Annotated in this window: 322 protein-coding genes, 3 tRNA genes, 1 pseudogene and 1 riboswitch; of the genes and pseudogenes, 152 read left to right on the top strand and 174 right to left on the bottom strand. The window is 55.7% G+C overall.

The genetic code is table 11. From position 1 onward, the window contains the following. Together AL01_RS06500 and rpoZ are read right to left on the bottom strand one after the other, a co-directional pair. Positions 1-2128, bottom strand: a 2128-nt coding sequence (locus tag AL01_RS06500; RefSeq protein ID WP_077396631.1) for a RelA/SpoT family protein, incomplete at its 3' end; no start/stop codon positions are given. A 103-nt stretch (positions 2129-2231) separates the two neighbouring features. Beyond that, positions 2232-2597, bottom strand: a complete 366-nt coding sequence (rpoZ, locus tag AL01_RS06495; protein ID WP_077396630.1) for a DNA-directed RNA polymerase subunit omega — start codon at positions 2595-2597, stop codon at positions 2232-2234. A gap of 295 nt (positions 2598-2892) precedes the next feature. Between rpoZ and AL01_RS06485 the strand changes: the two genes are divergently transcribed. From AL01_RS06485 to AL01_RS06475, 3 genes are all read left to right on the top strand, one after another. After that, the gene (locus AL01_RS06485; RefSeq protein WP_077396677.1) at positions 2893-3498 is read left to right on the top strand and encodes a LabA-like NYN domain-containing protein; all 606 of its coding nucleotides are present in this window, start codon (positions 2893-2895) and stop codon (positions 3496-3498) included. A gap of 115 nt (positions 3499-3613) precedes the next feature. Next, entirely contained in the window at positions 3614-4486 is an 873-nt protein-coding gene (locus AL01_RS06480; RefSeq protein WP_077396628.1) for an NAD(P)-dependent oxidoreductase, read from the top strand. A gap of 165 nt (positions 4487-4651) precedes the next feature. Continuing rightward, positions 4652-5260: a superoxide dismutase gene (locus AL01_RS06475; protein ID WP_077396627.1), complete on the top strand. Its 609-nt coding sequence runs from the start codon at positions 4652-4654 to the stop codon at positions 5258-5260. Between the two features lie 101 nt (positions 5261-5361). Here the strand turns inward: AL01_RS06475 and yajC are convergent, their stop codons facing one another. Beyond that, on the bottom strand, positions 5362-5712 hold the full coding sequence (gene yajC / locus AL01_RS06470; protein WP_077396626.1) for a preprotein translocase subunit YajC: 351 nt from the start codon (positions 5710-5712) through the stop codon (positions 5362-5364). A gap of 86 nt (positions 5713-5798) precedes the next feature. Between yajC and AL01_RS06465 the strand changes: the two genes are divergently transcribed. Continuing rightward, positions 5799-6674: an ATP-binding protein gene (locus AL01_RS06465; RefSeq protein ID WP_077396625.1), complete on the top strand. Its 876-nt coding sequence runs from the start codon at positions 5799-5801 to the stop codon at positions 6672-6674. Between the two features lie 57 nt (positions 6675-6731). Here AL01_RS06465 and AL01_RS06460 read toward each other — a convergent pair whose 3' ends face one another. After that, a complete protein-coding gene (locus tag AL01_RS06460; protein ID WP_193791538.1) occupies positions 6732-9143 on the bottom strand; it encodes a TonB-dependent receptor in 2412 nt (803 codons plus the stop codon). 361 nt (positions 9144-9504) lie between these two features. On the opposite strand from AL01_RS06460, the gene mutT reads away from it, so the two are divergent. Then, complete coding sequence (gene mutT, locus AL01_RS06455) at positions 9505-9924, top strand: 8-oxo-dGTP diphosphatase MutT (RefSeq protein WP_077396623.1); 420 nt, start codon at positions 9505-9507, stop codon at positions 9922-9924. A gap of 73 nt (positions 9925-9997) precedes the next feature. Here mutT and AL01_RS06450 read toward each other — a convergent pair whose 3' ends face one another. Continuing rightward, positions 9998-10918 carry an SMP-30/gluconolactonase/LRE family protein gene (locus tag AL01_RS06450; RefSeq protein ID WP_077396622.1) on the bottom strand — a complete coding sequence of 307 codons (921 nt, stop codon included), beginning with the start codon at positions 10916-10918 and terminating at the stop codon, positions 9998-10000. A gap of 110 nt (positions 10919-11028) precedes the next feature. Here AL01_RS06450 and AL01_RS06445 point away from each other — a divergent pair, with 110 nt between their 5' ends. After that, positions 11029-11790, top strand: coding sequence for a competence/damage-inducible protein A (locus tag AL01_RS06445; RefSeq protein ID WP_077396621.1), 762 nt, complete (start codon positions 11029-11031; stop codon positions 11788-11790). A gap of 70 nt (positions 11791-11860) precedes the next feature. Here AL01_RS06445 and AL01_RS06440 read toward each other — a convergent pair whose 3' ends face one another. The 3 genes from AL01_RS06440 to AL01_RS06430 all read right to left on the bottom strand — a co-directional run bounded on the left by AL01_RS06440 (position 11861) and on the right by AL01_RS06430 (position 14088). Then, positions 11861-12829, bottom strand: a complete 969-nt coding sequence (locus AL01_RS06440) for an acetyl-CoA carboxylase carboxyltransferase subunit alpha (RefSeq protein WP_077396620.1) — start codon at positions 12827-12829, stop codon at positions 11861-11863. An 81-nt stretch (positions 12830-12910) separates the two neighbouring features. Then, positions 12911-13870 carry a tyrosine recombinase gene (locus tag AL01_RS06435; RefSeq protein WP_077396619.1) on the bottom strand — a complete coding sequence of 320 codons (960 nt, stop codon included), beginning with the start codon at positions 13868-13870 and terminating at the stop codon, positions 12911-12913. 11 nt (positions 13871-13881) lie between these two features. Next, a complete protein-coding gene (locus AL01_RS06430; protein WP_077396618.1) occupies positions 13882-14088 on the bottom strand; it encodes a hypothetical protein in 207 nt (68 codons plus the stop codon). Between the two features lie 154 nt (positions 14089-14242). Between AL01_RS06430 and aroB the strand changes: the two genes are divergently transcribed. The 6 genes from aroB to AL01_RS06400 all read left to right on the top strand — a co-directional run bounded on the left by aroB (position 14243) and on the right by AL01_RS06400 (position 22608). Beyond that, positions 14243-15919, top strand: coding sequence for a 3-dehydroquinate synthase (gene aroB / locus AL01_RS06425; protein ID WP_077396617.1), 1677 nt, complete (start codon positions 14243-14245; stop codon positions 15917-15919). 213 nt (positions 15920-16132) lie between these two features. Further along, positions 16133-17293, top strand: a complete 1161-nt coding sequence (locus tag AL01_RS06420) for an OmpA family protein (protein ID WP_077396616.1) — start codon at positions 16133-16135, stop codon at positions 17291-17293. 184 nt (positions 17294-17477) lie between these two features. Next, a complete protein-coding gene (locus AL01_RS06415; RefSeq protein ID WP_158075946.1) occupies positions 17478-17924 on the top strand; it encodes a GtrA family protein in 447 nt (148 codons plus the stop codon). Between the two features lie 121 nt (positions 17925-18045). Beyond that, complete coding sequence (alaS, locus tag AL01_RS06410; RefSeq protein WP_077396614.1) at positions 18046-20685, top strand: alanine--tRNA ligase; 2640 nt, start codon at positions 18046-18048, stop codon at positions 20683-20685. A 302-nt stretch (positions 20686-20987) separates the two neighbouring features. After that, positions 20988-21680 (top strand): carbonic anhydrase, encoded by a 693-nt coding sequence (locus tag AL01_RS06405; RefSeq protein WP_077396613.1) that lies wholly within the window; start codon positions 20988-20990, stop codon positions 21678-21680. A 151-nt stretch (positions 21681-21831) separates the two neighbouring features. Continuing rightward, on the top strand, positions 21832-22608 hold the full coding sequence (locus AL01_RS06400; RefSeq protein WP_143280712.1) for an endonuclease/exonuclease/phosphatase family protein: 777 nt from the start codon (positions 21832-21834) through the stop codon (positions 22606-22608). Between the two features lie 65 nt (positions 22609-22673). Here AL01_RS06400 and AL01_RS06395 read toward each other — a convergent pair whose 3' ends face one another. Together AL01_RS06395 and rpsD are read right to left on the bottom strand one after the other, a co-directional pair. Continuing rightward, positions 22674-24215, bottom strand: coding sequence for a peptide chain release factor 3 (locus AL01_RS06395; protein ID WP_077396612.1), 1542 nt, complete (start codon positions 24213-24215; stop codon positions 22674-22676). 90 nt (positions 24216-24305) lie between these two features. Further along, positions 24306-24923, bottom strand: a complete 618-nt coding sequence (gene rpsD, locus AL01_RS06390) for a 30S ribosomal protein S4 (RefSeq protein ID WP_077396611.1) — start codon at positions 24921-24923, stop codon at positions 24306-24308. A 333-nt stretch (positions 24924-25256) separates the two neighbouring features. Between rpsD and AL01_RS06385 the strand changes: the two genes are divergently transcribed. Further along, positions 25257-26459 carry an MFS transporter gene (locus AL01_RS06385; protein ID WP_077396610.1) on the top strand — a complete coding sequence of 401 codons (1203 nt, stop codon included), beginning with the start codon at positions 25257-25259 and terminating at the stop codon, positions 26457-26459. A 19-nt stretch (positions 26460-26478) separates the two neighbouring features. On the opposite strand, the gene AL01_RS06380 is transcribed toward AL01_RS06385, so the two are convergent. From AL01_RS06380 to AL01_RS06360, 5 genes are all read right to left on the bottom strand, one after another. Further along, complete coding sequence (locus AL01_RS06380; protein ID WP_077396609.1) at positions 26479-28227, bottom strand: TolC family protein; 1749 nt, start codon at positions 28225-28227, stop codon at positions 26479-26481. Beyond that, positions 28227-30134 carry an FUSC family protein gene (locus AL01_RS06375; RefSeq protein ID WP_158075945.1) on the bottom strand — a complete coding sequence of 636 codons (1908 nt, stop codon included), beginning with the start codon at positions 30132-30134 and terminating at the stop codon, positions 28227-28229. Before AL01_RS06375 ends, AL01_RS06380 begins: the two co-directional genes overlap by 1 nt. Continuing rightward, entirely contained in the window at positions 30085-31137 is a 1053-nt protein-coding gene (mdtN, locus tag AL01_RS06370) for a multidrug transporter subunit MdtN (protein WP_077396607.1), read from the bottom strand. Before mdtN ends, AL01_RS06375 begins: the two co-directional genes overlap by 50 nt. Before the next feature lie 10 nt (positions 31138-31147). Further along, complete coding sequence (locus tag AL01_RS06365) at positions 31148-31447, bottom strand: YtcA family lipoprotein (protein ID WP_077396606.1); 300 nt, start codon at positions 31445-31447, stop codon at positions 31148-31150. 293 nt (positions 31448-31740) lie between these two features. Then, positions 31741-33138: an MATE family efflux transporter gene (locus AL01_RS06360; RefSeq protein ID WP_241502737.1), complete on the bottom strand. Its 1398-nt coding sequence runs from the start codon at positions 33136-33138 to the stop codon at positions 31741-31743. A gap of 92 nt (positions 33139-33230) precedes the next feature. Between AL01_RS06360 and cysS the strand changes: the two genes are divergently transcribed. The 3 genes from cysS to AL01_RS06345 all read left to right on the top strand — a co-directional run bounded on the left by cysS (position 33231) and on the right by AL01_RS06345 (position 36464). Beyond that, on the top strand, positions 33231-34619 hold the full coding sequence (cysS, locus tag AL01_RS06355; RefSeq protein WP_408735440.1) for a cysteine--tRNA ligase: 1389 nt from the start codon (positions 33231-33233) through the stop codon (positions 34617-34619). Between the two features lie 8 nt (positions 34620-34627). Next, entirely contained in the window at positions 34628-35410 is a 783-nt protein-coding gene (locus tag AL01_RS06350; protein ID WP_077396605.1) for an RNA methyltransferase, read from the top strand. 70 nt (positions 35411-35480) lie between these two features. Continuing rightward, positions 35481-36464 (top strand): ion channel, encoded by a 984-nt coding sequence (locus tag AL01_RS06345; RefSeq protein WP_077396604.1) that lies wholly within the window; start codon positions 35481-35483, stop codon positions 36462-36464. A gap of 29 nt (positions 36465-36493) precedes the next feature. Here the strand turns inward: AL01_RS06345 and gltX (AL01_RS06340) are convergent, their stop codons facing one another. The 4 genes from gltX (AL01_RS06340) to AL01_RS06325 form a co-directional block, all read right to left on the bottom strand. After that, a complete protein-coding gene (gene gltX / locus AL01_RS06340) occupies positions 36494-37831 on the bottom strand; it encodes a glutamate--tRNA ligase (RefSeq protein ID WP_077396603.1) in 1338 nt (445 codons plus the stop codon). Positions 37832-37906: 75 nt separating this feature from the next. Continuing rightward, positions 37907-38317, bottom strand: a complete 411-nt coding sequence (locus tag AL01_RS06335) for a hypothetical protein (protein ID WP_143280723.1) — start codon at positions 38315-38317, stop codon at positions 37907-37909. A gap of 140 nt (positions 38318-38457) precedes the next feature. Next, positions 38458-39579 (bottom strand): beta/alpha barrel domain-containing protein, encoded by a 1122-nt coding sequence (locus tag AL01_RS06330; RefSeq protein WP_241502746.1) that lies wholly within the window; start codon positions 39577-39579, stop codon positions 38458-38460. 108 nt (positions 39580-39687) lie between these two features. Further along, positions 39688-41067: a class II 3-deoxy-7-phosphoheptulonate synthase gene (locus AL01_RS06325; protein ID WP_077396601.1), complete on the bottom strand. Its 1380-nt coding sequence runs from the start codon at positions 41065-41067 to the stop codon at positions 39688-39690. Between the two features lie 266 nt (positions 41068-41333). Here AL01_RS06325 and AL01_RS06320 point away from each other — a divergent pair, with 266 nt between their 5' ends. Continuing rightward, entirely contained in the window at positions 41334-41768 is a 435-nt protein-coding gene (locus AL01_RS06320) for a hypothetical protein (RefSeq protein WP_077396600.1), read from the top strand. Positions 41769-41843: 75 nt separating this feature from the next. On the opposite strand, the gene AL01_RS06315 is transcribed toward AL01_RS06320, so the two are convergent. From AL01_RS06315 to AL01_RS06305, 3 genes are all read right to left on the bottom strand, one after another. Next, a complete protein-coding gene (locus AL01_RS06315) occupies positions 41844-43931 on the bottom strand; it encodes an FUSC family protein (RefSeq protein WP_077396599.1) in 2088 nt (695 codons plus the stop codon). 27 nt (positions 43932-43958) lie between these two features. Continuing rightward, positions 43959-45350, bottom strand: coding sequence for a glutathione-disulfide reductase (gene gorA / locus AL01_RS06310; RefSeq protein WP_077396598.1), 1392 nt, complete (start codon positions 45348-45350; stop codon positions 43959-43961). A 194-nt stretch (positions 45351-45544) separates the two neighbouring features. Beyond that, entirely contained in the window at positions 45545-46438 is an 894-nt protein-coding gene (locus AL01_RS06305) for a ferredoxin--NADP reductase (protein ID WP_077396597.1), read from the bottom strand. Positions 46439-46631: 193 nt separating this feature from the next. On the opposite strand from AL01_RS06305, the gene AL01_RS06300 reads away from it, so the two are divergent. Beyond that, entirely contained in the window at positions 46632-49124 is a 2493-nt protein-coding gene (locus tag AL01_RS06300; protein ID WP_077396672.1) for a helicase-related protein, read from the top strand. Positions 49125-49191: 67 nt separating this feature from the next. On the opposite strand, the gene AL01_RS06295 is transcribed toward AL01_RS06300, so the two are convergent. The 9 genes from AL01_RS06295 to AL01_RS06255 form a co-directional block, all read right to left on the bottom strand. Then, positions 49192-50298, bottom strand: coding sequence for a hypothetical protein (locus tag AL01_RS06295; protein ID WP_077396596.1), 1107 nt, complete (start codon positions 50296-50298; stop codon positions 49192-49194). A 196-nt stretch (positions 50299-50494) separates the two neighbouring features. Further along, positions 50495-51760 (bottom strand): serine--tRNA ligase, encoded by a 1266-nt coding sequence (serS, locus tag AL01_RS06290; RefSeq protein ID WP_077396595.1) that lies wholly within the window; start codon positions 51758-51760, stop codon positions 50495-50497. 75 nt (positions 51761-51835) lie between these two features. Further along, positions 51836-52621, bottom strand: coding sequence for a twin-arginine translocase subunit TatC (gene tatC, locus AL01_RS06285; RefSeq protein WP_077396671.1), 786 nt, complete (start codon positions 52619-52621; stop codon positions 51836-51838). 127 nt (positions 52622-52748) lie between these two features. Beyond that, complete coding sequence (tatB, locus tag AL01_RS06280) at positions 52749-53363, bottom strand: Sec-independent protein translocase protein TatB (protein WP_077396594.1); 615 nt, start codon at positions 53361-53363, stop codon at positions 52749-52751. 16 nt (positions 53364-53379) lie between these two features. Further along, positions 53380-54012, bottom strand: coding sequence for an SMC-Scp complex subunit ScpB (gene scpB / locus AL01_RS06275; RefSeq protein WP_077396593.1), 633 nt, complete (start codon positions 54010-54012; stop codon positions 53380-53382). Next, a complete protein-coding gene (locus AL01_RS06270; protein WP_077396592.1) occupies positions 54005-54766 on the bottom strand; it encodes a segregation and condensation protein A in 762 nt (253 codons plus the stop codon). The genes scpB and AL01_RS06270 overlap by 8 nt, the downstream gene beginning before the upstream one ends. An 18-nt stretch (positions 54767-54784) precedes the next feature. Then, a complete protein-coding gene (locus AL01_RS06265; protein ID WP_077396591.1) occupies positions 54785-55936 on the bottom strand; it encodes an SPOR domain-containing protein in 1152 nt (383 codons plus the stop codon). 3 nt (positions 55937-55939) lie between these two features. Beyond that, positions 55940-57751, bottom strand: coding sequence for an arginine--tRNA ligase (gene argS / locus AL01_RS06260; protein ID WP_077396590.1), 1812 nt, complete (start codon positions 57749-57751; stop codon positions 55940-55942). A gap of 156 nt (positions 57752-57907) precedes the next feature. After that, positions 57908-59083, bottom strand: a complete 1176-nt coding sequence (locus AL01_RS06255; RefSeq protein WP_077396670.1) for a deoxyguanosinetriphosphate triphosphohydrolase — start codon at positions 59081-59083, stop codon at positions 57908-57910. 148 nt (positions 59084-59231) lie between these two features. Between AL01_RS06255 and erpA the strand changes: the two genes are divergently transcribed. Together erpA and xth are read left to right on the top strand one after the other, a co-directional pair. Further along, positions 59232-59567 (top strand): iron-sulfur cluster insertion protein ErpA, encoded by a 336-nt coding sequence (gene erpA / locus AL01_RS06250; protein WP_077396589.1) that lies wholly within the window; start codon positions 59232-59234, stop codon positions 59565-59567. 31 nt (positions 59568-59598) lie between these two features. Beyond that, complete coding sequence (gene xth, locus AL01_RS06245) at positions 59599-60369, top strand: exodeoxyribonuclease III (RefSeq protein ID WP_077396588.1); 771 nt, start codon at positions 59599-59601, stop codon at positions 60367-60369. Here xth and AL01_RS06240 read toward each other — a convergent pair. Further along, positions 60366-61181, bottom strand: coding sequence for a nucleotidyltransferase domain-containing protein (locus tag AL01_RS06240; RefSeq protein WP_143280711.1), 816 nt, complete (start codon positions 61179-61181; stop codon positions 60366-60368). The two genes, xth and AL01_RS06240, sit on opposite strands and share 4 nt — an antisense overlap. A 129-nt stretch (positions 61182-61310) precedes the next feature. Here AL01_RS06240 and AL01_RS06235 point away from each other — a divergent pair, with 129 nt between their 5' ends. After that, entirely contained in the window at positions 61311-63533 is a 2223-nt protein-coding gene (locus tag AL01_RS06235) for a TonB-dependent siderophore receptor (RefSeq protein WP_241502736.1), read from the top strand. Between the two features lie 83 nt (positions 63534-63616). Here AL01_RS06235 and aspS read toward each other — a convergent pair whose 3' ends face one another. From aspS to AL01_RS06215, 4 genes are all read right to left on the bottom strand, one after another. Beyond that, positions 63617-65437, bottom strand: coding sequence for an aspartate--tRNA ligase (gene aspS, locus AL01_RS06230; RefSeq protein WP_077396668.1), 1821 nt, complete (start codon positions 65435-65437; stop codon positions 63617-63619). A gap of 192 nt (positions 65438-65629) precedes the next feature. Continuing rightward, complete coding sequence (locus AL01_RS09405) at positions 65630-66193, bottom strand: GNAT family N-acetyltransferase (RefSeq protein ID WP_158075944.1); 564 nt, start codon at positions 66191-66193, stop codon at positions 65630-65632. Positions 66194-66866: 673 nt separating this feature from the next. Further along, positions 66867-68483, bottom strand: coding sequence for an FAD-dependent oxidoreductase (locus tag AL01_RS06220; RefSeq protein WP_077396585.1), 1617 nt, complete (start codon positions 68481-68483; stop codon positions 66867-66869). A gap of 140 nt (positions 68484-68623) precedes the next feature. Then, on the bottom strand, positions 68624-69418 hold the full coding sequence (locus AL01_RS06215; protein ID WP_077396667.1) for a DUF2076 domain-containing protein: 795 nt from the start codon (positions 69416-69418) through the stop codon (positions 68624-68626). A 280-nt stretch (positions 69419-69698) separates the two neighbouring features. Between AL01_RS06215 and AL01_RS06210 the strand changes: the two genes are divergently transcribed. Together AL01_RS06210 and glyS are read left to right on the top strand one after the other, a co-directional pair. Then, positions 69699-70595 carry a glycine--tRNA ligase subunit alpha gene (locus AL01_RS06210; RefSeq protein WP_077396584.1) on the top strand — a complete coding sequence of 299 codons (897 nt, stop codon included), beginning with the start codon at positions 69699-69701 and terminating at the stop codon, positions 70593-70595. Continuing rightward, positions 70588-72693 (top strand): glycine--tRNA ligase subunit beta, encoded by a 2106-nt coding sequence (gene glyS, locus AL01_RS06205; RefSeq protein ID WP_077396583.1) that lies wholly within the window; start codon positions 70588-70590, stop codon positions 72691-72693. Before AL01_RS06210 ends, glyS begins: the two co-directional genes overlap by 8 nt. Before the next feature lie 73 nt (positions 72694-72766). On the opposite strand, the gene AL01_RS06200 is transcribed toward glyS, so the two are convergent. From AL01_RS06200 to AL01_RS06165, 8 genes are all read right to left on the bottom strand, one after another. Then, a complete protein-coding gene (locus AL01_RS06200) occupies positions 72767-73423 on the bottom strand; it encodes a LysE family translocator (protein WP_077396582.1) in 657 nt (218 codons plus the stop codon). Positions 73424-73514: 91 nt separating this feature from the next. Beyond that, on the bottom strand, positions 73515-74669 hold the full coding sequence (gene rodA, locus AL01_RS06195; protein ID WP_077396581.1) for a rod shape-determining protein RodA: 1155 nt from the start codon (positions 74667-74669) through the stop codon (positions 73515-73517). A 15-nt stretch (positions 74670-74684) separates the two neighbouring features. Continuing rightward, complete coding sequence (mrdA, locus tag AL01_RS06190) at positions 74685-76520, bottom strand: penicillin-binding protein 2 (RefSeq protein WP_241502735.1); 1836 nt, start codon at positions 76518-76520, stop codon at positions 74685-74687. A gap of 174 nt (positions 76521-76694) precedes the next feature. Continuing rightward, entirely contained in the window at positions 76695-77324 is a 630-nt protein-coding gene (locus AL01_RS06185; protein WP_077396579.1) for a hypothetical protein, read from the bottom strand. Between the two features lie 167 nt (positions 77325-77491). Continuing rightward, a complete protein-coding gene (gene mreC / locus AL01_RS06180) occupies positions 77492-78424 on the bottom strand; it encodes a rod shape-determining protein MreC (protein WP_077396578.1) in 933 nt (310 codons plus the stop codon). 58 nt (positions 78425-78482) lie between these two features. After that, entirely contained in the window at positions 78483-79529 is a 1047-nt protein-coding gene (locus tag AL01_RS06175) for a rod shape-determining protein (RefSeq protein ID WP_077396577.1), read from the bottom strand. 255 nt (positions 79530-79784) lie between these two features. After that, positions 79785-81356, bottom strand: coding sequence for a 2-isopropylmalate synthase (locus tag AL01_RS06170; RefSeq protein ID WP_077396576.1), 1572 nt, complete (start codon positions 81354-81356; stop codon positions 79785-79787). A gap of 192 nt (positions 81357-81548) precedes the next feature. After that, positions 81549-82418: an N-acetylmuramoyl-L-alanine amidase family protein gene (locus tag AL01_RS06165; RefSeq protein WP_077396575.1), complete on the bottom strand. Its 870-nt coding sequence runs from the start codon at positions 82416-82418 to the stop codon at positions 81549-81551. A 638-nt stretch (positions 82419-83056) separates the two neighbouring features. On the opposite strand from AL01_RS06165, the gene AL01_RS06160 reads away from it, so the two are divergent. Further along, positions 83057-85903, top strand: coding sequence for an Rne/Rng family ribonuclease (locus AL01_RS06160; protein WP_164468760.1), 2847 nt, complete (start codon positions 83057-83059; stop codon positions 85901-85903). A 90-nt stretch (positions 85904-85993) separates the two neighbouring features. Here AL01_RS06160 and AL01_RS06155 read toward each other — a convergent pair whose 3' ends face one another. Next, positions 85994-86371, bottom strand: a complete 378-nt coding sequence (locus AL01_RS06155) for a hypothetical protein (protein ID WP_241502733.1) — start codon at positions 86369-86371, stop codon at positions 85994-85996. A gap of 58 nt (positions 86372-86429) precedes the next feature. Then, the gene (xseA, locus tag AL01_RS06150) at positions 86430-87905 is read right to left on the bottom strand and encodes an exodeoxyribonuclease VII large subunit (RefSeq protein ID WP_077396574.1); all 1476 of its coding nucleotides are present in this window, start codon (positions 87903-87905) and stop codon (positions 86430-86432) included. A 79-nt stretch (positions 87906-87984) separates the two neighbouring features. Between xseA and purD the strand changes: the two genes are divergently transcribed. Beyond that, entirely contained in the window at positions 87985-89223 is a 1239-nt protein-coding gene (purD, locus tag AL01_RS06145; protein WP_077396573.1) for a phosphoribosylamine--glycine ligase, read from the top strand. Positions 89224-89302: 79 nt separating this feature from the next. On the opposite strand, the gene AL01_RS06140 is transcribed toward purD, so the two are convergent. Genes AL01_RS06140 through polA form a run of 3 tightly spaced genes read right to left on the bottom strand, consistent with a single transcriptional unit; the run spans position 89303 to position 93466 of the window. Beyond that, on the bottom strand, positions 89303-89980 hold the full coding sequence (locus AL01_RS06140; protein WP_077396572.1) for an HAD family hydrolase: 678 nt from the start codon (positions 89978-89980) through the stop codon (positions 89303-89305). Between the two features lie 10 nt (positions 89981-89990). Next, positions 89991-90653 carry an SCO family protein gene (locus AL01_RS06135; RefSeq protein ID WP_077396571.1) on the bottom strand — a complete coding sequence of 221 codons (663 nt, stop codon included), beginning with the start codon at positions 90651-90653 and terminating at the stop codon, positions 89991-89993. A gap of 32 nt (positions 90654-90685) precedes the next feature. After that, entirely contained in the window at positions 90686-93466 is a 2781-nt protein-coding gene (gene polA, locus AL01_RS06130) for a DNA polymerase I (RefSeq protein WP_241502744.1), read from the bottom strand. Between the two features lie 115 nt (positions 93467-93581). Between polA and AL01_RS06125 the strand changes: the two genes are divergently transcribed. Both AL01_RS06125 and AL01_RS06120 read left to right on the top strand, forming a co-directional pair. After that, entirely contained in the window at positions 93582-94544 is a 963-nt protein-coding gene (locus AL01_RS06125) for an alpha/beta fold hydrolase (RefSeq protein WP_077396569.1), read from the top strand. 71 nt (positions 94545-94615) lie between these two features. Beyond that, positions 94616-94692 (top strand) — tRNA-Arg (locus tag AL01_RS06120). A 210-nt stretch (positions 94693-94902) separates the two neighbouring features. On the opposite strand, the gene AL01_RS06115 is transcribed toward AL01_RS06120, so the two are convergent. Genes AL01_RS06115 through AL01_RS06105 form a run of 3 tightly spaced genes read right to left on the bottom strand, consistent with a single transcriptional unit; the run spans position 94903 to position 98777 of the window. Continuing rightward, the gene (locus tag AL01_RS06115) at positions 94903-96099 is read right to left on the bottom strand and encodes a Dyp-type peroxidase (RefSeq protein WP_077396568.1); all 1197 of its coding nucleotides are present in this window, start codon (positions 96097-96099) and stop codon (positions 94903-94905) included. A 10-nt stretch (positions 96100-96109) separates the two neighbouring features. After that, positions 96110-97276, bottom strand: coding sequence for an NHL repeat-containing protein (locus AL01_RS06110; RefSeq protein WP_241502732.1), 1167 nt, complete (start codon positions 97274-97276; stop codon positions 96110-96112). A 10-nt stretch (positions 97277-97286) separates the two neighbouring features. Then, positions 97287-98777, bottom strand: a complete 1491-nt coding sequence (locus AL01_RS06105; protein WP_077396567.1) for a carbohydrate porin — start codon at positions 98775-98777, stop codon at positions 97287-97289. A 289-nt stretch (positions 98778-99066) separates the two neighbouring features. Here AL01_RS06105 and AL01_RS06100 point away from each other — a divergent pair, with 289 nt between their 5' ends. Next, a complete protein-coding gene (locus AL01_RS06100) occupies positions 99067-99495 on the top strand; it encodes an EamA family transporter (RefSeq protein WP_143280710.1) in 429 nt (142 codons plus the stop codon). Positions 99496-99605: 110 nt separating this feature from the next. Here AL01_RS06100 and AL01_RS06095 read toward each other — a convergent pair whose 3' ends face one another. The 5 genes from AL01_RS06095 to AL01_RS06075 form a co-directional block, all read right to left on the bottom strand. Further along, complete coding sequence (locus AL01_RS06095) at positions 99606-101024, bottom strand: amino acid permease (protein WP_077396566.1); 1419 nt, start codon at positions 101022-101024, stop codon at positions 99606-99608. Positions 101025-101157: 133 nt separating this feature from the next. Then, complete coding sequence (locus AL01_RS06090) at positions 101158-102687, bottom strand: alginate export family protein (protein WP_241502731.1); 1530 nt, start codon at positions 102685-102687, stop codon at positions 101158-101160. 251 nt (positions 102688-102938) lie between these two features. After that, entirely contained in the window at positions 102939-104465 is a 1527-nt protein-coding gene (locus AL01_RS06085; RefSeq protein ID WP_241502730.1) for an alginate export family protein, read from the bottom strand. 210 nt (positions 104466-104675) lie between these two features. Then, a complete protein-coding gene (locus AL01_RS06080) occupies positions 104676-106130 on the bottom strand; it encodes an APC family permease (RefSeq protein WP_077396565.1) in 1455 nt (484 codons plus the stop codon). A gap of 129 nt (positions 106131-106259) precedes the next feature. Then, the gene (locus tag AL01_RS06075) at positions 106260-107528 is read right to left on the bottom strand and encodes a glutamate-5-semialdehyde dehydrogenase (RefSeq protein ID WP_077396564.1); all 1269 of its coding nucleotides are present in this window, start codon (positions 107526-107528) and stop codon (positions 106260-106262) included. Between the two features lie 186 nt (positions 107529-107714). Here AL01_RS06075 and AL01_RS06070 point away from each other — a divergent pair, with 186 nt between their 5' ends. Continuing rightward, positions 107715-108920, top strand: coding sequence for a multidrug effflux MFS transporter (locus tag AL01_RS06070; RefSeq protein WP_077396563.1), 1206 nt, complete (start codon positions 107715-107717; stop codon positions 108918-108920). Between the two features lie 15 nt (positions 108921-108935). Here the strand turns inward: AL01_RS06070 and AL01_RS06065 are convergent, their stop codons facing one another. The 3 genes from AL01_RS06065 to AL01_RS06055 form a co-directional block, all read right to left on the bottom strand. Beyond that, positions 108936-109598 carry an invasion associated locus B family protein gene (locus AL01_RS06065; protein WP_077396562.1) on the bottom strand — a complete coding sequence of 221 codons (663 nt, stop codon included), beginning with the start codon at positions 109596-109598 and terminating at the stop codon, positions 108936-108938. A gap of 70 nt (positions 109599-109668) precedes the next feature. Further along, positions 109669-112356, bottom strand: a complete 2688-nt coding sequence (gene acnA / locus AL01_RS06060; protein ID WP_077396660.1) for an aconitate hydratase AcnA — start codon at positions 112354-112356, stop codon at positions 109669-109671. A gap of 40 nt (positions 112357-112396) precedes the next feature. Then, positions 112397-113740, bottom strand: a complete 1344-nt coding sequence (locus AL01_RS06055; RefSeq protein ID WP_077396561.1) for a citrate synthase — start codon at positions 113738-113740, stop codon at positions 112397-112399. Positions 113741-113980: 240 nt separating this feature from the next. On the opposite strand from AL01_RS06055, the gene AL01_RS06050 reads away from it, so the two are divergent. Next, positions 113981-115039, top strand: a complete 1059-nt coding sequence (locus AL01_RS06050; RefSeq protein ID WP_077396659.1) for an isocitrate/isopropylmalate dehydrogenase family protein — start codon at positions 113981-113983, stop codon at positions 115037-115039. 64 nt (positions 115040-115103) lie between these two features. On the opposite strand, the gene AL01_RS06045 is transcribed toward AL01_RS06050, so the two are convergent. After that, positions 115104-115643 (bottom strand): HdeD family acid-resistance protein, encoded by a 540-nt coding sequence (locus AL01_RS06045; RefSeq protein WP_077396560.1) that lies wholly within the window; start codon positions 115641-115643, stop codon positions 115104-115106. 182 nt (positions 115644-115825) lie between these two features. Here AL01_RS06045 and gpmA point away from each other — a divergent pair, with 182 nt between their 5' ends. After that, a complete protein-coding gene (gene gpmA / locus AL01_RS06040) occupies positions 115826-116530 on the top strand; it encodes a 2,3-diphosphoglycerate-dependent phosphoglycerate mutase (protein WP_158075943.1) in 705 nt (234 codons plus the stop codon). A 22-nt stretch (positions 116531-116552) separates the two neighbouring features. Here gpmA and AL01_RS06035 read toward each other — a convergent pair whose 3' ends face one another. From AL01_RS06035 to AL01_RS06015, 5 genes are all read right to left on the bottom strand, one after another. After that, complete coding sequence (locus AL01_RS06035; RefSeq protein ID WP_077396558.1) at positions 116553-117464, bottom strand: GIY-YIG nuclease family protein; 912 nt, start codon at positions 117462-117464, stop codon at positions 116553-116555. A 134-nt stretch (positions 117465-117598) separates the two neighbouring features. Beyond that, on the bottom strand, positions 117599-118831 hold the full coding sequence (locus AL01_RS06030) for an SMP-30/gluconolactonase/LRE family protein (RefSeq protein ID WP_241502728.1): 1233 nt from the start codon (positions 118829-118831) through the stop codon (positions 117599-117601). 75 nt (positions 118832-118906) lie between these two features. Next, positions 118907-120043, bottom strand: coding sequence for an asparaginase (locus AL01_RS06025; protein WP_241502727.1), 1137 nt, complete (start codon positions 120041-120043; stop codon positions 118907-118909). A gap of 16 nt (positions 120044-120059) precedes the next feature. Further along, entirely contained in the window at positions 120060-121280 is a 1221-nt protein-coding gene (locus tag AL01_RS06020) for an aspartate-alanine antiporter-like transporter (RefSeq protein WP_077396557.1), read from the bottom strand. A gap of 228 nt (positions 121281-121508) precedes the next feature. Further along, the gene (locus tag AL01_RS06015) at positions 121509-122024 is read right to left on the bottom strand and encodes a hypothetical protein (protein WP_143280709.1); all 516 of its coding nucleotides are present in this window, start codon (positions 122022-122024) and stop codon (positions 121509-121511) included. A 368-nt stretch (positions 122025-122392) separates the two neighbouring features. On the opposite strand from AL01_RS06015, the gene AL01_RS06010 reads away from it, so the two are divergent. Further along, positions 122393-124009 (top strand): purine-cytosine permease family protein, encoded by a 1617-nt coding sequence (locus AL01_RS06010; protein WP_077396555.1) that lies wholly within the window; start codon positions 122393-122395, stop codon positions 124007-124009. Between the two features lie 15 nt (positions 124010-124024). On the opposite strand, the gene ureG is transcribed toward AL01_RS06010, so the two are convergent. The 7 genes from ureG to AL01_RS05975 are packed head-to-tail and all read right to left on the bottom strand — an operon-like array spanning position 124025 to position 129047. Further along, positions 124025-124663, bottom strand: a complete 639-nt coding sequence (gene ureG, locus AL01_RS06005) for an urease accessory protein UreG (protein ID WP_077396554.1) — start codon at positions 124661-124663, stop codon at positions 124025-124027. Further along, positions 124660-125331, bottom strand: coding sequence for an urease accessory protein UreF (locus AL01_RS06000; protein WP_077396553.1), 672 nt, complete (start codon positions 125329-125331; stop codon positions 124660-124662). The genes ureG and AL01_RS06000 overlap by 4 nt, the downstream gene beginning before the upstream one ends. Then, complete coding sequence (locus tag AL01_RS05995; protein WP_077396552.1) at positions 125331-125819, bottom strand: urease accessory protein UreE; 489 nt, start codon at positions 125817-125819, stop codon at positions 125331-125333. Before AL01_RS05995 ends, AL01_RS06000 begins: the two co-directional genes overlap by 1 nt. Then, a complete protein-coding gene (gene ureC, locus AL01_RS05990) occupies positions 125819-127528 on the bottom strand; it encodes an urease subunit alpha (RefSeq protein WP_077396551.1) in 1710 nt (569 codons plus the stop codon). The genes AL01_RS05995 and ureC overlap by 1 nt, the downstream gene beginning before the upstream one ends. Continuing rightward, a complete protein-coding gene (locus AL01_RS05985; RefSeq protein WP_077396550.1) occupies positions 127525-127887 on the bottom strand; it encodes an urease subunit beta in 363 nt (120 codons plus the stop codon). Before AL01_RS05985 ends, ureC begins: the two co-directional genes overlap by 4 nt. After that, positions 127871-128173 carry an urease subunit gamma gene (locus tag AL01_RS05980; protein WP_077396549.1) on the bottom strand — a complete coding sequence of 101 codons (303 nt, stop codon included), beginning with the start codon at positions 128171-128173 and terminating at the stop codon, positions 127871-127873. Before AL01_RS05980 ends, AL01_RS05985 begins: the two co-directional genes overlap by 17 nt. Before the next feature lie 52 nt (positions 128174-128225). Continuing rightward, positions 128226-129047 carry an urease accessory protein UreD gene (locus AL01_RS05975; RefSeq protein ID WP_241502726.1) on the bottom strand — a complete coding sequence of 274 codons (822 nt, stop codon included), beginning with the start codon at positions 129045-129047 and terminating at the stop codon, positions 128226-128228. A gap of 304 nt (positions 129048-129351) precedes the next feature. Here AL01_RS05975 and AL01_RS05970 point away from each other — a divergent pair, with 304 nt between their 5' ends. Further along, complete coding sequence (locus AL01_RS05970) at positions 129352-130863, top strand: globin-coupled sensor protein (protein WP_158075942.1); 1512 nt, start codon at positions 129352-129354, stop codon at positions 130861-130863. 12 nt (positions 130864-130875) lie between these two features. On the opposite strand, the gene AL01_RS05965 is transcribed toward AL01_RS05970, so the two are convergent. From AL01_RS05965 to panC, 3 genes are all read right to left on the bottom strand, one after another. Beyond that, positions 130876-131838, bottom strand: a complete 963-nt coding sequence (locus AL01_RS05965) for a glycosyltransferase family 2 protein (protein ID WP_077396546.1) — start codon at positions 131836-131838, stop codon at positions 130876-130878. Between the two features lie 131 nt (positions 131839-131969). Further along, a complete protein-coding gene (locus tag AL01_RS05960) occupies positions 131970-133088 on the bottom strand; it encodes a glycerol dehydrogenase (protein WP_077396545.1) in 1119 nt (372 codons plus the stop codon). Between the two features lie 259 nt (positions 133089-133347). Continuing rightward, the gene (panC, locus tag AL01_RS05955; protein WP_077396544.1) at positions 133348-134178 is read right to left on the bottom strand and encodes a pantoate--beta-alanine ligase; all 831 of its coding nucleotides are present in this window, start codon (positions 134176-134178) and stop codon (positions 133348-133350) included. Positions 134179-134316: 138 nt separating this feature from the next. Between panC and AL01_RS05950 the strand changes: the two genes are divergently transcribed. Continuing rightward, positions 134317-135558 carry a TIGR03862 family flavoprotein gene (locus tag AL01_RS05950; RefSeq protein WP_077396543.1) on the top strand — a complete coding sequence of 414 codons (1242 nt, stop codon included), beginning with the start codon at positions 134317-134319 and terminating at the stop codon, positions 135556-135558. Continuing rightward, on the top strand, positions 135555-137024 hold the full coding sequence (locus AL01_RS05945) for an ATP-binding protein (protein WP_077396542.1): 1470 nt from the start codon (positions 135555-135557) through the stop codon (positions 137022-137024). The genes AL01_RS05950 and AL01_RS05945 overlap by 4 nt, the downstream gene beginning before the upstream one ends. A gap of 162 nt (positions 137025-137186) precedes the next feature. On the opposite strand, the gene AL01_RS05940 is transcribed toward AL01_RS05945, so the two are convergent. The 7 genes from AL01_RS05940 to tkt form a co-directional block, all read right to left on the bottom strand. Next, positions 137187-137756: a gluconokinase gene (locus tag AL01_RS05940; protein ID WP_077396541.1), complete on the bottom strand. Its 570-nt coding sequence runs from the start codon at positions 137754-137756 to the stop codon at positions 137187-137189. Further along, the gene (gene rpiA / locus AL01_RS05935; protein WP_077396540.1) at positions 137744-138433 is read right to left on the bottom strand and encodes a ribose-5-phosphate isomerase RpiA; all 690 of its coding nucleotides are present in this window, start codon (positions 138431-138433) and stop codon (positions 137744-137746) included. Before rpiA ends, AL01_RS05940 begins: the two co-directional genes overlap by 13 nt. Continuing rightward, a complete protein-coding gene (gene pgl, locus AL01_RS05930; protein WP_077396539.1) occupies positions 138430-139170 on the bottom strand; it encodes a 6-phosphogluconolactonase in 741 nt (246 codons plus the stop codon). Before pgl ends, rpiA begins: the two co-directional genes overlap by 4 nt. 19 nt (positions 139171-139189) lie before the next feature. Continuing rightward, on the bottom strand, positions 139190-140032 hold the full coding sequence (locus tag AL01_RS05925) for a Cof-type HAD-IIB family hydrolase (protein WP_077396538.1): 843 nt from the start codon (positions 140030-140032) through the stop codon (positions 139190-139192). Positions 140033-140110: 78 nt separating this feature from the next. Then, positions 140111-141115 carry a phosphogluconate dehydrogenase (NAD(+)-dependent, decarboxylating) gene (gnd, locus tag AL01_RS05920; protein WP_077396537.1) on the bottom strand — a complete coding sequence of 335 codons (1005 nt, stop codon included), beginning with the start codon at positions 141113-141115 and terminating at the stop codon, positions 140111-140113. A 2-nt stretch (positions 141116-141117) separates the two neighbouring features. Further along, positions 141118-143967 carry a bifunctional transaldolase/phosoglucose isomerase gene (locus tag AL01_RS05915; RefSeq protein ID WP_077396536.1) on the bottom strand — a complete coding sequence of 950 codons (2850 nt, stop codon included), beginning with the start codon at positions 143965-143967 and terminating at the stop codon, positions 141118-141120. An 18-nt stretch (positions 143968-143985) separates the two neighbouring features. Continuing rightward, positions 143986-146052, bottom strand: coding sequence for a transketolase (gene tkt / locus AL01_RS05910; protein WP_077396535.1), 2067 nt, complete (start codon positions 146050-146052; stop codon positions 143986-143988). Positions 146053-146409: 357 nt separating this feature from the next. Between tkt and AL01_RS05905 the strand changes: the two genes are divergently transcribed. The 5 genes from AL01_RS05905 to AL01_RS05885 all read left to right on the top strand — a co-directional run bounded on the left by AL01_RS05905 (position 146410) and on the right by AL01_RS05885 (position 150935). Continuing rightward, entirely contained in the window at positions 146410-146913 is a 504-nt protein-coding gene (locus tag AL01_RS05905; protein WP_077396534.1) for an ankyrin repeat domain-containing protein, read from the top strand. Beyond that, the gene (hisC, locus tag AL01_RS05900; RefSeq protein WP_077396533.1) at positions 146910-147974 is read left to right on the top strand and encodes a histidinol-phosphate transaminase; all 1065 of its coding nucleotides are present in this window, start codon (positions 146910-146912) and stop codon (positions 147972-147974) included. The genes AL01_RS05905 and hisC overlap by 4 nt, the downstream gene beginning before the upstream one ends. A gap of 36 nt (positions 147975-148010) precedes the next feature. Further along, positions 148011-149249 (top strand): aminopeptidase, encoded by a 1239-nt coding sequence (locus AL01_RS05895; RefSeq protein ID WP_077396532.1) that lies wholly within the window; start codon positions 148011-148013, stop codon positions 149247-149249. Beyond that, positions 149249-149701, top strand: a complete 453-nt coding sequence (locus tag AL01_RS05890; protein ID WP_077396531.1) for a hypothetical protein — start codon at positions 149249-149251, stop codon at positions 149699-149701. Before AL01_RS05895 ends, AL01_RS05890 begins: the two co-directional genes overlap by 1 nt. A gap of 484 nt (positions 149702-150185) precedes the next feature. Next, positions 150186-150935: a response regulator transcription factor gene (locus AL01_RS05885; protein ID WP_077396530.1), complete on the top strand. Its 750-nt coding sequence runs from the start codon at positions 150186-150188 to the stop codon at positions 150933-150935. Positions 150936-151057: 122 nt separating this feature from the next. Here AL01_RS05885 and glmM read toward each other — a convergent pair whose 3' ends face one another. The 15 genes from glmM to secA form a co-directional block, all read right to left on the bottom strand. Then, positions 151058-152428, bottom strand: coding sequence for a phosphoglucosamine mutase (gene glmM, locus AL01_RS05880; RefSeq protein ID WP_077396529.1), 1371 nt, complete (start codon positions 152426-152428; stop codon positions 151058-151060). Positions 152429-152621: 193 nt separating this feature from the next. Continuing rightward, positions 152622-154511: an ATP-dependent zinc metalloprotease FtsH gene (gene ftsH, locus AL01_RS05875; RefSeq protein WP_077396528.1), complete on the bottom strand. Its 1890-nt coding sequence runs from the start codon at positions 154509-154511 to the stop codon at positions 152622-152624. 150 nt (positions 154512-154661) lie between these two features. Continuing rightward, entirely contained in the window at positions 154662-155936 is a 1275-nt protein-coding gene (tilS, locus tag AL01_RS05870; protein WP_077396527.1) for a tRNA lysidine(34) synthetase TilS, read from the bottom strand. Further along, entirely contained in the window at positions 155914-156834 is a 921-nt protein-coding gene (locus AL01_RS05865; RefSeq protein WP_077396526.1) for a tetratricopeptide repeat protein, read from the bottom strand. Before AL01_RS05865 ends, tilS begins: the two co-directional genes overlap by 23 nt. A gap of 126 nt (positions 156835-156960) precedes the next feature. Beyond that, on the bottom strand, positions 156961-157443 hold the full coding sequence (pal, locus tag AL01_RS05860) for a peptidoglycan-associated lipoprotein Pal (protein ID WP_077396525.1): 483 nt from the start codon (positions 157441-157443) through the stop codon (positions 156961-156963). Between the two features lie 154 nt (positions 157444-157597). Further along, positions 157598-158968 carry a Tol-Pal system beta propeller repeat protein TolB gene (gene tolB / locus AL01_RS05855; RefSeq protein WP_077396524.1) on the bottom strand — a complete coding sequence of 457 codons (1371 nt, stop codon included), beginning with the start codon at positions 158966-158968 and terminating at the stop codon, positions 157598-157600. Between the two features lie 25 nt (positions 158969-158993). Further along, positions 158994-160016, bottom strand: coding sequence for an energy transducer TonB (locus AL01_RS05850; protein WP_241502725.1), 1023 nt, complete (start codon positions 160014-160016; stop codon positions 158994-158996). An 11-nt stretch (positions 160017-160027) separates the two neighbouring features. Continuing rightward, a complete protein-coding gene (tolR, locus tag AL01_RS05845; protein WP_077396523.1) occupies positions 160028-160462 on the bottom strand; it encodes a protein TolR in 435 nt (144 codons plus the stop codon). A gap of 5 nt (positions 160463-160467) precedes the next feature. Beyond that, positions 160468-161199 carry a protein TolQ gene (gene tolQ, locus AL01_RS05840; protein ID WP_077396522.1) on the bottom strand — a complete coding sequence of 244 codons (732 nt, stop codon included), beginning with the start codon at positions 161197-161199 and terminating at the stop codon, positions 160468-160470. Between the two features lie 125 nt (positions 161200-161324). Beyond that, the gene (locus AL01_RS05835) at positions 161325-161759 is read right to left on the bottom strand and encodes a YbgC/FadM family acyl-CoA thioesterase (protein ID WP_077396521.1); all 435 of its coding nucleotides are present in this window, start codon (positions 161757-161759) and stop codon (positions 161325-161327) included. Between the two features lie 35 nt (positions 161760-161794). Further along, complete coding sequence (gene ruvB, locus AL01_RS05830; protein WP_077396520.1) at positions 161795-162844, bottom strand: Holliday junction branch migration DNA helicase RuvB; 1050 nt, start codon at positions 162842-162844, stop codon at positions 161795-161797. Between the two features lie 29 nt (positions 162845-162873). Beyond that, positions 162874-163512: a Holliday junction branch migration protein RuvA gene (gene ruvA, locus AL01_RS05825; protein ID WP_077396519.1), complete on the bottom strand. Its 639-nt coding sequence runs from the start codon at positions 163510-163512 to the stop codon at positions 162874-162876. Next, on the bottom strand, positions 163509-164015 hold the full coding sequence (gene ruvC / locus AL01_RS05820; protein WP_077396518.1) for a crossover junction endodeoxyribonuclease RuvC: 507 nt from the start codon (positions 164013-164015) through the stop codon (positions 163509-163511). Before ruvC ends, ruvA begins: the two co-directional genes overlap by 4 nt. Next, entirely contained in the window at positions 164012-164761 is a 750-nt protein-coding gene (locus tag AL01_RS05815) for a YebC/PmpR family DNA-binding transcriptional regulator (RefSeq protein WP_077396517.1), read from the bottom strand. Before AL01_RS05815 ends, ruvC begins: the two co-directional genes overlap by 4 nt. 92 nt (positions 164762-164853) lie before the next feature. Continuing rightward, positions 164854-167508, bottom strand: a complete 2655-nt coding sequence (gene secA / locus AL01_RS05810) for a preprotein translocase subunit SecA (protein ID WP_077396516.1) — start codon at positions 167506-167508, stop codon at positions 164854-164856. Positions 167509-167836: 328 nt separating this feature from the next. On the opposite strand from secA, the gene AL01_RS05800 reads away from it, so the two are divergent. The 8 genes from AL01_RS05800 to AL01_RS05765 all read left to right on the top strand — a co-directional run bounded on the left by AL01_RS05800 (position 167837) and on the right by AL01_RS05765 (position 178355). Then, positions 167837-168790 carry a peptidylprolyl isomerase gene (locus AL01_RS05800; RefSeq protein ID WP_241502724.1) on the top strand — a complete coding sequence of 318 codons (954 nt, stop codon included), beginning with the start codon at positions 167837-167839 and terminating at the stop codon, positions 168788-168790. A gap of 3 nt (positions 168791-168793) precedes the next feature. After that, positions 168794-170029: a bifunctional glutamate N-acetyltransferase/amino-acid acetyltransferase ArgJ gene (gene argJ, locus AL01_RS05795; protein ID WP_077396513.1), complete on the top strand. Its 1236-nt coding sequence runs from the start codon at positions 168794-168796 to the stop codon at positions 170027-170029. A gap of 240 nt (positions 170030-170269) precedes the next feature. Then, positions 170270-171532 (top strand): NAD(P)/FAD-dependent oxidoreductase, encoded by a 1263-nt coding sequence (locus AL01_RS05790; protein ID WP_077396512.1) that lies wholly within the window; start codon positions 170270-170272, stop codon positions 171530-171532. Positions 171533-171724: 192 nt separating this feature from the next. Then, positions 171725-172462, top strand: a complete 738-nt coding sequence (locus AL01_RS05785; RefSeq protein WP_077396511.1) for a 2OG-Fe dioxygenase family protein — start codon at positions 171725-171727, stop codon at positions 172460-172462. Positions 172463-172504: 42 nt separating this feature from the next. Continuing rightward, entirely contained in the window at positions 172505-173053 is a 549-nt protein-coding gene (locus tag AL01_RS05780; RefSeq protein WP_143280708.1) for a hypothetical protein, read from the top strand. Between the two features lie 331 nt (positions 173054-173384). Beyond that, positions 173385-174386 (top strand): homocysteine S-methyltransferase family protein, encoded by a 1002-nt coding sequence (locus tag AL01_RS05775; RefSeq protein ID WP_077396510.1) that lies wholly within the window; start codon positions 173385-173387, stop codon positions 174384-174386. 34 nt (positions 174387-174420) lie between these two features. After that, positions 174421-176952 (top strand): TonB-dependent receptor plug domain-containing protein, encoded by a 2532-nt coding sequence (locus AL01_RS05770; RefSeq protein WP_241502723.1) that lies wholly within the window; start codon positions 174421-174423, stop codon positions 176950-176952. 38 nt (positions 176953-176990) lie between these two features. Further along, positions 176991-178355 (top strand): purine-cytosine permease family protein, encoded by a 1365-nt coding sequence (locus AL01_RS05765; RefSeq protein WP_077396509.1) that lies wholly within the window; start codon positions 176991-176993, stop codon positions 178353-178355. Between the two features lie 39 nt (positions 178356-178394). On the opposite strand, the gene AL01_RS05760 is transcribed toward AL01_RS05765, so the two are convergent. Further along, positions 178395-178468, bottom strand: a tRNA-Gly gene (locus AL01_RS05760). 136 nt (positions 178469-178604) lie between these two features. Next, a riboswitch (SAM riboswitch) is annotated at positions 178605-178685 on the top strand. 80 nt (positions 178686-178765) lie between these two features. Here AL01_RS05760 and metZ point away from each other — a divergent pair. From metZ to ispF, 3 genes are all read left to right on the top strand, one after another. After that, positions 178766-179980: an O-succinylhomoserine sulfhydrylase gene (gene metZ / locus AL01_RS05755; protein WP_077396508.1), complete on the top strand. Its 1215-nt coding sequence runs from the start codon at positions 178766-178768 to the stop codon at positions 179978-179980. 159 nt (positions 179981-180139) lie between these two features. Beyond that, positions 180140-180616, top strand: coding sequence for a Co2+/Mg2+ efflux protein ApaG (apaG, locus tag AL01_RS05750; protein ID WP_077396507.1), 477 nt, complete (start codon positions 180140-180142; stop codon positions 180614-180616). Between the two features lie 28 nt (positions 180617-180644). Further along, entirely contained in the window at positions 180645-181868 is a 1224-nt protein-coding gene (ispF, locus tag AL01_RS05745; protein ID WP_077396506.1) for a 2-C-methyl-D-erythritol 2,4-cyclodiphosphate synthase, read from the top strand. 66 nt (positions 181869-181934) lie between these two features. On the opposite strand, the gene AL01_RS05740 is transcribed toward ispF, so the two are convergent. From AL01_RS05740 to aat, 8 genes are all read right to left on the bottom strand, one after another. Then, positions 181935-182648 (bottom strand): ATP12 family protein, encoded by a 714-nt coding sequence (locus AL01_RS05740; RefSeq protein WP_077396505.1) that lies wholly within the window; start codon positions 182646-182648, stop codon positions 181935-181937. A 23-nt stretch (positions 182649-182671) separates the two neighbouring features. After that, the gene (locus AL01_RS05735; RefSeq protein WP_077396504.1) at positions 182672-185278 is read right to left on the bottom strand and encodes an AsmA family protein; all 2607 of its coding nucleotides are present in this window, start codon (positions 185276-185278) and stop codon (positions 182672-182674) included. 58 nt (positions 185279-185336) lie between these two features. Further along, positions 185337-186308 carry an RluA family pseudouridine synthase gene (locus AL01_RS05730; RefSeq protein WP_077396503.1) on the bottom strand — a complete coding sequence of 324 codons (972 nt, stop codon included), beginning with the start codon at positions 186306-186308 and terminating at the stop codon, positions 185337-185339. Next, positions 186305-187687, bottom strand: coding sequence for a replication-associated recombination protein A (locus AL01_RS05725; RefSeq protein ID WP_077396653.1), 1383 nt, complete (start codon positions 187685-187687; stop codon positions 186305-186307). The genes AL01_RS05730 and AL01_RS05725 overlap by 4 nt, the downstream gene beginning before the upstream one ends. Before the next feature lie 49 nt (positions 187688-187736). Further along, on the bottom strand, positions 187737-191030 hold the full coding sequence (locus AL01_RS05720; RefSeq protein ID WP_077396502.1) for a YhdP family protein: 3294 nt from the start codon (positions 191028-191030) through the stop codon (positions 187737-187739). Between the two features lie 143 nt (positions 191031-191173). Continuing rightward, positions 191174-191692 carry a thioredoxin-dependent thiol peroxidase gene (bcp, locus tag AL01_RS05715; RefSeq protein ID WP_241502722.1) on the bottom strand — a complete coding sequence of 173 codons (519 nt, stop codon included), beginning with the start codon at positions 191690-191692 and terminating at the stop codon, positions 191174-191176. Between the two features lie 4 nt (positions 191693-191696). Beyond that, positions 191697-192545, bottom strand: a complete 849-nt coding sequence (locus AL01_RS05710) for a hypothetical protein (RefSeq protein WP_241502721.1) — start codon at positions 192543-192545, stop codon at positions 191697-191699. Between the two features lie 133 nt (positions 192546-192678). After that, positions 192679-193326, bottom strand: a complete 648-nt coding sequence (aat, locus tag AL01_RS05705; RefSeq protein WP_077396501.1) for a leucyl/phenylalanyl-tRNA--protein transferase — start codon at positions 193324-193326, stop codon at positions 192679-192681. Between the two features lie 31 nt (positions 193327-193357). Here aat and AL01_RS09330 point away from each other — a divergent pair, with 31 nt between their 5' ends. Further along, positions 193358-193555 carry a hypothetical protein gene (locus tag AL01_RS09330; RefSeq protein ID WP_143280707.1) on the top strand — a complete coding sequence of 66 codons (198 nt, stop codon included), beginning with the start codon at positions 193358-193360 and terminating at the stop codon, positions 193553-193555. A gap of 88 nt (positions 193556-193643) precedes the next feature. On the opposite strand, the gene AL01_RS05700 is transcribed toward AL01_RS09330, so the two are convergent. Both AL01_RS05700 and AL01_RS05695 read right to left on the bottom strand, forming a co-directional pair. After that, positions 193644-194462 carry an EcsC family protein gene (locus tag AL01_RS05700; protein WP_077396500.1) on the bottom strand — a complete coding sequence of 273 codons (819 nt, stop codon included), beginning with the start codon at positions 194460-194462 and terminating at the stop codon, positions 193644-193646. A 53-nt stretch (positions 194463-194515) separates the two neighbouring features. Further along, the gene (locus AL01_RS05695) at positions 194516-194935 is read right to left on the bottom strand and encodes an EVE domain-containing protein (RefSeq protein WP_077396499.1); all 420 of its coding nucleotides are present in this window, start codon (positions 194933-194935) and stop codon (positions 194516-194518) included. A gap of 226 nt (positions 194936-195161) precedes the next feature. Here AL01_RS05695 and AL01_RS05690 point away from each other — a divergent pair, with 226 nt between their 5' ends. The 10 genes from AL01_RS05690 to AL01_RS05650 all read left to right on the top strand — a co-directional run bounded on the left by AL01_RS05690 (position 195162) and on the right by AL01_RS05650 (position 203788). Further along, positions 195162-195911: a heme ABC transporter permease gene (locus AL01_RS05690; RefSeq protein ID WP_077396498.1), complete on the top strand. Its 750-nt coding sequence runs from the start codon at positions 195162-195164 to the stop codon at positions 195909-195911. Next, positions 195908-196099, top strand: coding sequence for a heme exporter protein CcmD (locus AL01_RS09535; RefSeq protein ID WP_143280706.1), 192 nt, complete (start codon positions 195908-195910; stop codon positions 196097-196099). Before AL01_RS05690 ends, AL01_RS09535 begins: the two co-directional genes overlap by 4 nt. A gap of 32 nt (positions 196100-196131) precedes the next feature. Beyond that, a complete protein-coding gene (gene ccmE, locus AL01_RS05685) occupies positions 196132-196680 on the top strand; it encodes a cytochrome c maturation protein CcmE (protein WP_077396497.1) in 549 nt (182 codons plus the stop codon). A 1-nt stretch (position 196681) separates the two neighbouring features. Next, complete coding sequence (locus AL01_RS05680; RefSeq protein WP_077396496.1) at positions 196682-198700, top strand: heme lyase CcmF/NrfE family subunit; 2019 nt, start codon at positions 196682-196684, stop codon at positions 198698-198700. Further along, positions 198697-199311, top strand: a complete 615-nt coding sequence (locus AL01_RS05675) for a thioredoxin domain-containing protein (RefSeq protein ID WP_077396495.1) — start codon at positions 198697-198699, stop codon at positions 199309-199311. Before AL01_RS05680 ends, AL01_RS05675 begins: the two co-directional genes overlap by 4 nt. Then, complete coding sequence (locus AL01_RS05670) at positions 199308-199763, top strand: cytochrome c-type biogenesis protein (RefSeq protein ID WP_077396494.1); 456 nt, start codon at positions 199308-199310, stop codon at positions 199761-199763. Before AL01_RS05675 ends, AL01_RS05670 begins: the two co-directional genes overlap by 4 nt. A gap of 4 nt (positions 199764-199767) precedes the next feature. Next, the gene (ccmI, locus tag AL01_RS05665; RefSeq protein WP_077396493.1) at positions 199768-200226 is read left to right on the top strand and encodes a c-type cytochrome biogenesis protein CcmI; all 459 of its coding nucleotides are present in this window, start codon (positions 199768-199770) and stop codon (positions 200224-200226) included. After that, positions 200223-200591, top strand: coding sequence for a hypothetical protein (locus tag AL01_RS05660; protein ID WP_077396492.1), 369 nt, complete (start codon positions 200223-200225; stop codon positions 200589-200591). The genes ccmI and AL01_RS05660 overlap by 4 nt, the downstream gene beginning before the upstream one ends. An 81-nt stretch (positions 200592-200672) precedes the next feature. Further along, a complete protein-coding gene (locus AL01_RS05655; RefSeq protein WP_077396491.1) occupies positions 200673-202340 on the top strand; it encodes an NAD-dependent malic enzyme in 1668 nt (555 codons plus the stop codon). Positions 202341-202381: 41 nt separating this feature from the next. Further along, a complete protein-coding gene (locus AL01_RS05650; RefSeq protein ID WP_077396490.1) occupies positions 202382-203788 on the top strand; it encodes a class II fumarate hydratase in 1407 nt (468 codons plus the stop codon). A gap of 138 nt (positions 203789-203926) precedes the next feature. Here the strand turns inward: AL01_RS05650 and purF are convergent, their stop codons facing one another. From purF to AL01_RS05635, 3 genes are all read right to left on the bottom strand, one after another. Next, positions 203927-205369: an amidophosphoribosyltransferase gene (purF, locus tag AL01_RS05645; RefSeq protein ID WP_077396489.1), complete on the bottom strand. Its 1443-nt coding sequence runs from the start codon at positions 205367-205369 to the stop codon at positions 203927-203929. A 141-nt stretch (positions 205370-205510) separates the two neighbouring features. Then, positions 205511-206065 (bottom strand): CvpA family protein, encoded by a 555-nt coding sequence (locus AL01_RS05640; protein ID WP_077396488.1) that lies wholly within the window; start codon positions 206063-206065, stop codon positions 205511-205513. Positions 206066-206117: 52 nt separating this feature from the next. Next, positions 206118-206426, bottom strand: a complete 309-nt coding sequence (locus AL01_RS05635; protein WP_077396487.1) for a hypothetical protein — start codon at positions 206424-206426, stop codon at positions 206118-206120. Between the two features lie 302 nt (positions 206427-206728). Here AL01_RS05635 and AL01_RS05630 point away from each other — a divergent pair, with 302 nt between their 5' ends. The 3 genes from AL01_RS05630 (at position 206729) to AL01_RS05620 (ending at position 211186) form a co-directional block, all read left to right on the top strand. Beyond that, positions 206729-208420 carry a Hint domain-containing protein gene (locus AL01_RS05630; protein ID WP_158075941.1) on the top strand — a complete coding sequence of 564 codons (1692 nt, stop codon included), beginning with the start codon at positions 206729-206731 and terminating at the stop codon, positions 208418-208420. A gap of 151 nt (positions 208421-208571) precedes the next feature. Continuing rightward, positions 208572-209279, top strand: coding sequence for a hypothetical protein (locus AL01_RS05625; RefSeq protein WP_077396485.1), 708 nt, complete (start codon positions 208572-208574; stop codon positions 209277-209279). Continuing rightward, a complete protein-coding gene (locus AL01_RS05620; RefSeq protein ID WP_077396484.1) occupies positions 209276-211186 on the top strand; it encodes a ShlB/FhaC/HecB family hemolysin secretion/activation protein in 1911 nt (636 codons plus the stop codon). Before AL01_RS05625 ends, AL01_RS05620 begins: the two co-directional genes overlap by 4 nt. Here AL01_RS05620 and hemA read toward each other — a convergent pair. Continuing rightward, a complete protein-coding gene (gene hemA / locus AL01_RS05615; protein WP_077396483.1) occupies positions 211183-212391 on the bottom strand; it encodes a 5-aminolevulinate synthase in 1209 nt (402 codons plus the stop codon). The genes AL01_RS05620 and hemA overlap by 4 nt on opposite strands. 196 nt (positions 212392-212587) lie before the next feature. Between hemA and AL01_RS05610 the strand changes: the two genes are divergently transcribed. Next, on the top strand, positions 212588-213844 hold the full coding sequence (locus tag AL01_RS05610) for an MFS transporter (protein WP_143280705.1): 1257 nt from the start codon (positions 212588-212590) through the stop codon (positions 213842-213844). A 99-nt stretch (positions 213845-213943) separates the two neighbouring features. On the opposite strand, the gene AL01_RS05605 is transcribed toward AL01_RS05610, so the two are convergent. Both AL01_RS05605 and AL01_RS05600 read right to left on the bottom strand, forming a co-directional pair. Beyond that, complete coding sequence (locus AL01_RS05605; RefSeq protein WP_077396482.1) at positions 213944-220996, bottom strand: autotransporter domain-containing protein; 7053 nt, start codon at positions 220994-220996, stop codon at positions 213944-213946. A gap of 229 nt (positions 220997-221225) precedes the next feature. After that, on the bottom strand, positions 221226-222842 hold the full coding sequence (locus tag AL01_RS05600) for an NAD(P)/FAD-dependent oxidoreductase (protein ID WP_077396649.1): 1617 nt from the start codon (positions 222840-222842) through the stop codon (positions 221226-221228). Positions 222843-223038: 196 nt separating this feature from the next. On the opposite strand from AL01_RS05600, the gene AL01_RS05595 reads away from it, so the two are divergent. The 3 genes from AL01_RS05595 to AL01_RS05585 all read left to right on the top strand — a co-directional run bounded on the left by AL01_RS05595 (position 223039) and on the right by AL01_RS05585 (position 226605). Then, on the top strand, positions 223039-224142 hold the full coding sequence (locus tag AL01_RS05595; RefSeq protein ID WP_077396481.1) for a cation diffusion facilitator family transporter: 1104 nt from the start codon (positions 223039-223041) through the stop codon (positions 224140-224142). Further along, a complete protein-coding gene (locus AL01_RS05590; protein WP_077396480.1) occupies positions 224123-225073 on the top strand; it encodes a cation diffusion facilitator family transporter in 951 nt (316 codons plus the stop codon). Before AL01_RS05595 ends, AL01_RS05590 begins: the two co-directional genes overlap by 20 nt. Positions 225074-225249: 176 nt before the next feature. Beyond that, a complete protein-coding gene (locus tag AL01_RS05585; RefSeq protein WP_077396479.1) occupies positions 225250-226605 on the top strand; it encodes a chloride channel protein in 1356 nt (451 codons plus the stop codon). 60 nt (positions 226606-226665) lie between these two features. On the opposite strand, the gene AL01_RS05580 is transcribed toward AL01_RS05585, so the two are convergent. Next, the gene (locus AL01_RS05580; protein ID WP_077396478.1) at positions 226666-227742 is read right to left on the bottom strand and encodes a WD40 repeat domain-containing protein; all 1077 of its coding nucleotides are present in this window, start codon (positions 227740-227742) and stop codon (positions 226666-226668) included. After that, entirely contained in the window at positions 227739-228818 is a 1080-nt protein-coding gene (locus tag AL01_RS05575) for a CobW family GTP-binding protein (protein ID WP_077396477.1), read from the bottom strand. The genes AL01_RS05580 and AL01_RS05575 overlap by 4 nt, the downstream gene beginning before the upstream one ends. 231 nt (positions 228819-229049) lie before the next feature. On the opposite strand from AL01_RS05575, the gene AL01_RS05570 reads away from it, so the two are divergent. Both AL01_RS05570 and AL01_RS05565 read left to right on the top strand, forming a co-directional pair. After that, positions 229050-230039 carry an aldo/keto reductase gene (locus AL01_RS05570; protein WP_077396476.1) on the top strand — a complete coding sequence of 330 codons (990 nt, stop codon included), beginning with the start codon at positions 229050-229052 and terminating at the stop codon, positions 230037-230039. Positions 230040-230368: 329 nt separating this feature from the next. Then, positions 230369-232033 (top strand): Hint domain-containing protein, encoded by a 1665-nt coding sequence (locus AL01_RS05565; RefSeq protein WP_077396475.1) that lies wholly within the window; start codon positions 230369-230371, stop codon positions 232031-232033. A gap of 110 nt (positions 232034-232143) precedes the next feature. Here AL01_RS05565 and AL01_RS05560 read toward each other — a convergent pair whose 3' ends face one another. After that, positions 232144-232872 carry a hypothetical protein gene (locus AL01_RS05560; RefSeq protein ID WP_077396474.1) on the bottom strand — a complete coding sequence of 243 codons (729 nt, stop codon included), beginning with the start codon at positions 232870-232872 and terminating at the stop codon, positions 232144-232146. A gap of 281 nt (positions 232873-233153) precedes the next feature. On the opposite strand from AL01_RS05560, the gene AL01_RS05555 reads away from it, so the two are divergent. Beyond that, positions 233154-234116, top strand: coding sequence for a DUF2272 domain-containing protein (locus tag AL01_RS05555; RefSeq protein ID WP_077396648.1), 963 nt, complete (start codon positions 233154-233156; stop codon positions 234114-234116). Between the two features lie 16 nt (positions 234117-234132). Here the strand turns inward: AL01_RS05555 and AL01_RS05550 are convergent, their stop codons facing one another. Beyond that, entirely contained in the window at positions 234133-234504 is a 372-nt protein-coding gene (locus tag AL01_RS05550) for a rhodanese-like domain-containing protein (RefSeq protein ID WP_077396473.1), read from the bottom strand. Between the two features lie 150 nt (positions 234505-234654). Here AL01_RS05550 and AL01_RS05545 point away from each other — a divergent pair, with 150 nt between their 5' ends. Further along, positions 234655-235677 carry a cysteine synthase A gene (locus tag AL01_RS05545; RefSeq protein ID WP_077396472.1) on the top strand — a complete coding sequence of 341 codons (1023 nt, stop codon included), beginning with the start codon at positions 234655-234657 and terminating at the stop codon, positions 235675-235677. A 67-nt stretch (positions 235678-235744) separates the two neighbouring features. Here AL01_RS05545 and AL01_RS05540 read toward each other — a convergent pair whose 3' ends face one another. After that, entirely contained in the window at positions 235745-237073 is a 1329-nt protein-coding gene (locus AL01_RS05540; RefSeq protein ID WP_077396471.1) for an RsmB/NOP family class I SAM-dependent RNA methyltransferase, read from the bottom strand. Between the two features lie 94 nt (positions 237074-237167). Between AL01_RS05540 and AL01_RS05535 the strand changes: the two genes are divergently transcribed. The 4 genes from AL01_RS05535 (at position 237168) to AL01_RS05520 (ending at position 241677) form a co-directional block, all read left to right on the top strand. Further along, complete coding sequence (locus AL01_RS05535; protein WP_077396470.1) at positions 237168-237845, top strand: YggS family pyridoxal phosphate-dependent enzyme; 678 nt, start codon at positions 237168-237170, stop codon at positions 237843-237845. A gap of 165 nt (positions 237846-238010) precedes the next feature. Next, a complete protein-coding gene (locus AL01_RS05530; RefSeq protein WP_077396469.1) occupies positions 238011-239981 on the top strand; it encodes a potassium transporter Kup in 1971 nt (656 codons plus the stop codon). Between the two features lie 2 nt (positions 239982-239983). Then, positions 239984-241150 carry a radical SAM family heme chaperone HemW gene (gene hemW, locus AL01_RS05525; RefSeq protein ID WP_077396468.1) on the top strand — a complete coding sequence of 389 codons (1167 nt, stop codon included), beginning with the start codon at positions 239984-239986 and terminating at the stop codon, positions 241148-241150. A 74-nt stretch (positions 241151-241224) separates the two neighbouring features. Continuing rightward, positions 241225-241677 (top strand): DUF1489 family protein, encoded by a 453-nt coding sequence (locus tag AL01_RS05520; protein ID WP_077396647.1) that lies wholly within the window; start codon positions 241225-241227, stop codon positions 241675-241677. Between the two features lie 5 nt (positions 241678-241682). On the opposite strand, the gene AL01_RS05515 is transcribed toward AL01_RS05520, so the two are convergent. Beyond that, the gene (locus AL01_RS05515) at positions 241683-242357 is read right to left on the bottom strand and encodes a beta/alpha barrel domain-containing protein (protein ID WP_077396467.1); all 675 of its coding nucleotides are present in this window, start codon (positions 242355-242357) and stop codon (positions 241683-241685) included. A 180-nt stretch (positions 242358-242537) separates the two neighbouring features. Between AL01_RS05515 and pdxH the strand changes: the two genes are divergently transcribed. Further along, positions 242538-243191 (top strand): pyridoxamine 5'-phosphate oxidase, encoded by a 654-nt coding sequence (gene pdxH, locus AL01_RS05510; protein ID WP_077396466.1) that lies wholly within the window; start codon positions 242538-242540, stop codon positions 243189-243191. 69 nt (positions 243192-243260) lie between these two features. Here the strand turns inward: pdxH and AL01_RS05505 are convergent, their stop codons facing one another. The 9 genes from AL01_RS05505 to rimP form a co-directional block, all read right to left on the bottom strand. After that, positions 243261-244688, bottom strand: coding sequence for an NAD(P)H-dependent flavin oxidoreductase (locus tag AL01_RS05505; protein WP_077396465.1), 1428 nt, complete (start codon positions 244686-244688; stop codon positions 243261-243263). A gap of 76 nt (positions 244689-244764) precedes the next feature. Next, positions 244765-246915 (bottom strand): polyribonucleotide nucleotidyltransferase, encoded by a 2151-nt coding sequence (pnp, locus tag AL01_RS05500; protein ID WP_077396464.1) that lies wholly within the window; start codon positions 246913-246915, stop codon positions 244765-244767. 197 nt (positions 246916-247112) lie between these two features. After that, positions 247113-247382, bottom strand: a complete 270-nt coding sequence (gene rpsO, locus AL01_RS05495) for a 30S ribosomal protein S15 (RefSeq protein WP_077396463.1) — start codon at positions 247380-247382, stop codon at positions 247113-247115. After that, positions 247366-248340, bottom strand: coding sequence for a tRNA pseudouridine(55) synthase TruB (gene truB / locus AL01_RS05490; protein WP_077396462.1), 975 nt, complete (start codon positions 248338-248340; stop codon positions 247366-247368). Before truB ends, rpsO begins: the two co-directional genes overlap by 17 nt. A gap of 17 nt (positions 248341-248357) precedes the next feature. Beyond that, positions 248358-248801, bottom strand: a complete 444-nt coding sequence (rbfA, locus tag AL01_RS05485; protein WP_077396461.1) for a 30S ribosome-binding factor RbfA — start codon at positions 248799-248801, stop codon at positions 248358-248360. Continuing rightward, positions 248798-251545, bottom strand: coding sequence for a translation initiation factor IF-2 (gene infB / locus AL01_RS05480; RefSeq protein WP_077396460.1), 2748 nt, complete (start codon positions 251543-251545; stop codon positions 248798-248800). Before infB ends, rbfA begins: the two co-directional genes overlap by 4 nt. A gap of 16 nt (positions 251546-251561) precedes the next feature. Continuing rightward, positions 251562-252227, bottom strand: coding sequence for a DUF448 domain-containing protein (locus AL01_RS05475; RefSeq protein WP_241502720.1), 666 nt, complete (start codon positions 252225-252227; stop codon positions 251562-251564). Then, positions 252202-253746 carry a transcription termination factor NusA gene (gene nusA, locus AL01_RS05470; RefSeq protein WP_077396458.1) on the bottom strand — a complete coding sequence of 515 codons (1545 nt, stop codon included), beginning with the start codon at positions 253744-253746 and terminating at the stop codon, positions 252202-252204. The genes AL01_RS05475 and nusA overlap by 26 nt, the downstream gene beginning before the upstream one ends. Before the next feature lie 34 nt (positions 253747-253780). Further along, positions 253781-254368, bottom strand: coding sequence for a ribosome maturation factor RimP (gene rimP, locus AL01_RS05465; protein WP_077396646.1), 588 nt, complete (start codon positions 254366-254368; stop codon positions 253781-253783). Positions 254369-254626: 258 nt separating this feature from the next. Here rimP and AL01_RS05460 point away from each other — a divergent pair, with 258 nt between their 5' ends. The 3 genes from AL01_RS05460 (at position 254627) to AL01_RS05450 (ending at position 257509) form a co-directional block, all read left to right on the top strand. Continuing rightward, positions 254627-255217, top strand: coding sequence for a hypothetical protein (locus AL01_RS05460; protein WP_077396457.1), 591 nt, complete (start codon positions 254627-254629; stop codon positions 255215-255217). Positions 255218-255302: 85 nt separating this feature from the next. Continuing rightward, positions 255303-256586 carry an AAA family ATPase gene (locus tag AL01_RS05455; RefSeq protein ID WP_077396645.1) on the top strand — a complete coding sequence of 428 codons (1284 nt, stop codon included), beginning with the start codon at positions 255303-255305 and terminating at the stop codon, positions 256584-256586. Further along, positions 256583-257509 (top strand): hypothetical protein, encoded by a 927-nt coding sequence (locus tag AL01_RS05450; protein ID WP_077396456.1) that lies wholly within the window; start codon positions 256583-256585, stop codon positions 257507-257509. The genes AL01_RS05455 and AL01_RS05450 overlap by 4 nt, the downstream gene beginning before the upstream one ends. Positions 257510-257521: 12 nt before the next feature. Here AL01_RS05450 and AL01_RS05445 read toward each other — a convergent pair whose 3' ends face one another. Both AL01_RS05445 and AL01_RS05440 read right to left on the bottom strand, forming a co-directional pair. Next, the gene (locus tag AL01_RS05445) at positions 257522-259111 is read right to left on the bottom strand and encodes an ABC transporter substrate-binding protein/permease (protein ID WP_077396455.1); all 1590 of its coding nucleotides are present in this window, start codon (positions 259109-259111) and stop codon (positions 257522-257524) included. Between the two features lie 17 nt (positions 259112-259128). Continuing rightward, positions 259129-259872 carry an amino acid ABC transporter ATP-binding protein gene (locus AL01_RS05440; protein ID WP_077396454.1) on the bottom strand — a complete coding sequence of 248 codons (744 nt, stop codon included), beginning with the start codon at positions 259870-259872 and terminating at the stop codon, positions 259129-259131. A 205-nt stretch (positions 259873-260077) separates the two neighbouring features. Here AL01_RS05440 and ccmA point away from each other — a divergent pair. Next, positions 260078-260656 (top strand): annotated as a pseudogene (gene ccmA / locus AL01_RS05435) (heme ABC exporter ATP-binding protein CcmA); the annotation flags it as partial. A gap of 114 nt (positions 260657-260770) precedes the next feature. Further along, positions 260771-261418, top strand: coding sequence for a heme exporter protein CcmB (gene ccmB / locus AL01_RS05430; RefSeq protein ID WP_077396644.1), 648 nt, complete (start codon positions 260771-260773; stop codon positions 261416-261418). 164 nt (positions 261419-261582) lie between these two features. On the opposite strand, the gene accC is transcribed toward ccmB, so the two are convergent. From accC to aroQ, 3 genes are read right to left on the bottom strand one after another with little or no spacing between them, the layout of a single operon-like run. Beyond that, positions 261583-262938, bottom strand: coding sequence for an acetyl-CoA carboxylase biotin carboxylase subunit (accC, locus tag AL01_RS05425; RefSeq protein WP_077396453.1), 1356 nt, complete (start codon positions 262936-262938; stop codon positions 261583-261585). Then, positions 262938-263393 carry an acetyl-CoA carboxylase biotin carboxyl carrier protein gene (locus AL01_RS05420; RefSeq protein ID WP_077396452.1) on the bottom strand — a complete coding sequence of 152 codons (456 nt, stop codon included), beginning with the start codon at positions 263391-263393 and terminating at the stop codon, positions 262938-262940. Before AL01_RS05420 ends, accC begins: the two co-directional genes overlap by 1 nt. Beyond that, entirely contained in the window at positions 263390-263839 is a 450-nt protein-coding gene (aroQ, locus tag AL01_RS05415; RefSeq protein WP_077396643.1) for a type II 3-dehydroquinate dehydratase, read from the bottom strand. The genes AL01_RS05420 and aroQ overlap by 4 nt, the downstream gene beginning before the upstream one ends. A 351-nt stretch (positions 263840-264190) precedes the next feature. On the opposite strand from aroQ, the gene AL01_RS05410 reads away from it, so the two are divergent. After that, positions 264191-264616 carry a septal ring lytic transglycosylase RlpA family protein gene (locus tag AL01_RS05410; protein WP_241502718.1) on the top strand — a complete coding sequence of 142 codons (426 nt, stop codon included), beginning with the start codon at positions 264191-264193 and terminating at the stop codon, positions 264614-264616. 12 nt (positions 264617-264628) lie between these two features. Here the strand turns inward: AL01_RS05410 and AL01_RS05405 are convergent, their stop codons facing one another. Together AL01_RS05405 and AL01_RS05400 are read right to left on the bottom strand one after the other, a co-directional pair. Further along, positions 264629-265606: a YihY/virulence factor BrkB family protein gene (locus tag AL01_RS05405; protein ID WP_241502717.1), complete on the bottom strand. Its 978-nt coding sequence runs from the start codon at positions 265604-265606 to the stop codon at positions 264629-264631. Between the two features lie 55 nt (positions 265607-265661). Further along, positions 265662-266393 carry an aspartyl/asparaginyl beta-hydroxylase domain-containing protein gene (locus tag AL01_RS05400; RefSeq protein ID WP_241502716.1) on the bottom strand — a complete coding sequence of 244 codons (732 nt, stop codon included), beginning with the start codon at positions 266391-266393 and terminating at the stop codon, positions 265662-265664. A gap of 472 nt (positions 266394-266865) precedes the next feature. Between AL01_RS05400 and AL01_RS05395 the strand changes: the two genes are divergently transcribed. Beyond that, complete coding sequence (locus AL01_RS05395) at positions 266866-268005, top strand: type III PLP-dependent enzyme (protein ID WP_077396449.1); 1140 nt, start codon at positions 266866-266868, stop codon at positions 268003-268005. 63 nt (positions 268006-268068) lie between these two features. On the opposite strand, the gene AL01_RS05390 is transcribed toward AL01_RS05395, so the two are convergent. Further along, positions 268069-269898: an ABC transporter ATP-binding protein gene (locus AL01_RS05390; protein ID WP_077396448.1), complete on the bottom strand. Its 1830-nt coding sequence runs from the start codon at positions 269896-269898 to the stop codon at positions 268069-268071. 105 nt (positions 269899-270003) lie between these two features. Here AL01_RS05390 and nth point away from each other — a divergent pair, with 105 nt between their 5' ends. Together nth and AL01_RS05380 are read left to right on the top strand one after the other, a co-directional pair. Further along, entirely contained in the window at positions 270004-270702 is a 699-nt protein-coding gene (gene nth, locus AL01_RS05385; RefSeq protein ID WP_408735439.1) for an endonuclease III, read from the top strand. Positions 270703-270800: 98 nt separating this feature from the next. Beyond that, positions 270801-271745: a glycosyltransferase family 8 protein gene (locus AL01_RS05380; protein ID WP_077396447.1), complete on the top strand. Its 945-nt coding sequence runs from the start codon at positions 270801-270803 to the stop codon at positions 271743-271745. 7 nt (positions 271746-271752) lie between these two features. On the opposite strand, the gene AL01_RS05375 is transcribed toward AL01_RS05380, so the two are convergent. After that, positions 271753-273966, bottom strand: a complete 2214-nt coding sequence (locus AL01_RS05375) for a ComEC/Rec2 family competence protein (protein WP_077396446.1) — start codon at positions 273964-273966, stop codon at positions 271753-271755. A 124-nt stretch (positions 273967-274090) separates the two neighbouring features. Between AL01_RS05375 and gltX (AL01_RS05370) the strand changes: the two genes are divergently transcribed. The 9 genes from gltX (AL01_RS05370) to AL01_RS05330 all read left to right on the top strand — a co-directional run bounded on the left by gltX (AL01_RS05370) (position 274091) and on the right by AL01_RS05330 (position 286155). Beyond that, positions 274091-275494 carry a glutamate--tRNA ligase gene (gene gltX, locus AL01_RS05370; RefSeq protein WP_077396445.1) on the top strand — a complete coding sequence of 468 codons (1404 nt, stop codon included), beginning with the start codon at positions 274091-274093 and terminating at the stop codon, positions 275492-275494. Then, positions 275491-276429, top strand: a complete 939-nt coding sequence (locus AL01_RS05365; RefSeq protein ID WP_077396444.1) for an aspartate carbamoyltransferase catalytic subunit — start codon at positions 275491-275493, stop codon at positions 276427-276429. The genes gltX (AL01_RS05370) and AL01_RS05365 overlap by 4 nt, the downstream gene beginning before the upstream one ends. Continuing rightward, positions 276426-277703, top strand: a complete 1278-nt coding sequence (locus AL01_RS05360) for a dihydroorotase (RefSeq protein ID WP_077396443.1) — start codon at positions 276426-276428, stop codon at positions 277701-277703. Before AL01_RS05365 ends, AL01_RS05360 begins: the two co-directional genes overlap by 4 nt. Continuing rightward, positions 277700-278335: a glycerol-3-phosphate 1-O-acyltransferase PlsY gene (gene plsY / locus AL01_RS05355; protein ID WP_077396442.1), complete on the top strand. Its 636-nt coding sequence runs from the start codon at positions 277700-277702 to the stop codon at positions 278333-278335. The genes AL01_RS05360 and plsY overlap by 4 nt, the downstream gene beginning before the upstream one ends. After that, positions 278319-279554: a DNA-processing protein DprA gene (gene dprA, locus AL01_RS05350; RefSeq protein WP_077396441.1), complete on the top strand. Its 1236-nt coding sequence runs from the start codon at positions 278319-278321 to the stop codon at positions 279552-279554. The genes plsY and dprA overlap by 17 nt, the downstream gene beginning before the upstream one ends. 61 nt (positions 279555-279615) lie before the next feature. Further along, positions 279616-282357 (top strand): type I DNA topoisomerase, encoded by a 2742-nt coding sequence (gene topA, locus AL01_RS05345; RefSeq protein WP_077396640.1) that lies wholly within the window; start codon positions 279616-279618, stop codon positions 282355-282357. Between the two features lie 178 nt (positions 282358-282535). Then, positions 282536-284422 (top strand): S41 family peptidase, encoded by a 1887-nt coding sequence (locus tag AL01_RS05340; protein ID WP_158075940.1) that lies wholly within the window; start codon positions 282536-282538, stop codon positions 284420-284422. A gap of 31 nt (positions 284423-284453) precedes the next feature. Then, the gene (locus AL01_RS05335) at positions 284454-284807 is read left to right on the top strand and encodes a DUF1491 family protein (protein ID WP_077396439.1); all 354 of its coding nucleotides are present in this window, start codon (positions 284454-284456) and stop codon (positions 284805-284807) included. Between the two features lie 199 nt (positions 284808-285006). Beyond that, positions 285007-286155 carry an OmpA family protein gene (locus AL01_RS05330; RefSeq protein ID WP_077396438.1) on the top strand — a complete coding sequence of 383 codons (1149 nt, stop codon included), beginning with the start codon at positions 285007-285009 and terminating at the stop codon, positions 286153-286155. Positions 286156-286293: 138 nt separating this feature from the next. Here the strand turns inward: AL01_RS05330 and AL01_RS05325 are convergent, their stop codons facing one another. Beyond that, positions 286294-286899, bottom strand: coding sequence for a hypothetical protein (locus AL01_RS05325; RefSeq protein ID WP_143280704.1), 606 nt, complete (start codon positions 286897-286899; stop codon positions 286294-286296). A gap of 259 nt (positions 286900-287158) precedes the next feature. On the opposite strand from AL01_RS05325, the gene AL01_RS05320 reads away from it, so the two are divergent. Next, a complete protein-coding gene (locus AL01_RS05320; protein WP_077396437.1) occupies positions 287159-287695 on the top strand; it encodes a hypothetical protein in 537 nt (178 codons plus the stop codon). A gap of 50 nt (positions 287696-287745) precedes the next feature. After that, complete coding sequence (locus tag AL01_RS05315) at positions 287746-289734, top strand: DNA gyrase/topoisomerase IV subunit B (protein WP_241502741.1); 1989 nt, start codon at positions 287746-287748, stop codon at positions 289732-289734. 60 nt (positions 289735-289794) lie between these two features. On the opposite strand, the gene AL01_RS05310 is transcribed toward AL01_RS05315, so the two are convergent. From AL01_RS05310 to AL01_RS05300, 3 genes are all read right to left on the bottom strand, one after another. Then, positions 289795-290631, bottom strand: coding sequence for an aldo/keto reductase (locus tag AL01_RS05310; protein WP_077396435.1), 837 nt, complete (start codon positions 290629-290631; stop codon positions 289795-289797). 127 nt (positions 290632-290758) lie between these two features. Next, complete coding sequence (gene dinB, locus AL01_RS05305) at positions 290759-291853, bottom strand: DNA polymerase IV (RefSeq protein WP_275077767.1); 1095 nt, start codon at positions 291851-291853, stop codon at positions 290759-290761. 52 nt (positions 291854-291905) lie between these two features. Further along, positions 291906-292661, bottom strand: a complete 756-nt coding sequence (locus AL01_RS05300) for a LexA family protein (protein ID WP_077396433.1) — start codon at positions 292659-292661, stop codon at positions 291906-291908. Between the two features lie 240 nt (positions 292662-292901). Here AL01_RS05300 and AL01_RS05295 point away from each other — a divergent pair, with 240 nt between their 5' ends. The 4 genes from AL01_RS05295 to AL01_RS05285 all read left to right on the top strand — a co-directional run bounded on the left by AL01_RS05295 (position 292902) and on the right by AL01_RS05285 (position 295957). Further along, positions 292902-293549 (top strand): hypothetical protein, encoded by a 648-nt coding sequence (locus tag AL01_RS05295; protein ID WP_077396432.1) that lies wholly within the window; start codon positions 292902-292904, stop codon positions 293547-293549. Positions 293550-293840: 291 nt separating this feature from the next. Then, on the top strand, positions 293841-294245 hold the full coding sequence (locus AL01_RS09400) for a hypothetical protein (RefSeq protein ID WP_158075939.1): 405 nt from the start codon (positions 293841-293843) through the stop codon (positions 294243-294245). Then, positions 294163-294699 (top strand): terminase small subunit-like protein, encoded by a 537-nt coding sequence (locus AL01_RS05290; RefSeq protein ID WP_077396431.1) that lies wholly within the window; start codon positions 294163-294165, stop codon positions 294697-294699. Before AL01_RS09400 ends, AL01_RS05290 begins: the two co-directional genes overlap by 83 nt. 28 nt (positions 294700-294727) lie before the next feature. Beyond that, positions 294728-295957: a PBSX family phage terminase large subunit gene (locus AL01_RS05285; protein WP_077396430.1), complete on the top strand. Its 1230-nt coding sequence runs from the start codon at positions 294728-294730 to the stop codon at positions 295955-295957. A 10-nt stretch (positions 295958-295967) separates the two neighbouring features. Here the strand turns inward: AL01_RS05285 and AL01_RS09505 are convergent, their stop codons facing one another. Continuing rightward, positions 295968-296102: a hypothetical protein gene (locus AL01_RS09505; protein ID WP_275077766.1), complete on the bottom strand. Its 135-nt coding sequence runs from the start codon at positions 296100-296102 to the stop codon at positions 295968-295970. Positions 296103-296231: 129 nt separating this feature from the next. Between AL01_RS09505 and AL01_RS05280 the strand changes: the two genes are divergently transcribed. The 6 genes from AL01_RS05280 (at position 296232) to AL01_RS05255 (ending at position 301084) form a co-directional block, all read left to right on the top strand. Then, the gene (locus AL01_RS05280; protein WP_158075938.1) at positions 296232-297584 is read left to right on the top strand and encodes a phage portal protein; all 1353 of its coding nucleotides are present in this window, start codon (positions 296232-296234) and stop codon (positions 297582-297584) included. Further along, positions 297581-298510: a DUF2213 domain-containing protein gene (locus AL01_RS05275; protein ID WP_077396428.1), complete on the top strand. Its 930-nt coding sequence runs from the start codon at positions 297581-297583 to the stop codon at positions 298508-298510. Before AL01_RS05280 ends, AL01_RS05275 begins: the two co-directional genes overlap by 4 nt. A 38-nt stretch (positions 298511-298548) precedes the next feature. After that, positions 298549-299049 (top strand): structural cement protein Gp24, encoded by a 501-nt coding sequence (locus AL01_RS05270; RefSeq protein WP_077396427.1) that lies wholly within the window; start codon positions 298549-298551, stop codon positions 299047-299049. A gap of 59 nt (positions 299050-299108) precedes the next feature. Continuing rightward, positions 299109-300134: a hypothetical protein gene (locus AL01_RS05265; RefSeq protein ID WP_077396426.1), complete on the top strand. Its 1026-nt coding sequence runs from the start codon at positions 299109-299111 to the stop codon at positions 300132-300134. Positions 300135-300137: 3 nt separating this feature from the next. Continuing rightward, complete coding sequence (locus tag AL01_RS05260; RefSeq protein ID WP_077396425.1) at positions 300138-300551, top strand: hypothetical protein; 414 nt, start codon at positions 300138-300140, stop codon at positions 300549-300551. Between the two features lie 65 nt (positions 300552-300616). Then, the gene (locus AL01_RS05255) at positions 300617-301084 is read left to right on the top strand and encodes a DUF4054 domain-containing protein (RefSeq protein WP_077396424.1); all 468 of its coding nucleotides are present in this window, start codon (positions 300617-300619) and stop codon (positions 301082-301084) included. Between the two features lie 48 nt (positions 301085-301132). Here AL01_RS05255 and AL01_RS05250 read toward each other — a convergent pair whose 3' ends face one another. Next, positions 301133-301324, bottom strand: a complete 192-nt coding sequence (locus tag AL01_RS05250; RefSeq protein ID WP_077396423.1) for a hypothetical protein — start codon at positions 301322-301324, stop codon at positions 301133-301135. Between the two features lie 137 nt (positions 301325-301461). Here AL01_RS05250 and AL01_RS05245 point away from each other — a divergent pair, with 137 nt between their 5' ends. The 10 genes from AL01_RS05245 (at position 301462) to AL01_RS05200 (ending at position 308526) form a co-directional block, all read left to right on the top strand. Further along, the gene (locus AL01_RS05245; protein ID WP_077396422.1) at positions 301462-301851 is read left to right on the top strand and encodes a hypothetical protein; all 390 of its coding nucleotides are present in this window, start codon (positions 301462-301464) and stop codon (positions 301849-301851) included. Continuing rightward, positions 301797-302378, top strand: coding sequence for a phage neck terminator protein (locus tag AL01_RS05240; RefSeq protein ID WP_143280703.1), 582 nt, complete (start codon positions 301797-301799; stop codon positions 302376-302378). The genes AL01_RS05245 and AL01_RS05240 overlap by 55 nt, the downstream gene beginning before the upstream one ends. A gap of 32 nt (positions 302379-302410) precedes the next feature. Next, positions 302411-303580 (top strand): DUF3383 family protein, encoded by a 1170-nt coding sequence (locus AL01_RS05235; protein WP_077396420.1) that lies wholly within the window; start codon positions 302411-302413, stop codon positions 303578-303580. A gap of 3 nt (positions 303581-303583) precedes the next feature. Continuing rightward, entirely contained in the window at positions 303584-304027 is a 444-nt protein-coding gene (locus tag AL01_RS05230) for a phage tail fiber protein (protein WP_077396419.1), read from the top strand. Between the two features lie 12 nt (positions 304028-304039). Continuing rightward, positions 304040-304504, top strand: coding sequence for a phage tail assembly chaperone (locus AL01_RS05225; RefSeq protein ID WP_077396418.1), 465 nt, complete (start codon positions 304040-304042; stop codon positions 304502-304504). A 123-nt stretch (positions 304505-304627) separates the two neighbouring features. Then, entirely contained in the window at positions 304628-305806 is a 1179-nt protein-coding gene (locus tag AL01_RS05220; protein WP_077396417.1) for a hypothetical protein, read from the top strand. A 21-nt stretch (positions 305807-305827) separates the two neighbouring features. Continuing rightward, on the top strand, positions 305828-306520 hold the full coding sequence (locus AL01_RS05215) for a phage baseplate protein (protein ID WP_077396416.1): 693 nt from the start codon (positions 305828-305830) through the stop codon (positions 306518-306520). A 2-nt stretch (positions 306521-306522) separates the two neighbouring features. Continuing rightward, positions 306523-306822 carry a phage baseplate plug family protein gene (locus tag AL01_RS05210; RefSeq protein WP_077396415.1) on the top strand — a complete coding sequence of 100 codons (300 nt, stop codon included), beginning with the start codon at positions 306523-306525 and terminating at the stop codon, positions 306820-306822. Beyond that, complete coding sequence (locus AL01_RS05205) at positions 306819-307850, top strand: hypothetical protein (protein ID WP_077396414.1); 1032 nt, start codon at positions 306819-306821, stop codon at positions 307848-307850. The genes AL01_RS05210 and AL01_RS05205 overlap by 4 nt, the downstream gene beginning before the upstream one ends. Before the next feature lie 46 nt (positions 307851-307896). Further along, positions 307897-308526, top strand: coding sequence for a Gp138 family membrane-puncturing spike protein (locus tag AL01_RS05200; RefSeq protein WP_077396413.1), 630 nt, complete (start codon positions 307897-307899; stop codon positions 308524-308526). Between the two features lie 4 nt (positions 308527-308530). On the opposite strand, the gene AL01_RS05195 is transcribed toward AL01_RS05200, so the two are convergent. From AL01_RS05195 to AL01_RS05175, 4 genes are all read right to left on the bottom strand, one after another. Further along, on the bottom strand, positions 308531-309082 hold the full coding sequence (locus tag AL01_RS05195; RefSeq protein WP_143280702.1) for a hypothetical protein: 552 nt from the start codon (positions 309080-309082) through the stop codon (positions 308531-308533). Positions 309083-309184: 102 nt separating this feature from the next. Then, positions 309185-309553 (bottom strand): hypothetical protein, encoded by a 369-nt coding sequence (locus AL01_RS05190; RefSeq protein ID WP_143280701.1) that lies wholly within the window; start codon positions 309551-309553, stop codon positions 309185-309187. 122 nt (positions 309554-309675) lie between these two features. Next, the gene (locus AL01_RS05185; protein WP_077396410.1) at positions 309676-310011 is read right to left on the bottom strand and encodes a hypothetical protein; all 336 of its coding nucleotides are present in this window, start codon (positions 310009-310011) and stop codon (positions 309676-309678) included. 292 nt (positions 310012-310303) lie between these two features. Continuing rightward, positions 310304-310750 (bottom strand): hypothetical protein, encoded by a 447-nt coding sequence (locus tag AL01_RS05175; protein ID WP_077396408.1) that lies wholly within the window; start codon positions 310748-310750, stop codon positions 310304-310306. A gap of 60 nt (positions 310751-310810) precedes the next feature. Here AL01_RS05175 and AL01_RS05170 point away from each other — a divergent pair, with 60 nt between their 5' ends. Beyond that, complete coding sequence (locus AL01_RS05170) at positions 310811-311440, top strand: Gp138 family membrane-puncturing spike protein (RefSeq protein ID WP_077396407.1); 630 nt, start codon at positions 310811-310813, stop codon at positions 311438-311440. Here the strand turns inward: AL01_RS05170 and AL01_RS05165 are convergent. Continuing rightward, entirely contained in the window at positions 311437-311853 is a 417-nt protein-coding gene (locus tag AL01_RS05165; protein WP_143280700.1) for a hypothetical protein, read from the bottom strand. The genes AL01_RS05170 and AL01_RS05165 overlap by 4 nt on opposite strands. A 44-nt stretch (positions 311854-311897) precedes the next feature. On the opposite strand from AL01_RS05165, the gene AL01_RS05160 reads away from it, so the two are divergent. The 11 genes from AL01_RS05160 to AL01_RS05110 all read left to right on the top strand — a co-directional run bounded on the left by AL01_RS05160 (position 311898) and on the right by AL01_RS05110 (position 318026). Then, positions 311898-312248, top strand: a complete 351-nt coding sequence (locus AL01_RS05160; protein WP_077396405.1) for a hypothetical protein — start codon at positions 311898-311900, stop codon at positions 312246-312248. Further along, positions 312235-313461 carry a baseplate J/gp47 family protein gene (locus AL01_RS05155; protein ID WP_077396404.1) on the top strand — a complete coding sequence of 409 codons (1227 nt, stop codon included), beginning with the start codon at positions 312235-312237 and terminating at the stop codon, positions 313459-313461. Before AL01_RS05160 ends, AL01_RS05155 begins: the two co-directional genes overlap by 14 nt. Next, complete coding sequence (locus AL01_RS05150; RefSeq protein WP_077396403.1) at positions 313458-314147, top strand: DUF2612 domain-containing protein; 690 nt, start codon at positions 313458-313460, stop codon at positions 314145-314147. Before AL01_RS05155 ends, AL01_RS05150 begins: the two co-directional genes overlap by 4 nt. Beyond that, positions 314144-315385 (top strand): hypothetical protein, encoded by a 1242-nt coding sequence (locus tag AL01_RS05145; RefSeq protein WP_077396402.1) that lies wholly within the window; start codon positions 314144-314146, stop codon positions 315383-315385. The genes AL01_RS05150 and AL01_RS05145 overlap by 4 nt, the downstream gene beginning before the upstream one ends. Next, entirely contained in the window at positions 315385-316002 is a 618-nt protein-coding gene (locus AL01_RS05140) for a DUF4376 domain-containing protein (RefSeq protein WP_077396401.1), read from the top strand. Before AL01_RS05145 ends, AL01_RS05140 begins: the two co-directional genes overlap by 1 nt. Before the next feature lie 11 nt (positions 316003-316013). After that, positions 316014-316247 carry a hypothetical protein gene (locus AL01_RS05135; protein ID WP_077396400.1) on the top strand — a complete coding sequence of 78 codons (234 nt, stop codon included), beginning with the start codon at positions 316014-316016 and terminating at the stop codon, positions 316245-316247. Beyond that, entirely contained in the window at positions 316247-316504 is a 258-nt protein-coding gene (locus AL01_RS05130) for a hypothetical protein (RefSeq protein ID WP_241502714.1), read from the top strand. The genes AL01_RS05135 and AL01_RS05130 overlap by 1 nt, the downstream gene beginning before the upstream one ends. A gap of 67 nt (positions 316505-316571) precedes the next feature. After that, positions 316572-316877, top strand: a complete 306-nt coding sequence (locus tag AL01_RS05125; protein WP_077396399.1) for a hypothetical protein — start codon at positions 316572-316574, stop codon at positions 316875-316877. A gap of 2 nt (positions 316878-316879) precedes the next feature. After that, positions 316880-317299: a structural protein P5 gene (locus AL01_RS05120; protein WP_077396398.1), complete on the top strand. Its 420-nt coding sequence runs from the start codon at positions 316880-316882 to the stop codon at positions 317297-317299. A 44-nt stretch (positions 317300-317343) separates the two neighbouring features. Beyond that, positions 317344-317574: a hypothetical protein gene (locus AL01_RS05115; protein ID WP_077396397.1), complete on the top strand. Its 231-nt coding sequence runs from the start codon at positions 317344-317346 to the stop codon at positions 317572-317574. Between the two features lie 110 nt (positions 317575-317684). Further along, entirely contained in the window at positions 317685-318026 is a 342-nt protein-coding gene (locus AL01_RS05110) for a YnfA family protein (protein WP_077396396.1), read from the top strand. Between the two features lie 15 nt (positions 318027-318041). Here AL01_RS05110 and AL01_RS05105 read toward each other — a convergent pair whose 3' ends face one another. The 5 genes from AL01_RS05105 to AL01_RS05085 form a co-directional block, all read right to left on the bottom strand. Further along, on the bottom strand, positions 318042-318659 hold the full coding sequence (locus tag AL01_RS05105; RefSeq protein ID WP_077396395.1) for a trimeric intracellular cation channel family protein: 618 nt from the start codon (positions 318657-318659) through the stop codon (positions 318042-318044). A gap of 52 nt (positions 318660-318711) precedes the next feature. After that, positions 318712-319152: a hypothetical protein gene (locus AL01_RS05100; protein ID WP_077396394.1), complete on the bottom strand. Its 441-nt coding sequence runs from the start codon at positions 319150-319152 to the stop codon at positions 318712-318714. A 124-nt stretch (positions 319153-319276) separates the two neighbouring features. Further along, on the bottom strand, positions 319277-319630 hold the full coding sequence (locus AL01_RS05095) for a hypothetical protein (RefSeq protein ID WP_077396393.1): 354 nt from the start codon (positions 319628-319630) through the stop codon (positions 319277-319279). Between the two features lie 19 nt (positions 319631-319649). After that, entirely contained in the window at positions 319650-320180 is a 531-nt protein-coding gene (locus tag AL01_RS05090; RefSeq protein WP_143280699.1) for a hypothetical protein, read from the bottom strand. 82 nt (positions 320181-320262) lie between these two features. Further along, the gene (locus tag AL01_RS05085) at positions 320263-320775 is read right to left on the bottom strand and encodes a GNAT family N-acetyltransferase (RefSeq protein ID WP_077396391.1); all 513 of its coding nucleotides are present in this window, start codon (positions 320773-320775) and stop codon (positions 320263-320265) included. A 469-nt stretch (positions 320776-321244) separates the two neighbouring features. Between AL01_RS05085 and AL01_RS05080 the strand changes: the two genes are divergently transcribed. Both AL01_RS05080 and AL01_RS05075 read left to right on the top strand, forming a co-directional pair. Next, positions 321245-321544: a hypothetical protein gene (locus AL01_RS05080; RefSeq protein WP_077396390.1), complete on the top strand. Its 300-nt coding sequence runs from the start codon at positions 321245-321247 to the stop codon at positions 321542-321544. Next, positions 321544-323460: a PepSY-associated TM helix domain-containing protein gene (locus tag AL01_RS05075; RefSeq protein WP_077396389.1), complete on the top strand. Its 1917-nt coding sequence runs from the start codon at positions 321544-321546 to the stop codon at positions 323458-323460. Before AL01_RS05080 ends, AL01_RS05075 begins: the two co-directional genes overlap by 1 nt. 34 nt (positions 323461-323494) lie before the next feature. On the opposite strand, the gene AL01_RS05070 is transcribed toward AL01_RS05075, so the two are convergent. Then, positions 323495-324631 (bottom strand): AI-2E family transporter, encoded by a 1137-nt coding sequence (locus AL01_RS05070; protein ID WP_077396388.1) that lies wholly within the window; start codon positions 324629-324631, stop codon positions 323495-323497. Between the two features lie 284 nt (positions 324632-324915). Between AL01_RS05070 and AL01_RS09395 the strand changes: the two genes are divergently transcribed. Further along, on the top strand, positions 324916-325080 hold the full coding sequence (locus AL01_RS09395; protein WP_158075937.1) for a hypothetical protein: 165 nt from the start codon (positions 324916-324918) through the stop codon (positions 325078-325080). A gap of 73 nt (positions 325081-325153) precedes the next feature. Here AL01_RS09395 and AL01_RS05065 read toward each other — a convergent pair whose 3' ends face one another. The 6 genes from AL01_RS05065 to AL01_RS05040 all read right to left on the bottom strand — a co-directional run bounded on the left by AL01_RS05065 (position 325154) and on the right by AL01_RS05040 (position 333625). Further along, the gene (locus AL01_RS05065; RefSeq protein WP_077396387.1) at positions 325154-327598 is read right to left on the bottom strand and encodes a DUF3772 domain-containing protein; all 2445 of its coding nucleotides are present in this window, start codon (positions 327596-327598) and stop codon (positions 325154-325156) included. 81 nt (positions 327599-327679) lie between these two features. Then, positions 327680-328843: a glycerate kinase gene (locus AL01_RS05060; protein ID WP_077396386.1), complete on the bottom strand. Its 1164-nt coding sequence runs from the start codon at positions 328841-328843 to the stop codon at positions 327680-327682. Between the two features lie 43 nt (positions 328844-328886). After that, complete coding sequence (locus AL01_RS05055) at positions 328887-329678, bottom strand: epoxyqueuosine reductase QueH (protein WP_077396385.1); 792 nt, start codon at positions 329676-329678, stop codon at positions 328887-328889. Between the two features lie 185 nt (positions 329679-329863). Next, a complete protein-coding gene (nhaA, locus tag AL01_RS05050; protein WP_241502713.1) occupies positions 329864-331045 on the bottom strand; it encodes a Na+/H+ antiporter NhaA in 1182 nt (393 codons plus the stop codon). A gap of 67 nt (positions 331046-331112) precedes the next feature. Continuing rightward, complete coding sequence (locus AL01_RS05045) at positions 331113-332033, bottom strand: transporter (RefSeq protein WP_077396383.1); 921 nt, start codon at positions 332031-332033, stop codon at positions 331113-331115. A gap of 233 nt (positions 332034-332266) precedes the next feature. Then, entirely contained in the window at positions 332267-333625 is a 1359-nt protein-coding gene (locus AL01_RS05040) for a purine-cytosine permease family protein (RefSeq protein ID WP_077396382.1), read from the bottom strand. A 300-nt stretch (positions 333626-333925) separates the two neighbouring features. On the opposite strand from AL01_RS05040, the gene AL01_RS05035 reads away from it, so the two are divergent. Continuing rightward, positions 333926-335380 (top strand): carbohydrate porin, encoded by a 1455-nt coding sequence (locus tag AL01_RS05035; protein WP_241502739.1) that lies wholly within the window; start codon positions 333926-333928, stop codon positions 335378-335380. Positions 335381-335531: 151 nt separating this feature from the next. Further along, complete coding sequence (locus AL01_RS05030) at positions 335532-336260, top strand: YfdX family protein (protein WP_077396381.1); 729 nt, start codon at positions 335532-335534, stop codon at positions 336258-336260. A 355-nt stretch (positions 336261-336615) separates the two neighbouring features. Here AL01_RS05030 and AL01_RS05025 read toward each other — a convergent pair whose 3' ends face one another. Further along, on the bottom strand, positions 336616-338304 hold the full coding sequence (locus AL01_RS05025) for an efflux transporter outer membrane subunit (protein WP_241502712.1): 1689 nt from the start codon (positions 338302-338304) through the stop codon (positions 336616-336618). An 83-nt stretch (positions 338305-338387) separates the two neighbouring features. Between AL01_RS05025 and AL01_RS05020 the strand changes: the two genes are divergently transcribed. Further along, positions 338388-339071, top strand: a complete 684-nt coding sequence (locus AL01_RS05020; RefSeq protein ID WP_158075936.1) for a TetR/AcrR family transcriptional regulator — start codon at positions 338388-338390, stop codon at positions 339069-339071. A 29-nt stretch (positions 339072-339100) separates the two neighbouring features. Here the strand turns inward: AL01_RS05020 and AL01_RS05015 are convergent, their stop codons facing one another. From AL01_RS05015 to folD, 3 genes are all read right to left on the bottom strand, one after another. After that, complete coding sequence (locus tag AL01_RS05015; protein WP_077396379.1) at positions 339101-340681, bottom strand: DHA2 family efflux MFS transporter permease subunit; 1581 nt, start codon at positions 340679-340681, stop codon at positions 339101-339103. Positions 340682-340689: 8 nt separating this feature from the next. After that, positions 340690-341823, bottom strand: a complete 1134-nt coding sequence (locus AL01_RS05010; RefSeq protein ID WP_077396378.1) for an HlyD family secretion protein — start codon at positions 341821-341823, stop codon at positions 340690-340692. A gap of 260 nt (positions 341824-342083) precedes the next feature. Beyond that, positions 342084-342995, bottom strand: coding sequence for a bifunctional methylenetetrahydrofolate dehydrogenase/methenyltetrahydrofolate cyclohydrolase FolD (folD, locus tag AL01_RS05005; protein ID WP_077396377.1), 912 nt, complete (start codon positions 342993-342995; stop codon positions 342084-342086). Between the two features lie 102 nt (positions 342996-343097). Here folD and AL01_RS05000 point away from each other — a divergent pair, with 102 nt between their 5' ends. Further along, the gene (locus AL01_RS05000; RefSeq protein ID WP_077396376.1) at positions 343098-344201 is read left to right on the top strand and encodes a threonine aldolase family protein; all 1104 of its coding nucleotides are present in this window, start codon (positions 343098-343100) and stop codon (positions 344199-344201) included. 12 nt (positions 344202-344213) lie between these two features. On the opposite strand, the gene AL01_RS04995 is transcribed toward AL01_RS05000, so the two are convergent. Together AL01_RS04995 and AL01_RS04990 are read right to left on the bottom strand one after the other, a co-directional pair. Beyond that, positions 344214-345947 carry a carbohydrate porin gene (locus AL01_RS04995; protein WP_241502711.1) on the bottom strand — a complete coding sequence of 578 codons (1734 nt, stop codon included), beginning with the start codon at positions 345945-345947 and terminating at the stop codon, positions 344214-344216. A 147-nt stretch (positions 345948-346094) separates the two neighbouring features. Further along, the gene (locus tag AL01_RS04990; protein ID WP_077396375.1) at positions 346095-347630 is read right to left on the bottom strand and encodes a Do family serine endopeptidase; all 1536 of its coding nucleotides are present in this window, start codon (positions 347628-347630) and stop codon (positions 346095-346097) included. Positions 347631-347837: 207 nt separating this feature from the next. Here AL01_RS04990 and AL01_RS04985 point away from each other — a divergent pair, with 207 nt between their 5' ends. Continuing rightward, positions 347838-348557, top strand: a complete 720-nt coding sequence (locus tag AL01_RS04985) for an AzlC family ABC transporter permease (RefSeq protein ID WP_241502710.1) — start codon at positions 347838-347840, stop codon at positions 348555-348557. Continuing rightward, positions 348554-348856 (top strand): AzlD family protein, encoded by a 303-nt coding sequence (locus AL01_RS04980; RefSeq protein ID WP_077396373.1) that lies wholly within the window; start codon positions 348554-348556, stop codon positions 348854-348856. Before AL01_RS04985 ends, AL01_RS04980 begins: the two co-directional genes overlap by 4 nt. Here the strand turns inward: AL01_RS04980 and AL01_RS04975 are convergent. Beyond that, complete coding sequence (locus AL01_RS04975; protein ID WP_241502709.1) at positions 348853-349335, bottom strand: nucleoside deaminase; 483 nt, start codon at positions 349333-349335, stop codon at positions 348853-348855. The two genes, AL01_RS04980 and AL01_RS04975, sit on opposite strands and share 4 nt — an antisense overlap. 109 nt (positions 349336-349444) lie before the next feature. Here AL01_RS04975 and AL01_RS04970 point away from each other — a divergent pair, with 109 nt between their 5' ends. The 4 genes from AL01_RS04970 (at position 349445) to AL01_RS04955 (ending at position 354792) form a co-directional block, all read left to right on the top strand. Further along, on the top strand, positions 349445-350224 hold the full coding sequence (locus tag AL01_RS04970) for a pseudouridine synthase (protein ID WP_077396372.1): 780 nt from the start codon (positions 349445-349447) through the stop codon (positions 350222-350224). Positions 350225-350228: 4 nt separating this feature from the next. Next, positions 350229-350876, top strand: a complete 648-nt coding sequence (locus AL01_RS04965) for an RsmD family RNA methyltransferase (RefSeq protein WP_077396371.1) — start codon at positions 350229-350231, stop codon at positions 350874-350876. A 97-nt stretch (positions 350877-350973) separates the two neighbouring features. After that, complete coding sequence (locus AL01_RS04960; protein WP_241502708.1) at positions 350974-354015, top strand: DNA translocase FtsK; 3042 nt, start codon at positions 350974-350976, stop codon at positions 354013-354015. A gap of 3 nt (positions 354016-354018) precedes the next feature. Next, positions 354019-354792, top strand: a complete 774-nt coding sequence (locus AL01_RS04955; RefSeq protein ID WP_077396370.1) for an RluA family pseudouridine synthase — start codon at positions 354019-354021, stop codon at positions 354790-354792. 6 nt (positions 354793-354798) lie between these two features. Here the strand turns inward: AL01_RS04955 and AL01_RS04950 are convergent, their stop codons facing one another. From AL01_RS04950 to AL01_RS04940, 3 genes are all read right to left on the bottom strand, one after another. Further along, positions 354799-356409 (bottom strand): NAD(P)/FAD-dependent oxidoreductase, encoded by a 1611-nt coding sequence (locus AL01_RS04950; protein ID WP_077396369.1) that lies wholly within the window; start codon positions 356407-356409, stop codon positions 354799-354801. Between the two features lie 235 nt (positions 356410-356644). Then, complete coding sequence (ubiM, locus tag AL01_RS04945; RefSeq protein ID WP_077396368.1) at positions 356645-357916, bottom strand: 5-demethoxyubiquinol-8 5-hydroxylase UbiM; 1272 nt, start codon at positions 357914-357916, stop codon at positions 356645-356647. Between the two features lie 86 nt (positions 357917-358002). Next, positions 358003-358626: a nitroreductase family protein gene (locus AL01_RS04940; protein ID WP_077396367.1), complete on the bottom strand. Its 624-nt coding sequence runs from the start codon at positions 358624-358626 to the stop codon at positions 358003-358005. Positions 358627-358737: 111 nt separating this feature from the next. Here AL01_RS04940 and hisB point away from each other — a divergent pair, with 111 nt between their 5' ends. The 7 genes from hisB to AL01_RS04905 all read left to right on the top strand — a co-directional run bounded on the left by hisB (position 358738) and on the right by AL01_RS04905 (position 363258). Continuing rightward, entirely contained in the window at positions 358738-359340 is a 603-nt protein-coding gene (hisB, locus tag AL01_RS04935; RefSeq protein ID WP_077396366.1) for an imidazoleglycerol-phosphate dehydratase HisB, read from the top strand. An 82-nt stretch (positions 359341-359422) separates the two neighbouring features. Then, positions 359423-360064, top strand: a complete 642-nt coding sequence (gene hisH, locus AL01_RS04930; protein WP_077396365.1) for an imidazole glycerol phosphate synthase subunit HisH — start codon at positions 359423-359425, stop codon at positions 360062-360064. Positions 360065-360087: 23 nt separating this feature from the next. Next, positions 360088-361452: a 1-(5-phosphoribosyl)-5-[(5-phosphoribosylamino)methylideneamino]imidazole-4-carboxamide isomerase gene (hisA, locus tag AL01_RS04925; RefSeq protein ID WP_077396632.1), complete on the top strand. Its 1365-nt coding sequence runs from the start codon at positions 360088-360090 to the stop codon at positions 361450-361452. Further along, positions 361446-362207 carry an imidazole glycerol phosphate synthase subunit HisF gene (gene hisF / locus AL01_RS04920; RefSeq protein ID WP_077396364.1) on the top strand — a complete coding sequence of 254 codons (762 nt, stop codon included), beginning with the start codon at positions 361446-361448 and terminating at the stop codon, positions 362205-362207. The genes hisA and hisF overlap by 7 nt, the downstream gene beginning before the upstream one ends. A 31-nt stretch (positions 362208-362238) precedes the next feature. Further along, complete coding sequence (locus AL01_RS04915) at positions 362239-362598, top strand: phosphoribosyl-ATP diphosphatase (RefSeq protein ID WP_077396363.1); 360 nt, start codon at positions 362239-362241, stop codon at positions 362596-362598. Between the two features lie 91 nt (positions 362599-362689). Next, positions 362690-363070: an HIT domain-containing protein gene (locus AL01_RS04910; protein ID WP_077396362.1), complete on the top strand. Its 381-nt coding sequence runs from the start codon at positions 362690-362692 to the stop codon at positions 363068-363070. A gap of 112 nt (positions 363071-363182) precedes the next feature. Continuing rightward, positions 363183-363258, top strand: a tRNA-Glu gene (locus tag AL01_RS04905). A gap of 129 nt (positions 363259-363387) precedes the next feature. Here the strand turns inward: AL01_RS04905 and AL01_RS04900 are convergent. Next, a complete protein-coding gene (locus AL01_RS04900; RefSeq protein ID WP_077396361.1) occupies positions 363388-365025 on the bottom strand; it encodes an alpha-keto acid decarboxylase family protein in 1638 nt (545 codons plus the stop codon). A 70-nt stretch (positions 365026-365095) separates the two neighbouring features. Between AL01_RS04900 and AL01_RS04895 the strand changes: the two genes are divergently transcribed. Then, positions 365096-366025 (top strand): LysR substrate-binding domain-containing protein, encoded by a 930-nt coding sequence (locus AL01_RS04895; RefSeq protein ID WP_077396360.1) that lies wholly within the window; start codon positions 365096-365098, stop codon positions 366023-366025. A gap of 22 nt (positions 366026-366047) precedes the next feature. On the opposite strand, the gene AL01_RS04890 is transcribed toward AL01_RS04895, so the two are convergent. After that, positions 366048-366638, bottom strand: coding sequence for a cysteine hydrolase family protein (locus AL01_RS04890; RefSeq protein WP_077396359.1), 591 nt, complete (start codon positions 366636-366638; stop codon positions 366048-366050). A gap of 440 nt (positions 366639-367078) precedes the next feature. On the opposite strand from AL01_RS04890, the gene AL01_RS04885 reads away from it, so the two are divergent. Further along, on the top strand, positions 367079-372128 hold a 5050-nt coding region (locus tag AL01_RS04885; protein WP_143280698.1), incomplete at its 3' end, for a beta strand repeat-containing protein.

Genomic DNA, 372128 nt, shown 5'->3' with positions numbered 1-372128 from the left:
CGGCGGGGTCGTCCCCCGCCACGACGGAAAGACGGGCCGTATAACGGGGCGCATCCCGCCCTGTCCGCCCCATAGCCTCCTCACTCCACGAAATTTCCAGAAAACGCTCTGGCATGTCGGAGAACATGCTAAGATTATGGCACTTACGCCGGTGAACGGTCACACCCTTGCCCTGCGCAATGATGCCGACAATCCTATCCCCCGGCAGAGGGCGGCAGCAGCCTGCAAAATGCAGTTCAATACCCCGCCCCACACCATTAACCAGCGTTCCTTCATAATTCTGCACCTTCCTCGGGAGGTGAGGTCGCTGGTCCAGACGCCCTTCCAGACGAGGCGACAATCCCGGAACGATGCGAGGGACCTGCCCCTGCCGAGACAGTTCGGGATAGGCCGCTCCCACAACATCCCGAGGGTCCAGCTGCCCAGCCCCGACACTGCCATACAGCTCATCTAGACTGTTCTGCTTCAGCGCAGCCAGAATGCCTTCCAGCACCTTTTCGGAGCCATCCACACCTTTCTGGCGGAAAGCACGAGCGACAGCACCCCGCCCATTCTCCACATTATTCTGCCGCTGTTGGAGGGCTACAAAACGCCGTACCCGAGCACGGGCCTTCCCGGTGACGACAAAACGCTCCCATGAGGGGGACGGGGTCCCACCCCGGGCCGTCATGATGTCGATCTGGTCGCCATTCTCCAAAACATGCTTCAGCGGAACAAGACGACCATTAACCTTGGCCCCTACGCACCGGTCCCCGACCTGACTATGCACGGCATAGGCAAAATCCACCGGCGTAGCCCCACGGGGCAGGGAAATGAGCTGCCCTTTGGGCGTAAAACAGAAGACCTGATCCTGATAAAGTTCCAGCTTGGTATTTTCGAGGAACTCATCAGGCCCCTGACTATCCTCCAAAATGTCCAACAGGTCCTGCACCCAACGCAGCTTGCGGGTATAGGCCCCGAATGTTTCGGAAAGGACAGCTGTTTCATGCTCGCTAGGGCTGCTACCGTCCTTATAGCTCCAATGAGAGGCAACACCGTTCTCGGCAAGGTCGTGCATTTCCGGCGTACGTATCTGCACCTCAATCTTCTGACTATGAGGGCGATAGAGCGTTACCCCCGTATGCAGAGACTGATATCCATTCGCCTTGGGAGTAGAAATATAGTCCTTAAACCGCCCGGCGATCATGGGGTAAGCACCATGCACGGCACCAAGTGCGGCATAGCAGGCCTCTCGCGTAGGGACGAGAATACGAAAAGCCATGATGTCTGAAAGCTGTTCAAAAGCGACATTCCGCCGCTTCATCTTCTCCCAGATGGAATAAGGCGATTTTTCCCGCCCTATGACGCTGGCCCCCTCCACCCCGGCTTCTTTGCAAAGGGTAGCAAGCTCACACCGTATCTGCTCGATCATATCTGCGCCCTGACCACGCAGATAATTCAGCCGTGCCCGGATGGTAGCGTCCGCTTCTGGCTCCAAGTTGGCAAAGGCAATATCTTGCAGTTCCGTCTTTACACGGTCCATACCGATACGTTCGGCCAATGGGGCGTAAATATCCAACGTTTCTTTTGCGATACGCTGGCGGCGGTCCGTCCGCTGGACGTAATGCAGCGTCCGCATGTTATGCAGCCTGTCCGCCAGTTTGACGATAAGCACACGGATATCCCGTGACATAGCCAACACCAGCTTGCGGAAATTTTCAGCCTGCTTGGTTCTGTCGGATTGAAGCTCCAGCCGTGTCAGCTTGGTAACGCCATCAACAATGGCGGCTACATCTTTACCAAAACGCTGCTCCAACATCTCCAATGAGATGCCCGTATCTTCGACTGTATCATGCAGGAAACCCACCATGATAGAGACGGGATCCATGCGGAACCCTGCCAAAATATTGGCAACAGCAATAGGGTGGGTAATGTAGGGGTCGCCATTGTCCCGGCACTGCCCCTCATGGGCTTTGGCTGCCAGATCGTAGGCCGCTTCCATCATGGCCAGGTCGGCATGGGAGTCGTAACGTCTAACCCTCTCCAACAACCCATTGATGGAGGGGTGAAAGTCCTGTGTGGGTGACCCTGCGGCACCAGCCACCTTCTCCGCTGGAAGAGCGGTGGAAAGTAGTGTTTCGTCAGCCATGGACCTGCCCCTATCTCTACTGATGGAAGGACCGGCTCCTTCCCCCGCCTACAGGCAGCAGAAAGACCGACCCTCCCTCAGGGCGTACGCTAACCGTAAAGGCTTAGCGGCGCCCCCGGCCTGATCCGGCCTCATCGGCTGCCATATTGGCAGCTTCTTCCTCTGCGGACACATCCTGAAGACCAAAGATATTCTGATCGGTCGGGATGAGGTCCATCACCTCTTCATCGGAAGGCTCAACTTCCGGCTGATTGCTCATGGAGCGAACAATGCCGTTCTGCAGCCCTTCGAGGCTTACATGGTCCTCAGCGATTTCACGCAGGGCGACAACGGTATTTTTGTCGTTGTCCCGTGGAACCTGCATCTCTTCCCCACGGGAAAGACCACGGGCACGCTGGGCGGCCAGCAGCACCAGGTCAAAACGGTTTGGAACCTTCTCGATGCAGTCCTCTACGGTCACACGTGCCATAAAACTGGCTCTCCCCACTCACATGCTGGAATGGCCCTTCAGCCATCGGGCCAGAAGTAAGCCTGCCATATAATAAGCAGACTCACCTCTCTCATCTCATAATCTCGTCTTTTATTACCACAAAGGCCTTTATTGACGCAACGCAAAGCTGTAAGAAGGGTTGAGAGAGGCTGTCCTGTCTTCTCCGGGACGATTATGCCATCCATAACCTTAAATCCTGTATGAACCTCATCAACATGCAGAATAGGAAAATAGCAGGACGCTTCTTTAACGACCAAGACTATATGTGAGCTATATGTCCAATCTTCTTCTACGTAAAAACGATCGTACATCACTTTTCATCAACGGAGCTAGCCTGCACCATGCGGCACGCAACTTGGGTTTTGAAGTAGATTTTCTTGCCCTGCGTGACCTTTTTGAGCAGCAGTGCTCTTTCCAGCGGGCCTTTTACTATGCCGCCATGCCGGAAACTGAAGATTACTCCCCTCTCCGCCCGCTGACAGACTGGCTGGCCTATAATGGTTACCATCTGGTCACTAAGACGGCACGGGAATTTACTAACCAGTCCGGTCAACGCCGTGTAAAGGGCAACATGAATGTCGAGCTGGCCGTCGATCTGATCGAACAGGCTCCCCGACTGGACCATATCGTAATCATTAGTGGGGATTCTGACCTGCGCCGTGCGGTAGAGGCTGTTCAGTCCCGTGGGGTCCGGGTTACGGTCATTTCTTCCGTCAAGACAACGCCGCCGATGATCGGTGATGATCTACGCCGCCAGACAGACCACTTTGTGGAGCTGGCCGATATTGCCCATCACTTTACTCGCCGCAATGCGGACAACCGCTCCCGCCCTCCCATCCGTCATCCAGCAGATGCGGAAGATTACGACGACGAAGAATAAGATTCCCCTCTCTTCAACCCCGCTTCGGCGGGGTTTTTTCTTACCCCCTTTACGCCCTCGCCGCTCCACACCATCTCCACTAAAGACAAACACAAAATTGAAAAAGGAGCGGCCCATGTCCATCAGCATTATCGGCTTCATCGGTTACGGCGCCATGGCCTCGCTCATGGGGCAGAATCTGGAGCAAGCAGGCTACGAGATCATCGCCTACACACCATCGGGCAAAGGTCATGGCGATGCGGATGTTCCCATGCTGGCCTCCCCACGCCTCGTAGCAGAACAAAGTGACGCCGTTATTCTCTGCGTCCCAGATGATGCTGCCGAAAATGCAGCTCTGCATGGCCCCGATGGCCTTCTGGCTGGACTGCGTGAAGGCCAACTCGTGCTGGATACCTCTACCGTCTCGCCGGAACAGGCTGATAATCTTGCTACCCTGCTTGGTGAACGTAAAGTCGAGGTGATGGACACCCCCATGTCCGGCAGCACACCAGAAGCCGACAAGGGTGCCCTCATCATGCTGGCAGGTGGCCCTAAAGAGACACTAAAACGAGCACGCCCCATTTTGGACTGTATCGGCCGTATTACACTCCATACAGGCCCCGCCGGGAGTGCGGCACGGCTGAAGCTGGTCGTCAACGGTATTATGGGTGGCACGTTGAACATCATTGCTGAAGGCATCGCCTATGGGCTTGCTGCAGGCGTAGACCGCAATGTGCTTTTTGATGCCCTACAGGAGTTGGCCGTCATCAGCCCTCACCACAAGCGCAAGATTAGCATGGGCAAAGCGAGGAAATTCCCATCCCAATTCCCAACCCGGCTGATGAGTAAGGACATGGGCCTCCTCATGGAAGCAGCCCGCCGCTGCGGCGTACCGATGCATGGTATGGCAGCCGCTTCTCAAAATCTGGCAGCTTCCAATCACTATCATGCGAACGAGGACTATGCCGCCCTCATCGCTAAGATGGAGCGGGATGCCGCAAACCGCTAAACCTACCGTAGGAGACAGCAACTGAATTATTGGACCAGTTTACTCTTTTTTTGGGGCAGACCGCCCCGTACATCTTGACGTTGCTGCCTCTCAACCATAGCTAAAGGGTGTCATGAATGGGCCGGGAGATGCTCTCTGCCCCTCATATGTTAAGGAAGATTTCACATGGCTTTTGAGCTCCCAAAACTCCCCTACGCCGAAAACGCACTGGCCGATGCTGGTATGTGCCAGGAAACACTGGAACTGCACCACGGCAAGCATCATCAGGCTTATGTCACGGCCCTGAATGGTTTTGTTGAGAGCAAGCCGGAACTGGCAGGCAAGGCACTTGAGGAGATCATTGCCCTCTCTCACGCTGATTCCTCTCTTGCCCCTGTCTTCAACAATGCTGGACAGCACTGGAACCACTGCATCTTCTGGAACTGCCTCTCCCCCAAGGGTGGTAAGATCCCCGGCGCACTGGAAAAGAAGCTGGTAGAAGATTTCGGGTCTGTTGATGCCTTCAAGGCTGCTTTCAAGCAGGCTGCAACAACACAGTTTGGGTCTGGCTGGGCATGGCTGGTTCTGGGCTCTGATGGCAAGCTGAAGGTCACAAAGACAGCCAATGCTGCCAATCCGCTCTCCGAAGATGAGGGCCGTACGCTGCTGGGTCTGGATGTGTGGGAACATTCCTATTATCTGGACTTCCGCAATCGCCGCCCGGACTATGTCAGCAACTTCCTCGACCGTCTCGCTAACTACGAGTATGCCGAGAGCTGCCTGAAGGGTGCCTGATCCACGGATCAACCCCGCATAAAAAAGGCCCTGCCACGGAACATCGTGGCAGGGCCTTTTTTCATCAGATCAGCTAAGCAAAATAAGCGACTGATCTCGCCTCATGAATCGTTGGCGACTTTTTCTTCACGGGGAAGGATAGTCATGATCGTGCTACGAATGACCTTCACCTTCACACCCTGTGCAATCTCCACATCCACTTCCTGAGAATCATCACGGGTGTTCTGCACCGTCCCTACGATACCCCCTGCTGTGATGATCCGATCACCACGACGGAGGCTGTTCTGCTCCTCACGCAGCTGACGCTGCCGCTTCTGCTGCGGGCGGATAAGCAGGAAGTAGAAGACAATGAAAACCAGAACGATCGGCGCATACTGCATCAACGCTGCCGAATTAAAAGCGCCACCGCCGACATCTGCGGCATAAGCCGTAGAGAAAAGAAGATTGTTCATAGGTAATTTTAGTTCCATCTTTGTGGGATACTCCCGGGACCATATCGTCCCGAGGGTTCACGTCAAGTTCATTGTACAGGAAGACCATGCCCACAACCGCCATCATTCCCCTCCTGACCCGTATCGCCAATAGTCTGGAGCGCATGGCGCCTCCCCCGGCAGACCCCTCCATAGTGGATGACCTCACGCAGGATGCATTCCTCTGGCAGGGAGCGGATGGCCGCCTGCTACCCATCCCCCAGATGCAGGCCGTTCCGCTTGATCTACTAAAAGGCATCGACCGGCAGATAAGGCAGGTCATGGGCAATACACGCTTCTTTGCTCACGGGCTGGCTGCCAATAATGTCATGCTCTGGGGGGCAAGAGGCATGGGTAAGTCCTCGCTTGTCAAAGCCTGCCTGCTGGCCATCAATGAGGAACAACGCAAAAATGGCCAGCCCCCTCTGGCTCTGATTGAGATTCCACGGGATGATCTCAACACTCTACCGCAGCTTCTAGCCCTGCTGCGCCGCAGTACCCGCCGGGTCATCCTCTTCTGTGATGATCTCTCCTTTGAGACGCAGGATGCCGATTACAAATCGCTGAAATCCGTTCTTGATGGCGGCATCGCCGGGCGACCAGACAATGTACTGGTTTATGCTACCTCCAACCGCCGCCATCTCATGCCGCAGAACATGATTGAGAATGAATCGGGCAATGCCATCAATCCGGGTGAGGCCATTGAAGAAAAGGTCTCCCTCTCCGACCGGTTCGGGCTATGGATTGGCCTATATGGAGCCTCTCAACCCCATTATCTGAGCATCATTGATGCCTACGCAGCAGACCGGAAACTTCCCATCGCTAAAGATGAGCTACACCGCCGTGCGCTGCAATGGTCTATCCAGCGAGGCAGCCGCTCCGGCCGGGTGGCTTCCCAGTTTATCACGGCCCTAAGTGCTGAACTGGCCGAGGGAACCCGCTGACACAAAAAACGGCCCGCCTGAAAACAGGGCGGGCCGTTTCTCTCATTCCGTCACAAATTAGAACGCTGCGCTGATCGTCCCGAAATATTCCCGTGTCGCACCTCGCTCTAAGGACTGATAATCCCCCACGGGCGGGTTATTATTCTCACCCATCATGGCGATATATTTGTTGTTGAACAAATTATAGACATTAAAGCTAACCGTTAGGTCCCGCACACCGGCCAGCTTCTTGAAGGTGTAATTCACCCCCGTGTTGGCCAGCCAATAGCTGCCAATGGACGTATCATTCATGAAGCTGTAATAGCGCTTACCAAAGTAATTGGCATCGAAATGCGCATTAATCCCATGCCATGTATAAGCAACAGAGGCCTTATACATCCATGACGGATAATTGACGATGTTCTTACCCTTCAAGGCGTAATGATTCCCAGCACTGGAGGTCACATCACGGTCATATGTGCCCTTATTGTAACTGAGCGTATTGGTGATGACCAACCCCGGCAGTGGGCGCACAGAAACGCTGCCATTAGCCCCCGTCATGGAAATGCGCCCGAAATCGAACTCTTCAGAGATCGGGTTGAACATTGTTCCACGCGCCCCAGCCAGAAGCTCATGCATCAAAGTGGAATGATAGACCGTAGCATCCAACTGAACGATAGATGACGTAAAGCGATAGCCCCCCATATAGGTCCATGCACGGGCTGGCTTAGACTGCGCCTTCTGCCGTAGAAACTCCTGCTGATTGGGCACAGAAAACAGCGAGTTGGCCACACCCGTGCCAGACACCTCGTAGGCACGCATGTTCTTGGATACGTCGATATAAAACTCGTTTTGCCGGTTCAGTCGCCAGTCCAAATTGAAATGCGGCAGGAAGGCCCCTGTAGCATGCAGCGAGCCAGACGGAAGACCGCCAGCATCCAAAGCCGCCCATGAGTTGTCATTCTCATGCCCGCCACCGGATGTCTGGGAGATCAGCGAACGAAAACCAGCGGTCAGGGTCAGCCCCTTGATGATGGTGTAAGTATCCTGAAGGTGGGTTTGCACCACATTGGTGCGCCACTTGAAGTTATAGACCCGGTCCGCAGGCCCATAGACACCATAAGGCCCAACTGCCTTAACAGGCGCTCCCGCACCTAGCTCTGGCTCCAGATAATTATACAACCCGGCGGTCTGGTTATTATTCTCGTACCAAACCCCTGTGTCGATCCTATGATGACCCCAGCGATAATCCAGGCTGCTCGTAATACCAAAACGCTGCTGACTGTTCTTCCAGACCTCTTGATAGAGCGGCACACCATTCGGCGTAGCGACCTGAAGGTCCGGGTCGGTCGAGGCCGCAGAGGCTGCCGCCGTATAGCTGTAATTGCCAGACTGAGCATGACCGTAGGCAGTCGTATGCCATGTCAGATGGTCCGTCAGAGCGAGGTCAAGATTCAACCCGCCAAGAAAGTTGGTTTCGTGCTGGCCACCATCATAATAGGGCATCTGACAGGCGTTGACCTGCCCGTTGGACCCCGGATAAGCCATGAAATTGTTCGGACTATTATTGCACTGCTGCGCCCACTGATAGGCCTTTTTATAATCTGGATAGAGATGTGGCACACGCCAGCCCAGATTATTAATCATCCCCAGTGAGAGGTCCGGGTAGTTCTGCTGCTGAAGGTCCGTCCAGTCGAAAAAAGCCGAAATCTTGCTGCGCTCACCAAGCGGCTGCACTAGCTTAGCATTCACTTGCTGGAGGAACTGATCGCCCTTCCCCTCCCACATACCTTCATCGGTACGAGCGTAGGAAGTATAAAACTTCGTGCCAGACTCATTCAAACGACCTGAATCAAACCGGGCATAGGTACGGTAAGACCCATAGCTGCCAAATGCCTGACTGACCTTGCCGCCCAACGTGTCGGAAGGATCGCTGGATGTAACACGAATGGTCCCGCCCAGCGTGTTGGTGGATGCCACATCCACACCACCGCCACCCTGCGACATGGTCATGCTGCCAATATCATCAGGAATGATAGCCGAGGCGAGGCTAAGACCATTGACGGACTGATAGGTCTGATCATTCAACGGGATGCCATCTAGCGTCACGCCCAGCTGATTCATGAAGAACCCACGGACATAAAGATTGGCCCCGAAACTATCGATGCCAAACGGGTCCGTAGAGGTAAAGCTCACACCCGGCATACGGTCCAATGCTTTATAGGGGCTTGTACCGGGCACGTACTCCTTCATCACGCTTTTAGGCACAGCCAGTTCCGAGGACCGGCTAGCATGAGACGCATGTACAGAGAGGCTCTGCACACCATGAGCCGATACATATTTCAGTCGGCGATGGGGAGCCTTCTTCACCGGCCCTGCGCTGGCACTGGCCGCACTGATTCCACTATTTGCCTTACCCGTAGCTGCACCCTTTCGAGGGGTTCCTTTATGAACACCCTGCCGATGTGCCACCCCGGTGCTGTCACGCATTGCAGCAGGTTTTCCTGCTGCCTCCCTGGCGGGTGCCACTGACGTTGAGGATCGGGTCTGGGCGAAAGCAGCTCCACCACCCATTCCCAGAAAAATGGCTGCGGAGGATAGAAGAAGATGGCGGCGCAATGCGTCTGGCACTCCCATGATATCAGTACACAATAAAAAACCCATGACAGGGGTTGTCTCCAAGTCAGGGCAGCTATCCACTCAAATTATGCCTGACTTCCTACCGGGCAGTAGCGTCCCTCGCAAAGGTCCATATGGTTTTTTTTAACGTTTCCTCTTCCCCCTGTGGCATAAAAGGCGCATTTTTGCCCCTCACTCCACACAGTATGACATTCTGGATACGGAGCCTCTAATGCCTTCACCCGTCCGTCCCCATACGCTACTTGTCACGGCAGCCATTCTCATCAAACAGGATGGAACCATTCTTCTGGCACAGCGACCAGAAGGGAAAACCTTCGCTGGATTGTGGGAGTTCCCCGGCGGGAAAGTGGAAGTCCCGGAATCCCCAGAGGCCGCACTAGTACGGGAACTGCATGAAGAGCTGGGTATCACCGTGCGACCGGATGCTCTGGAGCCCTTTACCTTTGTGAGCGAGGAGTGCGCCACCTTCCATCTGCTCATGGTGCTTTATCTTGTCCGGGAATGGGAAAACGAACCTGTCGGGCGGGAAGGCCAGAATCTGGCGTGGGTACCAACCAACAAACTGGGCGAGTATCCCATGCCCAAGGCCGATGCCCCTCTTGTTCCCCACATTCAGACTCTTCTGGGCTGATTAACGGTACAAGCACGAAAAAGAGGGGCCTATTACGGCCCCTCTTTCTTTTGGATAACATGAGCAGAACAGATCAGACAGTTTCCAGCACGAAACTATGCTGTGGGTTACCCGGAACATCCGTACGGAAGGCAAAAATGCCACCTGCCTGCGGTTGTGCTTCTAGCTCCTCTGGGCTTAGCCCCTTGCGAGCAGTCGTCACAAACACGGTCTTGTAGTCCTCACCACCGAAAGCCACTTTCGTAACGTTAGCAACCGGCAGCGCAATTGGCTCCATCATGCTTCCATCCGGGCGGAAACGAGTAATCTGCCCTCCAGCCCATGTTCCGCACCAGAGATTGCCTTCACTATCTGTTACGACACCATCGGGATAACCCTTGGTGAAGGTAGCGAAAATGCGCTTGTTTGTAAGGCTGCCATCCTCGCTAATATCAAAGGCATAGATACGCTGCTGCGGGCTATCGCAAGCATACAGCACCTTACCACAAGGGGAGATCGCCGGACCATTGGACACAGTATAACCACTGTCCCAATGTGAAATAACCAACTCACCCTTTTTATGTTCAACCCGATACAGGGAGCCGCTGTCCCGGCTTTCCCCGTCATCCATCGTGCCAAACCAGATACGCCCCCTCTGATCGACACAACCATCATTCAGACGGTTCCCCTCATCTTCTGGCTCGATCACGCAGGCCCGCTCGAAATAACCCGTCTTCACATCAAACCGATGCAGACCATCCGGCAGGCCAGCTAGGAACGTCCCATCATTAACAGGCAGCAAAAAGCCTGTACGGTTAGGCGCATTCCACACCGATAGGGACGCATCCGTCAGGCTGTAGCGATGGACATGATGGCTGACAATATCGACAAAATAGAACGCATTCTCAGCCTTAATCCAGACTGGCCCCTCCCCAAGCACTGCTCGAAAATCTGACAGACATACAGGCTTATGGTGTTCCAGCTTCACAGGCGTCTCTCCCTTTTTAAAGGCCATACCCTCCCATATAATGGAGAGAGGTTAATTTCCACACCCCCGGATGCCACGCCCGAGGGCCAAGTCCGCACCAAAACAACAATGCGGCCAAAACAAGGTATTACAGGCTCATGGCTCCTCTCACTGCATGTTTTCTTGTCATCGGTAATGAAATACTTTCCGGCCGCACGCAGGATGCCAACATCCGTGTCCTCGCTCAGGCTCTGAATGGCCGGGGTATAAAACTGGCAGAAGTCCGCATCATTCCTGATGTCCCCGAACAGATCATTCGTACGGTCAATGACTGCCGCGCACGATTCGATATGCTCTTTACCAGCGGAGGAATCGGCCCAACCCATGACGACATAACGTCTGCTTGCGTAGCCGAAGCCTTTGGTGTCCCACTCCTATGCCATGAAGAGAGCTTCCGGAAGCTGGAAGTCCTTTTCCCAGCGGGGCAGTTCAACAAAGCCCGCCAACGTATGGCATGGCTGCCAAAAGGCGCCACCCCTATCGAAAACAGCGTCTCCACCGCTCCCGGGTTTTCATTGGGCAATGTGCATGTCATGGCCGGCGTTCCTCGCATCTTTCAGGCGATGGTAGAATGGCTTATGCCCCATCTGGAAGCCGGGGCCCCTCTGACAAGTGCCAGCTGGTACAGTTACGATATCTATGAAGGCGACCTTGCCGAGGCACTCACCTCCATCCAGCATGACTTCCCCATGCTGGATGTCGGTTCCTATCCCTTTGATGAAGGGAAAAAACGAGGCGTAGCATTAGTGGCCAAAGGCTATGATGCGGATACCGTGACCAAAGCTGGAACCGCCCTGCATGACCTCATCGTCACGCTGGGCTTTTCACCACTGGAGGGTGATCCCCCACGGGCGGCGTAACCTGAAAAGCAGAAGGCCGCCCCAAAAGGGAGCGGCCTTCATAATAACTACAGACTAATCGGGAAATGCCTTAGCTTGCCCGTGTCATTTCCAGATAACGCTCCCGACGTCGGAGCAGTAACTCTTCCTTCGTAAGATCCTTCACAGAGGCCAACTCCGCAGAGATCGCTTCACCTACACGGTTGATTGCCTCAGCAGGCATGCGCTGGGCACCCCCTACCGGCTCATCAACGATGCGATCAATCAGCCCAAGTTTTTTCAGGTCTTGCGCTGTCAAGCGGAGAGCCTCAGCAGCGGCGGGGGCCATTTTGGGATCACGCCAGAGGATAGACGCTGCAGCCTCTGGTGAAATGACGGAATAAATCGCATGTTCCAGCATCAGAACACGGTCACCAGCTGCAATGGCGATAGCACCGCCGGAGCCACCCTCACCAATCACGGTAGCGATCAGCGGCACCTTGACCTGAAGGCAGGTATCAATCGCCCGAGCAATCGCCTCGGCCTGCCCTCGGGCTTCGGCATCAATCCCCGGCCATGCCCCTGCCGTGTCCACGAATGTCAGAATCGGCAGGCCAAAACGCTCTGCCATGCGCATTAACCGCTGCGCCTTACGGTAGCCTTCTGGACGGGCCATACCGAAATTATGACGCAAACGGCTCTCCGTATCGGAGCCACGCTCGGTACCAATCACCATGACCGGCTGCCCACGGAAACGGGCTACACCCCCTATGAGGGCCTGATCATCACCAAACGCCCGGTCCCCGGCGAGCGGCGTATAATCCGTCATCAATGATTCGATATAGTCCAGCGCATGGGGCCGCTGGGCATGACGAGCGACCTGCACCTTCTGGAGAGGTGTCAGCTTACTGTAAAGACTGCGGAGCTGCTTGTCCGCCTTCTCGGCAAGACGGGCGGTCTCCTCATCAATGTTCAGACCATCCAGACCAGCGCCATCATCCTGGCGACCAACCTGACGAAGCTCACCGATCTTGGTCTCAAGCTCGGCAACCGATTTTTCAAAATCTAGGAACTGGCGCATGATCTGCCCGATAGCACGCCAACAGGGGACAAGACAGTCCTAATTTGATCCCCTAAACCAAAACTCTGCCACTTCCGGCTATTAACTGCGTTTTTCCCCTCTCTTGGCCTTCGCATTTTCTCCCATAGGATGATGCTGCCGGACGGCCTCTTTTAACCGTTCCGTCATAACCTGCGTATAAATCTGGGTCGTAGTGATGTCGGCATGGCCTAGCAAAACCTGCAAAGCTCGCAGGTCAGCCCCCCTATTCAAGAGATGTGTCGCAAAGGAATGACGCAGCACATGGGGGCTGACACGTTGCGGGTCCAGCCCGGCCTTAAGCGCACAAGCGTATAATATTTTATCGAATCCCTGACGGGTCAGCGGCTTGCGGGGATCACGACCCGGGAACAGCCAAGGGCTATCCAAGATAGCATCATAGGCCACCAGTGCTTCCGCTGCTTCTCTGGCCGTGCTGGAAAACGGCACAAGCCGCTCCCGTCCGCCCTTACCCCGCACGGTCAGCATCCCACCCCTCTGTCGGATGCAGCTTGCCGGGAGGCTCAAAAGCTCGCTGATGCGTAGTCCTGTCGTATACAGCATCTCCAACGCCACACGGGACAGAAGGTCCCGCCGCAGATCGGCATGGCCACTGGTGCCTTTCTCCAGAAGACGCTTGACCTCTTCCTCACTCAACGGATGCGGCAGGCCACTGTGATAACGAGGAGAAACCTGTCCGGCTGTCAGCTCATCCGCCCTCACCCCCATCTGGAGCATAAAGCGGGCAAACTGCCTGAAGCAGGACAGGCGGCGGGCCTGTGTCCGGGCTGAAATGCCGCAACGCCCCTGATCGGCAAAATAAGCACGGACCTTGTTCGGGGAGACATCTGCCAGCGACAGGGGCGCACACCAGCGGGCAAAATCTTCTAGATCAGCCCGATAGGCCTCCCTCGTCCGCCCAGCAGCACCCCGCTCCGCCAGCAAGGCCTCAAGAAACGCATCAATCAGGGCACGGGATTCTACCGGGCAACGCGAGGACTTAGAGCCATCCAACAGTGCCATGGGATGACTCCTCACTGCCCCCCAACCGGCGGCAACTCTGGCAAGCCAGAGACCGCCTTCTGAGCGGGACCAGGGGGAGCCACGGCCTGCGGGGTCAGGTCACGATGCACCATTACCGGCGCTGGTGGCTGCTCCCCGTGAGCTGTCAGGATATATCCCCCCCCTACCAACACCACAAGAACCAACAGGACCAGCACCAGACGGGCAACGGTTTTCATAAAACGGCTCCATGTCAAAGGATACGCCTTGCTTATAGAAGGATCATCCGCTTTTAAAAACCCTCTTCTCGCCCTCTAAATCCACCAACTGTTGCAGAGAGGAGGATAAGGAGATATCTACCCCCACCTTCCTACCCATGATAGGAGGAAAGCCATGTCCTGTTCCTCACCCTCTCCGCAGCCGACCAAGCTGCCTTTCCGTATTCTTGTCCTTGTCGGCCTCATGGGCGCTGGCAAGACGACTCTAGGGCGGATGCTGGCCCAGCATTACAATATCCCTTTCATTGATACTGATGCTGAAATCGAAAAGGCCTCCCGCCAGAGTATCCCGGAAATATTTGCCAAGCACGGTGAGGCCCACTTCCGGGCTGGGGAACATCGGGTCATCCGCCGCCTGCTAAAAAATGGCCCTTGTATTCTGGCCACTGGCGGTGGTGCATGGATGCACCCTCAGACCCGCTCCCTCATCCATAAAGCTCCAGATGTCTGCTCCATCTGGCTCCATGTCCCCATGCCTGTCCTGCTCCGGCGTCTGCTCCACAATCGTGGTAGTCGCCCTCTTCTTGCTCAGGGGGACCCGGCAGAAACCCTACACCGCCTCGCCACCATGCGTTATCCACGCTATGCCGAAGCGGACATCATTATCGACTGTGGAGATGAAAGCGTGGAACAGGCAACCCAATCCATTACCGACACCCTCGCCAGCACAACGCTACCCCATCACGTGCCAGTTACCCTAGCAGGCCACAGTTATGAGGTCCTCATCGGTGCTGGCCTATTGGCTCAGGCGGGCCTGCGGATAAAAACCCATCTGCCCAACAATCACGCCATCATCCTGACCGATGAAACCGTTGCCTCCCACCATCTCGCAACTCTGGAAGACAGTTTCCGCAAGGCGGACATTCGCTTTCACACCGTCACCGTACCACCTGGAGAAGGCAGCAAGTCCCTCTCCCGTTTCGAAGCTGTCATGGAAGACATACTCAACCGAGGCATAGAACGAGGCACCACGGTTATCGCTCTGGGCGGCGGAGTCGTAGGTGATCTGGCCGGTTTCGTAGCGGCTACAGCACTGCGGGGAATTCCTTTCATCCAAATTCCTACGACATTGCTAGCACAAGTTGATAGCTCCGTTGGCGGCAAAACAGGCATCAATGCCCGAGCTGGCAAGAATCTCATTGGTGCTTTCTGGCAGCCCCGCCTTGTGATGGCAGATACAGGGACACTTGCTACTCTCCCTCGCCGTCAGCTTGTTGCGGGATACGCGGAAATCGTAAAATCCGGCCTCATTGCCGATGCTGATCTATTTGCATGGTGCGAAGCCAACGGCCAAGCCGTACTCGCCGGGGACCCTGCAACATTAGGAGAAGCCGTCCGCCGTGCCTGTGCCTTCAAAGCCGGAGTCGTGCAGGATGATGAGCGGGAACAAGCAGGTTCTGGCGGGCGGGCCCTGCTCAATCTCGGCCATACCTTCGCCCATGCATTCGAGGCAGAATTCCATTACGATGGACGCCTTCTGCATGGAGAGGCTGTTTCCATTGGCCTACATATGGCCCTTGCCCTGTCTGTGAAGATGGGACTTGCCCCCCGGGAAGACCTTGAACGTCTAGATGCCCATCTCCACGCTCTCGGGATGCCTGCCAGTGCTGCGGACCTGCCTCATATGCTGCATGTAGAAACGCTACTAGCCCATATGGGACGGGACAAAAAATTGCGTGACGGGAAGGTCACCTTCGTTCTGCTCCGCGGAATCGGCATGGCTTTCACCTGCCGTGACGTCACCATGGATGATGTCCGATCCCTACTGTTAGATGAGGGATTTACCCCGTAAAACCAGCCACTTTTCCGGCCCTCATACCGATTATGTGTTCTATTGGTCACAGTGCCTGTCCCATCACAGGCACTGAACGGAAAACCTCTTAACTTCCAACCAGCTTTCTATTACATCTCAATTATCGGCCGCGCTGGCTCCATACGGTGATCGTTCCGACGCCTGCCAACCGTAATGGCCGTAAGTATACAGAATTAAGGACTGAGGAAGTAAATGCGTATTCGTAATGCACTTCTCGCCATGACCTCAATGGTGGCTCTGCCGTCATTTGCCATGGCCAGCACGATCACCGGCCCGTACATCGATATGGCAGGCGGTTATAACCTGGTTCAGCATCAGCAGTTCCGTCAGGGTAACCCCGGCACTTCCCACGGTCGTGGCATCGGTGGTAACGCCCACTCCGGCACTGGCTTCAATGGCTACCTCTCCTCCGGTTATGGCTTCGGTAACGGCCTGCGCGTTGAGATCGAAGGTACATACAACCAGACACACATCACCCGTCTGGGCGGTGCTTTTGCTGCTGGCGGTGACAGCCGTAAGGCTCACGGCAAGAGCGAAGGCTGGGGTGCTTTCACCAACGTGCTGTATGACATCGATCTCGGCATGTTCGGCCTGAACGATGTGCCGGTTACACCGTTCGTTGGTATCGGTGCTGGTTACATGTGGCAGCGTTACCGCAAGGTGTACAACCGCAGCACAGGTCGTCCTGACCCGAACTTCAACAACACGCAGGGCGGTTTCGCTGCACAGTTCATCGCTGGTGCTGCTTACGACATCCCGGGCGTTCCGGGTCTGGCTCTGACAACACAGTACCGCTTCATGGGCCAGACAGGCTCCATGTCCGGCGTGACAAGTGGCCGTCAGTACCTGCATAACAACAACGAGAACCACGGTAAGGGTGACCGCGTCAGCTTCAACACGCGTTACACTCACCAGTTCCTGCTTGGCCTGCGTTATGCCTTCAACAATGCTCCGCCGCCGCCGCCGCCGGCTCCGCACGTTGTTGTCCCGCCGCCGGCTCAGGCTGCTCGTACTTACCTCGTCTTCTTCGACTGGGATAAGTCTGCTCTGACAGGCCGCGCTCGCGACATCGTTGCTCAGGCTGCTCAGGCTTCCACACACGTGCAGACAACACGCATCGAAGTTAACGGTTACACCGATAACTCCGCTGCTCATCCGGGTCCGCGCGGTGAGAAGTACAACATGGGTCTGTCCCTCCGTCGTGCTAACAGCGTCAAGGCTGAGCTGATCCGTCTGGGCGTTCCGGCTACAGCTATCGACATCCACGGTTACGGCGATGCCAACCCGCTGGTTGCTACCGGCAAGAACACTCGTGAGCCGCAGAACCGTCGCGTTGAGATCATCCTGAAGTAATCTTCAGTGCTGATTTTCAGCCCGGGCTTTACGGTCACGGAAAAAGGGTGCCTTCGGGCACCCTTTTTTTGTCCGTGCCGTTCCTAAAAAAACTCTTAATAAGAAAGAGTTACCTTTCCACAACGAAGCTATGCTAGCTTTCCCCCGCTTTACACAACAATCATTATGGCCCCCTACCAGATACATGCTTGAGCACGTTATTCCCCAAAAATTGATCAAGTTCCTTCCAATTATACAGCGCTTCTTTTATTTCGGCATTGTGGGCGTAGCTGGATTTCTTGTGGATTGGGCAAGCCTTTCCCTTTTCCGCCATGCAGTCGGACTAAGAATTGCAGCCTTGTTGGCTTATGTCGTTGCTTCCAGCAATAACTGGATTTTAAATCGTTACTGGACCTTCCGGGACTGTTGCCGCCAACGCCATAAAGTTCACCATCAATGGGGTCGTTTTATACTGGCCAACCTTCCCGGCTTCATCATAAACCGTGGTATCGTGCTGGCTCTTTTCAGTCTCTGGCCGCTGACACGTCATTACACTGTCATTGCTCTTTTCTTCGGTACAGCAGGGGGCATGTTCATCAATTTCACCCTCTGCCATCACTTCGTTTTCCACAAGAAAAAGTCTCTGACATAACGCTCGCTCTACCGAGCATCCGTATTTTCCACTGCTCGGCTCTTCCATTCCCAATCCTTGCAAAATCGTCTAAAAGGCGAGGACTACTCTTCCCTTCTCCGGAACCCGGACTTACAGGCTCATGATCAGTACCAACGATATCCGCGCACAATTCCTCCAGTATTTTGAATCTCACGGGCACCGTATTCTTCCGTCGGCCTCTCTGGTTCCGCAGAATGACCCGTCCCTACTCTTCACCAATGCAGGGATGGTGCCTTTTAAGAATGTCTTTACTGGGCAAGAAACCCTTCCCTTCAAACGGGCCACAACGGCTCAGAAGGTCGTCCGTGCCGGTGGGAAACATAACGATCTGGACAATGTCGGCTACACAGCCCGGCATCACACCTTCTTTGAAATGATGGGTAATTTCAGCTTTGGAGATTACTTCAAGGCTGAAGTCATTGAATTTGCATGGAACCTTCTGACCAAGGGCTTTAACATCCCAGCTGAGAAGCTGCTCGTCACTGTCTATGCAGACGACCACGAAGCCGCTTCACTCTGGAAGAAGATTGCTGGCCTTTCGGACGATAAGATCATTCCCATCGCCACGTCTGATAATTTCTGGCGCATGGGCGATACCGGCCCCTGTGGTCCATCCTCTGAAATCTTCTACGATCACGGCCCGTCTGTCGCCGGCGGCCCTCCGGGCAGCCCCGATGAAGATGGGGATCGTTTTGTCGAGATTTGGAACCTCGTCTTCATGCAGTTCTTTGAAGAAGGCGAAGGTAAGCGTACGAACCTGCCCCACCCCTCCATTGATACAGGCATGGGGCTGGAGCGTTTCGCCGCTGTTATGCAGGGCAAAAAAGACAATTACGACACAGACACCATCCGTGCGCTCATCGAAGCCTCTGCTGACCTCCTAAAGCAGGATGCTGATGGACGTTTCAAGACAAGCCACCGTGTCGTAGCTGATCATCTGCGCTCCACAGCCTTCCTCATCTCTGATGGTGTTCTGCCCTCCCGTGAAGGTCGAGGCTATGTGCTGCGCCGTATCATGCGCCGTGCCATGCGTCATCTTCACCTTATGGGCTCTAAAGAGCCAGTGTTCTACCGTCTGCTACCTGCCCTCATCCAGCAGATGGGCCATGCCTACCCCGAGCTGAACCAGCATAAGGCTCTAATCACCGAGACTATGAAGGGTGAGGAAGAACGCTTCTCCGCCCTGCTGGGCCGTGGCATGGCCTTGTTGGAAGACGAAATGGATCGCCTCTCCAGCAACGGTCATCTGCCCGGTGATGTGGCCTTCAAACTCTACGACACATTCGGCTTCCCGCTGGACCTGACACAGGATGTGCTGCGTGAACGTGGCCATAAAGTGGATGAGGCCGGTTTCGAAAGTGCTATGGCCGAGCAGCGTCAACGTGCCCGTGCCGCTTGGGTTGGCTCTGGCGATAGCGCCGTGGAAACTGTTTGGTTCGATGCCCGTGACCGTTTCGGCGGAACAGAGTTCCTTGGCTATGTCAGCGAAGCTGCGGATGCTCAGGTACAAGCCATCTTCCGGGGTAGTGACGAACTGGCCGAGGCCAAAGCGGGTGATGAAGTCGCCATTCTACTCAACCAGTCCCCCTTCTATGGAGAAAGTGGCGGTCAAGTTGGTGATCATGGCACGCTGACAGGCCCCGGCCTGCGCATCGAGATCACCGACACGCAGAAGAAAAACGGCTCCCTGATCGTCCATTATGGTCGCATCGTGGAAGGTACGCTCAAGCCGGGTATGGATGTTCATGCCGAGATCGACCACGTTCGCCGCACCGCCGTGCGGGGGCACCATTCAGCCACCCATCTGCTGCATGAAGCCTTGCGCCGTCACATTGGTGAGCATGTCACCCAAAAAGGTAGCCTGAACACGCCGGACCGCCTGCGTTTCGACATCAGCCAGCCCCGCCCGCTGACAGATGATGAGCTGAAAGCTATTGAAGCCGAGGTGAATGCCCGCATCCGCCAGAACAGCCCGGTCGAAACCCGCCTGATGACGCAGGAACAGGCTATTGAAAGCGGTGCCATGGCTCTCTTCGGGGAGAAGTATGGCGATGAAGTTCGTGTCGTCTTCATGGGGAATGAGGATGAGAAGAACCGTCAGGCCTACTCCATTGAACTCTGCGGCGGAACACATGTGAACCGCCTTGGCGAGATCGGCCTCTTCCGCATCGTGTCCGAAACGGGTGTCTCTTCCGGTGTCCGCCGTATCGAAGCTGTCTGCGGGGCGGCTGCCGAGCAGACCATCCGTACCAGTGAGGACCGTCTCGCTGAAATGGCCGCCCTGCTGAAGGTCACGCCTGCCGAGGCCCCGGCCCGTCTGGCAGCTCTGCTGGAAGAACGTAAGGCTCTCAATGCCCAGATTTCTTCTCTTCAGCACAAGCTGGCCACGGGTGAAGGAGCATCCTCCAGCGAAACTATCGATGGTATTACGCTGGCGGCCCGCTTCCTTGAGGAGGTCAACCCCAAGGACCTCAAGGGGCTGGCTGATGGCCTACTGAAGCAGATTTCCTCCGGTGTGGTGGCTCTCATCTCCGGTGCTAATGAGCGGGGCAGCATCGTTATTGCCGTCAGCAAAGACCTGACGGATCGTTTTGATGCTGTAAAGCTAGCCCGTGAAGCCTCCGCCCTGATGGGCGGCAAAGGCGGCGGCGGTCGCCCGGACATGGCACAGGCTGGTGGCTCCGAGCCTGCGGCAGATGCTGTCTTCGCCATGATCCGCAAGACCTTGGCCGAAGGTTAAGTTTCGACCTCGCCATCCGGTAGGGTTATTTTAAAGAAAGCGTCAGCCCCTTTCCTCATGGGCTGACGCTTTTTTACTATCTGCATCTCACCGCACCATCGCAATACGGCCTGACTTGGCCTTGTCTTTGGTTCTCATGAAAGACATTTCATAAATCAAAAGGGGCTCCACACTGGACGCTCATTAAAAAAATTTTTAGTGTCTGATTTACGGCCAGACCTTCCCGTCTAGCCCGTAATAGTCTCTCATGGGGCCATTGCCCCGCATGATGCGATGCGTCTTTAGTCAGGAAACATAACGCTATGGTCTTCCACCGTAACACTCTTCTGGAACTCCTTGATGGCGTCCATACCTTTGAGAAAGAGGTATATCCGCAGAAAAAGGACCTCTTCCAGAGTCTGGCTTACGATCAGACCCCGCCAACACTGTTCATCACCTGTGCCGACAGCCGCATTAGCCCCAGCTTGATCACACAAACAGAGCCGGGCGAACTGTTCCTTATCCGCAATGTCGGTAATATCGTCCCCGCTTATGGCAACATGGTTGGGGCTGTCGCCTCTGCCATTGAATATGCCGTTGGTGCGCTGCGTGTGAAGAACATCATCATCTGTGGCCACTCCAACTGCGGGGCCATGTCCGCCCTCATCAATCTGGCCACAAACCCGGACAAACTCGCCAATATGCCGACTGTCCGCCGCTGGCTGCATAATGCTGAAGCTGCCGCTGCGACCATTAGCGACCTGCGTGCTGAAGATGTCGGACCGAAAGATGTCCGTGATCTGGCAGAAGCCAATGTCCGCTTGCAGCTCACCCATCTGAAGACACACCCCATTGTTGCCAAGGCTCTATCTCGCAATGAGCTAAACGTGCAAGGTTGGTACTACGACATCCAGAATGGCCGGATGTATATTCTCAATGATGAGAATAAGAAGGAATATTCTGTTGAGGAAGCTATCGCACTCCTCAAAAAGCCCAACTCTACTGACAATGACTAAAAGGGTGCTTTCCCCGATATGGAAAAGCCGTCTGTCCCACGGGGCAGGCGGTTTTTTATGCCGTGCCTTCATCTCATGCCTGTGTGTCGGGATCAGCCTACTTCTTTCCCCTGCCCAAGCATCGGAGAGCATAAAACTGAGTAGCTGGAACATGGACTGGCTCACCCTCCGCCCCGCCCATGACCACGCCTTGCCACCCAACGCTCCTACCCGCACCGCCGCCGATTTTGCCGCTTTGCGCCATTATGCACAGCGTCTCCATAGCGATGTCCTCGCTTTTGAAGAAGTGGACAGCTTGGAAGCGGCCCGGCTTGTCTTCCCGCAAGAGGATTATGATCTCTACATCACGTCTGATCCGATCATCCAAAAGGTCGGGCTGGCCGTTCGGCGCAGTTCTGGGCTGACAGTTACCGTCAATCCAGAAGTAACGGCACTCAACATTCCTCAACGAGGGCATCATCATGCTCTACGGGGTGGTATGGATATTACCCTGCATAAGGGGGCTGCCAGCTTGAGGCTATTGGTCGTCCATCTAAAGACTGGATGCTGGGCCCAACCTCTTGAAGCAAAGAAGCGCGCCTGCTCCCTGCTCTATCAGCAGTTCCATGTCATTGAAAATTGGATGATGGACCGGCTGGATGATGGTACGCCCTTCGCCATACTCGGTGATTTCAACAGACGCCTGACACCATCTGATCCTATCATGCGTCTTCTCCAAAGTGATGCAGACCTCACCCTGACGACCGCTGGCTTCACCAGCCCTTGCCGCCGTAGCGGGGACCTCTTTATCGACCATATCCTACTCGGCAATCAGGCCCGCGGCTGGTTCGTGCCGGGAAGCCTGCGTGTCATGCTGCTCCGCAACGCTCCCAAGGGGCTGACACTGTCGGACCACTGCCCTGTCTCCATCCAAATGCAGCTCCCATGACATGAAAAAAGCCCCCAGCCAATAACTGAGGGGCTTTTCCACGATCCAGAAAAGACCGAAAGGGATCAGTCCTTACCGGCCATACCTATCTGTTTAATGTCATGAAAGCTCAATGCTTCATTCATCTCAACAGCCCGGTTCATCATGAAGCCTGACCCTGCGAGGAAGACCGGGTCTCCATCCAGATCATCCGCCATGGCACTCCGATTGAGGGCCTCGAACTGCTCCAGAGCCGCCTTATCGCCTGTTACCCAGCGGGCCAGCGTAAAGGGTGTACTCTCGAAACCAACCGGCACATTATATTCCGCCTGAAGGCGAGATTGCAGCACATCTAGCTGGAGCGTTCCCACCACCCCGACAATCGGCGGTGCACCATCCTGCGGGCGGAAGAGCTGCACGACACCTTCTTCCGCTAGCTCTACAAGAGCCTGACGCAGCTTCTTAGCCTTCATGGCATCATCCAGCCGCACACGGCGCAAAATCTCCGGTGCAAAGTGCGGAACACCCGTAAAGCGCAAATCCTCGCCATCTGTCAGCGTATCACCAATGCGCAAGGTGCCATGATTGGGAATCCCCACCACATCCCCGGCGAAGGCTTCCTCTACCAGCTGACGATCCTGTGCGAAGAAGAACTGCGGCGTATGAAGCGCAAACTGCTTACCGGTACGCACATGCTTCAAGCGCATGCCCCGAGTCAACTTACCAGAACAAACACGGGCAAAAGCCATGCGATCCCGGTGGTTAGGGTCCATGTTCGCTTGAATCTTGAAGATCAGCGCAGTGACAGCCTCTTCCGTTGCCTGCACATCACGCGTTTCAGAGGGCTGAGCACGGGGCGGCGGCCCGTAGGCTGCCAGAGCATCCAGCAAGTCGGTCACGCCAATCTCCTTCATGGCAGAGCCGAAGAAGACGGGTGTCAGATGCCCTTCATCAAAAAATTCTTTTTCGAAAGGTGGTAGAGCAACCTCGGCCAGCTCTACCTCTTCCCGCATAAGGGCCAGCCGTTCATCATCTTCTGGCAGCTCTTCTTTGAGATGCAGAGACTTTGTGCGCAGATCGTAAATACCGGCGAATTTGGCCGCCCGACCGACTGGCCATGTCGCTGGGGAAACATCCAAGGCTAGCGCATTGGAAATTTCATCCAGCAGGGCAAAGCAATCCTGTGCCTCACGGTCCATCTTGTTGATGAAGGTGACGATGGGAATATCCCGCAAACGGCAGATTTCAAATAGCTTGCGTGTCCGGGCTTCGATACCCTTGGCGGCGTCAATCACCATCACCGCACAATCTACAGCCGTTAGGGTCCGGTAGGTATCTTCGGAGAAGTCCTCATGGCCCGGCGTATCCAACAGATTGAAAACGCAGCCGCCATAATTGAAGGTCATCACCGAGGTGACAACTGAAATACCACGGTCCTTCTCAATATTCATCCAGTCCGACCGGGTACGCCGCCGCTCCCCCTTGGCCCGGACATTCCCGGCCATCTGAATAGCCCCACCAGCCCGCAGGATGCGTTCTGTCAGTGTGGTTTTACCAGCATCCGGATGGGAAATAATGGCAAAGGTGCGCCGCCGGGGAATTTCCGCAGCAATGGTAGGGTCGGACATATCAGCTTTCCTGAAAAGAGAGCGTAAGAAACGGCAAACGCCGGACGGTAAAACCGCCCGGCGTCTCCGTATACAGCCAATGACCGTATCTTAGCGGGAGTAGAACTCGACCACCAGATTCGGTTCCATCTGCACCGGGTAAGGCACATCGGAAAGCTGCGGAACGCGGATGAAGGAACCCTTCATCTGGCGATGATCCACTTCGATGTATTCCGGCACATCACGCTCGGCGCTCTGCACGGCATCCAGAACGATAGCGAGCTGCTTGGACTTCTCACGCACCTCGATCACATCGCCTTCCTTCACCAGGTAGGACGGGATGTTGACGCGCTTGCCGTTAACCAGCACATGACCGTGGCTGACGAACTGACGAGCAGCGAACGGTGTCATGGCGAATTTCAGACGGTAGATGACGGCATCCAGGCGACGCTCCAGCAGACCGATCAGGTTCTCGGAGGTATCACCCTTGCGGCGCACGGCCTCATCATAATAGCGACGGAACTGCTTCTCGCTGATGTTACCATAGTAACCCTTCAGCTTCTGCTTAGCCATCAGCTGGACAGAGTAGTCAGACGGCTTCTGGCGGCGACGCTGACCATGCTGGCCCGGGCCATACTCACGACGGTTCACCGGGGACTTAGCACGGCCCCACAGGTTAACGCCGAGACGGCGGTTAATTTTGTACTTGCTCTCAAGACGTTTTGACATCGGTTAAACCCGCATTTCTGTCAGACCGGCGAACCTGCGCGGCGGCCCTTTGTTGCACCGGTAGGCTCCTCCCCCTCCACCCGAAGTGGAACAGAAAGAACGGAACAGCCTACGAGCCTTATGGAATACTACGCCACAGCACGCACTATTCCGGCCAGACCATCCGACATTCCCGGCAATGCACATGCCGTTACACGAGGCCATACGGACTGTCAAGAACTGCCACCATCTCCTGCCCTGTACACCACCTTTTTGCCCCTAGATGGAGATTGAAAAAACCGGGCCATATCCCCTATACCCCAGACTCCCTAATCAGACTGGAGAACTCCCTTTATGGAGCCGACCGAAACGGTTACAGGCCCGCGCCTGCGTCCACCCCATGGTGTTGCCCCTGCCATTGCGGCCCTCATGCTAGGGACATTCACCATCGGCACCGGTGAGTTCGGCATGATGGGTATTCTACCCGCTTTCTCCCATGCCCTGAATATTTCCATTGGGCAGGCCAGTGCTGTTATCTCGGCCTATGCGCTGGGGGTTGTGGTGGGAGCCCCCATCATGGCCATTGCCGGAGCGCATCTGCCCCGCCGGACCATATTGCTGCTTCTGCTCTCCCTCTTCTGCATTGGCAATATCGGCACCATCCTATTCTCACCACTGCTCCCTATTGAGGTGATGCGCTTCATCACGGGGCTGCCGCATGGCGCCTTTTTTGGCATTGCTGCCCTGACGGGGGCTTCTATGGTGGAACGAGCACGACGTGGTCGGGCGATCAGCATGGTGCTCTCAGGCATCATGTTCTCCACCGTTATCGGCGCACCGCTCAGCACGTTCCTCTCTCAGTATATCTCATGGGAGGCCATCTATGGCGCTCTCTCCGTACTGGGGCTGCTCTGTGTGGCGGGTGTAGCGTTCCTCATCCCAGCGGATCGCCCGCAGGCCAACGTCAATGCCCTTTCAGAGCTGACAGCCTTCAAAAACCCCCATGTGCTACTAACCCTGCTAACAGGGGCCATCGGCTTTGGTGGCATGTTTGCCGTCTACACCTTTCTAACCTCTGCTCTAGGGCAGGTAACGCATCTCAATCATTGGATGATCACGCTCTATCAGGTCATCTGGGGATGCGGGATGGTAGCAGGCAATTCCTTTGGTGGGGCCATGATCGACCGGAACCTCGACCGTACCACCATTTTCAGTTTGATTGGCAGCATCATCTTCATGCTGGCATTCTGGCTCTTCCTGCCTTCCAGCATTACCATGCTGGTCGTCTGTTTCTTTCTGCCCGCTGCCACGGTCATTCTTAGCCCGGCCATGCAGTCCCGCCTTATGGAAGTTGCCGGAGATGCCCAGACACTGGCTGCTTCACTGAATCATTCAGCCTTCAACATCGCTAATGCTCTGGGGGCATCTCTGGGGGCCATGCTCGTGGAGAATGGTCTGGGTATTGGTTCAGTCGGATGGGGTGGTGCCATTCTCTCGGCCGGTGGGCTGCTGATCTATTTCATCACGCTATACGTTGCCCACCGACACAAAGCATGACCCAACTGGAAAGGCCCCCTCAGCCGGGGGCCTGACCGTTGGAGACGGGAACGACCGGTGCCGTTTCCTCCAATGAGCCTTCAATATCGGACAGAACGCTGCTGCTACCCAGCGTACCGGCAGCATAAGCCAGAGAAGCTGCAGCACTCAGCATCCCGTAATAACTGTCCGAAACGGCCAAGCGAGCGTTGAGCAACGTATTCTGCAGTTCCAGCATACGGGTCATCGTACCATCACCAGAGCGATAGGCTGTCAGGGCGGCATCAAAGCCTGTCTGACTGGCCTTCTGAAGGCTCAGGGCGGCCTGATAGGCTGTAATGCCCGTATGGAGCATGGCCTCGGCACTCACAATGGTACGCACCGCATTATTCTGCGTATCCTGAAGGGCGGCACGGGCACTATCTTCCCGCTCATGCGCCTGACGGAGGCGATTGCGGCGCAAACCACCATCATAGATGGGCACGGTAATCCCCGCTGTAATCAGGCTTCCGAACGTATGAACCCGGTCATTAAGCGAATTCGTATTCACGAGTGGCAGATTACGGAGGCGGATATCATCAAACCCGTACCCGACATTACCGCTCATGAATATCTGCGGCCTATAGCTAGCCCGGGCCCCTTCCACTGCGCTTTGAGCGGCCCGTAAGCTCGTATAGGCTGCCAGAACATCCGGGCGACGCCCCACGGCCTCGTGCACCATGTCTTCACTGAGACGGATATCCTCAACACGGATGTTCCGCCCGGTATCCGTCTGGACATGCAAAGGCTGGGACGGATTCAAACCAACCGCTGTCAGCAATTCCAGGCGATAGGTTTTTACATCACCTTCCGTCCGGGCCAATACAAGCTCGGCCTCTGCCACGGCCTGCTCGGCCTGTGCTGTATCAATGACCGTCCCTTCCCCGTTGCGCAGATTTGCATCCGCTGCACGAGCAATAGCATGGGCATTCTCGAGGGACTGACGCACGAGCGAAACGTTATTCAACGCTGCCGCATACCGATAATACGCCAAAGCTACCTGATGAATGACCTTTTGATGTTCCCCCGTAAACAGGATGTTCTGCCCGATGCTTTTCTGAGTTGCTTCCTCCATAACGGCACGCCGCTTACCGAAGTCGAAGAGAAGCCACTCCAGCCCTACCTGCTGACGTTCCAATGTCCCATGAATACGGGTATTGGTATTGACCTTAACCCCATCGGACCGGAAACGGTTATGAGGCTCCAGAACCCCGTAGCCTCCTAGGGCAGTCGCTGTCAGATGAGGAAGATAGGCAGAACGGGCAATACCGGTCTCTGCCGCACTCTCTCTAGCAGCATCCCACGCCTGACGGGTGGAGGGATTGATGGACTGCGCCATGTCGATCAGGTCCACCAGATTATAGGAATGGTCCACCTGAACAGTCCCCAACGCAGCGGGCTGTGGCAGGGCATGATCCGAGGATAAACGGTACCCGGCAGGCATCTTCAACATACGGCCGCCTTTATGGCCCGGTGCGCCTTTTTCGTGCCCCTCAATAATATGGCCGTTTGCATCGACTGGTGCCGCCCACGGCTGGTCGGGTGCAAGAGGCATGTTCTGCATGGCTGTAGTCTGGCAGCCGCTCAATGCGCTACCACAGAGAAGAACAGTGCAGACCAGTGCAGCCCTGCGCCACATCGGCCTTTCACCCTGTTTTATGGAAGGATACCTGCCACGAGATGATGTCTGATGAGACTGCCCCTGTATCTTTCCCTGCGTCATGTCCTGTTTCCACACAAAACCATCCATCAGAGACCTCCTCCTTCGTTAAGGGAAGTGGCCTCCCCCCCCTTCAAAATCTGCCCTAGACGGAGGGCCTGTTTCTGCCGGTTAGCAGCAATATCGCCGAACAAACACCCAGCACTTACGACCGCACGCCGCAGAAACAACATATATTGCCGCATCCGATGTTTTGTCGGGCGCATGGCTGCTGGTTCTATCATAACCTGCCGTAGCTGACTCATGGCACCGCTAGCCGTTTCCTGCACCTTTGCAGCCTGCAATATGCGCTGATCCTGATTCCAATCCGTCACATCCTGCGCCAACAGGCCATCAAGAGCCTTCAGCTTTTGCAGGGCACCGCCCATCGCACTGTGGGGCCAGAACAAAGTATGCACGACATAGGTAATGGCCAAGCCAATCAAAATACCGATGATACGATCGCGCGGGACAGTCAGGTCTGTTATGGGGGTATATTTAGCGAGATCGGACAGTGTGAAGGTTACGATGATCTGCAACCCAAGATAGGAAATACGCTGATCGCCGGCCTTCACCCACGCGCCGATGAAGATGACCACACCCATAACAAGCATGATTTCGGCTATATTCGTCATATGCGGCATAAGCCATATGATAGTCCCCATGGCCATGCAGCAGCCCATCAGGGCACCGACAATACGCAGGCGCTGCTTGTCCAGCACAGCCCCCATCGTTGGTAGAGAGACGATGAAGCAGGTAACAATGCAGGTGTGTACACCCGGCCAATTCAGCATCTTATATGTGATGATGGCAATACAGACAGATACGGTACCCTTAACGGCATAACGGATATGTTCCCGGTCCGTAAAAGCCCCGGGGAGAAAAAAGCCCGGCTTCTTCTTTGGGGGGGCGGCACTGCCGGCTGGACCGGATGGCAACTGCACCTCTTCGGCGGTCAGTGGCTTCTCAAACCCGTTCAGCAGACGCTCTATTTCATGCGTAATCTCACCTGAACAGACCTGCGGGCCTTCCATATCAACAGGGCGACCGTTTGTTTCGAAATAATCGGCCACTTCATTCAGGCGATCTGCCAGATAGGTACAATCTTCCCTAGGGATGGCCACATGGGGCTTCAAGCAACGTTCAACAAATTGCAAAATTCCGAAACTGTTCAGTGCGGCACGGCGCAGATAGGATAGGTCCTCTGTGCTCCAACGCTGCTCCACAGTAGCGGCCCCGAGCAGGCCAAACATGCCACTGACACCCTCGCCCACAGTATCCATGACAGCATCCTGCCACGCCTGAGGGATCAGTCGCCCTTCTCCTCGCCGCCCCAGACATTTTGCCGATAGACGTAGCCGCTCAATAATCTGGTCTGTCAGAACGTGCTCTGGTGAAGGGGAAAGGCAGCTTCCCAGAAAAGCAATCATACCACCAATGATGAGGAACACACGCCACGCAGACAGAACAAGACGGGCGATGCTATCGCCATTCTGCACACTATCCAGCGATACCAGCATATAAGATAGGATCAACCCACCAATAACACTGATCATGCCAAGAATAGTTGTTGTACTTAGGAAGAAAAAAATGAAGCTGAGTATAAGATTGAAGATCAGTGTTGCTAAAAAATTGTTAATTGTCGTAGCAACACCTACATAAAGAACACCCGTCACGCCAGAAAAGAAGATGACGTACATGACGGATACCTTCATGTTCGCCACCCTATTACCTTGCCAGAGCGCCCCCAATGTAAGGGTTAGCAAGGTCAACATCGGGAGCTGCCAAATCTCGCCAATGAGAACGACCACCATACAAAGTATGGCAGTCCGCAAGGCAAGAGCCGTACGTCCACGGGTTGGCCTTATAATCAGCCGCCATAGACGCATAAAGGCGTCATAGTAGGGTTTAAGCATGGCAGGCAGCACCATGGAGAATTTCCACGTTGGCTGTTGCACCCAGTCTCATCAGATATTCAGGAGCGTGATCAATCTTGATACGCACAGGGAAACGCTGGGCGATATGCACCCAGTCCATCTGCCGCTCGACATACGGCACCCCACGGTCACTTTCCTTCATGTAGTCGGTCAGCACACCACGGCCGATACTCTCGACAACACCATGAATAGCCTTACTACGGTCGATCATGGAGTAAACAGTCACACAGGCACCCGGGTGAACAGGCTTCAGGTTAATCTCCCGGATCGGGGCCAGAGCATACCATTCATCTTTGGACACCAGAGTGAACAGATTTTGGTTGGCAGCCAGCACCTCGCCTTCCCGAACATTCAGGCTGGTTACATAACCATCAATATCAGCCGAAACACGAGTCTGCCGCAGCTCATAGCGGGCATGCTCCACCGCAACGGAAGCCTCCTGAAGCATAGCCTCGGCGTGCTTTACGTCACCAATGGCAACCTGACTGGCCTGCTGCTCGTGCTGAGCTTCCGCCAACGCATCAACAGCAGAATTGAACTTCGTCACGGCCTGGTCATAAACCTGCCAAGACACATAATGCTGCTCTGCCAGCGGTTTGAGACGGGTTACTGTACGCCAAGCAAGGTCCTTCTCATCTTCCGCCTGGTGCCGCCTGCGCTCATTACTTGCCGCATTGGCCATACGCACAGCCAGCGCACGCCGTGCATCATTCAAATCAGCCTGTGCCTGCGTCTCGCTTGCCTCAGCCTTGTGTAGAGCAATCTCATAAGGCTCTGGGTCGATCTGGTAGAGCAGGTCCCCTTTATGGACAACCTGATTATCCCGGACGGAAAGCGTCTGGAGGCGTCCCCCCACAAGAGCGGCAACATGCACGCTCTCCGTGTAAATAACGGCACTATCACTATTGGGGTGCTGCCCTGACTGGTGATCCACATAAAGGACACCCAGCAGAGCGCATACCAAAGTGGCCATCGCAATCGCACTTCCCACCGGGAAGCGGCCTTTAATCCGTTCTTTTTTCATGAAACCGCCCTTATTGCCCGTAGAGAAGAAGCCAAGCAATCAACCCCAGCATCGTGCCCATGGAGAGATAGGTCACCAGATGGTACCGCAACAAACCATCCACATGCAGGATCATGAAAACCAGCCGTAGCAGGGCAGCACCAACCGCACCTATAAACAAGCATATAAGCCACGCCGGGAAATAAGCCCCTGCCAGAGGGAAGCTCGGCGCCCCAATGCTGGCCCAGCCTTGCACTGGGGCCATAAGCAAAGCAAGACCCAACCATGGGCCCCCACGGGACCTAATAGAAAATACTCCGGGCAGCTTCATGCACGCTCCTGTTTCCACCTACTGGGACAATACGCAACTCCGCAGAGCCCGCCCCCAGACACGCAGGCACTACTGCCTTCGCAAAGCATCTGACCAACCAGATCACTCATGTTTTTTAATACGCTGAGATGCCCGACCATACGGGACCACACCCCCTTTTTCAAACGAATTAAGGAGGGGGGACACCCCAGATTCAGCCAGCCTAGGGTTAATAGTCGAACACACCATGCGTCTTCCCAAACAACGTTCCAGATTACCTATCCTCCCACAGGGCATCACGGCAAGTGACCTTTTTAAGGCCGGGTGGCTGCCGTGCGGTACAACAGCAGATACAGCCGCCCCCCAAGGGCAAAAGCCGTTACGCCCAGCCCTGCGGCAAGTCCTATCCACAGACCTTGCACACCGTACCCCCACCGGAAAGCCAGCCAATATCCCAAACCAATACCCACAACCCCATAGCTAACAATGCTGATAACCATAGGAATGAACGTATCCCCACAGCCCCGCAACGCCCCGTTGCAAACTGCCTGCACTCCATCCACGATCTGAAAAATCCCAGCGATTTTCAGCAGCAGAACCGTTGTGGTAAACGTGCCAACATCTGGCGGGGTCCCCGTATAATAAAGACGGGCCACAACCTCGGGCATCAAAATGAGAACCAGCCCTGTCATGACGGTCCAGCCCAACACGAGCAACAAGGCACCGCTGGAGGCACGACAGGCCTCCGCCGTTTTTTTCGCCCCCCGCCAATAGGCAACCCGCACATTCGCAGCCTGCCCAATGGCCAAACAGACCATGAAAAAGAGGGAAATAGTATTCAATGCCACCTGATGCGCCGCAAGGCTGCGCGTTCCCAACCGTCCAGCATTCAGTGTCGTAATCTGGAACAGCAGCAGTTCAGAGGCCGCCGTAATCATCATGGGCAAGCCCAGTACCAGCAGCTCCTTTAGAAGAGGCCACCGCACCCTCGCCGGCTTTAACAGCCCCCGCAAGCTGGGCCGCCAGAGGCAGAGAAGTAAAAGAACGAGGCTCATGGCCCAGCCTGTCAGCATCGTGGCGTGGGCGGACCCAAACAGGCCATAGGCAGGCAGCCCCAACCAACCATGTATCAGGGCCGCATTAAGCACCCCATTACACAAGGCCATGGCAGGCATCGTCCAGAGCAACAGGGATTCTGCTCCGAGCGATGGCAATGCTACACGGCACAGCCCTAGCAGAACCAGATTGGGAAAGAGCGCATAAAGCAACACATTGATGAACTGTCCCCCCTGCTCCGTCACCATGAATGGCTCACCCATCAGCCCAAATATGCGGCTAGAACAGAGCAACAGGATCAAACAGGGAATGAACGCCAGCAAACCCAGCACGGCCCCCGCACTGATGATGCTCCGTCTGTCATGGCCTTCCCCATGACCATGCTCCACTCCGCCACGGGCATGGGACAGCAACACACCGACTCCACCCAACACAGCCTGAAAAGAGATCATGGTCGTGAAGAAGAAATTATTAGAAATCCCTCCAATGGCCACAGCGTCCACCCCGAGGCTTCCCAACAGGATGGTATCAGTCACCCCCATAGCCATCTCCGAAAGCTGAGAGAGAGCAAGAGGCAAACCAACCTGAATCAAAGTGCGGATGTGAGCGGACATCCCCACAGCAGGGGCGACATGTTTCATTCTGGGTGTGGACATGAGTTTGTCTCTATCGCATATAACCCAAAGCGCAAGTGCTAAAGAGTGATTTCCCTGTTGCACCAGACGCATCTCTGTCGCATTGAACAGACATGAGCACGCAGCAGAGCAATCCAGACCCGATGTCCACCCAGTCCGGCTTGAGGCTTCATAATAGCCATCAGCGTTCGACTGTCCCTTTCACCCCTGATGATGCCACCAATGTCCGCCTCTATTTCTGTGGACCGACCGTCTATGACCGGGTGCATCTTGGTAATCTACGTTCCATGCTAAGTGCAGACGTGCTTGTCCGTCTGCTCCGTGCGCTCTATCCGCAGGTTACCTATGTCCGCAATATCACCGATATTGATGACAAAATCATTCAGCGGGCACGAGAAAATAACGAAGACATCGCTCGCCTAACAGAACGTACCACACAGGATTTTCACGACGATCTCGCCGCTCTGAACATCCTACCCCCTACTATTGAACCCAGAGCCACACAGCATATTCCTGATATGCTGAAAATGATCGACCGTCTCATCACGCAGGGTCATGCGTACGAAGCAGACGGGCATGTGCTTTTTGATGTCACGTCTTTCCCCAGCTACGGCGCCCTATCTGGCCGTTCGCTGGAAGATATGCAGGCCGGTGCCCGTGTGGAAGTCGCCGGTTATAAACGTAACCCCGGTGACTTCGTCCTCTGGAAACCATCCAGCGAGGATGAACCGGGTTGGGATAGCCCCTATGGTCGTGGCCGCCCCGGCTGGCACATCGAATGTTCTGCCATGGCTGAACGTTACCTCGGGGAAAGTTTCGACATTCATGGCGGCGGGAATGACCTGCTCTTCCCCCATCATGAAAATGAACGGGCACAGTCTCTCTGCTGCTACCCTCACAGCCATTTTGCCCGCCATTGGCTCCATACCGGGATGCTACTTTCCGGCGGGGAGAAAATGTCCAAATCGCTGGGTAATTTCCACACTATCCATGAAGTACTAGACCGCACCCCGGCAGAGGCCCTGCGCCTGCTTTTCCTTGGGTCGCATTACCGCTCCACGTTGGATTTTACATGGGAGAAGCTGGACGAAGCCCGCCGCATTATGGACCGCTTCTACCGGGCACTGGAGAAAACCACTCCCACAGCAACAGATGCCGTCCCGGCTGATGTACTGGATGCTCTTTGTGATGACCTCAACACGCCGTTGGCTCTCAGCGTGCTTCACCGCTATGCCGATGCTGCACTAGATGGCCAGCAGGAAGCGGCAAATCTTCTCCTCGCAGGGGGGCAGCTTTTGGGCCTCTTTACCATGAGTCCCGCTGATTGGTTCCAGGGGGGAACAGAACTTGACCCCGCCGCCATTGAGGCCCTGATTGAACAACGTCTTGCGGCCCGTAAGGCCCGTGATTTTGCTCTGGCTGACCAGATACGCAATGATCTGGCAGAAAAGGGCATCCTGCTGGAAGATGGCCCAGCCGGTACAATCTGGCGGAAAGGATAATATACCCCATGACAGGCCGTAACGGCGGGGCCGATCTGGCCCCACCCGCTCCTTTTGACCCCGTTGTCATTCTCGTCCGCCCTCAACTGGCCGAAAATATCGGGACTACAGCCCGGGCCATGGCTAATGGTGGGCTGTTCCATCTCCGCCTCGTGGCCCCGCGTGATGGCTGGCCACAACCCCGGGCTTGGTATGCCTCCTCCGGGGCTGATCGCATCCTTGAAGAAGCCACAGTCTTCGAAACGGTCGATGATGCCATCGCCGATCTACACCGTGTTTTTGCCACCTGCCCCCGCCCCCGCCATATCATCAAGCCGGTCATGACGGCTCGTGGTGCTGCGGCAGAACTGCGAGCTACCAGCAGCCGGAAACTAAAAAGCGGTATCCTCTTCGGCCCAGAACGGGCAGGACTGGATAATGAAGACATGGCCCGGGCCGATACGCTCATCCGCTATCCACTCAACCCCCGTTTCATGTCGCTCAATCTGGCTCAGGCTGTGCTTGTTATGGCCTATGAATGGTATCTGACAGAAGATACCGTGCCCGAGCAGTATCTCATGACCAATGAGACACATGTCGCTACGAAAGGTGAGGTTGAAAACTTCATGACCCACCTTCTGCGGGACCTTGATGAATGTGGCTTTCTGCACCACGAGCAGAAACGCCCGGGTATGATCCGCAATCTCCGCCATCTGTTCGCCCGTGGTGAAATCACCGAGCAGGAATTGCGGACACTGCATGGTGTCGTCAGTGAACTTTCACGGGCACGGAAGATACGCCATACAAAATGATGCCATTCTTGCCCGGCACACTGCCCGGGCAAGATACGCTACCCCTTCCTTCAACCGGCCTTAAAATCCCATGCATATTAAACTGCCAGAGGCTCTACTTCACCCGCACAAACCAGTGCAGTCAACACCGGGGATGAGCCTTCTCTCGCAGGACAACGTCCTGAACATCGTTACACGCAGGAAGACACGTGGCCACCTTCTAGGGGACATGTATCATAATTGCCTGACCATGGGATGGATGCCCTTTTTTGCCACGGTGACGGCAGCCTATCTCCTGCTCAACCTGCTATTCAGCCTCGGTTTCTATCTGTTGCCACATGGGCTGAGCAACGTGAAAGCGGGTCACTTCTGGGGGGATTTCTTCTTCAGTGCCCAGACCCTTTCCACGGTCGGCTATGGCTACATTTATCCGCAGGGATTCGCAGCAAACACCCTTGCCACACTTGAAATGCTGATCGGGACGATCTCAACCGCCATCATTACTGGTCTTGTCTTTGCCCGCTTCTCCCGCCCTCATGCTCGGGTCCTGTTTAGCAACATGGTGACGATATTTCAGGACGGAGACATTCCCAAGCTCAATTTTCGGCTGGGGAATCTTCGTAAAACCCCCCTGATGAACACCAGTATTGAGGCCATCCTAGCCCGCACACGTTCCGATGAACGGGGGCATACATCGCTCCAGCTAGAACCGCTGACGCTAGGGCATAGTCACTTCCCGGTCTTCCCGGTCAGCCTTTCTTTCTCCCATAGCATCACAGAGAACAGCCCGCTCTATGGGCTGGATCGGGCAACACTCGAGGCACAACAAGCCCGCATCTTCCTGATCCTCAATGCGACCGACCCTGTTTCAGCGCAGGATGTGTTCGCCAACCACACTTACGCTGCGCAGGACATACTCTATGGGGCACGGTTCGTCAGTCTCCTCAAGGAGACCGAGCGGGGCTTGATGGAAGTGGACTTCAGCCTATTCCACATGACATCCCCGGACCCTCTCCCTGCCGCTGATGAAGAGCCGATCACAGTATCGGATGACCCTCCCTCCGGGACGACCTGACCACAGGCCGATCCCGGTAGAAGCACGCCTTAATGCTGTACGGCATCCTTCAAGCGCAATAGCACACGCTCCCGACCCATAAGTGGCAGAAGGGCCGCCAACTCCGGCCCTGCATCTTCCCCTGTAAGGGCCAGACGCAGCGGCAGGAACAGAGCTTTGCCTTTACGGCCAGTTTCCGCCTTCAACAGATCAATCCAACGCTTCCAAACCGTATTATCCCACGGCTCTTCTGGCAGAAGGCGGGCGGCCTCACGCAGGAAATCTGCTTCTTCCGGCTGAGATGGGGCCACGATATGACCTTTTACGACAGCCCACCAATGGGCAATCTCAACAGATAGATCAATATTGCCCCGAATGGCCAACCAGAACGCTTCATCAGCCCCCTCGGGTAGCTGCGGGCGAATATCCTCGTAAGACATACCATGCAGGACACGACGATTTAGCCCCAGAAGCTGAGGTACATCAAACCGGGCTGCGGAACGAGACACGTGGCTAATCTCATAGCTCTGCACGATCTCATCCATACTCGATGCCACCTGCGGGTCATCTGAACTGCCTAGACGGGCCAAATAAGCAACAAGAGCGCGAGGTTCTATGCCATCATTCCGCAATGTGGAAAGGGCCAGCCCGCCCAGACGCTTGGACAGTTTCCCGCCATCCTGCCCCAGCAAAAGCGGTAGATGCCCGAAAGTGAAGTGCCCCTCTTTTGCGCCCAGAGCTTCTGCAATATCGAGCTGAACGCCTGTATTGGTCACATGGTCCTCACCCCGCAGAATGTGGGTAATGCCCATGTCCAGATCATCAATGACAGAAGCCAGCGTGTAGAGGATGCTGCCATCGGCCCGCACCAAGACAGGGTCTGAGACGGCTGTCAGCTTTACATGGCAATCCCCCATCACAAGGTCCTGCCAGCGGCGGGTGGCACCGCTTAGCTTAAAACGCCAATAAGGCACCTTACCGTTGGCTTCTGCCCGAGCACGCTGCTCATCAGTCATTTTCAACATGGAGCGATCATACAGAGGGGGCTTCCCTGCCCTCAAACGCTGCTCCCGCTTGTATTTCAACTCCAATTCGCTCTCAAAACAGGGATAAAGCCGCCCCGTTGCTTTGAGATGTTCGATCACTTCTTCATAGCGAGCCAGACGCTCGGACTGTCTGGCATATTCATCCCAGCTCAACCCCAACCATTCCAAGTCTCGGCGGATCGCCTCCTCATAGGCCTTATTGCCACGCTGAGTATCCGTATCGTCCATTCTCAATAGGAACTGACCACCATGCCGCCGCGCAAACAACCAGTTCGCTACGGCAAGGCGGGCATTACCAACATGAATATGCCCTGTCGGAGAGGGGGCAAAACGTACTTTCATACCGTACTCTGTTCTCATTCTTTCAACGGGGGGCGATCCCCCCTGCCATCCATAGGGCTGATCTTCAGGAACGCTTCACCGCTCCTGCTGGCGGTGCCGGATGATTTCCGCCACGAAGGCATCATCATCTTCATCCTGATCATTCTCGTCAGGCGGGCCTGCCAGCTCTTCATCACTAACAAGGCGGCGAGGGTCCAACGTCCGCCAGTCCCGTTCCATCGGGGTGGCCGGGTTGGAGGCAAAATCATCTAGCTCTGTGCTGGACTTCCAGCCTTCCTCACCTGCATCTACAACCTCGGCATTCTCACCAAAGGCGAACCAGCTCTGCAACACATCCCTATCTGCCGCACCGGGGACACGGCATCGCTCGATGCTATCCCGCACATACGCACGGGCAAAAGCGTTTGCGTGGGCAAGGTCGAGAAAGCCTTTCACCTCCTCTACCACGTCATCATCGCCCTCACTGGCACCAGACTGATCAAGAATACGGACGACCCAACCATCATCAGCCTGCTTTACGGTTGCCTCGGCCTCTGCCTGTGCAGCCTCCTCGGTACTCTGGTCGCTTCCTCCTCCCCGGATGCCATTGATGAAAGCCCGTCTAGCTTCTCTATCCTCGTCATTCATCATCCGGTCCTTTCCTGAATTTTCTGAAGAAGGAATTCACGCCCGATCTTCACACGTGGTTCGCCATCATAGGAGACAATATCGGCCGTGGCATAGGTTTCTGACCAGCGATCCGGCAAGAACGAGCCTGTCCCCACAATATCAATCGGAGCGGACGCATCATGCATGGCCATGCATTTGGAAATACCAAAGCCCGAAGACACGACAATCTTCACCTTCGGGAAGCCTGCTTCATCCAGTGCTTCCCGCATCCGCCAAATGGCAGCAGCGGAAACACCTGTTCCGACCAAGTAGCGCAGCTCTTTTTCCGACCGATAGCGGCGAATGGTGCCCGGCGTATGACGTTCCAGCACCTCATAAGAACGCTGTGGGTCTAGCCCCTCGAGGAAGCGGCCGCCATGCGTATCCAGCCGCACGCTCAACTCACCTGCTGCTGCACGGTCTGGAAAGCGGCGACAGACTTCCAGCATGTCCGTCACTTCCTGCCCGAAATAATCCACCAGAACAGTCAGAGGTTCATCGGGGAAGCGTTCCACATACATTTCCGCTGCCCGCAGGGTAGAGCCAGCATAACCAATAAAGGCATGAGGCATAGTCCCTAATCCCCGCTCCTGCCCAAAGAAACCCGCCGTAGCGTGATTCGCATTACCGATGAACCCGACAGCCCCCTCCTGCTGTGCAGCCCGAGACCCCACAGCGGCGGCATAGGCCATCAGCTCTTGCATCTCGCCACCAGCACAATGGCGGGCATCCATCGCCAGAAAAGGAACCTCTGGCAAAGCAAGGGCCATTTGATAGGCATTATGCGCTGCCACACAGGCCGCACCCGTCTTCTGAAGCAGTAAAGTTTCCAACGGGGCCAGAGAGACTAAAGAGCCTGTCAGATAGAAAAGCGGATCACCCGCACCGACCCATGTGCCTTCTGGATGCACTTCCGTGATCTCAACGGGGAATCCCTGATGATGGGCAACGTTCTGCACCCATTGCAAGGCCAGCCCATACGCCGCCACAACCGGACGGCGCACAAACACAGCATAGGTCACCCGACAATCACCAAACTGGCTGACAATATCCCGCATCCGCAGGAAATAGGCATCCGTCCGCCCCTCAATCTGGGGCATATCCAGTACTTCCCTCGGGCTATGAGCCTGCTCAAGAGCCTGTTTCCAACTCACCACGCTGTCTCTCCCTGACAGAACTGGGCCAGTGCTGCCTCTTGGCAGAGGCCTTCAGCGTTTCTCAAAAATGCGCTTCAACCGGTCTGAAAGCTGGAAGGCAATCTCCAGAGACTGCTCAGCGTTCAGACGGGGGTCACAGAATGTTCTGTAACGGACAGGCAGGTCAGCATCTGTCAGGCAACGTGGGCCGCCCGTACATTCTGTAACGTCACTACCTGTCATTTCCAGATGAATACCACCCGGGGTTACCCCGGCCTGCTCGAACACTTCCAAGAAGCCCATGATCTCATCCAGAACATGCTCAAAAGCACGGGTCTTATATTTGTTGGATGAGGTCGTGGTGTTGCCATGCATGGGGTCGCAAATCCATGTGACGGTCCGACCAGTCTTACGCACGGCCTCTAGCAACGGCGGCAGGAGATCACGCACTTTGCTATGCCCCATGCGGGAAATCAGCGTGATACGTCCGGCTTCATCCTCAGGATTGAGGATTTCCAGAAGCTTTTGAAGGTCCTCAATAGTCGTGGTCGGTCCAACCTTGATGCCGATCGGATTATCCACCCCACGCAGGAACTCCACATGCGCCCCGCCCGGCTGGCGGGTGCGATCACCAATCCAGAGGAAATGGGCTGAAAGGCCATAATGACGGCCTGTTGCCTCATCTACACGGGTCAGAGCCTGTTCATAGGGCAGGAGCAGAGCCTCATGAGAGGTATAAAACTCCACCTCATCATACTGCGGGGCATTATCCTCCACCCCACAGGCCTTCATGAAGGCCAGCGTATCCTCAATCTGTGACGCCAGCTCTTCATAACGCTCCCCCTGTGGAGAGTTACGGACGTAATCCAGATTCCAACGATGGACCTCATGCAGGTTAGCAAAGCCACCACGAGAGTAGGCCCGCAACAGATTCAGCACACCCGCTGCCTGAAAATACCCCATTTCCATACGGGCAGGGTCGGGCTTGCGGGCCTCTGCCGTAAATTCTGGGCCGTTGACGTTATCGCCACGATAGCAGGGCAGTTCCACGCCGTCTCGTGTCTCGATATCGGACGACCGAGGCTTGGCATACTGCCCAGCCATACGCCCGATCTTCACCACGGGTACCTTGGCAGAATAGGTCAGCACAGCGGCCATCTGCAACAACACCCGGAACGTATCCCGGATGATATCCCCTGTGAATTCACCAAAGCTTTCAGCACAGGGGCCACCCTGAAGGATGAAGGCCTCCCCCCGGGATGCCGCAGCGAGACGTTCTTTCAGGCGGCGTGCCTCACCTCCGAAAACGAGCGGCGGATAGCCATGCAGGCGTTCCTCCACGGCGGCAAGGGCGGCCCCATCCTCATAGTGTGGGGCCTGACGGATCGGGCGTGTACGCCAGCTGGCCGGTGACCATTCCGCCGTACTGCTATGTCCGTCTGACTGCTGCATCTTGTTCTCCTGCGATGAGGGAAGCGGCCTTTTCACATCAGGCCGTCCGTGGATACTGGTTGGACCCGTAACTGTAATGGGTAATTTTATGACCGAAATGCTACTCTAATGGTAGAGTAGGCTGAAAATTATTCAAGCCGGGCCTTGTACCATGGCCGCATTGTGACCTCATCATCATTTTACCCTGAAAAAGCTTGATCATCATACCCTCTCACAGGATATATGGGGGAAAGAAGCACCCCTATTGATACAGGAACAGAACACACATGGCTTCGCACCTTTCTTCCTCTTTCAAATGGCTGACAGCGGTAACGGCGGCCTTTGGTCTTGCAGCTCTTGTTCCAGCTGCTGCCCCCTCCGCCGTGGCCCAGACAGTCCATTTTAACACGCCTTATCAGGATACTCCCACGTCATCTTCCAAGCAGGAAGCACAGAAGAACACCTCTAAAGGTGGTGAACACTTCCATGCACGGGGGCACCGCCCACCACCGCCGGGTTATCAAGATGTGCCTTCAACGGAATTTGAAAACGGTCCAGACCCCGATCACGAGGCCCATCTCCGTTCCAACCGGGATGCCGTCACAGGCAGCAATCTCGGCAAGTTCGGTAGCTCCTATCAGGATACCAACCCTGTCCAAAGCGGTCAGGTGGGTGATGCCACTGGCAACGGCTGGGTCGCCCCCCGTGGCAATGGTTTCTAATCCGAGCGACATTCTATAACTGTTCGTTCTAAATCACACAGGCCCCGCTTCTCTCACTGGGAAGCGGGGTTTTTATCAGACTGCGGGCTCCAGCACGGAAGCCTTACCGCCCTTCAAGAAGAAAGCCCGGCTTGTCTGGTATTCAAAACGAATAATCCTAAGGCAGCCTATCCCGGCCGCTAGATCACGCCGACGGGAAAAAGCCCGACTGCCATGGAAGACCATCTCCAGATGTGTCTGCTCCTGCATGAACTGCTCGGATGTCATCGGGTTATCCTCCCGCCCCTGCTCTGTAAGATGGATAATATCCCGCACCATATGCTCCCCTGCCTTCAAGGCACTGGGGGGCAAGCGACCGAGCGTAACAAGGTCCCGCAAGGTCAGCAGGTTACGTCCGACCGTCATAACGGCCAACGTCCCACGGATCATGCTATCAATCTCATCCTGCGGAATCTGCCCTGCAAAGCGGATGATCTGCTCCATCCGCAATGTTGTCTCGTTTGTCCAAAGACGCTGGGTCTGGGCACGGCCCCTTAGCGGTTCTTTCAGCTTCTGAATTTCCTTGACCAGCTGCCGCCGCAACTGCGCCCATGCCTGCGTTACAGAGAACGGCAGAACCGTACGGAACACCTGAATCCCGCTTAGCAGGGCCAGCAGCAACACAAGGGACTGGTTGAACCATGTCACCTCATCAACCCGTCCCTGATTATCCAACCCCATGATCCACGGAAAGAAATTCACGTAGGATGCCGCAATGCCTGCCAAGGACGGCACACGCAGGGCCAGTCCCCCCAGAAACATCAATACGGAAAATGGCAGAGCAAATACGGCATATTCGGAACTCATGGGCATGATCAGAAAAACCGGAATAATGCTGGCCAGCACCGAACACACCGCACCATAAAAGAAATATTTACTAACCAGAATCATATTATTCATGATGGCAAAGCGGGCACAGACCACACTAAGCAGGCTCATATAAGCCCCACCATAAGACCAAGCAGTCACCTCCCACACCAGAGCACCAATCAATATGGCCACGGCTGCACGAATGGCGTTAATGGCGGCAAGCCTTCCATCGGCCCTACGCTTTATGCGGTGCCGTTCTTGCCCCGGTATCTTCCGCAAACCAGCATAGTGAGATTCCACAGCAGAACGGAAATCAATAAGCATGATCTCCACACCAACCCCGACAATACTTTGCTGGAGAGCATCCTCATCATCCCTTGGCAGGCATCGTTCCAACTCCGCATGATTTTCCTGAAGCATCGTCTCAAGCTGCCCCAGTCCATCCATGACATGGGCAACATCCTTCCGAAGCAAAGCCGCTATATCATCTAGCTCTCCAGCGACACGCTCCAGCCCCACGGCCAGCCGATCTGGCAGATGTGGTGCCGAAGCCAACCGGGACCGGACCCCCACACCACGAGCCAGAACGAAAGACACACGCTCAAGCGTCACATAGGCTTGGTCAGCCTCCTCACCAGCATGGCGGGAGTCAATACGGATGAACTCAAGCTGATCATTAAGCCCCTGCAATGAGCCAAGAATCCGGGTCATCTCTGCTACGCCCCGCTCATCCCGACGCAGGACGAGCGCCAGCGCAGAAGCCGTCTCGCTCAGCAGGGTGGCCATGCGCTTTTGAAGGTCCGCACGGGCCAGCCGGTCGGCTCCCGGCACGGTGACCATTCCTGCCACCATCTCGCACACAACACCTAGAAGGATATAAGACCCTCGAGCCATGGCGATATAAAAGACCTGATCGGGCTGCTCTGCTGCCCCAACAGCAATGATGGCCCCAGTATAACCGGCCAGCACCATCGCATAACCGCGAAAATTTTCCAGCAGACAGGCCATGCCGGTACACCAACCGACCCACCCTGCCAGTAAAACAAAGAAAATCCACGGGTGCTGCGGGGCCACCGCTATCAGGCTGATACCCCCCACCATGCCCAGCAGCGTTCCAGCAACACGCCACCGCCCCTTGGAAAGGCTCATCCCACGGGAGTTCTGCGCTACGATCCAAACCGTCATGGCCGCCCATTGAGGCGATCCCATTTCCATCCAGAAGGCTATAGCCAGAGCCACGAGCGAAGCGATGGTCGTCCGTAGGGAGAACAGGACGGCACTCAGAGTATTCGGCTGTAACTTAAGCCAGCTCATGATCCGCCCTCCCCTCCTACTGTCTGTTTAGTGGCGATCTACCAGACGAGTGGGTGTTCGCATTGTCACAAACTCTTCCGCCGTGCTGGGATGCAGAGCTACGGTCTGATCCAGCTGCTTTTTTGTCAGCTTCGCCGTAACGGCAATGGCCAGCATCTGGATGATCTCCGGCGCATCCGGCCCGACCATATGCGCCCCCAACACCACATCACTATGACGGTCCACCACCAGCTTCATCAGAATCTTGCCCGCCCGTTTCGGCAACGTCTGACGCATGGGGGTAAAACGAGAGGTATAGATGGCAAGATCGTGGTCTTTGGCTGCTTCTTCCTCGCTCAGCCCCACGACACCCACAGGCGATGAGAAAAAGACCGCCTTCGGCAATGTCTCGAATGACCACATCCGCCCCTGCGGGTTGAAGAGCTGCTCGGCCAGCATGTGGCCTTCTGCAATGGCGGTGGGGGTCAGATTATACTGATCCCTAATATCCCCAATGGCATAGATAGACGGCACATTGGTCTTACCATCCACCCCAGCCACAACATGCCCTTTCTCCATCGCCACGCCTGCGGCCTCAAGCCCTAGCGAATCTACTGCGGCCCGGCGACCTGTGGCCATGATGACGGCATCGACCTCGTAGGACGCTCCATCATCCGTTACCAAACGGACAGCCTTGCCCCCACCAATATCTTCCAGACGGACTGGTGATATGCCCGGATGCTGCGTAATACCGTGAAGGTCAATCAGCTCCTTAAGATGGGTACGGACTTCCTCATCAAATCCACGCAACGGCAGAGGCTGACGATAGAACAGGTCCACTTGCGACCCCATACCCGCCAAAATCCCGGCGAACTCCACACCAATATAACCACTACCAATGATGGCGACCTTCTGAGGCCTTTCTGGCAGATGGAACACTTCATCAGATGTGATGGCCAGCTCACTCCCGGGGATATCCAACCGCACCGGCGTGGAACCCGTAGCAAGCACAATCGTCTTAGCCCGAATACGCTGGACCGAGGCCTCCGGTGCTAGAACGGAAGGGCCAATCTCCAACGTGTTTGCATCAAGCAGTTTTGCATCGCCCGTGTAGAGGTCGATACCGGCCTTCTCCAACATAGAGATATAAATGCCGTTCAACCGCTCGATCTCCCGATCCTTAGCGGCGATAAAGCTATACCAGTCGAAGGAGGACGGACGCTGCACATCCCAGCCAAAGGCTGGGGCATCCTCAATCATCCGGCCTGTTTCTGCGGCATAGACCATCAGCTTCTTAGGCACGCAGCCCAAGTTCACGCAGGTCCCGCCCCAGTGCCTACGTTCGGCAATGCCCACACGGGCACCGTTCTGGGCGGCAATGCGGGCACAACGCACCCCGCCTGACCCTGCGCCAATCACGAAAAGATCATAATCCTGCATAGCATCCCTTCCCGCCTGCCACTCCATCTACCGGCAGAAGCAAGCCCCGATTATCCCTGCATCCGCATGACCCGTTTCTACCAGATAGCAGAACGGGCAGGTCTGGGGGGCTTCAACGATGCGTGAGGACACCTTGCCCTCACACCGTCCGTTTACATCCTCCCGAACCTGCCCGCTTAACGGATAGCTACAGCTTACCGCTCGGCAAAAGCCTTCTCGACCACATAAGAGCCCTGACGGCTCATATTGCCTTCCTCAAAGCCACGTTCTTCAAGCAGCTTCTGAGTATCAGCCAACATCTCTGGAGAACCACAAATCATCACACGGTCATGCTCGGGGTCCAGCTCATCAATGTTCAGATCACGGAAGATGCGCCCGTTATTGATGAGAGCCGTGATGCGCTCCTGCACGGGGAACTCCTCACGGGTAACAGCCGGATAGTATTTCAGCTTGGCGGCCACGTCCTCACCGAGGAACTCATGCTTGGGCAGAATGTTCGTGATGTAATCACGATAGGCCAGCTCGCCACGTTCACGCACCGTATGAGTGAGAATCACATTCTCGTAACGATCGTAAGCATCCGGGTCCTTGATGAGGCTCAGGAACGGTGCAAGGCCTGTCCCGGTGGAAAGAAAATACAGGTTACGGCCCGGCTTCAGATTATCCAGCAGCAGAGTCCCCACCGGCTTACGGCCGATCAGCACCGTGTCGCCTACCTTGACGTGACGCAGCCGGGAGGTCAGCGGGCCGTTCTCCACAGCAATGGAGAGGAACTCCATCTGATCCTCATAATTAGCAGACGCCAGGGAGTAAGCACGCAGCAGCGGCTTACCCTCTACCTCAATACCAATCATCGCAAACTGGCCGTTGGAGAAACGCAGACCGGGGTCACGAGTCGTAGTGAAGCTGAAAAGGCGGTTCGTCCAATGATGGACCTGCTGAACCTTGGCCGGATAAAGGTGACTATATTCCTTTGTCGGCTCGGCAAGGCGATACTGGCCCTCGTGCCCTTCAAAAGGAACAAGGCCGGTCAACGGCTCATCAATCACGGGTGTGGGGGCGGATTCAGCGGGGTAAGGCGTGCTCATGATCCGTCTTCATCTCCAAAAATGTAAAAATCACATTCGGTTAGTCAACAGGAAACGGCATCTCCCGGCAACCGGGGACACCGCCCAATATGACGAACAACATGCCTTCCTTTTACCCGATTGTCACCAGAAACGGGACAACCTCACCCCTTTTCTCTTGACTTCCCTGCCCTGCGCTCCTGAAAACACCAGCATGACAGACAGTTCCCAGCCCCACGACCCATCCTCCATCCCCCCTTCTTCCCCGGCAGAACGGGCCCTTGAGCAGGCCGAAACGTCCTTCGGTGCCCATCTGGCCATTACCCCCCGGGAGCGTGCCGCCCTGCTACGGCAGGTCGCCCGCCGGCTCGGAGCAGACAAGACAGAGATCAACGAAGCTGAGCTGCTCCATGCACTCTGTCAGGTCCGCCGCCGCAGCTGGGCCAATGGCATGATGAACCGTGCCCACCGCAACGGGGATGTTTGGGTCCGCAAAGCTGATGTTCTGCTGGCTGCCGAACGCATCAGCGACCCGCTGATTGATGAAGACGGCCAGAGTGCCGTCCTAGAAAGCGTGCTGGAAGAACGCTGGCGGGAGATGGCCGACACCCCATTACGCGTTTTAGACGACATGAGGGCAGACTTTGCCGATGTCGGCACCTTCCTTTCTGGCACACAAATTGAACGGCTCTCCCACAGCATCGCCCGAGCCTTTGGTGGCGTAGACCTTGGCTTTGAGGATGAAATGATCCTTGAAGAAGAGCGTCGGGCACGAGAACAAGAAGACATCCGGGCCAAGGCCGAAGCCCGCCGGGCACGGGAGCTTCAGAAGATCAAAGACTGGGAAGCTACCCTTGTTAGCTTCGAGAAGGTCCCGGCTCTGCTGCATTGTTCTCGCCGGGAAGCCCTGCGGTGGATTGGTGAAAACCGCCTGCCCGTTGCCAAGCGGGATATGCAGCCGGACGGGCTGGAAATTTTCTATTTCGACCCCGCAGAGCTGAAAAAATGCCGCCCCCTGCTCAATAGCTGGCGGCGTGGCACGGGCAAAAAAAGCGATGATGGCTATGATGATAGCCCAGAGGCCCGCACAGGTAATGCCGCCATCGCCCGTGTGGCCGCACTAGACCGCTTTGCTGCCCATTTCCGCACCGCCCGAGCACTCAATCGCCGCATCACACTCGTGACCGGCCCGACCAATTCCGGCAAGTCTCACACAGCGTTGGAGGCCCTAGCACAGGCAGAGAGCGGGTTAGCTCTTGCCCCGCTGCGGTTGCTGGCTCATGAGTTCCGGGAAGCCATGCTCAGCCGGGGGGTCCCCGCCTCACTGACGACTGGGGAAGAGCGCATCATCGACCCCACAGCCCGCCATCTCGCCGCCACGGTGGAGATGTGCCCGTTCAACAACCCTGTCGATGTGGCCATCATTGACGAAGCCCAGATGCTCAGCGACCCAGACCGAGGCGCCGCATGGACAGCGGCTATCATGGGGGTTCCAGCACGGCATGTCTTCATTCTCGGAGCCGCAGACTGCATCCCGCTCGTCAAGCGCATTGCCGAGCTCTGCAATGACCCGGTCGATGAGATCCATCTGGAGCGTAAAAGCCCCCTCCGCCCCGCCGGGACGCTAGCCCTGACAGACCTGCGGGCCGGTGATGCCCTCATCGCCTTCTCCCGCCGGGATGTGCTGGACCTCCGGGCTGAGCTGATGGCCCATAACCGCCGTGTTGCAGTCATCTATGGTGCCCTCAGCCCAGAGGTCCGCCGTGCCGAGGCGGCACGCTTCAACCGGGGTGAGGCCGATATCCTCATTGCCACCGATGCAATCGGGATGGGCCTCAACCTCTCCATCCGCCGGGTAGTGTTCAGCACGCTGCGCAAATATGACGGACGACAAACCCGCAATCTTGTCTCGCAAGAGGTCAAACAGATCGGCGGGCGTGCAGGCCGCTTCGGCAAACATGAGGAAGGGCTTGTCTGCGTACTGGAAGGAGCAGGCCGCCCCAGCTTCATCCGTCACATGTTGGACGCCCCGCCAGAACCCACACTGGAACTTCGCCCCCTCGTCCAGCCCGATGCCGACATCGTGCAGGCCGTAGCGCAGGAAATGGACACAGACAGTCTTTACGGCGTGCTGACCCGCATCAAGCGGGCTGTCCTCCGCCCGGATGACCCCAATTACCGTCTGGCCGACATGGAGCAGGCACTGGAAATCGCCGCTGCGCTGGAAGGTGTGGACGGGCTGGACCTTTCCACCCGCTGGACCTACGCCATGTGTCCGATCAACACACGGGACAACGGCATCCCCCGCCTTGTGGAATGGGCCGCCCTCCATGCCCGTGGGCAGCGCATCTTCCCCCCCGGCACAGGCCGCCTCCCCGCTGCCGCCACCGCCGGACGGGAGGAGCTAGAGCGAGCCGAGAAACGCCATCGCCGCCTTGTAACATGGCGGTGGTTGGCGATGCGCTTCCCGGAGAATTATCCGGAACTCATCGTAGCTGAACGGAACGCTGCCATTCTGGATGAATGGATTGAGCAAGTGCTCCGCACCCAGAGCCGGATGCGTGAATCCTCCCGCCGCTATCAGGGTCGCCGCAATGGGGATGCCCCCACCCGGCAACGCGAAGGCCACAACCGTTCCAAAACCCCACGCAGCAAAGCGGGTGGTTTCGGTAAGAAAAAACCGCACGGCAAACGCAAGAAAGACTAAATCGGCACAAAAAACGGGCGTGTCATCCAACGACACGCCCGTTCTGCTTCAGGTCAGCCCGTTAGCCTTAACGGCTTGGAATGGTGACCATTGCCCCTTTGACCGAGGCCGTCTCGGCAATAGCGTGAATAAACTGGAGCATGGAGAAAGCCAGCTTACTGGCTAGATCATCCTTGGCAATCCAGTACCAAGACCCTTCATACTCAACAGACGTATAGGCCTGCTCATTACTAGGCCTTGTCGGGCTGCAATGAATGATGATGGCTGGCTGCGGCTCATTCGGGCCACGCACAACGGAGGGAGCCGTAACGCCCTTATCAACCATCTTCTGCGGCACTTCCATCGTGCTAGCCACATCTTCCCAGATCGACAGCATGGAGCGTGTCACCATCGCAACCTGCCCCGGATGGTCCACTGTACGGCCATAAATGACTTCAGCCTGCTCACACCCTGCTGGAAGCTGCAACGCCTGCCGTACCTGCCCCTGTAGCTCGATAATCTCCGGCGAGCTGCTATGCGGCAGCAGGATGAAAGTCCGCTCTGGCTGGGCAGGCTGCGTCTTGGTCGCAGCTGTCGGGGCAATACTACGGATACTCAGCGCATTACCTGCCTGTAGTTTACGCAACGCACGTAGCAGATAGGTAAAGCGGATGGAGGCCTCCTTACCTTCTGTTCCGGCAATCGTGCTGGTCGTATTGCTGGCCGGACCGATGGACTGCATCGTCATCTGTAGCAACGTGTCGACCGGCAGACCGCTGGAGATCAACGGTAGGAGCGTCTGTGGGGAAATCGGCCGCAGAATATTAACGGAGAACTGAATACCCGAAACCGGCTGATACGTCACCGTCGGGCTATCACTATAGGAATAACCCAGAGAGCCACCTAATGATCCCCCGGCTCCCTGAATCCACGGCGTACCGTTGATATTAGCACTGGAGCTTGTCTCCGCCGTGTAGGCCGAGATGATCTGTGTCGGTTCGATCAGTGTGGGCGACAGAGAATAGCGGAGCTGCACAATGTTGAAGAGCATCTCCTGATTCTGCTGCCGGCTCATTTCCTTCTCATAATCCAGTCGGTCACGCCGCATATTGTGCGGCCCTATGGATGACGAACAAGACGACAGGGCCAGAGTGCCGATGGCAAAGGCACACCCTAGATAACGAAACAGTGTCATGATGTATCCTGAAAGACGGAAGTATGGCGAAGCGTTACAGCCCCACATACGGATAGTCCCGAAACGGCTACCATATACAGCCGTCTATTGACCAGAAACTTACAAACTGGCTTGAGGGAAATATCTTTTTACAAGAAATAAACTAAGCAGACCGACCATCCCCGACATAAGCAGGGATGGTCACCCCCGCTTTCCGTTAGGCCCGGACGATATCCAGCCCGCCCATATAGGGACGCAGAACCTCCGGCACGATAATGCTGCCATCTTCCTGCTGGTACATTTCCATCAGAGCGATCATCACACGCCCAACAGCCAGACCAGAGCCGTTAAGCGTATGGACAAAAGCTGTCGTCTTTTCCTTGCGCATCCGTGCATTCATGCGGCGTGCCTGAAAATCCCGTGTGTTGGAGCAAGACGAGACTTCACGCCATGCCTTCTGCCCCGGCAGCCACGCTTCCAGATCATATGTTTTTGCAGCACCAAAGCCCGTATCTCCAGCACAGAGCAGCACCCGCCGGAAAGGCAGCCCCAGACGCTCCAACACTGTCTCGGCAGCACGGGTCATACGCTCATGCTCGGCGTCACTCTCTTCTGGTGCCACAACAGAGACAAGCTCACATTTAGTAAACTGATGCTGCCGGAGCATCCCCCGCACATCCCGCCCAGCGGAACCAGCCTCAGACCGGAAGCAGGTGGACAATGTCGTCATCCGCCGTGGCAGACTTTCAGCAGGTAAGATATCGCCCATTACCGAGGCCGTCAGCGGCACTTCCCCAGTAGGAATAAGCCAGCGGTCATCATCGGTATGGAAGGAATCCTCAGCAAATTTCGGCAGCTTGTCCGTGCCATACATAGCAGCATCATTAACCAGCAGGGGGACCGTCACCTCCTCATAGCCAAACTCACCCGTATGGGTATCCAGCATGAACTGCCCCAACGCACGTTCCAACCGAGCCAGAACACCCCGCAGCATCACAAAACGGGACCCGGCAATCTTGCCAGCCGATGCAAAATCCATCAGCCCCAGAGCTTCCCCCAATTCAAAATGCTGTTTTGCCTCGAAGGAGAAAGACGGCACCTCACCACGCTGATGCACAACGACATTGTCGTTTTCATCCTTACCATCCGGAACGCTGGCATCCAGCTGGTTCGGCAGACGCTGAAGGACATCATCAATGCGCTTTTGAATCTCATTGGCCCGAGCTTCGAGCGTGGCGATCTGATCACGCAAGGCGGCACCACGCGCCTCAATGTCGGTCGTATCCTCACCATTACGCTTGGCCTGGCCGATCTCCTTTGCCAGCCCTTTACGCTGCCCCTGAGCCTCCTGAAGCTCGGCCAGAGCCGCACGACGCTGTTCATCCTCTTTCACGAGGGAGTCCGCCACAGCAGGCAGGCCACGGCGGGCCAGTGCGGCATCAAAAGCGGCAGGGTCTGCACGTAGGGCTTTGAGGTCATGCATGGATAAGGATACTCCGCTCTGTCTCTGGAACTAGTAAGGTCTGTCTCTATAGCAGTTTTGCCTGCCGGGAAATATTCAGGCCACGTCCTTACTGTCAGGTAAGGCCTCTTCCCCGTCATCATCTGCCGTGATGGGTTTCGGTTCGACAAGGCGGGCAGCGAGAATGGAAATCTCGTACAATCCCACCAATGGTACAGCCAACCCCAGCATGGTGATAGCATCCGGCGGGGCAATGACGGCTGCAATGGCAAAGGCACCAACATAAGCATAACGCCGAATGCGCCGCAGCAAGGCCGTGCCGACCAACCCGGCACGCACCAGAAGCGTCAGTACCACGGGCAGCTCGAAACAAACGCCAAAAGCCATGATCATCTTGGTGACGAGATTCAGATATTCCGAAACACGGGCCTGAAGCTCAATACCCATCTGATTCTCACCACCCAGCTGCTGGAACGACAGGAAGAACTTCCACGCAAACGGGAAAACCAGATAATAAGCCAGCGCAGCCCCCATAAGAAAAAGCAGCGGCGTGGCAATCAGAAATGGAGCGAAGGCCTTTTTCTCATTCCTATACAAGCCCGGCGCAATGAATATCCACGCCTGAATAGCCATCATGGGAAAGGACAAGAAGAACGCCCCAAACACAGCCACACGCACATATGTAAAGAAGGCTTCATACAAGGCGGTGTAGATCAGATGGGGCTGCTCGCCCTTCTGCCGCATGATACTGGCCAACGGGGCAGCTAGAAACCGGTATATCTCACCGGAGAAATGGTAGCAGATCAGAAAGGCCACCACGAATGTAGCCAGAGACCAGATGAGCCGCCGCCGCAGCTCAATCAGATGATCCAATAGCGGCATCGGAGCATCCCCGGCAACAGAACGCTCCTGCTGCGGCTGCACCTCTCCCCCTGGTGGCGGGAGTGAGCCTTCAGGCTGGAGGGGCGTTTCTGGCGGTATTACCGTCCGGGCCGTCTCATCAGATCTCTCAGGCTGAACCATGCGGCGGTTCTCCTTTCACGCTCTCAAGGGGCTGGACCTCTGTAAGGATAGCTGCACGACGGCCATTATGCAGGGCAACCTCCGGCGGCAGAAAGGCCGGACGATGCCAATAACGAGATTCTTCAATGAGCCGCAAAGCAGTGGTAGGCGGCAGCACAGCCGGTGCTCGCTCCAGAGCCTCGGCCTGTGCCTGCATACGGGCATTATGCGGCTGCGCATAGCTACGCGCCTTCCCTAGCTCTTCACTACCCGGTGCAGGCGGTGGGGGTGGAGGCGGTGGTGGGGGCGGAGGAGCCATAGGCATACCGTCCTGCCTGCCAAACTCCATCTGCCTATCCAGCGATCGATCCGGATCAATAGCTTTGCGGAGCTGCTCCCGGGGGCTGAACTGCCTTATCTCCCGCAACTGGTCCCGGGCCTCGCTAAGGTCCGCCTCCTTGACCATTTCATCAATATGTTGCTGGAACTCTGCCCCCATCCGGCGGATGGCCTTTATGGCTTTGGAGAGGGTCCGCATGGCCACGGGCAGGTCCTTGGGCCCGATGCAGACGAGCGCAACGATCACCAAGAGGGCAATTTCTGTCCAGCTCAGGTCGAACATTGGCGGCCATCTCCCCTCATGAAGGCTGTATGATGTCTTCTAGCCCAGTTCCCTCCTCATCGGAAGGAGACTCGAAGAGCAATTCCTCCCGACGGGGCAGGTCTGCAAGGCTTGCAAGGCCAAAAAGCCGTAGAAACTGTGGCGTTGTCCCCCACAGGACAGGGCGGCCCGGCACTTCCTTGCGCCCTTTGGGGGTTATCAGCCCTTCTTCCAACAAGGTATCAAGGATGCTCTGCCCCAGTCTGACCCCACGAATGGTCTCGATCTCCACACGGGTGCAGGGCTGATGATAAGCCACAATGGCTAGGGCCTCTAACGTCCCTTGGCTCAACCGCCGGGGCCGTTCAATTACCCGCTCCAGTGCCGGGCCAAACATGGCCTTCGTCCGCAGCTGCCAGCCCCCCGAAATCGCCTGAAGCTCCACCGCATGGCCTCTGTAACGCTGAGCGAGGCCATCCAATACAGCACCGGGATTATCAGCCTGTGCCTCCAATCCCTGTTCCCGCAGCACGCCTACAATACTGCTGGCAGTTACCGGCCCTGCACTTGCAAAAAGCAAGGCCTCCACAAGACTGACGGCCCTGGCGAACTCATCCTGTCCGGCCATATCCGGTGGGATCTCTTGAAAGGATGGTCCTGTCTCACTCATGCCCAGTTTCTTCCCTTTCCCGCCATTCAATATCCCCGAAAGCACTGTTCTGCCGCAGCTCTAGCCTGCCACCACGGGCCATCTCTAACCCAGCCATCAAGGCCCCGGCCACAGCAGCACGCCTCTCCAACGCCCCACCTTCCACCAGCTCCGGCAGAACATCCTTCAGAGACTGCCAACCGGCTACACGTTTACGCCCTAACAGACGGGCCAGAGCATCCCGTGCCTGTTGGGCACTCCAATAGCGGGCTACTCGGGGTGAATAGGTCCGCTTGCGCCCTCCCCGCCGCCGAGCAGCCAGATAAGCCAGAACAAGAGCGGGCGCATCACCCCTCAGTGGGGCCATTTCAACACGTGTATGATTTTCAGGCTCCGGCCGGGCAAAGACATCCCGCCCCAACCGTGGCCGCTCCTCCAGCCATAAAGCCGCCCTGTGCATCTGCTCAAGGTCGATCAGCCTCTCATGCAGCTGCCCTGCGGCATCTTCTGCCTCGTCATCCTGCTCGGCAGAGGGCAGCAGGAGGCGGGACTTCAGCCATGCCAGCCACGCTGCCATAACCAGCCAATCCGCTGCAATCTCCAGCCGCAAGGCAGCCGCCCCTTCTCGGGCCCGCTCCACAACCTCCAGATATTGCTCACTTAACTGAAGAATAGAAATCTGCTGGAGATCAACCTTCTGGGACCGTGCAAGGTCGAGCAGAAGGTCCAACGGACCTTCAAACCCTTCCAACACGAGATGCAATGCGTCACTCACAAGCCGATATTACCGTTCTCAGTTCGTTGCCACAGCACAAGCCTGCGCCTGCGCATGGAGCCGGACACAAAGCTGGCGGGCGGCTGCTCTGTCCTCAAAACCGCCAACACGCAACCGGATAAAGGTTTTTCCATCCCGCTCCACCTTCCGATACACCGGCTCATAACTCCCCAGAAGATCGGGAAGCTTACGGCGCAGGCGGCTCCACTCCTGTCGGGCTTGTTCATCACTCCCTAGAGCGGCAAGCTGAACCTCGTACCGGCCAGCTCCCCCCACTGCACCAGCACTTTTCCGATGGACCTCTGCTGGAGCCGATGGCGCAGGAGAAGTCTTTTTGGCAGGCGCTGGTGGAGGCAGCACATCCCCCGAAAGGTCATTATCAGCCACAACCGCTTTGCGGGCTGGTGTGGGCTTCTTTTTCACCACGGGCTTTTTAACTTCTTCCTCGGTTCCTGCATCTTCAGCTTCATCCTCATCATCCCCGGAGGAAGATGCAGTAGCCTTTGGTGCTGGTGTATCCCCAGAAGATGGGGCCTTATCCGCCGTAGCTGTCTTAGCAGGTTTATCCGCTACCGTCTCAGACGGATGGGGTGTACTCTGAGCCTGCTCATCATGCGCCACGTCATCACCGGTTGCCTCGGTTTCATCAGCTTGTGAGGCAGCAGCCTGCTCGCCTCCAGCAGGCGCATTATTGGTCGTTCCGTTACCAGAAGAAGCAGGGGGTGATGTCATGCGCCCTGCGAGGAGGCTTGCATCAGGCTGCTCTGGCGGAGGGGCCAGATGCACGGCTCCCCGGCCAGTTACATCACTTTTTGTCGTGTCATCCCCCATGACCATCATGCCACCGGGGTCTGCTGGACGATCCTTCACAGGGTAAGGTGGTGGCCCGATGACAGGCACACCAGACGGATGATGGCTTGCTACCCAGCTCCATACTCCGCCAACGCCTAACAACAGGACGGCCCCTGCCGCACCAAGTACCATCAGCCCCCGTGTGCCGGACTGCCTTCCCATAAGTGAAGCCAGCAGGCTCGGTCTTGCCTCGGCCCGCTCCCCCCGGTGTGCATCCGGGCGGTAGCTGCGAGGCGGCGGCCTGTAACTTCCCCCACCCAGACGATCATCCGCCTGCGGTGGGGCTATATCATTATGGTAATCGTCCGGCATGGACATGGCTTAGCGCAGCTCCTCTACGGCCTCGACACCGAGGATACCAAGGCCGATCCGCAGGGTTGAAGCAATGGCTGCCACAAGGGCAAGCCGTGCCTTGCTAGCCTCCGGTGCGTCATCCTGAATGAAACGCAGGCTGGTGTCTTCCCGCCCACGATTCCAAAGCGCATGGAAATCAGACGCCAGATCAATGCAGTATGTAGCAATACGATGCGGCTCCCGTGCAAGGGCAGCAGCCTCGATCTGCCGGGGCAGATTGGCAATGCGGCGCAGGACAGCCAACTCTTCATCTGCCGTCAGGATGGACAGGTCCTGCCCAGCGAGGGCCTCTTCCGTTACCGCAGCGGCACCATAAGTTTCTTCCCCAAGCCGCAGGACAGAGCGGCAACGGGCGTGAGCGTAATTAACATAGAAGACCGGGTTATCACGGGTCTGCGCCACAACGGCGTTTAGGTCGAACTCCATCTGAGCATCGGCCTTACGGGTCAACATGGTGAAGCGTACGGCATCCCGCCCTACTTCATCAATCAGATCCCGCAGGGTGACAAAGGTTCCGGCCCGTTTGGACATACGCACCGGCTCGCCATCCTTCACCACACGGACGATCTGGCACATGACGACTTCGAAATCCGTCTTGCCCTCTGTCAGGGCAGCAACGGCGGCCCGCATACGGGAAACATACCCGCCATGATCGGCCCCCAGAACGTCAATCAGCAGGTCAGACCGGGACGCCTTGCGGGCGTGATAACCGACATCATTAGCAAAGTAGGTATTGGAGCCATCGGACTTCCGCAACGCACGGTCCTGATCATCCCCAAACTCTGTAGAACGGAACAGCGTCTGCGGGCGGGCTTCCCAATCTTCCAGCTTCTTGCCCTTGGGCGGCTCCAGCACGCCTTCATAAAGCAGGCCACGTTTTTCGAGGTTCGCAATAGCGGCATCTACTTCGCCACTCTTTAGAACCTCGGCTTCACTGCTGAAAATCTCGTGATGAATCCCCAGTGCGGCGAGGTCATCACGGATCATGCCCATCATATGCTCAAGGGCTTCAGCACGGACAGTCTCGAACCATGTCGTTTCCGGGGCGACACCACCATCAGCATTGGCAAGAGAGCGGCCATGCTTTTCGGCCAGAGCCTGCCCAACAGCGATGAGATACTCACCCTGATATTGCAGACCGCTCGGGGCCAGCTCTCCAAATTCCTCAGCAGGAATGTCTGTGCCAATGGCCTGAAGGTAACGCCAGTATGCCGCCCATGTCAGGGCGATGACCTGTGCGCCAGCATCGTTGACGTAATATTCCCGTGTAACCTTAAAGCCTGCTGCATCCAGCAGATTTGCCAGCGCGTCGCCCACAACAGCACCACGACAATGGCCAACATGCATTGGGCCTGTCGGGTTAGCGGACACATATTCCACATTGGCACGCCGCCCCGCCCCAAGGCTGGACCGCCCATAGGCAGCACCACGCTTCAGCACGGCTTTGGCAACATCGTGAAACAGGTCTGGCTTCAGCGTCATATTCACAAAGCCCGGACCGGCCATTTCCACATGGGCAATCTCTGGCAAGCTAGCCAATTCGGCAACCAGCTCTTTGGCAATTTCGAACGGCTTACGCTTTGCAGGCTTGGCGGCCAAAAGGGCAGCATTGGTGGCCATATCGCCATGAGCTGCATCCCGAGGCGGCGTGACTTCCACACGAGCAGCAACATCATCAGGCAGGTCCGGCAGAACCGCCTTGAGGGCTGTTACAACCTTCTCCCGCATGACGGTGAAAAGACAATCCGGGGATGATGCTGTCGGGGCAATGCCTGCCATATTCTATAACTTTCTCTTCAAACCTGTCAGAAGCCCCACATGGAGCCACGATCAACTACATGACAGGCCCGTTGCTCTGCCTGTCATTCCTGCGTTTACCCACTATAAAAGCCACCGCTTCTTTTTGAAACAGTCCAGAGGGCACGACCTGCCCCCTTAACCCAGAACGGAGATGTCCATCAGGCGGCGATGTTCCTCCATGGCGAAGCGGTCTGTCATGCCAGCAATATAATCGGCTACAATGCGGCGGGCAGCTTGTTCGTTTCCCGCTCGCCGCCGTTCCAGTGCCATTTCCTGCCACGGGGGCGGCAGTAATTCTGGCTCATTCCCCAGAATGGTGCATATCTCCGCCAGAGCGATGCGAGCCTTGCGGGTCATTCGCCGGACACGCCAATGCCGATACATCCGAGCATGGAGGAATTTCCTAATCTCCTTATTCCGCTCGGCCATCTCTGTAGAAAATTCCACCACGGCACGACCTGCATGGCGGACATCATCAGCACTCTGCGGGGCCAGCTCCTCCAGATTGCGACGGCTCTGCGTGATCAAATCACTGACCAACCGGTTGATGACACGTCGTACCGTTTCGTGGCGAATGCGCTGAGCACTGTCGAGAGCACTGTGCCCGGACCAGTCCAGAGAGCGGGCCTCATCCAGACAGGCCTTTAGCAAGGGAACCTCTTCAATATCCTCAAAATGCAACAGACCAGCACGGAGACCATCATCAAGATCATGCCCATGATAGGCGACATCATCGCAGATGGCAGCGATCTGCGCCTCCACAGAGGCATGGCTGGTCAGGTCCATCGGGTATCGGCCATCAAAGCTAGCCAACCACGGCGCAGGACGCCGGACAGGCCCGTGATGTTTAGCCAACCCTTCCAACGTTTCCCATGTCAAGTTGAGACCATCGAAACCATGATAGCGGGCCTCAATCTCAGTGACCTGCCGGAGGGATTGGATGTTATGATCAAACCCGCCCCAGTCCTTCATGGCGGCCTGCAACGCATCCTCACCAGCATGACCGAAGGGCGTATGACCAAGATCATGCGCTAGTGCGATGACCTCTGTCAGGTCTTCATTAACCCCCAGCGTGCGGGCTATGGAGCGAGAAATCTGGGCGACTTCCAGCGAATGGGTCAGACGTGTGCGGAAGAAATCTCCCTCATGATTGAGGAAGACCTGCGTCTTATACTGAAGCTGCCGAAAACCCGAAGAATGCAGCACACGGTCTCTATCCCGCTGCCACGGTGTACGGGTTTGGCTTTCCGCCTCCGCAAACTGTCGCCCACGGGCACCCTGACGCTGTACTGCGTATCTGGCCATTTCCATCGTCCGTCCCCATATCCATGCGGGCCGCATGAAGCATACAACCTTTCCGGTTTCGATTCTTGGCGGTCAGCTTTATAGTGTCAACAGCATCTCCACCATTTCGGCCTCAATGGTGTGAGTATTTATGACGATGTGGAGAGAGTTTTCCATGGCCGACTTTGACATTTCAGCGGCGGCAGCTGCCCGTATCGCAGAGATTATCAGCCAGCAGTCCGAGCCAGATGGCATGGCCCTACGTGTGTCTGTCCTTGCTGGCGGGTGCAACGGGTTCCAATACCAGTTCAAGCTGGTACGGGAAAAGCAGGATGATGATCATATCATTGAGAAAGACGGTGCCCGTGTGTTCATCGACCCGATGAGTTTCGACCTTCTGGAAGGAGCTGAGCTAGACTTTGTCGATAAGCTGATGGGAGCCCATTTTACCGTCAACAACCCCAATGCCGCCTCATCCTGCGGGTGTGGCAGTAGCTTTTCACTCGCCTGACCTTCCCTTCCTCCCGGAGACCCTGCGCCCCATGTCCCTGACCTTTGCCAGCTGGAACATCAACTCCATCCGTACCCGTGCCCACTTGGTAAAGGACTGGCTGGACCGTAACCCGGACTGCACCCTGCTGTGCCTTCAGGAGATCAAATGCGAGGCGCATCAATTCCCAAAGCTCTTTGAGGACGCTGGGTTTCACGTCGCCGTGGCGGGGCAGAAGACCTATAACGGGGTTGCCCTCATCAGCCGTGTGCCGCTGACCGTCACGACCGATCATCTGCCGGGTTTCGAGAGTGACGAAGCCCGCTATATTGAAACTGAATTGGATGGCACCACCGTTGGCAACCTCTACCTGCCAAATGGTAACTCAGGCGGTGAAGCGGGGTTTGCCAAGAAGATGAACTTCTTCGATGCTCTGCATCAGCGATCCCTGAATTTGCAAAAGGAAGATCGCTCCTTCGCTTTCATCGGGGATTACAATGTTTGTCCCACGGATGAGGATTACGCCCCCAAGGCCCTATCCCCGGATGATGCCCTACTCCGCCCGGAAAGCCGTGCGAGCTTCCGCCGCCTCCTCTGGTCCGGCCTGACGGACGCCCTGCGCTGCCTGCACCCTACGGGGCGGCATTACACTTTCTGGGATTATCAGGCAGGGGCCTACCAGCGTAATTCTGGCCTGCGGATCGACCACGCCCTGCTCTCCCCTCGCCTGGCCGACCGCCTAACCAGCTTCATCATTGATAAAGATGAGCGAGGCCGGGAGAAGCCATCCGACCATGTGCCGGTGGTGGTGCGCCTTTCCTAAACCTGCGTTTTCACCAATTTCCGGAATAATGCTTCCGCTTGCTCATGCACGTCCGTGCCCGGCTTAGGTAAAGTCATGGCCTCTGCATGGGCAAATTCAGTTTCAATCAACTCATTTACGGTAGGAATGGGCGGACCACTCTGCTGCTCCCGGCTTCTGGATTTCAGATGCAACAGCTCCCGGATAGGTTCCAGAACAGAAGCCGGAACCGCACATCCCTGACAGAGAGCCTGAAAATTCATGGGTGGCTTGCCGTTTTCATGCAGGCGCATCCAACGCAAAGCCATAGCAGGACGTAGCGCATAGAACAGCCGCTTGTATCGGGTGCTGCCATCATCATTCATGGCCCGCTTCCAGCTGTTCCGCCCCAAATTCAAATAATGCTGCTGGCAGCTTAATCCAGCCTCAATCTGACGGGCAAAAGCCGCCAGCTCATCCGCTTCCTCCCGCCATAAATAACGCACCGGGCTGACCAGCCATTCCAACAGGGTTGGGTTAGGTTTTGTCAGCAGGTTCAGAGCTTTGCGTAGGTCCCAACCATTCACGTCCAAATCATCAGAGATCGGTAGTTCGATCACATCCCGACCCGGCGTTAAGGACAGATACCAGTCCAACCGATGGCGATAGACAAAGCGCACATCGTAATCGCTATCTGGTGATGGAAAGCCCCAAGCACGGCTACCACTCTCCACGGCGAACAGAATTTCGATCCCATGCTCCTGCTCTATCTGATGCAGGCTAGCCATGACCTCCTCCCGCACAGACGGTGCAATTTCGGGCACGTAATCCGGCATGACCTCATCAAAATTCATTCGCCACAGGCTCCTTATTTATCCTTTCTCAAACCTTGCGCCAGAGCCGAGAGGAAGGAAACCGCTTGATTTTAAAAAATATTTTAATGATAAAATTAATTTTAAGAATCACTCTCAAGAAATAGGTTCATGCGTACAACTCTTCGTCCCCTCATCACCTGCTCTACCTTAGCTCTCTGCGCCTCTACGCCCGGTTGGGCAGAAACAGACCCGGCTCCTTCCAACACCCTTCCCATGTCCACACCTGTTCCCAACGAGCAGAACGACCTCAAAAAACACACAAACAATACGAAGAAAAAAAGACCTCCTACCCACAAACCCAAGCAAGAGCTGATCCATGTCTACGGCAATGGGCATGTCAGCTACGGAGCTGAAGAAAGCAGTATCGGGGACAAGACGGGGGTGTCCTTCCTCCAACAGACACAGACAGCCAATGTCGTCACTCATCAAACGATCAAAGACATGGACCCCCAGACCATGGAGGACATTGCCAAATATATTCCCGGCATCACGATCGGCAACAGCTTTGGCGGCACGCAGGACAGCCTACTAAAACGGGGCTTCGGTGGGCCTGATGACGGGTCCATCCTACGAGACGGCGTACGCATGCCCATAGGCCGCAATTTCACCACCGCCACGACCGAACGGGTCGAAGTTCTGAAAGGTCCCGCCTCGCTGTTCTACGGAATGCAGGAGCCGGGTGGCGTTATCAACATCATCACCAAGCAGCCCCGCAAAGACTGGGCAGCCTCCTTCAACAGCTCATGGGCCTCACTCGGCGGAGGTTCTGGGACGCTGGATGTGGGCGGCCCTCTCACAGCCAACAAGGAGCTGACCTTCCGCCTGATCGGAAACTTCAAGAATGAAAATTACTGGCGCAACTTCGGGGCAAACAAAGACAAGATCGTCGCACCAAGCCTGCGCTACGAACATAAACGATTGAAGCTCGACCTCTCCTACCAGTGGGAGGATTATCACAACGTGTTGGACCGTGGGGCCTTCTTCTATAACGGCAAGCCGATCAGTGGGCGTAAATACCGGCTGGATGAACATTGGACGGCTGATTATGGCACCCGCCATCTGCTGGCAGGTGCAGCAGAATACCGGCTGACACAGCATGACCGGATACGCCTTACCAGCGGTTGGAATGCAGACAGGTATCACGATCGGCAAGCAGACCCACGGGATTATAACCCTACCACGGGCATCCTTCGCCGCCGCTTTCGCAGCAATACGGGCACGACCCGTGCAAATAGCTATGTCGCGCTAGATGTCATTTCCGAGCACAGGCTGCTCGGCATGACGCATAAAATTGCCATAGGCGGCGACTACGAAAACCGGCGCATCACACAAGGAAGCTTCTTAACTGGAAGCACCTATGGCGGGTTCCGCCCCTCGGACCCTGTGTATGGCCAGCTCCCCATGAAAGGCGTAGATGATAAAAGCCTCGGCTATTATCATACCCGCATTAACAGTGCGTCTTTCTACGTCAAAGACAATATCCATATCGGCCACGGTATTACCATTTCCCCGGGTGTCCGGTACCAGTGGTTCCATTATTCCTATGGCGGTGGGGAACCATTCGTCAAAGCCACGGACTCCTCCTACGCCAAGCCGCTCCCTTTCATCGGGGTTGTGTATCAACCCACCAAGCATGTCTCTTTTTTCTGGGATTATTCCCAGTCCTACAACCCCAACCAGATATCCCCCGGCACGGTGCTGACCAGCGGGTACAAACCTACGAGTGGACGGCAATTTGAAGTCGGTGCCCGCTATCAGAAGGGCTTCCTGACAGCAGATGTTGCCCTCTACAACATTCACAAAAAGAACATTCAGCAAACCGATGGACAGACCGAGACCGGAGCCCTACGGCAGCGTCTTTCTGGCCTGGCCGGTTCCAAAGGCGTAGAGGCCGAGATCAATGGCCGTCTCACCCGCCATTGGAATATCATCACCAACTACGCCTATACCTACGCCCGCACCATGAAGGACATTCCCGCTACACAAGGGAAGCTGCTCACCAACGTGGCCCGTCATACAGGCGGTGGATACCTAACGTATCAGACCAATCTACCCTGGCATCAATCCAGCCTGCGTTTTGGGGCGGGAGCACGCTATGTCGGACGGCGTCCCGGTGATGCCCGCAATAGCTTCTGGCTACCCGGCTATGCCACGGTGGACCTCTTCGCTGCATGGAAGATCCGGAAGGTTTACGGCCATACAGCCAGTGTACAACTCAATGCAGACAATATTGCCAATAAGGCCTATTTCATCTCGAGTTCGGGAGCCAATACCCGTGTCTCATGGGGGCAAGGACGGACCATCCGGGTCAGTATCGGTGTTTCCTTGTAAAGATGTAAACACAAAAAAGGCCGGAGCGGATTACACCGCCCCGGCCTTCTCTCTATATCAAACCGTCAGATCAAAAACCTGAATCAGTCCTTCTTCTCTGGAGCTTTGTTGCCACCAGCAGAAGGCTTCGGCTTAGGGAGGTCCAGCTTGAGAGAAAGCTCCTTCAGACGGGCCGGCTCAACCGGAGCCGGTGCTTCCATCATCAAGTCCTCACCGCTCTGGTTCAGCGGGAAGAGAATGACCTCACGGATGTTCGGTTCATCAGCCAGCAGCATGACAATACGGTCCACACCCGGCGCAGCACCACCATGCGGCGGGGCACCGTAACGGAAGGCATTAAGCATCCCGCCAAAACGAGCTTCCACCACATCCGGGCCATAACCGGCGATCTCAAAGGCCCGCAGCATCACCTCTGGCAGATGGTTACGCACGGCGCCGGAAGACAGTTCCACACCGTTACACACGATATCGTACTGATAAGCCTTAATGGTCAGCGGGTCTTGTGTATTCAGAGCCTCAAGGCCGCCCTGCGGCATGGAGAACGGGTTATGAGAGAAGTCGATCTCACCCGTTTCCTCGTTGCGCTCATACATCGGGAAGTCCACAACCCAGCAGAAACGGAAGGCATTCTGCTCGATCAGCTCCAGATCAGTCGCCACCTTCGTGCGGACCACACCAGAGAATTTAACGACCTCATCGCCCTTACCAGCAGCAAAGAAGACCGCATCCCCAGCCTTTAGGCCGCAGATTTCACGGATTTTCTCGACACGGTCAGCTTCCAGATTCTTGGCGATCGGCCCCTTGCCGCCTTCCTCATCAAAAATGATGTAGCCAAGACCACCAGCTCCTTGCTCCCGTGCCCAGTTATTGAGCTTATCAAAGAAGGCACGAGGGCGGCTGCCAGCACCCGGAGCCGGAATAGCACGCACCCGGCCACCAGAGGCTGCAATACGAGCGAACAGACCGAACCCGGAATCAGCGAACTGCTCCGTCACATCTTTGATAATCAGCGGGTTGCGAAGGTCTGGCTTGTCGGACCCATAATCCCGCATGGCATCAGCATAGGGGATGCGGGGGAAAGCCCCATCCGTGATCTTCCAACCTTCTGGCGTGAACTCATTGAAGACACCTGCCAGCACCGGCTCCAGCACGGCAAAGATATCTTCCTGCGTGGCGAAGGACATCTCAAAGTCGAGCTGATAGAACTCGCCGGGGCTACGGTCCGCACGGGAGGCTTCATCACGGAAGCACGGGGCGATCTGGAAATAACGGTCGAACCCAGCGACCATTGCCAGCTGCTTAAACTGCTGCGGAGCCTGCGGCAGAGCATAGAACTTACCCGGATGCAGGCGAGCCGGGACGAGGAAGTCCCGTGCGCCTTCTGGGGAAGACGCCGTCAGAATGGGGGTCTGGAACTCTGTGAAGCCCTGCTCAACCATACGGCGGCGCAGGCTTGTAATAACCTGACTGCGGAGCAGGATATTGCGGTGCATCTTCTCACGCCGCAGGTCGATATAACGGTATTTCAGGCGCAGCTCTTCGGGGTAATTCTCATGCCCAGCCACCTGAAACGGCAGTACCTCAGCACGAGACTGCACGTTAATCTCGCTGGCACGGACCTCTACATCGCCTGTCGGCAAGGATGGGTTACGCTGCCCCTCCTCACGCACCACGACCTCACCCGTCACGGTGATGACGCTCTCCACACGCAAACGCTCGGCCTGTTCCAGCAAGGCACCCTCAGAGGGGATGACGATCTGCGTCACGCCGTGGCTATCCCGCAGGTCGATGAAAAGCAGACCACCATGATCTCGCTTGCTGTGAATCCAGCCAGACAGCCGTACGGTCTTGCCTGCATCATCAGCACGCAAGGCGTTACAGAAATGGGTACGGTACTGGTGCATGAATTCAAACCTCGTCAATTTCTTCATGGCCCGGTCCTGTGCAGGCTTTCCCTGCCCTTCCGGCTCACTGCATGGAATGGCGGCTACGCCCTGAACGCAGCTCTCCTCATAAGGCCGTTTCCTACCCTAATCGCCGTGGAAAGCCAATCTTAATCGGCAGGCATCTACCTACTACTACCCCCTACAACCACCTCAGGACAGGTCGTAACTCCGGTATTTCCGCAAGACACGACGCCTGACTATATTAAGGACATAACGCTTTATAGTGTAACTAAAGGTCTCAAAACGGACCTCTGGCCTGATAACGGGCTTCTGCCCGAAACTTGCCAGCATTTTGGCCGTACGGACGGACCCAAAACCATCAAAATCGAAAATCAAACCCCGTTTCTTAGCCTGTTCAAGCGCTTTCCATATCAAAAGCATATTCAAACCCGGCACTTTCGAGTTACGGACCCGAACAGCCTGCCAATAATACAGTACGTTATCATCCCAGATGAGCAACGCTGCCGAAACGGGCACCTCACCATCATAAGCATACAGTGCTATGGCCTGCCCCCGGCTATAAGCCTCTGTGAACAAAGCCCGCAACAAAGGATAATCATGATGGTTCTGTGGCAGCTCCTGCTCAACCAAAGTGATGAACAGCTCAACATCCGCAGATTCCTGAACCGAAAGTTTTTTATCCGCCGTACGGATGAGGTTCCTAGTCTTTTGGTCGCAATCCTGCCACGCTGTTTCCAACGATTTTTCGGGCATGATGCGGAATGTAAATCCCTGATATACTTTAAAACCGGCCAGTCGGAACGCAAATGCAGAATCATTTTCTGGGTCTAAATAAAAATGAACGCCATGATACTTGGGGAGTCTGGCAATAGTTTGATCTACAACATGACGGATATTTTGCTCGTAACGAAATGTTTTAGAAGGCGGTAATGAGAAGTGCGGGCCTAATGTCCGGGTATATTTTGGCATCCTTATTACATAAGAACCCAACCGCTTCTTCCTTACAAAAGGGAAACGGGAGACAATTTTCCCACCCATTTCTACATCAATAGAAGAAAATGTCTGACGGCTGACCGTAGCAAGCCACCATTCCTGGTGGAAAATGGGAATGGATAGCCGAGACGAGACATTGTTACCCATGACAACCATAAATAGTGAGAGTGAATGAAGACGCCTTCTATCACCAACATCCACAATATTGAATTAATAATTTTTTTAATAAAGACAAAAAACAAATTGTAGATATTCCGCTATATGAAAATAATTAAAATAATATAAAAATTAAACTCATTATTTATAAATGAGAACATAAAATTATGGGGTTATTAATTTACATATCCTAAATACCATTTAAAAATCAGAAATTATACTACCTTCCGAACTTCCTAACGTTCTGCCCGTGCCGAAAGACTTGACGACAGTCATCTCACACGACTGTCGTCCGCACCTCTTTCGCCACGAAATCATCAAAATCAACAGCAGCCCGCGCCATAGCTGACGAACGCCCAGCCGAAACCAACGCCACCACTTTTGGCCCCCGCATATAAGCGGCCATAAAATCAAAACCGTTTAGGTCTCCCTCAATCAAGACCCGATCAAATGGGCCTCCCCAGCCTATATATTCCAATTTTTTGCCGAATTGCTGCGTCCAATACCATGGAACAGGCATGGGCTGGCGGGGTAGCCCCAGAATAGTCCTAGCAGCAGCCCGCCCTTCTATTTGCGCTTGCCGCCAATGCTCAACCCGGCAAAACGTCCCCTCATGTTGAAATATCGCAACATCACCGGCAGCATAGACACCCGGCATCACCCGCATATCCTTATCCACCACAATGCCTGTCATCCCATTCTTTGAATCCTTGCCGATATGATCCGGCAAGAAATCACGGCACGGCTCACTACCAATAGCAACGAGAACATGAGTGCAGGGAAGTTTCATGCCATCATCCAGCTCAATCCCTTCCACCTGATCCGTCCCGCAAATACGCACCACTTTGCTATCGGTAACAAAAGCCACGCCATTATCGGCATGTAGGCGTTGCAGAATACGCCCCACCTCACGCCCCCACTGGGCTTCCATCGAGATGGCCTGCTCCGGGGCAATGATCGTGACACCGGCACCTTTCTGCCGAAGGGCAGAAGCAAGCTCCAGCGTGGTCAGGCCACCCCCGATCAAAATAACCGCCTGCTCACCTGTGATACATTCTGCAATCTGCCGAGCATCACGCACGCCATGCAAAGTCATGACGCCATCCAGTTCGATACCGGGCAAAGCAGGCTTCACCGGCTGACCACCTGTCGCAATCAGCACATGGTCGGCACTGTAATCCCGCCCGTCGGCCAGCTCAACCCGCCGTTTCTTACAGTCCAGCGAGACGACTCTACCCTGTACACGGGTGATCTCATGATGAGCAAAAAAGGCTTCATTCAACAGTAAGGGCGGCTGTACCTTATCCGGCCCACCAAGGAAAATACCCTTACTCAGCGAGGGGCGATCATAAGGGGGAAGGCTTTCCTCACCTATCAGCACAATGCTTCCCCCAAAGCCTTCCTCTCGCAAGGTGTAAATGGCACTAGCCGCCGCTGCACCACCCCCCAAAACCAACACGGAACTGTCTTCCATGCACTTCTGAGCCTCACCAGCACTGATGGGGCTTACCCCCACTAGAACCCGCCCCTCCACAAGTCGGACGGGATAAACAGGCAGGCTAGAGAAAGCGACAGGCTCTTTTACCTTGCCATCCCGCACGCCGAATACCGCTTTATGCCACGGACAAACAACCACATCGCCATGCACTTTACTGTGGCAATGAAGACGCCCTCGCAATGGTGCTCCTTTATGCGGGCAGCGGCCTCCTACGGCATGGACCTCTCCCCCAACACGGATCAGTGCAATAGACTGCTCCTTGATGAGAACAGAAAGGACTTCCCCTTCTTTAACATCTTCCACCGCAGCCACATCATACAGGGTACGGTCTGGCTGCTGATCGGGTGTCGCCGCACTAACATCAGGTCCAAGAACGGGTCGGGGCGCTTCTTCCATAAATCTTGTCCTGTTGTTCTCCGTCAGGCCCCTGCGGGCACACCCTCCCCCGAACATGAGGCCGGCCATGCTCGGAAGGTTTCACAAAATGGGCAAGGCCCTCCAAAGACCTTGCCAGCTGTATCATCTGTTAGGCTGTATCAGAAAAAATCATCCCGGCCCATGTCATTACCATCATCAACCGGTGCGTCCTGCGGGCCAAAATCCTGCGGAGAGAACCCGGCTGCATCCGTTCCACTCCCAGCGAAGGGGTCCTGATAATTATCACCGTAATTATTAATGATGGTCGTCTCGCTGCCAAAACCATCACCGGCACCATCGCCCATGCTCTCATGGGTATGCTCACCACCATGTTCACCGGAGAACAAACCCTCCAAGGCATGAGCAGCCATCATACCACCAGCAACACCCGCTGCGGTCGACAGGGCAGACCCTAGAAAGCCCGAACCAGACCGCCCAAACATGCCCGGCTGATAACCCGGTGGTGGAGCGTAAGCCCGGCCCATTTCGGGCGCAGCGGCACCGGAGGCAGGCCCCCAGCCCGGCGGAAGGGATGCACCACGAGGCGGCGGCGGAGCAGTTGGCCCCCGGCTAAACAAACCAGAGAAGAACCCGCCAGACTGCCCACTGCTCTGCTGCCCCGGCTGGCTAGCCTGCTGTTGAAGCTGTGCAATCTGCCCCCGTGCCTGCTGAAGCTGGAACTCTAGATCACGGATACGGGCCTGCGCCTGCGAGAGTGCAGCCTCCTGCACGACAGCCAGCTGCGTGATACGGTAGCGGGCTTCCGGGAAACGCTGGAAGTTCTCGGCAATGAAACGGTCCGCCTCCGGGTCAATCGGCGGCAGGGAGGCCGGACTCTGGCCATTGGGCAATCCCACGCCCCCACCAACACGGGCCACAAAGCGACTTATGAGATCACGTTCTTCCGAATTCATGGGCGTGCTGTCCTTCACAACTACTCGCAGCCCCCCACCCGCCCGACCGGACGCAATGCGGGAGATGCTGCCTCTTTGATCCCACATGATATGATACAGCTCTGCATCCCCTGCAAGGCCTCGTCCTCTTCCCTCCAGCAGGCCCCGCAGAATTACACCCATTATGCAAACCGCCTCACAAGGAACAGCCATGCTAGAGTAGCAACTTCTTTACCCCCTCTGCCCCTGCCCGCTAGCGATCTGGGCGGTCATCCTGTAATGTACGGCCATCTTTACGTTAATGGAGCCTAGTGAATTGTCCACATCCCGGCCCCCCTGCTTTCAGGATCTGATCCTGCGCCTTCATCAGTTCTGGTCACAGAAGGGCTGTGCCATTCTCCAGCCTTACGATACTGAACTGGGTGCAGGTACGCTTTCCCCTCATACAACTCTGCGTGCGCTAGGGCGCAAGCCGTGGGCAGCTGCCTATGTGCAGCCCTGCCGCCGCCCCTCCGATGGCCGCTACGGGGAAAACCCGAACCGCCTCCAGCATTATTACCAGTATCAGGTGCTGCTCAAACCCACACCGCAGGAAAGCCAAAACCTGCTACTGGAAAGCTACCGTGCCATTGGGATTGACCCCGAAAAGCACGATATCCGCTTCGTGGAAGATGACTGGGAAAACCCAACCATCGGGGCGTGGGGGCTTGGCTGGGAAGTCTGGTGTGATGGTATGGAAGTCACACAGTTTACCTACTTCCAGCAGGTCGGCGGTATCCCAACTGTTGTCCCCTCCACTGAGCTGACCTACGGGCTGGAACGTCTGGCCATGTATGTGCAGGGTGTCGAGAATGTCTATGACCTCGACTTCAATGGCCGGGGCCTGACCTACGGGGATGTGTTCCTCCGGGCTGAGCGGGACTATTCACGCCATAACTTCGAGCTGGCCGATACGGACATGCTCCTTGCCCAGTTCAAAGCAGCCGAAGCCGAATCCATCCGCCTCTCCGAAGCTGGTGTGGCCCAGCCTGCCTACGACCAGTGCCTGAAGGCCTCCCATCTGTTCAATCTGCTGGATGCACGGGGTGTCATTTCCGTTTCGGAACGTGCCTCCTATATCGGGCGTGTGCGCACGCTGGCCAAAGCCGCCTGCGAGGCATGGCTTGCTGGAGACGAGGAGGAAACCTCCCATGGCTGAACTGCTTCTTGATCTGTTCTGCGAAGAAATCCCCTCGGGGATGCAGGCCCGTGCTGCCGCGGACCTCACCCGCCTGCTGGAACAGGCTCTCGCCGACCTGAAGCCTCGCAACATCCGCAGCTTCTACGGTGCTCGCCATATCGCTGCCAGCCTTGAGGTAGATGAGAGCATCCCGACCCGCACTATTTCTGAGCGTGGCCCACGGGAGAATGCTCCAGAAAAGGCCCTAGCCGGTTTCTCCCGCAAACATGGTGTCAGCCCTGATGAACTGACAAAGGAAAACGGCTTCTGGGTTCTCAACCGCACCCTGCCGCCCGTCAAAGCGGCAGAGCTGATTGCCGAGCAGCTGCCGGATTTGCTCTGGAAGTTCCCGTGGCCCAAAGCCATGCGCTGGGGTAACGGCTCCCTCTTCACATGGGTGCGCCCGCTTCATCACATCGCCTGCCTGCTGGATGGACAGACCGTTCCCTTCACCTTGGCTCGTCAGGATGATGATGCCCACGGGCTGAAGAGCGGCAACGTAACCGAAGGCCACCGCATCCTTTCCCCCGGCACGTTCACCGTCACCAACACCGAACAATGGCTGAAAGAGCTGGAAGCTCGCCATGTCGTCATCAATGAAGACAAACGGGCAGATCTCATCCGTCAGGGGGTCCATAAACTAGCCGAAGACAAAGGTCTGACGCTGGTGGAGGATGAAGGACTGGTTCAGGAGGTTAGTGGGCTGGTAGAATATCCTGTTCCCCTGCTGGGCCGCATTGACGATGCCTTCATGGACCTCCCGCCGGAAGTCATGCAGGTTTCCATGCGGGTCAATCAACGGTATTTCGCCCTGCGCACACAGGACGGCAAGGCAGCCCCTTACTTTGCCTTCGTGGCTAACCAGACCTTCAGCGATGGGGGGTCACTCTGCATCGCCGGGAATGAGCGGGTACTGCGTGCCCGTTTCGCCGATGCCCGCCATTTCTGGGACCTCGACCGCAAGACAAAACTGGCCGACCGTGTCGCCGCGCTGAAACTCGTTACCTTCCATGCTAAATTAGGCACGCAAGAAGCTCGAGCACAGCGCATCAGCACTCTGGCAGGCATCATCGCCAAGGCTATGGGGCTGGATGACACGCAGGTAAAAAATGCCGAACGGGCCGGACTGCTTGCCAAGGCTGACCTAACAACCGGCATGGTTGGTGAGTTCCCCGAACTTCAGGGCGTGATGGGCGGATACTACGCCGCCCATGATGGCGAAGCCCCAGAAGTAGCACAGGCTGTTGCCGAGCATTATATGCCCCGTGGCCTACAGGATGGCACAGCCAGTGCCCCCGTCTCCATCGCCGTTGCCCTAGCGGACCGGCTGGACATGCTGGCTGGGTTCTTTGCCATTGGCGAAACACCCACCGGCTCTGGCGACCCATACGGCCTGCGCCGTGCTGCCCTTGGGGTAATCCGCACCATCCGGGATAATGGCCTGCGCATCGACCTCGGCAGCCTACTTTCCAAAGCGGCGGAAGCCTACGCTGGGAAAGACGGCAAAGACTCCGCTCTGGATGAGCTAGAGCCCTTCTTTACGGATAGGCTCCGGGTCCAGCTCCGCAATGAAGGCCGCCGTCATGACGTGCTGGATGCCACCCTAGCCGTCACGCAAGTGCAGGAAGATAAGAGCCTCTTCACCGACCATCTAGATGGCGACCTTGTCCGCCTGCTCAGCCGTGTGGAAGCACTCTCTGACATGATGGGTACGGAAGATGGCCAAAATCTTCTAGCAGCCTACCGGCGTGCCACGAACATCCTACGCATCGAAGAGAAAAAGGACGGGCCACACCATCAGGCACCTGAAGCGGCCCTCTATGTACAGGATGAGGAGCGTGAGCTGGATGCAGCCCTAAACGATGCTGGACCGAAGATCACAGCCAGTCTGGCCGATGATGACTTCACCAGTGCTATGCAGCATCTTGCAGTCCTGCGCCCGATCATGGACCGCTTCTTCGAGGCTGTGACTGTCAACGCTGATGATGCAGGCCAGCGGCTCAACCGCCTACGTCTGCTTTCGGCCTTCAGCCGCAGTGGCCAGCTAATCGCTGATTTTGGCCGCATCGAAGGCTAATCATCACCATCATAAACAAACTATAAGAAAGGCCGGTGGGATATTCTCTCACCGGCCTTTTCCATATCCTTCCTCAGGAGGAAGGGCTATCTGTCAGAAAAATTTTGGCACCGAAGGCGATAAATACCAATCCCGTTAGGCGATCCAGACGGCGTACCACGACGGGACGGTTAAAAAACTGTGCCAACGGGACCGTCAGAGCCACCAGCAGCCCCAACCATATGAAGGTCAATACAACCTGGATCACCACTTGCACCAGCGTAAACGCCACCACATCCGTGGCAGGCGGAATAAACTGCGGGAAAAAGGTGATAACAAAAATGCCTGCCTTGGGGTTGAGAAGGTCCGTCAACATTCCACGGCGGAACCCCGGCCAGAAGGCATTGCGATGCTCCACCTGCCGGGCCTGTTCCGGCCCCGCCTCCGTTGTCAGTGCCATGCGGGGCCGCAGAAGCTGATTGGCACCAATCCAGACCAGATAAACTGCACCAACACATTTCACGATAAAAAACGCTGTAGAAGACGCCGCCAGAAGAGCCGTTAGCCCAAACGCCGCTGCCAGCCCCCAGAGGCTCAGCCCCACGGCGATGCCAAAAATAGCCCCGACCCCGGCACGCCGCCCATCGGAGGCAGCCGTCCGCAAGACCATGACGGAATCCAGCCCCGGCGTAATGGTGAAGATCGCCGCTGCGGTGGTGAAGGCCAGCAGGGGAAGAAACCACTGATGCATAAAAACAGACACCTGAAATAAAACCGGCCACGACACTCCGTTGTAGCCCGATGTCTCCCAGATGGGGTCTCGACCCTACGGTTCCAATAGATCAGTCAGGGTCATCCCGATGCACCCAGCTGGAGAGTAGCAGACCAAAGCCGAACATCATGGTCAACATGGCTGATCCCCCGTAAGAGATCAATGGCAAGGGCACACCTCCAACCGGAATAACCCCCATAACCATGGAGAGATTGACCACGCAGTAGAGGAAAAAATCCATCGCAATGCCCAGCCCAACCAACCGACCAAAACGGTTCCGGCAGCGCAAGGCAATCAGCATGCTACTAAGTGTGATCAAAAAGAGAAGCCCGATAACAACTGCCCCGCCTACATAACCCCATTCCTCCCCAATCATGGTGAAGATGAAGTCGGTCTGCTTCTCCGGCAGGAAGCTCAGCTGCCCCTGTGTACCATGAAGATAGCCCTGCCCCCAGCGGCCCCCCGCCCCCAAAGCGATACGGGATTGGAGAATATTATAGCCTGCCCCTAGTGGGTCCCGCTCCGGATGGAGGAAGGTATCAATTCTAGCCTTCTGATAATCGTGGAGGTGATTATAAATGAACGGCCCAAGAAACGGCAGCGGCGACACCAGAATGATGATCTGCCACCAACGCATCCCAGCGGCAAAGAACAATGAGGCCCCAATCACGCCGACAATGGTTGCCGTCCCCAGATTAGGTTCCTTCAGCACCAGAACCACTGGCAGAAGCGTCAGAAGGGCCGGGATAATGAGCCGTAGCGGATTGCCCATACGCTCCCGCCCTATGCGGTAGAACCATGTCGAAAGCATGAGAACCAGCGCAATTTTGGCGAACTCGGAAGGTTGAAACTGGAAACCACCTAGATTGATCCAGCGTTCCGCCCCTTTACCCACATGCCCCATCTTCAGCACCAGTGCCAGAAGCAGGATGGACAGGCCATAAATAGGCACAGAGAGCATCCGCAACACCCGGGGGCTTGCCAAGGCCACACCCAGCATCATGAGCAGCCCGAAGCAGAAACGGATAAGCTGGGGCTGGGCGAAGGATTCTGCTCGCCCCCCACCGGCGGAATAAAGGGCAACATAACCAACACCTGCCAGACAACAAACCAGCAGTACAAAAAACCAGTTGATCTGCCAAAGCCGGGAGAACATGCGCAGATTGGGTTCCGCCCGCAACAGACGGCGAGCAGTACGGGGAACTGTAAAGTCCTTCAGCGACATGCCATCCCTTTTGCCTCAGTCATCCAAGCCGTCAGCCCGTGCAACAACCCCTCTGGAAAGAGATGTCCGGCTGGCTGGGTCCCTGATGAGAGTATCCGTCATGATCTGCGCTGCAAGCGGTGCCGCTTCCGTTGCGCCAGCATTACCATGTTCCACCACAACAGACACAGCATAACGAGGATTATCGTATGGGGCGAAGCAGATAAACAAAGCATGAGGGCGATACTGCCACGGTAGGTTCATAGAATTAAAATGCCCACTCTCACGCAAAGCCCGCGGGACATTCCGCACCTGTGCCGAGCCGGTCTTACCCGCCATCTGCACACCCGGTAAATTCAACCGCGCCGCTGGTGCTGTGCCCTGTGGCTCATTCACCACGGCAAACATCCCCCCCCGGGCCGCTGCCAAGGCCTCCCGTGCGAAAGGCAGAGGCTCAGGGGTCGGCACAATCTCCCGCCCGCTTACAGATCGTAAGAGATGCGGCTGAACAATACGCCCTGTCGCCAGACGGGACACATAAGTGGCCAGTGCCAGCGGTGTCGTCTGCACTAACCCCTGCCCAATACCGGCATTGACCGTATCCCCACCATTCCAGTGATGCCCATGACGGCGGCGCATCTCTGGCGTGGGGACGGACCCTGACCGCACATGAGGCAACTCTATCGGCAGTGCCCCATCCAGCCCCAGAATGGCCGCTGCCTCATGTATGGACTCCATGCCACAACGGCGGGCCACCTGATAGAAATAGACATCGCAAGAATACTTCAATGCCTGATGGAGGTTAATCGACCCATGCCCATAGCGGCTCCAACAATGGAACCGCACGCCGCCCATATCGTAATAACCGGGACAAGAGAAACGGTCTGACGGGGTAATCGCATGAGCCCTCAACGCCGCCAGCGCCACAGCAGGCTTAAAAGTGGACCCCGGCGGATACAAACCAGAGACGGCCTTATCCACCAACGGCGTGCGCTGATCGGTAAGCAGGCTGTTCCACTGTGTCCGGCTGATACCACCATCAAACAGAGTTGGATCAAAAGAGGGTGTGCTAACTAGCCCCATTACCTCGCCATTGCGGCAATCCATCACCACAGCACTGGCTACACGCTCGCCTATACGATCCTTAATGCGTGTCTGGAGGACTGTATCCAGTGTCAGCTCCAGCCGGGAACCTGGCTGACCCTCCACACGTTCCAGCTCTCCCATGACACGGCCATGGGCATTCACCTCCATCTCCACCGTACCGGGCTGGCCACGGAGATGGCTTTCCTGCGTCTGCTCCAGCCCAGCACGCCCGACCTTCATACCCGGCAGGGCCATAATACCATCCCGCTGAACATCCGCCTCATTGGGTGGGGCCACATAACCAATGATATGAGAGAGCAGCTCCTTGAGCGGATACTCTCGTGTCGTCCCCACATCAATCAGAACACCGGGCAATGTTGGAGCATTCAGCCCCAGACGGGCCACGTCATCCCAAGACAGGAACTCCTTGAGGGTCAGCGGAACATAACGGCGAATATGTTTACGGTCGTGTTCGATACGGGCTCGGTCACGCTCATCAAGCGGAACAATCGTGGCGAAACGGTCCACCACGGCCTGAAGGTCCGTTGTTTCTTCCGTCATGACCAGTGCCCGCCAGTTGGGACGATTCCCGGCCAAAAGAACACCACACCGATCGTAAATCTCACCACGGGCGGGAGCGATCTGACGGCGGCTTGTCCGATTACGGCGGGCCTGTTCCTTCAGTTCATCCCCGTGGACGACCTGCATCTCATACAGGTGATGAGCCAGCGTCCCCATGACACCTGTCTGCACCGCCAAAAGCAGCAGGGCTCGGCGTGTGAACATACCCCCACCGACAGCCTGCTCCTCTGAGAAAGACAGGTCAGCGGCTGGACCACTTCGTTTCCGAAATGGCGGACGGGTTTCATCACGCCGGAAGAACATTGCTCAATATACACTTAAAGAAAGATTAAAAAAAGGAAAACTCAAGGCTTCCATGTTTCAGATAGCCATAGTCTATTATAATCTATCGTGTTTTTCCATAACAGAAAGCCCCCACAAATACAGAACATGCAGGAAAGGATAGCTCCCCACAGCAAGAGATTCCTGAAAAACAATGGGATAAACTGACAAAGCTCCCCGCACCCGGATGACCATCAGCACCCAGTCCGTCATAGCTTCTCCCAGAACGATCAACCCGTACAAAATCCATGACAACAGGAATCCACGACGGGAAAGACCGACACGGCAACCATGAGCCACGCCATAAGCCACCAGCATCCAAAAAAGAAGCACACCCGGGGGATTGGCACTGAACAGCTCGATCACCAACCCGCTACAGAACAGGCCAAACAGCGGCATGAAGGCAGGACGGTATAACGCCCAGAACCAGACCGTACCTAATGTTAGTGCCGTCTGAAGTTCAGTTTGCCCCAGAATACCGAATGGAGCAGACAGCACAAAAGCTAGAAACACCATGATGATACAGGGCGACAACTTGCGCCGTACCCGAACCATCAGCTTGCGCTGCCGCACACCTTCTAGTGCCTCATGGTCCAGCCGCCCTTGCTCCAACCGTAATGCCATAATCTTGCACCCGTTGCTATCTTCCCGGCCCCATGCCCCCTCGGGAATAATGTGCTTACCCATAGAAAGCAAACATTCCAAGAAGCAGAACACATCTTTAGGGCTATTTCCGGTCCAGGGTCAGAACCATGTCCGAAATATACCATCGAGAGGCCTGTATAGACCATCAATGACAACAGACGGTTTAACCAACGGCGTATAATGATGTGCCTTGCACGGAAAAAGGAACGTCAGCCATTCCTAAGAGACGCGAAGGGCAAAAAACGGCGTAGATTCTGCCAGTTTGAAGGGGCTTCACCATCTCGATGATCTGGTAAAAGCGGCGGTTTTTCCCGCACCCGCCCCGCACTGGGTGGGGCCTCCAGCATGAAATTACCATCGAAAACACGTATCAGCTCCAGCTTCCCAAGAGCTGCATCGGGTATGACGACCGGCTGCCCCGGTGTCAGATAATGCACCCGCCCGACAGCCACGCCCCCTGTAAGGCCTGTCTGTCCCCGTGTGACGATATGCTCACCCTCCTCTGGAGGAAGACTCTGGTTATAATACATAAGCCGGGGATAGGGTGTATTATCACCAATCATCATGGCATCCCCGCCGCTACTCTGCAATGTAACGGGAATACGGCTAGCGGCATCTTCAATCAGCAGGACACGCACAACATGCGGCCCTACCTCGCTGACACGCCCAACAAGCCCGACAGCATCCACCGCCAAACTGCCCTGCTGCACCTTATGGTCGCCCACTTCCAACAGGACCGCCCGCAAATAAGGGCCGCTCTCATCCCGAACAACCCACCCACTGACATAGTCCTTGGAATCTTCCGTTCCCCAATGGAGGGCCGCCTTCAGGCGGGCATTCTCCTGCCGGAGAGTCTGAGCCTCGCCATACCAATAAGCGAGCTGGCGGTTCTCCTGCCTTAGGCGGGCATTAGACGCCAAAAGATCGCCCACGCCCTGTAGCGTTAGCTGCCATTTATGAAACTGCCGTTGTGGAAAGAGAAGAGCTTGATAGGTAGGCCCCACACTCTGTACCGCCGCCATACGCAGCTGTATGGCCTTACCCGGCCATATCTGTCCGGCCAGCACAATCCCCACCGCCAGAAAGACCATGACCGGCAGAACCAGCCCGGCCAGAAGCTGGCGTGTGTGAATGGAGACCATAAGCCCGCCTCCCCCCTCCGTTCAGCCCTGAGACCAGAGCCTTGTTGACAGAAAAGGATTAGTACATGCTGCTCAGAACACTGCGAAGCTGCTGCATATGCTCCAGAGTGCGCCCCGTCCCCACGGCTACGCAGGACAGCGCATTCTCGGCAACAACAACCGGCAGACCTGTGGCATTCCGCAGCACGTCATCCAAACGCCGCAGCAGCGCACCACCACCAGAAAGGACAATGCCCTTCTCCACAATATCAGCAGCTAGCTCCGGTGGCGTATGTTCCAGAACGGTTGCCACAGCATCAATGATATGGCCTACCGGCTCCTGAAGAGCCTCCGCAATCTGCGCCTCACTAACGGTGATCTCACGAGGGACACCATTCAGCAGGTCACGCCCCTTGAGCGGCATGGTCCGTTCTTCGGTCTGCGTATTGGGGTCGAACGTAGCGGCACCAAGATCAATCTTAATCCGCTCGGCAGAACTTTCCCCGATCATGAGATTATAGTTGCGGCGGATATAGGCCATAATAGCCTCGTCCATCTGGTCGCCACCAACCCGAACGGAACGGGCATAGACGATACCCCCGAGAGAAATCACAGCAACCTCGGTTGTACCACCCCCGATGTCCACAATCATGCTGCCGGATGGCTCTGTCACGGCCAAGCCTGCCCCGATAGCAGCCGCCATGGGCTCCTCAATCAGATACACCTTCCGAGCCCCGGCGCTCTCTGCACTTTCCTGAATAGCCCGGCGCTCCACAGCAGTGGAACCAGACGGAACGCAGATGACAATTTGTGAGCTAAAAAAGGACCGGCGATTATGAACTTTGCGGATGAAATGCTTGATCATTTCCTCCGCACTCTCAAAGTCGGCGATAACGCCGTCCCGCAATGGGCGGATGGCCTGAATATTTCCCGGTGTACGGCCAACCATCAGTTTGGCCTCATTCCCCACTGCCAGAACCTGTCTGCGCCCGCGCACTTCTGTTACAGCGACAACGGAAGGCTCACTCAGCACCACACCACGACCCTTGACATAAACAAGGGTGTTAGCAGTGCCAAGATCGATCGCCATATCAGCGGAAATGAGCCCCAACAGACGAGAGAACATTCAAAACTCCTGGCCGGATAGCCCCGTGCTCACGGGGAGTGGAAATAATCAAGAACACCATCCACAGCATTCGCCGCAAATTATAGAGCCCCACAACAGTTCAGCAAGGCCATATTCCCACCCTGGGCAATATTTTTTCGCAGAAAACTCCGCTTTAATTACCGTACAGTAACATTCAGCCTCTTACTGTAACAGAGTCTGAACCGGTGACTGACACAGACGCACCCATCAAGCCACCGGCTATCTTTTTATTCTTCAGACAGACAGTTCTTCTGGCTCACCACGTGTACGCTTTACCAGCAACTTGTTCAGTGCATGAATATAGGCCCGGGCAGCTGATACAACCGTATCAGCATCACTTCCCTGCCCATCCACCAAGCGGCCACCCTCCTGAAGACGGACCGTCGTGCGGGCTTGAGCATCAGTCCCTTCTGTAACATTGGCCACAGAGAACAATGCCAACGTTGCCTCATGCGGGAATGCTTCCCCAATAGCCCGGAAAACAGCATCCACAGGTCCATTACCCGTAGAAGACACATGGCGGGCCTCACCATCAACCTCGACATCCAGCACTACCTGAGCAGCGTGCTGCGTGCCGCCCTGCAACTCCAGAGAGGTCAGACGGACGCGCTCATGGTCACGGCTTTCATCATCGACCAGTGCCCGCACATCATCATCGAAGACAATCTTCTTATGGTCTGCCAGTGTTTTGAAACGCTGGAAAGCAGCATTGACGGTCTCTTCTGTCAGACCCTCATACCCCAGAGCCTTCAGCTTATCCCGGAAGGCAGCACGGCCAGAATGTTTACCCAGTACCAGAGACGTGCTCGTCCAGCCCACGCTTTCCGGCGTCATGATCTCATAGGTGCCAGCATGCTTCAGGATACCATCCTGATGAATACCACTCTCATGAGCAAAAGCATTCCGTCCCACGATGGCCTTGTTCGGCTGGACGTCAAAACCCGTGATCGTAGCCAGCAGACGGGACATGCCCAGCAGGCGGGGTGTCTCGATGCCCGTTTCCATGCCATAGCGGTCATGACGGGTCCGCAGGGCCATCACGACCTCTTCCAAAGCCGCATTACCAGCACGCTCGCCAATACCGTTAATCGTACATTCGATCTGCCGGGCACCACCCTCAACCGCTGCCAGCGTATTGCCTACAGCCAGCCCCAGATCGTTATGATTATGCGTGGAGAAAATGACCTGATCCGCACCCGGTACACGCTCCTTCAGCATAGTGAAGATGCGTTCCATCTCGTCCGGTGTCGCAAAACCAACCGTATCGGGGATGTTGATGGTCGTTGCCCCATTGGCAATGGCTGTTTCCACACAGCGGCACAGGAAGTCCGGCTCCGTGCGGGAACCATCTTCGGCCGACCATTCCACGTCATCTGTATAACGACGGGATTCCTTGTTACCAAAAGCGATCAGCTCAAGCACCCGCTCCGGCTCCATCCGCAGCTTGTACTTCATATGCAGCGGAGATGTGGAGATGAAGTTATGGATACGCCCACGCCGTGCGCCCTTAATGGCCTTACCAGCGGCTTCAATATCCTTAGGGGCACTACGGGCCAAACCACAGATGACAGGGCCATCCACGTTATCGGCAATCTGCTTCACGCTCTCGAAGTCACCTTCCGAGGCTGCCGGGAAGCCTGCCTCGATGACATCCACGCCCAGAGCGGCCAGGGCATGGGCCATGCGCAGCTTTTCACCCAAATTCATGGAGAAGCCGGGGGACTGCTCACCATCACGCAGGGTCGTATCGAAAATAATGATACGATTATCGGCAATATGACCAAAGGAAGGATGCTGAAAAGACATGAATACGCCCTACTCTAAAAATCTACGAAAGGTCCAAAAAGGGAGGTTTTACCCCTGAACGCAGCAAAGCACCTGCTCGCCCGTATGGCGTTCAGGGGTTCATAAGTCGTAGAAGGAGGGCGCTAAAAAATGTCATTGCCCGGGCAGGGTAGCGGGCAATGACAAATGATGCAAGCGACTACCAGACTTTTTTTACAGTATCCCCCTCCGCTGCCGTAGGAAGTAGCCGTCAATGGCCTGCTTCATGGCCTGCGTGATCTGCGTTCTATGAGCAGCTCGCCGTAGGGCCTGTTCATCCAGATGATTGGACATGAAGCCCATTTCCACCAGAACAGAGGGAATATCACCTGACTTCAACACTCTGAAGGCGGCATGTCGGGAGGGATGATGCAGAAGCTGGATACGATTCTGGAATGAACGGATCACACTAGCCGCCATATGGGCCGACCCCCGACGTGTTTCCTCATGCACGAGGCTGTTGAGGATTTCCTCCACATCCGGCGGTACACCAGCCACACCCGGCCCGGCAAAACGATCCGCACTGTTCTCCGTCTCTGCCAGCATGGCCGTCTGCCTATCCGAGGCATTGCCGGAAAGCGTATAAACACTGGCCCCACGAATATCAGATTGATGCAGTGCATCCGCATGCATGGAAATGAATAAATCTGCCTTATGACGATGGGCTAGCTCCACCCGCCCCGCCAACGGAATAAAACGGTCATCTTTCCGGCTCAGCACGACATCATATTTACCAGAAGCCATGAGAAGATTGTGCAGCTCTGTCGCAGCCGCCACGGCAATATGTTTCTCATACGTTCCAGAAACACCAATGGCCCCGGGGTCTTTTCCACCGTGGCCGGGGTCGAGCATGATAACGGGTTTAGGTGGCGGAACCCTACGGAGCACGGCAGGAGCCTGCCCGGCATGTAGTCCCGCCCTCTTTAAATGAAGGGAAGCTCCATGGACCACACCATGACGCGCAGCCAAAGCACCCCCTCCACCAGCTAACAACACCCCACTGGCCGCCCCGCCCAACAGATGGCGGCGTGTCAGCTTTGCCATGGCGATCCTCCTCTGCGTTCGGTCCACGACACCACCTTATCTTCAAACACGGCTCCCCAGCCTCTTCCATTCCATTAAGCGATCCCTCCTAGCACGGGAACCGCCTTCCCATTTTCTTTGATTAACACCTCGCTACAGAACCTCACATAAACAGGGAAAAATGGCTTTATTCCGCCCGTTCCACTGCCCATCAACTACCCACTTGCCATCAGCCCTGATTTAGGCCATTGTCACCGAGCAGAAGCCCGGAGCTCCAATGCACTCCCGCCCTTAAAAATGGGCTGGCAGGACCGCATCAGGCAGGGCCCGCAATGCAGTACCTTCTCCGCGCCGTTTGGTGCAGATAGCCCGGGACAATTGTTCCCGGTGTGCTCACACCCTGGCAGGAAGGCTGCATCCGAACCACCGGCATCCCACCTGGATGGCATCGCCATCCCCTAGGCGGGCTGCATCAATTCCCGATGGCAGGACCTGCCATCAGCGTGTTTACCAGAGGCTGCAATGCTGTTCTGTGTTATCCCATCTGGCGCCCCTAACAGGATGTGCGCCCGCAAGAAACCGGATCACCTGCCCTCTGTCGACCAAGACAATCGGCGCATACAGGGCCATGACCCATGCGCCACGGAGTCCAGTCCTTCATGACAAAGCAGATGCTCATAGACGCCACACACGCCGAAGAAACCCGCGTTGTGGTCATGAACGGCAAGCGCATTGAAGATTATGATGTCGAGACATCAGCGCGCCGTCAGCTTAAAGGCAATATTTACCTCGCCAAGGTCATCCGTGTAGAACCGAGCCTTCAGGCTGCCTTCGTAGATTACGGCGGCAATCGCCACGGTTTTCTGGCCTTCAGCGAAATCCACCCCGATTATTTCCAAATCCCCGTCGCCGACCGGGAAAAACTTCTTGCCCTTCAGGAAGAAGAATATGCTGCTGAGCAGCGCAACCGGGACAACGATACCGATGATGAGGAGCTAGACGAAGACGCTCTCTCCGACACGGATGAACCCGGCCCGGAAATTGTCAGCGGTGAACATGATACCGGTGACGAACAAAGTGCCAGCCGTCGCATGGCGCGGTTCCTGCGTAATTATCGCATTCAGGAAGTCATCCGCCGCCGGCAGGTCATCCTTGTGCAGGTCGTCAAGGAAGAGCGTGGGAACAAAGGCGCTGCTCTGACAACCTACCTCTCCCTCGCTGGTCGCTATGGCGTGCTGATGCCCAACGCTCTGCGTGGTGGTGGGGTTTCCCGCAAGATCACCTCCGAGACCGACCGCCGCCGCCTGCGGGACATCGTTAGCAAGCTAGACCTGCCCCGGACAATGGCCATGATCATCCGCACAGCGGGTGCTGGCCGCCCGGAAGCGGAGATCACCAAAGATTGCGACTATCTCCTCCAGCTCTGGGACAATATCCGCACCCATGCGCTTTCCTCCATCGCTCCAGCGTTGATCTATGAGGAAGCAAGCCTGATCAAGCGGGCTATCCGGGACCTCTTCACACGGGACATCGAGACTGTTCTGGTGGATGGAGAAGAGGCGTGGAAGAATACGAAAGAATTCGCCCGCCTGCTGATGCCTCACAATGCCAGCCGCATCCGCATGTGGCAGAATAGAGGGCAGAATCTTTTCTCCCACTATCAGGTGGAAAGCCATCTGGAAGCCATGTTCTCCCCAACGGTCAAGCTGGAGTCCGGTGGCTATATCGTCATCAACCAGACTGAAGCTCTCGTTGCAATTGACGTTAACTCCGGCAAGTCTACCTCTCAGCGCAATATTGAGGAAACGGCCCTCCGTACCAATCTGGAAGCCGCCGAGGAAGTTGCTCGCCAGTTGCGTCTGCGTGACTTGGCTGGGCTAATCGTGATCGACTTCATCGACATGGAGAGCCGCCGCCACAACAGTCAGGTGGAAAAGCGTCTCAAAGATGCGCTCCGGATGGACCGTGCCCGCATCCAGCTAGGCCGCATTTCCCATTTCGGGCTGCTCGAAATGTCCCGCCAGCGTTTGCGCCCCTCCATTGCAGAAAGCATGCTCAGCCCCTGCCCGCACTGTCAGGGAACAGGGTTCATCCGTGGTGTGGAGAGCATGGCCCTGCAAGTTCTCCGTAGTGTCGAGGATGAAGCTAGCCGCCGCCATTCGTCCGATATCATCGTACATGTCAGCCCCAGCATCGTCCTTTACATGCTCAACAGCAAACGGGCGGCCATCAGCCAGCTTGAGCAGCGGCATAACATGACCATTCGCTTCGAAAATGACGAAAGCCTGCCGGAAGGTGAGCTGCGTATCGAACGGCTGGCATCACGGCAGAAGCCCTCTCGTGAGGAAAACCCTGTCACCACGGTTCGCACAATCGACATCACAGAAGGGTCCGCTCCTGCCGCCACGCCGGAAACCAGCCCCAAAGCCGATGCCGAGCATGTTCAGGAAAAGCAAGAAAGCAGCAGCGAAGGAGAACCCCGCCGCCGCCGCCGCCGCCGTCGTGGTGGCCGGCGTAACGAGCAGGATAGTCAGGACATTCAGGCCGAAACCGCTCCCCAAAAGGATGTGGCTCCAGCAGAGGCTGAAACTGCCAATACCAGCAAAGCCACTTCTGAAGATGATGGACAGGCTCTCATGCCCGGTCGTCGTCGTACCAGAACACGGCGTGTTACAACCTCTTCCCAGTCTGCCAATCAACCTGCACCAGCAGCACATCGGGATGAGGAAGAGCAGAAAGCTCGCCGCCGTGAGCGTCCAGCTCGGCGTCGTCCAGCTCGCCAGCAGGAAGAACGGGATACTGTGCAGGACTCTGCAATCTATCAGGGGCCAACACCGGCCAACCCGTTCCAGGGAGCAGGTATTGATATTTTCGACATGATGGAACAGCAGGAAAGCCTCAGGGCTGCCCAGTCCCATGATGACGAGATCACCGTTGCGGATGAACCAACGCCTCCCCACCATCGCCAGAAACCGGCTCGCCCGGCAGCAGAGGCCGTGAGTGTGGAAGGCCACGGGGACACTGAAGACGAGAAACCCGCTCGCCGCTCACGCACCCGTCGGCGTCCAGCAACACGCAGCCGCATTGTTGTTGATCAGGCTCAGGATGAAGACGACAATCAAGTTGTCAAAATCCCCTCCCGTCCGGTTGACCCTGCTGAGGTTGAGGAAGAAACGGCCCGCCGTCAGGCTCGCCGTCCCCGCCCTCGCCGCCGCCCGGCACGCAACGAAGCAACAGAGACTGTTGCTGACACGCAAGCCGTGGAGGCAGCTCCCGCACCGGTTACGGCCGTAGAGACTGAGGCTGTGCCAGAAGCAACGACGGAGGAAAAACCCGCCCGTCGTCGGCGTCCTGCACGGCGCAAGAAGGCTGAACCTGCGGAAGAAGCTCCCTCTGCCCCCAAGGTAGAAGAAGCCGCCCCAGCTGAAAATGCTGTAGCGCCACAGCCAGTCAACATTGATGAGACAAAACCCAAAAAACGGCGTGTGGGCTGGTGGCGGCGTTAAAAGCCACCACCACCGTAACAGGCTCTAAAAAAAGGGCGGCCAGATTACACTCTGATCGCCCTTTTCTTTATCTGGTCCTAACTAAAGACCTTAACGGCACACGCTGTTATTGCCATCCTGTGCGATGAATGTGCCTGTCAAAGGCTGGAAACAGGCATTACGGGCGCAGCTATTTCCAACTGTCAGGCTGCGGCTATACACACCTGCACCCGTTCTAGCCTGTTCATGTAGGGCCGTACCGCACAGCGGCGTATTAACCGGGGCAGACGGAAGGTTCGTTTTCGTCCGATCGGAAGAAGCAACATCTCCCCCACTACCAGAAGGAGCCCCCGCAAAGCTCTGAATCGCTGGATGCTGTGCCGCTGCGTCCTGCCGTGTAGGTGGCGTACTGGCACAACCCGCCAGTATACCTCCCATCACAAACATTAGGCCGCACCCCCGTATTGCCATAACGACCTTATGCATCATATCCCTCTCATCACCCTGACCTTGTTACTGCCCTTCACACAAATAAATGCAGCAACACTTATAAGCTAAACTCGCCTTGCTGAGCCTGCTGACCAACCCTCTCGGGGTCCAACTGGGCCTCTCGGACACCATCTGCAAAAGAAAGCCGGACCCGGCTCCGTTCCGGCACAGCCTTGGAAGAAGTGACCGCACGGCCCGCTTCATCCTGCACCAAAACATAGCCACGTTCCAGAATGGCCCGAGGGGATACTGCCTTCAGATGACGAGCAACCCCTTCCAACTGTGTTCTTTGAAGATTCATCTGGGACTGCACAGTCTCTACCCGTAGCGGAGAGCGCAAAAGATGCATATGGCACCCCTGTATGTATCTCTCCCATCCAGACTTCAGCCGCCCTGCCTGCGTTTCCACAAGGCTGCGCCGCTGCCCCAATACAGTTTCCACAGCTGGCAGATGATAGGCAGACTGCCCCAACCGAGCACGAGCCCGCATTACAAAACCCGGTAAGGCTAATTCCAACCTCTGGGCACGGTCATCCAGCCGCATCCGGGCTGTATCCAACAGCCCCGGCAGGTCTGGCATCCGGGCGGCCACAGCCTGCAATCGCAGCCCCTGACGCTGTAATATCCCCGCCATCCCCCCGGAAAGTCGGGCTGTCCGATGGGTAAGGTCCGCCAACAATTCCGACCGAAGGGGCACAGCCATTTCAGCTGCAGCCGTGGGTGTCGGGGCCCGCTGATCGGCGGCATAATCAACAAGGGTCGTATCCGTCTCATGCCCCACAGCAGAAATGACTGGCAGCGGGCAGGCAGCAACGGCCCGCACCACAGCTTCGTCATTAAAAGCCATGAGGTCTTCCAACGAGCCCCCACCACGAGCCACAATCAGCACATCCGGCGGGGTGGGCAAAGCGCTCATAGCCTGCACAGCATGGACAATTTGGCGTGCGGCCCCTTCCCCCTGCACAGCCACAGGCCAGAGCACAATATCCCGTGGGAAGCGGCGGGAAATGGTCGTGCAGATATCATGCAGCACGGCCCCGGATCGGGATGTCACAACCCCCACGCAACGGGGCAGGAAGGGAATAGGTTTCTTACGGTCTGACTGGAAGAGCCCTTCATCCCGCAACCGGATACGCAGAGCCTCAATCCGGGCGAGAAGAGCCCCCTCGCCAGCAAACTCCATCCTGTCGATGATGAGCTGGTAGTTCGAGCGTTCACCGTAAGAGGAAATCTTCCCCGTAGCGATAACCTCCGTACCATTCTCCGGCACCATACCCAGCCGAGAGACATTACCCCGCCAGATAACACCAGAAATTTTCCCACCTTCATCCTTGAGGGAGAGATAAACATGGCCAGAAGCGTAACGCTTCATTTCCGTGATCTCACCACGGACACGCACACGCCCGAACGTCCCCTCCAGCACACGTTTGATCGCCGAGGAAATCGACCCGACAGAATATTCCGGTATGTTGCTGCTCCCCGAACCCGTGCCGCTCTGCGGCCCGGTGGGAGAAAGAAGGCTCTCTCGTTCCATAATATGGCCATTCTATGCTAAATGAGGGACAACGTGAAAGCGGCTATCTTCACCGCACGACATAATAAAGGGAAACAGAATGCGCGTACTTCTGGTCGGTTCAGGTGGACGGGAACATGCCCTCGCCACAGCCATTGCCCGGTCCCCTCTACTGGACACACTCTTTGCCGCTCCCGGCAATCCCGGCATGGCGGACTGCGCCCGCTGCGTTTCCATCGCTGCCGATGACATCCCCGGCCTGGTCGAGTTTGCCAAAAAAGAAAAGATCGACCTTGTTGTACCGGGGCCGGAAGTCTCCCTTGTAGCGGGCCTGACCGACGCCTGCCAGCAGGCGGGCATCGCCTGTGCTGGCCCCTCCAAAGCAGCCGCTGCGCTGGAGGGTAGTAAAGCCTTCACCAAAGAAGTCGCCGATGCAGCTGGTATCCCTACCGCTCGCTGGCAGCGTTTCGATACCAATAGCAGCACAGACGCCGCTAAGGCTTATGTGCGTGAACAGGGTGCCCCTATCGTCATCAAAGCGGATGGTCTGGCTGCCGGTAAAGGCGTGGTCGTCGCCCAAAGCGTAGATGAAGCACTGGATGCCATCGACCGCCTTGGCCTGCCGTTGGTTATTGAGGAATGTCTCGTCGGACGGGAAGTGTCCCTCTTCGCCTTCTGCGCCGATGACAAAGCCAGCCTGATTGGAGCTGCACGAGACCATAAGCGGGTCGGCGATGGGGATACTGGGCCGAACACAGGCGGCATGGGGGCTATCTGCCCGCCACCGGATTTTGACCGTACAGCACAGGAAGCCGCACTGGACCTCACTGTCCGCCCGATGCTGGCAGAAATGGTACGCCGTGGTACGCCCTTCCGTGGCGTGATCTTCGCTGGCCTGATGCTGACGGAAGAAGGCCCGAAGCTCATCGAATACAACGTGCGCTTTGGTGACCCGGAAGCTCAGGCCCTGCTCATCCGTCTGGAAAGCGACCTTCTTCCAGCCCTTAAGGCTCTGGCAGAAGGCACACTGTCTGAAGACAGTATCCGCTTTTCGGACAAACCATCCATTTCTCTGGTGCTGGCTGCCAAAGGTTATCCGGATGCGCCCATCAAGGGGGGGGTCATTTCCGGACTGGACCGGACGGAACAGCTTCCCGGCGTGTCCGTCTTCCATGCAGGAACAAAACTGGATGGCGACAAGCTGCTGGCCAATGGTGGGCGTGTTCTGACCATCTGCGCCACAGGCCCCACGGCAGCCAAGGCCCGCTCCCGTGCTTATGAGGCAGCAGCAACCATCCAATGGGATGACAAGATGCTCCGTAGCGACATCGGACTGTAAGACTTTCCCCATGTGCTACAAAACAGGCCCGGCTCATTTCCATGGGCCGGGCATGTTTTACATTGATAATCCAGCCTGTTCAGCTCTCTGTATCGGATAACAGAGCGGGTAACTCCCATAGGCTATCCAGCTGGTAATTTGGCTTCAAAGCCTTACAAACCTCTGCCACACCGTGCCCGTAGCTAGCCCAGCAGACATCCATGCCGAGGTTCTGAGCAAAATTAATATCCGCTGTTGTATCGCCCACCATGAGGAACTGTTCTGCTTTCCAACCCGGTAAGAAATGGGCCAGACGCTGGGTGAACACTTCTTTCTCCGGCTTGCGGGGCAGCCCTTCTTCGGCACCAATGGCAGCCTCGAAGAAGTCTTCCAACTGGAACCGGGCAAGGCTGTGCCGCAGAGTAGGCCCGTGCTTATTGCTCACAGCGACCAGCCGGTAACCTCGCCCCTGTAAAATCTGTAGCACCTCATGAACGCCATCATACAGGTAGGTTTCTTCCTCATCCGCTTGGGTGTAACGCTTACGATAGGCTGCAACGTAACGCTGTGCCTCCTCCATCGAGGCACCTTCATCTACGATGCTCTGGTAAAAACCCTGTAGCGCATCTCCCTTACCCAAACGCTCCTGCAAATAGGAACGGGGCGGAGGCGTGCGGTCAATATCCTCGAAAGCCTCCTCCAGACTCCGCAGGATGGCAGGGCGTGTCTCAGCCAGCGTACCATCATAATCCAGCAGAAGAATGGGATAGCGTAACATGGGCTGTTCCTTACTCTCTATTCTGGCCAGACCGGGCCATGAGCTGCTCCAGCCCTGCTGTCAGGACTGTGGTGTCATCCGTCACTGGAATCATGCCAGCATAATGACCTTCCGGTGACATGACCACGAAAGATGGGGCAGGCTGATAATATGTCTGCCCCGGCTCCAGCGCATAGGGAGCATGGAACAGGCGTGTCATGGCCTGTGTCATGTTCGGGGTCGCAAAAACCGGGAAGATGTGCGGGGCTACACCCATCACATAATCTTTCAGCGTGTCGGGGTCTTCCGCTCTGGCATCCAGCGAAACGACCAATGGCAGAGTCTTCCGGCCTTTTTGCTTCATCGTGACGAGTGTCTGGTCCAGAGCCTTAAGCGGCGGCTGGCAACGCTCAGGCGGGCAACGTGGGTCCACAAACCAAACAACTGTCCATGATCCTTGGAAATCACCCTCCGTCACCATTCCCCCGCCGAGGGAAAAGACACGGAAAGACCCGCCCACCGCATTGCCCTGCGTATGAACCCGTGCCCCTTCGTTCGTGCCAGTCGAGAGATAATATCCCCCATAACCCAGCAATCCCGCCAACAGGATCAGACCAAGAACAACCCACCCTGCACGGCGAACCTTCTTCTTGGGGTCCAGCCCGTTCTTGTCCCCAGCCTGCTGAACAGTCATGCCGTTATCTCCCCTCTTCTTTCCCACTGGCCTTAATGAGCCTCACCCCAGTTCTGGCCAAGCCCTGTCTCCACAGACAAAGCGACATCCAATGTAGCCACGGATTCCATAACCTCTTTTACAAGAGCTGCCGTCTTTTCAGCCTCATCATTCGGGACTTCAAAAAGAAGTTCATCATGCACCTGAAGCAGCATCCGTGCCTTCAATCCAGCATCGGCCAGTCTCTCTGGCAGACGGACCATCGCTTTCTTAATAATGTCCGCAGCACCGCCCTGTAGAGGGGCATTAATGGCCTGACGCTCGGCATAGGAACGCTGTGCTGCCTGACGGGCTTTGATACCCGGCACATAACAACGGCGACCGAAGGGAGTCAGCACATAGCCCTTTTCCCGAGCTTCCTCCTTCATCGTCTCCATGTAGTCCCGGATGCCGGGATAACGTTCAAAATAAGCATCAATATAGCGTTTGGCTTCGCCCTGCGGCACCTGAAGCTGCCGGGCCAGACCAAAGGCCGAAATACCGTAAATAATACCGAAATTGATGGCCTTAGCCCGCCGCCTTGTCAGTGGGTCCATCTCTTCCAGCGGGATGCCGAACACTTCGGAAGCTGTGCGTGCGTGAATGTCCTGCCCATGACGGAAAGCGTCCAAAAGCGGCTCAATCTGCGCCACATGGGCCAAAAGGCGTAACTCAATCTGGCTATAGTCGGCAGATAGAAGCTTATACCCCGGCGCTGCCACGAAGGCCTGACGGATACGGGCACCTTCCTCCGTGCGAATGGGAATATTCTGGAGGTTCGGCTCGTTGGAGGAAAGACGCCCCGTGGTCGTAGTCGTCATCTGAAAAGTCGTATGCACACGCTGGGTCTTCGGGTTCATCAGCTTAAGCAGCGCATCCGCATAAGTAGATTTCAACTTGGCCAGACGCCGCCAGTTCAGAATAGCCGTGGGAAGGTCATGCCCCTGCTCGGCAAGTTCCTCCAGAACACGGGAGTCTGTGCCCCATGCGCCCGTCTTGGTGCGTTTACCACCGGGGAGCCCCATCTCATCAAACAGAATCTCCCCTAGCTGCTTAGGCGAACCAATATTGAAGGACCGCCCAGCCCGATCGTAAATCCCCTGCTCCATCTCCGTCATACGGGTGGCGAAATCTTCCGACAAACGGCGCAGCTCATCGGCATCGACCCGCACACCCTCTTCTTCCATGCGTTCCAGAACGGCAATAAGTGGACGTTCCATTTCTTCATACAGAGCCGTAGCCTTCTGACGAGGAAGGGTTACACGCAGCACCTCCCAGAGGCGGAGCGTCACATCGGCATCTTCCGCCGCATAGGCGGTGGCCCTGTCCAGCGGCACCTGTGTGAACGGGATGCGGTTACGGCCTGTTCCCGTTACCTCATCATAAGAGATGGGCGTATGATCCAGATGCAGACGGGAGAGTTCATCCATGCCCTGACCATGCGCTCCAGCAGACTGGGCGTAGGAAAGCAGCATCGTGTCATCCAACGGGGCGATGACCTCCAAACCTGCCTGCCGCAGGATGGTGAGGTCATATTTCGCATTTTGGAAAATCTTCAACACCGTATTATCGGCCATCAGCGGGGCAAGCTGCTCCAGCGTGGCTTTTACCGCCATCTGTTCGCCGACAGGGGCTTCCAGCGTGCCTTCATGACGGAACGGCACATAACACGCCTTCCCCGGAGCTACGGCCAGAGACAAACCAACAATCTCGGCCGTGCGGGCGTTTAGGCCGGTCGTTTCCGTATCCACAGCTACCCGTCCTGCGGCACGGGCGGCGGCGATCCACTGGGCTAGCGTATCCTTATCGGTCACGGTCTCATAGGGGCCGAAGGAGGCCTCACTACGGGGAACATTCCCAACATCCTGCCCCTCTTCCGTGGCTGAAGCAGGGCTGGCGGCGGGCTTGCGCTGCGCCGGATGGCGGGCTTTGCCCCCAAAACCCATACGCTGGAGAATGGAAGAAAAGCCCATGCTCTCCAGCCAGCTCCGCAGCGTCTCGGCATCAGGTTCCCGAGGACGCAGCTCCTCCACGGGGGTAGGCACAGCCACATCATCCGCCAAAAGAACCAACTGGCGGGAAATACGGGCCCCCTCAGCATGGTCGATGAGATTTTGCCGCCTCTTGGAAGGCTTCATGCTGGGAGCCGCCTCCAGAACAGCCTCCAGCGACCCATATTCGTTGATAAGCTGTGCTGCCCCTTTGGGACCGATCCCCGGCACGCCCGGTACATTATCGGTGGAATCTCCCATGAGGGCCTGCACATCCACCACCTTATCCGGCGTCACACCAAATTTAGCTTCGACCTCGGCCAGACCGATGGGCTTTTGCTTCATCGGGTCCTTCAAGGACACACCGGGGCGAATAAGCTGCATCAGGTCTTTATCTGACGAAATGATGGTACAGCTACCACCCTGCTCTACGACCAGACGCGCATAAGTTGCCAGCAGATCATCCGCCTCCCAGCCCGGCAGCTCAATGGCCGGAATCCCGAACTGGTCCGTTGCCTGACGGATGAGGTCGAACTGGGGTCGCAGGTCTTCCGGCGGTTCGGGACGATGGGCTTTATAATCGGGGTAAATATCGTTACGGAACGTCTTACGGCCTGCATCAAAGATCACGGCCATCGGCTGGCCTTCATGCTCTCTCATGAGCTGCAAGAGCATGTTGGTGAAGCCGTAAACGGCGTTGACGGGTACACCCTCCGGATTACTCATGTGGCGAATGGCAAAGAAGGCACGGAAAATGAACCCCGAACCATCCACCAGAACCAGATGTGTGTTTTTTGACGTCACGCCGTCTTTCTCCCCTGCCCATGCTGGCAGATCAGTCTTACAGATGCTTTCTTCTCTAGCCGATTTCAGACGTTTTAAAAACGGTCCCCCGTCTGTCATAGCCGTATTTCTGCTCATGGCTTTGCTTGAGGGGTGCCAGACTCTCCCTACCCCCCAGACTTTGCCCCACCGCCCTGCCGAGGCTGCCTTCATCCCTGCTAGTACGCAGATTACTCTTTCCGATGGCAAGCAGGCTCCAGTACGGCTTTATGAACCAACGCCCCCTCTTCGAGGCGTTATTCTGGCCTTTCACGGCTTCGGGGACAGCCGAGACGCTTGGGAGGTCATAGCTCCCCCTCTAAACAGAGCGGGCTTTCTCATCGTGGCACCAGATGTACGGAGTTTTGGGGAATTCCCGGCTCATGGAAACTGGAGCTCAACAGGCCGTATGATTGCCGATGCCGTGGAGGAAGCACGCTGGTGCCAACACCGCTGGCCCGGCCAGCCCCTCTATCTGATGGGGGAAAGCATGGGCGGCGCCCTTGCCCTTCTCACCAGCACGAGCTTACCTGCCCCCCGTCCTAATGGACTGATCCTACTAGCCCCGGCCATCATGTCGATTGGTGAGCCGTGGCAGAGCCTTCTAGAGGGCTGGAATCTCATAACACCACAGGCACGGCTAACAGGTGCACATGTACCGGGACATCATGTCGCCACGGGCAATCTCACAGCCCTGCGCCGCATGTTCTTCGACCCGCTAACCCGCCACGAGACAAACGTCCACGCCCTACGAGGGCTAACGCATCTAATGGCCCGTGCATTGGAGGCCGTGCCCTCTGTACAGACACCAACCCTACTTATCTGGGGAGATCGAGACCAATTTGTCCCGGCCTCGGCCACACATCACCTTATCCAGCAATCCCCTCAGGACCTCTTCCGGTTGGACGAACTGCCCCGTGGTTATCACCTCATCACCCGTGAACCACATGACCGCCCGGCCAAAGACATCATCTCGTGGTTGGAGCAGCCGGGGCATTTTCTGCCCTCCGGCGGGGACAGTGCCGCCACTATGTGGCTCTGGCTGGAGCAGACACGCTAAACAGAATGGAAAAAAGAACAGATTAAGGGCTAGGCAAACAAGCTCCTTCCCGTTAAAAGTACCGCCAACGGGGACCCGTAGCTCAGCTGGATAGAGCGTTGCCCTCCGAAGGCAAAGGTCGCGCGTTCGAATCGCGCCGGGTCCACCATCAAAAAATCCTAAAATCGATCACAATGGGGCATATTTCAGCCCCTTGCCGTTGTCTTTCCTTCACAACTTCCATCGTGGCAACGTACCCGGTACCTGCCTCGCCTCTAGTATGAAATTAAGCCTCTGGCAGCTCGTAACGAGATGAAGGAGAGCCTAGCACTGTCTCCCTACACCTCGTAACGATGCCAACAGGTGAAGAGCTTTCACCTCACCCCAGCAGCTCCTGCCCTATGTAATGGCCATCAAGACGCCCCGGACAGGCGAAAAGGCCGCTGCCGATGTGGGTTGTGTATTGGTTCATCATGTCGAACTTAGACATGCGTTCGAATATCTTCGTAAAGGCTGTGCGAGGGTCCTGCTGATAGGCAAGAAACATCAGCCCCGCATCAAACTCATTACCCTGACGCCACGGGGGCCAGCGTTCGGCAATGTAACTTAGGCCATTATCGTAGGAATAAGACCGCCTCAGCAACTCTGCCCCACCATTCTCTTGCGGCGCAGCAAGGCGGGCGTGTGCATTTTCAGGCGTAATGGGGTTGCCGTCTTTATCCGTCTGCTTCAGCGTTAATGGTTCATATTCATGATGCCCCCCAATAGGGGCACCACTCTGCTTCTGACGCCCCATTGTCTGTTCCTGAAAACCCGTGTTCGTCCTGTCCCAATGTTCCAGAGCGATGCGAATAATGCGGGCTACAAGGTAGGTCCCACCCTGCATCCACGGTTTATCCGTAGGGGCTGCCCACAACACACGATCCGCCACAGCGGGGTTAGTAATATCAGGCTGTATGGTTCCATCCTTAAAGCCCATGAGGTTACGACCCGTCTGGTGCTTCGCAAAATCCGGGGAAAAGCCCGTTTGTGCCCAGCGCGGCGTTGCGACATTGTCCGCCAGACGGGCAAGGATGCGTATGGCATGAAAGGCCGTTTGCGGGTCTGTTGCACAGCTCTGTACGCATAGATCCCCCCCTGTATGGGCAGGAACAAGCTGATCCCCTGTAAAACGAGGCAGATCCTCCAACGGGGCTGGGCGGCAGGCCGCCAGACCATACCGATCTTTCCCGTCCTTCATGAACAATCCCGGGCCAAAACCGAAAGTAAGGGTCAGAGTGCCGGGCTCCAGCCCTTCCACATCTCCGGAATCAACAAGATGAGGGGCTGACTCATGCTTCATCAAGGCATCGGCCGCCTCTGTCCATTTCTGCATGAGGGCCGCTATGTCGGATTTCTTGTCTGTCGTAAGATCAAACGTAATGAAATACAGAAACGGTAACTGCGGCAATGTAATGCCGGGCTGATGCTGTATCCGGGCAGGCAGCGCAAAGCTGACTGTCGGTTTCATCAGCTCCAGCCCTGCCAACCCCAACGCCCCACCCAAAAGACGGCGACGGGAAAGAAAAGATGTCATGGCTCTACTCTCACGGGAGGGCAACATTGAGGGTATTCATATCGTCTTCGACATAATAGAAACCCTTATTGTCCGGCGTCATGGCTAGACCGAACAGGTCCCCATTACCGGGAGGCTGCTGTGCCTGATCATTATCAACCCACTGAGCATAGAGCTGCTTCTTCGCCACCGGGTCGATCTCAACAACCTGCCCGTTGCGCCCGTTCGCTACCAGAAGATGATGACCCGGCACCCAGATCATCGCCAATGGCCAATTAAGAAGCTGCCCTTTGGTGATGACACGCCCCACCGCATCATTCTTTCGTGTGACGGGCGTTGTCCGGTTTACAGCATCATCAATGGCGGTCACTTCTTCATCGTAACCATCCGTAACGTACAATGTGCCGTCACTATCCAAAGCAAGCCCTGTAGGCCCAAAGAGGAAGTTATCACGGTCGGCACGGCCAGCAAAACCACTTGCAATGATCGTCTGCTTATCCAGAACTGGGGGCTGCCCCTGAGGGATATGCAGATTGAAACGCAGAACAGTCGCATTATGCAAGATGGGCGGGTAGTGCGTTACAGGGTCCAAAACATAAGGGCTTGGCAGCCCTGCCGCCGCCATAGAAATAAAGAGCGTTGCCGTATCCCCATTATCTATGCTCGCAATATTCCCCCAAGGCCCTGTTATATCTGGCCCCTTCCATGCGGTAGCGAATTTTCCATTGGCATCGAAAACAAGAAGGCACCCGTCCCCCTTCGTGCCTGTTGTGCCATCCTTGCTTGGTGTACTACCTACAATAACCCAGCCAGACTTCAGAACCGTCAGTGCTGTCGTAAAGCCAATCCCTCCCGGACAGGCTGGTAGATTGGCCGGCGCACTGGCAAAAAGCCTTATATTCTTAGTAACAGGGGAGTAAGCGACAATCGTTGTCCCCGTCCCCTGTAGATTATTTACATTATTAAAGTTGGTAATAAGAACCTCATCCTTCTTCAGGCTGCCCACATCCTGCGGCACGAGATAAATAGCGTAAGGATTGAGGTCTCCATTCCCCGGACTGGTGGAGGCCAGCATGGCATGACGATGGATAGTCTCCAGAAAGCCCCTTGGTGCGGCCTCTCCTGCCTGCTCGCCATACATTAGAGCTATCGTCAAGCAGACCAGCCCCGGTAACATTCGGTAAAAAACACACTTCATGAGAGGCCTCCTACAGGGCAATGTTTGCGCGTAGACCAAGGACCGCAATGTCCTTCACGCGCCTGTCAGGATGGAGAGTGTTTGGAACACCACCTGACGGATTGAAAATGTACTGAAAGTCGGGCTGTAGCTGGAGCCAACCTGTCATCTGGCACTGATACATCAGCTCCATATAGGTTTCCCCGCTCTGGGCAGGTGTGTAGGCCCCACTATAAAAACGGGTGGCCTTGTCGAACTTGGCCAGTGCTTTACTGAAATGCGTATAGCCCATGGCAAGGCCTAACGTGTCATCTTGACGATACGGCAGCGGGTCTTTTAACGTAAACCCAAAGTTCAGACTGAAGTCATTCGGAACACGGTTAGACTGCGGCGTTCCCATTGCACGCCCGAAAACATTAAATGTCCGGTTAGGGTCATAATGGCTATGCCACAGCATTTGATCCACAACCGCATATAAGCTGAAAGCACCACGATGCTGACGAGGCACCCCGCTACTCGCCGGAGAAGCAAGTGGAATATGGGTATTATCCCAATACTGATCATAAAAAGGCTCGGAATCGTACCATGCACCAAGACGATATACCCGAGAAAGCGCATCGGCCTGATCTGGTGAGACCATCGCCCCCAGAGCAGGGTAAACATATTGGAACTCGACAAGAGCCAGAACACCACGGTTCAGAACAAAGCTCGTCCCAGACCGGTTGCTCTTCTGTGCATCCACACTAACATTATGGGCAGGACTGCCACTAAATACACCAGCCTGCACATAGAGTGGTGTGGCCATCCAATATTTTGCCCGCACACCCAGTGAAGATAACGGATAGGCCGGGCCACCTCCGGGCAGATCAGCAGAGGGCACCATGGGCCAGCCAAACATCGTATTAGCAAAGACAAGCGCATTGCTGCTGACCATCCATTCCTGATCAAGACTCTGCTGGCCTATTTTGATGTCCAAAGCCTGCTGGTCGAGGAATTTCTGGTCAAACCACATTTCCCACAAGCGTGTGGAGCGGTCAGCCTCAATACCGCTGATCGTCTGGGCAACCTGCAAGTTATCATCACTCAGATTACGCCCGTGTATCTGCTCCATACTGACCTGGAAGGTACCCCCATACCAGCCAAAGGCACGCTGTGTATTGAGCTGCAACACAGCCACGGTCAGCCCATCATAAGCGGCTCCTTTACGTGTTCCCCCCGTCACATTGCCGAAGATCTCTGACGTCTCCTGCAAAGCGAACACCAGCCCCGCCTTCCCCATGGCTGTCCGCAACCCCCACATGCTGCCAAGCAAATTGGAATCACGTTTCCAATTCGAAAGAAAACCAAAAGGACCATCCGCATTCTCATCACCGGCTGCCGCAGCGTTCCCCAGATTGACCATCGGCGCACGGGCATAAGCCGCAGTAGCCATAACGAAAGACAGAGCACCAAGCGCTACAGCCCGTGTAACGCAGTGCAACAAGCGGGATTGCAGCTTTCTAGAGAGAATGGACGGGTTCATGACGGCCTGCTAGTTGTAAATGATTCTTATTACTAAGATAGACGAAACCTCTTTTGCAATTGAAAATTGATTCTCATTCGCATTTTGTGCACACTCTCAATATCCGCAGCTCCGCCACAAATATGGCAGACACCACACAGAGAGAACGGAAGCATCCGACAGGTAAAAACTACCGTGCAGTAGGGGCAGCCCCTAACTCTCGCTTATGACCGGGCTGGAAGTACCTCCCTTGGTCTTTTACTCATTCAACTCACTTCCATTCTTGAGACACCAGAGAGGCCACATCATCATGCTTTCCTCCTCATGGATTTTCTGGGCCTTACTTTCGGCTGGTTTTGCAGCACTGACAGCCCTGTGCGCCAAGATCGGCGTCAGCACTATTGATTCCGACCTCGCCACTTTTATCCGTACACTGGTCATTCTTGGCGTACTGGGCACGATCCTGCTGGTAACAGGTAAGTTTCATAGCACCGAAGGATTCAACCCACGGGCCTGCCTGTTCCTTCTGCTCTCCGGGCTGGCAACAGGGGCTTCATGGCTGTGTTATTTTCGTGCGCTCAAAATGGGAGATGCCGTCCGTGTGGCCCCACTCGACAAACTAAGTGTCGTCTTTGTTGCCATCCTCGGCGTCACAGTGCTGGGAGAACAGCTCTCCGTTAAAGGCTGGCTGGGTATCGCATTTATCGGGTTGGGGGCCATATTGGTTTCCCTAAGCTGAACAGCCCCCCCTTCCTGTTCAGGCATAAAAAAAGAACGGACCTGACGAGCAGATCCGTTCTTCCCGAAGATGAACCTTTCTGGGAGAGGGCTTACCCTCCCCCATCAACATTATTCGCCTTCTTTGTCAGCCTGTTCCTCTGTGGAGGCAGGCTCTTCCGTTGTCGCTACAGGGGCCAGACGGCTAGCGAAGTTACAAGCCATCAGGTAGCAGACCACCGCCGTGCCGAGGGAGGCAAAGGCTGTTTCACGCTCGGCTGGATTGATCAGCATGGCCACAAACACCAGAACAATGGCAGCCAGACACAGGATGCTGAAATACGGGAAAAGCGGCAGCGCAAAATGCTTGCTGGTCCCGGCTCTCTTACTACGACCACGCAGTACGATGTATGTGGTGGAGATCAGGGCATATGTCAGCAGGATAAGACCGCCACTACAGTTCAGCAGGAAGCCAAAAATCTCACTCGGTGCAAAGATCGAGGAGAATGCCACCAACAGACCAGCACCGGAGCTGATCGTAATAGCCATACGAGGGGCCTTGTCCGGTGATGTACGCACCAAGAAAGCAGGCGCATCACCCTGAATAGCCAGCTCTGTCAGAATACGGGACGTAATGTACATGCTGGAGTTCAGGCAGGACAGAACGGCACTGAGAATAGCAATCTGCATAATCAGCGCAGCACCCGGCACACCCATGATCTTGAGCACGGCCACGAACGGGGACTTACCCGGATACAGGGTCCACCACGGAACGATCATCGTGATCAAACAAATGGAGGAGACGTAGAACATCATGATACGCAGGCCGAGCGTCCGTGTCACACGGGAGACATTCTCGCCCGGGTCAGATGTCTCAGAAGCTGCCACGGTGGAGATCTCGGATCCCATCATGGTGAACAGCACGGTCGGCACCAGTGCTAGCAACGGCACGACACCATTCGGGAACAGACCACGCTGGCCGAACAGGTTATGATGAACAGGAACACCCGGCCCAAACACGTGCAGAACGAACAGCAGCGACAGCAGGATAAAGGCCACAATGGTGAAGACTTTGACGCTGGAGAGCCAGAACTCACACTCACCAAAGATCTTAGGCGCAAAGAAGTTGACGAGCTTCATGCAAAGAATGAGCACGACAGCCAGCAGCCAGACCGGCAGATGAATCCAGTCCCGCAGCATCATGGCACCAGCGATAGCTTCCGAGCCAATCACAACTACCCAGAAGAACCAGTACAGCCAGCCAGAGGCAAAGCCGATCCGATCCCCGTGGGCGAGGCGGATATACTCCACAAAAGAGCCACGGCCAGGGTCACTGACAACGATCTCGCCAAGCATCCGCATGATCGCCATAATCAGGAATCCAACGGCCACGAAAACAAGTGCGATGCCCGGCCCCGCTTTGGCGATGGCGGCACTGCTCCCGACAAACAGCCCGGCGCCAATCACGCCGCCAAGGGCGATCATCGCAATATGACGACTCGAAAGTCCTTTATCTTCGGACAGAGTCTGGTCAGTGGTGGGTTCCTTCATGAAAAGGTCCTTATGAATAGTTGGCTGTGCAAGTTGCCCATCCCATGGATGGTAGGCTCCCCGCTAAGTCATTCCCATTTTGTAACATCCCCTCTCAAAAGGGAAGCCGGAACAGCATAAAACCCTGCCCCTACTAGAAATGACGATAAAAATACAGCTCCAGCACACCGGACGTTCCGTGGATAGGAGGGATTTCCATGCCACTCGGCACACCCGACTTTGCCAGTGCTTTCCCCGCTGGCCCCGCAAAAGCAACGCCACCGGTAATCGCTCCCGATGTATTACCATCAAACGTATATTCTGCGGAGAAATCAAGCTCATCTGACATATGGCTCCCGACATTACTCGGCAGCCCAGAGCCTGTTGGGTAGAGAAAAGACAGGTCATAAAAATGCAGACCTAGCTTCAACTCGTCCTCCTTCCGCAGCAGATGAACAGGCGGGACACCCGTCAAATCCACCTGATGCACCTCCATGTTGGAGAGTGGAGAGAGATACATACCCGTAATCTCTCCCGGCCAAAACCCACCATATGTATAACGGCGACCATCGTACAAAAAGTACGTATCGTAATTATGCTTTGTCCGGCTCTGCGGGTTCTTTCCCCCACTAAAGCGGGTATAGCGGTAGAAGATATGAGGCTTCCACGGCAGGGTCGTAAATGTGTAGCCTGGCTCTATGTAGGTTGCATAGGCACTAACCCCTTTATACCCATTTCCGGCGTGGCTGTTCTGCTCAGAAACAAACGTGCCGTAGAGGGTAAAATTCTTCGAGATTCCTAGCGCCTTGATCGGCACAAACGTACCGCCCCAACCCAGCTGGGTTACATTCATACCCTGACGGTCTCCACGATTGGCGTAGTCATAGGCAGCACCGATATTTGCCTTCCGTACATGGAAGTAAGCCAGCGTCAGATAAGCCGCTCTATCCTCATAGGAAGAGCCACCATCCCCACCCGGTTTGCTTCGGAACCATGTAATATCAAACCCTTCGAACTTTGTCTCTGGGCGGTCATAATTCCGGTTCTGCTTATTATTGGTATTATTCTCCAACATGAAGACATCCGCACGGAGCTTCTTACCCTGATACTTGATGACACCCGGACCAGAAAAAGCAAAACGGGGCGCATACCACCACGCACCACGATCGCCAGAGCTATAAGCCCCTTTCCCCATCAGAAAGCCATCATCAATCTGGAACTTCTGCCGCCCCCCTTCGATAATCAGCTTTCTCTCACTATTGAAGGGCAAATCTATTCCCAGATTGGCTTCCTCCAACGTAACGGCACGAGGGGTTCGTGTGGTCTGGGACACACTCTCAGCATCCCCATCCCCCAATGTCGTAGACCCAATGGCTGAAGCCTGCCCGAATACACTGAAACCCCACGGGGTTTTCCATTGCCCAGCAATTATGGGCTTGCCATACAGCTCGGCATAGGTCGTGTCCTTGATCAAGGCATAACCACCTGTCCGCCGCTCACGGTAAGAGCCTGTACCGTAATTAGTATTTGGCAGAAAGAATGCATCCCCCCCAATATCCAGAGAAGCCTTGATCGAGATATTCTTTGTAGAAACAAGTGTTTGGTCAGCATAGGCGTCAGAAATCGCATAGACGTTGCCCAAAGCGGCCAACGAAACGAAGAGCTTCCGCATTTTTGCTGACATATGAGAAACCTTTTAGGAATGTTCTTCTTCATTTCATTGCAGAATAATTCCTAAATGTCTATCGCTTGACCAGTCTATATATCAAAACAATCTATAATTTACTTATGATATATAGCTTTTTTTCGTTGTCATATCTTCCAGAAATTACAGCCCAAAATTACGCTCTGGCAGGCAGTTTATTAACCTTTCTGCTCCGTTACCCTGTTTCTGGTCGGCAGAGTGGCATTCACAAGAAAATAAGCAGAAAAAAATCAGAAATGTTTATAAAAATACACTTCCAGCACGCCAGAAGCACCATGAATCCTCGGCATGCCCTGCCCAGCTGGCACGCCATCCTTGGCCAAAGCCCGCCCACCCGGACCAGAAAAAGCCGCCCCAGCAGCAATCGCACCAGATGTGTTCGCATCAAGGGCATATTCGGCTGAAACATTAACCTCATCTGACATATGCCGCTTCGTTCCCGCTGGAAGGCCTGCCCCGGTAGGGTAGAGATAAGCGAGATCATAAAAATGCAGGCCGAGTTTCAGCTCGTCATCCTTCTTCAGCAGATGGACAGGCGGTACCCCGGTAATATCAAACTGCTGAACCTCCATATTGGAGAGCGGTGACATGTTGTTCCCTACGATTTCACCCGGCCAGTAGCCGCCATAAGTGTACCGAGCACCATCGTAAAGGAAGAACGTATCGTAATTATGCTTCGTCCGGCTATGCGGGTTCTTACCACCACTGAAGCGGGTATAACGGTAGAAAACATGCGGCCGCCATGGCAGGTTGGCAAACGTATAGCCGGGTTCCACATACACAGCATATGCGCTGACACCCTTATAGCCATTGCCTGCGTGGCTATTCTGCTCAGAAACAAAATTGCCATAGAATGTAATATTCTTTGTAAAAGGATGTCTCTTCATGGCGAACGGTGTGCCGCCCCAACTGAGAGCTGTCACGCTCATGCCCTGCCGATCTGCCCTGTTGGAGTAATCGTAAGCGGCTCCCTTATCGGCGTGACGAACATAGAAATACGTCAGCGTAACGTAAGCCTCCCTATCCCCGTAGGTACTTCCACCGTCTCCGCCCGGTTTGCTACGGAAAAGAGTTACATCAAACCCAACAAACTTTGTTTCTGGCTTGTCATTCCCGTAAGTCTGGCGGTTATTACTGTTATTCTCCAGCATGAAGACATCCGACCGGATAGACTGCCCCTCATATTTCAGGACACCGGGCCCGGAAAAGGCAAAGCGAGGGGCATACCACCAGGCCCCACGCTCGCCCGAACTGTAAGCCCCCTTCCCCATGAGGAAGCCATCATCAATCTGGAACTTCTGCCGTCCCCCTTCGATGATCAGCCTCCTCTTTCCATTGAGAGGAATCTTCACACCCAGATTAGCATCTTCAAGATTCACCTGCCGGGGTGTGCCCGAGGTCTGGCTCACGCTTTCAGCATCACCATCCCCTAGGGTTGTGGACCCAATAGCAGACACCAACCCAAATACTGAGAAACCCCACGGGGTTTGCCATGTGCCAGAAAGCATAGGCTGGCCATAAAGCTCGGCCAGAGTGACATTTTTTGTGCGTGAATAACCCGACTTATGCGGCGCATAAGAGCCAGTACCAAAATTGGCATTGGGAAAATAAAACGCATCGCCCCCGATATCGAGGGCGGCGTTAATGGTAATATCCTTGCGGGAGAACAAAGAAATATCAGCATAGGCTTTAGGTGCAGCAAAAACACCAGCTGACATTGCTGCCGCATAAAGCAGTTTCTGCACCCTCACCGCCATGTCCGTCCTTTTTCTAGGCTGTTCTGGCGGCTTATTATCTCATGTCAGACCAATAATCCAGAAAATGTTACGACCTCGGAAATACATTTGCCGACCATAATGCTATTCTGCAACAGGAGGATACATACAGCACTTTTCTGCCGCCAATAAGTCCGCAACAATGGCGACAGATCACCCTCTACCCTGCCGGTCCCAGCCTTCCATTCCCTCTTACGATCCATTTACACGGCCGTGACGCCGCCCATAGACCAGATAAATACCGCCACCGATCACCAGCCAAATCACCAACCGTGCCCATGTGATACCATCCATGGACATCATCACGGCACCGCAGGACAACGCCCCCGCCAGTGGGATGAACAACGCCCCACCCGGCACTGTAAAGCAACGCTCCATCTCCGGCGCACGAAACCGTAGAATCATAACGGCAATGCACACGATCACAAAAGCCAGCAACGTCCCAATGGAGGTCATGGCTCCCAGAACGCCAATCGGTAATGTCCCCGCCAAGACACAGGCTGCCACGCCAATCAAAATATGTGTCGTCCAAGGGGTATGAGTCCGTGGGTTCAGCCGTGCGAGAAAACGGGGCAACAGCCCATCATCCGACATAGCAATCGCCACACGGCTCTGGCCCAGAAGCAACCCATATAGAACCGAAATATACCCTATCGAAATCCCCAGCTTCACCAATGGAGCCAGAAACGGAATATGAACATGATCCATCAACGTGGCGACCGGGTTGGGATCATTGGCAAGCTCGTGATAATTCACCACACCGACCAAAACGGCAGCAAACGCTACATAAAGAACAGAGCTGATCAGCAAACTTCCCATAATGCCTAAAGGAAGGTCTCTCTGCGGATGAGCTGTATCCCGTGCAGCGGTAGAGACGATGTCAAACCCGATATAGGCAAAAAAGGTCATGCTCGCAGCCTGCATGATCCCGCTAAAGCCAAAGTGCCCGAAATGTCCCGTATTCTGTGGGATGAAGGGATGGAAATTCGCTCCGTTTACTGATGGCAGACACATGATGATAACCAGTGCCACAATGGAAAGTTTCAGCCCTACGATGATACTGTTGATCGTGCTGGATTCCTTCATTCCCCGCATCAGCATGATCGAAACCAGCGCGAGGATCAGCATAGCCGGCGCATTAACCCACGCCAGCACATGCCGCCCATCCGGCATGATGACCGGCGTCATCGTAGGGGCAAGAAACCGAGGGTCCAGAACGATCCCCCAACCACGCAGCAAAGAGACCACATAGCCCGACCAACTGGAGGCCACAGCAGCAGCCGCAACGATATATTCCAGTATCAAATCCCAACCAATGACCCAGCCCATCCCTCGCCCCATAATACGGGAAGCATAGGAGTAGGCAGAGCCAGAGGCCAAAGGCATCATCCCCGCAAGCTCGGCATAGCAGAGGCCCGCAAATCCGCACGCAATGGCCGCCACAATAAAGGACAGCAGCACAGCGGGCCCTGCATGCTGGCCCGCTGCAACGCCTGTTAAAGAAAACAGACCGGCACCAACAGTCACCCCTACCCCAAGTGCCGTCAGCTTCCACGGTCCCATGACCTTTTTTAGCCCGGCACTGCCGGCCGATGACGTTGGAGAAGCACTACCCTGCCCTCTAACGGACCTGCTGAACGATCCCATAGACTATCTCCCCATATCCGATCATCTTATTTCGATATGGGAACATTTAGGCACAGAATATTGCTTTTGGGAAATGATTTCATATCTATTAATTTCATAACGGGGGACCGCCCTGCCATAGCTGGCATATTACGGACGTAACTGTCCTTTGCCATGCACCTCATAACGATATGTCATCAACTGGGCTGGGCCAACCGGGCCACGAGGCAGCATACGACCTGACATAATGCCAATCTCTCCACCTAGGCCAAATTCACCACCATCACTGAACTGCGTGGAGGTGTTCCACATCACGATGGCACTGGGAACACGCTGCATGAAATACTGCGCCACAGCCTCATCTTCCGTCAGGATCGCCTCCGTATGACGGGACGAGAAGCGGGCAACATGTGCCAAGGCCGCATCTACCCCTTCCACGACGGAAATATTCAGAACCTTATCCAGCCATTCCGTGGCGAAATCATCTTCAATAGCGGCTGGCAGTTCCGGCAGGATAGCACGGGCCGCTTCATCCGCCCGAAACGTACAGCCCTCCGCTGTTAGATCAGCCACAATGTTCGGTAAAAAGCTTGGAGCAATCGCCGCATCAATCAAGAGCGTTTCCGTAGCCCCGCAAATACCGGGACGGCGAAGCTTAGCGTTACGCACGACCTTTCTCGCTAGCTCTAGGTCTGCTGCCTGATGAACATAACTGTGACACATCCCCGCCGCATGAGCCAGAACCGGCACACGGGCCTCTGCCTGCACATGTTCCACAAGTGCCCGCCCGCCACGGACCACAATCACATCAATCAACCCTACCGCATGGAGCATATCCTCCACATGGGCCGGTCCGGCATCTGGCACCATGAGCACAACGTCCTCTGGCAAGCCAGCACGGGCCAGCCCCTGCTGAATCACACGATGTAAGGCCCGTGTGCTGTGGAAACTCTCCGGCCCGCCCCGCAACAGTAGAACATTGCCGGACCGGATGGCCAAAGTTGCCGCATCCACCCCAACAGTGGGCCGCCCCTCATGGATCATACCCAGCACACCAAGCGGCGTAGCCACACGATGCAACTTCAAGCCATTGGGCTGCTGCCATACGGCCAGAACCTGCCCGACCGGGTCTTCCATACCCGCTAGAGCATCTACGCTACAGGCAACGCCCTCAAGCCGTTCCGCTGTCAAGGTCAACCGCTCCCGGAAAAACGGGCTGAGATTGGCCTGCTCAAGGTCCCGGCGATTAGCAGCCAGTAAGGCCTCTGTTTCATTCCGCAACCCTATAGCCACATGGTGCAGGGCCGCTGTCCGCTGCTCTGCTGGACATACGGATAAAATCCCAGACGCCACACGGGCACGCCGTGCCAGCCCATGCATGGGGGGACACTGTCCCTCATTCTGCTTGTTTGTGGGCATGGCCTTCTCTCCTCGTCTCTCTACCGGCACGGCTCAAGCTGCCGGATGATCTGCACCATCCATCACTGAAGACCCATCGTGCCACTTTATGGTGTCATTGCAAGATCGTGCTGCGACACGATCTTGCCTAGCCCCCAATCAGAGCATCGCTTGACAGAAGGACGCCAGCCCCACATCTCTTGAAACATGTCTTCTGCCCCCATATCGCCACCAGCTACCCATCCGCTTCGCCTACTGGGGATTCTCAGTGTTCTGATGGGTTTTGCGGCCATCTCCACCGATTTTTACCTGCCAGCCATGCCTACCATGTCGCAAGCCCTACAGGCACCCGGCGGAGAAATGGCATGGACGATCTCGGGGTATCTAGTCGGGTTCAGTTCTAGCCAGCTCATCTGGGGGCCAGTCAGCGACCATTATGGCAGGCGGCTGCCCATCGCTCTCGGGTTAGTTCTCTTTACACTCGGCTCGGCAGGCTGCGCCCTTGCTAATTCCATCACGACACTCATCGCTTTCCGCATCCTTCAGGCCATTGGGGCCTGTGCCAATGTCGTCATTGCCCGGGCTATGGTGCGAGACCTCTATCATGGTCACCGTGCTGCGCAGATGCTCTCTACATTAATGACCGTTACGGCCATAACACCCCTGCTTGCACCGCTCATTGGTGGGCAGATTCTGGCCTTCTGGGGCTGGCGGGCTATTTTCGTCAGTTTGGTCTGTGTGGGTATTATCATGCTGGGCAGCATGGTCTTCCTACCGGAGACCCTGCCAAAACAGAAGGAACGGTCTCATTCTGTCCTTCATGCCTTTTCCCATTATGCCCAGCTCATCCGCCGCCCCCGCCTGATCGGCTATGCCGGGGCAGGTGGCTGCTATTATGCTGGAACATTCGCCTATATTTCCGGTTCACCCTTTGCCTACATCAGCTATCATCATGCCTCTTCCTTGCTCTATGCACTACTCTTCGGCATGGGGATTGTTGGTATCATGACCGCCAATATGATCAACGCCCGGCTGGTTCGTTCATGGGGGAGTGACAAACTACTAATCATGGGGGCCGCCATCAGCGTTGTGGTCTCCCTCTGGCTGATGATCGATGTCTGGACTGATTTTGGCGGGATATGGGGAATGTTCATCCCCCTATTCCTCTTCGTTGCCATGGCGGGATTCATTGTGGCCAACTCCCTTTCCGGTGCTTTACATGATGACCCCGGCCATGCAGGTACAGTCTCGGCTATGACGGGTGCTGTCCATTACGGCAGCGGCATCATCGGCTCTGGCATGGTGGGACTGATGGCTGATGGCACGCCCCGCCCCATGGCTACGACTATCGGCCTAGCCTCGCTACTCAGCCTCGCCTTCCTGCTACTTATCCGCCGTAACAGGGGAGGCTGAAGGCTGATTGACACCTCATGGGTTCAGTTCGCCACGCTCCAGCCAACCCGCAAGCTGCTGCATCCCCATTTGAATATCCGAAAGCTGGAACACATAAGCCCACGGCTCGCCTGTCTTCGTTTTTGCCGTCAGCTGGGCCGTCTTACCAGAAGCAAGAGCGAGCACAATCGAAGCAGGAAGCTCCTTCTGGGCCATACAGCCCGTGTCGTCACAAGACTGCAATGCCAGAGGTACGGCCTGCCCGTTATCCACGCTCAACTGAAGATCAGCCTTCATGTCGAAGGGCAGACGTGTCGGCAGATTCAAACTGATCTGCCACGGCTGCTGGGCCAATGGCTTTTTGATGAGGTCCGGCGTGGCATGGGCCAGCAGAAAGAATCCGCTATCCATTGTGGTGCCTGCCATATGCTCTAGCTGGATGGTACAGAACTGCGTTCCCTGACGGCTACCCTTAGCCGGATAGGCACAACCATAACGCCACGGCCCAGCAAAAGCAGACCGTGCGGCAACCCCCGGATGTTCAGCCGCCATGATCTCAGGCAGGCCGCCTCCTTTTTCTGTCACGGCCTCTACAGCCGCGGCCCGATTATCCTTCGACCCGGCAGCAAAAGCAGGCAGGACAGACAGCATCCCAGCTATTGCCATTCCTGCCATGACGGCGTGAGAGCGTCTGAACATCTTTTTTCTCCTTGCTTCGGGTCAGGTCCGTCACCGTAACACCAACCTGCCCTCACATCATCAGGAAAACTCAATGCTGCACATTAGCTCCATCAGCCACAGTAATGCGCCGCAGCACATAAGGGAGAATGCCACCTTGGGCGATGTAGGCTAGCTCGACCTCTGTCTCCAGCTGAAGAGTGGCCTGAATGACCTGCTCCGCTCCATCAGGAGCCGTAAAACACACACGAACAAGCTGCCGTGGTTCCAACTCGGCAGGAAGATCAATGCTCACCTGTTCCTGCCCTGTCAGGCCCAGCGACTGGCGTGTCACACCCTTAGGGAAAGTTATGGGTAGAATCCCCATCCCGGCCAGATTGGCCCTGTGAATCCGCTCGAAATCTTCCGCAATGACAGCCTTCACACCTAAAAGACGAGGCCCTTTCGCTGCCCAGTCTCGTGACGACCCCATGCCGTAATTCCGCCCAGCAATCACAACCAGCGGTACCTGCTCCTGTTGATACCGGGTAGCAACATCGAAGATGGCCCCCTCCTCGCCATCGGGCCAATGGCGGGTTATGCCGCCTTCACTACCCGGAATCATCTCATTCCGAATACGAATATTGGCAAACGTCCCCCGTGCCATAACGAGATCATTCCCCCGGCGGCTACCATAGGAATTGAACTGCGCTGGCGTTACACCATGTTCCTTCAAATAGCGGGCTGCAGGCGAACTGGCTGCAATCGTCCCTGCTGGGGAAATATGATCTGTCGTGATATTATCCCCAAAAAGGGCCAGAATCCGAGCATTACAGATCGGCCCCGTCACACCAGCATCACCCCTCAGCCACGGCGGAGAATGAATATAGGTGGAGGTTTCATCCCAAGCAAAGGTTGCGTTGGCCTTACCATCCCCTAAAGTCTGCCACTGGGCTGGTCCCTGCTCCACAGTGGCATAACCGCTGGCAAATGCCTCCGCCACGACAGACTTCGCCATGAGCTGGGCCAATTCTGTTCCATCAGGCCAGATGTCGGCCAACATGACAGGCTGCCCAGCCTCATCATGCCCGAGCGGTTCGGTAGTCAGGTCTCGTGTTACAGTCCCGGCCAGAGCGTAAGCCATCACAAGCGGCGGGCTGGTGATATAATTCAGCTTCGTATAGGGGGACACACGCCCCTCAAAGTTACGATTGCCCGACAGCACTGCAGCCACTGTCAGATCATGCTCCGTGATCATCCGGGCAATATCAACCTGCAACGGCCCGCTATTGCCGATGCAGGTCGTGCAGCCATAACCGACAATCTCAAAACCCAGCGCACTGAAATCCTCCAGCAAACCAGCCCGCTCCAGATAACGGGTTACGGCCTGACTCCCCGGAGCCAGAGAAGTCTTAATGCGTCTTGCCACTTTCAGCCCTCGCTGACGGGCCTTTCGTGCCAGAAGGCCCGCCGTCAGCATGGCCGCAGGATTGGATGTGTTGGTGCATGAGGTAATCGCCGCCAGAACAACATCCCCGGCCCCCAGCGTTTCTTCCGCAAGGGCTGCATCTTCCGTACCGATGGGCAGACGAGCACCATCCTGCTTATCGGCAGCCAGTGCGGCACGGCTGGTCCTTGCCACGGCAGAGAGATCATGACGCTGGGACGGCGTTTTCGGCCCGGCGACAGAGGGCTTTACTGAGGCAAGGTCCAGACGAAGCACGGTGGTGAAGAGCGGTTCCTCCTCACCTTTACGGAACAGGCCTTGCGTGCATAGATAGGCTTCCACAAGACGGATATGCTCTGCTGAGCGGCCTGTTAAAGCCAGATACTCCATTGTCAGCGCATCGGGAGGGAAATAGCCACAGGTCGCTCCATATTCTGGGGCCATATTGGCAATAGTAGCCCGGTCCGCCACGGGCATATGGTCCAGCGCAGGCCCGAAGAACTCCACAAACTTGCCGACAACACCTTCCGCCCGAAGCTGTTCTGTCAGGGTCAGAACGATATCTGTGGCCGTGACACCGGGAGCGGGCCGCCCTTCCAAATACACACCAACGACATCAGGCAAGCGCATGGCAATGGCTTCACCCAAGGCGGCGGCTTCCGCCTCAATACCACCAACGCCCCAGCCCAGAACACCAAGACCGTTGATCATAGTCGTGTGGCTATCCGTTCCGAAAACCGTATCCGGGAACAGGGTCGTTACGCCATCTTCTTCTTTCCGCATGACCAGCGGAGCCAGATATTCCAGATTCACCTGATGGCAAATGCCTGCCTCTGGCGGAATGACCCGGAAATTATCAAACGCCTGCTGCCCCCAGCGCAGGAAGCTATAACGCTCCCGATTGCGGCTGAACTCATGGGCCACATTCTGCTCCAGAGCATCCTTCTGCCCGGCTACATCCACCGTCACGGAATGGTCGATCACGAGGTCTACAGGGATAAAGGGATTGACCTTTTCCGGCTCCCCTCCCAGAGCCTTCATGCCATCCCGCATGGCGGCAAGGTCCACCACGGCGGGCACGCCTGTAAAATCCTGCATCAGGATACGGGCGGGACAAAAGGGAATCTCGCCTTCAGAATGGCAACTCTCAACCCATCCCGTTACCAAGGCAGCCGCATCATGCCGTCCCTGCCGCAGAACATTCTCCAGCACGATCTTCAACGCATAAGGCAGACGCCGTGCCTTTTCTCCAGCTTCGGCCAACACTGGCTGAAGAGGCACATAACGATAGCTCTGCCCTTCATGCTCCAGTATCTGCCACGCAATAGTTATCTGCCCGCCGGCCCCGTTCATCTCACTCATGATATGCCCCCGCTCTCCTGCATCTGCCCGCTCAGCCCTCTACGCCATAAGAAGGCGGAACATCCCGTCTAGTTGGCCCTACATACAAGGCTCGGGGACGACTGATGCCGGGGCGGCTCTCCAGCATCTCCTTCCACTGGGCAACCCAACCTGCGGTGCGAGCCACCGCAAAAAAGACCGTGAACATGGAAGACGGAATCCCCATCGCCCGCAGAATGATGCCGGAATAAAAATCCACATTCGGATAAAGCCGCCGAGAGATGAAATACTCATCATTCAAAGCCGTTTCTTCCAGCTTTAGGGCCAATTCAAGACGGGGATCGTGATCCATCCCCAGCTCGGCCAGAACCTCATGACAGATGCGCCGCATCAGCCCAGCCCGTGGGTCTAGCTTCTTATAAACACGATGCCCGAAGCCCATCAGTCTCGTGCCATCCTTCTGATTCCGCACGCGGTTCATAAAGTCCGGTATGCCGTCTACGGTGCCGATCTCATCCAGCATGTCCAAAACAGCCTCATTCGCACCGCCATGGGCAGGCCCCCAGAGGGCCGCCACACCAGCGGCAATGCAGGCAAACGGATTCACCCCCGTGGAACCGACCGTCCGCACAGTGGAGGTGGAAACATTCTGCCCGTGATCAGCATGAAGAATCAAAATCCTATCAAAAGCACGAGCCAAAACGGGATTCACCGCCCACGGCGCTTCCGGCATGGAGAACAGCATATGCAAGCAATTTTCCGCATAGCTCAGCCCGGGGCGTGGATAGATGAGTGGCAAACCACGGCTATAACGATAAACCCATGCCGCAAGGGTTGGCATTTTAGCCACCAGACGGAGCGTGGACATCTCCCGTTCCTCTGGCGTGATGCGGTGCCGCTGGTCGGCCCCCTGATTGCCATAGAAGCTGGAAAGCCCAGCCAATGTCCCACAGAGCATAGCCATAGGGTGGGAGTCCCGCCGGAACCCGTTGAAGAAGTTGCGTATCTGCTCATGCAGGTGGGCTTCGGCCATGAGGCCTTGTTCAAAACGAACTTTCTGCCGGGCATCGGGCAATTCACCATGCGAGAGCAACCAAGCTACATCCGTAAAACTCGCCTTTTCGCAGAGCTGCTCAATCGGATAGCCACGATGAAGCAATATGCCTTCCTCACCATCAATGTAAGTAATGGCACTCTGACACGCAGCCGTATTGGCAAAGCCGGGGTCGTAAGAAAACACACCCGCCTGTTTATAAAGGCCCCGCATATCCACCACGTCCGGCCCTATCTGGCCTTCCATGCTATCTAGATGAATAGGCTGCGCAGAATCATCCGCCTTGCAAAGCACCCACTGGCCAGCACCTTTGTGCCCTATCGCTGTTTCCCCAATGCCCATGATACGGCCTCCCTGCGAAAAGCAACCGGAGCAGTCCAGTTTATTCCGTTATCGTTATATTCGAGTAACGCATACATCCCCGCTACCCGCAAGAAGCTGATCTCATGAAAAGAACTTTACCGCCTCAACCCTTGCCTCATCGTTATGAAGCATGATGAAGTCATTCTCCTGACCGGGCAGATAGTTTTGCCCTCTATGGTCACAGAAGGGCATCCGGCCCCATCTCCAGGGAGAGTTCTTATGTCGGCTCATGCATCCCCCACAACGGGCAAGCCTATCCCCGTTACCCTGATTCCCGGCGATGGAATCGGCCCTGAAATCACACAAGCCACTAAACAAGCTCTGGCGGCCCTTGGTGCCCCCTTCATTTGGGACGAGCAAAAAGCCGGTGTTGCCGCTTTGGAAGAAGACGGCACCCCTCTGCCAGATACCACGCTCCGGAGTCTGGAACGCACCCGCCTTGCCCTCAAGGCACCACTAGCAACACCTAGCGGTACGGGGTTTCGGTCCGTCAATGTGACGTTACGGCAGAAATTCGACCTCTACGCCAATATTCGCCCCGCCCGAACACTTATCCCCCGAGACGATCTACGCCGTTATGATGGGCTGGATATTGTGCTGATCCGGGAAAATATCGAGGGCTACTACGCTGCCCGTGACTACTACCTCCCACAGGGGGATGACCCCCAGGGGATGGCCCTTTCCGCCGGCTACACAACACGGGCAGAATGTGAGCGCATCGTGACCCACGCCTTTGAGTACGCTCTTGCGCATGGCCGTAAAAAAGTAACGCTCGTCCACAAAGCTAACATCCTCAAGCTAATGAGTGGCCTGTTTCTGGAAACAGGCCGGAAAGTCGCCGCCCGTTATGAGGGCCGTATTGCTTTTGATGAACGCATCGTTGATGCCTGCGCTATGCAGCTCTGCCTGAACCCATCTCAGTTTGACGTGATCGTCACCACAAACCTCTTTGGTGATATTCTCTCCGACCAGATATCCGGCCTGACAGGGGGGCTAGGGCTGGCACCGGGGGCCAATATCGGGGAAAACATGGCCATCTTCGAGGCTGTACACGGTTCGGCCCCTGATATTGCTGGACAGAACAAGGCAAATCCAACGGCTCTGCTCCTCGCCAGTGCTCTTATGCTGGACCATACAGGCTATAACGCTCTAGCCACCCGCCTGCGTCACGCCATCACCCGTACCCTCCAAAATGGCCCACGCACGGGAGACCTCGGCGGTACAGCGACAACAGATCAGTTCACCGCTGCACTCATCAAAGAGCTAGGAAACCCCTGATCCTCTACAAATAACCCGGCCATAAAAGGCCGGGTCTCCACACCGGTTTACCCAGAAAAAGCTCTCAGCTCAGGTGTTTAACAAGAACGCTACGGTGGATCACCGAGAAGCCCCAGAACATCAGGCTAATCGCCACATAATACCCTAGAGCTGCCTGCGCCACGATCGGATTCATGCAAAACAGGGTAACACCGAGAACAATATTAACGATGGCATCCAACGCCATAAAGCTACGCCCATAAGGGGAAGCTCCCATTCCGGCCAGTTCCATCACACCACGCACGATGAACCATGCGGCTACCCAGATCGTCAGCCCGAAAGCAGAGCCAACGGGATTGAAGAAAATCAGGAAAGACAAAATGATGCAGATAACCCCCAAAAGGCCATCAAGCATCCGACGCTCCATACCGGCACGGCGGAACACATCCACCAGCGTAAAAACGCCTGTCACCAGCAGCCCGACAGCCAGTAATGCCGTCAAAGAAACAACGGTCAATACGGGAGCCATTGCCATAAGAATACCGGTAAGGACAATCAGAATCCCCATGACGATTCCGCAATTACCTTCTTGTTTTAAAAGATTATTCTGCTGATGGTCAGTCATAAGACCCTCTCCTGCATGATCACTCTTAAAAGGGATGACGTATATTCAGTGTCCTGACAAGTATCATAAGCTATGCGCCGTCATGATACCTATAATCTTTCCTAGTCTGATATATCCTGACATTTTGATACGATCAGACTGGCATAAATATGCAGTACTGCACGGAGCGGGGAGAAGACATCATGGCGCAGGCAAAATTGGTACTGATGCGCCACGGGCAAAGTCTGGGGAATGAAGCCAACCTCTTTACAGGCTGGTATGATTTGGACCTTTCCCCCACGGGGCATGAAGAAGCCCGCAAAGCAGGCCGCCTGATGCGGGAGCATAGCCTCCAATTTGATGCCGCCCATTGCTCCATGCTCCGGCGGACCATTCACACCCTTCATCACTGTTTGGATGAGCTAGATCAGGTCTGGCTTCCAGAATATCACAGCTGGCGGCTGAATGAGCGCCATTATGGCGCCTTACAGGGACTGAACAAGAACGACACCATCGCCCGTTACGGGCGGGAACAGGTGCAGCAATGGCGGCGGGGCTTTGACGTCACCCCACCAGAGGTAACCTTGGACAGTCCCCACTATCCCGGCAATGACCCACGCTATGCCGCCATCCCTAAGGCCGACATCCCTCGTGGGGAGAGCCTGGCCACGACTATGCAGCGTGTTCTTCCTTACTGGCAGAACACGCTATTCCCCAGCTTACAGCGGGGCCAATCCCTGCTTGTCATCACGCATGGAACTGTCATGCGGGCCCTTATCGGCCATCTAAACGACCTTGACCCAAACGATGCCCGGACGCTGGAAATACCGACCGGGACGCCACTTGTTTATGAGGTTAATAACGCTGGGGTTATGCACCGCCTCGGCTATCTGACCCCACCTAGCTGATGTCTCTCACATCAGAAGCTAATCAGCCGGTTAGCTCCTCGCTCTGCCCTATCTCCCGAACACATTGTGACAGCGTCCGCCCCTCTTTATTCTTCCATTCTGTCCAGCCATTGGCAGAACGCCCTAACAGAAAACTGGCTGCCGGTGATGGATTTTTAAGAACGACATCTCGTGTCAGGACCAGTCGTCCCTCATCCCACGTCAACACGCCTTCCTCAATGGCAGCCTGCCGCCTTGCAGCACAGCCCGGCAAGGACTTCTCAAAAGCTGGACTAGCCCCACGGCCGTATGATCCTTTGAGAACCACCATACCTTCCTCGGTATAATAGCCACGTCCATCAACCCCTTCTGCCTGGCAGAAAAACATCTCTGCCGCCGCTGTGTCCGTCTCATCCACCACTGATGAGCCATCCGAAGAAGATTTTTTAATCATGGCCTCAAAAAGAGGATATCCAAGAGTGGTCAGCAGAACATGAATTGTTTCAAACAGTTCCCGACATTCTGCCGCCATAGCAGGGAGCGTATGAGGCGATGTACCTGTTGTTTTATTCTCCAACACATAACGACCTACTACGCTGGCCCTTTCCAAGGCTTCTGCCTCCAAGAAATAGGCATGAGTCAGCGTAATATTACCAGTCAACGATACAGCCACGACCGCCCTATTCCAGAAGTCCTTTTTTTCGTTATGCTCTTTCAGTCTCGTGCCCAATTTACCTGTCTGACCGACATAAACCTTGGGCTGCGCCGTCTGATCGTCCTCTCCAAACAGAAAATAGATACCAACCTGATTAGCTTCTGGCCGTTTCAGAAAAAGATCCAGCTGCGCCCTTGGAATCTCGATCATACTGACAACACGAGTTGTCACCGCAGCAATACGCAAGCTCTGCGGATCGCCGGAAGGTAGAAAAATCTGAATGGTCTGCGGATGTTTCATCGCCAGTCTGTCCTATCTCTTCAAAAAAACCCTGCGAACAGGCTGCTGTTTTCCATACCCGCTATTCACACGCTCATCCCCAGATCATCCACCATTCCATCCGCCAGAACTGTGGGTAACCCATTCACAATCCGTCAGCTATGACCTGCACCCTGTGTTGCTGTGATCAGACTGAACAAAGCCGTGCCACAGCACATATAGAGAATATTGCGCTTCGGCCCACCAAACGTGAGGTTCGAGCAACCAACAGGAAGGCGGATGCGACCAATCATCTGGCCATGCGGGTTGTAGATAAATACGCCGCACAGCCCTAGCGGTCCCCACGCCCCGCACCAAAGGTTACCCTCCACATCGGCGCGCAGTCCATCAGGGCGCATGGCCCGCCCGGCCAGTGTGAAATCCGTAAAAAGCCGCCCGTTGGTCGGGCGTCCCTGCTTCATATCGAACACATGGATCGCATGATCAGGCAATGGCGGCTGCGAACCGGCAGCAACGCCAGAAGACGCCACATAAAGCCGAGTACCATCAGGCGAGAAGCACAGGCCATTCGGCCCCGCTACATCTTTCTGCCCCAATACAGCCTCGACCTTTCCAGTCTTTGGATCAACCCGGAAGGTATGATCCTCCTGCCGCCGTAGCCCGCCATATTGGGCCGTTAGCTCTGCGTCCAGATATGGATTAAGGTGACGCTGCGGGTTGGCTGGGCCATCCACATCGGCATGGCCTTCCACCACGCCATCCCCATAGGCGGGGTCAGTAAACCAGATACCACCATCAGGGGCCACGACAACATCATTGGGGGAATTCAGCGTTTTCCCCCGATAACGGTCCGCCAGTACGTTCACACTGCCATCATGCTCCCAGCGGATAACCCGGCGCATCCCATGCTCGCAAGTAATTAGCCGACCTTCAGCATCGAATGTATTACCATTGGCATTAAAGCTCTGCCGGCGATACAGGCTCATATGCCCCTGTGGGCCATCTTCAGGATCATACCGATACTGACAGCTTGTGATCGTATCGCTCAACAGGAGGAAACGCCCGACCGTGCACCAAGCTGGGCCTTCCAGCCAGCCGCTCCCTTGCCAGAGCTTCCGCAAGGGGGAATTGCCGTAATTTACCAGCCCGAAAGACGGGTCCAGCGGCAAAACATCCGGGTCCGGTAAATTAGCCGGTGTCTCATCCACCCCCCATGTACGAGGTGGCGATGAAATCACGCTCGGACTGGAAACGATGGATCCAAGGGCGTGCCCTACTGCGGGAGAGGCCGCTAATCCGGCCAGCCCTCCCAACAGACCACGCCGTGTGAGGCGGGCAACAGAGGACATCCGGGACTGCGCCTCTCCGTTCTGCACTGCTTCATCCATGCCTGTACCCTCCCTAAACCTGCTCACGCCGATCTACCGACGGTTTACATCAAGGTAAGAGACGTAACGAGGCAATCAATACCCAAAAGCAAAAACATGCTGCACGGCTACAGCATCCTTCACGCCACCGGCCAGAAGAAGCTGGAGCAACAGACGGGCCTTCTGCGGGTTCAGATCATAAGAGGCGACAAAATGATGGGCATCGTCATCCACTTCTACATCACGGTTTACAAAACCATCTCCAACACGGCTGGACCGCACAACCACCAGCCCGGCGGCAACAGCCCTATCCAACGCCTGTAGAGCCGGAGCAGATACATTGCCATCACCCATCCCAGCAATGACAATCCCTTTCACACCGGCACGGATAGCATCATCAATCTGACGACCATCCATATCCGCATGAGCATAAATCACATCCACCGGGGGAAGGTCCGTACCAGACGGCAGCGGGAGGGACAAACGAGCCCGGGCAGGACCATAAAATCGGACAGCAGCCGGGTCCACAATCCCTACCGGCCCCGCATTGCGGGAAACAAATGTCTGCAAGGCCGTGCTGTCAGCCTTGCTGACCCAATGTGCTGCGTGGATAGTGTCGTTCAACACCACCAACACGCCACGCCCTCTTGCCTGCGGATGTGCTGCCACCTTGACGGCCTCATAAATATTGGCGGGGCCATCCGCACTAATGGCCGAACCGGGACGCATGGCCCCCGTCATCACCACAGGCTGCTCATGATGCAGAACGGTATCCAAGAAAAACGCCGTTTCTTCCATCGTATCCGTACCGTGGGTAATGACCACGGCATCAGCCTCATGCTGGGCAAAGGCTTTATTGATGCGCTCGACAAGTCGGAACCAGACCTTATGGTTCATATCCTGTGAGGGAATATTGGCAATCTGCTCCACCTGAAGGTGAGCGAGCCGCTCCACCCCCGGCACAGCGTCTACAAGCTGCTGCCCTGTTGTAGAACCAGCATCATAACCAATAGCCGAACGAGGATCGGCTTTACCGGCAATGGTTCCACCCGTTGCCAGAACAAGCACACGAGGAAGATGAGCCACATCTTGCCCTACATTTGCCGAAGCCGGAGCGGCGGCCATCAGCCCGGCCCCCAACGGCAACATCCTAACGGCCGAGCAAGCTGTTTTTACATAATGCCGGGCTCCCGTGCGGGCTTTGAGGATGGTCAGCATACGGCGAATGGTCATGAGTGATGAGGCCTTTTTACACAAAAGCAACAATAAGCGGGCCCAGCAATGTCAGCAGCACATTGGCCAAAGCATAGGTGATGGCAAAGGGAATGGTGGGGCTGCTATGACCAGCCTTGGCCAGAACCTCGCCAAAAGCCGGGTTAGAACTGCGTGTCCCCGCCAAAGCCCCAGCAAAGAGGGCAACATTCCGATAGCCCAACAGAAAGCGTCCGGCAAGGGCTGTCACCACGAGCGGCACGATGGTGACGATCATGCCCAGCAGAAGAATCATCACCCCTTGATGGGTAATAATCTCCACAACCTGCCCACCTGTTTGCAACCCCGTCACAGCGACAAATCCTGCTAGGCCAAAACTGCCCCATAGCAGACAGACAGAAGATGGCATCTCCCCATATGTAGGATGCCGCCCATGCCACCAGCCAAACAACAGGCCAGACAACAAGGCACCGCCACCACTACCCAACGTGATAGAGACACTCCCCAACCGGACAACCACCAGCCCGAGCATCAACCCCAGTGCCATGCCTAGCATGTTATAAACGAGGTCCGTGGCGACAGGTACCGCCGCTTGCCGGGATGCTTCTTCATCCTGAACAGCCGGAAGAGCATTGTCCTCTACCTCCTCCGGCAATGAGCCCGCCTTCAGCGCATCATCCCGCATGTTGCGGCGCATAAAGAGCGGCAGGATATTCACACAGAAAATGATCGTCCCGATAGACCCGAAGATATACGTCACAGCGTAGCCCACGGCGACATGAGCCTGCATCTGCTGCACCTGCGCCAATGGCAAGCTCAATTTCTCCAGAGCGGAGCTAGCCGTGCCGATGATGGCTGATTGTGTTAGCCCACCAGCCGCCAAACCGGCCGCCATGCCCTTATCCAGATGGAACAGCCGTCCCACCCCGACCACCGTCACAAAGGCACTGATCGCCATAATGACAGCCAAGACAACCTCCCTGAGAGATTGCCGCCCTAATGAACGAAAGAACCCCGGCCCGCTCCGGTAGCCTACCGCATAGATGAACAGGACAAACAGTACGGTCTTGAGGCTGGAACCAATATGTACGCCACATTGACTAATCAGCACGGCCATCAACAAGGACCCGGCCACACCTCCAAGCTGGAACACCCCAACCTTTATGCGCCCAACCCAACAACCGAGACCAACTGATAGGAAAAAAGCCAGCTCCGGACTTTCTGCAAAAAGATGCGACAGCCCATGATACAGAAACATTCCGTGACCTTCTCTCCAAACAGTCCTTAAGAAAGCCAGACTGTTCTCTGGTCGGGCTTTCTTCTCCATGTGCGCTACTTAATAGTTACAGAACATTTCTGCCAGAGAGCTAGGGCCGTCAATCTTACTCAGGCACACAATAAACAAGCTGGAATAACACCCAAAAACGCAGTCATAAAAAAAGCCACCACGCTCATAGAGCGATGGTGGCTCTTCTTCAGCCCTGCTTTACTGAGCAGCCTTGAAGATTTCCTCAAGATGCTCAAGGGACACAGCTTCCCGGGTATCGGGGATCGGCTTACCTGCCGGGTCCAGCTTCTCGATCTCGTAAACGATGAAGCCCTCATCATCATAATGAATATCAATGACGACAAAGCGGTCAGAGGCATCACCCTCGCCACGATGCTCTTCCGTCTTCACCAGCTGCTGATCCTTCGCAAAGGGAAGGTCTGCCAGCTTTTCTTCATCAATCTGGCGGACAGCATGGTTCCATTTTTCATAGGTTTCCCGAATAGCCGCATAGATCGCTGTAATATCGGGAAATTCTTCCACATCTTCCGTGGTGGTGACATCAACCGTGGCGATGTCTGAGCCAAAATTAGCCTGCACCTGATAGGACTCAGGCGCAATAGACTGCACAGCCTCCAGAATGCGCTCGAGGAACTCAGGCCCATACATGGATGAGTTGAAATTCAGCATCTTGGAACGATCAAGAGTAACACTGATTTTGGCAGTTGTGGCCATGGCCCCCTCCTGGATAAAAAAATTGCCAGAGCACACTCTACCAAAATAGGCCGTTTCACACAGCCCCCCTTAAAAGGGCCAACCCCGCCGCACTCATCCCCCATCCCATACGGGAAAGGCCTTTTCCCCTGATGAATACTGGCAATTCCTGCCATGATTACCGAAAGTTAGCGCCATGTTACAAAAACGTAACATAACACAAATGTGCTTCCCGAGAGTAAAAACACCCCCTTATTCGGACGGTGCCTGCCCAACGGCCTTATAGCGACTGCCCTCTCATACAAATCCACAGAAACGGATTTTTACTGTTCCGGTTTCGTTATGAATACCCTAGTCTACCCTTCTGGAAGACAAGGAGACACCACCTCATGAGTACAGGCCAGCAAACAACGCCCTCTTCTTCTCAGACAGATGACAGACATGACGGCAAACGGGCCGATGATGATTACCCCCTCCGTTACGCCCCTAGCCATTATCGCCGCTGGTCGCCCGCAACGGTAGCTATTACGGCTCTAGGTGGTATTGCCTATCTGGCCGATTTCTCCATTGGTGCCTCTATCGCTCTCTCTTATGGGACATGGAATGCCATTCTGGGTATTCTGGTAGCAGCTTTCATCATCTTCATCAGCGGCTTTCCACTCGCTTGGTATGCCGCCCGATATAATATCGATCTTGACCTGATCTCCCGTGGCGCCGGGTTTGGCTATAGTGGCTCCATCCTGACCTCGCTCGTCTTTGCCAGCTTTACCTGTATTCTCTTTGCGCTGGAGGGATCAATCATGGCGCAGGGGCTGGCTCTTGGGCTGGGGCTACCGCTCTGGGCCGGGTATCTGCTCTCTACGCTCGTAGTCTTCCCCTTCGTCCTTTATGGCATGAAGGCTCTCGCCAAAATGCAGGTCTGGACGACACCGCTCTGGCTGCTGCTCATGCTAGGGCCAGTAAGCTATCTCATCTACAAACAACCTGCCCTGGTGCCGCATTTTCTCAGCTTCCCCGGTCTTTCCGGCCATGAGGCCCTGAGTCTTTCGGCTATCATGCTTTCTTCTGGCGTGGCCCTCGCTCTCATGGCGCAGATTGGTGAACAAATCGACTATCTGCGCTTCATGCCCACAAAGACGAAAGAGAACCGCCTATCATGGTGGCTCAGCGTCATTGCAGCGGGGCCGGGCTGGGTCATTCTGGGGGCTTTGAAACAGATCATCGGGGCGTTTCTAGCTGTCTTTATTCTGAAGCAGGTTGGTGCCCATACCGCTACCGAGCCGGTGCATCAGTTCCTTGCCGCTTTGCAGACTATCTTTACCCCCACCCTCGCCATGATTCTGGCTGTAGTGCTGGTCGTTATCAGTCAGATCAAGATCAACGTCACGAACGCCTATTCAGGCTCGCTCGCATGGACGAGTGCCTATACACGGCTAACGGGCCATTTCCCCGGCCGGTTGGTCTTTCTGGTCATTAATCTGCTGCTGGCTCTAGCCCTGATGGAAGGTAACATGTTCTCCATCCTTCAGGCCATTCTCAGCCTCTATGCAGACTGTGCCATCGCATGGATCATGACCGTTACGGCGGATATTGTCTTCAACAAATATCTGCTTGGCCTTTCCCCGAAAGAACCAGAGTTCCGCCGGACGATGCTCCCCGCCGTTAATCCGGTTGGCACGGGGGCCTTCCTATTAGCAACTCTGGTCTCCATTCTAGCCTATGAGGGCGTGCTAGGGGCTGGATTACAGCCCTACTCCGCCCTCATCGCCTTTCTGGTCGCCAGCATCGCTACGCCTCTTCTGGCCCTGCTGACACGAGGGCGCACCTACCTACTGCGGGATGATGACGGCATTGCCGCCCCCCGCTTCCATTCCGATGGAACAGCCAACACCGACCTACACCGCTGCATCTCTTGCGAGGGCGAGTATGAACGGCCCGACATGCTGTGCCTGCCAGAGCAGGACGACACAGTCTGCTCTCTCTGTGCTGGCCTGAAGAAGCCCTGAAGGAGTCAGGGCGGGTTACAGCCCACCCTGCTCTATGATAAAGCGGGCAACGGCCTCCACCCCTTCACCAGCCCGGATATTGGTGAAGACAAAAGGACGGCTGCCCCGCATCATGCGGCTATCCCGGTCCATCACGTTCAAATCGGCCCCGACATGCGGTGCAAGGTCCGTCTTGTTGATAACCAGCAAATCGCTGCGTGTAATTCCCGGCCCACCCTTACGGGGAATCTTATCCCCAGCAGACACGTCAATGACATAAATCGTCAAGTCTGCCAGTTCGGGGCTGAAAGTGGCAGCGAGATTATCACCCCCACTTTCTACCAAAACGAGGTCCAGATCGGGAAACCGCTCCCGCAACGTCTCGATCCCTGCCAGATTGATGCTGGCATCTTCCCGGATGGCCGTGTGCGGGCATCCCCCTGTCTCGATCCCCATAATCCGCTCTGGCGGGAGAGAGCCGGCACGGGTGAGGAACTCGGCATCCTCACGGGTATAGATATCGTTGGTCAGGGCCGCCACGCTATAAGACTGGCGGAAAATACGACAGAGCGCATCCATGAGGGCCGTCTTACCCGTACCGACCGGCCCGCCAATCCCCACACGCAAAGGGCCGTGCCGTCCGGCAACCAGATGATCAGAAGATGATGTCGTCATGTACGAAAAAGCCTTGTTCTCTGTGTTTCGTGATGGATAGCCGCAAGGTCGGCAGCAAAACAGGCACTACCCACATCCGCCAATGTCCGCCCCTTGGTCTCTAACACGGCCTTCTGGATGACACGCTCCATATGGTGCAGCGCACGCAACCCATCCGTCTGCCCCAATGGCACCAGCTTGACCACAGCTGCCACAAGAGCCGCCACGGCACCATAAGCCCCTGCCTGAAGGGCTTCATCCCGCCCGACACCGCCCCGGCTAAAAACAAGTCCCTGCGCCACCGGTAGCGGACACGCCATCATCTGGCGCAGTCTCTCACAGTCGGGCTGCCAAACAGATGCTGCCCGTAGAAAAGCCTCCCCCTGCCAGAGCGTTTCCTCATACCGTTCCCGTGATGATGCACAGGCTAGAACATGAGCTGCCAGCTCCATGAGGGCAGCTTCATCCGTGGCATGGTCCCACGCTTCCTTCAGAAAGATTAGATCATTCCTCAGGGAACCATGTTCCAGAAGGGCTGTAAGCCACAGGCAGAGGGACTGCACATCATGCAGGCTACCTTGCTCTACAGCCCATTCCAAACCGTGACTATAAGCGTAATTGCCTGTCGGAAAGGCCGGAGATACCCATGAGAGAAGCTGAAGAAAGCCTATTCCTTCCACTCGGTTCATCAGACCTTGTGGCTGTGGCTGTGGCTGTGGCTGTGGGCATGATCATGCCCGCCACGCCCCGCATAGGCCCCGCTTTCTGGCGAAAAAGGTGCCTCGCAGAGATGCACATGCGCCCCTAGCCCAGCGAGCATATCGGCAATCACGGCATCTTGCCGCACCAGAATCCGCTTTTCCTCTATCATGGCAGGCAAATGCCGGTTACCCAGATGCCATGCCAACTGGAGCAGATGCAAAGCCGAATGGGCCGTGACTTCCATAAGGGCTTCCGGCAGAGCCTCTACCCGAATGATACGCCCATCATCCAGCACCAGCCCTTCCCCCTCATTAAGCAGACGGGCCTCCTTCAACTCCAGCAGAACACGCTCCCCGCTTTTTAGGGACAGAACAATGCGCCGCCTGTGCCGCCCCTCATAATCCGCCACGAAAACATCAGCGGCCTCTGCCTCGTTCCAGCGACCTGCTGGCAGGATATCGACAACATGTTTCATCAGAACAGAAAATACCTCTGTGCCATAGGGAGAACAGCCGCAGGCTCGCAGGTCAGCGGCTCACCATCAACCCGGACTTCATAAGTTTCCGGGTCAACTTCAATATGAGGCATGGCGTTGTTATGGACCATATCCACCTTGCCAATACCGCCCCGTGTGTTGCGTACCGCAGAGAGGGAACGTTTCAACCCCAACTTCAGGCCGATCTCATCCTCCAAAGCGGCTTGCGAGACAAAAGTCGTGCAGGTCGCTGCCAAAGCCTCGCCATAAGCTCCAAACATCATCCGGCCATGCACAGGCTGCGGTGTGGGAATAGACGCATTAGGGTCGCCCATCATGGCGTAAACAATCATCCCACCCTTCACCACAAGGTCGGGCTTAACAGCAAAGAAGGCCGGATCCCACACAGCCAGATCAGCCAGCTTCCCTACGGCAATAGAGCCAACTTCATGCGACAAGCCATGAGCAATAGCGGGATTGATGGTATATTTAGCCAGATAGCGTTTGATGCGGGCATTATCCGCCCGCTCATTATCCCCCGTCAAAGGCCCTCTCTGGCATTTCATCTTATGGGCTGTCTGCCATGTCCGCAGGGGGACTTCCCCCACACGGCCCATCGCCTGACTGTCTGAGGACATCATGGCCAGCACCCCCATGTCATGGAGAATGTCCTCTGCGGCGATGGTCTCCTTACGGATACGACTTTCCGCAAAGGCGATATCTTCTGGCACACGAGGATTGAGATGGTGGCAAACCATCAGCATATCCAGATGCTCATCCAGCGTATTAACCGTGTAAGGTCGGGTCGGATTGGTGGAGGATGGCAGCACATTCGGTAAGCCCGCCACTCGGATGATGTCCGGTGCATGGCCACCCCCGGCACCCTCCGTATGGAAAGCGTGAATCGTCCGCCCCTTAAAGGCGGCGATGGTATCCTCCACGAAGCCGCTTTCATTGAGCGTATCAGTGTGAATCATCACCTGCACATCCATCCGATCTGCGACAGACAAACAGCAGTCAATAGCAGATGGCGTACTGCCCCAATCTTCATGCAACTTCAGGCAGGAAGCCCCGGCACGCACCATCTCCTCCAGTGCCGCAGGGCGAGAAGCATTACCCTTTCCCGCAAAAGCAAGATTAACGGGCAGACCTTCAGCGGCCTGAAGCATCCGGGCCATATGCCATGGCCCCGGCGTGCAGGTTGTGGCGGCTGTCCCGGTGGCGGGACCTGTTCCCCCACCTACGAGGGTCGTGACCCCAGCGGCGAGGGCTTCTTCAACCTGCTGGGGACAAATATAGTGAATGTGACTATCGATCCCGCCCGGCGTGACGATGCGCCCTTCCGCAGCGATGATCTCCGTTCCCGGCCCAATGACAATGTCCACCCCCCGTTGGGTATCCGGGTTCCCAGCCTTACCGATGGCCGCAATACGGCCCGCACGAATGCCAATATCCGCCTTGATGATTCCCCAATGGTCAAAAATCACCGCATTGGTGATGACCGTATCCATCGCTCCTTCAGCCTGACTGCGCTGGGACTGGCCCATGCCGTCCCGGATGGTCTTGCCACCACCAAAGCACACCTCTTCCCCATAAAGAGTCCGATCGTCTTCAATTTCAGCAATCAGTGCCGTATCGGCTAGTCGCAGGCGGTCTCCAGTCGTGGGGCCGTACTGATGGGCATAATCATGGCGAGACAAACGGCTCATGATATTTCCTTCTCTCTGTTCCGGTCCCCACCATGAAACCCTCTGATCTGCCCTGCACCACCATAGGGAACGAGCGTTACTTCCCGCTCCTGCCCCGGCTCGAAACGGACAGCCCCGCCAGAAGGAATATCCAACCGCCAGCCCCAGGCCTGTTCACGATCGAAATGCAGGGCCGGGTTCACCTCGGCAAAATGATAATGACTGCCTACCTGCACGGGGCGATCACCTGTATTGACAACCATCAGCCGCCGGGTCGGTTGCCCCTCATTGAGAATGATCTCCCCTTCTGCGGGTAAAATCTCACCGGGAATGGCTCCTTCTGGCAGGCACTCCTGCTGTTGCTCAGCGGATTGGGTCATGAACGGTCACTAATTTTGTTCCATCGGGAAAGGTGGCTTCAACCTGCACATCGGCAATCATCTCCGCTACACCGGGCATGACCTGCTCCCGCACCAATACTTCGCCACCGCTGGCCATAAGGTCCGCCACGCTGCGGCCATCGCGGGCACCTTCCACGACATGATCGGTAATCAGGGCCACGGCTTCAGGGTAGTTCAGCTTCACACCCCGCTCCAACCTCTTACGGGCCACGATGGCAGCCATCGCCACCAGCAGCTTATCCTTTTCCCGTGGGGTGAGTTTCATGCTCCATTTGCTCCCTGCCTACACCTGCTCCCCGCCACAATAACGCCTCCTCTTAAATACGCCAGCCTGTCGGAAGCCTCCGGCCTGAGCGAAGGCAGGGCACAATCTTGCTCATGAGAGATTCAACTACCCAATTATTACGGGCTAGCCCCCTCATGACGAGTTTGCCATCCCAGCAGGATGCCGCAAAAGAGGCTTCCGGCCCTGTATCCTCCAACAAAGAGCGCAGCCGGGGCAGATAACTCTCTGCCTCTCTATCCACCAGAACAAGCATGGTCTCCACACAGGCCCCATCCGCAATCGGAGCCTGCTGAAGATACTCATGCAAGCCATCCCCTGTCATGATTGTGCTATCTTCCAACGCCGGGTGCCCGTCCCGCCGGATGCTCAGCCTGTCCCGCACATGCAGCCGTTGTAACTGCTCCCCAGAGCCACGGCGGCCCAAAATACGACTCTCGTAAAAAAGAAAACTGGCTGTACCCGCCATCTCTACCGTCATGGAACGTTCCAACCGAGCCCCATTGAAGAAGATGGTCCCATGAGGCAGCCATTCCAGTCGAGAATGTGGAGCTAGATGACAGATCGTCTGGATTACAGCGGGCGGGTCTTCCGAACGGGCACGGTAAACACGCTCATGCCCCTGACTACTTATAAGAAGTTCGGCCCTTTCCTCACATCGTACCTCATGCCGCAGCTGGTCCCCCGCCGCTAGCCCGCCGGAAATATTGACCATAACGGCCTCAAGCTGGGTTTCATCACGCCGGGGAAACAGCAGCCGACTACACCCTCCCTGCCGCAAAACATCCCGCCGTGTCTGTCCCTCCCGGACACGCGCGCTGAGCGTGAACGTGCCTTCCGCCCTTTGCAGAGGCACTCCTGCCTCCCCACCTAAAACCATCGTCACGCTCTCCCATCCACCATTTCTTTATGGCCAGATATGAAGGCACCAACATATCAGGACAGAGACCATCCAGACACACCCTAAAAAGAAACAGAAATAATACATGCCAATTAATGGATAACAACAAGAAATATAATAGAATATTAAGGCCAATTCATTGCACTAATTTCATATTCTATTTAATGTGCTGGTAACATTGTTATTAGACACAGGGCTTTCAAAATATCTTGTTCCATCACGATCAAGTGACGATTAAATAATGCTTAACGGGGATAGCATGTCTAATTTTTCAGCCATCATGACTAATCCAAAAGAAAGCCTTGAGGATACTGACGACCTGAAATCCCGGCTGCATTTTCTCAAACTGGGGGAACGGGACTGTCTGGCTATCCGCCGTATTGAGAAATATGTTAACAGATGCCTGCCCAAAGCCCTTGATGCGTTTTATGACTCGGTCCGCCAAGAACCGCATACAAGAATTTTCTTCAGTTCAGAAGCACAGATACAAAGAGCCAAACAGGCACAGCTCACCTATTGGAAGAATATTTCAGCGGCTAATTTCGGCCTGCAATATGCCAATACCGTCCGCCAAATCGGTCGTACCCATGCCAAAATCGGGCTGGAACCACGTTGGTATATTGGCGGCTACGCCCTTCTGCTGACCTCCATCATCACAGATGTTACAACTCAGCTAGCCCCCCCGGCACCACTCCTGCCCGCCAAGATACCTTTCTCCAAGCTGACGGAATCCCTTACCAGCCTCTGCAAAGCCGTCTTTTTGGACATGGAACTCACCATTTCCATCTATATTGACGAGGCCAAGAAGCTCAATAAAGAGGAAATGAACAAGCTTGATGAAGCCATCGAGCAAGAACGGCGGTTTGTCACAGAGCGATTTGGGCACATTATTGATGCGCTCGCCAACAAAAATCTCTCGCACACGGTAGAGGGGGATTTCCCCAACACCTACCTCCCCATGCGCGACAACCTCAATCGTGCTATCTCATCGCTCTGTCAGACACTCCATACCATCAGCGAAGCGACAGAAAGCATCGACAATACAGCCGATGAGATCAACAGCGCTGCCCAAGACCTCGCCCAGCGTACAGAACGGCAGGCAGCCTCTGTTGAGAAAACAGCCGCCGCCGTAGAACAGATCACCGCTACAGTCTCCTCCACCGAGGCCCGTGTCAGTGAGGCCACTCAGTTTGTGGAGGAATGCCAAACTATTACAGAACAATTCGGCACCATGATTCGCCGTGCCAGCACGGCCATGGAAGAGATTGAACGCTCCGCCGAGGCCGTAAACAAGATTACAAACGTCATCTCCAATATCGCCACGCAAACCAATCTGCTGGCCCTTAATACCGGCGTGGAAGCCGCCCATGCAGGAGAGGCAGGCAGTGGCTTCCGTGTTCTAGCACAGGAAATCCGCAAATTGGCCAACCGGGTCGGCGATGCCTCTGAAGAGGTCAAAGACCTCATCACCACATCTCAGACCCACGTCAGTTCTGGGTCCACCATCATGAAAGATGCCAGCGGCGCCATCGACACCATCATCTCCAGCGTGGCCAATATCGGTACACACCTCAAAGAAATCTCCAAGGCAACATCCGAGCAAGCATCGGCCCTACGGGATGTCAACGGGGCTGTCGTCACCATTGATCAAGGTACACGAGAGAATGCCGCTATGGTGGAAGAAACCTCTGCGGCGACCTCCAACATGGCCCAGCGGACACGCCAGCTTCGCCAGCTGCTAAGTGAATTTATCCTTCAGGCGCAGCGGTAACAGAGAGAGGGGTCAACGCCCCTCCAACCTGTCAGCAAGCTGCACTATGAAACGGGACAGGCGGTTAAACTCACCTCTCAGCTCGCTCATCTCCTGCCGTAATCGACTACATTCTTCCCGGGCTTGCTCTGCCTGCTGGGAAAATGATGCGGCAAGACGGTATTCCTGACGAGCCTGCTGGAGGAACGCCGCCTGAAACTCTCTTCCTCGGCCTTTACCCTGAATGGCATCTCGCAGCACAGTATTGGTATAAGCAATGATGGCATCGTAGGAGAACTCTGTCTCGCTCTTATCATCCGGCCCGCCAGTCCTAAATGGCCTCTGATGGTAATTTGCCAGAAAATCCGGAATAATCCCCACTTCCCCCGCCAACATGAGACGCTGGAAAAAGTCCTGATCTTCCACATAAGGCAGGGTCGTATTCACCCCATCTGAGGCCGGAATAGCCGAGCGGCGAAACACTGTCGTAATCGTGCTGAGCAAGCTGACATGCGCCAGAAATAGGCCATAATCAACAATGGACCCTTCCTTGCGCCCGAGGGTATCAAAACGCTTATCGAAAACGATTTGCCCCCCTTCCATATGCTCAACAATATCGTAGCTGCTTGTCGTCACCCCTACGAACGTACCGGCCCGGTCATCATCAAGATAAGCAACAGTGCGTGCGTAAAATTCGGGCTCTAGCGTATCGTCATCATCGTGGATGTGGACATACTCTTCTTTGACAAGCCCAAGCCCGATGCTCATGGCTTGCGCCCGACCTGCTGAAGTTGGGAGGTCCATCTGGACGACACGGTCTGCCTCGCTAGGGCCATATAGCGAGATGACCCGGAATACCTCATCGGGATCTCCGCCATCATTAATGACGTACACACGGAAATCCTGAAAGCTCTGCCGCTGCAGACTCTCAAAAGCCCGAGCCAGAAACAGGGGACGATTCTTTGTCCGAATAATAATAGCAACTCTGTACGGCATGATCTCCAATCCTCCTGTATCAGAAACTTTACTAATCGCTCGTACCTCACAAAAAAAGGCCCGGAGCCTGAAAACTCCGGACCTTTCTTATAAAGAGCCGTACTTCCACAGCCCTAGCCTGTCAGGCCATATTAGCCCTGATGGGCAGCACGGTAACGCTCGCCAAGGGCATTTGCTGCAACCATGGCATGATAGACATCATCCGGCGTGACCTTGAAAGGCAGATTGCCCATCGTGTCATTCTTATCGCAGGCAATCTCTGCCACCTTGCGCCAGTCTGCCTCCACAAACTCCTTGACCCCAAGCTCTTTGAGGGTCATCGGCAGGCCTGCAGACCGGACAACACGCAGCACTTCTTCGATCTCTTCCTTCGGTGCATTCTCCAGAACCAGCTGGGTCAGCAGACCGAACACCACTTTCTCACCATGCTGAGCGTGGTGGAGGTCTTCAATAACGGTCATACCGTTATGCACAGCATGAGCAGCAGCCAGACCGCCTGTCTCTGCACCTGTACCGCTGAGGTAAATGGTCGCTTCGACCATTTCTTCCAGCGCACGGGTCGGCACCTTGTTGCGCACGGCGTCCATGGCCAGATCAACATTCTGGCAAACCAGATCGTAGCACATACGGGCCAGACCCAGCCCCGTGCGGGACGGACGCTTGCAGGACAGGTTCACACCGTCGGAATTATAGCAAGCACGGGCTTCGAAATAGGTGGAGAGAGCATCACCAATACCCGCTGCAAAGAAGCGTACCGGTGCACCGGCGATCACGCCCGTGTCAGCCACCACCACATCGGGGTTCTGCGGCAGGAAGAGATAACGGTCAAACTCGCCCTTCTCCGTGTAGATGACAGCCAGAGCAATGCACGGAGCATCGGTAGAGGCGATAGTCGGATAAAGGATGAGAGGCAGCTTGTAATAGTGAGCCACGGCCTTGCTGGTATCCAGCGTCTTACCGCCACCGATACCGACAATCACGTTAGCACCCTGCGCCTTGGCCAGCTCGCCCAGACGCTTGATCTCGGCATCCGTACATTCACGCTGGAATTTTTCGGCCTTACCCTTCAGCCCTGCTTTCTCTAGCCCGGCAACGGACTCTTTCTCAACACGCTCAACAAAGAACTCGTCACTAATGATGAAAGCGTTATCACCAAAATCTTTTACAAAATCATGCAGCTGAGCGAGCAGGCCCGTGCCGATGATGAATTTCTTGGGGGCTGAAACGGTGCGGGGGGTTTTCTCAACCATGCTCGATATCTCCTTCAAGCATATGTAAATGCCTCATTACCTCGCCACGCTACCCCCTCACCTGCGGATTGACCAGAAGCCAATCCGGGTTTTTGCATCATGCCAGCATGTATTGTCATGCATAGGTTGCAACCATAGGACTGCTCTTGTCTTAAATAAATTTCCACGCACGAATAATAGGACAGATACGACCCCCTTTGTTAAAAGAAGATCATTCCGTTCCATTCATTGGCAACATGAGAATTATTGCAACTTCTCTTCAGAACAGAGGCATATTATCAATCAGCCTAACAGCCCCCAACTTCACAGCCAACAAGGCCAGAGCCGTTTCCCCCACCGTCTCTTCTGTCTGAAAGGTTTCTGGGTTCACCACGGTGACATAATCAATCTCTGTCAGGCCGGCCTTCACCAGCACATCCCGTATGGCCTCTTCCAGAACCATGCGCCTGCGCTCGCCACCCCGGGCCAGATCACGGGCACGACATAAAGCCTGATGCAGAACCGGTGCCCGGCTGCGTTCCTCCTCTGTCAGACGGCTGTTACGACTTGAGCCTGCCAGACCATTCGCCTCCCGCCATGTTGGCAAGGTGGTGATCTCTACCGGAATATTCAGGTCCTGTACGAAACGCTGGACGACAGCGCATTGCTGGGCATCTTTCTGCCCAAAATAGGCCCGCTGCGGCTGGACGATGTTAAAGAATTTGGTCAGCACCGTTGCTACACCAGCAAAATGACCAGGGCGTGATGGCCCTTCTAACTCCTGCGCTACACCGCCTACATCCACCTGCGTAGCAAAACCATCGGGGTAAAACTCGGCTGCATCCGGCGTGAAAACACAGGCCACACCCTCTTTTTGCAACAAGGCAATATCCCTCTCTACCGCACGGGGATAATTGGCCAGATCATCAGGAGAGCCAAACTGGATGGGATTGACAAAAAGACTGACGACAACAGCCTCATTCTCTTCTCTAGCACGCCGGACGAGGGAGAGATGCCCCTCGTGCAGGAACCCCATAGTCGGGACAAAACCGACTGTCCCAAGCTTTGCCCGTTCCTGCCGCATTTCCTGAACCGTTGTGCAGAGTTTCATGTCGTTCCTTCTCCTCATGGCCACCTCATGACCTTTTCTCTTCCATAGCCTGCCTGCCTCTGGTTTGTCTTCCCCGAGAGGCCGGAACAGGCTAACAACAGCTCACTCCCGCAAATCACCCAACCGAACGGATCACTCATGCCTGATACCAGCACGGCACAGACATCCCCCATTGCCATCATCGGCGCAGGCCCGGCCGGACTGTTCGCTGCCGAACGTCTCAGTAAAAAAGGCCATAAGGTCCATCTGTTCGACCACATGGCCAGACCGGGACGAAAATTCCTTATGGCTGGGCGCAGCGGGCTGAACCTAACCCATAGCGAACCGCTAGACCTATTCCTTCAACGCTATGGTGCTGCACAGAACCGGCTGGAACCCATTATCCGCTGCTTTCCACCCGAGGCTCTCCGCCACTGGGCCGAAGAGCTGGGCGAACCCTGCTTTACCGGCAGTTCTGGTCGCGTATTCCTAAAATCTCTCAAAGCCTCTCCTCTTCTGCGCCGCTGGCTCAACCGCCTGCAGGAACAAGGCGTGCAATTCTTTCCCCGGCACAGGCTGACAGACATGCAAGGCCTCTCCCTCACCTTCCAGACAGCCGAAGGGCCTGTTCACAGAACCGCACAAGCCGTTATCCTAGCCTGTGGCGGTGGAAGCTGGTCACGACTGGGCAGTGATGGGCACTGGGCCTCACTATTGAAAGACTATTGCACCCCCTTTGCCCCCTCTAACTGTGGTTTCATGCCGGATTGGCCAGAAGAGTTCCTACTCCGCCATGAAGGTGCCACCCTTCGGGGCATCACACTCAGTTTTGCGGGTCAGACACAACGAGGCGACATCATCATCACAAAGCGGGGGCTAGAAGGCGCACCACTCTACGCCCTTTCAGCCTTATTGCGGCAGGCTCTGGCAAAGGCAGATGAGAAGGGCATAACAATCCATCTAAATCTCCGCCCGACTCTGGGAACGGAGCGCATCATGGAACGTCTCTCCCGCCAGCGCATCCGTGAAAGCCGTAGCAACAAACTCCGCAAAGCATTAGGGCTGGACCGCACCATGCGGGAATTACTTGTTCGCCTCTGCCCGGAAGCCCGCACAGCAAGAGAGCTGACAAACGCCATCACGCAGGCCCCCCTACGTCTTATAGCCCCTGCCGAACTGGACCGGGCCATCTCCACCGCTGGCGGCCTAAAATTGGACGCCCTGAATGATAATCTCATGCTCCACCATAAGCCCGGTCTGTTTGCCTGTGGTGAAATGCTGGACTGGGACGCCCCTACAGGTGGGTATCTACTACAAGGCTGTTTTTCTACCGCCTACTGCTGTGCAGAAGGCGTTCATCACTGGCTCTCGCGCTCATTGCCCGGTAAAGTAACGCCATGAGTTCATCACATTTCGGCCCCCTTCTTCTTGGCACCACGACCCGTGGCGAGGATGCCCATATCGACTTGCCCGAACTTCTGGCTACCCGCCTGCTCGTACAGGGCAACTCCGGTTCTGGGAAATCTCATCTCCTTCGCCGCTTGCTGGAGCAGAGCGCAACCCTTGTCCAACAGGTCATCATCGACCCGGAAGGGGACTTTGTTACTCTAGCCGAAAAATACGACCATCTTGTCATCGAGACAGACACACAGTCTGAAGCCAGCCTGCGGAGTGCAGGGGAGCGTGTGCGAATGCACCGGGCTTCTGTCGTACTGAATCTGGAGCAGAGTGAGCCAGAAGGACAGCTCCGCTCGGTAGGAGCCTTTCTAACAGGCATGTTCGAAGCCCCACGGGCCTACTGGTACCCGGTTCTCATTGTGGTGGATGAGGCGCAGCTCTTTGCGCCCATCGCAGGGGGCGATACCTCCGATGAAGCTCGCCGCATCTCTCTCAATGCCATGACGAACCTCATGTGCCGTGGGCGCAAGCGTGGCATGGCGGGCATCATTGCGACCCAGCGTCTTGCCAAGCTCGCCAAGAATGTCGCTGCAGAAGCCTCTAATTTTCTAATGGGCCGGACCTTTCTAGACATAGACATGGCCCGTGCAGCCGACCTACTAGGCATGGAACGCCGCGCCGCTGAAGCGTTCCGGGACCTTGCTCGTGGTCAGTTCATGGCTCTGGGGCCTGCTCTGGCCCGCCGCCCACAGCGAGTTACCATCGGCCCAGTCGAAACTGCCAGCCATGCCGGAGGGCCTGCCCTCATGCCGCTGGAGCAGCCCAATATTCCCATGGATGAGCTACGTGACCTCATTCTAGAGGCCCCACCCGAACCAGCTCCCCGCCCCCGCAAGGAACCAGCGGCCCCCAAACCGGACCTGCTTGCCCAGCTGGATGCCTACAGTTCTTCCCGCGATGCCAGAGAGCAACAGCAGAGCCAGCAAATGGCCACCCCTGACCCGGAAACACTCTGGAATCTGGTAGCCGAAGCAGGGCAAGATGAAGATGCGGCCTATCGGCCACTCGCCACCTTGTATCAGGACTTCCAAATGCGGGCCCGGCTGGCCGGATTCTCCCGCAACATCCTGCCCATGCCTCAGTTTCAGACCATGCTAAGCACTATCCGTTGCGGCATCACACGGGAACAGGCTGAAAGTGACGCATGGCAGGATATCCAGCAACGGGCCGGCCGCCTCCCTGAGGACATGCAGCCCGTCTATTTCTTGCTGGCCCGTGCTGCCATGGAGGGAGAGCCCTGCCCAGATGATGCCGCTCTGGCCCGTGCCTATGGCACACACTCTCTTGGCCGTGCACGACGTCAGCTAACTTATCTCGAAAAATGCGAGGCCATCATTCTACAAGGCACAGGCCGTCATCGCCGTATTGCCATTATCGGCCCGGGCTGGCAGACAGCCGCCTCGCTCTGACCACCCGGACGTTTCTTAGTATCGGTAGCCCCGAGGGGAGTAACAAAGTAGAAGCCTGCTGTTCTTCTCTACTCCCCTCCTACAAAAAATGGCGGAGCCAACGCCCCGCCATCTTCCAAAGTCCCTAAGGACCATTTCTGAACGAATGCCAGAAGCCCCGTATCAGTCTACCATCTGCGGCGGCGGCACAACACGCAGACGCTCGATCACGCGGTCACGCAGCTCTTCCGGTGTTGCATCACCGGGAACACGAATGACAGGCTCGTCATCGGTCGGTTCTTCCAGAGTGGCCAGCTGGCTTGGCAGCAGGGTTGGCGGCATGTAATGCCCGACACGGTGCTGCAGCCGTTCCTCTATGATCTTCGGGTCCACCTTCAGATAAACGAACTGCACCGGAATATGCTTGGCCAATGCGTCACGATATTTCTTCTTCAGGGCGGAGCATGTCAGTACGGCACCGGTACCCTTCTCAGCGCATTTGGCCAGCCAGTCATGACACAGCTCCAGCCAAGGGGCGCGGTCCTCATCCGTCAACGGGTGGCCGTTGCGCATTTTCTCCACATTGGCTTTGGGGTGCAGATCGTCCCCTTCCTGAAACGGCCAGCCGAGGCTCTTGGCCAGCAACTCGGCTACAGTGGTCTTGCCGTTACCGGAAACACCCATCACCACAATGTAATGCGGAGCAATACCAGCTGCTGCCTGAGCAGCCTCTTTCTCTGTCATGGCGCCCATTGTTCAACCTCCCGTTCGGTGGCAACCAACACATCGGTCGCCATATTGGGGAACAACCCATGCTCCACCACGCCCACCGTACCATCAAGTCGTGCGGCCAGAGCCTGCACGTCATCGATTGGACCGAAAGCGCAATCAAGTATCCTGTTCCCATTATCGGTAGTAAGTAGCTCACCCGTCAGATGCCGACGAGGGCGAATAACCTTTGCCCCCATAGCCTCCAGACGAGCCGCTGTTGCCTCGTAACCAAATGGAACAACTTCCACTGGTACGGGCACCCGCTGGCCAAGCTGGTCAACCGGTTTGGTCACATCGACAATCACGACAAAACGCCGTGACGCCTGTGCAACAATCTTCTCACGTAGCAGAGCAGCCCCCAACCCTTTGATGAGATGAAGCGTTTTACGTTCCACTTCATCCGCACCATCAATAGTGATGTCGACTACGGAATGATCTGCAAACGTCGTGATCGGAATCCCCGCTGCACGAGCAAGCTTTGTTGACTCCTCAGAGGTTGGAATGGCCTGAATCTTCAGCCCCTCTTTGGCAACACGCTCGCCAAGCCGTTCGATCATGAAGGCTGCTGTGCTTCCTGTTCCCAGCCCGACAACCATTCCCGGTTTGACAAGGCTTGCAGCAAGATGGGCAGCAGCACGTTTACAGTCATCTACGTTCATGAAGGCTCTCCAGCAGCAGCGCTGTCTGCCAGTATGAGGATTTTCCCTTCCGAAACAATACGCCCGGATGGGATGCTGCCATCACCCTGACGCAAACGGGCCAACATTGGTACTTTATTTTCCCCTGTCACCAAGAAGACAACCAATGCGCTGGAGGCAATGGCCGGGTAAGTTAATGTCAGACGTTCATGCGGGGCTGTGCTGGGGGCGGCAACGCTCACCCAAGCCTTCTTTTCCTCAAGAACAGGTTCACCGGGGAACAAAGATGCTGTGTGACCGTCTGTTCCCAAACCGAGCATGACAATATCAAAGAGCGGGCGGCCTGCCTCAAGGGTTGTGGAGCCGTAGGCCTTTTCCAGAACACTTTGATACCGGGCGGCATCCTCCTTGGCCGTGGTATCTGTCGGCATCGGGTGAATCTGATCCGCCGGAATGGAAACCTTGGAAAGCAACAATGTGCGGGCGCTCGCATGGTTGCTGTCCGCATGGCCCTCGGGCACATGACGTTCATCCCCATAGAAAATCTCGACACGAGACCAATCGACCTGCTGGGCCATTTCAGGCCGGGCGAGAATCGCAAAAAGCTGTTTAGGCGTAGACCCACCAGAAAGAGCGATGCGTACCTTGCCTTCCCGCTTTTCTTTCACTGTCGCAATCAGCAGCTTTGCCATTTCCATAGCAACTGCCTCTGAATCCTTCAGAACCTCCACGGCCGCATGGCGCATGTCCGTTGTCATACCCGTCGTACCCTCCGAATCACTTTCTGCTCCCATCTGAAAAAGGAGCTGTCGGCATAATGAACGTCTCGGCTGCGTATGCCCAGCCACCTTCATCAGGTTTTCCGGTAACATAGCTCGCCTGCTCTTTCACAGAGTCCTGCGCCTGCCCCATAGCAATGCTCATACCAGCGGCCTGCAACATGGGAATGTCGTTAGGGGCATCACCAAGAGCGGCAACTTCCTGCGGGGTCACGCCATATAGTCTGGCAAGTTCAACCACGGCTTGCCCCTTCGTGGCCTTGGCGGGCGTGATATTCAGCTTATGGGGAGCCGAACGCAACATGCTGGCACGCCCATCAAAAGGAGGTGCCAACTCTTCCTCCAGCCGAGCAACCAAAGCTATATCATCAGAACAGACTATGAGCCGGTTTACCGTTTCCGGCGTAATGGGAAGGGATTCAACCTCCCGTGGGGTCATACCCGTAAGCTCCCGCTCCCGCTGTACCAACGGCGTTTGGCTATCACGAACCAACCATTCCTGTTCTGTTTGAAACCAGATTTCCACAGGGAAAGAAGACAGAGCTTCCATAATAGCCATGAGGCTCTCAACGGGGAAATGATGGCTTTTTAGAATATTTCCATCGGGCGTGAAAAAGACTCCACCGTTAAACCCCGCACACGGCCCCTTCAACCCAAGCTGACGAACATAGGGCAGCACGGCCGCCGGCATACGAGCACTGACAAGTGCCAGAGCCACACCCCGCTCAGCAAGGCGCTGTACAGCTGCGCCTGTTGTCTGAGAAATGGTATGGTCAGAATCAAGAATGGTGCCATCCATGTCGGATAGCACCAATCTGATTGTCGGGGATATTTCTGTCATGTGAGTCTCCTCCTCCCTTCCGGGGGGAAGAAGGGGTGCGGCCCCCTACCCGCATCCCCCGCTCTTCAGGACAATGTATTACTTCTTGCGTTCGGTATGACCACCGAAGCCGTACCGCATGGCAGACAAGGCCTTCTCGGCAAAGTTGTTGCCAGTACGGGACCGGAAACGTGTGAATAGGGCGGCTGTCATCACCGGTGCGGGGACATCTTCCTCGATGGCGGCTTCGATCGTCCAACGGCCTTCCCCGGAGTCCTGCACCTCGCCACTGAATTCGTTCAGGTCACCAGAACGAGCCAGAGCCTCGGCTGTCAGATCCAGCAGCCAAGAAGAGACGACACTGCCACGGCGCCATACCTCGGCGATATCGGCCAAATGCAGGTCGTAACGCTCTTCTTCCGGCAGTTTTTCGGAGTTCTTGCTAGCCAGCACATCAAAGCCTTCAGCAATGGCCTGCATCATACCGTATTCAATGCCGTTGTGAATCATCTTCACAAAATGGCCAGCACCGGCCGGGCCACAATAAAGGTACCCTTTCTCGGCCCGTGGATCATGACGTCCATCGTCCTCACGGTCCGGCGTACGGGGCACATCCCCCATACCCGGTGCCAAAGCATTCAAAATCGGGTCCACATATTCAGCAGCGTGTTTTTCGCCGCCATACATCATGCAGTAGCCCCGCTCGAGACCCCAGACACCGCCAGAGGTGCCGACATCGATATAATCAATGCCACGCTCGGCCAGCTCTTTCGCCCGGCGGATATCTTCCTTGTAATATGTATTGCCACCATCAATGATGATGTCACCCTTACCCAGCAGGGGGGCGAGCTTCTGTATGCAATCTTCTGTCACCTTACCGGCTGGCAGCATGACCCAGATCACACGCCGCTCCTCACCAGCAAGAAGCTCAACCATTTTCTCGAAGGTTGGGGCTCCCTGAGCCCGCCCCTTTTCTGACCGCTCGACAATCTTCTCGGTGACAGCGGGTGTCCGGTCGAACGCGACAACATCATGCCCCTTGCGGGTCAAGCGGACAGCAATATTGCCACCCATGCGGCCAAGTCCGACAATTCCGATACGCATCCTCAAGCTCCTTTTAGAATATCTGTCACCAGCTGAGCGAGACGGTCCAACCCTGCATGCAGGGGCCCGGCAATATGCACACGCAGCGCACGACGGCCACGGGCAGCCAGAACGTCAAAATCCCCTCGTGCCTGAGCGGCCTTAACGACACCAAAGCTATAGGCATGCCCCGGGATGGGCAGGTCGGCAGCATCATCTGCCGTCACCTGTAGGAAGACACCGCTATTAGGGCCTCCTTTATAGGCCTGGCCTGTCGAGTGAAGGAAGCGTGGACCAAACTGCGCCGCTGTTGCGACATGAAGCTGGTCCCTCAACTCTGTTCTCACCGTCTGCTCCCAGGCGATATGGGCTTTGTTCCGCTCAATATAAGCTAGGAGGCCAATATAATCATTCTTACCCACACGGTCAAAATGAGCTTTCAGAATGGTTTCTGCACTGCCGTTGCCCAAGGCTTCACGGTTGCGCTCATCAGCATAGAAGGCAAGATCGCCATCCTTGGCGAAGGGTGTTTCCTCCGGCAAGTGCCCCGTTTCGGCATAAGCCTTGGTTAGCTTGCGGGTTTCCACCTTACTGAACTCTACATCTGGCTGATCAAATGGATCGATCCCCAGCACGGACCCAGCTACCGCCGTGGCAAACTCAAACACAAAGAAAGCCTGCACGATCTGGCTAACATCATCCAGATGCAAGGTTACGACAGGATGCCCCGCCTCACGCAGGGCCTTCAGCCCCGGATTGACTGGCTCATGCCCCAACCGCAGCTCCACGAAAACACGGTCATCCCCATACACTTCAGGGGTGCCCAGCGGCTCGCCATCTATGGGGATGAGGCCCGTACCGTTCTTACCGGTACTCTCAGCCAGAAGCTGCTCCAGCCAAGCCCCAAGGGAGGCAATTTTCTGTGACGCCACAAACGTGACCTTGTCCCGCCGGAAGCTCGTTGCTGCCACACCAAGGGCGAGCCCCAGATTCACGCCGGGGTTAGTAACGGGCGGAACGGAAGCGTCACAAGCCTCAATCATCAGCTGAGTACTATCCAGCAAGGACCGAACATCGTACCCCGCCGCCGCAGCTGGGGCGAGGCCAAAGGCGGACAGAACGGAATACCGGCCACCAATCTCTGGGTTGCCATGGAAGATATGGGCAAACCCACGCTCTTTAGCCAATGTCTCCAATGAAGAGCCGGGGTCCGTCACGGCAACAAAATGCTCACTCGGGCTGCGACCCAAAGCTTTTTCTGCCTGATCCCAGAAATAGGCGAACAGGATGTTCGGCTCCAGTGTACTGCCGGACTTACTGGACACGATGAACAACGTCTTGGCCGGGTCGATAGCCTTGCGGAAGCTGGCTACCTGCTGAGGGTCGGTGCTGTCCAGCACATGCAGCTTAGGACCACCAGCAACCCGCCCAAATGTTTCTTCCAGCACTTCCGGTCCAAGGCTGGACCCACCCATAGCCAGAAGCAGCACGTCGCTATAGCCACGCTCCTTCACCTCACGGCCAAGGGCTTCATAAGTCTCAAGAGCGGCCCGACCGTTTTTTACGACATCCAGCCATCCCAGCCATTTACTTTCCGGCCCATTGGTCCAGACAGAGGCGTCACGCTCCCATATGCGCCGTACCTTGCCGTCCTGGCTCCAGCTCTTACCGGCCGCGACAACGGCATTTTCCAACTCACCTGACAGTGCCAAGGATACTCGCATAAGACGTTCCCCCAAAACAGCTTCCCGGCGGGCTGCAACCGCACCGAGCAATCCATCAAAAGCGACCTCGAAAGCCGCCACCCCTTCTTCCAACAAGGTGGTGGCCACACCATCCAGATCAAGCCCCAACCGCTCCGCTTCCAGCAGAATCTTACGGGCAGCCTCTACATTCTGAGCCAAACGCCCCTCTGGAACCCCATGGTCTCGGAAGGCCTCCAGCGTGCGGGGCGGTAGCGTGTTAACGGTATCGGCACCAATCAGCTCCTCCACATACAGCACGTCACGATAGGCTTTATCCTTCGTACTTGTGCTGGCCCAGAGAAGGCGTTGTGTCTGCGCTCCCTTTGCCGCCAGTGCCTGCCAACGAGGGCTTGCTATAACACTAAGGTAATGCTGGTACGCCATACGGGCATTGGCAATGGCCACCTTCCCCCGCAATGCTTGCAGTGCCTCACTTTCCGGGTCTTCCGCTGCAATGCGGCGGTCGATCCGGGCATCAATCCGTCCATCAATACGGCTGACAAAGAAAGAGGCCACGCTACCGATATGCCCTACTGGCAAACCAGCTTTTACCCGTGTCTCCAACCCTTTCAGATACGCTTCCAGCACCTTTTCATACATGCCAATCGCAAAGAGAAGCGTGACATTGACATTGATACCTTCAGCAATGGCCTGCTCGATGGCTGGAATGGCTTCTTCCGTTGCCGGAATCTTGATCATCACATTAGGATGATCCACTTGCTGCCAAAGCCTGCGGGCTTCCTCCAAACTTCTCTTGGCGTCATGGGCTAGATAGGGAGAGACCTCAAGGCTGACATAGCCATCCCGCCCGCCTGTCTCATCGAAAACAGGGCGCAGAACCTGACAGGCCTGACGGATATCCTCCACAGCCAGAGCCTCATAGAGTTCTCCAGCGGTCAGGCTACCCGTCTCCAGAAGGGCCTGTACGGCTTCTTCATATTCCGCACCATGCCCGATGGCCTGCTCAAAAATAGCGGGGTTGGAGGTCACCCCCTTCAGGGCGTCCTCCTTCACCATGGCGGCCAAGCGACCATCTTCAACGAAATCTCGCCTGATGAAGTCCAACCAAATGGACTGGCCATGACGGGCCAGACCGGTCAAAGGGGTCTCTGGCAGGGTGCCTTCCATTGTTTTGCTCCTCTCCAGTCAGTCTTCTGCGGCCCGTAACAAGAGGCGGGCCTGCTCGTAAACAGCCTGTTCTGTAAAGCCGAATTTTTCCATCAGCTCCGATGCTGCTCCGGATTCACCGAAGCTATTCATGGCAATGACGACACCGTCCAGCCCCACATAGCGGTCCCAGCCAAACCCGGACGCCATCTCCACACCAACACGCCTACGGACAGAAGGCGGCAGCACAGCGTCACGATAGGTGCGAGCCTGCTTCTCGAACAGTTCAAAGCTCGGGATGGAAACCACACGGGCCCGCACCCCCTCGGCCTTCAACCGTTCATAGACCCCAACAACAAGCGACACTTCGGAGCCAGAAGCCATAAGCAGGACCTCCGGCGTACCTTCGCAATCGGCTAGAACATAACCACCACGAGCCACGCCAGCGGCAGAAGCATAACGGGTACGGTCCAGCGTTGGCAGATTCTGCCGGGTCAAGGCAAGGGCCACAGGGCCAGCACGATGCTGCATGGCGACACGCCAGCTTTCCACCACTTCATTTGCATCTGCCGGACGCAAACTAGTCAGCCCCGGCATCGCCCGAAACTGGGCTAGCTGTTCGATCGGCTGGTGGGTCGGCCCATCTTCACCCACGCCAATAGAATCATGAGTGAAGACATAGATCACTGGCAGATGCATCAAAGCCGCAAGACGGATAGCGGGCTTCATGTAATCCGAGAAGATCAGGAAGCCCGCACAGAAGGGCCGTAGGCCACTCAGGGCTAGGCCATTACAAATGGCTGCCATTGCATGTTCACGCACCCCGAAGTGGACGTTCCGACCATCATAATGCGCTCCTTCCTGCACCATGTTGGACGGAGCCTGCAACGACCGTGCCCCCTTGATGAGCGTCTTGGTGGATGGCGCAAGGTCTGCCGCCCCACCAACCAGCCACGGAAACTGAGACGCTATAGCATTCAGCACTTCACCGGAGCTCTGGCGGGATGCGATCCCTTTTTCATCAGCAGGATAGACGGGTAGATTTTGGTCCCAGCTTTCCGGCAATGTACCAGCGAAGATGTGCTTTAGCTCATCCCCTTCCTTCGGATACTCGGTACAATAGGCAGCAAACTGCGCCTCCCATTCCGCCTGAGCCTTAGCGCCACGCTGGCCAGCCAGCTCCTGGAAACGCTCCTTCACGCCTTCAGGCACAGTAAAGTGCGGTGCGTCATCGGGCCAGCCGTAGGCTTTCTTGGCCCCCACCAGTGCTTCCATACCGAGCGGTTCACCATGGGCGGAGGCTGTACCGGCCTTACCCGGTGCCCCATAACCAATGACCGTCTTCAGAATAATCAGCGTTGGGCGAGAGGTTTCTGCACGGCCCTGCTGTAGAGCTTCGCAGATGGCAGGAACATCATTGCCATCATCTACCTCCAGCACCTGCCACCCGTAGGCGGCAAAACGCATAGCCACATCTTCCGTGAAGGTTACATCCGTGGAGCCTTCAATGGAAATACGGTTACTATCATAGACCCATGTCAGGTTGCCCAGCTTGAGATGCCCGGCCAGAGACGCAGCCTCGGCGGCGACACCCTCCATGATGTCCCCATCACCGCAGAAAGAGGTAATGTGATAGCCAAATAGGTCATAGCCCGGTCGCCCATAATGGGTAGCAAGCCACCGCTCGGCCATGGCCATGCCAACGGCACTACTGCATCCCTGCCCCAACGGACCGGTTGTGATTTCAACGCCGGCAGTCAGCCCATATTCGGGATGACCCGGCGTGCGGGATTCAAACCGGCGGAAGTTCTTCAAATCTTCCAACGTCAGAGCCGGACGGTCAACGACCTGTCCGTTCTCAATATCCTTCACTCCGGCAAGAAAGACCGTGGCATAAAGAAGGATAGACGCATGCCCACCCGAGAGAATAAATCGATCACGCCCCGGCCAAAAGGGATCGGCCGGGTTATAATACATCGTAAACTGCCAATAAGCATACATAGCCGGAGCCAGAGCCATTGCGGTACCCGGGTGACCGGATTTTGCGCGCTCTACACTATCCATCACCAATGTGCGGATCGTGTCTATGCCAAGTTTCGACAGCATACTGTTCACTGATCTAACATCCTCAATTCAAACAATCATCCGGTCTCCCATGTCAGGCTCATGCCCCTTAACACGGCCTGTCATAGTCCGGATATTTCACAAGTGGCCTTATCCTGCGAAAGAACGCAATGCCCAACAGACAAATAAGGTCAATTTTCCTACCTCCAGAGTATAGACAGGTCGCACCTGTCAGACCCTAAGGCAGATTCCGGTCATGCTGCCCTCTTCCATCCATCCTGCATCAATCACATATCCGACGTATCAGAGAGGCCCTTCCCCCTTGACCTAGCCGCAAACAGGCAGGACATTCGGAGGCCACATGCGTGCACATTCTTTTATCACAAAGGCAGCCCATCCATGACGCAGCCCGAAATGTCCTTCACCCCAGAGCAGATCACCGCTCTCTTCATTGATGCGGCCCGCAATGGAGAGAATGATCTGGTCAGACAGTTTCTCGAAGCCGGAATGCCTGCCGACTGCGCCGACAGCCGAGGCTATACCCCACTAATTGTCGCCACTTATAACGACCAGCTCGATACGGCCCGCCTGCTGCTGGATAACGGGGCCGACCCGAACGGCGTAGATGCCAAGGGAGCTACGGCTCTCTCCGGGGTGGCCTTTAAAGGATATGAGGCCATTGCCCTCCTGCTGTTGGAACGTGGAGCGCATATTGATCAAGCCAACCATGCTGGCCGCACGCCGCTCATGTTTGCCATCATGTTCGGGCGACAGGGCATAGCCCGTATGCTGCTGGAACATGGTGCCAATCCCGATATTCGTGATGCCGAAGGCCTGTCCGCCCGTGACCTTGCTCACCGCCAAGGGTTGGGCAGCCTGTTTGAGGGGGAGATTGCACAATGAGCCAGTTCTGGAACAAGAAGGTTCACGACCTCCAGCCCTACGTCCCCGGCGAACAGCCCCGCATGGCCACGCTCATCAAGCTGAACACAAATGAATCCCCCTACGGCCCATCCCCTCGTGCGCTGGAAGCCATAAAGGCCAGCGCAGATGACCGCCTGCGCCTCTATCCCGACCCGGCGGCCCTCGCCCTATGTACGGCCATTGCTGAGCAGGAACAGGTTCCAGTTGAATGTGTCTTCGCCGGGAACGGCTCTGATGAAGTCCTCGCCCATGCCTTCCAAGCGTTATTCCGCAATGATGCGCCGGTGTTGTTTAGCGATGTGACCTACGGTTTCTACCCGATCTACTGCCAGATGTTCGGGCTGGAGTATCGTACCATTCCCCTACGGGATGATTTCACCATCGCCGTGGAGGATTACGAGGGACCAGCTGGTGGCATCATCATCGCCAACCCCAACGCCAATACCGGTATCGGTCTGCCCGTCTCCGCTATTGAATCGCTGCTAAAACGCTTCACCACCCAGACGGTCATCATTGATGAAGCCTATGTTGATTTCGGTGGCGAAAGTGTCGTTCCACTCACGCAGCGTTATCCCAACCTACTCGTTACCCGTACCTTCTCCAAATCCTCCGGGTTGGCGGGGCTGCGTGTAGGCTATGCTATCGGTTCGCCCGAGCTGATCGAGGGACTGATACGCGTGAAGGACAGCTTCAACTCCTACCCCCTCTCTCGCCCTGCACAGGCCGGGGCGGAGGCGTCTGTCCGGGATAAAGCATGGCTAGAACAGACTGTCGGCCGCATCATCGCTACACGAGACCGCACCGTCACGGCCCTGCGGGAGCGTGGGCTAAAGGTTCTGCCCTCCGTAGGTAACTTCATTCTGGTTCATCACCCCGACTGCTCGGCTGATACGCTCTTCAATGCTCTGCGGGAGCGGGCTATCATCGTCCGCCATCAGGGAAGCAGCCCCCGCATCAGCGACTGGCTCCGCATCACCATCGGCTCAGATGAGGAAATGGATGCCCTGCTGAAGGCATTAGACGAAATCCTGTCTCTCTAATTCCATCCAAACATCATCATTTCACGAGATTATCCCATGCCCACATCATCTTTCACACATGAGCAACTTCTGGACCGTCTGGCTGAAGTTTCCGTCCGCACCGGGCTGAACATCAGCCCCGGCCAGCAACTCATCATCACAGCGGGGCTGGAGGCCGTGCCCCTCATCCGGCGTATTACCGCCCATGCCTACAAGGCCGGGGCCTCTCTCGTCACCACGCTGTATCAGGATGATGAAACCACGCTGGCCCGCTTTATTCACGGGCACGAGGACGGTTTCGACACCGCTGCGGGCTGGCTAGCCAATGGCATGGCAGAGGCTTTTGGCAACGGGGCTGCCCGTATGGCCATCACAGGGGGAAACCCCACCCTGCTGAAGGACCAGAACCCGGACCATATCTCCCGTGTTAGCCGGGCTAATTCTGCGGCCTATCGCCCCGCTATGGAGCGCATCACCAATTTTGACATCAACTGGAACATCATCGCCTGTGCCACCCCAGCATGGGCACAACAGGTCTTCCCTGATCTCCCAGAAGATGAAGCTCTGAAGGCCCTGTGGAACGGCATCTTCCATGCCTCCCGTGTGGATGTGGCAGACCCTGTCTCCGCTTGGGCAGCGCATAACAAGACCCTCCATGCCCGTGCCGCCATGCTCAATGACCGCCGCTTTGACGCCTTGCACTTCACCGGGCCTGGAACAGACCTAACAGTCGGGCTGGCTGATGGTCACCTCTGGGCCGGTGGTGCTGAGGAAGCTAGAAATGGCGTTGTCTGCAACCCGAACATTCCGACAGAGGAGGTCTTCACCACACCGCACTGCGCCCGTGTGGAAGGGACCGTCTCCAGCACCAAGCCGCTCTTCCATCAAGGGTCCCTGATTGACGGGATTCAGGTCCGATTTGAGAAAGGCCGCATTGTGGAAGCTCACGCCAGCAAAGGCGAAAATGTTCTGAACCGTATTCTAGAGAGCGATGCAGGGGCTCGCCGCATTGGTGAAGTCGCCCTTGTCCCTCACTCTTCCCCCATTTCCCAGAGCGGCATCCTGTATCAAAATACTCTGTTTGATGAGAACGCCGCCTGCCATATTGCCCTCGGCCAGGCTTACACAAAATGTATGACCGACCCTGACGGGCTAAGCGAGGATGAGCTGATCGCCCGTGGGGCCAATCACTCCATCATCCATATCGACTGGATGATCGGTTCCGACAGAATCGATATTGATGGAGTGAAGGACGGCCAGAAAGTTCCTCTTATGCGCTCTGGTGAGTGGGTCTAATGGCCATCACGCTTGATCCAACCCGCCTGCCCAAACTGGATATCCTCTCCCTTGCTCAGAACGGCCTCATCCTTCGTGCCGAACGCACTACACCAGAGGCGGGGATTCCTAGTTTCCTAACCCGTGCAGGATGGAACGAGCTCATCGCCCATCACCGCCACTCCACAACGGAGGGCGGTGAGACGGAAGAGCAAACAGCTAGCCGCCTCCTCCCTGCGCTGGAGCGCATCAGCGCCCGCCTCCTTAGCGAGGCGGCCCGCGAGGCGGAGGCACAGGGGCAGCAAGATGCGTCTGTCTTCACGCTAGAGACTGACCTCTTTCCTAGCTCTGCACAGACACGCCTTGTACTGGTTGCAGACAGGACGCACCCTGTTGCTTGTGCGCTGATTGGCACGCCAGAGCAGATCACCCAGCTTCTGGCATCCAGCACGACAGAGCCCGGCGACGCCTAAAGCGATTCGGACTTCCAAAATCCTAATTATATTATTTTGCTCTATAAAAATGGGAGTAAAGCGGTTTTATTTCTTTGCGTAAAAAATTATTAAGCGGCTCCAACTCCGTAAAAAAAGAAAAGTTATTCCGATAAGTGTGTTCGGTAATTTGCTCTAATGTGGCTTCATGCTTATTTTAATTTTTTCTTTATTTAGTAAAACGCTTTTCACGTTCCTGTGATATTCGCCAAAAATTGAATATACATAGATAGTTACACACAAAGGGATAAGTATTCATCTTAATTATTGAAGCCCATTCCCCTTATTTTCTTCCTCAGTGCAAAAGACGACATTAAATTATCATCTACTCAACACAAAAATGCCCCATACGGAGAGCAGAAGTAGCTCCTGTTCTAGTTGTATGGATTACAAGAAAAACAATCAAAGGTTGCATCCTATAAAAAATATCTTCCATACTACAACCAGTCCAAGGGGAGTTGAAATTATGCGTATTCTCATCGCTGATACCGACAGCGTTGCGGTGAACCATCTGGTGAAGGTGTTGGAAAAATCTTCTTATGCGGTCGATCATGTCAGAACCGCTGATGAAGCTCTCAACATGTTCAAGCACTACGATTATGATCTTTTCATAACCGAGCTGAACTTGGCTGACCTACCAGGGGAAGAACTGATCCGCCAGCTTCGGCGCTCCCGCATCGCAACGCCTATTATGGTTTTGTCTGCCCGGATGGATTCCTCCACCAAGGTTTCTGCCTTCTCCGCTGGTGCTGATGACTATGTGACGAAGCCCTTCGACATGAACGAGGCACAGGCCCGTATTCAGGCCCTAACCCGCCGTGCCTATGGCATCTCCGAGCCACGTCTGCGTGTCGGCCCGCTAGAGCTGGACCTAGAGAGCCGGATGGTCAGCGTCAATGGTCACTTCCTGCACCTGACCAGCAAAGAATACTCCATTCTGGAGCTGCTCCTTCTGCGTAAGGGTGCTGTCCTTACCAAGGATATGTTCCTGAATCACCTCTATGGCGGTATTGATGAACCCGAGATGAAGATCATCGATGTGTTCATCTGCAAGCTGCGCCGTAAGCTCCAGCGTTTTGGGGCTGAACATATGATCACGACCGTCTGGGGCCGTGGCTACATTCTGCAAGACCCAGCCGTTGTCTCCAACAGTGCTAACCATGTTGCCCCGCAGACCTTTTCTGACGGGACTCCCCCCATGCGTCAGGCGGGCTAAAACGGAAAAAGGGGCGGATGCCGAGTCAGCCCCTCCCTCCTACGCTACCAATGATCTAACAAAAAGCCCCCGGTGCCATAGGCTCGGGGGCTTCTTCTCTGCGCAGAATCCTAATGTATTGTTTAGCGCGCTGCCAACTGCTGGATGTGAGCACTGACCCGCTCCACCACATCCGCTACTAGTGCCTCATCCCGAGCTTCCACCATCACACGGATCAAAGGTTCCGTTCCACTAGCCCGCAAAACGAGACGTCCCTTCCCAGCAAGCTGCTCTTCCGCCCAGCGGACAGTCTCTCCTAGAGCCGGGTTCTGCATAGGATTCGTCCCCTTATAGGGTACATTCTTCAATGTCTGCGGATATGGCGTGAAAAGGTGGCAAAGCTCACTGGCAGGCCTGCCAGAGTCTACCAGAGCCGCCAGTACCTGTAGGGCGGCCAGAAGACCATCCCCCGTTGTAGCATGGTCGGACAACACCATGTGGCCAGACTGTTCCCCGCCCAGATTGCCACCAGTTTGACGCATACGCTCTACAACGTAACGATCACCAACCGCTGTACGATGCAGGCTCAGCCCCTGTGTTTTCAGATACTCTTCCAGCCCGATATTGGACATAACAGTCGCTACAATCTCGGTACCATTCAGCCATCCCATACGCTTCCAGAGCGTGGCGATAAGGGCCAGTATCTGGTCACCATCTACCAACTCGCCACGTTCATTAGCAAACAGGACACGGTCCGCATCGCCATCAAGCGCAATGCCGCAATCAGCCTTATTGGCACGCACCGCCTCGCAAAGAGCCTCTGGATGAGTAGAGCCAACACCATCATTGATGTTCAGACCATCCGGCGAAGCCCCTATGGTGATGACCTCTGCCCCAAGCTCCCACAAGGCGGCAGGTGCCACACGATAGGCAGAGCCATGCGCACAATCTAGGACAATCTTCAGACCATCCAAACGCAACCCACGGGGAAAGGATGATTTAACACTCTCAATATACCGCCCGGCTGCGTCATTCAGGCGAGAGGCTCGCCCTATAGCTGCAGGAGAAGCTAGCTGGCCGCTCAAGTCTTCTGCCATGAGGGCCTCAATCTCTTTCTCCACCGCATCGGAGAGCTTGAACCCATCCGGACCGAACAGCTTAATCCCATTATCCGTAAATGGATTATGAGAGGCTGAAATCATAACCCCCAGATCGGCCCTCAGAGACCGTGTAAGGAAAGCAACAGCCGGGGTTGGCAGAGGACCCAGCAACACCACATCCACACCAGCGGACAAAAACCCCGAGACCAGGGCACATTCAATCATATAACCGGAAAGGCGTGTATCCTTACCGAGAACGACCGTATGACGGTGCTGTCTCCCCGTCTCTCCCTGTCGGCAGAAATAAAGTCCCGCCGCCTGCCCCAACTTCTGAGCGATCTCAACCGTCATGGGTGCCGTATTGGCCGTACCACGGATACCGTCAGTGCCGAAAAACATCCGCTTGTCTGCCATGACTTCCCCTCTGTATTTTCTGTCTCTCTGCCTGCTTTCTACCGGTCGCCGACAGGACAGGCCCACCTGTTACACCGTGAAACGCCCCCTGAAATGCCAGCCATTCCCTTGATACGCAAGCATTTCGTAAACAAAACGGGCGTATAGCCACCGCCATACGCCCGTCCCAATTATCAGCGAACAGTCTATTATATCAGACAGTTCCGGGGGTAGCTGTCAGCCCGCCAGCCGGTGCTACACTCCCACCGCCCGCAGACGGTACAGAAGGCCTCCGCCCACTGAAGGACTGATCCTCATCATCCGTCCGACCCAGAGGCTCATCACGGATGAGACGCCCGATCTCTTCACCAGTCAGGGTCTCATATTCCAGCAGGGCCTGCGCCACACGATGCAGGGCATCCATATGCGTCAGGATGATATGACGGCAGGTCGCATAAGCAGCGTCCAAAATCTTGCGGACTTCCTGATCAACCTCACGGGCTGTCATACCGGAAATCTGATCCGCATCACCGTAATCCATCATACCGAGCTTATCGCTCATCCCCCACTGCGTGACCATGTTCCGTGCCGTACGGGTCGCACTCTTGATGTCACCAGAGGCACCGGCACTGACTTGATCATGACCAAAGATGACTTCCTCACCAACACGGCCACCCATGCAAATGACGATCCAAGAGAAGCACCACTGCCGCCTATAGGTAAGATTGTCCTTCTCTGGCAGAGACTGGACCATCCCTAGAGCCTGACCTCGTGGCACAATCGTTGCCTTATGCATGGGGTCTGAACCGGGGCTGAAATAAGAGGCCAGCGCATGAGCCGCTTCATGATAGGCCGTCATCTTCTTCTCGGCATCATCAATGACAGCAGAACGGCGCTCCGCCCCCATCATTACCTTATCTCGGGCCTCATCAAACTGCGCCATGCTGACCGTCCGCAGGCCCATACGAGCCGCAAACAAAGCAGCCTCATTCACAAGATTAGCCAGCTCCGCACCGGAGAAGCCAACCGTTCCACGGGCAATCACCTTCGGATTAACATCGGAGGAAAGCGGCAGCTTCTTCATATGGACCTGAAGAATCTTCTCACGCCCTTTCACGTCGGGATTGGGCACGACCACCTGACGGTCAAAACGACCCGGACGCAACAAAGCACGATCCAGCACATCCGGACGGTTGGTAGCGGCAATGAGAATGACACCCTCATTGCTATCAAAGCCATCCATCTCAACGAGCATCTGGTTCAGTGTCTGCTCACGCTCATCATTGCCGCCGCCCATGCCAGCACCACGCTGACGGCCTACGGCATCAATCTCATCAATAAAGATGATACAGGGAGCATTCTTCTTCCCTTGTTCGAACATGTCACGAACACGAGACGCACCGACACCGACAAACATCTCCACAAAGTCGGAGCCGGACACGCTGAAGAACGGCACATTCGCCTCACCAGCCACGGCACGAGCCAGCAATGTCTTACCAGTACCGGGAGGACCAACCAGAAGAACACCCTTGGGAATCTTACCACCCAGACGAGTATATTTCTGTGGGTCTTTCAGGAAGTCCACAATCTCGACTAGCTCTTCCTTGGATTCCTCCACACCGGCCACATCAGCAAAGGTGACACGGCCTTTTTTCTCCACCATCATCTTGGCACGAGATTTGCCGAAGCTCATAGCACCACGGCCAGCCCCGCCATTCTGCATCTGGCGGAAAACCATGAAGCCCAGCCCAAGCATCAGAAGGATCGGCAAATAAGCCGCAATATAGCGAAGGATAGGGTTATCATCGCTCTGCGGCGGATGGGCGGTAACCTCCACCCCAGAATCTGTCAGCCGGGAGACCATTGCCGGGTCTGACGGTGCGTAGGTCTCAAAGGACGTCCCATTAGTCAGCACACCAGAAATATTCTGCTCCCGAATGGTAACAGAACGGACCTCGTGGCGTTCCACATCATGCATAAAGTCGGAATAAGCGATCTTCTGGACAGCCTGCCGACTCCCCCCCGGCTGGAATGCCGCCAGCATGCCGATGGCCGCTAGGACAACAACCACCCAGATCGCAACATTACGGCCAATGTTTTTCATCTCTACAAAAACCTCACAAATCGGGGCGCAGGAGCAAAGGCCCACACCACACTTAGTCCCTTCAAGATAGGTATTTCTGGCAGCGTTCCCACCCCCATCGGGGTAAAATGGATGAAAAACCCTCATCTTGCCGCATTTATCAAGCTGGTTTCAGCCGTTCCAATCCCGTTCCCCTGTCAAGGGAGATCCCCCATCCCACACAAAGGTTACACGGGGCAGGTCGGGACGCAGCCCCCTCATCCCCTCTGGTACGGCAAGCAGCTCATCCCCGCTCCACAGAGCAGGCAAAGCGGGCAGAACGCAGGCCGGTATACCACGCCCCTCCCGCCGATGCGGCCCGAGAGCCGCAATCACCGCATCCGGGCGGTCCGACCCTAAATAACGCCAACGCCCATCCCAGCATTGCCCATGCCGAGCCGGTACTTTCTCTTCTAAATTCCGGGCTTCACGATACAGCATCCAACCAACTTCCCGCCCCCGAAGGGAGGCAAGGCAGGTCCGCCCTAGAGACCCCGTCCCCGCCTGCCGTAAAGCCGAAACGGCCTGACGCTCTGGCACATACTCCTGCCCACCCACAAGGCGGATCAACCGCCCCAGCAACTCATCCCCTAATGGGGGCAAAAGAGCATCGGGGGCAAATTTCAGCCAGCCTTCCGGCTGCCACGCCACATAGCGGGCGGCCTTTACTGCCAGCTGCTGCTCCGTGCCTCGTTGTGCAGCACAGGCCCGTTGCCTGACATCATGCATCTCCTGCCGCTCATCATCAGTCAGGTCCTGCCGGACTTCTACACGGCGAAACCGGCGATTCTGATTAGAAGGGTCTTCACACCAAACCACGCCCGCTTGCCGCAGCGTCTCCCGCAGGCGTTCTGGCCTGATGCCCAGCAATGGCCGCAGCAACGTGATCCGCCCTCTCACGGTGCGGGTTGCCATGCCACATAGCCCTCGGGTCCCACTCCCCCGCTCCTGACGCATCCAGAGCGTTTCTTCCTGATCTGCCTCATGGTGAGCGACCAAAAGAACGGACCCGCCCGCTTCAACACAAGCAGCTTCCAGTATTTCAAACCGTGCTTCTCTGGCCCGCTGCTGCATACCGCCGGGTTTCAAAGGTCCCAACGTAAGTTGCCGTGAAGGAATATCTAACGCAGCCAAACGCTGGCAGGTTAAGGCGGCTTCCTCGGCTGATTCTGGGCGCAGAGCATGATCCACGACCAGAGCCAGAACATTCTGCCGCCATCGCCGAGCCAGCAACGCCAAAGCCATGGAGTCCCCACCACCGGATACCGCCATACAGAGCGGATGCGCCGCCTCATCCGGCCCTATAGGCCCGAGCCGCTCCATAAGAGATGAGAATTCACTCTGCGTGACGGGCTCTTCTTCTCTGGCCTCTCTGACGTTATTTTTAATGACAGCCAGCCCGTTCACTGAAGATTTTCTCAGAAGACTTCACACGAGCCGAAGCATTGGGAAATTCTTTATGCAGCCGCCGCAATGCCTCACAAGAGGCCGTCTTATTACCCAATGCCAGCATAGAAGCCGAAACACCCAACAAAGCCTCTGGTGCCCGAGGGGACTCCGGCGAGTGGCTATATACATCGTAATAAGTCAGAGCCGCATTCTTGTAGGATTTCTGACCAGCAAGGGACTGCGCCAGTAGGTACTGGGCCTCTGTGTGGCTCCACCCTGTTTTGCTCTGCTTAAGTGCCTGACGGGCCTGTGTTTCAGCCGTCTCATACTGATGGGCCTTCAGAGCCGCACGACCAGCCTGCAACGCCTCCGTGGCAGAAGCCACATGCGGTGCGGCTGCTGGAGCCGTAGCAGATGTTTCAGCTACGGTAGAGGGACGAGCTGCGGTATGATGGCCATTCTCAAGAGCAAACTGCATATCCCCAAGCTGCTTGGTCGTCGTCGCTTCATCCTGATGAAGCTGATTGCTCATCTGCTCTATCTGGCCATGCATCTCCCGTACCTGACCTTCCAGAGAATTCACACGCTCCAGCAGGTTGGCAACCAAGTCCCCGCTAGTACGGCTTGAAGAGCTTCCTTCAGAAGACCTACTTCCACTACTGCTAGATGCTACCGGCAAGGGAGCGGACAAATCATCTCCCTGATCATCAAGACTGCCTGTGCCATCGTCACTGCTACCACCATGCTGACGGGCCAGTGCCTGATGTTGCTGCATAATGGCTTCGCGCGAGAGACCAGTATCCGCCCATGCGGAGCCGAGCGGTGCAATCGCCGTGCAGGAAAGCAGCAAGGCCCCCAACGCTCCCTTCAGAGTGGCTGAAACAGGCCCCAGAACGGGCCGAGCAGAATGACGCATGATCTCATCTCCCAACGGACAGGCAATAATCGCACATAAAAATCGGGCCGGTTAAGAAAACCGGCCCGACCTTTGCTGAAAGGGCACCGCTGCCCCTCCTACAGGTTTCCCGGAACCGGGCCTGCTTTAGCGGACAGACGTAATGGCGTTACGGTTCTGTGCCCATGCTTCTGGTGTATCACCATCAGCTGTCGGGCGGTCTTTGCCGTAAGAGATCGTCATGATACGGGCCGGAGCCACGCCCTTGGCTTCCAGATACTCACGAGCAGCGTTAGCACGACGCTGGCCAAGAGCAATGTTGTACTCTTCCGTACCACGGTCATCGCAGTTACCAGCAACCAGGATGTTGACCTGAGGGTAGCGAGCCAGCCAAGCAGCCTGCTTGTCCAGCGTGGCACGACCTTCGCTGTTAAGCTGATTCTTATTCAGCTCGAAATAAACACGGTCCCCGGCAGTGGCGACCAGATCAGCCTGACTACCCGGAACAGGGCCCTGACTCATCTGCTGGGTGTTCTGCCCATCACCGTCATTATCGTGGTTCTTATGGTCACCACTACAAGCGGTCAGAGCGCAGGCCATACCCAGCACAGCGAACATCTTCAACTTCATGACAATCTCCTGCAAAAAGATGCACCCCAGTAAATGGGGGAGTTTTCACCCACCCGCAAGATGCAGGTGAGGAAAGACGCATGGCAGCCCCAAGGGCTACCAGAGCCATGGAAGCGCAACGTCTCCCACAGCCCCAAACAACCGTTCCCTACGCTTAGCGCCGCAACGGCGACCATGCTGGATCAGAAGCCCCTGTCGTAGTGGGAATGATATGCTCATTGAAACCCGCTACGTCAATCACAGCGACAGAAGAGGTAAAGCCCGCACCACCGGCACCCGCTGCATTCTGGCGGCAGAAGGCCAGTGCCCGACCATTTGGTGCGAAACTTGGGCTCTCCACAGTAAAACCTTGTGTCAGAGACCGCTCCCCAACACCATCCGGCCCCATCACGCCGAGGGTGAACCCACCAGAGCCAATACGGACGAAAGCAATCTGGTCACCCCTCGGGGACCATACCGGCGACCCATAGTGACCATTACCGTAAGAAATGCGATGAGCATTTCCACCGTTTGCACTCATCACATAAAGTTGCGGCGAGCCACCACGGTCGGAGTTAAAGACAATGCTCTGACCATCCGGGCTAAAGCACGGGCTAGTATCAATCACACCCGGTGCCGATGTCAGACGGCGACGGTGCTGGGTGGCCAGATCGATCAGATACAGATCCGCCCCACCATCCTTAGTCGTGGCAGACAGGATGATGCTGCGCCCATCTGGAGAGAAGCGAGGCGCAAAAGAGATACCCTCAAACGTCCCAAGAATAGTCTGCTGCCCCGTATTGAGGTCATACACATACACACGAGGGCGATTATTAGCGTAAGACAGGAAGGCCAGCTGCTCACTAATGGGGCTGAAGCGTGGCTCCAACGTCAGCCAGTTGCCATTAGTCAGCATATGAGCATTGGCACCGTCCTGATCCATAATGGCCAGACGTGTGGCCTGATGGCGGCGCGGGCCTGTCCGGGAGATATAAGCGATACGAGTATCAAAATACCCATCCTCACCCAGCAGACGCTTATAGATAGAATCGGCAATAATATGAGCGATACGACGCCAGTTGCTCGGAGAAGCCGTATAGGCCCGGCCTTCCATCTGTTGGCCTGCCACGACATCCCACAGGCGCACCTCCACCCGCACATGGTCAGACCCTGCAGCACTCCCGGCCACAGCTACACGGGCACCACGAGCCTTCAATGCTGAGAAGTCCGGCTGAACAGAAGCCGGTACCGTACCCCCCATGACCTGAAACAGCCCCGTGCTGGAAAGGTCAGAAGAAATCACACTGGAAATCTGATTCCCCAGACCCGGTCCAAAATCTGGAATCACAATGGGAATGGGTGCCTGATGAGCCCCGGCCACTGTGATCTCTGCTGGGGCGTTTCCGCTAGCAGCCCGTGCGCTACGACTTCCCAGCAAGGCCAGAGGCGTAACAAGAACACCGCCCGCAGCAACCCCACCAAGCAGGGAGCGGCGAGAAAGATGCTTCTGAAGAAGTTCAGCCTCGGTATCAGAAAAAAAGGACATGCAATAACCTCAGATAAATCCAGCCTCAGGGCTTGAACAGAAAACGGAACTGCCTCACCTGCCCCAGCATGCGCTTGGGTACGGGCAGGCGGGAACAGGTAGGACTCAGCACGGCATCCCGGGCCCGTTCGGCTTGAACCCGATAGGTCGGGTCCGCTGCCATACGGGCACGAGTCTCCGGCAAAAATGTGACCATGCGCGCTTCGCCGGCTGCATCCACCGTGACCATCATACGTGCAGAGAAATTCTGGTAGTTTCGAGCCAGTGTATCTTCTTGATAGCAACGCTGTACGGATGACCCGATGGCATTCTGCTCGCCACTCGTCAAAGCACCCGTATCACCATCAGGACGGCCACCGCCACGAGGAGACCCGCCCTGTGCCTGATTAGGCAACGCCTTAGGCGGACGCTCTTGCTTCTCCTGGCTCCGATACTCATCCAACGTAGCCAACAGAGAACGGCTGTCCTCCTGCGTCTTTTTAGCCTCATGCTCCTGCTGGGTATGGGAAAGCTGCGGCTTGGCAGGTGGCTTCTCCACCTTACGCTCCGGTGCCTTTACCTGCGCCTGTTTATGCACAGGTTCCGGCTTCGGCTTTGCTTGCTCACTCACCTCGCCCTTTTCCCGCACAGGGGCACGCTGCTGAACCGGTGTCTTCACAGCCACATGAGACGGCTCCGGGGCGGCTTGTACAGGCCGAGGCGGCGGAGGAGCGGGTGGCGGTGGTTCAACTGGCTTCGGCTTAGGCGGCTGTGGCGTAGGGGGAGCCTTTGCCTCCACCGGAGCAGGTGGGGCCGAAACTTCAGCCTTATGCGTGGACCGAGCAGCCGGACGGGCACCCCCGGCTGCCTCATACACCATAGTGACCGTCTGCTCTGCCGGTGGTTCCGGCAACGGCGGCTGCGGGTGCCAGAGTAGAAAGACCAACACCCCCCCATGCAGCAACAGGGAGAGCAGCACAGCACCCGTTACAAGGCTGCCCTGCCCCCGCTCCCGCCGCTGATAGGGCGGTGGAATCTCGTCAAATCGTGATGACGCAGAGAAGCTCACGCAGGCTCTCCTTACTGGCCGCCCTGTGGCTGCTGCGCCAACAGGGCAACATGGGTAAAGCCGCCAGATGTGATCTGCCCCATCGTACTCATCACCTTGCCATAGTCGATATGCGCATCGGCCCGCACGAAAATACGGCGACCGGAATCATCGCTCGCCAACTGCTTGAGATGAGCTACCAGCTCATCTGCACTGACGGGATCATCCCCCAGATACAGGCTGCCATCGCTCTTGATGGACACTGTGATGGGCTTGTCATCAGAGTTGACAGGCTTAGCACTCGTCTGCGGAAGATCGACATTCACACCGCTGGTCAACATAGGTGCCGTCACCATAAAAATGATGAGCAACACCAGCATAACATCCACCAACGGGGTCACATTGATGTTTGCTTCTGGGCGGCTCCGCCTACTTCTGCCCCGCCCGATGCGTGATGAAGCCTCCATGATGCTCAGCTCCTCCCGCTGCCACGTTCTTCAGACTGGCGGGACAGGATAGCCGCAAACTCGGTCCCGAACCCTTCCAGCCGCTCAGCGAAATTATCCACACTACGGCTGATGAGGTTGTAAGCCACATAGGCGGGAATGGCTGTTAACAGACCGATAGCTGTTGCAAAAAGTGCTTCGGAAATACCCGGTGCCACAACGGAAAGATTTGTGTTGTGCATGGAAGCAATGGAGCTAAAAGCATGCATGATACCCCAGACCGTTCCGAACAGACCGACAAATGGGGCGACCGGACCGATGGTCGCCAACATCACAAGGTAACGGCTCAGACGCTCTGTCTCTCGGCTGATTGTGATGCTGATAGCCCGGTCGATACGCTCAGACGTACCACCGTGGATCACATCAATACCCGCAATACGGGACGAACGACGCCATTCCCCCATCGCCGCCCCGAAGACAGCAGCCATGGGATGAACCGGGCGTGCCCCTTCACTGTCATACAGATCATCCAGCGACCCACCGGACCAAAAGCGATCCTCAAAAGTCGTGGCCTCTCGATTAACCCGCCGCAGGAGAAGCACCTTCTCCACAATGACCGCCCATACAAAAATGCTACACAGCACCAGCCCGATCATGACCAGCTGCACAGCCAGAGAAGCATGTAGGAACAGATGGAAGGGCGAAAGCCCCGCTGCCCCGGCAGCACCCAGAGCACTCGAATTCACAGCCTGATCCACTCCGCTTTCTCCTGTTTTCTATGGTCGGTTAGGTAAAGGACTACTGCCCATGTTGCGGCAGGAAGTACTTTTTTCAATGGCACAGGACGCAGAAAGAGCAAACATCTTTATCTTTAAATCTTTTGTCAGGCAGAATCCCCGCCCGATACCTCCAGCCCTGCCAGTTTTTCCTGATAGGCAACAGGCAGCCGCAACGGAGCCATGCTAGCCAATTTCAGGCAGGCTAGCTCCACCTCAATCACGACCGACTTCTGCCCACCTCGGGAAAGATTGGTGATGACCTGTCTCAGCTTCAGCCGAGCCCCGCCCTTCTGGAGCAAAACCGTTTCCACATCCATCAGCTCATCCAGTCGCAGGGGGGCGTGATAACGGATACTCAACTGCCGAACGACAAAACCGATTCCATCCTCTTCCGCCATTTCCCCAACGCCAAGCCCAAGGCTGCGCAATGCCTCAGCTCTGGCACGTTCGGCAAAGCCCAGATACCGGGCGTGATAGACGATACCCCCCGCATCTGTATCTTCATAATAAATGCGGAACTGACAGTGATGTGCCGCCATGTCGTATTCTCCCTAATGGCCGCCCGCACCAGCCCTTATAGGAACCGTGGTGCCAGATTATCAGAAGGTGGGTTGAGGCCGAGATAACGCCATCCGGGTTCCCCCAGCATTCGCCCCCGTGAGGTCCGCAGGATCAACCCTTCCTGTATCAAATAGGGTTCCACTACGTCTTCCAACGTATCACGGGCTTCCGCCAGTGCCGCCGCCAATGTTTCCACCCCCACGGGGCCACCCCGGTGATGCTCGGCAATGCGGCGGAGATAACGTCTATCCATCGCATCAAGCCCGTGGCTGTCTACCTCCAGTCGAGAGAGGGCTGCATCTGCCAACGCACGATCAACGACCCCTTTCTTCGCCACAAGGGCAAAGTCCCGCACTCGGCGCAGCAGCCTTCCAGCAATACGAGGTGTCCCACGGGAACGGCGGGCAATTTCTTCCGCCCCTTCATCCGTCAACGCCATGCCTAGCTTCTCTGCGCCACGGCTAACAATCTGACGCAACTCATCAGGCGTATAGAAAACCAAACGCAACGGAATACCGAACCGGTCCCGCAACGGTGTTGCCAGCAGACCAGAGCGTGTCGTGGCTGCTACGAGCGTAAAGGGGGCCAAATCAATCCGCACTGAGCGAGCCGCCGGCCCCTCACCAATGACGAGGTCCAATTGGAAATCTTCCATCGCAGGATAAAGAATTTCCTCAATCGCTGGCTGGAGACGATGAATTTCATCAATGAACAGCACATCTCGAGGCTGCAGGTTCGTCAAAATCGCCGCAAGGTCTCCAGCACGCTGAATGACCGGGCCTGACGTAGCCCGAAAACCCACACCAAGCTCACGAGAAACGATCTGGGCAAGGGTTGTCTTCCCCAATCCCGGCGGGCCATGCAGCAGAACATGGTCCAGCGCATCACCCCGTTTACGGGCGGCCTCGATAAAAATGGAAAGATTTTCCCGGCTGGCTTTCTGGCCTGTAAAGTCGGCCAAAGTCTGCGGCCGCAGGGTGGTATCAGCCACATCCTCGGGCTGACGTGTGGCATCCGTCTCCGGCGCACGGCCAGAAGGTGTCTCTGGTACAAACTGGTTCATCGGCCCTGCTCTTTCCCTCTTCCCTCTGCCTACCGGGCCAGTTCCTTAAGAGCAAGACGGATGATGACATCCAGCCCCGCCCCGTCATTCTCCCCAATGAGCCGGCTGACGATCGGCCAGCTTTCTGCACGACGGAAGCCCAGACCTTCCAGAGCCATAAGGGCATCCTGCTCCAACCCTGCACTCCCATGCAGACTGGTGCTAAGAGCCGCCTCGCCCCCTCCAGTGGTCATGCTCGCCCCGCTCATACCGGCAGGAGCTGGCATTTTGGCCACTTTGCCTTTGAGCTCCGTTAAGAGACGCGCTGCCAGCTTGGGGCCGACCCCAGCGGCCTGCGTAAAGGCAGTCTTATCCTCCGCATGGACAGCCTTCCACAGCAGACTAGGACGACTAACTGACAGAATGGCCAAAGCCACACGGGTACCCACCCCTTGAACAGTCGTGAGAAGGCGGAACCATGCCTGTTCATCCGCTTCCGCAAAGCCAAACAGCTGAATAGCATCTTCCCGCACGATGGTTTCCACCAGCACACGGGCCACTTCTGGCGGGCGAGGCAACAGCCCGAGCGTATGGCTTGATGCCGATACAACATAGCCTACCCCATTAACATCAATGAGGCAGTGACCCCCTTCAATATGAGAGACAAGACCTGTTAACTGCCCGATCATGCCATGCGCACTCCCGCACCCACATGCTGCGCACTCGCCCGATGATGAGCATGACAAATCGCAATAGCGAGCGCATCGGAAGCATCAGCCCGCTTCACCTCCGCCCCCGGCAAAAGACGGCGGACCATCATGCTGACCTGCTCCTTAGTCGCTGCTCCCGTACCGACAACCGCACGCTTTACGGCCATGGCGCCATATTCATGCACACTCAACCCGGCAAGAGCCGGCACGACAAGGGCTACACCACGAGCATAGCCTAACTTGAGCGTAGAAGAGCCATTACGGTTTACATAGGTCTCCTCAACGGCAGCTTCCGTGGGGCCATAGTGCTGAATGAGCTTCATCAACCCTTCATGCAAGTCGCAAAGGCGGCGGGGAACGTCATCACCGCTCTGGGTTGCCAAAACACCATCGGCAACATGGCGCAGACGATTCCCCTCCACATCGACAATACCCCAGCCCATAAAGCGCAGGCCGGGGTCTATCCCCATAAGGCGGATCAAGCTGCTAGAGCCTCGGCTACCTCGTCTGGAATGTCAAAGTTGGCGTAAACAGCCTGCACGTCATCATTTTCCTCAAGCACATCAATTAGCTTGAGAACGGAACGGGCCTGATCCTCATCCAGCGTGACAGTCGTCTGCGGACGCCAATCCAGCTTGGCAGAACGAGGCTCGCCGAAACGGCCCTCCAGCGCATCACGCACGCTCATCAGGGCTTCCATTGCTGTGGTAATCTCGTGGCCATCTTCTGTAGTTTCCACGTTATCAGCACCAGCTTCGATGGCGGCTTCCAGCATGTCATCTTCAGAGGCAGCATCCTGCGGGTAAGCGATCACACCGATATGATCGAAACCAAAGGACACTGAATTGGTTTCCCCCATGGAGCCACCATGCTTGGAAAATGCAGCCCGGACCTCAGAAGCCGTACGGTTGCGGTTATCCGTAAGACCTTCGATGATGATGGCCACGCCAGCCGGACCATAACCCTCGTAACGGACAGCCACATAATCTTCCCCGCCACCGGCACCGCTGGCCTTCTTGATGGCACGTTCGACCGTATCCTTGGGCATATTGACTTCACGAGCTGCCGTAATGGCGGCACGCAGGCGAGGGTTCATGGCCGGGTCTGGCATACCGGACCGTGTTGCCACCGTGATCTCACGGATGACTTTGGCAAACTGCTTGGCACGCTTGGCATCCTGCGCCCCTTTACGGTGCATGATGTTCTTAAACTGTGAATGTCCTGCCATGGACCCTAATTCTCCTAAAAAAACGTTGAACGTCTATATTCCATGCACCAGCAACGTGCGTCAGAAGGCCGCCCGGAAAAGGCGGCCCCTTCTTAAATCATTCTGCCGTGGCAGTGCTTGAACTTCTGTCCGGACCCACAAGGGCACGGCGCATTACGAGGCACCTCGTTAAGCCAGCGGGCCAGTGTCGCCGTATCCAGAGCTTCCTCCTCAGAGGCACCCTCCTCCATCATGCCTGTCGGTGCTGGCGGCATGGTCGGGGCTTCACTGACAGGCTGGACATGGCTGACGGACTGCACAACACGGATCCGCAGGTCTTCCAACATGTAAGTGAACATCTGGAAGGCTTCCTGCTTATATTCATTCAGCGGATCACGCTGAGCATAGGCCCGCAAGCCAATCCCCTGCCGCATCTGGTCCAGCCCGTGCAGATGCTCCTTCCATGCCCCATCAAAAGAGGTCAGGAGGATATGCTTCTCAATCAACCTCATCATCTCCGGGCCGACAGTAGCGGAGCGGGCCGCATGGGCCTTTGTCGCCGTATCCTCGATACGGTCGATCAGATGCTCCTCATCCATGCCGTCTTCTTTTGCCCAATCGGCAATCGGCATATCCAGATTGAGAATACGGTGAAGCTCTGATGCCAGACCATCGATATCCCATGCTTCCACAAAGGAATTCTGCGGGATATGGGCATGGACAAGCTCTTCAATCACCTTGCCCCGCATATCCGCAATCACACCGGATACATCAGCAGAAGCCATATACTCACGACGCTGAGCGTAGACTTCCTTACGCTGAGCATTCATGACATCGTCATATTTCAGCGTGTTCTTGCGCATATCGAAGTTACGAGCCTCGACCTTTTTCTGCGCTTTTTCCAAGGCTCGGTTCAGCCACGGGTGAACGATAGCTTCACCCCGTTTGAGGCCCATCTTCTGCATCATCGCCCCCATGCGGTCCGACCCGAAAATACGGATCAGATCATCCTGAAGGGAGAGGAAGAAGCGGGAATTACCGGGGTCACCCTGACGGCCGGACCGCCCACGCAGCTGATTATCCACTCGGCGGCTTTCATGCCGTTCTGTCCCGATGACATACAGCCCACCAAGCTCGTGCACCTTCTTGTGGTCAGCCGCCACCTGTGCACGAACCTGCTCCTCCACAGTGGCCCGCTCAGCTTCATCCTCAATGCCAGCGGTCTTCTCTGCCACCAGCATCTCGACATTACCGCCGAGCTTGATGTCCGTTCCACGGCCCGCCATGTTCGTAGCGATCGTGATAGCACCCGGTGCACCAGCCTGTGCAATGATGCTGGCCTCACGCTCATGGTGACGGGCATTCAGCACGTTATGCGGAATACGCTTCTGCCGCAGCAAATGAGACAGAACCTCGCTCTGCTCAATAGAGGCCGTACCAACAAGAATGGGCTGGCCCGTCTCATGCACCTTGCGGACAAGCTCTGCCACGGCTTCGTATTTCTCTTCCGCTGTGAGATAGACCTCATCATCCGCATCCTTACGGCGGACGGGCAGGTTTGTCGGAATCTCCACAACCTGAAGGTTGTAAATCTCGGCGAATTCATCCGCCTCTGTCATAGCTGTACCGGTCATACCGGCCAGCTTGGGGTAGAGACGGAAATAGTTCTGGAAAGTAATGGAAGCCAGCGTCTGGTTTTCCTGCTGAATTTCCACGCCTTCCTTAGCTTCCAACGCCTGATGCAAACCATCGGAGTAACGGCGCCCATCCATCATACGGCCCGTAAACTCATCGATCAGCATCACCTTGCCATCACGGACGATGTAATCAACATCCCTCGTGAAGAGCGTCCGCGCCCGCAAAGACTGCTGAACATGATGGACAACCGAGATATTATGAAGGTCATACAGTCCACCTTCATGCAGCAGGCCAGCCTCTTGCAGCAGCTCCTCGACACGGTCGGACCCTTTTTCCGTCAGCGTGACGGTGCGCAGTTTCTCGTCCTTCTCAAAGACGTCCTGTTCCTTCACCAGACGGGCGATCACAGCATCTACATGGCGGTAAAGATCGGAACTATCATCCGCAGGGCCAGAGATAATGAGCGGCGTGCGAGCCTCATCAATAAGGATACTGTCGACCTCATCAACGATGGCAAAGCTGAAAGCACGCTGGACCATTTCATCCAGCGAATATTTCATATTGTCCCGCAGATAGTCGAAGCCGAACTCATTGTTCGTTCCGTATGTAATATCCGCCCCGTAGGCCGCACGACGCTGATCGTCCGTCAGGTTCGGGATAATCACACCGGTGGTCAGGCCAAGGAAGCCATACAGACGGGACATTTCCTCAGCATCACGTTTGGCCAGATAGTCATTGACCGTAACAACATGCACCCCCTTACCGGACAGCGCATTCAAATAAACGGCCAAAGTACCAACAAGGGTTTTACCCTCACCCGTCCGCATTTCGGCAATGCGCCCATCATGCAGGACCATGCCCCCAATGAGCTGCACATCAAAATGACGCATACCCAGCACACGGCGGGAGGCCTCGCGACACACAGCGAAAGCCTCAATTAGCAGGTCATCCAGAGAAGCACCCTCAGCCAGACGCTGACGGAACTCCACCGTCTTACCCTTCAGTTCATCGTCTGTGAGAGCCTGCACCTGCGGCTCCAGAGCATTGATCTCTGGCACACGCCGTTGATACTTCTTGAGCGAACGGTCGTTGGAGTGGCCAAAGAGGGCGCGAGCAAGGCGTGAAAGCATGAGTTACCCTGAAAATTTTGCCATCAGCGACTGCGTACGCCCCTTCTCCCCACGGGAAACCGGGAAACGCCTGCTACGGATGGTCACAACGCTTTTCATATTATGTCCGACATAAGGGGCCTCGCCATCATGGTCAATGGGAAAGCCCCTGTCCTCCTTCTGGACACAGCACCATTCCCCACTTTTTCCCCCGCTGAGAACCGGCAATGCCACCTCACACTTATGATGACATAAAATATAGGAAATACTTCACGTTTCTGCCCGTAAAGCTCTTGCTAGGGCAAGCAGGCTTTGTCATGGTGAAAAGGCTGAGTTCTAACAGATTGAAATGACGAGGTCTTACATGCGGCTTTCCCGCTCTCTCCTCCTGTGCACGGCCCTCATCGGGGGCGTCTCCTCTTCTGCCTCGCTGACGGCACAGGCCTTGGCCGCTGATGCCAAGCCAGCCGCCGCTGCACAGCCGCAGGCCAAGCCCGCAGCAGACCCCAACATGCTGCTGGCCACCGTGAATGATCAGAAGATCACTCTGGGCGATGTTCAGCGTGCTGCTGCTACACTGCCGCCGGAAGCCCGCCAGCTTCAGCCTGCCGTCATCATTCCCTTGCTGATTAATCAGCTCATCGACCAGAAGGCCATCCAGCTTCAGGCTGACAAGGCTGGTCTGGCAAACAAGCCTGCCGTCAAAGCCGCTATGGAGGCTGCTGCCAACAACGTGCTCCAGAACGCTTATCTGGAAGAGCAGGTTGCTCCGAAACTGACAGACGAAGCCCTAAAGGCTTACTATCAGGAGCATTATGCTTCCAAGAAGCCTGAGGAAGAAGTTCATGCCCGCCATATCCTCGTGGATAGCGAAGCCAAGGCACAGGGCATCATCCGTCAGCTGAACAAGGGTGCTGATTTCGCCAAGCTGGCCGGCCGCCTCTCCACGGACAAAGCTTCCGGTGGGACAAACGGCGGTGACCTCGGCTGGTTCAAACGCGGGGACATGATCCCTGACTTCTCCAATGCTGCTTTCTCTATGAAGTCCGGCACCATCACCCAGAAGCCGGTTCATACTCAGTATGGCTGGCATGTGATTCAGGTTCTGGGCACACGGACAGCCCCTGTGCCGAGCTTTGAGCAGGTCCGTGACCAAATCCGCCGTGACCTGATCCGTCAGGAAGTCCGGCAGGTTGTGGAAGCCGCCGAGAAGCAGGCTCGAATCGTGCATTATGATGCCAAGGGCCAGCCCATCACCAGCGCACCGGCACCGGCTGCTGCTCCGGCACAGGCAACACACTAAGCCATGGCGAAACCATACCCCCGCTCCCCGCTGGCGCTCTCACTGCCTAAGCTGACCTCCATCGCCGGGGTGCGGCTTAGTGGTGTGGAAGCCAATATCCGCTATAGCGGGCGGACCGACCTTATGCTGGTCGAGTTCGCCCCGGGCACAACGGCAGCAGGTGTCTACACCCGCAATCTCTGCCCGGGGGCTCCCATCCCCTGGTGCCGCGGCGCCCTTGCGAACACGCCTCATGCACGGGCACTGCTGGTGAACTCCGGCAATGCAAATGTCTTCACCGGTCGTGCCGGGGAAGAAGCCGTGGTGGCCTGTGCTGGTGAAGTAGCACACCTGCTGGGGTGCCCAGTTGAGGATGTTTTCCTCGCCTCTACTGGCGTAATTGGCGAGACACTCCCTTACAAAAAGATCCTCTCGGCTCTGCCTGCAGCTATCGAGGCCTTGCATGATGACGGCTGGGAAGACGCTGCCCGCGCTATCATGACGACCGATACCTTCCCCAAGGCCGCCCGCCGTGAAGTGACGATAGGCGACACGCCGGTCTGCATTCAAGGAATCGCCAAGGGGTCCGGCATGGTCGCCCCGGACATGGCCACGATGCTGGCCTATGTCGCCACGGATGCCGCTCTGCCTCAGCCGGTTCTTCAGGCCCTGCTAGAAGAAGGTGTGGGACCGAGCTTCAACTCCATCACGGTGGATTCAGACACATCCACATCGGACATGCTAATGCTTTTCGCCACTGGGCAGGCAAAGCATGAGGCGATCAGCAGTCATGAGGATTCAGCACTGGCCGAGTTCCGTGCAGCCCTGAAGGACCTGCTCCATGAGCTGGCCCTGCTGGTTGTCCGGGATGGCGAAGGGGCCACCAAGCTGATCCGTGTCGATGTGCAAGGCGCACAGAGCGAGCAGTCCGCCCGGCGGATTGCCATGGCCATTGCTAACTCTCCATTGGTGAAGACCGCCATTGCTGGGGAAGATGCCAATTGGGGCCGCATCGTCATGGCCGTTGGCAAGAGCGGTGAACCTGCTGACAGGGACCGCCTCTCCATCGCCATCGGGGACCATTGGGTGGCCAGTAAAGGCAGCGTCAAAGAGCATGACGTCCATGCGCTGGATGCCTACATGCGCCAGCAGGAGATCACAATCACGGCAGATATAGGCCTTGGTTTGGGATGTTCGAGCGTCTGGACCTGTGATCTCACCCACGGTTATATCGACATCAACGGCTCTTACCGGAGCTAAAGCTGGGGGTTCCCACCCCCGGATGTGGTAGGGTATCGGCCTTGTTATACGGACCGGGCCTGCCCTACCATCAGCGGACAGCAGCCCCCCTTAAAATAGGGGACTGATATACTCAGAAAACCATGTCGATTACCATGACAGGGCTTGTATATACTGATACGGACGGCTAGAGCACGAATAGTTATGCGTCCTGCTTACGCCTGTCACGAAAATCACGTCGGAAAAACGAGGAACGGTTTCATGTCCGCAAAAAAGCATGTCGTCATTCTAGGGGGGGGTGTTGGCGGGCTGGAAGCCGCAACCCAGCTCAGCCACAATTCTAAGGTCAGGATTACCCTGATCGATCAGAACGCCGTCCATATCTGGAAGCCCGTTCTACATGAGCTCGCCTCTGGCACGATCGGCCCGAAGGGGAATCTTTTCGCCTTTAACGAGCTTGCCAAACGTTTTGGCTTCTCCTTCATCCAGAGCACGCTGGATACCATCGACAGCACAACAAAGACGCTGAACCTAGAAAATGGGCAGGTACTGAACTACGATCTGCTGATCGTGGCTCTGGGGGCCTGTGCAAACGACTTTGGTACGCCGGGTGCAAAAGAGAACTGCCTCTTCCTCAACACTCTGGCTGATGCAAACGTCATTCACGACCGTTTCCGCTCCCTCATCGAACGGGCACAGCTGACAAACAAGCCTGTCAATCTCAGCATTGTCGGCGGTGGTGCCACGGGCGTGCAGCTGGCTGCTGAACTCTGTCAGGCTATCGACAGCACACCCGGCCTTGGTCCGTCCGCACGGAAAAGACTGCTAAAGCCCACACTGATTGAAGCACAACCCCGCCTCCTTCCACCATTCCCGGAACAGGTATCAGCTGAGGCACAAGCCGAGCTGGAGAAGCTGGGTTTTGATGTCATCACGAACGGCATGGTTAGCGAAGTTGGCTGTGGTTATATTGCCCTCAAGGATGGCCGCCGTATTGAGTCCGACTTCCCCATCTGGGCGGCCGGTGTGAAGGCCTGCGCTGCAACGTCCCTCCTCAAAAATCTTGAGCTTAGCCGCAGTGGGCAGATCATGGTCACTGATACGCTCCAGACCACGAAAGACCCGTCCATTTATGCGATTGGGGACTGTGCCCGTATGGAGGTCAACCCGACTGCCCCTACGGCTCAGGCAGCCCGACAGGAAGGCCGCTATGTTGGCCGTGTCGCTATTCCCCGGCAGCTGACAGGCAAACAACCCGTTCCCTTCGTTTATAACGACCGTGGCGCCGTTGTGGCTCTGGGCCGCTACAATGCTTGGGGCATGTGGCCTTCCAAGAAAGGCTTTGGTGGCCACGGCCTTGGAGCGCAACTGGCCCGCTTTATTCATGAAGGGTTGTTCCGCCAGCACCAGATGGGCATCAGCGGTATTTTCCGTACCATCTGCGCCGCTCTTGGCGAACGCTTCCGACCCAACAATCCAGACCTGAACGGCAAAGAAACGCCCATCGAGAACAAGGGTAAGTAAGACCCTCTTTTAGTTCTGCCGTGAAAAACCCCTTCCACATCGTGCGAAGGGGTTTTTCATGGAGGGTGCATAGAGCGCAAGACAGCAGCCCTGAGACCCCCTATACTAGGCGGACGTGCCATCATGATCCGTAATGCCGGACAGGTGCCAGTTCCATTCTGTTTTCATTACGGCTACAGGGAGCCGCCCACTATGACTCCATCCTGCACAATACCCACCGCCTCTACCGAACAGCAGATCACGAAAGACGGTTTTGCCTTTCTCCCTGCACAGCGCGCTAAAACATGGCTAGAATCCTACGGCCTGAAAGACTGGCAGGGTTTCGCGGAAAGTTGGAACGATCTGGGCGTGGACCTCTACATGGCCGATGGTGGACGCTATCGCCGCCGCCGTTATGCCACTTTCTCCATCACTGGCGACAATCTAACACGCAAAGAACATCAACCCCATTACCAGAGCCGAGATTATAATGTGCTCAATGGCGGTGTGGAACGCTGGTTCAGCCCGATCACAGATGAGATCGGGCACCATCCTGCCCTGACAGCCATTCTTCAGGCCTCTTCCAGCATGGCAGATCATCTCTCTTCTGAACGACCACAGCCAGCATCATGGCATGTAGAAGTGCATCAGTTCCGTATCGAGGCTGCCAATGATGCGGACGCTCTCCCCACGCCAGAAGGGATGCATCGAGATGGTGTAGACTGGGTGTTCGTCTTCATGGTCAACCGCTGCAATATTCGTGAAGGCGTCACCAGCATCCATGCGTTGGATCAACAGACTGTTTTAGGCTCCTTCACTCTAACGGACCCCCTGGATACAGCCATTGTGGATGACCACCGGGTTTATCACGGCGTGACAGCTGTCGAGCCGGAAGACCCGGCACACCCCGCCTATCGGGATGTGCTTGTCGTCACATTACGTTATGAATAACGCCCCTGCTCCTTCCTGCTCTTCCCAGAGGATAACAACGCCATGACCCGCCTATCACCTGCCTCTCGCCGCTTTCATGGCTTTACCAAAAGCCTGCGTCCCGCTGCCACTGTCATGGCCCTCTCTGGCCTTGCCTTGATTACCCCTGCCGGGGCAAACACGGCGAAACATTCAGCACATCGCCATCACGCATCCCAATCTTCTGGCACCATTCCTGTGGAGCTAAAATCTCAACCCGGTACGGAACTAGACAATGCGGCCCGCAGTCTGAATACCGACCTTCTGGAAGATGCAACTCGCCATAACGAACAGCCCATCGTCCTAACTGGTACGGCCAAACTTGCCCCGAAACAAAAAGGCACAATCCTGTTTGTCCAGCTACAATCCTATCGCCTCTGCGGTTCGGCGGGTTGCACAACCTCCATTTACCGTAAAAATGGCGATAAATGGGACACATTGCTTGATAGCGTGAATGGCACCATCCGTATCGCCCGTCAGCGTCATAATGGCATGGCTGATATCGTCGTTGATGGAAATGACCGCTGGGTGTTCGATGGTCAAAAATATCAAGACACCCTCAACAGCCCCTAATCCCACTGCTCCCACCGTCTTATCATAGAGGGTGGGATTCATATTTCAGTAGGGAAGCAGGCGGCTTTTTCCGGGCTGAGGCAAAATATTTTTTACAGCGTTTTACATCAGGATAATCACATCCTTATGTGATGAAATACATTCCATTAACTGATTTTCATTTATTCTACCCAGTAACTGCCTTTCCTGCTCCCGCTTATACTTTACATATAACACTATGCTTATATATGTATGGGATTGATATTTTTCACCGCTTTTTTTACCCATGACGCTTCTTCAACAGACAGAAATACAAGGGGGCGCAGCCATCCCCCGATGAGACAGAGACGCCATGCCTTCCTCCATCACGTCCATCTTTCCCGATAATGCTCGCACTCCTCTCATCTTGGATGGCGGAATGGGACGTGAACTGCACCGCATGGGGGCCCCCTTCCGCCAACCGGAATGGTCAGCCCTCAGCCTGATGGAGCGGCCTGACCTAGTGCAACAGGCACATGAAAATTTCCTCAAGGCAGGGGCGCAGGTCATCACAAGCAATAGCTATGCCGTGGTGCCTTTTCATATTGGTGAAGAGCGTTTTGCAGAACAGGGCGAAACACTAGCCCGTCTATCCGGCCATCTGGGACGGCAGGCCATTGCGGCGCAAACCAATGGAGAGGCACAACGGACATACCCCCTTCTGGCTGGTTCTCTACCTCCAACTGGCGGCTCCTACCGGCCCGACCTCTTCACCCCTCAGCAAGCAGAGGCCATCCTAACCCCGCTCATCTCTGGGCTAGCACCATCGGTTGACCTCTGGCTGGCAGAGACACAAAGCAGCATTGCGGAACTCCAAACAGCCCACCGGCTCGTTCGCCAGAATACGGACGATACACGGCCCTTCTGGGGAAGCTTCACATTGGATGATTCCGATCCCGCAGCACTCATCCACCAGCACGCCCCGGTCTGCTTGCGATCAGGTGAACGGCTGGAAGAAGCCGTGAAGGCTGCCCTTCGGTTGAAGTTAGAGGCTCTTCTCTTCAACTGTAGCGACCCTCGCATCATGGAAGTGGCACTACGAACAGCCCGCAACGTGCTGAAGGCTCACGGTGATTCCACGACCACCCTACAGCTTGGTGTTTATGCCAATGGCTTCGCTCATAACCACCATGAGGATAAGGGCCAAGGCGCAAATGAAAGCATCACACCGCTAGATGGCACGCTGACCCCGCAGCATTACGGCGAATTCGCCCAACGCTGGCACGAGGCCGGCGCCAACATCATTGGTGGATGCTGCGGCATCGGCCCGGAACATATCACCGCCCTCGCTACCCGCTTTTCCTCCCCCGACTAACCCGCCATCCTTTTCGCACTCTGGAGAAACAACGATGCCCCGCCTGCATGGCCCTTACCGTCTGCCTGCCTCCCTGCTATCCCTGTCCTGCTTGATGGGCTCATGCAGCTTTGGTCTCGGGCTCTCCACAGCCATGTCCGGCCTTGCATCCCCCGCTCTGGCCGCCGCTCCCACCCACGGCCCGGTTACAACCACCAGAGCACCCCATAAAAAGGGTAGTGGTGCAACAAAAGCTGTGCCCCATACAACTACAGCCCATCCCCACCATCGGCCCCACGCCATCAATGCCACATCTACCGAACATCTAACTGTCCGGCAGACCAACACCCCCCTAAAACGGGCACGCACCAGTACATCGCCTATTGATATTGTCACAGCTCAGCAGCTCCAGCGAACAGGGCAGCTCAACGTGGCGGATGCGCTGGCCCGCATCAATCCCTCTGTCACCATCAGCACGGCAGGCTATGATGCCTCTGCTCTGACATCCTCCATCCGCCTGCGGGGGCTTAACCCCAATCATACGCTTGTGCTTGTCAACGGCATACGCCGCCACACCACAGCAAACATCAGTGCCGACAGTGGGCCAGAGGAAGGCTCCAGTCCGGTCGATCTGAACATGATTCCTCCTGAAGCTATCGACCATATCGAAATCCTGCGGGATGGAGCAGCCTCCCGCTATGGGGCAGATGGATTGGCAGGTGTCATCAACATTGTGTTGAAAAAGGACATCAAAAGCTCTGATATCGATGCCCAGACCGGCGCAAATGCCTATAATGGCGATGGCTGGCAGTATCAGTTCGGCTTCGACAAAGGCTTTTCCCTTGGTGAGGATGGCTACGTCAATCTCGCTGGACAGATGTTCCATACGGACCATTTCATCCAAAAAGGCATTGATGACCGCACGGGCCTGTATGATGACCCTGCCCTTAGCCTTGCTGAACAGACCCGCCAGACCCTCAGTCTCAATTTCGGCAAGCACTTTACCCAGTCGCTGGAGGGCTATGGCTTTGTCACTTATGCCCACCGTCACGGCGAAGGCTTTCAGGATTACCGGACACCGGATGTCTTCCCACAATATTTCCCCAACGGCTTTTCCCCCATTGAGGCCATGGAGGAACAGGATTTCGCCGTCACTCTGGGGCTAAAAGGCCGTCTGCCTGCTGGGTTTCATTGGGATGCCAACACAACCTACGGGGCTGATGATGACCATATGAGCCTTAAAAACAGCGGCAACCCGGCTTATTATGCCGATTATGGCACATCCCCCACCAAAGTTCGGACAGAACGCTTCAAAAACGAACAGTGGAACAACACGCTAAATATCAGCCGCAAATTTGCCTTTGCTCCGGGCCACTCGTTGGATCTCTCCTTCGGGGCACAGCACAGGCTAGAGAAATACACCATCGGTGCTGGTGAACCTGCCTCCTACTACAAGGGCGGCCTTCAGGGCTTTTCGGGCCTGATGCCACAGAATGCCGGATCATGGACCCGCAATGTCTGGGCCGGTTACATTGATGCTGATTTTCACCCGCTACGTCATCTTGATGTCGATTTCGGCGGGCGGTACGAACATTACACCGATTCCGGCAATGCCCAGACAGGCAAAGTCGCCGCCCGTTATGACTTTACGAAACGTTTTGCCATACGCGCTACCATCAGCAACGGCTATCGTGCCCCAACCCTGCTGGAGCAGCATTACAGCGCACTAAGCGTTATTCCCAACGGGGCCTCCGCCAGCTTGCCCGTCAGCTCCGTGGCGGCCAGTTCCCTCGGAGCACAGAAGCTGAAAGCCGAACGCTCCACCAACGCCAGCGGCGGCATCGTGATGGAACCCATTACGAATCTTCATGTCTCTGTGGATGTGTATCAGATTAATATCCGCAACCGCATTGCTCCGGGTGGCAGCTTTCAGGGTAGTGCAGCAGAAAACGCCATCGCCCTTATGGGGGCCGCCCTGCCCAGCGGTCTGGACCCGGACAACGTAACGGCAACCTACTTCACCAACGGTGCCAGCACCCGCACGCAGGGGCTGGACATCATGGCCGATTACAATCTGAAGCTGCACCGCTACGGGTCACTCAATCTCAGCATGGCTCTCAATCTTAACCGGACCCGCATCCATCATCTCAATACCTATGCAGATGAATCACCCATCCTCAATGCCCAGCAGATCGGCTATCTCACCACAGCATCACCACGCAGCAAGATTGTTCTCAATGCCTATTGGAAGCTGAACCGCTGGAACGTGAACCTACGCCAGACCCGCTATGGCGAGACGGTCAACAACGTGACTTATCAGGACATGGCACCGGCTGCCCTGCAATATTCACAGAGCCAGTTCCACCGCTTCGTAAACACACCCGCATGGCTGACAGACCTTGAGGTCGGCTTCCAGGCTACAAAGCGCATCCATCTCGCTATCGGCGGGAATAATCTCTTCAATATCCGCCCTCGCCGGATGCCAGCCGAGAACTCCTACCTTGGCACGCTGTTCTATGACAACAACTCCGCCGGTATCCCCATGACAGGGGGATATTATTACGGGCGCATCAACATCAGCCTGTAACGGCATTTCAGGCACGGATCACGGCAAGGCAGACCATCATGTTCTCAGCAATTGAACAACACACCATCCACCCCATCCCCGCCTCGGACAGGCGGGGACGCCCCCGGGACCAGTTCACCATCTGGTTCAGCACTAACATGACGCTGCTAACAGTCGTGACCGGTGCGTTAGGCCCGTTGCAATGTCATATCTCCTTTAGCATGACAGCCCTTGCCTTCCTGCTGGGCAGCCTGCTCGGGGCGGTCTTCATGGCTCTTCATGCTGTGCAGGGGCCACGGCTGGGTGTCCCGCAGATGATTCAAAGCCGGGGGCAATTCGGGGCGTGGGGGGCCATTCCGGTCATCCTGATGGTCGTCATCATGTATGTCAGCTTTGTTGCTTCAAACTGCGTGGTAGGCGGCGATGCGCTGCGAAGCGTCCTACCTTTGCTGGGAGCACATCCGGCCATTCTCATCATGGCTGTGCTCAGCCTGCTGCCCTGCATTATCGGCTATAGGACAATCGAAATCTTTTCCTCAGCCGTCTCCTTCATCACGGCTGCCGTCATCCTGCTCTGCTTCTTTGTCGGACTAGCAAGCCTGCCAAACGGACAAGCCTTTCTGGCAGACATGCACGGCTCTTTTGCTGGTTTTCTTCAGGCCTTTTCCATCGCCGTACTCTGGCAGATCGCTACGGCTCCTTACGTCTCGGACTCCTCACGCTATTTGCCGGATGAAAAGGCTAGCTATCCCCGTATTTTCCTCGCCTGCTATGGCGGTACAGTCGGTGGAACCTTTTTGGCAATGGCAGCGGGAGCCTTCCTCAGTGCCGCAACGGGTCTATCGCCTGCCGTTGCCATCACACACATGACCGGGCCGTGGGCAGGGCTAATCATTCTTGTGCTGGGGCTATCCATCGCCTTTGCCAATGCCATGGACCTCTACTGCTGCACGCTCTCTCTTATCACGCTGCTGCATAGCTGCCGTACTAGCTGGCAGCCACGGGGCCGCAGTCGCCTCATCATCACCCTGCTCATCATCCTAACAGCTACAGCGATGGCTCTCTTCATGGCCAAGTCCTTCAATGCCGCCTATAGCGCCCTGCTGGACCTGCTCATGGCCGTCATGATCCCATGGACAGCCATAAATCTGGCGGACTTCTACCTCATCCGTAAGGGGGATTATCACGTCTCATCCTTCTTCGAACGGGATGGCGGCGTCTATGGGCTTGTGAATGGCCCGGCCCTATTCAGCTACGGGCTGGGGATTCTGGCTGAAATCCCCTTTCTCAACCTGTCCTTCTATCATGGCCCACTGCTGGAGCGGCTGCACGGCGTGGACATCTCATGGCTGACAGCCCTGCTCGTCTCTACGCTCAGCTATCTTTTGCTGGCACGGCGCAAAACTGCCTCTCCATCCCTCTAAGGGGTGGGAAGCGGACTATCTCATTTTTTGGGGAGAGTTTGGAGCGGATGAGGGGAATCGAACCCCCGTATGCAGCTTGGGAAGCTGCCGTTCTACCATTGAACTACATCCGCTTCGTGGAGGCCCTTATACTGGCAGGCTGTGTGCCATGCAATCCCCTTTTCGTAGAGTTTTACAACATGGCATCACTGCTTCTCCTTGACGCTCCCTCCCACCAAGCGCATAGTCGGAGCGTGGTGCTGCCGAAAGGTAGACTGCCCTCGTGATTTGATAGGCCGGCTTGCGGCGAGGTAAAAAAACATGCGCTAAAGAGGCCCTGTTTCTCTCCCGTAGAATCAGGACTTCATACGGCCTCCATCCTAATCGGGCAGGTCATTTTGTAGCCCTGCCTCTTCAAGCTGGAGGAACCCATGCCCTCTACCGACCCATCCTTCATTGCCTCCTGCCGCACTGACACACGTCTGCTGCACGATGCTCGCAACCGTACCGAACATGGCGAAACGTCTGACGCCATCTTCCCAACATCCGGCTTTGTCTATGACAGTGCGGAACAGGCTGATGCCACCTTTGAAGGCACAATTCAGCACCTTCAATATTCCCGCTACGGCAACCCTACAGTGGATGCGCTCCAAGATCGCCTCGCTCTGTTGGAAGGGGCTGAAGCCTGCCAGACAACATCCACCGGCATGGGGGCTGTCTCCTGCGCCCTACTCGCCCAACTGAAGGCCGGTGACCGCGTTGTGGCCAGCAGCGCCCTCTTCGGCTCCACACACTGGCTGCTGGACTCGCTGCTCCCCGGCTACGGGATTGAGACCGTCATGCTGGATGGTACAGACCCCAAAGCGTGGGAAGAGGCTCTCTCCAAACCCACGCAGGCCGTGCTGATTGAGACACCTTCCAACCCAATGTTGGATGTGCTGGATATCCGCCATATTGCGGACCTCGCCCATAAGGCTGGGGCTGTCTTCATGGTTGATAACGTCTTTGCTACCCCTGTTGGCCAAAAACCGCTGGAACTTGGTGCGGATGTCGTCATCTACTCCTGTACCAAGCATATTGATGGTCAGGGCCGTGTGATGGGCGGGGCCATTCTGGGCAGCAAAAAATGGATCACCGAAACACTCCAGCCCTTCGTCCGTAATACAGGCAATACGCTCTCCCCCTTCAATGCGTGGGTTCTCTCCAAGGGGCTGGAAACATTGCGCCTGCGTGTGGATGCCATGGCCCGTAATGCGGCTCGTGTTGCTGATGCCCTGAGCGAGCTACCCGGCATTACATCTGTCCGCTATCCCGGTCGTAAAGACCATCCTCAGGCCGATCTTGCCCGCAAGCAGATGAGCAACGGCGGCACACTGGTAGCCTTCAGCGTGGCCAATGGCCGGGAAGGAGCCTTTGCTTGCCTTAATGCGTTCCGCCTTATTGCCATCTCCAACAATCTAGGGGATGCCCGTAGCCTTGCCACTCATCCTGCCACAACCACCCACCGCAAACTAACACCGGAGCAGCGGGCCGCTCTGGGTATTACGGATGGGTCAATCCGTTTCTCGGTCGGGTTGGAAGATGCGGAAGACCTGATTGAAGACCTTCGCCGTGGTGCCGAAGCCGCCCTGAAGGCCGGTAAATAATCTCCGTGGTCGTGCAGCCCTTCACGCTTTCTCCCCGGGCGGAACGTGACGGGCTGCGCCACGACAGATTCCAAATTTCCTGAATACCAAGAGGGGAAAATCCCCCAGCCCTGACAGAATGACCTGACAAATCGCTATAATGATTCTAAGTAGGGGCCCATGTCCGATAATTCCCCCCCTCCGGAAGACCCTATGGTCGAGACGGAAACCCTCGAGATGGAACCCATAACGGCCCTGCCTGCCTTCACGGCCCGGACTGGGGAGATAACTGTCAATGTCCGCCCCTTCTGGGTTGATGAACATTCCGACCCGGAAGAGCATCGTTATGTCTGGCTCTATCATGTTCTGATCGAGAACAAGGGTAAGGAGAGCATCCAGCTTCTCTCCCGCAGCTGGACCATCACAGATGAACGTGGCGGGCGGGAACAAGTGCATGGCGAGGGCGTAGTAGGCGAGCAACCCATCATTGCGCCAGATAGCAGCTACCAATATACATCCGGCGCTGAGCTCAAAACACCCAGCGGCTTCATGGAGGGCATCTACCATATGATCGCTCCAACCAGTGGTCACCGTTTTGATGTCACCGTGCCCGTTTTCAGTCTGGACAGCCCCCACCATATGGGCATGACCCACTGACAAACCCGTAAAAGAAGGACTGACCATCTTGAACGCCCCTCACGCCCGCCCCAAACGCAAACGCATTGCCGCCCTTCTTCTGGCGGCGGGACGTGGGCGGCGCTTCTCCGCCGGTGCTACACAAGAGCAGGCCAGCATCAGCAAGCAGTTCCATCTTCTGGCAGGCCAACCAGTTATCCGACATGCCGCTCTGGCCCTATTGCCACACGTGGATGTCCTCCAGCCGGTTGGCAGTGACCCGCTCTTGCCCGAGGCTCTAGCAGGACTAGATGTCCTCCCCCCAGTCGAGGGTGGTGCAGAACGTCATGATAGCGTGCGGGCTGGGCTGGAGGCTCTGGCCAAGTTGCCAGAACAACCAGATATCGTCCTCGTGCATGATGGTGCCCGCCCCTGCGTGCCTGCTGCTGTCATCGCCCGCACCCTTGAGGCTCTAGAAAGTTTTGAAGGCGTCATCCCCGCCCTACCTGTCAGCGATACGTTGAAGAAGGTGGAAGGTGGCGTCATCACGGGGACAGTCCCACGGGAAGGCCTCTGGCGTGCCCAAACCCCGCAGGGCTTTTCCTTCCCCCTGCTGCGGGACCTGCATGACCGCCACCGCACAGCCCTGACCGACGATGCTGGCCTGCTGGAGGCAGAAGGTCACAAGGTAGCAATCGTCATGGGCTCGGAAGATAATATCAAACTGACCGTTACGGAGGATCTGATGCGGCTTGAACGTGTAATTGAGGACCAAAAGACCCAGCCTGTGCAGGCACCCGTTCTTCTACCCCGTGTCGGTCTGGGCTATGATGTTCATGCCTTCGCCGAAGGTCGCAAACTCATCCTCTGTGGCATCGAGATACCCCATGAGAAGGGTCTTGCCGGTCACTCCGATGCGGATGTGGGCATCCATACGCTCTGCGATGCCATCTATGGGGCGCTGAATGAGGGCGACATCGGCCGCCACTTCCCCCCCACGGATGAGAAATGGCGTGACATGGATTCTGCCCGCTTCCTCATCCATGCTGGGGACCTTATCCGCTCCAAAGGGGGGATGCTGGTTAATGCCGACCTGACGATTATCTGTGAGCGCCCGAAGATCGGTCCCCATGCCAAAGCTATGTGCGCCCGCCTTGCCGAGCTGCTGAAGGTCAACCCCAGCCGCATTTCTGTTAAAGCCACGACTTCCGAGCGTCTGGGCTTTACAGGACGGGAAGAAGGCATCGCTGCCACCGCTGCCGTCAGCATCATGGTGCCAGACAGCGGAGAGTAAAACGCTCTCCTAAAAGATCATCAAAAAAGCCCTTCTGGCCGTAATGCCAAAAGGGCTTTTTTCTTATCAGCCGTTCAGAGCTCTACCCTGCGCCAAATGTAAAAAACGGAGCGCATCGGCAATATCCGTGTTCCGCTTCTCCAACAATGTGGCCAACTCTTTATCATGGCCCCACTTTTCCAGCTGGCGATATTCATCCGCATGGGCCAAATGCACGGCATCATCGAAGCTGACGACATCATACACCAAGGCCAACGGTAGAAGCAGACTCCCCGTGATGGGCACCATCACACCTAGAGCTGCCAGAATAAGTGGCTCCCGTGCGGAAAGGTACCGCTTCAGAGCCTCCTTATAAGTTTCTGGCTGTGTTAGCGGCATGAGGCCATCCGTCATAGCAGGATGCAGCCCCTGCTCCGCCGCCCAATCCCGGATGCGGGCTACCACCCTCTCATCCTGTGCGGCACTCTGATAGCAAAGATTGTCATCAATGCCATAAGCATGCAGAGCGGCTTCCATAGCGGCACGATCAGGCAGGATACGCTCGATATAGCTGCCCGCAATACGTGTCAGGGCCAGATCATCAGGGGTAAACTGCGCCCCTACAGCAATCTGCTTCCATTCCTCCGCAAGGGCCTGCGCCAGAACGGGTGATGTCACAGCCAGAAGCCCCCCAGCAGGCAGCTTGACGGGGCGGCCATCCAGCAAAGGCCCTTGCTGGCCCTCTTCACCAACCGGCCCCACTGTTACCTGCTTCCAGAACCGCTTGTGGAACTGCGCCATGACGCCGTCCTTTCTTTCTCTGTTCAGTTACCACCAAGGCCGAAGGCACGCAGCAAGTTGCCTGCCTTGCTGGAGCCACCCTCATCCCGTGCAGGGAGGGCTAGCCCCTTCCGACCGGCACGGGCCTGCTGCACAGCATAGGCGCAAGCATCATTACCAAAGTTAGCCGTATTCAGCGTGGCCTGATCCTTCCCTTGCGCCCCGATGTGGAACGTACCTTTCTGCCCGGAAAGAACCAGCGGAGTGGAGAAATCCGCTCCCACAAGAGTGACGTGCGGAACAAGCTGGAGCGTATAGCTCATGTCATCCAACGTCATCGTGCCCTGCCCGATAACGGAAAGATGCTTCACTTCCAGTGCCATATCATTGAAATGCGCCTGCCCATGGTCAAACCTTACCGTCCCAGCTAGGCAACGCAACCCCATCGTGCCGGACCCCAGCTTCAACAGACTAGCCTCAGGCCCTGCTAGAGGCGCAAGAACATCTCGATGAACACGGCCATCCACAAGTGAAAGACCTATTTGTCCATCCAGCCCCTGCCACAGGGCCGCAGACTGTGCCCCCTCCGTGCCAATAGCACCATCCAACTGCACAGGCCCTTCAAACATTATGTCCTGCCCTAGCAAGGTTTGCACCCAGCCTGCAGGCAAGATGAGAGGATCGGCTTTCATGCCCATCCGCACGGGTTCTTGAGAGCCATCCAGCACAATCTCCCCCGAGAGAGGCACATCCTGCACAGTTCCTTCCAGCACGGACAGACTCAATCGCCCTTCCAGCCCTAGAAGGTGCAGATGTACCCCCTGATAGGCGATGCCCGCTACATTAAGCCGATCAGCCATTACATCAATATCTGCTGGTCTAGTCGCCATCCCTCCAAACCACTGGGTCAGAAGCCCTGTAGGGGTCTTTCCATGAGCAGGAGCAGACTCAGGCTTCTGCACTAGCTGTGATTTATCTTCAGACTGATGAATACCAGCCGGTGATGTGGTTTCGGTTGGTGCCATAATAGGGGCGTATGTAAAGCGGTCCCCGTCCAGATGAGTCAGATGCAGCTTACCCATCAGCCCGGCTTCTGGTTGAACAGGAAGTTCAGCCGACACTGTGCCGCCAATTTCTTGGCTCTCAAACTCCACATCCTGAACAGACAAGGATGACACACCAGCATCCTTCACCGGCCCCATGATAAGCTGTCCCTTCACATGACCATCATGTACCAGCAGGCCGGATAGCCCCCTGATGTCGGGAAGCTGGAGCAACGCCGCCTGACCGGAGAGAGCTAGAGTACTCCCCTGCTGGCCGACCTGCCCCTGAAGGTCGAAGGATACATGATCCTGTCTGGCATCTGTTTTAGCGGCATCATTACGATTGAAGAGACTGGATAATGTCCTATCCTGCCCCTGCACGTTCAATTTCAGCCCAACGGAAGCCGGGTCTCGACTAAAAGCGGCGATCCGTGCCTGCTGGAGGCTTTCAGCCTCCCCATGAAAGAGCCATGCATAACGCCCCCAAATCGCCTGCCCCTGTAGCACAAGCGGTGCCTGCGCACTGTCTGCATCAATTTGGATATCACTCAGCTGAAGAGGCGCTGCAATATGCCACTCTCCTGCGGGCAAGCTGACACTACCGAGATGGACATGAATCTGATCCGGCACCAATCTACCCGGCAAATGGAGCAGAGCATCCGTCAGGGCCATATCGGCCCCATTTGTAGCGGCGGAAGTAGAACCCACCCCGTCATCGCTATGGAAACGGATCGTACCTTCCAGTTGCCCAAGGTCAGCCGGAAGCGCATGAGGGAAAAGATGCCTCATACCCTGCAAGGACGACCAACGCCCCGAAAGAGTAAAGTTCACACCCTGCAGATGATGAGCATCCCGCATGACACCATCCAACGTGGCATGATCCTGATGCTCCCCCTCTCCTAGCGTCATGCCCAGACTGAAGGCCCACGGGTCTTTCTGCTCTGCTTTGGCCGACACCAGCCGGTTGAGCGGCCCAACCCGCCCCCGCAGTGTAAAGGGCGTATGGTCGTGCGAACCCTGCAGGTCCACCCACGGGCTGGCACTGCGCATTCCTGCCAAGTCCAGACTATCAATATGGAGATGCCCGCCCGCAGGAACATGGCCGTCTGATAAATCATCCTGCCATGAAAGTTCTGCGTTGGTCAGGTGCAGCCCCCCGAAACTGACTTTCCAACGGGGGCTAACCCGGCCATCGTGACCCGGCAGAACCACCGCTCCTTTATCCTGCGAGATCATAGGCAGCCATGTAGAACAGTCTTTCTCACTGGCCCGATGCAGCATGATGCCCGCTCCCTTCACCGTAAATTGCTGAAAGGAAATTTCCCGGTTCAGGATGGCTAGCAGAGACATATCAGCATGGACAGAACGAGCCGCCACAAAAGGCGTGCAGCCCGGGCGGGTCAGCACCACATTAGTTGCCTGAAAAGACGGCCAAGGCAGAAGCTGAAAGGAGGTTTCCCCCATCTTCAATTCCAAGCCTGTCTGACGCTGGAAAACTTCCTTGACGCTCTGACGCAACCTGTTCTGGTCTATCAGAAACTGCGGAGCAAGGCTTATGCCCGTCAGCACCACTATCAGTCCGATCAGGATTGCTGCCAGCTTCTTCATCTGCCTGTTGTCCTTGTTCTCTTAATCCGCAAGAAGGGCCGCTGCCCCTGCCAGCCTATTACCGTGTCCGACGTGGTGCCGGTGTATCCCCCGCAATGAAACCCAACATCTGGAAGGTCTCACGCATATGAGGCGGCAAAGGAGCGGCTACCTGCAACCGTCCCCCTGCCGGATGTGGGAAATCCAACATCCGAGCATGAAGATGCAGCCTGTCGGGGAAACCTTCCACATGGGCCGTTTCACCTCCGTAGCGGGGGTCCCCAAGAATGGGGGTGCCTAGACTTTCTGTATGGACACGCAACTGATGGGTGCGCCCCGTCCAAGGGGAGAGAGCCAGCCAGCTAAAACGCTTGCCGGTAGCATCCAGCGTTTCATAGGAACTCTTGGCACTCATTGCATCCTCCTCTCCACGAGAGACAGGAACGATAAGCGAGGCTCCGCCGGCTCCAACCTTAGCCAATGGCTGGTCGATCACACCTTCGGCCGGGCTGGGCCGCCCGACAACCACTGCCCAATAAGTCTTGCTAACATCCCGCCCCCGGAAAGCCGCTGCCAGTTTGGCCGCCACACCGGGAGTACGAGCCAGAAGCAGGATACCGGATGTATCACGGTCAATACGATGGACAAGACGGGGCTTGTCCCCACCTTCTGGCCGCAGGCCCTCCAACATCATGTCCACATGCACAGTAATACCGGGGCCACCCTGCGTTGCCAGACCAGATGGCTTGTTCAGCACGATCAGATGATCGTCCTCATAAATAATCATGTCCCGCAGCTGTTGGACCAACGCCGGATTAGGCGGCGGCGGTGGTGCGGGGCGGCTCTGGTCTGGCAGCGGCGGGATACGGATGCTCTGGCCGGGATAAAGCCGCTTGTTGGGCTGCACACGGCCCCCATCAACCCGCACCTGCCCCTTACGGCACAGTTTCTGCAAGCCACCCTGTGTCAGATTGGGATAATGACGACGGAACCAGCGGTCGAGACGCAGATCGGCCTCATCTTCGCTGACAATACGATTCTCTACACTCATGACTGGCGAGATGCCCGTTTCTGCGCCAACATGTCTAGCCGTTTCCTGATTCTTTCTTCAAAACCACGATCAACTGGTTTGTAAAGGGTCACTCTTTCCATGCCATCGGGAAAATAATTCTGGCCGGAAACGCCATCCTCACAATCGTGATCATACTCATAGCCCTTCTTATACCCCAGCTCCTTCATCAAAGCCGTGGGAGCATTGCGAATATGGGCGGGTGGCATGAGACTACCCGTCCGCTTCGCCAGAACTCGGGCCTCGTTATACGCCTTATAAACAGCGTTGGATTTGGAAGCGACTGCCAAATGAACCACCACCTGCGCCAAGGCCACCTCACCCTCCGGGGAACCGAGCCGCTCGTAAGCAGCTGCCCCAGCCTGTGCCAAAGGCAGAGAGGTCGGGTCAGCTTCACCAATATCCTCACTAGCAAAACGGACAAGGCGGCGGGCGATATAGCGGGGGTCTTCGCCCCCTTCCAGCATCCTAGCAAACCAGTAAAGACCGGCATCCGGGTCACTCCCCCGCAAAGATTTATGCAGGGCAGAAATCAGATTGTAATGTTCATCCCGGTCCCTATCGTAAAGGACGGGCCGCCGGGAGAGGGACCGGGCCAATTCATCCGGTCCCAGAGGCGATGCCTCACGTTTTGTCAAAGATAAAAGCTGCTCAACCATGTTCAGCAGATAACGGCCGTCTCCATCCGCCATGGCCCGCAGAGAGGTCCGTCCCTCGTCCGTCAGCGGCAATAATCTCCCAGTTTCATGCTCTGCCCGCACCAGCAACTGCTCCAGCGCAGCGTCATCCAACCGGTGCAGCACCAGAACCTGACAGCGCGACAGGAGGGCAGAGTTCAGCGTAAAAGACGGATTTTCCGTTGTCGCACCTACCAACACTACCGTTCCTTGCTCCACATAGGGCAGGAAACCATCCTGCTGAGCACGATTGAAACGATGTATTTCATCAACAAACAGCAGCGTACCCCGCCCCGTGGCCTCGGCCTTGCGGCGGGCTTCATCAAACGCTTTTTTCAGATCTGCGACACCGGAAAACACGGCAGAAATCTTAGTATAAAAAAGCCCCACCCGTTCTGCGAGCAACTGAGCAATAGTCGTCTTACCGCATCCCGGCCCGCCCCAAAGAATCAAACTGGAAAGATGGCCACTCTCCAACATGCGGGTCAGCGTACCCTCTGGCCCCAGAAGATGGGTCTGCCCCTGCACATCATCCAGCGACTGCGGGCGCAAACGGTCCGCCAGTGGCTGGGTTCCCGTCCCACGGCGTGATGAGGAAGATGCTGGACGGGCGGCTTCCTCATCACGCTGGGAAGCCTCCCTAGATGAGGGACCACCAAAGAGGTCCGGCATAATATCCGCCATCATCATCTCTCCTGCCTTTCCCCGGTCTTACCAACTCGGGGTCACCCTCTTACTCAAACAAACGCCGCAGCCCACCGGGCAACAGAGCTGCAAACGGGTTAACATGCATCTGCGGCTTATCCAAACTGCCGTCCAGCTTATAGGTCATCGCCATGATGCCACTGCCTTTTCGAGCCCCAAAGACACTTCCAGCAGCTTGATTGATCCCGAAAAATGGAGAGATAGTTCCCTGCATCTGCACAGTGGACCGCCGGAAGTCCAGCTGCCCTTTCATGGTTGCTCCTAGAATGGGATTATTGATCTGGGCATCGGCTAATTCAAGCTGCTCTCCGGCCACCTTGAAGGCGGCCCGCAAGCGGACATCCTCAAATCGTTTACGGGAAATCTGCCCCCAATGCAGAGGAGCTGCCAGCGTAGCAATAACAAGCAGCGCAGGCGGGTTTTCCAGCGTCAGATGATCCAGCTTCACGGTTCCTGCAAAAGGTGGCAGGCCAAGACCAAGCCCCATTGTACGCTCTGCACTGGTCACATTGGAACCGGCTGGAACAGGCTGGCAGCGTCCTTCTAGAGCAACCGCCCCCCCAATAAGCTTGTCGTAAACATCCAGAGAAGCCAGCAACTTTCCAAGATCAGCGATGGCAAATCTGACATCTAGCACCCCTATCCGGTGAGCATCCGGCACGAGGTCGAAACTAATGGCAGGCTGTGCCACGTGCAGAGAGGCCCCCTGAAGACGCTGCGCTGCCCAATGCAGGTTGGCCGAGACACGGCTAGCTGTCTGCTCCCTACCATAAATCATCCGATCAGCACGCAGCCCGATCGCCCAGATACCCGCTGGTAGAATAGCCTTGCGGGGCACATCAGCGGATGACCGTCCATTTCCTTCCGGCGTTGACCGGGCATGGGACGATTGTACCTTCCCGGCGGCATGACTGCCCAGCCAAGGGGTAATATCCAATGTGCTAGCCTGAACGGAAATCTGATAACGCTGGTCATCAGGTGTCCCATTCTTCAGCGGCCAATCCACCACAGCACTGCCAAGCGTCCGCCCAAGCTGAAAATGGGTAAGGTTGATCCCTCCCAATTGACCGGACCGCACCCGCCCTTCAGCCTGCACGGCAAGTTGTGGCCCATAAGCCGTTACACCGTCCAAGCGGGTTATATGCCCATCCTGCCATGCAATACCCGCTTGAAGCCCAGCCGCCACCCCGATTGGCTTGCGCCAAAAATGCGCCCGGACCCCCAGCCCTCTGAGGTCCAGTTGCACCGCCGCCGTCTCCTTCTTATGCCCAGGGCCCTCGCCATACTGGCTGTAAACAACATGCCCCTGCCCTCTGCCCTGCATCACAGAATCCTGCGTCAGGGTCATAGGCAGCCCTAGACTACGAAACTCTTTCGGCCCCAGAGGAGCTGTCAGGTCCGCTTTCAGCAACAAGCGACCCGGCGTGTTGGCTTGGAAACTATCGAATAAATTGCCTGTTACCGTCACGCCACGAAACTGGGCACTGCCCTGTATGGTCAACCCGACATCAGTAAGGGAAAAATGCCCATTCCCCCGCTGAAGACGCCCAAAGGAGGGCATGGCAAACCAGACGCTCTGAAAGTCAAAATCCGCTCCGAAATCGACATTCTTCATCAGAACATGATTCTTGAGAGGCAGCTTTAGCGACAGCGTCCCCTTCAGTTTACCCCCTGTATCCGCTGGATTAACTGGATGCCGGGACAGAAGGTTAAGCCGCGGGTACGATAGAACAGCAACGAAAGACGGAAGAGACCCTTCCAACCCCAATGAGAATTCACCCGTCTGCTCTCGCTCCAGCAAATCATTAAGAACGATATGCCCGGTCGGCACAGTTACAGTGCCCCCTCTGCCATCGGCTAAATGCCCATGCTGCACATCGATCAACAACCGGTCATTATCAACAAAATGGGCATAGGCATCCTCCCCTGTAACCTGCGGCATACCCTCCAGCCACGTCACATTCAGGTTATGGCCTGTCAGCTCCCCACCCAGCTTGCGGACATCCAACCCATCGAACCCGCTGTCGCTCGTAAAATAAAGCTGGAGCCTGAGATTCTCACCACGACCAGCCGTCATGTTGGTTGTCATCCAGCGGCGGGCTCCACGGGCTGTACCATCCGGCCAGACACTCGCCAGTGTCGCAAAATCGAACTCTGGGACGGTGCCATCCACCGTCATTTCCATAGCCTCAGGATGGCCCGGATGACCAAAATTTCCATGAACATCCAGAAGAAAAGGTACCGTCCTACCAACAGAATCCAGAGCTTTCAGGTCTGTATGCAGTGTGAGCACCAAAGCCCCCGCCTGCCCTGCCTCCAAAGGTTCCAAATGGAAGGAAGACTGCCCGGAAGAAACCCGGAAAGGAATCTTGCCGGGTCGGTCAATTTCACCCGTACCAGCAGTAATCTCACCGGCTATATGGTCAAAATGACCCAATAGACCCCAGCCATTCAACTGACCTTCCAGATGAAAAGCGAGAGGTAGGTTTGGAATGGCCATACCCCGCTTCTGTACGGGGGAAAGCGGTAGCCATGCCGCCAGTGCCGGGAAACGAACAGAAGACAGATTCAACTGCCAGCGGGTATGCTCCTCCCCCTCGGGGCTCATTGTCCCTGTCAGATGAACCGTGGAATCGCCCGGGGCAGCCCCCAGACCATCCCCCTGAATAAACGCCTCCATTTCTCCCTGCCAGCCGCTCCGCTTGGCGTAATCGGCCTTCAGCTTTGGCAAGTGCACAACTAGGGCTGAAGATGGGGCGGCCTCATCCTTGATGGTCAGGTTGATATCCTGAAGATCAAGATGATAGGGCATGACAGAGGCCAGCGGTGGCGTAGCGCTACCACTCTGATGATGTGTTCTGTACTTCATGCGGCCAAACTGGATATGCCCCTCGGCATCCCGGAACGCCACAAGACGCAATCCCTGAACGTCCAACGATCGTAGACCGACCTGCCCATGCAACAAGCTGGCCAGCCGGAAAACAACCCCGACATGGTCAAGCTGCTGCTCTGGCATGTCTGCGATGGCCTCGTCAGCCGCTCCACCCTCGGGACTGGCCCGGTAATGGACATTATCGAGGCTCAACAGAATTTTTGATGAATGACCGTTCTTTCTCGGTTTCCATGACAGAGCCATACGCTCCCAGCGGAGTTCTCCCCCACTCAGATGGGTCAGAGTACCACCCCAGCGATGGGATAGCCCCGTCACGTCCAGAGGCCCTTGAGCGAGCCGCCCGAGAAGCAGAGCCACCGCCAACAACAGCCCTACTAGCGGTACTAACAGCCCTAAGGCCACACGGCGCAGGATTATCTGCCATCTCATGTCACGATACCCCGGGAAAAACGCATATCAGGATGCCTTGAAACAGAAAAACCCCAGACAGAAGGCCACCTGACAGGGCCAGACAAACACAGAACCCGGCTTATATACCCGCTCCCGAACGGTCGCAGAGCAACGGAGGCCTGCTAGCCAAGCTGGGCTAGAGCCTCCTGCACCCAAGCCACATGCTGGGCTGGGCGTACCTTCCGCTTGAAAGCAGCAATACGCCCCTCGGCGTCAATCAGGAAGGAGCTGCGCTCAATGCCCATGAACTCCCGCCCATAAAGTTTCTTCTTCACCCACACGCCATAGGCCTCAGCCAGTGTATGCTCATGATCCGACAGTAAGGTGAAGCTCAGTGCCTGTTTCGTGATGAATTTCTCCAGTGCACTCACGCCATCGGGGCTAACACCCAGCACTTTCAGCGCACCACCACCGGGAATACGCAGCTCGGCCAAATGATCACGCAGATCACAAGCCTGCGTGGTGCACCCCGGTGTAGAAGCCCGTGGGTAGAAATAGAGCAGATACGGTGTCCCTTTGAGGGCTTCGCTGCTCACCGTCTCTGCCCCAGCAGGCCCCATACCTTCCAGCTCGAAATCAGGGGCCGAACTACCAACAGCCAACGCCCCGCCATTATCTGAAGCCATTTTTCCCTGTGTCATGCTCTTAATGCTCCGCACTGTTAGGCTGGTCGCCATGGGAAACACTACCATCCCCCACGGAATCATCGGGGCTGTATGGCTGGTCTGGCACTGGTTTGCCCTCCGCACCAACATGGCCGGAACCATGAGTACTACCATCCAACGCCGCCCCCGGCACAGGCTGAGCCTGCGGTCGGACTGGAGGCTTTCCCTTAAGAAATGGACTAAATCTCTGGAACCCTGCAGGCGGCTGGAAACGGTCTGCTGGTATATCCTCATACCGCACAGAAACGGCCTGCAAATGCCCCTGCAGCCCATCTGCATCTACACCATCCTCGGCGAGAATAAGGCCATCTTCTGTTACGCAGGCTGTGGCCTTACCTCGGGGACTGTCTATAGACCATTCTTGGCAGGGCACATCAGCGATCCGTTTCATGCCACCTGCATGGTAGGTCATGTCTAGACTGAGCAGAAACGTATTATGCAACCCATGCATCGGGCGGAACTGAATGTAACGCTGCGCCTGCATACTGATGAGCGTCATGATCTGATTAGGGCGGTCCAGAATGGTGGCACTCTGCCCATCATCCGGGTCGATCCGCAAACGATCTCCCGAAGCAGCAAAAGACACCGACACCTGATGCACTGGCCCGGCCTCCTGCCCTTTCCCCGGCAGAACTTCTGTTTGGAAACGATATGTCACCACGGCATCCCGTGTTGGGGCAAGCGGGGGGTGATCTGCTAGCGGGGCGGCATTGGCTGTACCGCTGACCAGCGCAATAGCGGCCCCCAAACCAGCGGCCATGACGGCCCCTCCGGACCACACCTTCGCCTTATCCCGCTTCTGCAAAGCCTCCCTGATACGCCACCGCATCCACATATCTCCCGCTATTCCATCCATATACCAGTATCAGACTGTTTCTCATCTGAAGATGAATGGCAGCATAACAGACCACGATGGCAGAGCCAGAGAGAAAATCTTACCGACCAACGTTGCCGGTAACGTCCTACATCATGCCCTCCAGCTCCGACTTCAAGGCTCCGAGGCTGACATCCCCCGGCCAGCGGGCAGGGTATTGCATAGCAACATCAAGCTGCTGCTTGTAAGCTGCAAAGGGCACCCCCACACAACCCAGACTAGCCAGATGCGGGGTTACATATTGCGTATCCAACAAACGATAGCCGCCCTGTCTCAAGGCGGCCATCAAATGTACCAACGCAATTTTAGAGGCATCCCGCACATGGGAGACCATACTCTCCCCAAAGAACGCTCCCTGAAGGGAAACACCATACAGTCCCCCCAGCAGTGCCCCACTTTCCCGGTCCCGGACCTCCACAGAATGAGCATGCCCCATACGGTGTAACTCTCCATAGAGCTGGCGAATACGCCCGCTAATCCATGTTTCCGTGCGGGTGGGAGTCAAACGTGCACAGGCCTGCATCATGCCGTCAAAGTCTTCATCGCTGCACAAACGATACTGCCCAGCCATGACGGTACGCATAAGCCGCCGAGGCAAAGCCGGTTTATCCAACGGGATGATGCCCCGCTCCTGCGGGCAGAACCAGTCCAGCTCATCGCTCTGCTCATCTGGAGCCATGGGGAACAGCCCTTCCCCATAAGCACACAAAAGCAGTTCAGCTGTGATAAGCTCCATTGATCAGCCTTTCATGTAGAGACGCCGAATCATGTCCAATAGCCCCTCTTCCTCTCCTTCATCACAGACCTATGTCTATACGATCGCTCTAGCTCTGTCCTTTCTCCTACAGCTTGTCTGGCCTGCATTAAGGCCACTCATGGATGTTATGCGGGTCCTCGCCCTTTTGGGGATTCTCATCTTTGGACCGCTGGAACTGTATCAACTCTTCCGCACCCGCCGGGGTTGAATCTCCACAAAAAAGAAAGGCGGCCCCATAGGAGCCGCCTTCTTCCTGTTCATCCATCCGCTGGTTACGGACGAGAGAGCACCGCTTTTCAGGCCCCCGGGTGACTACCCCGATAAGCCTCGGCGGCTTCTCGCACGGCATTACCATGGGTACGCTCCAGCCTGCGGATGGTAAAATGAGCCTTGGCCAAAGCCCGATAATGGGCAAGAAAGGCCGAGTTAATGGCCGCACCGCAGAGGGCCCCGGCCACTGGTACCATCTGGGCTGCCAGCTTACGGGAAAGTGCCATGCCATAATGCCCCGCTACCTCGGCCATCAGCATCACAAGGGGCTGCCCCCGCATCAAGCCACGGGCGGCAAAAAAGCCCAGCTCACCCTCTCCTGTCTGTTCCCCTATGCCTCGCAAGGCAAACACCTCTAGGCAAGCCCGGCGTGTTTCCTCGCTCTGCAAGTCTTCGCCATTTTCCTGCGCAATGGCAGCAATCTCTCGCATGATAGCTAACGTGGTAAAACCAACATCCGGTGCCATACTCATGAAGCCACCAAAGCCCCCCGCCGCACCAGAGACCGCCACAGCAGCCTGTATCAGATTCTCACGCCGTGCCCCGGAGGCAGCATCACCTTTCCGGCTTAGACCAAGAATAGAAATGCGGTAGGCCTGATCCAGTGCCGAGCTAGCCAGATTCTGGAGCTTTTCCTGAAGACCCGGCGCAAGGGACAGCCCCTGCAACCCCAGATGCGCAGCACGCCCAACGGCTCCGCCCATCAGATCACCCAGACGGGCCAACGTACCCCGGCCTTTCTCCACACCATCCAGCACGGCATGAAGCTGGGCTAGGGCTTCCGTATCAAGGTCCTGAGACAGGAAACTCGCACTGGGTACATGCTCCTTGCGCTGTTCCGTCATGGTTTGAATCTCCTCATGTCCAGAGCGGGCCGCCCGAGCGGACCGGTCCGTAATTACTGCGCTTTTTCCCACTGTCCCTTACGGGTCAGATAGGCAAATTCTTCCTCTGTTACCGGGGCAACAGAAAGGCGGGACTGCTTAAGTAGTGCCATACTCTCCAAAGCTGGGTCCGCCTTGATCTCCGCCAACGAGATGGGATTACGAAACGCTCCATCGGCCTTTACATCCACACAGACCCAGCGAGGATCATCGGCGGTTGGGTCTGGGAAAGCCTCCCGCACAACCTCGACCACGCCCACGATGCGCTTTTCTGTCACAGAATGATAGAACAGAGCCTTATCACCGCACTTCATGGCCTTCAGATTATTGCGGGCCTGATAGTTCCGCACGCCTGTCCACGGTTCGACATCATTCTTCACCTGCTCATCCCATGAAAAGGAGGCCGGCTCTGATTTGATCAGCCAAAAGGCCATGCGTCACTCTCTCCCTATTTTCCGGGCCGGGACGTTCGGTCCTTCCGGCCTCTGTATGTGCAGCCATATCGTGTACGACCGGTCGCTTTACAATGCCTGACTTTGACGCTTTTTCAAGGCTTGCGGCGTCCTGCTCTCTTCCATACGGACCATGAGAGCATGACCGCCACCAAAGCAGTACTATTTTTCATTTTTCTTCCTTTCGGGAAGCCGCCATACTCTCTCTATGTCTTCTTCCACCACCACGATACCATCGGGACGATGGACGGGTAGCCCTGCTCGATTCCTACATGTTACCCGCCCCGTCATCTTTCCATGCCTGTTCATTGGTCTAGCAATACTGACTGTGGGGGTAGTCTGGGGGCTATGCTGTGCCCCGGCAGACTGGCAACAGGGAGAGACGGTACGCATCATGTATCTGCACGTCCCCATGGCATGGCTGGCCTCGGCAGATTATGTGTTGCTGGCTCTCTGCGGGCTATTATGCATGGTCTGGCGGCATCCATTGGCCGGAATTGTAGCTCTGGAAGCCGGACCGCTAGGTGCAACAGCGACTGCCCTGTGCCTCATCACCGGGTCACTCTGGGGGAAGCCGGGCTGGGGAACATGGTGGGTCTGGGATGCACGGCTGACCTCCATGCTCGTTCTATTCTTCCTCTATATCGGCCATATTCTGATCATACGGGCTTTTGATGACCCCGTGCGAGGTCAGCGGGCTGCTGCTCTTCTGGCTCTGGCTGGAGTGGTGGATCTGCCGATCATCAAGTTCAGCGTGCAATGGTGGAACACCCTGCATCAGCCCGATAGCATCACCCTGACCGGGGCACCCACCATGTCCATGAGCATGTTCTACCCCTTACTTGTCTGTGCGACCGGCTTCACCCTAACAGGCATTGCCCTCCTGCTGATCCGCACCCGTACTACCTTGCTGGAACGCCGTGCCCAATCTCTCGCCCTGCGGGAGCCGCTGGTATGATACACCCCGCCCTTTGGCCCCCGCACTGGGGCTTCGTGCTGGCCAGCTACGGGCTAGTTATCACAGTACTAGCAATCATAATTACCACCAGCCTTCTCCGTCTGCGGCGCGCTTCGCAACGGCTGACCCTTATGCAGCGTCTTCACGACACAGCGGCAAATCCCGCCACGAGACAGGAAAAAGATTAACACACAGCCCCACTGGCTTTAAACGGGAGACCATGGCTGCATCACTTCCCTTCACCCGCCGCAAGGCCGGACGGTTCTGGATCATTCTGGCCTGCCTGCTCTGCCTTGGCAGTGCGGTGGGGTTGGTCCTCAATGCGCTCTCCAGCACTATTGTCTTTTTCATGGCCCCTTCGCAGGTAGTGGCCCATCCTCCAGCCCCGGCCCAGACCATCCGGCTGGGTGGCATGGTCGTAGCAGGCTCTCTCCATACCGACAAAACCGCTAACAACACGCCAGAAGCCCGCTTTGACGTGACAGATGGACAGGCTGCCATCACCGTACAATATCGAGGTATTCTGCCGGATTTATTCCGAGAGGGGCAGAGTGTTGTCGCCCTAGGCCGCTATGATGGACATGATTTCACCGCCAGCGAAGTTCTCGCCAAGCATGACGAGACCTACATGCCTAAGGAAGTTGCTGATGCCCTCCAAAAGAGTGGCCGATGGGACCCTCGTTTCGGCCCTCCACCAGATGCTGCCAGCTGGAACAGCATGACCACTCCGCACCCTGCCCCGCAGAACAAACAAGGAGCTGCGGAGTAACATGGCCACATTGGCGACTATTTTCTGCCCAGAAGGCGGACATTTTGCTCTGGCTCTGGCCTGCGTATTGGCCTTCATGCAGGCTATCTTGCCACTGATCGGCCTCCGCCGAGCAGAGAGTCCCCTCACCGCTCTAGCCCGCCCTCTGGCATTCAGCCAATGCCTTGCCCTGCTCTTTACATGGGCCTGCCTTATCATTGCCTCTCTGGGGAATGATTTTTCCCTGAAGCTCATTGCCGAAACCTCGGCCATTAACAAGCCTTGGGCCTATAAGATTGCTGGTCTCTGGGGCAATCATGAAGGCTCGCTGCTACTTTGGGTCACACTGTTAAGCCTGTGGTGTGCAGGGCTGGCCTTGCTTCCCGCCCCAACCACAGCCCGCCCGGAAGCACTCCCCCCCCGCCTGCGGGCTCGGATTCTGGCCTTATTGGGACTAGTGGAGGCTGGCTTCTTACTTTTCTGCCTAACGTCCTCCAACCCCTTCCTACGGCTCTGGCCGGTACCAGCCGATGGGATGGGGATGAATCCGCTTCTTCAGGACCCCGGCCTCGCTGTCCATCCACCACTACTCTATAGCGGTTATGTCGGCTTTGCCGTGCCCTTTGCCTTCGCTATTAGTGCTCTGCTGGAAGGAAAAGCTGATGCGCTCTGGGCCCGGTATATGCGCCCGTGGGTCATCAGTGCGTGGGCGTTGCTGACGCTGGGCATCACGTTGGGGTCGTGGTGGTCCTATTCCGTACTGGGTTGGGGGGGATATTGGTTCTGGGACCCCGTAGAAAATGCCGCCCTCATCCCGTGGCTGACGGGTACCGCCCTTCTCCATAGCATTCTTGTCGTGGAGAAACGCAATCTACTGCAAGGCTGGTGCCTATTACTGGCGATTGCCACTTTTGCCTTTTCCCTCTCGGGCACCTTTCTGGTGCGATCGGGCATTCTCAATTCCGTTCACGCCTTTGCCAATGACCCGGCCCGAGGGCTGTTTATTCTGGGCCTGCTAAGCCTGTATGGCGGGGGCGGCCTGCTCCTCTTTGCTATCCGTGCCCCCACCTTACCCTCCCCACAAACAGGATTTTCCCCGCTCTCCCGTGAAGGGGCCTTGCTGCTCAACAACATCCTGCTCTGCACACTTTGCGCCGTTGTGCTCACGGGGACGCTCTATCCGCCCTTCATGCAGCTGCTCTTTGGCCGTACCCTCTCCGTTGGTAAACCCTTCTTTGATGCCACGACCATTCCGCTCACTCTGCCACTGCTGGCCATCATGGGGGTGAGCATGGCCCTGCCGTGGCGGCAGGCTAGAGCGAACAAACTCCTGCCCCGTCTAGCCCCGGCTCTACTCGTCACTGCCGGGAACATCCTGCCTGCATTCTGGCTGTTCCCCACACCTCTAGCTGCTTTCGCTGCCCTGCTAGCCCTGTGGGTCATCAGTGCAGCCCTCTGTGACCTCATCCTCCGCCTGCGTGGCTTGCCAGCAGGGGACCGACAGCTTCACCGCCTGCCACGCAGCCTCTGGGCTGCAAGTCTTGCCCATATTGGGGTGGGCGTAACCATCCTTGGCCTATGCGGCATGGCGGGTAGTCAGGAACGCCTCATAGAGGCCAAGCCCGGCACCCATGCCACATTAACCGGGCGGGACTGGGAACTCACAGCACTGACAGCCCATCACGGCCCTAATTACGAAGCCGTGAAAGCACATTTAACCATCCGCCATCACGATGCCCATGGGCCGATCCTTGCCGAACTGACGCCAGAAATCCGCCTCTTCCCACAACAGGGGCAGCGGACATTACATGTCGCCATTCTCCACCGCCCGCTGGAAGACCTCTATGCCGCGCTGGGCAGCGTGAAAGAAGAGCATGACCCGCAGGGGCAGAGCCATTACACGGCTATTCTACGCCTGCATGAAAACCCCTTGGCCTCGTGGATATGGCTAGGCGGTATTATCATGGCCCTTGGGAGCGGGCTGCATCTTCTGCCCGCCCGGCGGCGTCCGCTGCGCATGGAAGGGAAAGTGCAGGCATGACACTCACACGCCGCCATCTTCTCGCTGCCCTGCCCGCTCTGGGAGCTGCTGGTCTGGGAGTGGGCTTTGTCCGTATGCTGCATGGGCTGAATCAGGGGCATTTTGACCCCAGAGCCATCAATACCCCTCTGACAGGCCGACCCGTTCCCGACTTCCCTGCTCTGCCACCACTCTCTGAGATGCCTTCCGCCCCGCCCGGTCTGACCCGTGGGGACTTCCAAGCGATAAAGCAGCCGGTTCTACTCTTCGTTTGGGCCTCATGGTGTCTGCCCTGCGTGGAGGAAATCCCCTTCATCCGCCACCTTGCCACCTCGCTGGCCCTTCCTCAGGGCAGCAATACTGCCCCACTGGCCCTCTGGGGCCTTTGCTATAAGGATCACCCCGCCCCGGCCGCCCATTGGCTAGAACAGGCAGGCCACCCCTTCGCCCGGCTTGGTATGGACCGGGAAGGACAAGCAGCCATCGACTGGGGCGTGACCGGCGTGCCAGAAACCTTCCTTATCATGCCCGATCCGCACACGGGGGGGCGCATTGTCTGGCATGGAACAGGTAGCCTGACCGACACTGTCTATCAGACCCATATTCACCCACAACTGGAGACAGTGCCATGAAGAGGCTCGTTCTCGCCCTCTTCCTGCTTCTCTTTTCCATCCCTGCTTGTTTAGCTGTGGATACACCCGATGAAATGCTGCCTGACCCAGCCCTTGAGCAAAAAGCCCAGCAAATAGGCCAGCAGCTTCGCTGTCTTGTCTGTCAGAATGAAAGCATCGAGGAGAGTTCTGCCCCTTTAGCCAGAGACCTGCGGCATATCGTTCGCTTACAACTCCAGCAAGGACGTTCCCCGAAGGACATCGAGGCATGGATGGTTCAGCGTTATGGAGAGTTCATCCGCCTACGTCCTTCTTTCTCCGCCATAACGGCTCTACTCTGGCTTATGCCTATTCTCAGCCTTATGGTGGCTCTACTGCTAGTACGCCGCCTTTGGCATCGTTCTGCACCCGCTCCCGCCCCCCTGACCCCGGAAGAACACCGCATTCTGGACAGCCTGCTGAAGAAGGACTGACCCTATGTCATTTCTACTCATTGCTCTTATCTGCCTGTTCATCGGGCTGCCTATCGGCCTGAGCCTCATCGTGCGCCTCCGGGTATCCGGGCAGACAGAAGACCCAACGCTCGCCCTCTATAAACGGCGTCTAAGCTCGCTGGAGCGGGACAGGCAAGCGGGCCTGTTGGAAAAACAACCTTATGATACTGCCCGTATCGAAACAGAACGGGAGATCCTCAATCACATTTCTGTCCCTCCCCAGAGCTTGTCTGGCGCCAGTAACATTCACAAGCTTCTCGGTATCGCCACTCTCCTCCTCGTCCCGTTATTGGCCCTGCTGCTTTATGCCATCAATGGGCAGCCCTTCTTTGGGCCGCAGCCTGCCAGTCAGATTCCAGCCTCAGCATTCCAGACATCACCGATCAGCCCACCGGCCAGCACCATGACACCCGCCACGGTGCCGCAGGATAGCAAGCCATGAAATCTAGTCCCTTTTCCCAACTGACCCGCACCGCTGCTACCCGACTGGATAATGCCACACATGCCCTGCCCCAACGCAGCTTGAGTGCCTGCCCCTGCTGCCACCAGCCTCTACAGAATACAGCCAGCCTGTGCCCCCACTGCCATGCAGAGAAACATTATGGCCCTGTGAGGCGAGAAAGCCTGATCTGCGCCCTCTGTGGACTAGCCTTAATCCTAGGCCTCACCCGGCTGCTTTTTCCCCAGCTCTTTGCCCCCGTCTCCCTCTGGGTGATTCCACTCATGCTGGCAGGGCTGGCGGCGGGGTTCATCTTCGCCCAGTTCCGCTTTGCCGGGGACAGGTGGATACGCCCGAACAAAAGGTAGAGACGGGTTCCTTTTACCCCCCCATCATCCTATCATTCGTCCTGTTTCCCAGCCCGCCACAAGTCCGGAGGATCAATACCCATGTCCGCTACGTTTTCGTCCCATTCCGTCACCCAGCGTGGCATGGCGGTGTTGAATGACCCGTTGCTCAACAAAGGTACGGCTTTCCCGTGGGAGGAGCGTACGGCTCTAGGGCTGCATGGCCTTCTACCCCCCGGCATCCATACGCTGGAAGAACAGGTTGAGCAGGCTTATGCCAACATCATGAGTGGAACAAATATTCTGGACCGGCATGTCCGCCTCCGGGCCATTCAGGACAATAACGAGACCCTCTTCTACGCCCTACTACAGAAGCACCTCACAGAACTCATGCCCGTTGTATACACACCGGGTGTCGGGCAGGCATGCCAAGAATTTTCCAAAATCTGGCAGAAACCACGGGGAATTTTTCTTTCCGAGGCCGACAAGGGACATATAGCCGACCGTCTGGCCGCCATCCCTAATGATAATATCCGCCTTGTCATCGTCACCGATGGGGAGCGCATCCTCGGGCTGGGTGATCTCGGAGCCAACGGCATGGGTATTCCCATCGGCAAGATCGCCCTCTATACGGCCTGCGCCGGAATCAATCCGGCCCTAATGATGCCCATTACTCTGGATGTCGGGACAGATAATGTCACGCTCCGCAATGACCCCACCTACATAGGCAGCCGCAGCCCTCGCCTGCGAGGGCAGGATTATGCGGATTTCATTGAAGAATTCGTCACGGCCCTTCAAGCCCGTTGGCCGGACTGCCTACTGCACTGGGAAGATTTCGCCGGACGCAATGCTGCCCCTCTACTCCAGCGTTATCGGGACCGCCTTCCCAGCTTCAATGACGATATTCAGGGCACAGCAGGTATCGCCACAGCAGCCATTCTCAGCGGCCTGAAAGCCAAAGGCGAAACGCTGGAACAACAATGTATTGCCTTTGCTGGCGGTGGTGCAGCGGGCATCGGCATTGCTGGTCTTCTCCTTGCTGCTATGAAAGCTGAAGGGTTGTCGCAAGAAGACGCTCTGAAACGCTTCTATATCGTGGATCGCAACGGCTTGCTGACCCACGACATGGAAGGGCTAAGCGAGGGACAGGCCCTTTTTGCCCGACAGGACGAAACAGCCCAGAACGGGCAGGGCCGCACTCTGGCAGACGTCATCAATCAGAACCACCCCACCATCCTGATAGGCGTTTCCGGTCAGGCAGGCCTCTTCAAAGAGAGCATGATCCGGGAAATGGCCACATATTGCCCCCAGCCGCTCATTTTCCCGCTTTCCAACCCCACAAGTCATGTCGAAGCCACACCAATGGACATCCTGACATGGACGGCCGGACGGGCCATCGTCAGCACGGGCAGCCCCTTCTCTCCGGTTGAGATTAATGACCGCAGCATCGTCATTGACCAAACCAACAATTCCTACATCTTCCCCGGTCTGGGGCTGGGGGCACTGGCCTGCAAAGCAAAGAGCATCAGCGAGGGCATGGTCATGGCCGCAGCGCAGGCTGTAGCTGCTCTCTCTCCGATGCAGTCTGGTGGGAAAAACCTGCTCCCGCCGATTGAGAATATTCATGATGTCGCCCTGCGGGTTGCTGGTGCCGTGGCCCGGCAGGCCCAGCAGGAACAGCTCTGCCTCCCTCTTGATGATAACGCCCTGCGGGAGGCTCTAGCCGCCCTAAGCTGGCGGCCCCGTTATCAGCCTTATCAGGCAGCCTGACCCTTCCCTTTCACTTTACTTCCGGCAGGACCTCTTCACTCATGGCAAATCGTACAGAAACAGACGGCCTCGGCCCGATTGATGTCCCCCAGACAGCCCTCTGGGGGGCTCAGACCCAGCGTTCGTTACGTTATTTCAGCATCGGGCAGGAACTCATCCCCCGTGAAATGATCGAATCTTATGCCATTCTCAAGCGGGCCTGTGCTGTAGCCAACGCTGCCAGTGGGCGGCTTGCCAAGGAGAAAGCCGATCTCATCATCCGCATCTGTGATGAGATTATGAGCGGCATGCATGACCGTCACTTTCCCCTTCATGTTTGGATGACGGGTTCTGGCACGCAGTTCAACATGAATGTTAATGAGGTCATCGCCAACCGGGCCAGCCAAATTACCGGTCAGAAGCTGGGCAGCAAAAAGCCACTGCACCCCAATGACGATGTAAACATGGCGCAATCCACCAACGACACCTTCCCCAGTGCCATGTACATCGCCAGTGCGCTAACAACCCATCGCCGTCTAATCCCGGCTCTGGAACGGCTACAAGGCGCCATCGCCCATAAAGCGGCGCAATGGAAGCATATCGTCAAGGTAGGCCGGACACACCTTCAAGATGCTGTGCCCATTACGCTAGGGCAGGAATGGGAAGGCTATGCCGGGATGCTGGAAGATAACCTCCAGCGGCTGGAACAGGCCCGGGATGGACTTTTCCCGCTGGCTCTGGGGGGAACAGCCCTAGGTACCGGTGTGAATACCGACCCTCAATTTGCCACACGGGCCTGTAAGGAGATTGCCCGTCTCACTCATCTGGACTTCTCCAGCGGGACGAATAAATTCGCTCTTCAGGGTGCGCATGATGCCTTAGTGCATCTTTCCTCCACCCTGCGGACACTGGCGGGCAGCCTCTTCAAAATCGCCAATGATATCCGCCTGCTCGCCTGCGGCCCTCGGGCTGGTCTGGGTGAACTGAACCTACCGGTAAATGAGCCCGGCTCTTCCATCATGCCCGGTAAGATCAACCCCACACAGGCTGAAGCTCTGACGATGCTGTGCCTTCAGGTTATGGGGAATGATGTGGTCGTAGGAATGGGTGGTGCCGGCGGAATGCTGGATATGAACGCCTACAAACCTCTGATGATCCAGAACATCATGCAGAGCCTTACCCTGCTCCATGATGGCATGGAGAATTTCCGCTGCTTCCTTATTGAAGGCACAACCGCCAATGAGGAGCATATCCGCAAACAGCTGGACCATTCCCTCGTGCTGGTTACGGCACTGTCCCCCAGCATTGGATATGACAAAGCTTCGCAGGTCGCTCATCATGCAGTGGAACATGGCCTGAGCCCCCGCCAGAGTGCGCTTGCCCTTGGCTTCATGACGGGTGAAGAATATGACCGGGTGGCTAACCCTAAACTGATGCTTCAGCCCAACATCACGCCCCCAAAAGCGTAACAGGAAAAGCTGATACACAGACAAAAAAGGCTTGGTGGAATGTTCCACCAAGCCCTTTTTTTTATCACATAACCCGGCAAGTTCGGCTCACCTAAACCGGTCTCAACGTCCACACCGGATTATCCAGTTGATTCAGCTTTACTGCTGAATCAACTTACCATCCTTATCAACCAGCGTGATGGGATAATCACCGGAGAAACAGGCGTCACAGTTCGTATGATTTTCTGCCGGACGGCCCTGATGACCAAGCGCACGATAAAGACCGTCAAAGCTAATAAAAGCAAGACTATCGGCATTAATAGCCTTCCGCATCTCCTCCAGCGAGTGACGAGCAGCCAGAAGGTGCTTTTCGGAGGGGGTATCAATCCCATAGAAGCAAGGGTGCTTGGTCGGCGGAGACGTAATGCGCATATGCACTTCCTTCGCCCCAGCGGCCCGAACCATATCGACAATCTTGCGGGATGTTGTACCACGCACGATTGAATCATCCACCAGAATGACCCTACGGCCTTCCAGCACGGCCTTATTGGCTGAGTGCTTCATCTTCACACCCAGATTACGAACCTGATCAGTCGGCTGGATAAAGGTCCGGCCTACATAATGGTTTCGCACAATGCCCATCTCATAAGGCAGGCCGCTTTCATGAGCATAACCGATAGCTGATGGCACACCGGAATCAGGCACAGGCACGACTACATCGGCCTCTACCCCGCTCTCCCGGGCCAGCTCACCACCAATGCGGGTCCGTACTTCGTAAACGGACTGACCTTCCAGAATGGAATCAGGCCGGGCAAAATAAATATATTCGAAGATACAGAAACGACGGCCAACATCACCAAACGGCCAAAGCGACTTCACGCCCTCCGCATTGATGACGACAATCTCACCCGGTTCAAGATCACGCACATAATCGGCACCAATGATGTCCAGCGCACAGGTCTCGCTAGCCAGCACCCAGCCACCCTGTTTATCCTCATAGCCGGGCATACGGCCCAGAACCAGCGGACGTACACCAAGTGGGTCCCGCATCCCTAACAAGCCGTTATCCGGCGTCAGAGTAATGAGGGAGTAAGCGCCCTTGATCTTCTTTGCCGCATCCATCAGACGCTCAATCACCGTATCATACAGTGAAATAGCGATGAGATGGACGATCACTTCCGTATCCATCGTGGAGTGGAAAATACAACCGCGCTTCACCAGTGCCTGACGCAGGGTGGCCGCATTGGTCAAGTTACCATTATGGGCCACAGCCAGACCACCAAACGCATAGTCAGCATAAATAGGCTGGACGTTGCGTACATGGGTTCCGCCCGTTGTACCATAACGGTTATGCCCGATAGCCGCTTCCCCCGGCAGGCCTGCGATTACATCCTGATTACCAAACACATCTCCGACAAGACCCAACGCCTTGTGCTGATAGAAGGCTTCACCATCAAAGCTGACGATACCGGCCGCCTCCTGACCACGATGCTGGAGGGCATGCAGGCCAAGGGCCGTCAGTGCGGCCGCATTCGGCACACCCCAGACACCAAAAACACCACATTCCTCGTAAGGACGACTGGACGATTCAGGAAAAGACATAATGGCAGAGCAAACCTGACGGGAAGAATCCCGCTCATATCTAAGTGGCACAGCAGTACAGGCAGCCAACCCCTTGAAAAAACCGACTATTTCCCTGCGTGAGGGAAGCCTGTCCGTCAGGGTGATGCCTGCGACCCCCCTTCAATGGCTATTCGATGGCAGAAAGGCAAGATGTTCCGACCATGAAAGCGGTATATAACCCTGTAAAAAAGCCACGCCACGCACGATGAATGGCGCAAAAACGCTCCCCTGCATGGCTGTCTCCAACCAATCTTGCGCTAAATAACTACCAGCACAGAAGAGCAAAACCAGCACGACATACCCACGCAGCAACCCAAAACCACCCCCCAGCAGAGCATCCAGAGGGCCGGAGAGTACCCCCCTCACGCTACGAGCCAACTGGCTGGTGAGCAGATTAAAAACAATCATGATCAGAGTGAACAACACAAGCCGCCCACCCCACACAAAGACCGGCGTACCCTGAAGGGATGGGGAAACGAGCGGTGCCACATGTGATAGAACCACATTCCCCCATCGGCCAACGAGCCAGAAGCTGCCAACCCAGACAAGCAACGCCCCGCTCTCCTGCGAGAAGCCCCGCACAAGCCCCCACAAAGCCGAAAGACCAATGAGGGCCAGAATACCCCAGTCCATCGCCCCCAGATGCTCCAGAAATGCCCCATGTTGGCCTGTCATTACGGTTCTGCCGCTCCTTCACCATAAAATCCCATCCAGACCGCCTAGCCCGTTAGGGCAGTTTGGTGGACCGATAACGCCCCCCCTTGCGGGCCCGGATGCCACGTTTCAGCAGATCGGATGAAAGGTCAATCCGCTCATTCAGCTCCTGCCAGATGGCACCTTCATCAACATCATGTTGCTGCCAGATTTTCTGTATCTCCAGCAGGAACAGGGCACTATCAACAATCAGTGCCTTTGGCTCCCCATATAGATAATCCAGAAGGCAATCCGTGGCCTGTTCGGCCAACATCTTGCACTCCTGCCCATCCTTGCCTCTGATCTCATCCAGAGCAGGCCCGCATCCTGTAGGTCGTGTCATACTGGCCCCCAATCGTATCTGCCCCGCCCATCCTACGAAAGAGAATAGGCCATACAGACCTGTTATCCTAGCTCGACAAGCTGACTAAAACCAAAAACTACCGCTACCAGACTGATTCATCCCCTTAGAGAAAGTAATATAACTGTTTACGAAAAGTAAAAAATAAATTCTTACTCGCAGTACTGAAATTAATTCATAAACCTTCCTGAAATACACCACAAAAATACCACAGAACTCTCGTCATCATGAGTCCCCATCGCACGGAACCATCGGGCGGACCGCACCCCTCGGAGAGAAATATCATGTCGATCACATGGGAAAAATCGCAGAATTACTCCAACTTAGCCCCTGGTGCGGGGGGGAATAATAACGACAGCTACCCCGGTTTTTGGTTCGGCCCAGAGACTCTCCCAAATCCGCAGACCGGAAACGTCTTTAACACGAGGCTCAACCCCAACTCCCAAATCACGCGTGCGCAACCAATCTATCAGGTTGCCATGTTCCAAGGGGCAAACATCAGCAAAAAGGGCGATCGAGCCGTCGCCGTCATGCATATTCCCAACTCGAATATGTTTGGGATAACGTATCTGTCGTATGTTGGCTCGTTTTCCTACAAAGATGTCTATCCCCCCACACCTGCCGTTATTGCTGAATTTGCCATTCAGCAGGTTCAATTCGTTGAGCAAGTAGGAAATGGGCGGCAATATGTCCCTATCCCTGCTGATGAACAACCTGCCGGGGTTGCTGCACTCAATCAGGCCATAAACAGTAGCCCAAACTATATTTATTTCCAGCTTGTTCCGAACACGGGCTATGAATCCGTTGAGCAGCACAACCCGGCCACACCTGGTTCCACGGTGGTCCTGTCGAATGTCGATTGGGACTTTGATGGCGGGGCACCCAACATAGACATTGCCTGCTTCCTGCCTGGCTCTATGATCGCCACGGACACTGGCCAAAAAGCTGTTGAGACTCTCGCAGTCGGTGACCTTGTTCTAACCGGCCCCACTGAGAAGCAGACGCCAGAGGCGATCACATGGATTGGGCGTGGTCATGTCGAGGTTCAGCCAGACCTCCCAGATGACCGGGCTGGTTATGCTGTCTGCATTAGCAAGGGAGCATTGGGAGAGAATTGCCCGAATGTCGACCTATATGTGACGGCAGAACATACGCTTTATTTCAACGGTCGTTTTGTGCCGGTGCGGATGCTCGTCAATCATCGGTCTATTTTCTATGACCGTAGCCTTCTTTCCTACGATTATTATCACTTTGAGACAGCAGAGCACAGTATTGTCCATGCCAATAATGTGGTCACGGAAAGCTATCTCAATACGGAGAGCAGCCGCCGCAACTTCCACGATATGGACTTCCTCCAACAGGGCAATATCGTGACCTTCCCACCGCCTTCCAAAAGCTGGGAAAAGGACGCTTGCGCACCGCTCGCTGTGGATGCCGCCTTTGTCCGGCCACTTTATGAGAGGCTGGATGAGCGGGCCCGTTCCCTCGGCTTTGCCCGACAGGTGCCGCCTCTTTCCCTGATTCAGGATTCGGACTTCCATCTGATGACTGATACCGGGGAGATCCTCTACCCAATCCGCCGAGTGCAGGATCGGGCCGTCTTTCTGTTGCCAGAAGGAGTTAAGGTTCTTCGCCTTCGCTCTCGTACGAGCCGCCCCTGCGATGCGGTTGGCCCCTATATAGATGACCGCCGTTTTCTCGGTGTGCTCATTGGCACTGTGGAACTGTACCAAAATGGTCAGACCCACCATCTGACATCCCATTTGACGGACCAACATGCTCCCGGCTGGGACGTGGTAGAGGCCTGCCCCTGCCGCTGGACAAATGGCAATGCTGTTCTCTCATTAGGCGAGGCCCCTTCTATCCATGAACGGGACATGCTGAGCGTCCAGATACTGGCAGAAGGCCCCTATATTGATGAGACCCAAGCAGAAACCTCCACTATTGCCCTGCCGCAAAAAGTAGCCATGATCTAAGAAAGCTTCCTCCGGTGCTTTTCGATAAATTTCGAGAAGCACTGGAGCATAGGCGGGTTCTGGAAATATTTTACTATTCTTAAAAAATACTTTATAAATCCCCTATCCGTGAACGGCTGCTGCTGTCTTCCACAAAAGGGGATCATCTTCCATGGGTGCCTCCACTACAGCCATTCTGGTTAGGCTCCTGCCTGCTACGCTGGTCGCTGGCCTATTGTCTGCCTCCATAACATCGCCTGCTTGGGGCCAAAGTACGCCCGTGGCTGGCTATTCTCCCGGCGCCCGAAGTGCCACGACAGCCAATACGATGCTCGACAGCGTTGTGGGCAACACCCATTCCCCCATTAAAAAGCAGACCAGCCTAACTGGTGAAGTTTATCGCATTGCCGCCGATGGTACGGTCACCGCTCCCAATGGGCTACTTGTCCCACCCGGTGGCTGCCAGACACCCGGCACCGGGCCGCTGCCCACTTCTCCCAAAAAAACAGCCCCTCATACCCCCTACCGCTTCGGTACGTTACGGCATGGCAAAGGGTTCGAAACTGTGACTATCGGGGTCAGTTCGCAACCCAACCTGACCACATCCAGCCCCAACGCCCCCCGCACGCACCGTGCAACCCTAAACGCCTCTTTCGGCCCGACTGGGCTGTATATCCTCCCAGAGCCCTGCCATAAGACAAACCCCAGTGACACCGCCCTGATGCTGGATGCCGCTGCCAGTCTCGCCAGTGCAGATGGTAACGCTTTCACCCTAGCGGGGAACCGCTCTAACGAAATACCCGTCAATACTGCCCAGCTTCTCCCTAATGGCGATGTAGAGCTACGCAACAGTGCCCTCTCTGGTGCTGCTACCCCGTGAAACTTGGCCCCATCTCCTCCATCACCAAATTGACCCGCTATTTCCCCCGTCTCCAGCATCCTGCCCTACTGCTGGGGGGGCTGCTGCTGCCGGGCGAAGCACTGGCGCAAGGTGTTCCGGCAGCTTCCACGCCGGCTGCTGTTCCCATTACCTCAATGCCTACTCCTCTGGGTTTCTTCAACCATCATACGATTGGTAGCCCAACAGCCAACAACACAGGGACAGAACCGGGTGACGGGTTAGACCACATCACCCCTCACATTATGGAACCCCCTACTCCACAGGGACCAGCAGGGCCAAATCCAACTCCCCATCTGGAAGAAACCATTGCCCTGCCGAAGCTAGAGGCCGTCATCCTGCAACCGGCTGGACAACGGGGCAATAGGACAGGCCAGCAGACCATCTCTTCAGAAGGATTACGGCTAAGCCATTCTCCAACCCTCTATAAGGTCATTCTACCCTATATCGGCCATCCACTGACCTTCCAGAAGATGCACGAACTGACGGGGGCCATCGCCATCTTTTTCCGCCGGAATGACCGGGCCTTCATCAGTGTGACGGTACCGCCCCAACGTGTGCATGGAGGCGTATTGCGTATTAATGTCTCAGAATATCGTCTGGACCGCATCACTGTGCATGGCAACCGCTGGATGCCCTCGTGGCAGATCCGTCAGGCCAGCAATCTCCATCCTACCCAGACCATGGCCCTGACAGCCCTTCAGACGGACCTGGACTGGCTGAATCTCAATCCGTTCCGCACGGCAGACCTCATCTACCGCCCCGGCAGTCGCCCCGGCAGCACGGATGTGGACATTAATGTGACGGACCGTTTCCCTGTCTATGTCTATGGAGCCATGAACAATCAGGCGGACCGTTCACTAGGTCGCCTCAACTGGTATACAGGAGCCTCATGGGGCAATGCGTTTGGGCTAGGACATATCTTGACCTACCAGTTCAACCGCACCTTCATGAACCGCTTCGACAACCACTCGGCAAGCTGGACTATCCCACTTTTCGGGCATAATGCCCTAGATATCTTTGGCAATTATGCCCTCTCCCACCCGACCAGCAACACGCCAGACCTCATAAACCGTGGCCTCAGCGGGCAGGTCTCCATACGCTGGCTGCATATGTTCGACCATATCGCTCTTGGGCGTGATGTCGGGCTGGATGGCATGATCCAACTTGGCTTTGACTGGAAGAACACACATTCCGACCAGTTCTACCACACCCGCACCATCACACTCTCCAAAGCCGATACTGCTCAGTTTGTTGTAGGCTATACAGGGTCCATTCAAGACCCATTGGGGCAGACGCAAATCAACAACCAGTTCTTCTATGGCCCCGGCGGCCTAATGAAGAATGATACACGGCGGGCCTATGCGAGCATCTTCCCGCTCTCCAGCCCCAATTATGTTTATGACCGGCTAATGCTCACCCGCACACAGGACCTGCCTTATGGCTTTTCCTCCACCACGAAAGTGACCTTCCAGCGGGCCAGCAAGAACCTGCTCTATAGTGAACAGCTGATGATTGGTGGCATGGGCAATGCGCGCGGTTATTTCGCCAATACGTCATTCGGCAGTAATGGCAATGCCGTCAGCGAGGAACTCTTCACCCCCGCCTTGTCCCTTCTCAAGCTGGCCCATCTACCCACACCGGGGCAGCCGGATAGCAACAAGCTCGGCATCTTCTGGGACTGGGCAGATAACCGGCAGGTGCGCCATGTTGGCACAGGCGCACGGGCTGCCACGCTCGCTAGCGTGGGAGCGGACATCACCGGCAGCCTGAACCAACATATTAACATCACCTTCGATGCTGGAATCCGCCTCCGCCGCATCCACACGACGGAACTCGCTAACCGCCGTGGAACATTCTGCGACTTCCAGATCGTAAGTGGGTTTTAGGCCGCTGTACGAGGCAGCTTTAGTTCCGTCCACAGTGTATCCAGCGCACTGACCAGAGAGTCCAGCTCTTCTTCTGTATGAAGCGGACCGGGTGTCAAACGCAGACGTTCCGTCCCACGGGGAACGGTCGGATAATTGATAGGCTGGAGGTAATGGCCAAACCGCTTCAGCAGGCTGTCTGTCAATTCACGGCAGAGGGTCGCATCCCCCACCATCACCGGCGTGATGTGCGACTGACCACGCATATAAGGAATCTTCACCGCTTCCAGCTTCTTCCGCAGCAGGGCCACGGCAGCCCGCTGGCCTTTCCGCTCGGCATCGCTGTTGCGCAGATGGCGAACGCTCGCCAGCACACCAGCGGCAATCATCGGCGGTAGAGACGTGGAGAAAATGAAACCGGACCCGAAGGACCGTACAAAGTCACACAATGCCGCAGAGGCAGCAATATAGCCACCTACTACGCCGTAAGCCTTGCCCAATGTTCCTTCAATAACAGTCAGGCGATGTTCCAGACCACGTTCCTGCGCTACACCACCACCCTGCGGACCATACATACCCACAGCATGAACCTCATCCAGATAGGTCATAGCATTATAGCGGTCGGCCAGATCGCAGATTTCTTCAATCGGAGCGATGTCGCCATTCATGGAATAAACGGATTCAAAGGCGATGATCTTCGGCGTATCCAGCGGCAATTCCTTCAGTTTTGCCTCTAGGTCCTCGAGATCATTATGCTTGAAGATGCGCTTCTCCGCGCGGGAATGGCGGATGCCTTCAATCATAGAAGCATGATTGAGCTCATCCGACAGCACGACACACCCTTTCAGCCGGGCGGCTAGCGTGCCCAACGTGACCCAGTTGGAAAGGTAGCCGGAATTGAAGAGCAAGGCACTTTCCTTGCCATGCAGGGAGGCAAGCTCCTTCTCCAGCATGACGTGATAATGGTTCGTGCCGGAAATATTGCGTGTTCCCCCTGCACCTGCACCGCTCTCATCCAAGGATTTATGGATGGCAGCCAGTACATCAGGATGCTGCCCCATGCCCAGATAATCATTAGAGCACCAGACGGTCACATCACGCCCAACCCCATGATGAAAGGCCTTGGGGAACTTACCAACATGCCGCTCCAGCTCCGCAAAATAACGGTAACTACCATCAGCACGGAGGCCATCCAGCGCATTCTGGAACAGGGTATCATAATTCATAGACATTGCTCTCCTTGGGGTCTCACTTTATGGCCCAGCCTCCAGAAAGCAAGGCTTAAACACTGTTATAAACGAAAACATGATTACAGACTGTTTTAAACAGGACTATCTAGCTACAGTTTTTTGAATCACTCCTCTATAGCTGGTGGCCATACTGTTCCCTAATACAGGGAATGTTTCTTGCCGGAGGCCCATCTTGCCTGTTTCCGCTTCTTCCCCCTCCCCGGATGACCGGCCGGGATTTAGTGCCCTGCTACCTTACTGGCAGGTCACGCTTGCTGCCTTCAGCGGCTGGTTTCTTGATGCATTCGACCAAACAGCCCTCATGTTCACCCTCCCCGATATTGCCAAGGACTTCGGCTGTACGCTCTCCGCTCTTGGCAGTGTCTTTTTGGCACAAGCATTAGGGCGTGCTGTGGGCAACACAGGGTGGGGGTGGCTCTCCGACCGCTTTGGCCGCAAACCTGCCTTCACGCTGGGAATCCTCTTCTTTGCCCTCTTTGCCGCTCTGACGGGCACAACCCACAGCATCGCCACGCTGGTTATCATCCAATTCCTCTTTGGAATCGGCTTTGGGGGTGAATGGACAGCTTCCGCCACCTTGTTGATGGAAAGCGTCCCTGCGTCTCTCCGGCCTTTGGCCTCCGCTACCATGATGTCCGGTTACGAAGTCGGCTACATGGCTTCTGCCGGGGCGCAGGCCCTCATCCTGCCCCATTATGGATGGCGGGTCATGTTCTTCATCGGGCTGTTACCGGCCCTACTCATCATCTTCATCCGCTTCAAGGTGAAGGAAAGTCCTCTCTGGCTGGCAGTGCAGGAGGAAAAGAAGAAACAGCGGGCCGATGGCGCAGAAACACTCTCCGTTTCCTTCTGGCAGACTGTTCGGCAATTCTGGAGTGGTGCGGCCTTTCAGGCTATTGCCTTCATGTGCTTTTTGGAGTTCCAAAAAGCCGCCCTCTATACGTTTTACCCCACCATCCTGCGGGACAGTCACCATCTCAGCCCACAGATGATCTTCTGGCCTGTAGCTCTGTACTGTCTCGGGTCACTCAGTGGGAAAATCCTCTGCGGTGCACTAGCAACCCGTTTTGGGGAAGATACCGTCATGCGGGCCGCACTTGTTGGCGTCATGTTGCTGATCATCCCATTCCTTAATGCTGGGCCATGGGCCATCCTTCTCGCCTCTGCTTTCTTCATTGGGGCTGCGGCCTCGGGCGTTTATGCGCTGGTGCCTCATTACCTCTCTCGGCGTTTCCCCGATGCACACCGCAGTGCAGGCATGGGCACAAGCTATGCCGTTGGGTCACTAGGGCAAGGCGTGGCAGGAAGGCTCGTTCCCTCCCTTGCCCCGTTGGTGACTGGCCTGCCCGTTGCTGCCACTCTCTGCGTTCTTTCTGGCACACTCATCAGCATTGGCGTCACACTCTTTCGCCCGAAGGATGTGCGCTAGGAGATAAAAAAACCGGCTATAGCTTTGGAGATTAAGAACAAAAGCAAAAGGCGGCCCATGACGGACCGCCTTTTTATCATCATACCCGAATGATGTGGCTTAGAAGCTCACATTGACACTTCCTGTCGCACCACTCTCGGTAGAATGAGTGCCATATTGGCCGATGTAAGAAAGGTCCACATTGATACGATCTGTGACCTTCGCCGCAACGCCAGCTTCAACCACAGCGGCATTGCTGGAGAGCAGCACCCCGGCAACATCCATGCTGCTGCCACCACTACCAACAGAAAAGCCCTCATGCAGGCCGGAGCGCATACGCCCAAACCCGTGACGATATCCCCCCATGATGTGAGGCATAAGGACAGCCTTGCCAACATCCATCTGTGTCGCTGCGCGGAAACCGAAGGTCGAGAAGGTCACGCCCTGATCTGTCCCATGGCTCCGCAGGGCGGCCTCATTGCCATGTTCACGGTAGCTATTCATCTGCATGTTCACATAAGCCACATTCATGAACGGCTCGAACATGCTCCGCTCTCCACGGAACTTATAACCAAGCTCCCCAAAGCCCTGAGCCGTTCCGCCCAGATAACCGCTGCTCAGACGCCCGCCATAATCCCCCACAGCAACATGGCGATGGGTATTGATGACGTTCCAACTATAGATCGCCCCAAAACGGAGATTCAGACGGCCCCAATGCGTGCCAGCATAAGCACCGATGCTGATATTGTTACTATTAGCCGAAGAAGAACGACCACGCTGGACATCGAACTGCGAGTGCCCGTACGACAGCAACCCACCAACACGCCAGTTGCTATGATTGATCGGTGCATCCGCACCTATCACAAAGCCTGCTGTATTGTGATGCGTGAGGGCTGCATTACCGTCCCCACTATTGAAGCCCATGCCACCATAAGCCTGCCCCCACATGATCGCATGGTCAGAATAGCAGGTGCCATTCTTTTTATGCGTCTTCAGGTCGAAGAAGCTCTGCCCGTTACGGCCATAGTCGCAGTCAGCCGCTGCCAGACGATTAAGTGCTGCATTACGGATATAGAAACTATCCTGAATCAGCCCTGTTCGGATGGAAGCGTGCAGCTCACCAGAGAGGTTGTCCAAGGCGTGGCGAGCCTGATCTTTCGTCAGAACTGTCATGGCCTGGGCTAGCTCGGTATTCTCGGCGATACGGTTTAGCCCCTGTCCGGCCGTAACCTCATTACGGGTCCGGCCGACAGAATCATAACCATTAAGCGAGCGGCGGAGCATCACATCCACATCATCGCCCTGATAGACAAGGCGTGGGGCCAGATAGGCATAATCCTGACCGATATTGGTCTTCAGATCATCATACCGACCGTTCACACCACCATTGGCACTCAGCACATGATAGGCCTGCCCATAATGCAGTTCCGCCGGGTTCTTCACCTGAAGGTCCAGCGTACCTCCCTGAATGTCAGCCTTGCCAGAGACCAAAATCCGGTCTGACTTAAGCTCACTGTAGGTGAAGCCATTCGGCCCGGTCAGCTTCTGTCCGGTGGCCTCATTATCACCACGAACGAACAGGACCGAGCCCTTGGCCATAGTCAGGTCCCCGTTAATGTGCAGGCCGCCCTCATTTTTCTCATTCCCTGCACCTAGGGTCGCACCATTGGCCACCAGCACACCGCCCACATGGCCATTCCCGGCCAGCGCACCGCCATGCTGCACAGTCATGGTGGACTGGGCCATGTTCCCTTCAACGACCATCAAACCAGACTGAATGTCCGTCGGACCGCTAAAGCCGGACCCATCCCCTGCAAAGGTGAAGGTACCTGTCCCTGTCTTTGTCAGAGCATGGCTACCAGTATTGCCATCACTCGTCAGATGCACAGCGCTACCCAACGTCATGTGGTTCTGGTCCTGCACATCGAACACTGCCCCCGTGGAACCGATGGACGTATCCACAGTGCTGGTCAGATCTGCCCCCTTCTGGTTCTGAAGCGTACCACCATCCAACGTCAACTGCGCTTTGGAACCCTCCTCGGCCGCCAATCCGGGTCTGCCATTGGCATCACCAGCACTCAACATACTGCCATCAAGGACATTCAACTTGGCATTGAAACCATTAGCCGGTGCCGTTTCAGCCTTAGCAAACACAATCGGAGCATGGCTTTGCACGGCAGCACCACCGGAAAGCGTAAGTTCACCAGCCTCACCAGCACCGATCTTCACACCGCTATCGGCGGTCAAATGGGCTGTCGGCCCGGTAAGAGCCAGCGTGCCATTATCCACAGCGACAGGGCCACCGAGATGGGACTGGTTGGTCAAGGTCTCATGCCCGCCAGAAAGTGTTAGCCCACCGGTACCGGAGAGACTACCAGCATAACTATCTTTCGCATCGGTCAGATTCAGAGTGCCGTTAACGATACCATTCCCAGCCCCAGCAAGAGAGCCAATCTCCGCACCATTGCTCGTAACGTTAAACTGACCACCCTGGGCTTTCAGAGTTTGGGAAATCTGGCTCCCATCGAGAGTCAGATCTCCCTTGTCGTTAGAAACATCACCCGTGACATGGCTATCCTTGCCCAGCGTCATGCTACCGCTATTCGCCACAGAAGCCAGCGTACCACCTGTTGCGTTCAGACTGCCCCCCTCAGCGTTGGCAACGTGCCCAACAGTGCTATCCGTGAGGGATGTTGTGCCGCTCTGGTTAGTAACCTGGTCGATAGTGCTGCTCGTCAGAGAGGCTGTACCGCCTTGGTTGGTAACTTGGCCGATCGTGCTGCCCGTCAGAGAGGCTGTGCCGCCTTGGTTGGCGACATCCGCCAGCGTGCCACCTGTTGCGTTCAGACTGGCTCCTTCAGCATTGGTAACATGGCTGACAGTGCTATCCGTCAGGGAGGCTGTGCCGCTCTGGTTAACAACACTTGCCAGCGTGGCCTTTTGTGTCGTCAGCGTGCCTCTGTTGGTCGTTGTCCCAGCAACCTTACCGCCATCAATCGTGGTGGTGGCATCGTTGTTTAGGTTCCCCGCAAGAGAGCCAGTCAGATTCAGGCGGCCATTCTGAACATTAGTATCGCCGCTATAACTGTTTTCACCGGCCAGCGTAGTCGTGCCAGAGCCCTTCTGCACAACAGAACCGCTACCAGAAATAGCCTGCCCCAACGTGACATCATTGCTATGATCCACAGCAAGTACGCCGTTATTGACGATATCCTGCTGGCCAAGGGACCCCGTTGTGCCACCATTACCAAGCTGCAACGTACCAGCTTCAATCTGGGTCGGCTTTGCGAATTGGTTGTCCGAGGTGAGAAGCAGTGTGCCGAGGTCTGTCTTATCCAGCCCCGTACCGCCATCAACGTGGCTGCCATCAATGACAGAGGCGATCTCCGCCGTGATATCCTTACCAGCAGATGTACCATCCCCCACACGGATGACAGTCTTGCCAGTAGAGGCATACAAATTGTCACCTGTTACCAGATACTGTTTACCATCATTATTAGCAAACTGAGCTCCGGAGAAAGAAACAGGTGCCTCGCCCTTCTTATCGTCAACAGTAACCGTACCGGCAGATGCTGCAAAAATGGCCATGTTGCCAGCCTGCCACTGGGCATTGGTGATCCCATCGGCCGTAGCCCAGTTAGGAGTACCCTGCGAGTTAGCCGCACTCCAGACACCATTACCACCATCAACCCTATCGTTCCCCGTTCCATTTGCGGCCCGGTGAGAGCTGTTGTCTCCATCCCAATAATTGAAGCCATCCGTCCTAACGGCCAGATTCACCTGATGGTCGATAGAGGTCTGAAGGGCTAGCCCTTCCGTAGGAGTCTGAGAAGCCACCTCGATATGCTGCTGCGTGCCGGACAATACCCCGCCATAGCTATACAGGCGATACAGACCCGTCATCAGAGACGAGTTGTTGACATTCGGGCCGCCCTCGGTTGGCTGAATGGAGAGCGTACCCCCCAGAGCCAGATTCCCCTTAACATCCACAAAGTCGTTATAGGCACCACCAGCTGTATCAGCCTGCCCAAGACGGAAAACCTGATGGGAACCATCAGCCAAATTCAGATTACCGTTGACTGTCAGGGTGGATGGAGCCGCCGCGGCCCCCGCAGCTAGCGTGGCACCGGAAGCGATGTTCACATCACCGCCGATCGTTCCCTTACCCCGCAGGGTAGAGCCATCGGTAACGGAGGTCAGACCCTTGGCAGCACTATTGTCGCCATCCACTTCTAGCTGACCGCCCGTCTGTACAAGCGTTGGGCCTGTATAGCTGTTATTGCCTGTCAGCACCTCCTGCCCACCGGAAACCGTCAAACCGCTATTACCGGTCAGACTACCCGCATAGGTATCGCCAGCAGCTGTAATATTTAATGTTCCTTCCAGCTGACCATTGGCACTACCGGCAAGAGAGCCAACACCAAAGCCATCCTGACCAATAGTGAAGTGGCCACCATTAGCGGACAGCACACCGTTAAGCTGACCATGATTGAGTGCCAGCTCACCATCCTGCTGATTAATATGCCCCGTAACGACAGCGCCCTGATCCAGCGTTGACGTACCGTTATTTGTGAGAGAGGCCATCTGCCCCCCTGAAACACTGAAGTGAGCACCAGCCTGGTTGATGACATCAGCCAATGTTGCATTCTCAGCGGTCAGTGTGCTGCTATTCGTTGTCGTACCAGCGACTTTACCACCGTCCACGTCCGTTGTGCCGGAGTTATTCAGTGGACCGCTCACAGAACCTTTCAGAACCAAGCCAGCATTCTGGGCAATATCAGTGTTACCCGTATAGGTATTGTTCCCGGTCAGGGTCTCCGTACCGCCAGAGATGGTCAGATTACCCGTGCCAGAGATGCTACCAGAATAGGTGTCGGCCGCCTTGGTCAGGTTCATTGTCCCTTCCAGCTGACCGTCGCCATTGCCCTTCAATGTCCATACGGTTGCCCCGCCGCTGGTGATATCAAATAGACCTCCATTAGCCTCGAGCGTCACAACCGTGGAATCATCAAGTACGAGCTTACCACTATTCTGAATCACTGTCCCACCGGTGGACTTTTCCAACAGCTGAAGGGTGCCAGTGTTAATCACCCCGCCGATTGAAGTGCGCCTGAACCTCGTCCGACCCGAGTTCTTTGAATAGCCACTCGTGTCAGAGCTGGAATCTGCTGCCCTATTGCTGATCATCTCCCCATTGCCGATCCGGTCGGTCAGCACATAAGAAGAATCGTCACCACTGCGCCCCGCCAGAACATCTTCATCGCTTTTCACATCAGCAGGTGAAGGAACGCCCGGGATTTTTGAATTCACACTATCCAATTCACTATCAGTGTTCTGGAAAGAGCGAATTACCGAATCCTTAAGGATGAGCGTAGCATTTTCCTTAGTCGTGACATCGAGGGCCAGCGTATTATTCAACGTTGATGTACCGCTGACATTCTCCAGGTTCGCAAGCCGGCTGCTCTGGGCTGTAAACGTACCATTGTTGGTGACTGTTCCCGTCACATCGGCATGATCAATGGAAGCACTACCACTGTTATCCAGATCACCGGACAGGACACCCCCCTTCTGGGAGAATTTAGCATCAGCCTGATTGATGATCGGGCCTGCCATCGTAACGCCTGTCGCATGCAAGGAACCTGACTGAACGTCCGCCTGCCCCTTGTAGCTGCCACCACCTGAGAGCTCCAGCACACCCGTACCTGTCTTGACTAAGCTACCGTCATCACCAGATACGCCACCGTTCCATAATACGTTGTTATTGCCCTGGACATTGAATTCGTTCGTACCTGCCAGATGCAGAGCCGCCGTGCTGGTCAAGTCATGCCCCTGAAGGTTTTGAACCTTGGCATTCTCAAGATTAACAACGGCTTTTGCACCGTCCTCGACAGAAATAGCAGGAGAGGACCCATCATCCGCTGCCACGAGAGTACCACCATTCCGCACGTTCAACGTACCATCGGAGGCGGTGTTGTCGCCGGACGTACCGAAGTGGATGGCCTTGTCACTCTCGAAGCGACCACCATCAACCGTTACAGTACCCTTGCCGCCGGCACCGATGGTTGTCGTATCGTTCTTCATGGTGCCATTGGCACCAATGACGATGGTACCCTCGCCGCCATCTTCACCCACCGTCGCAGATGAAGCCTGAAAACTGCCACCATCACTGACATTCACCGTGCCGGTACCGCCAGAACCAACATAGGCATTGGTGGCCTCAATAGCGGACTTATCGCCCGTCACATTCACATTGCCGCTCAAACCGTGAGACGCCGCTACATGGAACTCATCAGCCGCAACACGGGAGCCACTCTCCACGTTCATATTGCCGTTCTGATCGTTACCAACAACGACATGCAGACTCTCGTTAGTGCGATCGTTAATCTGCGCACCATTCTTCAGGGTTGCATCACTCGTCCCAAGCGGCCCACCGCCACCACCGTAATTTGAATCCCCATTACCAACGAAAACGGACATCCGCTGGATCTGCGCATCAGGCCCATCCAGCACCAAATGCCCCTGATTCCCGCGTGCCAACCCGACAACGAGCGGACCCGTCACGCTCCCCGGTGCCGTAGAGAAGGACCCCTTATCCTTCAGAACCAACGTGCCGTTACGAATATCTACGGTCCCGTTGATCTGGTTCTGGCCTGTCAGAATCTGCTCACCATCCAGCAGAGACAGAACGCCCGTCCCCTTGAGAGAGCCACTATAAGTGTCGCCCTTCCCTTGGCTGATCGCCAGCTCACCCTGATAAGGCTTTGACGTATCGGGGGACGGCGTCATAGCCAGACTCGTATCAACGGATGGTTTATCGAGCACCCCATTTCCGCTTCCAGCCAAGGACTGCACCAACGTACCGCCATAGCCTGTACCACTATGGCCGAAGAGGGCCGTCCCGCCATCCAGATGGAGGGTACCATCCACCTTTGTGCCATCCAGACCAAGCTGGCCATCCTGCTGGTAAAGGTCGCCCGCAACCTCCGTACCCTGCGACAGATTGCGAGTCTGGGTGTTTGTCATGCTCTCTGCACGGGCAACACTGCCCACGCCGGGTACTAAAGACACTCCGCTGAGCAAAGCCAACATGTAACCGAAACGGCGATACCCGGTCGTTCTCTGGCTCGCCAGATAGCGCAACGGAGCCTGCTCGTTCTGCTCAATAATAAACACCGGCTTATCCCTCAATATCCACGCTGTTGCGGAAGGAGGTGCTGCGCATACCCCCACCTATTATGGGATAAAGGTAAAACCTAATTGGGGTCTAATTAGTGCATAACTTGGGCAGAAACATGACTTGCGTAAGTCTTATATTTAATCTCTCATTAATAATTCTCTCAAACGAAAGACATACGTTCTTCTTTTATTATAAATGAGTTAAGGGCTTGACCTGATATTCCCGTTATAGGGACGCAACCAGCCATTCTGCCACACGAATGCCATCAATCCCCGCCGAGAGGATACCCCCTGCATAGCCAGCCCCTTCACCCGCTGGGAAAAGCCCCCGCAGGGTTGGGCTCTGCCCCGTAGCATCACGGTCAATCCGCAATGGAGAGGATGTACGCGTTTCCACCCCCGTCATCACGGCATCCTCCATGCTGTAACCTTTAATCTTCCGCTCAAACCGGGGCAGAGCCTCACGAATGGACGCCACCACGAAATCCGGCAGACAGCTAGCAAGATCAGTCGGCGTGACACCCGGTTGATAAGACGGCACGACCGTTCCCAAAGCAGTGGACGCCTGCCCAGCGAGGAAGTCCCCCACACGTTGGGCCGGGGCACGGTAATCCCCACCTCCTGCCACAAAGGCGGCCTTCTCCCACTGGCGTTGAAACGCAATCCCCGCCAATGGTTCATCCGGGAAATCCACACCGGGGCGCACTTCCACCACAATGCCGCTATTAGCGTTCCGCTCCGCTCGGGAATACTGGCTCATCCCATTCGTGACGACCTGATCTTTCTCCGAAGTTGCCGCCACGACCTGCCCGCCGGGACACATGCAGAAGGAATAAACACCCCGCCCCGTGCTAGCATGATGCACCAGCTTGTAATCCGCCGCACCAAGCAATGGATGCCCCGCCTGCGAGCCAAACCGGGCCACATCAATCACCGCCTGCGGATGCTCGATCCGTACCCCAATGGAGAATGGCTTGGCACGCATGGGCACGCCGCTTTCATGCAGCATGACAAACGTATCCCGTGCCGAATGACCGACCGCTAGGATCACCCTGTCTGTCTTCAACACCTCACCCGTGGAAAGACGCAGCCCCGTCACCTGCCGCTCTGCCCCCTCACCGGGTGCTGTTTCAATCCCTTCTAGCCGGGTCTCGAAACGATACTCTCCGCCCAAAGCCTCAATCTGCGCCCGCAAGGACTGCACAACCGTCACCAGCCGAAAAGTGCCAATATGAGGTTTGGAAAGAGTGAGGATTTCTTCCGGAGCACCGGCTTTCACAAACTCTTCTAAAACCTTGCGACCCAAATGGCGAGGATCGGACACACCAGAATAGAGCTTGCCATCGGAAAACGTACCAGCCCCACCCTCACCGAACTGCACGTTGCTTTCTGCCGTGAAACGGGATTTCCGCCACAGAGCGAAGGTATCGACCGTACGATCCTTCACAGCACGGCCACGCTCTATGATGATTGGCTTCAATCCGGCCTGTGCCAGCACAAGAGCCGCCATAAGACCACAGGGACCAGCCCCAATCACAACAGGACGCACCGCATGATCGGCCGCATGAGGCGGTAGAACGGGGGGAACCCAACGCATATCTGGGGTCTGACGAATATGCTGGTCCTTGCTGAAACGCTCCAGCACGGCGGCCAAGTCCCGCACATCACAATCCAACGTGTAAACAAGCTGGATATTGCCCCGCTTCCGGGCATCATGCCCTCGCCGGAAGATATGATAGGCTAGAAGGTCCTCACCCCTAAGGCCCAGACGAGCCACAATGGCTGCCCGAAGCTCTTCTGGCGTGTGATCAAGAGGCAGGGCAAGATTGCTGAGACGGAGCATAGGAACGAGACGGGGGGATAAGGCTGTCATGCCCGTTCCTTTAGAGCCAGCACCGGGGCACTGGCAAGCAGGGAAGACAGCTCGCCTGATACAGGCTGCCTATCCATCAGCTTGAGATAAGAAAAGTAATGAAAGCTGAATAGGTTTGTCTTATACTCGCACGCCCTACATATCTTCGTGCCTATCAGGGTTTTTCATGACGACCATGCCCCATCATTCACACGAGCCGGCCAAGGGCACAGCCTGCTCCCATCACGACCATGATCCGCATACACATGGGCATGGGCATGGGCATGGGCATGGGCATGGGCACCACCATCATGACGGGCACGGACATGTCCACGCTCCGGCGTCCTTTGGTGGCACCTTCCTCATCGCCATCATCCTCAACACGCTTTACCTTATTGGTGAAGCAGGATGGGGCTTTGCGGCTCACTCCCTCTCCCTTCTAGCCGATGCAGGGCATAATCTCTCAGATGTACTAAGCCTACTGGCCGCATGGGGTGCCCAGATACTCGCACGCCGCACGCCCAGCGAACGCTTCACCTACGGGCTAAAACGGGCCACCATCCTAACGGCGTTGCTCAACGCTACCATCCTCCTGCTCGTTACAGGGGGCATCATCTGGCAGGCCATTTGGCACCTCATCCACCCCGAGATCGTACAAGGCCGGACCATCAGTGTCGTGGCGGGGATTGGTATCCTCATCAATGGAGGCACGGCCCTGTTGCTCATGAGAGGAGCACACCACGACCTGAACATGCGGGGAGCCTTCCTTCATATGGCCTCCGATGCGCTCATGGCCCTTGGGGTGGTCATTGCCGGTATCCTCATCACGCTGACAGGCCTTTCCTACATTGACCCGCTGGCTAGCCTCATCGTTTCCGGGCTGATCATCTGGGGCACATGGTCTCTACTAACCCATGCGCTTGGCCTCGCATTGGATGGAGTCCCCCAAGCCATTGCGCCCCGTGCCGTGGAAGACGCCCTACGAAATTTGCCGGGAATCGCTGACCTGCATCACCTCCATATCTGGCCCATCAGCACGACCGAAACCGCCCTGACGGTCCATCTGGTCCTCCACCCCATTCCAGCGGACTGCTCCGCCCGGGAAGCCCAAAGCAAGACAGCAGCCCTGCTAACGCAGGCTACGACCCTGCTACGGGAAGAATTTTCCATTGGTCACCCTACATTTCAGGTAGAACCACCGGAGGGCACCCTCTGTGCTACACCGGCTTGCAACACACCCCATACCGCCCCGAAAGAGACGGACCACACCCATGCCCACCACCACGTCTGACGCCGAATTACCCAAGGACAACGCCGCCACGTCATTACGCCTACGGGTGGCCCGCCTCTCCATTCTCGTCAGCCTTGTCGTTCTAGGTATCAAATATGCTGCATGGGCTGTTTCCGGTTCCGGAGCCTTGCTCTCCGATGCCATCGAAACCATTCTAAACGTTCTGGCCTCGGTCGGCACGCTCTGGGCTGTGGCTTTTGCTGCCCGTCCGGCGGATGACAACCACCCTTACGGGCACGGCAAAGCAGAATATGTCTGGGCTGTCATCGAGGGTGTTTTAGTGGTTCTAACTGCTCTGGTCATTCTGTCCATTGCGGGACACGATGCCCTCCATATTCAGGCACCAGAAGCCCCTCTACCCGGTGCGCTGCTCAATGCCTCGGCAGGCGTCATCAACCTCATCTGGGCCCTCATCCTGCGGCGCATGGGGAAAAAACATCACTCTCAAGCCCTAAGTTCGGCCGGGGATCATGTTCTCTCCGATGTTTGGGCCAGTCTGGCACTGCTGATTGGTGTCTGCCTAATCCCGATCCTACATTGGCTCTGGCTGGACCCGCTGCTTTCCGCCCTTGTGGCCCTAAATGTTCTCTGGACCGGTTTTGGCATGATGCGTCATTCCATGACCGGCTTGCTGGATGAAGCCCCCCCGCCCGAACTCGTCCACGAAGTCGGCCAGACCATCACGCAGGCTGGGCAAGGTGCGCTGGAGGCGCATGACCTGCGTATGCGGCGGGTCGGTGCCCTCTATTTTGTGGAGTTCCATCTCATCGTGCCTGATGAGATGCGCATCACCGATGCTCATGACATCTGCGATCGGATTGAGAATGCCATACGGGCCGTGCTGGGTCGGTCGTCCATCCATATTCATGTCGAGCCGGAAGACCTCGCAAAACGCCACAAACCGGGAGCCAGCGGCGTCCTCGTTATGTAAGATGTAACCTGCATGTCACAACTGCCATGCAAAACCATATCCCCCCTTGACCGCAGGGAAGGCTCCGTCCGAAACAGGGCTAAAACCATTCACCTCAGCCCCGTGGCGGATCCATCCCGAACGTGTCCGATTCTTCCCAACACTCCCATACTTCTGCGCCAGCCTCATCGCATGCTATGAGGCGCCGCAACCGCATTACGCATTTCCGCCGTTCGGCACGGATGCGCACCTCACAGTGGCGGCGGACGCTCATTTTCTGGGCCGGAGCCATCACGGTCGGTATTGCAGCATGGCTCTTTGCCCGGGCGGCGGACTACGCCAGCTCCCTCTGCATGAGCCTCCATAACTGGAACCCCTACGTTATGTTCGCTGTCATCCCCAGCGGGCTAGCGCTCTCCATGTGGTTGACGAAACGCTTCTTCCCCGGGGCGCAGGGGTCCGGCATCCCGCAGACCATCGCTACGCTGCATATTGAGGATTTCTCCCTCGTCAACCGTATCCTCGCCTTGCGTATCGCCGCTGGTAAAATCTGCATGACCACCCTCGGCTTGCTCTGCGGGGCTTCTATCGGGAGAGAAGGCCCAACCGTACAAGTGGGGGCGGCCATCATGAACGCCTATTCCCGCTTTTTAGGCCACGCCAACGTTTCAACCCGTCGGGGTGTTATCCTAGCCGGTGGGGCTGCCGGTGTAGCAGCGGCCTTCAACACACCGTTGGCCGGTATCGTCTTCGCCATTGAGGAGCTAGCCAGCTCCTTCCAGCAGCGGACATCCGGTGTGATGCTAACGGGCGTCGTCATCGCCGGTGTGACGGCTATTGTCCTAACGGGTGGGAACTATACCTATTTCGGCCATGCCTCGGTGGATGTCCCTGTTGGCACGGCATGGATCGCCGTGCTGGCCTGCGGCATCCTTGGCGGGTTGGGTGGTGGCCTCTTTTCCACCATCCTCATACGGGTCGGCAAAGGGATACCGGGCTTCATCGGAAGTATCCAAAAGAACCAACCCATCCTATTTACAGCCCTCTGCGGGGTCATTCTTGCCATACTCGGCTTTGCCAGCCACGGGGACACGTTCGGCACGGGCTACATACAGGCCCATAATCTGGTGGAAGGCTCCCGCCATGCCCACATGTCCTACTTCCTGATGAAATACGCCGCCACAATCATCTCTTACTGCTCCGGCATACCGGGCGGGCTGTTTGCCCCGTCTCTCTCCATCGGAGCCTCGGTGGGAGGGTGGGTTGCCCGCTTCCTACCCCACACAGCCCCCGGGGCCGTCGTGCTGCTCGGCATGGTCGGCTATTTCTCTGGCGTGGTGCAATCTCCCCTGACGGCCACCGTCATTGTAATGGAAATGTGCGATAACCAGCAGATCACCCTTGCCTTGTTGGCCACAGCCTTTCTGGCCTTTGGTGTCTCCCGTATGGTCTGCCCCCACTCCCTCTATGGCCGCCTGGCAGACCAATTCATGGCCCGACAGGAGGGGTATCTGCAAAAGAAGCACGCAGAGAATAAACAAACCAAAGCATAGAGTGAGATGATCTGCCGGTAGGCCAGCACGCCCCCGGCAGATCAACCTACTATCCGCAGATCAGCCCTGAGCGGACAAATCTACAACCCCGACATAGCCTTCTTCCGTCCCGAAAATGACAGCACCGCCCTGCGGCGTGAAAGCGATAGCATTCACGGCTCCACGGGCGGCACCACCGCTACGTTGACCATTACAAAGTGGCAGGATGCGGTCCGCACCGGCCTCATCCGCACTTTTAGGCACTTCCGCCAGAAGGACCGTGCCATCCTCGAACCCAATAGCCAGAATATCATCCGTAGGATGAGCGCAGACACAGGTTACGAACAATCCCGGCAAGCGGGCCAGCTCCATAGGGGGCTTGCCCATCGGGCCGCCTCCGAAAAACGGCCACAACACGGCAGCATCCGCCCCGGAGGTCGCCAGCCAGCGGCCCTTGCGGGTAAAGCTCATGGAGCCGATCTTGCGGGGGTAGCCGCTCATACGCATGTTGTGCCCATCGGACAGACGCCAGCCATGCAGTTCATTCTCCTGCATACTCGTCACCAGAGCCTCACTACCCGGATGGATGCACAACCCGGTATGGCTTCCCTTCCACTCCAGAGAGCGGACGTTGGAGTCCTTGGCCTGCACAAACCACATGGACACGCCATTATAATGCGAGGCGGCCAGTTTCTTGCCCTTGGCATCAAAAACGAGGCCACTCAGGGCTGAAGGATGCTCCAGCACCTTCAGGGGTTCATCCGTGCCGTGGGCGTAGAGATGAACCTCCTTCTTGCTGGCACAGGCCCAATGCGTGGAGCTGCTAGCCAGACAGTCTATCCAACCACGGCCTGAATGACGTTCCATCATGGTGCCATCGGCCCGTGTTTCCACAACTCGGCCATCTTCCCCACCGCTGAGGAAACTATCCTTTCCACAACCCTGCGCAAAGGACACGGCCCCATCATGCGCCGTCACAACGTGCCAATCTTCAGGCATCCTGAGGCCATCACGAGGGATGAGGATGACCTCCCCATCCATCGTCAAAGCGGCGAAGGTTCTGCCGTCCCGACTGGCCTGCACACCCGTTATTGGTGCCTCAAAGCACCGCTCTGACCCACGAGTCTGCAACAGGGTCTTGCTCTGTGCCGCGCTCATACAGCTACGCAACCTTCAAAACCACGCTGGAGCTGGGCACAATCCAGCTTGCGGCCAATAAAGACAATGCGGGACTGTTTCGACTCTCCAGCTTTGAACGGCCCGATATAATCGCCATCAGCCATCATATGCACAGCCTGAAAGGCAAAACGTTCTTCTTTACCCTTGAAGTGCAGAATCCCCTTTGCCCGTAGGATGTCTGGCCCCTGCTCCTGAAGGACAAGGCCGATCCAAGCATGGAAGCGTTCTTCATCAAGCGGCTCTGTCACGGTGAAGGAGTGGCTCGTCACGTCCTCGCTATGGGCATGATGATGCCCACCCGGCCCGTGAGCAGCCTCATGATGGTGGTCATGGCCATGATCGTGACAATCGCAGTGATCATGATGATGGTGGTGGTCATGGTCATGCCCCTGCTCGTCTTCTTCGAGGAAATCCGGCATGGTGGACAGAGCACGTTTAAGGTCGAACCCACCACGGTTGAGGATATCATCCAGAGCCACCTTGCCCCGTTCAGCACGGTGAAGCCGCACAACGGAATTGATAGCCCGAAGCTTCTGTTCCACCTTGGCCAGTGCGGCTTCATCCAGCAGGTCACATTTATTCAGGATGATAACATCCGCAAAGGCCACCTGATTAACGGCTTCTGGGCTGTCCTTGAGTGTCTGCAACACATTGTAAGCATCCACGACCGTCACTACGGCATCTAGCTCGGCCTTTTCACGGATGGCTTCATCCACAAAAAAGGTCTGTGCCACGGGGGCTGGATCAGCCAGACCGGTGGTTTCCACAATGATGCCATCAAATTTGCCACGGCGGCGCAGAAGACGGCTGAGAATCCGGATGAGATCGCCCCGCACCGTACAGCAGATGCAGCCATTGTTCATCTCGAAGATTTCTTCATCCGCATCAACCACCAGGTCATTATCAATGCCCAGCTCGCCGAACTCATTCACGACAACGGCGTAATTCCGCCCGTGATCGGCTGTTAGAATATGATTGAGCAATGTGGTCTTACCGGCCCCCAGAAAACCAGTAAGAACGGTAACGGGGATTTTAGGGGTCTGTGAATCAGCCATAATGTCTGTTCCTTTCTCCAGAAGAAGTTGAGGTGAGCATACTCCTTCCCTGTTCAAAACCAAAAAGAAGAACAGGTGGTTGCATAACCGTCCATCTGCATCCCATATGAACAGAGTGGCCAGCAGGGCCTTGCCCGCCCCCGTGATCGAGGGGCTGCCCTCCGGGTCCGGGCAGAGACATGATTCATTCCATGCGCTCCGCCCTCATTATTTAATGATGGAGACGAACCCATGAATGAAAACACCATTCTCATTCCCGGTTTTGACAAACCCGTATCCCGTGTTGCCCTTGGCACATGGGCTATTGGCGGCTGGATGTGGGGCGGACCTGATGACGATAACGCCGTCCGCACTATTCACCGTGCCCTTGATGAAGGGGTAGACCTGATAGACACGGCACCGGTCTATGGTTTTGGTCATTCTGAAGAAGTCGTGGGTCGTGCTCTGGCAGAGAAACCCCACAAGGCCCGTGTTGCCACCAAGCTCGCACTGGACTGGAAAGACGATCACAAGCCATTCCGCAACTCCAGCCCGGCCCGCATCCGTAAGGAAGTGGAGGATTCCCTCCGCCGCCTGCGTGTAGAGACCATCGACCTCGAACAAGTCCACTGGCCGGACCCCAACACGCCGATTGATGAAACGGCCCGTGAGCTGCAAAAACTGCACAAAGAAGGTAAGATCCGTGCCCTTGGCGTGAGCAACTACTCACCGGAACAGATGGATATCTTCCGCGAAGTTGCCCCGCTAGCCAGCGTCCAGTCTCCTTACAACCTCTTCGAGAGGGAGATTGAGAAGGACGTTCTGCCTTATGCAAAGAAGCACAAGCTTGTCACGCTGGCCTATGGGCCGCTCTGTCGTGGGCTACTGACGGGTAAGATGACCGTGGACAAGACCTTCCCGGAAAGTGACCTGCGCTCTGGTGACCCCAAGTTCCAAAAGGAACATTTCAAAGACTATATCGCCGCTGTGGACGATCTGAAGGCCATTGCCGACCGTCATGGTAAATCCCTAATGGTTCTTGCCATCCGCTGGGTGCTGGATCAGGGGCCAACGATTGCCCTCTGGGGTGCCCGCAAGCCAGAACAGATTGACGGTGTATCCGATGTCTTCGGCTGGCAGCTGACAGAACAGGATAAGAAGGATATTGACGCTATCCTCACTCGTCATGTCCCAACCCCAATTTCTCCAGCTTTCATGGCTCCGCCAGCCCGCAAAGTGTAAAATCTGAAGCAGCATAAGAGCTAAAAATGGAAAAGGCGGCAGGCTTTCCCCTGTCGCCTTTTTTATCGTCCCACCTGAAACGCACCACTCATCCTGTTACCTAATTGGCAGGCGAGACAACGAAAGCATAGAAATTAATTATTCATTACCTATAACATATATCAGTATATTCTATAAGATACATTACATTCAGTATAATTTAAAAGAATGAATGTCAGTTCATTCAAACATTGATTCATGAACTTGAAATACATATTGCTTTAATAAATATTTTTCTTATGATTAAATAAAATTTCACGATCCCCCTATCCCCTGCCCGGAGCTACAGGATGTCTGACAATCCCCAACCGGTTGTTACCCCTGGAACATACCAGATCAATATCGCCCTCCTCACCATAGGTACCGCACCTGCCGCAAACATTGCGCCACCTGCTACACTCAGCAACCAGAAATATAATATAAATGCGACCTTTTCGACTCATACGCCAACCAGTTCTTCCGACAAAGCCGTACAGGACTTCACCTTTACAGACCCCACAACAGGTGAGACCATTACAGGCAGCTATGATTATTCATGGGGTAACAAATCAACAAATAGTTTTATTATAAGTAATGGGCAAGGCGGCTTTTATATCATCACATCCGCCGTACAGGGCAGCTCCTCCTCTATCATTGATGGTAAAGACTTGCTCGACCCAACGAAAGCAACCTATGGCTACCTTGACTACCCGGGAGTTCCTAGGTCGAAAGGAAACATCTTTTTCCTCCGTCTAAATAATAATAACTTTCTATTCCGCCAGAATGATGATGGTACCGCCACCGTTATTCCACCGTCAGGCATCCAAGAGAAATTTACCTTCAATACATGCTTCCTCGCTGGAAGCCTGATTGAGACCCCCGAAGGCCCTAGAAAAGTTGAAGACCTAAAACAGGGCGACATGGTCCTTACCTATGACCCCGCAACAGGTCAGACGCTGCCACAAGCCATCACATGGGCTGGAAAAGACCATGTGCAGATCAACACATCCCTGCCGATGGACATGGCAGGCTACCCGGTACGCATCAAAAAAGATGCACTGGCAGACGGTGTCCCTTCTACGGACCTTCTGATTACTGCGGAGCATTGCCTGTTTCTGGAAGGATGCTTCGTGCCCGCTCGCATGATGGTAAACGGACGCTCAATCTATTTCGATACCTCTGACGATAGCACGTCTGGTACGAAGAGAGCACACGGTAGCCGTTACGCCATCTTCCACATAGAAACTGAGAAACACAGTGTCATCATCTCAAACAATGTTCTGACGGAAAGCTACCTCGATACAGGAAATCGCCATAGCTTCCTGAAAAATGGTCAGAAAACTGATGAAAATGTCATAAATTATGACTTTTCTTCCAAATCTCTGTCTTGGCAGGACGATGCAGCAGCACCGCTGGATACTACGCAGGACTTTGTTGCCCCCCTTTATCATGACCTCCTAAAGCGGGCAGAAGCTCTTCAGTTCCCTATCCAGCATCCCTGCAAGGCTGAGGACGTGTCCGATGATCCTGATTTCCAGCTGATTACGGATAAGGGTATCATCCTGCATGAGCAGCGCGTGACCAACGACTATAAAATCTTCTCCATTCCTGCCGGAACAGAACACCTTGTTCTTGCCTCCAGAGCAAGCCGCCCTTGTGATGTACATGGCCCTTTCGTGGATGACCGGCGATCACTAGGCTTATTGATTGGGGAAGTGCTCTACTTCCACTCGGGCCAGTCCATCAATATTGACGCTCATCTGACAGATGAGGCCCTAGACGGCTGGTTTGGTGTGGAACAGGAAGCCATGCGCTGGACTAACGGCGCTGCAACGCTCCCTCTACCTAGCTCGTCATACGAGACTATATCAGGTGCAAAACTTCTAGCGATCAGGGTTCTTGCTGGTGGCCCTTATCCTCTCTCATCCGAGACAACACAGGCCGCACCAGCCTATAAATATGGCACAGCGGGATAACCAAACGCCCTAAAACCACAAAGGCAAGTCATGTCTGCATATCCTGAAGAATCTATCAGGATATGCAGACATCTACTTCTCTGCCGCCTTATCTCTCACCTCTAAAAAGATTACGGCTCCTGCTGCCCAGTGGGAGTAATGGCCGTTGGTGCCTGATCCCCTCCCAGAATACCAAGGGTCTGCTTATCAGCCGGGGTCATGATCCAGCTATCCTGCTGTGTATCTGGGGAACCCTCACCACGGAACTCCCGAATCCTTTTCTTTGATTTCTTATGCGTATGTTTACGCACATATTGATGCTTCTTACGGACGATCCGGCTCAGGTCTTTTTCAACATGTACAGCCGTTACGTCACTCTCCGCACTGACAGTGATCATATTCCACATAAACATGGGAGGTGCCACTCTATGCTGAGAGGCGGCATCATTGATATAAAATTGCGGCCGTGTAGCCAGAAGCCAGCTACCTGCCGGAAGATTGTTGAACACAAGCCGGCAATCATCATTACGGGCTGCCGACCGTACCAGAGCCTTGGCGTGCTGATTGCCAATCTTCTCTCTAAAGCCAGCCTGCGCCATATCCACCCGCAGATAATTGCGGAAAAATGGCACATCAGGGAACAACATGACATCCGCATCAGCCAACTTGCAGGATAGAGGCTGCGTATGTAGGTCATCGTGACCGGAAATCTGCACAGCCAATGTTTTAGTCCCCGGCTGTTCTGCCCAAGCCGACTGCTTAGCTTTGAAATTATCATCAAAGCCGGCGCATCCACTTACCAGCCCCAAAATTCCTACGAAACCCACCAAACTACAGAGCCGTTTTTTGCCATAGACCATTGTCAGATACGATCCTTCATTTAGAGGAATAATGCCTCACGATACATCTTTATCAGTCTGCATCATAAACCATATATAATAATGAGCACGAGATACTTTTCACTGTAACAAGGTACTGTATGGCTCAACCCATCTGCCTGTTGCGCTAGGAAATGGCCAACCGGCCTTTCTCTTGCCGCTTTATCAAAATACGTTCCCAATCCTGTGAAAACATTCTACTCTGCCCTCTTTTCGGGCATGAAACATGCTCACAGGCGCAAGCAGGCAAGCGTAAGGTCATCATGAAGGCAGTTCGTCATTCTGGCAGCGATCGGCACATACACCCAACGAAAAGGCGGTTCCCCTGCACGCCTACCTCTGCTGGCTGGAGTGCCCTATGTGGGTTGATCCTGCTGGCCGGTTGTACTTCAAGCCAACACAACCCGGCCCTCACCCCCATGACACAATATGCAGACGGACAGACCGGGCCACTGGGCTATGATGCGCATGTCCCAGCCTTTGCCAGCGAAAATTTTGCCCCTTTCAACCGGCAGGATGTCGCCGCTATCGCCCTGCGGGAATGGCGCATGTTCGGCAGCCCCATTGCCGATGCAGACCCGCATGAAAGACCCGAGCCCACCAGCCCCGCCATGAAGCCAGAACGCCTGCCGGGACTATGGCAGCGCATTGGTGAATATTGGTGGATTGGTCAGGCCCCGGAAGAGAATGAAGCCCGCTGGACAGGCCGTACCGATGGCAATGGCACCCTTTTCTCGTATCTTCGTGATGGCAACTATGCGTGGTCTGCTGCCTTCATTTCCTACGTTATGCGTATTGGCGGGGCGAATATCCGCTTCCCTTATTCCCCCAACCATGCCACCTACATCAATGCAGCTGCCTCCGGTAATAACCCCGGTATTTCAGCGCAGAATCCCGCCAATTATGCCCCACGTTTAGGGGATATACTCTGCGTTGGGCGGGGTAGAAGCCGCAGCATCACCTACTCCATGTTGCCTACCTCTTACGGCTTCCCTGCCCATTGCGGCATTGTGGTCGCCACCAACCAGAATGCCCCACCATTTGGCCGAGAAATCAGCATCATTGGCGGTAATGTGGATGACACCGTTGCCCTCACCCATGTACCGACCGACAGCGCAGGCCGGGTCAGCACACCGGACGGCAAAAGCTATGATAGCCGCTATCCATGGTGTGCCGTCCTGACGCCCCGTTACGATACCGATGCGGACCCGCAAAGCGGACAGTAACGCAACCCCTATGCCCTTACTTTACAGGTAGGCCACAGGCTTTCCAGCCTGTGCCGGGGCCGTGCTTATCCTCAAAACCATCGACAATATTCGTCAGTGTCTGATACCCGGCCTGAGCTGCCAGCTCTGCGGCCTTCTGCGAGCGCATCCCTGAGCGACAAATAAAGAACAGTGGCGTTGCTTTATCGGGCACGGCCTGCTCCAGCCCATGGATGAACTCTGCCTCACTATCGGCACCCCATGTCAGCGCAACGACTTTTTTACCGATACTTCCCAGCTCTGGCATCCCGATCTGTGCCCACTCTTCTGGCGTGCGAACATCCACCAGAACGGCGCGGCCATCAGACTGAAGACTATTCCAGCTTTCCTTCGCTGTACTCTGTTTCATGTCATTCTCCTCTGTTGAACTTACAATCAACGATCATATATAGGGTGTCATACCCTTTCACGACGCCATGGGTTGTATCATGCTGATACTCCCCTACTTGTCACGTTAAACACGTTTCATTCCACTGACCAATAATCGCCGGACCTGTTCATGAAACACACATCATCAACCAATCACGCATCACCCTGTCCCTCCCTCGTGGAGGCCATTGGCAATACTCCGCTCATCCGCCTCCGTCATGCGTCCGAGGTCACAGGATGCAACATCTACGGCAAGGCAGAGTTCATGAACCCCGGTGGGTCTGTTAAGGACAGAGCGGCCCTTTCCATCATTCAAGATGGTTTTGCCCGTGGCGTGCTAAAAAAAGGCGGCACCATTGTGGAAGGAACGGCCGGTAACACAGGCATCGGCATTACGCTTGTAGCCCATGCACTAGGGTGCAAGGCAGTCATTGTCGTTCCGGAAACACAGAGCAAGGAGAAGCTGGACTTCCTCCGCATGATCGGGGCGGACCTCCGTCTTGTCCCTGCCAAACCCTACCGGGACCCCGGCAATTATGTACATGTCTCCCGCCGTCTAGCCGAAGAAACAGGAGCCTTCTGGGCTAACCAGTTTGATAACACGGCTAACCGTGAAGCCCATCGCACCACCACGGCCCCAGAAATCTGGTCTCAGCTTGAAGGCAAAGTTGATGCTTTCACCTGCTCCTGTGGCTCAGGGGGAACATTGGCGGGCATCGCCTTTGGCCTGCGGGAACTAGCCCAGCGGGACGGCCAGAAAGCCCCCGACATCGTCCTTGCCGACCCGGAAGGCTCCGGCCTTTATGGATGGGTTACAGCTAATGACCTCAGCGTGAGCGGTGGGTCCATCACGGAAGGGATCGGTCAGTCCCGTGTCACGGCTAATCTGGAAGGCTGCGCCCCAGACCACGCCGAACGTATCCCCGATGCCGAAGCACTAGAACAGATTTACCAGCTCACTATGCAGGAAGGTCTCTCCGTTGGTGGATCCTCCGGCATCAATATTGCCGCTGCCATCCGCACGGCCCGCCGTCTGGGACCGGGGCATAATATCGTCACCATCCTTAGCGATGGCGGCGCACGCTATCAGTCCAAATTGTTCAACCCTGAATTCCTCCGCAGCAAAAATCTGCCCACACCTCCTTGGATGTAAGCCATCACATACAAAAAGGGGCGCATCCCATAAGATAGGATGCGCCCCTTTTTTCATAACGTCGTACTCAGCGACGAATTAGGCGGGCAACAAAAAAGCCATCCATGCCGCCTTGTGCAATATTCATCCCCGGATGCGTGCGGAAATAACCTTCTTCCGTACGGGCACGGGGCAGAGCTGCCAACTCTTCCTCCGTGAAAGGAGACAACTCCCACCGGCCATCTTCTAGAGCATGAGCAATACGCTGCGGGCCTTCTTCATCCTGCAAAGAGCAAACCGCATAAAGCAGCATCCCGCCCGGCTTGAGCATCTCATAGGCTGCATCAATGAAGCGGTCCTGTCCTGCCGCCAGCGTTGTGATGTCCCGGGGCCGCTTGATCCACAATACATCCGGGTGCCGCCTCAGCGTCCCCGTGGCCGAGCAAGGAGCATCCAGAAGCACGGCATCCAGAAGCTCAGAAGGACGCCAGCGTAAAGCATCCCCCACCACAATCTCCGCCTTGAGCTGGAGACGTTCCAAATTCTCTTTCAGCCGCTGAGCACGGGGCTTTTCACGCTCCACGGCTACAACCTCCGCTCCCCCACAGAGAAGCTGGGCCGTCTTACCCCCCGGTGCAGCGCAAAGGTCCGCAACCCGCTTACCACGCACATCACCCATCAACCGGACAGGCATAGCTGCGGCCATATCCTGCGCCCAGAACTGCCCTTCTACAAAGCCGGGAAGCTCGGTCATTTTTGTGCCTGCCGGGTAGCGGACTGTCCCGGTCGGCAAAGTTTCCCCGCCTTCCGGGGCCTCACAGCCGGGTTTAATCGTCAGGTCCAGCGGAGCTTCCTGATAGAAACCCTGCGTAATGGAACGTGCCCGCCGTCCCCATGCACTCCACAGCCAATGAGGAACATCCAACCGGGCATCATCTAACCCTTCCTTCAGCGTCTCTGCCTCCCTCACCACGCGGCGGAGAACGGCATTGGCCAGCCCAGCAAACGGTGACAGACCACGCCGATGCAGCAGATCAACAATCGTCCCAACCGCAGCGTGAGGCGGTGTCTGAAGATGTAGAATCTGCGCCACACCAAGCAGTAGGGCACAGCGGACCGATTCTGGTGGTTGGCGACGCAAGAGAGGTTGGAGCAGCTCTGTCATACTCCCCAGATGCCGCAGAGTTGCAGCAGCGAGGCGGTGTGCGGCTGCGCGGTCCCGGCCCTCGCAAGAGCTACGCTCCAGCGTAGTTTCTAGCATCCGGCGGTGCTCCACCACACCACAGACAATATCAAAGGCCAAGTCCCTTACCGGGTCTTCATGGCGGGAAATGGAGGCGGGCCGAGAACCGGTACGCCGACCCCGTCCGCCCTTGGGGCGTGAACGGGCTAGACGGGAAGAAGAAACGTTTGTCATGCGCCCGTTGTCGGGAGTTAGCGGGAGAAAAGTCAAGATAGTTTTTGCATAGCCCCTTGACCCTTCCCCGTAACGAGGCTGCAATCAAGCTATCATGACAAACCATACCATCGCCCACGCCCTGAAAGACATTCAGACCCGCATCAATACGGCCTGCCAGCAGGCAGGACGCCCAGCGGATGATATCAGCCTCGTTGCAGTCAGCAAATTTCACCCACAAAGTGCCGTCCAGCAGGCTCTAGAAGCTGGACAGCGTGTCTTCGGGGAAAACCGTGTACAAGAAGCTGCCGCCAAATTCCCTACTCTACGAAAAGACTGGCCAGACCTCCGCCTGCACCTCATAGGAACATTGCAGAGCAACAAGGCTACCGAAGCCTGCGCCCTTGCCGATGTGATCGAAAGTCTGGACCGCCCATCCCTCAGCGCAGCACTAGAAAAAGCAGCCCAGAAAACTGGCCGGCTGCCGGATTTGTTCGTGCAGGTGAATATCGGCGATGAACCGCAAAAGTCCGGCATCGGCACAGCAGAGGCGGACCGGTTCATTGAGGATGCTCTCTCCCGCTTTAACGGACATGTAAAAGGATTGATGGCTATTCCACCTCTTAATGAAAGCCCTCGTCCATTCTTCCAGAAACTAGCAGCACTGAATCGTCGTCATGGTCTACCTGCCCTTTCCATGGGCATGTCATCCGATTTTGAGGTCGCCATTGCAGAAGGGGCTACTCTTGTCCGTGTCGGTACGGCCATATTTGGAGAACGCCCCCGGGCTTGATTAGGATCGGCGACAGTTTTTTTTAGGCTCTCTACTTGCATTACATATGAAAAAACTGTCATGAGACCGGAATCATCATAGCCGGTGCCCCGCCTGTTACGGGGCATCCCTGCCTGTCTTCCTGTGGGGGATGGGTGTCTATCAGTCACACAGGATGGTTTCTCCATGTCTGAACAGGATAGCATGTCCCTCAAGGAATCTTCTTCTGACGCTCGATATCCCAGCTCCGTTGGTACGCCAACGCCTCCCCCGCCAGCGACAGAGCCTAGCGAGCATACACGCCCCAAGGGCATCGGGGCCATGCTGGCTGCTCTGGGTGTCGTCTATGGTGATATCGGAACTAGCCCGCTCTACGCCTTGCAATCATCCATCCGCAATGTCGGATCAGAAACACACCCCGCCCAGGCGTGGGAAGTTATCGGGCTAACAAGCCTGACCTTCTGGGCGCTCATGCTGGTTGTGACTATCAAATACGTCATTCTCATCATGCGGGCCGACCATAACAAAGAAGGCGGCATCATCGCCCTCATGGCGCTGGCTCAGCGTGTCTGCAAATCTAACTATTTCCGCTGGGTTTTCGGGCTAATCGGTATTGCCGGGGCTTGTCTATTCTTTGGTGATGGCATCATCACACCCGCCATCTCCGTGCTTTCCGCTGTGGAAGGGGTGGAGGTATCAGTCCCCGATGCCTCGCCTTTCATCATTCCAGCGGCCATCATCATCCTACTTGGTTTGTTCGCAGCACAGGCACTTGGAACCGGCAAAATCGGCCGAGCGTTCGGGCCCATCATGCTGATCTGGTTCTTCACCATCGCCATATTGGGTGCACGGGGAATCATGCTTCACCCGGGCGTGCTGCTGGCCCTCTCCCCGCTTGAGGCCATCCGCTTCATCGTCACACACGGCAAACTGTCCTTCATTGCACTGGGGTCGGTTGTGCTGTCTGTTACCGGTGCGGAGGCCCTATATGCCGATATGGGGCATTTCGGACGGTCTCCTATTCGTTTTGCATGGCTCTTCCTCGTGCTGCCAGCACTGGCCTTGAACTATTTCGGCCAAGCTGCCTCCATCATCCACACCCCGGCTACTCTGGCCAATCCCTTCTACTATCTGGCCCCGCACTGGTTGCAGATCCCCATGCTGCTGCTAGCCACAATGGCCACCATCATCGCCAGTCAGGCTGGCATCTCCGGTAGTTTCTCCCTCTGCCGCCAGCTCATCCAGCTTGGCTACCTGCCCCGTACCCGCATCATTCATACCAACCCCCATGAGGAAGCGCAGATCTATCTGCCCTCCCTCAACTGGCTGCTTGCTTTCGGGTCGGTCGTGCTGGTGATCGCCTTCCGCTCTTCGGCGGCTCTGGCCTCCGCCTACGGTATCGCCGTGACAGGAACCTTCCTCTGCACCTGTGTGCTGGCAATGGTGGTCTTCCGCCGTGTCTTCCAGTGGAAGAGCTATGCTGTCGCAATCGTATTCGGCTTCTTCTTCCTTATGGATGGGGTGTTCTTCTCCGCCAACGTGATGAAAATTCCGGATGGTGGCTGGGTGCCGCTCAGCATCGCCATTGGCAGCACGCTCATCATGACCACATGGCAGCGTGGCCGCCAGCTTATCCGTAACACGAAGAAACGTGATGCCGTGCCGATGGGGTCGTTCATCACCCGGCTTACCCAGTCCCGCACTATTCGGGTGCCGGGTCTGGCCGTCTTTCTGACCTCCGACCCAGAAATGGTGCCGGATGCCCTGCTCTATAACCTACGGCATAACAAGGTGCTGCATCAGACGGTGCTATTCGTTACCGTCCAGACACTGGACCAGCCAGAAGCTGATCCCGATGGCCGCATGACAGTTAAGGAGCTAGCACCGGGCATCCGCCGGGTCATCATCCGCTATGGCTTCATGGAGATGCCGAATCTTCCCCTGACCCTCGCCGGCATGACAGAGATGGAGTTCGACCCCATTCAGGCCTCCTACTTCACCTCGCATGATCTCGTCTTCCGTTCCAAAGTGCCCAAAATGTCACTCTGGCGGATGTGGATCTTCCTCTATCTGCTTAATAACGCCACGTCGATTTCCGAGTTCTTCCGGATTCCGCCGGAGCGTGTCATGGAGTTCGGGGTACGGGTTGCGATCTGATCGTGACCCAACCTCTCCCTCTTTCTCTTTACATCCACTGGCCCTTCTGCCTTGCCAAATGTCCGTATTGTGACTTCAACTCCCATGTCCGGGAGACTATCCCTCAGGAGCGTTTCGCCAACGCCCTGAGGGCCGAACTAAAGCATAGTGCCACACGGCTGATGCAGGATGCGCCCCGGCGGCTTGTCTCCATCTTTTTCGGCGGGGGGACACCCTCCCTCATGACGCCGGAGACAGTCCATCACCTCATTGAGGATGCCCGCCACCTTTTCCCCAGCGTGAATGACCTTGAGGTTACGCTGGAAGCCAACCCTACCAGTGTGGAAGCCGACAAATTCCGGGCCTTTGCGGCAGCAGGCATCAACCGACTATCTCTAGGTGTACAGAGCCTTGATGAGGGCGATCTTGCCGCTCTAGGGCGGCAACATTCAGCACAACAGGCTATTGCGGCATTAGAACTCGGCCGTAATATTTTCCCCCGCCTTTCCTTCGACCTGATCTATGCCCGCCCCGGCCAGACAGAAGAAAAATGGCGCACGGAACTTCGTCAGGCTCTTACACTGGCGGCCGACCATCTATCGCTCTATCAGCTTACCATCGAACCCGGCACGAAATTCGAGGCCCAGCATAGGCGAGGCACTCTCATTCTGCCCGAAGATGATCTTGCCGCATCCCTCTACATGATGACCCGTAACGAAGCCGCCCGCTTTGGTCTGCGTGATTACGAGATATCCAACTATGCTATCCCCGGTGCGGAGAGCCGCCATAACCTCACCTACTGGCATTATGACGACTATCTAGGCATTGGCCCCGGAGCCCACAGCCGTTTGACTCTTACCGGTCAGCTCCATGCTACACGCCGACACCGTGCCCCAGAACCATGGGCGGAACTTGTTGAAACCCATGGCCACGGAACACGGGAGGATGAAATATTATCCCCCGATATGAAGGCACATGAGGCCCTGCTCATGGGGCTGAGACTCCGGGAGGGCATTAATACGGCCCATTTCCTCAAACGGACAGGTTTGCCTCTACAAGAATGCCTCGACCCGGTCATTCTGGAAGCCTGCCTTGAAGAAGGCTATCTGGAGCAAGATGATCAGAGTCTCCGAGCCACAGATGAAGGCCGCCTCCGGCTTGAAGCTCTCTTGGGCCAGCTTGTCCGCTAACACGCACATTTAAAAAAACGAAGCACATCCCCATCTGTAGGGGCAGTCCTTCTATCTGCATCATGATGATTGCCATGCCCACACCGAAGACACCCACCCTTCATATGATAAAGCTGATCGTAGGCTGCACCTCGCCCGAGATGCTCCGGGACTGGGTTGCCGTGGAACGACACAAGGGTGTGGCCTATGTCCGCACACGAACCATGCCCAAACGAGCCGATGACATTGTGAAGGGTGGCGGGTCCATCTATCGGGTGATCAACGGGCTCATCATGTGCCGCCAGCCCATCATAGGCTTTGATAGCTACACACGAGACGATGGCCATCCCGGCACGCTGATTCTCGTTTCCGATGACGTTATCCCGACCCAACCCCGCCCCATGAGACCTTTTCAGGGCTGGCGCTATTTCAAACCGGAAGATGCTCCGCCTGATCTCGACCCTACTGCCTCCGGTGCCATTGATGACGGCATAAGTGCCCTTCCGGCCTCGCTCCGCAATCAGCTTTCCGAACTAGGACTGCTCTAAGCCCTTCAGGCGCAGCAGGTCAGCACAGCTCTCAACTGTTCCTCAAGAGACGTACCCCCGGCAGGGAATGTCCCCTCCAGGGCTGCTGTCCCTACGGTAAAACCCGCTGCCCCTGCCTGACGAACAACATCAATTTGCTCCGGTGTGCTGATAGACCCAGCCACAATAACGGGCTTCTTCACAGCGGCACAGCTAGCCCGGATGACCTCTGGCACATCCCCATCATTACGATAGGCCAGCAGGTCCAGCCCTGTCACACCCGGATGAGCAGCCCATTCGGCCGCATTACGGGCAATCTCCTCCGGTGTCCCTTTCAGCACACTAGGGTGCCCTACAACATGTCCAGCAAACGGGTAATAAGCAACATCATGCCCAGCCAATAACGGCAGGACGTCTGGCACATGTGTCCCCCCCATCAAACAATCCACCCCTAGGGACAGACCTGCTTTGACAGACTCCAGCTCTCGCTCCCGATCTGGAGAGACAATTTCTAGATAAACCTTCGCCCCACCGGAACGGATTTTCGCTACCAACGCCTGCAACTGCTCCACCGGCAGGCCAATATCCTTGAACCCGATATGACGGATGCCCAGCCGTAAAGCCGTCTCGGCCGCCGTAAGAGCAGATTCCACCGTGCGATCATCACGAGTCAACATGAAAATGAACCGGAACGTCTCCATAATGCCCTCATATTCCTGCCTGTCAGGTCGTCCCTCCTATATGGAACGCTCAAAGCACCTAACCAACCCCCTCCCCGCCCATAGCAGACCAGCATCACAACGCCCTATGGACACACACCCCTAAGCCCTTCCATGATGGCAGGAGAACACGACCCACACTGATTCAGGACACACCCCACGATGCCCGATACTACTCCAACGCCTGACGATACTGTTGAAGCTGCCTTCCGGGATGACGGTCAAACTATCACCGGGGAGGACCCCTTTCTGCTGTTCCATGAATGGCTCGCTCTGGCCGGGACGAAAGAACCCAATGACCCTAACGCCATGACCCTAGCCACAGTGGACGAGCACGGCCTGCCCGATGCACGCATGGTCCTGCTGAAAGGCGTTGATGAAACCGGTTTCATTTTCTACACGAACAGCGAATCTGCCAAAGGGCGGGAGTTAGAGGGCAACATGCAGGCGGCCCTACTCTTCCACTGGAAATCCCTGCGGCGGCAGATACGCATCCGGGGACGGGTTTCACGCCTTCCCGCCGTAGATGCAGATGCCTATTTCGATTCCCGCCCCCGGGCAAGCCGCATCGGCGCTTGGGCCAGCCAGCAGTCCCGTCCCATCGCTAGCCGTAAGGCCCTCTGGCAGGCCGTAATGAAAGAAACAGCCCATTTCGCCATCGGCCCCATTCCCCGGCCTCCATATTGGAACGGCTATCACGTCACCCCACTCTCCATGGAGTTCTGGATGGACAAGCCCTTCCGCCTTCATGATCGTGTCCTGTTCACCCGAGCATCCAATGGGCAGGACTGGACAACTCAACGCTTGTTCCCCTGAAACCCAATAATAAAAAAGGTGCGGACCCGAGAATCCGCACCTTCTCATAATCAGTCTCTGACAGCCGCGTCACCGCCCCGTCATAATCCGTTCAATCAATTCCTTGACGGTCGGGATATGGCCATTGGCATAGAACGGGTCTGTCGCAAAACGCCAAGCATTTGTCCCACCAAAGACAAGATTGTGATCCACAATCTTCTTTTGTTCTTCTGGAGAGACATCCTGAAGGTGAGAAATTGTCTGCAACGTCTTCTGGATACAGAAAGACCGAGGATCCGCTCTCTGACCAGTGCTGAAAGCAGGTCCCTTTTGGCTCCAGTTAGAGAAACGACACTGGGAAAGGCACCCCATGCAAGCTGCCTGATCCGCCAAAATCTGCCGAGCATTCTCCAGCGTCTCGAACACAACCGTATCATCCGGTGTCCGCATGGACTGGGTGTAGCCTGCGTCCTTCCAACGGCTGACCTTTTCGGCATCGCCCGAGGTAACGAACACTTCACGACCCCGCCCACCAAGGCAGATCGGCGTGTTGAAGTCTCCCTCAGCCTCCGCCCGGAAAGCAACTTGCCGCTCGGACCGGGCCCGCAACTCCTGCAGGAAGCCGTTATTCACCGCAGAGGAATAGAACCCTGTCGGAGAAAAACGGTTCAGATAAACATCACCTTCCTTCAGCGTTAGCAAAAGCTGCTTCCACGCATCAGGTACAGGACTTTCCTGTGTCAGAAGTGGGCGGGTACCAAACTGGAAGGCGATAAGACCGATTTCTGGATTATCCAGCCAGTCACTCCATTCTTCCAGATGCCAAACACCACCAGCCATGATGATAGGCACATGCTGAAGGCCAAAACCATTCATGACCTTCCGCAGTGCTGCCACGCGATGATAAGGATCTTCCGGCTTCAGAGGATTTTCCGTGTTGGAAAGGCCATTATGGCCCCCTGCCCGCCACGGGTCCTCGTAAACAACACCACCCAGCAGCTCAGAGAAACGCACATAAGAGCGCTTCCACAACGCACTGAAGGCACGACCGGAAGACACGATCGGGTAATAATGGATGCCAAACTGTGCGGCTATCTCGGCCAGCCTGTAGGGCATCCCCGCACCGCACGTCAGCCCCTGAATGAGGCCGGGTGCCCCCTCCAAGATGCCGGTGATGACTTCCTCGGCCGCACCCATCTCCCACATAAAATTGGCATGGATACGCCCACGGCCACCAGAGATGTCATGCGCTATCCGAGCCTGTGCGATACCCCCTTCTATGGCGTAGCGCACCAGCTCGGCCTGTCGCTCACGACGGGTCCGACCATGATAAATCTGCGGAACAGGATTGCCCTGCTCATCATAACTATCCGCATTGACAGCGGAGAGTGTTCCGACCCCGCCTGCTGCAGCCCAATGACCCGCAGACACACCATTGGAGACAGAAACACCTTTGCCCCCTTCGACCAGGGGTAGAACCTCCTGACCACCAAAACGGACGGCATTGATCGACTTCATAGAGGCCAGATGTCCCCACTACTCAATCACAAAACTCACTCATGCAAAGGGAGCCTGAGGCTCCCCCCACACATCCTTACTCCGCATCACGACGGGAGCGGCCCGGCTTTGCGCCAACGCTTTCCGTGATATCAGCGCCAGTTTCCTGGTCCACGACACGCATGGAGAGTTTTACCTTGCCACGGTCATCAAAGCCAATGACTTTAACCTTTACGGCATCACCCTGCTTAACGACATCGGTCGTCTTGGCCACACGCCCATCCGTCAGCTCGGAGATATGCACCAGGCCATCCTTGGGACCAAGGAAATTCACGAACGCACCGAAGTCAGCCGTTTTAACGACCTTACCTTCATAAATGCGTCCCAGCTCTGGCTCGGCAACAATACCCTCAATCCGGCTAATAGCCTTCTGAGCCTGTTCGTCATTGGCAGCCGCAATCTTGATAACGCCATCATCACCAATATCAACTTTGGCGCCAGAATATTCACAAATCTCACGGATGACTTTACCACCCGAGCCGATCACATCACGAATCTTCGCAACAGGAACGGTCATGGTTGTGATCTTCGGTGCATTACCTGCAACGTCAGACCGCCCCTCGGACAGAGCCTTGCTCATCTCACCAAGGATATGCAGACGGCCTTCACGGGCCTGCTCCAGAGCGACCTTCATGATTTCCGGCGTGATGGAAGTGATCTTGATGTCCATCTGAAGAGCTGTCACGCCCTCGGATGTACCAGCCACCTTGAAATCCATATCCCCGAGGTGATCTTCATCACCGAGAATATCCGTCAGCACGGCATGACCACGCTCTTCCTTAATAAGGCCCATCGCAATACCAGCCACGGGGCGTGGCATCGGCACACCGGCATCCATCAAAGAGAGGGACGTACCGCAGACTGTAGCCATGGAAGAAGAGCCGTTACTTTCCGTAATCTCGGAAACGACACGCAGCGTATACGGGAACTCTTCCTTAGACGGCAGGAGCGGATTAATAGCACGCCATGCCAGCTTACCATGCCCGATCTCACGGCGACCCGGAGAGCCCATGCGGCCACACTCGCCAACAGAGAAGGGCGGGAAGTTGTAATGCAGCATGAAGCGAGAACGGTATTCCCCTTCAAGCGCATCAATCACCTGCTCGTCCTGCCCTGTTCCCAGCGTTGCTACGACCAGTGCCTGTGTCTCACCACGGGTGAAGAGAGCAGACCCATGAGAGCGAGGCAGAACACCGACTTCCGCCATGATGGGACGAACCGTCTTCGTGTCACGACCATCAATACGGATACCCGTCTTCAGGATCGCACCACGGACCACCTGCGCCTCAAGATCCTTGATCATCGGCTTAGCCAGCTCGGCATCAAAGCCTTCTTCTTCAAGGGTGGCCACGATCTTTTCACGAGCCTCGGCCACTTTCTCCATACGGGCCTGCTTGCGGCGTTCCTTGTAGGCTTCAGCAATCAGCTTATTGCCCACCTTGTCCACACGCTTGCGCAGAGCAACTTCTTCCTTGGAGATTTCTGGCAGGTCCCACGGTGCACGGGCTGCATGCTCAGCCAAATCAATGATGGCATCAATCACCGGCTGGAAAGCTGTATGACCAAGCATAACAGCCTCGAGCATCTCATCCTCAGAGAGCTCCTGCGCCTCGGACTCAACCATCAGCACACCCTCAGATGTACCTGCCACAACGAGGTCCAGTGCGCTCTCCTTCACCTCGCTAAGGGTCGGATTGACAACAAACTTACCATCAATACGACCGATACGAGCAGCACCAACTGGCCCGAAGAACGGGATGCCGGAAAGTGTCAGAGCGGCAGAACAGCCAATCAGAGCAACCAAAGCCGGATCATTTTCCATATCGTGGCTAAGGACCGTAGCAACGACCTGAACTTCGTTCTTGAAATTATCCGGGAACAACGGACGGATCGGCCGATCGATCAGACGGGAAGACAGCACCTCATGCTCGGACGGGCGCCCTTCACGTTTGAAGAAGCCTCCGGGAATTTTACCCGCAGCGTAGGCTTTTTCCTGGTAATTCACGGTTAGCGGGAAGAAATCCTGCCCCGGCTTCACTGTCTTAGCACCAACGGCTGTGCAGAGTACGACCGTATCACCATAGGTGATCACGACCGCACCATCAGCCTGACGGGCAATCTTGCCGGTTTCCATAACCAGCGGACGACCGGCCCATTCAATTTCTTTACGGAAATAATTATCAAACATTCTGTCTTCCTCCGGAAGAGATAATCACGGCCCAGCCAATACCAGACTATACACAGCGTTTCGGACGGCATGGCGAGGATGACGCATCAAACACGTCATGACACCATGTGGCCTGAAACGCCGACACAAGCATTTACTGGCAACGTAGCAAAGGCCAAACCCCGGGGAAGAACTCTCCCCCGGGAAGTGGTCGAATATCAGCGGCGCAGGCCGAGACGTTCGATCAGCGTCTTGTAGCGCTCTTCGCTCTTACGCTTCAGGTAGTCCAGCAGGGCACGACGACGGCCAACCAGCATCAGCAGACCACGACGGGAGTGGAAGTCCTTCTTGTGGCTCTTCATGTGCTCGGTCAGGTTCACGATACGCTCGGTCAGCAGGGCAACCTGCACTTCCGGGGAGCCCGTGTCACCTTCGGCACGACGGTATTCGGCAATGAGCTGGCTGCGACGTTCAGCTGTGATCGACATCTTGTTCTCCAAAAAACAAATGGTTTTCCAACATTCTGACTGCCCGCAACCGCCCTTCAGCGGCCCGGCACAGCCCGATAACATGCCCCCCAACCGTAACCCGCCAGAGTGGAGCATCCTCCACCCCATCAGGCACGTTCCCCTCAAGATGAGCCAGCATAACAGCTTGCCCACAGATCAGAGATTTTCCTTCTGCTTGTGTGACGGCCAACGCCGGGATGTCGACCAGCGCGGTCGCCGCATCCAACAGAGGAACCGGAAGGGCACATGCCTTGTCTCTAGTTTCGGTCGGTTTGTCTAGCCCTAACTGCTCTGCCGAATATGCATGGGAAAGATCAAACGGCCCACATTTCGTCCGCCTTAGGACAGAAATATGCCCCACAGTGCCACAGGCTAGGGCGATATCCCGTGCAAGGGAACGCATATAAACCCCCTTGCCGGACTGTACGTCAAATACGGCCGTATCGGCATCGGGACGGTCCACTAGAGTAATCGAATCGATTCGGGCAGGACGAGGTGGCAAGTCCGGCGGACGGCCAGCTCGGGCAAGGTCATAAGCCCGTTGCCCGCCAACCCGGAGAGCCGAAAACACCGGTGGCACCTGCATGACATCCCCACAGAGAGCAGGCAACACCGCCCTGATTTCCTCATCAGAGGGGCGTATATCGGAAGTGGCGAGAACCTCCCCCTCCCTATCATCCGTGGTCCGACTTTCCCCAAAGGACAAGGTAAAGCGATAACGCTTTGTCGCGTCCATGATATAGGGGATGGTGCTTGTGGCCTTACCAAAAGCGATTGGCAGAACACCCGATGCCAACGGGTCCAGCGTACCACCATGACCAGCCTTGCGGCCATCAAAGGCACGCAAAAGCCGATTCACCATCGTTGTGGAACTGGGGCCCAAGGGCTTATCGAGGATCAACCAACCGTGGATGTCTCTGCCTCTTTTACGTGCCATCAGCGTCCCAGACAGCCTTAATCCGCATCATCTGAAGCTGAATCACGGTGTAGGTCACGCTGAACCTCTGGCGACCGAAGAATAGTTTCCACCTCCATCGCATGTTCCAACGATGTATCAGGCTGAAAATGCAACTCCGGCACAGTGCGCAGACGCAAAGCAGAAGAAAGCCGCTTACGTAGGAAAGAAGCGACACGCTTCAATGCAGGCAGGACAGCTTCTATGTCGTCACGCCCCAGACGGGTAACAAACACCGTTGCATGACGGAGGTCTGGAGAGATGCGTACCTCTGTCACTGTGACGGTAACGCCATACAGCTCCGGGTCACGAAATTCCGTTCTGGCAAAAAGCTCTGCCAGAACGTGGCGAACCTCTTCTGCTACACGAAGCTGACGGGTGCTCGGACCGACAGAGCTTTCGCCTGCCGGTCCGAGGAGATCAAAGGAAGGCCGTGTCTTCAAGCCGGGATCTCTTCCATTTCATAGCATTCAACAACATCGCCTTCCCGCAGGTCGTTATAACCGGCAAAGGAAAGACCACACTCGTAGTTATGGGCCACTTCACGGACATCATCCTTGAAGCGCTTCAACTGGCTCAGCTCGCCCTCATGAATGACGACATTCTCACGCAGCAGACGTACGCCACAGCCACGCTTGACGACACCCTCGGTGACGTAACAACCAGCGACCTTGCCCACCTTGGTAATATTGAAGACCTGACGGACCTCTGCATAACCAAGGAACTTCTCGCGGTGCTTCGGAGCAATCCGGCCTTTAACCAGTTTCTCCACATCATCAGAGACCTGATAGATGATGGAATAGTACCGGATATCCACGCCATCACGCTGTGCCAGCTCACGAGCCTGCACGGTAGCACGCACGTTGAAGGCGATGATGACGGCATTGGATGCCTTGGCAAGCTGCACATCACTTTCAGTGATCTGACCAACACTAGCATTCAGCACACGAACAGCCACCTCCTCATGGGACAGCTTCTCCACTGTTGCCTGAATAGCTTCGGCAGAACCCTGCACGTCAGCCTTAACGATCAGAGCCACTTCCTTCTGCTCACCGGCCTGAATCCGAGCCAGCATCTGGTCCAGCGTTCCACGAGCAGCAACCTGCATGGCCGTAGCCTTCTCACGGGCCTTGCGCTGACGGAACTCGCTGATCTCACGGGCACGGTTTTCGCTTTCGACCACCACGAACGGCGCACCAGCATCCGGCACACCACTCATACCCAGAATCTCGACTGGGACAGACGGACCAGCCTTCTTGATCTGCTTACCATGATCATCCAGCAGAGCACGGACGCGACCCCAATGGGCCCCAGCCACAACGATATCTGTCCGGTTGAGCGTTCCCTTCTGGACCAAAACAGTCGCCACGGAACCACGGCCACGATCCAAACGGCTCTCAATAACGGCACCTTCAGCAATCCGGTTTGGATTTGCCTTCAGGTCCAGAATCTCAGCCTGAAGCAGAATAGCTTCCAGCAACCGGTCGAGACCATCACGCTTGAGAGCGGACACTTCCACTTCCTGCGTGTCGCCGCCCATGCTTTCTACCACGATTTCGTGATTCAGCAGTTCATTGCGGACACGGTCCGGATTAGCACCCGGTTTATCCATCTTGTTGATAGCCACGATGATCGGCGCATTAGCAGCCTTGGCATGCTTGATGGCTTCAATCGTCTGCGGCATGACGCCATCATCAGCAGCCACAACCAGAATGACGATATCCGTCACAGAGGCACCACGGGCACGCATGGAGGTAAACGCCTCATGGCCCGGTGTATCAATGAAGGTCACCCGCTGGCCAGAAGCCACAGTCACCTGATAGGCACCGATGTGCTGGGTAATCCCGCCAGCCTCGCCATGAGCAACATCTGTTGTACGCAGAGCATCCAGCAGAGAGGTCTTACCGTGGTCAACATGACCCATCACCGTCACAACCGGCGGACGGGGCTTCATGTCTTCTGGCTTATCTTCGATACCCTCGATGCCGACCTCAACGTCGCTATCCGCCACACGCTTGATACGATGACCGAACTCGCTCACGACCAGCTCTGCCGTATCACCATCAATGCTCTGGGCAGCAGTCGCCATGACGCCCATTTTCATCAGCATCTTGATGACTTCACCCTGACGAGCAGCCATACGGTTGGCCAGCTCGCCCACCGTGATGGTCTCCGGCACGATCACATCGCGCACAACCCGGACCTGATCAGAGCGCAAACGCTCCAGTTCGGCCTGCCGGCGTTCACGGTCACGCTGACGACGGACGGAAGCCAGCGACCGTGTCTTGCCATCATCACCTTCGATAGCGGCACGAACATCGATACGACCAGAGCGGCGATCCTGCCCTCCGCCACCGCCACGGCGGGAAGACGGGCGACGGGACGGCGGAGAGGAACGACGGGCACCACCTGCACCGCCACCGCCGCCACGACGGCTAGGAGCGGCTCCCTCATCATCAGCACCGCCAACACGCCCCCGCAAATGCAGCGTCTCGCTAGCAGCACTATTACCAGCGCTGGAGCGGGCAGACGATGCCCGGGATGATGCTGCCGTATTCAGCGGACGGCTCGGCATAATGGCACGCTCTGCCAGCGGGCGCAGACGCTTGGTCGGCTCGGCAAGCTGCACGCCACCTGCGGTGGAACCTGTCAGCGGTGGCGGCACACGCTGCTCAGCTTCCTTCCGACGGGCAGCAGCTTCAGCTTTCTTGCGGCCTTCCTCTTCAGCTGCCCGAGTCCGAGCATCCTCTTCTTCCTGAGCACGACGGCTCTCAGCTTCAGCCTGCTTGCGCGCTTCTTCCTCGGCAGCAGAACGGATGCGAATCTTCTCGGCTTCCTGGCGGGCTGCTTCTTCGGCCTCACGGCGGGCAGCCTCGGCGGCGGCCTCTGCCAGAACGCGCTGCCGCTTCTCCTGCTCGGAGGCTGTCAAACCGCGGACACCAGCCGTTGCACGGCCACCACGACCACCTGCAGCCCCACTTCTCTTAGGCTTGCGCACCTCGACCCGGACTTCCTTAGAACGGCCATGACTGAAGCTCTGTCTCACAGAGCCAGCCTCCACAGTCCGCCCTACGTCCTTACGTCCTGCCGGACGCAGGGACAGGCGACCAGAGCCCTTGCTCTGTCCTTCTTTAGGAGTCGTCCCCTTTGGAGTTCCGTTCTGGTTGCGCTCGTTGCCGTCGCTCATAATTTCTGCCTGTTCCTTACTGCCCTACCGTATCAGGGCCCGGGAGCGTACCTTCGGCCACCCCCGCAAATCTCTTATATTCTGCCTTCAGACGCTCCGCCAGCGCACCGGGGGCCATCACGGCATAAACCGCATGTTCCCGCCCGAAAGACGCTGCCAGAACAGCCCTTGGCACCCAGACCACCGGCAATTCTCGCTGGCCTGACAGCAGACGGGCCACCTCATCCTGGCTCGCACCTGCTGCACAGATGACAACCCCGACTCTGCCAGAAACGATCCGTTCCCGACACTTCTGGAACCCACAGACCGCCTCACCAGCGCGTCGGCCCAGACTGATACCATCCAGAAGGCGCTTTGCCAAACCATCCTTGAGAGACTCCAAAAGTCCCTCTGGCACATTTACCTTCTGTCGTGCTGCCCGGGAAAAAATCCGTGCAAGCTGTCCGTCCTCCAGAACGGTCCTATCCGCCTTCAACCACATGCCACGCCCAGGCAGACGGGCGGCAAGGTCCGCCACAATACTGCCCTCCGGCCCTACGACAAACCGTATCATATGACACGGGGCATCATGCGTCCGGCTGACTAGGCACCGCCGCTGGGAAGGGGCACGACGCCCCCGCCCGGACGGACCATCATCTACATCAGGGATATGATCCTCAGTCGTGACCCGAGTCTCCCTCACCAGAAGCTCCCTCGCCACCATCGAACCAGTGTGCACGAGCTGCCATGATAATCTCGTTAGCCTCGGATTCCTCCAGCGGCTCATCACCACCCAGAATCTCGATCAGCTCATCAGCAGCCAGGTCGGCCAGATCATCCAGCGTCTTGATGCCCTTCTCGCCAAGCTCAACCAGAACCTGAAGAGAGAAAACACCCAGATTGACCAGATCGTCGCTCACACCCAGTTCACGACGACGCTCATCAAGCGCACGCTCACGGCCTGCCAGATAATTATTAGCACGGGCCATCAGCTCTTCAGCCACACTCTCATCGAAGCCTTCGATATCGTGCAACTCTGCCGGATCAGCGTAAGCCAAATCCTCAATGGTGTGATAACCTTCAGTCACCAGCAGACCAGCGATCACGTCATCAACATCCAGCTCATTAACGAACTGGCCGGTACGTTTGCGGAACTCTTCCTGACGACGTTCGGATTCTTCAGCTTCGGTCAGGATGTCGATATCCCAACGAGTCAGCTGGCTGGCAAGGCGGACATTCTGCCCACGGCGACCAATGGCCAAAGACAGCTGCTCATCTGGCACCACAACCTCGACACGGCCAGCATCCTCATCCATCACAACCTTGGTCACTTCGGCAGGTGCCAGAGCGTTCACCACGAATGTAGCGGCCTGTGGGCTCCAAGGAATGATGTCGATCTTCTCGCCCTGCAGCTCAGCAACGACAGCCTGCACACGGGAGCCACGCATACCCACACAGGCACCGACCGGATCGATGGAGGCATCACGAGACTCGACAGCCATCTTGGCACGAGAACCAGGGTCGCGGGCTACGGCCTTGATCTCGATGATCCCGTCATAGATTTCCGGCACTTCCTGAGCAAACAGCTTGGCCAAGAAGCCCGGATGGGTACGGGAGAGAAAAATCTGCGGACCACGAGGCTCATCCCGCACATCGTAGATATAGGCACGGATGCGGTCCGAGTTGCGGAACTCCTCACGGGGGATCATCTCGTCACGGCGCAGCAGCCCTTCAGCATGACCGCCCAGCTCTACCATAAGGTTGCCGTATTCCGTCTGCTTGAGCGTCCCGTTGATGATCTCGCCTACACGGTCTTTGAACTCGTCATATTGACGTTTGCGCTCATATTCACGCACACGCTGGACGATCACCTGCTTGGCTGTCTGGGCAGCAATGCGCCCGAAGTCGATCGGCGGCAGGGGGTCAACAATGAACTCCCCTTCCTGAATCTCCGGCTTGAACTTACGGGCAATCTTCAGCGGAATCTGAGTGTCCTCATTTTCCGCCACAGCGACAACTTCAGTCCAACGGCTCAGGCGAACTTCGCCAGTCTTGCGGTCGATCGTGGCACGAATGTCCTTCTCATGCCCGTATTTTGCACGGCCGGCCTTCTGTATGGCCTGCTCCATGGCTTCGAGCACCTGCTCACGATCAATATTCTTTTCCCTCGAGACCGCATCAGCAACCAGAAGCAGCTCAGGACGGGTAACAGATGTGTCCATCAGATCGGACCTCCAACCAGCAGAAGACGGGTCATCAGTTTTTCTTCCCCGGCTTTTTGGGTTTCAGCTTTGGCGCACGGCGGGGTTTGCCGTCAGCCTCGGCCTCTTCTTCCTGCGCCACGCCAGCCAGCGCAGCACTTGCCTCAATCAGCTCATCCGTCAGGACCAGCCGTGCCTTGCGCATGTCATCCAGCGGCAGAGCAACTTCCTGCCCGTCATCCAGACGAAGCAGGCCAAGTCCATCCCGCTCCCCGAGGACGATACCGGCAAAGCGTTTGCGACCATCTAGCGGAACTTCAAGCTCTACCTTGGCCAAATGCCCAGCAAAACGCTCCCAATCTTTCGCACGGGTTAACGGGCGGTCGATCCCGGCGGACGAGACCTCCAGCATCCAAGCACCTGGTATCGGGTCATCCACATCCAGAACAGCGCCTACGGCATGGCTGATCTGCTCGCAATCCTCAACACTGATAAGCGACCCGTCCGCCCGATCAGCCATGATCTGGACAGTCGGTGTCTCGTGCCCGAGAACGGAAAGACGCACCAGCTCATAGCCCATATCGGCCAGAGTCGGAGCGATCCTGTCCGCAATGCGCGCTTCCAGCCCGCTCAGACGACGGATGCCATGAGAGCTCTCACCATCATGAAGTGAGGCGGACGGACCGGACTGATCCGGCGATGTGGAAAAATGATCCAAAACAAAAAAGGCGGCCCGTCAGGGCCACCCCCCAAAAGAACGGAAAGTGAAAACACTTCTCTGATACGACAGAGCTACCCCCAATGCAAGCACTTCCCTTACGAGGCCTATGGGGCAGATGATGAGAAAAACTTCATCTTTATCGCCTTGTTCCACGATAAAAAATGATGCGAAATATTCATCATGGAACAGCCCTCACCAGCCCCTGCCCCACAGAAACAGCCTCTCTGGCGCCCAGCGGCAATGATCGCAGCCGCAGTCGGGCTTGGTGGGACCTTGCTGGTATTACACAATCAGCCAGCCCCTCATCAGGACACGGCCCAACCTAAACCGCAACTCCAGCCGAAAGTAGCGGAACAGGCTATTCCTATGACTGAAGGGGCTCTTTCCCTTTCCATGCTGCCACCGGATGAAGCGGCACAAGCCATTGCCCGCAGCAACTTTCCAACCCAACAGAAAACCACTCTTCTTGCTGCTCTGAAAGACAACCGGATCCGACTGGCGGCTATGCTGTTAGCTGATGCCTCTGGCCACACCGGGCAGAGTGTGGTCGTCAGTGGGGCTGGATTCAGCCAATATGTCGTGCTTGGCCCACAAGCTAAGACAGTTCTGCTCCCCATCGCACAAGAAGGCATCGTCACGCTCACCCGTACCGGTCCTACCAGACTGGGGCCGCTTTCCATCGCTATGCTGAATATATTCAATAACGTTGTGGTTCTACCACCTCTTACACAAACCAGCCCTTCCCTCGCTGTTCCGATGATTGTTCAGTAAGGATTATGATAAAGGGCTTGACCCCATCCCGGCCAGATAGTGAAAAAAGGGCCTTCTTTACCCGGCAGGATTGCAGGAGCCCATGATGAAAACCCTGATCCCCTGGCTGTCCCGCATGATGCCACTGATGATGGCAGCCTTCCTCATCCTTGCGGCTGTCCAACTGGCCTTGATGGTCAATCTATCCCCTACGGCCCTGCTGCATTGGCTACTTGTAGCTGTGAACTGGGCCCGCCCCGGCTATCTCCCAGCTGGCCTCATCGGTGTTGCCCTCTCACTTGCCGGGGTGTTCTACTGTCTCTCATCCGACCGTCTGGCCCGCCGGGGCCTACGCCATAGAAAGAGTCTTCTCATGGATGTTCTCAGCCGTCTGACCAACCGCACTGCTCTGGAGGAAATGCTGGCCCGCCAACAGCGTGAAAGTGCCATCAATGCTGAAGAACTGGCCGCCGCCTTGCGCGCCCGTGTCATTGGGCAGGATCAGGTTTGTGAGGATATTGCCCAGCAGTTGCGCCGCCGTCTGGCTCTCCAGAACCGTGACCGGCCTGTCGGGGTTTTTCTGCTAGCGGGGCCACCCGGTACAGGTAAGACCTATCTAGCCAAACAGATTGCCAGTCAGACGGAACGCCCTCTGCTACATTTTGATATGACGCAGATGTCTAGCCCTCATGCTGCCACGCAGCTTTTTGGCTCTCCCAAAGGCTATGTTGGCTCTGATACGTTTGGGCGGCTGACGGGTGGCCTCAAGGAAAATCCGGATGCTGTCGTTTTGCTGGATGAAATTGAAAAAGCCCATCCAGATGTTTTCAAAAAGTTCCTTACGGCATGGAATGACGGCCATGTAACGGAGGCTTCCACCAACGAGCTAGTACCAACCACACGAGCCATTTTCGTTCTAACCTCCAACATTGCAACAGATGCTCTCAGTGCCATTGCAGACCGACTGGCTGATGAGCCAGAGAAAATGAGAGCCGAATCGACAGAAGCCCTCCGCCGTGCTGGCTTTGCGCCTGAGGTTCTGAACAGGCTGGACCGCATCTTTGTCTTCCGTGCTCTGCGTGGGCTGGACCTCGCCCGTGTGGCCGCTCTCGAAATAGAACAGATGATCCGTGGGTATGGGCTGAATGTTGAAGCAGGCGGTATTGACCCTGCCCTCCTCTTCGAGATCCTCCAACGCCAGCAAAAATTAGGCAGTATGGCCAGTGCTCGGGATATTCTTCGCTCCATTGAGGATATGATCAGCGATAGCCTGATCACGGCCCGTCAGCAGGGGCGCACCCATGTTCATCTCGTCATGGCAGGGGAAGGACGCATCCGGGCTGAAACAAGTGAAGAGCCGCAAGATCGTATGAACAAGGCAAGCCTGTGAAGACCTTCTTTGGTACCTTTGTCTCTTTGTGGAAGCAGGCACCGCTCTGGCGGTTCTGCTTCATTCTCGGCATCGGGGGATTGGCACTAGCTGCTTTCTTCCCAACGCCATGGCTGAAGACACAGGCTCCTTGGCTTCCCGGTCATGCCTTACCCGATGCTAAAACCCCTCATACGCCTACGGACGATAAGGACAGTCCCGAGAACGGGCCTACTAAGCAGACGCACTTCAATCTGCAATATCCTAGCATGTCCGAAATTGTACGGGATCACGTTGTACTAGGCGGCCACACATTCCCCCTCCCCAAAGGGGAATGGCACCCCATTCTATCCGCCCAGATCAGTAACGATTCCCCACTCTCTTTTCTTGCGCTTGTCCGCACCTATCAAGGGGCAATTACGGGCCTCATCGTCGCTCAGGCCACGCAGCAGCCTATCCCGCCAGACAGGATCGGCAATGCCACCGGTGTCTGCCATGATGACCGTAACTTCCTCAATCACAGCTTGCCTGTTACCCCCGCTGGGGAAGATTGCATCGGTTCTGGCACTGTCGTGATACAGGGCGATGATGTCAGTACCAACCCACTCATCAATCAATCCATTGCCCGTCTGCAGGCTCTTGGCGTGACTCCTATTCCTCCCCTGTTTCTGGCAATCCAATGGCGGCACGTCACCATAACATCTGATGGACAAGCGCAAGTTGGCTTCATGGACACGCTCATTCCTCCGCTAGACCAGCAGACTCATCAATTACTGGCCCCTCCTCCTGCATGGGTAAAAAGGGCTCTAACCCCTTACCCTGAGGCCAGAACGTTCCTAAGCCAGATGCACAGCTGGGCGCTAGAATGGCAGAAAGCCCTGCAATCCGGTTTTGAAAACCGATCACAGGGCTTATCCATTACTCCAGACCCGCAGGTTCCCTAAACCAGTCTTTCGTTAATGATGCCCTTTGGCCACTACACGGCCCATGCGCTTCTCCGCCATGCGGGCGAGGCGCACGAAGGGCAAACCGACCAGAAGATAGGCCATACCAACCATCAACCCCGTGCCAATATAGTCATAATAGGTTGATGACAGACGGATATAGGTCTGGCTCAGTTCCGTTAGCGTGATAACGGAAACGAGGGAGCTGTCCTTAAGCAGGGCAATGAAATCATTCGTCATAACAGGCACAACCGTACGGAAGGCCTGCGGGACAATCACCAGCCGAAGAGCCTGCATATGGGTCATATTCAGCGCAATGGCTGCTTCCATCTGACCACGAGGAACAGACAGAAGACCTGCCCGGTAATTCTCGGCCTCATATGCGGCATAATTCAGCCCTAAGGACAACACACCGGCGGTAAATGGCGAAAGACGCAGACCAAAAGCAGGCAGCCCGTAAAAGATAAAGAGCACCTGAATCAGCAACGGTGTTCCTCGTACAATTTCGACATATAGTCCAGCCAACCAGCGGAGCGGTGCCATCCCATAAGCCCGGGCCAGAGCCAGAACCAGCCCCATCGCCACAGCCAGAACCATCGCCAGAGCCGACACGCCCAGCGTCATCAACGCCCCGCTGCCGATCAGCGGTAAGAAGCTGATATACCGATGGACCATCGCCTGCACACTGCTGCCGGACATCCGTTCCATCGTCTGGCGGTAATCCGTCCAAGCGGTTGGTAGAACTTTTGAAGAAGTCTGATCCCCCGTATAATCAGCCATCTGGGGTGTCCAGAGGTTCCAGCGGGCTAGAATCTGATGCAGGGTACCGTCACTCATGAGGTCACCCAGCACGGAATCCACCGCATCACGCAGGCCCGGATTGTTCTTGGGGAAGGCAATCCCGTAGGCCACTCGACCAATCGGCGGGCCAACGAGCTTCAGATCATCAGAGCGGTAATAAAGGGCGATGGGTTCATCAATCAGGATCGCATCAAGACGCCCGTTTTTCAGGTCAGAAAACAGATTCGTCTCTTCATCATAAGACCGCACATTGGCAGGGTCATGATCCAATAAAAGACGCTCGGCTGCCGTACTCTTGATGGTCCCGACCACATGGCCCTTCAAAGCATCAAGCGTATCCAGCCCCTTTTCCTCATTCCGCAAGACGATCCGATCTACCGTCACGTAATAAGGCCGAGAGAACAGCACAGCGGCTTTATGTTCTGGCGTCATTTCGATGCCATCAATAACCAGAGCGTACAGATCCCGAGAAAGGCCGGGGATCAATCCATCCCAACCATTCTGTACGAAACGCCCATGCCGCCCCATCCGGGCACTTATGGCCTGCATCAGGTCATATTCAAACCCCGTCATCCGCCCTTCATGCGCTGGGTCATGAAAAACGTATGGCACATTGGCTTCACCATCGGAGGCCCAAGGAAAATCCCGATCATCCGTAGCACCGGGGACCCGCAAAGGGGCCGCTGAAGGGGCCTTTACCTCCGCAGGGGCCGTACCCTCTGCGAGAGCAGGACCATCTAGACTGGTTGCTCCCCAGAACCCACATAGGGCCAGAACCAGCGCAAAAATCACACGCTTCATCACCATGCCCTCATTCGTCACAGGAGTGTCCGCAGGAAACGCCGTGTTCCCGGCTCACGTGGGTTGGCGAACATCACATCAGGGTCGCCACTCTCAACAATCTGCCCAGCTTCCATGAACAACACACGATCTGAAGCCGCTCTTGCAAAGCGCATATCATGCGTCACGACCAGCTGGGTCATGCCTTCACCATCCAGTGCCCGCATGACGGACAACACCTCTTCGGAGAGTTCTGGGTCCAGAGCAGAGGTCGGCTCATCATACAGCATGACGGAAGGTTTCATCGCCAAGGCACGGGCAATCGCCGCACGCTGCTGCTGCCCACCAGACAGTCTATCCGGATAACGATTCTTTACAGCAGCAAGGCCGACCTTCTCCAACAGCTCACAGGCAATATGCTCCGCCTGCGCCTCGCTCATACGTTTAACCTGCATGGGGGCCAGCATGACATTTTCCAGCACCGTACGATGCGGAAATAGATTGAAGGACTGAAAGACCATGCCCACATGGCTTCGCAGGCGATGGGCCTGAACCTCATCCGCACGATGCCAATGGCCCGTGCTGGACACAGTTACATCCTCCACCCGTACTTCACCGGCATCGGGACGTTCCAGAAAATTGAGACAACGCAGAAATGTTGACTTCCCACAGCCAGACGGCCCGATGATGGAAATCAGCTCCCCACGTTCCACATCTAGAGAAATCCCCCGCAGAATCTCATTTCCAGCGAAGGACTTGGCGATACCGGTCGCCTTCAGCACCCAATCAGTCAGTTCCGAACACCCTCCCGCACGCTACAGCGTGGCAACCACCCTGTAGTCATTCACCATGCGCTTTCTTAACCATAACCGCCCTTTAAGCAAAACATCCTTTTCTGTATTTCTGTATTTTCCTTCTGCCGGAACATAATTTTCTGTCGGCCCTTCACATCCATTCGGGCCATACGGCTCCACATGAAACATCCGCATGGCCCCTATCCCACCTTTTGCACCGCCCCCTCCACCGCCTCTTCTCCAGCTGGAACATATCCAGCTGGAACGAGCGGGCCGCTGCCTATTTTCCGACCTCTCGCTCAGTCTGTCCCCCGGTGATGCCCTCCTCCTCACCGGCCCCAACGGGGCGGGTAAATCATCCCTGCTCCGCCTGATAGCGGGGCTCTGTCATCCAACAAAAGGTACGGTAACCCGCAGAAGCACCATCGCATGGCTAGGTTCCCTCGATGCCCTAAAACCCACCCTGACGGTTGAACAGAACCTCCGCCTCTTCATTTCCTGCGAAACGGAAAGCATCCTTAGTGTCCTGAACCGTTTGGCCTTAGTGCACCTTCTGGACTGCCCCACCCGCCTGCTTTCATTAGGGCAAAAACGCCGTGTGTCGCTCGCTCGTCTGATTCTATCCAATGCAGACTTATGGCTATTAGATGAGCCTGCCAACGCTTTGGACGCTGCCAGCCTTACCTTACTGGAGACAATACTTGCCGAGCATCGTGCCTACGGTGGTGCTCTCGTCATAGCCTCCCACACTGCTCTCTCCCTGCCGGACAACCACCAGCTTGCACTTGGTACACCAGCACCTCTTACCTTCACCCTGACACCTGCAACGGGCGTATCACGACCGCACCAACGCTCCAGACGACAAGAGCAAACGCATCATCCGTTTCTGCACCATCTCCGCCGGGAACTGCACCTTGCCTGCCGGAACAGTACCGAAACTCTAGCGGGGCTGCTCTTCCTCATCGTGTGCAGCACAGTGTTCCCTCTCGCCCTCGGCCCGTCTCCCACGTTACTTCAGCAAACTGGTGCCGCCATTTTATGGGTCTGCACCCTATTGGCCTGCCTACTCCCGCTAGAGCGGCTCTATAATGCCGATGCCGAGGATGGATCGCTGGATATGCTTCAGATCACCTTACATCCGGCTCTCATCGCTCTGGGAAAAATACTCATACATTGGATGACCACCGGACTGCCCATTCTGCTGGCCACCCCTCTACTTGCGGTATTCTTCCAGCTGCCAGCCCCAATTCTTCCAATCCTTCTGGCCAGTCTCGCGCTAGGAAGCCTGACCCTATCTCTCATAGGAGGCATGACAGCGGCCATAACGCTAGGTGCACGCCGCAACAGCCTGTTGCTCCCCGTTCTGACACTGCCGCTGATGGTCCCTACCCTGATTTTTGGTACATTGGCCTGCGTCTCCCCAGCAGGACCAGCCAGCATGACTAATATCAGCCTCTTGGCCGCATTTTTCCTACTGGCCTTACCAAGCTGCCCCTTTATTGCCGGGATCAGCCTAAGAGAGGGACAATCCTAATCACACCTCATCAAGCATCGTGTACTGAGGCTATTCTTAAGAGAATACAAATGCTGCAAGAATTACACGTTGCCAATGCAGCGTGATTCATGACCAACCATAAAAAAGGGGCCACTTCCGGCAAGCAGAAGCGGCCCCTTTTTACGGTATAACCCGCAACCTCGTCAGGCTTTATCAGCCTGCAATTTGGCTACGAAATTCTCCAGCCAATGAATGGTGTATTCACCCTTCTGGAACTCTGGGTCTGCCAAAATCTTTTGGTGCAGAGGAATAACCGTTTTCACGCCCTCTACCACGCATTCCGTTAAAGCACGCTGCATACGGGTAATAGCCTGTGCCCGTGTAGGAGCATGGACAATGAGCTTGGCAATCATGCTGTCGTAATAAGGAGGGACCTTGTAGCCAGCAAACAAGGCACTATCCATACGAACACCCAGACCGCCGGGCGCATGAAACACCTTAATCTGACCGGGGTTAGGAGCGAATGTCTCCGGGTCCTCAGCATTGATGCGGCACTCGATGGCGTGACCTGACATCACGATATCTTCCTGCCGGTAGCTCAATTTTTCACCAGCCGCCACAAGGATCTGCTCCCGGACGAGGTCCACATCGCAGACCATTTCCGTCACCGGATGTTCCACCTGAAGGCGGGTATTCATCTCGATGAAGCAGAACTGCCCATCCTGATATAGGAACTCGAGCGTACCGGCGTTGCGATACCCCATGCGTGAAAGGGCATCTGTTACCGTCTTGCCGATCTCATTCCGCTGCTCTGGCGTGATGACGGGAGACCCGGCCTCTTCCAGCAATTTCTGGTGACGACGCTGGAGAGAGCAGTCACGCTCCCCAAAATGCACGACATTGCCATGCATATCGCCCATAATCTGAAGCTCGATATGGCGGGGCTTATCGAGATACTTCTCCAGATAGACCTCGTCATTGCCAAAAGCGGCACGGGCTTCTGTTCGGGCTACGCTCCAAGCTTCTTCCAGCTCATCAGCGGTCTGGGCCACTTTCATCCCACGACCACCGCCACCAGCAGCAGCCTTGATGAGCACAGGGTACCCCACCTTCGCTGCAACTTCACGGGCTTCATCAAGACTCCGCAGAGCACCGTCAGAGCCGGGCACCAGTGGAACGCCAAGGGCCTCCATGGTGGTTTTGGCGGTGATCTTGTCACCCATCATGCGGATATGCTCGGCGGTCGGGCCGATGAAGGCGATGCCGTGTTCTTCCACCGTCTCGGCGAATTCTGCATTTTCCGAGAGGAACCCATAACCGGGATGGATAGCTTCCGCCCCAGTTATAGTTGCAGCAGACAGAATGGCCGCAACATTCAGATAGGAATCACGAGAGCTAGGCGGCCCGATACATACGGCCTCATCTGCCAGACGCACATGCATGGCATCGGCATCCGCCGTAGAATGGACGGCCACCGTCTTGATGCCCATCTCACGGCAGGCACGTAGCACCCGTAGGGCAATTTCGCCACGGTTGGCTATCAGGATTTTGGAAAACATTACTCGATGATCGCCAATACTGCCCCAAACTCGACCGGGTCGCCTGAGGCCACGCAATAACGCACCAGCTTGCCTGCACGAGGTGCCTTGATCTGGTTAAAGGTCTTCATGGCCTCAATGAGCATGATAGTCTGCCCTGCAGCCACCTGTCCCCCTTCCTGCACGAACGGCGGAGAGGACGGGTCCGGTGTCAGATAAGCCACACCCACCATCGGGCTAGGAACAGCACCGGGATGAGAGGACAAGTCTGCCGGAGCCACAGCTTCATCCGCCACCGGAGCAGGAGCCGCAGCCGGAGCAGAAGCCACGGGCGCAGCCGCAGCCTGTACGGTCACATTACGGGCAACACGAAGGCGGCTGTCGCCTTCGGAAACTTCAATTTCGGTCAGGCCTGTATCCGTCAGGATATCGGCCAGTGCCCGAATGGCCTCCTTGTCCACGAGCATACGGCTCATCCTTCATCCTCAATCATATCTGCCACCGCCTGAAGGGCATGGGCATAACCGCGTATCCCCAAACCACAGATCACCCCACGGGCTGCCTGTGAAACATACGTATGATGACGAAATGCTTCCCGGCGATGAATGTTAGACATATGCACCTCAATCACCGGCAGCTCAACAGCCAGCAGCGCATCAAGCAGAGCAATTGATGTGTGCCCATAAGCCGCAGGGTTGATGACGATACCGCTTGCACGGCCCCGACACTCCTGCACCCACGACACAAGCTCCCCCTCGCCATTGGTCTGGCGGAAATCAATCGTCACATCGAGCCGCTCCGCAGCTTGAAGGCACAGCTGCTCCACATCATCCAGTGTCGCTTCGCCGTAGATATCAGGCTGCCGCAGCCCCAGCATATTCAGGTTCGGTCCGTTCAGGACAACAATAAGAGGTCGCTTCATCCGGACGGCTGATAGCATCTTCATCTTCATCAGGTAAAGTCACTTCTTGTACAGTCGGATGCTACAATCATCGTCCATTATCCAATGCTTTACCATCAGCTTAAAGCCTTATGGTGGCCCATCTATCCAAGTTGTGACACACTTACCGGAATCATTAACACTACTGCCGTGGGTAACATGAAGGTATATCTCCCTTTCTCTGCTTCCATGGACTCTGTTTCTACCCCCCGGAGAAACGGACATCCTCCTGCCGCAGTCCCCTTTCTAAAGCATCTATCTACCCTTGCTTTGCTAGCTATTTTTATGAGCTTCCTGCCTGCGAGGGCCTCAACCATCCCTCGTAAAGAAGCCATGGCAAATGATGCAGACGCAGCCTCACAACCCGTTACCGAGAGCGGGCTAGCCAGCTGGTATGGGGGTAAAAAGCTGGCAGGAAAGCGGACTGCCAGCGGGGAGCGTTTCAAGCCCAGCGCTCTAACAGCAGCCCATCCATCGCTGCCTATGGGAACAAAACTGCTGATTCATTCCCCTCTCACGGGCCGTTCCGTCATTGTGCGAGTCAATGACCGTGGCCCTGTCGATAACGACAGGATTCTCGATCTTTCAGAAGGGGCAGCGGTTAGCCTTGGGATCAGAAATCACGGTGTCAGCCACATTACCGTGACAGTGCTACCCCGCCATCATTCCCGCTTCCGCCACCCTACCAATATGCACGACATTCTCCAGGAAGAAGCACGTCGGGCTGAGAGGGTGGCGCAAGATAGCCCACTTAGATGACAGCCCTATGCTTCAATGATCCGTTCCTTTGACAGGAACACCCATTTCCTTACGGACTGTCCGCCGGTAGCCCCGCTCTTCCAGCTCAGCATTCAGCACGGCACCGAACAACACCACATAAGCACTGACGAATAGCCACATCATGACGGCAGCCACAGCCCCTAGTGGACCATAGGTGGTGCCATAACTGGCAAAGTGCGACACATACCATGAAAAGCCGATAGAAACGCCCACCCAAAGCAAGGTCGCCAGAAAAGCACCGGGTAATATCCAACGCCAAGACGTCATGCGGTCCCGGCATGGTGCGATACGGTACAACACGATCAAGGCCATGAAGACAAAAAAGAGCATGATGGCCGGAGCCAGCCAGCGCACAAGCACAGGCGTGCCCTGTTCCACCAAAAAATGCAGCGATGGAGGGAAACTATCCATCGTCACGCCCACATAACCTAGATAACGCGGCAGATAGTCCACAATAGCTGGAGCTGCCACCATCAACGCTAATGTGAGACAAGCTCCAATCACAGCCATAAGGGTCGTCCCAAAGGCCAGAGCTTGAAAATGCAGGAACCCACGGGTTTCTTTAGCGTGATACACGATATTCAGAGCGGACAAGATAGATTTGCTACTTGCCGTCACTGACCAAAGTGCCACGAGCAAAGAAAACACCAGCCCCAAGGTCAGAGAAGACTGCGGCTGAGTAACCAGAGCATGTACCCTGTCGAATATCAGGTCATAAGCGGCAGGCGGAAGAATGTGCTTGATAACTCTCAGCTGCTCTTCAGCCGTCTGCACGTCAAAGGCAAGCCCGTAAACGGAGATCAAGGCTGTTAAAGCGGGAAATAGTGAGAGCGTCGCAAAGAAGGCACACCCTGCCGCACTGAGAGACGTCTGACTGTCCCCGCTGTTACTGATGACCTGCCGGAATGTGGCTATAAGGCCTTTGGGTGGTGGTGGAGGCTCCAATGGCATCGCTGTCTTGTCGGGCACGGGGTGCGCTTTTCCTCTCCCTGTCACGCCGTGACATCAGGCCACGGCTCCATCATCACACTTTTTCCAGTTCAGCCTGAATACGGTTCCAACGTTCAATATTGTTCTGGGCATCCTTGACGAAGGCAGATTTCTTCACCCCACCAAGGAAGAGACGCTGCATCAACCGCCCCAGGCCACGAGTAGGTCGCTCAAACTGGATGAACAGTATACCACGCACCTCATCGGTGTTATTCTGCACCGTGTGTTGGTAGGTATCATCAAAGACGAACATCCTACCATCATCCCAGTGCAGCGTGTGGTCTGCGACCTTGATCCAGCAATTATCACGATCTCGTGGAACCCCCAAGCCCAGATGTGCGTTCAGCATCCCTTTGGTAACCCCTTTATGAGGTGGAATCTCTCCACCGGGCTCCAGAACGGAAAAAAGAGCTGAACAAAGACCGGGAATACCGGCAACAAGCTGTGCCGTAACGGGCGCTCTGGCACAATTCTCTGGCACAGGAATGCCGTAACCATATAGGAAAAATGACTTCCAGCGGCTATCAGGCGCAATGCGCTTATGGTCAGGCGAGAGATCTCGCAAAGGCGGAATAGCGTTGCGCTCCGCCATAATGGCCCGAAACTCCTCCTGCATCAGCGGGGCTGCTTTCTCCAACGCCGCGACCCAAGGAAACAGGCTATTATCTAACAAAGGTATATTGGGAACTAATGACCCTTTGGCGATCAGCCCGTTGAACCAAGGCCGCAACGCCTTGCCAACCCGTACAAGAAGGGGCCGTTTCATCCTGCCCTGATAACCTGTCTTCATTGTATCCTCCAGCTACAAAAAACACATCAAGTCAGTTTGTGCAGACCAATTCTGTTACCAGAACGCCTTTATGGAGGAGAAGTAGGAACGTCGATATGCCCGCTACCGGCCAAACGGAAAGGAGAAAACCAGAAAAAACAGAAGGAAGCATCCCCTACACACGCCTTGCGAAGACCTGAACAAATATCACTTTTTCGTTATGATTAGTCATGCGCTGGTGCCCTTGTTCCAGTTTCCCCTTGCATTGAAAAAAAATCTGGGCATTGTCACGCACTCCACGCAGCAACGCACGTGCCACTGGCCCTCATGCGGTTACGCAACGACGTCAAGCGCTCTGGCCCCGTACCCCCTTGCCAGCAAGGGGCAGGCGGAATCTCGCCGGTCCGTTCGACCGTTTCGCAACATCTCCCCTAACTGATTGGGGAGACTTTTAGGGGACGTGAGTATCATGACTCCCAAAATCGCCCGTTTTCTTACCGAACAGAAACCCGCCACACCCTGCCTTGTCGTAGACCTAGACTGCGTGCGCGGGCAGTATCGTGCCCTGCATGATGCCCTTCCTTCTTCCCGGATCCATTACGCCGTTAAAGCCAATCCAGCCCCGGCTATCCTGAAGGAGCTGAACAACCTCGGCTCATTCTTCGACATTGCCTCCCCCGGCGAGATCGACATCTGCATGAAGGCAGGTATCCCGGCGCAGAAGCTCTCTTTCGGTCATACCGTCAAGACAGCACGCTCTATTGCCTATGCCCATCAGAAGGGCCTGACTCTCTACGCCTTCGACTGCATAGAAGAGCTACGGAAACTCGCCGAACATGCCCCCGGCTGTGAAGTCTTCTGCCGCCTTGGTGTTCTCAATACCGGTGCGCAGTGGCCCCTTTCCCGCAAGTTCGGCACCACCCCGGAAAGTGCCTTCACCCTGCTTCAGCAAGCACGTGATCTAGGCCTAAAACCAGCTGGACTGTCCTTCCATGTTGGCAGCCAGCAAACCAGCACAGAAGCCTACGGCGATGCCATCGCTCAAGCTGCCGGAATCTACCATCGCCTGCGCCAACAAGGCATCACGCTGGACTTCATCAATATGGGCGGGGGCTTTCCAACCTATTACAACAGCCCCATCCCCAGTATCGACCAGTTCGGCAAAGCCATCGCCACCGCCATGACAACCCACTTCCCGGAGGGAGCACCCCGCATCCTACTGGAACCGGGCCGTTATATGGTTGGCAGCGCAGGCGTCGTGCATACTGAGGTCGTACTGTCCAGCAAACGGGGCGGCGGGGACAATACCCCCCGCTGGGTGTATCTGGATATCGGACGGTTCGGCGGTTTGGCAGAAACAGAAGGTGAATCCATCCGCTACACCTTTCAGACTCCCCATGATGAAAATACAGCAAGTCGCTCCCCCTGCATCCTTGCCGGACCGACTTGCGACAGCATGGATGTGCTGTACGAGAAAAATCTCGTCCCCCTACCGGAAGAGCTGAAAACGGGGGATAGGGTCAATATCCTCGCTACGGGAGCCTATGTCTCCACATACTGCTCAACTGGGTTCAACGGTTTCCCACCGCTGGATGAGCATTACATCTAAACGCCCCATCAGTACCGGATGATTCCGCTTCATCCGGTACTGGTGCCCTACCCGGCTAATCATCTACTGACTGGCGGCCTCAAGAGACTGCAACGACACAAGCCGCCGATAAGTACCATCCTGTAGGGCCATCAGGCTCTCATGCGTGCCATCCTCAATAATCTGTCCCTGATGGAAGACCAAAATCCGGTCCAAATCTCGCACAGTGGCCAGACGATGCGCTACAACCAGCACGGTGCGCTTTTCCATCAGACGGCTCATGGCTTCCTGCACCAGCATTTCTGACTCGGAATCAAGACTTGCGGTTGCCTCATCAAAAATCACGATCGGCGCATCGACCAGAAAAGCCCGAGCAATCGCCACACGCTGACGCTCCCCGCCAGAGAGCTTCACGCCACGTTCGCCGACCAGCGTATCGTACCCTTCAGCAAGACGGGTGATAAACCCATCCGCATTGGCGCGTTTGGCCGCTTGTATAATGTCCTCACGCGAGGCATCAGGCCGCCCATAAGCAATATTCTCCGCCAAGGTGCGATGAAATAGCACAGGCTCCTGCGGGACCAAGGCAATCTGACGCCTGAGGCTCTGCTGGGTAACATGAGCAATATCCTGCCCATCAATCAGGATGCTCCCTTCATTCACATCATAAAGACGCTGAAGCAGCCGTGTCAGCGTTGTCTTACCAGACCCAGAGGCCCCCACGAGCGCTATACGGCTCCCCGATGCAATCTTTAAAGAAAGCCCCTGATAGATCGGCTTTTCCTGCGACGGGTAGCGGAAAGTCACATCCGATAGATCAACCGCCCCGGCCTTCACCACCAACGGGGCGGCATCCGGCGCATCCTGAATGCTCGGCTCGGTCGAGAACAGCCCGACAAGCTCTTCCATCTCATTAACAGACCGCTGAACCTGACTCACTTGCTGGCCAAGGTCCCGCAAATAGCCCTGAATAAGAAACATCATCGTCAACACATAGGCCACATCGCCCGGCCCAGCCGTGCCACGCCACCAGAGAAGCACCGCCAGACCGATCATCACTACACGCATCAATAACGTGTAAGAGGCCTGAAAATTGGCACTGTTCGTGCCCCGGTACCAACTATAATAGGTCTTCTCCGCCCATGTACGAGCAACGGCATGAAGATGCCCCTCTTCCCGCTCCTCAGCACCAAAACTCTTCACAACGGAATTACAGGTAACAGCATCACCCAACACGGCCCCCATTTTGGAATCCCACTCATTGGAGACCCGGGCCGTAGGAGCCACATAGCGCAGAGCCAGCCAGATGGAGATACAGGCAAACAGCCCAACCATCATCGCCAGCACCAGCCCCATGAGCGGTGCCCGCACCAGCAAAACGAGCGTTGTACCCAGCAGGACCAACACCTCAGGCAGGATGAGCAGAAGCAATGTGTCGTCCAGTGTATCAATGGCCCAAATGCCACGGGTGATACGCCGTACAGTAGAACCTGCGAAACTGTTGGCGTGCCAGTCTGACGAAAAACGCTGCACACGGGCAAAAGCATCATCCAAGACCCGGCGCATGACAGCGAGGCTGAGTTTACTAATCCCCAAATAAGAAGAGCGTCTCCCCAGTACACCCACCAGCCCGAGAACCAATAGGCCGCCCACCATCAACAGCGCATCATGCAGCAGATGTCCCCGCCCACTTTCTGCCGAGGAGGTGGAAATATCCCCTACCAGACGCCCAGCCAGCAAAGGTGTACAAATATCTGCTACCGTTGCCAGCGCAACGCCACTCAAGGTCCATGCCAGCAGGGCCGGATGCCGTACCCAGCGGGTCATCACAAAAGACAATATTGCTCCAAAAGAGAGCGTCTTCATGCTGCGCTGCCCGTCCTTACTTTCTGCCACGCCTGTCCCTCCATCCATCAAGACCTATCAAACATACCTCATTGCCCCGCCGCTTGAAGAAAAACCCAACTCCCCTTAGGAACAGACAGAATTTTCCCACAATGGCCGGACCATCCATTCCTCATGGCTTCTTCCAGCACACCCCGCACACGCACGACAAAAACCCAGCCCCGCATGAGCCTAAAAGCCGTCCGGGCTTTTCTCAATGCGCTGGACAAAGCGCACCCTGATGCCCGCAGCGAACTGATCTATAACAACACGTTCGAGCTGCTTGTCAGCGTTGTACTTTCGGCACAGGCAACGGATGTTTCCGTCAACAAGGCCACCCGTGCCCTTTATGAAGAAGCCCCCGATCCCGCCAGCATGGCCGCATTAGGTGAGGATGGCATCGCCCAACATATCCGCACCATAGGGCTTTGGCGGTCCAAAGCCCATAACGTGGCCTTGCTCTGCCAGCAACTGCTGGAAAAACACAACGGTCAGGTACCCGATAACCGTGAAGCGTTGGAAGCCTTGCCCGGCGTAGGTCGGAAAACGGCTAATGTCGTCCTCAACATCGCCTTCGACCAGCCAACCATGGCGGTGGATACCCATATCTTCCGCCTCGGCAATCGTACAGGCCTTGCCCCGGGCAAAACCGTCCGAGCCGTGGAGGATGAGCTGGTCCGCCGCATCCCCAAAGAGATGCTCCGCCCAGCCCATCACTGGCTTATCCTTCATGGCCGTTATGTCTGCAAGGCCCGCACACCGGAATGTTGGCGTTGCCCCGTTACGGAATGGTGTCTCTTCAAAGACAAGAACAAGATACCGCCCAAACGGTGACCCCAAGGCCAAACGCAACATGAAGGCCTTTATTTTAAAATAAAACTCTATAAAAGACCATTTTAAGACTAAAATATGATCAATCCATGAGATAAACCATGAAATCGCCTTCACTGGAAGAGACGGCCATCGTTTTTGGAACAAACGGTAGAGACCTTTGGGCCACGCTCTGTGCCATCCAGTCTGTCATGGCTCACAACCCTCATACGAAGCTCGACTTCCACATTCTTCATACAAATGTTGCCCCGGCTCTCCAGCTTATCATCAATGAGCTGTTTCAAACGACTCATAGTCATCTGACTTTTCATGATGTCGGGCAAAAGGCCGCAGCCCTCCGCCTACATACCCATCAGCGATGGCGCAACGAATGCTTCTACCGCTGCTACCTTCCTGTCCTCTTCCGGGATACGGCCCATGTTCTCTGGTTGGACAATGCGTTGCTTGTTACTGGGTCTCTAGCCCCACTTCTAAACCGCTTTCCTCAGCAAGCAGGAATCGGTGCTGTGGCGGACCCCGTGGCCCAGATTCTCCGCCAGCATAATGTGCCTATTCACACCTTGTTGGGCGATGCCCCCGCCGCTGGTCTGCCCGACCTCCCCCTGCCCGCCTATACCCGCCGCCATCTGTCTCTGTCTCGGCCGGAAGACTATTTTAACAGCAGCATGATGGTGCTCCGCCCCCGGTTCATCTCACCTTCACAAATCAACCGCTGTTTTACCCTCGCCACACGCCCCTATCTCTGCCCAGGAACGGACATCCTCAATCAAGTCTTTCACGACCATGTCCATCTTCTGCCAGAACGCTGGAACTTCCTAACCGGTAAACTGACGGAAAATCTCTGCCTCCATTTACCAGAACACTGGAAGAAAAACCGAGAACGCGAACGGCTAAAACGCTGTATCATTCAATTTCCCGAAGGAGCCAAACCGTGGGAGGACCCCACACTCCCCGGCGCGAGCCATTATCGCCGCCTCTCCGCCACGCTGGAGCAACGCCTCAGTCGCATCGCCCCATCGCTGATTCGCACCTTATGCGGAGCCTGACAGCCAATCACTCCGCTGGTGCTAACGGAAAAGGCGCAACCTGCTGAAGCCGCTCCGCATCGGACCAAAGGCGGTCTCCCTGCGCCATCCTGTCCGATACAAGCCGAACATCATCAGTACCTGTATCATAAACAGCCCAACTGCCCTCACGCCGCCTATCAGCCGCTCCAAGCTGCCGGACGGAGGGACAGAGCGGATGCTGCTCTCCCAAACGGACCTCCAACACGACCTCCTTGCATGACACCTCCGCAACCTCATCCGGCCCCGTCACACCCCGCCACAGAATGATCCGATCTCCCCGTAAACGGAGATGACACACACCTGCCGTACAATCCGGCATGCCGATATTCTGCGCTCTCCAGCCGAAGGCACGCTGCATCTCCTGCACAACAAGCCCAGAACTGGGTCGCCCTTCCAACACACGCATCTCCCCCGCTTGCCGGACAGCCAGAACAGGCCCTGGCTCCACAAGAAGCATCACAGGCCGGTCAATCAGCCAAACCGCCACCAGTGCCGCCGCCATCGCACCAACACCGACCAAACGGCACCGGCCCTGCCACAAGCACAGTACTGCCAGCCCCAACATGAACAGAACCACACTCCACACCGGGAAAGATGGCACCGGCCATGAAGCCAACGGCGCAGATGCCACACGGCACGCCAGCCAGCCGATAAACCGTATGCCTCGCCCCATTACCCGCAACGGAACAGAAGACAAACCAAGAGGCATCAACAGCAAAGCTACCATGCCAGAGGGCATCACCCACACACCCATCAACGGCACCGCTAGCAGATTCGCTATGACAAACCACGGCTGAAAAGCCCCAAAATACGCCATGCTGAGGGGCAGGGTCGCAAGGCCAGCTAACAGGGATGTCATACCCAATGTTGCCACCAGAACAGCTACTCGCCGCCACAAGGCCGGAGACTTCTGCCCATTATGGCCGCCCAGCCAGAGCAACCAGCCACGCCACGCCTCATACCCAGCAACTAGGGCCATCACAGCCGCAAAAGACATCTGAAAAGATACATCCAATACCAGACAAGGTGACGTGCCCTCCAATGCCAGACAAATGAGTGCAAGCCCCCGCATGGAGACAGCCCGTCTTCCCAACAGCAAGGCCAACACAGCCAACCCGGCCATACCTAACGCCCGTACCCCCGGTACATGCAGGCCTGTCAGTGCGACATAGCCTGCCCCGGCAACAAAGGAGACCATCATGGCGACCTCTCTGCAGGGCCAATAGGAAGACAAACGCTGAGACAGGCTCATGCAGCGTCTGGCCACAGTAAAAACCAGCCCCATGACACACCCTAAATGCAACCCCGCCACAGCCAGAAGATGCGCCAGACCAGATGCTGCGTAGCTCTGCCTCGTCTCTGCAGAAAGGCTACCGGTTTCCCCACATAACACGGCCTTTGCTACAGCCCCTTCCTGCCCGGGTAGCGTGGCCTCAATAAGCTGGCCGACTCTTTGGCGTAGATGCGCCAACTCTCCACCCCAACGAGCAACAAAACCTCTTTTCTGCGGGAGCGTCACAGGCTGTGGGAAAGAGAGGGCCAGACCCGCCCCAGCACGCCCCGAAAACCAAGCAGCCCTCTGCCCGTCATACCCTCCCGGCCAAAGCGGCGGAGCAGGCGAACGTAGAAGTGCTCGTAGCCTCACAGACTGCCCAATCGCCAGACCTGTCAGGCTCTCCTCCTGCCCCTTTTTGGGTAAAAACGTAACACTCACACGCCGTGACAAAGGGAGCATACCTTCATACCAAGGGGAGTCAAAAACGGCGCTATCCACTCCGATATGCCAGCCAGGTCTCTGCCCCTCACGCCGGCCTGAAAGCGGTTCCAGCACGGCCAGTCGCCCTTCCAACCAGACGGACTCCATCGGCAAACGTGGCATGGGAGGCTGACGGATGGCCTGCCCATAGGCCAGCAGAAACCCTAGCCCGACCGACAGAAAAACACCCCCCAGACAACGAGCCAGAATCTGCCAGCTTGCGACCCATTCCGTCACGGCCACCATCCGGCGGCTCCAGACCAGCAGCAACACCCCCACGAGGGCCAGAATACCCATCATCAGGCAGAATCCCCAGGAAGGTTCAGCCGGGAAGGAAAAATACCCCACAATGCCCAGAGCAACGCCAACAGGTAGCCAACAGGTCAGGCGGCTCCCCTGCCGGGCCAGCCCCCCAGCGACCATCCCGACTATGCCAGTCCCCATCCTCTGCTCCCTGCATTGCTACCGTTACCCTCCATTCCATAAATGCCACCGCCTGTGATAAAGCCCATGGTGACACATTGAAGTGGATAGCCCGACCCATCCCGGCATGTTATAAGGCCTTCTCATGAAGATCCGTACCCGTTTTGCCCCCTCGCCCACCGGCCTGCTCCATATCGGCAACGCCCGTGCTGCCCTGTTCAACTATCTCTTCGCCCGTCATCACGGGGGAGAATTTGTCCTGCGCATTGAGGATACGGACCGAGAACGTTCTACCCAACATGCCGTAGACGTCATCTTTGACGGTCTGAAATGGATGGGGCTGGACTGGGACGGCGAACCCGTCTTTCAGGCGACCCGGCAGGAGCGTCATGCAGAGATCGTTGCCCAACTTATGGAAAAGGGCATGGCCTATCGCTGCTATTGCACGCCCGAAGAGCTGGCCGCCATGCGTGAAAAGGCCCGTGCCGAAAAACGCCCACCCCGCTATGACGGCACATGGCGTGATCGTGACCCTTCTGAAGCACCGGAAGGCGTACCTTATGCCATCCGCCTTAAGGCTCCAAAAGATGGTGAAACCATCATCAAGGACCTCGTACAGGGGGAAGTCCGTGTCGCTAATGCGGAAATGGATGACCTCATCCTGCTCCGTTCCGATGGCACCCCGACCTATCTGCTTGCCGTGGTGGTGGACGACCACGATATGGGCATCACGCATGTCATGCGAGGCGATGACCATCTAACGAACACGTTCCGCCAGGCGATGATCTACCGTGCCATGGGCTGGGACCTGCCAGAATTCGCCCACCTACCTCTCATTCATGGGCCGGATGGGGCCAAGCTCTCCAAGCGTCATGGTGCCCAGTCTGTTGTCGATTTCCGCGAGGAAGGCATCCTGCCGGAAGCCCTCTGCAACTATCTGCTGCGCCTCGGTTGGGGGCATGGCGATGCGGAAGTGCTGGACCGTGAAGAACAGATCAAACTCTTCGACATAGATGGCATTGGCCGCTCCCCCTCCCGGATGGACTACGTCAAGCTCGGCCACCTCAACGGCATTTGGATGCGCCGTGCCGATGATGAGCGGCTGACCGCTCTGGTTATGCAGCGTCTGGAACAGCGTGACGATCTGAACCATGACGAGACGGTCCGGGCCCGTGTTCTTGCCCTCATGCCGGGGCTAAAAGAACGAGCCAAAACAGTCGTAGAACTCGCCGAAAACGCCTCTTTTGCTGGCCTGCGCCTGCCATTGAGCTTCACCCCTAAGGCTGAAAAGCATCTTGGCGAAGATGGAAAGAAGGTTCTGGCCGGGTTGGAAGAAAAACTCGCCGCGTTGGAACCTTTCACGGCTGAAGGAATCGACAGCACCCTGCGGGCTTTCGCTGCCGAGCATGAGCTAAAGCTGGGGGCTGTTGCCCAGCCGCTCCGTGCTGCCATGACAGGCACCACAACATCGCCTGGAATCGACCTCACCCTTGCCGCACTAGGCCGGGATGAAGTTCTTGCTCGCATCCGGAGTGTCCTGCCCGCATGAGCCTCACACACCACATCCCCCACCTTCTCGGCATTGAGGGTATGACAGAAAAGGACATCACTCCTTTTCTGGACCTCGCCGAAAGCTACGCCCTGCTCAGCCGCTCCCGCAATGCACCGCGGGACGTGCTACAGGGCCGCACCGTCATCAATCTCTTCTTTGAAGACAGTACACGCACACGCACCAGCTTCGAGCTGGCCGCTAAGCGGCTGGGTGCCGATGTGGTGAACATGACTGTTGCCACAAGCTCGGTCAACAAAGGGGAAACCCTGCTGGACACGGCCTCCACCCTCAATGCCATGCATTGTGACCTACTGGTGGTTCGCCATGCCCAGAGTGGTGCACCGGCCCTGCTCTCGCAGAAAGTTGAGGCCAGTGTCGTCAATGCTGGCGATGGAATGCACGAACACCCCACACAGGCCCTGCTAGATGGCCTGACCATCCGGCGGCACTTCGGCCGCCTTAGCGGTTTGAAAATCGCCATATGCGGGGATATCGCCCATAGCCGTGTGGCCCGGTCGGATATTCACCTTCTGCGGGCCATGGGCAATGACATTCATCTAGCAGGCCCTCCTACCCTGCTCCCCGGTGCTCTCGGCACGCTGAACGGCGTCACCCTGCACCACAACATTGACGATGCCCTGAAAGATGCGGATGTCGCCATGTGTCTCCGTGTCCAGCGGGAACGCATGGGCAGCGGACTTGTTCCTAGCGCACGGGAATATTTCTCCCTCTTCGGGCTAGACCGCCGCCGCCTTGCATTAGCCAAACCGGGGGCGTTGGTGATGCATCCCGGCCCGATGAACCGAGGTGTGGAAATTGCTTCCGCTGTTGCCGATTCGCCTCAGAGCGTCATCTCCGAACAGGTCGAAATGGGCGTAGCCGTCCGTATGGCCGTGCTTGACCGTCTCTCCCGCATGAAGAATCCCGCATGAGCAGTATCCTTTTTGAGAATGTCCGACTGATCGACCCTGCCTCCGGGCGGGATGGCAAGGGAAGCCTGCTGGTTGAAAACGGCCGCATTGCCGCAATCGACCCCAAGGAGGCCCCCAAGGCCGCCCGTATTGTGGATGGCAAGGGGGCAGTCCTCTGCCCTGGCCTTGTGGATATGCGAGCCAGTTTTGGCGAACCGGGGGCTGAATATCGGGAAAGCATTGATTCCGGCATTCAGGCTGCCGTAGCGGGGGGAATTACCTCCCTAGCTCTGCTTCCTGATACTGACCCAGCCATCGATAATCCAGCACTTGTCCATTACATCCGCCGCCGTGGTGAGGAGACAGGTCTTGTCTCTATCCACCCTTACGGTGCGCTGACAAAAGGCTGTGCCGGCGTGGAAATGGCTGAAATCGGACTACTGAAAAAAGCCGGAGCGGTTGGCTTCACCGATGGAGCTCGTGCCATTGCCGATACCAAGCAGATGCGTAACCTGCTGGCTTATTCTGGCTTTTTGGACACAGTTATCATCCTGCATCCGGAAGACCCATCCCTCGCCAAAGGGGGCTGTGCAACAGCTAGCCCGCAGGCTGTAAAGATGGGGCTGCCACAGATTCCCGCCTGTGCTGAGGCCATGATGGTCGCCCGTGACCTCCGCCTAGCCGAACTGACCGGGGCACGCATCCATTTCGGGCATGTCTCCACTGGCGAAGCTCTTGGTCTAATTGCCGAAGCTAAGAAACGGGGAATCCGTGTCACCTGCGACACGGCACCACCCTACTTTGCTATGACGGAAGCGGATATTGGTGACTTCCGTACCTATGCCAAACTCTCCCCGCCTTTGCGTCTGGAAGCGGACCGACAGGCTGTGCTGGCCGGTCTAGCCGATGGTACCATTGATGCCATCGCCTCCGACCACAGCCCCGCCGATGCGGATGACAAACGTCTCCCCTTCGCACAAGCCCGTGCTGGCGGGACCGGTCTTGTTACCCTGCTGGGAGTAACACTGCGGGCAGGCCTACCCTTACTGGATGCCTTGCGTCTGCTCACTGTGGCCCCGGCCCGTCTACTAGGACTGGAAGCCGGCACGCTCGCCATCGGTGCGGCGGCTGACCTCTGCCTCTTCAATCCTGAAGAAGAATGGACAGTTACAGCGGGCGATCTGCCCGGTCGGGCGCAGAACACTCCCTTTGATGGTCAAACGCTCAAAGGCCGTATCTTGCGGACCTTCCATCACGGCAGGGAAGTCTTCACCGCTGAAGGTCTCTCTTCATGAGTGGTATCCTGACCTGGACCCTCATGCCCCCCAGTCTGCCCGTCATCGCCCTTGTGGCATATCTTCTGGGGAGCATCCCGTTTGGCCTCCTACTCACGGCAATGAGTGGACAAGGCGATATCAGGCGCATTGGTTCCGGCAATATCGGGGCTACCAATGTGCTGCGGACGGGACGTAAGGGCCTCGCTGCTGCTACTCTTTTCCTAGATGCCTTCAAAGGGCTGCTCGCTGTCCTGCTGGCAGAGGCACTCTCGCCGCATAATACGGCACTCTGCCTCTCCGTAGCAGGGTGTGCAGTCGTATTGGGTCATTGCTTCCCTATTTGGCTAGGTTTCCGAGGTGGCAAGGGTGTCGCCACGGGAATCGGTGTCTTCTGGGGCATGTGCTGGCCGGTCGGGCTGCTCTGCACGATCCTCTGGCTAGCAGGGGTACGCCTTAGCAAAATTTCCTCTGTTGGGGCGTTGCTGGCGTTTTTAGCAGCACCTTTCCTGATGGTGGCGTTCTCTCTTGCGCCCATCATGTCCGCACGGCCTATTGCTGCAGCTCTAATCACCCTACTGATTCTTCTGCGCCACTACGGCAATATCGCCCGCCTTTGTAGCGGAACGGAACCTCGTGTCGGGCAGAAATGATCCTGCTGCGTCACAAGAAGCCAGCCTGACAACAGCGGAACGTCTTGCCCGCTTGCGGCTGGCCCGCACAAAAGGCATCGGCAGTGCCACATTCAGCCGTCTGATGGGCCTTTACGGAGCGGCAGAACAGGCCATTGCAGCTTTGCCTGCCCGTGCCCGCCTCTCTGGCCGCCCAGTCCCCGCCATACCCTCTCTCTCACAAATAGAAGATGAAATCGCCCGACTAGAGCGGCAAGGGGCCTGCCATCTATTGCGCTCGGATACCGATTATCCGGGTTTGCTGGCTGGTTTACCCAATGCCCCCGTACTGCTCTTTGCTCAGGGCAGGACAAAGCTGCTATCATCACCATCCCTTGCCATTGTCGGTGCCCGTAAGGCCTCCAGCCCCGCTCTAAAACTAACCGAGGATTTTGCCTCCGGTCTGGCAGAAGCCGGTCTCACTATCGTGTCTGGCCTTGCCCGTGGGATTGATGGTGCCGCCCATCGTAGTGCCCTTCCTTTTGGTCGGACTATCGCAGCCCTACCCGGTGGGCTGGATGTCACCTACCCACCCGAACATGCCCGGTTGCAGGCAGACATCGCTCAGCAAGGATGTCTGATTACAGAATATCCACCCGGTATGCCTGCTAATGCCCGACATTTTCCACGCCGTAACCACCTTATTGCCGGTCTCTCCCGTGGTTGCCTGCTTGTCGAGGCAGCCAGACGCTCCGGCACGCTCATCACGGCTCGACTCGCACTTAGTTTCCGGCGACTCCTTTTTGCTATACCCGGCTTTCCCGGAGACCCACGTTCCAGCGGCGGGAATGACCTATTGAAACAAAATCAGGCCATACTGGTCGAACAATTTGAGGACATTCTCGCAGCATTAGACGATGCCCCCCTGCCAGACCATGGGCTGGCACCTTGGGAAAGACCACCTCCACGCCAGTCATCGCTTTTTGCCTCCATGGACGATTCCATCCAGCGAAAGACAGAATCAAACCCCGCCATATCAGCCATGCCTACCCAGCAAAACACCTCTGCAACGGGGGGAAATGTCTGGACATCAGACGAAAAAAATATCCTCTCCCTGCTGGCGCATACCCCCTCCACTGTTGACGAGATTGCATCACGCTGTCAGTTGTCCATCTCAGAAGTTGCGGCAATACTCATCGAACTGGAGATTAACGGGGCTGTCCAACGGCATGAAGATGGACAGATCACACGTCTCCACTAGCGGGCATCAGCCATAGGCAGCCTATCGTCAGGACACCAGAGACCGGGAAAAACTCATGGCAGTGAAGAATGTTGTGGTTGTAGAAAGCCCTGCCAAGGCAAAGACCATCAACCGTTATCTCGGCAGCGATTACACCGTCATCGCCTCTTTTGGTCATGTACGGGACCTTCCCCCCAAGGATGGCAGCGTCCGCCCAGATGAGAACTTTGCCATGTCGTGGCAAACTGATGAGCGTGGCTCCAAACAGATCGCCACCATTGCCAAGGCCCTCAAGGGTGCTAGCAAACTGATCCTCGCCACCGACCCGGATAGAGAGGGCGAGGCGATTTCGTGGCACGTTCGCAGCGCCCTAGAGGAAAAGAAGCTCCTCAAAAATATTGAGGTCGAGCGGGTTACCTTCAACGAGATTACCAAAAATGCCATCGCCACAGCGATGAAGGCCCCTCGTACGCTCGACCAACCTCTCATTGACGCCTATCTAGCACGCCGTGCGCTGGATTATCTGGTGGGCTTCACCCTATCCCCCGTCCTCTGGCGTAAGTTACCGGGAAGCCGCAGTGCAGGACGTGTCCAGTCTGTCGCCCTGCGCCTGATCTGCGAGCGGGAGGCGGAGATTGAGGTCTTCAAGCCCAAAGAATATTGGAGCGTGGAAGGCCTCTTCACGACTCCTGACAAGGCAGACTTCACGGCAAAGCTGACGCATCTAGAGGGCAAGAAGCTCGACCAGTTCGCTCTACCCAACGAAGAAACAGCCCATAAAGCCCGTGATCTGGTCCGTTCCTCCGCCCTCAGCGTGCGAAAAATCGAACGGAAGCGGACACGCCGTAACCCGGCTCCGCCCTTCACCACCTCCACCCTCCAGCAGGAGGCCTCCCGCAAGCTGGGCATGAGCGCCCAGACCACCATGCGGACGGCCCAGCAGCTTTATGAAGGTGTGGACCTAAATGGCGAAACGGTCGGTCTCATCACCTATATGCGTACCGATGGCGTCACGATGGCCTCGGAGGCCGTGCAGGCCATCCGCTCTCACATCGGCTCCGCCTTCGGTAAGGACTACTGCCCGGATAAGCCTCGTTCCTACGCCACAAAAGCCAAGAATGCGCAGGAAGCCCACGAGGCCATCCGCCCGACCGATGTTGCCCGCACGCCTGCGGCGGTAGCTTCCGTCCTCACAGCCGATCAAAAACGGCTTTATGAGCTGATCTGGAAACGCGCTGTAGCCTCCCAGATGCAGTCCGCCGAACTGGACCAGACAGCCATCACCATTGGCGATGGAAAAGAACAAACTCTTCTACGGGCTACCGGTTCCATCATCGCTTTTGATGGCTTCCTGAAGCTCTATATCGAAGGCCATGACGATAAAGAGAAAGGCGGCGATGACGACCAGAACCGCCTCCTCCCAAGCATGAAAGAAGGCGACCAGCTGGGCACAAAGACCGTAGAGGCCGAGCAGCATTTCACCCAGCCGCCTCCCCGTTATTCTGAAGCATCGCTGGTTAAAAAGATGGAGGAAATCGGCATTGGGCGTCCCTCCACCTATGCCTCCATTCTCAGCGTTCTGCGGGACCGCAATTATGTGCGTCTTGATGCCCGCCGCTTCGTCCCGGAGGATCGGGGGCGGCTGGTAACGGCCTTCCTAACCTCCTTCTTCCAGCGTTATGTGGATACAGGATTCACTGCTTCACTAGAAACACAGCTGGATGACATTTCAGACGGACGGGCTGATTGGCATGATGTCATGTCCGCCTTCTGGCACGACTTCTCCGCTACGGTCGCCAAAACAAAAGACCTGAAAATTTCCGATGTTATTGATGCACTGGATCAAGACCTCGGCAACCACTTCTTCCCTACCCGTCCGGATGGCAGCGATCCACGCAGCTGCCCCTCCTGCACTGATGGACGGCTGGGCCTCAAACTGGGGCGGCATGGTGCATTCCTTGGCTGTTCCAACTATCCGGAATGTCGAGTCACCCGCCCTCTAACGGTCGATAATGGTGAAGAAACCGCCCTGCCCGATGGGATGCGCCTATTGGGCCATGACCCTGCCACGGGTGAGGACATCACCCTCCGGCGTGGGCCTTACGGGCTGTATGTCCAGCGTGGCGAGCCAGACCCGGAGGATAAGAAGGCCAAACCGAAACGGGCCACCATTCCCAAAGACCGAAATGGAGAAGAGCTGACCCTAAAGGAGGCTATTGGCCTGCTCTCACTTCCTCGTGAGGTCGGCCCCCACCCGGAAACGGGCGAAATGATTACCGCGGGCCTTGGCCGTTTTGGACCTTTCGTCAAGATGGGCAGCATCTATGGTGCGCTCAGTAAAGATGATGATGTCCTGACTATAGGGCTGAACCGGGCGGTTGACGCTCTGGCCAAAAAGCTCGCCTCCATCCGCACGCTCGGAGCGCATCCCAAGGATGGCGAGGCGGTCATGGTGCGTAAGGGCCGCTTTGGCCCCTATGTTCAACACGGGCAGATCATCGCAACCCTCCCTAAGGGAGACTCGATGGATGACGTGACGCTGGAAGAGGCCCTCACCCTGCTGGAAGAAAAGGGTAAACCTCTGAAGGGGGGGCGCAAGACAGCCACGAAAAAGACAGCGGCTAAAAAGACTGCCACCAAGAAGGATGCGACTTCCAAGAGCACCACAAAAAAGGCAACCACTACAAAGACCAAAGCGTCCAGCGCTACGAAGAAGAAAAGTGCTGCTACGAAAACGGCCAGTAGTGCCACGACTTCAAAACGCACTACCCGCAAGAAGGATACTCCACAAAAAAATATCAGCGAGGATGACCTTCCTTTCTGACTTCCCTTCTTCCTACAATGCGGCATAATGGGCTGGGGGCGTTCTTCTGCAACGATGCGTCTCCAGTCCGTAACGGGTATATTTAACCCTGCCCGGTCCTGCCTCTGAAAGAAACAGCATGGCAGCGTACCGGTTTTTTCATCCTCCCTTTTCTTCATTAGTCCGGTCCATCGCATCCATGATGCCAGTTCGCCCCTTGCGTTCCATCCGCACAACCCTTACCGGGGTCACCCTTTCTGGGATGCTGATGTCCGGCCCTGCTACGGCACAGCCTGTGCAGGCCCATCCGTTCTGGCACCAGCTACTCCATCATTTTGTCAGCCCGTCTAATGCCGTGTCCCTGTCTCAGGCCGGGACTCTGCCCGCAAAAGCAGCTCACTTAACAACAGCAACCAGTCCCGCACCGCCGTCCAATCCTACCGCCCCCACCAGCACAGCCGCTCCCGTCCCCCCGGCACTCCCGGACTTTACCGATGAGGACCGGCAGGCAGAGCTGACATTATCCACAGCTCTCACATTCATGCTGCCCCGGACGCTGGCACCACACACCCCACAGGAACTGTGCCTCTGGGGAATGCAAGCTTTGTTGGAAATCCCCCAGTCCTTGAAAGCACCAGGCCACGGGCAAGTTCCGTCAGCCAGTTTCACGTTTACAGTCCAACCGGGGACTATATTCAGCCCGGCCCGTGTGAGCCTGCTCTACGACCATCACCTGCTACTCTCCACCCGTACACCTGATAAAGACGACGTGGCTGGCTGGAGCCATCTAAGTCTCCAGCTCATTGCTCTTTTGCGCAGGGATGTTCCCCAGTTCCAGCTCATGAGTGATGAAACCCTCCTGAACCGCTTCTTAAATGGGATGCTAGCCAGACTAGACCCCTATTCCCGTTACCAATCCCCCCCACCACCGCCCAGCCGGTCCGACACAATCACACATGACCAAACACCACCCGAACCTCCCGCAAGTGTTGGTTTGACCCTCCGCCGGACACGGGCGCATTTTCCTGTTGTTGCGGCACTCAATCTCAATAGTCCCCTATGGGATGCTGGCATCATACCGGGCGACAGCCTGACTGGTCTTGACCACCAAAGCACACGCCAAATGACTCTCCCGGCCCTTCAGTCCATGCTGACTGGCCCTACTGGCAGTGCTGTAACGTTGGAGTTCCGTACTCAAGATGGTCACCACCTCATGCGGAGTTTTACCCGTGGGCGCATGGCCGATGAAAGCGTTTTCCCTGAACGGGAAGGTCGCTATCCCATATTACGAGTCACCCATTTCTCCAGCCGCACGGCGGAGGAAGTCAGCCAGTATCTTTCCACCCTTTTGCCAGATACCCCTCCCAACAACAGCTCGCCCAAATCACTCCCCGCACCGCCCCTGCCCGGACTGGTATTGGACCTGCGAGGCAACCACGGTGGAATCCTGCAACAAGCTGTCATGACAGCCGCCCTTTTTCTTGACCACGGCGTGATTGCCACAACCGAAGGGCGGGCTGCAGAAGCCAATCACGTCTGGAGTATTCAGGGAGGGGATTTGACTAATAATACCCCTCTGGCCCTACTGGTCGATCAAGACACAGGCAGTGCAGCCGAAGTTCTGGCCGCAGCACTCGCCGACCAGCAGCGGGCTGTTGTGACGGGCAGCAGCACCTTCGGCAAAGGCATGGTTCAAATCTCATCCATCATGCCCAATGGTGGCCACCTCTCTCTGACATGGGCGCACATTACAGCCCCTCAAGGCTGGGCCTTGCAAGGGCTTGGCGTACTGCCCCAGCTCTGCACCAATCCACAAGGGCAGTTCTCCCTACAGGAACAGCTATCAGCCCTCCGGGATGGACATTCCCTTATGGCCGATACGCTGCATCAATCCCGCCTTATCCACGCAGATAGCCCAGAAAAGACACGCCTTGCCCTAAGGCAGGTCTGCCCGCCTGCCCCTCCCGGTCCGGCTGATCTATCCGCCACGTTCGCACTCTTTATCCTGCCTCATGCCTACCACACGGCCATCCTACCCCTTCCGGACAGTGGCATGCTCCATCCAGCAGCACCGGCTACTCCGTAGCTGTTCCTCCACTCCTCAAGGAAACCGTCCTATGTTTTATGGTCTAAAAACAGGATTCTGGGTCCGGGCGACCCTCCGACACCTCAACCAAAATGGTCTAGTTGCTGTCCTCGCCCATAAAGGTGATGAAGACGCCGGCAGCGTTTTTATTGTACTGAATGGCAGAGACGGAAAAATCGCTGTAGTACGGGAACAAGGCGCAACATGGCATCGCCAAGCCTTTGAAGATAACGGCGAAGAAAGTGCCATGGTGCAAGCAACTGCCTATTTGGAACGGCAGAAACGCTACGATCCCGACCTCTGGATCATTGAGGTTGATGTTCTAGACAGTGCCCATCCGCTGGAAAATGAGATGCCGACACGCCGCTTCAGCCGTGATGACTGACCCGTCGGAACACCTCCCCTGCTGGAGCAAATGACAAACTACCACAGACTTTGGTATGGGCTTCATTAACCTGTAACCCATAGGACACATCCGTCCCTGATTCAGGCGATAACGGTACAGGTATTTCCGGGCAATCCATTGCGTTTGTTCCAACTTTCAGTGAAAAGGGTAACCACCTGTCTGGCTGGAGAGTAATTACATGATCGCACGCACCTCCATTACATCACTGCTGACCCGCAGCGCCTTTGTCGCCTGCCTGTCAGCCATGGCGTTTGGTGTGGCGAAGGCGCAGCCTGTCCGTGGCCTTTATGTCGCCGGGGCAGCTGGAGCGAGCTTCAACCAGTCTCAGACCGTTAACCCCCATACGAAGCTCTTCGCCCATGGGCGTGATGACTTTGCAACGGGTATAACCGGTCTGGGCAGCATCGGCTGGGGGCTAGGTGATGGCTTCCGTGTGGAGCTGGAAGGCAACTACCGCAATAACCGTCTCTCCCGCTTCCATTCCCCCGGTTTCAGCAGCACAGCCCATGGCCACCAGCAGAAATATGGTGGCATGGCCAATGCTCTGTTCGACATGGATATCGGCCAGAACTGGATCTACCCCTACTTCGGGGCTGGTATCGGCTATGGTAGCCAGTTCACGAATACCCGCATCCTGGGAACTGGAGCGGATAAAGGGTACAAGCAGCGGACACGCGACAGTGCCGGTGGGTTTGCCTATCAGGGTATCTTCGGGCTTTCTCTGCCAGTGCCTTGGGTTGTTGGCCTTTCCACAACGATGGAATACCGCTTCTACACTATTACGGGCCATCACAGGCATTACACCACGGCCTCCTACAATATCGCCAACCCCGAAAGTGGCCCTGTTAGCGGCAAACGGGGAAGCCGGACGGACTTCAACCATTCCCTGATGCTCGGGTTGAGGTATGAGTTCAATCCTGCTCCACCACCACCAGCACAGAAGCCAACCTTCTCCTCTGCACCTGCCCCGACACCAGTCCGCACCTACCTTGTTTTCTTCGACTGGGACCGGGACAACCTGTCCGACCGAGCACGGGCCATTGTTGAAACAGCCGCTCGCAGCTCTACATCGGCCCAGTTCACCCGGATACAGGTTAACGGTCACACCGATTCCTCTGCTGCTCACCCAGGCAGTAAGAAAGCAGCAGCTTATAACATGGCTCTGTCTCTCCGCCGTGCGCAGGCCGTTAAAGCTGAGCTGATCCGTGATGGTGTACCGGCTGGCGTGATTGACGTTCACGGCTTTGGTGATTCCAAGCCGCTCGTCTCTACCCGTCCTGGCAAAGCTGAAGCCCAGAATCGTCGGGTAGAAATCGACCTCCAGTAATTTGCCATTTGCCGCTTTGGGGGCTGACCTGATCTTATTACTCGCCAGCTCCTCATAGCCATGAGGTATCCATAATGAAAACGGGCCAGGCACTCTTCAGTGCATCTGGCCCGTTTTTTTACATGCGGCTACAGCCCATTACTTTGTCTGAGCTGCCGATGTATGTACTCTAGCAGCATGATGCACTGCCCGAGATGCCGTATGGTGGACAGCGTGAGCCGTCTTTGTTCCAACGGATGCAGTAGCTTTCTTTTCCGGCTCTGCCGCCGGTGCCGCTGCAACAGCAGCCTGCTCAACCTGAACATGGACCTGAAGCTGACGGCGAGGCTGTGCATGAGCAGGAATCAGCTCCACAGTAAAAGTGTCTGCCCCTTTGTAATCCACAGAGGGCGTATACTCCACGTAGGTGCGGCCGTTATAGTTGTAAAGAAAGGCTTTGCCGTTTTCAGGAGGCGGGACCAGACCGAAGGAAACATAGCTTCCCCCGCCTCCCTTGCTGATAGAAAACGGACACATGCCGCCATCGCCCGCACTGACAGTCATGCTCACACCCATGCGGCCCGTTGCGGCATCCGTCTGCACAGGCGATACCTCACAATGAGCAGCCCGTTTCTCATTAGCAAAAGGATTGGGAGAAATCTCAACGCCATTCGGCCCTCTTGACTGCTGGCCGACACAACCGCCAAGGGCCAGAAGAGTTGCTCCCACAACCCCGGCCCGCACTAGAAACCTGCTCTGCTGCACAGTCCACTCCAGAGAAAACTAAAAACAAATGGAAAAGGCATCTCCGGGCCCTACCCGCAATCCGCCAATTTCCGTGTGCACGATACGCTTTCAACACCGACATGAGAATGAGGTCTTCCATATTTCTTTCTCTGCCTGTCAGGCTTAACGCTTCCTTCATCAACACACAGTCATATCCACCAAAGAATTGCTCGTGTCAGGGCAGACTTTCCCAAATGTCCATGATATAGGCAGTGAACCTGTCAGCGGGAGTTTTCATATGTCTCTTCTGTTTCCCAGCCTGTCCTTTTGCAGAACTGGGCTGGCCCTTGCCACTGCGACCTTTTTTGCCTTGGCGCCTGCCTCGTGGGCGGCGGCTTGCCATTCCTCCGCAGAAGACCACTCGGCCTTCAATCTAGCCGGCCTGAAATCGGAACTCATGGTGACAGCACTCTCCTGCCAGACGCAGGACCGCTACAACCATTTCATCATGCGCTTCCGTCCCATCCTGACAGATTCTGAGAAGCGGCTTGATTCCTACTTCCATCGTACCTTTGGCCGCCAAGCACAAAAGAAGCATGATGACTACATCACGCAGCTGGCTGATGTGCAGTCTCTGGGCGGGTTAAAATCCGGCACGGCGTTCTGCGCCCAGCGTGTGCCTATGTATGATGAAATTGAAGCTCTGGACGATTCGAACAACGACCTTGCCCATTATGCTGAGGCTAAGGACATCGTTCAGCCTTCTTCTTACGAAAGCTGCACGGCTCCCCAGCCACCGCATCGGGTCAAGAGCCACCGTAAACGCCGAGGCTAACCCTCCCTCTTCCCTCACGCCCCGACAGACAGGATCACAGTATGGCCGATATGTTCGAGCAGGATTCGACACCTGCCCCCTCCCATGTACAGCCAGCTGACCATTATGACGCCGGAGCCATTGAGGTTCTTGAAGGGCTAGAGCCTGTACGCCGCCGTCCCGGCATGTATATCGGTGGTACAGATGATGCAGCCTACCATCATCTCGCCTCCGAGATCATTGATAACGCCATGGATGAAGCCGTGGCGGGTCATGCAACAACCATTGAAGTCCGGCTGGAAAATGCCTGCACGCTGATGGTCCGTGACAATGGCCGTGGCATCCCAACAGACCCTCACCCCCGCTTCCCCAAGAAGTCAGCTCTTGAGGTTATTTTCACCACGCTTCATGCAGGTGGGAAATTCTCCGGGAAATCCTATGCTACTTCGGGCGGTCTGCACGGGGTGGGCAGCTCTGTCGTCAATGCGCTAGCCTCCCATTTGGAGGTTGAGGTTTACCGCAACCGCAAAGGATGGCGGCAGACCTTTTCCCGTGGTCTACCCACCAGTACACTAGAAAGCACAAAGCCAGCTATACGGCGGGGCACGATGGTCCGTTTCACGCCGGATAGTGAGATTTTCGGTGCTCTGCACTTCTCTCCAGCCCGCCTTTATCGCCAATGCCAAATAAAGGCAGCGTTGTTCCGTGGGGTTAGCATCACATGGTCTTGCTCCCCGGAGCTTCTGAAAGGGGAGAATGCTCCACCGGCTGAGGCTGTTATCGCCTATCCCAACGGGTTGGAAGATGCCTTAACCGCCGATCTTGGCCCCACCCCAGCCCTGCTCACCCCTCTTTGGGCCGGTGATGCCGAGCTACCCACCGCTGCTGATGGCCAGCCCGGTGGCCGGGTGGAGTGGGCTGTCGCCTTTCTGGACCAAGGCAGCAGCGCCCTCATCTCTTACTGCAATACCATTCCTACACCACAGGGCGGTACGCATGAAAATGGCCTGCGGGCGGCGTTGGTCAAAGGATTCCGCAACTGGGGAGACCAGCGCAAAATCCGCCGGGCCAATGCCATCACGGCAGAAGACGTTCTTGGGACTATCAATGCCCGCTTGTCTGTCTTCATCCGCAATCCACAATTCCAAGGGCAGACCAAAGACAGGCTAACCACACAGGAAGCCAGCCGCCTTGTGGAAGGCGCTCTACGGGACCGTATCGACCACTGGCTTGGCGGGAATCCCCAACAGGCCGACAGTTTGGTTGGCTATATTGTTGAACGGGCAGAAGAGCGTCTACGCCGTCGTGAAGCCCGTGAAACAACCCGCAAAACAGCTACGAAACGCCTACGTCTACCCGGCAAGTTGACGGACTGCTCCCGCAGTAATGCCCATGAGACAGAACTCTTCCTCGTAGAGGGTGAATCAGCCGGTGGGTCTGCTCGTCAGGCCCGTGATAGGGAAACACAAGCTGTTCTGCCTCTACGGGGGAAGATTCTCAACGTCGCCTCCGCTACGCAAGAGAAACTGCTCGCCAATACGGAGCTAAAGGATCTGATCGAGGCACTCGGTTGTGGCTTTGGTAAGTCTCTAAACCTTGAGAAACTGCGCTATGGTCGCATCATCATCATGACAGATGCTGACGTTGATGGCGCTCATATTGCCTCCCTCTTGATGACCTTCTTCTTCCGGGAAATGCCAGACCTTGTCCGGCAAGGGCATCTCTATCTGGCCCAACCACCGCTCTACCGGCTCACCCATGGCAGCAAAACCGTATATGCCATGAATGATCTGGACCGCGACCGCCGCCTGAAGGCGGACTTCAAGCCCAATGCTAAAGTCGAGATTTCACGCTTCAAAGGGCTGGGGGAAATGCCCGTTTCTGACCTCAAAGAAACCACCATGTCCCCTGCACGCCGCACGCTTCTGCGTGTAACAGTTCCGGCGGAAGATAATCTTATGACCCGCAGACGGATCGAAAGCCTCATGGGCCGCAAACCGGAACTGCGCTACCAGTTCATCCAAGAACAGGCCCGCTCGGTCGATCTGCTCGATATCTGAATCTCCCAATCATGGAACTAAAAAAAGGCGCATCCATCAATCAGGATGCGCCTTTTCTCATCAGCCAAACACCGGATTCGCCGGATTCTCACCCATGCGACCATCCGCACGATGAAGCGTAGCGATTGCTTCCATTTCCCGTTCTGGCAAAACAAAATCGAACAGGTCCAAATTCTCGGCCATACGCTCCCGATGCACCGATTTAGGAATCACTACCACCCCATTTTGAAGGTGCCAGCGTAAAATTACCTGAGCCGGACTTTTGCCATGCCGCTTGGCAATATCGCCAATCAGCTCATTTTTCAGCACAGTCCCCTTACCCAGAGGCCGCCATGCCTCAGTTTGGATTCCCACGCTTTTATGAAATGCCCTCAATTCCTGCTGCTGGAAGAAAGGGTGAATCTCGATCTGGTTAATCGCAGGAACAACTCCCGTTTCATCCATGATCCTTTGCAGGTGATCCTTTTCAAAATTGGACACACCAATGGATCGAACACGCCCCTGCTTCTTCAGTTCGATTAGGGCCTTCCATGTCTCCACATAAAGCCCCTGCTGGGGCATAGCCCAGTGAATCAAGTAAAGATCCACAACATCACGCTGCAACAGGCGGGCACTCTCATCAAACGCCCTCAAGGTAGCATCGTATCCCTGCTCATCATTCCAAACCTTGGTGGTGACGAACATGGCAGGATGACCCTTCAGCCCTTCCCCGACTCCCGCTTCATTGCGATAGAGCCGGGCCGTATCTACAGCCCTGTAGCCTAGTTCGATAGCAGTTCTGACAACATTGGCTGTCTCGTCCGGCGGTGTTTCCCAGACACCAAGACCGATCCACGGCATGACATGACCATCATTCAACTGCACGCAGGATGCTGCATCTTTGGGAAAATCACTCATATCCCTCTCCCTCTTTCAGGACGACACGGCCCCACAGTCTGACCAGTGATAGCCTTTCTCTTCATCCTCTCTCTTCCCGAAGGAACAGGCAAGCTGTTCCTTATGCAACCCGGAGAGGTCAGACCGTCTATTCAAACAAACCCATCTGCACGGGCAAAGTGCCATCATCGTAAGGAACCAGTGAAGAAATGGTCAGCCCCAACAAGCGCACGGGCTTGTCTAATGGAAAGAAACTACGCAACAACTCCAAAGCCATAGACAACAGCACCCCCTCCTCAACGGTAGGAAAAGCCGCCGAACGAGCACGCGTTACAGTATGAAACCCGGCATACCGTAGCTTAAGTGTGACAGTCCGCCCAGCAATACGCTTCTGCACACAGCCAGCAGCCAATTTCCGCACAATGTCCTTCAAGATAGCGGCCAATCTATCCCATTCAACAACATCATGCGTGAATGTCGTTTCTGTTCCCAACGACTTTCTCGGCCTATTGGCCTCTACAGGCCGATGATCCTCTCCTCTGGCAATATCATGATAGAATTGTGCAGAGCTGCCAAAATGCTGCCTCAGCTCCGGAACTGTCCAACTTTTAAGGTCGGCCCCAGTGTGAATCCCCAACGCATGCATCCGCTTCGTGGTTGCCGGCCCGACACCATGAAACTTCTCCACGGGCAGATCCGCTACAAACGCCGCCCCTTGTCGAGGTGAAATCACAAAAAGCCCGTCAGGTTTCCTCTGCCCCGAGGCCAATTTAGCCAAGAAACGATTGTAGGAAACTCCAGCAGAGGCCGTTAGACCTGTTTGCTGCTTGATATCCCACCGAATAGATTCGGCAACTGCAGTCGCAGACCCATAAGCACGCCATTGTTCCGTTACATCCAAATAGGCTTCATCCAGTGCAAGAGGCTGAATAACCTCCGTATAATGCCGGAAAATGGTATGAATCTGTGCCGAGACAGCACGATAGACATCAAAGCGGGGTGGCACAAAGATCAACTCTGGGCAGCGTTCCAGTGCCATATGTGATGGCAGGGCAGAACGTACACCAAAAACACGTGCCTCATAGCTGGCTGCCGCTACCACGCCACGCCCCGCCCGCCGCCCTACGGCCACTGGCTTGCCCTTTAATGCCGGATTGTCTCGCTGTTCGATGGACGCATAAAACGCATCCATATCTACATGCAGAATCCGCCTTACGGAATCGTCAGCCCTGCCTTCTTTCACGATTCAGTCCCGCCAATGATAGGATAGCTCTCTCGAAAACCCGTCATCCTCCCTAAAAAGAAGCACGTGGCATCGGCATGTAACTGCCGACAACCAACGCAAGAATCGTCACATCCGGGCTTTCAGCGGCACTATGGCAAACAGTATCACCCGGCGCAGGTAGAATAATCGGTGACTGGAACTCCGGCTCTGTACTTTGCGGCCAAAGGACCATCTGCCCACTTTCCTTGATCTGAACCGCTTTTATAGTGGCTTCGAAACTATCCGACACTCTGGAACGCTGCATGGCAACGACATAATCCCCATTACGAGGTAAACGTCCCAGCTCGGAAAAATTAATGACAATCACCACCGAACCATCCTGAAAAACCCGGTTCATGGACTGTCCCTTCACGGTCAGCCCATACCGCTTCAAGCCCGGATAGGCGGCATCATAAGGGATAGTAATCTCATACTGATCGGGAACAGGCCATTCCTGAGCTTCCTTCCAAACACCTGCCTGCACTTCCCCGCAGACCTGCACTTGCGACACCGGCACGCTAGAGGATGCATCAGCCTGTTCCTCCACTTTCTTATCTTCAGAATTGCTGATCTCGGCCACCAATGTAGCAACAGGAACCCCTAATACTTGCGCCAAGGCAGCGAGCTTATCCGTACGAGGCAGGTGTTTACGCCTGCGCATATCCCGCAGAAAGTCCACCCCTACGGCAGGGTTGACCTCTCGGGCTTTCAAACAGGCCCGCCTATCAGACAGGTTCCGGGCCTCCAATAAGGAATCCAGGCGTAGCAGCAGCGATTCAATAGACATATACGGGGATTATCCCTCCCAACTCTTTGTTGTCCAGAGTGAACCCAACGAAACTCCTGTTAATTTTTCTTGACAATAAGGGCATTTCCCCGCATTTTGAGAAAACTTCCTCAGAAAGGCTCTCCGACACTTATCTGCCAAGGAAGAATACCCTCATTGCTGCCATCCTCTCCATAAGACTTATTGCCATGGGCCTAAGGTCCCATCGCGGACTATCACGCAATTTTTTGGAGATTTTCTTTGTCTCGCATCGCCCATATCACGACCTCCCCCACACGGGAGCGTACCCACAAGGCCGATTATGAAGCTATTGGCCGCAAGCGTCGCCGTGCCAATACTCTCGGCACACTGGCTGCACGCCTGAAAGCTGAAGTTATTTCGGAAGCAGAACAGTGGATCAAGGACTGGATGCTTGCCGAGCATGGTTACCTCGACATCATGAAAAATGGTGGAGCACCGGCATTGGCAGGGAATGTCTTCACCTTCAACGCACTACAGGGCAAGGCTTGGGGACGGCTAAATGCCTTCCGCCGTCACGCAGGGCGGGCACGACATCAACTTCTAGTTAATATACTGGGGTTGGGATGGTCGTTCACGTCTCTTGGTTCCAAACTGTACCCTGACCTGCACCCGGATAATGCCCGCAAAAAAGCCTCGGAAGACTGCGCCGCTACGTTAGAAATGCTGGCCGCCTTCTGGCAAGAACAGAGACGGAAGAAAGCCCGGCAGGCCATTTCCATCGCCCGCCAACACCACAGTGGTATAGACATAGCGACATTATCCAATCGCTATAATATTGCTCCAACTGGCCTTGATCGGCTTATAAAGCATGGTGAGAAAATCATGAATAAGCCACAAAAACTCACATCTGTGGAGTTCCGCAGCTGACAAACCTTCCCTTTCTGCCATTTTCCTATTGACAGTTCACCCGCCTTATTCTATAAAAAGTACATCATCACGAGCCGTGTGCCCATAGAGGTATACGGCTTTTTTGTTGCCGCCTCCCGAAGAGGCCCCCTCCCTATTTTCTCCATGATGCGTCACCCCTCGGCCTGACATCACAGGGCCTATGGTCTGGCCTCTTACGCGCCGTTTCTGTCATCCCCACCCGGAAATTCACGGTACGTCACCATGACAGGCACACGGCTCTCGTTTTAATAAAAAAACGGATAATATTTCATGGCTCACACGCCTCCCGCCACCAGACATCCACTCGGATGCGGTCGTATTGTCATGACCAAACGTGGTCTTTGCACTGTCCTTGCCGAAGAAGGTAATCGCCTTGTTCTCTGCCCGATATATAAGGCCCCTGACCTAACGCATAGGGCCGACATTCCCCTAAGCTGGCGTGATGAACTCATTTTGGGAATAAAACATAATGCCGTTGTGAGAGCCGTCCCTTTTCTAAAACAGCGTAGTGCTGTCACACCGCAACAGGAAAAACTTTCTGCCTTTACGCTCACGCAGCTCCGCCTACGCACAAACCGGGAGTTGCAAATCAATGCTCTGGAAAGTACCCGACTTCCTTTCTTCTCTGGCCGACATGCCAGTAGCCACCTCCATCACAGCCATGCCCGATCATAACCGCCGCAAAAAACCCGTCATTTTCTCGCAGAAGCTCTTTGATGACATGATGGAAGACCTCATGCTGGGGCGTCCCCTGCATGATATCTGCGCCGGCCCACATCGTCCGACCTTACGCAGCTTCTATCGCTGGCTTCAAAAAAGTCCGGCTCTGCTTCCCCGCTACCGTCAGGCACGGGAACTATCTGCAGATAGCCTAGAAAGCACTATCCTCTCCCACATCGCAACCATGCCGGAGAAAGCCGATAACGCAACGGTTAGTCTCTTCAAGCTGCGCTTTGATATGCTGCGTTGGGTTATGGCTCGCCGTGCCCCGAAACGCTATGGCGAACGGCAGACCGTGGAACATACCGGTCAAGATGGCGGCCCCCTCCACAGCATCCAACGCCTCATCATAGACCCCGCTACACCAGGCACAACGCCGCCAGAACGACAGCATCTTCCCCCCGAATAGGCAGACTGACACACCGTGCAGGCACATCATGACCACAGACCAACTGACCATCATGACTCCCCGTGCCTTTGCACCCCTTCTCCGGCCCGCCCGCTATAAAGGCATCTGGGGAGGGCGAGGATCTGGCAAATCACATTTCTTTGCAGAGCTGCTGATAGAGCAGGCTACGCTACGACCCGGCTTGCGGGCTGTCTGCATCCGGGAAATCCAGAAATCCCTCACCATGTCCGTTCATCAGCTATTGCGGGACACCATTGCACGTCTAAACCTCTCCCACCTCTTCACAGTGCTGGAGAGGGAAATCCGTACACCCGGCGGAGGTGTCATTCTGTTTCAGGGAATGCAGACCCATAATGCGGAAACCATCAAATCACTAGAAGGCATGGACATCGCTTGGGTGGAAGAAGCGCAATCCCTTTCAGCAACATCCCTGAAGCTCCTACGCCCGACCATCCGTAAGCCTCATTCTGAGATATGGTTTAGCTGGAACCCCAACCATCCCTCCGATCCTGTAGATGCCTTCATGCGGGGAGCTGACACAAAAAATGACCCTTCCTTCGTGACTATTTGTGCCAACTGGTCAGATAATCCATGGTTTCCAGATGTTTTGAATCTGGAACGAAAATGGGATCAGAAACAGCGACCACGAGATTATGACCACATTTGGGAGGGAGACTACCAGCAACATCATGAAGCGCTCATCTTCCCCGACCGTATTATCATTGAGGAATTTTCTACCCCAGAAAACAGCCGGTTCTATTTTGGTGTGGACTGGGGCTTCTCACGGGACCCTACGGCCATCATACGTTGCTTCATCCATGATGATATCCTCTATATCGACCATGAGGCAGGCGGCACCCATATCCCGCTGGACCACCTGCCCACCCTGTTCGACAAGATACCCGCTATCCGCCGCTGGCCTATCCGGGCGGACAGTGCCCGACCAGAAACCATCAATTATCTAAAAACCCGCCATCATTTCCGTATCAGTGCCGCGCGAAAATGGCCCGGAAGCGTGAAAGACGGTATCGAACGGCTCCGCTCTTTCCATGCCATTCGCATCCATCCCCGTTGCACGGAAACGGCCAGAGAGTTCCGCCTCTACCGCTACAGGACCGACCCTCTGACAGGTGATATCCTCCCGCAGATAGAGGACACGAACAATCATTACATTGATGCCCTACGCTATGCCTTAGATGGCCTCATCACCAACTGTTCCCCCCTGCCGGACTTCTCACGCTTCGCTCCACCAACCTGACACGGAGCAATCATCCGGGATGGCACAACGCCCAAAGCAGCCAAAAGCCCACGATGCCGCCCAGTATACCTCCACTAAGCAAAGCCAGCAGAAACAGCCGTCCGGCGATACGCTGCGGCGATGCTTTCCAATCAATCCACATCATGAATCATTTCCCTTCCGTTACAGATAGGCCCTTCCAATGTCTGGTTTTTCTCCCTCACGTCTGTTTAAAGGGCAGCCCGCTGCAACCTCATGCCCTCGGCAGGAACCTGAGGCCCCACGTCACACCAGTTTGAACAAGAAGACAAGTCCGCACTGGCTAACCCGCCTATGGCGTGCTGCGCATCACCTGCCCGCTGCTGATGGGGGATGTGCCACAACATTCTCCTCCTATCAGCCACCACCGGGTGTCGTGCCGAAAGGGTACGAACGCCCTACCTCCCTCGGCACCGATTCCGCTACCACCAGCATGACGGACATTTCAAGCTGGGCTATGGCACAAACAGCCACCCAACCTTCTTGGATAGCAGATGGCCTCGGCTTTCTGGGCTACCCAACCCTCGCCCAGATGGCCCAGCGGGCAGAATTCCGCAAACCATGTGATGTCATCGCACGGGAGGCTACACGGGAATGGATTAGCCTCAGTACCCACAACCCCGCAGACCATACCGCCCCTGCCATTCCCTCAGACCCCGCAGCCCGCCTCCATGCGCTGGAAGTCGAGATGAAACGATTGAACATTCGGGAACTGCTTCATCAGCAGATTCTGGATAGTTTACTCTACGGTATCGGCCATATTTGGCTTAACATGGCGGACACACCCCGCACGACTTACGGGCAGACACTCCCGCTTCCTCTAACGCCTAATGGCGTTCGCAAAGGAACATTGGCTGGGCTGAAAACCATTGAACCAGTCTGGACCACACCCAACGCCTATAATGCTGACTCCCCTTTGCAGGACGACTATTACCGGCCCCGCAACTGGTGGGTTCAGGGCTGTCTTGTCCATCGTGACAGACTCATCAGCATGGTGCCTTATGGCGTGTCCGATCTCTTTAAGCCGTCATTCAATTTTGGCGGCATGAGCCTGACACAGCAGCTACGGCCCTATGTTCACAACTTCTTACGGACCCGTAACAGCATCAGCAACATTACGGCCAATTTCTCCAAGCTCGTTCTAAAAACCGACATGGGCGGCCTCATGGCTACTGGTACAGGCGAGGAAGCGGACCCGACAACCTCCATCACAGGCCGTGCCTCCTTCATGCAGAAGATTTCTGAAGGTCAGGACATCATCGTGGCCGACCGACAGAATGAAGATGTTTCCATCGTAGCCACCCCCCTCGCAGGGCTGGCAGACCTTCAGGCGCAGTCTATGGAGGCCATGGCCTCCATCCCCGGTATTCCACTGGTCAAGCTGTTCGGCATCACACCAAACGGACTGAATGCCTCATCCGCCGGAGAAATCCGGGTGTTCTACGATGAAATTGCCGCCTTCCAGGAAGCACATATGCGGCCTGTCCTGAACCGCCTGCTCACGCTGCTCCAGCTCAACCTCTGGGGTGAGACCGACCCTGCGCTGGAGATCAGCTTCAATCCCCTTTGGCAGCAAACCACACAACCACAGCCATCCGAGGCCTCATGACCATTCTCGCCTATGACCGCACCGGCTCCGTCCGCAGTTTTGATGATAACGGGCGGCTCCGTGTCGAGCGGACGCCCATTAGTAAAGCCAATATCTGCATCTATCAGGGCCGAGAAATCCCAGATCATGTCCGGCTCGGCCTGAAGCCGGACCAGCCTTACCGCCTCCTACGGGACCCGAAAGAACTAGAAAAGGCGGCCGATAGTTTCAACTCCCTGCCTGTTCTGGAGGAACACGTCCCCACCAGTGCGGATGCTCACCCTCGGGAACTGACAGTCGGCTCCACTATGGATAATGCCCGTTTCGAGTCACCTTACCTGACAGTCGGCATGGTCATTTTCGATGGACCCGCCATCCAGCGCATCCAGAGCGGTGATCAGAAAGAGCTTTCCTGCGGCTATGCCTACGAAGCCGACATGACACCCGGCACTTATGACGGCCAGCCCTATGACGGGCGCATGATCAATATCCGGGGGAATCATATTGCTCTCGTAACAAAGGGACGAGCTGGCCCTGATGTGCTGGTCCATGATTCCTCAACAGACAACAGGACGTCCACCACCATGACACAAACAGCCGAAACGCCCACGACCAAAGCATCCAACCATGAAGAGACTGAAGCTGCTTTGAATGAAGCCATTCAGAAGGCCCTCTCCGCTGACCGTGCCCTGCGTCAGGCCACGGAAGACGCCCGCCGCCTTGTCCGCCCACTGGTAGGAGATGTTCACGGGATGGACAGTGCCGATGCCGTCTATCGCTATGCCCTCCAGCACAGCGGTATGGCCGCAGACAATCTTGCCGACATCAATCAGGCTGGGCTGCGGGCACTTGTCCATACCCGTCTAGCGGCCATGATTACTCCGGCCCCGCATCCGCTAGCTGCTGACGGCGCCACTACGCCTTACACAGCCCCCCGCCGTTACTAAACCCCACAATCCTTTCAGCCTTTACAGAAAGCACATCCATGTCCGATTTTCAGCAGAGCGTTTCTTACACATGGCCGCAGGGTTTTCCCGGTGCCCCAGCCAGTGCCAACCCCATCCGCACGGCCATCGCACCGGAAGGGGGTTTCATTGCTGGAGCAGGTGGCCTGACCATCGCCCATTTTGTCTGGCGCAATGAAGACGGGCTAAGCCTGAGCAATACGGGGGCCGGTATTCCGGCGGGTTTCCTCTACCGTACACAGCAGGGACTAACGACACAGTATCTTCAGTCCGCCACCATGACTCTGCCACAGGGCTTCATGGCCAGCATTGCAGAAGGCGGAGACTTCTGGGCCATAGCTTCCACCGCAGCCAGCACGGGTCAGGCCGTCTATGCCTCAACGGCTGATGGCAGTCTCCAGACAGCACCGGCGGGCAATGCCCCACAGGGGACAGTCTCCACCGGCTGGATTGTCGCCCGTGGTGGTGATGCGGGAGAGCCAATCATCATTTCTGGCCCCATGCACCCTGTGACAGCCTAATGCATCCCCCACTGCCAGCCATCTCCCTTTCTGACCAGAACCATCCATAAGGTATCACCATGCCCCACTCCATTTCCTCCGCCATGCTGAAACGTGACTTCGGTATTCATGGCGTGATTGACCATACTCTGGCGTTTGACAGTACCGTGACGGCTCCCAATTCCGGCATTCCGTCCATTTTCTCCACCTATACCGATCCCCGGACCATCAAGGCCCTCATCACACCCATCCGGGCAGAGGCTATTTATGGTCAGGGCCAGAAAGGTGACTGGCTGACCGATACGGCACAGTTCCCCTTTGTCGAACTCTCTGGCCAGACAGTATCCTACAGCGATTATGACAGCTCTGGTGACAGTGACGTCAACGCCAACTGGGTGCAGCGTCAGTCCTTCCACTTCCAGACATGGACACGCTGGGGTGAGCGAGAAGCGGAACGCATGGGGGCTGCCCGTCTCGACTGGGTTTCCCGCAAAAATGAGGCTTCCATCTCCATCCTAAACAAGACGAGCAACCGTATCAGCCTGTTCGGAATGGAAGGGCTTCAGCTGCGTGGTGCCCTCAACGACACAGCCCTGCCACCCGCCATTCAGCCCACACCCAAGATTGCACCCTCCGGTGCGGCAACGGGTAGCAATGACTGGCTGAGCATCACCGACCCTGTGCAGGTTTATGCCGATATTCTCAAAGCCTTCCAGCAGCTTTCCGAACAGATGGGCGGGAATGTCACGCTGGAAAGCCCGCTGACTCTCGTCATTCCAACAGAGCGGCAGCAGTGCCTACTCTATACCAACCAGTTCCGCACCTCCTTGCGAGACTTGCTGCGAGAAAACCTACCTAACCTGAAGATCGAAACCCTCCCGGAAGCAGGCGGAACACTTTCCGGTGGTCTTAGCAAGGTCACACAAATGCAGCTCTTCCTACGAGAAGTGGACGGGCAAGAAAGTGTGACAACTGCCTTCACCGAAAAGCTGCGCGCCCATGCCGTGGAGCGTTACAGCTCTTACATCCGCCAGAAGAAATCCCAAGGCACATGGGGAACCATCTGGTTCTACCCGGTGGCTTGCGTCACCATGACAGGAATCTAACACATGGCTGATACCGTTATCGTCCTCTGCCGCCTGCCTTCCGGCATCCGGCTCGACCTGCACGACCTCGCAAGCCTAAGCGAACGGACGCAGGCCACAGCACCCATCATGGCCCCACCACAGGCACGGTCCTCCATCCTGCTGAATGGTATTCGGCAGGACCCATTCTATCACCCAGCAGAAAACCGCCTACTTGGCCGGGCCGGACGCACCACCGTGCCAACGGATTTTTGGAAAGCATGGCTGGAGCAAAACAAACAGAGCGATCTTATCACCAAAAAGATCATCTTTGCCGAAAACACACCTGCGCGTGCCGATAACGCCATGACTGAACTGGCCAAAGAACGCACAGGGCTAGAGGGGGCCGATCCCACCACCCTGACGGATGGCGTCACCCCCATGCAAAAAGCAGCCTAACAGCTTGCCCGTGCCACGTGATTTCAACCAACGCAGCACGGGCACACCAACAGGGGAATGCTTCCATGACAGACTCTTCTCCGCCCTCAGGGCAGGTCTCTTTCTCCTATCAGGACTGGCAGGCGACTTATCCAGCCTTTACAGGCCATATCAGTGCGGAACAGGCAGAAGGGTTCTTCCAACTGGCTGAACTCATCCTCAACAACACAGGCAGTTCCCCTATCCGAGATATAGCAAAGCGCAGGACACTGCTCTGGCTGCTTGTGGCACATCAGGCACAGCTCTTCGCCACAAATAGGACGGTACAGGCTGGCAGTGCCACCGTGGAGCCCCCGATGGCTGCACCTGTTGGGCGGATATCCTCCGCCACACAGGGGGCCGTCTCCATCACTCTGGATGGCAGTGCTCTACCCAAACAAGCTGGATGGTTCAGCCAGACACAATATGGGCTGATCTTCTGGCAGGCCACAGCACCCTACCGCCAGATGCGCTTCCTACCCGGCCAAGCACACCCGGCACGCCTCTGGCCATGATATAAAAAAGCCCGCTTCTAAAAGCGGGCTTTCATCACGTCGGCAACATTAATGCCAGAGCAACCACCAGACGACATAAGTAAAGAGAAACGGTATCACGAGGCGGATTAACGCCCCAAACGTAAAGCCTTCACCATCACTTGCTCGCATCATCAGGAAAATGGTCCGTGTCAGAGAGAGCAGACACAGAATCAGTACCACAGCAAACAGCACAACTTTGCCGGTTACAGCACCATACATACGACCTTACTCCTGTCCCACAAGGCTGAACATACACCCGCCATTCAGCCAAAATTGAGCGTAAGGTGGCGTAGTCGTGCACGTTCGTCAATCCACGCCTACCCGACCTTTTCACCACACGCAGAGAGCCAGACATCATGAACCTCCTCTCTCTCGCCGGTACCATGACATCCGTCATCAACCCGCTTCAGCCCGCCCACCTACGCCGGATGACCGGAACTCAACTGGCCGCTGATTACAGCACAACCCCGCTCTATGAAGACATCCCGGTGATGATCGCCATTCAGCCCGCCCCTGCTGCTCTCCTTCAACTCATTGGCGATATCGCCCAACAAGGGGAGAGTCGGGCCATCTTCATGCAGGGTAGTGCCCAAACCCTCAGCCGCCCGTTGCAAACAGGGGGCGATACGCTCCTTTTTGAAGGATCGGAGTGGCTCGTCACGAAAATTCTCGAACAATGGGGAACCAATCAATGGTGCCGCCTGATCGTCACACGCCAGACTCCCTTTCGGCAAAGTACCAACTGACACCAACGGAAAGCACTGTCATGCAGCTACTGGGGGACTGGCTTAAAGAAATGGTTCTCCCTGCCGATTGGGACCTGTTTCAAGGCCAACAGAACCGCCTCCCCACACCTCAGACAAGCTACCTTATCATGCAGGTGACCTCCCGCCGCCCGCTAGCCACTAACAACCACAATTACACCGCAGAGCGTGTCACCATCTCCCAGCCTGTAGAGCTAACCATCCAGCTCACTGCCCGTGGCCCTGATGCCCTGACAGTGCTGGGAGGCATCAGCACACTCTGGCGGGATAGACAAACCGTGGCTTGGTTCCAACAGAAACGGAATGACATAGCCCCCAGCGATACCGGACCTCTTACGCAGCAGGATTTCACCAATGCAGAGCAGCAGTATGAATCTTCCGCCACACTGCCGCTGCATCTCATCCTGATGACCTCCATAACCCGCTCTACCGAAACCGCTACAGCCCTTGGTTTGGCCTCCATAACAGAAGCCACAACGGCCAATTTCCTTCGGCCATCCGCTCCCTGATCCCCGTACTCAATAAACAAGGACATTGCCTCATGGTCTCCCTGACCGGCACCATCCCTCTTTCTCAGACTGTCAGCATCAACCCTGCCACACTCGGCACGGCAAACAGCGTTCCCTTCATGAACGGGCTTCTCATTACGACACCATCCGATGCGGCTGCCTTGAGTGTGGGCCAGATAAAACAATACAGTTCCCTGACAGACGTTATAAAAGACTTCCCAGCCGATAGTCTGGAAGCCCGAATGGCGGCTGTCTATTTCGCCAGCCACGATGATGCTGCGCAAATACCCGCTACGCTGCTAATCCATATGGCAGACCCCGCCCATTTGGCAGACCCCACCAGCCTAATGGAGCTAATCACCAGCCAAAACCAGGACTTCACCGGCTTCACCACGATTTGGGAGCCCACCCTGGCACAGAAACAGGCCTTTGCCGCATGGGTAGCTGGCAAAGCGGACCGTTATTGGTACGTTCCATGGGATACGGATAAGCAGGCTCTCAATAGCCAAAACAGTGCCAGCTTCGGTACATGGTTGCAAAATCAGAATATTGACGGCACGACCCTGCTCTACCAAGACCCACTAGCAGCATCTTTCTGCCTAGGGTGGATGGCCTCCCTTGATTTCAGCGCTACGAATGGCCGGACAAACCTATGCTTCCGCCGCAGTGGACTACTAACCCCCAGCGTGACCGATGCTATCACGGCTTCCACCCTCCGCAGCAATGGCTATAATTTTTACGGAGCCTATGCCAACGGGCTAGGACGCTTCCAGTGGCTGGAGGATGGACATGTATCCGGCTCTTTCCTCTGGGCGGACAGCTATATCAATCAAGTATGGCTCAATGCATCATTCCAGTCTGACCTGACAACACTTCTGCTGCAATCCGGGCAGATTCCTTATGACAGCATCGGAGATGGGCTAATCTCTGCCTGCGTGCAGGACACCATCAACCAGGCACTCCGGTTCGGGGCCATCCGCCCTGGCGTGACCCTGACAGCCCTTCAGAAGCAGCAAATCGACCAGAGTGCCGGCACGACCATCAGCGATACGGTACAGAGCCGTGGCTGGTATTTCCAACCCAATGCCTCCACCGCAGCCGCAGACATTCGGGTCGCTCGAAAAAGCCCACCCTGCCGCTTTTGGTACACGGATGGTCAGTCGGTCCAGTCCATTCATCTCTCATCCATCGAGGTTCAGTAAACCATGTCCGGCAATGCACTCATCACATCAGCAGACGCCGTTTTTACCCTCACGGTCAAAACCCTTTTCAATGCCCCCATCACACTGGAAAACTGGGCAACAGATCATGGCTGGAGCGGGGCCCAGAAGCTGAAATTAGCCACAACCAGTCTCTCTATTGATGGCCGCCTCAATAAAGGGTTTGTCCCTTCGGCCTATCACATGACCCTCAATTTTTCGGCAGCATCCCGTTCTCTACCTGTTTTTGACGCCATAGCCACGGCATCCCGACAGGCTCGAACAGTATATGAACTAAACGGGGAGCTTCTGCTGCATGGGCTAGGGCGGCGTTTTACCTTCACCAATGGCTGTCTGACAGATTATGACCCTGTTCCGGCAGGGGACACCACGCTGGGCAACCGAAGCGTGAACATCACATGGGAAAATGTCCTCCCCGCGGGCCTGTAAGGCGAACACACCATGAAGAGCATCGAATGGACCCCTCAGGAAGGCCCTGATGCGGGCAAATGTTTTATCATTACCCGTATGTCGGCCTTCACAGCGGACCGCTGGGCACGGCATGTTGTCCGTGCCCTCGCCCGTGCTGGAGCCAACACACCACGGGAAGCCTTACAAAGCGGTATTGCTGGTCTCTCCGGCCAAAGCATGGCCCTGTTCGGCCATATGAGCGATGATGACTGCGACCGCGCTTTCTCTGGCCTGCTAGACTGCGTGACAATTCGCCGGGACCCTAACAACCGGGCCATTGATCCTGCACCGCTCATCGAGGCAGATATTACAGACCCCAACACATTACCCGCCCTGCGGACGGAGGCCTTTCGGCTGAATGTGGATTTTTTCAAGGCCGCAATTTACCAGATCTATCCTCTCATCGCCCTGCTGAGGGAGACACAGCCAGACGAGGCCCCCCCGCCTGCTGCGTAAACCTCTCCAGCCCGATGGCTTTTGTCATCAATGCAGGGTTAGCCACATTGCATGAGCTAAAGACCCTCTATGACAGCGAAGACATGTGGCTTCTCTGGGAAGTTGCGGCCGTGGAGCGCATAAATGGCCATTCTTGATACAATGATTGCCCAGTCATCACGGCTTGGCCTCCCAGCACAGCCCCGCCGGGAGCAGGATGCTGCATCCTTCCGGCAAGAGCTCATGGGGGCTTTAGCCCTTTTCACGGGAGGACGCTCTCTGGCCCATCCAGGCCGGAGAGACACCGACAAAACAGACCCCCATGTTACCGACACACCTCCTCCCGCCCTGACAGCAGCACCAGAGCCACCCACCTTCCGGGAATACCCCGAACATGCGGAACAAAAGCCAGCCCTTCAAGGGCCGGCTCCCCAGATGGGATTACTTCCCGTAACACAAGCATCTCAGGACTGGTCCACCCTGCTAGCGCACAAGGATCGCCTCACCCGTCAGGCCCTGAAAGAAGTAGAACCAACCCTGCAAAATGCCGAACAATCCCTGACCCGTTTCCTCCATCTTCAGGCACGACAGAGCGATAAAACACGCCCCAGAACGGACCCGGCCACTCTCCTTCAAGGTTTCTCTGCCACGATGACAGCCCGCAGCATTCTGGGTCTCCATGCTCCGAGCAATTCCTTTTCACCCCATGGCGAGATCAACAGACAGACATCCGCACCGTGTCTGCCTACCAGCATTTTAGGCCTTCACGCTCCGGGTAATTCCTCTTCATCCCATGGCGAGATCAACAGGCAGACATCCGCACCGTATCAGCCTACCAGCATTTTAGGCCTTCACGCTCCGGGTAATTCCTCTTCACCTCGTGACGACATTGGCGGGCAGACATCCACACCGGTTCAGCCAATCATGCCCCATCTGTCTACCCTGTCGCCTCATTTAATTGAGGCCACATCAGGGGAACGCAATGTCTCCTCTGCACAACAGGAAAATCCGCTGAAACGTCTGTCGCTAGTTCTAACCCATACAGAGCAGACCTTATCCCAGATGCAGCTTGATCCAAGCCCGACCTCTTCCTCTTTCATCCCGAATAAGTCAGCCTTTAACCAGCCTGCTGCCCAGCTTGTCAGGCATGTTGAAGCTACCCCTCGGTCACGCCATATCACGACCCATAATACGACCACCCATAGCCCAAACATTCACATCACAGTGCAGGCTGGCCATAGCAGACCGCAGGATATTGCCCGGGCAGTGGAAACGAGCACTATCCATGCCCTTACCCGTCAGACACTCACCCAAACCGGATGAATTTTCCTACAGGAGTTGCCCATGTCCACCCTGACATCTCTTCGGGCCTCGGCTTCCGCCTTTGGTGGCGCAGCATTGGAAAACTGGGCTGTACAGCGAGCTGCCCGCCAATGGGGCATATTCCATCGCCCAACAGCAGAGCAATCTAGCACCACTACAGCATCGAGTTTCAATCGCTCCTCAGACGGGCCATTCAGTACCCTATTTGGCCAAGCTCCCAAACGAGTTCTCTCCGCTGCTCATGTTGAATCCCTGCGGGTAGATGAACAATCCGACATCTGCACCGCTCCACAAGAAAACGGCACCTTTACGAGCTACAATAAGGTGTTTTCTCCCTACAGAGCGGTGATCCGCATGATCTGTGATGGATCAGAAACAGGCTCACTAGGAGAAAACATGCTGCCGGGTTTCATACGCAGTGTCATCGGTCTTGGGCCTGACACAGTGCGAAAGGACTTTCTAGAAACACTCTCACGCTTGGTGAAAGACACGAACCTTTACTTTGTTGCCACACCGGAAGGAATATACCAAAACGCCAACATCACCGGGTACAGCTTTACCCGCACGGCTGAAAATGGTGTGGATGTCATCACCGCCAATATTACTATTCAAGAAGTCCGCCAAAGCAGCACATCCCGCTGGGCTGGAAGTCGATATCCCCAAGGCGCACAAACCCGCAATACTGGCCCTGTCTCACTCCAGACAAAGGGATAGCTATGATCTATACCGTCCCGCTTCGGCCTACAGCAGCCCAAAGTTTGACCTGTCCAATCGCCGGACTGCAATGTCAGATATGGCTTCGGCAACTTGCCACAGGGCTGTATCTGGACCTAACAGCCGATACCATACCCCTTCTGCGTGGCATTATTTGCCAAAACGCCACCGATCTCATCCGCAATCCCGCAAGCCTATTACCCGGTCGCCTGTATTTCAGCGATACACAGGGCCATGATGACCCTGTTTTTTCCGGCTTAGGCTCCCGTTTTCTGCTTCATTACGAAGACGATACATCATGATAGCCACCACAACACCGAGCTTTACCCGTAAACAAATTAGCGTCACCTTCTTCGTACCCGGACCAGATGGCTCTTTCGACAGTTTCACGGTAGGTCAGGGGCACGCCATACAGGCCATCATAAAACATGCAGGCTTTACCACGGGTTCCGAAGCGGAGGTCAGCATCAAGGGGCTTTCCCACGCAGACAGAAACAGTCTCTCCATCATTCCCGATCATCCCACATGGGACAACCTAAACACGACAACAGCAGGCAAGACCGTCATCACTATTCAGGCTGGTGACGAAGGTACCCCTCTGGCCATCCTGTTCACTGGCACGATCGACAGGGCCTATACGGATTATGACGATCTAGACATTCCCTTTCATGTCCACGCCATGACAAGCACCATTCCTGCGTCCATTCTGCCACAAGCGAAAGGCTATGACGGCCCTCAAGATGTCACCACGCTACTGGAAGACATATGCCGAGATGCTGGATTTCAGCTTCTGGACCACGGCGGATGGGAACGCCATGCAAGCCTGACAAATCATTACAGATGGGGAACAGCTCTAAACCAGATACAAACCATCCTGACAGCTACGAAAGGAATCTTCAGTTTTTCACCTTTTAGTCCTATAAAAGGTGAAAATCAGATAATACCAATGGCCAATGGTCAGAAAGCCATCCCCTATAAAGGCCTTCTGGAAATATGGGGGCCGACATTCACTGGCCTTCCACAAGTCGGGCAAGAACAAACCGTGCCTATCATATCCTCCAAAACAGGTATGATCGGTTATCCCCGTTACAGCAGTTCCGGCATTTCCTTAACAACACTTCTACGACCGGACATTACCTTCTGGCACCCTCTAATGCTGGATAGTACCTACCTGCCTATCTCCCCAGCAGAAACCGGCATGGTCGGCACCCCACCGTGGAACGGTTTGTGGCTGGCAACATTTGTCTGGCACGACATAAGCACAGAGACCCCACATGGCCCCTGGCATACACATATGGACTGCATCCGCACCACCTTAGGCAAACGGTAATGCCCTCCCACACCCACGCCTAAATACGCCTCACAGGGAAGCTTTTATGCCCACTACAGCCACGCCCTATCTCCTGCGCTCCAATACGGGAAAAAACAGCCTAAAAGGCGCATTGGATTCACTCATTGCCAGCCACATCAACCAGCTTGGCCCTTCCATGCTCGTTCAGGTAGAAGCCGTAACTGCCAGTGCGGCGTCCCTTACAGGCAAAGTCACCGTGCGCCCCATGGTGCAGCAACAAGATGCGCTCTCCCGCCCCCTGCCGCATGATATCATCCATAATGTACCCTATCTACGCATACAGGGCGGAAGCTCGGCTCTCATCATCGACCCCAAACCGGGGGATATAGGTTTCATCATTATCTCAGGGCGGGACCATACACATGCCGTTACAACCCGTAAGCCCGCCCCGCCTGCCTCATTCCGGCAATTTTCTATGCAAGATTGTGTCTATGTAGGAGGCTTCCTCAATAACGGGCCCGACCAGTTCATTCAGGCTACGGACCACGGCTGGAGGATCGTGACACCGGGTTCTGTCACCATAGAAGCCAGCCACATTGAAGCCAACTGCGACATTACTACTTCTGGCGATGTCCGCGCAGGTGGCATTTCGTTAAAACAGCATGTCCATGGCGGGGTTCAGACTGGAGCGGGGGCTAGCGCACCCCCGCAATAAGGCATCATTTCGGGAACGGCATATGCCCATGTGCGGCAGTCTGTTCCAGCTCATGCACGAACTCGCTGCCACGGTCATAATCAATATGACCAGCACCCCCTGCCCATGACATGCTCACGGAATTACTAGCTGACAGAGCATCAAACAAGGCACGACCTTCCATCTCGGAAATGTAGCCTCCCCACTGCGAGCCACGATTGATCGTGCCAGTATAATGGAAGCCTTTCACCTCATACCCGTTGGAGAAATGAATGGTCAAACCCGGCTGAGGGACTTCGTGCCCCTTGAGAACGAACATGATGAACACATCTCCACCCCGGCGTGGCGAAATGGAAAACAGAACATCTTTCTCTGCCAAAAGCGCTGTCAGCGTATGGTCCAATTCCAACGTCTGCCATTTGCCAGTCTGCCCCAGACGCTGGCCGCCATTAGGAGAAACACCAACCGCCGCCACGCCATTGGTTGTCACTGTTCCATCCTGTGACACTTCCAGCGGGGCTTGTGCCCATGCCGATTTCAGACCACCACCCAGCAGCATCAGGCTCAGGCCCGTCATGCATAATGTTTTCCGCATCATCACTTTCCTTTCCCTCATCCTGCCAGAATAAAAGGACAGGGTAACGGGCCACCCCTACCGGGTAAAGCCGCTGGCCAGATCTTACCGTTCACAGATTCCAGAATTTTCAACATAGACAACCAACCGCTGGTCACTCTGTAACAGAGCAGCTGAGTTGCCCTTTGCGTCCGCTGTTAACTGGCGAATATACTGGGCACAAGGGGAATGAGGGCGATGAGCAACAGCCCACAGGCCATCCCTTACCGTCTCGGCAGAAAGCCCAATACGGCGCAAATTCTCTTCATCCGTCAACTTTTCCTGCTGGTTTGATGCCTGATGGCTCTCCACTCTGGCACTATGCAAAGCCTGAGACAAAGTTCCTTTGACTTCCGGCATATGGCTTAGTTCATCTGCATTGGCCACTCCGACCCATACAGCAGCAGCTACAACTACAAAAAGAACATGTTTCATAAAGCAAGGTTCCCGCATTATGCCTCAAAAAGTGGAAACGGTAGCGCATACCGTCCCCCTCTCCAATCTGGCTCCAGCATGTAGGGCTGGCAGTCTGACAATTTTGTGGCTGAGTGTTGCCCTCAGGGCATTTTCATCCCTTCTGGGTGGTCCGTAATTGTATCATCACTAGCCAAATCGGGCTTGTAACAATATTTCGGCACGTTACCCGGTCCATCATCAAAATATCTCAACAAGTGAATCACCGCATCATAGCAATTACCTCGCCTTTTATTGACCAATACGTCATAGGCGTTATCGGCAATCCGCTTATTGGAATAGGCCTTATGCAGGAATTCATCAGCCTTGGGGGGATCAATGGTGAAAGACCCATCCTCATTCCTCAGATAGATAGCCTCGGCCCGTGCCGTACCGGACAAAGCCAGCGCAAAAACGGCAAACAGCACCAGATGTTTCATGCCCCTATTCCTATTCTTTCCTGAAAAATGGCGGCTCCCACCTCGTTGGGAATGGGCACCGAATCTGACGACTGAACCTTGTACCATCAGGCTCTATAATGAAAACCATACTCCACAAGCCTGCGGAAGAGCCTATCTCTCCTCCAGCCTCATTCCGTCAGCTTTCTATGGAGGACTGCGTGTATGTGGGGGAGTCAATAACGGGCGGGAGCCGTTCATTCAGGCAACGGACTGCAGAGCATGTATCGCTAAAACAGCACACGCATGACGAGGGGAAGACGAAACTACCTTCTTAATCGAGGTTCTTCTTCTCGCATGTCCCCGAGTGTTCGACTGAGATCACGAGCTTGTCGTCATAATCAGGGCGATCAAGGCCGTTGTCGTAATCTGCTGTGAGCTGGCGCACCCAATAGGCGCAGGCCGAGTTTGGCTTGTGCCTTGCGGCCCATACAGCCTTACGAGCAGTGCCCGGGGACATGCCCATCTGGCGAAGATGCACTTCTGTTTCAGCGGACAGGCGAGCGTCAGCTATGCGCCTCGCCTCCTGCACCTCTGCTGAATTATTAATGTCGTCTTTTGGGTCTAATTGAGAACACCCCTTAGCCCCGCAGGAGAATCCGGTTTTAAGCCAGCTCTCGGGAACGCCCATAGACTTGGCGAGTGCTCTCTGTGCGTCATCAGCCCAAGCCGCGCCAGACAGCCCAATAAAGGCGACTGTGAGAAGGAGGAAGTGTTTCATGGTCATCTCCCGTGATGTGTGCGTCCATCTAAGCCATCAGAGCAACTGAGGGGAAGCCCCATGACAGAAAACACCAACGCACCTTACTGGAACCGGTCCAGCCCCAACCTCGACATCTCCACGATCATAAACGGACGGATTCAGGACCATATCCGCAAGATCGGCCCCTCCATGTTGGTGCAGGTGAAGGCGGTACACGCTGGGCAGGCCTCCATCACTGGCATGGTGGATGTGCAGCCGATGGTCCACCAGCAGGACAAACAGGGCAAGCCCCACCCTCGCCAGATCATACACAATGTCCCCTATCTCCGCATCCAGGGCGGTACGTCTGCCCTCATCATCGACCCCAAGCCGGGCGACATTGGCTTCATCGTCATTTCTGGCCGGGATCATACACATGCCGTCACCACACGGCGGCCCTCTGCCCCTGCCTCGTTCCGGCAATTCGCCATGCAGGACTGCGTGTATGTAGGTGGCTTCCTCAACAACGGGCCGGACCAATTCATTCAGGCCACAGATGGAGGATGGCGCATTGTGACGCCGGGGGAGGTCTCAATCGAAGCCACAAAAATCACGGCAAACTGCGACATTGAGACCAGCGGCGATGTAAAGGCAGGCGGCGTCTCGCTCAAACAGCATACGCATGGAGGTGTGCAGTCCGGGGGTAGCAGAACCGCACCACCTTCTTAATCGAGGTTCTTACGCTCGCAAGTGCCAGAGTGTTCGATAGAGACCACAAGGTCTTCATCGTACCCTCCCCGGTCGGCCCCGCTATCATAGTCAGCAAGAAGCTGATGAACATATCTGGTACATGCACTTCCCGGCTTGTTTTGCGCCGCCCAAGAGGCTTTTCGTGCTGTGTCAGGAGACATGCCCATCTTACGAAGGTGGATTTCACCCTCCGCTTGCAAGCGTGCCGCCGCAGCTTCCACATCATCTTTACTGGCTTGGTAGGCGTGCCCGTAGCTCCCATCCTCTTTGGCTTCTTTAATAGCGGCGGCTAACGCAGGATCATGCTTGGCCGCTTCTTCCAAAGCGCCTGCCCAAGCCGTTCCTGCCAGTCCCAACACAGCAGCGGCGGCGGTGAGTAGGTGTTTCTTCATATAAAATTCCTCCATCCACAGCACGCTACCTTAGAGTCAATCCGATGAAAACCCTCTCCCTCACCCCTGACTGGGATCTGACACTGGACAGCACCGGCAATCTGGTCGTGCTGACGGACAAGGCGGCCATCCTGCAAGACGTATGCTCCGCCGCCCGCACATGGCTAGGCGAGGTGCTCTACGACACTGGGCAGGGCATCCCTTACGACACGGACATTCTCCGCTCGGACGTGGACCTCTCCTTCTATTCTTCGGAGATCGAGGATGCCGCCATGTCCGTTCCCGGCGTGGCAGCGGCAACCTGTCACCTCGCCAATCCCACCAAAGACCGCCAACTAACCGGCGTCATTCTCGTAACCTTTAGCGATGGGAGCACGGACTATGCCCAGTTCTGACGCCACGACCAATGTCCCAGCCCCCTCCCTCACCGATGCGGGCTTCACCGCTCCTTCCGAGCAAGACATTCTTGCCGGGGTGCTGGCCGACATGAACGCCGCTCTAGGTGGCGGGGCCAACACTGCCCTATCCACCCCACAAGGGCAGATCGCCCTATCAGAAACCGCCATTCTGGGCGACTTTCTGGGGGCGATGATCGCCATATTCAATGGTGTGGACCCGGCATCATCCTCTGGCCGGATGCAGGAAGCCATCGGGCGCATCTACTTTATGGAACGCCGCCCCGCCACGGCCACGACCGTTACGGTGCAAGCCAGCGTGAACGCCCCCGGCCAGACCATCACGGCGGGAACAGTCGTAGCGCAGGGCAACGATGGCAACATGTATGTGGCTCCGCAGGCCATCACGCTGCCACAGTCTGGCATGGCCAGCCTCGAGCTTGCCTGCCAGACAGCCGGGGCCATCACCTGCCCTGCCAACAGCTTGACGCTCTATCAGGCAGGCCTTGGGATAGCATCCCTCACCAATGCGGCCCCCGGTGCCACAGGGACCGATACCGAAACCCGTGCGGATTTTGAGGCACGGCGTCAAGCTAGCGTGGCGGCCAACAGCATTGGGCAGAACGCTTCCCTCATGGGCGCACTTCTGGAACTTCCCGGCGTGACGGATGCCTTTGTGACGGACAATCCATCACAGGCAGACACCATCCAACAGGGTGTGACCATCCCGGCGGGGTCTCAATACATCCTTGTCGAGGGTGGGAACCCGGCGGATATTGGGCGGGCAATCCTCAACAAAAAACCCCCCGGCATCCCCACCATCGGGACACAGATTGTCACCGTGCAGGACACCAACCCCGTCTATGTGGGCAACCAGCCGTCCTACTCCTTCCACTATGACCGCCCCACCCCGGTAGCTGTTTATGTAGTCATGGAGATTGCGGCCTCGGATGCCGTGCCTTCCAATGCGGCGCAGCTTATTCAGCAAGCCATCGTGGCGTATCTGACGACCGGGGAAAACCGGATCAGGCTGGGCAAGACCCTCTATGCCTCTCGCCTTTCGGCTGTGGTGGATGGGCTGGGCGACTGGGCAGAGGTGCTGACCCTGACCATCGGCACTGATCGGAACGCTGGACAGAACCGCATCACCCTGCCCATCAACCAGCTTCCCACCGTGACGGCTGATACAATCAGCGTGCAGGTGGTGGCATGATCGACATTCGGGAAACCATTCTTGCCCAATATGCCAACAGCCCTGCCCTCACCGGCATTATCCAACGCTTCAATGCGGCGGCGGACCCAAGGCGGCTTATTGAGGTCTTCCTTCATGACGTCTGGAACCCCCTTACCGCCACCGGATGGGGGCTGGATGTGTGGGGGCGCATCGTGGGGGTTGGCCGTGTCATCAAGGCGGAACTGCCCCAATTCATTGGCTTTGATGAAGCCGATGACGGGTCTGAGTCAGCACGGCCCTTTAATGACGGGGTGTTCTATGCTGGCAAAAGCATCACCGAGAATTATGCCCTAACGGATGATGCTTTCCGTCAGCTTATCTTTGCCAAGGCAGCAGCGAACATCTCTTCTGGTTCCATCGCCGACATAAACCGCATCCTCATGCTCCTATTCGGGGGAAATGGGAAGGTCATTTATGTGGATGAAGGCACGGCGGCGGGGGATTATTTCGGCTTTTCAGAAGCCCGCATCGGAGCGGACAGCCCGCAAACATTCGAGAATGGCATTTTCTTTACCGCCTCATCCCTAGGCACTGCAGGCGGCACAATGACGATATGCCATAGCTGGGACCTTACCCCTCTGGATGTAACGCTCATTCAGCAAAGCGGTGCCCTGCCCCGCCCCGCCGGGGTTCATATTCTCTATCAGCGAGTTCATCTATCATGAAGCAGTCTGACGTTAATCATCTGTTTGCCGTGCCGTGGGCAGCGCAGGCGGATAGCTCTACCATCGCCTCTATCCCGACAACGGCAACTGCCATCGGGCGGGCCAGCATGGCATTAGGCTTTCCCAAAAGCACCATGACACCCATTGCGGCGGGCGGCGTGCCTCCCTATGGCGAGGACATGAACGGCATCTTGTCGATGCTATCCGTTGCTGCCAGAGCATCGGAAGCGGGGCTTCTTCGTCCGTTTTCCGCTGACTTTGCCAACGCCATCGGAGGCTATCCGGCGGGGGCTACTGTGGCCCATCCGAGCATCTCCGGTCGTTTCCTGATCTGCACACAGGACGGCAACGAGAATGACCCCGCCTCCAATATGGCGGGCTGGGCCGATCCTTTAGCCGGCCTTGCTTCCGCCAGCAGCGTTCAAAATCTAGTGTCTGGAGTATGGGGTGCTTCCATCAAAGATGGCGATAGGCAGGGTGTTGGCTTATTCTGGCAGGGCGTCTCGCAAGCACCATGTTTCGTCCGACTGGAATCTGACGGCTCAACCCCCTTTACAGCACTTGTGACCCGAGCGCAGATTGATTCATGGCTGTCAGGCTATGCCTCTAATGCGGCTCTGGATGCCGCAAAATCCTCCCTGAACAGTGCAATCGGTGCCGAAACGAACCGAGCACAGGCCGCTGAGAATGGCCGTGTCGCCAAGGCTGGCGATACGATGAATGGCAATATCGTATTCAATTCCGGGAACCAGTTTGCAAACTGGGCGGCGTCCCCACAAAGCATCTATCAGATTGGCTCGGCAATTATGTCCATCTGGGGGCAGGTGGACGGGGCGGGAAATATTCAGCTCGTTCTAGGCGGAAACAACCCCGGCCAACCCTACCAGACACCGTGGATTTTCAACCCAAATAAACGAATTGCGTTCACGCCGTCTGGCAACGTCCTGATGGAGAGCGGCGATACATCTGCTCCCAGAATGCGGCAGTGTTTCCGGGTTCAGGCCAAAATTGGTGATCTTATTAGCTGGCCCAAAGCATTTTCTCGTCCCGATGGGGTCTTTGCGACTTTCACATGTGCAGACAGCGGAAATGGCCGGACGCATTACGTCAATTACGCCCCCGGGATTACTCCAGGACAATTTAACGTTCTGATTTCTGTTCTTGCGTGGGACGGCAGCTATATGGTCGGCGAGAAAAACCCCATCACTATTGATGTGACTGTAGAAGGATACGCCTGATGTCCGATAAAGCACTTACGCAAATACCCGCCTATTATATCGTCCTGAAATCAGGATCGCCGCAGATTATCGGCTGGCAGACGCTCTGGCACGATGAAGGATCAGCAGTTCCTGACTACGCCGTCCCGTCTGGATACGAGGCAGTCGTAATCCCCGACATGACCGCTGACCTCTGGGCTGATTTTCAGCAGAACCAGAATGGATGCAGTGGGGGATTGGCCTATGAAGGCGGGAAAATCATCCCCTATAGCCCCCCTGCCACGCTTTCTGGACAGCAAGCGGCTCTAGCGGCTCTTTCCGTACAGAAGAAGGCCCTTGGGGTATATTTCCAGCCTTCCGCCGCTTCTGCCCCCGTGCTGTTCCCCTCCAGTGACACTGCATATGCCAACGCCCTCCAACAGGCCCAAGTGGCACAGTTGGGAGCGTGGACCGATGGCACGGCGTGGACACTGGCAGATGGTTCCTCTGTCCCCATGACGGGCGATGACGTGACAGCATTGTTCAAGAAATTGGCGAAGTACCGGGGGGCCTGCCAGACCCATGCCGCCGCTCTAAACACCACGCTACAGCACGATCTGAACGCCGACCTAACGGCGGGCTGGCCAGATAATCACTGAGAGAACGCCTCATGAACCCCTATTTTGCAGGTGGCTTCTTGCTCACAATGATGAGCTTTTGGGTCGGGTTGATCTGGTATGGCAACCGGGCGGGTCGTAATAGCGCCAATGTGGATACAAGCCAGCGTGACACAGCCAATGCCAATGCTGCCACACAGGCCACGCAGGCCATGCTTAATGCTCGCACCAATGGCATCCGTACCGATACTCAGCTGCGTGATACGCTGGATAAAGGAAACTTCTGATGCCTAGATGCGATAAAAATACATCCACTCTGGCAGCAGGGGCACTGGCCACCGCCATTATGTGCGCCTTGCTCGGAGGTTGCGCAATCCAGCCGACACTCAAGCCCCTATGCCCGCCCCTTGTGGCCTATGGGCATGAGCAGCAGGCATCCCTTGCACAGGAGTTGCGCACCCATCCTGACCTTAAAGAAGCGCCGCTCTTCCTCGCTGATTACGCCAACGAGCGTAACGAATTGCGGGCTGCGTGCAAATCATAAGCGCTGCCTCTCGCAACAACCATGATGGCCGCCCTCTGAGGCGGTTTTTTTATGCCCAGAGGATATAATGACCGATAAGTTTATCGGGCCACCGCCGCCGTTTGTAACGCTGAATGAACGTGTTGCAGCATTGGAGGCAGTACAGGCCCGCCATGATGACGACATCGCAAAGCTCAGTACCAAAATCGACAATCTGGCTTCTGAGTTCCGAACTGGCTTTACCGCCTTAAGCAATCAGATCCGAGAGTCCAGTTCTTCCCGGTCCAAAATCGTCACCGCTGCCATATCGGGTGGGGCGGCTATAGGGGGCGGTGTCGCTGTTGGCCTGTACCAGATCATCCATGCCTTATACCCACATTTTTTCGGAGGCTAACCATGTCCGCCCCACCCCGTGGCATCCGCAACAACAATCCGGGCAACCTCAATTTCGCTCATCAGGCCGGGGCCGTTCTGGAACCCGGGCCTAATGCCCGCTTTGCTCGCTTCCCCACCGCTGAGGCGGGACTTGAGGCCCTGCGTGACCAGCTCACCCGCTACATCGTGCGGGACGGAATCGACACGGTGGCGGGCATCATCAGCAAATGGGCACCGCCGACCGAGAACAATACCGCCGCCTACATCCGGGGCGTGGCGCACGCCCTAGGAACAGAGCCAGACGACCGGCTTGGGCAGCCAAACCCTCGCCTTATTGAGAGCATGATGAACGCCATCATCCTCTTTGAGAATGGCCAGAACCCTTATGGGGACCTGGTCACACAGGTGGCTAATGAGATGCCGCCGACAAAAATGGTCTGATTCCGCCGCCTTAGGGCGGTTTTCAATTTTTGGAGATATTATTAATGGACCTCACCTCTTTCCTCACATCCATCCCTGCCGGCATCCAGACCTATGCGGCGTCCCTCATCATTATTTGTAATCTGATGACGGTATTTATCCGCCCGCCTGCCGCCGGTTCCCGCTGGGTGCTGCCATACCGCATCATCTCTGCTCTGGCCCTCAACATCGGATGGGCCAGAAACCATCTCCAGCCGGGACATCCGGAAAAAGAAACATCCCATACATCTTCCTAAGAAGAAAATGGCCGCCCTCTTACCACGGGCGGCCCCTCCTTCCGAACCTTCTTATTATATACAACATCCTGCTATAGCCTGACTGAACTACCACATCAGGTCACCCTACCATGCCGCCTCTTCTGGTCTCCTGCCTTCTTTACAGCCTCGCAGCCCTTGCCGAGATTGCGGGCTGTTTTTCTGCATGGGCCTGGTTACGGCTAGGAAAAACACCACTTTGGCTATTACCGGGCAGCCTGTGTCTTGGTCTGTTCGCCGTTTTACTAACCTTTAGCCCTGCCGATCATGCCGGGCGAGCTTATGCTCTTTATGGGGGAATCTATATTGCCATCAGCCTGTTATGGGGCTGGCTTGTAGAGAAGACAGTACCGGATATGTGGGACATAGCTGGAGCCATCTTATGTCTCAGTGGGGCTATGCTTATCCTTCTAGCACCCCATGGCCGCAGCTGAACCACCACAGCCCCGTTAAGACCGATAGCTAAAACGTGGCAACGTCCAATTATATCGGATGGAAAGCAGCCGAAAGCTGATGCCAAAAACCATAGAAACAATCAGCTCAATAGTGCTGTTATCCACGATATGGGAACAGCACAAAAAAACGACCCCTGTGCTAACAGAAACCGTCCCATACAACTCGGACCGGAACAACAAGGGGATATCATTACAAAGTATATCCCGCAGCACCCCGCCCATGCACCCCGTTATCATGCCGGAAATGATGACACAGACCACAGATAGATGTTCTGTCATGGCAACCTGACAGCCCATCACTGTAAAAACGACCAGACCGATCGCATCCAAAAATAGGAACAGCTTACGCAGCCTATGCATATGCTGCGCCACCATGATAGTGGCCAGCGCAGCAAAACCGGTGATCAGCGGATAGCTCGGATGCTTCACCCACGAAAGGGGATAATGGTTAAGCAACACATCACGGATGGACCCGCCCCCTAGAGCCGTAATCCACCCCAGCAGAAACACCCCGACAAGGTCCATCTCCAACTTCCCTGCCAAAAGGGCAGCTGTCATGGCCTCAGCAATGATAGCAATAATATACAGCGTGGTATAAAGATCGAAGGTCATGCTGGGGTACCTGCCATGCGCCACTCTGCCAGAGAATTATGTATTCCTGTGATTAGCGAACAACCAGCCGCTTATAATTGGCGAATAGGACATGCGCATCATCCTCCCCAAAAGGAGTGCCTTTCTTCAGGCAAAGGATAAAACGATTCATAAACCGCATGGAAGCTAACGTGTCATTAGCTGCATCACCGTTAAACTTCACCATCAAACGATTGAAATCACCATCAACCGCATAATAGCGTTCAGATGAAAAGCACTCACAGAGGGCATGGAACTCCTTCTCCATGGAGCTAACCATCTGCCTATAAAACTGGTGAGAGGCTTCAATCTCAGAATAGAACGCCTCATGCCGAGGCTCTACCCGTGGATGAGCGGTGGGGAATGGGGTCAGGTCCTGTGAGAAGAGCTCATGCTTGGAAAGCCGCCCGATCTTCTTCCCCAGCTGGCGCACTTCCGCCTCGTAGCCGAGCAGACTGTAAACTGAATCAACCATAGAGATAGCCTTCCCTTCTGAACCATCACATCCTCCCATCGACCAGCGGATATGACGTGACAGACTATATAATATTGCAGAATGAGTAACATATCTGCCTGTCTGACAGAATGACTTTCCTACATCAGTTGGGGTAGTTCAACGACCAGCAACGGGATGTTACGACATTCTGGTCCGTTTCCGGGTCTGGCATCGTCAAAGCACAAAGAACTGTACTGCCAGCCGTAGCATTCTTCCCCTCACGAGAGAGAACCAACACTTCCTCACCCCCTGCCTGATGGGCCGTGATAACATGGTAATGCTGGTTCAGCAGAGTTTCCAGAGAGTCCACTAACGGTACCATCCGGGTCGGCACAGCCAGAGGGCTATAGGGTGCCTTAATCCCTGAAGCAGGCAAAGCTAAATCAGCCGCTCCGGCCCCAACAGGAGCCATCAGGCAGACAAACCAAGCTAAACCATATTTCCTGAACCAGCGCATATCCTGCTTCCCTTTGCCCTCAGAAAAGTTTCGCCGCAATGGCGTTGATCTGTACCGTCCCCGTAAAATAACGGTTAGCAGGCAGTGCCCCTGCGGCCTGACCATTATGCAGCTTCAGAACACCTCGTACCCTTGTAAAGATAGATGCCGTATGGTCATGGGACATCCGGCTCAGGCTGGCAGAAATCACGTAACTTAGAGTCCCATTATCGTACCCACCACCATTGCCGTGGGATAGACGTACCCTCATACGATACTGGCTGAGCCTGTACCCACCCTGCCCAATGGCAACTGTCTTCTGCTCCTGCTTCTGCCGGATATTCGGGCCGAGCTGGGTTTTCAGCACATCTGTCGCCGAGCTGTTACCGGCCACAAGTGCTGTTGGGGACAACTGCGCCTGCACCTCATAGACACGATCCAACCCTTCCGCCTGAGCGGCACCGGCCAGTGCACTCATAGCCAGAGCCATCATCCCGCCATACAGGCCGACTTTTCTACATTGTGCGATCATCAGTCTCATCTGCCATGCTCCCTCATGAACGTCCGTCATTTTGTTTCCTACCCGAAACAGGAATCCACACTCGCATATCATATCATCCATGCAAATCAGGATTTTGAGAGAATACGGGGAATCACTCCGGGCTGAGGCGGTCATCCAAAAGAATCTGCATGAAAGTCAGATCCAACCAACGCCCGAACTTGCAGCCGACCTGTCTGCACTGCCCAGCCACCGAAAAGCCCAGCCGCTCGTGAAGGCGAATGGACCCAGTATTGCCCGATTCAATCCCAGCAACCATGGCATGATACCCCCGCTGGCGGGCTTCCTCCAGCAGAGCGACCATTAAGGACTGCCCAATCCCGGCACGCTGTCTATCCTTATGAACATAGACAGAATGTTCCACCGTATGACGATAGCCATCCCATGCACGCCATGGCCCAAAAGTAGCATAACCGACTACCTGATCGGCCTCATCAACAGCCACTAACACTGGCAGATCGGCCTCTACATGAGTTTTCAGCCACGCAGCACGGTCAGCAACATCTACAACCCGTTCATTCCATATAGCCGTTGTCGTGCTAACAGCATGGTTGTATATCCCGGTGATAGCAACGAGGTCCTTCTCTTCTGCCGACCGAATTTTCATAATCACACTCTCTGATTCCCTTGCACTGGCAACCAATGCAGCGCACTCTATATTTTTCACAGAGACCCAGAAAAAACCATTCCTTTATTACGAAAAATTAATTACTGATCGTTGAAAATAAGTCTCCCGTTACCCCGCCTTGGAGAACAAAGTCATGTCGTCCTCCTACCACTTTCTTTTTCAGCTCACGGTCACTGCTTCCCTACTCATCGGCTTTGCAGCGGCGGGGCCGCTTAGCGGTTTGCGTAAACGCCGTCCGTTCCGGCGGCAATAAGCCAAGCCTGACAGCACGCTAGAGCAGAACGGTTCATTAGGGACCTCCTATATCCTGTATAAATTATACATGTTTGACGCTTCTTTAATACTTCCCGTAAAGTCGAGCCTGTAACTGGGGTAGTTCCGGCCACCATGTGTCTTCCCTCATAGAGAGAGAATCGACGGGTCGGATACAGGCAAAGCAGGGGGGAGCATGAGACCGGAGGTCGTAACAGAGCCTGTCTTCTTCTGGGGTGGATTGCTGGCCGGGGCTATTTGGGCCGTGCTTCTATGGATGCAACTCCCCGGCCAGCCCCCTCGCCCTGAAAAATTAAACCGTTCAGCAGCTATAGTCGGCCTCATCTTGTCCGGCGGGCTGGCATGGATACTGTGGGCCCATGTCTTTGGGGTCATCCCTGCTTTCTTCTGCCTTGGGGGATGGAGCATGGCGATGCTGTGCATTGTACCTATTCTCTGGGCCGTTCTTATATCTAATCAGTCTCGCACCTCCTGATGCGGCGCAGTCCGGACAGAACAAACCGTCCCTCCTCCCCTCCACGTCCACACTCTCCCGCCACACTTTGGCTACGGCTGTTTATCGGCGGCGCAGCAGCAGCCCTCTTCATCGTAGCGTCATGTTGGGCTGACAGAGAATTCGCCTGTTTTCAGGCTTATGGTGTTACGGGCTTTTTCCTGCTGATGACGGGGGCCTGTCTGGCAGGGATTACAGGGCTGACCCTATCTATCGGTTTTGGAGACAGCCAAAAACTCCAGCATCTAGCCATCCGCTACCGCTCCCTACATGGGTGGATCGGCATTTTGACAGGTAGCATGCTGTCCATGAGCTTTCTGGCAGGCACGCTAACCTTGTTCGCTGCACCACTCCAACAATGGAGCCAACCCTCCCTTCCAGCACATAGTGCCATTCCACTAACGGACATACCAACCGTACTTGATAAACTCCTCGGGCCCACACCCGATACCATGTCTTCGCCTTCCTCTGGTCTCCATTACAGGCTGACACTTAAGACTCCAGACACCGCCAACCTTAGCTTCCCTATGGGACCAGACCTGCCACTCAGCCTACCAGCACCCCACATTCTTGTTAGTCAATCCGACACTCAGGACACCTCCCTTTACCAGCTCACCCCCTCACCGGTTCCTGCTTTCATAGGGGGGCTCCATCGCCGTCTGGGACTCCCTCTACCAGAAAATCAGGCCATGCCTTTTGTCGGCGTTGTCTGCTTCCTCTACGGGTTAGCTTTGTTCTCCGGCGTGATTCTACTTCTGCCAGGCATGTGGCGAACCCTCATGACTGTTCGCCTACAAGGACATGCCCGCCGTCTCTGGCTTGACCTGCATAGTCTGCTGGGCCTCTGCTCTCTACCTTTTCATCTCATCATCGCACTAACAACAGCCCTCTTTGCCTTCTCCCCGCTGCTACATTCTTTTTCTGCAGGGGCGAAGCCTCATGTCACACCTCATAGAACTGCCGAAACAACACCCATATCGTCTCTTTTGCCACCAGACAGGGCCCTCATGTACCTCCATGGGCTGGCTCCAGAATTTCATCCCCTTATGCTGGATTATGTCCTCTCCCCCCATGCCATAGACAGTCATGCGGAGCGTCTCGCTCTCCATGCCCCACTCTACAGCGCCAATGGCGACCAAAGCCTGCCCCCCACAGAACAACCCTACCTGCTGGCAGAAGGAACAGACCCCCACAACCCGCTCATCGGCAGAGATCGGGGAGCTGTCCTACTGGACCCTAAAACGGGCGAGCTAATTGATAGCCAGAACCTTCCCAGCCAGCAGACACTTGCCCGCCGTATCCTGACATGGTGCCTTGCTCTCCATTTTGGCAGTTTTGGGGGCGAATTCGTCCGCTGGCTCTATGTTGCCCTAGGCCTATGTGGCGTTGGATTTTTCCATACGGCCAATCAGCTCTGGCTCAATACCCATCGCCGCAAAATCCCGGGGAGAACAACCCCCGTGGACACACCGGCCACTTTTTGGCTGGGCCGTCTAAGCGAAGGAACACTACTAGGCTGTCTGCTGGGCCTGTGCAGCATCATGGCTATCAGCCCCCTCATGACGGACCTGGCCCCCATCACCCATCTCTCCAGTATTACACCGCCAGACATGGAGCACACCTACCGGCTTATTAACCTATCATATTACGGCATTATGGCCCTGACACTTACCATCTATTGCCTGCTGCCTAAGCACATCTGCCGAGGGACCGTGCTAGCTCTAGCCGCCCTGTGTCTTTCCGGAGCGGTCACAATCGTGGCCTTGCGTCATACGGCGTTGCAATCCCCCCTTTCCGCAGAACTGACCATCGCTTTCAGCGTCGCCAGCTTAATCCTCTGGGTAGGAGCCTTGCACACGTTCCGGCTCTGGAGACGGAATAGCCCCGTCGGCAGATAAAACCTACCAGCGGGGCCATTCTATCTAATACCTCTTACTTGTCTGACAATTGAGCCTCAGTTGAGGTCCCCTCTTCCTCTTCAGACGGCACTCCCGCCCATTCCCGGATCATCGTTTCCGTTAGGTAAAGAAGGGTCGGACCAATAAAGACGCCCGCAAACCCAAGTGTTGCCAACCCACCAAAGGCCCCCACCATAATGATGATAACGGAAATCCGCACATAACGGCGAATAATGAGCGGCTGGAGGAAATTATCCCCTGCTATCGCCACAAGAGCAAATAACAGCATGATGATGGCGTGCATCAACGGTGCTGTGAAATACAACCACACGGTACTAAGCAGCAGCACCCAAGCACCACCAAATTGCAGAACGCAGGAAATAAACATTACCGCTGCTACGACACTCCCCATCGGCATACCGGCGGCCATCAACCCAACCCAACCGAACAGGGATTCGAGAATGGCCGTAAGCGTGACACCAAGCGCAACACCCCGTGTCGTGATCTCAGCTTGTTTAAGAAGGGCACGTCCACTCCCTCCTCCCAGCTGGCTGCTCACCTTCTCCAGAAGAACAATGATGCTCTCTGCACGGCTCAGAAGCAGCACCATAACAACCAATGTCAGGACGAATTCCAGCAAAAGAGACCCAAAACTACCTGCTGATGCCAAAAGTACATGCAGTATCTTCTCAGGCGGTGGGATGACATGTCGCAGCAAGCCCGGCAGGCTATTTTCTCGCAAATGATCCCAGAACGGGATGATATCTCCCCCCACATAAGGGATGCGCCCCACCCACGCCGGGGCTGCGGGGAGCTGTAGGGAAGGCAAGATTGTGATGAAATGTGAAACAGCATCCACATGCCGAGCGAAAATGACGATCACCAACACGGCAGGGAGGAAGAAGATGATTATAGCTGCCAGAATGGTGAAAAATACGGCGGCGGACCGACTACCAAAGCACACAGCCTGCAAGCGCAGAACCAACGGCCAGAGCGTAACAGAAATGGTCGCACCCCAAATAATGGGGGGCAAAAAAGGATGAATGATCCACACCGCCGCTAAAAGCAGCAACCCTGCCATCAGAGCCGTAAGGACCGGCCTTACCGGACTAACAGCAGCTTCGGCTGCAGCCTCGGCCGAAGTAAAGAGGTTCCTGAAACGTGTTATCATGACCTGTCCTGAACAAGAGTGAACCTATTTATGCCTCTCTCCCTACGAGAGAACCGAAATTCACATAAAAAACCTTCGAAGGCCACCGCAGGCTCCCCATAAGTCGCCAGCCTCTCAACATACAAAAAGATAGGGCATATCCAACGATCGGATAGGATAGTTACGATCTTTTCACCTGTACCTCGTGACCTGAACATCCAAAGGCTGCTAAAAGGCTACATGAGAATGCCAGTATGATACCCCATCCGGCATTACCAATTCACCCCATGAAAGGATTTACCTGCATGTCTCAGAAAGAAAACATCGTCGCCCGCAACATGACTCGTGAAGACCTGATCTTCGCTCTGGTGCAGGACGTGGTCCGCATCGAAGGCCCGAACACCAAGATTGACCGTGCTTACCTTCTCAAGCTCGTGACGGAAATTGCCCGTTCTGTCGACGGCAAATAAGATCAATCCGCACAGCGGTATAACAAAGGCCAGAGTGCTTAATCACTCTGGCCTTTGTCGTATCTAGCAAGAGCTAAGACGCATTGTCAGGGGACGCTGTCAGCGTTACCTGCGGCACCATCAGGCTGATCCCTTCCTGACTGAACCTATTCAGTACATCAGAGACAACCGCCGTACGTGTGGTATCGCTATTGGTACCGCGGGCTATACAAATTGCCAGCGTCGCCGCAACCCTATCCCCTATACTATCACCCAACCAAACCTGCGGAGCTGGGTCACGCAGAACATCTGGCTGATCGGCAGCAACAAGCATGAAGAGTGCCTTCACTTTCTCCACATTCACGTTGGTCGGTACCGCAAAGACAAGCTTCAGCTTCAGCGGGTTAGTCCCTGCGCTGTAATTCTGCACATTTGCCGTGATGAACTGGGAGTTCGGCACAATCAGCGTTGTTCCGTCACTCAACCGGATATCCGTTGCACGGACATTCACACGCTGAATTACGCCAGTATTGCCACTAATGGTGATCTTATCACCCGCCTGAGCTGGTCGCTCAGCCAACAGAATAAGACCGGAAATGAAGTCCTTAACGATGGACTGCAGACCAAAGCCGACACCAACCGACAGAGCACTGACGACCCATGTCAGATTCTGGACGGAAATACCGATCATAGCCAGCAGTTTCAATCCAGCAGCGATCCACAACATGTAGGTCAGAATGCTGATGATGGATGTCTGCGCCCCATTATCCAGCGATGTGACCGGAAACAGGCGTGTCTGCAACCATTGCTGCAAGAAACGTATGGCGTAATACACGCCGACAAGCAGCAGGGCCGCACCTACTATCGTACGAGGCGAGAACGGTACGCCAAAGAAGATGCCACCGCCAAAAATCTGCTGTAGCTGCCGCCATGTGCCAATAAAAGAAACGCCGTTCCTACCCTGCAACAGGGCAACGAACACCATAATAAGACTCAGCCCAACCAGAGCAGTTGTGATGACCTCCAACTGTGCAAGACGACGAGCACTCAACTCCAGTTCAGTCCACAGCCTGCCGAGGCGACTCTGAGGCGAAAAGAGAAACTGGGAAAAATCCCTCCATGCCTGCATGAGCAACATGACAGCGCCAAAGGCATAGAGCAGTGTCAGCACCCAGTCATTCATCAGAAAAGCGAAAGAAATATACCCGCTTAGAACAGCAACAATCGTCACACCCAGCAGCAGGGCAGACACCCCGTGCAAAGGTATATGCTGGATTAGCACGGCACCAATGTCCTGCCCCGTGCCACTACCACCACCAACATCGCTGAGAGCGGCCCCATTCTGCTGCTCACGCTTGCTAGAACGGCACGTCAGATACAGCAGAACCGCCGTGGACAGAGCGAAAGCTCCTTCCAGCACCGCATCATTCCCCGGGCTGACATCACGGCTGACCTCCGCTGTCCGCAAAGCACCATAAAACAAGATGCCGCCGCCAAGGAGAAGACTGCACGGCAGGCACGTCTTCCCCAAAAGCCAACGCTTGAGCGAAACACCAGCGCCAATGATAAAACCACATACAGGCAAAGCTTGTGTTAGGTATTGCCCTTGTGCAACGGGCACACCATCATTGCCAAAAGCAATAAGCTGCCAGCCCTGCCACAGCAGTTCTGCCAACACGCCACACAACACGCCAGCCAATACGCTACCTAAAGCCTGCTGGGTACGGATGACCCTCCCCCAGCTTGCCTGTTCCTTAGCAGACGTAAGAACACGAACTGCCAGCTGCCGTAGCCCAAAGCCAAACAGCATGACCAGACAGCCAATACCCAGAACACCGAACAAAACATTCAGTTCGGCACGGCCTATATCGCGAAAGGTCGCATAACCATCAGAGAGGGCACTCCGCCAGAAACCGACACTCAGTGGAGAATCGACATGCCGGACCAACGCACCCTGCTGCACTCTGCGACGCAAATCATCCAGCTGGCCTTCAAGCTGACGAGTCTGAAGGTCACAGACACGCATACGCACCTGTAAGGCAGCAATCCCCATAGATGTCTTACGGGCAATAACACGCTGCCGGGTTATGGACGCATCCTCTCCTTCTTCGGCCTTGTCACCTAAGACCTTCAGCAAGGAACTAATAGAGCTGTCATAAGCCTGAATCTGTGTCATTCCGCTGGTCACATGCTGACGAACTGTCAGCACCTGCTGTGCGTAAGAATCCAGCACCCGACCAACCGGTAATCCTTTAAGGCCACCCAGCGCAGCACCGACATTCCGCAATGTGGTCTGATCTTGGTCTAGCTGCGTCCGCAGCGTAGTCGCTACCCCAGCCCAACCGAAATCACCTTCCGGCTGTCCCAGAACAAGAGGTGCTGTTGCATTACCTGCCGATGCCCCGCCAGAATCAGCTTTATCAACTTTTGGGGCGGGGTCAGAGGCTGCAATGCCCTGCACAGGAGCCGCCAGAATGGCAGCCAGCCCTAGGCCAGCCCCCACACCAGCCATGATCCGACGAACAGAATAACGCTTCATAAAACCTGCTTGTTTCCAATATCTGGATATGTGTCTGCTGAGTTACGCAAGCACGAGAATATGGTGGAGTTATGTTACCTTTCAAGGTCGGGGAGGCAGACACCGCCCCATCTCGATCCCCATCCGTAGCGCAGCGGCGACATTTTCCGATGTCCGGCGAATATTTTCACGAGCCTGTGCCAGAACATCCGCCAACGCTTCGGGGCGAGGTACGGTATCAAAAAAAGCCCCTATGCCAACCCGGTGCATCCTGTCCACTCCCTCCCCTGTAGAGCCAACAATGGCGATAACCGGCCGACCATGAGCTCTGGCAACCTGTGCAACACCCATAGGGGCTTTACCATGTGCACTCTGCTCATCCATCCGCCCCTCCCCGGTAATGACAAGGTCCACATCCCTAAAATAGGTATCCAACCGGAGCTGATCTGACACAATTTCCACACCGGGCCGCAACTGGGCATCCGTAAAGGCTAGAAGGCCAGCACCTAGTCCTCCCGCTGCACCAGCTCCGGGCACCGCCGCCACATCTTTTCCGCAGTGCTTCAACAAGATACGGGCATAATGTGCTAATGCTTCATCCAGACAGGTCACATCCGCTGGAGTGGCTCCTTTCTGGGGACCAAAAACATAGGATGCACCCTGCGGCCCCGTCAGAGGACTCGTTACATCACAAGCACCTTCCAATGTAACACTCGCCAGCCGCCTATCCATGCCAGAGAGGTCCACATCGGCCAAGCGGGCCAAAGCGGCCCCACCAGGTGGTAACTCTTGACCGTTCTGATCTAAAAACCGCGCCCCTAAGGCTTGAGCAAAGCCGGCACCTCCATCATTCGTCGCACTGCCACCCAGCCCTAGAATAATATGCGTGCATCCTCTGTCCAAAGCAGCACGGACCAACTCCCCAACCCCGTAGGTTGTTGTCCGTAGCGGATCGTATTCTTCTGGCTTCAGCAATGGGAGGCCCGCTGCAGCGGCCATCTCTATAATGGCCGTCTGCCCATTCCCACTGATCCCCCAAAAAGCTGGCACTGGTGCCCCCAGAGGCCCCGTAACGGAACACCGCACAAGCTCGCCATCTGTTCCCTGTACAAGAGCCTCCACGGTTCCTTCACCGCCATCAGCCATAGGTAAGCAGAGATAATCAGCTTCGGGGAACACACGGGAGAAACCCGCTTTTATCTCTTCAGCCACATCCAGCGGGGGCAGACTCCCTTTGAAGGAATCACAGACAATTGCAATTTTCATGCTGTCCTCCTTCCCGCAAGATGCGCTGCGAGTGAGGAAACGTCTAGTCTTCCTCGCCGTAAAACTCCTCTCCCAGCACAATGGCTGGACGGCCTTTGGAGCGGCGAAAATTGTTCGTATCCCGCAAGGAATAGGCACAGCCACAATATTCCTGCTTGTAGAACCGCTCCCGCTTGCTGATCTCAATCATACGGGCAGAGCCGCCACCTTTGCGCCAATTGAAATCCCAGTAAGACAGTCCTTCATAAGGGGCTACCGCCCGGGCACCGCAATCATTGATCTGGGCCATATTCTTCCAACGAGAAATACCCAGAGAGCTGGTCATAACCGGGAAGCCATGCTCATGCGCATACAGGGCGGTACGCTCAAAGCGCATATCAAAGCACATCGTACAGCGTATGCCGCGTTCCGGCTCCCATTCCATGCCCTTCGCCCGTGCGAACCAATTATCCTTATCGTAGTCAGCATCCACAAAAGGAATATTATTCGCCTCAGCAAAACGGACGTTCTCTTCCTTGCGTAGGAGATATTCCCGTTCTGGATGAATGTTCGGATTATAGAAAAAGATGGTGTAGTCGATGCCGGATTCCGTCATCGCTTCCATCACCTCACCAGAGCAAGGGGCGCAGCAGGAATGTAGCAGAACCTTCTTCTGGCCCCCCGGTGGCTCAAGAAACGCTCTGCCAGACGGTGTCAGCGGTGCTGACTTGCGGCGTTTCTTACGGGCAGCATAGCCCCGCTCCCTACCGGAAGCCTCCTCTGCTACGGAGCCCTGCACCTCATCACAAGCCGAATCATGAAGGGCTCCCTGCTGGTCTGTCCGATCATGGCTCATTCGTGGTTTCCTCTGTCCGATCATCAGTGCAGAACCGGCCTCCGGCCGGAACACTTGCCCGCCATACAGGGGAGATGCAGGCCTGTCGAGAAAAACCCCTTAAGCCTCCTCTGAACCGGTCAGAAATGCCGGGCACCGATCTTACAAAACAGCCTCAGTTCCCAGCATAGTGCGCCCGGATAAAGTCAGCCCTTTACCAAACATCTTAGCCAAAACCACCCACAGGCAGCGGCAATGAGAGAGCCCACGAAAATGCCAATCTTGCTGGACACCAGCAAAATAGAGGCAGGAAATGCCAGTGACGCCATGAAGAGACTCACTGTAAAACCCAACCCACAAAGCAAGCAGAGACCAAATAGCATCTGCCATGATGTTCCCTCTGGAAGAGAAGCTAGACGACATCGTATGACCAGCCACGTCATGCCGAATATGCCGCCTGTTTTGCCAATCACCAATCCAACGGCAACAGCACAAACCAAACGAGGGTTAAGAGCCGCAGTAGGAACGTCAATCAACGGTATACCCACCGTGACAAAACCAAATAGCGGCAAAATCAGCCATGTAACCCATAATGAAATGCCACGTTCCACAAGCTCCAGAGGTGAAAGAACTGCAGAATCACCCTTCTTCTGAGAGGCTGTCGGCAAGCAAAGCCCCACTACAACACCTGCCAATGTGGGGTGCAGCCCTGCCCCCATCATACAGACCCACAACAAACACCCACCGACACCATAAAGCCACAGGCAGCCCACGCCCCTCCACCCTGCAAGGGCCATCACTCCTATAAGTGCGATACTACCTAGCAACGGTATGACATGCAGGGCTCCGCCATAGAACAGAGCAATGATGAGGATTCCCAACACGTCATCAAAAATGGCCAGAGCCATCAACCAGACTCGTCCGCCCTCTGACACACGCCGCCCCAATGCCAGAATGATCGGCACTGTGAAGGCCGCATCCGTAGCAACAGGAATAGCCCATCCCGCTAGAAGCGCAGGATCAGGTGCGGCAATCAGCGCATAAAGGCAGGCCGGAACAACCACACCTCCCAGTGCCGAAAGACAAGGAAGAAGGGCCTGCCGGACGCTTGCGAGATGCCCTACACTCAGCTCCTTTTTCAGTTCGAGCGTGATGCCGAGAAAAAACAGCGTCATCGGGCCAATGAGAACTAGCTCAGCAAAGCTGGGTAGGCTGACCTTCGGCATACCGGCTACCAGAGCAAATTGCCCCAAGGGCTGTTCCAACAGCGCATAAAAAGCACGCCATGGCGAATTAGCCAAAGCCAACCCAATCATCGCCATCAACAGAAGGAAACAGGGGCCAGCCGTTTCGGAAGATAAAGACCAACGCCTACGTTTTATCGCCACCCTCATCCTGCTCCCCGACTATCCGCACTATCCCCCTGCAAAAGACCTCCCGCAGGTGGAAGGACCGTCAATAGTGGGAAAATAAGGCTCCATCAAACCGATAAACCAGCTTGAAATAATAGGCATTAGTTTCCGCAATGTAACGCCCATCCACTGAATGGGCATAGCGAGTCGTGATATCCAGTTTGGGATTAATTTTCCACATCAACCCCACGCCCAACGTAACCTCACGGCTACTACTATCTGCCACATAGCGGCCCAGCGTATTATCACGCCATCCGGCATTATTCTGCCAATCCATGGAGAAAAATGGCTCCCACATGCGGCTTGCCTTCCAACTAAACCGCAAATTGCTATGGAAGGCTGTTCCCGGATGATAGGAGTGTTCCCCCCGGACATGTTTAGTAGACGCTACCACAGCCCCGAGATCACCATCAAAGCTGAAGTGCTTCCACTCATAATCAAACATAAAACTTGAAAGATTGGACCAATATTGGGGATTCAAATCCCGCCGGGTGGCACTTGGTGTCTGCATAAAGGTCTGAATACCGAAGGTACTATGTTCATTGGGCTTAAACCACACAGCAGGCCCCGTAATGGTTGGCCCCAGCCCCCCATAATTTGTCCCATTCGCTAGACGATAGCTTTCCGTCTGGATGACTTCATAAGCAAAACCGACATGAGGAATGGAATCAAACGTCCAGAAATGGACATACTTGCTTAAGCCAGACCATGTGTGGCTCCCACCTTCCGGCCTCCGAGCACCCTTCCCATTGTAGGAACTGCCCGCCGCATTACCGTCCCCATACTGAACGAATACATTAAAGGGCTTAAAATCCACTGGCAGGTCATATTCATGCGGACCGATAACAGCGAATGTAATGTCGGAAGCCTCTGTTAATGAGGAAGATAGAAGCCAAAACAAGGCTGCACCTACCACCCCCAGAAACAACACACCCGGTGATCGCACTCTCCTCAGGCACAGCATGTGAAGCCTTCCCCACAGAGCCAGACGTAATACAGAACCTAGCCGCCACTAGAAGGCTGCATCACATTCTCCACCACCCAGTACGGATGGCCAGTTAAAGACGGCTTCTCTCTGTATAGAAGGAGACGTTCTATTTTAACAAGTCAGATCAATATCAAATATAATAGCACCCTATTAGTACAAATTTCGGTACATCTCGTTAGGCTTACCTCACGCAGCATAGGGAGGGGGAATTACGCCCCCACCCGCTCACACCGCTTTGCCCACACGCAATAGACCACACCCGTGACCAACAAGCTGACACCCCAAGAAATATCTACACCATGCAGGGTAGCAACAAGCGGCCCCGTATAAGGGCCCGTCTTCATAAAAGGCAGCTCCACCAGAACGCCCGTAAGATAGATCAGCACAACCGGTGCATTAAAACGCCCATACTGCCCACCATCAGCCCTGAAGAACGCCATAACGTCATACTCACCATGCCGCAGCAGGTAATAATCACACAGATTGATCGCCGTCCACGGCACCAGCACAGCCATGAGAATATCCAGAAAGGACGTATAAGCCTTCAAGAAATCTCCCACCATGCCAAGGCTCATCACAAGGGCAGCTCCAAGAAGCAGCACCGTCATAACAAGCCGCCCCCCCAGGCCAGACCGCCATGAAGGGTAGAAAGTCTGCACTAATGTCAGGCTACACAGTGCCCCACAATAGACACTCATGGCATTGGCTAGTGGAATAGCCAGTGCCAGTACCAGCAGGACAATATCCCCCATACGCCCCCCCGTCAGAGAAAGCGCACCGGCCAGCGGCAGAGACGGATAGCTCAGTGCCAGAAGGCTACCCAATACCATCGGCAGCACGGCCCCAATAACTGTTCCTCCATAGGTCGCCCAGAAAGCCTGACGGCCAGAACCTGCTTCATCCGGCAGATATCGCGAAGAGTCAGAGACATAAGGGGCATAGGCAATCTGCCAAAGAGCCGAAACGGAAAATGCTCCAAAGAAACCGGCCACAGTACCGTGCATGTCCGCCAACAATGTGCGAGAGAACCCGCCCAATCCACAGCCAATGGCATAGATAACCGCCACAATGGAGACCCAACTGGCCACACGGGAACATACATGAATGGCCCTATACCCCATCATGCAGGGCAACAGTGTCAGCACAGCAATGAGCCAAACTCCCTTATTGCCGTGGAACACAGGAAGTACATGAGCTAGAGCCTCGCCCCCCACAACACAGTTAGAGGCTGCAAAACCTATATACATGAGTACGACAAGCAGGATGATCGGTACCGACCCATAAATACCGAACTGCCCCCGGCTCTGCACCATCTGGGGAACACCAAGGCGAGGCCCCTGTGCGGCATGGAGGGCCATGAAAATCGCCCCCACTACATTGCCTAGCACCAGTGCCAGAATGGACCAGATAAGAGACAGGCCAAACACGGCAGGCCCCAAGGCACCGGTGACAACTGTCAGCAATGTCATATTAGCACTGAACCAGACCGAGAACAGGTCCGTTACACGCCCGTGGCGATGCGCCTGCGGAACGGGATGGATAGTATGGGTTTCCATATGGGTACTCATGGCCCCGCTTTTCCCACACTCCCAAAGGAGTGAAAAGAGATTACTTTGCGTTAATCATACCAACCTTGATGGACCCGCCTGAAAAATACCCGTGGCCAGAAGATAGACTTTGAAGTTTCATCAAAAATTCTTTAACAGATTCTGCAATATCATCTCCTTGTGGGAAAATACCGCACTATCAGGGTTCTTTTTGAAGAAATGGGGAATAAAATGTCTGCTCTTTCCTCCCACCCCATTCAGAATAAAAATTCCATAATCCTGAAATTCTTTTTCCATTATTTCTCTATCATCTTCAAAAAACTGACCAAAATCTGGTTCATTATAATCCCTGTAGGTCTTTTCTGCTTTTCCGCCTCCCTCGCAGATGCGCAGGTACTTGACGAAATTATCGGGAACGAACCCCTGCTCCGGGTCGATACCCCCCTGCCTGCCCATGGCGGCTATACAACCTCCGTCCCACCTTTTGGCAGGCCGGAAGCCCTCTTCCCGCACGGCTTCGGCATGACAGACTGGTTGCGCAAACGGGGTATCGCCTTCCTGCTCGATAATACGAACGAGTTTGCCGGGGCCATCACGCCACCAAAGAAAAATTACCCCCACTCCCAGCATTTCGCCCCATACAAGCAAGGAGCCAGCAATGCCGGACAATATGCCGCTTCGCTGAACATCGACTGGGAGCAACTCATCGGGTTACGTGGGTTCTCCACGCACAGCATTATTGTTGGCCGCTATGGGACAACGGCCAACCGCATGTTCGGTGACTGGCTGAACCATGCCTCGGAAGATTATGGCGGTGGTGGGAACGTGGTTGTCCACTTGGTTATGGCCTACGGGGAAGAAACCCTGTTTGGTGGCCGCCTCTCCATCGCTGCGGGCCGTATGGCGGAAATGTCAGATTTCCAAAATAGCCCCCTCTTCTGCAACTTCCAGAATGGTAGCATCTGTGGCCGCCCCAAAGCGGCAACGGACAGTAGCTTCGTCAGCGGTTATCCAGCTGCCGTCTGGGCTGGGCGTATCCGTGTCCGCCCGTCACGCTCACTTTATGTACAGAGTGGGCTCTATGCGGGTGAGAACGGCATATACAAAAACGAACAGCACCGCACTGGTTTCAAGTTTAATGGTGGGAATATCAACGGGTTCCGCCTCCCCTTAGAAATAGGGTGGGAGCCACTCTTTGGTAATAATCATCCCGGGCACTATAAAATTGGTGGCGTGATGATGACCGCTCCCAGCCCCGACAATTATTTCGATGAAGACGGTCAGCCCTATGCCCTGAGCAAAGGTAAACCTCGCATACGGCACGATGGCTATGGTGCTTGGTTCATGGCTGACCAACATATACTGAACCATTATCATAGCAAAAAACGTGGAATTACGCTGCTAGGGGGCTTCCTCTATAACGATAAACGTATCGCCCTACGGGAGTGGGAAGCCTACGGTGCCCTCATAGATCGTGGCATATTCCGGTCCCGCCCCTTTGATACATTTGGCCTTTCCTTCACCTACGAGAAAATTGCCCCCGGCGTACAGGCAACCGAAGCCACGATGCTGGATACCCAACAATTCAGCCATCTCCCGAACCATGCGACCGGAGTACAGCGTCATGCTGCCGTGCTAGAGGTCAACTACGCCATACATGTTTATCGAGGGGTCATCTTTCAGCCTCTGTTAGAGTATTTTTTCCGCCCCAATGGACAGGGCAACCTACGTGATGCCGCCTTGCTTGGCTTTAAGAGCCATATTGAGATTTTCTAGGGTTCTGCACTGTCAGTATAACGGTTGCACGTAAAGTGTTTTTAGGGTGTTATCACTGTGTATCGGGATGAGCAGTCACTCAAAGAAGGGTCAGCTGCGGCAGCCTGTATGAGGCAGGCCATCCTCCATCATATGACTTAAGGATATTCCCATGCGCTTCACGACACTGCACAAGGGCCTCGCCCTCTCCATTTTTGGTCTGGGCACACTGGCTGCACCAGCTTTCGCTGATGACGCAGCGCCGGCTGCCCCCAACAAGGCATCTGCCGCAACAAGCAAACACATAAAAAGCGAACGCAAAAAAGAACATCGCGCTTTTCATCACCTGTCCGAACATGGCCAGCAGGCCATGACGAGCATCCTGCAGGCTCAGCAGATCCTCGCCGCTGGACAGAGCGAACAGGCCCTACCGGCTCTTAATGCCGCTCTGGCCCATCTTCAGGCTGCATCCAAGGCTCGTGAACAGTTCACTGCTGCCGAAGCTGATCTGCACCCCGCCCCCCAGCATCCTGTCTCCAGCGCACACACACCCCAGAGCGGCCCGACAGACTGGATCCCGGTTGGTGGTGAGGTTATTGCTACAGACACTCTGGAACCCAGCAAAAAAAGTGCCGTGGCAACAGCCAATGCCCAGCTGAAAGCAGGCCAGACCCAGCAGGCCGCCCAGACCCTGCAGGTTGTCGGGCAGGACATCGACTTCATCGTCGCTCTGGCCCCGCTGGCTCAGCTTCAGGGTTTTGTGAACCGTGCCCTGATTTTTGCAGAAGGTCATCATCCTGATGCTGCCACTGTGGCTCTGAATGATGCGCTGAATACGCTCGTCTTCGTTTCCGAGAATGTCGTGACCGAAGCAACAGCTGCCGCTCAGCAGCAGAAATAAGGCGGCTTCTCCTCTTCTCCAGAAGACGGGGCCCTTATAAAGAAAACCGGCATGTCACCGTGCCGGTTTTCTTATATCTGCCTGCCAGAGCCATCATAAACATGATCGGTAAAAGCTCTGCGGAATCCATATCTTCCCAAAAACCGTGTGGATAATCGCTCACATGACAGACTAAAGGTGGCAATTTTCTGCGGCTCTACACCTGTGGAAAACTCTGTGAGTAATGATAACTCCCTATTGACAGCGATTCCTATGAGAAAGACCGAGGAGTCGCAGATGGGTAGAAAGAAAACTGTTCACAGCCTCTCATCAAAGAAACCCTGCGTCATCCATTCTACCCCCCTAACGCCCTTTATTACGGCGCAGCCTGTCGTGCTGCTTGGCTGACCTGCTCTTCATCAGGCAGTGCCTCAGACCAACCGCCGCCCAGCGCATTGTAAAGACGAGCCATATCTGTCGCAAAGGCACTGTCGCTCGCCGCCAAATCCAACTGGGACTCCTGTAATTTTTCCTGCGCTTCTAAAACAGACAGATAAGTTGCCAGCCCGGCCCGGTACTGGCTGGTGGCCAATGTCAGAGCCCGCTTCTCATCATCTACAGTCTTTGCCAGCCCCTCATGATGAATCTGCTCATCATGATAAGCCTGCAAAGCGTTATCCACTTCATTCCATGCCTGAAGAACCGTCTGCCGATATTCCACAGCCGCCGCACGCTGCTCGGCCTTCTTCAACCGCAACTGCCCGTAAAGCCGCCCGCCCTGGAAAATAGGCAGAGAAATGCTAGGGCCGACATTCCACGCACGGGCATTCCAGAAGCCAAGGTCCCGGAAAGACAGGGTTTGAAAACCAAAATCTGCCGTCACTGTTACCTTGGGATAAAAATCCGCCGTGGCTTCACCGACTTCAGCCACAGTTTCCCTCAAATGTTCTTCTGCCTCCCGAATATCCGGGCGGCGATGGGCCAGCTCAGAAGGTAAACCAGCCGGCACAAAAGGAGGCACAACCGGCACATCTGCTGTCCGGCCCAGTTCCTCATTCAGGCTCTGCGGTGGCATACCCAGAAGCAGAGCAATAGCGTTCTGTTCCCGTGCTACCGTTTCATCAAGATTGGCCTGCTGCGCCTCGATGCCATGCAGGCGTGCCTGCATGCTATCTACGTCCAGCTCCGTCACCAACCCGCTCTTATAACGGCTCTGCGCCAACGATAGCAGATTCTGCACTGTAGCGTGACTATCTGCTAAAATACGCTGACGCTTCTGGTCGCCACGCAGCTGAAGATAATCACGGGCCATATCAGCCTGACGAGCAATGAGGATGCTGCGCCGCTCTTCCTCACTCATTTTCATCAGATATTTTGCCGCACGATACTGATAGGCTACACGCCCCCAAAGATCGATCTCATAGGTCGCATCAATCTTATCCTGCCATTGATTCAACAACGGGACCTGCGCCTCCTGAGACCCCTGAAGGAAATTAGCCTCCTGTGAGGGCAGGTCAGGAAAGCCCTTACCCACACGCTTAAAGATTTCCTGAAGCTGCTTGGAACTATGCTGCGACCTTACATAAGTTCCATAGGCTGACAGATTGGGAAAACGCTCTGCTCCTGCAATAATCATCTGAGCACGGCTCTGTGCCAGGTTCTGCGTGGCCAGCAGGAAGGATAAGTTCTGTGTAGCGACACGACCTTCCAAAGAGGTCAGTTCAGCATCATGGAATGTCTTCCACCACGCATCGGCCATAGGCAGCTCTGTCACGACAGAGGCGGGCGAAGCCTTTTCGTTTGTCTTGTCCTCTGGTGCCGCATTGGCACCATGCGGGCCACGAGCGTTCCCCTTCACAGCCTCTTTGGAAGCCTGATTACTGCCATTATGCAGATCATAATGGGGTGGTGCCCAATCCTTAGGGGGATGATACTTCGGGCCGACCATAAGGCACCCCCCCAATCCCAGCAAAGCCACCCCGCACAGAAGCTGCCGGCTAAAACGGCGTGAAGACAGGGCCACCGCCCCCTTACGGACGGAGTGGAACAAATGAGCGTCTTTCACAGTGCAGCTCCTGAAGAATAATCAACATAAAACGGGCTAGAAACGATTCGCCCATATGGACCATGCCGCTCGGGCGGCCTATCATGCTCCCCCATACGCAGGAGCAACCCTTCCACAGGACGATGACCCAGACCGAACAACCGGCCCAGCGCCCTTCCCGTAACGGCAAAGGGACATCCAGCAAATATGAGCAGATCCTCCAAAGTGCGGGACAGCTTTTCCTCCAACAAGGCTATGAACGGACATCCATGTCGCAGATCGCCCAGTTGGCGGGTGTTTCTAAGGGATCGCTCTATAACCATTTCGAAAACAAAGCCGACCTGTTCACGGCTTTTTTTGAAGAATGTAGCCGCACACGTCTCAACACGCTGAAATCCGTCTCTCAGGCACCGCAACCAGACCTGCGTACGGCCCTTGAGCAGGCTGCTGCAACCATCATCTCTCTGATGATCGACCCGGAAGCCATAGGCCTCTATCGCATCGTTGTGGCAGAAGCCAACGAATTCCCCAATCTGGCGGACACGCTCTGGCATTATGGCGTCTCCCGGACGCTGACTGGTCTCTCCGAATGGTTTGCGGAGAAACACGCCGCCGGCCAGCTCATCATCAAGGATATCGACCTCGCTGCTGAACAGTTTCTCACGATGTGCCAAACCCGCATCATTCACCGGAGCCGCCTTTCCCTGCCCGTGGATACCAGTCAGGCCAGCATAGACGGCGTAGCCAGCATGGTAGCGGACAGCTTCCTCCGCATGTACGCTCCCTGAAAGAAGCACGAGGCGGTCAGTCTCAACACTCAATGGCCGCCTCCTCCCCCATGACCGCCGCCCTTCATCGGGGACATGAGGAAACAGAATGGCACGACACACAGGGCCATGATCCCCAAAACATTGAAGAGCTGGTTATAGGCCAGCATGGCTACCTGCCGCATGAACTCCTGATACATATGGGCTACCGCAAAGGCATGAGCACGCAACGGTGCTAGGCCATGCGCTTCTGCGAGCTTCTGAGCATGGAATATATAATCACGAAACTCCGGCCGTGAAGCGATGGCATGAGCGGATACATCTGTCTGCTGGACCTGCCGCATTTCCGTCAATGCGGCCGTGGAGAGCGAAATAGCCTGCGACCCAAAATAATTCCGCACCATGCTGAACAAAGCCGATGCATCACCGTTCAACTCTCGCGGCAAGGTAGCATAGGCAATGGTGGAAATGGGAACGAACAAGAACGCCAGCGGAGCAGTCTGCCTTACACGACAAAGCACCAGATACCAGAAGTCTACATCCGAATAGAGTGTCGCCGCAAAGAAGCAGGACAAAGCCAGAAAGATGAACCCCATTCCGATAAGATACCGAACCTGCACATGCTTCATCAAAATCCCCACGAAGGGAATCAGCACCATCACGGCCATGCCACCCGGTGCCATAAGCTGTCCGGCAACCGTGGCTGTATACCCCTGCACCTGCTGAGCAAACTGCGGAACAATCACGGCAGATGCGTAAAGCAGCACCCCCACCGCACCGATCATGAAGGTACCAATGGCAAAATTGCGGTCTTTCAGCACACTCAGTCGCAGGAGGGGATTTTTAGCCTTGAGCAGCCAGATAACAGCCCCCAGCGTGCAGAGGCCACCTATAACCGCCATGGTCACAATGAAGGGCGAACCGAACCAATCATCATCCTCACCACGATCAGCCATAATCTCAAGGCAGCCAAGGCCCAGTGAAATCAAGCTGATACCAACGACATCAACCCGCTCTCGCACGACTTTCACCCACGGCGGGTCCTCCACAAGGGCGATCACCGCCATAACGGTCAGAATACCAAACGGCACATTGACGTAGAAAATCCACCGCCATGAATAGGTATCTGTCAACCATCCACCCACCAGCGGCCCCAAAACCGGCCCCACCACGATGGCCAGAGCTGTCAGGCCGAAGGCAGCTCCACGCTTCTCCGGGGGGAAAATATCGAGAATGATCGCCTGCTGTACTGGTTGCAGTCCACCACCAAAGAAACCCTGCATCAGGCGGAAAACCACCAACATCGGCAAAGACGTGGACAGCCCACAGAGGAAGGAGGACAATGTGAACATCGCCACGCAGATGAGAAAATACCGCTTCCGCCCAAACCTCTTGGATAGCCAGCTAGAGATTGTTAGCACGATCCCATTGGCCACAAGATACGATGTCAACGCCCATGTGGCATCGTCATAGGAACTACCGAGCGATCCAGCGATATGCGGCAGAGCCACGTTGACGATGGTGGTGTCCAGCACCTCCATGAAGGCAGCCAACGTCACCACAACGGCCACAAGCCATGGATTATGACGTGGCCGCCAGTGCTGATGGCTTTCTACTGATGAATCAGCCATATCCGGCCTCACTCACCCACATGAACGGTTGGCTCGACAGACATACCCAGTGAAAGGGGCAGCTTGTCATCAAGCCCGCTGTCGATCAGGATTTTGACAGGAATACGCTGCACGGTTTTCACAAAGTTCCCCGTAGCATTCTCCGGCGGGAAGGCACTGAAAGACTCACCAGACCCTCTCTGTATAGTATCCACATGGCCCTTCAGATGAAGCTGAGGATAAGCATCCACCTCAATCTCAGCCTTCTGGCCGGGGCGCATGTCAGAGAGCTGTGTTTCCTTATAATTGGCGACAATCCAGACATCCTTCGCCACGATAGAGAACATCTCTTGCCCGACCTGCACGAAATTGCCCTGCTCCACCGTACGCTGCGAGACCCAGCCATCCCGTGGGGCTCGAATATCCATCCAGTCCACATTCTGGCGGGCTAGCTCCAACTCTGCCTGTGCTGATTTCAACGTGGCTTGAGCCTGTGTGTAATGGGCATAGGCATTGCCAATATTCGCCTTTACCGGCTCAGCCTGTGTTAACTGGCCCTGCGCCTGCATGACGGAAGCCGTGGCTTCATCTAGTGCAGCGCGGGCATAGTCGATATTCTGCTGGGTAGTAGCAGCACGCTCTACACGGTGCTGCCGAACATAATCCGTCTGCGCCCGGAAAAGACGCGCCTTAGCCTCTTGAAGGGCTCCCTGAGCAGCCATCAACTGGCCGGGATAATTCTTCTGCGCCACAGCATAGGACAGATCGTAGGAGACCATATCTGCCTCAGCCTGCGCTACGGCAGCTTCGGCCCGATGCAGCTGTGCCAGATAATCCCGACCATCAATCTGCACCAAAAGATCGCCCTTATGGACGAACTGGTTATCATCCACCAGCAAGCGAGACACATACCCGCTGACATGTGCTGCGATAGAAATTTTGCGACCTGTCACATAGGCGTCGTCCGTTCCAACCTTGTTCCGGTTGAAGAAGAAATACAGCCCAATACCCAGCACAACCATAACCAGAATAAGGATTAGGATAAGTTTCCTAGCACCACGATCCTTGAAAGGCGGCTTTTCTGTCTGGTCCGAGGCTGCCTGCTGCTCCTTGCCACCCTGTGCGGCTGAATGAGTATCAGACTGTGTATCGGACTGTGCCATGGTCACCTCTAGAATATGAAATTATCCGTCCTGCACCCTGTCAGCTTGGCTATGGCCTGCATGGCTGTGACTGGACCAACGATGATCTGAAAAGAAAAATGACCGATCGGTCATTCTTTATACAAAAAGGAACTATCCCATTCATATGGAACAATCAAGCACTTGTTCCAGAATGGCCATTTTTATGAAAAATTCATGACCGTTACGGCTCCTGCCACAAAGCAGAAGCCCATAACGACAAAGCTAGAAAAGAGCCTTCCTCAACCTTCTATAGAGGCTCTACGCCGACTCGCTGCCTGGAACGTGTTATACAGCAAGCAGGCAATAGTCATCGGCCCGACACCTCCCGGCACCGGTGTGATATGCCCAGCAATCTTGCTGGCCTCTTCAAACACCACATCCCCAACCAGACGGCTCTTGCCTTCCGGGGTCTGCACACGGGTGATGCCAACATCAATGACAGTCGCACCGGGCTTGATCCAGCTTCCCTTCACCAGCTCCGCCTTGCCTGTGGCCACAACGATGATATCAGCCTCCCGCGCCAATGCTTCGATATTGCGGGTATGAATATGCGCTATGGTTACAGTGCAATTAGCCTTAAGCAGAAGCTGCGCCATCGGCTTACCCACCAGATTGGAGGCCCCGATAACAACAGCCTTCATCCCTGTCATATCCGCATGAACGGACTGTAACAGCTTGAGGCACCCCAACGGCGTGCAGGGAACGATGCCATTCTCCATCCCCAAGGCCAAACGACCGGTGTTGACCTCACCCAGCCCGTCCACGTCCTTATCTGGATGGATAGCATTAGTCACAATAGCAGCATCAATCTGCGGAGGTAGCGGCAACTGAACAAGAATGCCATCTACCTTAGGGTTAGCGTTCAGTTCGCTAATCAGGGCCAGAAGCTCTTCCTGCGAGGTGCTTTCTGGCATCATATGCATGAAGGACTTCATCCCCGCCCGATGGGTCTGAATTGCCTTGTTCTTGACGTACACTTCCGAGGCAGGGTCATTGCCGACAAGCACCACAGCCAGACCAGGCAGCTCGTGCCCCTTCTCGACCAGCTGCTCCACCTGACCACGGATTTCATCTGTCATTCTGGCCGCCATGGCCTTACCATCAATCAGTTCTGCCTTACCGCCTGCATGTACGGTGGATGATGCTGTCATGAACGTACTCTCTCTGCCAAAACCGGTGTTTCCCGCCTCTCTATGCCCATTGGACAAGACATGACAAGACCTGATCTTTACGCTAGAGACTAGGAACCAGAAATGGGCAGCCCCTCCAGCAAGGATGAAGGAACTCACCTCGTGCGTGATGATCTACGCAAGAATTTCGCCAGCGATAATGTAACTCCTGCCTGCCCGGCTGTCATGCAGGCCATCGCTGATGCCAATACGGGCAATGTTCCTTCCTATGGTCATGATGACCTCTCGCTAACGCTGAACCAGCGTTTCGGTGAGGTGTTCGAGGCGGAGGTAGCCGTCTTCCCCGTTGCGACGGGTACAGCAACCAACTCTCTCGCCCTCTCTGCCATGGTGCCCCCCTATGGAAGCGTGCTGTGCGACCAAAGTGCCCACATCAATAATGAAGAAGGGGGCGCCCCTGAATTCTTTACTCAAGGGGCAAAACTCGTTGGCATCCCTTCACCAGAAGGGCGGATGGACCCGGCAGGTCTAGCACCGACACTTCAGCAAAACCGCTCCAAGGGGGTTCTGGCTCCCCCTTTCACCGCACTCTCCATCACGCAGGCTACTGAATGGGGCACGACCTATCCCTGCACCACCATTGCTGCCCTGTCTGAAGTTGCCCATGAGTATGGCTTGACCGTCCATATGGACGGTTCCCGTCTGGGTAATGCCATTGCTCATCTGAATTGCAGCCCCGCCGATACCACATGGAAAGCCGGCATAGATGTGCTGAGCTTCGGCGGTACAAAAGCTGGGGCCATGGCAGCGGAGGCCATTGTCTTCTTCCTCAACGACCAAACCCGCCCCATGGTGGATAGCATGGCACGCCGTATCAAGCGGGGTGGGCATCTATGGTCCAAACAGCGTTTTATGGCAGCGCAGCTTCTTGCCCTGCTGAAAGATGATCTCTGGCTGGAAAACTGCCGTCACGCTAATGCGATGTGCCAGCGTCTGCGCCACGGTCTGTATAAACACCCTGCCGTCAATCTTCCATTCGCTACGGAAAGCAACGAGATTTTCGCTGTCCTGCCAGAAGCACAGGTAGAACAGCTCCATGCCGAGGGCTATCAGTTTTACACCTACCCCACCCCGCAAGGTGTACCGGGCAAGTTGGTCCGCTTCGTCACCAGCTTCTACACCCGGCCGGAAGATGCTGATGCCCTGCTGGCGAGCCTCATTAGCTGACAAGCCGCCTCTTCATAAAACAACAGTAAACTGAAGCCCGAACACGGCAGCATCGTGATAGGCTGTCGTGCCACTGGGCCGTTGGATGTACTGAAAATCCGGCTGAAGGGCCATCGCTCGGGCGACATGGGCACTATAAAACAGCTCATAAACATTTTCATGAGACTGTACGCCATCCACAGCCCCCCACCGGTTAGGCAGGAAAGGACGGCCCAACAGCGCTGATGCCTCCTGCTGATGCGTGGCTGATGAACTAATCCCCAGATGCTGCCACATCATCCCTACTGTATCGAGTGGCCGGTTCCAGAGACGCCCGGTCTCCAACAAACCCAACCATTCATGTTCATGAACGGATACAGTTCTGCCATCAGTATACATGGCACCACCCAACAGAATCAGCCCGTTACTTTCCCCTGGCCCATGCCGCAACAGCATCTGATCCGCCATAAACCACGCACTATTCATACCCGCCCGATAACGTTGCGGGCGGCCTGTCAGGAGAAAAGGCTGCCCATAAGCATCACGGTACAGATCGGGATAGCGGGAGTTATCGTAAGAATAACCGAGCTTATAATGGCCTGTCAGATGATGTCGACCAAACTCTGGCAGCCAGCCTAATTCTACAGGCGTAGAAAACTTGCCCAATCCATCCTGCGCCCATGACCAGCCAGAAATACCGCCATTGTATCCATGCGGGCTGACAGCAAACAGCCCACCCATGACATAAAATCCCCTGATGGGCATGACGTGCACGACCATACCCAAATTACCGGAGGGCCAATCCCTATTGCCATTGGTATACTTGTTCGGCCCCGGATTGCCGCAAATAGCAACGTTCATGAAGTCACAGAACAACGGTGATGCCGCAAAGAAAGACCCGACCGGCATCCACCCCACATTCAGATTTACCCGCTCCTTCCAAAAGGACCGTTCGCCATACATGGCCACAAGATGCGCCACCACATTGCCACGGGCCCCGTAAATCTCCTGCGAGGCTGCTAGCGTATCCCCGAAATCAGTCGATACGCTCCGCCCGTGCCCGTTGACGATAATGGTATGTGTCTTGAAATTTCGAAGCCCGGCAAGTTTCTGCCAATCAATATCCAGCTCCAACCCAACCTGGCCCGCATTACTATTGGCCCGTTTCTTCCCACCTGTCAGGTTCCCGGCTAGCTCTTCATTAAGAGACACAAGCAAGCTGATACCATGATCCACCAGCCACGGCTGGATGCCGCCCCAGTCCCCAAAGAAATGCTGATCCTTTACGGAAGGAGGATTATACCGTTTCCGCGTAAGGACCTCATCGGAGATGGCATCACTATGCACGGCATTAATGACATCTGGCAGAACGGTCGCTGTTTTCTTCCTCTCGTTCTGCCGCGCTGCAATCGCCGCAGCAACGGCCGCCGCCTTGCGTTTTTCCTCTAACCGTTGGGCTTCACGCTGCTTATAGCGCTGCCAATCCGTGACAAACTGACGCCCATAAACCAGCGTATGACGGCGACCACTCCACCCCGGCTGATGTCGCCGATGGTACACAACATGCAGCGGCGCCTTTAAAGCCGGCTTTGCACCTTGTAGGACAGAAACCTCCGCCCCCTTCGCCTGCCCGTCTGACAGACCCAAAAGAAGGCAGGCCAGCACACCCCACAACACTGGCGCGGACCAGAACATGTACGACCACTGGCCGAAGGACAGGCTGTCATTCTTCCCCAAAGCCGTCATCTCCCGGACTGACGACAGCATCTGCTGCCATACCTCTCAATGTAATGGATAGTCCCTCACTACCGGGAATAGGTCAGACCGTAAACGGACCACACAAAAAATCCTGCTCCTCTGTTACAGAAAAGCAGGATTCTCACAGCCTATTAAACCTAAAACAGAATGAGACGCTTACTGGCCGTCCTCGCCATCGTCATCATCACCATCGCTCGCTCCATCCGGAGAGACAGCCACAAAAAGCTGCTGGCCATCACGTAAGATACGCAACAACGGCGGCTGATGCTGTTTAAGCACCTTCTGCACCAACACAACTACGGCATGAGGATTAGTCGTTATCTGATTGCCGACTGCAACAATGATATCCCCCGGGCGGATGCCAGCATGTTCTGCCGGGCTGCCCTGTGCCACATCGGCCACGATACAACCCTGCACGCTGTCATCCAGCCCCATCTCCTGCCGTATCCGTGGCGTTAGCACACCCAGAGCCAGCCCAAGCTTGCCAGAAGGTGCATCAGCCGTGCTGCCATCTGTGCTGTTTCCTTCTTGCCCACTACGAGCCTGATTACCGACTGTAATGGCCAGTGGCATGGTCTTTCCATCCCGCAGCACCGTAAAGGTGCCTTTAGAACCCGGTGCCATGGACACAACTTTAACAGCGAGATCATGAGCACTGCGGACATCATGACCATCCACAGACAACACCACGTCCCCACTCTTCAAACCGGCCTTATCCGCCGGGCCACCCTTGATGAGATTAGCAATCAACGCACCATGGGCCGGTGAACCGGGATGATTACTACTCACAAGACCAAGAGCACGGGCCATAGTCGGCGTGATGTCCTGCGTCTCCACCCCAATGAAACCACGCACCACATGGCCGGTCGCCCGCAACTGGTCCACCACCGACCGCACCGTGGCAGAAGGAATGGCAAAGCCGATCCCGATGGAACCACCGCCATTAGGCGACATAATCATGGAATTAACGCCAATCACCTTGCCATCTAGCGTGATCAGCGGACCACCGGAATTGCCGTGGTTGATCGGTGCATCCACCTGTATGAAGTCGTTATAAGCACCGGAATGAAGGTCACGACCCAGAGCAGAAATGATACCCGCTGTTACCGTCCCCCCAAGGCCATAAGGGTTACCCACTGCTACGACCCACTGCCCCGGCTGGACATCATCAGAATTGCCCAGCTCGACATAAGGCAGGTGATCAGCCTTCACACGCAACAGCGCAATATCCGTCTTGGCGTCATGCCCGATGACCTTTGCTGGTATGGTCGTACCGTCATCCAGCTTCACGCTGACTTTGGTTGCCCCGTTGATGACGTGATTATTGGTAACAATGTACCCATCAGCCGAAATGATGAACCCCGACCCTCTGGCTTCTACCGTGCGGTTGGAGGGCATCCCCGGCATCATCTGAAATGGAAATGGGAAAGGAAAAGAAAAGCCCTGCGGGCCACCATTACCCTCGGGCGGCCCATCCCCTCCGTCATCAGCCCCCTCACGAATGTGCGCCGTGATGGATACCACCGCCGGTTTGACCTGTTTTACAATCTGCACGAAATCGGGAACTTGCCCCCCCGACATCTGCGGGCGGATAGGGGCATTCTGAGCCACAGCGGGCACGGTGGCACCGACCATACCCAACACGGGTAACATAGCCAGACATGCCAGAGAGAGACGGGAAGGCGGCTTCATCGCAAACATTTCCTGACACTAGATGTTAAACTCTTCTCAACCGAAGCTGCCCTACTAGATAGGGACAGGACTGCCCGCTCTGCAAGCATCCGCAGGCCAGTGTCACCTAAAAGAAATGTAAGGCTTACCCGCATCATCCACTGTCCCCGATAGCCATTTCCCCGCAGACTCTTGCTGACAAGGCGGCAGAATTTTAAAATGGGCACCATGCACACTACATCCCCCTCCAGCAGACAGGACGATTTCTGGCCGGATTTTCTCCGAGGTGTGAAAACATCCCTGCCATTGCTCATAGCCTTCATCCCGTTCGGCCTGTTACTGGGCAGTCAGGCTGTGCAGAAAGGTTTTTCCATCGTGGAAGTTCCACTACTAACGGGCCTCAACTTTGCGGGTGGGTCAGAATTCGCCGCTGTTGGCTTGTGGTCCATTCCTCCGGCCATCCTGCTACTGGCAGGGGTGACCTTCCTCATCAACAGCCGCCATATCCTCATGGGTGCTGCTCTAGCGCCACACCTGCGGCATCTACGCCGCTGGCAAATTTTTCTTCTGCTCTTCTGCATGTGTGATGAGGTCTGGGCACTGACCCTGACAGACCTGCACACCAAACCGGGCCGCCGCTTTAGCATGGGGTTCTATGCCGGTATTACAGTCTGCCTATATCTCTGCTGGGTCAGCTTCACCTTCATAGGGGGATATTCAGGCAATATACTGGGGGACCTCACACGTTATGGTGTGGATATGGCCTTTCCAGCCGTGTTCATCATGCTGCTCAAAGGAATGTGGAAAGGTGCCCGCAATGCTCTGCCATGGTGTGTCAGCCTTGGTGTCGCCGTGCTGGTCTATCACCTCTTACCCGGTGCTTGGTACGTCCCGGCAGGAACACTGGCTGGAATCCTCACATCCTTGCTGGTGGTAAGAAGCATATGACACTCCATATCCCAGCCCTGCTGGCCATTCTTACCATGGCGCTAGTGACGTATCTAACACGCATCAGCGGCTATCTACTGCTCGCAGGACGCCACCTATCCCCCCGCATGAAAGCCATCATGGATATCGTACCCGGGTGTGTGCTGGTGGCTGTCATCGCTCCAAATTTTGCAACGGGTCATCCAGCCGATCTACTGGGTTTAGCAGCGACCCTTCTAGCTGCCACACGTTTCTCCCTCCTGCCCACCATGTTGTGTGGAGTCATCACAACCGGGGTTCTCCGGGCTGTACTGGGCTAATCACGCCTATGCCGCAGCCCACGAAAAAAATGTCGTAACTGCGCCGCAGCCTCACGCTCCCGCACGCCGCTGATGATTTCCTCAGGCCGGTGCAAACAGCTAGAACGGGCAAAAAGACGGGGACCATGATCCACAGCTCCCCCTTTGGGGTCATAAGCCCCATAAATCACACGCTGGAGACGGAAATGCGTAACGGCTGCCGCACACATCGGGCAGGGCTCCAGCGTTACAACTAACGTACAATCTTCTAGCCGAACCGTCCCACACCGATGCGCTGCCTGCCGCATGGCCAGCAACTCAGCATGAGCACTGGCATCATGGTATTCTTCCACATGGTTGCGGGCCATAGACAGAACACGTCCCTGCCCATCCAGCACAACCGCCCCAACAGGAACCTCCCCTACACGGGCTGCCTCATCCGCCAGTAACAAAGCCTGTTGCATGGCCTGCTGCGTTGTCATGACGGTGGGAAAAGACATGAACCTGCACCCCTAAAACTGGAAATGGACCACAAATCCTTCCTCGACTGCTTTATAGAGCCGTAAATGGATTGCCAAGGAAAGGCAGGACGCTGTATGTCCGCAGATTATGAAAGATGTTGCATCCTCCTCTCCCGATACACAGCGTGGTGAACGCATTGCCAAGGCTCTAGCCCGCCGTGGGGTTGCCAGTCGCCGTGATATCGAACGGATGATCGCAGAAGGCCGCATCACCCTCGGGGGTAGCCCGGTAACTCACCCGGCCACCTTCATACAACCGGGTGATATTGTCTGCGTAGACGGCAAACCCGTGGACCCGCCACAGCGCACCCGCCTCTGGCGTTATCACAAGCCAGCTGGCTTAGTCACGACCCATCACGACCCAGAAGAACGCCGTACAGTTTTCGACTCCCTGCCCGCCGCCATGCCTCGGGTCGTCAGTGTCGGCAGGTTGGATCTAAACTCCGAAGGGCTGCTGCTGCTGACTAATGATGGCAGTCTGGCCCGTGAACTGGAACTACCCTCCCGCCAGTGGATTCGCCGCTATCGTGTCCGTGTCTTCGGCCTCGTGGATGAAAAGAGGCTGAAAGCCCTTGCGAAGGGCTGCGTTCTGGACGGCGTCCAATATGGCCCCATCGAGGCAACCCTGGACTCTTCCAAAGGTGACAACTCCTGGCTGACAGTCAGCTTGCGGGAAGGCAAAAACCGAGAAATCCGCAAGGTCATGATGGGGATGAACCTGCATGTCAGCCGTCTCATCCGCCTATCCTACGGGCCTTTCAGCCTCGGCACTCTCAAGCCTCATGAGCTGGAAGAGGTATCCTACAAGACCCTGCTGGAGCAGATTCCGGGACTAAAATCCGGCAAAACAAGCAAGGCACGGTCGTAACACTATGAGGATCATTGCCGGTACAGCCCGTAACCGCCGCCTACAGGTTCCCGCCGGGATGACCACCCGCCCTACAGCGCAGCGTGCCCGCCAAACCCTGTTCGATATGCTCATGCATGCACCGTGGTTTGGCCGGGATGAGCTGGAACATGCCGTAGTGCTGGATGCCTTCGCCGGTACGGGGGCCCTAGGGCTGGAGGCTCTCTCCCGTGGGGCAAAATTTGCCACTTTTATGGAGGGAAGCCGCCCTGGCATTGCTGCTCTCCAGACTAACCTACGCAGCTGCGGTATGGCAGACCGTGCCCGCCTACGCCATTGTGACGTGACACACCCCCCCAAAGCGCCACAGCCCCATACGCTCATTTTCCTCGATCCCCCCTACCATAAGGGCTTGGTGCAAAAGGGGCTGCGTGCCCTATGGCGAACCGGCTGGGTGGCTGATGGTGCCCTAATTGTTGCAGAAACGGAAACCACCCCTCTGCAAAATGACGCCAAAGAACCGGAAGAACCCTTCCAGCCTTTCCATGCCCACCTTCTGCCCAGTCTCTTGGCAGAACCGCCAGAACTACTGGCCCAGCGCAGTTTCGGTGCTGCTACGCTTCATATTTGGCGGCATGATGTCAGTGTCAAAGGACATCGTCCCACTCTCTGATCACGGCAGGCGGGTGGTTCTGCTTTCCAGAATCAAACCGAACAGGCTATATTACGGGCCGATCCCGCCTTCCTGACCAGCCAGAGGACCTGCCCCTGTGCTTTCCCGCTTTCGCCTTCCTGCCAAGCTGCGCTCTATCCTGCCTGCCACACGACGTAGCCCTTCTGGTGCTGTCGATCCGTTCCTCGGGCACGACATGGCAGAGGGTGAAGGGGATATTCCCACATGGCATGATTCCCCTATCTCCCGCATTCTCTCTGCCAGAATGATGGAGATACTGGCGATCATCCTCCTCATCATGGCACTGGCGATTGCCGCTTCTCTCTTCAGTTTCAACCCTCATGACCCGTCCTTCAATACCGCCACGGGAACCGAACCAACCAACCTACTCGGACGCTTCGGGGCCACCATTGCCGATGGGTTGATGCAGCTACTTGGTCTGGCAGGGATCATACCCGTTCTTGTTCTACTGGCGTGGACGTGGCAGCTTCTGCGCCATCATCACTTGAGCCTACCTCTGCTGCGCCTCGTAGCGGCGACATTATTCTGCCCCGCAGCGGCCATGACGATTGGCCTCTTACAGCTAACAGTGCCCGGACTAGGTGTTGCTTGGCCCACCAATAGCGGACTGGGGGGGGAAAGCGGCGTTTTCTTTGCCCAAAAACTTCTCAATCTCGTTTCGGGCGAAACAGGCAGCATGGGCGGCATGTTCTCCATTGCGCTCAGCCTCTTTTTTCTGGCTGTGCTGTGCCCTATGTCCATGGGTCTACGGGGGCAGGAGTGGCGTTCCGTAGGGCGTGGACTCAGTGCCCTGATCCGCCTCCCCCTACGGGCCTTGCTCCGCTCCCGTGGGGCACCACCTGAAATGGAACGTCAGGTCGCCTACCCTTCCGGTGCTGGTGGGCCGATCCGCCACGGACGTCCAGCCATGGGGAGCGGACCGCTTCCATCTGGTTTCATCATGCGCAATCTCAGCCGTCAGGCCGATCAGCCCGCATCACCAGCCACCGGCAGCACGCCTTGGTCTCCCATGCAGCAGGGAGCCGCCCCCTGGCAGAAACCCTCCTCCGCCCAACCTCAGCCACCCGCCCGACCTGAGCCAGCCCCCCTTCAGGAAGAGACATCCCATGTCACCCCTCCCGAAGAAGAAGCCGACAACCCCTATGCCCGGATGCTGGCCCATATCCGCCATGACCCCGGACGGACCAGTACAGCCCAACGCCGCCATGCTGAAGAAAATTATGAAGAACTCTCCAGCGTTCCTCTGTCGGTACCCCCTCAGGAAGTTTCAGGCCCAGCACAACAGCCCGGCTTTCTGAAACGTTTCATAGCGGCTACCAGCCCCAGTGCAGCCCCCATGCCGGAGGCATCCGGCACCATAAGCGAAGCGGTACCCGGTAGCATTCCCCCAGTTACTCCGGTCGCCTCAGCCGCCCCAGTTACGACAGAGCATTCCACCGGCATGGGCGGGATTGTCTCCCCCCATGAGGCCACCACACATACGGGCGGGGTTCCCATACCGCCACGGCCCGTCCCACCGCCACCCGGTATTGCTCAAGGGCCATTGCCCGGCATGGCCACTCCATCCACATGGCTGCCCCCATCCATCAGCCTGCTCAATCCTCTGCCAGACCAAAGCGAAACTGGCCCTTCCGAAGAAGCTCTTCAGGCCAACGCCCAAATGCTGGAAAAGGTATTGGATGATTACGGCGTACAGGGCACCATCACCGATTATCGGGCTGGGCCTGTCGTCACCCTTTATGAGCTGGAACCCGCCCCCGGTGTGCGTTCTTCCCGCGTGATCGGCCTAGCCGATGATATCGCCCGTACTCTTGCCGTGCTGAGTGTCCGCATCGCCACAGTACCAGGTCGCAATGTCATCGGTATTGAAGTCCCTAACAAAACTCGTGAAACAGTCTATTTCCCCGAACTTCTGCTCTCTCCAGCGTGGAAGGAAAACCGCAGTAAACTGCCTCTAGCACTGGGTAAAGATATTGCCGGGGAACCCATCATGGCAGACCTTGCCCGGATGCCACATCTGCTCGTAGCGGGAACGACTGGATCGGGTAAATCGGTTGGGATCAACGCCATGATCCTATCCCTGCTCTACCGGCTTAGCCCAGAAGATTGCCGGCTCATCATGATTGATCCGAAGATTCTGGAACTCTCTATCTATGATGGCATTCCGCACCTGATGACCCCGGTGGTGACCGAGCCACCTAAGGCTGTCAGTGCCCTAAAATGGGCAGTGCAGGAAATGGACCGCCGCTATCGCCTGATGGCCGATCATGGTGTGCGCAATATCAGCAGCTACAATGACCGGATACGTCACCTCAAGACATCTGGTGAAACCCCGACCCGCCGCATTCAGACCGGCTACGACCCAGAGACAGGACGCCCCGTTTTTGACGAACACCGCCTGCCGCTGGAACATCTCCCCTATATCGTCATCGTCATTGACGAAATGGCCGACCTGATGATGGTCGCCGGTAAGGAAATTGAGGCTTCTGTGCTTCGTCTGGCCCAGAAGGCCCGTGCCGCTGGCGTGCATGTCATCATGGCCACGCAGCGTCCTTCCGTTGATGTCATTACCGGAACCATCAAGGCGAACTTCCCGACCCGCATCTCCTTTCAGGTCACCAACAAATATGACAGTCGCACCATTCTGGGTGAACAAGGTGCAGAGCAACTCCTTGGCCGAGGTGATATGCTCTTCATGCAGGGTGGTGCCCGCATCACTCGTGTGCATGGCCCCTTCATCAGCGATGAAGAGGTCGAAGCAGTGGTGAATGACCTACGTTCTAAGGGAGCACCCGTCTATAATACCGAAGTTCTCGCTGATGAGCCGGAAGAAGAAACATCTTCCAGCAGTAAGAGCAGTGGCAAAGGTGCAGATGAGGATCAAGACAGCGCCCTTTACGAACAAGCGACAGAGCTTGTCATCCGGGCCCAGAGGGCTTCAACCAGCTTTGTGCAACGTCACCTTCGCATAGGCTATAACCGGGCTGCCAACATCATCGACCAAATGGAACGGGAAGGCATCATCAGTGCCGCCAACCATGTCGGGAAACGTGACGTTCTTGCGACCAAGGCCTCTCTAGGGTTGGACCGGAACGATCATGATGATGACGAGGACTGACCTATGGCTGCTCCTCCCCTTTTCCTCCCCGGCAAAGAACTTCCTATCCTCTGGGAGGATCGGCATTTTGTCGTCATCAACAAACCTGCCGGACTTGCTGCCCACCCCGGCCCCAAAACGCAAGATAGTGTCGAAACCCGCTTCGTGCCCCAGAAACGAGGTGGGCCTTGGTTGGTCCATCGGCTGGATACCGACACAGCTGGCTGTCTGCTCATAGCCCGCCGTAAATCTGCCCTCGTTGCGGCACAACAGGCCTTTGCCGAACATAAGACCGTCAAACGATACTGGGCTCTCGTTGAAGGACGCCCAACCGAGGAGAAAGGGACACTCACCACCCTGCTACGGCGTGTTTCCTCCGCCCAGCAGGGATGGAAAATGGTCTCCGAAGCCGTACCGCAAACGGCTTCGACCAAAAAGGCAGCATCCCCGCAAGACAAACATAGCAAACCAGCCCAAACCTCATGGCGTATTCTGGCAAGCAATGGAGCATCCAGCCTATTGGAACTAACCCTCCATACAGGGCGGACCCATCAGGCCCGTGTCCATTGCGCCATGCTAGGAACACCCATCTACGGCGACCAGCTCTATGGTAATCCCCGCAAAATCGGCAAACTCCGCCTACTGGCCCGCTCTTTGGAAGTGCCTGTCAGACTGGCTCCAGTGGAGACAAGCAAAGCGGCTGAACACAATGCAAAACCATACTACATACGGGCCGTAGCAGGAGATGTGGAATTGGAACGGTTCCTCCAATCCCACACTATCACGACAAACTCGTAACGCCTCTTACGCTGGACGGAACAATTCTGCCTCCAGCAGGTCAGGATTGTCCTTGTACCGCTCAGGGTCTGTCTGTTCTGTGATAGCGAAATAGGCTCCTCTTTTTATGAAGTCCATATAATTACGCCCTGCTTTCAGATAATACTGAACGCACAAGATCAAATTGTGGTTCTTCCTAAGGATAGAAAGAGCCTTCTCTTTCTCATGGAAGGGAATATTTGTTTCTGGAACAAACGCATGGAATGTTTCTGGTTTCAAGAGCATATAATCATAGCCCTTCACACCATTATTCTTGAACTCATCTGAGGCAAGAAAACTAACTGTTTCACCATAGACAAGACCTGCCCCAATGAGTCGCTCCATGACATCATTCCGGAAGGATGAATCCTCCTCCATAAACATGGATTGAAGAGCATTGGACATAATATGCACCATGAATGGCGCATACATCGTTATATCAACGTTATATTTTGAGCAAATGTAGTACCAGCTATCTTTCCGGGGATAGAAATTGGAAAATGTAATTCCAAAGCCTATCATTATGTTCTTAATGAACCCATTAGCCTCTGGCAGACGTTCGCTGATGCTTTCCCCGCTCCGTTCCGCAGCAATCAGCTCCGTCAGAATGGTATTTTGCATCCCGATCAGGTCAAATCCGTTGGAATAATAAGGGTCCCAGATACCGTAGGCATCCCCTATCAAGGCCCAGCGGTTCTGATCCACCCAGTACTCGCACTCACTGGCGAACCGTCTCAATACCTTGAAGTCAAGAATCGGGAATTTCTTTTCTTCAAGATAATTGATCAGGACATTAACATTCTCCCGCAACCAGGCAGTTGTCTTTTCCCACGTTGCAAAATCTTGAAAATCATACATGTCTTCATCGAAGACAATACCAACACTCGTCTTATCCTCGGAAAGGCGCAGGATCCATATCCAGTACCCGACCCCTTCCAGATGGATGGAACTCCATGAGCGTCTATCTGATGTAAACGGACTGTCTTCAGTCCGTGGCAGGAACTCATCTACGTTAACGCCACCGCCTACCCGGAACCAGACTGAAGAATGATTAATGTCGAGTCTATGCGTAATCCCAAATTTACGAGCCAGCAGCTTTTTCATACCGGCAGCATCAACAAGCCATGCCGCCCGCAATGATACAGGGCTATTATCGGCACGGTTCAGGACATGGATTTTCTTTTCGTCCCCATCCTCTTCGAAGTCGATATATTTATGGTTGAGATAAAAATCCACATCATCTTTTACGAGACCATATAGATCATTCTCCAATTTCCCACGCTCGAAATGAAACGAAGTCGTTGGGAACGGACTATTAATTCCCATCTCCTGATAGGAAGTATCGTTAATTTTGAAAAAACGCATCCCCATTTTGCGAGGGTAACGCTCCTTCATAAACTCCTTAAGACCGAGCATCTGATCGAAATAGATAGCGGCCAATTCGTTAAACGATTCACCAACTTTATTTGAGATGTCATCACCGGGAAATGAAGAATCATGCACAATGGCAATATGAAGATCTTTTTTCTTTTTCTTTAATTGATAGGCCAGTGTTAGTCCGGCAAAACCAGCACCAATAATGACGACATCATATGTCATAATGCACCCTATACATGGCTCACGATGTGACTATCAGCTTCTACAAGCTGGCAAAAAGATATAGCGAGCCATTTCAGTAGAATGGAGATTACCCGACACCTCTCGGGAAAAGGCATCTTTCCACACCGAAATCACCCTTGCGACCACTATCACAGCAAAAAGCCACTACAGGCAAGCGGTTTTAGAAACAAAAACTAAACCTTTAACTAACCTCTCATTAATAAAGAAAAGAGGACTACACAGGGTCCATCAACATCCGTGTGACGGCCTTTTTAAACGGGGCCAGACGGTTGGCCAGCATCAATCCAGCCCGACGGGCAAGCGGAAACGGACCATCATCACGGGTATAGGCCACAGCAATCGCATTGGTCGCTGTAAAGAGTGGGAAGGTCGCCCGGCGATGCCGCCGCTCGAAGCGCTGGAGGGACATCGCATCCCCCGGGTCGCCCGGTCCTGCGCTCAGTTCCTGCACCAATGTCTCCTGCCCACGGATACCAAAATTAAAACCATGCGCCGTTATCGGGTGCATCCCCACTGCAGCATCACCGATCAGAGCCACACGAGGCGCATGGAAACGATGAGCATACACGGCTTTGAGAGGATAAGTGATACGATCGCTCATGACACGAAGCAGACCAAGCCGCTCATCCGTGCGGCGGGTGATCTCGGCGTTGAAGTCATCATCTTCTGCTACACGCAGGCGAGCAATATCATCTGGCGGCAGGGTAAGCACTAAGGAGGACATATCCCCTATCCCCCCATCAGAAGCTACCGGCAGAAGAGCAATGGTCTGGCGTTCATCAAACCATTGCAGGGCGGTGTTATCATGCGGAGTGAGGTGCCTCATCCGGCAGACAAGAATGCTCATGCCGAAATCATGCACGATGGACCCAATTCCGGCCATCTCCCGTATCCGAGAGAAACGACCATCCGCCCCGACAAGCAGCCGGGCCTGCATTGTCCGTCCGTCCGAGAGCTGCACCTGCACATCATTCCTGCTGGCCTGATACCCCGTTACGCCCGTCTGGCAGAACAGGGTAATGCCCTCCGTCCGACTCACAACCCGGTAAAGAGCCTGTCGGATAAGATGATTAGCAACTAGATATCCCAGCGGCTCCCCTTCTGGCGCATCAGCAGAGGATGCTTCCTTTCCTGAACCGCCCGGCGCATGAAAGATCAGGGGCGGACCACCAAGACGGCCACTCTCCACTCGGGCTACATCCAGAGGGCACACAGCTTCAGCCGGGATTTCATCCCATACGCCATGCTGCTTCAACCACTGTACCGTGTGATGGGTCAAGGCGATTTCCCGCCCATCAAAAGCGGGAGCTTCCAGCACGTTGCGGGGAGCTTTCTCCACCACACTCACCTGCCAGCCCTCTCGGGCGAAAGACAGAGCCGCCGCCAGGCCAGCAGGGCCACCCCCGGCAATCACAATATCACTGCACACACAATCCGCCTGATGCGACCCTGCCTGATGAACGTCACCGTGCTGTGGCTGTTTCATGATGCGGCCCTGCCTTCCTCAACTCATACGTTCATCGCTTTAACGCAACCGGCCCCCCCCGGCAACCAGCCACCTCGGACGGAAGACTAACGCTCCTTCCGCCTGTCATCAGCACCAAAAGCAATAGGGCTTTGGCCATCCCAGAACGCCATGTAATCCCCAATATCCGGGCGAGTGTGGCAGCGGTCAGACTTCTCCGGCGTACCCACCAGCAAGAACCCCGCAAGCCGATGCGGTGCCTCCAACCCCAGTTGGCTGAGCAACGACCGGTCCTCACAAAAAGCACCGCTGATCCAAACGCCGCCAAACCCCTCCATATGCAGGGCATTAAGAACATTCATAGTACCCGCCGCCACGGCCATTTCCTGCTCCATGACAGGCACCTTATGGTCCGGCCGGAGATGCATACCCAGCGCAATGATCATTGGCGTCTCTGAGAAACGCTTACGCCGTTTCTCTCGTTTTTTCTCTGGAGCCTCCGGCTCCTGTCGTGCCACGGCCGCTACCACATGTTCGGCAAAAGTCGGGCGAGCCTCCCCCGTGATCACCACATACCGCCACGGGCAGAGATGCCCATGATCGGGCGCACGCAGGCCAGCAGAAAGAATACGGGCCAACACATCCCCATGCGGGGCTGGAGCGACAAGATCGCCCGTTGAGGACCGGTCCAGCAACACGTTAAGCGGTGAAACGGATGAAGCTTGCGCCATGTTGACGCCCCTCCTGAAAATCTTGTCATGGTCAATTAACTAGGCAGTCTCACCCACACGGTCACAATAAGCAAGTTTGGAAAGCAGCGCATATTGGTATAGCAGAAAGACATGACCACTCAGATATCACGCACCGCTACACTGAATCGCCAAACAGGCGAAACCGACATCACCCTTTCCCTCGCCATTGATGGGCACGGGAAAAGCAACATTCAGACAGGCATTGGTTTCTTCGACCACATGCTGGATGCTCTAGCCCGACATGGTGGGCTGGACTTGGATATCCAAGTCAAAGGCGACCTGCATATTGATGACCATCATACTATTGAGGATGTGGGAATCACACTGGGCGAAGCCCTCTACCGAGCCATTGGCGACAAACGGGGAATCGAACGTTTCGGTTCTGCTCTGGTCCCGCTGGATGAAGCCCTCTGCGAAGCAGTCGTAGATATTTCAGGCCGTCCTTTCCTTGCATGGAATATTTCTTTCCCCCGTGAGATGATCGGCAACATGGCTACGGAGATGGTAGAAGAATTCTTCCGCGCTCTCTGCATGTCCGCCCGCATCACCGTGCATATGAACTGCCGCGCCGGGACTAACGCCCATCATATTGCTGAAAGTGCCTTCAAATCTTTCGCTCGTGCCCTGCGTATGGCCCTTTCCTGCGACCCACGCAGTGCAGGGCGGATTCCTTCCACCAAAGGGGTGCTATAAAGCACCCTCACGATTTTTTCTTGATTTGTCTTCCCCTCCTGCATGAAACAGGACCGGGCAGCTTGCGGTATGGAGAGAGTTTATGCGTGTTGTCGTAATCGACTACAATGGCGGCAACCTGGCCTCTGCCGCACAGGCAACCCAACGGGCAGCAACCCTGCGGGGGCTAGATGCTGATGTCATCATCTCCCGTAATGAGACTGACATCCTCTCGGCTGACCGGCTAATTCTTCCCGGGCAGGGAGCTTTTGCCGATTGTGCCAAAGGACTGGATGAAGGCGACCTCCGCCCTCTTCTGGAAAAAGCCACAGCGGAAGGCACGCCCTTCCTTGGTATCTGCGTGGGGATGCAGCTCATGGCACAATACGGGCTGGAGCATGGCCGCACGGAAGGGCTGGGCTGGATCGGGGGCCATATTGCCCCTATGGATGATAGTTCCCGGCAAGGCCTTCGGCTCCCCCATATGGGCTGGAACACGCTGTCCTTCACCCCCGGGGCTCACCCGCTAACAGAGGGGCTAGAGCCGGGAAACCACGGTTATTTTGTCCACTCCTATGCGCTAGTTGATGCCCCTGCGGATGAAACCATTGCCACGGCAGATTATGGCATGACGGTTCCTGCCATCGTGGCGAAGGGCAGCCGATGCGGCACACAGTTTCACGTGGAAAAAAGTCAGGATGTGGGGCTAACCATCCTTGGCAACTTCCTGACATGGCAGCCCTAACGGATACGGATACAGACCCGGCCATGATCCACCGCCCTAGAAGCTACCGTGCTGAACGGCTAGGCCAGACCATCAGTGGGGATGATCTGGAAAGCCTGCTGGAAAGTACCGTAGCGGCCATCCTGGCAGAAGGCGTATTCGACTGGCACACACCGCCTGAGAGCAACGTCCTACGGAGTTTCTTGCAGGGTCTGTTACTCGTGCCGGAACGTGATGTCTTCATTGTCCGAGCACCAGATGACAGCATCTGCGGGGCGGCCGTTCTCGCCCATGCCACCACCCGTTCCGAGACATACAGCACCAGTGCCACCATAACGGCCTTCTTCATCGTTCCCTACGAGCGAGGAAAAGGGCTGGGCAATCTGCTCATGGAGGCTATTATCAGCCGAGCACAGGCTATTGGCGCCAAGGTGCTGGACTGCCGTGTGCGTGAAACATTGCCTGACGCAGCAGCCCTTCTTACCTCACTTGGCTTCACCCACTGGGGCACTCACCCCTATTTTGCACGAATCGGAGACCGGACAGTGCGCGGATTATTCTTCTCAAAACTCCTCGTCCCTGAAGAAAAAGCCATGCAGTGGCAGCCTGCCGATACTCCCCTCTCCACCCCTCATCATACCTCCGAACGGGATACCCTCACTCGGAAACCGCTGACCCTTTATCCAGCCATCGACCTCAAAGGCGGGGCTTGCGTGCGGCTACGACAGGGGGAAATGAGTGAAGCTACTCATTATTCCGACAACCCACCTGCTCAAGCCAAACTGTTTGAGGAAGCAGGATGTCGTCACCTCCATATCGTTGACTTAGACGGAGCCTTTGCGGGTCAGTCCGCCAATGTGAAGGCTGTAGAAGGCATCATCGCCAACACCTCCCTCCCCATCCAGCTTGGGGGTGGCCTACGGGACATGAAGACTATCGAACGCTGGTTGGAAGCTGGCGTAAGCCGCGTCATTCTCGGCTCAGCCGCTGTGAAGGACCCCGGCCTTGTCCGGCAAGCTGCCCATGCATGGCCGGGCCGTGTGATCGCTGGAATTGACGCCCGGCAGGGCCGTGTCGCCACTGAAGGTTGGGCTGAAGTCTCCGAACTAACCGCAACCGATCTCGCCCGCCGGATGGAAGATGCCGGTGTAGCAGGCATCATCTTTACCGAGATCACCCGTGACGGGATGCTAGAAGGGCTGGATATTGACCAAACAGTCGCACTAGCCCGCCATGTGTCTATTCCTGTCATTGCTAGCGGTGGTGTAGGCACGCTGGAGCATCTCCGTGCCCTGCGTCAGGCAGCAGATAGCACCCCCGGCATCACCGGCGTGATCGTGGGCCGTGCCCTGTATGATGGCCGCATCAACCTGCCTGAAGCCCTGAATATTCTGGAGGGGTCATGCTAAAACTGCGTGTCATCCCCTGCCTTGATGTATGTAACGGACGAGTTGTCAAAGGGGTCAATTTTGTTTCCCTACGGGATGCAGGCGACCCGGTGGAGCAAGCCCGACTCTATGACACCGCTGGAGCGGATGAGCTGACCTTTCTGGACATCACAGCAAGCTCGGATAACCGAGAAACTATCTTTGATGTTGTGGAAAGAACCGCTGCCGAGGTCCGCCTACCTCTCACCGTGGGAGGTGGGGTACGAAGCTGCGCAGACATCCGCAAACTTCTGCTGAGCGGTGCCGATAAATGCGCCATCAACTCTGCTGCCATCCGCACGCCAGAACTCATCAATGAAACGGCAGAACGGTTCGGCAGTCAATGCATTGTGGTGGCTATAGATGCTCGCTCCAATGGCCGTGGCGGGTGGGAAGTTTACGCCAAAGGTGGGCGGGAACCTACCGGACTGGACGCTGTTGCATGGGCTGAGCAAATGGCCGCCCGAGGTGCCGGGGAAATCCTACTCACCAGCATGGACCGTGACGGCACCCGCTCCGGTTTCGACCTTGATCTGCTAAAAACTGTCTGCAACCGTGTCTCCGTGCCTGTCATTGCGTCTGGCGGAGTGGGCGAGCTGTCGCACTTCGTGGAAGGGGCGCAGGCAGGGGCCAGCGGCCTTCTAGCAGCCAGTGTATTCCATTTTGGTCAATTCAAAATTGGCGAGGTCAAGCAAGCCCTGCATGAGGCTCAGCTACCCGTCAGGCTGGGCCGCTAAAGAACGGCATAAACTAAAGACAGGAAAGCTAATGCCTCAGAATAACGCCTCCTCACCTGCAACCCGCAAGGATGTTCTGGAACGGCTCTATCATACGGTCATGGCCCGTAAGGGTGCGTCTCCCTCTGTCAGCCACTCGGCCCGCCTCATGGCCAGAGGGCGGAGCAAAATTGCACAGAAATTCGGCGAGGAAGCCGTAGAATGTGTCATTGAGGCCATCAAGGGGGATCGTAACGGCCTCATCAGCGAAAGTGCGGATGTTCTCTACCACCTGATTGTCATGTGGGTTGATGCGGGCATTGATCCAGCAGATGTCTGGGAAGAGCTGGCACGTCGTGAAGGCACTAGCGGCATTGAGGAAAAGGCATCCCGCCCGAAACCGTCTTTCTAAAAACGGTTCATAGGTGGGTTGTTACCCTCCGCCCTTGACTTCCCCCTACCCCACTCCCCAATCATTAAAGGAACGAGGAGGAACCCATCTTATGCCGACACCCACCCCCGCCTACGATCCCAACAATGTTTTCGCCAAGATCCTGCGGGGAGAAATCCCTGCCGAACGTGTCTGCGACAGCAAACATTCTTTTGCTTTCTACGACATTTCTCCTCTGGCCCCCATCCATGTTCTGGTGATCCCTCGCGGGGCCTATACGGACCTGCACGATTTCCTCTCTCGTGCCAGTGATGAGGAGATTCTGGATTTCTGGAAGCTCGTGGATAAAATTTCTGCCGAGCAATCGCTCATCCCCAGCGGCTTCCGCCTCGTCAGCAATCTTGGCCCCGATGGAGGGCAGGAAGTTCCGCACTTCCATGTGCATCTTCTAGGTGGCCGCCCGCTCGGGCCTGTTCTGCCCTCCAACCGGTAAAAACCAACCCAACTAAAAAAAAGCCTCCTTTCATGGAGGCTTTTTTTACAAAAGACCCGCTTTTCCTCTTGCACTTCTGCAACATTCCCTCTACGAAGGCCTCACGCCTTTAGTCCCGTTCGTCTAGAGGCCTAGGACACCGCCCTCTCACGGCGGCAACACGGGTTCGAATCCCGTACGGGACGCCAGACATTTCATAGAAAATCTGAATCATCTGGCCTAACAGGCATCTCCTGCACATCATCTTACCGTGCTGTTCTCCCCCTTGATGGGCAGACACAAAGTGCACCTGCCCATCCGGTTTTCAGAACGCGATCTTACTGCTTCTCAGCCAGAGCTTCAGCCATGGTGGGAGCATCATAACGGGGTGCGGCAACCTCCAGATAAGTACCCTGACCCGGCCTGACAGCGTCCAACGCCTGACGCAATGCCTTTGGCGTGCTGATGCGCTCGCATTGCCAGTCCTTACCACCGAACCCACGAGCCAGAGCCGTATAGTCCCAGCTGGCAATGTCATTGTAATAACGTTCCCCGTCATCACAAAGCAGACGCTCGATCAAGTAACCCTCATTATTCAGGACAAGAATGAGCGGATGGCAATCAAAGCGGGCAAACTCACCGAGGGCCTGTACCGTCAGCTGATGTGATCCCTCACCGGTCAGCAGGATGATCCGTCTGTGAGGGGCTGCAATGGCCATGCCGAACGCCGCTGGCGTAGCCCAACCAATGGAGCCCCACAGGCTCTGCTCCTCATAATCGACCCCTGCGGGCAGACGGACAAAACCCATGCCCATAGCGACCGTCCCCGTTTCGCTCACGACAATATCCCCGGCACGGAGATGATCCCGTATAGCGGCATAGAAGGTGTGGGTTCTGATCACCCCATCATCCTCTTCATCAGCCTGCCGGGGAGGTAGTTCCGTCCCCAAATAACCAGGGCCAGCAGAACAGGACACGGTATCAGCCAGATCGGCAAGAGCTTCAATCACATCAGCCAGCTCGACAGCATAAAAGGCACTGTTACCAAAGCGCACCTCATGCTCCATGACGCTAATAATGCGTTCCGGGTTCAGCTTCTGGGTGAAAAGTCCGGTATTGAAATCCGTCATTTCAGCACCCAGCGTCAGGACAAGGTCAGCCTGCTCCACAAATTCAGCGACATCTTCCTGCACGAGATGCCCGCCATACATCCCCACAAACCCTTCAGCCTGTTCATCCACCACAGCTTTATCCATGAACATGGTGGCATGGGGCAGGCCGGAACGGCTGAGGAACCGCCTCATCGCCTCCCGGCAGCCAAACCGAGCTGTCAGAATACCCGGCAGGACACAAGGAGACTCGCTGCGCTCCAGCTCGACCATGATGCGCTGTGCCACAATGGCAGCTTGTTTCCCGCTCTGCTCTTCCGGGAGGGGGATGTCACCATCAGGCATGACTACGTCATCATGGGCCGCATCAAACGGGATACCGATATAAATCGGCCGCCGCTCCCGGTGCAGCGTGGCCAGAACACGCTCCAGCTCCTGCACGCAGTTCTGACCGTCCAGAATGGTGCGGGCACAAACAACATGACCGGCAGCATCATAAAAGGCCGTAGTCTGCCCATTACCTAGGGTATGATGCACAAGCCGCTTTTCATCCAAAACGGCCCGCTTGGGCAGACCGACCAGATGGATCACCGGCAGATGCTCCGCATATGCACCGGCAACACCGTTCATAGCACTCAACTCGCCAACGCCATAGGTCGTGTTAAGGGCCGCAATCCCCCGTATGCGGGCATAGCCATCAGCCGCATAAGCGGCATTCAGTTCATTGGAACAGCCAATCCAACGCATGTCCGCCCTAGCCGTAATGGCGTCATTAATCGGAAAGGCATAATCACCCGGGACACCAAAAACATGCTCCACACCAAGCCGAGAAAGCTGATCCAGAAGATAATCGACAACCTTTGCCATCGTCCGCTCCTTTCATCATTAGCACGTCAGTTCGTGCCTCTGAGGAAAGCCTATCCAGCCTATCTTCAATATGATAATATTATATTTCTATATAGAATATAGCCTTTTCCCTATGCCATACCCCCAGCTAACCCTCCGAGAACTTCACTACTTCATGGCCGTTGCCACACAGGGCAGCTTCAGCCGTGCGAGTGATCAGCTGCACATCAGTCAGCCTTCCCTGAGCATGGGCATACGCTCTCTGGAAAACAAACTAGACGTCCGCCTTTTCGAGCGGACTCATAAGACTGTTACCCTCACAGAGAAGGGAAAGACCTTCTTTCTCCATGCTGAGCGTCTGCTAGAGGCCGAGCAGAATCTTCACCGGGCCATGGCGGATGATTCAGGCCCCCTAAAGGGGACGGTCCATTTGGCACTCCCGCCCATACTGGGGGCAATCTATTTCCGTCCCATCATCCGGCAATTTTGCAGCCTTTATCCCGATGTCGTGCTGAACATTGAGGAACATCCCTCCGACAGGCTGGTGACCCAACTTCTCGGCCATCACACGAACATCGCCGCCCTCATAGGGCCTGTCCAGAACAGGCAATTGCGCACCATCCCCTTTGCAGAAGCAGAACTCTGCCTGCTGATGGCCAACTCACACCCGCTCACAGGCCGGGAGAGCTGCTCCTTCACGGACATTCTGGATGAGAAGCTCGTCCTCATGAATGAGAACTTCAAAATAAACCGTTTCATCTCGGAGGCCTTTGCCAGCCATGGGGCTACACCCCATGTTACCGGGCGTACGGGCGACACAACCCTCCTACTGACTATGGTTCAGGCGGGGGTCGGCATCACCATCATTCCGGCAGCCTTCCACAATCCAGCCCAGAATGACGGGCTGTACTGCTGCCCATTGCAGGACCCGACCATCCGCATCACCATTTCACTCGCTGTCCGCCGCAACAGCCCCCTGAACAAAGCCGAAGAAGCCTGGCTGCAAACCAGTACGCCCTAACCCTACCCGGACACAGGCTTCGTCAACCTTCCAAAAAGGCCAGCACGTCACGGGACGACAGGACATTGCCCAGCTTGGGGAAGAATGTTTCCGTCAAAAAGACATGTGCCGTTTCATCACCATCGGCGCAAGCATCATGAATGACTGTAAGGTCATAATCGAGATCAAACGCTTGATTAAATGTCGTCAAAACAACATGTGACGTAGCAACCCCGGCTAGAAAAACCTTCTCAATACCTTTGGCCCGCAGGATCATGTCGAGGTCCGTACTGCCAAAAGCACCAACACGCCGTTTCTGCACAACGGGTTCTTCCGGTTGCGGTGCCATCCTATCGACAAAGGCGATTCCACGGCTGCTAGGATCCGCCATGTTACTATCCCGTATCCACGAGAACATCTTGTTCCGCCCGTTGATTTCCGGATACCCTGGCCGGAAACACACCGCCACATGGATGATAAAACATCCCGCCTTCCGAGCCGCTGCAAGAACAGCTTCAGCCTGCTTTACGACCTGTTCGGCCCTTTCAGGCGGTAGAAAATTTTCCAGAATATAATTCTGAAAATCCATGAAGATGAAAACCGTTCCAGCTTGTCCACGGTTGATAGCAGCCACAGCCCCCTCCCATCAGGGTTAAATATTCCAATAGGTGAGAAACATACATCAAACCGAACATTAAGAAGCAACTGAAGATTGCTACAACCAGACAGGACATTTCATTACATTTTGTTTAAAAAACGGTAAAATAATAATATATTAAATACAATAAAAATTGTAAAAATAAATATAAAATAGTTAATTTTTGTAATTAATTGACTTAATGGACACTCGTTTATTTCTCATCATTCGTAGATAAGTTCATTAATATACAAAATAAATACTAATGCTCAAAAAGTTGATCGGATTTACCTGAGCTACATCTTGATTTCTTTTGATCTTTTTATTAATGAACGGTAAATTAGCGTCTTCAGGCACGATGTCCTCTCTATTCCCTGTCGGCTTCATCATTCGCTCCGGGCGACCGGCAAGCAACGTATGTGAAAGGTGCACCCACAATGACACAACACAACTCTTCATATAAAAAGCCAGCATCTTTCACACAGGCAGGTTCTGATTCAATTCTGGCTTATAAAAGCAGAAACGCTTCACCCCTCAAGCTGTCGGCCCGGATTGCGCTGCTTCTGGCGGGTGTCTCGTCCTTCTCTATCATCAGCGCACCTGCACGCTCGGAGAGCACATCCTCGTCCCAGCAGGGCAGCCTTGTACGGACATTCTCTCCGGCGGCTGGCGTAACAAGCGATCCAATTACAGACCCCATTACAAACGGCGAGAATAATGCCCCTCTTTCCGTAGAGCAGGCAGGTCAGGGGACGACACTTCTTTCCGCCATCAATAGCTATACAGGGGCAACACTCATCAAACAGGGCACTTTGGCCCTCTCTGGTGATGGTAGCATCGCCAGCTCCAGTGGTATTTCTATAGAACAGAATGCTAATTTCGACATAAGTAAAGCCAATTCCGGTGTAACTGTTCAGGATATTTCTGGCGTAGGTAATACCGTCCTCGGGGCCAATGGCCTTACTCTGTCTTCCGCCCAATCCAGCAACCCCTATTCTGGTGTCATTTCTGGCACAGGGGGACTGAACATCACTGGTGGCGTCAAAACCCTCAGCGGACAGAATAGCTACACGGGCGATACAACCGTTGCTCAAAAGGCAGGCCTAGACCTCACCGGCTCCATCGCTGGTAATGTCGCCAATAACGGCACATTCAATGCCACAAACGCCACGCTCAGCAATGCTCTGACCAACAATGGTCAGGCCACGCTCACAGGCAGCAAGGCCGGTGATGTCACCAACGCCGAAGGAGCAACCTTCAACGCCACAGGTGGTTCTCAGGCCTCCGCAGCAAACAGTGGCACCATGACCCTCACCGGTGGAAACACAACAAACAGTCAGATCATCAATAAGGATCAGGGAACCCTGACGCTTGATGGCAGCTCCATTGCCGGGGTTCTGAACAATAGTGGTAAGGCCACCCTTCAGAATAGCTCCTCCGTCACTGGCGTAGTGACCAATAGCGGCGCACTCAATACCTCTAACGCCACGCTCAGCAATACTCTGACCAACAATGGTCAGGCCACGCTCACAGGCAGCAAGGCCGGTGATGTCACCAACGCCGAAGGAGCAACCTTCAATGCCGCAGGAGGCTCTCAGGCCTCCGCAGCAAACAGCGGCACCATGACCCTCACCGGTGGAAACACAACAAACGGTCAGATCATCAATAAGGATCAGGGAACCCTGACGCTTGATGGCAGCTCCATTGCCGGGGTTCTGAACAATAGTGGTAAGGCCACCCTTCAGAATAGCTCCTCCGTCACTGGCGTAGTGACCAATAGCGGCACACTCAATGCCTCTAACACCACACTCGGCAGCGCCCTGAACAATACGGGTACGACCACTCTCACAAACAGCACGACCAATGGTGATGTCACTAACACAAGAAAGGGCGCCCTGACGCTTAGTGGCGGCACCATCGCCGGGATTCTAAACAATAAGGGTACGGCCACCCTTCAGAATAGCTCCTCCGTCACTGGCGTAGTGACCAATAGCGGCACACTCAATGCCTCTAACGCCACGCTCAGCAACGCTCTGAACAACAGTGGTCAGTCAACACTCACAAGCAGCAAGACCGGTGATGTCACTAACGCTGCAGGAGCAACCTTCAACGCTACGGGTGGCTCTCAGGCTTCCGCTACAAACAGTGGCACCATGACCCTCGCCGGTGGAAACACAACAAACGGTGATGTCACAAATACAAGCACGGGAACCCTGAAGCTTGATGGCAGCACCATCAACGGTACCCTCACCCATAACGGCGCAGACCTGACTGTTACCAGCAACAGTGCCAATGCTACCTCCCTTGCTGGAAGCAGCAACGGCACGCTGAATGGCACGCTGACTCTTAACAATGCCCAAAACACCTACAGTGGTATCCTCTCGGGCAATGGTGGCCTGACCGTCAATGGTGGAACGGAAACCCTAACAGGGGCACAGACTTACACCGGCAACACGGCAATCAATAACGGCGCCACTCTTGCACTGGCTGGCAACGGTAATCTTGAAAAAAGCACTATTCTGCTGAACGTTGGTAACGTAACAGGCCAATCAACGCTTGATATTTCCAAAGCTACCCATGAAGTCTCTATTGCCAACATGGGGTGGGGTAATAATAACGCCACTGTCAATCTCGGTGGGAACACACTCAACATCGCCAGTGCCATTGGTTCAAATGGGGCGATCTTTCAGGGCGATGGTGGGACCCTTATCATTTCGGGCACTTCCCAAGCCCTGAATGGTACCATCCGACAGACCCCTGTCGACAGCGAAACAAATTCTGACGGTACGACTAGCGGCGGTACGACCACGAGCAAAGACACCACTAAAGGCGTCAATCTTGTAGCTAACGCCACAGATGTTACCCTAAATGAAGGCAAGAGCTTCAGCTATACGGGTAGCACAACTGTCAACAGTGGTAGCAACCTGCATGTCAACGGTAACAACTACGGCACAAGCAGCGTTGTTGTGCACGATGGCGGCAAGCTGGACGGTACGGGTAATATTGGTTCTACCAGCAGCACAACAACTATTGAACAAAACGGAACCATCACCCCTGGCACGTCCGACCTCCACCGTGGAACGCTGGGCATAGGCGGTAACCTCATCGTCAATGGGACGTCCGACTTCAGCGGGGTTCAGGACAATGGCTCTGGCAAGCTCTCCAATGGCACCGTTTTTGTCGGGAGCGAGACCAACGGCAATCTTACACTGGGCGGAACAGTCAAGGCTGTAGACCTCTCCTTCCAGCAGGGGTCCGGCGTCCAGACGCTCTACCGCTATACACAGCAGCTGACGTTAGACAATCCTACCCTCAAAATGTACCAGACCACAGGTGCTGAGGACCCCAATAATAAAAGCGTCCTCCAGGCGGGTAACCATCAGGTCAATCTGGTTGCGGCCAATACTGGGGACAATCTAACCTTCTGGAATGGCAGCACAACAACTGCCAATAACCAGGTCAATGGCGGTGATGGTACATGGACGCAGGGACAGACGAACTGGACCACATCCAATGGCGACAAGAGTGCAGCATGGCAGCAAAATGCCTATGCCATTTTCGGTCAGGCTTCCGACAGTGCACTCCAACAGAACTCGAAGCACGCCTTTAAGGTAACGGTTGCTGGCAACGTCGATGTTGGTGGCATGCAGTTCAGCCAGACGACCCGCCCGTCCTCCTATTCCGTTATCCCCCAGGATGAAAACAGCTCTATCACGCTGCATGGCACCCGCTATACAGACAAGGATTCTCCGAACCAGCTTAACCATTACTTCTCTGTTACCGACAACACCGGGCAGTCTGGTACGCCGAGTGATGCCGACATCAAACAGTACGAACAGAATAACGGTATCCTAGTCAATAAATCCGGGCTTGTTTCTATAGTCCGTGTGGGGGATGGCACAGGCTATGGTGACACCAATCTGGCTGTCATCAATACATCTATCAAAGATGATCCGAGCAACCCGACAACCCTCGTAAAGACGGATACAGGCACCCTCATCCTGAACGGTACCAACAGCTATACTGGTGGTACAGTCATTACCAATGGTACGCTCGGTATTACCTCTGACGCTAGTCTGGGTGACCAGAAGGGTGCTCTGAATATTAACGGGGGTACGCTGCGGATCGAGCAAGATCAGGTTAGCACCAACGCAAACCGCAACACCATTCTGGGCTCTAACGGTGCCACCATTGACCTCAATGGCTACGAATATAGCAATAATGGGTCAATTGTTGGGCCCAAAGGTGCTAATCTAAAGATTGTCAGCCCGATCCTGGATCGCTCCACCTACGACCAGACAAATAAAACCCCTGCTAACCCTACGCTCACACAGCTCTTCAATACAGCTCAACAGAATGCCGGTATTGCCTTGGGTGGGGAGAAGCCTGTCCTCAATCTCAATGGTAACAATACCTATCTCGGCAATACGGACATTGAGGGTAACCACACGAGCGGGGCGACCAATATTGTCGTCAATGCCAACAGCTCAACACCTTTTGGCTACTCTGATAGCACAACACAGGGCGGAGACCTGAACATCACGGGCGGTGCCACCGTCAATATGAATGGTGGGCAGGATCAGTCTGCCTCCATGGGCAACCGTAATGTCACCGTTGGTGATAATTCCTCCACCTACCCGCAGGACCACAGCGTCCTAAACTTCAATAATAAAAGTGTTGCCGACACGGCCCACATCACAAACAATAGTAACGCCAGCGTTGTCTTCAGAGATTCCAGTTCGGCCTCACAATCCACTATCCAGAATGCCGGAAGCGTCGTCTTTGCAGGTCATGCAACCGCCGATGCTGCTACCATCCAGAATAACAGCGATAGTGCTAATGTTGACATCTCTGGAACAACAAATGGAGTCTCTATCGGCTCCCTGTCTGGCAATGGTAGCGTCTCTCTGGGCAAACAGACACTGACAATCGGGGCCCTCAACAAGAACGATACCCTCTCTGCCACCATACAAGATGGCGGGTCTGGAGGTTCCCTCATCAAAACAGGAACTGGCACCCAGACGCTGACAGGCGCCAACAGCTACACCGGCTCCACCACCGTGCAGAACGGTACGCTTGCTCTGGCCAATAATGGCACCATTGCTTCATCCTCCTTCGTGGATATCAAACAAGGGGCCAATCTGGACCTTAGCCAGTCTTCTAATAATCAGAATCTATCCGACATCCGGGGCGGCGGTAATGTTGCTCTTGGTAGTCATTCCCTCTCTTTAACAACGGCCGATCCCGACCATAGTTATGATGGTATCATCTCCGGGACTGGTGGCCTAACGATCCAGAGCGGAACAAAAACACTTACGAATAAGCAGGCTTATACGGGTGACACAACCGTTGCTCAAAACGGCGGTCTAAACCTTGCGGGGTCTCTCGCTGGGGCACTGGCCAACAGCGGTCAAACCACCCTTCAGGATGGCTCCTCCGTCGCTGGTAATGTCACCAATAAGGATAAGGGAACCCTGACGCTTGATG

The organism is Bombella intestini (genome assembly GCF_002003665.1).
GTDB classification, from domain to species: Bacteria; Pseudomonadota; Alphaproteobacteria; order Acetobacterales; family Acetobacteraceae; genus Bombella; species Bombella intestini.
Note: the sequence above shows the minus strand (reverse complement) of the source record. Positions and strands in the feature narration are given on the sequence as shown.

Excerpts from the sequence above, each read along its gene's own strand:
- AL01_RS05700 (WP_077396500.1), bottom strand. The coding sequence starts at position 194,462 with ATGACGGAACAGCGCAAGGAGCATGTACCCAGTGCGAGTTTCCTGTCT.
- tatC (WP_077396671.1), bottom strand. The coding sequence starts at position 52,621 with ATGCCGCTATTGGATCATCTGATTGAGCTGCGGCGGCGGCTCATCTGG.
- AL01_RS05560 (WP_077396474.1), bottom strand. The coding sequence starts at position 232,872 with ATGGTCTATGGCAAAAAACGGCTCTGTAGTTTGGTGGGTTTCGTAGGA.
- AL01_RS04995 (WP_241502711.1), bottom strand. The coding sequence starts at position 345,947 with ATGCTGTCGTCAGTCCGGGAGATGACGGCTTTGGGGAAGAATGACAGC.
- AL01_RS05595 (WP_077396481.1), top strand. The coding sequence starts at position 223,039 with ATGACGACCATGCCCCATCATTCACACGAGCCGGCCAAGGGCACAGCC.
- AL01_RS05815 (WP_077396517.1), bottom strand. The coding sequence starts at position 164,761 with ATGGCAGGACATTCACAGTTTAAGAACATCATGCACCGTAAAGGGGCG.
- serS (WP_077396595.1), bottom strand. The coding sequence starts at position 51,760 with ATGCATGACCTCAAAGCCCTACGTGCAGACCCTGCCGCTTTTGATGCC.
- rpsD (WP_077396611.1), bottom strand. The coding sequence starts at position 24,923 with ATGTCAAAACGTCTTGAGAGCAAGTACAAAATTAACCGCCGTCTCGGC.
- argJ (WP_077396513.1), top strand. The coding sequence starts at position 168,794 with ATGGCGAAACCATACCCCCGCTCCCCGCTGGCGCTCTCACTGCCTAAG.
- AL01_RS06115 (WP_077396568.1), bottom strand. The coding sequence starts at position 96,099 with ATGACATCTTTTCTTTCCCGTCGCCGTCTTTTGGGTGGGGCGTTGGGG.
- ubiM (WP_077396368.1), bottom strand. The coding sequence starts at position 357,916 with ATGAAACAGCCACAGCACGGTGACGTTCATCAGGCAGGGTCGCATCAG.
- rpiA (WP_077396540.1), bottom strand. The coding sequence starts at position 138,433 with ATGAACGTAGATGACTGTAAACGTGCTGCTGCCCATCTTGCTGCAAGC.
- AL01_RS05145 (WP_077396402.1), top strand. The coding sequence starts at position 314,144 with ATGAAGCAGTCTGACGTTAATCATCTGTTTGCCGTGCCGTGGGCAGCG.
- hemA (WP_077396483.1), bottom strand. The coding sequence starts at position 212,391 with ATGAATTATGATACCCTGTTCCAGAATGCGCTGGATGGCCTCCGTGCT.
- gltX (WP_077396603.1), bottom strand. The coding sequence starts at position 37,831 with ATGAAAGTACGTTTTGCCCCCTCTCCGACAGGGCATATTCATGTTGGT.
- AL01_RS05535 (WP_077396470.1), top strand. The coding sequence starts at position 237,168 with ATGACAAACCATACCATCGCCCACGCCCTGAAAGACATTCAGACCCGC.
- AL01_RS05040 (WP_077396382.1), bottom strand. The coding sequence starts at position 333,625 with ATGAGTACCCATATGGAAACCCATACTATCCATCCCGTTCCGCAGGCG.
- AL01_RS05945 (WP_077396542.1), top strand. The coding sequence starts at position 135,555 with ATGAGTTCATCACATTTCGGCCCCCTTCTTCTTGGCACCACGACCCGT.
- AL01_RS05445 (WP_077396455.1), bottom strand. The coding sequence starts at position 259,111 with ATGAAGCGTGTGATTTTTGCGCTGGTTCTGGCCCTATGTGGGTTCTGG.
- pnp (WP_077396464.1), bottom strand. The coding sequence starts at position 246,915 with ATGTTTGATAATTATTTCCGTAAAGAAATTGAATGGGCCGGTCGTCCG.
- AL01_RS05105 (WP_077396395.1), bottom strand. The coding sequence starts at position 318,659 with ATGACCTTCGATCTTTATACCACGCTGTATATTATTGCTATCATTGCT.
- AL01_RS05285 (WP_077396430.1), top strand. The coding sequence starts at position 294,728 with ATGACCACAGACCAACTGACCATCATGACTCCCCGTGCCTTTGCACCC.
- AL01_RS05155 (WP_077396404.1), top strand. The coding sequence starts at position 312,235 with ATGCCCAGTTCTGACGCCACGACCAATGTCCCAGCCCCCTCCCTCACC.
- hisF (WP_077396364.1), top strand. The coding sequence starts at position 361,446 with ATGCTAAAACTGCGTGTCATCCCCTGCCTTGATGTATGTAACGGACGA.
- AL01_RS06400 (WP_143280712.1), top strand. The coding sequence starts at position 21,832 with ATGGACTGGCTCACCCTCCGCCCCGCCCATGACCACGCCTTGCCACCC.
- AL01_RS06125 (WP_077396569.1), top strand. The coding sequence starts at position 93,582 with ATGGCTTTGCTTGAGGGGTGCCAGACTCTCCCTACCCCCCAGACTTTG.
- AL01_RS09330 (WP_143280707.1), top strand. The coding sequence starts at position 193,358 with ATGTCCAATAGCCCCTCTTCCTCTCCTTCATCACAGACCTATGTCTAT.
- AL01_RS06255 (WP_077396670.1), bottom strand. The coding sequence starts at position 59,083 with ATGGAAATGGCCAGATACGCAGTACAGCGTCAGGGTGCCCGTGGGCGA.
- gltX (WP_077396445.1), top strand. The coding sequence starts at position 274,091 with ATGAAGATCCGTACCCGTTTTGCCCCCTCGCCCACCGGCCTGCTCCAT.
- accC (WP_077396453.1), bottom strand. The coding sequence starts at position 262,938 with ATGTTTTCCAAAATCCTGATAGCCAACCGTGGCGAAATTGCCCTACGG.
- AL01_RS06350 (WP_077396605.1), top strand. The coding sequence starts at position 34,628 with ATGACAGGCCGTAACGGCGGGGCCGATCTGGCCCCACCCGCTCCTTTT.
- AL01_RS06235 (WP_241502736.1), top strand. The coding sequence starts at position 61,311 with ATGCGTACAACTCTTCGTCCCCTCATCACCTGCTCTACCTTAGCTCTC.
- AL01_RS05725 (WP_077396653.1), bottom strand. The coding sequence starts at position 187,687 with ATGGCGGATATTATGCCGGACCTCTTTGGTGGTCCCTCATCTAGGGAG.
- AL01_RS05765 (WP_077396509.1), top strand. The coding sequence starts at position 176,991 with ATGTTCTCAGCAATTGAACAACACACCATCCACCCCATCCCCGCCTCG.
- AL01_RS05980 (WP_077396549.1), bottom strand. The coding sequence starts at position 128,173 with ATGAAACTCACCCCACGGGAAAAGGATAAGCTGCTGGTGGCGATGGCT.
- cysS (WP_408735440.1), top strand. The coding sequence starts at position 33,231 with ATGAGCACGCAGCAGAGCAATCCAGACCCGATGTCCACCCAGTCCGGC.
- AL01_RS05400 (WP_241502716.1), bottom strand. The coding sequence starts at position 266,393 with ATGAAACGGCCCCTTCTTGTACGGGTTGGCAAGGCGTTGCGGCCTTGG.
- rpoZ (WP_077396630.1), bottom strand. The coding sequence starts at position 2,597 with ATGGCACGTGTGACCGTAGAGGACTGCATCGAGAAGGTTCCAAACCGT.
- AL01_RS06010 (WP_077396555.1), top strand. The coding sequence starts at position 122,393 with ATGAGTACAGGCCAGCAAACAACGCCCTCTTCTTCTCAGACAGATGAC.
- AL01_RS06080 (WP_077396565.1), bottom strand. The coding sequence starts at position 106,130 with ATGGGATCGTTCAGCAGGTCCGTTAGAGGGCAGGGTAGTGCTTCTCCA.
- AL01_RS05545 (WP_077396472.1), top strand. The coding sequence starts at position 234,655 with ATGAAACACACATCATCAACCAATCACGCATCACCCTGTCCCTCCCTC.
- AL01_RS05460 (WP_077396457.1), top strand. The coding sequence starts at position 254,627 with ATGGAACAGCCCTCACCAGCCCCTGCCCCACAGAAACAGCCTCTCTGG.
- AL01_RS06265 (WP_077396591.1), bottom strand. The coding sequence starts at position 55,936 with ATGTCCATGCCGGACGATTACCATAATGATATAGCCCCACCGCAGGCG.
- AL01_RS04950 (WP_077396369.1), bottom strand. The coding sequence starts at position 356,409 with ATGACATATGATGTCGTCATTATTGGTGCTGGTTTTGCCGGACTAACA.
- AL01_RS05075 (WP_077396389.1), top strand. The coding sequence starts at position 321,544 with ATGCGGCGCAGTCCGGACAGAACAAACCGTCCCTCCTCCCCTCCACGT.
- AL01_RS06160 (WP_164468760.1), top strand. The coding sequence starts at position 83,057 with ATGACAAAGCAGATGCTCATAGACGCCACACACGCCGAAGAAACCCGC.
- AL01_RS04955 (WP_077396370.1), top strand. The coding sequence starts at position 354,019 with ATGGCTGCTCCTCCCCTTTTCCTCCCCGGCAAAGAACTTCCTATCCTC.
- AL01_RS05245 (WP_077396422.1), top strand. The coding sequence starts at position 301,462 with ATGAACCTCCTCTCTCTCGCCGGTACCATGACATCCGTCATCAACCCG.
- mutT (WP_077396623.1), top strand. The coding sequence starts at position 9,505 with ATGCCTTCACCCGTCCGTCCCCATACGCTACTTGTCACGGCAGCCATT.
- AL01_RS05965 (WP_077396546.1), bottom strand. The coding sequence starts at position 131,838 with ATGCCGTACAGAGTTGCTATTATTATTCGGACAAAGAATCGTCCCCTG.
- AL01_RS06110 (WP_241502732.1), bottom strand. The coding sequence starts at position 97,276 with ATGAAGTGTGTTTTTTACCGAATGTTACCGGGGCTGGTCTGCTTGACG.
- AL01_RS05585 (WP_077396479.1), top strand. The coding sequence starts at position 225,250 with ATGAGGCGCCGCAACCGCATTACGCATTTCCGCCGTTCGGCACGGATG.
- AL01_RS05310 (WP_077396435.1), bottom strand. The coding sequence starts at position 290,631 with ATGAGTGATTTTCCCAAAGATGCAGCATCCTGCGTGCAGTTGAATGAT.
- pdxH (WP_077396466.1), top strand. The coding sequence starts at position 242,538 with ATGCCCGATACTACTCCAACGCCTGACGATACTGTTGAAGCTGCCTTC.
- ftsH (WP_077396528.1), bottom strand. The coding sequence starts at position 154,511 with ATGAAAAACATTGGCCGTAATGTTGCGATCTGGGTGGTTGTTGTCCTA.
- pgl (WP_077396539.1), bottom strand. The coding sequence starts at position 139,170 with ATGACAACGGACATGCGCCATGCGGCCGTGGAGGTTCTGAAGGATTCA.
- xth (WP_077396588.1), top strand. The coding sequence starts at position 59,599 with ATGTCCCTGACCTTTGCCAGCTGGAACATCAACTCCATCCGTACCCGT.
- AL01_RS05770 (WP_241502723.1), top strand. The coding sequence starts at position 174,421 with ATGCCCCGCCTGCATGGCCCTTACCGTCTGCCTGCCTCCCTGCTATCC.
- glmM (WP_077396529.1), bottom strand. The coding sequence starts at position 152,428 with ATGGCAGACAAGCGGATGTTTTTCGGCACTGACGGTATCCGTGGTACG.
- glyS (WP_077396583.1), top strand. The coding sequence starts at position 70,588 with ATGGCTGAACTGCTTCTTGATCTGTTCTGCGAAGAAATCCCCTCGGGG.
- AL01_RS05090 (WP_143280699.1), bottom strand. The coding sequence starts at position 320,180 with ATGACGGACGTTCATGAGGGAGCATGGCAGATGAGACTGATGATCGCA.
- AL01_RS05885 (WP_077396530.1), top strand. The coding sequence starts at position 150,186 with ATGCGTATTCTCATCGCTGATACCGACAGCGTTGCGGTGAACCATCTG.
- AL01_RS05030 (WP_077396381.1), top strand. The coding sequence starts at position 335,532 with ATGCGCTTCACGACACTGCACAAGGGCCTCGCCCTCTCCATTTTTGGT.
- AL01_RS06325 (WP_077396601.1), bottom strand. The coding sequence starts at position 41,067 with ATGCAGCAGTCAGACGGACATAGCAGTACGGCGGAATGGTCACCGGCC.
- AL01_RS05095 (WP_077396393.1), bottom strand. The coding sequence starts at position 319,630 with ATGCGCTGGTTCAGGAAATATGGTTTAGCTTGGTTTGTCTGCCTGATG.
- AL01_RS05865 (WP_077396526.1), bottom strand. The coding sequence starts at position 156,834 with ATGCGTCATTCTGCTCGGCCCGTTCTGGGGCCTGTTTCAGCCACTCTG.
- AL01_RS09400 (WP_158075939.1), top strand. The coding sequence starts at position 293,841 with ATGGCTCACACGCCTCCCGCCACCAGACATCCACTCGGATGCGGTCGT.
- AL01_RS06305 (WP_077396597.1), bottom strand. The coding sequence starts at position 46,438 with ATGAGCACGCCTTACCCCGCTGAATCCGCCCCCACACCCGTGATTGAT.
- AL01_RS05925 (WP_077396538.1), bottom strand. The coding sequence starts at position 140,032 with ATGACAGAAATATCCCCGACAATCAGATTGGTGCTATCCGACATGGAT.
- AL01_RS06200 (WP_077396582.1), bottom strand. The coding sequence starts at position 73,423 with ATGCATCAGTGGTTTCTTCCCCTGCTGGCCTTCACCACCGCAGCGGCG.
- ruvB (WP_077396520.1), bottom strand. The coding sequence starts at position 162,844 with ATGAACCAGTTTGTACCAGAGACACCTTCTGGCCGTGCGCCGGAGACG.
- panC (WP_077396544.1), bottom strand. The coding sequence starts at position 134,178 with ATGAAACTCTGCACAACGGTTCAGGAAATGCGGCAGGAACGGGCAAAG.
- AL01_RS05065 (WP_077396387.1), bottom strand. The coding sequence starts at position 327,598 with ATGAAGCGTTATTCTGTTCGTCGGATCATGGCTGGTGTGGGGGCTGGC.
- AL01_RS05580 (WP_077396478.1), bottom strand. The coding sequence starts at position 227,742 with ATGAGCGCGGCACAGAGCAAGACCCTGTTGCAGACTCGTGGGTCAGAG.
- AL01_RS05915 (WP_077396536.1), bottom strand. The coding sequence starts at position 143,967 with ATGGAAGGCACCCTGCCAGAGACCCCTTTGACCGGTCTGGCCCGTCAT.
- ureG (WP_077396554.1), bottom strand. The coding sequence starts at position 124,663 with ATGACGACATCATCTTCTGATCATCTGGTTGCCGGACGGCACGGCCCT.
- tolB (WP_077396524.1), bottom strand. The coding sequence starts at position 158,968 with ATGTCCTTTTTTTCTGATACCGAGGCTGAACTTCTTCAGAAGCATCTT.
- ccmI (WP_077396493.1), top strand. The coding sequence starts at position 199,768 with ATGTCATTTCTACTCATTGCTCTTATCTGCCTGTTCATCGGGCTGCCT.
- AL01_RS06175 (WP_077396577.1), bottom strand. The coding sequence starts at position 79,529 with ATGTTCTCTCGTCTGTTGGGGCTCATTTCCGCTGATATGGCGATCGAT.
- AL01_RS05800 (WP_241502724.1), top strand. The coding sequence starts at position 167,837 with ATGACGAGGTCTTACATGCGGCTTTCCCGCTCTCTCCTCCTGTGCACG.
- AL01_RS05540 (WP_077396471.1), bottom strand. The coding sequence starts at position 237,073 with ATGACAAACGTTTCTTCTTCCCGTCTAGCCCGTTCACGCCCCAAGGGC.
- mdtN (WP_077396607.1), bottom strand. The coding sequence starts at position 31,137 with ATGAAAAAAGAACGGATTAAAGGCCGCTTCCCGGTGGGAAGTGCGATT.
- AL01_RS05265 (WP_077396426.1), top strand. The coding sequence starts at position 299,109 with ATGCCCCACTCCATTTCCTCCGCCATGCTGAAACGTGACTTCGGTATT.
- argS (WP_077396590.1), bottom strand. The coding sequence starts at position 57,751 with ATGGCAGGCATTGCCCCGACAGCATCATCCCCGGATTGTCTTTTCACC.
- hisA (WP_077396632.1), top strand. The coding sequence starts at position 360,088 with ATGATCCACCGCCCTAGAAGCTACCGTGCTGAACGGCTAGGCCAGACC.
- AL01_RS05515 (WP_077396467.1), bottom strand. The coding sequence starts at position 242,357 with ATGGAGACGTTCCGGTTCATTTTCATGTTGACTCGTGATGATCGCACG.
- AL01_RS05695 (WP_077396499.1), bottom strand. The coding sequence starts at position 194,935 with ATGGCCTTTTGGCTGATCAAATCAGAGCCGGCCTCCTTTTCATGGGAT.
- AL01_RS04985 (WP_241502710.1), top strand. The coding sequence starts at position 347,838 with ATGCACACTACATCCCCCTCCAGCAGACAGGACGATTTCTGGCCGGAT.
- AL01_RS06320 (WP_077396600.1), top strand. The coding sequence starts at position 41,334 with ATGGCTTCGCACCTTTCTTCCTCTTTCAAATGGCTGACAGCGGTAACG.
- acnA (WP_077396660.1), bottom strand. The coding sequence starts at position 112,356 with ATGAACGGGGCCGGCGGGCAGATAACTATTGCGTGGCAGATACTGGAG.
- AL01_RS06315 (WP_077396599.1), bottom strand. The coding sequence starts at position 43,931 with ATGAGCTGGCTTAAGTTACAGCCGAATACTCTGAGTGCCGTCCTGTTC.
- AL01_RS05970 (WP_158075942.1), top strand. The coding sequence starts at position 129,352 with ATGTCTAATTTTTCAGCCATCATGACTAATCCAAAAGAAAGCCTTGAG.
- aat (WP_077396501.1), bottom strand. The coding sequence starts at position 193,326 with ATGGAGCTTATCACAGCTGAACTGCTTTTGTGTGCTTATGGGGAAGGG.
- folD (WP_077396377.1), bottom strand. The coding sequence starts at position 342,995 with ATGACAGCATCATCCACCGTACATGCAGGCGGTAAGGCAGAACTGATT.
- yajC (WP_077396626.1), bottom strand. The coding sequence starts at position 5,712 with ATGAACAATCTTCTTTTCTCTACGGCTTATGCCGCAGATGTCGGCGGT.
- AL01_RS04915 (WP_077396363.1), top strand. The coding sequence starts at position 362,239 with ATGCCTCAGAATAACGCCTCCTCACCTGCAACCCGCAAGGATGTTCTG.
- AL01_RS06385 (WP_077396610.1), top strand. The coding sequence starts at position 25,257 with ATGGAGCCGACCGAAACGGTTACAGGCCCGCGCCTGCGTCCACCCCAT.
- truB (WP_077396462.1), bottom strand. The coding sequence starts at position 248,340 with ATGGCACGTAAAAGAGGCAGAGACATCCACGGTTGGTTGATCCTCGAT.
- AL01_RS05270 (WP_077396427.1), top strand. The coding sequence starts at position 298,549 with ATGTCCGATTTTCAGCAGAGCGTTTCTTACACATGGCCGCAGGGTTTT.
- AL01_RS05110 (WP_077396396.1), top strand. The coding sequence starts at position 317,685 with ATGCCGCCTCTTCTGGTCTCCTGCCTTCTTTACAGCCTCGCAGCCCTT.
- AL01_RS05995 (WP_077396552.1), bottom strand. The coding sequence starts at position 125,819 with ATGAAACATGTTGTCGATATCCTGCCAGCAGGTCGCTGGAACGAGGCA.
- metZ (WP_077396508.1), top strand. The coding sequence starts at position 178,766 with ATGCCCTCTACCGACCCATCCTTCATTGCCTCCTGCCGCACTGACACA.
- rpsO (WP_077396463.1), bottom strand. The coding sequence starts at position 247,382 with ATGTCGATCACAGCTGAACGTCGCAGCCAGCTCATTGCCGAATACCGT.
- alaS (WP_077396614.1), top strand. The coding sequence starts at position 18,046 with ATGATCAGTACCAACGATATCCGCGCACAATTCCTCCAGTATTTTGAA.
- tatB (WP_077396594.1), bottom strand. The coding sequence starts at position 53,363 with ATGTTCGACCTGAGCTGGACAGAAATTGCCCTCTTGGTGATCGTTGCG.
- AL01_RS05720 (WP_077396502.1), bottom strand. The coding sequence starts at position 191,030 with ATGAGATGGCAGATAATCCTGCGCCGTGTGGCCTTAGGGCTGTTAGTA.
- AL01_RS05940 (WP_077396541.1), bottom strand. The coding sequence starts at position 137,756 with ATGGGCGCCATGACAGAGAAAGAGGCTGCTCAGGCAGCAGCTGGTATT.
- nth (WP_408735439.1), top strand. The coding sequence starts at position 270,004 with ATGGCTTCTTCCAGCACACCCCGCACACGCACGACAAAAACCCAGCCC.
- AL01_RS04990 (WP_077396375.1), bottom strand. The coding sequence starts at position 347,630 with ATGAAGCCGCCTTCCCGTCTCTCTCTGGCATGTCTGGCTATGTTACCC.
- hisC (WP_077396533.1), top strand. The coding sequence starts at position 146,910 with ATGAGCCAGTTCTGGAACAAGAAGGTTCACGACCTCCAGCCCTACGTC.
- AL01_RS06025 (WP_241502727.1), bottom strand. The coding sequence starts at position 120,043 with ATGACCATTCGCCGTATGCTGACCATCCTCAAAGCCCGCACGGGAGCC.
- AL01_RS06085 (WP_241502730.1), bottom strand. The coding sequence starts at position 104,465 with ATGGCGGTGAGGGTGCAGAAACTGCTTTATGCGGCAGCAATGTCAGCT.
- AL01_RS05380 (WP_077396447.1), top strand. The coding sequence starts at position 270,801 with ATGAAATCGCCTTCACTGGAAGAGACGGCCATCGTTTTTGGAACAAAC.
- AL01_RS05290 (WP_077396431.1), top strand. The coding sequence starts at position 294,163 with ATGCTCTGGAAAGTACCCGACTTCCTTTCTTCTCTGGCCGACATGCCA.
- AL01_RS06135 (WP_077396571.1), bottom strand. The coding sequence starts at position 90,653 with ATGACTGTTCAGCAGGCTGGGGACAAGAACGGGCTGGACCCCAAGAAG.
- AL01_RS05020 (WP_158075936.1), top strand. The coding sequence starts at position 338,388 with ATGCTCCCCCATACGCAGGAGCAACCCTTCCACAGGACGATGACCCAG.
- AL01_RS05215 (WP_077396416.1), top strand. The coding sequence starts at position 305,828 with ATGTCCACCCTGACATCTCTTCGGGCCTCGGCTTCCGCCTTTGGTGGC.
- AL01_RS05225 (WP_077396418.1), top strand. The coding sequence starts at position 304,040 with ATGAAGAGCATCGAATGGACCCCTCAGGAAGGCCCTGATGCGGGCAAA.
- purD (WP_077396573.1), top strand. The coding sequence starts at position 87,985 with ATGCGCGTACTTCTGGTCGGTTCAGGTGGACGGGAACATGCCCTCGCC.
- AL01_RS05240 (WP_143280703.1), top strand. The coding sequence starts at position 301,797 with ATGGTGCCGCCTGATCGTCACACGCCAGACTCCCTTTCGGCAAAGTAC.
- mreC (WP_077396578.1), bottom strand. The coding sequence starts at position 78,424 with ATGGTCTCCATTCACACACGCCAGCTTCTGGCCGGGCTGGTTCTGCCG.
- AL01_RS05790 (WP_077396512.1), top strand. The coding sequence starts at position 170,270 with ATGTCCGCAAAAAAGCATGTCGTCATTCTAGGGGGGGGTGTTGGCGGG.
- AL01_RS06000 (WP_077396553.1), bottom strand. The coding sequence starts at position 125,331 with ATGAACCGAGTGGAAGGAATAGGCTTTCTTCAGCTTCTCTCATGGGTA.
- AL01_RS06445 (WP_077396621.1), top strand. The coding sequence starts at position 11,029 with ATGGCTCCTCTCACTGCATGTTTTCTTGTCATCGGTAATGAAATACTT.
- AL01_RS05985 (WP_077396550.1), bottom strand. The coding sequence starts at position 127,887 with ATGACCCAATCCGCTGAGCAACAGCAGGAGTGCCTGCCAGAAGGAGCC.
- AL01_RS06395 (WP_077396612.1), bottom strand. The coding sequence starts at position 24,215 with ATGTCCGACCCTACCATTGCTGCGGAAATTCCCCGGCGGCGCACCTTT.
- gnd (WP_077396537.1), bottom strand. The coding sequence starts at position 141,115 with ATGCGTATCGGAATTGTCGGACTTGGCCGCATGGGTGGCAATATTGCT.
- ccmE (WP_077396497.1), top strand. The coding sequence starts at position 196,132 with ATGGCTGCATCACTTCCCTTCACCCGCCGCAAGGCCGGACGGTTCTGG.
- AL01_RS05410 (WP_241502718.1), top strand. The coding sequence starts at position 264,191 with ATGGCAAATGATGCAGACGCAGCCTCACAACCCGTTACCGAGAGCGGG.
- AL01_RS06095 (WP_077396566.1), bottom strand. The coding sequence starts at position 101,024 with ATGAAGGAACCCACCACTGACCAGACTCTGTCCGAAGATAAAGGACTT.
- AL01_RS05785 (WP_077396511.1), top strand. The coding sequence starts at position 171,725 with ATGACTCCATCCTGCACAATACCCACCGCCTCTACCGAACAGCAGATC.
- AL01_RS06105 (WP_077396567.1), bottom strand. The coding sequence starts at position 98,777 with ATGAACCCGTCCATTCTCTCTAGAAAGCTGCAATCCCGCTTGTTGCAC.
- nusA (WP_077396458.1), bottom strand. The coding sequence starts at position 253,746 with ATGGACACATCTGTTACCCGTCCTGAGCTGCTTCTGGTTGCTGATGCG.
- AL01_RS05375 (WP_077396446.1), bottom strand. The coding sequence starts at position 273,966 with ATGGGGACTGGCATAGTCGGGATGGTCGCTGGGGGGCTGGCCCGGCAG.
- AL01_RS06030 (WP_241502728.1), bottom strand. The coding sequence starts at position 118,831 with ATGGATGAAGCAGTGCAGAACGGAGAGGCGCAGTCCCGGATGTCCTCT.
- bcp (WP_241502722.1), bottom strand. The coding sequence starts at position 191,692 with ATGACACAGGGAAAAATGGCTTCAGATAATGGCGGGGCGTTGGCTGTT.
- aroB (WP_077396617.1), top strand. The coding sequence starts at position 14,243 with ATGTCCTGTTCCTCACCCTCTCCGCAGCCGACCAAGCTGCCTTTCCGT.
- AL01_RS05455 (WP_077396645.1), top strand. The coding sequence starts at position 255,303 with ATGAAAACCCTGATCCCCTGGCTGTCCCGCATGATGCCACTGATGATG.
- AL01_RS06480 (WP_077396628.1), top strand. The coding sequence starts at position 3,614 with ATGTCCATCAGCATTATCGGCTTCATCGGTTACGGCGCCATGGCCTCG.
- AL01_RS05675 (WP_077396495.1), top strand. The coding sequence starts at position 198,697 with ATGACACTCACACGCCGCCATCTTCTCGCTGCCCTGCCCGCTCTGGGA.
- AL01_RS05600 (WP_077396649.1), bottom strand. The coding sequence starts at position 222,842 with ATGCTCCGTCTCAGCAATCTTGCCCTGCCTCTTGATCACACGCCAGAA.
- AL01_RS05895 (WP_077396532.1), top strand. The coding sequence starts at position 148,011 with ATGCCCACATCATCTTTCACACATGAGCAACTTCTGGACCGTCTGGCT.
- AL01_RS05200 (WP_077396413.1), top strand. The coding sequence starts at position 307,897 with ATGCCCACTACAGCCACGCCCTATCTCCTGCGCTCCAATACGGGAAAA.
- AL01_RS06435 (WP_077396619.1), bottom strand. The coding sequence starts at position 13,870 with ATGGCACTGTTGGATGGCTCTAAGTCCTCGCGTTGCCCGGTAGAATCC.
- AL01_RS04910 (WP_077396362.1), top strand. The coding sequence starts at position 362,690 with ATGCCGACACCCACCCCCGCCTACGATCCCAACAATGTTTTCGCCAAG.
- AL01_RS05315 (WP_241502741.1), top strand. The coding sequence starts at position 287,746 with ATGTTCGAGCAGGATTCGACACCTGCCCCCTCCCATGTACAGCCAGCT.
- AL01_RS05340 (WP_158075940.1), top strand. The coding sequence starts at position 282,536 with ATGATGCCAGTTCGCCCCTTGCGTTCCATCCGCACAACCCTTACCGGG.
- scpB (WP_077396593.1), bottom strand. The coding sequence starts at position 54,012 with ATGAGTGAGACAGGACCATCCTTTCAAGAGATCCCACCGGATATGGCC.
- AL01_RS06430 (WP_077396618.1), bottom strand. The coding sequence starts at position 14,088 with ATGAAAACCGTTGCCCGTCTGGTGCTGGTCCTGTTGGTTCTTGTGGTG.
- aroQ (WP_077396643.1), bottom strand. The coding sequence starts at position 263,839 with ATGAAGCGACCTCTTATTGTTGTCCTGAACGGACCGAACCTGAATATG.
- AL01_RS06020 (WP_077396557.1), bottom strand. The coding sequence starts at position 121,280 with ATGTTTCTGTATCATGGGCTGTCGCATCTTTTTGCAGAAAGTCCGGAG.
- AL01_RS05210 (WP_077396415.1), top strand. The coding sequence starts at position 306,523 with ATGATCTATACCGTCCCGCTTCGGCCTACAGCAGCCCAAAGTTTGACC.
- AL01_RS05015 (WP_077396379.1), bottom strand. The coding sequence starts at position 340,681 with ATGGCTGATTCATCAGTAGAAAGCCATCAGCACTGGCGGCCACGTCAT.
- purF (WP_077396489.1), bottom strand. The coding sequence starts at position 205,369 with ATGTCTTTTCCTGAATCGTCCAGTCGTCCTTACGAGGAATGTGGTGTT.
- AL01_RS05625 (WP_077396485.1), top strand. The coding sequence starts at position 208,572 with ATGGGTGCCTCCACTACAGCCATTCTGGTTAGGCTCCTGCCTGCTACG.
- AL01_RS05905 (WP_077396534.1), top strand. The coding sequence starts at position 146,410 with ATGACGCAGCCCGAAATGTCCTTCACCCCAGAGCAGATCACCGCTCTC.
- AL01_RS05680 (WP_077396496.1), top strand. The coding sequence starts at position 196,682 with ATGGCCACATTGGCGACTATTTTCTGCCCAGAAGGCGGACATTTTGCT.
- apaG (WP_077396507.1), top strand. The coding sequence starts at position 180,140 with ATGTCCGATAATTCCCCCCCTCCGGAAGACCCTATGGTCGAGACGGAA.
- AL01_RS05170 (WP_077396407.1), top strand. The coding sequence starts at position 310,811 with ATGACAGAAAACACCAACGCACCTTACTGGAACCGGTCCAGCCCCAAC.
- AL01_RS05530 (WP_077396469.1), top strand. The coding sequence starts at position 238,011 with ATGTCTGAACAGGATAGCATGTCCCTCAAGGAATCTTCTTCTGACGCT.
- AL01_RS09505 (WP_275077766.1), bottom strand. The coding sequence starts at position 296,102 with ATGATGTGGATTGATTGGAAAGCATCGCCGCAGCGTATCGCCGGACGG.
- AL01_RS05775 (WP_077396510.1), top strand. The coding sequence starts at position 173,385 with ATGCCTTCCTCCATCACGTCCATCTTTCCCGATAATGCTCGCACTCCT.
- plsY (WP_077396442.1), top strand. The coding sequence starts at position 277,700 with ATGAGTGGTATCCTGACCTGGACCCTCATGCCCCCCAGTCTGCCCGTC.
- AL01_RS06460 (WP_193791538.1), bottom strand. The coding sequence starts at position 9,143 with ATGCGTGACAGCACCGGGGTGGCACATCGGCAGGGTGTTCATAAAGGA.
- AL01_RS05060 (WP_077396386.1), bottom strand. The coding sequence starts at position 328,843 with ATGAAAATTGCAATTGTCTGTGATTCCTTCAAAGGGAGTCTGCCCCCG.
- AL01_RS09395 (WP_158075937.1), top strand. The coding sequence starts at position 324,916 with ATGTCTCAGAAAGAAAACATCGTCGCCCGCAACATGACTCGTGAAGAC.
- AL01_RS05205 (WP_077396414.1), top strand. The coding sequence starts at position 306,819 with ATGATAGCCACCACAACACCGAGCTTTACCCGTAAACAAATTAGCGTC.
- AL01_RS05115 (WP_077396397.1), top strand. The coding sequence starts at position 317,344 with ATGGACCTCACCTCTTTCCTCACATCCATCCCTGCCGGCATCCAGACC.
- AL01_RS05250 (WP_077396423.1), bottom strand. The coding sequence starts at position 301,324 with ATGTATGGTGCTGTAACCGGCAAAGTTGTGCTGTTTGCTGTGGTACTG.
- AL01_RS06210 (WP_077396584.1), top strand. The coding sequence starts at position 69,699 with ATGGAGCCTAGTGAATTGTCCACATCCCGGCCCCCCTGCTTTCAGGAT.
- AL01_RS05045 (WP_077396383.1), bottom strand. The coding sequence starts at position 332,033 with ATGCTGTGCCTGAGGAGAGTGCGATCACCGGGTGTGTTGTTTCTGGGG.
- AL01_RS06165 (WP_077396575.1), bottom strand. The coding sequence starts at position 82,418 with ATGGCAAAGCTGACACGCCGCCATCTGTTGGGCGGGGCGGCCAGTGGG.
- erpA (WP_077396589.1), top strand. The coding sequence starts at position 59,232 with ATGGCCGACTTTGACATTTCAGCGGCGGCAGCTGCCCGTATCGCAGAG.
- AL01_RS05320 (WP_077396437.1), top strand. The coding sequence starts at position 287,159 with ATGTCTCTTCTGTTTCCCAGCCTGTCCTTTTGCAGAACTGGGCTGGCC.
- AL01_RS04940 (WP_077396367.1), bottom strand. The coding sequence starts at position 358,626 with ATGGCGCAAGCTTCATCCGTTTCACCGCTTAACGTGTTGCTGGACCGG.
- AL01_RS05670 (WP_077396494.1), top strand. The coding sequence starts at position 199,308 with ATGAAGAGGCTCGTTCTCGCCCTCTTCCTGCTTCTCTTTTCCATCCCT.
- AL01_RS05335 (WP_077396439.1), top strand. The coding sequence starts at position 284,454 with ATGTTTTATGGTCTAAAAACAGGATTCTGGGTCCGGGCGACCCTCCGA.
- AL01_RS05690 (WP_077396498.1), top strand. The coding sequence starts at position 195,162 with ATGTCTTCTTCCACCACCACGATACCATCGGGACGATGGACGGGTAGC.
- AL01_RS05260 (WP_077396425.1), top strand. The coding sequence starts at position 300,138 with ATGGCTGATACCGTTATCGTCCTCTGCCGCCTGCCTTCCGGCATCCGG.
- AL01_RS09405 (WP_158075944.1), bottom strand. The coding sequence starts at position 66,193 with ATGCCCGAAAAATCGTTGGAAACAGCGTGGCAGGATTGCGACCAAAAG.
- AL01_RS04965 (WP_077396371.1), top strand. The coding sequence starts at position 350,229 with ATGAGGATCATTGCCGGTACAGCCCGTAACCGCCGCCTACAGGTTCCC.
- AL01_RS06360 (WP_241502737.1), bottom strand. The coding sequence starts at position 33,138 with ATGTCCACACCCAGAATGAAACATGTCGCCCCTGCTGTGGGGATGTCC.
- AL01_RS05950 (WP_077396543.1), top strand. The coding sequence starts at position 134,317 with ATGCCTGATACCAGCACGGCACAGACATCCCCCATTGCCATCATCGGC.
- AL01_RS06295 (WP_077396596.1), bottom strand. The coding sequence starts at position 50,298 with ATGACACTGTTTCGTTATCTAGGGTGTGCCTTTGCCATCGGCACTCTG.
- AL01_RS05660 (WP_077396492.1), top strand. The coding sequence starts at position 200,223 with ATGAAATCTAGTCCCTTTTCCCAACTGACCCGCACCGCTGCTACCCGA.
- AL01_RS05275 (WP_077396428.1), top strand. The coding sequence starts at position 297,581 with ATGACCATTCTCGCCTATGACCGCACCGGCTCCGTCCGCAGTTTTGAT.
- AL01_RS05190 (WP_143280701.1), bottom strand. The coding sequence starts at position 309,553 with ATGAAACATGTTCTTTTTGTAGTTGTAGCTGCTGCTGTATGGGTCGGA.
- AL01_RS05390 (WP_077396448.1), bottom strand. The coding sequence starts at position 269,898 with ATGGATGGAGGGACAGGCGTGGCAGAAAGTAAGGACGGGCAGCGCAGC.
- AL01_RS06050 (WP_077396659.1), top strand. The coding sequence starts at position 113,981 with ATGTCGGCTCATGCATCCCCCACAACGGGCAAGCCTATCCCCGTTACC.
- rodA (WP_077396581.1), bottom strand. The coding sequence starts at position 74,669 with ATGTCGCTGAAGGACTTTACAGTTCCCCGTACTGCTCGCCGTCTGTTG.
- AL01_RS05575 (WP_077396477.1), bottom strand. The coding sequence starts at position 228,818 with ATGGCTGATTCACAGACCCCTAAAATCCCCGTTACCGTTCTTACTGGT.
- AL01_RS05565 (WP_077396475.1), top strand. The coding sequence starts at position 230,369 with ATGTCTGACAATCCCCAACCGGTTGTTACCCCTGGAACATACCAGATC.
- hisH (WP_077396365.1), top strand. The coding sequence starts at position 359,423 with ATGCGTGTTGTCGTAATCGACTACAATGGCGGCAACCTGGCCTCTGCC.
- AL01_RS06220 (WP_077396585.1), bottom strand. The coding sequence starts at position 68,483 with ATGGAAGAAGCGCCCCGACCCGTTCTTGGACCTGATGTTAGTGCGGCG.
- AL01_RS05505 (WP_077396465.1), bottom strand. The coding sequence starts at position 244,688 with ATGAAGTCGATCAATGCCGTCCGTTTTGGTGGTCAGGAGGTTCTACCC.
- AL01_RS06185 (WP_077396579.1), bottom strand. The coding sequence starts at position 77,324 with ATGGGTAAGCACATTATTCCCGAGGGGGCATGGGGCCGGGAAGATAGC.
- AL01_RS05735 (WP_077396504.1), bottom strand. The coding sequence starts at position 185,278 with ATGAAGAAGCTGGCAGCAATCCTGATCGGACTGATAGTGGTGCTGACG.
- AL01_RS06215 (WP_077396667.1), bottom strand. The coding sequence starts at position 69,418 with ATGAATTCGGAAGAACGTGATCTCATAAGTCGCTTTGTGGCCCGTGTT.
- AL01_RS05330 (WP_077396438.1), top strand. The coding sequence starts at position 285,007 with ATGATCGCACGCACCTCCATTACATCACTGCTGACCCGCAGCGCCTTT.
- AL01_RS06140 (WP_077396572.1), bottom strand. The coding sequence starts at position 89,980 with ATGTTACGCTATCCCATTCTTCTGCTGGATTATGATGGTACGCTGGCT.
- secA (WP_077396516.1), bottom strand. The coding sequence starts at position 167,508 with ATGCTTTCACGCCTTGCTCGCGCCCTCTTTGGCCACTCCAACGACCGT.
- AL01_RS05220 (WP_077396417.1), top strand. The coding sequence starts at position 304,628 with ATGGCCATTCTTGATACAATGATTGCCCAGTCATCACGGCTTGGCCTC.
- AL01_RS05640 (WP_077396488.1), bottom strand. The coding sequence starts at position 206,065 with ATGACAGGCCAACATGGGGCATTTCTGGAGCATCTGGGGGCGATGGAC.
- AL01_RS05160 (WP_077396405.1), top strand. The coding sequence starts at position 311,898 with ATGAAAACCCTCTCCCTCACCCCTGACTGGGATCTGACACTGGACAGC.
- AL01_RS04895 (WP_077396360.1), top strand. The coding sequence starts at position 365,096 with ATGATAATATTATATTTCTATATAGAATATAGCCTTTTCCCTATGCCA.
- AL01_RS05100 (WP_077396394.1), bottom strand. The coding sequence starts at position 319,152 with ATGGTTGATTCAGTTTACAGTCTGCTCGGCTACGAGGCGGAAGTGCGC.
- aspS (WP_077396668.1), bottom strand. The coding sequence starts at position 65,437 with ATGCACCAGTACCGTACCCATTTCTGTAACGCCTTGCGTGCTGATGAT.
- AL01_RS04975 (WP_241502709.1), bottom strand. The coding sequence starts at position 349,335 with ATGTCTTTTCCCACCGTCATGACAACGCAGCAGGCCATGCAACAGGCT.
- AL01_RS06170 (WP_077396576.1), bottom strand. The coding sequence starts at position 81,356 with ATGTCTTTTCAGCATCCTTCCTTTGGTCATATTGCCGATAATCGTATC.
- AL01_RS05730 (WP_077396503.1), bottom strand. The coding sequence starts at position 186,308 with ATGAGTGTAGAGAATCGTATTGTCAGCGAAGATGAGGCCGATCTGCGT.
- AL01_RS06090 (WP_241502731.1), bottom strand. The coding sequence starts at position 102,687 with ATGTCAGCAAAAATGCGGAAGCTCTTCGTTTCGTTGGCCGCTTTGGGC.
- infB (WP_077396460.1), bottom strand. The coding sequence starts at position 251,545 with ATGAGCGACGGCAACGAGCGCAACCAGAACGGAACTCCAAAGGGGACG.
- AL01_RS05120 (WP_077396398.1), top strand. The coding sequence starts at position 316,880 with ATGTCCGCCCCACCCCGTGGCATCCGCAACAACAATCCGGGCAACCTC.
- tkt (WP_077396535.1), bottom strand. The coding sequence starts at position 146,052 with ATGCTGTCGAAACTTGGCATAGACACGATCCGCACATTGGTGATGGAT.
- AL01_RS06330 (WP_241502746.1), bottom strand. The coding sequence starts at position 39,579 with ATGCCCCAGATTGAGGGGCGGACGGATGCCTATTTCCTGCGGATGCGG.
- AL01_RS04900 (WP_077396361.1), bottom strand. The coding sequence starts at position 365,025 with ATGGCAAAGGTTGTCGATTATCTTCTGGATCAGCTTTCTCGGCTTGGT.
- ureC (WP_077396551.1), bottom strand. The coding sequence starts at position 127,528 with ATGAGCCGTTTGTCTCGCCATGATTATGCCCATCAGTACGGCCCCACG.
- AL01_RS05365 (WP_077396444.1), top strand. The coding sequence starts at position 275,491 with ATGAGCCTCACACACCACATCCCCCACCTTCTCGGCATTGAGGGTATG.
- AL01_RS05420 (WP_077396452.1), bottom strand. The coding sequence starts at position 263,393 with ATGAGCCGTATGCTCGTGGACAAGGAGGCCATTCGGGCACTGGCCGAT.
- AL01_RS06015 (WP_143280709.1), bottom strand. The coding sequence starts at position 122,024 with ATGGCCACAACTGCCAAAATCAGTGTTACTCTTGATCGTTCCAAGATG.
- AL01_RS05130 (WP_241502714.1), top strand. The coding sequence starts at position 316,247 with ATGCCTAGATGCGATAAAAATACATCCACTCTGGCAGCAGGGGCACTG.
- AL01_RS04970 (WP_077396372.1), top strand. The coding sequence starts at position 349,445 with ATGAAAGATGTTGCATCCTCCTCTCCCGATACACAGCGTGGTGAACGC.
- AL01_RS05650 (WP_077396490.1), top strand. The coding sequence starts at position 202,382 with ATGGCAAATCGTACAGAAACAGACGGCCTCGGCCCGATTGATGTCCCC.
- AL01_RS05550 (WP_077396473.1), bottom strand. The coding sequence starts at position 234,504 with ATGAAACAGAGTACAGCGAAGGAAAGCTGGAATAGTCTTCAGTCTGAT.
- AL01_RS05195 (WP_143280702.1), bottom strand. The coding sequence starts at position 309,082 with ATGACGGGCCTGAGCCTGATGCTGCTGGGTGGTGGTCTGAAATCGGCA.
- AL01_RS05890 (WP_077396531.1), top strand. The coding sequence starts at position 149,249 with ATGGCCATCACGCTTGATCCAACCCGCCTGCCCAAACTGGATATCCTC.
- AL01_RS05710 (WP_241502721.1), bottom strand. The coding sequence starts at position 192,545 with ATGCGGTGGCGTATCAGGGAGGCTTTGCAGAAGCGGGATAAGGCGAAG.
- AL01_RS06405 (WP_077396613.1), top strand. The coding sequence starts at position 20,988 with ATGGTCTTCCACCGTAACACTCTTCTGGAACTCCTTGATGGCGTCCAT.
- AL01_RS05000 (WP_077396376.1), top strand. The coding sequence starts at position 343,098 with ATGGGCAGCCCCTCCAGCAAGGATGAAGGAACTCACCTCGTGCGTGAT.
- hisB (WP_077396366.1), top strand. The coding sequence starts at position 358,738 with ATGACCACTCAGATATCACGCACCGCTACACTGAATCGCCAAACAGGC.
- AL01_RS05740 (WP_077396505.1), bottom strand. The coding sequence starts at position 182,648 with ATGGCGCAGTTCCACAAGCGGTTCTGGAAGCAGGTAACAGTGGGGCCG.
- AL01_RS05085 (WP_077396391.1), bottom strand. The coding sequence starts at position 320,775 with ATGAAAATTCGGTCGGCAGAAGAGAAGGACCTCGTTGCTATCACCGGG.
- AL01_RS05175 (WP_077396408.1), bottom strand. The coding sequence starts at position 310,750 with ATGAAACACTTCCTCCTTCTCACAGTCGCCTTTATTGGGCTGTCTGGC.
- AL01_RS05010 (WP_077396378.1), bottom strand. The coding sequence starts at position 341,823 with ATGGCACAGTCCGATACACAGTCTGATACTCATTCAGCCGCACAGGGT.
- gpmA (WP_158075943.1), top strand. The coding sequence starts at position 115,826 with ATGGCGCAGGCAAAATTGGTACTGATGCGCCACGGGCAAAGTCTGGGG.
- AL01_RS09535 (WP_143280706.1), top strand. The coding sequence starts at position 195,908 with ATGATACACCCCGCCCTTTGGCCCCCGCACTGGGGCTTCGTGCTGGCC.
- AL01_RS05630 (WP_158075941.1), top strand. The coding sequence starts at position 206,729 with ATGTCGATCACATGGGAAAAATCGCAGAATTACTCCAACTTAGCCCCT.
- AL01_RS05835 (WP_077396521.1), bottom strand. The coding sequence starts at position 161,759 with ATGGCGGCACATCACTGTCAGTTCCGCATTTATTATGAAGATACAGAT.
- AL01_RS05555 (WP_077396648.1), top strand. The coding sequence starts at position 233,154 with ATGAAGGCAGTTCGTCATTCTGGCAGCGATCGGCACATACACCCAACG.
- AL01_RS05185 (WP_077396410.1), bottom strand. The coding sequence starts at position 310,011 with ATGAAACATCTGGTGCTGTTTGCCGTTTTTGCGCTGGCTTTGTCCGGT.
- gorA (WP_077396598.1), bottom strand. The coding sequence starts at position 45,350 with ATGCAGGATTATGATCTTTTCGTGATTGGCGCAGGGTCAGGCGGGGTG.
- AL01_RS05635 (WP_077396487.1), bottom strand. The coding sequence starts at position 206,426 with ATGACACGACCTACAGGATGCGGGCCTGCTCTGGATGAGATCAGAGGC.
- AL01_RS05255 (WP_077396424.1), top strand. The coding sequence starts at position 300,617 with ATGACAGACTCTTCTCCGCCCTCAGGGCAGGTCTCTTTCTCCTATCAG.
- AL01_RS06300 (WP_077396672.1), top strand. The coding sequence starts at position 46,632 with ATGACAGACAGTTCCCAGCCCCACGACCCATCCTCCATCCCCCCTTCT.
- AL01_RS06070 (WP_077396563.1), top strand. The coding sequence starts at position 107,715 with ATGTCTTCTGCCCCCATATCGCCACCAGCTACCCATCCGCTTCGCCTA.
- AL01_RS06100 (WP_143280710.1), top strand. The coding sequence starts at position 99,067 with ATGCTTTCCTCCTCATGGATTTTCTGGGCCTTACTTTCGGCTGGTTTT.
- AL01_RS06035 (WP_077396558.1), bottom strand. The coding sequence starts at position 117,464 with ATGAAACATCCGCAGACCATTCAGATTTTTCTACCTTCCGGCGATCCG.
- AL01_RS05780 (WP_143280708.1), top strand. The coding sequence starts at position 172,505 with ATGACCCGCCTATCACCTGCCTCTCGCCGCTTTCATGGCTTTACCAAA.
- AL01_RS05655 (WP_077396491.1), top strand. The coding sequence starts at position 200,673 with ATGTCCGCTACGTTTTCGTCCCATTCCGTCACCCAGCGTGGCATGGCG.
- AL01_RS06450 (WP_077396622.1), bottom strand. The coding sequence starts at position 10,918 with ATGGCCTTTAAAAAGGGAGAGACGCCTGTGAAGCTGGAACACCATAAG.
- AL01_RS06420 (WP_077396616.1), top strand. The coding sequence starts at position 16,133 with ATGCGTATTCGTAATGCACTTCTCGCCATGACCTCAATGGTGGCTCTG.
- AL01_RS05080 (WP_077396390.1), top strand. The coding sequence starts at position 321,245 with ATGAGACCGGAGGTCGTAACAGAGCCTGTCTTCTTCTGGGGTGGATTG.
- AL01_RS05570 (WP_077396476.1), top strand. The coding sequence starts at position 229,050 with ATGAATGAAAACACCATTCTCATTCCCGGTTTTGACAAACCCGTATCC.
- AL01_RS06380 (WP_077396609.1), bottom strand. The coding sequence starts at position 28,227 with ATGGATGGTTTTGTGTGGAAACAGGACATGACGCAGGGAAAGATACAG.
- AL01_RS05590 (WP_077396480.1), top strand. The coding sequence starts at position 224,123 with ATGCCCACCACCACGTCTGACGCCGAATTACCCAAGGACAACGCCGCC.
- AL01_RS06440 (WP_077396620.1), bottom strand. The coding sequence starts at position 12,829 with ATGCGCCAGTTCCTAGATTTTGAAAAATCGGTTGCCGAGCTTGAGACC.
- mrdA (WP_241502735.1), bottom strand. The coding sequence starts at position 76,520 with ATGTTCACACGCCGAGCCCTGCTGCTTTTGGCGGTGCAGACAGGTGTC.
- AL01_RS05960 (WP_077396545.1), bottom strand. The coding sequence starts at position 133,088 with ATGGTTGAGAAAACCCCCCGCACCGTTTCAGCCCCCAAGAAATTCATC.
- AL01_RS05150 (WP_077396403.1), top strand. The coding sequence starts at position 313,458 with ATGATCGACATTCGGGAAACCATTCTTGCCCAATATGCCAACAGCCCT.
- AL01_RS06415 (WP_158075946.1), top strand. The coding sequence starts at position 17,478 with ATGCTTGAGCACGTTATTCCCCAAAAATTGATCAAGTTCCTTCCAATT.
- AL01_RS06365 (WP_077396606.1), bottom strand. The coding sequence starts at position 31,447 with ATGAAGCTGCCCGGAGTATTTTCTATTAGGTCCCGTGGGGGCCCATGG.
- AL01_RS05360 (WP_077396443.1), top strand. The coding sequence starts at position 276,426 with ATGAGCAGTATCCTTTTTGAGAATGTCCGACTGATCGACCCTGCCTCC.
- AL01_RS06475 (WP_077396627.1), top strand. The coding sequence starts at position 4,652 with ATGGCTTTTGAGCTCCCAAAACTCCCCTACGCCGAAAACGCACTGGCC.
- AL01_RS05300 (WP_077396433.1), bottom strand. The coding sequence starts at position 292,661 with ATGTCTATTGAATCGCTGCTGCTACGCCTGGATTCCTTATTGGAGGCC.
- AL01_RS05520 (WP_077396647.1), top strand. The coding sequence starts at position 241,225 with ATGCCCACACCGAAGACACCCACCCTTCATATGATAAAGCTGATCGTA.
- AL01_RS05235 (WP_077396420.1), top strand. The coding sequence starts at position 302,411 with ATGGTCTCCCTGACCGGCACCATCCCTCTTTCTCAGACTGTCAGCATC.
- AL01_RS06065 (WP_077396562.1), bottom strand. The coding sequence starts at position 109,598 with ATGTTCAGACGCTCTCACGCCGTCATGGCAGGAATGGCAATAGCTGGG.
- AL01_RS06345 (WP_077396604.1), top strand. The coding sequence starts at position 35,481 with ATGCATATTAAACTGCCAGAGGCTCTACTTCACCCGCACAAACCAGTG.
- AL01_RS05070 (WP_077396388.1), bottom strand. The coding sequence starts at position 324,631 with ATGATAACACGTTTCAGGAACCTCTTTACTTCGGCCGAGGCTGCAGCC.
- AL01_RS05125 (WP_077396399.1), top strand. The coding sequence starts at position 316,572 with ATGACCGATAAGTTTATCGGGCCACCGCCGCCGTTTGTAACGCTGAAT.
- AL01_RS06485 (WP_077396677.1), top strand. The coding sequence starts at position 2,893 with ATGTCCAATCTTCTTCTACGTAAAAACGATCGTACATCACTTTTCATC.
- AL01_RS05395 (WP_077396449.1), top strand. The coding sequence starts at position 266,866 with ATGACTCCCAAAATCGCCCGTTTTCTTACCGAACAGAAACCCGCCACA.
- pal (WP_077396525.1), bottom strand. The coding sequence starts at position 157,443 with ATGAAGTTGAAGATGTTCGCTGTGCTGGGTATGGCCTGCGCTCTGACC.
- AL01_RS05140 (WP_077396401.1), top strand. The coding sequence starts at position 315,385 with ATGTCCGATAAAGCACTTACGCAAATACCCGCCTATTATATCGTCCTG.
- AL01_RS05135 (WP_077396400.1), top strand. The coding sequence starts at position 316,014 with ATGAACCCCTATTTTGCAGGTGGCTTCTTGCTCACAATGATGAGCTTT.
- AL01_RS05055 (WP_077396385.1), bottom strand. The coding sequence starts at position 329,678 with ATGAGCCATGATCGGACAGACCAGCAGGGAGCCCTTCATGATTCGGCT.
- AL01_RS05165 (WP_143280700.1), bottom strand. The coding sequence starts at position 311,853 with ATGAAGAAACACCTACTCACCGCCGCCGCTGCTGTGTTGGGACTGGCA.
- ruvA (WP_077396519.1), bottom strand. The coding sequence starts at position 163,512 with ATGATCGGGCAGTTAACAGGTCTTGTCTCTCATATTGAAGGGGGTCAC.
- AL01_RS04980 (WP_077396373.1), top strand. The coding sequence starts at position 348,554 with ATGACACTCCATATCCCAGCCCTGCTGGCCATTCTTACCATGGCGCTA.
- AL01_RS05230 (WP_077396419.1), top strand. The coding sequence starts at position 303,584 with ATGTCCGGCAATGCACTCATCACATCAGCAGACGCCGTTTTTACCCTC.
- AL01_RS06240 (WP_143280711.1), bottom strand. The coding sequence starts at position 61,181 with ATGAATTTTGATGAGGTCATGCCGGATTACGTGCCCGAAATTGCACCG.
- AL01_RS06045 (WP_077396560.1), bottom strand. The coding sequence starts at position 115,643 with ATGACTGACCATCAGCAGAATAATCTTTTAAAACAAGAAGGTAATTGC.
- AL01_RS06465 (WP_077396625.1), top strand. The coding sequence starts at position 5,799 with ATGCCCACAACCGCCATCATTCCCCTCCTGACCCGTATCGCCAATAGT.
- AL01_RS06155 (WP_241502733.1), bottom strand. The coding sequence starts at position 86,371 with ATGATGCATAAGGTCGTTATGGCAATACGGGGGTGCGGCCTAATGTTT.
- tolR (WP_077396523.1), bottom strand. The coding sequence starts at position 160,462 with ATGGAGGCTTCATCACGCATCGGGCGGGGCAGAAGTAGGCGGAGCCGC.
- AL01_RS06055 (WP_077396561.1), bottom strand. The coding sequence starts at position 113,740 with ATGGGCATTGGGGAAACAGCGATAGGGCACAAAGGTGCTGGCCAGTGG.
- xseA (WP_077396574.1), bottom strand. The coding sequence starts at position 87,905 with ATGGAACGAGAGAGCCTTCTTTCTCCCACCGGGCCGCAGAGCGGCACG.
- AL01_RS06075 (WP_077396564.1), bottom strand. The coding sequence starts at position 107,528 with ATGCCCACAAACAAGCAGAATGAGGGACAGTGTCCCCCCATGCATGGG.